The organism is Streptomyces sp. CB03234 (assembly GCF_001905885.1).
GTDB lineage: Bacteria > Actinomycetota > Actinomycetes > Streptomycetales > Streptomycetaceae > Streptomyces.
This window is the reverse complement of sequence record NZ_LIYH01000006.1, coordinates 223148-616033: the sequence shown is the minus strand read 5'-3', so window position 1 is coordinate 616033 and position 392886 is coordinate 223148. Positions and strand designations below refer to the sequence as shown.

Here is a 392886-nt window from a genome sequence, read left to right as displayed (position 1 = left end):
CACAGCGTCCTCGCTGTGTTTTCTTCAAAGGAACCTCGACCATCCGAAGATGGACGGGGCATCAACTAATCTGGCGTTGATTTTTGGCACGCTGTTGAGTTCTCAAGGAACGGACGCTTCCTTCGTACTCACCCGCAGAGACACTCTCTGGGGCTTTCCTCCGGGCGCTTCCCTTCGGTATTTCGTGTTTCCAACCTTACCAGATCCTTTTTCCGTTCCGTTTCCGGTTCGGATTCAGTTTCCGGTGGCCGTTGGAGGGCCTTTGCCTTTCGGCTGGTCCGACTTTATCAGAATCGTTTTCGCCGAGCTAATCGGCGTTTGTGATTCGGATGATGAATCGGATTGACTCCGTCGAAATCAATTCCGACCGGAGCGAGAGAGACTCTAACGTTCGCGCTCGGACCTGTCCAGTCCCAGGCAACCGTTCAAATCTACCTCCCCACACCAACCGTGTCAACGGCTTTGGTGGGCGAAGAGGAGACTAGCAGGTCAGCTGGGTCGTACGCACATCAGGCGGCGGTGGGCAGCTCGGCGCTGCGGTCGGGGGACTCGACGTCGCCGGTTTCGCCGGCTCTGGCCGCGCGGCCGCCGAGGACGTACACGTACGCAAGAAATGCCAGCTCAGCTGCGATGCCGATGCTGATGCGGGCCCAGGTCGGGAGGCCCGAGGGGGTCACGAAACCCTCGATCACTCCCGACACGAAGAGGACCAGGGCCAGGCCGAGAGCCATGCCGAGGGCAGCGCGGCCCTGCTTGGCCAGGGCTGTCCGGCGGGACAACGGGCCGGGGTCGATGAGGGTCCAGCCGAGGCGGAGACCGGTGCCGGCGGCGACGAAGACGGCGGTGAGTTCGAGGAGGCCGTGCGGGAGTACGAGTCCCAGGAAGGTGTCGAGACGGCCGGCCGAGGACATCAGGCCGAGACCGACGCCCAGGTTGAGCATGTTGAGGAAGAGGATCCACAGCACGGGAACGCAGAGGAACGCGCCGAGGACCAGGCACATGGCGGCTGCTTGCGCGTTGTTCGTCCAGACCTGGGCGGCGAAGGAGGCGGCCGGGTGGCTGGAGTAGTACGTCTCGTACTCGCCGCCGGGGCGGGTCATCTGCCGGAGTTCCTCGGGGGCCGCGATGGACGCCTGCACCTCGGGATGGGTCCCGATCCACCAGCCGATGAAGGCGGCCAGGAGCGTGGACAGGACGGCCGTCGGGATCCACCAGTGGCGTGAGCGATAGACGGCCGCGGGGAACCCGGCGGTCAGGAAGCGGACGGCGTCTCGCCATGAGGCGCGCCGGGTGCCTGTGACCGTGGCGCGTGCGCGGGCCACCAGCTGGGTGAGCCGGGCGGTGAGCATGGGGTCCGGGGCGCTGGACTGGATCAGGGAGAGGTGGGTGGCGGTGCGCTGGTAGAGAGCGACCAGTTCGTCGGCCTCGGCCCCGGTGAGGTGGCTGCCCCGGCGCAGTAGGTGGTCCAGACGGTCCCACTCGGCGCGGTGGGCGGTGACGTAGACGTCGAGGTCCATGATCGGCTGCTGCTCCAGGCACTGGTGCGTACGGTTCGTACTACTGCGGCGCGCTGGTGGTCAGCTTGGCAGACTGGCGTTCGGAGGGGTTGGGGAAGGTCGAAGAAGGGTGGGCGCTGTGAGCGGGGTTGTGACGGGGGACGCGGTCGTACTCGGCTTGCAGCCGGCGAGGCTCCCCAGCCGGGCGCTGGCCCTTGCCATTGACCTCGTCGTGGTCTGGGCCGCGTACCTCTTCATATCGGTCGCCCTGGCGATAGCCACCGCCTCGTTGGACGAAGCAGCCGTCATGGCGGTGTCCATCGCGACCTTTGTGCTCGTGCTGGTGGGCGGGCCCATAGCGGTGGAGACGCTCAGCCACGGGCGTTCGCTCGGGAAGCTGGCGTGCGGGTTGCGGGTGGTGCGGGACGACGGGGGGCCGATCCGGTTCCGGCACGCGCTGGTGCGTGGGGCGATGGCGGTCGTCGAGATCCTGATGACGTTCGGCGCCGTGGCGTGCATCGCGTCGCTGGTGTCGGCTCGGGGACGGCGGATCGGTGATGTCTTCGCAGGGACGCTTGTCGTACGGGAGCGGGTTCCGGCGGCTCGGTCGTTGGCTGTTCCGCCTCCGCCGCCCTGGCTCGTCGGGCGGTTCGCGCAGCTGGATCTGTCGGCGGTGCCGGACGACCTGTGGCTGGCGATACGCCAGTACCTGACGCGCATGCGGCAGCTCGACGCCACGGTGGGGCGCGCGCTGGCGGAGCGGCTGGCCGACGAGCTGGTGGCCAGGACGGGTACGCCCGCGCCGCCGGGGGTGCCCGCGGCGGAGTTTCTGGCCGCAGTGGTGAACGAGCGGCAGGCGCGGGACGCGCGGCGGGTGTTCGCCCCGGCGGGCGGTGCGGCTGCGGTGGGCGGTGCGGCTGCGGTGGGTGGTGCGCCCATGGGCGCGGGGGGCGGCCGGGCGTCGGTGGGTGCCGGTTCTCCGGTGGTGGAGGTTGGTGGGTCGGTCGGGGTTGGTGGGGTCGCCGGTGGTGGTGGGGCCGGCCGGACGGACGGTGAGGGCAGTCTGGCCACGCCGCCTGCCACTGGGTTCGCTCCGCCCGCGTAGGCGTCAGGGGTCAAGCTCAGGGCTCAGCGCTCAGCGCTCAGGGGAAGACCGACGGCGGCGTCTGGAGGTCCTCGAGCTCGATGCCGGGGGCGGCGAGAACCACGTCGCCGGCGATGTGGACCGTGTGCTGTTCGCCCGTGTCGAGGGCGTTGACCTGGTATTCGTCCACGGTCAGGGGGCCGTTGTCAGTGGTGTGCGCTTCACTTCTGATCAGGGCCCACGACTGGTCGACGGTGAGGGGTGCGAGTACCGGGTCCGTGAAGGCGACGAGGCGGACTCGGGTGGGGGGAGAACCGGGGGTGAGGCGGAGCAGGCGGGATGTCGCGACGAGGAACGCCGGGGACGTGCCGGTGAAGGCGTGGGCGCGCACATTGCCTTCCGTGGCGTGCGTTCCGGTGGGGTCGGTACGGACCCAGGTGACGCCGTCGAGGGCGGCGCCGCGGACCTGCCAGCTCGCGGCGTGCAGTTCGAGACGGATGGGGCGGCCGAGGTCGTCGAGGGTGAGGTCGACGGAGCCGGCGTGATCGCCGGAGGGGGTGGTGATCTGGGAGACGTAGCGCCAGCCGGAGGGGCCGGGTGCGCAGTTGAAGTGCTCTTCACCGAGGGGGGTGTGATCGTGCGGATCATGGAGCGAATAACGGCCGCGGGGCATGGGTCCTCGGGTCCTCGGGATCGGCGGTAGGGGGCGCCGGTACGGGGCAGGCCCCCGCCACGGGGGTGCGGGGGCCTGCCTGGTACCTGCTGCCGTTCACCGGCTGCTGCGGACGTGCGTCAGTGCACGGGCGCCGTCAGTAGCGGTAGTGGTCGGGCTTGTAGGGGCCTTCGACCTGGACGCCGATGTAGGCGGCCTGCTCGGGGCGGAGCGTCGTGAGCTTCACGCCGAGCGCGTCCAGGTGCAGGCGGGCGACCTTCTCGTCGAGGTGCTTGGGCAGCACGTAGACGTCGGTCGGGTACTCCTCGGGCTTGGTGAACAGCTCGATCTGGGCCAGCGTCTGGTCCGCGAAGCTGTTGGACATCACGAACGACGGGTGACCGGTGGCGTTGCCAAGGTTCAGCAGACGGCCCTCCGACAGCACGATGATCTTCTTGCCGTCGGGGAACGTCCAGGTGTGGACCTGCGGCTTGACCTCGTCCTTGACGATGCCCGGGATCTGGGCCAGGCCGGCCATGTCGATCTCGTTGTCGAAGTGGCCGATGTTCCCGACGATCGCCTGGTGCTTCATCCTGGCCATGTCCGAGGCCATGATGATGTCCTTGTTGCCGGTGGTGGTGATGAAGATGTCGGCGGTCTCGACGACGTCGTCGAGGGTGGTCACCTGGTAGCCGTCCATCGCCGCCTGCAGCGCGCAGATCGGGTCGATCTCGGTGATGATCACTCGGGCGCCCTGGCCCCGGAGGGACTCGGCGCAGCCCTTGCCGACGTCGCCGTAGCCGCAGACCACGGCGACCTTGCCGCCGATCAGGACATCGGTGGCGCGGTTGATGCCGTCGACCAGCGAGTGGCGGCAGCCGTACTTGTTGTCGAACTTCGACTTGGTGACGGCGTCGTTGACGTTGATGGCCGGGAACAGCAGGGTGCCGTCGCGGTGCATCTCGTAGAGGCGGTGGACACCCGTCGTGGTCTCCTCCGTCACACCGCGGATCTCCGAGGCGAGGCGGGTCCACTTCTGCGGGTTCTCGGCGAGGGTGCGGTTGAGGAGACGGAGGATGTAGCCGTACTCCTCGCTGTCCGCGGTGGACGGGTCCGGGGCCTCGCCGGCCTTCTCGAACTCGACGCCCTTGTGCACGAGGAGGGTGGCGTCACCACCGTCGTCCAGGATCATGTTCGGGCCGCCGGTGGGGGTGTCCGGCCAGGTCAGAGCCTGCTCGGTGCACCACCAGTACTCCTCCAGCGTCTCGCCCTTCCAAGCGAAGACCGGGACACCCTGGGGGTTGTCGGGGGTGCCGTTCGGGCCGACCGCGATGGCGGCGGCGGCGTGGTCCTGGGTGGAGAAGATGTTGCACGACGCCCAGCGGACCTGCGCGCCGAGGGCGACCAGCGTCTCGATCAGGACGGCCGTCTGCACCGTCATGTGCAGCGAGCCGGTGATGCGGGCGCCGGCGAGCGGCTGGGACTCGGCGTACTCCTTGCGGATCGCCATCAGGCCCGGCATCTCGTGCTCGGCGAGGGTGATCTCCTTGCGGCCGAACTCGGCCAGGGAGAGATCGGCGACCTTGAAGTCCTGTCGGTTGGCGACAGTCGTCATTTCGAGCTGCTCCTCGTGTTGGGTCGAGGGTGGGTACGGCTGGCTCTGCGAGGTAGCTGGACACAAGGATGCCCGGTACTCGCAGTGCAGTCGTCGGAGGCCCTCTCTCCCTCGGCCGGTCCGTCGTGGACCGCCCGACCGCCATCAGCAGCGACGTCTGACTCTGGTCACGAATCTACACCGATCGGTCCGGCGACCCACAGTCCGTCCGGCAGTCCGTCCGGCGCCAGACTCCGGCCGGATCGATCACGGGGGCACGTGCCCGGGGGCGGGCTGGGGCTCGCCGGGTGGCTCAGCGGGGCCGCCGGCCGCGTACGGGGTGGGGGCGGGGACATGAGGAAGGCCCCCAGCCCTTGCGGGGGTGGGGGCCTTCTCGCGTCAGCGGGCGGTGGCGCCGCCGGACTTCGCCTCGCGGTAGATGTCCGGCTCCAGGTAGATCACCCGGGCGATCGGTACGGCGGTACGGATGCGGTCCTCCGCGGCGTCGATCGCCGTCGCGATCTCGGTGGCCGTGTCCTCGTGCCGGACGGCGATCTTCGCGGCGACCAGCAGTTCCTCGGGGCCGAGGTGCAGCGTACGCATGTGGATGATGCCGGTGACGGTGTCGTTGTCGACGAGCGCCGCTTCGATCTTCTTGACCTCGTCGAGACCGGCGGCCTCGCCGAGCAGCAGCGACTTGGTCTCGGCGGCCAGGACGATCGCGATCACGATGAGCAGGACGCCGATGCACAGGGTGCCGATGCCGTCCCAGACGCCGTTGCCGGTGGCGATCGCCAGGCTGACGCCGACGAGCGCCAGGATCAGGCCGACCAGCGCGCCGAGGTCCTCCAGGAGGACGACCGGGAGCTCGGGCGCCTTGGCGCGGCGTACGAACTCCTTCCAGGAGAGGTTGCCACGGACCTCGTTGGACTCCTTGATGGCGGTCCGGAAGGAGAAGGTCTCGGCGATGATCGCGAAGACGAGGACGCCGACCGGCCAGTACCAGGCCTCGATCTCGTGCGGGTGCTTGATCTTCTCGTAGCCCTCGTAGATGGCGAACATGCCACCGACGGAGAAGAGGACGATCGAGACGAGGAAGGCGTAGATGTACCGCTCACGGCCGTAGCCGAAGGGGTGCTGGGGCGTGGCCTCGCGCTGGGCCTTCTTCCCGCCGACGAGCAGCAGGCCCTGGTTTCCGGAGTCGGCGAGCGAGTGCACGCTCTCGGCGAGCATCGAGGACGAACCACTGAAGAGGAACGCCACGAATTTGGCCACAGCGATCGCCAGATTCGCGGCAAGCGCCGCCACGATCGCCTTGGTTCCGCCTGACGCGCTCATGCGTGCGGGTGTCCCTTCCTAGATGCTGCTGGGGGGGTGGTTCGTACGGCGGCACATTGTTGCAGCAGCGGGTGCGGGCGGTGCGTCAGGCCACCACTGTGGCGCGGAAGACCGTGCCCTTACCGGACAGTTCGGCCTTTTCGCCTGCCGGGATGAAGACGGACTGGCCCGGGGTGAGGGTCAGGTCGTTCGTCTGCGGGGCGCCGGAGGTGGCGAGGACGATCTGGGGGGTGGGCGCGGTGATGTCGACGGAGGTGGCGCCTTCGGGCCGTACGTAGCGGGAGAGGCGGAACTCGTCGACCGGCGTTTCGTAGACCTCTTCGCCGGAGGGTGAGGCTTCGGGGCGCAGGACGCCCGGGTCGCCGGCTTCGAAGCGTACGACGCGGAGGAGTTCCGGGACGTCGACGTGCTTGGGGGTCAGGCCGCAGCGCAGGACGTTGTCGGAGTTCGCCATGATTTCGACGCCGAGGCCGCCGAGGTACGCGTGCGGGACGCCGGCTCCGAGGTACAGCGCTTCGCCGGGCTGGAGCCGGACGTGGTTGAGCAGCATGGCGGCGAGGACGCCCGGGTCGCCGGGGAAGTGGTGCGCGAGGACTGCGTAGGGGGCGTGGGCGCCGCCGAGGCGGTCGCAGGCGGCGGCGGTCTCGGTGACGGTGGCCGCCATCTCGGCGGGGTCGGCGGACAGGATGGCCGTGAGGACCTCGCGGAGGGCGGCGTCCTCGGGGTGGGCGTGCAGCAGGTCGACGTACGGCTTGAGGGAGTCGACGTCGAGCGCGGCGAGCAGCTCGGCGGTCCGGTCGGGGGCGCGGAAGCCGCAGAAGCCCTCGAAGGGGGTGAGGGCGCAGATGAGTTCGGGCTTGTGGTTGGGGTCCTTGTAGTTGCGGTGGGGCGCGTTGACGGGGATCCCGGCGCGTTCCTCGGCGGCGTACCCCTCCTGTGCCTGGGCGAGGTCCGGGTGGACCTGGAGGGAGAGGGGGGCGGCGGCGGCGAGGATCTTGAGCAGGAAGGGCAGGTGGGGGCCGAACTTCGCGACGGTGGCGGGGCCGAGTTCGCGTTCCGGGTCGGCCTCGATGAGGGCGGAGAGCGGTTGTTCGGCGGGTTCGGCGGGTTCGGCCGGTCCGGCGGGTCCGGCGCCGGTGGCGCGGGTGACGCGGGAGGGGGCGCCGGGGTGGGCGCCCATCCACATCTCGGCCTGGGGCTCGCCGGTGGGGGCGACGCCGAGCAGTTCCGGGATGGCCGTCGTGGAGCCCCAGGCGTACGGGCGGACGGTGTTGGAGAGGCGGTCCATGCGTCGTCTTTCCTTGCGTCTCTGCTTGCGTCTCTGCTTGCGTCTCTGCGGCGTCTCTGCTTGCGGCCGCCCGGGGGCGGTGGGCCGGGACGGGGCGAGGGGGACGGGGTGGACGGGCGGGGCGTCAGGGGGTGTTGAGGCGGGACGTCAGCGCCAGGTAGACGGCCGCGAAGTCCGTCACCGCGAGCAGCTCAGCGAACCCTTCCAGGTCGGTCGTACCGTTGCCGGTCGTACCCCTGACGGCCCCGGCGTTGTCGGGCCCAGCGCTGTCAGCTCCAGTGCTGTCGGGTCCCGTGCTGCCGGGTCCCGTGCTGCCGGGTCCCGTGCTGTCGGCTCCACCGCCGTCGTGCCCGACGTCCTCCGGTTCGAGTTCGCTGATGGTCGTGTCGTGGCTGAGGGCGAGTTCACGGGCGGCCGGCGCGGCGGTGAGGCCGCCCACCGGGCGGTCGCGGAGCAGTACGACCCGGGCGTGCAGGGCCTGGCGCTCCTCGACGCGGTCGCGGAAGAAGTCGTCGGGGTCGGCGCCGGCCGCGAAGTCGCCCGAGAGGAGGCCCCCGTGGGCGGCGAGCGCCTCCGGCAGTTCGGCCGCGAAGGCCGGGCGGCCGGCCAGCTCTGCCAGTACGGCGGCGAACCGGCGGCCGATCGGCGCGGCGGTCGCTCCCTCGGTCCAGATGATCGGGAGGGTGTCGGCGAGTTCGGCGGCGAGGGTCTTGGCGGGGTTGCTGTACGTGGCGACGGCCGGGCCGCAGCGTTCGGCGGTGCGGTCCAGGCGGTCGGCGACCTTCTGGAGGGTGTCGGCGGGAGCGTTGACGAGGCCCACCCGGTCGAGCAGGGCGAGGAGCGGCGTGAACAGCGCCCACAGGGCGGCCGGGCTCGCCGCCTGCTCCTCTTCCTCGGTCAGCTCGTGGGGGGCGGTCGCCATCGGCACGACCAGGCCGTGCGTACCGTCGACGGCCTCGGCGAGCGGGGAGCGGCGGGGGGCGACGGCGACGACGGTGACGCCGCGGCGGTAGGCCTGCTCGGCGAGGAGGGCGAGGCCGGGTTCGCTGCCGTCGGTGGTGGTGATCAGGAGCAGGTCGACGGAGCCGGCCCAGCCCGGGAGGGTCCAGCGGAGGGCCCCGGGAGCGGCTGCCACGCCGGTGGAGTGCAGCCGGGCGACGGGCGCGGAGGCACCGGCCAGGGCGGCCACCATGTCGGCGACGCCGGCGGCCGCGGTGCCGGGGCCGGCGGTGAGGATCGCGCGGGGGCGGCCTTCGGGGTTGAGCTCGGTGACGCCGGCCTCTGCCGCGTGGCGGGCGGCCGTGCGTACGCGAGCACCGGCTTCGGCGGCCCCGCGGAGGAGACCGCGGCGGTCGACTCGGGCCAGGGCGTCCGGGTCGTCGAGCAGCGTCTCGTCGAGCATGAGGTGGGGCCTCCGATCGCCGTGCAGGATGGTGTGCGGTTCGGCGCGGCGCCGGGGTGAGCGGCGCCCTTCGCGGGTGCGCCGTCAGGCGGGGCGGCGGGCCTCGTCCACGAGGAGGACCGGGATGCCGTCCCGTACGGGGTACGCCAGGCCGCAGTCCTCGCCGGTGCAGATGAGCTCGGGGTCCTCGGCCGCCGTGCGGTCGCTGAGCGGGGCGTGGCAGGCCGGGCAGGCGAGGATCTCCAGGAGGCCGGCTTCGAGCGGCATGAGGTGGTCCCTTCGGGCGGGTGGGTGGCGGGTGGTAGGCGGTCCGGCGGCCCTGGGTGGTACGCGTCGGGACACGTCAGCCTACCGCTGGGGCGCGGGGGATGCGGCGTTGGCGGGGGCGGGGTCTTGCCGCCCGTCCCTCCCCCGTACGCCTTGCCCGAGGCGTACGGGGAGCCCCGCTTCCGGGAACCGGGGCCCCGCCCCCGGGGCTCTCGGCCCTAGGGGGTGCGGATGAGGGTGAGGACCTCGTCGCGGAGGCGGGCCATCGTCGGTTCGTCGCGGGCTTCGACGTTCAGGCGCAGCAGCGGTTCCGTGTTGGAGGGGCGGAGGTTGAACCACCAGTCCGGGGACGTGACCGTGAGGCCGTCGAGCTCGTCGACGGTGATGCCGGGGCGGGAGGCGAACGCCTCGCGTACCGCCGCCGTGCGGCCGGCCTGGTCGGCGACCGTGGAGTTGATCTCGCCGGAGCCGGCGTAGCGGTCGTACGAGGAGACCAGCCGGGACAGCGGTCCGCTCTGGCCGCCCAGGGCCGCCAGGACGTGGAGGGCGGCCAGCATGCCGGTGTCCGCGTTCCAGAAGTCGCGGAAGTAGTAGTGGGCGGAGTGCTCGCCGCCGAAGATGGCGCCGGTACGGGCCATCTCCTCCTTGATGAAGGAGTGGCCGACGCGGGTGCGCACCGGCGTCCCGCCGTTCTCGCGGACGACCTCGGGGACGGACCACGACGTGATCAGGTTGTGGATGATCGTTCCCGTGCCGCCGTTCCTGGCCAGCTCGCGCGCCGCGACCAGGGCCGTGACCGCCGACGGGGAGACCGGGTCGCCCTTCTCGTCCACCACGAAGCAGCGGTCGGCGTCGCCGTCGAAGGCGAGGCCCAGGTCCGCGCCCTCCTCGCGTACCCGCTGCTGCAGGTCCACGAGGTTGGCCGGGTCCAGCGGGTTCGCCTCGTGGTTGGGGAAGGTGCCGTCCAGCTCGAAGTACATCGGGACCAGGTCCAGCGGCAGGCCCTCGAAGACGGTGGGGACCGTGTGGCCGCCCATGCCGTTGCCCGCGTCGACCACGACCTTCAGCGGCCGGACGGAGGTGAGGTCCACCAGGGTCTTCAGGTGGGCGGCGTAGTCGGTGAGGGTGTCCCGCTCGGTGAGCGTGCCGGGCGTGGCCGCCGCCTCGGGCGCGCCGGTCTCCAGCCACTTCTCCGCGAGCGCGCGGATCTCCGCGAGGCCCGTGTCCTGGCCGACGGGCGCCGCGCCCGCGCGGCACAGCTTGATGCCGTTGTACTGGGCGGGGTTGTGCGACGCGGTGAACATCGCGCCCGGCAGTCCGAAGCTCCCCGACGCGAAGTACAGCTGGTCGGTGGAGCACAGGCCGATCAGCGTGACATCCGCGCCCCGCCGTGCCGCGCCGCGCGCGAACGCGCCGGACAGGCCGGGCGACGAGGGGCGCATGTCGTGGCCCACGACGATCGCGTCGGCGCCGGTCACCTCGACGAACGCCGCGCCGAAGAGCTCCGCCAGCGGCTCGTCCCACTGATCCGGCACCACTCCGCGGACGTCGTACGCCTTCACGATCCCAGACAGATCAGCTGTCACTTCCCCGCACCCTCCTGCAAGCCCTGTGTGTCCACCCGAAGTGGAGCACACAAACTACCCGTAGGGGGCAGGCGGTCAGGAGTCGGGAGAGCGCAGCACCCGCAGGTGCCCGCGGCGGCCGACCTCCACCGGGTCCCCGGCGCGGCCGCCGGGCTTGCCGCCGGCCTGCGCCGCGCGTTCCTGGGGGCGGGCCGCTTCCCGTACGGCGTTGGCGAGCGCTTCGAGATCGTCACCGCTGGGGCGGGCGGGCGCGGAGCCGTCCGAGAGCCGGACGACCTCCCAGCCGCGTGGCGCGGTGAGGCGCTCGCTGTGCTCGGCGCACAGGTCGTAGCAGTGGGGTTCGGCGTAGGTGGCGAGCGGGCCGAGGACCGCAGTCGAGTCGGCATAGACGTACGTCAGTGTCGCGACGGCAGGGCGGCCGCACGCGGTGCGCGAACAGCGACGTACAGGGCTCACGACGTTGGACGGTACCGCACTCTTGAGCGGGCCGCGACGACTCTCCACCAGGTCACTCGCCCGTGTCGCGGTGTGACGTCCCGCACAGAGGCCCCCGGAATCGCTCGGCTGACCTGCGGGGAACGGCTGATCCGGGGGTGTGGAAGGTCGGCGTACCGAACGCCACCCTGAACGAATCCGGTCAATCCAGACGAGCTGACCGATCGGTCCGTCCTGCCGGATCGCGCCGAAGCATCGCCGGAATGCTCAAATAACGACACGCCGTGGGCGTGGCGCGCAGCCCGATCGTCATACGCCGGGGAGAGCTACGCTGCCTCAGTGATGGACAGTCCCGTACCGCCCCGCCCGGCCGAGCCCCGGCCGCGCCGCCGAGACCGGCACGGCCGCGGCATGCGCGGGCCCGTCGCCCCGCCCCAGGTACCGCTCTCCGCCACGCGCGCGGACACCTTCCGCGACCTGGTGGAGGACTCGGTGGAACGGCTGGAGCGGCGCTGGCCGCAGCTGGCCGACGTCGACTTCCTCGTACTGGAAGTACCGGTGTCGCCCGACGAGGCCGTGCCGCTCGGCATCTCGGTCCCGGCCGGGCGCGACCGGCCCGCGCGGGTCATCGTCTACCGGCGGCCGGTCGAGCTGCGCGCCAAGAACCGTGACGAGCGGGCCCTGCTCGTCCACGAGGTCGTGGTCGAGCAGGTCGCCGAGCTGCTCGGGCTCGCTCCCGAGTCGGTCGACCCGCGGTACGGACAGGACTAGTCGCGCCCCTTGGCGCCCGGGCCACCGGCCGCCGCACGGGCGGGGTGGGACGCCCCATGCCCGGCCCCCGGGGCGGGAAGGTGTCCCACACCGCCCATAGCTGACCGGCCCTGGTACCGGGGCGTCCAGGGGCCGGTACGGGTCACCCGGCCGGCACGGGCGGGGCCGGCCGCGCGCCTCCGGCCTGCGCGCCACCGGCCGGACGGATCCGTCGCCGCACCGCCCTGGGTCGCCCGGCCTCGGCCCCAGGCTCCGCCGGACCCGGCCGGTCGCCGCAGGCCGCCCGCGGGGTCAGTCTCCGAGGACCGACAGGTCCTGCCGGGCCGTGGGGACCTCGACCGTGCCCCGGTCGTCGGCGAGGGTCTGGACCGTGAACATCGGGATGCCGTCGTCCGGCTCGGCCAGCGTGCGCGCCGCGTGCACCGGCCCGCCCGAGACCGTCTCCACGGTCAGCGCGTACGAGCCCTTCAGCCCGGCCGGCACCGGCGGCGCGACCGCCAGCGTCGTACCGCCCTTGACCGTGTACGTCTTGGTGGCCGGCGTACCGCCCTCGGTGCCCGCCGACGCGGTGACCTTGACCTCGGCGGTCTCGCCGGGCGCCGTCAGCGACAGGGTGGTGCCCTTGGCCCGGTTGTCCGCCGCCGTCGCCCGCTCCCCCACCGGCCCGGTCGCCGGGATGAACGCCACCTCCTGGTCGCCGCCCTTGCCGCGCACGACGCGCAGCGCGGCGACCACCGGGGTGGCCCGCCCCTTCTGCGCCGGGGACAGCAGCAGCGACCCGGCCTCGCCGCGCGTGACGTCCTTGAGGTCGACGGCCGCCGTCATCCCCGACTTCACATGCAGCTCCCGCGCCTCGGCCGGGACGATCGTGCCGGCCGGGCCCGCCAGCTGCACCTTCAGCTGGGCGTCGTCCTCGCCCGGCGCGTACGCCACCAGCCGTACCGACGTGGCGTCCGCCGGGATGCCGGGCAGGACCAGCGTCCCGGCCGGGTCGGCCGACGCGGGCAGCCAGTCGCTGCCGAGCTTCTCGTCGGCGGAGCGCACCACCGCGCCCACCCGCCCGCTGCGGGTCGCGACGTGGACCGTGACGTCCTCGGCGGCCGGGTCGGCCGTCAGGGTGGACAGCAGGACGGGCACGCTCGACCGGGCCGGGACCGTGATGCCTTCCGTGAGCTGCGTCTTCAGGGCGCCGTTCGGCCCGTACAGCTCGATGTCGGCGACGGTGGCCGTGTCGTCGGGGTTGGTCAGGTGGACGTAGTCCGCGCGCTGCGCGGCGGTCGAGGCGCCGGGGAACCAGAAGTCCGTGTCGGGCGCCGTGCAGCTGACGCCGAGCATGCCGCGCCCGCCGCCCGCCGGGACCTTGGTGGTCTGCTGCGCGGTCCAGCCCGGGGCGAGCCGCCCGGAGGCCGAGCCGACCAGGGCGGGCGCGTCGCCGCCGTCGGCCTCGGCGGAGACCGGCTTGCCGGGCTGGGTGAGGGCGACGACGGGCTTGTCGGCGGCGGGGGCCTTCTTGGCCGTACTCGCCTTCTTCGGGTCGGCCGTCGTCTCGTCCGCGGTGGCGGCGGACGGCTTCAGCTCCGCCTGGCCGGCGCCCTCGCCCTCGCCCACCGGCGTGAACGACGTGTACACCGTCTCGGCGACCTCGGAGTTGCTCGGTGCCGGGCACAGCAGGGTGGAGCGCTCGACCGGGAGCCGCGCCGGGAGGGCGGTGTTCGTCACCGTCCCGGTGCCGCCCTCCGGGGCGGACAGGGCGGCGAAACCGGTGACCGCGGCGAGGGCGGTGACGGCGGCGGCGAGGGAGAGGGTCGTCCGGTTCACTGGTTGCTGCTCCCGTCGGGACGCTGCTCGTTGTCGTACTCGTAGCCGTAACCCTGCTGCTGCTCGTACTGGCCCGGCGGGTACTGCTGGTCGTACTGGCCCTGCTCGTACTGGCCCTGGTCGTACTGGCCCTGTTCATACGGCTGCTGGTACTGCTCGTACTGGCCGTACTGCGGGTACTGCTGCTGGTAGTACGGGTCGGCCTGGTACTGCTGCTGTGCCGGGTCGGCCGGGTAGGCGGCGTGCGCCTGGCCGTCCGCCCACTCCCCGTAGGAGGGCTGCTGCGGCACCCCGTCCACGGTCTGCGCCGCGTACGGATCGGTGTCCGGTACGGGCGGCACGGGCGGCGGCACGGGCCCGGCGGGCGGCTCGGCCCCGGAAGCCGTCTCCGGGCCGCCCTCCGCTGCCTCGGCGGCGGCCGCACGCAGCCGGCGCGCCCGGCGGCCGTCGCCCGCCAGGTCCTCGGCGGTCACGGCGGGCTGCTCCTCCTCCGGCAGGTCGTCGTCCACGTCCCGGCGCCGCCCCGGCAGGGCCAGCACCAGGAGGACCACGGCGAGGGAGACCTGCGTCCAGACCCAGGCGGTGTGGGTGACGGGGTTGTCGTACGTCAGGTCCAGGCGCCCGCCTTCGGCGGGCAGCTCGAAGCCCTGCGCCCAGCCGTCGACGACCGTCTTCTTCAGCGGCCGGCCGTCGATCGTCGCCTGCCAGCCGTCGTCCGCGCGGTCCGCGATGCGCAGGACGCGGCCGTCGCCGCCCGACGGGATCTCGGTGTGCGCCTCGACGGGCCCGGAGGCGACCGGCAGCCGCTCGCCCTTGCCGTCGCCGCCCGGGACGATGGTGGCCCGCGCGACCTGGCGGTCCACCCGCCACAGGGCGCTGCCGTCCAGCTGGCTGAGCCGGGTGAGCCCCGGCGTGGCGTCCAGGACGCGGCTCATCTGGCGCGGCGCCCCGTCCCGCACCAGGACGTACCGGATCGCGAAGCCGCTCAGCTGGTCCGTCTGGTCCGCGCCGGAGCCGGCGACCAGGTGCGCGACGACCTTGTCGAGGCGCGCGTCGCCGCCGCCCGCCGCGGCCAGCTCGGCGTCGCCGAGGCGGGCGCCCGAGCCGCGGAGCAGGGTGTACGGGACCTCCGCGGACGAGGCGCCGCCCAGGACCAGGGTGCGCGGCTGGTCCCGGGTGCCGCTCTCCTCCGCGACGAACGCGGGCACCTGGACCGGGTCGCGCCGCTCCAGAGGACCGGCAGCGCCGCCGATCATCCAGCCGGCCGCACAGATCACCGGGCCGGCCGCGGCGGCCAGCGCGATCAGCACGGCGACGGGCTGGCGCCAGCCGAAGCTCTGGGAGGCGACGCGCGTACGCCCGCCCTCCGCGCCGAGCATGCCGGCGGCCAGCAGCGCGATGCCGTACACGAGGGTGGCGGGCCCGGCCCAGCCGGAGCCGTCGCCGGAGCCGTTGACGAGCACCGCGAAGACCAGGGCGACGACAGCCGTGACCCACGCCGTACGGATGGCGAACTGCCGCTCCGCGCGGAGCAGGGCCGCGAGCGCCGCCAGGACCAGGCCGATCAGGACGAGCCCGCCGGCGGCCTTGGGCCCGCCCGGGGAGACGCCGAGCAGGTCGAGCGGGGTCGCCGCCCCCGTACCGAACGCCATACCGGCCTCCTTGAAGAAGGCGGCCGGGTCGGTCAGCAGGGACAGGGACCAGGGGGCGAGCAGCAGCAGCGGTGTGCCGACGGCGGCGACGAAGCGCAGCCCGTACGCGACGATGTCGTCGCGCCGCAGCACCAGGACCGCCGCCCCGAGGACGACCGCCAGCGGCCAGACGACGGGCGTGAAGGCCATGGTGAAGGTGAGCAGGAAGGCGTACGCCCAGGTGGCACGCCAGCTGCCGCGTCCGCCCCCGCGCAGTCCGTGCGCGGCGACGGCGGCCCGGGCGATCAGCGGCAGCAGGACCGCGAGGACGGCCGTGCCGAGCCGCCCGGTCGCCAGGGCGCCGGTGGCGGCGGGCAGGAAGGCGTACGCGACGGCTCCCCAGGCGCGCAGGAGCCGCGACTGGACCAGGGAGCGAGAGGCGAAGTACGCGGTGATGCCGGCCAGCGGCACCGAGCAGACGAGCAGCACGGTGAGGGCGAGGCCGGTGGAGCCGAGGAACACGGCGGAGAGGGCGGCGAGGACCGCGAGGTACGGCGGGGCGGTCTGCGTGCCGCCGGTGCCGAGCGGGTGCCACGCCTCCGCGTACCGGCCCCACAACTCCCCGACTCCGTCGGGGACGGGCAGCAGCGCGCCGCCCGCGAGGGAGCCGCCGCCGAACAGGCCGCGGCACGCCACCACCGACACGACGAGCAGCAGGGCGAAGAGGACCGGGCCCGGCTTGCGGGCGATCTTCTTGAGGCGGGCGAACTGCTCGATCTCCAGGTAGTCGGCGTCGTCCCCGCCGGGGCCGGACTCGACCGCGCCGTGCCGTGAGCCGCCCGAATCGGCGTCACTGCCACCGAAGTTGGACATGACCTGTTCGACGGTGGCGCGCACGGTGGCGCCGGGTGGCGGGAACAGCGCCCGCAGCTCGGACGCCTCGACGGCCCTCCGCTTCCTTCTGCGGCGGGCGGCGATGATCCTCTCGGGCCGCAGCAACGTGCCGAACAGGCCCATGACTTCGTCCACGGCCTGGCCGGGCGCCTTGCCGACGAGGTAGGCGAGGGTACGGAGGAGGGTGCCGACGACGAGGCGGAGCAGGACCCAGGGGAAGGCGAGGCCGCGCGCGTTGGCGAGCAGCGTGTAGACGGCGCCCGCCTTGTCGACACGGTGGGGGCTCGCGACGGAGCGGCCCACGCAGTCCACGGTGCGCCGCTCGCGCGCGGACGCCTCGGCGTGCCGGAGGACGGCGTCGGGGGCGACGAGGACGCGGTGGCCGGCGCAGTGGGCACGCCAGCACAGGTCGACGTCGTCACGCATCAGGGGCAGGCGGCGGTCGAAGCCGCCGAGCTCCTCGAAGACGTCGCGGCGGATGAGCATGCCGGCGCTGGAGACGGACAGGACGGAGCGGACCTGGTCGTGCTGGCCCTGGTCCTGCTCGCGCCGGTCCAGGCCGGTCCAGCGGCGGCCGCTGTTGGCGATGGAGACGCCCACCTCAAGGAGCTGCTTGCGGTCGTACCAGCCGCGCAGCTTGGGCCCGACGATCGCCGCGTACTCGTCGCCGTCCGCCACGCGCAGCAGCTCGGCGAGGGCGCCGGGCTCGGGGGCGGCGTCGTCGTGCAGCAGCCAGAGCCACTGGACGGGCTCGCCGTGCGGCAGCTCGGGCATGTCGTACGCCTCGTCGCGCCAGGTCCTGCTGACCGGGTCCCAGCCGCTGGGCCGCTTCAGGTACGGCAGCTCCTCGGGGCCGAGGACGGGCGCGGTACGGGCGGCCTCGTCGACGGCGGCGCCGAAGCCCGTACGCCGCGCGAGGTGCAGCACCCGGTCGTCGCCGATGGCCTCGGTGACCAGCCGCGCGGAGTCGTCGGCGCTGCCGGTGTCGGCGGCGATGACGTTCTGTACGGGACGTTCCTGACCGAGCAGCCCGGCGAGGACGTCCGGCAGCCACCGGGCACCGTCGTGGGACACGAGCACGGCGGTGACGACGTGCTTCGGGAACTCGGGCTGCTGGGTGGGGGAAGCGGGAGTGAACGCGGCTGTGGTGGCGGACATCGGGTTACGGGCCCTCCGGCCGGGGGTCGCCCGCGGGGGGGCGTTGGAGCGTCTTGGACGGAGGCCCACACTAATGGCTGGCACGATGCCGGTCCGCCGCCTGTGGACAGAGCCCGGGTGGACGGCCGTTCTTTACGTACGTGTGTGCACGGTTTGGCCGGTCCCCGCCGCTCGATGGCCGATCGGGCACCCGCCACGACGGCGGCCCGCCTGTCGCGGCGGCGCCGGAATCCCCCGGCGCCGGGCGCCCGGCGGATGCGCTGCGGTGCCCTGCGGGTTCAAGATGCCGCGGGCGGCGCTGCGGTGCCCGGCGGGGTTCGGCGGGTTCGGATGCCGCGGGCGGCTCCGCGGCCGGACGGGCCGGGTCCGCGCCGCGGGCGCACGGACGTGCGGCAGACGGCCAGCGGGCAAGGGCCGGAACGGCGGGCTCAACGGGGCACGCGGTGGGTTCCGCGGGTGCCGTCGGGCGGCACGCTCGCGCGGCAGGTGTCGGGCAGCGCGCGGCACGGCAGGCGGCACGCTCGCGCCGCAGGTGCCGGGCGGGCGCGGGCGCCGGGCGGGCGCGCTCGCGTGGTTGGGCACCAGGTGGGCAGAGGGCCGGGCGGCGGGCTCGCGTGGCAGGTGCCGAGGCCGGCCGGCACGCGCGGGGGCTGCGCCGGCAGTGGCCGCGCTCGTGCGGCGGACAGGGCGCCGAATGGGCCGGGCGGCCCGGAGCGGACCGCTCCGGGCGCAGGGCACGGCGGCCGGGCCTCGCTCCGACCCCGCCGGGCGGTGGCGTCAGACCGCCGCTTTTTTCAGGCGGCGGCGCTCGCGCTCCGACAGACCGCCCCAGATTCCGAATCTTTCGTCATTGGCGAGCGCGTACTCGAGGCATTCCGAGCGGACTTCGCAGGCGAGGCAGACCTTCTTGGCCTCGCGGGTGGATCCGCCCTTCTCGGGGAAGAAGGACTCCGGATCCGTCTGGGCGCACAACGCGCGCTCCTGCCAGCCGAGTTCCTCATCCGCGTCCTCGACCAGCAGTTCCTGGAACAACTCGGTCATGTGCGCCCCTCGTCGGTCTTTGCGTCCCCGTGATGTGGCCGTTTGTCGAATTTTTCGGCCGAACGACACGAGTGAAATTACAAGTGTGGTGCTCCGGGCCAGTCAAGCTGGGATCTGCTATTGGGCCCGGTATTCACTCTGCGGAACCAAGGCTATGCGGAAAGTGTTCAAATCAGCAAAAATGAGACACATGCCGCCACCTCGCCCGCATCCTCCCTTTCACCACGTCTTCAAGGGAGGACGTCCGCCGCTTCGATCTTGTTGCGGTCGAGCCGGTGAAGCGACCCGGATCACAGTCAGGTCACGAGAGGGCGACGACGTTTGCGCGGGCGGTTGCAGCGGCATGTGTCCTGACCCCTGACAGCACAAACCTTTCTCCGGACGGAGTAACCGGATGAGGTGAAACATTGCCGCCAAATCGGGCATTGGGTTGACAGGCGTACATCGAGCCAGTCACCTTGTTTGCATGCCAGCGACCACAGCGTTCCTCGCGACCCACGCCCGTGGGTCCCGCAGCGCTGCCCGGGCTCTCCAGCCGCTCTGTCGCTGTTGCTGTCGCTGTTCCAGCTGTTGATGCCGTAGCGCTCCAGCGTCTTCTCCCCAGCGTCTGTTTTCAGCCTTCCGGTTTCCGGACCTGTTTCTCTCGAGGAACCCCCGTATCCCATGAACAGCGACAGCGACCTCCAGATCGCCGGCGACATCCTCGCCGTACAGCACCTCCTCCAGCCCGCCAAGGAGCACCCGTCCACCGTGGCGGAGTTCGCCGGGCTGGCCCGGTCCATCGCCGCCGACCGCGCGCAGTGGGCGCACCTCGTCGAGTACGACGCCACCACCCGCTGGTACCACCGGCTGCGCACCGGCCCCGGCTACGAGGTGTGGCTGCTGTCCTGGGTGCCCGGACAGGGCACGGGTATGCATGATCACGGCGAGTCCTCCGGCGTACTGACCGTCCTCGAAGGCGAACTGACGGAACGTACGGAAAAGGGCGCACAGGTGCTCAACGCCGGCGCGCAGCGCGTCTTCGCGCCGGGTTACGCGCACGATGTCGTCAACGACTCGCTCGAACCGGCCGTCAGCCTGCACGTCTACTACCCGGGCCTGACCGACATGCCGATGCACACCAGCGCCTGCTCCGCCCCGGAGACCCGGGATGTCGTAGTCGCCTGACAGACTGCTCCGCATGCGCATTGTGGTTCTGGCCGGCGGCATCGGCGGTGCCCGTTTTCTGCGTGGCCTCAAGCAGGCCGCGCCCGACGCGGACATCACGGTCATCGGCAACACCGGTGATGACATCCATCTGTTCGGGCTGAAGGTCTGCCCCGACCTCGACACCGTGATGTACACCCTGGGCGGTGGCATCAACGAGGAGCAGGGCTGGGGGCGTGCCGACGAGACCTTCCAGGTCAAGAGCGAGCTGGCGGCGTACGGAGTGGGACCCGAGTGGTTCGGCCTCGGCGACCGCGACTTCGCCACCCACATCGTCCGTACGCAGATGCTGGGCGCCGGCTACCCGCTGAGCGCCGTCACCGAGGCGCTGTGCGCCCGGTGGAAGCCAGGCGTGCGGCTGCTGCCCATGTCCGACGACCGGGTGGAGACGCACGTCGCCGTCGAGATCGAGGGCGAGCGCAAGGCCGTGCACTTCCAGGAGTACTGGGTGAAGCTGCGCGCCTCCGTGGACGCCCAGGCCGTCGTGCCGGTCGGCGCCGAACAGGCCAAGCCGGCGCCGGGTGTGCTGGACGCGATCGGCTCCGCCGACGTCGTCCTCTTCCCGCCGTCGAACCCGGTGGTCTCCATCGGCACCATCCTCGCCGTGCCCGGCATCCGCGAGGCGATCGCCGACGCGGGCGTGCCGGTCGTGGGCCTCTCCCCCATCGTCGGCGACGCGCCGGTGCGCGGCATGGCCGACAAGGTGCTCGCCGCGGTGGGCGTCGAATCCACGGCCGCGGCGGTCGCGCAGCACTACGGCTCCGGGCTGCTGGACGGCTGGCTCGTCGACACGGTGGACGCGGACACGGTCGGCGAGGTCGAGGCGGCCGGCATCCGGTGCCGGGCGGTGCCGCTGATGATGACGGACGTGGACGCGACGGCGGAGATGGCGCGCGAGGCGCTGGCCCTCGCCGAGGAGGTACGCGCGTGACGACCCCCTCGTACCGCGTGTGGGCGCTGCCCGGGCTGCCGGAGGTACGGCCCGGGGACAACCTCGCCAAGCTGATCGCGGCCACCGAACCGGGGCTCGTGGACGGTGACGTGCTGATCGTCACGTCCAAGATCGTCAGCAAGGCGGAGGGGCGGATCGTCGCGGCGGACGACCGCGAGGCGGCGATCGACGCCGAGACGGTACGGGTGGTGGCGCGGCGCGGAACCCTTCGTATCGTCGAGAACCGGCAGGGGCTGGTCATGGCCGCGGCCGGGGTCGACGCGTCCAACACACCTGCCGGAACGGTGCTGTTGCTGCCCGAGGACCCGGACGCGTCCGCGCGGGCCATCCGCGTGGGGCTGCGGGAGACGCTCGGCGTGGACGTCGGCGTCGTCGTCACGGACACCTTCGGGCGGCCGTGGCGCAGCGGGGTCACCGACGTGGCGATCGGCGCGGCGGGGGTGAGGGTGCTGGACGACCTGCGCGGCGGTACGGACGCGTACGGCAACCCGCTCGTCGCCACCGTGGTCGCCGGCGCGGACGAGCTGGCCGCGGCCGGGGACCTCGTGAAGGGCAAGGCGGCGGGGCTGCCGGTCGCGGTGGTGCGGGGCCTCGCGCACCTGGTCGAGGACGGGGCTCAGGGCGCCCGTGCGCTGGTGCGGGACGCCGCGGACGACATGTTCCGGCTCGGTACGTCCGAGGCGGTGCGGGAGGCGGTGACGCAGCGGCGGACGGTACGGGAGTTCACGGACGACCCCGTGGACCCGGGCGCGGTGCGGCGCGCCGTGGCCGCGGCCCTGACGGCGCCGGCGCCGCACCACACGACTCCGTGGCGGTTCGTGCTGCTGGAGTCGGCGGAGTCGCGGACGCGGCTGCTGGACGCGATGCGGGACGCGTGGGTCGCGGACCTGCGGGCCGACGGCCTCGGCGAGGACACCATCGCGCGGCGGGTCCGCCGCGGGGACGTCCTGCGGCGCGCGCCCTACCTGGTGGTGCCGTGCCTGGTGATGGACGGCTCGCACCGGTACGGGGACGCGCGGCGTGACACGGCGGAGCGGGAGATGTTCGTGGTGGCCGCGGGGGCCGGCGTACAGAACTTCCTGGTCGCGCTGGCGGGCGAGCGGCTGGGGTCGGCGTGGGTTTCGTCGACGATGTTCTGCCGGGACGTGGTGCGGGACGTGCTGGGGCTGCCGGACGACTGGGACCCGATGGGCACGGTGGCGGTGGGCCGGGCGGCGGGCGCGCCGGGGGCGCGGGCGGCGCGGGAGGTGGAGGGCTTCGTCGAGGTCCGGTGACGCGCCGCGGAGTCCCTTCCCGAAACCGGGGGCTGTGGCCCCGGGCCGCCTGGCAGGGGGTGAGCGTTGGTTGTACGTGGGGGCTGACGCCCCCACGCCCCGGCCCCGCGGCAGCTTCGCGCCGCGGGGCCGGCTGAGCAGTGCGGGGCGGTGGCACGCCTCGGGCGCCTATGGGCCCGCCGCGAAGGGGGACGCCCAGTGAGTCGTGTCTGGGCGTATAACGACTGAGCTTGCGAAGGAGAGCCCAGGACACGATCCCCGGAGCGGCCCCAACGGCACGCTCCCGCGCGCGGGCGACCACGGGGGCTCACCCTCCGGGACGGTGACTCGACCGCCCGGGCGACCCGCCCCGAGCGCGGTGTGGTACCCACGCGGGGAGCCCTGCCGGGACGGCATCACGACTGACCGGGCGGCTCCGGGCGTCAGAGCGCGGCGATGTTGCCGGGGGTGAAGCGGGGGCCGTGGCGGGGTGGGATGTGGCCGCTGAGGAGGACGAGGCGGGCGGCGCGGTGGCGTTGGCCGGCGTAGGGGGCCAGCAGCTCCAGCATCTCCTCGTCGTCGGCGTCCCGGCGGCCGGCCAGGGCGTAGCCGACGATGCTCGGCAGGTGGTAGTCGCCGGTGGTGACCGCGTCGGGGGCGCCGTTGCTGCGCTGGACCGTTTCGGCGGACGTCCAGGGGCCGATGCCTGGGATCAGCTCCAGCCGGCGCCGGGCGTCCTCCGGGTCCATCGTGGCGGCCTCCTCCAGGCGGCGGGCCACCCGGACCGCGCGGAGGATCGTGGTGGAGCGCTTGGCGTCGACGCCCGCGCGGTGCCATTCCCAGGACGGGATCAGCGCCCACGTACGCGGCTCCGGCATGACGTACAGCCGGTCGTTCGGGCCCGGCGCGGGCTCGCCGTACTTGCGTACGAGCAGACGCCACGCCCGGTACGCCTCGTCCGTCGTGACCTTCTGCTCCAGGATCGAGGGGATCAGCGACTCCATGACCAGCCCGGTACGGGTCAGCCGCAACCCCGGGCGGCGCCGCTCGGTCACGGCCAGCAGCCGGTGGCGAGGGGTGAACGCGGACGGGTCGTCCTCCGCCCCGAGGAGCGCGGGGAGGCGGTCCAGCAGCCACCGCGCGCCCGCGCCCCACGCCTCCGCCTCGACGGTCCCGCCGCGCGCCGCGACCCGCAGCGTGCCGGGGCCCTCCGGGGTGCGGGTGGCCCGCCACACCGACCCGTCGGGCGCCGTCCGGAACGTCGGGTCGCCCGGGCCGCGCCGCAGCGGCCCCAGGGCGAGCCCCAGGTCCAGCGGCCAGGGGGGCGTCCAGCTTCTCGTACGAGGAGGCGCGGCCTGCGCGGGTATGGCGACCTGTCCGCCGCGCACGGTCGTGCGGGTCGGGCGCGGTGCGTAACGGCCTGCCACGTCGGTACGGTCCTCGGCTTCGGGGGCGGCCCCCGGTCGGGGTCCCTATGAGGGTATCCCCCGGCCGCAGGGCCGTACCGGCTCGTACCGTCTCCCGTCGGCTCTTACCGGCTCGTACCGGCTCCGTCCCCGGGCCTACTGGTCCGAGGAGAACCGCACCGCCCCGTCCGGCAGCCGCGCCCCGCACCACACCCGCACCCCGTCGCGCAGTTCGTTGTCCGCGCCCACGTGGGCGCCGTCGCCGATGACCGCGCCGTGCAGGACGGTCCGCGCGCCCACCCGGGCGCCCTCGCCGATCAGCGAGTCGCTGATCACCGCGCCGGCCTCGACGACCGCGCCGGCCAGGACCGTGCTGCCGTCGACGCGGGCGCCCTCCCCCACCGTCGCGCCGGCGCCGATGACCGTACCGCCCGTCAGCTTGGCGTCCGTGGCGACGGAGGCGCCGTCGAGAACGAGCCGGTCGCCGCGGCGGCCCGGGACGGCCGGCGACGGGGCGCGGCCCAGCACGAGGTCGGCGGAGCCGCGTACGAACGCCTGCGGGGTGCCGAGGTCCAGCCAGTACGTGGAGTCGACCATGCCCTGGAGGTGGGCGCCGGTCGCCAGCAGGTCGGGGAACGTCTCGCGTTCGACCGAGACCGGCCGCCCCGTCGGGATGGTGTCGATGACGGAGCGGCGGAAGACGTACGCGCCCGCGTTGATCTGGTCGGTGACGATCTCCTCGGGCGTCTGCGGCTTCTCCAGGAACGCCGTGACCCGCCCGGTGGCGTCCGTCGGGACGAGCCCGAACGCCCGCGGGTCCTCGACGCGGGTGAGGTGGAGCGAGACGTCCGCGCCGGACGTCTCGTGGGTGTCCACCAGGGCCCGGATGTCCAGGCCGGTCAGGATGTCCCCGTTGAAGATCAGGACGGGTTCCTCCGGGCCGGAGCGGAGGCGGGAGGCGACGTTGCGGATGGCCCCACCCGTGCCCAGGGGCTCCTTCTCGGTGACGTACTCGATGTGCAGGCCGAGCGACGACCCGTCGCCGAAGTACGGCTCGAACACCTCCGCGAGGTACGAGGTCGCCAGCACGATGTGCTCGACGCCCGCCGCCCGGGCGCGGGCCAGTTGGTGCGTGAGGAACGGGACGCCCGCCGCCGGGACCATCGGCTTGGGCGTGTTGACCGTCATCGGACGCAGCCGGGTGCCCTTGCCACCGACCAGGAGGATCGCTTCTGTCACCTGTCGTCTCTGCTTCCTGCTGGGTCCGGTCGATGGGCCACATCGGTCATATGACCGATACGACCGGACAGTGTATGCAGACCGTTGTGTGCAGACCGTTCGGTACAGCCGCCCCGGTCGTCGTCGTCACCGGCCCTGGTACTTGGCCGACGCGCTCCGGGCCGTGCCGAGCTTGCCGTAGAGCCGTGTGCCGGGGCAGTCGGTCAGGAAGCCGTCCCGGTGCCCGGAGATGACGTTGAGTTTGACCTTCGTGCCCTTCTTGTACAGGTTTCCGCCACCCGACGTCAGCGTGGCCTTCCCCCGCGGATCCTTTCCGTACAGTCCGAGCTTCCATGCCGTCAGCCGGGCGACACCGGTCACCGCCGCCGAGGGCGGGGTGGACTGACTGTACGTGCCGAGCACCGCGATGCCCATGCTGTTGGTGTTGAAGCCGCGGGTGTGCGCGCCCAGCACCGCCTTGGCCACGCCTCCTGCCCGGCCTTCGTAGATGTTTCCGCACTTGTCGACGGCGAAGTTGTAGCCGAAGTCACGCCAGCCGCTGCTCTTGACGTGGTAGCGGTAGATACTGCGCAGAACGGAGGGGGCCTGCTTGCAGGTGTAGTTGTTGCCGGTGGCGCTGTGGTGGACGAAGGCCGCCTGGACGGACTTGGTGTAGACGAAGTTGCGTTCGCGCAGCTTCTCGTCCGCGCCCCAGCCCTTGCGGGTGATGATGCGCGGGCGGGGACCGATGTACGGCTTGGAGGCCATGGCCTCGTCGCCGAACTGGTCGGCGAACGCCGCCTCCGTCTCGGCCTTGGACAGTTCGGGGATCTCGGTCGCGCCGAGCGGGACGAGTTCGGCGTTGACGGCGGAGGCGGCCGACTCCTCGGGCGTCAGCGCCGGGGCCGGGGCCTGACCGCTGGTGGTGGTGCCGGTGTCGGTGCCCTCGGGGACCTCGGGGCCCTGGGCGGTGTCCTCGCTGGCGGGTTCGGTGCTGGGCTCGTCGCCGGGGTCGACGAGCTCGATGCGCATACCGCGCGGCAGGGACGCGGGCGCGGCGCCCGAGCGCGGGGCCTCGGCCCGTACGCGTACCTCGACGCCGTCCGAGGCGCCGACCCACAGCGGGGCGGTGGAGCCGCGTACCGTGCCGGAGTCGCGTTCGGGTGTGCCGGGGTCGGCGGCGTGGGCCTGGTTGTGGGTCTCGACGGACTGCCAGCCGGACCAGGTGTGGGAGCCGGCGGCGCGGGTACGGACCTGGACCGAGCCGTGGAGCTCGGCGTCCGGGTCGTCCCAGACGACGCCGACCAGCGAGAACGGGCGGACGTCCCGCTGGGCCAGCCCCTTCAGCGCGGCGCCGCCCGCCCGCTCGGAGCGGAGGGTCACGAGCGGCAGCGACTGGGTGGAGCCGGGGACGGACACCTCTGCGGCAGGGGCGGCGGAGGTACGGGACGAGGCGCGGGAGGCGGCGACGGTGCCGGACGGGCCGTACGCACCGGGCGTGGTCGTGGACGCGCCGGACGGGCCGTACGCGCCCGGCGTGGTCGTGGACGCGCCGGACGGCGACGCCGTCGGCGGGGTCGACGCGCTCGCGGGGAGCGACAGCGGGAGGACGAGGGCCGCGGCGCACGCGACGCCGATCGAGGATGCAAGGTAGGCACGCATGAAGCCGATCCTGTGCAGGCCCGGCGCCGTTCGCCCGCCGGGGAGCCACCCGGAAACTGACGGGCCATCGGTCCGACCGGTGGACGCCGTCACCGGTACGGCCGACCCCGCCCGCCCCGCGCGCGTACCCTGGCGCGCGTGAATGCCAGCGACCGTACCCCCGCCGACCTGCTGCGATCCGCGCTCGCCGCCGATCCGGCCCGCCCCTTGGTCACCTACTACGACGACGCCACCGGTGAACGCGTCGAATTGTCGGTGGCCACCTTCTCCAATTGGGTGGCCAAGACGGCCAACCTCCTCCAGGACGGCCTGTCCGCCGAGCCCGGCGAGCGGGTCGCGCTGCTGCTGCCGGCGCACTGGCAGACCGCCGTCTGGCTGGTCGCGTGCTCCTCGGTGGGCGTCGTCGCCGATGTCGGCGGGGATCCCGCCGCCGCGGACCACGTGGTCGCCGGGGTGGACCGGCTCGACGAGGGCCTCGCCTGCCGGGGCGAGCGCCTCGCGCTGTCCCTGGCGCCGCTGGGGCGCCGCTTCCCCGTCCCGCCGGCCGGGTACGACGACTACGCGGTGGAGGTCCCGACGCAGGGTGACGTGTTCGCGCCGTACGTCCCGGTGGACCCGGACGCCCCGGCGCTCGCCGTGGGCGGTACGGAGCTGACCGGCGCCGAACTCGTGGACCGGGCACGCGCGGACGCGGGGCGGCTGGGCCTGGCGAGCGGGGCGCGGCTGCTGTCGGCGCTGCCGTACGACACCTGGGAGGGCCTGTCGGCGGGGCTGTACGCGCCACTCGCGGCCGGCGCGTCGGTCGTGCTGTGCCGGAACCTGGACCAGCTGTCGCCGGAGGACCTGCAGAAGCGGGTCGAGAGCGAGCGCGTCACCAGCACTCTGGTGTGAAGTGCACCCGTCCGGCGCACGGCGGGCCGAGTCCCCCGGGTTCCGGCGCCGTCCGCGATGGATGATCGGACTCACACCCCTCGTGTGAAGGACGGACGGACGACGTGACGGACAGCGCTGGTACGCCCCCGGAGCCGGACCCCCCGACAGGGGCGTCCGGTCCGGGCACCCCAGCCGGTTCCGGCAAGGGCCACCCGCCCAGAGGCGGCAAGAGCGGCAAGGGCGCCAAGAAGCGCCGGCAGCGTACGGCGCCGCCCTCCGGCGGCAGGGCGAAGAACGGGACGCGCCCGGCGAAGCAGCCCCCCGCCGCCGAGCCGACCGAGCCGCCCGCCGCCCCCCACCGCACCGGCTTCCGGCCGCGCGGGCTGCGGGTCGTCGCCTTCGTGGGCGCGGTCGCCGTGCTCGTGGCGGCCGGCGCCGGATGGTGGCTGTACAAGAAGCTCGACGCCAACATCACCACCGACAGCTCCGCCGCCGCCGAGCTGGAGCGGTACGAGAGGGAGCGCCCGAGCGCGCTGGTGCGCGGGGCGCGCAACATCCTGCTGATCGGCTCGGACACCCGCGCCGGGAGCGGCAACGCCGAGTACGGCCGCGACAAGGGCACCCAGCGCTCCGACACGACCATCCTGCTGCACCTGGCCGCCCACGGGCGCGGCGCGACGGCGGTGTCCGTGCCGCGCGACCTGATGGTGCACATCCCGAGCTGCCGCAAGCGGGACGGCAGCCGCACCACCGCGCAGTTCGCCCAGTTCAACTGGGCGTTCGAGCGCGGCGGTACGGCGTGCACGGTCCGTACGCTGGAGAAGCTGACGGGCATCCGCATCGACCACCACGTGGTGATCGACTTCCGGGGCTTCAAGGACATGGTGGACGCGGTGGGCGGCGTACGGGTCTGTGTGACCGAGCCCATCGACGACCCCGACGCGCGGGTGAACCTGAAGGCCGGCGCCCGGACCCTCGACGGGGAGCAGGCCCTCGGTTACGTACGGGCGCGCAAGTCGCTCGGCAACGGCAGTGACACCGAACGCATGGAACGCCAGCAGCAGTTCCTCGGCGCGCTCGTCAACAAGGTGCAGAGCAATGGGGTGCTGCTCAATCCGACGCGCCTCTACCCGGTGCTCGACGCGGCCACCAAGTCCGTCACGACCGACCCGGGTCTGGACTCGCTGAAGGACCTGTACGACCTGTCGCGCGCCATGCGCGGCGTACCAACCGAAAAGGTGCAGTTCTTGACCGTTCCGCGACGCCCCTACCGCAACAACCCGAACCGGGACGAACTCGTACAGCCCCGTGCGAACAGCCTTTTCAAGCGGCTGCGTGACGACGAACCCGTCGTGGTCGTGCCCGGGGACGGGCAGCAGGAGTCGGGCAGCGAGGAACCCTCGGAATCGAGCAGACACAAGAGGGATGCGAGCCCTTCCGCGACGCCGACTTTCGCGGGCACGAATGCCGCTGTCGGCACCTGCAGGTAATCGCGGCGAGTAAAGCGATACCCAAAGAGGGCGCCACACTGCAGGCGTATTGGGCGGATTGCCCCCTTGTAAGGGGCGTGGAATTTGTCACGGGCGTCGCCCCGCGCTGAACTGGGCGGATAGTGTGACGCGATCCGGTGCTCCCGGCCGTGAGGTCGCAGCACTCGAGATCGTGGAACCGAGCGCCTGACGGGGGAGGCGCCTCGCGTGGCACCGACGGAGGACTCAAGCAACCGTGGACGCGCACAGCCGTGGACGGGCGGACGACATCGACCCCGCCGACCAGTGGGTACTCAACCCGCAGACCGGTAACTACGAACTGCGACTGGATCATTCCGCTGGGCAGTCGGCCCCGTCGGCGCAGTCCTCCCGCACCACCCGCCGCCGCGACTCCACCGCTTCCAGAACCGCCTCCCCGGCGGGCTCGTCCGGGCGCAGAACCGCCGGCGTCCCCGGCCAGCGCAGGCGCCGCGCCCCCGGCGCACCGGACGCACCGGGCGGCGGCGGTACGCCCCCGGCGGCCGGCCGCCGCAAGCGCAAGCCGCAGAAGTCCCGTAAGAAGAAGGCCCTGATGTGGACGAGCGGGGTGACGGCCGGCATGGTCGTCGCCCTCGCCATCACGGCGTTCGCCTACTACGAGCACCTCAACTCCAACATCAGCACGGTCGACATCGCGGGCGCCGGCAGCGGCGGCTTCAAGAAGGACCAGGCGATCAACATCCTGGTCATCGGTACGGACAAGCGGACCGGCGACGGCAACGAGGGCTACGGCGACAAGAACAGCGCGGGGCACGCCGACACGACGATCCTCTTCCACGTCTCCAAGGACCGGACGAACGCCACCGCGATGTCCATTCCACGGGACCTGAAGACCGACATCCCGGACTGCGAGACGAAAACGCCCGAGGGTACGAAGGTGATCCCGGGCCAGCAGGACGTCCGGTTCAACACCAGCCTCGGCCAGGCCGGGCGCGACCCGGGCTGCACCATGCGTACGGTCAAGCAGCTCACCGGGTTGACCATCGACCACTTCATGATGGCCGACTTCAACGCGGTGAAGACGCTGACGACGGCGATCGGCGGCGTCGAGGTGTGCGTGGCCAAGGATGTCGACGACGAGGATTCGAAGCTGAAGCTCTCCAAGGGCAAGCACATCATCATGGGCGAGGACGCCCTCGCGTTCGTCCGCACGCGGCACGCGTTCGGCAACGAGAGCGACCTGGACCGGATCAAGACGCAGCAGCAGTTCCTGAGCTCGATGATCCGCAAGATGAAGTCGAGCGAGACGCTCACCAGCCCGTCCAAGATGGTCGACCTCGCGGAGGCGGCCACCAAGGCACTGACCGTCGACACGGGGATAGGAAGCATCAACAAGCTCCAGGACCTCGGCGCGGAGCTGGCCAAGGTGGACCCCAAGAACATCACCTTCACCACCCTTCCCGTCATCGACAACCCCGCCGAGGCGGTCAAGGCAACGGTCGTCGTCGACGAGGCGAAGGCGCAGCCGCTGTTCTCGATGCTCCAGAACGACATCTCGCTCACCGAGGTGAAGAAGAAGGAGAAGGACGCCAAGAACGCCCAGGCGGCGCTGCTCAAGGGCGCGCGCGCGGAGGCCTCCGAGGTACGCGTGGACGTGTACAACGGCAGCGGCAGGACGGGTGGCGCGCAGGCGACCATCACCTGGCTCCAGAACGACCAGGGCGTCTTCAGGTCCACGAACAAGAGCAACGCCCCGCAGGAGATCGCCAGGACGACGCTGGAGTTCGCGCCGAACCAGGCCGACCAGGCCCGCAAGCTCGCGGACCTGATGGGCCTGCCCGCCACGGCGCTGAAGCAGGGGACGGAGGACGCCGGGGAGATGGAGCCGATGAAGCTCACCCTCGGCGGGGACTTCAAGGGCGCGGGGGTGCCCATCACCGGTCCGGCGAAGGCGCCGGAGGGTGTGCAGAAAGTAGCGGCAGACAAGCAGGTATGCGCGGAATGACGCGTACCTGAATGACAGGGGGACCTGGGTGGGACACAGCAGCGTGCGTGGGGAGGGGACGCGGGAAGGCGTTCCGCACGCCCGTGAAATGGGCTGGGACGACGGTCTGTACGCGGACGCGCCGTCCGGCGACACGGAGGACCCGGCGAAACCGGCGGAAGCGGCGGAAGCGGTGGGGGGTTCCGACGGTGGCGTCAGCCGTCGTCGCGGTGGCGGCGGTGGCGGTGGCCGTCGCCGCGCCGGGAAGGGCGCCGGAAAGGGCTCCCGGAACGGCAAGAAGGGCAAGCGGCGGGTGCTCCGGTGGAGCGCCTCCGTGCTGTCGCTGCTGATACTGGGGACGGCCGGCGCCGGTTACCTCTACTACGAGCACCTCAACGACAAGATAAAGAAGGACGACCTCACGCTCGGCAAGAACAAGATGCCCGAGCACAAGGCCAACGCCGCGGGCCAGACGCCGCTGAACATCCTCCTGATCGGCTCGGACGCCCGGAACTCCAAGGCGAACCAGGACCTGGGCGGCGCCAGGGAGACCTTCGACGGCCCGCCGCTCGCCGACGTACAGATGCTGGTGCACCTGTCCGCCGACCGCAGCAACATCTCCGTGGTCAGCATGCCGCGCGACACCATGCTGAAGATCCCGGAGTGCAGGGACCCCGACACCGGCAAGGTGTACCGGGAAAGCCTGTTCGCCCAGACCAACGAGTCGCTGAACCGTGGCGGTCCCGGCTGCACCGTGGCCACCTGGGTCGAACTCACCGGTATCCCCATCGACCACTTCATGATGATCGACTTCGCCGGCGTGGTCTCGATGGCCGACGCGGTCGGCGGCGTACCCGTCTGCGTCGACAAGAACATCGAGTCCCGCACCACCACGGGAGAGGGCTCCGGCCTGAAGCTGCCCAAGGGCACCCACCCCATCAAGGGCGAGCAGGCGCTGCAGTGGCTGCGGACGCGTTACGGCTGGGTCGGCGGCACCGACCTGGAGCGTGCCAAGGCACAGCACATGTACATGAACTCGATGGTGCGCGAGCTGCGCAAGAACGCGAAGCTCACCGACCCCAACAAGCTGCGCAAGCTGGCCGAGGCGGCCACCGAGGCGCTCACCGTGGACAAGGGCCTCGACACCATCGGCAAGCTGTACGACCTGGGCGAGCAGCTCAAGAGCGTCCCGACCGCGCGCATCACGATGACGACGATGCCCAACTTCTACACCCCGCGGAGGTCCGGCAAGGTCGAGCCCACGCCCGGGGAGGCCGAGGAGCTGTTCCGGATGATCCGCGAGGACATCCCGCTCGACGGCAAGGCGTCCAGGCGCGCGGCCCCCACCGCGACCAAGGACAAGGCGGCCCCGCCCGCCGAGACCGAGGTGACCGTGCAGAACGGCACCTACACCGACCAGTTGGGCTCCGCCCAGGGACGGGCGACCACGGTCGCCGGCCTGCTGGCCCGGAAGGGCTACACCCAGGCCGAGGCCGGCACGCTCACCCCGCGCCAGGCCAAGACGGTCGTCCAGTTCCCGAGCGCGGACCTGGAGGGCGACGCCCAGGCGGTCGCCAAGGCCCTGGGGATCCCGGTCGGTTCGGTGAAGAAGTCGGACCAGGTCCAGGGCATCACGCTCGTCGTGGGCGCCGACTGGCGCGAGGGCGACACCTACCCGAAGCCCAAGGCCACCGGCAAGGCGCCCGGGTCCAACACGAGCAGGGCCGACCAGTCGGGCTGCATGGAAGTGGACCCGAACTTCACCTGGTGAGCGCTGCGGCTACGCCGCCGTCCGGACGACCGCCGGGCGGCGGCTGGCGATGACCTTGCGGGCCAGCGAGCGGGGGCTCGTGAGGAACCCGTACCCCCACGACATGTGCATCGTCGCCAGCGCCACCGGGATCCGCAGGCGCGCCTTCAGGGGCAGGCCCTTGCCGGCCGGGACGGAGCCGGCGGTGATCGCCGCCAGGTAGCCGGCCGGGATCACGAAGCCGAGCGGGGTGAGCGTCGCGCCCACCACGATGCCCGCCGCGATGGCGCAGACGGCGGCCGGCGGGGCGAGGTAGCGGAGGTTGATGGAACCCTGGTGGTAGCGGGCGACGACGTGGCGCCAGCGGCCGTAGTCCTTGTACTGCTTCGCCAGCGCGCGGACGCTCGGCCGGGGGCGGTACTGGACCCTCAGCTCCGGCGAGAACCAGATCAGGCCGCCCGCCTCACGGATGCGGAAGTTCAGCTCCCAGTCCTGGGCGCGGATGAACTCCTCGTTGTAACCGCCCTGCTGTTCGAGCGCCTCACGCCGGAACACGCCCAGATAGACGGTCTCGGCCGGGCCCGCCTCGCCACCGGTGTGGAACGCCGCGTTGCCGACACCGATCTTCGAGGTCATCGCGGCGGCGACGGCGTGCTCCCAGTCGTTCTCGCCCTCGGCGTGCATGATGCCGCCGACGTTCTGCGCGCCGGTCTCCTCCAGGAGGCGGACTGCGGTCGCGATGTAGTTCGGCGAGAGCATGCCGTGCCCGTCGACCCGTACCACGATCGGGTGACGCGACGCCTTGATCGCGGCGTTCAGGGCCGCGGGCGTACGCCCGGTGGGGTTCGGCACGGTGTGGACGCGGGCACGCTTGTTGGACGCAGTCTCCCGTACGAGCTCGGCGGCGATCTCGTCCGTACGGTCCGTGGACGGGCCGAGCGCGATCACCACCTCCATCTCGCCGTCGTACTCCTGCTCGAGGATGTGACGGACCGAGGCGCGCAGATGCCGCTCCTCATTGAGGACCGGCATGATCACGGAGACGGGCGGCAGGGGCGGAGGCGTGGCGTTCATCGCCTGTCACGTTACCGCGAACGGGGGACAGCGGTGCGCGCCGCCCGGGTGGCGCCGTCGGTAGCTGATCGTATGGGCCTACTGTGCCGACTATTCCCCCAGCCGCCCGCGGAGGTGTCCTTCGTGCCCACGCCGCCCCGCCGCCCCGTCCCTCCCCGGCCGCCTGCCCCCGGCCGGCCGAGACGGGCCCCGGCACCGGCACGGGCCCCGGCGCCGGGCGTGCGGCGGGTGAGACCGCGGTGGGGCATGCGGATGGCGACCACCCTGTCGGTGCTGGTCCTGGCGGCGGGCGGGATCGGACACGCGGTCGTGACCAGCCTGGACACGGAGATCGGCCGGGTCGACCCCTTCAAGGACATGAAGAACCGCCCCGCGCCCGGTCACGGCACGAACATCCTGGTCGTCGGCACCGACGGCCGCGACAAGATCACGCCACGGGAGAAGGAGAAGTACCGGCTCGGCGGCGCGCCCTGCCGCTGCACCGACACGATCATGCTCGTGCACATCTCCGCCGACCGTAAACGGGCCAGCATGGTGTCGCTGCCGCGCGACTCGTACGCCGTGATCCCGCCCCACACCGACGCCACCACCGGCAAGCACCACCACACGCACCCGGTGAAGCTGAACGCCGCGTACGCGGAGGGCGGGCCGAGCCTCACCGTGCGGACCGTCGAGCACATGACCGGGATCAAGATCGACCACTACCTGGAGCTGGACTTCACCAGCTTCATGCGGACCGTCGACGCCATCGGGGGCGTGGAGATCTGCACCGCCAAGCCGATGAAGGACGCGTACACCGGCCTCGACCTGCCGGCCGGCACGCACAAGCTGGACGGTGGGGGCGCCCTCCAGTACGTGCGCTCCCGCCATGTCGACGGGGCGTCCGACCTGGGCCGCATGCAGCGGCAGCAACGGTTCATGGCGGCGCTGATCGACCAGGCGACCAGCAACGGCACCATGCTGAACCCGGTGAAGTTCCAGCAGGTCATCACCTCGATGCTGAGCTCCGTACGGGCCGACCAGGGCTTCGGGGCGGAGCAGATGCTGGCCCTCTCGAAGGCCATGCGCGGCTTCACGGCCGCGTCGTCGGAGTTCACCTCCGTACCGGTCAGCGACACCAGCTTCCCCGTCAAGGGCATCGGCTCGACGGTGAAGTGGGACCCGGTGAAGGCGAAGAAGCTGTTCGCGGCGGTACGGGACGACAAGCCGCTCGCCCCGTACGCCCCGCGCAGCTCGGTCCGCAAGAAGCTCGTGGAGGTCTCGCCGCAGCAGATCCGGGTGCAGGTCTACAACGGCACGCGGGTGCACGGCCTGGGCGCCCGGATCGACGCGGCCCTGCGGGCGACCGGCTTCCGGACGAGCGCGACGGCCCTGAACTGGGCGCGGCGTGACGTGGCCCGCACCATCGTGTGGTTCGACCCCCGCTGGGACCGCTCGGCCCGCTCCCTCGCCACGGCGCTCCCCGGCTGCGAGCTGCGGCCGGTGGAGGGCCAGGGTGCGACGTTCAAGGTCACGGCCGGGGCGAATTTCGTCGGGGTCCTGCCGGTGCGGGCGGAGGACGCGTTCCAGGGCGAGTTCGGCGTGGTCACGGGCGACCAGGTGGTCTGCGCGTGACGCCTGCCGGCGGGTGGGCGGTTTCGGCGCGCGTCGCCCCGCGGGTGGGCGCCCCGAGCGCGGTTCGGCGCCCCGGGCGCGGGTGCACCGCCCGGCGGGGTCGGGCGGTGGGTGGGGGGCGTGGCCCCTCCGGGCTCGTCTCTCCCCCAGAGGGGGCACCCCCACGAGGCCGGAGGCCTTGGGTACGTCGGATGGGGACCCCTCCCGTCGCCTCCCCCAAGCTCTGCGGGGACGACCCTGCACGGCCCCACCCCGGCCGTCCGCCGACTGCGGACCATGGACGTGTGGGGCGGGACGTCAGTCCTGCATGCCCTCCGCGGCGCGCCTCTCGCGGAGTTCCTTGATCGCGCGGCGGCGGGCCAGGCGGTGGGTGCGGCGGATCTGCGCCTCCTGGTAGCGGCGCTTGTCGCGTTCGGTCTCCGGGATCACCGGCGGGACGGTGCGGGGCTTGCCGTCCGCGTCGACGGCGGCGAAGACCAGGTAGGCCGAGCCGACCTGGGTCGCGGGCGTGGACTCGTTCCAGCGTTCGGCCAGGACGCGGACGCCGACCTCCATGGAGGACCGGCCGGTCCAGTTGACCTGTGCCTTGACATGGACCAGGTCGCCGACGCGCACGGGCTCCAGGAACACCATCTCGTCCATGGACGCCGTCACGGCGGGCCCACCGGAGTGACGGCCGGCGACGGCTCCCGCCGCGTCGTCCACCAACTTCATGATCACACCGCCGTGCACCGTACCGAGGAGGTTGGTGTCACTGCCGGTCATGATGTGGCTGAGGGTGGTGCGGGACGCTGAGGTCGGCTTTCCCCGCAGCTCGGAGGCCTGATCTGTCATGCCCTCCACCCTATGCCCGAGTCCGTCCCGCCCCTCATTGCATCAGGTTCGCTACAGCCCCGGCCCGATTTCCCACCCGCCCTGTCGGGCCCCCGGGAGCGGCCTGCACACTGGTCCGCATGAACGACTGGCCCGATGGATGGACCGACGACCGCAACGCGCGTTACGGCCGTGGCAGCGCCGACGCCCAGCCCGAGGGCGCCCGGGTGATGCGCCATGTGCAGCGCCCCGCCGCGCCGCCGCAGCGCCCGCCGGTCCCGCAGCAGCAGTCGCGCGGGTACGACAGCGGCTACAACACCGGCCAGGTCTACGGCACCCCGCCGGGCGGCGGCGGACGCGGCGGCGGGAACCCGCACGCGCCCGCGCCCGACTGGCGCCGCCGCATCAAGATCGGGTCGATCGTCGTGCTGGTGGCCGTGCTCGGCACGACGATCGGTACGTACTTCTGGGCCGACGGCAAGATGCGCCGCGAGGTGGACCTCGCCAAGGTCATCGACCGCCCCAAGGAGGGCGACTGCACGACGTACCTGATCGTCGGCTCCGACAGCCGTGAGGGCATGACGGCCGAGGAGAAGAGGAAGCTGCACACCGGCTCCGCCGAGGGCAAGCGCACCGACTCGATGATGATCCTGGCGGCGTGCGGCAGCGGGAACACCATGGTCTCGCTGCCCCGCGACTCGGACGTGGAGATCCCGTCGTTCGTCGGCTCCGAGTCCGGCAAGTCCTTCCCGGCCCACGGCCGCCGGGTGAAGCTCAACGCCGCGTACGCGGAGGACGGGCCCGAGCTGCTGGTGCGGACCGTGGAGCACAACACCGGGCTGCGCATCGACCACTACGCCGAGATCGGCTTCGCCGGCTTCGCGAACATCGTCGACGCCCTCGGCGGTGTCGAGATGAACATCGAGAAGGGCTTCAAGGACAAGAAGTCGGGCGCCGACTTCCAGGCCGGCAAGCAGACCCTCAACGGCGAGCAGGCCCTGGCGTTCGTACGGACCCGGTACGCCTTCGCCGAGTCGGACCTGGCCCGTACGAAGAACCAGCAGAAGTTCCTGTCCGCGCTGGCGAGCCAGGCGGCGACGCCCGGCACGATCCTCAACCCGTTCGCGCTCTACCCGACGATGGGCGCGGGCCTGGACACGCTGATCGTCGACAAGGACATGTCGCTGTTCGACCTGGGCGAGATGTTCTTCGCGATGAAGGGCATCAGCGGCGGCGACGGTACGTCGATGAACATGCCGGTCAACGGCACCCGCGGCGGCAACCTCGTGTGGGACAAGGCCAAGGTGCAGCAGCTGGTGCGGCAGATCCAGAACGACGAGAAGGTCACCGTCACGGAGAAGTGACCGCGCCGGGCCCCGGCCCGGTTGCCGGGATCCGGCAAAGGCACGGCCGGGACCATGCCGGTCGGGGTCGGCGCGGACCGGCCGGCCGTCGTGGCTCACTGTGCGCCATGCGGAAGGCGACCAGGGAGAAGCGGCGGGAGCGCAGGCGCGCGGAGCGGCAGGCGCACGCCGAGCGGCTGGAGAGGCTGGCGCGGCGGGCGGCGACCATGTCACCCGTCGCGGGGCCCACCGTGTGGCGGGCCGGCTGGACGGGCTGGATCCTCGCGCTGCTGTCCTGCGCCCACATCGTCGGGTACGGCCTGCTCGGCTCGCCCGCCGAGCCGGGCTTCCTCGGCGGGCTGAAGTGGCTGGTCTTCCAGGCCGGAGCGCCTCTCATCTGGGCCTACTTCGCCTGCGCCCTCGCCAACTGGAGCGCCGTCGTCGACCAGCACGGTGTACACGTGCGGGTCGGCTGGGCGATCCGGTCGGTCCTCTGGGAGCGGATCAAGCGCGTCCACGCGGGAAGCCTGGGGCAACTGTCGATCGTCAGCTCCGGGAAGCACACGGACGAGTACGTCTCGACCCCACCGTCCGCGCTGCCGTGGGTCCATCGCCTGGCGTGGCTGCCGGACAGAGCGGCTGAGCGGGCCGATCTGGTGACCCTCCTGCTCCACCACCCGCGTCTGCGACCGCCGGAGGACACGGTACGGGTGCGGATGGCCCACCCCTGGATGACCTGGCTCGCGGGCGCCTGCTGGGCCTTCTCGGTGTTCGCTGCCTGGACGTGACGGGTGGACGGCTCCGCGCCCGGCGGTGGACGACGGACAAATATGTACATAGGAGCCAGGCAATACCCATGTGGAGGCGCCGACGGCGCCGGAGAAGGTGAGGTATTGATGAAGCACTCCGCGGGCCCGCCCCCGCCCGGTCGCCGCCGCCCGAGCGGGTGGCGCCGACTGAAACCCCGGAGTTCGCAGGCGTTCGTCCTCGGTGTCTGCATGGCCGTCGGCGGGCTCGCCGGCGGGGTGCGCGCTGCGGTGGACGGAGAGGGGGTGTGGAAGGCCCTCGGCATCTTCGGCGTGGGGGTTCTCGGGGTTGTTCTCGCCGTGTCGTGGATCGTGACGTACGCGCGGGAACGCTGAGGAGCCGGTGATCGCCGCCGGGACCTGAGCCGTCGGCGGCTCCGCACGGCCGGCGGTCGGCTCCCGGACGCGTATGTCACGAAGTCCGCCCAATCGCGACCGGCTGCCGCCCGGTCCCGGCGCCGCTGCCCCCACCCCCTCCGACTCCGAGCCGGGGCGCGCGCTGCTGATCGTCGCGGCGCGCGCCGACCGTTGGGGCGTCGTACACGGGCCCGTGCCCCGTATGACCGTCTGGGCCGAGGCCGACCTCGTACCGTGACTGGTGGCACCGGGTCGCGGATCCCCGCGACCCGGTGAACCGCGACGCGGTGGCGCACGATGCAAAAAGCTCTAAGAACGTTTGAAAGAAACGGGAAAACCACCCACCCGACCCCACTCGACCCCCACCCGCCCCTGTCACTCCCACGGGTGACATTCCCGAATTGGGCTGGATATGGGGCGGGTTGGCGGGCATATGCTCGCGGCGACAACCACAGACATGCGTCGGCCCCCGGCCGGGACTGCAATCCCGATCGAGGGCCTGACCATCAAGGAAGTTCGGAGCTTCCCGATGGATACTCAGCAGGTTAGCGCGCCCTCGCGTGCCTCGTCCCGTGTTCCCGGACGCGTCACCGCTTTCGGTGTGATCCACGTGAACTCGATCCACACCAGCCGCTTCACGATCGTCGGCAACCACCTCGCCCAGCACGGCCAGCTGTCCCTGACCGCGATCGGCCTCGCCGTGCACATCCAGTCGCTGCCCAACGGGGCGAAGATCGGCATCAAGGTGCTGGCCGACCGGTTCCCGGAGAGCGAGGCCCGCATCGCCGCCGCGCTGCGCGAGCTGGAGAAGCACAGCTACCTGGAGCGCACGCTGGTCCGCCTCCCCGGCGGCAAGCTCGTCACCAGGACGGTCTCGTACAACCACCCGGCCGCCGCCGCAGCCCCGGAACCGGCTGTTGTGCCGCCGCCTGCACCGGCTCCTGAACCGCCCGTTGCCCCGGCGCCGCCTCCCGCGCCGGAACCCGAACCCGTCCCCGTACCGCAGCAGGCACCCCCGCGCCCGCCGCTCCCCAAGCCGCAGGCCCCGGACCTGGAGCGCCACCGCATGGCCACCGATCTCCTCGCCGGCCTGCGCCGCGACGAGCCGAGGCTGCTCCTGAGCGAGAAGGACGTCCGCCGCCTGGCCCCTGCCGTGGCCGCCTGGCTGGAACGCGATGCCCATCCCGACGCCGTACGCCACGCCCTCACAGCCGACCTGCCCGACCGGCTGAAACACCCCGCCGGCTTCCTCGCCCACCGGCTCACCGCGCTCCTGCCACCACCCCTCCCCCCGGCACCGCTCCCCGGAAGCCCCCGCGCCCCGCTCCAGAACTGCGAAGACTGCGACCGTGCCTTCCGCGCCGCGGACCCCGGCCGCTGCCGCGACTGCCGGTCCGATCTCCTGGAGGCCGCCTAGCATGAACGGGACGACCCTTGCCCCCCGGGCAGAGACGACGAGGAGCGCACGCCATGAGCATCGCCCCGGACGACGCGCAGCAGGGCACCTCCCACCTGTACCGGGCCATGCGGGATTTCGTTCAGTCCATGGATGACACGCTTCCCGGCAAATTCGAGATCACCAAGGAAGGAATCGTTCACGACATGATGTCGCCGGGAGGACCACACGAGGTGACGGCTGCGCACATCAGCCGCCGTCTGGAGCGTGTCATGCCTGATGAACTACTGGCCCACACCGGCACGCCCGACGTCGAGGACGAGCCCGAGGGCATCATGCGCCATCCCGACGTGATGGTGATTCCGTGGGCCGACCTGGATGTCGAAGGCTCCATCAATCCGCGTTCGCTCATCGCCGCCATCGAAGTGGTCTCCCGCTCCAACCCGGACAACGACTGGGTCGGCAAGACACGCGACTACCCGCTGCTCGGCATCCCCATCTACGTGATCTTCGATCCCCGCACCGGTTCGGGCGCGGTGCTGTCCGACATCCACTCCACCCCGACCGGCCCCCGATACGCCACGCGCAAGGATTTCCTGTACGGCGAGGACGTCACCATCGGCGAGTGGACGATCCCGACCACCGGCCTCCCTCGGTACGGCGACGCCTGACCACCGCGTCCGGCGCGGCGGGACGTTGGCGTGGCCGCGGCACCCGCCGGCCTGAGCCCGCGCCAAGAGGCGCTACGCCGTCATAACCGATGGCGCGCGGTCCGTACGTCAGTCTGCGGCCTGGTCGCCGTCGGGTGCGGCGGACGGCTCGCGCTCGATGACGAACGACCCTTTGCCCACGACCGTCCGCACGTATCCGAGCTCGGCCAGCAGCACCAAGGTCTTGCGGGCGGTGCCCCGAGCGATCCCGAACTGCTGCATCAACCTGTCGACGCCGGGAACGGCGCGGCCGAGCGGGTACACACCATGCTCGATCCGGGAGATCAGAACAGCCGCGAGCTGCAGGTACAGCGGGTCGGCCGCTTCTGGATCCAGTTCGTCATCCGGGCCATAGCCCTTGGGGATCTCCACCATGGAACGACCGTACGTAGGCAGGGAAAGCGACGCTCATTCGTGTCATGCCATGGCAGGGCATGACCAGGTTCGGGTATGGTCGCCACGAAAGACCCCCGCGACGGGTGGAGCCGTCCGGGGGCGTGGCCACCAGCTTCGAAGGAGCTGACGACATGAGCATTATCCACGCGTTCGTACGCCTGGTGCTGGGCACGTTCGCGCCCGGTTCGGGTAGGCGCCGGGCGGGTTGCCGGCCTGCCCCGACGGTCCCGGCCAGGGTGGTACGGCTCCCCGCGCACCGTTCCCCGTACGGGCAGGCGCACGTTCTCGATGGCGAGGACTCGGTCCTCGTACGCCCGTACCTGTTGGACCTGGACACCCACCCGCACGGAGTGGGCGCTGCCTCGTGACTGACCCGAGCCCCGCCCGGCGGCTGCCTGTCCGCATGTGCGTGCACTGTGAACGGATCACGGACTCGCCCGTGGTCGTCTCCGAGGTCCACCAGAGCTCCGGGCCCGGGTTCAACGTCTACGCCTGCCCCGAGTGCGCGCCGCACTTTCCGCCCGTCCCCGATGTGCTCGATCTCCTCGGAGGTGCGTGATGGCCGCCCCGGCGAGTAGCCGCACGAGACGGCCCCCGGCGTTGCTCCTGCGCCGGGGGCCGCCTGGCGGAAACCTGCTACGGCAGGTTCCTTGCCATCACGATCCGCTGGACCTGGTTCGTGCCTTCGTAGATCTGCGTGCTTTACAGGTCATACGGCGCTGACCTGTACGAACACCCCTCCTACAGGGGCCCTCCCCAGCATTTCCCCATGATCGTTAGCAGTCTGCCCAGGTCGGCGCCGTATTGGCGGCAGCCTCCCCGACCGGTCGGAGGAGCGGCAGGCTCCGGGGAGGTTACGCGGTTTCCCGTTCCGTCAACCGTGATCGCTTGACCCGCGCGCCCTGGCCTCGGGAGCATCAACCCAGATGCGGGGTACTGGCAGCACGGGAGAGGGGAACCCCGACCATGAAGGTCACCAAGCTGGTCAGCACGTGCGACATCACGGAGTGCCCGACGATCTACGCGACGGATCGCGGCACGCTCTTGGTCCAGGGGGAGACTCCGACCGACCACGGGCTTCAGATTCCCGCTCACGAAACCCTGGTCGAGATCCCGATGGAACTGATCCAGAAGGCCATCCGTGACAACCTCATCTAGGACCCTCGGCGACCTCTTCGACACGTTCCAGCGTGAGGCGTTCCGGCTCGAAACCCTCGACGACTACAGCAAGTCGGGGAACGTCGATGCCTATCGCGCGTTCCTGGCCGGGGAGCCACAGCCGGACGACTACAACGCGGGATGGGTCGAACAACTCCGCTCACACACCGGAGAAGGGAAACGGGTCTACCGGGTTCACATTCTGCGCCGCCCTCTCACGGACTATCTCAGGTTCGAACTCGGGTGGGGGTACCAGAAGAACATGTCTGGAGGTGAGGAGTTCTTCATTCTGGACGTCACCGACAGGCCGAACCCCCTACAGAACGTACCTGACTTCTGGCTCTTCGACTCCGAGTCCGTGGCCGTAATGAACTACGACGGCGCTGGAAAGTACCTGGGCTCGGAAGTGCTGTCATCGGAACGAACGGCGGAATTCGCCGGGCACCGTGGCACGGCACTCACCCACGCGGAGCCCTTCACGGAATGGTGGGCCAAGTACGGGGCGTGAACAGAGCACAGTTGGGGGCCGCGCTGCGGGCACTGCGCCAGGCATCCGGAAAGGAGGCCAAAGCAGTGGCCCGCAGCGCCCTCATGTCTCCGTCCAAGCTCTCCAAGATCGAGAATGCGAAGCTGGCGCCCAGCGCGACGGACGTCGAGCGCATCCTGATCGCCATCGGCGTATCCGAGGAGATCAAGGCCGAGTACACCGATGCGGCTCGAACGGCCGGCACCGAGACGACCGAGTGGCGGCTGTTGAAACGGGTTGGAGTCCACAAGGGCCAGCAGGAGGTCAAGGCTCTTGAAGCCCAGATGTCAGTGCTGCGGATGTTCCAACCGGCTCTGGTTCCGGGTCTGCTCCAGACTCCCGAGTACATTCGGGCCGTTCTGCAACGCCACAGCCTGAGTGAAGACACCCTCAACCGCACCGTCAGCGGCCGGTTGGAACGCCAAGCAGTCCTCTACGACAGCACGAAGTCATTGCGGTTCGTCATCACGGAACCTGTTCTGCGGTGGCGGCTCGTCGAGCCGTCGATGATGGCTGCCCAGCTGGACCGAATTGTTTCGATGTCGCGTCTGTCTCACATCGACATCCGAGTAGTCCCGTTGAGCGTTCAGCAGCATGATGTCGCGAACCACTCGTTTGCGATCCGGGACAACCGCATGGTCACCGTCGAGACGGTCCATGCCGAGGTGCTCGTCACTGATCCCAGGGACGTAGAAATCTACGTAGAGAAATTCCACGGGTTCGAACGGGTGGCACTGTCCGGTGACGACATGCGGAGCCTGGTCGAAGGAATCCGCGACGACTTTTTGCGGGAACAGGAAACAGGCTAGAGCTGCCTCCGTGGCCCGCCGAAGATGGCGCCATGGAGAGCGAAGAGAGAACTTCCGATCCTGGAACCAATACGCCAGCAGGGACGTGCCTGTCGGAGCCACCGCGCGATCCGTCACCCAAACCCGGTTGCGCTGACTGCCTGTCCATATCGGTAGCCCGCGAGAACGCCCGCTCCACGTTCGACTACAGCGCCGTATCCGACGCCAACGTACGGATGGAAGCGCACGCGTCATGAGCAAGGGAACGGGCTCAAGGCTCTTTGCCGACCGCCCCCTGATGACCATGCGGGTCTCTCGCGACTCAGGGCAGACCTGGGGGCCGGAGCAAGCCGTGGCCACGACGGACGATCTTCCGCCCCTGCTCACGAGCGCTTGGCCGCCATGCGAGTGCTGGCGCTGCACGGAACGCGGCCAAGGTTCCGGACGCTGAAGTCTCTCCCTCTCCTCCCTTGAACTCCCGCCCGGAATGGGCGGCGGCGGTCAGCCATGGCCGCGATTAGTTGAGCAGGAAGGTGCAGTAATGCTGAACGGAACCGACCTGTACGGGCTCGACATCGACGGGGCCTCGTTCGTGAAGGCGTGCGGCGGCCCCTGTACCGAGGGGTGCGTGACCCTGGCCCGGATCGGCGACGACGCCTGGGCCCTCGGCGACAGCAAGCGGCCGGACGCGCAGCCGCTGCGGTTCACCACGGAGGAACTGGACGCAGCCGGGATCGACCCGGCGCGGTTCGGCCTCAACGTCTGATCCTCCCTCTCCGTCAGCCGGGCCGGGTCCATCCCCCGCCCCTGGGCCCGTGCCCGGCTGGCACTTCTCGAAACGGGAACGACTCATGCACCACCACGGCTATCTGTGGACCGGCCCGAAGGAGCGCTTCGACAACGAGGCCCTACGGCGGCCCCCTCATCCCGATCCGCCCCCGGCCGGAAGCAAGCTGGAACTGATCCAGAGGTATCGGGAGGTCGCGGCGGAGTTCCCGAACGTCGACCTACCGCCCCTCGAAACGGCGTACTGGCTCATCAAGCCCCGTTCCTTAGTTCGTGGCACGTGGGAAGAGGCGAAGGAGGCGGCAGTCTGGCTCGGGGAGCGGCTGGCCGAGCACGCGCCCCGGTTCGCTTCCGAGAGGGAGCGGGAAACGACTCATCTGGCACAACTGGCGAACGCGGCTGCCGCACACCTGCACTCGGGCGCTGATGTGTCGTACGGCTTCTACCTCGAACGTCCCTCGTATCTGTCCCTGGCAGTGGTGACGTGCGCCCCGAATCGTTCCCATTCTGAACTGGCCTGCCCAGTCGAGTAGTCGAATCAACAAAGAAGCCCCGGCCCTTGTGGCCGGGGCTTCCTTGGTTGGTTAGAGCAACGCGCGGAAGGGGTTGGCGTCTGGGATCGGTTCCGGATGTCTCACCGGCTCGGGCTCCAGGGCCTTGGGGGCCGGGCGGTAGGCGTCCAGGCGGACGACCTTGGTTCCGTTGGTTTCCATTACGGTCCGCTGGGCCGGCCCTGACTCCTCGCGCTGGGAACTGTCTCGGCGCAGCGTGAAAACGGTGGCTGGTCGGCCGGTCTTCCCTGACCGTTCCACCGTGACGACGATTTCGGGGAGTGCCTTGACCTCACTGGCAGTTGCTCCCACGTACGGGAGCACCTGAGACGACGTGGCGCGACCGCCGTGCAGTTCGATGCGGGCCCGGACCTTGTCTGCGAGGCTGAGCGGCTGTCGCTTCACCATGGGAGAGGTGGCCCCCTTGGTGATGCGGACGGCGTCCTGGACGGACCGGCGAACGAGCGTGAAGGCAGCCGACAGCATCTCTTCCGTGATGTGCTCGGAGCACTCCGAGGCAGCCAGGCAGGCCGCAACGCGAAGCGTCTGTTCCGCCGTGCGCTCGATGAACACGGCCTGTCCTTCGGGGCAGGGTCTCACCCAGGATGCGGGCGTAGCGGCGCACGATCCGCCACAGCGGCCGGGCATCCTCCGCAAGCGTGATCACACGCGGCCGGGCGGTCGCCCACCCGTAGGCGTCGGACAGCTCCGAACCATCCACCTTCGGCAGGCTCACGCGGTCGTCGTCCAGCATGGGGACCGACCCAAGCAGGAAGGGAGGGATGCGGTTGTACGAGCCTCCGGCCGCTTCCGACTCGCCCACGTACTTCGCCCAGTCAGACGGCGTGACGTGGCAGTGCAACACCATGGCGGGATCGCGTACTTCCTGCGCCTCCTCCTTGGTGGTGTTGCGCAGTGTCGCCCCGTCCCATGCGGTCCGCAGCTTGGTGGTGAACGACGCGTCCCGCTTCACTCGGCGGAGCACTTCCGACCATTCCTCTTCCACCACCAGGGCGCGCACGTCGCGCCCGTGCTCGGTCTCGGCGGTCGCTTCCTGCTGCTCCCACTAGTGGTTGATCGTGCTCGCGCCGGAGGTGATCCCGGAGGTGGTGTGGGTGGCGAGGAAGCGGCCCAGAGACTTGTCAAGGACGTGAAGCGCGGCCCGGAGCGCGGTTCCCTTCCCCCTGCCCGTTCCGGCCACCAGGGCGGACCACAGGAGCACGGGGCGGGCGTTGCCACGGGATGAAACGTGAACCGTTCCGCCGATAGCGGCCGACCACATCGACAGGGCAGCCACGTACACCCCCAATGCGTCCGCTTCCAGGAACGGGGCGATCTTGCGGACTGCGCGACCGATCGGACCAACAAGGGCGCAGGCAGCCGCGCCAAGGAGATCCGGGAGCACAAGAGCACCGCCCGGCGACTCACGACGCGGGAAGTCCTGGCGATGCTCGATGCCGCTCCTCCGCGATACCGCGCGATGCTGTGGCTCATGGCCGGGTGTGGTCTGCGGCTGGGTGAGGCCATGGCGGTATCCCGCGATCAGATCGACTTCAAGGCCGAGACGCTTCGCGTCGACTTCCAGATTGCGGAGGACGGAGACACCGAGTCGGGGAAGAACAGCGCCATCCAGCGTCGGCACATCAAGGCTCGTGACGAAGGGGAGCCAGGGCGAACCGTCCCCCTCCCACCGAACGTCGCCTTCGAGCTTCGGCGGCACATCAAGAACCACGGCGTATGGGGGCCGGAACGGCTCCTCTTCCCCAACGTGACGCGGACTGGCTACCTCTACGCGTCGTACTTCTACCCGAAGATCTGGATGGAGGCTCTGGGCAAGGGACAGGTGAAGTACTGCAAGGCTCACTCACTCCGGCACTACTACGGGTCGCGACTGCTGTACGCCGGAGTCCCCGAGAACGATGTGGCCGACTGGATGGGCCACAGCAGTACGGACGTACTGAGGGAGCACTACCACTACATCTTCGAAGGAGCTGAGCAACGTGGCAGGGCCGCCATCGCGACGATGCTGACGCCCGGCGCGGACGACCCAGCGGAGGCATCAGAGGTCGCCTGATGGGCGGACGACAACAGCCCCCGGCATCTCGCCGGGGGCTGCGTTGTTTGTACAGGTCAGCGGCCACTTTCGGCTCGGCGTCCGCCCAGGATTCCCCCAGCATGACGCCCTGGAACGGTCCTGATCGGGCCGCAGCGGACAGAATGCCAAAGCAGTCCTCTCGGACCCTCGAAACAGCCTTTGACCTGCAAAAACCCTGCTAGGGAAGGTTCCTTGCCATCACGATCCGCTGGACTTGGTTCGTGCCTTCATAAATCTGGGTGATCTTGGCGTCGCGCATCATGCGCTCGACCGGGTAGTCGCGGGTGTAGCCGTAGCCGCCGAGGAGCTGGACGGCGTCGGTGGTGACCTCCATGGCGATGTCGGAGGCGAAGCACTTGGCGGCGGCGCCGAGGTAGGTGAGGTCGGCGTCGCCGCGCTCCGAGGCCGCGGCGGCCTGGTAGGTGAGGGCGCGGGCGGCGGAGATCTTCATCGCCATGTCGGCGAGCATGAACTGCACGCCCTGGAAGTCGGCGATCGGCTTGCCGAACTGCTTGCGCTCCTGGACGTACCCCTTGGCGTAGTCCAGGGCTCCCTGGGCGATGCCGAGGGCCTGGGCCGCGATGGTGATGCGGGTGTGGTCCAGGGTCTTCATCGCGGTGGCGAAGCCGGTGCCCTCCTCGCCGATCATGCGGTCGGCGGGGATGCGTACGTTGTCGAGGTAGACCTCGCGGGTCGGGGAGCCCTTGATGCCGAGCTTCTTCTCCGGGGCGCCGAAGGAGACACCCGGGTCGCCCTTCTCGACGACGAAGGCGCTGATGCCCTTGGAGCGCTTGGCCGGGTCGGTGACGGCCATGACCGTGTAGAACTCGGAGACGCCCGCGTTGGTGATCCAGCGCTTCACGCCGTTGAGGACCCAGAAGTCGCCGTCGCGGACCGCCTTGGTCTTCATGCCGGCGGCGTCGGAGCCCGCGTCGGGCTCGGAGAGGCAGTACGAGAACATCGCGTCGCCCTTGGCGAGCGGGGTCATGTACTTCTTCTTGAGGTCCTCCGAGCCGGAGATGATCACCGGGAGCGAGCCCAGCTTGTTGACCGCCGGGATCAGGGAGGAGCTGGCGCAGACGCGGGCGACCTCCTCGATGACGATGACGGTCGCGAGGGCGTCGGCGCCCGCGCCGCCGTACGTCTCGGGGACGTGCACGGCGTGCAGGTCGGAGGAGACGAGCGCGTCCAGCGCCTCCTGCGGGAAGCGGGCCTCCTCGTCCACCGCGGCGGCGAACGGGAGGATCTTGGCCTCGGCGAGCGAGCGGACGGTGTCCCGGAGCATGTCGTGCTCTTCGGACGGGCGGTACAGATCGAAGTCAGGCGTTCCCGCCAAGGTCTCTCACTCCCCAGAGCTGCTGCTAACTACCGTTAAGTAACCCGAATTTTAGTGGGACGGGGCGAGCCAGGCATACGTGAGCTTGACGACAGCACCGGTCCCGGGAGAACGGTGCCCTCGCCGGGGCACGACTATGCTCGGGGCCGCACTCCCTCCCGTACGTCAATGGAGCACCGTATGGCCCTCAAGATCACCGTGATCGGCACCGGATACCTCGGCGCCACCCATGCGGCGGCCATGGCGGAGCTGGGATTCGAGGTGCTCGGGCTCGACGTCGTCCCCGAGAAGATCGAGATGCTCTCGGCGGGGCGCGTCCCGATGTACGAGCCGGGGCTAGAGGAGCTGCTGCACCGGCACGTCGCCGGGATCGAGGGCTCCACCGGGCGGCTGCGCTTCACGACGTCGTGGGAGGAGGTCGGCGACTTCGGCGACATCCACTTCGTCTGCGTGAACACACCGCAGAAGCACGGTGACTACGCGTGCGACATGAGTTACGTCGACGCCGCCTTCGGCTCGCTCGCCCCGCACCTGAAGCGTCCCGCGCTGGTCGTCGGCAAGTCGACCGTGCCGGTCGGCAGCGCGGAGCGGCTCGCGCGGCTGCTCGCCGACCGGGCGCCGGTGGGCGCGGACGCGGAGCTGGCGTGGAACCCGGAGTTCCTGCGGGAGGGCTTCGCCGTGCAGGACACGCTGCACCCGGACCGGATCGTGGTGGGCGTGGAGAGCGCGGCGGCGGAGAAGCTGCTGCGTGAGGTGTACGCCACCCCGATGGAGGAAGGGTCGCCGTTCGTGGTGACCGACTTCCCCACGGCGGAGCTGGTGAAGACCGCCGCGAATTCCTTCCTCGCGACGAAGATCTCCTTCATCAACGCGATGGCGGAGGTGTGCGAGGCCGCCGGGGGCGATGTGGTGAAGCTCGCCGAGGCCATCGGCTACGACGAGCGGATCGGCGCGAAGTTCCTCCGGGCCGGGATCGGCTTCGGCGGTGGGTGCCTCCCCAAGGACATCCGGGCCTTCATGGCGCGCGCCGGTGAACTGGGCGCCGACCAGGCGCTGACGTTCCTGCGCGAGATCGACTCCATCAACATGCGGCGCCGCGGCCAGATGGTCGGCATGGCGCGCGAGGCCCTGGGCGACGGCACGTTCCTCGGCAAGCGGGTGGCGGTGCTGGGTGCGGCGTTCAAGCCGGACTCGGACGACGTACGGGACTCCCCCGCGCTGAACGTCGCCGGTCAGATCCACCTCCAGGGCGGCCAGGTCACCGTGTACGACCCGAAGGGCATGGACAACGCCCGGCGGCTGTTCCCGACGCTGGCGTACGCCGACAGCGCCCTGGACGCGGTGCGGGGCGCGGACGTGGTGCTGCACCTGACGGAGTGGCGCGAGTTCCGCGAGCTGGACCCGGCGGAGCTGGGCGAGGTCGCGGCGAACCGGCTCATCCTGGACGGCCGCAACGCGCTGGACGCGGAGCGCTGGCGCGAGGCGGGCTGGACGTTCCGCGCGATGGGCCGCCCGCGGGCCTGAGGACGGGCCGCGGGTTTACGGGGCGGCGTGGGCGGCACTCGGGCGCCATGGGCTTTGCGACACTCACCCTCACCGCGATCGACTGTCCCGAACCGCGCCGGCTCGCCGAGTTCTACGCCGCGATCCTCGGTGGTGACGTGAAGGGCGATCCCGGCGACGAGGACTGGATCGACCTGTACCTCCCCGACGGGCAGCGGCTCGCCTTCCAGCGCGCGCCGGACCTTCGCCCGCCCGAATGGCCGCGGGCCGACCGGAACTCCCAGCAGCTCCACCTGGACCTCGACGTCGAGGACCTCGACGCCGCGCACGAGCAGGTCCTCACGCTCGGCGCCCGTCCGCTGGACGTCGACGACCACGGGGGCGAGCGGGGCTTCCGGGTGTACGCGGATCCGGCGGGGCACCCGTTCTGCCTGTGCCGCGCGTAGGCCCTACGCCGGTTGCGCGGCCTCCGCCGCCTCGCGCACGACACGGGCCGCGTTGCCCCACGTCAGGGCGGCGATGTCGGCCTCGGACCAGTCGCGGTGCAGCAGCTCGGCGATGAGGTTCGGGTAGCAGGACGCGTCTTCGAGGCCGATGGTGTGCGGGGCGTCGGTCGCCATGCCGTACGAACCCGACAGCCCGACGCACTCCGGCCCGGCGACCTCACGGACGCGCTCCACATGGTCGGCCACGTCCCACAGGGTGGCCGGCTGACCGGCGTGGCGGGCCACCTGGTCGGGCGCGAAGCTCACCATGCAGACGCCCGCGTTGGCGTGCAGGCGGCGCAGTACGTCGTCGGGGACGTTGGCGGAGTGCGGGGTGAGGGCGTGGGCCGCCGAGTGGGAGAGGATGACCGGCGCCTTGGAAACGTCGAGGACCCGGTCCATGGTGGGCTCGGAGGCGCCGGAGAGGTCGACGAGGACCCCGAGGCGGTTCATCTCGCGCACCGCCTCCTCGCCGAACGGCGTCAGGCCGGCGCGGTCGGCCGTCCAGTGCGTACCGGCGATGCTCACGCTGCGGACGCCGAGCGCGTGGTAGGCGCGGAGGGTGGCCAGCGAGTCGCCGAGGGCGGCGCCGGAGACGGGCCCGAGGAGGGACGCGATCCGGCCGCAGTCGCGGGCCTGGACCATGTCGGCGGCGGTGAGGGCGAGCCGCAGGGCCTCCGGGCAGGACGCGATGAGGGTGCGTACGGCGTCTATTCGGTCCAGTGTGTCCTGCACGGCGGCGGGGCCGGGCGGTACGTGCAGCGACCAGAACTGCGCGCCGACGCCGCCGGCGCGGATGCGCGGGATGTCGGTGTCGAGCAGGGCCGAGCCGTGCTGGAGGTCGTGCCAGTGGGTGCGGTCCAGCTCCTGGGCGAGGGTGTTGTGACCGTCGACCACCAGCTGCGCGGCGAGCAGCACGCGGGCCCGCTCGATGTCGACCTCGGCGGGCGTGGGCGCCTCGGCGGCGCCGTCGGGCGTGTCGTCGAGTTCACCGATCGCGGAGGGTGCTGCGTACGGGTGGTCCTGCAGGTCTGCCATGGGGGAGCTCCGCTCCGGGACGGGCGACGAGCCGCTGTTCGATACGCCCACGGTGGCACGGGGCGGGGCGGGGGTCGCGGCGACGTACTGCGTCCGGGTGACCCAGCCGGAGCGGCGCGGGGTGCCGTGCGGCGCGGGGAGCCGTGCGGCGCGGGGAGCCGTGCGGCGCGGGGAGCCGTGCGGCGCGGGGTGCCGTGCGGCGCGGGGTGCCGTGCGGCGCGGGGAGCCATGCGGCGCGGGGAGCCGTGCGGCGCGGGGCCGACGCGGTTGCTGCCGGTGGGCAAGGGTCGGGGCCCCTCCGGGCTCACCTCCTCGCCGTCGGCGGGGCGCCCGAGCGCCCTGGTGGCCGTATCTCGCCGCCGTCGGCTGCGGGGGCGACCCTGCACGGCCCCTCCTCGCCGTACACGGCACAGGGGGACCCACCGCCCGCAGACGGCGTACGACCGGGGTGTGGCCGTGCAGGGTCGCCCCCGCAGAGGTTGGCGGCGGCACATGAGCTCCCCATCGCGAAACCCAAGGCCGCCGGCCTCGAGGAGGTGAGCCCGGAGGGGCCGCACCCCACCGCCCACCGGGTCAGGCCGTCGCCCGGCCCCGGCAGGGCTCGGCCGCCGGGCTCGAGGAGGTGAGCCCGGAGGGGCCGCACCCCGCTCCCACCGGCGGCCCCGGCGGGTGGTCAGGTGTCCAGGGACGTGAGCGTGGCCGTGGAGGCGGGGCGGGCCGACAGGGAGCGGGAGACGGATTCCGCGTCGCGGAGGGCGCGCAGCGGGTTGTGCCAGGTGAGCTTCGCCAGGTCCGTACGGGACCACCTGCGGGCGAGGAGCTCGGCGATGAGGTTCGGGTACGCCGAGACGTCCGGCAGGTCCGACGGGGTGAACGCCGTGCCGTCGAAGTCGCCGCCGATGCCGATGTGGTCGATGCCCGCGACCTCCCGCATGTGGTCGAGGTGGTCCGCGACCGTGGCGACGGTGGCGACCGGGCGCGGGTGGGCCTCCTCGAAGGCCGCGTGGACGCGCATCGCCTCGGGGGTGGTGTCCAGGTGGTGGAAGCCGTGCGCCCGCATGTTCTCGTCGGCCCGCCGGGTCCAGTCGACGGCGGCGGGGAGGACGAACTTGGGGACGAACGTGGCCATGGCGACGCCCCCGTTGGCGGGGAGGAGCGCCAGCACGTCGTCGGGGATGTTGCGGGGGTGGTCGCACACGGCCCGGGAGGAGGAGTGCGAGAAGATCACCGGGGCCTCGGACACCGCCAGCGCGTCACGCATCGTCGTGTCGGCCACGTGCGAGAGGTCCACCAGCATGCCGAGGCGGTTCATCTCACGGACGACCTCCCGGCCGAACGGGGAGAGGCCCCCGACGCCCGGGGCGTCCGTCGCCGAGTCGGCCCAGGGGACGTTGTCGTTGTGGGTCAGGGTCATGTAGCGGACGCCGAGGGCGTACAGCGCCCGCAGGGTGGCCATCGAGTTGTTGATGGAGTGGCCGCCCTCGGCGCCCTTGAGCGACGCGATGCGCCCGGAGGCCCGCGCCGCCTCCATGTCGTCGGCGGTCAGCGCGGGCGCCAGGTCGGCCGGGTGGCGGGCGAGCAGCCGGTCGACGCAGTCGATCTGCTCCAGCGTCGCGCTGACCGCGTCGTCGCCCGCCATGCCGGTGCGCACGTACACCGACCAGAACTGGGCGCCGACGCCGCCCGCCCGCAGTCGCGGGATGTCGGTGTGGAGCCGGCCCGTCTGGTCCGCCCCGATGTCGAGGCGGTCCAGGTCGTAGCCGGCGTGCTCGCGCAGCGCCCACGGCAGGTCGTTGTGGCCGTCGACCACGGGGTACGAGGCGAGCAGCTCGCGCGCCTCGTCCTGGAAACGGCCGGCCGTCACTTGGCGAAACCGAAGGACGCCGAGCCCTCGACCTTCGCCCGCAGCCGCTTGCCCTTCTCGGTCGCCTGGTCGTTCAGCTCCTGCTGGAAGTCGGCCATGCGGGTCAGGAGGTCGGGGTCGGAGGTCGCCAGGATGCGCGCCGCCAGCAGGCCCGCGTTGCGCGCCCCGCCCACCGAGACGGTGGCCACGGGGACGCCCGCGGGCATCTGGACGATCGACAGGAGGGAGTCCATGCCGTCCAGGTACTTCAACGGCACGGGCACACCGATGACCGGCAGCGGGGTGACCGAGGCGAGCATGCCGGGCAGGTGCGCGGCGCCGCCGGCGCCCGCGATGACCGCCTTCAGGCCCCGGTCGGCGGCGCGCTCCCCGTACGCGATCATTTCGCGCGGCATCCGGTGCGCGGAGACGACGTCGACCTCGTACGGGATCTCGAACTCGTCGAGGGCCGACGCGGCGGCCTCCATGACGGGCCAGTCGGAGTCGGAGCCCATGACGATGCCCACGAGCGGAGTGTCCAGGGGGTTACTCAACGATCGTTCCTCGCAGGTAGCCGGCGGCGTGACGCGCGCGGTCCAGCACGTCGTCGAGGTCGTCGCCGTAGGTGTTGACGTGCCCCACCTTGCGGCCGGGCTTCACGTCCTTGCCGTACATATGGATCTTCAGCTGGGGGTCACGGGCCATGCAGTGCAGGTAGGCCTGGTACATGTCGGGGTAGTCGCCGCCCAGCACGTTGCACATGACGGTCCACGTGGCGCGCGGGCGCGGGTCGCCGAGCGGCAGGTCGAGCACGGCCCGTACATGGTTGGCGAACTGCGAGGTGACCGCGCCGTCCTGGGTCCAGTGGCCCGAGTTGTGGGGGCGCATGGCCAGCTCGTTGACGAGGATGCGGCCGTCGCGGGTCTCGAACAGCTCGACGGCGAGGTGGCCGACGACGTCCAGTTCCTTGGCGATGCGCAGCGCGAGCTCCTGGGCCTGGCCGGCCAGCTCGGCCGACAGGCCGGGCGCGGGGGCGATGACGGTGTCGCAGACGCCGTCGACCTGCCGTGATTCGACGACGGGGTACGCCACGGCCTGGCCGTGCGGGGAGCGGACGATGTTGGCCGCCAGCTCGCGTACGAAGTCGACCTTCTCCTCCGCGAGGACCGGCACGCCCGCCAGGAACGGGTCGCGGGCGTCGTCCTCGGAGCGGACGAACCACACGCCCTTGCCGTCGTACCCGCCGCGCACCGTCTTGAGGATGATCGGGAAGCCCCCGGTCTCGGCGGCGAAGGCCGCCGCGTCCGCCGGGTCCTTCACGATGCGGTGGCGCGGGCACGGTGCGCCGATCTCGTCGAGCCTGGCCCGCATCACGCCCTTGTCCTGGGCGTGCACCAATGCGTCGGGCCCCGGCCGGACGGGAATGCCGTCCGCCTCCAGGGCCCGCAGGTGCTCGGTCGGTACGTGCTCGTGATCGAACGTGATCACATCGCAGCCGCGTGCGAACTCACGCAGTGTGTCCAGGTCGCGATAGTCGCCGATGACGACCTCGCTCACCACCTGGGCCGCGGAGTCCTGGGGGGAGTCGCTGAGGAGCTTGAACTTGATGCCGAGGGGGATGCCCGCCTCGTGAGTCATCCGGGCGAGCTGTCCGCCGCCCACCATGCCTACTACCGGAAACGTCACCCTCTTAGGGTATCCGGCCCCCGCGGGGGGCCTTTATCCGTCCCCGCGCGCGGTCAGGGGCGGGTGGTTAGCATGGCTTGGTTGACCCACTCGACCGGACGGGGCTGAAAGATCACCATGAGTGAACGGGGCGCACTGCGCGTGCGGCTGGACCAGCTCGTCCGCGAGATCGCCAAATTCGGTCTCGTCGGCGGCCTCGGCCTGCTGGTGAACATGGCGGTCTTCAACCTGCTGCGGCACACCACGGAGCTCCCGGTCGTCCGGGCCAGCCTGCTGGCCACGGTCGTCGCCATCGCGTTCAACTACGTGGGGTTCCGTTACTTCACGTACCGGGACCGTGACAAGAGCCGGCGTACGAAGGAGCTGACGCTCTTCCTGCTGTTCAGCCTGGCGGGGCTGGTCATCGAGAACGGTGTGCTGTACGCCGCGACGTACGGCTTCGGCTGGGACAGCCCGCTGCAGAACAACTTCTTCAAGTTCTTCGGGATCGGTGTGGCGACCCTGTTCCGCTTCTGGTCGTACCGGACGTGGGTCTTCCGTACGCTGCCGGGCCACGAGCCCGTACCGGCTGCGGAATCGTTCCTTGAGCAGCGCCGGGCCGAGCCGGAGCGGACCGGCGAGCCGGTCGCCCCGCGCCGCTAGCGGACCGTACGGGGCTCTTCACCGCCCGGCTTGTCCTTGCGGCTGGGCACCTCGCGGCTGAGGAACAGCGCGAAGACGGCCGGCTGCTGCTGGAGCAGCTCCAGCCGGCCGCCGTCCGCCTCCGCGAGGTCGCGGGCGACGGCGAGCCCGATCCCGGTGGAGTTGCGGCCGCTGATGGTCCGCTCGAAGATCCGCGCCCCCAGGTCCGGCGGTACGCCCGGGCCCTCGTCGGTGACCTCGACGACGGCCTGGTTCCCGGTGACCCGGGTGCGCAGGGCGACCGTGCCGCCCCCGTGCATCAGCGAGTTCTCGATCAGCGCGGCCAGTACCTGGGCGACCGCACCGGGGGTGCCGACGGCCCGCATGCCGACCTTCCCGGACCGTACGATCGCCCGCCCCGCGCTGCGGTAGGCCGGGCGCCACTCCTCGATCTGCTGCTTGACGACCTCGTCGAGGTCGAAGGCGATCGCCGAGCCGGTGCGCGGGTCGCGCGAATTGGTCAGCAGCCGCTGGACGACGTCGGTGAGCCGCTCGACCTGGGTGAGGGCGATGTGCGCCTCCTCCTTGACGGTGGTCAGGTCGTCGGTCTCGGAGATCTCCTCCAGCCGCATGGACAGCGCGGTCAGCGGCGTACGCAGCTGGTGCGAGGCGTCGGCGGCCAGTCGCCGCTCGGCGGTGAGCATCCGGGCGATCCGCTCGGCGGAGGCGTCGAGGACGTCGGCCACCCGGTCGAGCTCCGGCACGCCGTACCGCTTGTGGCGGGGCCTGGGGTCGCCGGAGCCGAGCCGTTCGGCGGTCTCGGCGAGGTCGGTGAGCGGCGAGGCGAGGCGGTTGGCCTGGCGTACGGCGAGGAGGACGGCGGCGATCACGGCGAGCAGCGCCACGGCGCCGATGATCAGCAGGGTGCGGCCGACCTCGGTGGTGATGGTGGAGCGGGACTCCTCGACGGTGACCTTCTCGCCGCGCTTGCCGTCGGCGGTGCCGCGGATGACGCTGTCCTCGGGGCGGTCGCCGATCTCGATGGGGGCGCGGCCGGGGATCTCGATCAGGGCGTACCGCTTGGCGCCGCTCTGCTGGGCGAGGATGCCCGGGTTGACGGGCTCGCCGCCGACGAGCCGGCTCTCGACGATGCTGACCAGCCGGACCGCCTCGGAGTCCACGCTCTCCTGGGCGCTGCTGCTGATGGTGCGCGTCTCGACGATCACCAGGGAGACCCCGAAGACGGCGATGACGACGAGGACCACGGCGAGCGTGGAGTTGATCAGTCGGCGGCGCACGGTGCCTGCTTTCGGTGCCTAGCTCTTCTCGAAGCGGAATCCCACGCCGCGCACGGTGGCGATGTAGCGGGGGTTGGCGGCGTCGTCGCCGAGCTTCTTGCGCAGCCAGGAGATGTGCATGTCGAGGGTCTTGGTGGAGGACCACCAGGTGGTGTCCCACACCTCGCGCATCAGCTGGTCGCGGGTGACGACCCGGCCGGCGTCGCGGACGAGGACTCGCAGCAGGTCGAACTCCTTGGCGGTGAGCTGGAGCTCCTCGTCGCCCATCCAGGCGCGGTGCGACTCGACGTCGATGCGCACGCCGTGCGTCGCGGGGGCGGGGGCGGGTTCGCTGGCGCCGCGCCGCAGCAGGGCCCGGACGCGGGCGAGCAGCTCGGCGAGGCGGAACGGTTTGGTGACGTAGTCGTCGGCGCCCGCGTCCAGTCCGACAACGGTGTCAACCTCGTCGGCGCGGGCCGTCAGGACCAGGATGGGCACCGAGAGGCCCTCGGAGCGCAGCCGCCGGGCCACTTCTAGCCCGTCCATCCCGGGCAGCCCGAGGTCCAGGACGACCAGGTCGACGTGGCCCTGCAGTCCGGCGTCGAGCGCGCCCGGCCCGTCCTCCCGTACCTCGACCTCGTAACCCTCCCGCCGCAGGGCGCGGGCCAGCGGCTCCGAGATGGATGCGTCGTCCTCGGCGAGCAGTACACGGGTCATGGGGTGATGGTAGTCCGCGCCCGACACGCCCCGCCGGGGGATCGCACGATGATCAACATGACCTGCGAATATGGGGTCCATCTCGGCTGACACCTTCAAAGCAGCTTCACCGGTTCCGCAAACACCTGTGATCCATCTCTCAAGTCCTTCCATATGCTGCACTGTCGTGTCGTATGGTGGCGAGACGCCTGATGCACTATCCGGGACCTTTGGCCCGTTAACAGCGCCAAAGTTCTCTTTCTGCGCAAGGCCGGTTCTGCCAGCCTTGAGACAGTGAATGACCTGTGGGCCGGGCCCCGTGCCGTGATGACATGTCCGGGGCGTGGATCCCGGTGCGGTCCGATCCCTCGCCCCCGTGCGTGACACGGGGGCGAACCCCTGTTCGGGCGTGGGGTGCGATCGGAATCCGTGCCGGTGCCGGCCGCCCCCCACCGGGCGCGTGACCGCTCACAAAGCGCAGCGCGTCCCGAGCAAGCAAGGATCGACCCATGGCGTCCAGCCTGACGAAGGATTCGCCCCGCACCACCGGCGGCGACACAGCCTTCTTCGGCCACCCCCGCGGCCTGGCCACTCTCTTCCTGACGGAGATGTGGGAGCGCTTCAGCTACTACGGCATGCGCGCCCTCCTCGTGTACTACCTGGTCTCGGGCGGCGCCGACGCCGCGACCGGCAGCCAGGGCGGCGGCCTGGCGATGACCGCGGCCACGGCCACGGCCATCTACTCCGTCTACGTGTCGATGGTCTACCTGATGGCCATGCCGGGCGGCTGGTTCGGTGACCGCGTCTGGGGCGCCCGCAAGACGGTCGCCGTCGCCGGCGCCGTGATCATGCTCGGCCACCTGTGCCTGGCGCTGCCCGGCCAGGCGGTCTTCTTCCTCGGCCTGATCCTCGTCGCGGCCGGTTCCGGTCTGCTGAAGGCCAACATCTCCACGATGGTCGGCCACCTGTACGACGGCCCGGAGGACCCGCGCCGCGACGGTGGCTTCACGATCTTCTACATCGGCATCAACCTCGGCGCCTTCGTCGCCCCGCTCGTCATCGGCACGGTCGGCAAGGAAGTCAACTGGCACATCGGTTTCGCGCTCGCCGCGGTCGGCATGGGCCTGGGCCTGCTCCAGTTCCTGCTCGGTACGCGCCACCTGAGCCCGAAGAGCAGCGTCGTCCCGAACCCGCTGAGCCCCGAGGAGCGCCGCGCGATCCTGCTCAAGGTGACGGGCGCGGTCGTGGCCGTCGCCGTGTTCTACGGTGCCGTCGTCGCCCTGGGCGCGTACACGCTGAACTGGGCGCTGGTGCCGCTGACCCTCGCCGGTCTGGTCATCCCGGTCGCCGTCCTGGTGCGCATCAAGCGCGACAAGGAGCTGTCGGCGGGCGAGCAGTCGAAGATGAACGGCTACATCTGGTTCTTCGTGGCCGCCGCCGTGTTCTGGATGATCTACGACCAGGGCGGCTCGACGCTGTCCCTGTTCGCCGACGACAAGACCGCCGGCAGCGTCTTCGGGTTCGACTTCTCGGCCACCTGGTACCAGTCGCTGAACCCGCTGTTCGTCATGGCGCTGGCCCCGGTCTTCGCCTGGCTGTGGCTGTGGCTGGCGCGCAAGAACCAGGAGCCCAGCACCGTCGTGAAGTTCGCGATGGGCCTGGTCCTCGTCGGCGCGTCGTTCTTCGTCTTCATCGTCCCGATGGGGATGGCGGGTGACGGCACCAAGGTGTCGCCGATGTGGCTGGTCTCGATCTACATGATCCAGACCATCGGTGAGCTGTGCCTCTCCCCGGTCGGCCTGTCGGTGACCACCAAGATGGCGCCGCAGAAGTACGCCTCGCAGATGATGGGCGTCTGGTTCCTCGCGGTCACCGCGGGCGACTGCACCACGGGGCTGCTGTCCCTGGCGGGCGTCGACCTCAACGGGACCGGGATCATCGCCATGGAGGCCTCGCTGGCGGCCGTGGCCGGTCTGGCGGTGTACATGTACCGCAAGAAGGTCCAGACGATGATGGGCAACGTGCACTGACACGTACGCGCGTGGGAAGGGCCGCCGCACCGGGTTCGGTGCGGCGGCCCTTCGCCGTTTCGCCGCGCGTGTCAGCGCTTGAGCAGCCGCCACGGTGTGAACGTGAACACCGCGCCGCCCAGCAGGATCACCGTGCCGGCGACCAGGGCCAGGGCGCGCAGGGCGCCCGCGTCCTCGGCGCCCGTGTCGGCGAGGCCGCCACCGGAGGCGGACCCGCCGGTGGTGGACCCGCCGGTGGTTCCGGAGGCGCCGCCGCCTCCGGTGGAGCCGCCCGAGCCGGCCGTGCCGCCCGAGGCGCCGCCCGGCTGGGCGGAGGTGTCCAGCTCCAGGGAGACCGGCACGTTCGCGGGCGGGGTGCAGGTCGTCGTCGTACCGAGCGCCTTGACCGTGAGGACGCCGGGGCTGAGCGTCGCCTTGCCGGTGGCACCGGGCTTGTACGTGCCGGTGAGGTCGGGGATCTCGATCGGCTGGCCGGCCTTGATCGGCTCCTTGTTGGTGGGGCCCTCCACATGGACGAAGCCCTTGTCCGCGCCGCCGAGCCTGACCTCCATGGACGGCTTGACCGAGTCCTTCGGGATGTCGGCGGGGCTGTCCATCACGGACTTGGAGAACTTCACCGTGAGGTCGAAGTTCCCGCCGTTCCGCTTGGCGTTGATCTTCACCGGGGAGGTCGCGTTCTTGTCGCCGATGGGCGTCTTGCAGGCGTACGCGACAGAGACCTCCTTGCCCTCGAAGTCGGTCTGCCCGCCGCCGCCACCGCTCGTGCCGCCCGCGGTGGACCCGCCACTGCTCGTCGTACCGCCCGAGTCCGTACCGCCGGAGCCGGAGGTGCCGCCACTGCTCGTCGTACCGCCGGACGTCGTCGTACCGCCGGACGTCGTCGTGCCGCCACTGCTCGTCGTGCCGCCGGACGTCGTCGTGCCGCCCGTCGTACCCCCGCCGCCCTCCGTCACCTTGATCGTCGCGGCGGGCTGCACCGTCTCCTTCGGCGTGCACGTGGTGTCCGTGGACAGCGGCTTGGAGACGTTGATGGTGTACGCACCCGGCGTCAGCGTGATCTCACCCGCCGCCGTGAGCTTCAGCTTGCCCTTCATGTCGGGCAGCACCATGGGGCTGTTCTTGGGGATCGGCGGGTTCTGCCGCGGGCCCTCCATCGCCAGGTCGGCGGTCTGCGCGCCCGTGACCTTCAGCGTGCCGGTCGGCTTGACGGTGTCCTTCTCCAGGTCCAGGACGTCGGGGTTCTTGGACGCGGCCTCGACCGTCTTCCACACCACCTCCACCTCGTCGCCGACCTTCGCCTCCGCCGGCGCGGTGATCAGGACCTTGGTGGTGCCCTGTACCGGTGGCAGGCCCGAGATGGGCGGCGGGACGCACTCCGTCGCGTACGACACCTCGGCCGCCTGGGCGGGTCCCGCGGCCAGCAGGATCCCCGCGCCGCCGAGCATCAGCGCGACTCCGGCCGCGCTCATCCTCCGTTGCGTGCTCACGAATGTCCCTTCGTCGTGGGTCGGTTCTCTGACGGTGCGGAGTCCGGGGCGAACCAGGGCAGGCTCACCGTGCGGGTGGGGTGGGGACGGCTGTGTCGGCTCGGTCGGCTCGGTCGGCTTTGGGGTCGTACGCGGTCCACGACCGCCATCGCGGTGCGGAACAGCGCGGCCGGTACGACCACGGCCAGCAGCACCCAGAAGAGCGTCACGCCCCACGGCCGCCCCACCCGCCACGGCTGTTCGGCCAGGACCTTGCCGCCGTACTTCACCGAGACCTGGTAGTCGCCGTGCGCGCCCGCCGCCAGCTGGACCGGCAGCTCCACCAGCGCCTTGCGGCCCGGCTGGACGGTGCCGCGCCACTGCCGCTCCTCCCACTGCGGGGCGTACACGCCGTGCGCGGTGCCGACCTGGAAGACGGGGTCCTTGACCGGTGCCGTACCGAGGTTGCCGACGGTGAGGACGAGCCGGCGCCGGGCCGGGGCGCCGAACCAGACGAGGACGCCGCTGGACCCTTCGAGGCGGGTGGACGCCAGCACGGCGAGCCGACCGTCGCCGGACGGTTCCGGCAGGGGGGCGACCGGGTGGCCGGTGATAGTCAGCGGGGCGTCGGCGGTCGCCCGGTCGCCGGTGACCGTCGCCACGTGGACCACGCACGGGCAGGGCCGCGGCGGCGGCGCGACCGGGAGCTTCTTGCTGAACGCGCCGCTCGCGTCGGTGGTGACGGCGCGCCCGGCGGCGTTGGCGCACGAGTTGGTGCCGCTCGCCATGTTCTCGCCGCACACCAGGAGCATCAGCAGCGCCTTGGGGCGCCAGCCGGTCCCCTCCACCGTGATCTCGGCGCCCTTGGCCGCCTCGGGGCGGGAGAGCGTGACGGCGGGGCGGTTCTCGGCGGCGGCGCCGCCCGGCGCGGGGAGCCCGACGAGCACGCACGCCACCAGCACGGCCCCCGCCACCCACCGGTACGCCCTCACGCTTCCGCTCCCCTCGCCCCGCGCCGCCGGCGCCGTACCCACCACGTCACCGCGCCCGCCGCCGAAGCCAGGACCGGTACGGCCGCCGCCGCCCACCCCGTGCCGAACGTCCTCGTCGCCTCCGCCGCCGCCCGCGCGTCGCCCCCGGCCGTGGCGTCCAGCCGGACGGTGACGCGGTCCACGGCCGGGCGGTCCCGGTCCGGCCACGGTTCGGCGAGCTCCACCCGCCGGCCAGGGCCCAGCTCCAGTCGCAGCGGGCGCTCCGGACGGCGCAGCACCTCGCCGAACAGGCCCTCCGCCCGCACCGCGAGGCGCGGCGCCAGCACGGTGTTGCCCCGGTTGACCAGCGCGTAGTGGATGGCGCCGCCCGCGATCCGGACGTCCTCGACGGTGAGCGCCGCCAGTCGCGGGCCGCCCACCCGCAGCCGTACCGGCACGGTCACGTCGTCCCCCGCGTGCAGGGCGCCCGTGTGGTCGCCGGGCGGGGCGTCCGGGGGGACGGTGACGGAGAAGGGCACGTCGGCGCGGGTGCGGGGCGGCACGGTGACCGGGTTCACGGCGAAGGCGACCCACGGGGCGGTGGCGCGCAGCCGCAGCGTGAGCGGCCGCGTACCGGGGTTGGTCAGCGACAGCACGTCTTCGAGCACGGTGCCGGGCGGCCCCTCCAGGTAGATGTAGGGCCGGCCCTCCCCCACCGCCGGCGCCGGCATCAGGGCGCACCCGAGGGCGGTGAGTACGGCTGCCACGGCACGGGCGCGCACGGCATCACACCCGGCGGGTCCGGCGGGTCAGCCACAGCACCCCGGCGGCGCCCGTGAGCAGGACCGTGCCGCCGAGGGTGCCGAGCGCGACCGCCGAGTCGAGCGGCCCGGTCCTGGGCAGTTCGCCGTCACCCGACGGTGTGGACCCGGCCCCGGACGCCGTGACGTCCAGTTCCAGTGACGGCTTCGGGTTGTTCTTGGGCGTGCACGTCGTCGTCGTACCGAGGGCCTTGATGGTCAGTACGCCGGCGGTGAACGTGACCTTGCCGCTCTTGCCCGGGGTGTACGTCCCCGTCAAGTCACTGATCTTGATGGGGGTGTTGGCGGGGATCGCGGTCGCGTTCGCGGGTCCCGAGACCTTGACCGTCCCCTTGTCGGCGCCGCCCACCTCGATGACCGCGCTCGGGTTCATGGCGCCCTTGCCGAGCTCCACGGGGCTGGAGGAGACGCCCTTGCGGAACGACATGGTGAGGCGGTAGCCGCTGCCGCTCTTCACGCTCGTGATGTCGATCGGTGACACGGCGCCCTTGGGTCCGATCGGCGTCTGGCACGCGTAGTCGACGTCCACGACGGTGGCATGGGCGGCGGGTGCGGCCGTCAGCACCATCGCGCCCGCGACCGCCACGCCCGTGACCGCCGCCGTCAGCGCCGGAGTTGTCCGCTTCTGGTACGACACCTCGAGATCACCCCAATGTCTGACGGCTCATCAGATTGGCGCTCAAGGTACGCCCGTGGCCTTGGGGAGGGAAGACAAAGAGCACGGCGTATCGCCGTGCTCCACAACTGCCGCGAAAAACGCGCGGGCGCTAAGCGGGTGCCGCGAGTTCCGCCCAGACCGTCTTGCCGGGCATGCCCGTGGACCGGACGACCCCCCAGTCCAGGCAGAGGCGCTGGACGATGAACATGCCGTGTCCGCCCGGCCGCCCGGCCCGGTGCGGGGTGCGCGGCGCGGGCTGGCCGGCGCCCCGGTCCTCGACCTCCAGCCGCAGCACCTTCGCGTCGAGCGAGACGCGCAGTTCCTCGGGGCCCTCGGCGTGCAGGCACGCGTTGGTGACGAGTTCGGAGACGACCAGCAGGACGTCCTCGGCGGCGGCCCGCCGGTCGGCGGTGGCCGCCGGGAGCCAGCCCCAGTCGTAGAGCGCCTGCCGGGTGAAGTCCCGGGCGAGCGGAACGATCCCGCTGGCACTGCCCAGCGACAGCCGCCGCGTCCGGCGCCCCGCGGGCGTCGCCCCGGGACTCACCCCGGACGCCGCACCTGACATGTCGGACCTCATCTCCGGCGTGGTGGACACGGCGGAGGCAGCCGGGACCGAGGCACCGACACCGAGGCAGGAGCCGTCGGGCTGGGGGCCGAGATCGCTCGGCGGATGCTGCTGGGTGGTACCCATCAGCGCTTCACCTCACCGAATTCACCAAGTCGCCATTACGTCGTCACAGAGCGGCCACTGTGCCGTCACGGAGCGTATGGAGCTTCCCCGTACAGCTGCCGCGGGGTTCTTCTGCCCGGCCGATCCGGGACAACACCCGCTTTGTCGGTTCAGTCGGCGAGTGCTGCTTCCAGCGAGGCGTGGACGGTGAAAACCGCCTCCGCGCCAGTGATCTCGAACACCCTGGCCACCACGGGCTGCATCCCCGCGAGGTGCACCCCTCCGCCCGCGGCCTCCGCCTTCAGGCGGGCCCCGAGCAGCACGTTGAGCCCGGTGGAGTCGCAGAACGCAAGCTGCGAGCAGTCGATCACCAGGCGTGTGCGGCCCTGTTCCAGCGCGGCGTCCAGCGGCTCGCGCAGCAGCTCGGCGGTGTGGTGATCCAGCTCACCCGCCGGCGTGAGAACCTCGCTGCGGCCTTCCGTCCGGACCCCGACCTTGAGTCGGCCCTGATTCGCGCTGCCGACCGTCCCGCGGTCCATGCCGTCCCTCTTCGCCGATGCCGTTGAGTCGGTAGAACCCTACGCCCTCTGCCCGGCCGTCGGTAGTCGACGGTCGAGTACTTACCCACAAGCCGGGCATATGGGACAATTGACACTTGCAACGATCCGTGCGAAGCGGGTAGGGCTAGTAGGGACACAACCAACACGGCCGGCTTTGGAGGCGCCGCACACCGCAGCCACATTCTTTTGGGCATCGGCGGCCATATGCCGAGAACGATGGAGGAGACCATGTCACCCCGGCTCGACGAAACGCGTACCCCCCACGCGCCGTCGGCAACTCCGCCCCACCAGATCGACGCGTTCGAGCAGCCCGAGCAGCTCGTCACCGAAGAGCTCGGCCTGCCCGACATCCCCCCGTACGACGAAGTCGAACCACTCGACGCGAGGGCCCTGTCCAAGACGCTTTTCGCGCGCCTCGAAAGCCTTGAGGAAGGGACGCACGAGTACGCGTACGTCCGCAACACGCTGGTCGAACTCAACCTCGCCCTGGTCAAGTTCGCCGCCTCCCGGTTCCGCTCCCGCAGCGAGCCGATGGAGGACATCATCCAGGTCGGCACCATCGGTCTCATCAAGGCCATCGACCGCTTCGAACTCAGCCGAGGGGTCGAGTTCCCCACCTTCGCGATGCCAACCATCGTCGGAGAGATCAAGCGGTTCTTCCGCGACACCTCCTGGTCCGTGCGCGTCCCGCGCCGGCTCCAGGAACTCCGCCTCGACCTGGCCAAGGCCGGGGACGAGCTGGCCCAGCAGCTCGACCGCTCGCCCACCGTGGCCGAGCTCGCCGAGAAGCTCGGGATCACCAAGGAGGAAGTCGTCGAGGGCATGGCGGCGAGCAACGCGTACACCGCCAGCTCGCTCGACGCCCAGCCCGAGGAGGACGACTCCGAGGGCGCGCTGGCGGACCGCATCGGCTACGAGGACCACGGGCTCGAAGGCATCGAGTACATCGAGTCCCTCAAGCCGCTGATCGCCTCCCTCCCGGCGCGTGACCGGAAGATCCTCTCCCTCCGCTTCGTCGCCGGGCTCACGCAGTCGGAGATCGGCGAGGAGCTCAACATCTCGCAGATGCATGTCTCACGTCTGCTCTCCCGCACGCTGGGCAAACTTCGCAAGGGTCTCACCCTCGACGAATGACCGGCCGTGCGGCCGCCTCCAGCAGGCTCCCGAAGCGGGCCGTGCGGCCGCCTCCCGCAGGCTCCCGAAGGGCCCGTTCCGTCAAGGGACGGGCCCTTCGCCCGCCCCTACGCCTTCTTGACGGGGTCGTCCCGATGGGGCGACATTGGCCCGGGGCTCAGGGGGGAATCACATGGTCCACACGACTGTGGAAGAGGCTCTGGAAGGGCTGATGCGCGGGCGCCTCGGCAGGGAGTGCCTGTACGTGCCGTCCTGCCGGCTCGGGCTGTATGTGGCGCTGCGCCACTTCTGCCCGCCCGGCGGCCGGGTGCTCATGTCGCCCGTCAACGACGACGTCATCTTCTTCGTCGTCCTCGCCGCCGGTCTACGTCCCGTACAGGCGCCGCTCAAGCCCGGGGACGCGTCGATCGACGTCGACGCCGTCCCCGACGACGTCTGGCGCGGCCTGTCGGCGGTCCTGACCACCAACCTGTACGGAAACCCCGACCCGGCCCCCGAACTGGCGGCCAGGTGCGGCCGGCTGGGCATCCCGCTGCTGGAGGACGCGGCGCACGCGATCGGCAGCGAGGTCGGCGGCCGGCCCGTCGGCACGTACGGCGACGCGTCCGTCTTCAGCCTCTCCAAGCACACGGGCGCCAAGACCGGCGGCTTCCTCGCGGTACGGGACCCGGGCTTGCGTACCGAACTCCTCCGCGCCCGTGACGAGTTGCTGCGCCCGACGCGGCTCACCGCCGAACTCGCCTACGCCGCACGGCCGTACGCCGAGGCCGCCGTGCGGGGCCTGCGCCTGGTGAAGGCCGCGCGGGCCGGGATGCGGGTGCTCGGCATGGAGGAGCGCGAGGAGATCCGGATGCCGCTGCGCCCCGGCGAGCTGAAGGCGGCGATGGGCGACGCCCCCGGCCTCGTACCCTTCCACTCCTGGGTGCGGGTCGACATGCACGACTACCGGCTCACGCCCGGGCGGGCCCGGCTACGGCGTACGCGGCGGCTCCTCGGACGCCTGGACGCGACGCTGGCGGCCCACCGCGCCGGTACGGAGAGGCTGCTCGCCTCACCCTGGGCCGTACCGGAGGGCCCGGTCCAGCCGCTGTTCCGCGTCCCGCTGCTGGTCGCCGACCGGGACGCGGCCATCGCCGCCCTCGCCCGGGCCCGCGTGACCACCGGGTACCTGTACGACCCGCCGCTGGACGACTACGCGGGCGCCCCCTTCACCGACCCCTCCCCCGCGCCGGAGGCCGCCCGCTGGTTCGCCCGGCACGCGCTGCCCGCGAACCCGCTGCGGGCGGACACGATCCTCGACGTCCTGCGCGCCTCGGGCGCCCGGCCCGCGCCCGCTCACGGTGACTGACACGGCGGTCCGGCACAGCACCGCCGCACGGCCGGGCGGCGAACGGCCCAGCGGCGACTCGATGTTCCGCAACGCCTACGCCCTGATGCTCTCCACCGGAGTCTCCGCCGCGCTCGGCCTCGGCTTCTGGCTGGTCGCCGCCCGCTACTACACCGAGGAGGCCGTCGGGCAGGGCTCCGCCGCCATCGCCGCCATGCGGCTGCTCTCCTCGATCACCGCCACGACCATGATCGGCGCGGTGGTCCGGTACGTGCCGCGCGCGGGACGGGCGACGGGGCCGCTGGTGTGGCGCGCGTACGCCATCAGCTCCCTTGTGGTGTGCCTCGCCAGTGTGGCGTTCCTGCTCACGCTGGACCTGTGGGGGCCCTCGTACGCGCCGCTGCGCGGCCTGGGCGCCGGGGTGTTCTTCACGGTCGCGTGCGTGGCGTGGGCGCTGCTCACCCTCCAGGACGGGGTGCTGACCGGGCTGCGCAAGGCGGTGTGGGTGCCGGTGGGCAACGCCGTCTTCTCCACGGCCAAGCTGTTGCTGCTGGTCGCCTTCGCGACCGTCCTGCCCGTGCTGGGCATCTTCGTCTCGTGGGCCGTCGCCATCGCCCTGTCCGTCCTGCCACTGGGCTGGCTGGTCTTCCGCCGGCTCATCCCGCGCCAAGCCGCCGCCGACCGGCACCGGGAGCCGCCCACGCCACGGGAGATGGGACGGTTCCTCGCCGGGGACTCGGTGGGCGCGCTGTTCAGCCTGGCGATGATCAACCTGCTGCCGGTGATGGTCGCGGTCCGCTTCGACGCCGCACACAACGGCTACTTCTACACCGCGTACACGGTCGGCGGGACCATGGAGTTCATGGCCATCAACATGGCCTCCTCGCTCACCGCGCACGCCTCGCACAGCCCCGGTTCGCTCGCCGAGGGCGTGCGAGGCGCGCTGCGCCGGATGGCGCTGCTGCTGGTGCCGGTGGTGCTGGTGCTGGTGGTGTTCGCCCCGCAGATCCTCGCGCCGTTCGGGCCCGCGTACGCCGAGCACGGCACGCTCGTGCTGCGGCTGCTGGCGGCGGCGGCCCTGCCGCGCGTCGCGGTGGAGCTGTACATCGGGGTCCTCAGGGTGCAGGGCCGCACGGGAGTGCTGGCCGCCGTGCAGGGGGCGATGTGCGTGCTGGTGCTGGGCAGCGCGGCGGTGCTGATGAGCCCGGCGGGGATCGCGGGCGCGGGGCTCGCGATGCTGCTGTCCATGGTGGTGATGGCCCTGGTGTCGGCGCCGGGGCTTCGGGGGGCGCTGCTGGGGCGGGAACCCCGTCCGGTGAGGTGGCGCGGGCAGGCGCGTGGGCGGGGGCGTGGGCGGGCGGGTGCGCCGGAGTACGGGACGCGCTGGGCGCGCGAGGCGGCGGAGCGGGCGCATTCGCGGGAGGGGTACGCGGGCGGGTATGTGCGGCGCGGGCATCTGGGGAGCGGGCACGACACGGCGACGCCCGCGTTCGGGCTGCCGGTGTACGTACGGGAGGCCGAACCCGCCGGGGGCGGCGGCGGTGAGCGGTGGCTCGCCCGGTGGCTGTGGCTGCTGCTGGCGCTGGCGGCCGCGCTGTTCTGGGTGCCGTTCGCGGGGGCGCGCCAGGCCGGCCGGGACCACCTGACGGGCGCCGAGCTGCTGGAGGTGCTGCCGCCGGTCACGGTCACGGCGGGGATCCTGCTGGTCGTCGTGTACTGCGCGGCCGTCTCGCTGGAACGGCTGCGCCCCGCCTTGATCGGCGCGGCCCTGCTGGTGACGGTCGCCGCCCTGCACTCCGCCCCGCCACTGGTGGGCGTCCGGCCGGACGCGGTGGGCGGGCCGGGCGCCGCGGCGGTGGCGCGGCTCGCCGCCGAGGTGGCGGGGTGGACGGGGCTGCCGGGGCCGGGCGGCCCGGACGGGGCGGGCGGGGCGGACGCGGTGCTGGGCGTGCTGCCGCCGGTGCTCCAGGTGCTGTGCCTGGGCCTGGCGGCGGTGGCGCTGCGGGCGGGCGGGGCGGACAGGCGGGTCGTGGCGGGCGTCGTGTGGGTGCTGGCGGTGGCGGGGTGGGCGGCGCAGGACGCGTTCGCGGCGGCCGCGCTGCCCGTGTCCGCGGGATTCGGCGCGGCGGCCGTGGCGGCGCTCGTCGCCCGGCGCTACCGGGGCCGGTCTACCGGGGCGGGACCGGCTGCTTGAAGTAGTCGGACTGTCCGGCCAGGCGGTACCCCTCCAGTCCGGGACCGTCGTTGACGGTCAGGTCGCACCCCTCGCCCGGCACCGGACGGTTCCAGTGGACCATCGCCTTCACCTTGGGCAGGGTCGGTGCGACCTCCGGGATCTCCGCGTACCAGTCGCGCTGGCGCTGCGGCTGCCGGGGGTCGGGGGCGGTGGCGAACTCAGCCAGCATGAGGGGCTTGTCGCCGGAGATGTTGGCGCGCAGCCAGTCGTAGGAGGGGCGCTGGCTGCGGTCGAAGTCCAGCCAGTTCGGTGACTTGTGGCAGAGGTAGTAGTTGTACTGGTCCATCCCGATCCAGTCGACGTAACGGTCGCCCGGGTACAGCTGCTTCATCTGCTCGGCGTGCCCCAGATACCCGGAGACCGTCCACACCCACACCACGTTGTCCACGCCCAGCTCCTCGAACCGGTCGTGGATGTGGCGCCAGGCGGCCACGAACTCGGCAGGGGTGCCCGCGCCTTCCTTGATACGGAAGTCGGTCTCCTGGTCGAAGGAGAAGAAGACGCGTTTGCCGTACGCCTTGATGCGGCGGGCCTGCGGGTCGATGATCTCCTCGTCGTACGCGCCGGAGGCGATGTTCTTCCAGCCGAGCTGCCGTTCGGTCCAGTTGGCGTGGTGGGGCTCGGTCCAGACGGTGGACTCCCACGCCAGCATCAGCAGCCGGTCGCGGCCGAGTTCCTGTTCGTCGGCGGTGAGGAGCTGTCCGTCGAGCTCGGTGCCCGACATGTCGTGGTAGTTGTAGACGAGGTCGAGCTTGCGGCCGATCTTCCGCTCGAACGTCAGGACCGCGTCCTTGAGGGAGCCGTTCGCCGCGTACGGCACATAGGCGCCCCACCAGGCCCCGCACGGGGGCTCCAGTAACGCGGTCGGCGCGCAGGGGCCTTTCGGTACGTCGCCGGAGGCGGCGTCGCGCGGAAGCCCCTCGGTGTCGTCCGGTCCGGCGGCCGCCCATATCCCGATCCCGATGAGCAGCGCCCCGACGACGGCCAGCACCAGCGCCGTGTACATGCCCGCGCGCGAACCACTGGAGTGCCGCCCGGTCATCCGTCTCCCCTGGGTTGAGCACGTCCGGCGGCGCCGCGCGTGGCCGCCGGGAGCGGGACGCCCGGGAGGGCGGCGGCCACCGTGACGAAGGCCGCCAGCGACACCAGGAACGCGGTCGTGGAGAACCCCTCCACCAGGAACAGCGAGGTCGCGGTGAGTGTGGCCAGCGACAGGCTGACCGGCGCGGCCAGTGCCAGGGCCTCCAGCCGGGCCCCGGGCCTGAGCCCCGCCGGCTGCGGGTGGAGCAGCGCGAGCCCGGGCCCGAGGGTCACGAACACGAGGAGGGGGATCCAGCGCAGTGGCGAGCCGCCGGGCAGGGCGGTGGCGCCGAGGGCGAGCCATCCGGAGAGCGCCAGTCCGACTCTGAGCTGCGTACGGCTGAGCGGTGTGCGGCTGAGCAGCGTGCGGTTGGGCTGTGTGCGGTTGGGCTGTGTGCGGTTGGGCTGTGTGCGGTTGAGCTGCATGGCGGCCTCCCTGTCACCGCTGCCGGTATTCGAGGACGAGCCCGTGCTCGCTGTCCTCCACCACGCGGAAGAGCGGCGAGCCCCTGAGGTCGGCCGTCAGGCCGTCGAAGCTGCCCGGTGGCAGGTAGCCCTCCCCGATGACGGCCTCCTCCTGTGTCGGGGTGAGGATCACGTACGCCCGCCGCCCCTCGGGGATACCGCGCGCCAGGTAGCCCGCCGGGTCGCGGAGCATCTTCAGGTTCTCGGGCACTTCCTGTTCGGTGAAGAACCACCGCTCGTACTGGTCGTAGCGCGTGTACGCGCCCGGGAACGACCCCGTCGTCGCCAGGATCAGCGAGCCCGCCGGAGCCCGGTCGTACGCGCGCTTCACCAGCGCCACCTCGGCGGGCGGCGCGTAGTGCATGCCCTCCTTGCCGTAGTACGAGGGCAGGAACCCGGCCAGCAGCGCGGTCAGCGCGACCGGCAGGGCGACGGCCGTGACGCGCCGGGCGGCACGGGAGGCCCGCCCGGTGGCGCCGGCCGCCGGGACCAGCGCGGCGGCCGCGAAGAACGCCGTACCGGGCAGCCCGAACAGGTAGACGCGGAAGAGCATTTCGCCGCCGTAGTCGTTGACGGCGAACATCGGTACGGGCGCGGCGGCGGCCAGCAGCAGCGGCAGGGCGCTGCGGACCAGCCTGCGGCGCAGCACCACCGCCGTGCCGGCGAGGGCGGCGAGGACCAGCACCATGAGGATGTTGGCGGTGCCGACCAGCTCGGGCCCGGGTCCGGTGGGCTCACCGGCGTACCCGGCGCGGGAGTTGCTCAGCAGGTCGCCGGCCGAGTCGCGCAGCGTGCTCAGCGTCTCCAGGAACAGCACCCGGCCCATCGTCAGGTCCCAGACGATCATGATGACGCCGGTGACGACGAGCAGCCCGATGTTGCGGTAGCGGCGCGTGAGGCAGAGCGCGAACAGTGTGGCGCACAGCATCACGGGGGTCAGCTGGTGGGAGGCGTTGATGGTCGCGATCAGCGGGGCGATGATCAGCACGCACACCGCGCGCTGCCGGGTCCCGGTCGGCGGCGGGACGGTGGCCGCCGCCGGGTCGAGCCGCGCCCGGTCGCGCAGCGGCCCGGCCGAGCCCGGCCGCACGAAGTGCCGTACGACGACGGCGAAGACGGTCAGGTACAGCAGGTAGGAGAAGCCCTGCGGGGAGAGGTAGTCCTGGCCCACCCAGTTGGCCAGCTGGAAGATCCACACCCCGGTCCACACCAGGCGCCAGTCGTCGCTGAAGGTGCGGTAGACCAGCATCAGGACGGGCAGCGTCAGGACGCCGAGGGCGACGGGCGCCCAGTTGATGTACGAGGCGGCCACGTCCACGCCGAAGGCGCGTACCAGCGCGGCGTTGAGCGAGAAGAACCCCGGCCACTGGTCGTACGCCGACATTCCGCCCGACAGCTCGGTGTACGGGTGGACCGTGCCCTCCGCCAGCAGCCGGGTGATCACCTCGTCGTGCTTGGCCGCCCACGCGTACCGCACCGAGTCGTACAGCACGGCGGGCGGTGCCTTGAGCGCCACCAGCATGGCCACGCAGTACGTCGCCGGCCACCAGGGCGCCGTCCCCGCGCGCCGCAGCGTGACCAGGAACCCGGCCGTGAGCACGGCGAGCGCCGCGTAGTACGCGGCCGGGAACCGGTCCAGCAGCCCGTAGTCCCCGATGTCGCGGAAGCCGATGCGCGGCAGCGCGTACAGCCACAGGGCGGCGGCGAGCGGCAGCGGCAGCCAGGTGAGGACCGCCTGCCAGGGCCAGGAGCGGTGCCGTCCGGTGGGCGGTGGCGCGCCGGAGCGGACGTCCGTCGACTCGTCGCCGGCCGCCCCGTCGGCGACCGGCGCGGGCGCGCGTTGCTGCTGCTGCACTGTGCCACTCCCCCCACGAATGTGGCCGCTTCAGCGAAGTATAGGAATGTCCTTCGGGTTTGGGCGGCTCTTGGTGATTCCTGTGGACAACCGCTGTGGACAACCGCGTGCGGTGCCCCTCAGCCCGCGAACTCCGGCCCCCGCAGCCTCGCCCTCGCCCGCCGGTACAGCCGCCAGGCGACCGTCGCCGGCGACTCCGGGTACGGCGCGGTCCTCGCGCCCCGACCCGCCATCCAGGCCTCGATGTCGGCGACGGTGTGCGTACGGCGCACGATGAGCCGGGCGATGCGGTACGCCTCGTCCGTCTCGGAGCTGAGCGCGTGCCGTACGGCGACGGCGGACGCGTACCCGGCGGCGAGCGCGGCCCGGCGCACGGCACGGTTGTTGTAGCCGTGCGGGTAGGCCAGGTGCGCCACCTCGTGGCCCAGGACGTCCTCCAGGACCGCCTTGGCGTCGCGCAGTTCGCGCCGGACCTCGCGGGGCGGCAGCGTGTCGAGCTGGGGGTGGGTGACCGTGTGGGCGCCGACCTCCATGCCGTACTGCTCCAGCAGCGGCGCCTCGGCGAGCGCCATCATCGGCGCGGGCGGCAGCAGGCAGGCCCGGCCGGGGGTGATCGCCCCGGTGGTCAGGTACGCGGTGGCGGGCAGGTCGCGGGAGGCGAGCGCCTCGGCGGTGGGGCCCGGCAGGTCGGCGAAGCCGTCGTCGAAGGTGAGGACGACGGGGTGGGGCGGGAGGGTGTCGCGTCCTGTCAGGTGGGCGGCGAGCGCGGAGAGGTGGACGGGCGTGCGGCCGCTCGCCACGATGGCGTCGAGCTGGGCCTCGAAGTCGCGGGGCGTGACGGTGAATTCGGCGATCCAGTCGGGCGGGTCGTCCATCACGGCGTGGTAGAGCAGGACGGGTACGTGGGCTCTCATCTCGCCTCGCTTCTGGTGTGGCGCAGGCGGGCCCGCGCGTAGCCGACCGGCCCGTACAGCATTCCGCGCCGCTCCAGCCGCGACAGGCCGCGCGGCCAGGGGTGGTGGTGCGTTCCGTGCAGTCCTGGTGCCCCGGTGTCCCCGCCTTCCCGTGCGGCGGTCATCACGCGCGCGTGGGCCAGGCCGCGCGGGAGGCGGGCGAGGAGCGCGGGCAGCAGGGCGGGGCGGCGGACGGCGAGGGCGGTGAGGTACGCGGTGAGGCCGGCGCCGTAGCCGTACGCCTGGTCGCGCAGGTCCTGCCAGGTTTCGCGGTGGTGGTGGCGGACGAGGGCGTCGGGCGTGTAGTGCAGGCGGTGCCCGGCGGCGAGGACGCGCACGAACGCGTACAGGTCGTCGCCGCCCCTGGCGGGCGTTCCGGTGCCGGTGGCCGGGTCGAAGCCGCCCACGCCGTTGAGGGCGGTGGCGCGGAACGCCATGTTGGCGCCGGAGCCGAAGCTGCCGGCGGTGAAGGGGAACAGCGGCTGGTCCGCGGGCGGGCGGGCGGGGTCCCAGGTGCGGGGCGTGAAGCCTTTGGCGAAGCCGCCGTGGCTTTCGAGGAGGATCTGCGCGGGCGTGCGGAGCCGGGCGGGCAGGATCAGCCCGGTGACGCAGCCGATGCGCGGGTCCTCGGCGAACGGCGCGGTGAGGGCGGTGAGCCAGTGCGGGTCGGCGACCACGTCGTCGTCGGTGAAGGCGAGGACGGCGCCGTCGGCGGCGGCGACGCCCCGGTTGTGGGCGGTGGCGAGGCCGGGCACGTCCTCGCGTACGTACCGCACCCTCTGCGCGTACTTCCGCTCGACGAGGTCCTGGGTCTCGCGGGTGCGGGGCGCGTTGTCGACGACGACGATCTCGTAGTCGGGGTGGTCCTGGTCGAGCAGCGAGTCCAGGGCGCGGGCGAGCTGTCCGGCACGGTCGCGGGTGGCGACGACGACGGACGTACGGGGCAGGTCCCGGTAGGTCTCGGGCGGCGGCTCCCGGTGGCCGGCCAGCCGCTCCCGGGCGAGCGCGACGAGGGTGGCTGCCGGGTCGGCGCCGGGAGGGACGCGGCCGAGGACGGTACCTATGGGGCGGCCCCGGAGCCGTACCAGGGCGTGGACGTCGCCGGTCGTGTCGCCGTCGAGGCACCGGAAGGACAGGACCTGTCCGTCGAGCCCGTCCAGATCCAGGTCGGCGACAGCGATGGGCAGGCGGACGTGGGGAACCATGGGGACCATGAGAGACTCCTTCAGCGGCCGTGGCGCAGTCGGCCGACCCGGTTGAGCGTCTGCTGGGCGTATCCGGCGAGCCGGGGCCGGTTGCGTACGTACCGGTGGGCGCGGCGGCCGGGCTCGCGGCTCAGCCAGTACAGGCCCGCCCGCAGCCCGGGGCGTACGGAGGAGCCTTCGTACACGCGCAGTTCGCCGGTCTTCAGGGCGTCCTTGTACTCGGCGGCGCCCCGCCCCAGGTCGAGCATCCCGATGCCCGCCGCCGCGGCCGCCTCGGCCATGCGGAGGTGGAGGATCAGCCCCGGCGAGAACTTGGCGTAGGCGGGGTCGTACGCCGGGAACCAGCACGACAGGACGGTGCGGGAGCGGAGCCCGAAGTGCGCGGCGACGGGCCGGCCGGCGACGTACAGGACGGACAGGACGCCGGAGCAGCCGGGTGTGCGGGTGGTGTGCAGGCCGTGCACCAGCGTGCTGATCCACTCCCGGGCGAACCGGTCGCGGCGGCCGGTGCGGCGGTACTGGGCGGACTTCCACGCCATGAGCGTGCGCAGCGCGGCGGGGTCGCGCTCGTCGAACACGAAACGGGTGCCGCCGGCCTGCCTGGCGAGGCGGCGCTCCTTGGCGAGGGTGGTCTTGAGGAACTTGGGCGACTGGGCGCGGAGGACGGCTTCGTACGCCGCGTACCCCTCCGCCACGTCGATGACGGGCGAGGCGGACTCCTCGGCGGCGTCCGCGAGAAAGGCCCTCTGCCCGCCCTCCAGGTTGTCGAACTCCCAGGCGGCGAGCCCGCAGCCGCGCAGCAAGTCGCGGGCGCCGATGTCGAGTCCGGCCCGCAGCACCGCCCCCTGGCAGTCGGACACCCCGAGCCCGATGGCCCGGCCGTGCCCCAACGGCCCCTTTTCGTACGGGAAGAAGCCGACCGGTTCGCCGGCCTCCCGGAGGACGGCCACCCGGGCCGCCGGCCGTACCCGGGCCACGGCGAGGGTGAACTCCGGCTCCATGAACGGGTTGGCGGGCGCGCCGGATGTGGCGCGCAGTTCGCGCCAGGCCTCCGTCTCCCGCTGGTCGAGCTCCCCCGGCCTGACGACATGCGTGCGTACAGCGCTCAACTCCGACCCCCCGGTCTCCCCCTGAGTCTTGCCGGTACAGGACGTTACCGGTCGAAATCACTCCGGGACAGGGTCAGTCGCCCATGTAGTGGCGGGAGGGGACCATGTGATCACACGTGATCAAAGGGACAGAGCAGCGGTGACGGCGGCCTCGGCGTGCAGCCGGGTGGTGGGGAAGACCGGCACCGGGCTGTGCTCCTGCCGGATCAGCAGCTCGATCTCGGTGCAACCAAGGACGACTCCCTCCGCCCCGTCGGCCACGAGCTGGTCGATGACCCGCTGGTACGTGGCGCGGGAGTCGTCCTCGACGATGCCGAGGCACAGCTCCTCGTAGATGATCCGGTGCACCTCCGCCCGCCCCTCGGCCTCGGGAACGAGGATGGTGAGCCCGTGCCCGGCGAGCCGGTCGCGGTAGAAGTCCTGCTCCATGGTGAACGCGGTCCCCAGCAGCCCCACCGTCTTCAGGCCCGCCGCGCGTACGGCGTCGGCGGTCGCGTCCCCCAGGTGCAGCAACGGTACGGGCACGGCGTCCTGGACCTGCCCGGCCACCTTGTGCATGGTGTTCGTACAGATCAGCAGCAGGTCCGCCCCGGCGGCCGCCAGCCCCCGCCCGGCCTCGGCGAGCACCTCCCCGGCCTGCTCCCACTCGCCGGAGGCCTGGAGCCGCTCGATGTCGGCGAAGTCGACGGAGTGCAGGATGCACCGGGCGGAGTGCAGCCCGCCGAGGCGCTCACGTACCAGCTCGTTGAGGAGCCGGTAGTACTCCGCGCTGGATTCCCAGCTCATGCCGCCGATCAGTCCGATGGTCTTCATCCGGCCAGGTTGCCATGATCGTCTCACTCGAGGGCGATCAGATCGCCGTAGTCGGCGCTCCACAGGTCCTCGTCGCCGTCCGGGAGGAGCAGGACCCGCTCGGGGCGGAGCGCCTCGACGGCGCCGGTGTCGTGGGTGACCAGCACGATGGCGCCCGGGTAGGCGGAGACGGCCGCGAGGACCTCGTCCCGGGAGGCCGGGTCCAGGTTGTTCGTCGGCTCGTCCAGGAGAAGTACGTTGGCGCCCGAGTGGACCAGGCAGGCGAGGGCGAGCCGGGTCTTCTCGCCGCCGGACAGGACGCCGGCCGGCTTGTCGGCGTCGTCGCCGCCGAACAGGAACGCCCCGAGGACCTGGCGTACCTCCCCGTCCGCCAGGTGCGGGGCGGCGGCCGCCAGGTTGTCGCGGACCGTGCGGGCGGGGTCCAGGGTGTCGTGCTCCTGGTCGAAGTAGCCCAGGCGCAGCCCGTGTCCGCGCACGACCCGGCCCGCGTCGGGTTCCTCCCGGCCGGCGAGGATCTTCATGAGCGTGGACTTGCCCGCGCCGTTGGGGCCGATGACCACCAGGCGGCTGCCCCGGTCGACGGCCAGGTCCACCCCGGTGAGGACCTGATGGGTGCCGTACGCCTTGGTCAGGGACACCGCGCCGAGCGGCATCCGGCCGCAGGGCGCCGGCTGGGGCAGCCGGATACGGGCCACCCTGTCGGTGCGGCGGGCGGGTTCCAGGTCGGCCAGCATCCGGTCGGCCCGGCGCGCCATGTTCTTGGCGGCGGTGGCGGTGGCGACGTGCGCGCGCATCCGGTCGGCCTGGGTGCGCAGCGCGGCCGCCTTGCGCTCGGCGTTGGCCCGCTCGCGGGCACGGCGGCGTTCGCCGGCGGCGCGCTGGGCGAGGTAGGCCCGCCAGCCGGTGTTGTGCACGTCGAGGGCGGCGCGGTGCGGGTCGAGGTGGAAGACCCGGTTCACGGTGGCGGCGAGCAGGTCGGTGTCGTGGCTGATCAGGACGAGCCCGCCCGGGTGGCCGGCCAGGAAGCCGCGCAGCCAGCCGACGGAGTCGGCGTCGAGGTGGTTGGTCGGCTCGTCCAGCAGCAGCGTGTCGTGGCGGGAGAACAGGATCCGGGCCAGCTCCACCCGGCGCCGCTGCCCGCCGGACAGGTCACCGACCGGCTGGTCCAGTACCCGGCCGGGCAGCCCGAGCCCGGCGGCGACCTGGGCGGCCTCGGCCTCGGCGGCGTACCCGCCACGCGCCTGGAACTCGGCCTCGGCGCGGGTGTAGGCGGCCATGGCGCGGTCCAGTTCCTTCGGGGAGGCCCCCGCCATGGCGGCTCCGGACACCCCGGCCTCGGCGGCGCGCAGCTCCCGCACCGCCCGGTCGAGCCCGCGCGCGGACAGGATCCGGTCGGTGACGGTGGTGGCGGGGTCGGCGGCGCGCGGGTCCTGCGCGAGGTGGCCGACCGACCCCGTACGGATGACGTCTCCGGCGGCGGGGCGCGTTTGGCCCGCCAGGATCTTCATGAGGGTGGACTTGCCCGCGCCGTTGCGGCCGACCAGGCCGATACGGTCGCCGGGCGCGATGTGGAAGGAGATGCCGGCCAGCAGCAGCCGGGCGCCGACGCGCACGTCGGCACCACGAACGGTAAGCATGGGTTAACGCTCCGGATAAGCAGAAGGACACACGGGTGGCGTGGGGCGTGTGTCCTGAGCTAGGAGATCCGGGGCGTAGACATGCCGTCCACCGTACGAGACGCCTGCCGCAGGCCGCACCTCATTAAGCGGTCCGCACCTGCCGGGCGAGCTCGGCCAGGTGCCCGAGGGAGACGTCCGTGGAGGGGTCCGGCATGGCGACGACGACGTGGTCGATGCCCTGCTCCGCGAGCTCCCCGCACCGCTCGACGCTCTCCCCTATGGACTGCCCTTCGGGCACCCGCATATGGAGGGTCTTCTCGATCGCCTCATAGGGCCGCCCTTCCGCCTCGCAGTGCGCGCGCAGCACTCCGAGCTTGTGGGGGATGTCGGCGCCGTAGAAGAGGTTGCAGGCGTCGCCGTACCGGGCGACCAGCCGCAGCGTCTTCCTCTCGCCGCTGCCGCCGATGAGGATCGGCGGGTGGGGCCGGGAGAGGACCTGCGGGGAGTTGAGGGTGCGTTGCAGGTGGTAGTGCTTCCCTTCGTACGGGGCGTCCCCCTCGCCCCACATCCGCTTGGCGATCCGCAGCGTCTCCTCCAGCCGCTCGAACCGCTCGGCGACCGGCGGGAGCCGGAACCCGAGCCCCCGGTGCTCCTCCTCGTGGAACCCGGCCCCGATCCCGAGCACGGCCCGCCCGCCGGAGAGGACGTCCAGGGTGGTCACCTGCTTCACCAGCAGGCCCGGCTGTCGGTACGTCACGCCCGTGACGAGTGTCCCGAGGGTGACGCGGTGGGTGAGGGCGGCCGCGTACGACAGGGCGCTGTAGGCCTCCAGCATGGGGTCCTCGGCGACACCGAAGTTCGGTATCTGGAAGAAGTGGTCCATCACCCAGAAGCTGTCGAGCCCGGCCTCCTCCGCGCCGCGCGCGACGCCGGCGAAACGTGCCGCGATGGCGGCGTCGCCACCGGGCCACACGAACCGGGGACAGGTCAGACCGAGCTTCACAGCAGCCTCCAGGGCAAACAAAAACAGCCTGCCGGGTCGGCAGGCTGCTGGCGGGATTCAGCGGGAGCGTACGACGAGCGCACCCTCCGCGTCCAGGTCCACGCGTACGCCGAAGCCACGGCTGACGCGGTCCAGCGTGCCCCGCAGCCACTCGCGGTCCTCGCGCGAGGCGTGGTGCAGGCGCATGCGGCGGGCCCGCATCGGCACGATCCGTACGGCGGGCGGTGCGACGGATCCCGGCTCCACGGTCACCAGGTACAGCGGCCGGAGGTCGTCCCGGTAGTGCTCGTAGCCGGTGATCCCCTCGTAGTCGTCGATGAAGTCGCCGCAGCCGTAGAGGACGAGCCCGTTCCGGTACAGCTCCAGGGGGCGGGGGTGGTGCGAGGAGTGCCCGTGTACGACGTCGACGCCACCGTCGATCAGCGCGTGCGCGAACCGGACCTGGTCGCGCCCGACGGCGTATCCCCAGTTGGAGCCCCAGTGGACGCTGACGACCACCACGTCACCGGGCCGCTGGACCGCCCGTACACGGTGGATGACGTCGGCCGCGGCCTGGTACGTGGCCTCCGGCACGAAGGCGACGCCGGGCCGGGCGGCGGTGGCGGCCCAGCCGGGCGGGATGCCACTGGACTCCATCCCGAAGGCCACCACCACGACCCGGCGGGCGCCCAGGTCGACGACCGCGGGCCGCCACGCCTCCTCCAGGTTTCGCCCCGCCCCCACGTACCGCAGGCCCGCCCCTGCCAAGGCGTCGAGCGTCTCCTCCAGCCCCCGGCGCCCGAAGTCCAGCACGTGGTTGTTGGCCAGCACGCACACATCGGGCCGTGCGGCGACCAGGCACGGCAGGTTCTGCGGGTGCATCCGGTAGTGCACCTCCTTCCCGGCCGCGAACACCCCGTCGCCCGTGACGCTCGTCTCCAGGTTCACCACCCGCACGTCCACCCCGGCGCCGCCGGCCTCGTCGAGCACCCGCAGGGCGTCCCCCCACGGCCACGCGAACCCGACGGGCCGCGGAATCGGCCCGTTCGCCGCCTCGGCCAACTCCACATAGGCCCGGGCGTCCCTGATGTACGCCTCCCGCAGGGCCGGGTCCCCGGGGTGCGGCAGCACCTGATCGACCCCACGGCCGAGCATCACGTCGCCGCAGAGGAACAGCGTCACCGCGCGGGCGGTCATGGTTCCAGGTTAGGTCGAGACTGGCGTGATTGCTGATTGCACCTGTGACGACCAAGTTGATAGCCATGTCGTACACATGATCCATTCGACAGGTGCGTCATCAGCCTGTCTTAAGGACCGCGGGGGAACGAGAGTTGAGCAACGACGCACCGGTCGACCCGGCCGAGGTCCCGGAGTTCACCGGCGACCCAGTGGTACTCGACGCGAAGGTGAAGGCGCTGTCCGGCGCGGGGGTGAAGATATCCACCGCCGCCGGTGACGTCCACACCTCCTTCGGCGGCCTCCGCTCCTTCTACAAGGCGCCGGAGGCGGAGCAGCTGTTCGCCACTACGCGGCCGGTCCAGGACAAGGCACTTGAGATCGCATCGGACCTGTCCGTCATCGCGGGCGCACTGGTACGTACGCGAACGACATCCGCCCGCTGGTGGCAAGGCTGGAGCAACTGCGCAACGATGCCCAGAACTTCCGCGCCGAGATCGCCGACGACGACAAGTGGCGCGAGGACGGCGACCTGACGGACGAGAACCTCGACCGCCGTAACGAGATCGCCGAGGTCTGGACCCAGTTCCAGGAAGCGGAACGAGCCTGCTACGACAAGATTGTCGCCCTGGTCGGCGGCACACCGCTCAGGGTCGACGACGGATCCCACCAGCCGGGCATGTACGGCTACGACGCCGAGACCCTCAAGCAGGTCGAGAGCCTGCCGTGGGGCGACGCGGTCACGGAGTCGACCCCGGGGTGGCAGGTGTGGGAGCACGCCGGAGACTTCTTGGAGGGATTCTTCGTCGACGGTGTGTGGGGGACCATCACGAGCCTGGGCACCCTGGTGGGCGTCCACGGCTGGGACGAGGCCGGGCAGGCGTGGAAGGGCCTGGGGATGGTCGTCACGGGAGTGGCGATCAGCTCGGTCCCGGTGGTGGGTTCGTGGTACGCCTCGGCGCGGGACGACCAACTCCCCTCTTGGCTACGGGAATCCCGTACGGCGATGAAGGAGACCGGCAAGGCGTTCCTCGCCTGGGACCAGTGGGAGGAGAACCCGGCCCGGGCCGGCGGCACGGTCACCTGGAACGTGTTCAGCACCGTCTTCACGGCCGGTGCGGGGGGTGCGGTGTCGGGCACGGGAAAGGCCGGAATGGCCGCCAAGGCGATCTCCTTCGCGGGCAAGGCGGGCAGGGCCCTCGACCCGACGACGTACCTCCTCAAAGGCGCCACCGCGAGCATGTCCAAGATCGGCGACGTCCTGGCCGGCCTGCGCGGCATGAGCAACGTCGACATCAGCCTCCCGCCCGGCGCGGTCGAACTCCCCGCCGGCGCCACCGTCCTCCCCGACGGAACGTTACGCCTCCCCGATGGGGCGGACGTCCCCCCGGGTGTCATCGAGGTCCCCCGGGGCACGGTCCGCCTCCCGGACGGCACCCCGGTCCCCCCGGGCGCGATCGACTTCGGCGACGGCATGGTCCGCCTCCCGGAGGGCACCCCGCCACCGGCCGGCGCCGTGCCCGTCCCCGAGGGCACCCTCAAGGTCACCGACGGCACCATCGCCCTCCCCGAAGGCACCGCCAAACTCACCGACCCCCACGGCAACACCGTCTACCTCGACCCCAAGGGCAACTTGTACGACGCGGACGGCACCCTCCTCCAACGCGCCGCCGACGCCAAGAAGGAGCAGCCTCCCGCCTCCGCCGCAGGCGCGGACACGTCCCGCGCCGACACCCCGGCCAGGCAACCGGCCCTGGTCGGCGCGGCCTCGGACGGCAGCCTGCGGGTGGGGGACAGCCTGAGCGACCCGGGCCGCTTCGCCGACGACCTCCCCACCCGCGCACCGGAGGCCCCGTCCGGCCCCACGGCCCAGGCGGGCGACAACCGCCCTGGCGGCGGCGTGGCAGGCAACATCCCGTCGAACACGCTGAATCACACCCCGCCAGCGGGAAGCCGCCCCGGTGAAGGCACCAACCAATCCGATGGCAACCTGGGTGGGGGCACCTTGGGCCCCCGCGGTAACACGCCGGAACTTGACGGTCCTGACCGCCCTGGGAGTGCCGCATCCAGCGGTACGGGCCGCAACGGCGATGACGTGGTCCGACAGCGTATGCCGGACGATGAGGCCGGGGAAGGCATCGAGACGGAGGCTGTCAATAATGCTGCGGGCGACCGGCCGGACACCGGTGAAGGTGGCGTCACTGACAAACCAGACAGCGACAATCCGTACGATGGGCAGGAACCGGACTACACCAGGCCGAACCTACTGCCTGCCGATGGCCCACTCACACTCAGGGATGTGCGGAACACCCGTCCTCACGAGGAGCGATGGAAGCGCGGTGAGGAATTGCATCGTCAGATGTGGGGTGGCGACCCAGAACGCCCCTACCCGGTCCCCACGAACAATGACCCACGATATCCCGTGACGCGTACCGGCGGGCGCAAGGTGGACGTCCCGGTGGACCTGCCGGACGGACGTACGGTCGCCGTTGAGGTGAAGACGTACGGCCCTTACCGCACCATCACCTTGAACGACGGTTCCCAGAAGACGATCAAGAATGAGGTCCCGCTCAATAAAGCAATCAAGGAACAGATCCATAAGGACATAGCCTTGAGGCGAATTGTTCCCGGTTATGACCCGCGCTGGGCCTTCACCCACGCCGGACCGTCAGCCGAGCTCCGCGCCTACTTGAAGAAAGCGAACATAATTTTTCTCGAATACGGACCAGCACCCAAGAAAGACAAATGGGACAAGCCGAGGGTTAAGTAGCACCTCAACCCTCACGAAAGGTGAGCGAATGCAGAACAGGACGCCGGACGAAGCAGCCGCGGAAGTCGCGGAATGGGCAGAAGGGGCTCACCGCAACGCCCTAGGGCTCGCAACGATGCTCGGTGTCACGGCCGAGCAGTACACGCGCGATCCATTGGCCTTGCTACCTGGCCTGCAGAACTACGTCGACCGCCTACCACTTGGCGAATTCGAGCAGTCGGACTGGATCACGCTCCACACGGACCTGACGTCCTACCTTGGCGACCTTCTGGTGCATCGCCATGATGCCACGTGGATGAAGATGACCGACGAGAGCTCACCCGCTGGGTATCGCTTCGTCATCGCAGCCGAGGGACACGACGGGGGGATCCATCACGTGGAGCCGTATGACGTAGTAATGGAGGAATTCGAAAACCTTCCAGTCGAAATTGCGCGCATGATCGCGAACGCGGAAGTTTCATTGCATGTCATACAGCTCTGATGAGCTGCACGAGTGAGATGTCCGGCGTTTGAAGGCACCGGGGAAGTCGCCGAATGTCAGGCTGCGACTGATCAGCCTGGATGACTGGATCGCGGCCGCCGAACCGATCGGGACGGCCGTGGGCAACGCCTCCCTGTAGCGGCGCGCGCTGCGGACTGCACCACAGCGTGCGACAGCCTTTCAAGGTTACGTACTCACGCGGCGACCAGTCCGACTTCGCTCGGACTTTCGTCCGCCCGTCCATTCTCCTGTATTCGTCCCGGAGTTCACTCATGAACACCCCCTCCTCCTATCCCGCCCCACCGTCGACCGGTGGCGGCCCCACGGCATGCCGACGCAGCACCCCACGCCCCAGAGCTACGGGACGCCGCCGGCTCATGGCTGGCCCGCGCAGTCCTCGCTTCCGACGTACACCAACCCCGTCGCCAATCACGCATGTCGGATCTGCGGCGGCTACCCCACCGTCGATACTTCCGTCCGAGCGCACCAGGGCGTGCTCATCGTGATGCGCTTCCAGAAATTCGACGGCCCCTTCTGCCGCCAGTGCGGGATCGCCCTCGTACGACTGACGACGACCCAGACCCTGTGGCAGGGCTGGTGGAGCCCTTTCTCACTCGTACTCTTCACCCCGTTCACGCTGCTCTGGAACCTGATCGCCCACCGCCGTTTCAGCCGACTGGCACCGGCCGCTCCCATGCAGGGGCGCACGAGTCCGGACGAAGGACAGCCGGTGCACCGGCAGCCGTTGGCCTACGTCGCGCTGATTCCGATCATCTGGGCCGTGTGCTTCATAACGGCAATGGTCACGCGCTCTGCGTGATGATCTCTTAGGCGGCGGGCACGCCCGGTTGCCATCGGCTCTTGCGGGCGTGCACCGATAAAAGGCGCGAGGCGCGTTGAGCTCTTCGCGGGCTCCGGCACCGGAGAGCACGGCCGCTTCCCCTGTCATGCCGCAGCTATCACACCAGTATCGGAGCCGGGAGTTGTGGGCGACTTGGGACACCCCTATGCGACAGCTGGAGGCAGGAAGCGTCCCATGCCGCCCACAACCCGGAGGTCAATAAGCTGGACCGCACCCTCCAGCGGGCGCTGTCATCAGCAGGATGGCCACGCGGGTAGCGGTTCCGTCAGTCAGCGGGGGCCGCCCCACAGGCCTGCCAAGCGGGCGCGAGCGACGCGACGCGGGCGGCGGGCGCCCGGCAGCCCGCGTGGATGTGCGTGCGCTGCCATCGGGTCACCGCCACTCCGGTCCTCGTGTCGGAGGTGCAGTCCGGCTCGGGTCCCGGCTTCAACGTCTACGGCTGCCCGGACTGCGCCCCGTCCTTCCCGAAGCTGCCCACCGCACTCGACCTGCACGCGACCGGTTGGCACGACTGCGCGGACGACGATCTCTGAGCAGCGGCGGGGAAGGCAGTCGGCCAGGGCGTAGACCCCGGGACGCGGCGCCGGGGGCTACGGGCAGCGGGGGTCAGAGGACGCGGTCGCCGCGCTGCCAGACCGCGGAGGCCAGCGGGACGCCTGGGCGGTAGGCGAGGTGGACGTGGGAGGGGGCGTCGAGGAGGGTGAGGTCGGCGCGGGCACCGGGGGTGAGGCGGCCGATGTCGGTGCGGCGGAGGGCGGCGGCGCCGCCGGCCGTGGCGGACCAGAGGGCCTCGTTGGGGGTCATGCCCATGTCGCGTACCGCCAGGGCGATGCAGAACGGCATGGAGGAGGTGAAGGACGAGCCCGGGTTGCAGTCCGTGGAGAGGGCGACCGTTACGCCGGCGTCGAGGAGGCGGCGGGCGTCGGGCCATTCGGCGCGGGTGGAGAACTCGGCGCCGGGGAGGAGGGTGGCGACGGTACGGCCACTGGCGAGGGCGTCCACGTCGGCTTGGGTCAGGTGCGTGCAGTGGTCGGCGCTCGCCGCGTCGAGTTCGACCGCGAGCTGGACGCCGGGGCCGTACGACAGCTGGTTGGCGTGGATGCGCGGGTGCAGGCCGTGCGCCTTGCCTGCGGTGAGGATCGCGCGGGCCTGGTCGCCGTCGAAGGCGCCGTTCTCGCAGAACACGTCGATCCAGCGGGCGTACGGGGCGCAGGCCTTCAGCATCGGGCCGGTGACGAGGTCGACGTACCCGGCGGGGTCGTCGGCGTAGTCGGGCGACACGATGTGCGCGCCGAGGTAGGTGACCTCGTCGGTGTGGCGGGAGGCGATGCGCAGCGCGCGGGCCTCGTCCTCGACGGTGAGGCCGTAGCCGGACTTGGTCTCGAAGGTGGTCGTGCCCTGGCGCAGCGCCTCGCGCAGGTAGCGGGTGACGTTGGCCTCGAGTGCCTCGTCGGTGGCGGCGCGGGTGGCGGCGACCGTGGTGCGGATGCCGCCGGCGGCGTACGGCTGCCCGGACATGCGGGCGTTGAACTCGGCGGTGCGGTCGCCCGCGAAGGCCAGGTGGGAGTGGGAGTCGACGAACCCGGGGATGACGGCCCGGCCACCGGCGTCGACCCGATTGTCAGTGGCGGGTGCTTTGCTTGTTTCACCGATCCAGGCGATGCGGTCGCCGTCGATGACGACTGCCGCGCCCTGGATCAGACCGAGGGGGGATCCGTCACCGAGGGAGGGGTCGTTGGTGACCAGGCTGGCGATGTTGGTGATGACGGTGGCCGTCGCCGCGACGGTGCTGTTCGCCGTCGCGGGGGCGGCTGTCGCCGGGGGGTTGTTCGTCGTGTCGGGGCCGCTGTTCATGCTGTTCATGGTGAGGGGTGTCTCCTTCAGCGGTTCCAGCCGCTTCAGCGGTGCAGCGCGGCGATCGAGTCCTTCAGGGCTCGGGGTACGTCGGGGATCAGGCAGTGGGCTCCGTCCCGTACGACGTGTCGCCCGCCCACGACCGTATGGCGCACATCCGCTGCCGACGCGGCGAATACCGCTGTCTCAGCTGCCAGACGCGGCACCGGTCCCGCTGTCCTGACCGTGTCGAGGGCGATCGTCGTGAAGTCGGCGAGCGCCCCGGTTTCGAGGCGGCCGGCGTCCGGCCACCCGAGTGCGGCGTGCCCGTCGGCGGTGGCGGCGCGCAGGAGCGCGGCTGCCGTCCAGTGGCCGCGGGTGCGGGAGCGGAGGCGCTCGTCGAGTTCCATCGCCCGTGCCTCTTCCAGCAGGTCGATCACCGCGTGGCTGTCGCTGCCCAGCGACAGGGGCGAGCCGGCCCGCTGGAGGGCGACGGCCGGGCCGATGCCGTCCGCGAGGTCCCGTTCGGTGGTCGGGCACATGCACGTGCCGGTGCCGGTGCCGCCGAGCAGGGCGATGTCCTCGTCGGTGAGGTGGGTGTTGTGGACGCCGGTGGTGCGCGGTCCGAGTACGCCGTGGTCGGCGAGCAGCCGGGTCGGGGTGCAGCCGTGGGCGGCCAGGCAGGCGTCGTTCTCGGCCGTCTGCTCGGAGAGGTGGACGTGCAGGGGAGCCTGCCGGTCGGCGGCCCACTGGGCGACCGTGGACAGCTGGTCGGCGGGGACGGCACGTACGGAGTGGACGGCCGCGCCGATACGGACGCCGTCCCGGTCCTTGAGGAGGGAGGCACGCACCGCCCAGGCCTCGGCCGTGCCGTCGGAGAAGCGCAGCTGGTGCGGCTCGGGCGCGGCGCCGAACCCGGAGGACAGGTACGCCGTGTCGAGCAGCGTGATGCGGATGCCCGCCTCGCCGGCCGCCGCGATCAGCGCCTCGCCCATGGCGTTGGGGTCGGCGTACGGGGTGCCTCCGGGCGCGTGGTGGAGGTAGTGGAACTCGCCGACCGCCGTGATGCCGGCCAGCGCCATCTCCGCGTACACGGCGCGGGCGAGCGCGAAGTAGGTGTCGGGCGTCAGGCGGGAGGCGACCTGGTACATGACCTCGCGCCAGGTCCAGAAGGTGCCGGAGCCGACCTGGACGGTGCCGCGCAGGGCCCGGTGGAAGGCGTGGCTGTGGGCGTTGGCCAGCCCGGGGACGGTCAGGCCGCGCAAGGGCACGGCGCCCTGCGGCGGGGTGTCGACGCCGGGGCGTACGGCGGTGATGCGGCCGTCCGTCACGTCGAGGGCGACGCCCGGCTCGACGTGGGTGCCGAGCCAGGCGTGTTCGCACCAGTAGGTCAGCCGCACGCCAGGCCCTCCAGTACGTCGGCGAGTGCGTGGACGCCGGCCACGCAGTCGTCCTCGGCCGCGTACTCGGCCGGGGAGTGGGAGACGCCCGTGGGGTTACGGACGAACAGCATGGCGGTGGGAATGGAGGCCGACAGGATACCCGCGTCGTGGCCGGCGCCGGTGCCGAGGACCGGGACCTGGCCGCCGAGGATCTTGGCGATCTCGTCCCGCAGCGCGTGCTCGAACTCGACGACGGGGGTGAAGGATTCGCGTACGACGGTGAGGTCGATGCCCTGGCGGGTGGCCGCCTCGTGGGCGGCCGCCTCGATACCCGACACGACCGTGTCCAGCGTCGCCTGGTCGGCGGCGCGGGAGTCGAGCCAGCCGCGTACGAGGGAGGGGATGGCGTTGACGCCGTTCGGCTCGACCGCGATCTTGCCGAAGGTGGCGACGGCTCCGGCGAGTTCCGCCTCGCGGCGGGCGGCCAGGACCGTTTCGGCGTACGTCAGCATCGGGTCGCGCCGGTCGGCGAGCCGGGTGGTGCCGGCGTGGTTGGCCTCGCCGTGGAAGTCGTACCGCCAGCGGCCGTGCGGCCAGATGGCGGAGGCGATACCGACCGCGTCCCCGGTCAGGTCGAGGGCGCGGCCCTGCTCGACGTGCAGCTCGACGAACGCGCCGATACGGGCCAGACGCTCCGGGTCCGGGCCGATGGCCTCCGGGTCGTACCCGGCGGCCTCCATGGCCTGCGGGAGGGTGACGCCGTCGGCGTCGCGCAGCGCGTACGCCGCCTCCTTCGTCAGCTGCCCGGCCGTGAGTCGGGAGCCGACGCAGGCGAGACCGAAGCGGGCGCCCTCCTCGTCACCGAAGTTGGTGATGGCCAGCGGACGACGGAACTCCACTCCCCTGTGGCGGAGTTCGTCGAGCGCGGCGAAGGAGGAGACGACACCCAGCGGGCCGTCGAAGGCGCCGCCGTCCGGGACGGAGTCCAGGTGCGAGCCGGTGACGACGGCGTCCTCGCCGAGGGGGTCGCCGAGCCAGGCCCACTGGTTGCCGTTGCGGTCGGTCTCGTAGGTGAGCCCGCGCGCCTCGGCCTGCTCCTGGAACCAGGTACGGCAGTCGGCGTCGGCGCCGGTCCAGGCGTGGCGGCGGTAGCCTCCGCTGCCCTGGTGGCGGCCGATGGGCGCGAGGTCGGCCCACATGGTGTGGAACGAGGCGCCCCCGGCGGCCGTGGATACGGCTTCGTCGGCGACCGCACGCCGGTGGTCCGGGGGTGCGCCCACGAACTCGTCGTTCCCGGTCACGACTGGTCACCCTCGCGCATCGGGATGCGGACGCCGCGCTCGTCGGCGACGGACTCCGCGCGGTCGTAGCCCGCGTCGACGTGGCGGATGACGCCCATGCCCGGGTCGTTGGTGAGGACGCGGCGGATCTTCTCGCCCGCGAGCGGGGTGCCGTCGGCGACCGTGACCTGGCCGGCGTGGATGGAGCGGCCCATGCCGACGCCGCCGCCGTGGTGGATGGAGACCCAGGAGGCGCCGGAGGCGACGTTCACCATGGCGTTGAGGAGCGGCCAGTCGGCGATGGCGTCGGAGCCGTCCAGCATGGCCTCGGTCTCGCGGTACGGGGAGGCCACGGAGCCGCAGTCGAGGTGGTCGCGGCCGATGGCGAGGGGGGCGGACAGCTCGCCGGAGGCGACCATGTCGTTGAAGCGCTCACCGGCGCGGTCCCGCTCGCCGTAGCCGAGCCAGCAGATGCGGGCGGGCAGGCCCTGGAAGTGGACGCGTTCGCCGGCCATCTTGATCCAGCGGGCCAGCGACTCGTTCTCGGGGAAGAGGTCGAGGATGGCCTTGTCGGTCTTGTGGATGTCGGCGGCGTCGCCGGACAGGGCGGCCCAGCGGAAGGGGCCCTTGCCCTCGCAGAACAGGGGCCGGATGTAGGCGGGTACGAAGCCGGGGAAGGCGAACGCCCGGTCGTAGCCGGCGAGCCGCGCCTCGCCGCGGATGGAGTTGCCGTAGTCGAAAACCTCGGCGCCGGCGTCCATGAAGCCGACCATGGCCTCCACGTGCCGGGCCATCGACTCCCGGGCGCGCTGGGTGAAGTCGGCGGGCTTCTCGGCCGCGTAGGACGCCATGTCGTCGAAGTCGACGCCGAGCGGGAGGTAGGAGAGGGGGTCGTGGGCGGAGGTCTGGTCGGTGACGATGTCGATGGGGGCGTTCATCGCGAGCAGCTGCGGGACCAGGTCGGCGGCGTTGCCCAGCACGCCGATGGAGAGCGGGCGGCGGGCGTCGCGGGCCTCGACGGCGAGGGACAGCGCGTGGTCGAGGGAGTCGGCGCGGACGTCCAGGTACCGGTGCTCGATGCGGCGCTCGATGGCGCGCGGGTCGCAGTCGATGCAGATGGCGACGCCGTCGTTCATGGTGACGGCGAGCGGCTGGGCGCCGCCCATGCCGCCGAGGCCGGCGGTGAGGGTGATCGTCCCGGCCAGGGTGCCGTGGAACTTCTTGGCGGCGACGGCGGCGAACGTCTCGTACGTGCCCTGCAGGATCCCCTGCGTACCGATGTAGATCCACGACCCGGCCGTCATCTGGCCGTACATGGTCAGGCCCAGCTGTTCCAGCCGCCGGAACTCCTCCCAGTTCGCCCAGTCGCCGACCAGGTTGGAGTTGGCGATCAGGACGCGCGGCGCCCACTCGTGGGTCTGCATGACGCCGACGGGGCGGCCGGACTGGACGAGCATCGTCTCGTCCTGCTTGAGCGTCCGCAGCGTACGGACCATCGCGTCGAAGGAGCGCCAGTCGCGGGCGGCCTTGCCGGTGCCGCCGTAGACGACGAGCTTGTCGGGGTGCTCGGCAACCTCGGGGTCGAGGTTGTTCTGCAGCATCCGCAGGGCGGCCTCCTGCTGCCATCCCAGGGCGCTCAGTTCCGTACCGCGCGGGGCCCGTACGGGGCGGGGTCCTGACATGGGGATGCCTCCTCGGTCACACAGGGACGACTGCGACTGCGTCGCTTGCAGAATCGGATATTCACATCTTGGCGCGATGAATAGATGTAGTCAACGGCTGCGGCGCCGGACACCGGATGATTGGCTGGAGAACATGGCTTCAGACCGTCGTGATCAGGCCGTACGAGCCGCCGTCGACCAAGCCCTCCTCACCGGGACCGAACCCGTCGCCGCCCTCCTCGACGTCGCCGGCGTCCGCGCCTCCGCCGCCGCCCTCCGCGCCGCCTTCGCGGACGTCACCGACGCGCCCGTCCTGCACGCCTTCGCCGTCAAGGCGTCCCCGCTCGTCCCCGTCCTGCGCCTGCTGTACGAGGCGGGCCTCGGCGCCGAGGTCGCGAGCCCCGGAGAGCTGGCCCTGGCCCGCGCGGCCGGCGTACCGCCGGAGCGGACCGTCCTCGACTCCCCCGCCAAGACCCCCGCCGAGCTGCGCGAGGCACTCGCCCTCGGGATCGCCGTCAACGCCGACAACCACCAGGAACTGGACCGTATCGGCGCCCTGTTCCAGCAGGCCCCGACCGCCTCCCCGCTCGGGCTGCGCGTCAACCCGCAGATCGGCGGCGGCACCATCGAGGCTCTGTCCACCGCCACCGCCACCTCCAAGTTCGGCATCGCGCTGCGCGACGAGGGCGCCCGCGCCCACGTCGTACGGACCTACCTCGACCGCCCCTGGCTCACCCGGCTGCACACCCACTCCGGCTCCCAGGGCGTGCCGCTGTCCCTGCTCGTCACCGGCATCAGGGAGGTGTACGAGCTCGCCGAGGAGATCAACGCGGCCGCCGGGCACCGCCAGGTCGACACCATCGACATCGGCGGCGGGCTGCCGGTGAACTTCGCGTCCGACGAGGAGACCCCGACGTACGCGGAGTACGCCCGGCTGCTGGCCGCCGAGGTGCCGGGGCTGTTCGACGGACGCTACGGCCTGGTCACCGAGTTCGGCCGGTCGCTGCTGGCCAAGCACGGCACGGTCCTGGCCCGCGTCGAGTACACCAAGACGTCCGGTTCCCGGCCCATCGCCGTCACGCACGCGGGCGTCCAGGTCGCCACCCGTACGGTCTACGACCCCGTCTCCTGGCCGCTGCGGATCGCCGCGTACGACGCCAAGGGGCTGCCCAAGACGGGCGGCCCGGCCGTCGACCAGGACGTGGCCGGACCGGCCTGCTTCGCGGGCGACCTGCTGGCCGTGAAACGCCCGCTGCCGCTGCTCGAACCGGGCGACATCGTGGCCGCGCTCGACACCGGGGCGTACTACTTCGCGCACCACTACGCGTACAACTCCCTCGCCCGGCCGGGGGTGTACGGCTTCGTCACGGATGACGACGGGTCGGTCCGGTTCGCGACCGTACGACCGCCGCAGACCGTCGACGAGATCGTCGCGGAGGCAGGCGGCGGACGCCCGGACGTGCTGCTCATGGAGTGAAAGGGGCATCTCCCCCGGCGGCCAGGGCAGAACCACCCCATGACCACCACCGAACAGCCCGCGGGAGCTCGCGCGGAGCCGTCTCTCAAGCGGGTCATCGGACCAAAACTGCTGGTCCTCTTCGTCATCGGCGACATCCTGGGCACCGGCATCTACGCCACCACCGGCAAGGTGGCCGGGAAGGTGGGGGGCGCGCTCTGGCTGCCCTTCGTGATCGGCTTCGTCGTCGCGATCCTGACGGCGGCGTCGTACGTCGAACTCGTCGGCAAGTACCCGAAGGCGGCCGGGGCGGCCCTCTACACCCAGAAGGCGTTCAAGGTTCCCTTCCTGACCTTCATCGTCGCCTTCATGGTGATGTGCTCGGGCCTGTCGTCCGCGAGCGCGGCGGCCCGCGCCTTCAGCGGGGACTACCTCGCCGAGTTCACGGAGGGCGTGGTTCCGCCCACGCTGATCGCGATCCTCTTCATCCTCGCCCTCGCCGCGCTGAACCTGCGGGGCGTGTCGGAGTCCGTGAAGACGAACGTCGTCCTCACCCTCGTCGAGCTGACCGGCCTGGCGATCATCCTCGCCATCGGCGCGTGGGCGGTGCTGACGGACGGCGGTGAGCCGTCACGGCTGGGGGAGTTCCAGGCGACCGGCACCGGGTACGCGCTGCTCACCAGCGTGCTGGGGGCGACGGCGCTCGGCTTCTTCGCGTTCGTCGGCTTCGAGGACTCGGTCAACATGGCCGAGGAGACCCGGGACCCGGTACGCACCTTCCCCCGGGCGATCTTCACGGGCGTCGCCGTCACCGGCACCATCTACGTCCTGGTGGCGCTGGTCTCCTCGCTCCTGGTCGACCACCGCACCCTGGAGAAGTCCAGCGGGCCACTCCTTGAGGTCGTCAAGGCCGGCGGACTCGACTTCCCGCCCAAGGCCTTCGCCCTCATCGCGCTGTTCGCCGTCACCAACTCGGCCCTCATCAACATCATGATGGCCTCGCGCCTCTGCTACGGCATGGCCAACGAACGCATCCTGCCCCGCGCCATGGGCCGCGTCCTGCGCGTACGCCGCACCCCCGTCGTCGGCATCGTCTTCGTCTCGCTCCTGGCGGTCGGGCTGGTCTCGACCGGCGAGATCGAGGGCCTGGGCGACACGACGGCGTTCCTGCTGCTGTGCGTCTTCGCGGTGGTCAACATCGCGGTACTGGTACTGCGCCGCGACCGGGTCGAGCACAAGCACTTCCGTACGCCGACGGCGCTGCCGGTGCTCGGTGCGATCACCGCGCTGATCCTCGCCAGCCCGCTGGCCGACCGGGACGCGGACGTCTACATCCGGGCGGGGATCCTGCTGGCGATCGGCGTGGGGCTGTGGGCGGTCAACAAGGTGGTCATGCGGGCACGCGGAGAGTCGTAACCGGCGACCTTATCGCTCGCGGGGCACGTTCCATTGGAAAATGCCAGAACTCCCACCTGCCGAGCGAACGTTGCGTAGCGTCGTGGTCACAGCACCTTTGGACGTGGATGCGCAACGGGGAACTGGGAGGGGAGCCCGCGTGCCCGGAATCGACGAGTGCCTGCGCGAAGTGATGAGCCTGCCGGGCGCGCGGGGAGCGGCACTCGTCGACTGGACCAGTGGCCTGGCCCTCGGCACGGCCGGCCAGTCCCCGGTGGGCGACCACGAGACGACGGCGGCGGAGACGGCGGAACTGGCGCGGGCGGCCGCGGAGTACGAGTCGTTCGCCCCGGACGCGTCACCGGCGGCGGGTGCGGCGGCCTTACCCGCGGCGGGCCAGGCGCCCGGACCGGACGCGTTACCGGCGGCCTTGCCCGCGGCGGGCCAGGCCGCCTTACCCGCGGCCCTGCCCCCCGACCCGGGCGGGCGGCCCGCCGCGGCCCTGCTCCCGGCGTTGCCGACAGGCGGTACGGACCCGAAGGCGCCGCCCGTCGAGGACGTCATCGTCACCACCCGTACCGGCTACCACGTCCTGCGGTTCGTCGAGACGACGTTCGACAGCAGCGTGTTCCTCCACCTGTGGCTGGACCGCTCCACCGGCAACCTGGCGCTCGCCCGCCTCCGCCTGCGGGAGCTGGCCGAGCGGCTGGTGCTGGTATGAGGGCGCATGCCGCCGGAGCCGTCGTCGTCTCGCCGATGCTGCTGCGGCTCGCGCGCGAGCGGGCGACCGGGGCGCTGGTGCGCGACCACGGGACGCTGTACCTCGTCGACGGGCGGGTCGTGCACGCGGAGAGCCCCGTCGCGCCCGGGCCTGACGTCCTGCTGACGGCGGGCGGTCGTCGGCCGCGGCGCGGCCGGATCGCGGTCGGCGAGCTGGAGATCTGCCGGCTGGGCGCCCTGTTCGACGCCGCGTTCTTCGCGCTCGCGCCCGGCCGCGGTCCGGCGCGCTTCCAGTACGGCACCGTTCACGGGACGCACGCCGTGCGCGCCGTACGCCCCGTCTCCGCGGCCGACGTGGAGCGGGAGACGCTGCGCCGCCGTGAGCTGCTCGACAGCGTGTGGCCCTACCCCGCCGTCGACGCCGCGCCCGTCGTCCCGCGCCCCGCCGCCCCCGGCCAGACGGTCACCGCCCGCGGGCGCGCCCTGCTGGCCCACGCCGACGGCACCCGTACCCCGGCGCAGCTCGCCTGGGCGCTGGGAAGGCCCGCGTTCCACACCCTGCTGGACGTCCGGCGGCTGGCCGCGGCCGGGCTGGTGGCGACGCCGCCGGAGCCGTCCCCGTACGACCCCGCCCCGCACCGACCGTCCCCGTACGACCCCGCCCCGCACCGACCGTCCCCGCACCCGGTCGCGGGCTTCACGCCCGACCCGGACATCGCCCTGCTCCGCCGACTCCGTGACGCCCTGGAGGCCCATCTGTGACCACCCGTACGCCCCCTACGCGCTCATGAGGCGCGCCCTACGACAGCGCGCCGAGAGGAGACAGCTGATGACGGCGGCCGAAGCCGAGGTGCTCGGCGAGCTGAGGCGCCTGCGCGCCCGGGTCCCGCAGGTGACCGGGGCGCTCGCGGCCAGCGCCGACGGCCTGGTCCTGGCCCGGGACACGGCGGACGCCGACGCCGCGGAGGGCGTCGCCGCGCTCACCGCGGCAGCGCTCGGCGTGGCGCTGCGGCTCACCGAGGCCACCGGGCAGGGCGGCTTCCGCGAGCTGCTGGTCCGGGGCGAGCACGGCTACGTCGCGACGTACGCGGCCGGCGGCTCCGCCGTCCTGACGGTCCTGGCCGAGCCGCGCATCAACGTGGGCCGGCTCCACCTGGAGGCCCGGCGGGCCGGCCTCCGGATCGGCGAGCTGGTCGACGGCGCCCTGCGGCCACGTACGCCCGCACCCCATGAACCCGCCCCCCGACAAGCCATACCGCCCCTCCCGTCCCACAAACCGAAGGAAGCGTGACACTCATGGCCAACACCGAAACCGCCCTCAAGGAAGCCACCACCGTCATCGACGGCGCCTTGGGTGCCGCCCTCGTCGACTACACCAGCGGCATGGCCCTCGGCACGATCGGTGGCGGCAAGGACCTGGACCTGGCGGTGGCCGCCGCGGGCAACACCGACGTCGTACGCGCCAAGGTGCGCACCATGGAGATGCTGGGCATCAACGAGGAGATCGAGGACATCCTGATCACCCTGGGGTCCCAGTACCACCTCATCCGGCTCCTCAAGGGCCGGGGCACGAACGGCCTGTTCCTTTACCTGGCGCTGGACAAGGGACGGGCGAACCTGGCGATGGCCCGCCACCAGCTGCGGAAGATCGAGGCCGAGCTGGAGGTCTGACGGGAGGTCCGACCGGAGGTCCGACGGGCGCTCAGCGGCGCCGCGCCCCGCCCGGTGCGGCGTCGCCCGCCGCGATCCCCGTCGACCGGTACGCCTTGACGGGCTCACCGGCCGGCCCCTTGCCGAGCCAGTCGGTACGCACCCACCACAGGGTCTCCTCGGTACGTTCCCGGTGGCCGAGCCACAGCGCCTTCAGCCACAGCCCGGCGCCCGCCCCCGCCAGCCACAGCCCGCCCGCGCCGGGCAGCGCGAACGACGATCCGACGGCGGCGAGGAACGCGCCCAGCAGCCACCAGCGGTGGGCGCGCCGCCGGACCCGCAGCGTCACGGCCCGGTCCTGGAGGAAGTCCGCCCGCGCGGCCCTCGTGGCCCCGGCGGCCAGCCGCGTGTAGCGCCCGCGCCGCACCAGGGCCACGGCGGCGGCCGTCACCAGGAAGAGGGCAACCCCGGCGAGCAGCCCTGCGCTCCGCCCGGTGAGCCCGGGCAGCAGCGCACCGATCCCGGCGGCGAGCAGTCCCGCCCACCACATGGGCGCGGCCCCCGCCCGTACGGCCACGGCCACTCTCGCCAGCGCCTGCCCTCCACGTGCCACGTCCGCCTCCCCTGTTCCACGGTCACCTGGGTGCGGCGGGAGGGTAACGCCCTTTCCTTAAAGCCTTCTGAGAGGAGCCGCCTTGAAGGCCTCACTCCACTTGGAAGGCCTCACTCCACGAACAGCCCCCGCGCGGCGGCCGCGGCGTCGAACTCCTCCAGCCGTGCCTGCGCGTCCGGCAGCCCGTCGCACATCGCCTCCAGCAGCACCCGCCCCAGCAGCATCGGCGCGCACGCCGTGTCGAAGGCCAGGCCGGTGCCGACGGCCGCCGGGATCAGCAGGTCGCTGTGCTTGGCGACCGGCGCGAACGCGGAGTCGGCCACCGTCACGACGGTCAGCCCGGCGTCGCGCGCGTACGCGAGCGCGTCGACGACCTCCCGGGGGTGCCGGGGCAGTGCGAAGCACAGCAGCACGGTGGCGCCCGCCCGTACGGCCGCGTCGATGCGGTCGGTGAGCATCGTGCCGCCCTCGTCGAGCAGCCGTACGTCCGGGTGGACCTTCGCCGCGAAGTACGCGAAGCCGCGTGCCTGGGAGGAGGCGGCCCGCAGCCCCAGGACGGGCAGCGGCCGCGAGGAGGCGAGCAGGCGCCCGGCGCGCTCCACCGGCTCGGGGTCGGCGAGCAGCTCGGCGAGGTGCCGCAGGTTCTCGATCTCGCCCAGCACGGCCTGCTGGTACTCGTTGTACGTCGACTCCCCCGCCGCCCCGGCGGCCGGCTCGGCGGGCGCCACCTCGCGCAGGTGCTTGCGCAGCGCGGGGTAGCCGTCGAAGCCGAGCGCCACCGCGAAGCGGGTGACGGACGGCTGGCTGACCCCGGCGAGCTCGGCCAGCTCCACGCTGGACAGGAACGGTACGTCGCCGGCGCGCCGCACCATCGAGTGGGCGATCCGGCGCTGTGTGGGCGTCAGCCGGTGCCCCTCGAAGAGCGCCTGCAGCCGTGCGGCAGGGCTGTCGCTCATCCCGTTCCCGCGTGTCATGCCGTTCCCCCGTTCACCCAGGACCATCGCCGACTTATTCAGCCACTAAAAACTCTGCATGACCATATACAGCGCCGGCAAGGGCGGGATGCCGGCGGCCGGTGATCAGGACTTCTCGGCCGCCGCCCGCAGGATGTCGATCATCAGATGGGTGTCCTGGAGTGCTTCCGCCACGCCCGTCAGGGGCTGCAGCCCGGGAGAGGTCACGCACGCGTGGAAATGGCGGAGCTGGGCCCTGAACGCCTCCTCGTAGGAACCGGTGATGACCTCCTCGACGGCGGCTCCCCTGGAGTGGCCCCCGCCGGACGCGGCTTCGTCCCGCCGGACCGTGACGGTCGACGGTGTGTGCCGCAGGAACGGGTTGGAGATGTCGAGCGTGACCGTACGGTCGGCCCCCCACACGGTCAGGCTCTCCTCGAACCGGTGCAGCGAGGTGCTCGCCCCCTGGAAGGTGCACTGGAAGCCGTCGGCGTACTGCAGTGAGGCGGTCATCACCGTGCCGTCCGGGGAGGAGTGGGCCTTGATGGACGTGGGAGCGGCGGGGAACGCGGCCCGGTAGACGTTGATGTCGTGGCTCCACACCCCGAACATGTCCATATAGGCGTCCATGATGTTCTCCGGAGCGGCGCCGAACTCCTCCAGGACCCTGAGGCGCCGGGCGTCCGTCTCCTCCTGTACCGGGCTGCTGGAGCGCACGATCCGGGCCAGCTCGGGAATGATCCAGTTCCCGTACCGGGGCCCCACGACGATGTGGATCCTCGCCATGAGGGGGCGGGCTATCCGGGCGATCTCCTCCAGGCCGCGCCGCACGCCGCTGTCGTAGCGCTTCATATAGCCCACCATCAGCTTGGCACCGGTCCGCGCCGAGGCGGCGGCCATCTCCTCGATCTCCTTGACGGTGTAGCCGAGGGGCTTTTCGGTGAACACGTGCTTCCCGCGTTCCAGGGCGGCCAGCACAGGGCCCGCGTGGTCGAGGTTGAGGACGACGACCGCGTCGATGTCGGGGGCCTTGGCCAGCATCTCCTCCAAGGAGGTGCAGGTCTCCCGGACCTGGAAACGCTCGGCCACCAGCTCGGCCAGGTCGGCGGACCGGTCGCACACCGCCACGATCTCGAATCGGTCGCGCAGTTCGGCGAGGTACGGGAGGTGCATCAACTGGGCGATCATTCCGCAACCCAGGACACCCACCTTGACACGGGACACGCGGATCTCCTCCATGAATCGACTACTCGGCCGGCAGCGGTGACCGCCGCCGGATCACCTGGTCCAGGATGTCGACGACCCCGTCCAGCCCTGCCCGCCCCGACACGTACCAGGCCGCTTCCCGCACGTCGTCGGGGATGTCCGCGTCCCCCACGAAGGCACACGTCACGCCCGGCGCGTCCGGGACCCAGTCCGCCGGCGAATTCCCGACCATGAGCACGTGCCGGTGCTCCTCCCGCGCCAGCCGTGCCAGGGCCCTGCGTTTCCCCAGCCGCGTACGGGCATAGGGATGGATCCCCAGGTACGTACGGTCGGGGCCGAGCTCCACCGACATGTCGACGCGATGGCGGACCGCCCAGCCGGTCAGGTGCCGTTCGGCCGCGCCGATGAACTCCGGGGGCCCGAACACGCTCACCGACGCCCGCCGGTTGGCCCCGAAGGCCCACGCGTGGCGGGCCGGTGGAACGCCGCCGAACTCCGGCGCTGTCGCGTCCTCGGCCCGGACGAGCCGATGAGCGGAGGCCACCGCCGCCACTTCCGTACGAATCCGCTGCCGCGCCGGGAAGGGAGTCATGACGCGTACCGCTCCGCCGACCGCGACCACGTTCCCGTTCTCGGCGACCACGGGGAAGCCGGGCGGCGTACCGAGGCCGACGACCCGCCCGAATGCCCAGAGCTGTTCGAGGGGCGAGTCCGAGCACAGACCGACGCGGATCCCCGCCGAGCCCAGCAGACGCGCCAGGCGGGCGACAGGGGCGAAGGCGGCCGCGTCCGGAGGCGGCCCGGGCAGTGACGGCACCAGCGTGCCGTTGACGTCGAGGAGCACGGCATCCAACCGCTCCTGGCCGGGCCCCGTCACCTGACAGCCGCCGGCGCATCGAGGCCGGAGCGGTCCCCGGATTCCGCGACCACGTCGATCCAGCGGTCCATCCGGACCCCGAGCCCCTCCAGTAGGGAGCAGACGGGCCGCGACAGGGAAGCCATGCCCAGGGAGACCAGCAGCCGGCGAGTGGCGGGATGGAGATCGGCGACCCTGACAGTGCGCCCCAGGACCTGCCCCGCCCGAGCGAAGAAACGCCGGTTGGCCTCCAGCATGCTGAGGGCGAACTCCTTCTCGTACGCGGCGGCGAGGCCGACCCGCGCCGTGGTGCTGACGAAAGGGAGCCAGTACGGCGCGCGTCCCCACGTCCGGTCGGGCAGCCGGACGACCAGCCCCGACGCGCCGAGCAGGAAGTTCCTCGGATCCGTCAGCTCCATGACGCGTTCCGCCGCGGCGGCGCCGCCCACGGCCCGGTACTGGAGTACGGGGTCGACGGCGACGCCCAGGATGCCGGTCGGGGCGGTACCGGCCAGGCGGATGCCGGGTATCGCGCGCCGTACGCGCACGCCCGCTTCCTGAAGCAGACGGATCACGCCGGCCAGGGTCGCGCCGGTGGACACGTCGTCCTCGACGAGTGTGTAGCCGTGCTCGGGCGGATCCTTCAGGAGCGTGGTGATCTGCCTGCCGATCGGGTCGGCGTCCGGCCTCGGCACCAGTCCGAGCGCCTTCCGGCCGCCGAGCAGGAAGCCCCTCGACACGCGCAACGGGCGGGCGGCGCGCTCCACCAGCGGATCGAGACTGATCACCGGTCCGCCCCCGACCCAGCGGCGGACGGACCGCTCCAGCTGGTGCGCGTCGACGACATGGAAAGCGATCCCCCTGGGCCCGTACGCCGTGTCACGGAACGCGCCGCGGAGGTCGTCCTGGAAGGCCCGGTAGCTCTCGGTCAGGGCGGTGGACAACTCGCTGGGCGGCACGGCGCTCCGTCCGGACAGCCGACGGCACAACTGCTCGACGCAGTACGCGGTGTCGTCACGCATGATCAGGACGAAGGCGCCCGCGGCGGGCACGTCCACGTACGTGGGTGCGTCCAGCGTGGGGTCCGGCTGGACGACACGGAGATCGGAAACGACTGCCCTCATGTCGTGTACCGGTCGCGGCCCAGGAAGGCACGGCTGCGGTCGACTTCCCTCTCCCCGTCGACCACCACCTCCAGGGGCATGGGGTGGCAGTGGAACAGGGCCAGAGAGGAATGCAGGCCGTAGGCGCCGACATTCGGTACGACGACGAGGTCGCCCACGGTCACATCCGGAAGGGATCCGTTCACAGCCCAGACGTCCAGCGGGTGACAGAGGGGGCCGGTGACGATCGTTCCCCCCGTACCGTCCCCGTCATCGCTGCCAGTGCCGTGGAGCTGGAGGCCGGGTTCGACCCGTTCCTCCTTCCCGAGGCCGGACATGCCCCCAAGATGGTTGACTCCGGTGTCCAGGACGACAACGCGCCGCCCCCGTGACTCCTTCACGTCAAGGACCCGGGTCAGCAGGCGGCCGCAACCGGCCGTCAGATAGCGGCCCGACTCGAAGACGACCCGGCGCTCCCCCTCCGGCCGGCCCGGCAGCCGCTTCCGTAGCAGGCGATGGAGCTCCTCCCTGAGCGAGTCGAATCGCGGCAGGTCGCCGGCGACCGCGTAGGGCGCGCCGAAGCCGCCACCGAGATCCACCACGGGCAGGGTGCGGCCGAGCGCCTGCTCCACCTGCTCCACCACATCGAGGGCGTACCCGAACGTCGCGAGCAGCGCGGCCTCCTGGTGGAGGTTGCTGCCCATGTAGAGGTGGAGGCCCTGCAGTTCGGCGTACTCCCTGCTCCGGAACATCCAGGGCTTCTCCAGCACCCACGACAGGTCCGCACCGAACTGCGAGGGGCCTCCGGTCATCGCCAGGCCCGCGCCCACCGGCGGATCAGCCGGATTGACCCGCAGCAACGCGGAGAGCCGGGTGAGATGGGCACGGCCGGAACGGTCCAGCTGGTCCAGCGCGGACGGGGAGTCGACGGAGAACTGACGGACCCCGTGCGAAATCGCCCGGGATATGTCCTGGTCCCGCTTTCCGGGGCCGGTGTAGAGAATGCCGGCGGGGGGAAATCCCGCCTGAATGGCAGCCTCCAGTTCACCGGGAGAGCTCACCTCCGCCTGGCACCCCAGGGAAGCGATGTGCCGGAGCACGGTGGGGTGAGGATTCGCTTTCAGCGAGTAAAGCAGAGTGGCCGATTCCGGTAATGCGTCCAGCAGGTGCGCGTGCGCGCGCCGTATCGCGGACAGATCGTACACATAGGCGGGGGTTTCCACTGGTGTGCCATGAGCCGTTCCCCCGGTCACCGCTCCACCGACACCGACATCCACAGAGAGAAGCCCTTCATGAATCCACTTGGTCTTTTTCCGCGGGGGCGAGCTGGGCCCCGCCCAGGTCCAGCGCCCGCTCCAGGAGGCCCAGTTCGTCGCTCGCGTACTCCGCCAGTTCATCGAGGAAGGGAAGCGCGTCGCGGTCGCCGACGAACCCGAGATTGAGCCGCCCGGACGACGAACAGGCCGCGACGAACAGGCGCACCCCATGGCAGACACTGCCCAGGGGGTGGATCGACTCCAGCGCGGAACCCGCGAAGTACTGCTGCTTCGGTGAGCCCGGCACGTTCGACACGACGATGTTGTACGGGGGGCGTGTCCTGCCGCCCAGGCCCAGGACGTTCTGCGCGACGAACGGCCAGGTGAACAGTGCCCCGTAGAGTCCGGCCGCGTCCGGGGGCAGTTCGCCCAGCTCCTTCTTGGCGATCCCGCTGGATCGCGACACCGTCCGGAGCCGCTCCAGCGGGTCGGCGACGTCGGTGCCGAGGCTCATGACCGTCATGGCGAAGGCATTGGCGGTCTCCGTGTCGCCCGCCGCCCGCGTCGACACCGGGGTTCCGGCGGTCAGCGAGCGCTCCGGCAGGGTCCCGGCCTCGGCCAGGCACCGCCGCAGAGCGCCGCCGCACACGGACAGGAGGACGTCGTTGACGGTCACGCCGGCGGTGTGGGCCACCGTACGGAAACGCTGGAAGTCGTAGTGCCGCGTGGCCACCCGGCGTTGCTGTCCGACCGCCCCGTTCACCCGGGACCGGGGTATGGCGAACGGTACCGCGCGAGCCGGATCGTCCGAGGCGAGGGCGCCCTCCACCATCTTCCTGGCGGCACGGCCCGCCGCGGCTCCCGTGGCCATCGTCGCGCCGACACCCGCCAGCACCCGTGCCACCGGCGACGCGCCGCCCCCGCCCGGCTCGGCTCCACCCGGCTCGGCGGCGTCGGTGGTCGCCACGCTCCACAGGGCCCGCACCCCGCCGTCCAGCGGATCGGCGGTCAGCATGTACCGAAGGCGCCGTACGGCCCCGAGCCCGTCGATGAGCGCGTGGTGGACCTTGAAGTAGAGCGCGTACCGGTCGTCCGCCAGGCCCTCGATGAGGTGGCACTCCCACAGCGGCCGGGTGAGATCGAGCGGCCGGGAGTGGAGCTGTGAGACGAGGTCGTGCAATTCGCTCGCACCGCCGGGTGTGGGCAGCGCGGAGCGGCGTACGTGATGGGACCGGTCGACGTCCTGCTCGTCCAGGACGTCCCACGCGCCGGCGAACGCCCTTCGCCCCGGGTGGCGCAGCCGGAAGGTGAACGGCGCCGCGACGGGTGCGGCACGGAGGCGGGTGAGCAGCCGGTGGACGTGGTGCGGCGGGCCGGCGCCGCCGGGTGACGCGAAGGTGGCCAGAAAGGCGACGTGCTGGGGCGTGCTTGCGGATTCCAGGGCGAGAAAGACCCGGTCCGCGATTTCTATCCTGGTCACCGCACCTCTTCTCCGGCGAGTTCCTGGCGGATGCGCAACAGCTTGGTGCGCGCCGGGCGAACGGGCAAGCGGATCAAGGGTATCGGCGGGAATCCGTGGGATTCCATGAGATTCCGAGGGGGGAGCGCGGGGGGATGAAGAGGGGGGTTAGCCCCACCGACAGCGCGGCTTCGGCCCCGTACCGTATCGAGCATGGAAGCCCGTGACACGGAGCTCGAGAAGGAGCTCGACGCCACCCTCCAGGCGCGCCGCGAACTGGGGACGGAATACGAGTCGGCCCTCGTCGAGTCGTTCCTGGAAAAGGTGGAGCAGCGCCTGGACGCCACGGTCGAGCGCCGCGTCCGCCGCCAGGTCGCCGAGCAGCAGATGATCGTCGCCCGGGGCGCCCGCCCGGGCGGCGGCCTGGGCGGCGGCCTGGGCGGCGGCCCGCCGGTCGGGGAGAACTTCGGCGAGCGCTTCGGCTTCGCCATCGTCTCGCTGATCCTCGCGGTCCCGCTCTCGGCGATCGGCGTCGTGAACGCCGGCCTGGAGGGCCTGATCGTCACCTGGACGGGCATAGTCGGCGTCAACGCGGCGCACTCGCTGCGGGGCATATCCCGGCGGCGGCGCCGGGACGAGGACGCCTGAACGACGCTTGGCGCGGGGACCGCCGCACCCCCGTTGCCGGGGGGCGGGACGACGGCGGTCCCCGCGAGGGACACGGGCCCGGGTCAGGGCCGGTCTCCGCGTCCGCGGCGCGTCTGGAGGTCCGGGAGCCGCTCCGGAGGTCCGTGGCGCCGACACAGACAACGATGCCTGACGCGTGTTAAGTGGGTGCTGCCGCCACATGTCGTGCTCGTACCGATTTCGCGAAGCGGCGTTCCCTTGTGGCTACTTGCCGTCCTTCGCGAGGAAGGTGAGCAGGTCCTGACGGCTCACCACACCGGTCGGCTTGCCCTCGACCAGCACGATCGCCGCGTCGGCCGTGCCCAGTACGGACATCAGGTCGGCGACCGGCTCGCCGGAGCCGACCTGGGGCAGCGGCGGGCTCATGTGCTTGTCGAGCGGGTCGTCGAGGGAGGCGCGCTTGGTGAACAGGGCGTCCAGCAACTCCCGTTCGACGACCGAGCCGACGACCTCGGCGGCCATGACGTCGGGGTGACCGGCGCCGGGCTTGACGATGGGCATCTGGGAGACGCCGTACTCGCGCAGGACGTCGATGGCTTCGCCGACCGTCTCCTCGGGGTGCATGTGGACGAGCTTGGGGATGTCGCCCTCCTTGTGGCGGAGGACGTCGCCGACGCTGGCGGACGGGCCGGACTCCTCCAGGAAGCCGTAGTCGGCCATCCACTCGTCGTTGAAGATCTTGGAGAGGTAGCCCTTGCCGCTGTCGGGGAGGAGGACCACCACGACGTCGTCGGGGCCGAGCCCCTCGGCGACGCGCAGCGCCGCGACGACGGCCATGCCGCAGGAGCCGCCGACCAGGAGGCCCTCCTCCTTGGCGAGGCGGCGGGTCATCTGGAAGGAGTCCTTGTCGGACACGGCGACGATCTCGTCGGTGACGGTCCGGTCGTACGCGGTGGGCCAGAAGTCCTCACCGACACCCTCGACGAGGTAGGGCCGCCCGGAGCCGCCGGAGTAGACGGAGCCCTCGGGGTCGGCGCCGACGATGCGGACCTTGCCGCCGCTGACCTCCTTCAGGTAGCGGCCGGTGCCGGTGATGGTGCCGCCGGTGCCGACGCCGGCGACGAAGTGGGTGATCTTTCCGTCGGTCTGGTCCCACAGCTCGGGACCGGTGGTCTCGTAGTGCGAACGGGGGTTGTTCGGGTTGGAGTACTGGTCCGGCTTCCAGGCGCCCGGCGTCTCACGGACGAGGCGGTCGGAGACGTTGTAGTAGGAGTCGGGGTGCTCGGGGTCCACGGCCGTGGGGCAGACGACCACCTCGGCGCCGTACGCCCGCAGGACGTTGATCTTGTCGGTCGAGACCTTGTCGGGGCAGACGAAGATGCACTTGTAGCCCTTCTGCTGGGCCACGATGGCGAGGCCGACGCCCGTGTTGCCGGACGTGGGCTCGACGATGGTGCCGCCGGGCTTCAGAGCGCCGCTCTCCTCCGCCGCCTCGATCATACGCAGGGCGATACGGTCCTTGACCGAACCGCCGGGGTTGAAGTACTCGACCTTGGCCAGGACGGTGGCCTGCAGGCCCTCGGTCACACTGTTGAGCTTCACCAGCGGGGTGTTGCCGACGAGGCTGATCATCGAGTCGTGGTATTGCACCGTAGTCTCCGGGGTCTCCGTAATGGTCCAGCCAGCGTATGCGTAGTCGGAGGCGGTTACGGGGCAGTTAGCTCTTGTACGGCAACGAGGAGGTGGCTGCCCCTATGTCGAGGGCGAGGGTGGCACGGCGGATCGCCGCCGGCGCGGCGTACGGGGGCGGCGGCATCGGGCTGCTGGGGGTGGCGGCGGTCGGGGTGCTGCTGGCCGAGGTGCAGCTGGCGAAGCGCTCGGTGGGCGGTGGTGTGGCGCCGCTGCCACCGGCGGCCGACGGGCTGTACGGCCGGGGGTACGAAGGCGCTGCCGAGCCCCTGCGGCTCGCCCTCCTGGGTGATTCGACGGCTGCGGGGCAGGGAGTGCGCCGGGCGGGCCAGACGCCCGGCGCGCTGCTCGCCTCGGGGCTGGCGGCGGTCGCGGAACGCCCCGTGGAGCTGCGGAACGTCGCCCTTCCCGGGGCGCGCTCCGACGACCTGGAACGCCAGGTGACCCTGCTGCTGGCCCATCCGGGGCGGATCCCCGACGTGTGCGTGATCATGATCGGGGCGAATGACGTGACGCACCGGATGTCGCCCACGGAGTCGGTGCGCTACCTGGCGACGACCGTGCGCCGGCTGCGTACGGCGGGCGCGGAGGTCGTGGTCGGCACGTGCCCCGACCTGGGCACCATCGAGCCCGTGTACCAGCCGCTGCGGTGGCTGGCGCGGCGGGCCTCGCGCCAGCTGGCCGCCGCCCAGACGATCGTGGTCGTGGAGCAGGGCGGCCGCACGGTGTCGCTGGGCGACCTGCTGGGGCCGGAGTTCGCGGCGAACCCGCGCGAGATGTTCGGGGCGGACAACTACCACCCGTCGGCGGAGGGGTACGCGACGGCGGCGATGGCCGTGCTGCCGACCGTGTGCGCGGTGCTGGGCGTGTGGCCGGAGGCGGACCGGCTGGAGGCGGACCGCCGGGAGGGCATGCTGCCGGTCGCGAAGGCCGCGGCGGAGGCGGTCGAGGAAGCCGGTACGGAGGTCACGGGCGCCCGCGCGCCGTGGGCCCTGCTCAAGCACCGCCGCCGTCGCCGCCTCCCCTCGGTCCAGGACCCCGCCCCTCTCCGCGACGCCCACCCCTGACCCTCCCGCCGGGTGGGCGCGCCCTCCGGGCGGATGCCCCCGGGCCGGCCGCCGCCCCGGCGGGGCGCGCGGTTCGGGCGGGTGCCCATACGCGGGCGCACCGTGGGCCTGCACCGGGCCCACGCCCCGGTCCGGCCGCCGCCCCACGGCGGGGCGCGCGGTTCGGGGGTCGCCCGTGCGCGGGGCGTGCCGTGGCCTGGCCCAGGCCCACACCCGGGGCCGGCCGCCGCCCCGGCGGGGCGCGCCCGCGCGCGGGGTACGCCCCGCGGGGTTGCCGGTGCGCGGGGTGCGCCCTGCGGGGGTTGCCCAAGCGCGGGGCGTGCCGTTGGGGTCCGCTCCGTGGGGCGCGTCCCCCTTCGGGGCCGAGCCGAGGCACCCGGCACCTGCGCGGCGCGAAGCTGCCGCGCTGGGGGTGCGGGGGCGTCAGCCCCCGCGCACACCCCCGGATCCGGGGCGGAGCCCCGGTTCGGGAAGTGGGCCCTGAAGCCCCCCGCCAGGGGGTGAACGCGCTGGTTTCGGGCAGGTGCCGGGTGTGGGCGGGGCCGCAGGGGCTGAGCGAGCGCTTAGAAATGCGGTCCGCATCACACGCCCGCCCCGGTGACCTGGGCCATACGTACGGGTAACTTCCCTCTCAGTCCTGCCCCTCGCCCCTCTGGAGCCGTGATGCCCGAAGCCGTGATCGTCTCAGCCGCCCGCTCCCCCATCGGGCGGGCCTTCAAGGGCTCGTTGAAGGACCTGCGGCCGGACGACCTGACCGCCACGATCGTCCAGGCCGCGCTCGCCAAGGTGCCCGAGCTCGACCCGCGTGACATCGACGACCTGATGCTCGGCTGTGGCCTGCCCGGTGGCGAGCAGGGGCACAACCTGGGCCGGATCGTCGCCGTGCAGATGGGGATGGACCACCTGCCGGGCTGCACCATCACCCGGTACTGCTCCTCGTCGCTCCAGACGTCCCGCATGGCCCTGCACGCCATCAAGGCGGGCGAGGGCGACGTCTTCATCTCCGCCGGTGTCGAGATGGTGTCCCGGTCCGTGAAGGGCAACAGCGACAGCCTGCCCGACACGCACAACCCGGTCTTCGCCGAGGCGGAGGCCCGCACCGCCGCCCGCGCCCAGCAGGAGGGCGCCGACTGGCACGACCCGCGCGAGGACGGGCTGCTGCCCGACGCGTACATCGCTATGGGCCAGACCGCCGAGAACCTGGCGCGCCTGAAGGGCGTCACCCGCCAGGACATGGACGAGTTCGGCGTACGGTCGCAGAACCTCGCCGAGGAGGCCATCAAGAACGGCTTCTGGGAGCGGGAGATCACCCCGGTCACCACCCCCGACGGCACCGTGGTCTCCAAGGACGACGGGCCGCGCGCCGGCGTGACGCTGGAGGGCGTCCAGGGACTGAAGCCGGTCTTCCGCCCCGACGGGCTCGTGACCGCCGGCAACTGCTGCCCGCTCAACGACGGCGCCGCCGCGCTCGTCATCATGAGCGACACCAAGGCGCGGGAGCTGGGCCTGACCCCGCTCGCCCGGATCGTGTCCACGGGCGTCTCGGGCCTGTCGCCCGAGATCATGGGCTACGGGCCGGTCGAGGCCAGCAAGCAGGCCCTCAAGCGCGCGGGGCTGACCATCGGTGACATCGACCTGGTCGAGATCAACGAGGCGTTCGCCGCGCAGGTGATCCCGTCCTACCGCGACCTGGACATCCCGCTGGAGAAGCTGAACGTCAACGGCGGCGCCATCGCCGTCGGCCACCCCTTCGGCATGACGGGCGCCCGCATCACCGGCACGCTGATCAACAGCCTCCAGTTCCACGACAAGCAGTTCGGCCTGGAGACCATGTGCGTCGGAGGCGGCCAGGGCATGGCCATGGTCATCGAGCGGTTGAGCTGAGCTGTGGCGGAGGGTAGGGGTCGCCTGAGGAACGAAGCGGGCGGCACCTGCCCGCAGCGGTAGCGAAGCGGAACGCGACCACAAGAGGCGAGCGGCTCGGCCAACCCCTCCGCGTCCCAGCCGTGACCGAATCTCCCCCAGGATGTGACCTATCTCCCGGGGGAGATTCGTTTGTGCAGGTCAGCCCATCTTTCCGGTTAAACCACGAGGCAAAAGACCTGTCCATTTCGTGACGTAATGCACTGACAGGGGGCGCGGGAGCAGGACAAGCTGATGTAGGAAGTGCGGGGGATCGATTGAAACCGGGAGTAAGTCAGTGAGCGCCATGTCTCTCGCCCTGCTGCTGACCACGGCCGCCGCCACGGCCGTGGGCGCCGCTGCCCTGCACGCCGCCCACGGGCTGCGCAAGCAGGTCACCGCGCTGCGCACGGAGCTCGCCGCCGCGGATGCCGCCGGCCGTACCCCGACCGTCCCCCACGCCCGCGCCGCCGAGGACATACGCGCGGCCGTCGCCGAGGCGCTCGCCGAGGAGCGGGAGCGGGAGCTGGCCGAGGCGCGGGCGTTCTGGGCCGCCCAGGAGGCGCGGGACGCCCACGACGGCCCCGGCGGCCTGCTGGGCGGGCACGCGGCGGCCGGGGCGGGGGCCGAGGACGGGCAGTTCTTCGTGCCGCGCCAGGCGGACTTCGCGGGCCTGGAGGCCGACATGGCTCAGGAGTACGCCGAGTACGCCGACGCCCTGGACGATCTCGACGCCCTCGCCGAGCTGCCCGACTTTCCCGGCATCACCGACCACCCGTACCCCGAGGACTCCCCCGAGCTGGCCGCCGCCCGCCGCCGGCACCCCTCGCACCCCGACTTCGTGCCGGTCCAGACGCCCGTCGTCACCGACCACGAGCGCACCGTGGCCCGCCTGGAGGAGCTCGCCGAGACCCGTACGGCGCTCACCGACGTACGGCCCGGGCCCCTGGGCACGCTGGATGTGTACGTCTTCGCCGACGGCACGACCCTGTGCATGACACCCGGCCACCGGGAGACCGCCGAGCGCCTCGCGGACGCGCTGCGCAACGGTGAGACGCCCGTCCTGCTCGGCGGCTCGGGGGTGTCCGGCGCGTACGCGCTGACCTTCTCGTGCGGCAGCGACGGCGGCGCCGAGAACGTCTACATCCTCGCCGACCGCGTCATAGCGTCGCTGTAGCCCGCCGGACCGCAGACACGGCCTCGTCCAGCTCCCGCTGAAGCGGGGAGCCGGCCGGGGCCGTTCGCAGAATTTCCGCCAAATCGTTGCAGGCCACCACAAGCTGGTCCGCGACCGCGAACAGCCCGGCGTCCGGCATGGTCCGCGGCGGCACGTCCGGTGCCTCCAGCCGCTGGGCCCGCAGTGCCAACTCCCTGGCCAGAGCCAGCGCTTCGGCCGCCGCACCCCGCTGGAGCCGGCTCTGCGGCGCGGCCCGAAGCCGGTCGGCGAGGCGTTCGACGGCGGCGGTCAGTTCTGTCGTATCGAGCACGCCGCGACCCTACGCGCCGCGACGGGACTGTTGCCAACGGGCGAACGCTCAGGCACGGTGACGTGAAGGAGCACACGCGCAAAGCGTCCGGAGGCGCCGATGTCCCAAGTCTTCTCCGAAGAGACCCATCGAAATCTGCTCTCCCGCATTCCCCACTGCACAGGCCGGCAAGTGTCCGAATGGCTTCGCACCGTCGAGGAAGGCCCCTCCCTCGTCCGTTTCGAGGAGAAGGTGAGCTGGCTCCGGGGCGAGCACAACCTCAGTTACGGGCACGCCAAGGCGATCATCCACGAGTACGACCTGAGGCGGGCCGCCCGCAAGCTGCTCTGACAGTCGGACGACAACGCCGAAGGGCCCGTCCGGCGGTCGCCGGACGGGCCCTTCGTACGGTCACATCGATCAGTCGTCGCCCTGCAGGATCGACAGCAGCCGCAGGAACTCCAGGTAGATCCACACCAGCGTCAGGGTGAGGCCGAAGGCCGCCAGCCACGACTCCTCGCGCGGAGCCCCGTAGGTGACGCCGTCCTCGACCTGCTTGAAGTCCAGGGCCAGGAAGCACGCACCCAGGATGATGCCGATGACGCCGAACAGGATGCCGAGGCCGCCGCTGCGGAAGCCGAGACCGTCACCGCCGCCGAACACGGCGAACAGCAGGTTCACCGCCATCAGCAGGATGAAGCCCAGCGCGGCCGCCATCACGAAGCCGTAGAAGCGGCGGGTGACGCGGATCCAGCGCATCTTGTACGCGATGAGCACGCCGGCGAAGACGGCCATCGTGCCCAGCACCGCCTGCGGGACGACGCCCGGCGAGACGTACGTCGACACGGCGTTGGAGATCACGCCGAGGAAGACGCCCTCGAAGGCCGCGTACAGCAGGATCAGCGCAGGCGACGCCTTGCGCTTGAAGGACTGGATCATCGCGAAGACAAAGGCCACGAGGGCCGCGCCGATACCGATCCCATACGACTTGCCCAGGTTCGCCGGGTCGACCGGCAGCAGGAACCAGGCGAGCGTCGCGGTGACGAAGACCGTACCGAGCGTGATCGCGGTGCGCGACACCACGTCGTCGATGGTCATCGCGCCCGGGCGTGCCGGGGCCTGTGCGGGGGCGCCCAGCTGGGCGTCCTGCGGGGCGTACGGGTTGGTGGCGTACGGGTTCGTCGCGTACGGGTTCGCTCCAGCGGCGGGGCCCCCGGCCTGCGGCTGCTGCGCGTTGAAGCCCGCATAGCCGTTGTCGCGGCTGAACCCCCGTCGCGAGAAGACCGGGTTGCTGCTCCTCATCTCACTCCTCCATGGCCGCCGTGCGCGGCCTTGAGACAAGAGTAATGGGCAAGCAAAAGAAACACCCTAGTGCTCGGGGAGGATCTTTCACTCCCGTCACACCAACCCCGTGGCCGGTTCCTGACGGTCGTCCGGTTTTTTGTGGGACCGCTCCCGCCAGAAAGCTCGGGAGTGCCCGGAACCGGACTCGAACCGGTACGGCCCGAAGGCCAGCGAGGTTTAAGCTCGCCGTGTCTGCATTCCACCATCCGGGCGTTACCCCGCGGCCCCGCGTTGGCACATGAGCCTATCGGGGCGCGTCCCCCGAACAGCGGAACGATGGCCCGATGTTGTCTTATTTTATTGACGCTTGAGGGTGCGTCAGTGCAGGTGAACGGCGCCACACAGCAGCCTCCCGGGGCTTCCGGCCGCAAAGATCCATGCAAAGGAATGACGGAAAGTCGCCGCCCGGTGTCACCCGGTCGGTGAACCGGGCGGGTGTCCCCGGCTTCCGGAGCGGGGGCTTCCGGCCTCCCGGAGCGGGTCTCAGGGGCCCCGTCATACCTCAGGAGGAGGGGCGCGCCCCCCGGTCCGACTCCAGGCTGCCCCGGATACGGGCATGCGGACGGACGCCCGGCGGGGTGGTCGGCGATGACGATGGACAGGTCCTCGAAGAACAGTCCTCGACAGGAGCCCCCTCGTGACCACCACCCCCACCGCTTACCGCGCCACCGCGGTAGCCGCCCGCGCCACGGATCTGTCCAAGGTCTACGGACAGGGCGAGACCCAGGTGGTCGCCCTGGACCGGGTCACGGTGGACTTCCACCAGGGCGAGTTCACCGCGATCATGGGCCCCTCGGGCTCCGGCAAGTCGACGCTGATGCACTGCGTGGCCGGGCTCGACACCTTCAGCAGCGGTTCGGTACGCATCGGTGACACCGAGCTGGGTTCCCTCAAGGACAAGCAGCTCACGCAGCTGCGCCGGGACAAGATCGGCTTCATCTTCCAGGCGTTCAACCTGCTGCCGACGCTGACCGCCCAGGAGAACATCACGCTGCCCATGGACATCGCGGGCCGCAAGCCCGACAAGGAGTGGGTGCGCACGGTCATCGACATGGTGGGCCTGTCCGGCCGGCTCGGCCACCGGCCCGCGCAGCTCTCCGGCGGCCAGCAGCAGCGCGTCGCCGTGGCCCGCGCGCTGGCCTCCCGCCCCGAGATCATCTTCGGTGACGAGCCGACCGGGAACCTCGACTCCCGCTCCGGCGCCGAGGTGCTGGGCTTCCTGCGCAATTCGGTACGCGAACTGGGACAGACCGTCGTGATGGTCACCCACGACCCGGTGGCCGCCTCCTACGCGGACCGGGTGATCTTCCTCGCGGACGGCCGGATCGTCGACGAGATGCTGCGCCCGACGGCGGACGGCGTGCTCGACCGCATGAAGGAGTTCGACGCCAAGGGCCGCACGAGCTGACGCCCCGCGGGGCGCCCGCCCCATCCGGGCCCGCCCCGGACCACCCGGACCACCCGGACCTCCAGGACCACCCGGACCGGCCGCGCCAGATCAGGCGCCCCCGGGTCGTCGCAGGTCGTTCCCGGTCGCCCCGGGTTCCCGCCGTTCCCCTTCACCCCCAGGACTCACACCTCATGTTCCGTACCGCCTTGCGCAATGTGCTCGCGCACAAGGCCAGGCTGCTGATGACCGTGCTCGCCGTCATGCTCGGCGTGGCGTTCGTCTCCGGCACCCTGGTCTTCACCGACACCCTCTCCAACGCCTTCCGCAACCAGTCCGCCAAGAGCTACGACGACGTCGCGGTGGCCGTCACCTCGTACGCCGACGAGACCGACGCCAAGCAGGAGCCCGGCCTCTCCCAGCAGACCCTCGGCAAGGTCGCGAAGGTGGACGGGGTCGCCTCCGTCACCGGACGGGTGGACGGCTTCGCCGGGGTCGCCGACCCCGACGGCAAGCTGATAGGCGTCGGCTGGTCCAACAGGGGCGCCAACTTCGCCCCCGGCGAGGACGGCAAGGACGCCGCGTACGACTTCACCGACGGCTCCGGCCCGGTGAAGGACGACCAGATCGCGCTCGACAAGGACACCGCCGCCAAGGGCGCGTACAAGGTCGGCGACCGGGTGCGGGTCGCCACGAACGGGCCGGTCAAGGAGTACACCCTCACCGGTGTGTTCACCACCGAGGACGGCGCCGTCAGCGCCGGCGGCAGCCTGGTCCTCTTCGACACCTCCGTCGCCCAGAAGCTCTACCTGAAGCCGGGCTACTACAAGGAGCTGACCGTCACCGCCGCGCCCGGCGCCGACGACGCGAAGATCAGCGCCGCCGTGGAACCGCTGATCCCGGACAACGCACAGGCCCAGACGGGCGCCGCGCTCGCCGACGAGCAGGCGAGGGAGATCGAGGAGGGGCTGAGCAGCCTCAACCAGATCCTGCTCGGCTTCGCGGGCATCGCCCTGTTCGTCGGGGTCTTCCTGATCGCCAACACCTTCACCATGCTGGTCGCGCAGCGCACCAAGGAGCTGGCGCTGATGCGCGCCGTCGGTGCCTCCCGCAAGCAGATCACCCGGTCGGTGCTGGCCGAGGCCGGTGTGGTGGGCCTGGTCGCCTCCGCCGTCGGTCTGGTGCTCGGTGTCGGGCTGGCCGTGGGGCTGCGCTCCGGCATGGCCGCGTTCGGCATGAAGGTGCCCGGCGGTCCGCTCGTCATCGGTATGACGCCGGTGATCGCCGCGTTCGGTGTCGGCGTGCTGATCACCATGTTCGCCGCCTGGCTGCCCGGCCGCCGCGCCGCGAAGATCCCGCCGGTGGCCGCGATGAGCAGCGTCCACGCGGTGGCGACGACCAAGTCCCTCGTCGTACGCAACTCCATCGGCGGCGGGCTGACCGCCCTCGGCGCGGGCGCCGTCCTGGGCGGTGCCGCGATGGGCTCGGACGGCCGCTGGATCATCGCCCTCGGCGCGTTCCTGGCGCTGATCGGCGTGATCGTCCTCATCCCGCTGCTGTCCCGCCCGGTCATCGCCCTCGTACGCCCGCTGCTGGTGCGCGCCTTCGGGGTGTCCGGCAAGCTGGCCGGCCAGAACGCGGTCCGCAACCCGCGCCGCACCGGCGCCACCGCTTCCGCCCTGGCCATCGGCCTGACGCTGGTCACCGGCCTGTCCGTGCTGGGTGTCACCGTCGGCACGGCCATCGACAAGATGACCACGGACCAGATCAAGGCCGACTACATGGTCACCATGGCCAGTGGCGGCGACCTGGACCGGTCCGCGCTCACCGCGCTGGAGAAGGCGCCGGGCGTCACGGCGGTCTCACCCCAGCAGTCCACGTCCTTCGACGTCGGCGACAACTGGGTGTCCGCGTCGGCCATCACTCCGGGCGACATCGAGCGGGTCCTCAACGTCGAGGTGGTCGGCGGCTCGCTGGACTCGCTCGGCGAGGGACAGCTGGCGGTCGCCGAGAAGACGGCCAGCAAGCGCGGCTGGAAGGTCGGCGACACCCTGCCGGTCACCTTCAACGACGACAAGAAGGGCAGGCTGACGGTCGGCGCGATCTACAAGGACAGCGAGTTCCTGTCGCCGGTCCTGGTCGACACCAAGGTCGTCGCCCCGCACGAGACGAAGCCGTTCATTCCGCAGATCTTCGTGAAGATGGACGGCGGCCAGAGCGCGGCGAACGAGAAGGCCCTGATCAACGCCCTGGGTGAGAATCCGGCGATCAGCGTGATGGACCACAAGGACATCCGCGACCAGTTCGGCGGCTTCATCAACATGATGCTGAACGTCATGTACGGCCTGCTGGCCATGGCCCTGCTCATCGCGGTGCTCGGCGTCGTCAACACCCTGGCGATGTCCGTCTTCGAGCGGCAGCAGGAGATCGGCATGCTGCGGGCGATCGGTCTGGACCGCCGCCGGGTGAAGCGGATGGTGCGGCTGGAGGCCGTGGTCATCTCGGTCTTCGGCGCGGTGGTCGGCATCGGCCTCGGCTCGTTCCTGGGCTGGGCGATCGGCCAGACCATCAAGTCGAGCCTGCCGGGGTACGCGCTGGTCGTCCCATGGGACCGGATCGGGATCTTCCTGCTCCTGGCGGCCCTGGTGGGTGTCCTGGCCGCGATGTGGCCGGCGCGCAGCGCGGCGAGGCTGAACATGCTGAACGCCATCAAGGCCGAGTAGCGCCCCCGGAAGAGGCAGGGCCGGGTTCCCGTTCGCGGGAGCCCGGCCCTCGGTGTGTCAGCGGCCTCCGCGCTCGGTCCACTCGCGGGTCCGCAGCGGCAGCCCGGAGGCGCCGTCCTCGGGCGTGCGTACGGCGAGGATCTGGTTGACCCCGATGCGGTTGCGTTCGAAGGAGACGGCGGAGGCGGCCATGTACAGGCGCCAGACGCGCGCCCGGCCCGGTGAGGTGAGCCGCGCGGCCTCGGCCCAGTGGGCCTCCAGGTTGGCCACCCAGCTCCGCAGCGTGAGGCCGTAGTGCTCGCGGATGGCCTCGACGTCCCGGACCTCGAACCCGGCCTCCTCCAGGGCGGCGGTGGTACGGCCGACGGGCGCGAGCTCGCCGTCGGGGAAGACGTACCGGTCGATGAAGTCGTCGACGTGGTAGGCGGCTTCGTTCTTCTCGGGGCGGCGGGAGATCTGGTGGTTCAGGAGCCGGCCGCCGGGCTTGAGCAGGGCGTACAGGTCGTCGGCGTACTCCTGGTAGCGGACCTGGCCGACGTGCTCCGCCATCCCGATGGACGAGATGGCGTCGTACGGCCCGTCCTTGACGTCCCGGTAGTCCTGGACGCGGATCTCGACCAAATCCGTCAGGCCCTCGTCGGCGATCCGCTTGCGGGCGTAGGCGGCCTGCTCGGTGGAGAGGGTCACGCCGACGACCCGGGCGCCGTACTCACGGGCGGCGTGGATGGCCATCGAGCCCCAGCCGCAGCCCACGTCGAGCAGCCGGTCGCCCGCCTTGAGGGCGAGCTTGCGGCAGATGAGGTCCAGCTTGGCGGCCTGCGCCTCCTCCAGGGTGCCGTCCTCGGTCCAGTAGGCGCACGAGTAGACCATGGACGGGCCGAGGACCAGTTCGTAGAAGTCGTTGCCGACGTCGTAGTGGTGGCTGATGGCCGCCTTGTCCCGCCGCTTGGTGTGCAGTGGTCCGGTGCGGCGGCGGACCTCCTCGGCGGGCGGCGGGGGCGGCGGCCACGGCCCGGCGAGCCGGACCAGGGTGCGGGCGGCGGCGCGGAGCCCGGGGTCCCGTACGGCGTGCACGGTGTCCTTGGCGTCGGCGCCGCGCTCCCAGACGAGCCCCGCGAGCCGGTCGAGCGTCTCGTACAGATCACCGTCCACGTCGAGTTCCCCGGCGACCCAGGCCCGGGCGAGCCCCAGCTCCCCCGGCTTCCACAACAGCCGCCGCAGCGCACGGCGGTGGCGTACGACGAGGACGGGCGCACCCGGCGGCCCCGCTTCACTGCCGTCCCAGGCGCGGATGCGGACCGGGAACGGAACGCCCAGCAGGTCCTCGGCGAGCGTGGTGAGCCGCGACGCGGCGTCGGCCATGGTGCACACCTCCGTGATGAGGGGTCCCAGAAATGCTCAACACCACGAAAACACCCGGCGCGCGCGGATGCGTCCCGAAGCGAGGCAATGCGACGGCAAAAAGCCCCGTTCCTGGTGCGGCACACGCCTTGACGCCCCCTCAGCCCGCCGGAGCCGCCCCGGTATCCGGACTCCCGCGTCCGGGTACGCGAAAGGGGCCGCCCGCACCACGGATGGCAGGCGGCCCCTTTGCGAGGGCTTCGGTCCGCTGACCGGGTCAAGACCGGCTCAGGGCCGGGTCCTGACTGGCTCAGGACCGGCTCAGGACCGGCTCAGGACCGGTCAGGACCGGCTCAGAACCTGTTCAGGAGGCCTTGGCCTTCTCCGGCTTCGACGCCGCCGGCGCCGCCGGGGCCGGCTTGGCCGCCTCGTAGAACTCCTCGCGCGGCGACTCGATGGCGCCGAGCGAGACGACCTCGCGCTTGAGGAACATGGCGAGGGTCCAGTCCGCGAAGACGCGGATCTTGCGGTTCCAGGTCGGCATCGCCATGCCGTGGTAACCGCGGTGCATGTACCAGGCGAGACGGCCCTTGAGCTTGATCTTCACCTTGCCCATGACGATCATCGCGACACCCTTGTGCAGGCCGAGACCGGCGACCGCACCCTTGTTGGCGTGGCTGTACTCCTTCTGCGGGAAGCCCCGCATGCCGGAGATCACGTTGTCACCGAGGACCCGGGCCTGGCGCAGGGCGTGCTGGGCGTTCGGCGGGCACCAGGCGTTCTCGTTGCCGGCCTTGCGGCCGACGAGGTCCGGGACCTGGGCGTTGTCGCCGGCGGCCCAGATGTAGTCGGTGCCCTTGACCTGGAGCGTGGCGTCGCAGTCCACGTGGCCGCGCGGGCCCAGCGGCAGGCCGTAGCGGGCGAGCGCCGGGTTGGGCTTCACACCGGCGGTCCACACGATGGTGTTGGAATCGACCTCCAGCCCGTTCTTCAGCACCACGTGGCCGTCGACGCAGGAGTCCATGGACGTCGAGAGGTAGACCTCGACCCCGCGGCCCTCCAGGTGCTCCTTGCCGTACTTGCCGAGCTTCGGCCCGACCTCGGGAAGGATCTTGTCCGCGGCGTCCACCAGGATGAAGCGCATGTCCTCGCGCTTCACGTTCTTGTAGTACTTCGCGGCGTCGCGGGCCAGGTCCTCGACCTCGCCGATGGTCTCCGCGCCGGCGAAGCCGCCGCCCACGAAGACGAAGGTCAGCGCCTTGCGGCGGACCTCCTCGTCGGTCGTCGAGTCGGCCTTGTCGAGCTGCTCGAGGACGTGGTTGCGCAGGCCGATGGCCTCCTCGATGCCCTTCATGCCGATGCCCTGCTCGGCGAGGCCGGGGATCGGGAAGGTGCGGGAGACCGCGCCGAGCGCGATCACCAGGTAGTCGAAGGGCAGCTCGTACGACTCGCCGACGAGCGGCGCGATCGTGGCGACCTTGCGGTCCTGGTCGATGGTGGTGACCCGGCCGGTGAGTACCTCGGCCTTGGGCAGCACGCGTCGCAGCGGGACGACGACGTGCCGCGGCGAGATGCTGCCGGCGGCGGCTTCGGGCAGGAAGGGCTGGTAGGTCATGTACGACCGGGGGTCGACGACCGTGACGGTCGCCTCGCCGTAGCGCATCTTCTTGAGAATGCGCCGAGCTGCGTACAGGCCTACGTACCCACCGCCTACTACGAGGATCCTGGGACGCTCCGTGGTGCTCATGCCATCGAGTATCCACCCGCCGGAGGGGGGTCGCTCGTGCGCCCCTTCACAAGGTTCTGGGGTACCTCTGCTACACTGCGCGGCCCGCGTGACCGAGGTCATGGCGCGGTGAGGGAACCAGGGTGTAACGGAAGACGTTGTTCACCCCCGCTGAACTGGGCGAGCGAGCACCTTTTAACGGTGGACCACACCGCAGTTCACGCCTGCGAAACATAGGCCAACCACTGCCCACGAGCGTAGACAAGGGCCCCGAGGAGGGTGCCGGAGGCCCTTGAGCGGCTCCGTGACCCCCATCAGGGCCCTTTTCCTTGTGAAGAACTTCACGAACTTTTCCGACCGCCCGTCGGGCGGCGCTCTGTTCCGGCGTGGATCAGACGAGCGACAGGGCGATTCCATCCAGAATGTCGTGTTCGGAGACGACCACCTCACGGGCCCCGATCCGCTCCATGACGGCCAGCAGGACCAGCGCCCCGGAGACGATGACGTCCACCCGCCCCGGGTGCATGACCGGGATCGCGGACCGCTCGTCGTGCGTCGCGGCCAGCAGCCGCGCCGTGACCTCGGCGACCTGCTCGTAGCCGATACGGGAGCGGTGGATCGCCGCCGAGTCGTACTCGGCCAGCCCCAGCGCGATCGCCGCGACCGTCGTGACCGAACCGGCCAGCCCGACGAGCGTCTCCGCGTCCCGCAGCGGAACGGTCTCCTCCGCCAGGTCCAGCGCCGCCTCGACGTCCGCCCGGATCGCGGCCACCTCGGCCTCGGAGGGCGGGTCGCTGCGCACATGACGCTCGGTCAGGCGTACGCAGCCGATGTCGACGGACCGGGCGGCACGCGCGTGCGTGCTGCCGACGACGAACTCGGTGGAGCCGCCGCCGATGTCCACGACCAGGTACTCCCCGGCGCCGGTGTCCGTCAGCTCCTTGGTCGCCCCGGTGAAGGAGAACTCCGCCTCCTGGTCACCGGTGATGACCTCGGGCTCCACGCCCAGGATGTCCTTCACGCCCCGGACGAAGTCGTCCCGGTTCTCGGCGTCGCGCGAGGCGGACGTCGCCACGAAACGCAGCCTCTGCGCCCCGTACTCCTTGATGACGGCCGCGTACTCGCGGCACGCGGCGAACGTCCGCTCCAGCGCCTCGGGCGCGAGCCGCCCGGTCCTGTCGACGCCCTGGCCGAGCCGGACGATCGTCATCCGCCGGTCCAGGTCGGTCACTTCGCCGCTCGACGGGTCGACATCGGCGACGAGGAGGCGGATGGAGTTCGTACCGCAGTCGATGGCGGCGACCCGGGTCACCGGTCGTCCTCCTTCTGCGCGGTGACGCAGGGGCCCTTGGCCCACCACTCCGGCAGCATCGCGATGGCCTCGTCGCCCAGCGGGTTCACGCCCGGCCCGGCGGCCAGCGAATGGCCGACGAGCACGTGCAGGCACTTCACGCGGTCCGGCATCCCGCCGGCGCTCGGGAAGCCCTCCAGCACCTCGATGGCGTCACGGCGCGCGATGTAGTCCTCGTGCGCGGCGCGGTAGGCGGCGGCCAGCTCCGGGTCGCTCTGGAGCCGCTCGGTCATCTCCTTCATGACGCCGTTCGCCTCCAGCGTGCCGATCGCGGAGGCCGCGCGCGGGCAGGTGAGGTAGTACGTCGTCGGGAACGGCGTGCCGTCCGGGAGCCGGGGCGCGGTCTCCACCACGTCCGGGTTGCCGCACGGGCAGCGGTGCGCGATGGCGCGCAGGCCGCGCGGCGGGCGGCCGAGCTGTTCCTTGAACGCCGCGACGTCCGCCTCGGTGGGCTCGGTGCGTTCGGTCTGCGGAGGGGGCGTTTCCATGCCTGCCTTGGGTTCTACTTGCGGTCGGTGCGGTCGGTGCGGTCGGTGCGGTCGGCGGTGTCCACGCCGTCCCAGAGGTTGGAGTACCAGGGGCGGTCGGCCGCGCCCTGGTCGGTGCGGCGCTCGCGCACCGCGTCGGGGTCGATGACCGTGTAGCCGGTCTCCCCGGGGAGTACATAGTGCAGGTGCTCGCGGGCGAGGCGCTTGATGTACGCGTCGTCCTGGAGCCGCGCCTTCTCGTCGCGCAGCCGTTCGACGCGCTCGCTCGCCTCGGCCGCCAGCCGCTCCTGCTCGGCGATCTCGGCGCGCTGGGACACCCATTGGCGCATCGGGTAGGCCAGGGCCACCACCAGCGAGCAGACGACCAGCGCGAGGAAGGCCGCGCGGCCGGTGAGCCGGGAGCGGCGGGCCTGCCGGCGGGTCTGGGAGCGGTAGACGCGGGCGGCGGTCTGCTCGCCGAGCAGTCGCAGCCTGGTCGCGGTGGAGAACCGGTCCCGGGCCATGTGCTTACCCGCCTCCCCTTGCCCGTTACGTACGTACGTCCCCGGACACGGTACGGGACCGTGGCCGGGGACGTACGTAACCGGGCTATGCCGTGGATCAGCCCTTGAAGCGCGGGAAGGCGCTGCGGCCCGCGTACACCGCCGCGTCGTCGAGGATCTCCTCGATGCGCAGCAGCTGGTTGTACTTGGCGACGCGCTCGGAGCGGGCCGGGGCGCCGGTCTTGATCTGGCCGCAGTTGGTGGCGACGGCCAGGTCGGCGATGGTGACGTCCTCGGTCTCGCCGGAGCGGTGCGACATCATGCACTTGAAGCCGTTGCGCTGGGCCATCTCGACGGCGTCCAGGGTCTCGGTCAGCGAACCGATCTGGTTGACCTTGACCAGCAGGGCGTTGGCGGCGTTCTCCTCGATGCCGCGCGCCAGGCGCTCCGGGTTGGTGACGAACAGGTCGTCACCGACGAGCTGGACCTTGGAGCCCAGCTTCTCGGTGATGGTCTTCCAGCCGTCCCAGTCGTCCTCGAACAGCGGGTCCTCGATGGAGACCAGCGGGTACGCGTCGACGAGCTCGGCGTAGTAGTCCGTCATCTCGGCGGCCGAGCGGGACTTGCCCTCGAACTGGTAGGCGCCGTCCTTGTAGAACTCGGACGCGGCGACGTCGAGCGCCAGGGCGATGTCCTTGCCCGGGGCGTAGCCGGCCTGCTTGATGGCCTCGAGGATGAGGTCGAGGGCGGCGCGGTTGGAGTCGAGGTTCGGGGCGAAGCCGCCCTCGTCACCCAGGCCCGTGGAGAGGCCCTTCTCCTTCAGGACCTTCTTCAGGGTGTGGTAGACCTCGGCGCCCCAGCGCAGGGCCTCGGAGAAGGACTCCGCCCCGATCGGGGCGATCATGAACTCCTGGATGTCCACGTTGGAGTCGGCGTGCGAGCCGCCGTTCAGGATGTTCATCATCGGAACGGGCAGCAGGTGCGCGTTCGGGCCGCCCAGGTAGCGGAAGAGCGGCAGGTCGGACGCCTCGGAGGCGGCGTGCGCGACGGCGAGGGAGACGCCGAGGATGGCGTTGGCGCCGAGCGACGACTTGTCCGGGGTGGCGTCCAGGTCGAACATCGCCTGGTCGATCAGCCGCTGCTCGGTGGCGTCGTAGCCGACGAGCTCCGGGCCGATCTGCTCGATGACGGCGAGGACGGCCTTCTCGACACCCTTGCCGAGGTAGCGGTCCTTGTCACCGTCGCGGAGCTCGAGGGCCTCGAACGCTCCGGTGGACGCACCGGACGGGACGGCAGCACGGCCGGTGCTGCCGTCGTCGAGGCCGACCTCGACCTCGACCGTGGGGTTGCCTCGGGAGTCCAGGATTTCCCGGGCTACGACGACGTCGATGGACGGCACGAGCATCTCCTTCTGGGATGTGACGCAAAATGTGACGCATGCGGTGCAGGGTCTCTTTGGCCTTGCGGCAAGAGCCTAACCGGCCGGGGGGCCGGAGCCGGCCGACGCCCGCCTCCTGGGACGAAAAAGGGCTCACGAGTCGGCATTGCGGGCAAAACGCCACGAAACTTACTGGCCGGTAGCCGCAGTGTGCGGCGGGTCGCTCAGGGGTGCGGCGACGGGAAACCCCGGCCCGGCGCGTACAGGGGAAGGACACGCCGGGCCGGGGTGGTGCACGGGGCTCAGCTCAGGTGGAGCTGCTGGCCCGGGTAGATCAGGTCGGCGTCGTCGACGATGTCCTTGTTCAGCTCGAAGAGCTTCTCCCAGCCGCCCGCGACCTTCTTCTCGGCGGCGATGGTGCTGAGGGTGTCGCCGGCCTTCACCTTGTACTCGCCGTCGCCCTTCTCGACCTTCTTGCCGGTCGGGGTGGTGACGGTCTTCTTCGGCGCGGCCTCGGCCTTCGGCGCGGCTTCGGCCTTCGGCGCGGTGCGCTGCTCGCTGCGCGTGGTGGGCTGCTCGGCCTTGCGCTCCTGCGCCGGGGCACTCTGGGTCTCGCCGCCGTCGTACGAGGCGCTGGACAGGCCGACGCCGCAGCTCGGCCACGCGCCCTTGCCCTGGCCGGCGAGGACCTTCTCGGCTATCTGGATCTGCTGCGACTTGGAGGCCTGGTCGGCGGTCGGGGCGTACGCGGTGCCGCCGTACGCGGCCCAGGTGGAGGCCGAGAACTGCAGACCGCCGTAGTAGCCGTTGCCGGTGTTGATGGACCAGTTGCCGCCGGACTCGCACTGGGCGACCTTGTCCCACTCGGCGGCGGTGGCGGCCGAGGCGGACGTGGCGCCCATCAGCGGGGCGGCGACGGCGACACCGGTGATGCCGGCGAACGCGGCGAACCGGGCGGCCTTGGAGGGGCGACGGTGCTTGGCCTTGCTGGAGAACAGCATGGGACATCTCCTCACCGACGCCTGCGAGGTGAGCTGTCGGGTTCGGGCGTGAGCTGCCCGGCCGCGCGGCACTGCTGTGCGCGCGGCTTCACCCCAAGCCGGTTGTCGGTGCCATGTCTCCATGGCCGCCGGGCCGGCACTTACCTTGGGTCCCCCGCTCCTGCCTTCGGCGCATGACGCGACGACTGTTCCCGTCGACCGGCGGCAGGATTCGGCGTTCCGGTCGATGGGGCCCGCGGTGGCGAGCGGTCACGACGGTAGACACAGACCTCCCCGAAGTTCAAAGACGGACATCGGGGTCAATACGCCCGTACACACCTGCCCTTGACGGGCGTTTACGCAGGTGACGGGCGGATTGTGCGGTTCGGTCGGTGTTGGCGCGCCAGTTGGGGCGAAGAGATTCATGTCTCACTTACACAGAAGTGGACATTTACCCTGCGCTCAGGGCTGATCCGGCGTCAGCTCCAGGCTCTGGCCAGGGAGGATGAGGTCCGGGTCGGCACCGACGGTGCCCTTGTTGGCCTCGTAGAGGGCCGACCAGCCGCCGGGGAGCTTGTGCTCGTCCGCGATGGTCCAGAGGTTGTCGCCGGGACGGACGGTGTACGCGCCGGGCTCGACGCTCCCCGGATCGCGTGTCGCTCCGTCACCCCGGGAGGCATGCCCGTCGCTTTCGCGCCCGGTGGCCGAATTGCCGGTATCGGCGGGATCGGCGGATTCGGTGGGCTTGGTGGTGCTTTCGCCCTCCGGTGCGGCGGGGGCGGCCGGGGCCTTCGGGTCGGTCGCCGCGGGCTCCTCCGGGGCGGCCTCGCCGCGGTGCTTGCCGGTGCCGGTGCCGGGGGCGGGGCTCTGGGCCGGGTCCCCGGTCGGGGTCCCGGACGGGCTCCCGGACGGGTCGGGCGTCGCCGGAGCGGGCTCGGTGGGCAGGAGCGTCCCGGCCGGCTGGGACGCCTCGGGTGCGCTCGGGTCCTCGAGCGTCCCGGCGGGGTCCGTCGCCCCGGGCGTCGCCGGGGCGGTCTCGCCGGGCGCGGTGGGCACGATGCCCAGGTCGGCCTCGGGCGCCTTGGTGGCGCCGCCCAGGCCCGCGATGGGGGCGCAGGTCTCCCACATCTTGACGCCCGTCGCGGCGTAGATCTTCTCGGCGACGGCTATCTGCTCGGCGCGGCTGGCGAGGTCGGGGCGCGCGGCGTGGGCGAGACCTCCGTACGACTCCCACGTCTCCTGCGACATCTGCAGGCCGCCGTAGAAGCCATTGCCGAGGTCGGCGCTCCACATGCCGCCGGACTCGCATTCGGCCACCCGGTCCCATGTGGTGGCGTCCGCCGCCGACGCGGAACCCGCGCCGAGCAGCGGGAGCGCGATGGCGGATCCGGTCACCCCTGCCGCGACGACGATGGCGGGGGCTTGACGGGGTCGTCGGTGCCGGCCGTTCCCGGAGCGCATGCGTGCTGCCTTTCGCGTGACTGCTGAGGTGGGGGTGAACGTAGCGGCATTCGAACGCCAGTCACAAGTCGATGCAGCGGAGATTACGCGAAGATCACAGTTCTGACGGGGCGTCACTTCTCAATAGGGGTGAACTCGACCGGGAGTGTGCGCAGTCCCCGCATGATCAGCCCCCCACGCCACCGCAAATCGGCCGGATCCACCGCAAGCCGAAGGTCGGGCAGGCGGGTGAGCAGCGTCGCGAGCGCGGTCTGCCCCTCCAGCCGGGCGAGCGGTGCGCCGAGGCAGTAGTGGATGCCGTGCCCGTACCCCAGGTGCTGGTTGTCACGCCGCGCCAGGTCGAGCACGTCCGGCTCCGCGAACCGCTCGGGGTCCCGGTCGGCGGCGGCGAGCACGACGAGGACGGGGTCGCCGGCCGCGATCCGCTCGCCGCCGATGGTGAGCGGCTCGGTCGCGAACCGCCACGTCGCCAGCTCCACCGGCCCGTCGTAGCGCAGCAGTTCCTCGACCCCGGTCTCCAGCAGCCCGCGCTCACCGGCGGCGAGGGACGTCTGGAGGCGCTCGCGCTGGTCGGGGTTGCGCAGCAGCGCGTACACCCCGTTGCCGATCAGGTTCACGGTGGTTTCGAAACCGGCGAACAGGAGGATGAACGCCATCGCGGCGGCCTCGTTCTCGGTGAGGTGCTCGCCGTGGTCCGAGGCCCTGATGAGCCCCGAGATCAGGTCGTCGTCCCCTCCTTGCCGCAGGCCTTCCCGCTTGCGGTGGATCAGCTCGGCGAGGTACCCCCGCATCTTCTTCACCGACCGGGCGACCCCGCCGCGCGGCCCGCCGCCGTGCCGGATCATCATCCCGGCCCAGTCGCGGAAGTCGTCCTGGTCCTCGCGGGGCACGCCCAGCATGTCGCAAATGGCGTAAATGGGGAGCGGGAAGGCGAACTCGTGGATGAGGTCGGCGCTCCCCTTTGTGGCGAAGTTGTCGATGAGCCGGTCCGTGAGCTCCTGCACCCGCGGCGCGAACTCCGCCACACGGCGGGGCGTGAACGCCTTGGACACCAGACGGCGCAGCCGGGTGTGGTCCGGCGGGTCGATGTTGAGCAGATGCGTCATCAGCTCGGCCTTGCGCTCGCCCGGAATGCCGGTCTTGCCCTTGGCGTGCGCGGGCTCGTCGTGATGCGCCGGGTTCTTGCTCAGCCGCTGATCGGCCAGCGCCTGCCGCGCGTCCGCGTACCGGGTCACCAGCCACGCCTCGACCCCGCTGGGCAGCTTGGTCCGGTGCACGGGCGCGTGCTCCCGCAGCCAGGCGTAGGCGGGGTACGGGTCGGTGGCGAACTCCCACGTGAAGAGCTCGGGCGCGGTGCCCTCCGGGGCGGTCGGGGCGCCACCCTCCGGGGCGCCACCCTCCGGGGCGGTCGGGCGCCCCGGGGCGGCCGGGGCGGGCGGGTGGCCCTGCGGGGCCGGGGCGCCGGCCTGCGATGCGTCGCCCTCCGGGGCGGCCGGGGGGCCTGGCGGGCTCGGGCGGGTGGGAGCACCGCCCGGGGCGGGCCGGGAGCTCGGGGTGCCGGAGGTGGCCGGAGGGTCGTCGTGCGGGGCGTTCACTCCTCGACGGTATCCGGCGCCCCGGCGGCCTCCGCCGCGCGGATCGCGTCGCGGTAGGCCCGGCCCGCCGCACGCAGCGCCGCCTCCGGGTCCACGCCCGCCGCTTCCGCCCGTACCGCCAGGGCCAGCAGCTCGTAGCCGAGGCCGTCGCCGGACGGCGGCGGGACGTCCAGGCCCGCGTTGCGGACCCGGCTCGCGAGCTTGGCCGCCAGGGCGAGGCCCGGCTGGCCGAGCGGGACGCCGTCGGTCACCGACGCGCGCCGCTTCTCGATCGCCTTCGTCCGCAGCCAGTGCTCCTTGACCTCATCCGGCGTCTCGGCGCGCTCCTCGCCGAAGACGTGGGGGTGGCGGTGGATGAGCTTGTCGACGATCGTGCCGGCCACGTCGTCGATCGAGAACGGCTCCTCCTCGTGCTCCTGGGCGATCCGCGCGTGGAAGACCACCTGGAGGAGCACGTCCCCGAGTTCCTCGCGCAGCTCGTCGCGGTCGCCGTCCTCGATGGCCTCGACGAGTTCGTACGCCTCCTCGATGCCGTACTTCGCCAGGCCCTTGTGGGTCTGCTGCGACGACCAGGGGCATTCGCGGCGGATGCGGTCCATCACCTCGACGAGGTCCAGCAGCCGGGCGCCCGGCAGGTCGTACGAGCCGGGCAGCAGCTCCAGGTCGGGCATCGCGACCCGGCCGGAGCCCGCCATGCGGGCCAGCCCGTCCGTCAGGGCGCCCTCGCCCTCGCCGGCCGCCACGACCACCACGGTGGCGCCCCCGGCGCAGGCGCCGACCAGTTCCTCGGCGGTCGGCGCGGCGATCTCGACCGTGACGCCCGCCTCGCGCAGGTACGGCAGCTGAGGGTGCCCGGCGTCGGCGCACAGGACCCGGTCGGCGGCGTGCAGCGTCCGCCACGCGGGCCAGGACAGCAGCCCTGGCGCGACGCGGTGGCTGGCGGTGAGCAGGACGATACGGCCGGCGGCGTCGGTGGTGTCGGTGTCGGGGGTGTCGGCGTTCACCCCTCGAACCTACATCTGCTGCTGCTTGCCGATCTGCCGGATCCAGGGTGCGCTGTACTCGCCCAGCTGGATCTTGTCGTTGTCCCACGTGCCGTACCGCGGGTTCACGTCGATGTCGAGCTGCTTCGAGGCCTCGGAGAAGACCTGGGTGAGCTTCTGCTGCCCCTCCGGGGTGTTCCCGGCGCCCAGCTTCGCGGCGATCTTGTTCATGAGGACGTTGCGCCGTACGACGTCGTCGATCTCGTCGGGGGCGACGCCCTGCTGCTGGAGCAGCATCGCGGCGAGCTGCTCCTCGCCGCCGCTCTGGGCCGCGGCGGCCCGGCGGGTCTCCTGGACCTCCTTGCGGCTGGCGGTGATCCCGTGGTCCGCGGCGACCTTCTCCACCACCCGGTCGAAGATCATCCCGTTGAGCTTCTCGCGGTTCAGGTCACCGGTGGCCTCGATCAGCTGCTTCGCCTGCCCGGACGCCTCCTGGGCGCTGCGTACGTCCCTGACCTGGGCCTGGAGCGCGGACACCTCGATCCGGTCGCCGTCGACGACGGCCGCCGCGCCGGGGTGGGCGTCGCTTCCGCAGCCGGCCAGGAGCGGGGCCGCGGCGAGGAGCGCGGCGGAGACGGAAAGCGCGGTGCGACGGCGGCGGTGCGGGCTGCGCAGGCGGTGCAAAGGAGCCTCCCGGCGTGGGTCGTGCGTCAGTGTGAACGAGTGAACGACCTTGCGGTGATCGATGGTATGCAGTGGACGTGGCGTAGGCCACTACTTCGGAGCCACTGCTTGGGTCAACGACTCACGCGTCCGGGCGGTCTCGGGACCCAGCATGATCGTCCGGGAGACGACGAAGGTGATCGGGATGGCCGCCGCGGCGGCGACCAGCGGCGCGTACCGGCTGGAGAAGCCCGCCCCGTCCACCAGCAGCCACACGCCGCTCGTCGTGATCACGAAGTTCGCGGCATTGGTCAGCGGGAACAGCAGGAACTTCCGCCACGTCGGACGGGTCCGGTAGGTGAAGCGGCAGTTCAGGAAGAAGGACCCGGTCATGGACGTGAGGAACGCGACGACATGCGCGGCCACATAGGGCAGGCCCAGGGTCAGCAACAACAGGTAGCAGCCGTAGTACGTGGCGGTGTTCACCACGCCCACCAGCGCGAACCTGACGATCTGGCCCCGGACGGTCATCGGCGTACGAGCTCCCCACGGGGTGGTCGGTGCGGTAAGGGGGTGTTGGTCGCCTTCACCAGGAAGTGCGGGCGCCGTTTCACCTCGTAATAGATACGGCCCACATACTCCCCGACCAGTCCCAGCATCACCATCTGCACGCCGGCGAGTGCCGTGACCGTCACCAGCAGGGTGACATAACCGGGGGTGTCGACACCGTTCACCAGCGCGACACCGACGATCCAGGCGGCATACGCGGTGGCGAGGGACACCAGCAGCAGGCCGAGATAGAGCGCGGCCCGCAGCGGTTTGTCATTGAAGGAGATCAGACCGTCCAGGCCATAATTGAGCAGCTTGCCGAAGGTCCATTTCGAGCGGCCCTGCTCGCGCCGCGCGTTCTCGTACGCGAAGGTGGTGGTGCGGAATCCGACCCAGGCGAAGAGGCCCTTGGAGAAACGGTTGTACTCGGTGAGTTCCAGTACCGCGTCGACGGTCCGGCGCGACAGCAGCCGGAAGTCGCCGACGCCGTCGACGAGCTCGACGTCGACGAGCCGGTTGATCAGCCGGTAGTAGGCGCGGGCGGCGACGGTACGGGTCACCCGGTCGCCCGTGCGGGTGCGCCGGGCGATCACCTGGTCGAAGCCCTCGCCGTGCAGGCGCAGCATGCGGCGTATCAGCTCCGGCGGGTGCTGGAGGTCGGCGTCCATGATGACGACCGCGTCCCCGCCCGCGTGCTGCAGGCCGGCCAGCATCGCCGCCTCCTTGCCGAAATTGCGGCTGAAGGAGACATAGCGTGTACGGGAGTCCGAAGCCGCGATCCCTTCGAGGATGGGGAGGGTACGGTCATGACTTCCGTCGTCCACATAGACCAGCTCGAATTCCGCCGCGAATTCCGCCGCGAGGGTGACGAGTTCCGTGGTCACATGGTCGTGGAAGCGGCCGATGATCTCCTCTTCGTTGAAACACGGCACAACTATCGAGATCAGCACGGAAGAACGACAACCGATGTGCGTGTCGGTGGCGGTCGCTCCACATGGCGGTCAGGCGACCATTGAATGAACTGGTCCCGGGGGCTGGTGATTTCGGCCGGAGGCGCTGGCATATTCGGCCCCACCATGCAGAGAAACGTGCCCGCCGCCGGCACCCTCGCCGGGTTCCTCACCGCCCTCGCCGTCTGCGCCGGTGACGCCGTCGCCCGGACCTTCCCCTTCGGGCCGCGCACCCGCGGCGTCAACGACCTGGGCAACCAGTTCGTGCCCTTCCACGCCCACCTGTGGGACCTGCTGCACGGGCGGGCGGACGGCGGGCTGCTGCTCAACTGGTCCTCCGGCTACGGCACGAGCTTCCTGCCGGACCTCGGCACGTATCTGACGAGCCCGTTCGCGCTGCTCGTCGGTCTCTTCCCGCGCGACGACATCGACCTCGCCGTGTATGTGATCACGGTCCTGAAAATGGCCGTCGCGGCCACCGCCATGAGCGTGCTCCTGCTCGCCCAGCGCCCGGGGCCCTGGTGGGGCGCGGCGGTACTGGGCGCCTCGTACGCGCTGTGCGGCTGGGCCGTCATCGAGGCGTCGTACAACCCGATGTGGCTGGACGGGCTGATCGCCTTCCCGCTGCTGTGCCTGGTCGGCGAGTGGGTGCGGACAAGGCGGCATCCGGTGCTGGGGCCGGTGGTCGTCGCGGTGGCGTGGGTGGCCAACTTCTACACCGCCTACATGGCGACGATCGGCGCGGCGCTGGTCCTGCTGGCGAGCGGGGTGCGCGGGTGGCGGGTGCTCGGGCGGGCGGCCTGGACGGTGCTGCTGGGGATCGGGCTCGCCGCGCCGGTCCTGGTACCCGTCTTCCTCGGGTCACGGCACGCCTACCCGGGCTGGACGCGGGAGTTCGCGCCCGCCGGGTGGGGGGAGGTGGCCGCCCGGGTGCTGCCGGCGACGTACGGCTTCTTCACCCCGGCCGTCTTCCTGGGCACGAGCGCCCTGCTGCTGGCGGCGGTGCTGCCCTTCCACCGGGGGGTGCCGGCGCGTGAGCGGTGGATATGGACGGGGCTGGTGGTGGGGGTGGTGCTGTCGCTGCAGTGGGAGCCGACCCACCTGGTGTGGCATGTGTTCGCCACGCCCAACGGCAGCCCCTACCGGCAGACGTTCGTCCTGGCGGGGGTGGTCGTGCTCGCCGCGTGGACGGGTGTGTCGTACGGCTGGCCGGGGTGGCGGGCACTGGGCGGCGGGTCGCTGGTGCTGGGGGTGGTCGCGGCGGGCGCGGCCTTCGGGGACCTGGCGTCCGGGTGGGCGTACGCGCTGTTCGCGGCGGGGCTCGCGGCCGGTGTGGGCGGGGTGGCGCTGGTGCGCCTGAGGGCGCGGCGGTACGGGATCGCCGGCGCCGCCCTGCTGGCGGGCGTCCTGGTCGGGCAGGCCGCGGCGACCACGGCGTACGCCGACCGGGAGCGGCCCGCGCGGCTGGACGACTACCCGGCCTGGGGCGCGGCGCACGAGGCGCGCGCGGCGGTGGTGGCCGCGGCCGACGGATGGCCGCGCCACCGCACCGACCCCGGGCGCCCGCAGCTCACCGGCAACGACCCGCTGCTGGTGGGCGGCCAGGGCGCCGCGTACTACAGCAGCCACACCCCGGCGGTGCTCACGCGGACGCTGGCGGCGCTGGGCGGCGGGTGGACGTCGAACGGGCGGAACCTGCAGTCCCTGGACAACCCGGTGACGGACGCGCTGTTCGGGGTGGGCGCGCGGTGGCGGGACTCCTCACTGGTGCGGCGGGCCGACGTCCTGCCGCTCGTGACGGTCCGGCCGGCCGGCCGGGAACTGCGGTACGGGGCTTCGCCGTTCCACAACCAGGAGCTGCTGCTCGGGTCACGCGTCTACGACCTCCCCGCCGATGGCGCGTGCCCGGTCGGCAGCGAAGTCTTCGTGTGGGCGCCCGACTTCACCGGCACGGCCCGCCTCGGGGCGGGCCCGCCGGTGGAGCTGCGCGGCGGCCTGCCCAAGCGCCGCGCCCCGATGACGCCACTGGGTACGCAGCGGGCGGCGGGCGCGACGGTGACGCTGGACGGCAAGGGCGCCGTGCCGTCGTCCGGGAGCGTCGGCTGCCTGGACCGGGCCCGGCTCGCGGCTGCCGTGGCCCGGCTGACGGCGACCGGCGCGCTCACGGTCCACGTCACCGCCGACGGCGTCCGCGCCGAACTGCCCCCGGGCACCCGCGGCACGGCCGTCCTGGCCGCCCCCCGCATCGCCGGCTGGCGCTGCGGGGGCCGCCCGGCCGGTTCGTACGGCGGGCTGGTGGCGTTCGACGTCGGCGGCGACCGGACATCGGTCTCGTGCTCCTTCCGGCCGCCCGGGCTGCGCGCCGGTGCCGCCATCGGCGGCCTGGCGCTCGTCGTGCTGGTGGTGGTCCGCGGCGCGAGTCGCCTGCGCGCCACCAAGACTTCACCCGCGCACCACCGTGCCGTGACCGCTTCGGCGGGCCGGGCGGCGTAGCTTGCCCCGCATGCCCTCTCTTCTGAGCAACCGGCTGGCGAAGCGGGTCCTGCGCCCCGCGTTCGCCCTGGTCGAGCAGCGCATGGAGCGCGTGACGACCGCGTTCCAGGCAGACCTCGACGCCCTGCACCACGAAGTGGCCGACCTGCGCCGCCAGAGCTACGGCCTCGGGCTGCTGCTCGACCAGGCCGGGCGCGACGGACACCGGATGCCCACCGCGACCCAGGTCGACACCCTCGTACGCGAAGTGCGCGCCGTCACCGGCGACGGCGGCGAGCGGGCCCGGCACGACATCACCATCGCCTACCGCCACCTGGTCGCGGTGGAGGCGCTCGGGGCCGGCGGCCTGGCCGGCACGGTCTCGGACGTGTGCGGGCGCCTCGCGACCGTCCCGCTGCTCGCCCCGCCGAACGGCGACGTGCTGGAGATCGGCACCCTGCACGGGCTGTTCGCGGCCGCGCTGCAACGGATGCTGCGGCGCGACGGCGTCGAGGCGCGGCTGACGATCGTCGACCCGCTGGACACCTCGCCCACCCGGGAGGAGGTGGTGCGCGGCAATCTGGCACTGGGCGGCGGGAACGGTTCGGCCGACGCGGTACGGATTGCGCGGGGCGGGTTCGGTGACGCGGACGTACGGGAGCGGATCTCCGACCGCCGCTACGGCGTGATCGTGGTGAACGGCGACCACGACCTGGCGGCCGTACGGGACCTGGCGGCTCCCGGGGCGGTCGTCGTCCTCGGCTCGGACGCGGGGGCGCGCCCGGCGGGGCTCACCGGTCTCGGGCGGGTCGCGGACTCGGTGTACTGCCGGGCGGCCGCGGCCTCATAAGCCTTAAAGCCTTATAGGCCCCGCATCCGCTGCTGCCGCTCCAGCGCGCGGCGCAGCTCCGCCGGGAGCGGGTGGTACGGCCCGTACGCCCGCTCCGCGTCGTACAACAGGTTCTGCAGCTGCTGCTGGGCCGCCGCGTGGTCGCCCATCGCGAGCAGCAGGTGCCCGATGCGGTGCCGGATGTCGAAGGCGCGGGCGGGGTCGGTGCCGGCCGACTGGCTGCTCGCGCAGTACGGCAGGACCGCGCGGTACTCGGCGAGCGCGGCGGCCGTCTCGCCCAGCTGCTCCAGGCACAGCGCCGCGTCGTACCGGAACTGCAGCGTCTGCGGATCGGCCGGGCCCGCCTCGGCCTCGCGGTCCTCGGCGAGGCGCCGCAGCTCGGGCAGGGCCCGCCGGTACTGGCCGTCGTCCATCAGCGTCGTCGCGTACTGCTTGCGCAGGATCCGCACGACCGGGGAGTGCTCACCGTGCTCGGCGGCGGCGGCCGGGAGGATCCCGCCGAGGATGTCGACGGCCTGCGTGATGCTGCCCTCGCCGAGCAGCCGCTTCACCTCGTCGACGGCGGCCGCCACATCGGGACGGCTCGCGGCGGGCGGGACGGCCGGCTGCGGTACGGGCGCGGGCGTGGTGGCCCGGTCCGGCCAGGGGGCGTGCGGGCGGAGGAAGGGGCGCGTGGGGTCGAGCGGGCCGGCCGGGCCGCCCCGCGTGGGCAGCAGCGGGGCGAGGGACTCGTACACCTCCTGCGCGCAGGACGGGCGGGCCTGCGGGTCCTTGGCGAGCAGCCGCAGCACCAGGGCTTCGAGGGCCTCGGGTATCTCGGGACGCAGCTGGCGGACGGGCACCGGCGGCTCGTACAGGTGGCGGTGGAGGACGCCGAGGGCGGTGGAGCCGGAGAAGGGCACGTTCCCGCTCAGCAGTTCGTGGAGGAGCGCGCCGAGCGCGTACAGGTCGGTGTACGGGCCGACGGCACCGCCCATGGCCTGCTCGGGTGCCATGTAGGCGGGGCTGCCGATGGGGGAGCCGGTGTGGGTGAGGCGGGTGGTGTCGGTGTCGATGACGGACGCGACGCCCAGGTCGAGGACGGTGACCGTGCCGTCCGGCTTCACCATGACGTTGCGCGGCTTGAGGTCGCGGTGGACGATCGGCACGGCGTGCACGGCGGCGAGCACGGCGCACAGCTGGGCGGCGACGGACACCGCCCACTGCCAGGGGTACGGGTCGTGCTCGGCGAGGTGGTCGGCGAGGTCGGCGCCCTCCACGTACTGCATGACCAGGTACAGGTCGTCACCGTCGCTGCCCGCGTCGTGCACGGTGACCAGGCCGGGGTGGGAGACCTGGGCGGTGACGCGGCACTCGCGGACGAAGCGGCGGCGCATCTCGCCGGCGGCGGTGGCGGCGGCCATGTGGTCGGGGCGCAGCAGCTTGACGGCGACGCGGCGGTCGAGCCGCCCGTCGTAGGCGGTCCAGACCTGGCCCATGCCGCCCTGGCCTATGACGGTGGACAGCTCGTACCGGTCGGCGATGATCCGCCCGTTCACCGGCGCTCTTCCCAGGGGTCGCGGGGGTCGTTGCGGAGGAGGTCGCTGAGCTCGTCGAGCTCGGCGCGCACCTGGTCGATGCGCTGCGACGGGGGCTTGGCGGGGGGCGGTGTCGCCGGTTGCGGCTGGGGCGGGGACGGCTGGGCGGGCCGCTGGGGCATGGGTGTGTGCATGGGCTGGGTAAAGGCGGACGGGATCGGGGGCGTGACGGGCGGATAGCCGTAACCGACGGGCTGCGGCGGGGCGAGCCGTCCGAAGTGCCGTATCTCCACGATCAAGTAGTACACGGTGACCGTCAGTATGGTGCCGATCATCCAGCCCCCGAAGGTGAGCGCCGCCCCGTCGCTCATCTCCTGCTTCTCGTCCTCCGGCACGGTCTCCCCGAGGAAGACGAAGACGCCGATGGTGAGCAGCACGACCACGCCGAACAGCACCCAGTCGAGGATCCTCCGGGTGATGACGGCCAGCCGCAGCAGCGGCGCCCAGGCAAGGAAGCCGCAGCTCAGCACGGTGAGGGCCACGAAGAGCGTGCGCAGCGCGACCAGCGTGCTGTCGGCGGGGCGCCCTGGCTGTGGCGGTGCGTGGCCGTGGCCGTGCATTTACTGCTCCTGGGTGACGTGCGCCGACGTGGCGAGTCGGACAAGAAGACGAGCGTATACATCGACACCGACAACGGCGTCCGGGTTGTGCGTAACCGTTGTCGAACTGATCGCCGACGGCCGCCGCTCAGGCCTCGACCGTGCCGTCCGTCAGCCCGTCGTACATGCCCCGCACCAGCCGCTCGCCCAGCCGCCCCGTGACGCGCAGCGCCTCCTCGAACTCGGCCAGCGCCCGGAACCGTTCGCCGTACCGCCGCTGGTCGGCGAGCGGGAGGCGGGGCAGTTGGAGGCGCCGTACGTCGAGGCGGGTGGCGGTGGACGCGTAGCTGCTGGCCTGCCGGTTGTTGGCGGTGCCGCGCAGGAAGCCGGCCAGGAACCAGGGGTCGAGCGCGGCGGGCTCGGGGCGCAGCAGCTGGAGGTTGCGGCCGAGGGCGGCGCCCTCGGTGTCCTCGTCGACGACCCGGGCGATGGAGCCGCCGCCGAGGACGGGGACGACGACGTCACCGGCGCGTACGAGCACGGGCTCCTCGCCGGTGCCTTCGGCGAGGCTTCCGGAGGGGGCCTGGCCGGTCAGGACGTCATGCTCGGTGAGGACGGTGCCGGCCCCGCGGACGGTGACGGCCCCGCCGGCGGTGCCCGAGCCGCCCGTACGCAGTTCGAGGGCGCCGGTGCGGGCGAGTTCGCCGACGGTGACGCCGGGGAGGCGGGCGGGTTCGGCGTGCGCCGCGGGCCGCGCGGGGAGCGGGGTGAGTTCGGCGGTGCGGCGCAGGACGGCCGTGAGCCGGTCGCGCACCCCGGCCAGTTCCTCAGCGCCGCCGGCGGCGGCCGGGGGCGGGAGGTGGCGGGCGGGGGCGAGGTCCACGTCGTCGTCGAGCAGTTCGATGACCGGTACCGAGCGGTGGGCGCCGGGCTGTTCGGCGACGGTGCCGTGTCTGTCGAAGGGCAGCCACGCGTCCAGTACGGCGGTCTGGACGGCCGGCCAGTCCAGCTTGTCGCGGCCCGCGTCGGTGTGCTCGGCGGTGTCGACGAGCAGCAGTTCCGGTGAGGCGGGGGCGCCCGCGACGGGCTTGCGCAGCACCCACAGGTGGAGCGGGATGCCGTACGGGGGTGCCGCCCCGGCCGGGAGGGCGACGACCGCCCGCAGCGCGCCGCGGCGCAGCAGGTCGGCGCGGATGCGGCGGCCGGAGCGGCGGGAGGCGGCGGCGGGGGGCATCAGCAGGACGGCGGTGCCGCCGGGGCGCAGCCGGGCCAGGGCGTGCTGGACCCAGGCCAGTTCGGACTCGGTGCGGGCGGGGAAGCCGTACTCCCAGCGCGGGTCGTAGGCGAGTTCGTCGTGGCCCCAGTTGCGTTCGTTGAACGGCGGGTGGCAGAGCACCGCGTCGGCGGTGAGCTGCCCGAACGCGTCGGCGCGCAGCGAGTCGCCGATCCGGGCGCGGACCTCTGCGCCGGAGTGCAGGGCCAGCCGGAGGGCCGTGAGCGCGGCGAGGTCGCGGTCGGTCTCCTGGGCGTACAGGGCGGCGGGTTCGGCGACGGCGCGCAGCAGGGCGCCGGTGCCGGAGGCGGGGTCGAGCACCGTCCGGGCGGGGCCGGCGAGTCGGGCCATGAGCGCGGCGGGGCCGGGCGGGGTGAGGGTGTACTGGCGCGGGTTGGCGTCCAGGTGGCGGCCGAGGAGGAACTCGAAGGCCTGCCGGGCGCCGGCTTCGGCGGCGAGCTCGGCGACGGCGCGCAGCAGCGGGACGGAGGGCGCGAGTTCGGTCGGGGGCGGGGTGGGGACGGCCCGTTCGATCCCGAAGCGGAGCGTCAGGACCTCCTCCAGGGCCGTGGGCAGCAGCTCGGTCATCCGCTCGTCGGACACGGCGGCCAGCTCCAGCCAGCCGCTGGGCCTCTCCCGTACGACGAGGAGGGCGCAGCCTGCGTGCACGAGCGCGGCGACCGCCCCGGCCGGGTGCCCGGCGATCTGCTGCCAGACACGTTCACGCAGCGGTACCTCGGCGAGCTTGCCCTGGGCGCGCAGCCACCGTTCGACGTCGGCCAGGGCGAAGGAGGGGCTGGTCTCCGTGCCGCCGACGGGCTTGGGGAAGTCGGCGTGCCGACGGCGCCAGTTGCTGACGGCGGCCCGTCCCACCCCGGCGAGGCGGGCGATCCCGGCCGCGGTCACCTCTGCTGCGTTGTCCGGCACCTGGCTGACTCCTTCCATCTGCTGCTGTGGCGCCGATCCTACAGCCGTACACAAGAGGGGTCGCTTCACAGTGTGACGCGAACCAGACCCCGCAAACTGTGTTGACTCGGTTCACAGGCTCTGGTCTTATTGACCCGTCGCCACACGGGGCAACTGCACGGGCCCCGACACAGACCCATGTCACTGTCCGGGAGGGCACCCATGTCCGACTTCACGCAGCAGCCCCAGTACGGCACCCAGCAGCCCTATCCGGGTGGCCCCGGTCCGTACGGCGGCGCCCCGGCCCCGCTGCCGGCCCGTAACGGACTCGGCACCGCCGCGCTGGTCCTCGGCATCATCGGCGCGGTCTCGGGTCTGATCCCGTTCCTGTTCTGGCTGGCCGGCATCCTCGGCCTCATCGCCCTGATCCTGGGCCTGATCGGCCGCGGCCGCGTCAAGCGGGGCGAGGCCACGAACAAGGGGGTCACGACGACCGGCGCGGTGCTCGGCCTGGTCTCGCTGATCCTGTCGGTCGTCGGCGCCGTGCTCACCTACAAGGCCGTGGACAGCGTGGTGGACGAGTACAACAAGGAGGTGGCCGACACCGCGTCGAAGGACCCGGCCGCCGGCAAGGGTGGCGACCCGGCCGAGAAGGACGCCGGCGCGGCGGACGACGCCACCAAGGGCAAGCCCCTGGCCGCCGGTGACACCTCGGTCTACGACGACGACCTGCAGGTGACCGTGTCCGAGGCGAAGTCCGTCGAGCCCGGCGAGTTCGCGGTCGGCCACACCGAGGGCAACAAGGCCTACGAGCTGACGATCGTCGTCGAGAACGCCGGCAAGGAGAAGTTCTCCACCGACTCGCTCAGCGTCAGCGCCCGCGCCGGCAAGGAAGGCGTGACCGCCGAGGAGATCTTCGACGGTGACACGTACGGCAACGGCTTCACCGGCGAGATCCTGCCCGGCAAGAAGGCCACCGTGAAGTACGCCTTCGACGCCCCCGCCGACGCCAAGACGCTCACCGTCGAGGTCACCCCCGGCTTCGACTACAACGCCGTCCAGTGGGACCTGAAGCTCTAGCCGCCCCCTCCATCCCACCGCAGGCACCCTTCCCCCGCTCGACCTCACCCCGGAGAACACTCCCCCATGTCTTCCACCGCCCTCCGCGCCTTCACCCGCCCCGCCCTGGCCGCCCTCTGCGCCGCCGCCGCGCTCGGCCTGACCGCCTGCGGCCCCTTCGGTTCCTCCGGCGGAGTCGAGGAGTCCGGTCCGTTCGCGGGCCTCTCCGGCCCCCAGATCGCCAACAAGGCCATCAAGGCCACCAAGACGGCCGACTCGCTCACCCTGGACGCGAACCTCCAGATGTCCGACGGCCCGGTCAAGGCCTTCATGGCCCTGGACACCAAGGGACAGTGCGCGGGAACCATCTCCATGGGGCCCACCGGCACCGCGGAGCTCATCAGGACCGGGAAGGTCGCCTACATGCGCTTCGACGAGGCGTTCCTGCGGGAGCAGAACAAGGGCGGCTCGCCGGAGGAGACGGAGGCGGTCCTGAAGATGCTCAAGGGCCGCTGGGTGAAGACCGACGTCACGGACCCGGAGGCCAAGGACAGCCTCGAGATGTGCGAACTGGACACCATGCTGGCCGAGTTCGAGACGGGCATCAACTCGGCCCAGCGGGGCGAGGAGACCACCGTCAACGGCAAGAAGGCGCTGATACTCACCGAGAAGGACGGCGACGCGACGTACAAAATCTACGTCGCCACGGAGGGCGAGCCGTACCTGCTGAAGATCGAGCAGAAGGGCGGCGAGGAGCCCGGGACCATGTCCTTCCTCGACTACAACAAGCCGGTCCCGGCGAAGCAGCCGGCCGCCAAGGACATCCTCGACCTCAAGGAGCTCGGGGAGCAGTAGGGGGAGCCACGGGGGAAGCCGGACAGACCGTCGGAGGGGGCGGCCTGTCCGGCTCGGCCGTGTTTCACGACTCCCGCCCCACCTTGTCGATGGTGAGGATCGGCAGGACCGTCACGACACTGCCCGCCACCCCGATCCACAGCGTCGGCACCACGCCGATCGCCGAACCGAGCCCGCCCGCGAGCAGCGCCGCCAACGGCATGCCGCCCCAGACGACGAAGCGGATCGAGGCGTTCATCCGGCCGAGGAGGTGCTTGGGGCACAGGCTCTGCCGAAGGCTGACCTGGGTAACGTTGAAGAGCAGCGCCCCGACGGTGAGACCGAACTCGCCGGCCAGCAGGACCGCACCCGCGAGGACCCGGCTATGCGGGGCCACCAGGGCCGCCAGGGGGCTGGACACCGTGAAGAACGCGGCCATGAGCAGGCCGGAGGACATGACCGTACCGGCGCTGAACCGCTGCCGTGCCCTGGGCGCGAGCAGCGCTCCGAGGACGCCGCCGACCGCGCCGCAGGTCATGACGAGGCCGAGCATGGACGAGTCGAAGCCGAGGCTACGCATGACCAGGACCGGGACCAGGGTGGCCACCATGGTGGCGAAGAAGTTGGACACGCCCATGGCCGCCGCGAGCCGCCGGATGACCGGCTGGTCCCGTACGAAACGCAGCCCCTCCGCGATGTCCGCCGCGATGTCCGCGGCGAGCCGGCCCTTGGCCCGGGGGGCCGGCGCGGGCCGCTGCTCGCCGTCCTTGGTGAACGCCAGGCACAGGAAACCGGCGAAGTAGGCGAAGGCGTCCACCAGCATCACGACCGGCGCGCTGACGACCCGCATCAGCAGTCCGGCCAGTGCCGGCCCGCCGAGGGTGGACACCTGGGCGGTGGCTTCGAGGCGGGCGTTGGCGGCGCCGATGTCGTCCTCGGGCACCAGCACCGGTACGTAGGACTGGTAGGCGACGTCGAAGAAGACAGTCACCACGCCGACGACGAGCGCGACGGCGTACAGCACCTCCATCCGCAGTCCCCCGGTGAGCCACAGGACGGGGACGGCGAGAACGGCGAGGCCGCGGAGGAGGGCGGCGGCCATCATGGTCGGCCGCTTGAGCATCCGGTCCACCCACGCGCCCGCGGGGAGGCCGATGAGGAGGTAGCAGACGGTGGACGCGGCGCCGAGGATGCCGACCTGGCCGCTGTCCGCGTGGAGGAGCTCCACGGCGGTCACGGACAGCCCGAGCGTGCCGATGCGGGTGCCGAACTGGGAGAGGGTCTGCCCGAGCCAGAACCGCCGGAAGTTGGCGGAGGCCACGGAGTGGAGGGCCGCGGACTGGGCGGCCGCGGACCGTTGGTCGGTCGGGGACCGTTGGTCGGTCGCGGACCGTTGGTCGGTCGCGGACTGGTGGTCGGTCACGAGGCGCGTACCGTCCCGGCTGCGGGCGGCTCAACCACCGCACTGCCGCAGCATCGCGCCCTTGTCCGCCGCGGTGACCGGCAGTTCGTACTTGAGCGCCGCCTGGGCGAAGCGCACCGCGTACGAGCACCGGATCGTCCTGTCCGGCGGCAGCCAGGACGCCGGGCCGGAGTCGCCCTTCGAGGAGTTGGTGGGCCCGTCGACCGGCAGCAGGTTCAGCGGGTCGTTCGCCAGCTGTTCGCGCTTGCGCTCCGGCCAGCGGGAGGAGCCCATCTGCCAGCTGTACGACAGCGGTACGACATGGTCCACCTGCACCTCGGAGGCCTGCTGCTTGCGCCACTCGATGGCCTTGCCGGTGTACGGGTCGTCCAGGGTCATCGCCACGACCACACAGTCCGAACCGTCACGGAAGCGCAGCTTCTGCCCGTCCCGCCGCAGCAGGTCGTTGCGGGTGTCGCAGCCGTTGCGCGCCAGCGGTACGCCGTCGGCGGTGTCGAGCCAGGCGTAACCGAACTCGTCCCGGTCGTAACCCGTCTTCGGCCCGCGCCCCTTCACGGCGAGCCGTTCGATGAGCCGCCGCGCCTCGTCCCGGTCGGCGTCCGACGTGACGGGCGCGAGGCCCGGCTTCGTACCGTCCGGGTTGTCCAGCGGGACCGCCGCGCTGCCGGACGACGGTCCGGGACCCGACGAGCCGTCACCGGCCGCCTCGCACCCGGTGACGAGGGACGCGGCGAGGACGAGCGCCACGGCGGGCAGGACGGCAACAGCGGTACGGGTACGGGTACGAGGCGAACGCATGCCCGCATCGTAGGTGTTACCCCTTGCCCACCCCCAGGGTGTTCTCGCGGGGCAGGAGCCCGGCCCCGAGGACGGCGACCCAGACGCCGCCGAGCAGTTCGGAGAGCCGTGCCGTCCCCTGGTCCCCGAGCGCCGCCCATGGGGCCGCGGCCAGTTCGTCCGTACGCCGCTCCACCTCGGCGCGCAGCGCCCGCCCCGCCTCGGTCGCCGTACCGTCCTCCGCGACGAGCCCGCGGGCGGCGAGCCGTTCGCGGGCGGCCGCCCACTCGTCCTCGCTCCAGCCGCGGCTCGCGAAGGTCCGCGTGGATGCGGCGCCCACGGCGGCGAAGGAGACGAGCGCCTCGACCGGGTCGAGCCCGGCGGTGAGCAGCGCGGCCACGTGGCCGTCCCCGCGGTGCTCGCGCAGCACGGTCGCGGCGTGCCACAGCACCAGGTGCGGTGCCTTCGGCCACTCCAGCGCGGCGTTGGCGGCGGCGAGCGGCCGCCCGGCGGGTACGGCGGCCTCGGCGGCGCGCCGGGCGAGGCGGGCGGCCTGTTCCAGCTCGTCCGCCTGCTCCCCGAGCAGCCTGCGGTAGAACCGGTCCATCGCCCGCAGCCGCGCCTCCACGACGTCCCCCGGTGCGGCGACCTCCCACGCGGCCGCCATGTACCGCTCCACCATCGCGGGGCTGAAGCTGTAGAACGCGGCGGCGACCGGTCCGGCGCCCACGGGCCCGAGGGGCGCGGCGCGCCACGCGAAGTAGGAGGGCCAGCGTTCCTCGGTGACGTACCCGAGCGCGGCGGCCTCCTCGAAGGCCTCCGGCGCGTAGTAGAGCACGGCGTGCAGAGGCTCCAGCAGGTGCCACATCTGCCGTACGCGCGAGACGTCCATGACCGACTCCCCCATCTAGACACTGACTAAATGAAGCATCCGCGCCCCATTCGAACTTGTCAATGCCTAGATTGGGCGTACGGTTCACTCATGACCAGACAGCGCGCCTACCACCACGGCGACCTGCGGCGGGCCGTCCTCACCGCCGCCCTCGACGTCATCCGCACCGACGGCCCGGCCGCCCTCAGCCTCCGCGACCTGGCCCGCCGCGCGGGCGTCTCCCACGCGGCCCCCGCCCACCACTTCAAGGACCGCGCGGGCCTGCTGACCGCCATCGCGGCGGAGGGATTCGGCCTCCTGGCGGCGTCCCTCGGGGACGCGACGGACCTGCGCGACGCGGGCGTACGGTACGTGCGCTTCGCCATGGACCACCCCGCGCACTTCCAGGTCATGTTCCAGCCGGACCTCCACCGGCCCGAGGACCCCGCGCTCCAGGAGGCCAGGTCCCGCGCGGGCGACCGCCTCCGCGAGGCCGTGACCGGCGCGGTCGACGCGGACGACGCCCGCCTCGCGGGCATCGCGGCCTGGTCCCTGGCCCACGGCTTCGCCACCCTGCTTCTGACCCACAACCTCACCGACCCGGTGGGCGACAGGGCTCCGGAGGACGTCTTCCGGTCGCTTACCGGCCTACTGTTCAGATCCGGGGACTGATCATCCGGGGCGCGAGCGATGAGTTTCCGCCCCGGCGCCGGTCTGAACACCGGCTGCACCGACAACACCGACGGCAAAGGAACGCCCCCATGCGTAAGTTCAAGCTTCAGGTCCAGATGAGCGTCGACGGCTACATGGGCGGCCCGAACGGCGAGATGGACTGGCTGACGTGCCCGTGGACCGACGACATCAACGCGTACCTCGACGCACTGACCGAGCCGGTCGACTGCATCGTGCTGGGCCGCAAGCTCGCCGAGGGCTTCATCCCGGCCTGGGCGGCCGGCCCGGAGGGCGAGGACCAGGCGTCCATCGACAAGATGAACAACACGCCCAAGGTCGTCATCTCCCGCACCCTCACCGAGTCCCCCTGGGAGAACGCCGTCGTCGCGGGCGGCGACCTCGCCGAGACCGTGAACAAGCTGAAGGCCCAGCCGGGCGGCGACATCATCACCTATGGAGGCGCCACCCTCGTACACAACCTGCTCGCCGAAGGCCTGCTCGACGAGCTCCACCTCCTCGTCAACCCCACCGCCCTCGGCACCGGCCTGCCCGTGTTCCCCTACACCGGCTCCCACCAGCCCCTGCGTCTGGTCGCCACCCGCCAGTTCGCCTGCGGGATCACGGCCCTGCACCTGGAGCCTCAGCGCGCCTGAGTGGTACCGCCGCACTCGGCGATCCGCAGAACGTCGTCCAGGGCATGGGCCAACTGGGCGACGAGCGCGACCAACTCGGCGTAGGTCGACTCCGGGCCGTCAAGGGCGCCTTCCGTCGGCTCCAGCCGCGCCGCCTCCATCTCGTTCACGAGCCGGGAGACGGGCCCGTCGCCGTCACCGATGACGTAACACCGCCTCCCCTCGCCGCCGTACCCCGGCACCTCCCGCACACTCATACGGCCACCCCCACGTACTCCCACTCGTACGCCCGCAGATACGGCCGGACGAGGGCGGTCGCCTCACCGTCGAGGGGCTCGTACCAGTGCCGTACGGTCGGCGCGGGTCGCGCGGCGATGGCGGGCGGAGTGGGACGCGGCGGTGCGGGACGCGGCGGTGCGGGACGCGGCGGTGCGGCACTCGCGCCGCCCGTGCGGTGGCGGCCAGGCGGGCCGACGAGCCCGGCCCGGATTCGTTCGAAGACGTCGACGAGCAGCCGGTGCATAGGGGTGCACTCCTTCATGAGACGTCGGTCGTACAGCAAAGTTCGGCCCACATGGCGCGCCGGTCGGGGTCGACCCCGCTGGCGGTGCTGAGGGATCGGACGATGACCGAGCCGGGGCCATGGCACTGAAGCAGCGACAGCACCGAAGGACCGGCCGCGGTGATGCGGACGCGGCGGTCCACGGTGGACAGGGTCATCTCGACGGCGTTCGGTCGGCTTGCCAGGGTCGCCACGAAGAGTTCGTGAGCGATGAGCGGGGCGTCGGCATGAGGGATGCGCAGCGCCGTCCACCCTCGGACGGCTCGGGCCTGTTCCGGCAGACCGGCGAAACACTTGCACCACGTGTACCCCCGACCGGACATGCAGGACCTCCCGAGGGAGTTATCTGACGTCAGATAACTCCTTTCTGTAGTCAGAATGCCGGGGCCATTGGCGCAGGTCAAGCCGGGCGGGACATTATGTGTACGCAGATTAAGAAGCCCGTTCGGAACGGTGGTGTGGCGTGACTCAGCCCGAATACCAGCGGATCGCCGCTGACCTGCGGCGCCGTATCACCTCGGGGGAGTTCGGGCCTGGCGACAAGCTGCCCATCCTCCCGGTGCTGTGCGACGCGTACGGCGTCTCCGAGGCCACGATCCGCAATGCCCTCGGCTTGCTTCGCAATGAAGGGGTCGTGGAGAGCCGGGCCCGCGCGGGAACCCGCGTACGGCCACGGCCACCGGTCCATCGCATGGCGGCGGATCGTTACCGCGCCCAGAGCGGCGCAAAGGCCACGCCCTTCACTCGTGACCAGGGAATCGGCTGGTCGGAGTACCGGCTCGAGAAGCGCTTCGAGCAGGTGCGGGCAGACCCGGAACTGGCGGTGCTCTTCGAGTGCGAGCCCGGAGAACGGCTCCTCGCGCGCAACTTCGTCTTCTACGACAGCGACATGCCGACCCAGATGAGCACAAGCTACCTGCGGTGGAGCGACGTCGCCGGAACTCCGGTCGCCGACCCGATCCACGAGCCGTGGCCCGGCGGGACGCGTGCACAGTTGTCCTCGCTCGGCATCACGGTCAGCCGGATCACCGAGTCGTTCACCTGCGCGATGCCCACCGCCGAGGAGGCCACCACCTTGCGCATCGGCACCGGCGTCCCCGTACTGCGGTACACGCGCCGGCACATCGCCGACACCGGTCGCGTCGTCGAGGTGGCGCATCCCATCGTGCGGCGGGGCGACACGACCGTGGTGGACTTCGTCATCGACCTCGACGGCTCATAGGCGCTGCGACGAGCGGCGCACCGCGAGAGTCGCTCCGCCCCGGCCTCGCTTCACACGACCACGGGGTCCAGCTTCCAGTCGAGCGTCGCGGCGCAGGCGGCCACGTCGGCGGGGTCGGAGGTGACGACCGTGTCCGTGTGGTGAAGCACCGCCGTCAGGACGACCAGGGCGTCCACCGCGTCCGGCCGCTGCTTGTTCGGCAGGTCGGCGTGGCCCAGCATCCAGCCTGCGCGACGGTAGTCGTCCACCGTGTAGGCCACGTGCACCCGGCACTGCTTGAGGAACTCGGCGAGGGCGTACTGGCGGGCCCCGCCCCGCCAGACCTGCGCCAGGACCGGGCCGGGGACGACCGGCGTGATTCCGGCGGCCCGCCAGGTTCGGTGCAGGTAGCGGAACTTGGCGCTGCCACGCTCGACGGCGATCAGCGCGCCGCTGTCGTAGACGACGTGTGCCGTCATGCGGAGCGCTGCATCTTGGCGAAGAACCGCTCCAGGACGGCGTCCGCCTCCGCCTTGTCCTCCGCCGTCAGCGGCTCGGGCTCCGGCCAGATGGCGGCGTCGGCGGCGGCGTAGGCGGCGGCGGTCGCGGCGTCCGCGTCCCGGAACGCCGCGCTTATGGCCTCGTCCTGCTCGACCGAGGCCAGGACCCTGGACTCGATGTACGCCGACACGGTCACGCCCGCACGCTGGGCCGCCCGGCGGAGCCGCGCGGCGTCCGCCGGGTCGATGGTGAACGTCACCCGGGTCTTCGCCATGCTCCGAAGGTAACACGGCGTATGAACATCTACGACCCCAGGATCGTCGTCAGGAACTCGCCCGTCCACGACAGCAGTTCGCGGCCCACGACCGGCTTGCCGCCGATCTTGCCCGTGGTGGGGCGGGGGACGAGGATCTGGTGGGTGGGGGCCTTGATCACCGTACGGGGGTAGAGGCGCTTGAGGCGCAGCTCCTGCGACTCGCGCAGTTCCACCGGGGCGAAGCGGATGTTGGGGCCCTGGAGGACGATCTCGCCGACGCCGCACGCGCGGGCCAGCATGCGCAGGCCGGCGACCAGCAGGAGGTTCTCGACCGGTTCGGGGAGCTTGCCGTAGCGGTCGGCGAGTTCCTCGCGGACCGCCTTGATGTCCTCCTCCGAGTTGGCGGAGGCGATCGACCGGTACGCCTGGAGGCGCAGCCGCTCGCCCGGCGCGTAGTCGTGCGGGACGTGCGCGTCGACCGGGAGCTCGATCTTGACCTCCAGCGGCGGCTCCTCCTCCACGCCGCCCTCCAGGGAGGCGCGGTAGTCGGCGACCGCCTCGCCCACCATGCGTACGTACAGGTCGAAGCCGACGCCCGCGATGTGGCCGGACTGCTCGCCGCCCAGCAGGTTGCCCGCACCCCGGATCTCCAGGTCCTTCATGGCCACGTACATGCCGGCGCCCATCTCGGTGTGCTGGGCGATCGTCGCGAGGCGCTCGTGGGCGGTCTCGGTGAGCGGCTTCTCCGGCGGGTAGAGGAAGTACGCGTAACCGCGCTCGCGGCCACGGCCGACACGGCCGCGCAGCTGGTGCAGCTGCGAGAGGCCGAAGTTGTCGCCGCGCTCGACGATCAGGGTGTTGGCGTTGGAGATGTCGATGCCCGACTCGACGATCGTCGTGGAGACCAGGACGTCGAACTTCTTCTCCCAGAAGTCCACGACCACCTGCTCCAGTGCCTGTTCGGACATCTGCCCGTGGGCGATCGCGATCCGGGCCTCGGGAACGATCTCGCGGAGGCGGGCCGCGGCCCGGTCGATGGACTCCACCCGGTTGTGGATGTAGAAGACCTGTCCCTCGCGCAGCAGCTCACGGCGGATCGCCGCGCCGATCTGCTTCTCCTCGTACGGTCCGACGAAGGTCAGGACCGGGTGCCGCTCCTCGGGGGGCGTCGTGATCGTCGACATCTCGCGGATACCGGTGACGGCCATCTCCAGCGTCCGGGGGATGGGGGTGGCGGACATGGTGAGGACGTCGACGTTGGCGCGCAGCTTCTTCAGCTGCTCCTTGTGCTCGACACCGAACCGCTGCTCCTCGTCGACGATGACCAGGCCCAGGTCCTTGAACTTGGTCTCGGACGAGAACAGCCGGTGCGTGCCGATGACGATGTCGACGGAACCGTCCTTCAGGCCCTCCAGCGTCGCCTTCGCCTCCGTGTCGGACTGGAAGCGGGACAGGGCGCGGACGACCACGGGGAACTGCGAGTAGCGCTCGGAGAACGTACCGAAGTGCTGCTGGACCAGGAGCGTGGTGGGCACGAGGACCGCGACCTGCTTGCCGTCCTGCACCGCCTTGAACGCGGCGCGCACGGCGATCTCCGTCTTGCCGTAGCCCACGTCGCCGCACACCAGGCGGTCCATGGGGACGGTCTTCTCCATGTCCTCCTTCACCTCGGCGATGGTGGACAGCTGGTCGGGGGTCTCCGCGTACGGGAAGGCGTCCTCCAGCTCCCGCTGCCAGGGGGTGTCCGGGCCGAAGGCGTGGCCGGGCGCCGCCATGCGGGCGCTGTACAGCTTGATCAGGTCGGCGGCGATCTCCTTGACCGCCTTCTTCGCCCGCGCCTTGGTCTTGGTCCAGTCGGCGCCGCCGAGCCGGTGCAGGGTCGGGGCCTCGCCGCCCACGTACTTGGTGACCTGCTCCAGCTGGTCGGTGGGGATGTAGAGGCGGTCGCCGGGCTGGCCGCGCTTGGCGGGGGCGTACTCGACCAGGAGGTACTCGCGGGTGGCGCCCTGGACGGTGCGCTGCACCATCTCGATGTAGCGGCCCACACCGTGCTGCTCGTGGACGATGTAGTCGCCGGTCTCCAGGGTGAGCGGGTCGATCGTCTTGCGGCGCCGCGTCGGCATCCGCTGGCCGTCCTTGCCGGCCGCCTTCTGGCCCGACAGGTCGGTCTCGGTGAGGACGGCGAGCTTCAGGCCCGGGTCGATGAAGCCGTACTCGATCGAGCCGCACGCCACGTGCACGACCGACGGCGAGATGTCGGTGAGGTCGGCGTCGAGGCGGGCGGCGATGCCCTCACCGCCCAGCACCTCCACCGTGCGGGCCGCCGGGCCGTGCGCCTCGGTGACGTACACCGTGCGCCAGCCGTCCGCCAGCCAGCCCTTGGTGTCGGCGAGCGCGCGGGCGGTGTCGCCCCGGTACGACTCCGGGGCGTGCATGCCCAGCTTGAGCGTGTCGTCGTCCCCCGCCGCGTCAGCGGCATCTGTCCACGTGTCGTCGGCGGCGAACGGGGACACCGACCACCACATCATGCCGAGCTCGCGCGCCCGGTCCCGTACGTCCGCGATGCCCCACAGCGACGCCGCGCCGACGTCGATCGGCGCCTCGCCGCCACCGGCGGTCGCCGCCCATGAGGCGTGCAGGAACTCCTGCGAGGTGGCCACCAGGTCGGCGGCCCGGGTACGCACCCGCTCCGGGTCGCACACCACCGCCATGGAGCCCTTGGGCAGCACGTCCAGCAGCAGTTCCATGTCGTCGACCAGGACCGGGGCGAGGGACTCCATGCCCTCCACCGCGATGCCCTCGGCGATCTTGCCGAGCAGGTCGCCCAGCTCGGGGTGGGCCTCGGCCAGGGCCGCCGCCCGTGCCCTGACCGACTCCGTCAGCAGCAGCTCCCGGCACGGCGGCGCCCACAGGCCGTGCTCGGCGACCTCCAGGGACCGCTGGTCGGCCACCTTGAAGTACCGGATCTCCTCGACGTCGTCGCCCCAGAACTCGATCCGCAGCGGGTGCTCCTCCGTCGGCGGGAACACGTCCAGGATCCCGCCGCGCACCGCGAACTCGCCGCGTTTCTCCACCAGCTCCACGCGCGCGTACGCCGCGGCCGCGAGCCCCTCCACGACCTCGTTGAGGTCGGCGGTCTGCCCGGTGCGCAAGGACACCGGCTCCAGGTCGCCCAGGCCCTTGACCTGCGGCTGGAGCACGGAGCGTACGGGCGCGACGACCACCGAGACCGGGCCGGTCGCCGGGTCGTCCGCCGACGGGTGGGCCAGGCGCCGCAGCACGGCCAGGCGGCGGCCCACCGTGTCGGAACGGGGCGAGAGCCGCTCGTGCGGCAGCGTCTCCCAGGACGGGTACTCCACGACCGTGTCCGGGTCCAGCAGGGTGCGCAGAGCGGCCGCCAGGTCCTCCGCCTCCCGGCCGGTCGCCGTCACGGCGAGCACCGGGCGGCCGGCGTCCCGGGCCAGCGCGGCGAGCGCGAAGGGACGCGCGGCGGGCGGGCCGACCAGGTCGACATGGGCCCGGTGACCATCGGCGGCGGCCTTCACCGCTTCGGTGAGGGCGGGGTCCTTGACGACGGCGTCGAGCAGACCGTGCAAGCTCATGAAGGCTTCCATCCGGGGGGTGTGGGCAACGCGAACCGCCCGACACGTCTCACGGGCCGGGGGTTCCCAGCGTACGACGTCGCTCCGACAGCCGCGCCCGAAACCTCTCCCGTCCCACGAAGCACCCCACGAAACGTCCGAAAATTCGTGCGGCAGAGTGTCAACCGGAACCGTCCCCCCGGACGTATACGCCATGAGACCTGTCCGACCCCGCCCGGTCCCGCCGGCCCGTAAGCACGTGCCGGACGCCGGACGCCGGACGCCCGACGCCCGACGCCCGACGAGACGCCCGAAGGAGCCCCTCACCCATGCGTGGAGCCGTCCTCGCCCCGCCCACCGGCGGCACCGAACCGATACCGATACCCGGGGCGCGCCGTCCCCCCGCGCCCGGGAACCGGCCACGGACCTGGACGGACCGCGCCCCGTACCTCCTCGCGCTCGCACTGTTCGCCGCGTACACGACCCTCTCCGTCCTGCGGTACCGCCGCATGGAGACCCGCTCCTGGGACCTGGGCATCTTCGAGCAGGCCATCCGCGGCTACGCCCACCTCCAGGCCCCGGTCGCCGACCTCAAGGGCCCGGGCACCAACATCCTCGGTGACCACTTCAGCCCCATCACCGCCCTCCTCGCCCCCGCCTACCGGCTCTTCCCCACCCCCGTCACCCTCCTCGTCGCCCAGGCCGCGCTCTTCGCGCTCGCCGCGATCCCCGTCACCCGCGCCGCGACCCGCCTGCTGGGCCGCGCTTCCGGCCTGGCCATCGGCATCGCGTACGGACTGTCCTGGGGCATCCAGCAGGCGGCCGACTTCGACTTCCACGAGATCTGCTTCGCCGTCCCGCTGATCGCCTTCTCACTCGAAGCCCTCCTGGGTCGGCGATGGCGCGCCGCACTCCTGTGGGCGGTGCCCCTGGTCCTGGTCAAGGAGGACCTGGGCGTCACCCTCGCCGCGATCGCCCTGGTCGTGGCCTGGCGGGCCCGCCGGGACCCGTCCCGCGCCGCCCTGTACGCGATCGGCGTCGCCGTCCTCGGCGCGACCGCCACGCTCCTCACCCTCACCGCCGTCATCCCCTCCTTCAACACCACGGGCGGCTACGACTACTGGACCAAGGTCGACGGCGGCCCCTCCCCCTTCGCCGGTGCCGACACCAAGCTGCGCACCCTGGCCTGGCTGCTGCTGCCCACCACCGGCCTGCTCGCCGTCCGCTCCCCCCTCCTGCTGGCCGGGGCGCCCACCCTCGGCTGGCGCTTCCTGTCCGGCGACGACCACTACTGGTCGACCGACTGGCACTACAGCGCCGTCCTGATGCCCGTTCTGTTCCTCGCCCTCGCCGACGCCGCCGACATCTCCCGCCGCAGCCCACGCCCCTGGCTGCGTACGTACGCCGACCGGCTCCCCGCCTGCGCCGCGGCGGCCGCGCTGGCCCTGACCACCTCCCTGCCCCTCGCGTCGCTCACCGAGGCCGCCACGTACCGCAAGTCCCCGCGGGTCGTCGCGGCCGAGGACCTCCTCGCCCGCGTCCCCGACGGCGCGACGGTCGAGGCGAACGTCGGGCCGATCAGCCGCCTGGCCGGCCGCTGCCGCGTGCTGTGGGTGGGCGACACGCGGGGCGTGACGCCCGACTGGATCGCGCTCAACAACTCCTCCGGCTGGGTGCGCGACGCCCACACCTACGCCCGGCAGCTCCACCCCGACGCCCGCTACCGCGTGGCCGGTGAGGCCGGCGGCTACCTGCTGCTGCAGCGCCGCACCTGACCGGCCACCGGACGCCACAGGCGCCACCGGACGCCACGGACACCACCGGACGCCACAGGCGCCACCGACGCCACGGACGCCACGCGGCGGGGCGTCACTCGGTCGCGATGGCGTTCAGCACGTTCATCCGGCCCGCCCGGAACGCCGGGACCAGCGCCGCGAACAGGCCCACGAACGCCGACCCGGCGAACACCGTCAGGATCGTCGGCCACGGTATGTCCAGGACCCCGAGCCCCTCCAGGGCCAGCAGCTTCTGCGCCGCCGTGCCCCAGCCCATGCCGAGGACCAGCCCGAGCAGGGCGCCGAAGAGGGCGATCACCACGGACTCCAGGCGGATCATGCGCCGCAGCTGACGGCGCGACAGGCCGATGGCCCGCATCAGGCCTATCTCCCGGGTGCGTTCGACCACCGACAGGGCCAGCGTGTTGACCACACCCAGCACCGCCACGATGATCGCCAGCGCCAGCAGCCCGTACACGATGTTCAGCAGCTGTCCGATCTGGTCCTTCAGGTCCTGCTTGAAGTCCGTCTGGTTCTGCACCTTGTACTGCGGATAGCCGGCCAGCGACTCCTTCAGCGCGGCGTAGGCCTCGCTCTCCTTGCCCTCCTCCGCCTTCGCGAACATGATCATGCTGTGGGGCATCTTCTCGGCCGGCAGGTACCTCCCGGCCGTCGTGATGCTGGTGTACGTGGCGCCCTTGTCGACGTTCGTGTCGTCCGAGGTGATCGCCGCGACCTTCAGCCTCGCCGTCTCGCCGCCCTTGAACGCCACCGCGATCGTGTCGCCGACCTTCACCCCGTGCCGCTGGGCGTAGTCGCTGCCCACCGACATCGCGTCCTTGCCGTACGCGGCCGTCAGCTCACCAGCGACGGTCTCACGGCGCAAGTCGGTGGCGTACGTGGGATCGGCGGCGATGACGCCCTCGTCCTCCTTCTTGCCGTCCGGCGACGTCAGCTCGGCGTCCACCAGCTTGTACTCCGTCACATGCGCGATGCCCGGCGTCCTCTCCAGGGCCGCCTGCGCCTGCGGCACGATCGGCCGGCCGTCATTGCCCGCGCTCTGGACGATGAAATCCGCGCCCACCGACCTGTCCAGCTCCTCCGTCGCGGAGGCCACCATCGACGAGCCCACCACCGCCAGGCAGGCGACCAGCGCGAGGCCGATCATCAGGGCGGCGCCGGTCGCCCCCGTCCGGCGCGGATTGCGCAGCGCGTTGCGCTCCGCCATCCGCCCCACCGGCCCGAACACCCGCAGCAGTAGCGCGCCGAGGACCTTGACCACGCCGCCCACCAGCACCGGGCCGACCACCACGAACCCGATGAGGCTCAGCACGACACCCGCACCGAGGAACACCGACCCCTCGGCCGCCTGATCGGCCCGCGCCGCCACGTACAGCGCCGCACCGCCCGCGCCCGTCAGGACCAGCCCCACGATCCCGCGTACGAGACCGGCCTTGCCGTCCGCCGGGGTGCCCGCGTCCCGCAGGGCGGCCATCGGGGAGACCTTGCCGGCCCGGCGGGCCGGTACGTACGCCGCCAGGACGGTGACGACGACACCCAGGAGCAGGCCGATGGCCGGAGTGGTCCACCTGACCGTCAGGTCCCGCGTGGACAGCTCCATGCCCATGGACGACATCAGCTCCATCAGACCGACCGCGAGCCCCACCCCGGCGCCCACACCGAGCACCGAACCGACAACGCCGAGCAGCACCGCCTCGATGAGGACCGAGCGGTTGATCTGCCGGCGGCTCGACCCGATGGCACGCATCAGGCCTATCTCGCGGGTGCGCTGGGCGACCAGCATCGAGAAGGTGTTGACGATGAGGAAAATACCGACGAGGAAAGCGATCCCGGCGAAGCCGAGCATCGCGTACTTCATCACGTCCAGGAATCCGGCGACGTCCTCCCGGCCCGCGTCGGCCGCTTCCGCCTGCGTCTGGAACCTGTACGGCCCCTCGACGGCGGACGCGACGCTCCTCTTCAGCTGCTCATGACCGACTCCGGCGTCCGCCGCCACATACACATGGGTGAACCGGCCTTCCGCGCCCAGCAGTTCCCGCTGGGCCGTCGCGGTGTCGAAGTAGACGACGGCCGCACCCGGATTGGTGACCCGGAAGGCCGCGATACCGGAGATCTTCGCCGTGAAGTCGCCGGTGACGGCGATCGTCCGCAGCTCGTCGCCCAGCGCCAGCCCGTGCTTCTCGGCGGTGTCGGCGTCGACCATCACCTCGGTCGGACCGCGCGGCGCGTGCCCCGACGCGATCTCCATCGAACGCAGGTCGTTGCGCGTCCAGTTGCCGGCGAACGTGGGGGCGCCGTTGGTGGACCCCATGTTCCTGTTGTCCGCGTCGACGACCGTCACGCTCGTCGAGACGACCGCGCCCTCGGCCGACTTGACGCCCTCCGCCGCCTCGACCCGCTCGACCACGGACGCGGGCATCGACTCGGGCCTGCCGGTCCGCGGCACCTCGTCGTCGGTCGCCGCCGACTTCGGACTGACGGTGACATCCGCCGCCGACGCCGCGAACAGCTTGTCGAACGTCGTGTTCATGGTGTCCGTGAACACCAGCGTCCCGCTGACGAACGCCACCGACAGCAGCACCGCCACCGCCGACAGCGCCATACGGCCCTTGTGTGCGAAGAAGTTGCGCAGTGAGGTTCTGACGACGGTCACGATGTCCGCCCCCGCGCGTCGAAGTCCTTCATCCGGTCCAGGACCGCGTCCGCCGTCGGCCGGAACATCTCGTCGACGATGCGCCCGTCCGCCAGGTACAGCACCCGGTCCGCGTAGCTCGCCGCCACCGGATCGTGCGTGACCATCACGATGGTCTGGCCCAGCTCGTCCACGGACCTGCGCAGGAAGCCCAGCACCTCCGCGCCGGCCCGCGAGTCCAGGTTCCCGGTCGGCTCGTCACCGAAGATGATCTCGGGCCGGGCGGCCAGCGCACGGGCCACCGCGACACGCTGCTGCTGGCCACCCGACAGCTGCGAAGGCCGGTGCTTCAGCCGCTCGGCCAGCCCCACCGTCTCCACCACCCGGTTCAGCCAGGCCGCGTCCGGCTTGCGGCCGGCGATGTCCATCGGCAGCGTGATGTTCTCGATCGCGTTGAGCGTCGGCAGCAGGTTGAACGCCTGGAATATGAAGCCGACCCGGTCCCGGCGCAACCGCGTCAGCCTCTTGTCCTTCAGCTTGGTGATCTCCGTCTCGTCGAGGAAGATCTCGCCGCTCGTCACGGTGTCCAGGCCGGCCAGGCAGTGCATCAGCGTCGATTTGCCGGAGCCGGACGGGCCCATGATCGCGGTGAACTGCCCGCGCGCGATGTCCACATCGACGTGGTCCAGCGCGACGACGCGGGTCTCCCCCGCCCCGTACGCCTTCACGACCCGGCGCGCCCGCGCCGCGACGGCCGTACGCCCTCCAGTACCCCCGTGCCTGGGGATGGTCACAGCCGTTGTCACGGTAAGTCTCCTATGTCGGTCATGACGGAACAGAACATCGCAGGGCGCCGAAATCTGCGTACGCGTACAAGTCTTCCGGGCCCGGCGCCCCAGCGCCCTGGTGCCCATTGCAGTCTTTGCCCTGGGGTTTCCCCCACCCCCCGCCCTCGCCGGGGGCTGTAGGAACAAGCTAAGGAACGAGCCCGTGCCGTCTCGTCCTCCGGCGGGACGAACCCGCCCTGGCCGGACGTAGGGAGATGCCCCTAGGGGTTCTCCCGCCGCGGAGGGAGTGAGAGGCTGACCCGACGAAATACGTGCATAGGGAAGGGACCTTGGTGGTGTCCGAAGCCGAAGCGATACCCCAGGCCGCGGCACCGGCCACCGCACCCCGCCGACGCGGACCGGTCGTCGCGGCCCTCATGATGGGCATGGCCCTCGCCGCCCTCGACGGCACCATCGTCTCCACCGCCGTACCGCAGATCGTCGGCGACCTGGGCGGACTCTCCGTCTTCTCCTGGCTCTTCTCCGGCTACCTGCTCGCCGTGACCGTCACCCTCCCCGTGTACGGCAAGCTCTCCGACACCTTCGGCCGCAAACCCGTCCTCGTCGCCGGCATCGTCCTGTTCCTCATCGGCTCGCTGCTGTGCGCCGCCGCCTGGAGCATGGCCTCCCTCATCGCCTTCCGCATCGTGCAGGGCCTGGGCGGCGGGGCCCTCCAAGGCACCGTGCAGACCATCGCCGCCGACCTGTACCCCCTCAAGGAACGCCCCAGGATCCAGGCACGGCTCTCCACCGTCTGGGCCACCTCCTCCATAGCCGGACCGGCACTCGGCGGACTGCTCGCCGGATACGCGGACTGGCGCTGGATCTTCCTGGTCAACCTGCCCGTCGGCGCCGTCGCCCTCTGGCTGATCACCCGCCACCTCACCGAACCCGCCCGAACCCGCACCAAGGTCCGCGTCGACTGGCCGGGCGCGCTCGCGATCTTCACCACGGGTACGTTGCTGCTGACCGCCCTCGTCCAGGGCGGCGTGGCCTGGCCCTGGCTCTCCGCCCCGTCCCTCGCGCTCTTCGCGGGCGCGGGCGTCCTCATGGCCGTCACCGTCCTGATCGAACGCCGCGCCGCCGAACCGATCATCCCCGGCTGGGTCTGGCGCCGCCGCACCATCGCGGCGGTCAACCTCTCCCTCGGCGCCCTCGGCCTGCTGATGGTCGCGCCGACGGTCTTCCTCCCGACGTACGCCCAGTCCGTCCTGGGCCTCGGCCCCATCGCCGCAGGCTTCGTCCTGTCCGCGATGACCCTGTCCTGGCCCATCAGCGCGGCGTTCTCCAACCGCCTCTACAACCGCATCGGCTTCCGCCTCACGGCCGTCATCGGCATGACGCTCGCCATCCTCGTCCTGCTGGCCTTCCCACTCCTGCCCTACCCCGGCGAACCGTGGCAGCCGGCGCTCATCATGCTGCTCCTGGGCGCCGCCCTCGGCCTCTTCCAGCTCCCGCTCATCGTGGGCGTCCAGTCCACCGTGCCCTGGTCCGAACGCGGCACCACCACCGCGTCCGTCCTCTTCTGCCGCCAGGTCGGCCAGAGCCTGGGCGCGGCGCTCTTCGGCGCCATCGCCAACGCCGTCCTCGCCACCCGCCTCACCGAGGGCGACCTGAACGACCCCGCCGCGCTCACCCCCACCGCGGTCGACGCGGCGGTGGAGTACGTGTACGTCGGCGCCGCCGCGGCCGGAGCCCTGGCGCTCGTGGCCCTCCTGACCCTCGCCCCGCGCCGCTTCCCGGTCCTCACGGACGACGACCGCACCGCGTGACGGACGTCGCGGGCGACGTGGGCGACGTGGGACACCTGGACGCGCGGGCCCCGCACGGCAGCCGTCCCACACCGCCCACACCACCCAAGCCGCCCACTCCGACCTACTCCGGCCTACTCCGCCTGCTCCGTACGCTCCGCCTGCTCCGCCTGCTCCGTACGCTCCGTACGCTCCGCCTGCTCCGTACGCTCCGTACGCCCCGTCAGCGCCGCCAGGCTGCTGCGTACGTGGGCCATGTGCGCCCGCACCTCGTCGCGTGCCGTCTCGTGCTCCCGCAGGATCCGCTCCGTCTCCCGCTCCACCCGCTCGGCCCGCGCCCGCGCCTCCGCCAGCAGCGCCTCGGCCCGCGCGTCCGCCTCCTCCTGGCCGTGCCGCGCCTGCTCGGCCACCGCCGCCAGCACCCGCTCCGCCTCCGCGAGCCGCGCCTTCGCCGCCCCGATCAGCTCCTCGTGCCGCGCCGCCACCTCCGCTTCCCGCCCGGCCGCCTCGCGCTCGGCCGCCTCCCACCGCCCGGCGTGCCCGGCCTCCTGCGCGGCCAGCAGCCGCTCCGCGCGCTCCCGCGCCTCCCGCAGCGCGGCCAGCCCCTCGCCGCGCCGCGCCTCCGCCTCGGCGAGCGCCTCCGCCCGGGCCTGCCCGGCCGTGCGCCGCGCCTCCGCGAGGGTCTCCTCCGCCCGCGCCTCGGCCCGGCCCCGTACCGCCTGTGCCGCCTCACGCGCCGCGTCCCGCACCGACCGGGCCGCCGCCCCCGCCTCGTCCGCCAGGCGCCGCGCCTCCTCCAGCGCGTCCGCCCGCAGCGCGTCGGCCTCCTCCTCCGCGAGCGCCAGGATCTCCTGCGCGCGGCGCCCCAGCGCCTCGTACCGCTGCGGCGGCAACTCCGCCACGAACTCCCGCAGCCGCGCCGCCTCCGCGTTCAGCTCCCCGGCCCGTACGGCCAGTTCGCCCGCCCTGCGCCGCGCGGCGTCCCGCTCGGCCTCCAGACCGGCGACGGCCCGGTCCACCTGCTCGGTCCGGTAGCCGCGACCCCATACGACAGCGAACCCACTCATGACTGACGCCCCTTTCCCCGATCCAGGATGCAACACCCCGTACCGGCGGAAAGGGGCGCCCATGCGCCAAGCCGTGGCCTAAAGCAGCCCGTCCCACATCTGCTCCAGCAGCACCGACCACCAGCTCTCCGGCGACGACAGCGCCGCCGGGTCCAGCATCGCCAACTGCGCCTGGAAATCGACCGTCCAGCGGCCCGCTTGCTCCGGCGTCAACCCGAACCGCAGCCGCCACATCCGACCCAGCAGCCCCAGGCACCGGGTGAACTCCGGCAGCCCGCTGTTGACGAACTGCGGCGCCACCGGCCGCCCGTCCGGACCCGCCTCCACCGGTACGGCCACGATGTGCGCCGTACCGTACTGCACGCAGATCGCCCGCCCGAAGTCGGACCCGATCACCAGGTACGAGCCCGCGTCGGAGGCCGGCCGCACCTGCCGCTGCGCGGCCAGTTCGGCGAGCGTCGGCACCACCGGCTGGGCCGGCTGCGCCCAGAAGAACGGCCCGAAGTCGGCCGGCAGGCCCGCCCACACGAGCGTGCGCGCCACCAGCTCCGGCACGCCCTGCCGCGACACGGCCCGCTGGTCGAACCGGCAGATCCCCTGCGGCCCGAACGCCCCCACCAGCTCCTGCGCGATGCCCTCCGGCGGCACCGGCGGCGCGGGCTGCACCGGCGGCAGCGGCACCCGCAGCGGCGCCGGACGCGCCGGACCGTCGGCCACCTGGTGCAACTCCCCCTGGTGGGCGATCAGTTGCCGCATGCCCTGCTGGCGGCTCGCGTGGTCACGCCCGTACGGGGCGATCGACGTGATCCGCGCCTGCGGCCACGTCTCCCGGATCATCCGGGCGCAGTAGCCGCCGGGCAGCTCGCACGACTCCAGCTCGGTGTGCAGCTCCAGCACCTGCTGCGGGGGCACGTTCAGGGCGCGCAGCTCGTGCAGGATCTGCCACTCGGGGTGCGGCGTACCGGGCGCCGAGCGGCGGATCAGCTGGGCCTCGGAGCCGTCGGGCGCGCGGTAGCGCAGCACGGCCTGGTAGCCGGGGCCGACGGTCGGCATCCCGGTGGGCGGCGCCTGCGGATAGCCGTACGCGGGCGGTACCGGACCCGGCGGTACCGGACCCGGCGGAGCGGGAGCCGGAGGCGGCAGCGGACCGGGCGCGCCGCCCGGACCCGGCTGGGCCAGCATCGTCGCCGCATGGTGCACCCCGCCACCCGGAGGGCCCGGAGGCGCCGGAGGCGGCGGCGTACCGGGCGCACCCGGCGCACCGGGAGGCCCGGGCGGGGGCGGCGTACCCGGCCCACCCGGCCCACCCGGACCGGGCTGCGCCAGCATCGTCGCGGCGTGGTGCACCCCGCCACCCGGAGGCGGCGTCGCGCCAGGGGGCGGCGGAGGCGCCGGCGCACCCGGCCCACCCGGGCCCGGCTGCGCCAGCATCGTCGCGGCGTGGTGCACCCCGCCACCCGGAGGCGGCGTCGCACCGGGAGGGGCCGGCGGCCCGGGCGGCGGCGTACCGTCGGGCGGCAGCTGCGACACGAGCTGCGTCGGTACGTACCCCCCGGCCGGCGCCCCGGGCGCACCCGGGCCCGACGCGGGCGGCCGCGCCCCGGGGGTGCCCGGCGCACCAGGCGGCGGCGGAGTCGTCGGCCCGGCCCCGCGCGGAGCCCTGGCGCCGCGCGGCGGCAGGGTGGCCTTGCTGGTGGCGGCGTCCGCGATGTCACCCGCCGACGGGCCGGCCTGCGGGTCGATGGCGGGCGCGATGGCGGTACGCGGCAACTGGCTGCCGCCCGACATCAGCGCGGTCGGGGCGTCCGCGCCCACCGCGGGCGGCGGCGTGTCGTCGTCGTCCGCCCCCGAAAGCGGCGGCGCGAACACGGTCGCGGGCAGCGGTACGGAGGCGTCGTCACCGTTGCCGCCGGGCGCGTTCACGTCGCTCCACGGCGCGGAGGCGGGCACCCCGTCGGGCGCGGTGGGCTCGTAGTCCCCCGGCTCCCCGGGCGCGGCCGGCCAGGCGGCGCCCTCGACGTGAGACCCCTGAGACCCGTGCGACCCCTGAGACCCGAGAGACCCGAGAGCCCCCTCAGACCCGTGAGACCCCCGCCCGGACGTCCCCGTGTCGGCGGACGCCGCAGGCACGGCGTCGACGGGTTCCGGAGCCACCGGGGCCGACGGAGCCACCGGAGCCGACGGCACGGCATCGCGAGGGGGAGCAGGCACGGCATCCACCGGAGCCGGCGGCACCGCGTCCACCGGAGCACCCTCCGCGCCCGTGTCCGCACCGCCACTCCCGGCACGCCGATCCGGAATGCCCAACTTGTCCGCAGCGTCCTGGAGCCACTCCGGCGGGGTCAGCAGAAACGACGTCTGGTTCAGGTCGATCCGCTCCGGCGGCGCCGCGGCCGGAGCCGACACGGCGGCAGGGGCCCCGTACTCCTCCTCGTACCGGCGGATCACCTCACCCACCGGCAACCCCGGCCACAACGTCGCCTCGCCACTGTCCCGGGCGATCACCAGCCGCTGACGGCCACCGTCCGACGTCGGGCCGGTCTCCCGGTCCTCCGCCCACACCACGAACCCCAGCTCGAACTCCCGTACCCGCACCTCACGGTGCTGGTACGCGGGCACGTCACCGTTGACCCACTCTTCCGCCCGCTCCTGCGCCTGCGCGAAGGTCACCATCGAAAGCTCACTCCCCCACCGGAACGGCCCGCGCGAAGCCGCCGTCCACCATCAGGTTCGCCACCGTCTCCAGCTCCGGCGGATTGCCCGCCAGCCGCTGCAGAAACTCGTCGAAGTCCGCCCCGCACGGCAGCAGCAGCCGGTCCACCCGCTCCTGCACCGTCCAGCCGTCCTGGTCACGGGCGTCGTCGTACGCACAGAACCACACCGAACCGACGTCCGCCCCGCCCCGCACCTTCACCGCCAGCAGACCGCCCTGGACGAAACCCACGCCCAGATAATCCTTCGTCAGATGGTCACGCAGACACTTGTTGACGTACACCAGGTCATTGACCGCCGCCTCGTCACGCACCGTGAAGAACGGCTGGTCGACCAGCAGCCCCAGCTCCGCGTCCAGCGCCGCCCCGACCGGCGCGCAACCGCCCGCCGCCTTCAAGAACGACCGGTACGCCCCCGGAAGCCGGTAGCCCAGATCCTCCTCCACACCCAGCAACTGCGCCTCGGTCACCGACAACGCGCCCTTCGGCAACCCGAAATGCGCCGGCCGCGTCTCCTGCAACGGGCGCGTACCGCGCTTGCCGTGATCCACGACCGCCGTCGCCAGCCCGCCGTGGTGCCGCAGCAGCGCCTTCACCTCCACCGGCACCAGCTCCATACGCCGCGTACCGGCCACGTGGTGCCACGTCCAGCCGTGCGGCGTCGCGACCGCCGGAACGGTGTCCCACAGCTCGTGCCCCGTCGCGGCCAGCGCGGCGTTCGCGGACACGTAGTCCGTCAGCCGCAGCTCGTCCACGCCGAAACCCTCCGGCGGCTCGGCGATCTCCGCGGCCGCACGGGCGTACGGCGAGAAGTCCGGATGGCCGTTGCCGTCCACCCGGATCCCACCGGGATGCCGGGCGGCACGGACCGGGTCCGGGAAGTGCACGACCTGCCCGGCGTAGGCCGCGTTCGGTGGCGCGGCACGATGCTGCCCGAGCCGACCTGTCGTCATGGCGGATGCCCCCTGCTGCTGCTGGCTGGTCCGCACAGCCTATGCGGTGGCACCACAGGGGTGACCCGACCTCCGTTTCGGTGACCAACCGTCACACTCAGGTGACCCGCTGACGATCACACGACACACCCATCACACGTTTCAGCGCCCCCGCTTCCCCATCAGCTCACCCATTTGGCAGGCTGTTCCCGCAACTCGGGGGATTGCAGAGGGGACGACACGCACCATGCAGGCAGCACGACCAGGCACAACGCCCATCACGGGCGACCCACGCCTCAACTGGAGCAGCACCGGCCCCGACCTCACCCCCATCCTCCGCCACCGCCGCGACGGCATCCTGCCGACCGTCGGAGCAGCACTCTCCGTACGCGGCGAGACCCTCACGTGCACCGCCGGCCGCGGCGACCGGCCACCCGCCCTCCACCCCCTCGTACAGGATTTCCTCGACACCCTCACCAGCGGCCAACGCGAACGCTTCACCGGCCGCTGCCCCGAGGCCATCCTCCTCTCCCGCCACCTCACCGCCACCGAAGCAAGCCGCTCCAAACGCGCCCAGCGCAAACCCCTCAGCCAGGGCGAAGCCCGCCGCTCACTCAAACACGCGAAGATCACCGCACGCCGCATCCGCGAGGACGGCGACCCCCTCCACGGCAGCTACGCCGCCCCCTGCCGCTCCTGCGCCGCACTCCTCGCCCACTTCGGCGTACACCCCATCGACCCCACCACCGCCCAGAACGGCTGACCGCACCCACATGCCCGACCTGAACACCACCCGCTTCCCCGTCGCCGTCGACGCAGCCCTCAGGGAAGCAGGCTGGCAACCCGGCCGCTGGGACATCAAACAAGCCGAACAATGGGCCGACACCCTGCGCGCATACGTCTCCCCCACCGGCCACCGGCACCACGTCTTCCCCGCCGCCGTCGAGGCATGGGCCGAATTCGGCGGCCTCCACATCACCGCACCCGGCCCCGGCCGCCAGATCGCCCCCACACCCCTCCACCTCGACCCACTCGCCGGACTCCACCACGCCCGCAGCCTCACCGACCTCGGCCGCGCCCTGGACACCGAAATGGCCCCCCTCGGCGAGGAAGCCGACAACCGCGCCGTCCTCGCCATCGACGCCGCCGGACGCGTCTACAGCCTCGACCACGCCGGCGACTGGTACCTCGGCCCCGACATCGACCACGCCCTGGCCGTCCTCATCACCGGCGCCCAGCCCGCCCGCCTCACATCCCCCTGACAGGAGCCGGCAACACCGCCGACACCCTGAACCCACCCTCCTCCGTCGGGCCCGCCACAAACACCCCACCCAGCGACGTCACCCGCTCCCGCATCCCCACCAGGCCATTACCGCCGCTCGGCAGCCCCAGCCCCGCATCCGCCGCCTTACCGTCCACCGGACCGTTCTCCACCTGCATCGCCACCTCACCAGCCCGATGCGCCAGCCGCACCACCACCTCCGCGCCCGCCGCATGCTTGTGGACGTTCGTCAGCCCCTCCTGCACCACCCGGTACGCCGTCCGCTCCACCTGCGGCCCATACGCCCGCGCCTCCCCCATCACCTGCAACTCCACCACCATCCCCGCCTGCCGCGACTGCTCCACCAACTCCTCCACAGCGTCCAGACACGGCTCCCCCTCCGCCCCCACCGCCTCCACCGCCGAAGCAGCCGCAGCCGCCGCACGCCCCACCGCCGCCAACGGCACCGCCTCCCGCACAGGAGCGGCCTCCCCCGCCCGCAACACCCCCAGCATCTGCCGCAACTCCGTCAGCGCCTGCCGCCCCATGTCCCCCACCAGCGCCGCGTTCTTCGCCGCCTTCTGCGGATCCTTCAACGCCACCGCCTGCAGCGCCGCCGCATGCACCACCATCAGACTCACCCGGTGCGCCACCACGTCATGCATCTCCCGCGCGATCCGCGTCCGCTCCTCCGTACGCGCCATCTGCGCCCGCTGCTCCGCCCGGTCCGCCAGCAGCGACAGCTCCTGCTCCAAGCTGTCCGCCCGCTCCCGCAAGCTCTCCATCAACCGCCGCCGCGCCCCTATGTAGAGCCCGAACAGCACAGGCGGGGCGTTCAGCCCCAGCGAAAAGATCACGGCCATCAACGGCACGTACCACGGCCCCGGATCGAACTCGGCCGACCCGATGTCCTGCCGCAGCCGCACGAACGTCACGATCAACACCGCGACCAGCGACATCCCCGCCAGCACGGCGATGATCCGCCGGGGCACCTCCGAGGCGGCGAGCGTATACAGCCCGACGATGCCCATGAGGTAACCCATCTCGGCCGGCGTGATCGCGATCGAGACCAGCACGACGGCGATCGGCCACCGCCGCCGCACCACGAGCGCCGCCCCCACGACCAGACCGAACAGCACCCCGACCGGCACGGGCAGCGCGGCGTAATCCGCGAACCCGACCCCCTCGGCCGCACACTCCAGGGCCGACACGGCCCCCAACGTCACATCCAGCACCGCACTACGGCGCCGCCCCCACCACCACCAGCCACGGGCGGTCGCGCCCGCAGCGTCCTGGTGTGCCCCCGTTGTGGTCATGTCTCCCAGCCTACGGGCGCCTGCCACCCATTTTCCGGCGAGCCCGGCAGCACAGACCCGCCCGATCCGCCCCCGAAACACACGTTGATCCCTCGAACACGTGAATCGCCCGCACATTCGACCCGGACGCCCACTTTCCGGACGAACCTGTCACCGTGACAACCGCCATCGGCAAATACGCCGACTTCGAAAGCCTGCGCCGGCAGGCCATCACGCTGCGCCGCGAGGGGCTCAGCCGTCGCCAGATCCGCGACCGCCTGGGCGTCCACAACAACGACATCCGAACGGCAGGAGGCCAAGACGGCAGCCGCGAATGCGGTAGGCGACATGACGGACCGCGAGCTGCTGCTGGTCGGCACGGCCCTCTACTGGGCCGAGGGCACCAAGTCCAAGGCGCATCGCCCACAGGAGCGGGTCACCTTCATCAACAGCGACCCCGACATGATCAGAGTCTTCCTGTCCTGGCTGCGCCTTCTCGGTGTACGGCGAGAGCAGTTGCGTTATCACGTACACGTTCACGAATCCGCCGACGTCAGCAAGGCGGAGGCCTTCTGGGCGCACATCGTCGGCGAGGAGGTGTCCGCACTGAGCCGGACGACGCTCAAGAAGCACAACCCCAAGACCAACCGGAAAAACGTCGGCCCTGACTATCACGGCTGTCTCGTCATTCGCGTCGTCCAAAGCGTCGATCTCTACCGTCGCATCGAAGGCTGCTGGTACGGCATAGTAGGGGCTGCGTCCGCACCCGGATCGGGGAATCGGACATAAAGCCCATCCCGGGTCGTCTAAGGGCAAGACGTCAGATTTTGGTTCTGATCATGGGGGTTCGAGTCCTCCCCCGGGAGCTTCGAAAGTTCGGGTCCTGACCTAACCGTCAGGACCCGCCCTCGTTTCCATAGCCCCCCGCCCTCATTTCCGCTCCGAAACCCCCCGGTATCCTGCGGGTGTCCACCACCCGAAGCCGAAGGGCATTCCCGTGAGCGCCAACCGCCCGGCAGCCGTCGTCGTCCTCGCAGCGGGTGAGGGCACCCGCATGAAGTCGAAGACACCCAAGGTCCTGCATCAGATCTGCGGGCGCTCGCTCGTCGGACACGTCGTCTCCGCCGCACGCGAGCTGGACCCCGCGCACCTGTGTGTCGTGGTCGGGCACGCCCGTGAGCAGGTCACCGCGCACCTCGACGAGCACTACGCCGGCACCCGTACCGCCGTCCAGCACGAGCAGAACGGCACCGGTCATGCCGTGCGCATGGCTCTGGAGGAGCTGGGGGCGCAGGCGCTGGACGGGACTGTGGTCGTGGTGTGCGGGGACACTCCGCTGCTGTCCGGGGAGACGCTGACCGCTCTCGCGCGGACGCATGCCGCCGATGGCAACGCCGTGACGGTGCTGACCGCCGAGGTGCCGGACTCGACCGGGTACGGGCGGATCATCCGGGACCCGGAGAGCGACGCCGTGACGGCGATCGTGGAGCACAAGGACGCGACGGAGGCCCAGCGGGCGATCCGGGAGATCAACTCCGGGGTGTTCGCGTTCGACGGGAAGCTGCTCGCGGACGCGCTGGGGAAGGTGCGGACGGACAACAGTCAGGGTGAGGAGTACCTCACCGATGTCCTCGGGATCCTGCGTGAGGCGGGGCACCGGGTGGGGGCGTCGGTGGCGGGGGATCACCGGGAGATCCTGGGGATCAACAACCGGGTGCAGCTGGCGGAGGCGCGGGCGCTGCTGAATCGGCGGTTGCTGGAGCGGGCCATGATGGAGGGCGTGACGGTCGTGGACCCGGCGTCGGTGTTCGTGGACGTGACGGTGACGTTCGAGCGGGATGTGATCGTGCATCCGAACACGATTCTGCTGGGTTCGACGCATCTGGCGGAGGACGCCGAGGTGGGTCCGAACAGCCGGCTGAAGGACACGAAGGTCGGCCGGGGTGCCCGGGTGGACAACACGGTGTCGGACGGCGCGGAGGTCGGTGAGGCGGCGTCGGTGGGGCCGTACGCGTATTTGCGTCCGGGTACGCGGCTGGGGCTGAAGGCGAAGGCCGGTACGTATGTGGAGATGAAGAACGCGAAGGTCGGCGAGGGGTCGAAGGTTCCGCATCTGTCGTATGTCGGTGATGCGACGATCGGTGAGTACACCAACATCGGTGCGGCCAGCGTGTTCGTGAACTATGACGGTGAGAGCAAGCACCACACGACGATCGGTTCGCACTGCCGTACCGGCTCGGACAACATGTTTGTGGCTCCTGTCACGGTCGGGGACGGGGCGTACACCGCGGCGGGGTCGGTGATCACGAAGGATGTGCCGCCGGGTTCGCTCGCTGTCGCCCGTGGCCAGCAGCGGAATATCGAGGGTTGGGTCGCGCGGAAGCGGCCCGGCAGTGCCGCGGCGCAGGCGGCTGCGGCGGCCTCCGAGCAGGGCCCTGACGAGGACTGACCGGAAACGGGTGCGTCGAACTCGGCGTACCGTGATACGTGCACACAAATTCGGCTGGTTCGCGCGAAAGTGGTCGCGGCCAGAGGACACGTCTGAGGAGACAGTGCTGTGACCGGGATCAAGACGACCGGCGAGAAGAAGCTGATGCTCTTCTCCGGCCGCGCCCACCCCGAGCTGGCCGAGGAGGTTGCGCACCAGTTGGGTGTCGGCCTCGTGCCGACGAAGGCTTTCGACTTCGCCAATGGTGAGATCTACGTTCGTTTCCAGGAGTCGGCGCGTGGTGCGGACTGCTTCTTGATGCAGAGCCACACGGCTCCCATCAATAAGTGGATCATGGAGCAGTTGATCATGATCGATGCTCTGAAGCGGGCTTCGGCCCGGAGCATCACGGTGATCATTCCGTCGTACGGCTATGCCCGGCAGGACAAGAAGCACCGTGGCCGTGAGCCGATCTCGGCCCGTCTGGTCGCGGACATGCTGAAGTGCGCGGGTGCCGACCGCATCCTCACGGTCGACCTGCACACGGATCAGATCCAGGGCTTCTTCGACGGCCCGGTGGACCACCTGTCGGCGCTGCCGGTGCTGGCGGACTACGTGGGTGCGAAGGTCGACCGGAACAAGCTGACGATCGTCTCTCCGGACGCCGGCCGGGTGCGGGTGGCCGACCGCTGGTGCGACCGGCTGGACGCGCCGCTGGCGATCGTGCACAAGCGTCGCGACAAGGACGTGGCGAACCAGGTGACGGTCCACGAGGTGGTCGGTGAGGTCCGGGGCCGGGTGTGTGTCCTGGTGGACGACATGATCGACACGGGTGGCACGATCTGCGCGGCTGCGGAGGCGCTGTTCGCCAATGGCGCGGAGGATGTCATCGTCACCGCGACGCACGGCATCCTGTCGGGTCCGGCGGCGGACCGGCTGAAGAACTCGAAGGTCAGTGAGTTCGTGCTGACGAACACCCTGCCGACGCCGGGTGAGCTGGAGCTGGACAAGATCACGGTGCTGTCGATGGCGCCGACGATCGCCCGTGCGGTGCGTGAGGTCTTCGAGGACGGTTCGGTGACGAGCCTCTTCGAGGAGCAGGGCTAGTACGTGGTGTGAGAGCCGCCTCGGCCGTTCCGGTCGGGGCGGCTTTCGCGTTCCGTTAGACTGGTGTAGTTGCTCGGCGAGGGAGGCCGCACCGGTGGACGGTGTGGCGGTCCGTTATCGACGCGCTCTTCGTAGCAGGCCAAGTCCAGTCGTGGCCGGGTGACCCCACGACCGTTGATCCGTCTGACATTTACGAGGAGTGCATATGTCCGAGGTGAAGCTCACCGCTTCGACCCGTACCGAGTTCGGCAAGGGCGCTGCCCGCCGTATCCGCCGTGCGAACCAGGTCCCGGGTGTTCTCTACGGCCACGGCTCGGACCCGATCCACCTGACGCTGCCGGGTCACGAGCTGCTGCTGGCGCTGCGTACGCCGAACGTCCTGATCTCCCTGGACATCGACGGCAAGTCGACCGAGCTGGCCATCCCGAAGGACGTGCAGCGCGACCCGCTGAAGGGTTTCCTGGAGCACGTCGACCTGCAGCTCGTCCAGCGTGGCGAGAAGGTCAACGTGGAGATCCCGGTCCACACCGAGGGTGAGCTGGCCCCGGGTGGGAACCTGCTGGAGCACGTTCTGAACGCGCTGCCGGTCGAGGCCGAGGCCACGCACATCCCCGAGTCGGTCACGGTCTCCGTGGAGGGCCTGGAGGCCGGTGCTTCCGTGCTGGCGAAGGACATCCCGCTGCCGAAGGGCACCACGCTCACCGTCGAGGGCGACACTGTCGTTCTGCAGGTCCTGGCCGCGCAGGCCGAGGAGCCGGCGGGCGAGGCCGCTGAGGGCGAAGAGGCCGCCGAGGCCTGAGCCGTCCTGGGCTGTGCTTGACGGGGTGGCGGGCTGCGGCCCGCCACCCCGTTTCCCTGTTCGTACGCGAGGAGACGCAAGGACATGACGACCGACGCCAGCGCCCCCTGGCTCATCGTGGGTCTGGGCAACCCGGGGCCGGAGTACGCCGGGAACCGGCACAATGTCGGGTTCATGGTGGCCGATCTCCTCGCGGAGCGGATCGGTGGGAAGTTCAAACGGGCGGGCAAGGCGCAGGCGCAGGTCGTGGAGGGCCGTATCGGTCCTCCGGGGCCGGCGAACCGGCGGGTGATCCTGGCCAAGCCGATGTCGTACATGAACCTGTCGGGTGGTCCGGTGACCGCGTTGCGGGATTTCTACAAGGTGCCTACGGCGCAGATCGTTGCGGTCCATGACGAGCTGGACATCGATTACGGGATGTTGCGGCTGAAGCTGGGCGGCGGTGACAACGGTCACAACGGTCTGAAGTCGATGACGAAGGCGATGGGCTCGGACTACCACCGGGTGCGGTTCGGGATCGGGCGTCCGCCGGGCCGGATGCAGGTCGCCGATTTCGTGCTGAAGGACTTCTCGTCGGCGGAGCGCAAGGAGCTGGGCTATCTCGTGGACCGGGCGGCCGACGCGGTCGAGTGCCTGGTGATCGAGGGTCTGGAGCGGGCGCAGTCGACGTACAACTCCTGACCGTCGGGGTTCGGGATTGACCGGGCGCGGTCATGTGCTTGAGGATCGCGCCCCATGAGCAAGAAGCGGACTTCTGTCCTCCCGTATGCCCGTGGTGCCGCGATGGCGCTGGTCGCTCTGCTGCTGGTGGTGGCGGGGACGTGGGCGTCGTGGGGGACGGCGCAGCATGTGCTGCTGTCGAAGGGCCGTGAGCACGGCACTCTGACGGTCACGGGTTGTTCGGCGGATGTGTGTACGGGGCGGTATGACCCGGAGGGGCCGGCCGGGCCGCGTACGGACATGACGATCGACCGTTCGGTGGCGGTGGAGAAGGGCGGCCGGTATCCGGTGGTGGTCAGGCCCGACACGACGGAGCTGGTGCGGACGGGCTGGCCGGGTGGGCTGCACGCGTGGTTGCCGTTGGGTGGGGCGCTGTTGCTGGCGGCGTTGGTGATCGGTGGGGGGATGCGGTTGCCGCGGCTGGCGTGGGTGTCGGCGTCGGTGGGCGGGGCACTGTTGGTGGGGACGTTCTTCGCGTTGTGATGCGGGGTGGAGCCGCTCCGACGGAAGCGGAATGGGGCATTCACCCAATCGTTATGCGGGTGAGCGGGTCTGTGGCGCCGAGTGTCTTGACGGGGTTCAGTCAGTCACACGAAGCTTCAGCCGCCCCCCACGGCCCCTCCCCCTCTCACGTTGGACTGCCCATGCGCATTCTCACGCCCAGTAGCGTGCTGGTGACGGCCGCGGCCTGTTCCCTTCTGTTTCCCTTCACCGCCTGGGCCACCCCTCCCGGCGACAACGGCACCGTGAAGATTCACGATGCCGCGACCGGTGAGGAGCTCCGTAAGAACGAACCTCATGTGTGCGCCTTCTACCTCGATGCCTTCGGTTTCGACGGCGGCCAGGAGGTCGACTGGCACATCGAGGCCTGGGCGCCGACTGCCGGCGTCAAGGGCGAAACGGTCGAGTCCGGTTCGCTGACGCTGGACGGCTCCGGGCACGGTCGTACCGGCGACCTGACCCTGCCCGACGGTCATTACAAGCTGTTCTGGACCTTCGACGGCGAGAACGGCCGTGCCAAGCAGAAGGTCTTCTGGTCCGCGTGCGACGCCGAGCCCGGCGGCGCTGAGCACGGCGGCTCCGGAACCGGCGGCTCGGAGGCCGGTGCCGGGAAGCCGGACACCGAGGAGCCCGGTGAGCGGCCTTCCTCGGAGGCGTCGGCGGATGCCCCGGCCGCTCCCGCCGCGGCCGCCGGCGCGTCGTCCGCGCCCGCCGCCCCCGCCCCGAACGGCTCCGCCGGCGGCGACCTCGCCGAGACCGGCAGTTCCGCCCCTGTCGGCGTCCTCGCCGCCATCGCGGCCGCGCTCGTCGCGGGCGGCGCCTTCCTGGTGTCCCGTCTCGGCAGGGCCAAGAAGCAGCCCTGATCCCCCTGTGACGCGCGAGGGGGCGCCCGGTGTACTCCCGGCGCCCCCTCGTCCTGTCCGTGCGCGTCAGCCGGTGTTGCGGAGGCCCGCCGCCACGCCGTTCACGGTCAGCAGCAGCGCCCGCGCGAGCAGCGGGTCGGGTTCCTCGCCGCGCTCGACGGCGGCCCGCTGGCGGGCGAGCAGCGCGACCTGGAGGTAGGAGATCGGGTCCAGGTAGGCGTCGCGGATGGCGAAGGTCTGCTGGAGCACCGGGTTGGAGTCGAGCAGCTTCTCGCCGCCGGTGATGCGCAGGACCTCGCTGACGGTCAGGTCGTGCTCGGCCTCGATGTCGTCGAAGACGTGCCGGAGGTTTTCGGGGACGAGCGTCTCGACGTAGTGGCGGGCGATCCGCAGGTCCGTCTTGGCGAGGGTCATCTCGACGTTGGACAGGAAGTTGCGGAAGAAGTGCCACTGCTCGTACATCTCGTCGAGTACGGGGTCGAGGCCGGCCTCGCGCAGTGCCTTGAGGCCGGAGCCGACTCCGTACCAGCCGGGGACGATCTGCCGTGACTGGGTCCAGCCGAAGACCCACGGGATGGCCCGCAGCCCGTCGAGCGAGACGCCCGAGCCGGGGCGGCGGGAGGGCCGCGAGCCGAGGTGCAGGTCGGCGAGCTGGTCGACGGGTGTGGAGGCCAGGAAGTACGTCGGCAGGTCGGGGTCCTCGACGAGCTTGCGGTACGCGGTGTGGGCGGCGTCGGAGACGACGTCCATGGCCGCGTCCCAGCGGGCGAGGGCCTCGTCGGACTGGCGGGGCGCGGTGTGCAGGGCGGAGGCCTGCAGCGTGGCGGCGACCGTCAGTTCCAGGTTCTCGCGGGCGAGCGAGGGGATGAGGTACTTGTCGGAGATGACCTCACCCTGCTCGGTGACCTTGATCTCGCCCTCGAGGGTGCCCCAGGGCTGGGCGAGGATCGCGTCGTGGGAGGGGCCGCCGCCGCGGCCGACGGTGCCGCCGCGGCCGTGGAACAGCCTCAGCCGGACTCCGTAGCGGTGGGCGACGTCGCGCAGCCTGCGCTGGGCGCGGTGGATCTCCCACTGGCTGGTGGTGATGCCGCCGAACTTGGAGGAGTCGGAGTAGCCGAGCATGACCTCCTGGACGTCGCCGCGCAGCGAGACCAGCCTGCGGTACGACGGGTCGGCGAGCATGTCGTTGAGGATGACGTCGGCGGCCTTGAGCTCGTCGGTGGTCTCCAGCAGCGGCACGATGCCGATCTTGGCCCAGCCGGCGTGCAGGTCGATCAGTCCGGCCTCGCGGGCGAGGACGGCGGCGGCGAAGACGTCGTCGGCGCCCTGGCACATCGAGATGATGTAGGACTCGATGACCTCGGGGCCGAAGCGCTCGAAGGCTTCCTTGACGGTGTGGAAGACGCCGAGGGTCTTGGTGCCGACGGCGTCCAGCGGGGCGGGGGTGGGGGCCAGGGGGCGGCGGGAGCGCAGTTCCTTGGCGAGCAGCTTCTGCCGGTAGTCGCGCGGCATGTCCGCGTACCGCCAGGACTCCTCGCCGAGGCGGTCGAAGAGCTGGCCGAGGGCGTGGTGGTGGGCGTCGGCGTGCTCGCGGACGTCCATGGTGGCGAGCTGGAGGCCGAACGCGGTCAGGGTGCGGATGGTGCGGTCCATGCGGCCGTCGGCGAACAGGCCGCCGCGGTGCTCGCGCAGGGACGTCTGGATCAGGGTGAGGTCCTCGATCAGCTCGGCGGTGCCGAGGTAGTCGCGGCCTTCCTGGTGCGCGGTGCCCTTGGCGAGGCGTTCGCGGGTGTTGACCAGCTTCTGGCGGATGCAGGTGGCCTTGAGCCGGTAGGGCTCCTCGGCGTTGAGGCGCTTGTAGCGGGGGCTGATCTCGGGGAGCCGCTCCAGGTCCTGCTGGAGGGAGTCGAGGAGCTCCTGGGTGGCGCCGGCGTAGCGGATGGAGTTGGACAGCTGGCTGCGCAGGTGGTCGACGAGCTCGATGGCGTCGGTGATGCCGTGCTCGTGCTGGAGGATCAGCACGTCCCAGGTGACGGCGGGGGTGACGTTGGGGTTGCCGTCGCGGTCGCCGCCGATCCAGGTGCCGAAGGTCAGCGGGCGGGTGCCGGGGGGCAGCTCGACGCCGACGCGCTCCAGCTCGGCGGCGAGGTCCTCCAGGACGTCGCCGACGGCGCCGGCGTGCAGCTCGTCGAGGTAGTAGATCGCGTTGCGGGCCTCGTCGGTCGGCTCGGGGCGTACGACGCGCAGCTCGTCCGTCTGCCAGATCAGGTCGATGGACTCGGCCAGGCGCAGGTCGTGGCGGCGCCGGTCGGAGGCGATGACCGGGGTTTCGAGCAGCTCGGCGACGCGGCGGAGCTTGTTGAGGACCGAGCGGCGCGCGGCTTCGGTGGGGTGCGCGGTGAAGACGGGGCGGACGTTGAGGTGCTTGACCGTCTCGCGTACGTGCTCGGGGTCGCCGTCCTTGAGCATGTCGGCGGTGCGGGCGAGCAGGCCGCCCTCGGCGGCGCGCCTGGCGCGCAGCTCCTTGCCGCGGTGGACCTGCTCGGTGACGTTGGCGAGGTGGAAGTAGGTGGAGAAGGCGCGCACCAGCTTGGCGGCGGTCTCCAGGTCGGTGTCGCCGAGCAGCTCGGCGGCGGCCTCGCCGTTCTCGCGCGTGAGGTGGCGGACCTTCTCGACGAGCTCAAGAAGCTCGGGTCCTTCCTGCCGTACGAGGGTCTCGCCCAGCAGGTCGCCCAGTCGGCGGATGTCGGCGCGCAGCTCGGCGCTGGCGGAGGGGGTCTGGTCGGCACTGCTCACAGGTGCGGCTCCTTGCAGTGTTTGAGCACGTCTGGAGGGGTACTGGAGGCTGCGGACCGCGCTGTCCGACGACAACCAGGATAGGTGCCCCTTCTGGCGGGCCGTCCGCAGGCCTCTTGCCGCGTGCCGAACCGCTGCCATACTTACGTCGCCGTAGGTTACGGAACCGTAGCCACTGCTTCCGTTGTATCCCTCACCCCCAGGGGACTCCATGACCACTAGCTCCGACGTGCTCGAGACTTCGGACCCGCCCGCTTCCGCTTCCCCGGACCTGCCTCTCGCCACGCTCGGCGGGGACAGCAAGCGTTCGATCGAGCAGATCACGCTGCTGCTGTTCATCACGGTGCCCTTCCTGGCCCTGCTGGCGGCGGTGCCGCTGGCCTGGGGCTGGGGTGTGAGCTGGCTGGATCTGGGGCTGATGGTGGCGATGTACTACATCGGCTGCCACGGCATCACGATCGGCTTCCACCGCTACTTCACGCACGGTTCGTTCAAGGCGAAGCGGCCGCTGCGGATCGCGCTGGCGATCATGGGGTCGCTGGCGGTGGAAGGACCGCTGGTGCGCTGGGTGGCGGACCACCGCAAGCACCACAAGTTCTCGGACGCGGAGGGCGACCCGCATTCGCCGTGGCGGTTCGGTGAGACCGTACCGGCGCTGATGAAGGGCCTGTGGTGGGCGCACATCGGCTGGATGTTCGATGAGGAGCGTACGCCGCAGGCCAAGTACGCGCCGGATCTGATCAAGGACCCGGCGATCCGGGCGATTTCGCGGCAGTTCATCGGCTGGACGGTCCTGTCGCTGGCGATCCCGCCGCTGGTGGGCGGTCTGGTGACGATGTCGTGGTGGGGGGCGTTCACGGCGTTCTTCTGGGGCTCGCTGGTGCGGGTGGCGCTGCTGCACCATGTGACGTGGTCGATCAACTCGATCTGCCACGCGGTGGGCAAGCGCCCGTTCAAGTCGCGGGACCGTTCCGGGAACGTGTGGTGGCTGGCGGTGCTGTCGTGCGGTGAGTCGTGGCACAACCTGCACCACGCCGACCCGACGTGTGCACGTCACGGCGTGATGCGGGGGCAGATCGACTCCAGCGCCCGGCTGATCCGCTGGTTCGAGAAGCTGGGCTGGGCGTACGACGTGCGCTGGCCGACCGCCGAGCGGATCGAAGCCCGACGCCAGGACCGCGCCGCGAACGCGGCATGATGGACGGTGTGGCGATCGACGGCAGTGGCACCAGCAGCAGCGACAAACCCAGGCGCGGGCGCCGGGTCCGGATGACGGGCGCGGAGCGCCGGCAGCAACTGCTCGACATCGGCCGCACACTTTTCGCCGAACGGGGGTTCGAGGGCACATCGGTGGAGGAGATCGCCGCGAAGGCCGGGGTCTCCAAGCCGGTGGTGTACGAGCACTTCGGCGGCAAGGAGGGCCTGTACGCGGTCGTCGTGGACCGTGAGATGCGCCAGCTGCTCGACATGGTGACCGGCGCCCTGACGGCCGGGCATCCGCGCGAGCTGCTGGAGCAGGCCGCGTTCGCGCTACTCGACTACATCGAGACGTACACGGACGGTTTCCGGATCCTGGTGCGGGATTCGCCGGTCGCGCAGTCGACGGGCACGTTCGCGTCGCTGATCTCGGACATCGCCACGCAGGTGGAGGACATCCTGGGCCTGGAGTTCAAGGCCCGGGGCTTCGACCCGAAGCTGGCCCCGCTCTACGCCCAGGCGCTGGTGGGGATGGTGGCCCTGACGGGCCAGTGGTGGCTGGACGCCCGCAAGCCGAAGAAGGCGGAGGTCGCGGCGCACCTGGTGAACCTGGCCTGGCACGGGCTGGACGGCCTGGAGCCCAAGCCGCGCCTGATAGGGCACCGCAAGAGCTGACCGCGTCGGGGCGCGCTGCGCGGATGCGCGGCGCGCCCCGACGCGGGCGTATGGCAGGCGTCGCCGTTAAGTGGGGCGTCACCCCGTCGGCCCCTGGGCCCCGGTGGCGCCCGTACCCGGCGTGGCGCCCGCCCCCGTACCCGACGTGACGCCCGCTCCCGCGCCCCGCGTGGCGAGCTCGCCCCGCGTGGCGACCGCGAAGACGCGGCGGAACGGGAAGACCGTGCCGTGCGGGCCCGGCGGATAGGCCTTGCGCAGCAGGTCCCGGTATTGGGCGAGGAATTCCGCGACCGCCTCGTCGTCACCGTCCAGGGCGGTGAGGACCGGCCGCAGCGCGGTGCCCTTCACCCAGTCGAGGACGGGGTCCTCGCCCTGGAGGAGCTGGGAGTAGACCGTCTCCCAGACGTCCACGGTCAGGCCGAGGTCGGCCAGCCGGGTGAGGTAGTCGGCGGCCTCCAGGATGTGGACGAAGCGGCGGCCGTGACCGGTGAGGCGGGCCCGCCACTGCGGGGTCTCGCACAGTTCGCCCAGGAGCGCGTGGCTGGGCGAGGTGAAGTTGGCGGGCACCTGGAAGGCGAGGGTTCCGCCGGGGACGAGTCCCTCGGTCCAGGCGGGGAACAACTCGGGATGGTTGGGCACCCACTGGAGCGCCGCGTTGGAGATGATCAGGTCGTACGGCTCGTCCGGTGTCCAGTGCGCGGCGTCGGCCGGGCGGAAGTCGAGCCAGCCGCCGCCCTGGGTGGTGCCGGCGTAACTTTTCTTCGCCTGTTCCAGCATCTCGGGTGAGAGGTCGAAGCCGGTGATGCGCGCGTCGGGCCAGCGGTCGGTGAGCAGTGCGGTGACATTGCCGGGGCCGCAGCCGAGGTCGGCGATGCGGGGAGAGCGGCCCTCGGTGGTGGCGGGCAGCTCGGGTATCCGGGCGAGCAGGTCGAGGAACGGTCGGGTGCGGTGCGAGGAATGGCGCAAGTACTGCTGTGGATCCCAGATTGGTGCGGAATACATGTTCGAGCCCCCTTGCTGGAACGGAGTACCGAAGCGGAACAGAGTCCCGGCCCCGTCATGCCCAATGGTCCAGGTGAATATTTCTTGACGTCAAGAGACTTCATGTCGACAGATCCCCTACACTGATCGCCATGGAGGACGAGGTCGACCGACTGGTCGCTGCATGGCGCCGCGAGCGCCCCGACCTCGACGTGGAACCGCTCGAGGTGCTCAGCCGCGTCTCCAGGCTGGCCCGCCACCTCGACCGGGCGCGCAGGCTCGCCTTCTCCGAGCACAACCTGGAGCCCTGGGAGTTCGACGTCCTCACCTCGCTGCGCCGCGCGGGAGCCCCGTACCAGCTCTCCCCCGGTCAGCTGCTCACCCAGACCCTGGTCACCTCCGGCACCATGACCAACCGCATCGACCGGCTCGCCAAGAAGGGCCTGGTGGAGCGGCTGCCCGACCCCAGTGACCGCCGCGGCGTGCTGGTCCGCCTCACCCCCGAGGGCCGCGACCGCGCCGACCAGGCGCTCGCCGGCCTCCTCGCCCAGGAACGGGCCATCCTCGCGGAGCTCTCGCGCGCCCAGCGCGCCGAACTGGCCGCGCTGCTACGCCAGCTGACCGCCCCGTTCGACAACATCCCCGGCTGACCCGGGCCCGAGGTCGGCCGGCCCCACACCCGCCCGGCGGGCCAGCGCCACCGCCGCCAGCGTGGAGTGCACGCCCAGCTTCCCCAGCACGTTCTGCATATGCGTACGCACCGTGTGCGGGGACAGGAACAGCCGGTCGGCGACCGCCTTGCGGCCCAGGCCCGCCACCATGCAGCGCAGCACCTCCCGCTCGCGCGGGGTGAGCGACTCCACCAGCCGCTCGCTCTCGGTGCGGTGCTTGCGCGCGGCCGTCAGCTCCCGCAGCACCCCGGTGAGCAGCGCGGGCGGCAGATGCGTCTCGTCGCGCAGTACGCCGCGTATCACCGTCAGCAGCCGCTGCAGCGAGCAGTCCTTGGCGACCCAGCCCGAGGCGCCCGCCTGGAGGGCGAGCGCGGCCCGGCGCGGGTCGTCCTTCTCGGCCAGCACGACCGTACGCACCTCCGGCCGGCCCTCACGCACCCCGGTCACCAGGGAGATGCCGTCCACGACACCCTCCCCGTGGTCCGGTACGGCGCGGGCGACCGCCGGCGCGGCCGCGGCCCCCAGGTCGGCGTCGACCAGCAGCACATCGAACCTGCGGCCCTCGGCCGCCGCCCGGTCCAGGCAGCGCAGCGCGGCGGGGCCGCTGCCGGCCGCCGCGACGTCCACGTCCGGCTCGGCCGCCAGAGCGGCGGCGAGCGACTCGGCGAAGATGCGGTGGTCGTCCACCACCAGAACCCGGATACGGACCACTGACACCCCCATGTGTCGAGAAGCGGAGCAGCTGCGGGTACGGCGCCCGGAGCCCGAGGTGGCCAGTGGTCGCACGGCCGCCGCCGTGCAGTGACTGTTACCCCCGCCCCGGGCGTCGTACCCGGCTGTCTCGCCCCCTGATCAACACCGGCCCCCACCGGTGCTGTGCATCAGAGTACGGCGGGGCGGCCGGAGGGGTGGGCGACTTCCGCAAACTCACCTGTACTGGTGGGCAGACGGAAGCCGTCCGCTCAGCCGACGCGGCGCGCCCCCGCCGACGGCACCGCCGGGAACACCCGCGGCGCCGTGTACCCGGCCGCCGCGAACGCCTCCCCCACCGCCTTGGTCACCGTGTCCGCGTCCACCGCCTCGGCCAGCACGATCGCGGAGCCGCCGAACCCGCCGCCCGTCATCCGCGCGCCGAGCGCCCCGGCGGCGGTCGCGGCCGACACCACCAGGTCCAACTCCGGGCACGACACCCGCAGGTCGTCGCGGAGGGAGGCGTGCCCCTCGGTGAGGACCGGGCCGACCGCCCGCACGTCGCCCGCGTCCAGCAGGGCGATCGTCCGCTCGACGCGGTGGTTGTCGGACACCACGTGGCGGACGTAGGAGCGAACCGTTTCGTCACCCAACCGCCGCAGGTCACCGGGCAGTTGCACATACCCGACGTCGCGCAGCGTGCGCACGCCGAGCGCCCGCGCGCCCGCCTCGCACCCGGCGCGCCGCTCGGCGTACGCGCCGTCGCCGAGCGCGTGCTTCACCCGGGTGTCGACGACCAGCAGCGTCAGCCCCTGGGCGGCGAGGTCGAACGGCACATGGCGCATGGTCAGGTCGCGGGTGTCGAGGTACAGGGCGTGACCCTCGGCGCAGCACGCCGACGCCATCTGGTCCATCACCCCGCACGGGACGCCCACGAACGCGTTCTCGGCCCGCTGGGCGAGCACGGCCAGCTGCCGGGCGGTCAGCCCGAGCCCGTACAGGTCGTTGAGGGCGAGCGCGGTGACGACCTCCAGGGCGGCCGACGACGACAGCCCGGCGCCCGTGGGGACGGTGGACGCCAGGTGGATGTCGGCGCCCGTGACGGCGTGGCCCGCCTCGCGCAGCGCCCACACCACCCCGGCCGGGTAGGCGGCCCAGCCGGTGTCGGCGAGCGGCTCCAGGGTGTCGACGCCGAGCTGGACCACGCCCTGGTCGGTGTCGGCCGAGTGGACGCGCAGCTGCCCGTCATCCCGCCGGGCGACCGCGGCGACCGCGGTGTGCGGGAGCGCCAGCGGCATCACGAAGCCGTCGTTGAAGTCGGTGTACTCGCCGATCAGGTTGACCCGGCCGGGCGCGGCCCACACGCCTTCGGGGGCGTACCCGTACAGCTGCTGGAAATCCTCCGCGACGCTCATGCCCCCGCCTCCGCCTCTGACGCCTTCGCGAACTCCCACGCGTCCGCCACGATGCCCGCCAGGTCGGGCCGTGCCGGCTTCCAGCCCAGCCGCTCCCGCGCGGTGGCGGCGGAGGCGACCAGCACCGCCGGGTCGCCGGCGCGGCGGGCGGCGACGACCTCGGGCACCGGGTGGCCGGTGACCTTCCGTACGGTCTCGACCACCTCGCGGACCGAGAAGCCGCTGCCGTTGCCGAGGTTGCAGATCAGGTGCTCGCCGGGCACCACCGCGTCGAGCGCCAGCAGGTGCGCCTCGGCGAGGTCGGCGACGTGGATGTAGTCGCGTACGCAGGTGCCGTCGGGGGTCGGGTAGTCGTCGCCGTACACGGAGATCGACGCCCGCTCGCCGAGGGCGACCTGGAGGACGAGGGGGATGAGGTGGGACTCGGGGTCGTGGCGCTCGCCGTACTCCCCGTAGGCGCCGGCCACGTTGAAGTAGCGCAGCGAGGCGGCGGCCAGGCCGTGTGCGGCGGCCTCGCCGGTGATCATGTGGTCGACGGCGAGCTTGGAGGCGCCGTAGGGGCTGGTGGGGGCGGTGGGGTCGGTCTCGGTGAGGGGGGTGGAGACCGGCTCCCCGTACGTCGCGGCCGTGGAGGAGAACACCAGGCGGCGTACGCCCGCGTCGCGCATCGCGGCCAGCAGCGCCACCGTGCCGCCGACGTTGTTCACCCAGTACTTCTCGGGGTCGGTGACGGACTCGCCGACCTGGCTGAACGCGGCGAAGTGCAGGACGCCGTCGTAGGAGCCGTCGAGGTGGCGGGCGGCGTCCTGGATGCGGCCCTCGATGAAGTGCGCGCCCGCCGGGACGCCCTCGCGGAAGCCGGTCGACAGGTCGTCGAGGACGGTAACCTCGTGCCCGGCCTCGAGCAGATGGGCGGCGACCACACTGCCGACGTAGCCGGCCCCGCCGGTCACCAGATATTTCCTGCTGCTCACGTGGTCGCTACCTCTCGCAGTCGGCGGGCCGCGGCCTCCGGCGGCACGTCATTGATGAACACGCTCATGCCGGATTCCGAGCCCGCGAGGAACTTCAGCTTGCCGGAAGTGCGGCGGATGGTGAAAAGCTCGAGATGCAGGGCGAAGTCGTCGCGCCCTGGGTCGGCGAACGGCGCCTGGTGCCAGGCGGCGATGTACGGCGTCGGCGGCTCACCGTCCCCGAAGATCCGGTCGAAGCGCCTCAGGAGTTCCAGGTAGACCTGGGGGAACTCGGTGCGCGCGTCCTCGTCCAGCGCCCGGAGGTCGGGTACGCGCCGCTTGGGGTAGAGGTGCACTTCGTACGGCCAGTGCGCGGCGTACGGCACGAAGGCGATCCACTGGTCGCTCTCCAGGACCACCCGTTCGGCGTCGGCGCGCTCGCGCTCGACGAGGTCGTCGAAGAGGTTGCGGCCGGTGGCGGCGCGGTGGGCGGCGGCGGAGCGCTGCATCAGCGCCGTACGCGGGGTGGTGAAGGGGTAGGCGTAGATCTGGCCGTGCGGGTGGCCGAGGGTGACGCCGATCTCGGCGCCCCGGTTCTCGAAGCAGAACACCTGCTGTACGCCCGGCAGCTCGGCGAGTTCCGCGGTGCGGTCGGTCCAGGCCTCCAGGACGAGGGCGGCCTGCTCCTCGGTGAGGTCGGCGAACGAGGCGTCGTGGTCGGAGGTGAAGCAGACGACCTCGCAGCGGCCGGAGTCACCGGCGAGGGAGGGGAAGCGGTTCTCGAAGACGACCACGTCGTAGTCGCCGTCGGGGATCTCGCTGAGCCGGCCGTCGCGGGAGGGGCACAGGGGGCATTCGTCGGCGGGCGGGTGGTAGGTGCGGGCCTGGCGGTGCGAGGCGATGGCGACGGAGTCGCCCAGCAGCGGGTCGTGGCGGATCTCCGAGGTGGTGGAGATGGGGTCGAGGGGGCGCTGGTCGACGGCGTCGCGTACGACGTCGTCCCGGGAGTCGTAATAGACCAGCTCCCGGCCGTCGGCCAGCCGGGTCGACGTTTTCTTCACTCGCGGACTCCTCGGACGCCTCACACAGACCCAACAGAAACAAACATAACCAACCACAGCCCAACAGCACCCGTCAACGCCCCTCACACAGCGGATCAGCAAGCGCTTGCTCCTGACATTTCACCTCACCCGATCACAATCAAACAAAGAAAACGAACAGAAGTGTTCAGATCATGAACGTGGAGGCGTAGGTTCCGGCCTGATCAGTTCACGCGACGAAGCGAGTACTCATGCATTACCTGGCCGACGGGCTCCGGCTCCCCACCAACGGGCTCGATTACACGATTCTGGCGATCTACTTCGCCGTGGTCCTGGGCATCGGCTTCGCCGCACGGGCGAGCGTGAAGACCAGCCTCGACTTCTTCCTCTCGGGCCGCTCCCTGCCCGCCTGGGTCACCGGGCTGGCCTTCGTCGCCGCGAACCTCGGTGCGACGGAGATCCTCGGCATGGCCGCGACCGGCGCCCAGTACGGTGTGGCCGTCGTCCACTGGTACTGGATCGGCGCCATCCCCGCCATGGTCTTCCTCGGCCTGGTGATGATGCCGTTCTACTACGGCTCCAAGGTCCGTTCCGTACCGGAGTTCCTACTCCAGCGGTTCGACAGGCCGGCGCACCTGCTCAGCTCCGTGCTGTTCGCCTTCGCCGCCATCCTCATCGCGGGCGTCAACCTCTACGCCCTGTCGATCGTCGTCGAGGCGCTGCTCGGCTGGCCGCAGTGGGTCTCCATCGTCGTCGCCGGCTTCTTCGTCCTCGCGTACATCACCGTCGGCGGCCTGTCCTCGGCGATCTACAACGAGGTGCTGCAGTTCTTCGTCATCCTCGCCGCGCTCATCCCGCTGACCGTCCTCGGCCTGAAGCGGGTCGGCGGCTGGGACGGCCTGACCGGCTCGCTGGAGAAGAGCCACGGCTCCGACTTCCTGACCGCCTGGGGCGGCACCGGCATCGGCGACCCCAACCCGCTGGGCGCCAACTGGCTGACCATCGTCCTCGGCCTCGGCTTCGTGCTCTCCTTCGGCTACTGGACCACCAACTTCGCCGAGGTGCAGCGCGCCCTGTCCGCGAAGAACCTGTCGGCCGCCAAGCGCACCCCGCTGATCGCCGCCTTCCCCAAGATCTTCATCGTGTTCGTGGTGATGATCCCCGGCCTGGTCGCCGCCGTCCTCGTCCCCAAGATCGGCACGGCGGGCTCCGACCTCACCTACAACGACGCCATCCCGCTGCTGATGCAGGAGCTGCTGCCCAACGGCGTGCTGGGCATAGCCGTGACCGGTCTGCTGGCCGCCTTCATGGCCGGCATGGCGGCCAACGTGTCGTCGTTCAACACCGTCTTCACCGCCGACATCTGGGCCAAGTACGTGGTCAAGGGCCGGGACGACACCTACTACCTGCGCTTCGGCCGGCTCATCACCGCGATCGGCGTCCTCGCCTCCATCGGCACCGCCTTCCTCGCGGCCAGCTTCTCCAACATCATGGGGTACCTCCAGACCCTGTTCTCCTTCTTCAACGTGCCGATGTTCGTCGTCTTCATCATCGGCATGTTCTGGAAGCGCGCCTCGGTCAAGTCCGGCTTCTGGGGCCTGATCGCGGGCACGGTCGCCGCGATGGTGAACTACTTCGTGATCTACAAGCAGGGCGTCATCGCCATCCCCACCGACCAGGGCGCCAACTTCGTCTCCGCGATCGTCGGCTTCGTCGCCGGCGCGGTGGTGATGGTCGCCGTCACGCTCTTCACCGCCCCCAAGCCCGAGGCGGAGCTGGCGGGCCTGGTGTACGGGACGAGGTCGCCGGGCATGGAGGAGGCGCCGTCCGAGGGCGACGACGCCTGGTACCGCCGTCCCGCCCTGCTGGGCTGGGGAGCCGTCGTCCTGGCCGCCGCCTGCTACCTGCCGTACTCCTTCTGACCGCCCCGGAGGCACCGACCCATGTCCGAACTGCAGCGTGAAGTCTCCGAGCTGGAGAAGAAGTCCGCCACCGCCGCCCGCCTCTTCGACATCCGGCGCATCATCGGGGGCCTGTTCACGGTCTACGGGATCATCGTCACCGTCGCCGGGCTCACCGCGTCCGACGCGGACCTGGAGAAGGCCGTCGGCGTCAACATCAACCTCTGGACGGGCCTGGGCATGCTCGCCCTCGGACTGTTCTTCCTGATCTGGCTGCGGCTGCGCCCGATGGCCCCGCCGACGCCGCCCGGCGAGTAGGCACCGGGGGCCGGACCGTCTCAGACGGGGTCCGGCCCCTTCGGCGCCCCTGACGCCGCCCGCTCCAACAGCCCCGTACGGGCGGCGAGCGCGGCCGCCTCCAGCCGGGACCCGACCCCCAGCTTCATCAGCACCCGCTGCACATGCGTACGCGCGGTGCTCGGCGCGATGTTCATGCCCGCCGCGATCAGCCGGGTGTCCTCGCCCTCCGCGACCCGCACCAGCACCTCCACCTCGCGCGGCGTGAGCATCCGCAGCAGCCGCTGCCCCTCGTCGTCCGGCTGCGCGGCCGGGTTGAGCAGCTCGGTGAAGGCGCCCTGGAGCAGCTGCGGCGCCACCGCCGCCTCGCCCGCCCTGGCCTTCAGCATGGCGCGCTCCACGCCCTCGATGCGCTCGTCATGGCGTACGTAACCGGAGGCGCCGGACGCGAAGGCCGCCGCGATCCCGCGCGGGGACGGCACCGGCCCGAGCACCACCACGGCCACCTGCGGGCGCTCCCGTTTGATCGTCACGATCGGGTCGAAGGCCCCCGGCTCGGCCGGAGCGGCCGTCCCCAGCAGGCAGACCTCGGGCGCCCTGCTCACCACCAGCTCGGCCGCGCCCGCCGTGGGCGCGGTGGCCGCGAGCACCCGGTGCCCGCGCAGTTTGAGCGCCGAGGCGAGTGCCTCGGCGAGCAGTCGGTGGTCGTCGACCACCATGAGCCGCACGCCCATCGAGCAACCCCCCATCCCCCTGGGGCCGGCCCCCCGCCGCCCCCAGCACTGTTGACCCGGCAAGCTACACGCTTGTTCGACGTCGCGCGCCCCCTACTTGTCAGAAGCCCCCCAGAATGTCGAATTCTTCGTCAAACAGGGCTACATGCGGCTCACGAAGTGGACGGCCCGGCGCGTCGGGGAAGCCGATGCGCCGGGCCGTCCAGGGGGGTGGGGGTGCCACTCAGTGGGTGCTGAACGCCATCGCCAGGTACTCCTTGGTGTCGGTGGAGGTACTCGGCTCGTCGAACATGTAGTCCGCGATGAACAGCCTGCCGTCGGCGTACCGGATCTCCGCGGTGTCCAGGACGAAGGACTGCTCCGCGCGAACGACGGACTCGTCGGACGGGTTCTCCAGCAGGACGGTCTGCTTGAAGGTCCCGCCGTCGATGCTGACGACCTGTCCGCCCTTGTCGTAGGGCGCCTTCTTGTACGCGATGATGTTGCCGCCGTCCATCCGCAGCGGGAACATCGAGTACCGGTCACCCGCGTCGGCCTTGTCGGTGGTCGGCTTGCCGGTGGTGAGGTCGAAGGACACGATCTCGTTGGTGTCGCCGTAGTCGCCGCCTCCCTCGTGGTCCTCGGTGGCCACGTAGAGCCGGTTGTTGCCGACGACCGCCTTGGTGCACACCTCCACGCCGGACGATTCGCACTCCGCCGCGTACCGCTCGCCGTTCGCCGAGATCTTGACCTTGAGCTTGCCGGTCTTCTCGTCGAGGGAGAAGAAGTCCGAGATGCCCGAGCCGTCACCGGCGGTGTCACCGACGTCGGCGGCGACGACCAGCGGCTTGGTGGAGATCACGCCCGCACCGTCCACACCGGCGGGCATCTTGTACGACGAGATGGGGGCGCCGGTCTTCGGGTCGAGGTTCTGGATGAACGTGTCCGGGGTGTCGATGGGACCGCAGAGGCGCACCGCGACCAGGGCGTCGCCGCCGCCGTAGCCCCGGTCCTCGCACTCCTCGGCGTTGACCTCGGGCTTCCACAGGAGCTTGCCGGTGGCCAGGTCCCAGGCCGCGCCGCCGTCCGTGCCACCGGCCGCGACGGTCGTGCCGCCGATCGTCACCTCGTCGAACCCGGCCTTGCTGTCACCGGAGTCGGTGCCCGTGACGGACTTGCGCCACAGCAGTTTGCCGGTGGCCAGGTCGATGACGCCGACCTCCGTGCAGGGCTGGTAGTTCTTCGGCGGCACGCGCTTGGCGGGCTCGAAGACGATGGCGGTCTTGTTGTCCTTGACGTGCCGGGAGGCCGCGCAGACCTGGCCGGGCAGCGGGGTGGTCCACAGGGGGGTGCCCTTGTCGATGTCGTAGCCGACGACCGACTCGACGCCGCTCTTGACGTACGCCTTGTCGGTGATCCAGGAGCCGGTCACATCGGTGAGGTCCGTGACCTTGGGCAGCGGCAGCTGGAACGCCACCTTGGCCTGGGTGTTGGCGGGCACCTTCTCCTTGCCGCCGCCGTCCGGGGCCGTGTTGCCGCCGCCCCCGGTGGTCTCGGAAGACCCTCCCTTGGCGTTGTTCGAGGGGTCGTCCGTCTTGGAGCCGGCGTACCAGATACCGGCGCCGATGATCAGGACCACGGCGACGGCCGCGGCGATGATGATCTGCGTCTGCGCGGACAGCTTCTTGCGCCCGCCGCTCTGCGGCGGCACCGGCTGCTGCGTGGGGGCGGTGGGGTAGCCGTACCCACCGGGCTGCTGGTAGCCGGGAGGCTGCTGGTAGCCGTACCCGCCGGGCGCCTGGCCGGGCGCCTGTGGGTAGCCGTAGCCGGGGGGCTGGGCGGGGGGAGGCGTCTGGGGTGGCTGGGGGGTCTGGGGCGCCTGGGGGTATCCGTACGCCGGGTTCTGCGGCGGCGGGGCGGGCGCGCCGAAGCCTCCCGGCGGGGGGTCCTGCGGGGCGCCGAAGCCACCCGAGGGGGGCTGGTTGGGCGGCTGGTTCGGCGGCGGCGGTGGCTGCGTCATGGGGTACGTACCTCTGAAGGTCTGGAAAAGGACATCGGGTTGAGTGCGTCGGACGTCAGGACGCGGTCACGGGCCGAAGGCCGCCGTGACCACCACTTCCCGCGCGTCGCCCAGTTGCCGTGGAACTGGGCCTGCCGTCACTTGCCGAAGGCCATCATCGTCTTCGTCTGCTTCTCCTCGGCGTCGTTGCGCGCGCTGACGCGGCCGCTGGCGATGAAGAAACGGCCATCGGCGTACGCGTACCGCGGCGAGTAGAAGTCGCTCTCGATCTTGGCCGTGGACGCCGGGTGCTGGAGCAGCACCTTCGGGCTGCCGCCCGTCGGAGCGAGGGTCGCGACGGCACCGCCGCGGTCCCAGGAGCCCTCCATGTACAGCAGGACGTCGCCGCCCTCCATGCGCAGCGGCGTCATCGTCCGCTGCGGGCCCGCGGGAGCGCGCCACTTGGGCTTGCCGGTGTCCAGGTTGAACGCCACGACGTCATTGGTGCCGTTGGTGAGCTGGGTGGGCACCGTCGACATGTAGAAGGTGCTCGCGTCGGCGGCGACCCCGACGCAGCCCTGGAGGTTCTCCGCGAGGACGACGAAGGAGCCGCCGCACTTGGGCTGGAACTTGTCCTTGCCGCCGTCGAGGGTCGAGCGGAGCTTGCCCGCGTCGGTCAGCGCGATGATGCTCCACTTCTCGGTCTCGCGGTTCTCGGTGGAGACGACCAGCGGGCTGACCGAGAAGACCTTGGTGACCTCCCAGTTGGCCGGCAGCTTGTACGTCCACTTCGGCTTGCCGGTCGTCGGGTCGACCTCGCTGAGCTCGTGCTGGGACTTGTCGTAGTCACCCGTGCGGCAGCTGGCCGCGGCGATCAGCTTCGGCCCGCCCGCGAAGGCGAACGGCTGACAGTCGGAGTCGGGCTTGCCGAACAACTGGCTGCCGTCGGCCAGGGAGAAGCCGTACGAGTTGTTGGTGGCGGAAGCCGTCACGGTGTTGCCGCTGATGGCGAGCGTGATCTCGGACAGCGAGCTGAAGCCGGAGCCCTTGGGGACGGGCTTCTTCCAGCCCGCCTTGCCGGTCTTCAGGTCGATCTGCTGGAGGACCGTGCAGTCGGCCTTCTCGCCGGCCGTGTCATTGACGCCGATGACGATGGTGCCGGCGGCGGACGGCTCGACCGGGGCGGCGCACACCTCGGTGGTGAACGGCACCTCCCACTTCTTCTTGCCGTCGGTCACCGAGTAGCCCACGACGCTCTTGTACATCGCCTTGACGACGGTGTCGCCGACGACCCACGGGCCGTACACGTCCGCGCCGTTGCGCGGCAGGTCCACGTCGTTGGTGTTCAGCCACTCGACCTTGGCCTCGCCCTTCTTGCGCCCGGCGTTCAGGTCGTCGTTGGCCTCGCGGCCGCCACCGCTGCCGTCGCCCTCGTCGACGTCGCCGGAGCCGGTCGGGTTCGGCGCGGCGCTGGAGCCGCCCTTGGCGTCGGGCTTCTCGGGGTCGGTGTCGTCACCGCTGAGGGCGAGGTACGTGCCGCAGCCGATGACCAGCAGGGCGGCGACGGCCGCGCCGATGACGGCGGCCGGCTTGCCCTTGAAGGGGCCGCTCCTGCCGGCCGGCAGCGGCGTGGGCGCGCCGGGGTACTGCGGCTGACCGGGGTGGCCGCCGTAGGGGTTGGGCTGCTGGCCGTACGGTCCGGGCTGCGCGCCGTACGGGCCCGGCTGCGGCGGCTGTCCGGGAGCCTGCGGGTAGCCGTACCCCGGCTGGCCGGGAGGTGCCTGCGGGTACCCGTAACCGGGCGCGGCGGCGGGCGGCTGTCCCGGCTGGCCGACGGGCGGCTGGGGCGCGCCGTAGGCGGGGCCGGGCGGCGTCTGCGGCGGCACCGGGGGATGGCCGGCGGGCGGCTGCGGTGTGCCGTAACCGGGTGCGGCGGCCGGGGGCCGGCCCGGCTGGACGGGAGGCGTCTGCGGAGCCTGGGGAGGCTGCTGGTGCGGGTCCTGCGGAGACCCGAAGCCCCCCTGCGGCGGTTGCTGGCTGGGCGGCTGACTCATCAGCGCTTCCCCCTTCGTGCGGCCCGCTGCCCGACCGGCCTCCCCCGCGATTCCGGCGCGCACGTACCGCCGGAAAGGAGCGAATCGGACATGGATTCCGCAGTGTTACGTGAGTCGAGCGGGGCTTCTTTCTATCACTCGGCACCGACACGAAACGGGCCGGTCCGCCCCTGTACCCAAGGGAGGACCGGCCTGTGATGCCCTCGTTACCCGCTCTCCACGCCTTCGCCACGTACCCCTGAGGGTCAGGCGTCTTCGGCGAGTTCCAGCCAGCGCATCTCCAAGTCGTCGCGCTGTGCCGCCAGTTCCCGGAGCTCCGCGTCCAGTTTCGCCACCTTCTCGAAATCGGTGGCGTTGTCGGCGATGCGGGCGTGCAGCGTGGCCTCCTTCTCGGAGACCTTGTCGAGCTGGCGCTCGATCTTCTGCAGCTCCTTCTTCGCGGCTCGCGCGTCGCCCGCCGACCTCTCCTTGGCGGGCGCGGAAGCGGAAGCGGACGCGGCGGCCGGTGCGGGGGCGGCCGTCTCGATCATCTTCTGGCGCCGCTCCAGGTACTCGTCGATGCCGCGCGGCAGCATCCGCAGCGTGGCGTCGCCGAGCAGCGCGTACGTCTTGTCCGTCGTCCGCTCGATGAAGAACCGGTCGTGGGAGATGACGACCATCGAACCGGGCCAGCCGTCGAGGAGGTCCTCCAGCTGCGTGAGGGTCTCGATGTCGAGGTCGTTGGTCGGCTCGTCGAGGAAGAGGACGTTCGGCTCGTCCATCAGCAGCCGCAGCAGCTGGAGTCGGCGCCGCTCACCACCGGACAGGTCGCCGACCGGCGTCCACTGCTTCTCCTTGGTGAACCCGAACTGCTCGCACAGCTGCCCCGCCGTCATCTCCCGGCCCTTGCCGAGGTCGACGCGGTCGCGCACCTGCTGGACGGCCTCCAGGACGCGCAGCGTGGCCGGGAGTTCGGCGACGTCCTGCGACAGGTACGCGAGGCGCACCGTCTTGCCGACGACGATCCGTCCGCCGGCCGGCTGCGCCTCGCCCTGCGTGGTGGCGGCGTCCGCGAGGGCGCGCAGCAGCGACGTCTTGCCGGCGCCGTTGACGCCGACGAGGCCGATGCGGTCGCCGGGGCCGAGCTGCCAGGTCAGGTGCTTGAGCAGCACCTTGGGACCGGCGGTGACGGTCACGTCCTCCAGGTCGAAGACGGTCCTGCCGAGCCGGGCGTTGGCGAACTTCATCAGCTCGCTGGTGTCGCGCGGCGGCGGCACGTCGGCGATCAGCTCGTTGGCGGCCTCGATGCGGTAGCGCGGCTTGGAGGTACGGGCGGGGGCTCCGCGCCGCAGCCAGGCCAGCTCCTTGCGCATCAGGTTCTGCCGCTTGGTCTCCTCCGTGGCGGCGATGCGCTCACGCTCGGCACGGGCGAAGACGTAGTCGGAGTAGCCGCCCTCGTACTCGTGGACCGCCCCGCGCTGCACGTCCCACATCCGCGTACAGACCTGGTCGAGGAACCAGCGGTCGTGGGTGACGCAGACGAGCGCGGAGCGCCGCGCCTGGAGGTGGCGGGCGAGCCAGGCGATGCCCTCGACGTCGAGGTGGTTGGTCGGCTCGTCGAGGACGATCAGGTCCTGCTCGGCGATCAGCAGCTTGGCGAGCGCGATCCGGCGCCGCTCGCCACCGGACAGCGGCCCGATGACGGTGTCGAGGCCCTGCGGGAACCCCGGCAGGTCGAGCCCGCCGAACAGCCCGGTCAGTACGTCCCGGATCTTGGCGCTGCCGGCCCACTCGTGGTCGGCGAGGTCGCCGATGACCTCGTGCCGCACGGTGGCGGCCGGGTCGAGCGAGTCGTGCTGCGTGAGCACCCCGGTCCGCAGCCCGCCGCTGTGCGTGACCCGCCCGGAGTCGGCCTCCTCCAGCTTGGCGATCATCCGGATGAGGGTGGTCTTGCCGTCCCCGTTGCGGCCGACGACACCGATCCGGTCCCCCTCCGAGACGCCGAGGGAGACACCGTCGAGCAGGGCACGGGTGCCGTACACCTTGCTGACTGCCTCGACATTGACGAGGTTGACTGCCATTTCACTCCTGTGCAGGGGGACGGGCCGACCTACCAGGGTAGCCGCCACGGGCGGTGCGGTAGCGTGCGGCGGTCGATCATGGACGGGGGTCCGGTGTGACGGACACGGCATGGGCGCGCTTCCGGGGGCGCCGACGGGTGCGGCGCACCGCTTTGTGGACGGCGGCGGTCGTGACGGTGGCGGGCGGTTACTTCTGGCTCTCCGGCGGCTACGACGCCTGGCGCCACGACCGGGCGCTGGACACCGTGTGCGAGGGGGACCTGGCGGCGGAGCAGGTGCGGGCACTGTTCCCGGACGTCGAGCTGCGGTCGCACGGCGGTGACGACAAGGACGGGGACTGGTACTGCGAGGCGGCCACCGCCGACGTGGAACGGGACGGCAGGGGGCGCGTCAGCGTCGAGATCGACCGCGCGGACGGATCGGAGCCCCGGTCCGACGGCGATGGCGGCGCGGTGCCCCTCGGGCACGGCTGGACCGGCTTGTTCGACTTCGGCGGCGACCGCGACAGTACGGTCGTCCGCACTGGGGTCGCCTCCGTGCTGGTGGACTGCGGGAAGGGCTCCGGGGACGGGCTGCTGGCGACCGCCCGTGCCCGGCTGGCGCGCGGCGGCGACTTCCGGGACTCCGCGGCACGGGTGCGGCTCGCCGCCGTGCTGACGGAGACGGTGACGGCGTACGCCGAGCGGACCGGCTGCGACGCCCGTACCGGCTCGCCGGTGAAGGACGTCGCGGTGCCGGTGGACCGGCTCGCCGAGCCGGTCGCCCGGGCCTCCGGGACGTGCGCGGACCTGGTGGACCCGGCGACCGCCCGCGCCTGGGACGTACGGACGGTCGCGGAGCACCCGCGTACCCCCGCGCCCGTGGAGACGTGCAGGCTGGACGGCCCCGACGGGACGCCCCTGTACCACTTCACAGCGCTGTACGGCCCGTTCGCCCGCTACGAAAAGCCGCAGAGCCGCACCGACACGGACGGCACTCCCCGCCTGACGGCGGTCTGCCCCGGAGCGGGGGCCACCGCGCTGTACACGGCGTTCCCCTACTCCGCCGCCCCGCGGGAGGGCGCGACTCCGGACCCCGCCGGGCTGCGTGCCGCGCTGAAGCGGTTCGCGGACCGGTCGGCGGCCGCACACGGGTGTTCCGCACCGGTGCGGTAGCGTGCGGCGGTCGATCAAGCTCAGGGGTGGGGTTGTCATGGGGCGGTACGGAGTCGCGCGGGGCGTTGTCGTGGCGGTGGCCGTCGGGGCGGGGCTGGTGGGGTGTTCGTCGGAGCCGGTGCCTGCGAACGCGGCGGGGGCGGAGCCGAGCGCCACGGCCACGGCTACGGCTACGGCGGTCAAGGGGGTCGTGATCGGTGGCAAGGGAACGCCGTGCGTGCTGCCCGTGTCGTTCGAGACGGCGCCGAAGTGGACGGCGGAGGCGGTGACGACCGAGTTCGGGACGCTCGACCAGGGGCCCGTCGCGCTGGCCTGCGAGATCGACGCGAAGCCCGCCGGGAACATCGGCTTCCTCCGCGTCTGGACCGGCGACGCCAAGGCCGGCGGCACGCCGCGCGCGGTGCTGGAGGGGTTCGTCACGGCCGACGAGAACGCGGGCCAGGCGCGGTACAGCGAGGTCACGGCGGGGGCGCTGCCCGCCGCCGAGGTGACGTACACCGTCAAGGGTGAGTCCCAGGACGGTCCGAAGACGGAGCGGGCGCTCGCGGTGACCACGCCGCGCGGCGCGGTCGTGGTGCACCTGGGTGGCCTGGACTCGGAGGAGCACCGGGAGATGCTCCCGGCGTTCGAGCTGGCGAAGAAGACCATGGCCGTGACGGCCGGCTGAGTCCTGGCGGCCACCGGGCAACGTCAGCGGGCCGGCGTCTGCAGGGCCATGGCGATCCCGCGCCATCCGGTACACCAGCGGTGTACCGCCGGTGTACCGTGGCGTCATGGCCGACTCCACGATCAAAGTGCCCGACACCACCCGGGACCACCTGGCCGCGCTGGCCCGTGAACGCGGCACCACGATCGGGGCCCTGGTCGCGGAGCTCGCCGCGTCTCAGCTCACCGCGGCGCAGCTGCGTGAACGCGTGGAGGAAGGCCGCCGCATCATGCGCGAGCGGATGAACTGCACGCTCACCGACGAGGAGTTCGACGCGACGCCGCACGCACTGGAGCGGGTGTACGAGATCGCGGCGGAAAACGCCCGTCGGGCCGCCGAGGGCAACGCCGCGTGATCATCCTGGACACGTCCGCGGTGGTCGCTCTCGCGCGCGGGCACCGCACGCTCCAGCGTGTCGCCGACAATGCCAACGCCTCTCCGTTCCGGCACCTCCAGGTACCGGCCCTGTGCCTGCTGCAGGCGGAGGTCGACGACGAGTCGGCGGGAGACGCCGCGCTCGCGTTTCCCGGCATCGACGTCATCCCGCTCGACACCGTGGCCTCCGTGACCGTCGCGAGGATGGTGCGCGGCGGCCTGGGCGGACCCGACGTCTGCCACGCTCTCTACGCCGCCCTGCCCGCCCCGCACCGGCCGACCATGGACCTGATCCTCACCGGTCGCGAAGACCTCTACCCGCCCGGGACCGTGACCGTGGACATCGACGACGAACGTCTCGAGGACTGACGGCCCACGCCGTCACACCACGGTCGCTCCCGGCGCCGGCGACGACGCCACCCGGGCCGTGCGGCAGGTGCCCGAGGAGAGCAGGGCGTCGGCGACCGTACGGGCCGCGTCCTCGTCCTTGACCAGGAACGCGGTCGTCGGGCCGGACCCGGAGACCAGGCCCGCCAGGGCGCCCGCCTCCGTGCCGGCCGCCAGCGTGGCGGCGAGCGACGGGCGCAGGGAGAGGGCCGCGGGCTGGAGGTCGTTGGCGAGGGCGCCCGCCAGCAGCGCGGCGTCGCCGGTGCGCAGCGCGTCCAGCAGGGCGGGCGAGGCCGCCGGGGCCGGGACGTCCGTACCGGCGACGAGCCGGTCGAACTCCCCGTACACCGCGGGTGTCGACAGCCCGCCGTCCGCGACCGCGAACACCCAGTGGAACGTGCCGCCCACCTCCAGCGGCGTCAGCCGCTCCCCGCGCCCGGTGCCCAGCGCCGCCCCGCCGACGAGGCTGAACGGCACGTCGCTGCCCAGCTCGGCGCAGATGGCCAGCAGGTCCTCCCGCGAGGCGCCCGTGCCCCACAGGGCGTCGCACGCCAGCAGCGCGCCCGCGCCGTCCGCGCTGCCGCCCGCCATGCCGCCCGCGACCGGGATGTCCTTGGCGATGTGGAGGTGGACGTCCGGGGAGACGCCGTGCCGCTCGGCGAGGGCGAGCGCCGCCCGGGCCGCCAGGTTGGTGGCGTCCAGCGGCACCTGGTCCGCGTCCGGGCCCGAGCAGGTGATCCGCAGCTCGTCGGCGGGGGTCGCCGTCACCTCGTCGTACAGCGAGACGGCGAGGAAGACATTGGCCAGGTCGTGGAAACCGTCGGGCCGCGCGGCGCCCACCGCCAACTGGACGTTGACCTTCGCCGGGACTCGTACGGTGATGCTCTCGGTCACGCTGACTTGGCCTCCGCGATGCGTGCGAACTCTTCCACGGTGAGGGACTCGCCCCGCGCCTGCGGGGAGACCCCGGCGGCGACCAGCGCCGCCTCGGCGGCCGCCGGCGAACCGGCCCAGCCGGCCAGCGCGGCGCGCAGCGTCTTGCGGCGCTGGGCGAACGCGGCGTCGACGACCGCGAAGACGTCCTTCTTGGACGCCGTGGTCTTCACCGGCTCCGGGCGGCGCACCAGGGAGACGAGGCCCGAGTCGACGTTCGGGGCGGGCCAGAAGACGTTCCGGCCGATCGCGCCGGCCCGCTTGACCTCCGCGTACCAGTTGGCCTTGACCGACGGCACGCCGTACACCTTGTTGCCGGGCCGCGCCGCCAGCCGGTCGGCGACCTCGGCCTGGACCATGACGAGGGTCCGCTCGATGGTCGGGAAGCGGTCCAGCATGTGCAGCAGGACGGGCACGGCGACGTTGTACGGGAGGTTCGCCACGAGCGCGGTCGGCGGCGGTCCCGGCAGCTCCTGGACGTGCATCGCGTCGGAGTGGACGAGCGCGAAACGGTCCTTCTTCGCGGGCATGCGGGCGGCGATCGTCGCCGGCAGCGCGCCCGCCAGCACGTCGTCGATCTCGACGGCGATCACCCGGTCCGCCGCCTCCAGCAGCGCCAGGGTCAGCGATCCGAGCCCGGGTCCGACCTCCACGACGACGTCGTCGGGGCGGACCTCCGCGGTGCGGACGATGCGCCGGACGGTGTTGGCGTCGATGACGAAGTTCTGGCCGCGCTGCTTGGTGGGGCGTACGCCCAGCGCGGCGGCCAGTTCACGGATGTCGGCGGGGCCGAGGAGGGCGTCGGGATCAGTGGTGCTCACCGATACAGCCTACGGCCGCAGTGCGGCCACGGGGTCGGCCCCCGCTGCACGTAGAGCTTCTTCGCCCGGTATGTCTGTTCGGAGGCGGGGGCGTCCTGGGCGGCGCCGCTGCCACCGAGGGCACGCCAGGTGCCGGGGTCGAACTGGTACAGCCCGCCGTACGTCCCCGACGCGTCGACCGCGTCCGGGCGGCCGCCCGACTCGCACTGGGCGAGGGCGTCCCAGTTCAGGTGGTCGGCGCCCGCGACGGAGGTGGGCATCGGCTTGGTGCCGACCAGCACCAGCCGGTCGACCGGCTCCCGTACGACCTCCTCGGCGATCCTGCGGGGCTTCTGCCTGACGCCGTTGACCGTGCGGAGCGCGTAGGTGACGCGGCGCGCGCCCTGCCGCCCCTGACGTTCGACGACCTCGGTGCCGGTGTAGAGGGTGGGGTCCTCGACCTTTTGCACCCCGTACGGGATGGGCTCCTCGCGGACCTCCTGGCCGGCGGTGATCCGCATGACGGTGATCGTCTGGCCGTCGCGCGGGAAGCTGCCGGGCGGCACGGAGGTGGTGTCCTGGCCGCGGAGGGTGATGCCGGCCTGTTCGACGGCCTCGCGGACGGTGGCGGCGTTGGTGCGGATGGTGCGCTCGCGGCCGTCGGCCATGAAGGTCACGGTGCGTTCGGTGCGTACGTCGAGGGCGAGGCCGCGCCGCGAGATGGCCGCGGAGCGGGACACCGACAGGTAGGCGCCCTCCGCGCGGACGCCGAGGGCGCGCAGCGCCTCGTCGACGGTGCGGGCGGTGGTCCACACGCGGCGGCGCTGCCCGTCGAGGGTGAGCGTGACGGGGCGGCCGTAGCGGAGGACGACCTCGTCGCCGCTGGCGAGCGCCTCGTGCGGGGCCGGCGCCACGAGGTCGTGCTCGCCGACGTCCAGGCCCTCGTCGGCGAGGAGCTCGGAGACGTCGTCGGCGAAGGTGTGCATGGTGCGCGGTACGCCGTCGACGCTGAGCCGCACGGCCTTGTCGTTGGCGACGAACGCGGTGGTGCCGCCGGCGAGGAACGCCACGACGAGGGCCTGCGGGACGAGCCGCCGCAGCCCTTCGGGGCCGCCCGTCCCGGCCGCTTTGCGGCGGCGGGCGGCGCGGCGCGCCTCGGCGCGGCCCCCGGTGGCCACCGCCGGGAGGGTGGGCGCCTCGGGGTCGACGCGGGATGTGCGGGCCCCTTGGCGGGGCAGCGACCGGTACATGGCGACCGGCGCGGGGGCGGGCGCGGGTACCGGCTCGGGGAAGGGGGCCGTGGTGGTGGCCGCGGCCCCTGACGGCGCGGCCGCCCATGTCTCGTACGTCGCGGGGACTTCGGCGCATGCCTCCCGCCCGGCCGCGGGCGCGGGCGTCCCGGAGGCGCGGCGGCCGCCTCTGGTGGCGGCGCGGTGACTGCCCTGGGAGTTGCTCACGAGGCCCGGACCCTAGCGGAGGGGCGGTCACTCTCCAAAGCAACTCGACTACGCAGTGTCGCGCCGCTACCCTACGCGGCACTCCGCCCGTTATCGGTCAGTAATCAAATGCTCGCGCGGTGTTGACGGCGATCGCGGTCGACATGGCCTCCTCGTCGATCCCCCGCACCCCGGCCATCGCCCGGACCGTGATCGGAACGAGATACGGGGCGTTGGGCCGTCCGCGGTACGGCACGGGCGTCAGGAACGGCGCGTCCGTCTCGACGAGGACGAGGTCCAGTGGGGCGACGGCCAGCGCGTCGCGCAGCGGCTGGGCGTTCTTGAAGGTGACGTTCCCCGCGAAGGACATGAAGTACCCGGCTTCGGCGCAGATCCGGGCCATGTCGGCGTCGCCGGAGTAGCAGTGGAAGACGGTCCGCTCGGGGGCGCCCTCCTCGGCGAGGATGCGCAGGACGTCGTCGTGGGCGTCGCGGTCGTGGATGACGAGGGCCTTGCCGTGCCGCTTGGCGATCTCGATGTGGGCGCGGAAGGACCGTTCCTGGGCGGCCATGCCCTCCGGTCCCGTACGGAAGTGGTCCAGGCCGGTCTCGCCGACGGCCTTGACCTCGGGCAGCGCGGCGAGACGGTCGATCTCGGCGAGCGCGTCGTCGAGCGCCGCGTCGCCGCCGCCCTCGCGCGCCCCCTGCCGCGACCACCCGTCGGGGTCCCCGAGCACGATGCGCGGCGCCTCGTTGGGGTGCAGGGCGACCGCCGCCCACACGGGGTCGTACGCCGCGGCCGTCTCCGCGGCCCAGCGGGAGCCCTTGAGGTCGCAGCCCACCTGGACCACCGTGTCGACGCCGACGGCGGCGGCCTTGGCGAGGGCCTCCTCGACGGTGCCGGCCTGCATGTCCAGGTGGGTGTGGGAATCGGCGACCGGCACCCCGAGGGGCTCGGGCAGCGGCGGCGGGGCGTCCTTGGAACTCATGCCCCGATCGTACGGAAGCGGCCGGGACCTACTTGCGGTGGAAGGCGTGCAGCAGGTCGGACAGGTGCCAGTGGTGCGGCTCCCTGGCCGGCTCGGCCGGCGGTGCCTCTTCCGTCTCCTGCTTCCGCTCCTGGCCGAGGGTCGGACCGGCCGACCCCACGGACCCCTTCGTCGGCTCGGCCTGGTGCTGGGCGAGCAGTTCGAGCACCGAGGAGACCTGGCCGGCCCGCATGATCCGGACGCGGTGCCGTCCGCAGTTCACACAGGTGGGGTTGGAGAGCGGCGACGGTACCCGGCGGCCCCCCGCCTTGTACACGACGAACTCGTGCCCGCTGATGTCGGTGTGGTGCTCGATGTCGTACGCCTGCTCCCAGCCGTACCCGCAGTTCATGCAGGCGAAGGCATATGCCTCATGGCCGACCGGAGTACTTGTGGTCTCGCTCATGCCAGCTCCTTTCCACTGCAACCAGTGGACGCCTTCACGGGCGGGAGTGCGTAGGCACCTGTCGAATAATGGACCGGTTTTGGGGCGCCCCATGCCGAAAGGCCTGCCGCACGGTCTGGTCTTTGCTTTTCACGATAGTCCCTTACCCTCTGCCGGGCCCTGGCCAGACGCGTTCTTTGCCGCGACGACGGCGTCGAACACTTCACGCTTGGGCAGGCCCGCCTCGGCGGCGACCGCGGCGATGGCTTCTTTACGCCGCTCCCCCGCCTCCTCGCGCACCCGCACCCTGCGCACCAGCTCGTCGGCGTCCAGCTCCCCGGGCCCGGTCTCCGGCGCCCCCTCGACCACGATGGTGATCTCGCCGCGTACGCCCTCGGCGGCCCAGGCCGCCAGCTCGCCGACGCCGCCGCGCTTGACCTCCTCGTACGTCTTGGTCAGCTCGCGGCACACCGCGGCCCGCCGGTCGGCGCCGAACACCTCGGCCATCGCGGCGAGCGTGTCGTCGAGGCGGTGCGGGGCCTCGAAGTAGACGAGCGTGCGACGCTCGCCGGCGACCTCCCGGAGCCTGGTCAGCCGCTCGCCCGCCTTGCGCGGCAGGAAGCCCTCGAAGCAGAACCGGTCGACGGGCAGCCCGGACAGCGCGAGCGCGGTGAGGACGGCGGACGGCCCGGGGACGGCCGTCACGCGGATGTCCCGCTCGACGGCGGCGGCGACCAGCCGGTAGCCGGGGTCGGAGACGGACGGCATGCCCGCGTCGGTGACCAGCAGCACGCGCGCGCCGCCCGCGAGGGCCTCGACCAGCTCGGGCGTACGGGCCGACTCGTTGCCCTCGAAGTACGACACGACCCGGCCGGTCGTGTGCACGCCGAGCGCCTGGGTCAGCCGGCGCAGCCGCCGGGTGTCCTCCGCGGCGACGACGTCGGCCCTCTCCAGCTCGGCGGCGAGGCGGGGCGGGGCGTCCGCGACATCTCCGATCGGGGTCCCTGCGAGTACGAGCGTTCCGGTCACCGTTCCTGTCACAGGGGTCATCCTCGCAGCCCGGACGGGCGACTCGCACAGGCGCGTTCCCTACGATGGCGCGGTGACCAGTACTGCTCATAAGGCCCTGCACGGGCAGGACGCCGCGAAAGAGCCGCCCCCGTGGCGGCAGCGCCTGCGCCGTTTCGGCTATGTGCCGCGGCCGGTGACGGGCCTGCGCGAGCGGTTGGTGCCCCCGTACGCCCGTCCCTCGGACCGGGTGTGGACGGTGCTCGGCGCGCCGCCCGCGGTGGCCGGGCGGCTGTGGCGGCTGGCGGCGTGGGGCGGTCCGCTGCTGGTGGCGCTCGTCGCGGGGCTGCTGCGGTTCTGGAACCTCGGTCAGCCGCACGCGGTGATATTCGACGAGACGTACTACGCCAAGGACGCCTGGGCGCTGATCAACCAGGGCTACGAGGGGTCGTGGCCCAAGGACGTCGACGCGCGGATCCTGGCGAACCCCGACGCGGTGGCCGTCCCCACGGACCCCGGTTATGTGGTGCACCCTCCGGTCGGCAAGTGGGTCATCGGGCTCGGCGAGTGGATGTTCGGGTTCGATCCGTTCGGCTGGCGCTTCATGGTGGCGGTGCTGGGCACGCTGTCGGTGCTAATGCTGTGCCGGATCGGGCGGCGACTGTTCCGGTCGACGTTCCTGGGCTGCCTGGCGGGCGCGCTGCTCGCGGTGGACGGGCTGCACTTCGTAATGAGCCGGACGGCACTGCTGGACCAGGTGCTGATGTTCTTCGTCCTCGCGGCGTTCGGGTGCCTCCTCATCGACCGGGACCACTCACGCCGCCGGCTCGCGGCCGCGCTGCCGGTGGACGCGGACGGGGTGCTGCGACCGGACGCGGCGGTCGCGGAAACGCTGCGCCTGGGGTGGCGGCCGTGGCGGATCGCGGCCGGGCTGATGCTGGGCCTGGCGGCGGCCACGAAGTGGAACGGGCTGTACGTCCTGGCCGCGTTCGGGGTCCTCACGGTGCTGTGGGACGTGGGCGCACGACGCACCGCCGGCGCCTTCCGGCCGTACGAGAGCGTCCTGAAGCGGGACCTGGTGCCCGCGTTCGTCTCGACGGTGCCGGTGGCGGTCGTCACGTACATCGCGTCGTGGTCGGGCTGGATCTTCACGGACAAGGGGTACTTCCGGAACTGGGCCACCACGGAGGGCAAGGACAGCTCGTGGTCGTGGCTGTTCCCCGACTGGTGGCGCAGTCTGTGGCACTACGAGTCGGAGGTCTACAGCTTCCACATCAACCTGACGTCGGGTCACACCTACCAGTCGAACCCGTGGAGCTGGATCGTGCTGGGCCGGCCCGTCTCGTACTTCTACGAGGACCCGCGCGCCGGCCAGGACGGCTGCCCGGCGAACGCGACGGAGAAGTGCGCCCGCGAAGTCCTGGCCATCGGCACGCCCCTGCTCTGGTGGGCGGCGTGCTTCGCGCTCCTGTACGTCCTGTGGCGCTGGTTCTTCCGGCGCGACTGGCGGGCGGGCGCGATCGCGTGCGCGGTCGCGGCCGGGTGGGTGCCGTGGTTCTTCTACCAGGAGCGCACCATCTTCCTGTTCTACGCGGTGGTGTTCGTACCGTTCCTGTGTCTCGCGGTGGCGATGATGATCGGCGCGATGCTCGGCCCCCCGGGCACGGATGAGACGGCCGAACGCCGCCGGACGATCGGCGCGGTCGGCGCGGGCGTACTCGTGCTGCTCATCGTCTGGAACTTCATCTACTTCTGGCCCCTCTACACGGGCGAGTCGATCCCGATGGACGACTGGCGCGACCGGATGTGGCTGGACACCTGGGTGTAGGCAAATCTCGCCGCCGCGTTGTCAGTTGTGCTGTGTAGTCTGTTTTACAGCCGGGGGGAACGGGCCTTGAGCGGCGTGCGTGACCACGTGTGCACACGTGGCGCGCGTGCCGTTCGTGCGGTCCGTACGGGATCGCCGTTTCCCCCGTGACACACGCACCAACGGGGATACGGGGAAAAGACCATGAGACGGAGCACACGTGTGCTCGCGGCGCTCGGCGCCGCCGTCGGCTCGCTGATACTCGTCACGCAGCCGGCCTCGGCCAACTCCTTCGGGCCGACGTTCGCGGACAACAAGGCGCACAGCTTCTTCTTCGACGACGACCTGTCGTCGGGGCAGCGCAACGGCATGGACTGGGCGCGCAAGAACTCGCTGGCGCCCACGGACATGACGACAAGCCTGGACAGCCGGTACAACAACCAGGTCGACGTGTGGGCGTACGCCACGTGGAACCCCACGGGTGACCAGAAGAACTGGTACGCGTGGACCACGTGCGTCAAGAAGGTGAGCGGCAGCTCGTCCAAGTGCGACCAGTTCACCATCGTGTTCAACCACAGGATCCCGCACTCGAACTACAAGTCCCTGTCGTGCCATGAGATCGGCCACAGCGTCGGCCTGGGCCACGCCAGCGGCAAGAACAGCAGCTACTCCTCGGCGAATCGTTCCTGCATGCGGGGCAACCCCGATCACAACTACTACGCCAACCACGACAAGAACCACATCAACGGCCGTTACTGAGCAGGACCGGCAGAGCAGAGGAGAGTGAGCAACCGATGAAGCGCACACACATCACACGGGCGGCCGCCGGCGCCGCCACCCTCGCCGTCCTGCTGGCCACGGCGGCGTGCTCGTCCGGCACGCCGCAGGCCGACGGGGAGCACGGCACGTCCACCGCCACAAAGGCGTCCGGCGGCTTCTGGGGCGCGCACGCGGGCGCGGCGGCCTCCGAGGTCGACCCGCCGACGAGCGTCCCGGATCTCGCGAGCCGCTCGGACCTGGTGGTCCTCGGCACCATCACGGGCGCCGGGGAGGGCAAGGACTACACCGAGCCGGGCAAGCCGCCCAACCGCACCTCGAACGTCGAGATCAAGGTCGAGAAGTCCAGCAAGCCGGGGGTGACCGGCGCGGTCGTCGAGTTCACCCGCGACCCGGGCCACAACCTGAAGGACATCACCGCCGACCTCCCCAAGGGGAAGTACGTCTTCTACCTCACGTCCTGGTACGAGGGGCCTGACGGCCCGGTCTACAGTTGCGCGTCCACGGCCTCGTGCGTGGTCGCCGCCAAGGACGGCGCCCTCCAGACGCCCCGCGACCCGGAGGCGGCGCACGAGCTGACCGAGGGCACCAAGGCCGCGGCTCCGGCCCAGGCGGGGAAGACGGCCCAGGCGGGGAAGACGGCTCAGTCCGCGCCCTCCGGGCCGCAGCGGCTGACCAGCGCCGACGACGTCTTCGCGCTCAGTACCACGCGCTGAGCCGGTAGGCACACGGGCCCCGGACCTCGTGACCGATGTCCGGGGCCCTGACGTTCCGGTCGGGTAACAACTCACTGCTGTTGTCAGTGCTGTCCCGTAGGGTGGCTCCCATTACGTGCTTGAACGTGTTCAAGCGGGCTCCTGGGGAGGGGGACTGCACGATGCGCAGTGGAGCGAAGGTCGCCGTCATCGGCGGGGTGTTCACCGTCGTCGCGGGTGGCGTGGGGTACGGGGCGTACAACCTGTGGAACGGGATCACGGGCGGGACGACACCGACCACCACGTCGGCCGCGGCCCCGCGGAAGGCCGGTTCGGGGCCGGTGACCGCCGAGGAGGTCGAGCGGACCGCGAAGGACTTCCTCGCCGCGTGGGCCAAGGGGGACGAGGCGGCGGCCGGTGAGCTGACCAACAACGCCGGCACCGCCACGCCCGCCGTCGCCGGCTTCCGGGACGAGGCCCATGTCTCGAAGGCGGTCATCACCCCGGGCCAACCGGTGGGCCCGAAGGTGCCGTTCACGGTCGACGCGACCGTGACGTACGAGGGGCAGTCCAAGCGTCTGACGTACGCCTCACAGCTGACCGTCGTACGCGGCGTCACCAGCGGCAAGCCGCTGGTCGACTGGGAACCGTCGGTGATCCACCCGAAGCTGACCGGTGAGTCGGCGCTGCGTACGGGCGAGGCGCCCAACCCGCCCGTCAAGGCCGTCGACCGCGACGGGGTGGAGCTGACGCCGGAGAAGTACCCGTCCCTCAAGCCGATCCTGGACCAACTGCGCGAGAAGTACGGCTCCGAGGCGGGCGGGAAGCCCGGCATCGAGACGTGGATCGAGTCCCCGGGCGAGGACGGGGCGGACCAGACGCTGCTGACGCTCACCAAGGGCGAGCCGGGCAAGCTGCGGACGACACTGGACGCGGACGTCCAGGCGGCGGCCGAGCAGGCGGTGAAGCGGTACGGCGAGTCGTCGGTGGTGGCCATCAAGCCGAGCACCGGTGAGATACGCGCCGTCGCCAACAACCGCCAGGACGACTGGAACGCGGCCTTCCTGGGTGTGCAGGCACCCGGCTCGACGATGAAGATCGTGACGGCGGCCATGCTGCTGGAGAAGGGCCTGGTGAGCGCCGACCGCCCAGCCGAGTGCCCCAAGAACGTCATGTACCAGGGCCGGACCTTCCACAACCTGGACCATTTCGACCTCCCGGCGGGAAGCACCTTCAAGGAGAGCTTCAAGCGGTCCTGCAACACCGCCTTCATCAAGCTGATCGACGACGTCGGCGACGACACGGCGCTGGGCAAGGAGGCGCGGGACGTCTTCGGCATCGGCCTGAACTGGCAGACGGGCGTCGTGACCAAGGACGGTTCCGTTCCCGCGGAGAGCGGCGGTGTGGCGGCGGCCCAGTACATCGGACAGGGCACCATCCAGATGAACGTCCTCAACGTCGCCTCCATCACCGCGACCGCGAAGAACGGCAGCTTCAAGCAGCCGGTCATCGTGCCGCGTGACCTGGACGACCGGGAGATCGCCACCGCCGCCCGCCCGCTGGAGGCCTCCGCCGCCCAGCAGTTGCGCGAGATGATGCGGGCCACGGCGACCAGCGGCACGGCCGCCGAGGCCATGTCCGGGGTCGGCGGCGACAAGGGCGCGAAGACCGGCTCGGCCGAAGTCGGCGGCCAGGCCGACTCCAACAGCTGGTTCGCCGGCTTCGCCGACGACCTGGCCGCCGCGGCGGTCGTCCAGTCGGGCGGCCACGGCGGGGACGCGGCGGGCCCGCTCGTCGCCTCCGTACTCAAGGCCCGGTGACACCGGGCGGGCCCACAGCGGCGTGACCACAGCCGGTAACGCACTCGCATGGCCCGTACAGCTACCGCTAGCGTGCGGGCCATGAGCGCTTCACTCGCCCACCCCCGTTTCGCCGAGGCCCTCCGCGCGCTCGGCCTGCACGACATCGAGATCCGCCGCTTCCCCGACGCCACCCGCACCGCCGCCCAGGCCGCCGCCGCGATCGGCTGCCACCCGTCCGAGATCGTCAAGTCGCTGGTCTTCGCGGCGGACGGGGTGCCGGTCCTGGTCCTGATGGACGGCTCGTCGCGGGTGGACGTGGAGCTGGTGCGGCGCGAGCTGGACGCCGCCGCCGTGACCAGGGCGGACGCCGACGTCGTACGGGAGACGACCGGGTACGCGATCGGCGGCGTGCCGCCCTTCGGGCACGTGACCAGGACGCGGGTGCTGGCCGACCGGGGCCTGCTCGACCACGAGGTGGTGTGGGCCGCGGCCGGTACGCCGCACACGGTGTTCCCGCTCGACCCCGCGACGCTGATCGCCCACGCGGGCGGCACACTGGTCGACGTACGCGAGCGGACGGCGTGACGCCGCTGGTCGCCACCGCCGTGCTGATCGCCGCGGTGACGCACGCCGGCTGGAACGCGATCGCGCACCACATCAAGGACCAGTTGCTGTCCTTCACGCTCATATCCGGCGGCGGGGCGCTGATCGGAGCGGTGGCCGCCTGCTTCGTCCCACTGCCGGCCGCGGCCGCCTGGCCGTACCTGATCCTCTCCGCCGCCCTCCACGTCGGCTACATGGCCCTGCTGATGCGCTCGTTCACGCTCGGCGACTTCGGCCAGATGTACCCGATCGCCCGCGGAACGGCGCCGCTGGTCGTCACCGTCCTGGCGGCCCTCCTCGTCGACGAACTCCCCGACGGCCTCCAGCTCACCGGCGTGGCCGTCGCCTGCGCGGGCCTGATGGGCCTGGCGCTGTGGGGCATCCGGGGCACCGGCGGCCGCCCGCCCTGGCCGGCGATCCTCGCCGCCCTCGCCACCGGCCTCGCCATCGCCGGCTACACGGTCGTGGACGGCGTCGGCGTCCGCGCCTCGGGCACCCCGCTGGGCTACATCGCGTGGCTGATGCTCGTACAAGGCCTCGCGATCCCGGCGTACACCCTCCACCGCCGCCGCACCGCCCTGGCCGCCCAGCTCCGCCCCCACGCCGCCCGCGGACTCCTCGGCGCGGCACTCTCCGTCTCGGCCTACGCCCTGGTCCTCTGGGCCCAGACCCGCGCCCCCCTGGCCCCGGTCGCCGCGCTGCGCGAATCCTCCATCATCGTCGGCGCGGCCATCGGAGCCCTGCTCTTCAAGGAACGCTTCGGCGCCCCGAGAATCGCGGCGGCGGGCCTGATGGTCGTGGGCATCGGGCTGATGCTGCACATGGGCTGAGCCGGGCCCCCGGCCGCCACGCCCGACCGCTAAGGTCCGGGTACGACTAAGGTCCGGGTACGACGCGACGAAGGGGGCCTCCGTGGCCAAGGTCAACATCAGCCTGGACGCAGACCTGGTGGTGGAGGTGATGGTGCTGGCCGGGATCGGCTCGCCGCAGGACGCCATAGAGGTCGTCGTACGCGACTACATCGCTCGCGGCCACCGCTCGGAAGCCCGCACCGAACTCAAGGACCAGGCCCTCCGGGAAGTGGACGCACGCCCCCAGGAACCCCAGGGCTGACCGGAGCGCCACCACCACGCTGATCACCGTTCCGGGGCGGACGCCCTGTTCATGGTGGCCGTGCGGGCCACCGCCCCCGAGGCAGACGCCCCGCCCACGATGACCGTGTGGGCCGCCCTCTCTCCGAGTGTGGCGGGCTCCGGCGCCCCGTCAAGGGCGCTCCCTTCGGTCGCGTCGCTTCGCGATGGGCTTCGCCCACCCTTGACCGGCCGCCTCCGCCCGCCTTTTCCCACTCGGAGGGCGGCCCGGGGGAACGGGCCCGGGAGGGGCCCGCCTTTCCCCGTGCCGTTCGTGGCCGGGAGGCGGGTGCTGGAGGGGCGCGGCAGTGGAATGGGGCGGCGGCGCTTGGCTCAGCGGCGGGCGGCCGTCTGTTGGTTGCGGTGCAGGACCTCGCTTCGGTGGGTGGTGGGTGCGCGGCAGTGGTGTGGGGCTTCCGGGGTCGGCTCGGCGGCTGCGGGTGGGTGAGGGGTTGGGGTTCAGGCGGGTGGCTGGGGTGGGGTGGTGGCTGGGCCGGGGTGTTGCCCCGCCCCGCGGCCGGGGTGGAGGCGTGGATGTGGCCGGGTGGCTGGCTGCCGGGCCTGTCGGCTCGCCGGCCCGGTCGGGCCCCGCCGCCCGTGGCTGCGCCGGGGCACCTCACCGCCGCCCCGCTTGCCACACGGGAAGCCCCACCCGCCCCCTCGGTCACAGTGGTGCCGGGGTCGGGGAGTTGTGGGCGGTGTGAGACACCTTCCCGCCGTGGTGTGGGGTCTTTGGGTGTCCGATCCCGCCCACAACCCTGGTGCGGCGGTACGGGTGTGGCTGGAGGGGGCGAAGAGGTCAGTCGGTGGGGCGTGCGGGGCCACTGAGCGGGGGCCGGGCTGGGAAGGGCGGGGGCGTCGGGGTGGCTGCTGCGGGCGGGGGCTGACTGCGCCGCCCGGCCCCCGCGCCCGGGGCCGCGCACCGATCGGCGGGGCCGGGGGGCGGGGCCGGGGCTCGGCCGGGCATGCGGTCGGGCATCGTGCCGGTCCGGAGAGCTGCGCCGCTGCCCCCCTGCTGCCCCCGCCTGTCCTCACCCGCACCGCCCGCCTCACGGGAACGCCCCACCTGCCCCCTCCGCCACACCGGCACCTGGGCAGGCGAGTTGTGGGCGGTGTGGGACACCCAGGGGCCCGGCGACCACGGCAGGGAGGTGTCCCATCCCGCCCACAACTCCGGTGAGCCGACACGGCTGTGACTGGAGCGACGATCCCCCCGGCTCCCGGCCGAACAGGGCAACACCCAGGCCCAGCCCCGCACCCACCCCAGCCACCTGCCTGAACCCCAACCCCCCACCCGCCCGCAGTCGCCGAGCCGACCCCGGATGCCCCATTGCACTGGGGCGCACCCATCACCGGCAGGAGCGAGGTCCTGTACCGCAACCCACAGACGGCGGCCCGCCGCTTAGCCGAGCCGCGCCGCCCCATTCCTCTGCCGCGCCCCCTGCGGCATCCGCCTCCCGGCCACGAACGGCACCGGCAAAGGCGGGCCCCTCCTGGGCCCGTTCCCCCGGGCCGCCCTCCGAGTGGGAAAAGGCGGGCGGAGGCGGCCGGTCAAGGGTGGCCGTAGGCCATCGGCGAAGCCGACGCGAAGCGCCCTTGACGGGACGCCGGAGCCCGCCACACTCGGAGAGAGGGCGGCCCACACGCCCACCATGACCAGCACGCCCACCCCCGGGGCGGCGGCCCACACGCCCACACCGGGCGCTGCGGCGGCCCAGCCACGACCAGCACGCCCCGAAGCGGTCGGGGCAGTGGGTCGTGGGTTTCCGTACGAGCAGGGAGCCGAAGGTGGTGGCGTCGCTCAACGCGCGGAGATCCGGGCGGGTGCCGTATCGGCCACCCAATGGGCCCGGTTCGAATGCGGAGGGCTCCAAGGCCTTCGCCCCGGCGAAGAAGTCGCGGCGCTTTTCCTCGGCGAGTCCGGGGTCCCGGCGGCGCCGTCCTCGTCCTTGTCGTGCAACCACCCTCTTGCCCGCCCCGGGCTTCGGGGCCGGGGCCGGGGCCGGGGCCGTCATGAGCGTGCAAGTCCCCCACCCGTGCGGGAGGGACGATGCTGCGCGGTGCGGTGGGCCGGTCCTGTTCGGCGACCGTCCGTGCCGGTGACGCGGCACGCGTCCCCGCGGCACGCGTCCCCGCGGCACGCGTCCCCGCGGCGCGCGGCTCCGGGGCGTACGCGGTCATCGCCTTGACGAACCAGGCGGCCCCGGTCAGGGCCGGCACGCCGAGGCCGGCGGCCTCCCGGGGCTGCACCCCGGTGGGCCGCCGGGCCGGGGGCGCTACACCGTGCCGGACGCGGCGATCGTGACCTTGGCCTTCGGGGTGCCGGCGCGGGTGCCGAGGGCCTCGATCTTCTTGACCACGTCCATGCCCTCGACGACCTCGCCGAACACGACGTGCTTGCCGTCGAGCCAGTCGGTGACGATCGTGGTGATGAAGAACTGCGAGCCGTTGGTGTTCCGGCCGGCGTTCGCCATGCTCAGCAGGCCCGGCTTGGTGTGCTTGAGCTGGAAGTTCTCGTCGGCGAACTTCTCGCCGTAGATGCTCTTGCCGCCGGTGCCGTTGCCGGCGGTGAAGTCGCCGCCCTGGAGCATGAAGTCGGGGATGATGCGGTGGAAGCTGGAGCCCTCGTAGCCGAAGCCGTTCTGGCCGGTGGCCAGTTCGCGGAAGTTGCGGGCGGTCTTCGGGACGACGTCGTCGAAGAGGGCGAAGACGATGCGGCCCGCGGGCTCGCCGTCGATGGTGATGTCGAAGTAGACATTGCTGTTGTCGGTCATGGGATCACCCTAAGTGACGCTCAGGTGATCGCCGCACGCACCGCCCGTACCAGGGCCTGCGCCCTGGGGTCGGCCGTGACGCCCTTGCGCATGCCGTTGGTGACGTAGCCGAGTGCGATGCCCGACGCCGGGTCGGCGAAGCCGAGGGAGCCGCCGCGCCCGGGGTGGCCGAAGGAGCCGGGGGACAGCAGGGGCGTGGCGGGGCCGTGGAGCATGTAGCCGAGGCCGAAGCGGGTGGAGACCACCAGGACCCGGTCGGGGCCCGCGGACTCCTCCGTACGCGCCATGGCGAGGGTGGCCGGGGCGAAGAGGCGGTGGCCGTCCACGGGGCCGAGGGTCGCCGCGTAGAAGCGGGCCAGGGCGCGGGCGGTGGAGATGCCCGCCGATGCGGGGAGTTCGGCGGCGCGGTAGGCCGGGTCGTTCTCGTCCGGGGCCGGGGTGATGGCGCTGAACGCGCGGCGGGTGAGCGAGGCGGGGTCGGCGTAGGCGTCGGCGACCGAGCGCTTGGGGCGCAGCTTGAGCGCGCCGCCGTGTGCGGGCTCCCCGACCGGGCCGATGCGGCCGACCCGGTGGGCCTCGTCCGAGGGGAGGCCGATCCACAGGTCGAGGCCGAGCGGGCGGGCTATCTCCTCGGCGACCCAGCGGCCTATGGTGCGCCCGGTGACGCGCTGGACCAGCGCGGCCAGCAGCCAGCCGTACGTGTGCGCGTGGTAGCCGTGGTCGGTGCCCGGCTCCCAGGCGGGCGCCTGGGCGGCGATGGCGTCCGAGGCCACGGTGAGGTCGGCGGCCTCGGCGAGGGTCAGCGGGCGGTCCGGGGCCGGGACGCCCGCCTGGTGCGACAGCAGGTGGCGCACCAGCGCCCGTTCCTTGCCCGCCGCCTTGAACTCGGGCCAGTACGTGCCGACGGGCGCGTCCAGGTCCAGCTGCCCGCGCTGGTGCAGCAGCAGCGGTACGGCGGCGGCGACGCCCTTCGTCGCCGAGCGGACGACCTGGGCGGTGTCCACGGCCCACGGGGCGGTCCCGTCCACGTCGCGCGTGCCCGCCCACAGGTCGACGACCTTGCGGCCGTCCCGGTAGACGGCGACCGCGGCGCCCCGCTCGCCGCGCTGCTCGAAGTTGCGTACGAACGCGTCCCTGACCGGCTCGAAGCCGGTCTGCACCGTGCCCTGGACGTCCATCGTCCACCCCTTTCGCTCAGCGGCTCCCACCCATGGTGCAACGTGCTAGTGGGGCGCCGGCTTCCGGGTGGGCCTGGCGGTCGGGTCGAAGCCGAAGGGTAGCTCCAGGCGGTGCGTGCGCATCAGTTCCTCGTCGGCGAGCAGGCCGCTGGTGGGGCCGTCCGCCGCGATCACGCCCTCGCTGAGCACCACCGCGCGGGGGCACAGTTCGAGGGCGTACGGAAGGTCGTGGGTGACCATCAGGACGGTCACGTCCAACGACCGGAGGATGTCGGCGAGTTCGCGGCGCGAGGCCGGATCCAGGTTGGACGACGGCTCGTCGAGGACGAGGATCTCGGGCTCCATGGCGAGGACGGTCGCCACCGCGACCCGCCGCCGCTGCCCGAAGGACAGGTGGTGCGGGGGCCGGTCCGCGTACTGCTCCATGCCGACCCGGGAGAGGGCCTTCGCCACGACCGCCTCCAGTTCGGGGCCGCGCAGTCCGGCCGCCGCCGGGCCGAAGGCGACGTCCTCGCGGACGGTCGGCATGAACAGCTGGTCGTCGGGGTCCTGGAAGACGATGCCGACGCGGCGGCGGATCTCGGCCAGGTTGGCCTTCTGGACCGGCAGCCCGGCGACGGTCACCGTCCCGGCGCCGCCGGTGAGGATGCCGTTGAGGTGGAGGACGAGGGTGGTCTTGCCGGCGCCGTTGGGGCCGAGCAGCGCGACCCGTTCGCCGCGCTCGACGGTCAGGTCGACGCCGAACAGCGCCTGGTGGCCGTCGGGGTAGGCGTACGCGAGGCCGCGGACGTCGAGCGACGGCACGAAACTGAGACTCATAGCGTCCATCCCAGCAGACAGATGAGCAGGGCGGTGAGCGGGAGGGCGGCGGCCGAGGACCACTGGGCCCGGGTGGCCGTCACCTCGTCGATGACCGGCATGGAACCGGCGTACCCGCGGCTCACCATCGCCAGGTGGACGCGTTCGCCGCGCTCGTAGGAGCGGATGAACAGGGCGCCCGCCGACTTGGCGAGCACGCCCCAGTGCCGGACGCCCCTCGCCTCGAAGCCGCGTGAGCGCCGGGCGATGGACATGCGCCGCATCTCGTCGGTGATGACGTCGCCGTACCGGATCATGAAGGAGGCGATCTGTACGAGGAGGGGCGGCAGTTTCAGCCGTTGCAGGCCGAGCAGCAGGGCGCGCAGCTCGGTGGTGGCGGCGAGCAGCACGGAGGCGGCGACGCCCAGGGTGCCCTTGGCGAGGACGTTCCAGGCGTCCCACAGGCCCGGTACGGAGACGGAGACGCCGAGGAGCTGCGTCTGCTCGCCGGGCACGACGAACGGCATCAGGAACGCGAAGGCGACGAACGGCACCTCGATGACCAGGCGCCGCAGCACGAACCCCGGCGACACCCGGGCCGCCGCCGCGACGGCGCCGAGGAGCGCGGCGTACGCGGCGAAGGCCCAGACGGCCTCGCGGGGCGTGGAGACGACGACCACGACGAAGCAGAAGACGGCGGCGAGCTTGCAGTGCGGCGGCAGCCGGTGCACGGGCGAGTGCCCGTGCCGGTAGAGCTTGTGGGCGTGGCCGGCGCCCATGTCAGACGGTTTCCCCGACGCGGGCGTCGTCACGGGTGCCGTCCGTACGGCGGCGGCGGACCGCCCAGAAGACGCCCGTGCCGGCCAGGACGGTCGCGCCGACGCCGATGGTGCCCGCCAGCCCCCCGGACAGGCGGGCGTCTGTGAGGCCGCTGACGCCGTAGTCGGCGAGCGGCGAGTCGGCGGTGGCGTGTTCCTCGGCCTTCCGGTCGATGCCCTGGTCGGCGGCGACCTTCTCCAGGCCGTCGGGGCTGGCGGAGGCGTAGTAGGAGACGAATCCGGCCAGGACGAGCGCGGTGACCAGGCCGGTGGCCCACACCTTCTTGGTGGAGCGGGCGGCCACGGGGGCGGCCACGGGCGCCGGGGTGGCGTCCACCAGCTCGCCGCCCACCCGCAGCTTCAGCGGCGTGGTCAGGCCGCGTGCCCCGTACACCAGGTCCGGCCGTACGGCGATGACGGCGCCGACCGTGGCGGTCGTGATCACCGCCTCGCCGATGCCGATCAGGACGTGGACGCCGACCATGGCGGTGAGGACCTTGCCCACGGGTACGTCGGTGGTGCCGCCGACCGCGTAGATCGCCGTGAACGCGGCCGCCGCGGCCGGTACCGACACCAGGGAGGCGACGAACGAGGCGACGGTGATCGAGCGGCGGGTGCGGGGCAGGACCTTCACCAGGCCGCGGAAGAGCCCGTACGCCACGAGGACGGTGACCGCCCCCATGACGGTGATGTTGACGCCCAGCGCGGTGAGGCCGCCGTCCGCGAAGAGGACGCCCTGCATCAGCAGGACGACCGCGATGCACAACACGCCCGTATAGGGCCCGACGAGGATCGCGGCCAGGGCGCCGCCCAGCAGGTGCCCGCTGGTTCCGGCCGCCACGGGGAAGTTCAGCATCTGCACGGCGAAGATGAACGCCGCGACCAGTCCGGCGAGCGGCGCGGTCCGCTCGTCCAGCTCCCTGCGCGCGCCGCGCAGGCTGACCGCGACGGCGCCGGCGGCGACGAGGCCGGCGGCCGCGGAGACCGGCGCGTTGATGAATCCGTCGGGGACATGCATGCGGCGACCGCTTTCGGACAGGCGTATACGAACGGGTTCGATGATGGGTCCTTCTGCAAACGACTTGCAAGAGCGTCCACATCACAAAAGGGGGCGGGCGCACACCACGGAATGGTGGGACATTAGAGACAAATGAGGCGAATGTGAGGAGTCGGCCCATGGAGACCCCTGAGGAAGGTGTCGTAGTCCACACCAAGGCCCTGATCGTGACCGACGGTCCTCTCTCCCGCCCCGTCCCCGTGGCGATGCGTTACGAGCCGGCCCCTGGACCCGCCGCCGAGCCCGCCACCGTACGGCTGTGCTTCCCCGGCGGCACCGAGTGGAGCTTCCCGCGCACCCTCCTGGAGTCGGGCCTCCGCGCGCCCGCCCGGGGCGGCGACATCGGGATCTGGCCGTGCGGGCGCGTCCAGACGATCGTGGAGTACCACGCGCCGGAGGGCGTGGCCGTCGTGCAGTTCGACTCCTCGGCGCTGCTGCGCTTCCTGCGGCGTACGTACGCCGCCACCACGCCGACCGTCACCCGATGAGGCGATGACGGCCCGACGCGGCGGCGGCGTGTGACCGGGCGTGTGACCGCGGCGTCTGACCGCGGCGTCTGACCGGCGCGTGTGACCGGCGCGTGTGACCGGCGCGTCTCACCGGCGCGTCTGACCGGCGCGCGGCCTCAGACGCGTACGAGCTCCCGCTCGCCGTCCTCGGAGGCGTCGGCGGTGCGCAGGCCCTCGCCCTCCACGTCCACGTTCGGCAGGGCGCGGTCCAGCCACCCGGGCAGCCACCAGGCCTTGCGGCCGAGCAGCGCGAGCACCGCCGGCACGATCGCCATGCGCACCACGAACGCGTCGAAGAAGACGGCGACCGCGAGGCCGAAGCCGATCATCTTGACCATCTGCTCGCTGGAGCCGATGAAGCCCGCGAAGACCGCGATCATGATCACGGCGGCGGCCGCGACCACCCGCGCCCCGTGCCGGAAACCGGTGACGATCGCCTCGCCGGGCCGTTCCCCGTGGACGTACGCCTCACGCATCCGGGTGACGAGGAAGACCTCGTAGTCCATGGCCAGGCCGAAGACGACACCCACCATGAAGATCGGCATCATGCTCATGATCGGGCCGGTCTGCTCGACGCCGAACAGCGAGCCGAGCCAGCCCCACTGGAACACCGCCACGACCGCGCCGAGGGCGGCGACCACCGACAGCAGGAAGCCGAGCGCGGCCTTCAGCGGGACCAGCACCGAGCGGAAGACCACCATCAGGAGGACGAACGCGAGGCCGACGACGAGCGCCAGGTAGGGCAGCAGCGCGTCGTTCATCTTCTGCGAGAAGTCGATGTTCATCGCGGTGGCGCCGGTGACCAGCACGTCGTCACCGGTGGTGTCCCGGATGGAGTGGACCAGGTTCTCCGTCTCGACGGAGGAGGGCCGGGCCTTCGGTACGACGGTGATGATCGCCGTGTCGCCGGCCTTGTTGGGGGTGGCCGGGGTGACGGCCGCGACCCCGTCCAGGCCCTTGATGTGGGTGGCGGTACGGTCCGCCGCGGCCTTGTCGCCGTCGACGACGACCATCAGCGGGCCGTTGGAGCCCGGCCCGAAGCCGTCCGACAGCAGGTCGTAGGCGCGGCGCTGGGTGGTGGAGGTGGGCTGGGCGCCGTCGTCGGGCAGGCCCATCTCCAGCGACGCGGCCGGTACGGCGACGGCTCCGAGGCCGATCACGCCGACGAGCAGGACGGCGACGGGGCGGCGCAGCACGAAGCGGGCCCAGCGGGTGCCCATGTTGGGCTTGGCCTCGCCGGCCGGCTGGGGGTTGTTGCGGGCCTTGCGGCCGTGTACGCGCTTGCCGGCGTAGCCGAGGAGCGCGGGGATGAGGGTGAGGGCGATGAGGACGGCGATCAGGACCGTGCCGGCCGCCGCGAAGCCCATCTTCGTCAGCATCGGGATGTTGACGACGGCCAGGCCGACGAGGGCGATGACCACGGTGAGGCCGGCGAAGACGACGGCGGAGCCCGCCGTGCCGACGGCCCGTCCGGCCGCCTCCTCCCGTTCGCGCCCCTCGGCCAGCTCGGCACGGTAGCGGGAGACGATGAACAGCGCGTAGTCGATGCCGACCGCGAGGCCGATCATCATCGCGAGGGTGGAGGTGGTGGAGCCGAGGTCCAGGACGGAGGCGAGCGCGGTGATCGTGGACACGCCGATGCCGACGCCGATGATCGCGGTGAGCAGCGGCAGCCCGGCCGCGACGAGGGACCCGAAGGTGATGACGAGGACGATGCCCGCGACGATCACGCCGATGATCTCGCCCGCCCCGGTCTCGGGAACGGTCTGGAGCGCGTCGCCGCCGATCTCGACGGTGAGGCCGCTCTGCCGCGCCTCGGTGCCGGTCTCCTCCAGCGCCTCGCGTGTCGCGTCGGTCAGCTCCATGCCGCTGACCTTGTAGGACACCTGTACGTAGGCGGTGGTGCCGTCCCGGGAGACCGCCTGCACGGTGTACGGGTCGGTGACGTTCGCGACCTGGTCGGAGCCGGAGCGCAGCTCGTCCACGGCCTGGTGGACCTCGGCCTTGTGGGCGGGGTCGGTCATCTTCTGGCCGTCGGGGGCCTTGAAGACGACGCGGGCGGTGGCGCCGTCGGCGCCGGCGGCCGGGAAGCGCTCTTCGAGCAGGTCGAAGGCCTTCTGGGCCTCCGTACCCGGTATGGAGAAGGAGCTGGACGTCGCGGCGGGCGCGGAGGCGGCGCCGACGCCGGCGAGCGCGAGCAGCGCGATCCATATGAGGGCCACGAGATGGCGGCGCCGGAAGGCGGACCGGCCGAGTCGGTAGAGGAACGTTGCCACGGGGGCGTCTCCCGGTGATGGGTGGGACAACAGGACATGGGGAGTCGGCCCGACAGCGTGAGCGGTACGTGTCAGGTGGTGCTGGTGCGCTGGTGCGCTGGTGGAGCGGGGCGGAACGGGTGGAACGGGTGGAACTGCTGGAACGGGTGGAGCGTCAGACACCCAGGACGGGGAGGACCACGGCGTCGACGTACTCGGTGAGGAAGGCCTGGTCGACCACCCGGTCCTCGATGAGGGGGCGGGCGACGAAGGCGCCGATGAGCATGTGCGGGACGAGCCTGAGCGCCGGGTTGTCCGCGGCGACCTCGCCGCGCCGCACGGCGCGGCCCAGCACCTCGTCGAGCCCGGTCATCTCGGGTGCGACGAGCAGTTCGCGCAGGGCCTGGAGCAGGTCGGGGTTGTCGTGGACGGCATGGGCGAGGCCCCGCATCAGGGCGGAGTCCTTCTCCATCTGGCAGTCGTCGGACCGCGCGAGCATCTCGTGGAAGTCACCGCGCAGCGAGCCGGTGTCGATCTCGGCGATGTTCACCGGCTTGTTGTGCCGCAGGGCGTGGGCGACCAGCTCGGGCTTGCTCCCCCACTGGCGGTAGAGGGTGGCCTTGCTGGAGTGGGTGCGGGCGGTGACGGCGTCCATGGTGAGGGCGTCGTAGCCGACCTCACGGAGCAGGTCGAGGACGGCTTCGTAGAGCTCGGCCTCGCGCTCCGGGGTGAGCCTGCCGCGTGCCATGTCCGCGACCTCCGATCGAGACGAAACCGTTTCGTACACCTATGAGACTACGGCCGGCAGTGAGCGAAACGAAACCGTTTCGTACGTGTGCTGAATCACGTGATCGGGTTGCCGGGCCCCCACAGCGCGGAAAGCATGGCTGTGTGAGCAGCGACGGCGCATACCTCCGCTATCCCCACCTCCACGACGACCTGCTGTGCTTCGCGGCCGAGGACGACCTGTGGGTCGCGCCCCTGGTCGCGGACGGCGAACCACCCGGCCGGGCCTGGCGGGTGACGGTCGACAGGACGCGGGTCGGGCACCCGCGCTTCTCGCCGGACGGGCGGCACATCGCGTACACGAACTGGCGCAGCCTGGACCCGGAGATCCACCTGGCGCCGGTCGACGGCGGGCCCGCGCGCCGGCTGACCTACTGGGGGTCGCTGGACACGCGCGTGTGCGGGTGGACACCGGACGGCGAGATCCTGGCCGTCGCCTCGCACGGCCAGCCGTTCTCGCACTTCTCGTGGGCGTACAAGGTCCCGGTCGACGGCTCGCCCGGCGGGCGCCTGCCCTGGGGCCCGGTCTCCGACATCGCCGTCACGGACGTCGGGGGGAAGCACCTCACGCTCCTGCTCACCGGCAAGCCGCCGCACGAGCCGGCCGCCTGGAAGCGGTACCGGGGCGGGGCGACCGGGCGGCTGTGGCTGCACGGGGAGCGACTGCTGCCGGACCTGGAAGGCCACCTGGACTGCGCCATGTTCGTGGACGGCCGGATCGCGTTCCTCTCCGACCACGAGGGCGTCGGCAACCTCTACTCCTGCCTCCCGGACGGCACCGACCTGCGGCGGCACACCGACCACGACGCCTTCTACGCCCGGCACGCCTCCTCCGACGGGCGCCGCGTGGTCTACCAGTGCGCGGGCGACCTGTGGATCGTCGACGCGCTGACCCCCGACTCGGTGCCGCGCAAGCTGGCGGTACGCCTCGGGGGGCCGCGCACCGGACGGCGTACGTACCAGGTGCCCGCGGCGAACAACGTGGACGCCGTGTCGGTGGACGAGACGGGCCGGGCCAGCGCCGTCTCCGTACGCGGCAGCCTGTACTGGCTCACCCACCGCGACGGGCCCGCCCGCACGATCGCCGACACCCCGGGCGTACGGGTGCGGGCGCCGGAGATGCTCGGCAGCACCGGGCGGATCGCGTACGTCACCGACGCCGAGGGCGAGGAGGCCGTCGAGGTGGCCCACCTGCCGCGCGCGAGCGGCGAACGGGAGCCGAGGAGGTTCGCGGCCGGTGAGCTGGGCCACGTCACGGAGATGGTGGCCGACCCGGACGGCGGGCGGCTGGCGATCGCGTCGAACGACGGGCGGCTGCTGCTGCTCGACGTCGCGGAGGAGGAGTCCGGGGAACCGGCGGAAGCGGCGGAAGCGGCGGAACCGGACGGTGAGCCCGCCGGCGGGCTGACGGAGCTGACCCGCTCGATCAACGGCCCCGTCCGGGACATGGCCTTCTCCCCCGACGGCGCCTGGCTGACCTGGTCCCACCCGGGGATCGGCCGGTCGCTGCGCCAGATCAAGATCGCCCGGATCAAGGACCGGACGATCGTGGACGTCACCAACGGCCGCTTCGAGGACGAGAGCCCGGTGTTCACCCGGGACGGCCGCTACCTCGCCTTCCTGTCGTGGCGCGGCTTCGACCCGGTGTACGACGTGCACACCGGGGACCTGTCCTTCCCGCTCGGCTGCCGCCCCTACCTCGTACCGCTCGCCTCCACCACGCCGTCCCCGTTCGCGCTCTCGCCGGAGGGGCGGCCCGCGGCGGGCGGGCTGGACCTGACGGAGGAGGCCGCGGAGGGCGACGGGACGGTGGTCGTCGAGTTCGAGGGGCTGGAGAACCGGGTGACGCCCTTCCCGGTCGCCGCCTCCAAGTACTCGTCCCTGCACCCGGTGAGCGGCGGTGGCCTGGTGTGGCTGCGGTGGCCGATCTCGGGCGCGCTGGGCGAGACGTTCGTCAACCCGGCCGACACCTCCGGGCGGCCCACCCTCGAACACTTCAACCTCGCGAAGGCCCGCAAGACCGAACTGGTCGACCACCTCGACTGGTACGCCGTGAGCGGCGACGGGACGCGGCTGGTGGTGGTCGACGAGGGCGACCTGCGGGCCGTTCCCGCGACCGAGCCCGGCGACAGCGACTCCACGGTGTACGTCGACTCCCGCCGGATCCTGCACGAGGTGGACCCGGGCGCGGAGTGGCGCCAGGCGTACGACGAGGCGGGGCGGATCATCCGCGCCTACTTCTGGGACCCGGGCATGAGCGGCATCGACTGGGACGCCGTCCTCGACCAGTACCGTCCGCTGGTCGAACGGGTCGCCTCGCCCGACGAGTTCGCCGACCTGCTGCGGGAGGTGCTCGGTGAGCTGGGCACCTCGCACGCGTACGTCACGCCCGCGCGCCGCAACGAGGGCCCGCCGCACTACCAGCGGGCCCAGGGGCTGCTGGGCGCCAACTTCGTGCCGAGGGACGGCGGGTGGGCGGTGAAGCGGATCCTGCCCGGCGAGTCGTCCGACTCCAAGGCGCGTTCGCCCCTGGCCGGTACGGGGATCCGGGACGGCGCGGTCCTCACGCACGTGGACGGCCGCCCGGTGGACCCGGTGGCGGGGCCGTACCCGCTGCTGGCGGGGGCGGGCGGGACGACGGTCGAGCTGACGTTCCGGCCCGCCGAGGGCGAGGGCCGGGCGCGGCGCGTGGCCGTGGTCCCGCTGATCGACGAGCGGCCGCTGCGGTACCAGGACTGGGTCGCCAAGCGGCGGGAGGTGGTGCGGGAGCTGAGCGGCGGCACGTGCGGGTACCTCCACATCCCGGACATGGGCGGCTCGGGCTGGGCGCAGTTCAACCGGGACCTGCGGATGGAGGTCGCGCGGCCGGCCCTGATCGTGGACGTCCGGGGCAACGCGGGCGGGCACATCAGCGAGCTCGTGGTGGAGAAGCTCACCCGCAAGATCCTGGGCTGGGACCTCACGCGGGGCGCCCAGCCCGTCTCGTACGCCTCGAACGCCCCACGCGGCCCGGTCGTCGCCCTCGCCGACGAGGCCACCGCGTCGGACGGCGACATGATCACGGCCGCCTTCAAACTCCTGGGCCTCGGCCCCGTGGTCGGACAGCGCACGTGGGGCGGCGTCGTCGGCATGACGGGCCGCCACCGGCTGGGCGACGGCACGGTGATCACGGTGCCGATGAACGCGGCCTGGTTCGACGAGTACGGCTGGTCCATCGAGAACCACGGGGTGGCCCCGGACATCGAGATCCTCCGCACCCCGCTGGACTGGGCGGAGGGCCGCCACCGCCAGCTCTCCGACGCGGTCGAGGTCGCGCTCGAGCTCCTCGCCGAACACCCGGCGTCCCGCCCCCCGGACTACTCCCAGGCCCCGAACCTCGCCCGCCCCAAACTCCCCCCGAGGCCGGGCGCTTGACGTCCGCGTGACGCCCGGGCGCGTGGCGGGGCACGCGCCGCCGGCCGTCGGTACGGGGGGCGCCGCGCCCTCCGGTGGGCCCCGTCGCCCTCACACCGTGGGTGGGCGGCGGACCCGCCGAACCTCCCGCGCAGAGTGCAGCGGCCCGCCGGGGCCCTGGCAATGCGGGCCGCGGCCCCGCGGCGCGAAGCCACCGCCAGGGGGCCCACCGCGCCCTCGCGGCGCGAAGCTGCCGCGCCGGGAGAACGTGGGGGCGTCAGCCCCCACGCCAACAACCGTCCCCCGCCAGGGGGTCCGGGGGCGGAGCCACCGGTACGCACGAGGGCGCACCCGGCGTCCCGGGTGCGCCCTTGCGACGGCCGCGTCAGACGTCGTAGCGGTCCTGCGGCGTCCGCATGTCGTCCTGCAGGCCCTGCCGCCGCTCGTCACGCGGCTGACGGCCCTTCTGCTGGCCCTTCTTCGTACGCTCCTGCGCCTCGCGCTTCGCGTCCTGGGCCCGCCGCTTGGCCTCTTCCTTCATGTCCTGCGACTTGTCCTTGAACTGGTCTGCGATACCCATCGAGGTTTCTCCTGAAAGGGTGTGGGGACTCCAGGGGCCGTGATCGGCCCCCGGCCTCGACCAGCCTGGCACGCCCGGACATACCGCGCATTTCGATCAAGGCGTGACCGTTCAGTCACCCCGCGTACGCGCCAGCTCGTCCGCCGCGCCGCCCGCGCCGACCAGCCCCTTGCGCACGTTCGCGAGCCGTGGCTCGAAGCGCCGCATCTCGCGCTGCCCGACCGTGGCGATGAGCCCCGGCAGGTAGCCGCGTACCGACTGCATGCCCCGCAGCCACCACTGCGCGTACACGTGCGCCGAGCGCCGCTCGATCCCGGCGACGATCCGGTCCACGGCCGGGCCCAGCGGGTACGTGCGGTTCGACGGCCACGGCAGTCGCTGCCGCAGCTCCCGCATCACGTCGTCCTCGTCCGCGCCGCGCACCATGTCGGTGTCGGTCCACGACAGGTAGCCGACGCCGACCCGTACGCCCTTGTACCCGACCTCCGCGCGCAGGCTGTGCGCGAACGCCTCCACGCCCGACTTGGACGCGCAGTACGCGGTCATCATCGGCGCCGGCGTGATCGCGGCGAGCGAGGCGATCTGGAGGAAGTAGCCGCGGCTCTCCATCAGCACCGGCAGGAACGCCCGGCCCGTCACCGCGCCGCCGATCAGGTTGACCTCGATGACCCGCCGCCACGCGTCCGGGTCGGAGTCCACGAACGGACCGCCCGCCGCGACGCCCGCGTTGGCGACGACGATGTCCACCTTGCCGAAGCGTTCCTTCACCTCACCGGCCACCTGGGCCATGGCCTCGTGGTCGGTGACGTCGACGTGCCACCAGTCGCTCTCGGTGTGCAGCCGCCCGGACACCTCCTTCAGCAGCTCGGGTTCGAGGCCCAGCAGCGCGACCTTGGCGCCGCGCGCGGACAGCTTGCGCGCCAGCAGCTCGCCGACGCCCCGCGCCCCGCCCGTGACGACGGCGACCTGCCCGTCCAGGCTGACCTTGCTCATACGGCTTCCTCCTGCTCGGTACGGACGGTACGGACGTACGTCGTCACCAGGGCACGTATCCGCGCCGTCACGGCCTCCGGCGCCTCGATCGGCGTCATGTGCCCGACGCCCGCCAGCTCTTCCAGCCCCACGCAGTCGGGCAGGGCGGCGGCCAGCGCCCGCGCGTGGACGGGCGGCGTGAGCCGGTCGACCGTCCCGACGAGCACCGCCGCAGGTACGGCCAGCTCCCGTACGCCCGCCTCGACGTCCAGCCCGGCGAGCACGTGCGACCAGGCCACCCGCACGGCGCGCGGGCAGGCGTGCACGATCCGGGCGCACTCCGCAACCCGTTCGGCCGGCGAACCGGGGCCCATGGTGGCGTACTTGAGGATGGCCTTCGACACGGGCGTGACCGGCCCGAGGGGCGCCCGCGCGCCCAGGACGGCCCGGGTCAGCCGGGTCCGCAGCCGCCCGGCCCGCAGCGGCAGCACCAGCGACTCGGCGACCAGCCGCGAGGGGCCCGTGCTGCACAGCAGGACCGCCGCCGCGTGCTCGCGCAGCCCGGGCCGCCCGGCGGCCGCCATGAGCGTCATGCCGCCCATGGAGTGCCCGGCGAGCACCGCCTTCTCGCCCGGCTCCAGCGTGGCGGCCAGCACCGCCTCCAGGTCGTCGGCGAGGGCGTCCGTCGTGTATCCGGACGGCCCGACGGCGGGCGTACGCCCGTGGCCGCGCTGGTCGTAGACGATCACCCGGTGGTCGGCGGACAGGTCCCGTATCTGGGCGGCCCAGAACTCCGTCGAGCAGGTCCAGCCGTGGGCCAGGACCACCGCGGGGGCGCCCTCGGCCCCGTACACCTCGACGTGCAGCGGCGATCCGTCGGCGGAGATGACGTTCACGCCGCGGCCTCCTTCGAGAGCGAGCGGGCGCGGACGACCTCGTACTCCGACAGGTCCACCGAGCGTGTCGCGCGCCGGAACTCGGACGTCGTGCCCGGCCAGAGCGTGGTGTTGCGCCCGTTGGCGTCCAGGTACCAGCTGTCGCAGCCACCGGCCTTCCACACCGTGCGCTCCATCCGGGCCTGTACGCGCCGGTTCCACGCGGCGACCGCCGACGGGCGGGCGGCGAGCGCGGCCCGCTCGCCGAGCAGGTTCAGCTGCCGCAGGTAGTCGGCCATGTAGTTCAGCTGTGACTCGATCATGAGGATCATGGAGGAGTTGCCGAGGCCGGTGTTCGGCCCGATGATCGTCATCCAGTTGGGGAACCCGGCGGCGGTCGCGCCGCGCAGCGACTCCATGCCGTCCTTCCACGCCTCGGCGAGCGTGATGCCGTCCGCGCCCACGACGCGTTCGGCGATCGGCATGTCGGTGACGTGGAAGCCGGTGCCGAAGATGATCGCGTCGACCTCGGTCTCCGTCCCGTCGGCGGCGACGACGGCCCGGCCGCGCACCTCCGCCAGTCCGGAGGCGACGACGTCCACATTGGGCTGCGCGAGGGCCGGGTAGTACTCGCTGGAGAGCAGGATCCGCTTGCAGCCGATGCGGTACGAGGGGGTCAGCTTGGCCCGCAGCGCGGGGTCCTTGATGGCCCTGGCCATGTTGGCCTTGGCGATCGACTCGACGAGCCGCAGTTCGTTGGGCCGCTTGGTGAACGCGGAGACCTGCAACTCCCGGATGCCCCAGAGCAGTCCGCGCCGCGCGGTGCCGGTGAACGGGAGCTGCCGGTGCAGCCAGCGCTCGACGCCGCTGATGGCCCGGTCCATGCGGGGCATGACCCACGGCGGGGTGCGCTGGAACAGCGTCACCTTGCCGGCCTTCGGCTGGATCGCCGGCACGATCTGGATCGCCGAGGCGCCGGTGCCGATCATCGCGACGCGCTTGCCGGTCAGGTCGTAGTCGTGGTCCCAGCGGGCGGAGTGGAAGACCTTGCCGCCCGCCTCCTCGAAGGCGGCGAGCCCGGGGATGTCCGGGATCTTGGGGTCGGACAGCGGGCCGGTCGCGGAGACGACGACGTCGGCCGTGAGCGTGCCCTGCGAGGTCTCGATCTCCCAGCGCAGCTCGTCGTTGTCCCAGCGCATCATCAGCACCTCGTGGTCGAGGCGGAGGTGCGGGCGCAGCCGGAAGGTGTCGGTGACGTGCTCCAGGTAGGCGCGGATGTGCCGCTGCCCGGAGAAGGTGCGCGGCCAGTCGGGGTTGGGCGCGAACGAGAACGAGTAGAGGTGTGACGGTACGTCACAGGCACAGCCGGGGTAGCTGTTGTCGCGCCAGGTGCCGCCGACGGAGCCGGCCCGCTCCAGGACGACGAAGTCGGTGATCCCCTCGCGGCGCAGCCGGACGGCGGCTCCGAGGCCGCCGAATCCGGATCCGATCACCGCCACTCGTACATGCTCGTGCTGGCTCATGCCGCCTCCGCATCGGAAATCCGAGATCCGCCAAAACTCTGCCAGCAATCACTGGCACAGTAGTGGGGAGAGTAGAGCAGGTCCTTACCGAGCGGTAGGGGTCGGACGAAGGAAGTTACCGGCGGTACGACATAGGGTTGCGGACGTGACGAACCAGCGGGCGAACGGGCGTACGGACGGCCCGAGGAGCGGACGGCGGGCGAACCAGTCGGCGGGCGCGGGGACGGACGGCCCGGTGGACCCGCCGGCCGACGCGGGGGCGGACGGCCCGGTGGACCGGCCGGCCGACGCGGGGGCGGGCGCGGGGGCGCACGCGGGAGCGGGCTCCACCCGGGAGTACCGCATGGAGGAGCTGGCCGAGGTGGCCGGCATCACCGCCCGCACCCTGCGCTTCTACCGCGAGCGCGGCCTGATCCCGCCGCCCCGCCGCGAGGGGCGCATCGCCTGGTACGGGCCCCACCACCTGGCCCGGCTGCGGACGATCGCCGCCCTGCTGGAGCGCGGCCACACCCTCAACGGCATCGCCGACCTGGCCGCCGCCTTCGAGAGCGGTCGCGACGTCGGCGAGGTGCTCGGGCTGGGTGAGCCGACCGAGGAGGAACCGGTCCGGCTCACCCCGGAGGAGCTGGCCGACCACTTCGGTGACCAGGTCACGCCCGAGAACTTCGCCGCCGCCCTGGAGCTGGGCTACCTCGCCACCGACGGCCAGGACATCGTCCACGTCAGCCGCCGCCTCCTGGAGGTCTCGGCCGCGCTCGTGAGGGAAGGGGTCCCGCTCGCCGCGGTCCTCGCGGCCGCCGGCCGGGTCCGGGAACACGCGGACGCCCTGGCCGGCCTCTTCACCGAGCTGCTGCGCGACCACATGGCCGGCGACGCCGACGTCGTACGGCTGCGTCCGCTCGCCAAGAGCGTGGTGGAGGCGGAGGTCTCGATGGCCCTCGACCGCCGGCTGCGCGCCCTTCAGGAGGGAGGCCGGGAGGGAGACGGGGAGGGGAGCCCGGAGGCGAGCCCGGAGGGCAGCCACCACCGCGCCTTGTAGATCCCGCCGTTCGCCAGCCGGTACGTCCGGTACGTCCCATCCGGCCGGTGGACGGCCACCGTGCGCGTCCACCAGCTCTCCCCCAGGCCCTTCTCCGGCACCGTGGAGACCACCTGCCCGGTCACCGGGTCGCCCCCGACCGCCTTGACCCGCGCCCGGCTGATCCCCGCCGCGCCCGGGAAGTCCCGCAGGAACGTCCCGGTGCTCTTCACGTACTGGTACACGGCCGAGCCGCTGCTCACCCACAGCCGGTCCGGGTCCCCCGCCACCTGCCCCAGGTCGTGCCCGTGCGGCGTCGGCAGCCGCGCCTCGAACGCCTCGTCGAGCGTCGGCTCCGCCGCCGTGCCGCCCACCCTCAGCGCCACCAGCCGGTCCCCTCCCAGCGCCCACAGCACGCGCCGCCCGGCATCCCACTGGAGCCCGTGCGCGTCCTCCAGCGGATACGTGACGTACCCGCCGCCCCGCGACGCCGCGTAGAGCCGTACGACGTCACCCGTGCTGCCCGCGACGGCGACGTTGCCGTCCGGCAGCAGCTCGATGCTGTGCGGGTTGTGCCGGATGGTGCCCGGCGACAGCGTGCCGCCCCAGTGCCGCCGGCCCGACGGGTACTCCACCACCGCCGCGAAGCCGTACGAGGCCACGGTCAGGACGTACGTCCTGCCGCGCCACTCCCGCACCTTCGCCTCGCTCGGGTGCACCCAGCTGACGTCCGGCTCCAGGTCCGCGTACCGGGCGTCCCCGACCGGCGAGAACGCCCACTTCACGACGGCCGGATCGGCGCCCGGGTCCCAGGCGTACCGCCCGCCGTCGAGGAGCAGGACGCGCTTCGATGCCTGGTCGGTGAGAAGGACGTCGGGCGTCCCGGCGGGGATCTCGGAAGCGGGAACCGGGACGGCGGCCGACGTCGGTACGGTGGCGGCGATCAGCAGTCCGTACGCGACCGCCGCGATCAGGGCGGATGTGAGCGGCGTACGTACGGCGGTGATGCGCACACCGCCTTACCCTGCCAGAAGCATTCCCACCGACCGGGTCTCGCCACACCAGCCCTGACATACCCTCACTTCCGGATCACATCATCCCGCTTCGTGTCCGGCCGAGGTCTACAGGTCGTACGCCGCCGTCACCGGGGCGTGGTCGCTCCACCGCTCGCCGTGCGTCACCGCCCGCTCCACCCAGGCCTTGACCGCGCGGGCGGCGAGGCCGGGGGTGGCCACCTGGTAGTCGATCCGCCAGCCGGCGTCGTTGTCGAAGGCGCGGCCACGGTAGGACCACCAGGAGTACGGGCCCTCCTGGCCGGGGTACAGGGCGCGGACGACGTCGACGTACGACGCCTCGTCGAAGACGCGGGTGAGCCACTCCCGCTCCTCGGGGAGGAAGCCGGAGTTCTTCCGGTTGGCCTTCCAGTTCTTCAGGTCGGCCTCCTGGTGGGCGATGTTCCAGTCGCCGCAGACGACCACCTCGCGGCCGTCGGCGGCCGCCCGCTCCCTGAGCTCCTTCAGGTACGGCAGGAACTCGCCCATGAAGCGGATCTTCTCCTCCTGCCGCTCCGTGCCCACCTCCCCGGAGGGCAGGTAGAGGCTGGCGACGGTGACGCCGGGCAGGTCGGCCTCCACGTACCGGCCGCTGCCGTCGAACTCGCTGGACCCGAACCCGGTCCGTACGGTGTCGGGCTCACGCCGCGCGTAGAGGGCGACGCCCGCCCGGCCCTTCGCGGCGGCCGGGGCGTGGACGGTGTACCAGCCCTCGGGCGCGCGGACCGCCTCGGGGAGCTGGGACTCCTCGGCCCGTACCTCCTGGAGGCACACCACATCGGCCTCGGTGGCGGCCAGCCACTCCACGAACCCCTTTTTGGCGGCGGCGCGCAGACCGTTCACGTTCACGGACGTCACAATGAGCATCCCGGCACCCTACCGATATGCCTCGAAGATCACTCCGCATGAATGTACGATACTCCGCATGAATATTCGCCCCACGCCGTTCGACCACCCCGACGCCCGCAAGCTCAACGACATGGTCCAGCTCGAGTACATGGAGCGGTACGGCGACGGCGGCGACCTCACACCGCTGGACCCGACGATGTTCCGCCCGCCGCGCGGCCTGTTCCTCATGGCGTACGACGCGGCCGACCGCCCCGTCGCCACGGGCGGCTGGCGCACGCAGCAGGAGAACGACGAGGGGTACGCGGACGGCGACGCCGAGCTCAAGCGCATGTACGTGATCCCCGAGGCCCGCGGCCTGGGCCTCGCCCGCCGGATCCTCGCCGCCCTGGAGGACGACGCGCGGGCGGCCGGCCGCACCCGCATGGTGCTGGAGACCGGTGACATGCAGCCGGAGGCCATCGCGCTCTACACGTCGAGCGGGTACGAGCCGTGCGCCAAGTTCGGCTACTACCGCGCGTACGAGAGCAGCCGCTGTTTCGCGAAGCCGCTGGACCGGCCGCTGGACCGGTCACTGAACCGGTCACTGAACAACCGGCCGTTGAACACTCCGTGACGCGCTCCTGACAAACAGGCGCCGTCCGTGGCACCCTGCCTCACGCACGTCGATCCGCACCGCTCTTCGTTCCCCCACCCTGCCCGGCCGCGCCGACCGCGCCCCGGGCACGGCAGAAGGAGACATGCGTGAGAGGCCAACGCACCGCCATGGGCGTCCTGCTGACCGTCGGAGCCCTGCTCACCGGCGCCCTGTCGACCACCACCGCCACCGCGGCCGAGCCGGCACCCGCCACCGCACCCGCACCCGCACCCGACACCAGGACCGTCACCGCCGCCGAACAGCGCACGGCACGGGCCTTCTGGACCGCCGAGCGGATGCGCGGCGCCACCCCGCTGGACCTGACGCTCACCCCGCAGGCCGTGAAGAAGCTCAAGGCCCCGAAGCCGAGCGGCTCCGCGCCGACCACGATCGCGCCCACCGCCTTCCCGCACGCGGGCGGGGCCTGGAGTGGCGGCGGGGCGGTCGTCAAGACGTCCGGGCGGGTGTTCTTCACCTTCCAGGGCCGTACCGCTTCCTGCTCCGGCAACGCCGTGACCAGCCAGAACGCCTCCACGGTCATCACCGCCGGGCACTGCGTCAAGTACCAGGGCAGCTGGCACACCAACTGGGTCTTCGTCCCCGCGTACAACAACGGCCAGGCGCCCTACGGCCAGTGGACCGCCACCAAGACGCTGACCACCCCGCAGTGGGAGGCGAGCGAGGACATCAACCACGACATCGGCGCGGCCGTCGTCGCCCCCCTCAACGGCCAGAAACTCACCGCCGTCACCGGCGCCCAGGGCATCCAGTTCAACGGCGGCTACAACAAGCAGATGTACGCCTTCGGCTTCCCGGCCGCGTCCCCGTACGACGGCTCCAAGCTGATCTACTGCAGCGGGAACTCCTCCAAGGACTTCCTCTTCTCCCAGGACCACAGCCTGGGCTGCAACATGACGGGCGGCTCCAGCGGCGGCCCCTGGTTCACCGGCTTCAGCGAGGCGACCGGCACGGGTCTGCAGGTCTCGGTGAACAGCTTCGGCTACACGTTCCTGCCGAACCGGATGTTCGGCCCGTACTTCGGCAACGAGGCCAAGGCCCTGTACGACAAGGCCCAGGTCTCCTGACCACCGGCGCCCGGCGGGCCCCCGCGCCCGCCGGGTGCTACGGCCGCAGCGCCGTGTCCACCAGGGCGCGGATGTCGTACCGGAGCCCGCCGCCCGCGCCGCTCCCCACGAGCCGGTCGAAGACCAGGCCGTCCACGCAGGCGAGGAGCGTCACCGTGCGCCCGTCCGGGTCGGGGACGCCGTGCGCGGCGAGGAGGTCGCGTACGGCATCACGCGCGGCGTTCTCGCGCGGCACCAGGATCTCCCGCAGCTCGGGGTGGTGCGCGCTCTCGACGGCGCACGCGTACCGGGCGAGGGACCGGCGCCGCCCTTCACCGGTCAGCCGCGCCTCGCTGAAGCGGGTGAGCGCCTCGGTGAGCCCGGCCGCGTCCCGGGGCGCCGGCCCCTTCTCGCCCGCCTCGCGCAGCTCCGCCTGATCCAGTGCGACGAGCCGGGTGACGAGGGCGGTGAGCAGTGCCTGGCGGGTGCGGAGGTACGCCGATGTGGTGCCCGTCGGCAGGCCGGCGGCCGCGTCGACGGCGCGGTGGGTGAGCGCCCGCATCCCGCCGTCCGCGAGCACGGAGATGGCGGCGTCGGCGAGGACGGTACGACGGTCGGGGGTGGTCATCCCCCCTTTCTACACCCGTAGTAACCTCCTTCTACATCTGTAGAAGGGACGCGATCAGTCATGCAGCCTGGACAAGCGGTGGTGGTCGGCGGCGGTATCGGCGGACTGGCGGCCGCCCTCGGGCTCCTGCGCACCGGCTGGCGGGTCACCGTCGTCGAGCGGGCGCCCGCCGCACTGGCCGACGCGGGCGCCGGGATCTCGCTGGCCGCCAACGGCATCCACGCCCTCGACGCCCTCGGCGCGGGCCCCGCCGTACGCGCGGCCGCGCGCCGCCAGCTCACCGGCGGCACCCGTACGCCCGGTGGCCGCCTGCTGGCCCGGATGGACGGCCACGCCCTGGAGCGCGCTCTCGGCACACCGATCCTCGGCATCCCGCGCGCCACCCTGCACGAGCTGCTGCGCGCCCCGCTGCCACCCGGCGCCCTGGTCACCGGTGCGGAGGTGACGGCCGTCGAGGACGACCCCGGGGCGCCGCACGCGCGCGTGGCGACGGCCGACGGCAGGACGTACGACGCCGACCTCGTCGTCGCGGCGGACGGCATCAACAGCCGGCTGCGCGCCCAGGTGCTGCCCGGCGCCCCCGGCCCGGCGTACAGCGGCTCGACCGTGCTGCGGGCCATCACCGAGCGGCCGGTGGACGTGGGTGGCGCCGACTTCCAGCTGACCTGGGGGCGGGGCGCGGAGTTCGGGCACATCGTGTTCGCCGACGGGCGGGTGGAGTGGCACGCGGTCCTCAACGCCCCGGCGGGTGTGCGGCACCGGGACCCGCTCGCGGCCGTACGCCGCCGGTTCGCCGCCTGGCACGACCCGATACCGGCGCTGCTGGCCGCGACGGCGCCGGGCGCGGTGCTGCACCACGACGTCCACGAGCTGGTCACGCCGCTGCCGGCGTACGCGGTCGGGCGCGTCGCGCTGCTGGGCGACGCCGCGCACGCCATGACCCCGCACCTGGGGCAGGGTGCCTGCCAGGCGCTGGAGGACGCGGCGGGCCTGGCCGCGGCGCTGGTGGCGGCGCCCGGCCTCCCGGCGGCGCTGGCCCGGTACGACGCGGAGCGGCGCCCGCGCAGCCAGGCGGTGACCCTGGCGGCCCGCCGGGCGGGGCGGATGGGTCAGCAGCTGGCGAACCCGGTGGCCGTCGCCGTACGCAACGCGGCGATCCGGCTCACCCCGTCGCGGGCGACGATCCGGGCGATCCTGCGGCACGCGGCCTGGACACCGCCGGTGCTCAGCCCGCGTTGACCGCGACGCCCGGAAGCACCGTGGCGACCAGCGGGGTGACGCCGTCGAGGGGCTCCGGCGCCTGCTCCGGCGCCGGTTCGGGTGCCGGGTCCGGCTCCGGGTCGGGTCCCGGGTCCGGCTCCGGGTCGGGTCCCGGGTCCGGCTCCGGGTCGGGTGCCGGGTCCGGTTCGGGTGCCGGGTCGCTGACGCCGCGGACGCCGTGCCGGTTGCCGGGGGCCTTCCCGGCCGGTGCTCCGTGCCCGGGGACGGTGTCCGGCGGGCCGGGCGGCCGGTCCGGGGACGGGCGGCCCTTCCCCGAGCGCGCGGTCTCGACGTCCTCGGCCTTCCCCGTCTCCTCGACCGCCCGCCGGGGCGAGGCGGCGCCCGCCGCCCCGTCGGTCAGCCAGCGCTGGGACGCCGCCCCGTCACGGAGCTTGACGACGACGGAGGTCCCCGGCTGAGCGGTGGCGGGCATCAGGCCCAGGCCCGCGTGCCAGCGGGGCACGAGGTGCCCCTGGACGCTGAGGTCGTACCGGACGGTCGCGGCGGCCTGCGTGGCGCACAGCCGCAGCACGACCACACCGGACGGCTCCTGGGAGTTCGGGCACAGGACGGGCGCGGTGGTGCTGCGCAGCAGCCCGTCCGGCTCGTACCGCCACACCTGCGTCGGTGAGGCCGCGCACGGGGCGAGTGTCAGTTCGGCGCCGACCTGGGGCCGGCCGTCCCGGATGTCGAGGCACAGCCCGGACTCGGCGTTGCGCAGCCGGGTGTCCAGGGGCCCGGTGCCGTGCCCGGCGGACGCGGGCGGCTGCGGCGGGGCGGTCGTGGGCCGGGAGCCCGGCGCGGGGGCGGCGCTCGTGGCGCCGTCCTGCGGTGGGGCCGTCGGGACCGTACTCCCGGCGCTGGGCCCGCCGTCGCCCGGGTCCGCCCGGAGGCCGGCCACGGCCGCCACGCCCAGGACGCCGGTCAGGACGATCCCGAGCCCCACCAGGAGGGCTCCCCCGCCCGGTACGGCCCCGGCGAGGCGCCGCGCCGCCCCCGTGGGCACGGCCCGCGAGTGGCGCCCCGCCCTGCGGGCCTCGTCGGGCGTACGGGCACGGGAGCGGCCCGGCCGTGACTCGACGTATGCGCGGGCCCCCTCGCCCAGCACGCCCTCGGCCAGCAGCAGCGGCAGCCGCCCCTCGAATTGCCGCAACTGTTCCACCGCGTTCCGGCAGTGCCGGCACTTCGCCACATGCCGCTGAATGTCCGGGATCAGTGCCCCGCCGCGCCGCAGCGATATGTCGAGCAGCCGGTTGTAGTGGCGGCATTCCGCGTCCGGGGCGAGCTCCGAATGGGCGCGCAGACAACCGGCGCGGAACAGTTCGCGGGCCTCTTCGAGTTGTGCCGTCGCGGCACGCGGGTCGATGGCCAGCAAAGCGGCCGGAATGGATATCCCCTCGGCCTCGACCTCCCGGTGCCACAGCAGTACCTGCGCCGGTCCGGGCAATGCCGCGAAGGCGCGGGCCACGAGCTCCCGGCCGGGCGCGGGCCCGGCGGGTTGCGGCAGCCCGGCCAGGAGGGCCGCGATACGCGGGTCGCCGGCCCACTCGGCGACGGTACGGCGTGCCGCCACCAGCAGCCGTGGCCGTAGCGCCCCTTCCGTACCGTGGTCTGCGCCGCCGTGCCGCAGGTCGTCCAGCACGCGCGCGAAGGCGGCGGACACGGCCATCGAGGCGTAGGTGCGCGAGGCGGTGAGGAGCGCCGCGTAGTCGCTCACCGGTCCGCAGTGCCGCGCCATCAGCACGGTGGCGGGATAGGCGTCCTCCGCCACGCCCCCGCCGGGTGCGGCGCTCAGCATGCCGGCCAGTGCCGCGTCCGCTCCTCCGGACGTGGGCGCGTAGGGCGGCGGTGGCGGGACGGAATGTCCGGGACGGGGAGAGGGCATGGGGCTATTTCCATTCAGGGCATTGCGATGGGGGGTTGAAGGAGAACACCGCCTGATTGGTACATACCTTGTCGGTGCCGATTCCCTTTTGGGGGGTCACCGCCCAGAAATTCGAACTCGCGCTCAATTAAGCCCTGTTGGGCCCACGGGGCTGCACAGCTTTCCATAACCCGCCGCTATGGAACAAGAGTTCCGGCGCGCGACCCACGCATCACCTGGGGCGACCCGTGTGGGCGTGGGCCGCTCACGGGGGCCGCGCGGGGCACGGCCGGTCACCACGTCCCACCTCCCCACATCAATTTCGTACAAGACGCCCCGGCGGGACTTGGCACAGCATGATCGCTGCAAGCACGGGGGAACCGGCCCGGGGGGCCGGAGTGGAGGGGCAACATTCCATGAAACGTCAATCGGCGTCACCGAATTCGGCGGCCGTCCTGTCGGTACTGGCCGGATCCGCGCTGTTCGGAACAAGCGGTGTGGCACAGGCCCTGGGGCCTGAAGAAGCCCCCGCGGCGGCAGTAGGAGCCGCCCGGGTCCTGGTGGGCGGGGTCCTCCTGCTCCTGCTGGCCGTCCGCCGGCGCAGCCGGTTCACGACCGCCCGCGCCCTGCCGGGCACCACAGTGCTGCTCGGCGCTTCGGTCGCGGTCTACCAGAGCTGCTACTTCAGCGGAGCGGCCCGCCTCGGCGTCGCGATGGGATCGATCGTCACCGTGGCCACGGTGCCCGTCGCCACCGGAATCGTGGCCTATCTCCTGCGCGGCGAAAAGCCCACGAAACGCTGGTATCTGGCCACCCTTCTGGCCATTGTCGGTCTCATCGGATCGAGCGGTGTGGTGGGTGAGACCCGGGCTGATATTTTCGGCTTCCTGATGTGCCTGACAGCAGGTAGCAGTGTGGCGATATACACAGTGCTGAGCAGCAGGCTGCTCGACGCCGGAGCTCCCGTCACGGAGGTGACCACGATCGCCGTCGCCGTATCCGGCTTCCTGCTCCTGCCCGTGCTGCTGCTGTCCGGCCCTTCCTGGCTCGGCACGCCTTCCGGCGCACTCATGGCGCTCTACCTGGGACTGTTCACGAGCGCCATCGCCTTCTGGCTCAATGCGCGCGGGCTGCGGAAGGTCTCCCCGACCGCGGTGGCCACGCTCAACCTCGCCGAGCCTGTGGCAGCCGTCGTCCTCGCCTTCCTCGTACTGGGCGAGGAGCCGTCGGCAGTACAGGTCGCCGGGGCCTTGTCCATATGCGCGGGCCTCCTGGTCCTGGCCCTCCGCCCACAGGGCAAGGCAGCGCCGCCCGCGCCGGTGACGCTGACGGCCCGTCCGGACATAGCCACACCAGTGACGCGTGACGCGTCGACACCACGGTAGTGAGCCAACGCACCAACACACGAGGAAAGGCGGGACGTCATCGCCATGACCACTCCCACCAGGTTCGACTGGGACACCAAGATCGCGGTCGTTCTCCGCGACGATCTGCAGGACTGGCAGAAGCTCAACGTCACAGCCTTCACCACGAGCGGTATCGCGGCCACCGTCGACGGTGTCGTCGGGGAACCGTACGTCGACGGCGACGGAACGAAGTACCTGCCGATGTTCCGGCAGCCCGTGCTCGTCTTCAGTGCGGATGCCCAGCGTCTGAAGACCATCCACGAGCGGGCGCTGCGCCGGGACGTCATCGTGGCCATCTACCCGGAGGCGATCTTCGCCACCAACAACGACGACGACAACCGGGCCACCATCACCGATGTCCCCACGGACCAGCTGGTGCTGGCGGGTATCGCGGTACGCGGTGACAAGCGCGAGGTCGACAAGGTGGTCAGAGGCGCCGCCATGCACACCTGACGGAGGGCTGTTCCCCATGTCACCCACGTCGGCTCCGGCCGCCACTGTGCACGTCCTGCGGGTCTTCACCAATGCTCGGGGCCAGTACGGAAACCCACTCGGTGTCGTCCTCGACGGGGCGAGCGTGCCCGCGGCCGGCCGGCAGGCGCTCGCCGCGCGGCTCGGGTACAGCGAAACCGTGTACGTCGACGGTTTCGCCGACAAAGGGGGATCCAGGAAGGTGCAGATCTTCACCCCCACGTCCGAGATCCCGATGGCCGGTCACCCGTTGGTGGGAACGGCCTGGCTGCTCGCCCAACAGGACGGCACACCGCCGGAGTTCCTTGTGCAGCCCGTGCGGCTGGACAACCCGGTGCCCTGTGCCGTCTCAGGGGCTCGGGCCCGGATCGACGTCACGCCCAGCACCGCTCCGGACTGGGAACTGGAGCAGTTGGCCGACCCCGGGGCGGTCGAGTCGGCCGCCGTTCCCGGACGTGGGGAACACTGGCAGCGCACGTTGATCTGGGCGTGGGACGACGCTCACGACGAGCCCACGGTCCGGGCACGGACATTCGCCTGGGCATGGGGGGTCGAGGAGGACGAGGCCTGCGGCTCCGGTGTGGTGCGGCTGGCAGCGCTGCTGGGACACGGCGTACGAGCCCGGACGGGACGCGGATCGGTGGTGGAGGCCACGATGCGGCCCGGTGGACTGGTGCGCGTGGGCGGCCGGGTGGTGCTGGACGGGCGACGTGAGGAACCCGTGGGGGCGTAACGAGGCCCGGTACGTTACGGGAACCAACGCGACTGTCAAGGCCCCGAGTTAGCCTGGACACATGTTCCCAAGCCCTTTGGAGGGCGGCCCGCCGGGCCAGGACCGGGCCGTTCTCTGGCGTCCTCCCCTGGCGGGCGTCGAGGTACTGCACGCCCGCTTCCGCCGCCATGTCTACGCCCGTCACGCTCATGAGGCGCTGACGCTCGCCCTGGTCGACGCGGGTGCCGCGGCATTCACCTGCGGGGGCCGCGATTACCTGGCGCCGTCCGGGACGGCGTTCATGATCCGGCCCGGGGAACCGCACACGGGCAGCCCGGCCACTCCGGCCGGATACCGCTACCGCGTGCTGTACATCGAGCCCCGGACCCTGGGCGAACTCCTCGGCCCGCCCGGGAGCGCCGGCGCGACGTCGACCCGGCTGCCGGCCAGCGGGACGCTGCGCGACCCCCGCCTGATCCGGTCCCTGGCCCGGGCCCATGACGCGCTCGGCTCCCGCGCGTCGAGCCTGGCCCGCGACAGTGCCCTGCTGGAGGTCGGCCGGGCACTGGCCGAGCACGGCGCCGAGCACGGCGGTCCGGTCGCGGAGGTGCCCCGCGTGGCGCGCATCGCCCGCGACTACTTGCACGCCCACCCCGACGCGGACGTCTCCCTGAAGCAGCTGTCACAGATCTGCGGCGTAGGCGTCCACCACCTCATACGTTCCTTCTCCGCCGCGATGGGCATGCCCCCGCACGCCTACCAGACGCAACTGCGGGTCTGGCGGGCACGCGCGCTGCTCTTCGAGGGCCTGCAGGCCGCCGAGGTCGCGCTGCGCACCGGCTTCTACGACCAGGCGCACTTCACCCGGGTCTTCAAGCGCTACACCGGCGTGACGCCGGGCCAGTTCCTGCCCAGCGCGTCCGCCGCACCGGCCAGTCTCGCCACCGCCTCCCGCAGGACCTCCTCCCGCTTGCAGAAGGCGAACCGCGCCAGCCATCGAGGACTGTCCTGACCTTGGTAGAACGCCGACGCGGGTACGGCCACCACGCCGGCCCGCCCGGGCAGCTCCCGGCAGAACGTCACATCGTCCTCGTACCCCCAGGAGCGGATATCGGCCTGAAGGAAGTAGCCCCCTTCGGCTCGGAAGGTGCGCAGCCCGGCCCGTTCCAGCCCCTCGCGGAGCAGGTCCCTGCGCCGCTGCAGAGAACAGCTCAGGCCGCGGATCCAGGTGTCGCACTCCTCACCGGACGCGAGCACGCGGGCGACCGCGTCCTGCAGTGGGGTTCCGGACCCGAAGGTGAGGAACTGCTTCGCGGAGAGCAACGGGGTGATCAGTCCCGCCGGCCCGCAGGCCCAGCCGACCTTCCAGCCGGTGACGCTGAACGTCTTGCCCGCCGACGAGATCACCACCGTCCGCTCACGCATGCCCGGCAGTCCCGCGATGGTCTCGTACGCCCGCCCGTCATAGACGAGGTGCTCGTACACCTCATCCGTGACGACAACGAGGTCCTGCTCGCGGCAGACGTCGGCGATCTCGGCGAGTTCGGCGGGGGTGAAAACCTTCCCGGTGGGGTTGTGGGGGGTGTTGAGCAGCAACACCCTCGCCCGAGCGGACACGGCAGCGGCACGCAGCGCGTCTGCGTCCAGAGCGAAGCCGTCGCCGTCGATGCCCAGGGGTACGGGGACGAGTTCGGCCCCGGCCAGGCGCGCCACGGCCGCGTACGAGTCGTAGCAGGGGTCGAAGGTGAGGAGCCGGTCGCCGTTCCCGCAGAAGGCCAGCACGGCGGCCGCGATCGCCTCGGTGGCACCCGTGGTGATCACCACCTCGCCGTCCTCCGGCCGGTAGCGCGGCCCGAGGCCGTGGCGCGTGCGGTGATCCGCGACGGCGGCGCGCAGCTCGGGCAGCCCGGCGGCGGGCGGGTACTGGTTGCGGCCGGATCCGACAGCGTCGGCGGCGGCCTTCAGCAGCCCGTCCGGACCGTCGGTGTCGGGGAACCCCTGGCCGAGGTTGATGGCGCCGGTGCCCTGTGCGAGCTGAGTCATCTCGCTGAAGATCGACGGCCCGAAGCCGCGCATCCGTGGCGCGGGCTCCCAGGCGCGCACGTCCCCGCCCTCCGGCGCGCTCACCGCCCGGCTCCGGTCCCCTGCGGCGCCCCCAGGGACCGTACCTTCGCCCGTACGTCGACCGGCCGGCGGGCCGGGGCCGGCGGTGAGGACCTCGGCGTACCGACGTAGAGCCATCCGAGCAGCTGCTCCGTGGCCTCCACGCCGATGCACTCGCGGACCCGGGGCGAGTCGATGGCGCTGCCGGTGCGCCAGATGGCGCCCCATCCCCGGCTGTGCAGCAGCAGGTGCAGGGTGTGGGTCATGGACACCGTGGCGGCGAGTTGTTCCCACTCGGGCACCTTGGGGTGCTCGGGCCGGGGGCAGAAGACGATGGAGACCAGCAGAGGGGCCCGCAAGGGTTTGGCCGCGGCGCGCTCGGCCTGGGCCGGGTCGGCGGCCGCCCGGCCGAGTGCCTCGCCCAGGCGCTGACGCCCCTCACCTCTGATCATGACCAGGCGCCAGGGCCTGAGCAGTCCGTGGTCCGGTGCGGTCGATGCCGCTTGGACCAGTTCCAGCATCTCGTCGTCGTCCGGTGCGGGTCCGTCCAGCCGGGTGACGCTGCGCCGGGTCAGCACCGCTTCCATTACGTCCATGCAAGCCCTTCCTGCGATGTACGCGATGTACGGGACGACATGGGCCAGAGGGCTTGAGTGGGGCCCTGTCGTGGAATGTCCTCGATCCTGCGGGCCGTCGGCCCGGGAGCGTCCGCCACCAGCAGCTGACCGGCCACCTCGGCGAACCCGGCCCGGAAGTGGTTGACGGACTTCACCCCGATGATGCGGCAGCGCTCCGGCATGACGCCGTGCAGCCGGAGGATCTCCGCGTCGAGGACCTGACGTCGTTCGGAGGCAACGATCACGTCCGTCGTCCCGACGGTGATACGGACGCACCTGCCGAAGTCCGTTCGCTTGCCCCGCCGCATCGCGGTCTGGACGATCGCGCCGTCCGTGATGGCGCGTACCGTTCCCTCCGCCTCGATGGGCGGGCCGCTGGCCCAGCCGTGCCGCCCGCCCAGCCGGAGCGGGAGGGTGGCGCCGACCCCGGCCGCCATCGCGACGGCCACGGTTTCCGGGTCCCAGAGCGTGGCGAAGCAGGTGGGCTCGGGCACGTCCAGCAGGGCGCGCAGCAGGTGCGTGCTGTCGCCGGTGGCTCCGCAGCCGGGGTTGTCGGTACCGTCACCGATCACGACGGTGGCCGCGTCCGACGCGCGGGCCAGGCGTACGGCCTCCTCCGGGCCGATCAGTTCGCTGCGGAAACGCTCGCGGTGCTCCTCCAGCCAGCCGGCGACGTCCTCGCCGCACCGCCGGGCGAGCCCGTGATCCCCGTCGGTGACGGTCACCACGCTGGTCGCGGCCTGCTCGGTATCGGCGTACGGGAAGCCGTGGAACACGGTGCATGCCAGGACACCGGGCCGTTCCTCGGCCGACTTCACCCGTTCCATGAGTTCCCGTGCCGGGGAGCCCTCGGTCGTCGGGGACGGCGGCAGCAGCATCGGAAGCCTGCGCAGGTGTGTCACGGGGTGCGCCGCCCCGCGGGCGGCGGCGAAGGCGATCTCTGCGGCGAGCCGTGCGCGCTCGGCGCAGTCGGTGTGCGGGTACAGGTGGTATCCACTCACCACATCGGCCAGCTCGGTGAGTTCGGGCGGCACATTGGCGTGCAGGTCCATGGTGACGGCCAGCACCGCCTCGGGCAGAAGGGTGCGTACAGCGCGCAGCACCGCGACGTCCAGCGAGTGGTGCGGTGCGACCACCCCCGCTCCGTGGAGGTCGAGCAGGACGACGTCACACGGCCCGGCGGCGCGCAGCCGCGACAGCAGCCGGGCTTCAAGCTCGTGGTAGACGTCCGCGTCGACGGCGGGGCCGGGCTCCGCGCGGGCGTGGAACGCGGGGAGTACCTCGGCCGCCTCTGTCGCGCAGGCCGTCAGGTAGCCATCGGTGACGGTGTTGGTCCCGGTGAACTCCGCCAGGATCTCCTCGCCTTGGTGGAGTGAGAAGGCGGAGAGCGGGGCCGTCCCCAGGTACTCGACCATGAAGGTGCTCGACTCGTGCACCACCCCGCCGACCGCTACCCTCAGCCCCTCGGCGCCACCGTTCATGGCCTCGCTCCCGGCACGGACCGGCTCACCAGCCCGAGCGCGTTGTACCCACTGCGCCGACGGGCCTCCCGCAGCGGCGTCCCCGTGGCGATGTCGGCGCGTATGGCCTCCTCGACAGCGACGACCCGCAGCACTTTCTCGGCTGTACGCTCCGCAAGGCGTGCGGGCACCACCAGGCCGCCGGCGTCGTCGCCGACGACGATGTCGCCGGGATCGACCCTGACCCCGAAGACGGTCACCGGCTGCTGTACCGCTTCGAGCCGCACCCGATGCTTGCCCGACTTCATGTAGGCGGCGCGGCTCCACAGCGGGTAGCCCAGTGCGCGGATGGCGCCGACGTCCCGGCACGCGCCGTCGATGACGGTGCCTGCCACTCCCCGCCGGATCGCGGTCTCGGAGAGGATGTCGCCCCAGACCGTGCAGTGGGTGCGCCCTTCATTGGCGATCAGTACGACAGCCCCCTCGGGTACGTCGTCGACGAACTCCCCGGCCGGCGCGCTCTGCCCGTGCTCCACCGGCACGTAGCGCAGCGTGTAGGCGGGGCCCGCCACGGCGCGTGTTCCCGACATCCGCCGCAGCCCGCACAGGCCGGTGTCCCCGTACCCGAGCATGTCCAAGGCGTCGCTCACGGCGCTGGTGCCGTGCTCCTGGAAGATCTGCTGCGCATTTCCCATCAGCGGTCCACGCCCTTTGTCAGTTCCTTCTCTCGTTCGACCTTGAGGGTGCCGGTCGGCTCGGCACCGGTGCCCGGCCCGGGGAGGGGCCTCACCCAGCCGGGCTCGTGGAAGGCGAGGCGAGGCCATGCGCCGTCGTCGTCGTAGTACGTGTCGCTGGGGCCGACATCGCTGGCGAGGGTCATGTTGGGGAGGGTGGCGAGCGCCAGATTCGTCCACCGGCCGATCCCTTGGTCCCATTTGCCGCCGACGAACGTCGGGATGCCCTCGCCTGCGCAGAAGTCGTGGACGCGCACCGATTCGCCCAGTCCGCCGACCCGCCCCGTCTTGATGTTGACCATGCGGCAGGCACCGAGGCGGACGGCGTCCTGCGTCTCACGCAGCGAGTGCACCTGTTCGTCCAGGCAGACGGCCGTCTCCAGGCGGTGCTGGAGCTCGGCGGTGGTCGGCAGCAAGTGCCGGGGAAAGGGCTGTTCCAGGGCGAGCAGGCCGAGTTCGTCCAGCGTCGTCAGGTGTTCGACATGGGATTCGTCGTAGGCGGCGTTGGCGTCGGCGATGACGGGCAGTTCGGGGAAGGCGGCGCGTACTTCACGCACGGGGTCGGTGTCCCAGCCGGGCTGGATCTTCAGCCGCACCCGCTGGTATCCGGTGCGCACGGCGTTCGCCACGTTCTCCAGCAGTTCATCGATCGTGGGCTCGATCCCCGCGGTGGCGCCGACCGGCACCGGGCGCACCGACCCGCCGAGTTCCTCGCACAGCGGCCTGCCACGCAGCCGCGCCTGGAGGTCCCACAGAGCCGTCTCCAGCGCGCCCTTGGCCTCCTCGTGACCGTTGACCTCGCGCCACAGCCGCATGCAGCTGTGCGGATCGCAGTCGTCGGCGGCGAGGAGCATGGGGCCCAGGTACTCCTCGATGACGTACCACGCCGTCACGATCGTCTCGTAGTTGTAGAAGGGGGTCTCCATGGCGGTGCACTCGGCACGGCCGGTCCCCCCGTCGCCGTCCACTTCGACGATCAGCTTGGTCCAGGTGTGGTAGCGCTGCCACCGGTTCTCGAACGGCCGGGCCAGCCGGGCCGTCACCAGCCTCAGGGCGACCCTGTCGACGTTCATGCGGATTCCTCCCCGTCCCGTGCTGCGGACGTCACGTGCACAGCGAGCTTCTGGCCGCCCTGGAAGACATTGACCCGCTCCCGCAGGCTTGCCTTGGACCCGAAGAAGGCGGTCCTGCCCCGTAGGACGTAGGTGTCGAGACTGAACGGCATGGCCACGACGCGCGGTACCCCGCCGGTGCGCACGGTCGGGTAGGCGCTGGGGGCCACGTACTCCTGGACGATCGCGGGCTGCCGGCCCGCGCTGGCGACCGCCTCCGACCAGGCCGAGTGCGATACGGCACGGCCGACGGTCACGCCGTCCCCGCGGATGTCGTACGGTTCCTTGATCACGTAACGGTGCTGCTCGTCGAGGACCCGGCGCGTGTCCGCGCGCAGCCGTCGGGCCCAGGGCAGCAGTCCGGTCGTCAGGTCCCGGTCGTCCTCGTCGAAGTGGTGGGCGAACTCCTCCTCCTGCAGCAGCGCGAGAGTGAGCTTGTTCTCCGCCACATAGCGGGCGGCGAACGAGTTGACGTGCACGAGGTCCGTCTCGCGGAGCAGTCCCAGCCAGCGCTTGAGCAGTTCCGGGTCGTCCGACACCATGCGGTCCCAGGAGACCGTATTGATCTTGTTCCAGCAGACGTCGACCCGCCGGCGCCCGGCCCATGCGTGACCGCCGGACGCGGTGAGCTCGTGCGGGTCGACGACGAGTGCGTCGACATCGAGCGTGCGGAAGAGGGCTGCCATCTCCCGGCTCTCGCGGTTCTCCTTGCCTCGCGGCTGGAGCACGGCCACACACGGTGTGCCCGGCAGGCGTCCGGCGTCGGACAGCGCGGCGGTGAGGACATCGAGGAGGGCGGCGCCGTCGGGAGCGACGTCGTGCGCGTGAGGGGGCAGTTCGATACCGGCGCGCTCCAGAACCGCGGCCACGACGGAGTGGACGCGGGGCGTGAACAGCGTGCCGGCCGGTGCGTCGGCGTTGTTCTCCAGCACTCGCAGCCTCTCGCTGCCCTGCTGGAGATAGCCGTCCAGGCGGCATACGTGGATACGGGTGTCCCGGCCCGCCTCCGTCTCACCGTCGATCAGGGCATCGGCCGCCTGCCCCAGCCCGTACCAGCGGCGCACCTCCGGGTCCTGCCGGTAGATCCGTACGGCCTTCTCCAGCAGCCGTACGTACGCTTCGAGCCGGCGGGCCGTGCGCGCGGCGGATGCGCCGTTCACGACGAGCGGCAGCGGGGAGAGCGGATGGTCCTTGTTCTGGAACACGGGAGCCGCACCCCGCGCCTCGGCCACCAGCGGCGCCAGTCCCTGCCCTCCGCGGCCGACGCGTGTCAGCCGTGCCGCCATGTCCAGCGCCGTGCCCCAGTCGATCAGCCCCGCCGGGGGGCCGTCCTCTTCCCCGGCGTCCACCGCCTCATGCGCGACCGGCTCTCCCACCAGCCACCACCTCCCCTTCCTCTCCGGACTGCTCTCCGGACTGCTCTCCGGATTCCTCTCCGGACTCCTCTCCGGACGGGCGTCCGCCCCTCACCTCTTCGAAGTACGCGATGATCAGCTGCCGGGTGAGGGGCCTGAGTTCGTGGAACCGGCACTCCCGCCCGTCGAAGGAGGCAACCGGCGCGAACTCCAGCCCCGTGCCGCACAGAAACGCCTCGTCCGCCGCGTAGAGGTCCTCACGCGTGAGCCGGGTCTCCTCCGCGACCGCCCCCAGCGAGCACGCGGCCCGCAGCACCCAGGAGCGGGTGATGCTGGGGAGCACGTCTTCCGACAGCGCGGGGGTGAGGAGCTTCCCGCCCCGGACGATGAAGAGTGCCGCTGTGGGGGCCTCGGCGATCCGCCCGTGCTGGTTCGTCAGGACGCAGCCGTCGTAGCCGGCTTCCCGGGCCTGAAGCCAGGCCAGCCGGGGACCGGCGTAGTTGGCGATGTTCTTGGCCGCGGGCGGATGCACGGCCGCGGAGCCGCGCTGCCAGTCACTGACGCACAGCGCCATCGCCCGCTCCTCGGCGAGCCAGCGCTTGCGGCCCATGGGGACGGCTGTGACGCTCAGCTCGGGCCGGGCCGGCTCCGCCAGCGTCCCCGGGTTGAGTGGGGTGGCCGCCACCCGCACGTAGGCGTCCCGGGTGATGGCGTTGCGTTCGGTCAGCTCGTCGATCACGGCCGGCAGCTCGGCAAGCCCGGGATCCGGGAACCCCATGGCGTCCAGCGACGCGGCCATCCGCTTCAGATGCTCCGCGAGCAGGAACGGCCTGGCCAGGCCGCCGGCCGCCGGGGTGTAGAGCCTGACGCCTTCGAACACGGACAGCCCGTAGCGCATGGCGAGGCTGTCGATCGGCACCAGGGCTTCGGCCCTGGTCACCCAGCGGCCACCGAAGAACACCTGCGGGTAGGGCGGGGGGCCGCCCCGCCCCTCCACGGCCTGGGGGCGCGGCCCCTGCCGGCCGGGAGAGGCGGGGCGGGCGTGGGAGAGGTGGGACACGCCCTAGTCCTCGTAGACGAAGACCGGTTCGGACGGGTCGTAGCCCGCGCGCAGGACGGCGTCGAAGTGCCGATGACGCAGTTCGATCGCCTGCCGCAGACTGTCCTTGGCGTCCTGCTGACGCTTCGGAGTGTCGCAGTAGCGCAGCAGCAGCTGCCGCAGCGGCTCGGTGTGCTCGTCCTCCAACTCGCTGACGCCGTCCTGGTCGGCGTCGCCGGAGGCGTGGTGCACGAAGAACTCGTAGCCCCACGTCGGGAGCTTGTAGACGTCGCGCATCACCGCCATCATGCTGTGGCCTGCGTCGTTGGTGATGGGGGGCTGTCCCTCCATCAGCATCAGTACGGACGTGGCGCCGACGGTGAAGTGCACGTTGGTGTTGTTGCAGGCGTTCTTGTTGTGCTCGATCACCGCGACCGTCTCCGGGAACAGCTCGACCTCCGGGAGCGTGGCGGGATCCACACCGACGGACCGCCCGAAGTCCTCGAAGGTCTCGACGTGCCGCTTGGAGTTGGTCAGGCCGCCGGTCTCCTCCTCATAGGCGTTCTCGATGAAGGAGAGGCGCAGGTCGAGGTCGTCCACGCGGTGCGCGACACCCATCAGGTTCCGCGTCCACCAGCTCTTGATGGGCCACCGCTGGATCACGAAGGTCTGGAGCAGGCGCTTGGTCGCCTTGCCCCCGAGGATGGTCTGGTAGAGCGGACTGGTCATCTTCGACCGTTCCGCGATGATGCTTTCGATCTCTTCGATGAACGCGGTGCCGGACATTCGTCTCCTTCGGCTAGGTGTTTCCAGCGAACGTGGGACTGGCCCTCACGGGCGGGTCACCGACTGGCGGACGCACCATCGAGAATCGTCAGAACATTTCCCGGGCCCGCCCCATTGAGCTCGGCAAGCTCGTCCATATTCAGGTCGAGAATCCCGCCGACCATGGCCTCGCATCGGGCGAGAATCTGGTTTCCCTTCCAGGGCTTCAGCAGTTCGGCCGCGGTCTCGATCAGCGGAGTGACTTTGAATTCGCGACCGCTCCGGGACCGCAGATAAGCAGCGATGAGCTCCAGCGGGAGATTCCCCCCGCCCTTCCCCATCCCGGACAACGAAGCGTCGATGTACGTAAAACCCTGCTGCATGGCGGCCAGCGCATTCGCGAAGCCCATACTGATGCCGTCGTGCAGGTGGAACCCGAGCACCGCACCGACGTTCTCACGCACGGGGCCCCATAACCGGATGACGTCCTCGGGGAGAAGGCTTCCATTGGAGTCGGCGAGGTAGAAGATGTCGACGGAGAGTTTCTCCGCGGCCTGGGCGGCTTCCGCGACGGCCTGCTCGGTCAGCTCGCTGACCCGTATGAGGTTGACAGCGAACTCCATGCCGGCCCCCCGCACCGCCTCCGCGTACGGCGCGAGCCGGGCCACCTGGTCGGGCCGAGTGGGCATGCGCACCATCCGTACCCCGAAATCGGCGAGCCGGGCAACGCTCTGCGGCATGGCGTCCTTCGCGTGCGCCATCACCACCAGCCCCACCCCCGCCGCGGCCTCCCGGACCTTCTCGAGATACGCGGGCGGACATGAAGCCGACGGCGCTTCCGCACCGTCGAGCGCGTGCCGCTCCGGCCTCAGATATCCGACTTCGGAATAAGGGACCCCCGCAGCGGAACAGGCTGCGATTACCTGGGACGCCTGCGTAGTGGTCCAGGAATGTTTATTGATGTACCCGCCGTCGCGGATTGTGACATCGAGCAGCACTGTCCGATCTACCATTTGACCGCACTCCTGAGCCGATACGTCTTTCTCCTGATAGAGGTGCACCCTTGATTCAGGGCGAGTGACGACGAAAGTCAGGCGGGATGAGGTGAGGTGAGGTGTTCCCACGGAACACAAAGAGGAGAGCGTGCAACTCTCCACTCCTCGAACACCGAGACCTTAGAACGACCACTCGAAGACAGGCAAGGAAGCAAGAACAAGCCGATGGCCGAAAGTCTACGAACGGTCAGACAAGGATCATTAACAACACATGAAGACGAAGGGCATACTCCGGCGTCAAGAGACAGCGGCACCGACTCGTCCGCAGCGCCGCAAATCACTGCGGCAACGCCGTCCCCACCTGCGCTGACGGCAGCCGCCGGAGAAATAGCGGAGCCTGCACGTCCGCCCGGCGGGCGCCGAGGCTTCCGCACGTAAAGGGGTATCGGCCACCGGAGTCGGCAGACCTCGACCATGCTGGCCGAAAGATGCCCGCGCCGTCAGCGGCGCGGCGTGGTGCCGCATACCCCTGAGGCGGTCCCCGCGCTTTCACACAAGAGAGGCCCGAACGACGAGATCCCGCTCAGACGGTGACCGTCCGAACGGGATCTCGGTGAACCGTTCGCGGGGTGACCCGCGAAGTGTCCTCTGTGCGTGGACCTGAGGGGATTTGAACCCCTGACCCCCTCGATGCGAACGAGGTGCGCTACCAGTCTGCGCCACAGGCCCTTGCGACGTGTGAAACATTAGCATCCCGATCCGGGTGCTTGGAAATCCGTTCCGCGCGGGCCGCGGAGAGGTGTGTCACGTGCCACCGCCGCCGGGCCTGTCGCTCGTTGGCCTCGCTCATCGGCCTCGCTCATCGGCCTCACTCGTTGGCGGCGCGGGGGCGGTCCTCGTCCGCGTACTGGTCGAAGAGCGGTGTCCTGCCGTGGTCGTGGGAGCGGCGCGGCGGGTACGGGCTCGGGTGGGGGTTCTGGCGGGTCGCCGGGGGCGGGGTCGGTTCCGCCGGGGAGGAGCGGGCCGCGCTCCAGGTCTCCGGGTCGGTGACGTCGACGCCGCCCGTCGCGCGGGGGGCGACCGGGGCGGTGACGTAGGTGGGCAGCGGCACGGGGACCGGGTCCCAGCTGTCGCCGTGGGTGGGGCCGTGGGCGCGCTGCTGGTCCACCCACTCGGCGTGGTCGGTCTGCTCGACCAGCGCGCGGCGCCCGGCCTCCTGCGGGGTGAGCGCGGGGGCCGGTTCCGGGTCGGGCTGCGGGTGGCGGGCCTCGGGCGTGTTGTCCTGGTCGGGGGCGGGACGGCCGCGCGGGCGGCTCTCGCGCAGGCGCTGCGCGGCGGCCTCGGCGCGGCGCCGGTCCATGACGTACACGAAGCGGCGGCGCTCCTGGGCCCGCAGGTGGACGATGTACGCGCTCAGCAGCACGGCGGGGACTCCCGGGGCCCACAGGAACGCCAGGCCGCCGACCGCCGCGACGATCGCGCCGAGCGTGAAGGCCAGGAAGAGGACCACCGTGGTGCGCCGGCGCCTGGCCAGCACTTTGGAGCGCCGGGCGCGCTCGGCGGCCGCACCGGCCGGGCCTGCCGGGCGCGGCCGCCCCGCGGGGCGGGGTCTCGCGGGCATGGCCTGCGGGACCTCCAGGCGCGCCTCGGTACGAGCCGGGGGCGCGGCGAAGGCCCGGACGTCGACCGAGCTGAGGTGCTCGGTCTCGGCGTCCGGGTCGACGTCGGGCGACGCCGCCTGTTCGGCGGTGCGCTCGCGCAGCTCCTTGGCGTACCGGCGCTCCATGCCCGCCCGTCCGGACAGGAGCCGGATGGCGGTGCTGAAGCGTTCCGTCGGACGGGCTTCGTTCAGCTCGTCCTGCCTGCGGAGCCACATCGGCACCAGGTAGGCGGCCCAGGCCCCGACGATGACTGCGTAGATGAGGCCGCTGCTGCTCACGCCTCACACCGTAGAGGGGTTCGCATCCGGCCATCGGCCAATTGGGCCGGTGTGTCGCACGATCTGGCTGATATCACTGAATTTTTTTGTGATTGATCGGACCGGTTGTGAGGGGTCGGTGACCAAATTCGAACGTATTTTTTATTTCAGCGTGGGGTTCCCCGACTGATCCGGTGCCAGCGGCGCAGCAGCCCCTCCGGTACCTCCTCCGCGGTGAGCGCGAACACCAGGTGGTCGCGCCAGGCGCCGTCGATGTGGAGGTAGCGCGGACGCAGCCCTTCCTCGCGGAAACCCAGTTTCTCCACGACCCGGCGGCTCGGGGTGTTCTCCGGCCGGATGCAGACCTCGATCCGGTGCAGCCCGACCGTACGGAAGCAGTGGTCGACGGCGAGCGCCACGGACGTGGGCATGACGCCCCGGCCGGCGACCTCGCGGTCCACCCAGTAGCCGACATGGCCCGAGCACATCGAGCCCCAGGTGATGCCCGCGACGGTCAGCTGGCCCACCAGCCGCCCCTCGTACTCGACGACGAAGGGCAGCATCCGCCCCGCGTTCGCCTCCGTGCGCAGATGGCGGACCATCTGGCGGTACGTGGGGCGCTGGGCGAACGGGACGCCGGGCGCGGGCGGCGGGATGGTCGCCTCCCAGGGGCGCAGCCAGTCGCGGTTGCGCCGGTTGACCTCGCGCCAGGCCCGCTGGTCGCGCAGCTTTATCGGCCGCAGGACGACGCCGCCGTCCGCCAGCGTCACCGGCCAGGCCGGGTTCATGACGGTCTGGGGTGGTCGCCGCCGCGCAGCTGGTCGACCGCGTGGACCAGCAGCCGTTCCAGGACGGCGAGGCCGTCGCGGACGCCGCCGGTGGAGCCGGGCAGGTTGACGATCAGGGTGCGCCCGGCGACCCCGGCCAGGCCCCGGGAGAGCGCGGCGGTCGGGACCTTCTCGCGGCCGTACGCGCGGATGGCCTCCGGGATGCCGGGGACCTCGTGGTCGAGGACGCGGCGGGTGACGTCGGGGGTGCGGTCGGTGGGCGAGACGCCCGTGCCGCCGGTCGTGAGGATCACGTCGTACGCGGCCTCCACCCCGGCGCGCAGCGCGGCCTCGACGGGGTCGCCGTCGGGCACGACCTGGGGCCCGTCCACGGCGAAGCCCAGCCTGGTGAGTCCTTCGGCGAGGATGGGGCCGCCCTTGTCCTCGTACACCCCGGCGGAGGCCCGGTTGGACGCGGTGACGACGAGCGCGCGGTACGGGGGGCGGGAGGCTGCGGGAGCGGTGCCGGTGTCGGTGTCGGGCCTGGTGTCGGTGTCGGGCCTGGTGTCGGGCCCGACGGGGGGCGCGGGCGTTCCGGCGGGGGTCCGGCCCGGCTCGTGGGGGTGCGCGCCGTGGACGTGGCCGGCCCGGGGCGTCACGCCTGTGCCCCTTCCGCCTCGGCGCGCCGGTAGTGGCCCGACTTGCCGCCCGTCTTCTCCTCCACCCGTACGTCGGTGATGACGGCCGCCTTGTCGACGGCCTTGACCATGTCGACGACGGTCAGCGCGGCCACCGTCACGGCCGTGAGGGCCTCCATCTCGACGCCGGTACGGTCCGTGGTCTTCACCGTCGCCGCGATCTCGACCGCGTCGTCCGCGACCGACAGGTCCAGCTTCACGCCGGAGACGGCCAGCGGGTGGCAGAGCGGGATGAGGTCGGGGGTGCGCTTGGCGCCCATGATGCCCGCGATACGGGCCGTGGCGAGGGCGTCTCCCTTGGGCACGCCCTCGCCGCGCAGCAGCTCGATCACCCGGGGCGAGACGAGGACCCGTCCGGTGGCGCGGGCGGTGCGGGCGGTGACGTCCTTCCCGGAGACGTCGACCATACGGGCCGCCCCCGACTCGTCGATGTGCGTCAGGCTGCCTTGCGTACTCACTGCTGAACTCCGCCTCGCGTGTTCCGGCGCCGATTGCCCCGCACGGCCATTGTCCCGCCGACGGGGGCCGGGGGTGGTCCCCCGGGAAGGCACAGCGGCAGACACGGTACCGCCACGCCCGGACTATCAGCCGATGAGGACCACGTCCAGCGCACTGCCCGGCTCCACCGTGGTGGTGTCCTCGGGGACCACGAGCAGGGCGTCCGCGTGCGCGAGGGCGGCGATCAGGTGCGATCCGGCGCCGCCCACAGGCGTGACCGTGCCCGCCTCGGCGTCGTACGTGCCGCGCAGGAACTGGCGCTTGCCGGCGGGCGAGGACAGCGGCTTGTCGGCGGCGAGGGCGGCACGCACGCGTGGCCGCTGGATGTCCCTCACGTCCTTGAGGCCCATCAGGGCGCGGATCGCGGGCCGGACGAACAGCTCGAAGGAGACGTACGACGAGACCGGGTTCCCGGGCAGGGCCAGCAGCGGGGTGTGTTCGGGGCCGATGGATCCGAAGCCCTGCGGCTTGCCCGGCTGCATGGCGAGCTTGCGGAAGTCGATGCCGCTGCCCGGCTCGTCCTCGTCGCCCACCGAGGAGAGGGCCTCCTTCACGACGTCGTACGCGCCGACGCTGACCCCGCCGGTGGTGACCAGGAGGTCGGCGCGGATCAGCTGGTCCTCGATCGCGGCCCGCAGCGTCGTGGCGTCGTCGGTGACGGCGCCGACCCGGTAGGCGATGGCGCCGGCGTCGCGCGCGGCGGCGGCCAGGGCGAAGCTGTTGGAGTCGTAGATCTGGCCCTGGCCGAGCTCCTCGCCGGGCTGGACCAGTTCACTGCCGGTGGAGATCACGACCACCCGCGGGCGGGGACGCACCCGGACGGTGCCGCGTCCGATGGCGGCGAGCAGGCCGATCTGCGGCGGGCCGAGGACGGTGCCGGCCTCCAGGGCCAGGTCGCCGGCCTGGACGTCGCTGCCACGCGCGCGTACATGGGCGCGGGCCTCGGCCGGGCGGTACACGCGGACCTCGCCGGTGGCGCCCTCGGGGGCGGCGCTCGCTGCCCGCATGCCGGTGGCGGGCGCGCCGCCGGTGCCGCCGTCGGTCCACTCGACGGGGACGACCGCTTCGGCGCCGGGTGGCAGCGGGGCGCCCGTCATGATGCGGGCGGCCTGGCCGGGGCCGACGGTGGGCAGCCCGGCGCTGCCCGCCGCCACGTCGCCGATCACCGTGAGCACCGCCGGGAATTCCCCGGTGGCGCCGGTGACATCGGCGACCCGTACCGCGTACCCGTCCATGGAACTGTTGTCGAAGGGCGGCAGGGCGACGGGCACCATGACGTCCTCGACCAGGACGCAGCCCTGGGCGTCGGGCAGCGGCAGCTCGATCGGGTCGAGCGGGTGGACCGCCTGGAGGATGTCCTCCAGGTGCTCGTCCACCGACCAGGTCGTACTCACAGTCCTTGCATCTCCTCGGTGACGTAACCGCGCAGCCAGTTCCGGAAGTCCGGTCCCAGATCCTCACGTTCGCACGCGAGTCTGACAATGGCCCGCAGGTAGTCGCCGCGGTCGCCGGTGTCATAGCGGCGGCCCTTGAAGACGACGCCGTGCACCGGACCGCCCACCGACTCGTCGGCGACGAGCTTCTGGAGGGCGTCGGTGAGCTGGATCTCGCCGCCGCGGCCGGGCTCGGTCCGGCGCAGTATCCCGAAGACGCCGGGGTCCAGGACGTAGCGGCCGATGATGGCGTAGTTGCTGGGCGCCTCGGCCGGGTCGGGCTTCTCGACCAGGTTGGTCACCTTGACGACGTCGGCCTCGCCGGTCGGCTCGACGGCCGCGCAGCCGTAGAGGTGGATCTGGGACGGGTCGACCTCCATCAGCGCGATGACGCTGCCGCCCTGGCGCTCCTGGACCTCGACCATGCGGGACAGCAGGGGGTCGCGGGGGTCGATGAGGTCGTCGCCGAGGAGGACGGCGAAGGGCTCGTTGCCGACGTGCGGCGCGGCGCACAGGACGGCGTGGCCGAGCCCGCGCGGGTCGCCCTGGCGGACGTAGTGCATGGTGGCCAGGTCGCTGGACTCCTGGACCTTGGCGAGGCGCTCCTGGTCGCCCTTCTTGATGAGGGCCTCTTCGAGCTCGTAGTTGCGGTCGAAGTGGTCCTCGAGGGGCCGCTTGTTGCGGCCGGTGATCATCAGTACGTCGGAGAGGCCGGCGCTCACGGCCTCCTCGACCACGTACTGGATGGCGGGCTTGTCGACCACAGGCAGCATCTCTTTGGGAGTGGCTTTCGTGGCCGGCAGGAACCTGGTGCCGAGGCCGGCGGCGGGGATGACAGCCTTGCTGATCCTGGGGTGCGACTGAGTCATGCGGAGCACCATATCCGGTCGGTATGGGCGGAAGATTAGCTTCCGGTTAACTTCCTGCCCATATCGCCATGTACGAGAGGTTTGTGAAGCCACCGTGACCGGCGACATGCCCGAAAAGACCGCTCTGCGGCGCCAACTCCTCGCCGCCCGCACCCTCCTGACCAGTAATGACGTCCAGGAGGCGGCCGCGGTTCTCGCGGACGCGGCCCTGAACCTGCCCGAGCTGCGGCGAGCGTGGACGGTTGCCGCATACGTCTCGATAGGGAGCGAACCCGGCACGCGCGCCCTGCTCGACGTGCTGCGCGAGCGGGGCGTCCGCGTCCTGCTGCCGGTCCTGCTGGAGGACAACGACCTGGACTGGGCGGCCTACGAGGGCGCCGAGCGGCTCGTACGGGCCCGGCGCGGCCTCCTGGAGCCCGCCGGGCCCCGGCTGGGCGTGGACGCCGTCCTGGAGGCCGACACGGTCCTCCTGCCCGGCCTGGCGGTGGACGTGCGGGGCATGCGGCTGGGGCGGGGAGGCGGCTCGTACGACCGGGTCCTGGCCCGCATCGTACGGGCCGGGCACGATCCGGCCCTGGTGGTGCTCCTGTACGCGAACGAGGTGGTCGAGCGGGTCCCGGAGGAACCGCACGACCACCCCGTGCACGCGGTGGTGACCCCGGAGGTCACCCTCCGCTTCCGGGCCTGAGGGCCGTCGCGTCGCGCTCCCTGCGGCGTGAGCGCGGTCGCGCGCCCTACGGCGTGAGGACGAGCGTGTCGACCGTCCTGGCGTCGACCGCCTGCTTGCCGTAGGCCCAGTCGAGCAGCTCGCCCTTGGCCCACTTGTCGGTCTGGTCGGTGTAGTGGGCGTTGTAGGCGTGTCCGGAGGCGCCGGTCAGGTTGATCCAGCGGGACTTGTCCCAGTCACCGACGTTCACGACCATCCGCATGGACGGCACCCACACGACCCCGTACCCGCCGGCCGCGTTCCAGCCGGTGGCGTTGACCGCCGCCTCGCCACCGGACAGGTTCCACGGGCCCCGGTTGAGCAGGAACTGGATGAAACCCGGGCCCTCGGTACCGAGGGTCTGGTTCTTCAGGGTCAGCTGGTGCAGCCGGCCCCAGCTCCAGCTGTTGACGTCCTTGCCGAGCTTGGAGGTCAGCTCCCAGCGGGCGTCCACCATGGCGCGCTTCAGCAGCTCGTCACGGGTGTCGGTGCCCTGGTGCGTCCGGCTGAGGGGGGACTTCCACCACTCGTTCTTCTCGTCCTTCAGGAGCCGGCGGACCACCTCGTACCAGCGGTCGCCGCCGTCCGGCTGGGCCGTTTCGGCGTCGCGCTGCCCGCACTCCCGCACCAGCCTGTCCTGCTCGTCGACGGGTCCGGTGGAGTCGGCCGGGCGGACATTGAGGCACTCGCCCTTCACCCGCAGCTCCTTGGGCAGCTTGTTGCCGAAGGCGAGCCTGAGGACGTTGCGCCAGACGCCGTTGAAGTAGGCGGCCGCTCCGGAGTCCGCGTCCTGGGTGTAGTCCCAGCCCTCGAGGAGCTTCTGGGCCTCACGGACGTGCGGGTCCGAGATGTCGATCTTCAGCAGGTAGGGCGTCAGCAGCTTGGCGATCTCGCTGCTGTTGTCCATCTGCATGGTGCGCATGTCCTCGGTCGAGACCTTGGCCCCGTCCTTGGTCTTGGACTCGATGAGGTCGTTGATGCGCTGGCTGCGCGCACCGTAGCCCCAGTCCTCGGTGAGCAGATACGGATACTTGTCCGCATCGATCACGGCCTGGTTGGCCGTCACGATGTAGCCGCGTTCCGGGTTCTCCTCGTAGGGCAGCTCGTCGAAGGGGACGAACTTCTTCTTCCAGGTGTACTTGGAGTCCCAGCCGGGCGCCGGCATGGTGCCGTCGTGGCCCTTCTGACGGACCGGGATCTTGCCGGGGGCCTGGTAGCCGATGTTGCCCTCGGCACCCTTGGCGTCGGCGTAGATCAGGTTCTGGGAAGGCACCTCGAAGTCGCGGGCGGCCTCGCGGAACTGCTTGAAGTCGGTGGCGCGGTTCAGCTTGAAGACGGCGTCCATGGACCTGCCCGGGTCCAGGGCGGTCCAGCGCAGGGCCACCGCGTAGCCGTCACCCCGGTCCGGGGCGAGGGCGTCGACGGGGGCCTCCTCGCCGACCTTCTCCAGCTCGTTGCTGCGGTCGGAGACCAGGGGGCCGTTGTTCGTCGACCGGACGGTGATGGTCCTGCTCTTCTCACCGGCGATCTTGATGACCTCCTCGCGGGTCACGAAGGGCCGTTCCTTGCGGTCGTACTCGTAACCGCGGTCGGTGATCTTCTCCAGGTACAGGTCGCTGACGTCCGCGCCCAGGTTGGTGAAGCCCCAGGCGATGTCCTGGTTGTGGCCGATGACCACACCGGGCATGCCGGAGAAGGTGTAGCCGGCCACGTCGTAACGGCACTTGTCCGAGACGGACCGGCAGTGCAGGCCCATCTGGTACCAGAGTGAGGGGAGCTGGGGCGCCAGGTGCGGGTCGTTGGCCAGCAGCGGCTTGCCGGTGGTCGTGTACTTGCCGGAGACGACCCATGAGTTGGAGCCGATGCCGTTGCCGTTGGGGCCGAGCAGGGCGGGGATCTTCTCCAGGGACGCGGACAGCGCGGAGAGCTGCGACTGGAGGCCCTGGGTGGCGCCCTGGGCGGTGCTCCAACCGCCGGTGCCGGTGCCTGCGCCCTGGCCGGAGCCCTGGCCCGTGCCCGTACCCAGGTCCTGGCCGCTGCCCGAGCCCGTGTCCTGGGTGCCGCCCTTGGCGGAGGGGTCGAACTTCCCGGTGACCTCGTCGACGCCGCCCTTGTCGACGATCGGGCGGTGCAGGTCGTAGGGGTACGCGGGGTAGAGGTCCTTGATCTGCTTCTCGCTGAGCCTGCTGGTCATCAGCGAACGGTCGATCTCCTCCTGCATGTTGCCGCGCAGGTCCCAGGCCATCGCCTTGAGCCAGGCCACGGAGTCGACCGGCGTCCACGGCTCGATCGCGTAGTCGTTGCTGAAGGCGAGGGCGGCGTACTCGACCGAGACGTCGCGGCCCTCCTTGCCCTTCAGGTAGGCGTTGACGCCGTCCGCGTACGCCTGGAGGTTCTTCTTGGTGTCCGGCGACAGGAGCTTGTCGTACTCCTCCTGCGCCACCCGGTGCCAGCCGAGGGTGCGCAGGAACGCGTCCGTCTCGACCTGCTCCTTGCCGAACATCTCGGACAGCCGCCCGGCCGTCATGTGGCGGCGGACGTCCATCTCCCAGAACCGGTCCTGCGCCTGGACATAGCCCTGGGCGCGGAACAGGTCCTCGTCGGTGGAGGCGTAGATCTGCGGTACGCCGTAATCGTCCCGTTTGACGTCCACGGGCGCGGAGAGCCCGTCGAGCTTGAGGGTGCCGGTGGTTTGCGGGAAGGGGGCGCGCACGGCGCTGACGCTCCAGTAGGCGCCGTAGCCGACGCCCGCGACCAGCGCCAGCACCAGGGCGATCACGAGCAGACGGGCACGTCGCCCCTTCTTCTTGGTGGAAGCGGCGGTGGTGTTGGCGGGCATCGCTGTCCTTCGAGGCGCAGGCTGGTCCTGGAGTGCTGGAGCAACCATAGGCGCAGCGCCCACCCGGCCCGGACGCGGTGTCAGTAAGGGGCCCCTTCCGGGGACTCCGCGAGAGCATCGCCCACCCCGGACCGGCGTCAAGGAAGCGTTAATGATTAGGTAAGGTAACGAAGTACCGCGGCGGGAACGAATCCGGCGTGCATATGAGGAAAGGGTCGGCCACTGACTGTCCACCAGCTCAACGAACTCCTGTTCATCTGCTCGCTCGTGCTGCTCGTCGCCGTCGCGGCGGTGCGGATCTCCTCCCGCAGCGGGCTCCCCAGCCTGCTCCTGTACCTCGGGATCGGGGTCGCCATCGGGCAGGACGGGATCGGCGGTGTCCACTTCGACAATGCCGAATTGACCCAGGTGATCGGCTATGCCGCGCTTGTGGTGATCCTGGCCGAGGGTGGCCTGGGAACCAAGTGGAAGGAGATCAAACCCGCGTTGCCCACGGCGGCCGTCCTGTCGACCGCCGGCGTCGCGGTGAGCGTGGGCGTCACAGCCACGGCGGCGCACTACTGGGTGGGCCTGGACTGGCGGCAGGCGCTGATCATCGGCGCGGTCGTCTCCTCGACGGACGCCGCCGCCGTCTTCTCCGTCCTGCGCAAGGTGCCCCTCCCGTCGCGTGTGACGGGCACCCTGGAGGCCGAGTCCGGCTTCAACGACGCCCCTGTCGTGATCCTGGTGGTGGCCTTCTCGACGGCCGGTCCGGTCGACAGCTGGTACATGCTGCTCGGCACCATCGCCCTGGAGCTGGCCATCGGCGCGGCCATCGGACTGGCGGTGGGCTTCCTCGGCTCCTTCGGGCTGCGGCACGTGGCCCTGCCCGCCTCCGGCCTCTACCCGATCGCCGTGATGGCGATCGCGGTGGTGGCGTACGCGGCCGGCGCCATGGCGCACGGCAGCGGCTTCCTCGCGGTCTACCTGGCCTCGGTGGTCCTGGGCAACGCCAAGCTGCCGCACGCGCCCGCCAACCGCGGTTTCGCGGAGGGTCTGGGCTGGATCGCCCAGATCGGCATGTTCGTCCTGCTCGGGCTGCTGGTGACCCCGCACGAGCTGATCGACGACTTCTGGCCGGCGGTGCTGGTCGGGCTGGTGCTGACGGTGGTGGCGCGGCCGCTGTCCGTCTTCCTGAGCCTGCTGCCCTTCCGCATCCCCTGGCAGGAGCAGGCCCTGATGTCATGGGCCGGGCTGCGCGGCGCGGTGCCCATCATCCTCGCGACCATCCCCATGGTGTCGGGGATCGAGGACAGCGAGAAGATCTTCAACATCGTGTTCGTGCTGGTGGTCGTCTACACGCTGGTGCAGGGCCCGACCCTGCCCTGGCTGGCCAAGGCCCTGCGGCTGGGCGACTCGGCCGAGGCCGCCGACCTGGGCGTCGAATCCGCACCCCTGGAGCGGCTGCGGGGGCACCTGCTGTCGGTGGCCATCCCGGAGAAGTCCAGGATGCACGGCGTGGAGGTCGCCGAGCTGCGGCTGCCCCCCGGTGCGGCCGTCACGCTCGTCGTACGGGACGGCCAGAGCTTCGTACCGTCGCCGACGACCGTCCTGCGGCGCGGCGACGAGCTGCTGGTGGTGGCGACGGACCCGGTCAGGGACGCGACGGAGCGGCGGCTGCGGGCGGTGGGCCAGGGCGGCAAGCTGGCCGACTGGCTGGGGACGGGAGGGGACGGGAGGGGACGGTAGGGCTGAGGAGCCGTGCCGGAGGGACCACGAAGGGAAACGTCCGGCTAATCGGAGGTGACCCCTGCCTCGTATCGGCAATTTCACAGGCACCACACCATTCTTCCCTGTACCATGAAGGCACACTGATCGACCAACTCTGCCTGACGCAGAGCTGGCGCGACCGTATGGCGGCCGTGACGCTCCCCCGCAGTGGAGCCCGGCATCTACCGCAGTTCCGCGCAAGAGGACAGCTCTCGGCGGCTCCCGACACCCAGGGGAGCGCTACCAGGCGGCAGAAAGGCAACGGCCGTGCCCTCCGCTGTAAACACAGCCACGGTCACTTCTTCTGACGCTGTCAAGCGTCCTGGATACGGGCAGCTTCTGCGCACCCCCGGCGCCTGGACGTTCCTGCTGCCCGGATTCGCGGCGCGGCAGCCCTTCGCGATGCTGACCATCGGCATCGTGCTGCTGGTGCAGCACACCACCGGTTCGTACGGCAGCGCCGGCGCCGTCGCCGCGTTCACCGGGGTCTCCATGGCCCTGTTCGCGCCGCAGAGCGGCAAGCTCGCCGACCGCTTCGGACAGCGCGCCGTCCTGATCCCCGGCGTACTCGTCCACACCGTGTCGGTGTCGGCCCTGACGGCCCTGGCGCTGGCGGACGCCCCCCTGTGGATCCTGTTCGCCGCGGCGGTGCCGACCGGCGCCTCCGTGCCGCAGATCGGGCCCATGGTGCGGTCCCGCTGGGCCGCCAAGCTGGAGGGCTCACCGCTGATGTCGACGGCGGCGGCCTTCGAGTCCGTCACGGACGAGTTCACGTTCGTGGTGGGCCCCGTCCTCGCCACCGCGCTGTGCACCGGCGTCCACCCGGCCGCTGGTCTGATCGCCGAGGCGACGCTGACGCTGGCCGGCGGCCTGCTCTTCGCCGCCCAGCGCCGCACCCAGCCCGCCCACGGCCTGTCCGCCGCCCACGCGCGCGTGGAGCGGGTCTCCGCCCTGTCGGTGCCAGGCGTACGGGTCCTGGCAGTGGCCTTCCTGGGCATCGGCTCCGTCTTCGGTGGCATGCAGGTCTCGCTGACCGCGTTCACCGAGGAGATCGGGCAGCCGGGCATGAACGGCCTGCTGTACGGGCTCTTCGCCGCGGGCAACATGCTGGCCGGCATCGCGGTCGGCGCCATCGCCTGGAAGACCGGCCCCCGGCGCCGGCTGATGCTCGGGTACGCGGGTCTGACCGTCACCGCCTCGCTGCTGTGGTCCGCGCACTCCGTGGTGATGCTGGGCGCGCTCGGCCTGATCGTCGGCCTGTGCATCGCGCCGGCCCTGATCACCGGCTACACGCTCGTCGAGTCGCTGGTGCCGGCGTCCGCCCGAACCGAGGCCTTCACCTGGCTCACCGGCGCCGTGGGGCTGGGCCAGGCGGCCGCCGTGACGGTGGCCGGCCGACTCGCGGACGGGTACGGCGCGAGCGCCGGTTTCCTGGTCCCGCTGGCCGGTACGGCACTGGCCCTGGCCACCCTGGTGGCGCTCCGTTCGCGGCTCGCGCCCCGTGCGGCGACCCGGACCGTCGCACGTGGCGTCGGTCACCGCGTGCCGGTGACGGTGGACTGATCCCGCGGAATACGTCAGTATGGACTGTCGTTAGCACTCATTGAGTGAGAGTGCCAGGAGGAAGACAAGTGCCGACCTACCAGTACCAGTGCACCGAGTGCGGCGAGGGCCTCGAGGCGGTGCAGAAGTTCACCGATGACGCCCTGACCGAGTGCCCGGCCTGCAAGGGACGCCTGAAGAAGGTGTTCTCGGCCGTCGGCATTGTCTTCAAGGGCTCCGGCTTCTACCGCAACGACAGCCGCGGTGCGTCGTCGAGCAGCTCGCCGGCCTCGAAGCCGTCGGGCTCTGCCTCCGGCTCGCCGTCGAGCTCGTCCTCGGACTCCTCGTCGTCGAACTCCTCGTCCTCGGACTCGAAGCCCGCGACGTCGAGCGCGGCCAAAAGCTCCAGCTCCGCCGCCTGATCCGACTCCGGCTTTCCCGGGACCCTGCCGATTTCCACGGCGGGGTCCTCGGCGTATCCGGACCCCGTTAGGGTGAGCCGCATGGCGAACGCAGCGAAGGCGGGTAACGGCGCGGGAAGCGGCACGGACATGCGCGCGGACATCGGCGTCATCGGGGGTTCCGGGTTCTACTCGTTCCTGGAGGACGTCACCGAGGTCCCGGTGACCACCCCGTACGGCAGCCCGAGCGACTCGCTGTTCTTCGGTGAGCTGGCCGGGCGCCGGGTCGCCTTCCTGCCCCGGCACGGACGGGGCCACCACCTGCCGCCGCACCGCATCAACTACCGGGCCAACCTGTGGGCGCTCCGGTCGGTCGGCGTACGGCAGGTCCTCGGGCCGTGCGCGGTGGGCGGGCTGCGCCCCGAGTTCGGGCCGGGCACGCTGCTGGTGCCGGACCAGCTGGTGGACCGGACGAAGACCCGTACGCAGACGTTCTTCGACGGGGAGCCGCTGCCGGACGGAACCGTGCCGAACGTCGTGCACACCTCGTTCGCCGACCCATACTGCCCCGACGGCCGCAAGGTGGCCCTCGCGGCCGCGCACGGCCGTGGCTGGGAGGCGGTGGACGGCGGGACCATGGTCGTCATCGAGGGCCCGCGCTTCTCCACCCGCGCGGAGTCGAAGTGGCATGCCGCGATGGGCTGGTCGGTGGTCGGCATGACCGGGCACCCGGAGGCCTACCTCGCCCGTGAGCTGGGGCTCTGCTACACGTCGATGGCGCTGGTGACGGATCTGGACGCGGGCGCCGAGACCGGTGACGGCGTCTCGCACACCGAGGTGCTGCGGGTGTTCGGTGAGAACGTGGGCCGGCTGCGGGAGGTGCTCTTCGACGCGGTCGCCGGGCTGCCCGAGACGGAGAGCCGCTCCTGCCTGTGCACGCATGCGCATGACGGCTGGGACCTGGGGATCGAGCTGCCGTGACCCTGGCGGCTGGTCACACCGACGGGTGACGGAGTTTTCCCCACCGCCGGAGTTGTCCACAGGCCTGAGCGGGATCGGCGGGGACGCGGGATGGTGAGGGCGTCGGCGGAAAGCCGGCGGAGTCGATGCTCGCTCCCGATCCCTCACGGCAGGCGGTAGTTGCCATGACGTCGTACCCCTCGCCCTTTTCTGTCACTTCCGCTCTTCTTCCCGCCACGCGCGCCGCTTCGACGCGCGCCGCTTCGGCGCACGGTGCTTCCACGCACGGTGCTTCGACGCACGTTCCGGCGCACGGTGCGGCGGCGCCGGTGCCCGAGACGTGCGGGGTGCCGCAGTTCGCGCCGCTGCGGGTGCGCGGCGGGCGGCATCGACTGCGGCGGGCCGTGCGGCGAAGGCGGCGCGCGATGGCGGCGGGGCTCGCCATGACGGCCGCCGCGCTGGCCGCCTCCGCTCCGGGCTCTCGCGGGCCCGCCGAGACGCACAAGCCGCAGGCCGCCGCGGCACCGCACGGCGACCGGAAGCCGGAGATGGTGTCCGCTCCGGTACGGATCGCTGACGGCGAGACCGTCCGGCTGCTGAGGCCCGGGGACCGCGTCGACGTGATCGCGGCACCGGAGTCGTCGGCGGCGGACGGTGAGGGCGACGCCCGCCTGGTGGCCAGAGGCGCCCACGTGGAAAGGGTGCCGCAGGCGAGCGAGGCGTCGGCGGACGGTGGCGCGCTGGTCGTGTTGTCCGTCCCGCGCCCGACCGCCGCCGTGCTGGCCGGCGCGGCGACGACGTCCCGGCTGGCGGTGACGCTGTGCTGAACCACCCGGCCGCCCTCCCTCACCCCCTCTCCCTCCCTCTCCGCCTCCTCAGTCGCACTGACTGCCTGACCCGTCACCTGTCCGCGTGTACGGATTGGACGGTTATGCACTGTGCAGGGCGTAATGGCTCGGCCAACTGCACATGCGACGAAAGGCACCGTGGTGAGCCAGGAGAAGAATCAGAGCTTGCTGGAAGGCTTCAAAGCGTTCCTCCTGCGCGGGAACGTGATCGACCTGGCGGTGGCGGTGGTGATCGGCGCCGCGTTCACCAACATCGTGAACGCGATCGTCCGGGGAGTGATCAGCCCGGTCGTCGGCGCTTTCGGCACCAAGAACCTGGAGAGCTACCAGTCCTGCCTGAAGGCCCCGTGCCAGGTGAACGCCAACGGGGAGGTCGTCCAGGGCGTCGCGATCCTGTGGGGCTCGGTACTCAGCGCCACACTGAGCTTCCTGATCACCGCCGCCGTCGTCTACTTCCTGATGGTGCTGCCCATGGCCAAGTACCTGGCCCGCCGGGCGGCTCTGGAGAAGGAGAGGAAGGGCGTGGAGGAGACCCTGGAGGTCACCGAGCTGGAGGTACTCAAGGAGATCCGCGACACGCTTGTCGCCCAGCGCGGTTCAGCGGGCCGCGGCGCGCCCTAGCGCCGCCGGCTCAGAGGTGGTGCGGCGGCTTCTCGTCGAGGAAACGCGCGAGGTCGGCGGCGCTGTCGCCGGCCGGAGGCCGCTCGCCCCACCCACGGTCCGTATCGTCCGCGGACTGCTGGTCCAGCGGATCGTCGAAGATCAGCGCCGGTGTCCTCTTCTTGGGACTCGCCGGATGGGCCGGACTGTCCGGACCGTCCGCGCTGTGCGTGCTGTGCGTACTGTCCGCACTCTGCGTGTTCCTCGGATTCTGCGGGTTCTTCTCCTCCTTCGGCGCTGACTCGGTCTTCGAATCGCGCGGTCCGGGGGCGGGGGCGGTCCTCATACTCCCAGCGTACGCCGGATGTCAGCGGTCGTCCGGGTCGATCAGCCACAGCACGAGGACGACGAGGAACGACAGGACGAGGAAGGCCGCGCCCCACCACGCCGTCGCCGTGTCACCCCGCATCCACTCGTTGACCACCACCGTCAGACCCCAGAGCTGGCCGACGACGACGGTGAGGGCCAGTGCCAGACGGGCCGACAGTTTCGAGGACCGCTCCGGTTCCTGCTCGGCGCCGGCGCCGGGGCCGGGACCGGTGTGGCGGATCCGCGAGTCGCCATAGCCGCTGGTGGGGCGGATCTGCGGATACCGCTCCCGGACCGGCCGGTTGAGGCGCGCGCCGGGACGCTGAGGGCCGGGGGGCGGGGGTGCGGCGGTCATGTGCGCTGCGTCCCGTCCTGGTGGGAGTCCTGTCCGGAGTCGGAGTCGGAGTCGGAGTCGGAGTCGGAGTCGGAGTCGGGGTCGGGGCCGGCACCGGGGCAGCCGATCCGGGCGGCGAGGTCCGGGCGGTCGTCGCCGACCTGCCGGCACAGTCCGTCCTTGACGCTCTCCCCGGACCGGGTGGTGCCGACCGCCCAGACCGTGCCGTCGGTGTCCTCCACGAGCAGCACCTTGGGCAGCGCGCGGGGCGGGGGGCCGGCGGTGACCTCACCGGTGCGGGCGTCGAAGACGCCCTCGTGGCACGGGCAGTACAGCTCGCCCTCGCTGCCCCGGTCCGCCCGCCACAGCACCGCGCAGGCGAGGTGGGTGCAGACGGCGGAGTAGCCGACCAGGGTGCCGTCGCCGAGGCGGGCGGCGACCGCGCGGTCGTCGTCCGTCGGGTAGCGGAAGGCGAGGGACTCGCCGGGTTCCAGCCGGTCGGCGATCTTCTTGGCGTCGGGGGCGGTCTCGCTGTCGCCGTGCCGGTGCAGGACGCCGGAGGCGACGGCGATGCCGCCGACGGCCAGTCCGCCGGAGACGGTGGCGACGATCCGCAGGTAGTCGCGGCGGGTGGTCAGCGAGTCGGCGGCGATCCGGTCGCGCAGCGCCTCTTGGGAGGTGTCGGTGCCGGGCTCGGGCGGTGGGGGCTGCTGTGCGGTGACGCTCATCGGACGTCCACCCCGTTCACCTCGACGAGAGGCAGTCCGCCGGGGACCGGCCACTGGACCTTGTCGGCGGGTACGACCATGGCGACGCCGGTGGTGACGGTCGCCGTGCCGAAGGTGAACGAGTCGGCGACCTGGACTCCGGGGCGTTCGGCCCGGAGTTCCTCGACGGTGCCGTAGAACAGCGCTCCGGTGGGGCAGACGGTGGCGCACATGGGGGCGAGTCCGTAGGAGGTGCGGTCGTAGCAGAGGTTGCACTTCATCTGGAGCTTCGCCTGGAGGTCGATCTTCGGGACGCCGAAGGGGCAGGCGTTGACGCAGTTGGCGCAGCCGATGCAGCGGGTGGTGTCCGCCTGCTGCACCACACCGTCGGCGGTGACCAGGATGGCGTCGGCCGGGCACACCTCGGCGCACGGGGCGACGGGGTCCTCGCAGTGCATGCAGACCGTGGGAAGGGAGGCGACGGAGCGCCCCTCGTCGGGGTAGTCGAGATGGATCATCGACTTGCCGCGGTGGGAGTCGCACTCGCGGCAGGCGGAGACACAGGCCTGGCAGCCGATGCAGCGGCCCGGATCGATGAAGATCGTTCTGCCCATCATGGGGGTGTCAGCTCCTCTCCGCGGTGCCCCGGCCCTGCGGGGCCGTCGGTGGCAGGGGGTCGGTGCGGGAGACCTGGGTCTCCGGGTACGCCTGCCGGCCCGGGGCGGTGGGCGGGGCGGGGACCGGGCCGATGAGGTCGCCGGCCTCGATGCGGGCCGCGCACACCTTGTACTCGGGGATCTTGGAGCGGGGGTCGAGGGCGTCGATGGTGAAGACGTTCGCCGCGGTGGGCGCGGGCCAGTGGTACGGGATGAAGACGGTGTCGGGGCGGATCGCCTCGGTGACCAGGGCGGGGAACGTCTCGCTGCCGCGGCGGGTGACGACGCGGACGGGGTCGCCGTTGCGGAAGCCGTGCGAGGGGTGGACCTCGGCCCAGGGGCGGGGGGTCTGTTCGACGAGGCCGCCCAGGCGGCGGGTCTGGTTGCCGGAGAGGAAGTGGGCGACGGTGCGGCCGGTGGTGAGCGAGAGGGGGAATTCGTCGCTGTAGGGGTCGATGGGCGGGTGCCATTCGACGACCTGGAGGTGGATCTTGCCGTCGGGGTGGTAGGTCCTGCCGTCCTCGAAGAGGCGGGGGGTGCCCGGGTGGTCGGTGGAGGGGCACGGCCAGACGATGCCACCGGTCTCCTCCAGGCGTTCGTAGGTGATGCCGGAGTAGTCGTTGACCGTGCCGGCGGATGCGGTGCGCAGCTCCTCGAACACGTCACGGGAGCCGGTGAAGGGGAACTTGTCCCCGGCGCCCAGGCGGGCGGCGAGCTCGCACAGCACCCAGGTGTCGGTCCGTACGCCCGGGGGCGGGTCCTGGGCCTTGTTGTGCTTGACGACGCGGGCCTCGGCGTTGGCCATCACGCCCTCGTCCTCCGCCCACACGGTGACGGGGAGGACCACATGGGCGTTGGCCGCGGTCTCGGAGAGGAAGAAGTCGAGTTGGGCGTGGAAGTCGAGGGTGTCGTAGCCGTTCTTGACCGTGCCGTAATTGGGGAGGGAGACGAAGGGGTTGTTGCACACGCCGATGAGGCCGCGGATCTCGCGGCGCTGCATCTGCCAGACCATTTCCATCATCGAGGTGCCGGCGGGCGGCAGTTCCGGCTCGGGGATGCCCCAGATCTCGCAGATCTGACGGCGGTGCTCGGGGTCGGTGATCGAGCGGCCGCCGGGCAGGAGGTCCGACTTCTGGCCGTGCTCGCGGCCGCCCTGGCCGTTGCCCTGCCCGGTGAGGGTGCCGTATCCGGCGCCGGGCCTGCCGATGTTGCCGGTGGCGGCGCACAGGTTGATGACGGTCAGGCAGTTCTCGACGCCCTGGGAGTGGTGTTCGATGCCGCGGGCGTGCCAGGCCATGGCCTTGTCCGCGCCGGCGAACATCCGCGCCACCTGGACGACCTGTTCCTCCGGGATGCCGCAGACGGCGGCGGCGCGGGAGGGCGGGTAGTCCTTGACGGTCTGCTTGACGTCCTCCCAGCCGGTGGTGTGGGCGTCGAGGTAGGCCGCGTCGGTGAGGCCTTCGGCGACGACCACGTGCAGGACGGCGTTGAAGAACGCCGAGTCGGTGCCGGGTTTGAGGGCGACGTGGATGTCGGCGGTGCGGGCGATGGCCGTCTCGCGCGGGTCGACGACGATGAGGGTGGCGCCCCGGTCCCTGGCGCCCCACACGTACTGGGTCATCACGGGGAAGCACTCGCCGACGTTGGAACCGGCGATCAGGAGGCAGTCCGTGAGGAGGATGTCGGAGAACGGGTTGCCGGCCCGGTCGATGCCGAAGGCGAGCTTGTTGGCCCCGGCGGCGGACACCATGCACAGCCGGCCGTTGTAGTCGACGTGCCGGGTGCGCAGCGCCACGCGGGCGAACTTGCCGACCAGATACGTCTTCTCGGTGAACAGGCTGGCCCCGCCGAGGAGGCCGAAGGCGTCGTTGCCGTACGCCGACTGGATGCGGTGGATCTCGGACGCGGTGAAGTCCAGCGCCTCGTCCCAGGTGGCGGTGCGCAACGGTTCGTCGCGGGAGCGCCGCACGAGGGGGGTGGTGAGCCGGTCGGGGTGGTTGACCTGCTGGTAGGCGTTGATGCCCTTGGGGCACAGCCGCATGCGGTTGATGTCGTGGTTGCGGGGCTCGACGCCGAAGACCTTGCCGCGGCGGTCGACCCGCAGATACATCCCGCACTGCACGCCGCAGAAGCAGCAGTGGGTGGGGACGAGTGTCTCGCCGGTCTGGTCGGCGTGCCAGCGGTCGGCGGGCAGACCACCGGCGTCACGGAAGTTCCGGCTGCCGGGCGGGGCGAGGGAGGGGTCCAGCGGGACGCTCACTTGAAGCCCTCCTTGACGTGGGTGAGATAGGCACTGCCGCGCAGCACGCGTTTGCAGCGGGGGCAGTACTCGGCCCAGGTGTCGAAGTCGAGCTTCAGGTCGCGCATGGTGCCGCGGAGGTTCTCGACGTAGGGGGTGGTGTCGATCGGTTCGCCGCAGCGGCGGCAGGCGAAGCGCTGTTCGTCCTTGCGGGCCGTGTACTTGAACAACTGCATGCCGACGGCGGCGGGCCGCTGGACGATGTGGAAGAACTTCCCGAACGGGATGTAGATGAGGGTGAGGACCACGGAGACCATGTGGAGGACGGCGAGGAACTCGTAGCCGCCGCCGTGCAGGAAGAGCGACGAGAAGGTGAGGAGGAGCCCCGTCACGGAGATCACGATCAGCGCGATCAGGGGGACGAGGTCGTAGGCGAAGCGCTGCCCGGTGACGGCGCCGCGGTCCTTCATCCGGCGCCACAGGAAGTAGGAGGCGCCGGGGATGACGAGGACGGCGGCGATGTCCAGGCCGTGGAACATCAGCCAGCCGACGAGGTCCAGTGAGTCGAAGCCAAGGATTTTGATGCCCCACAGCCGCATCTCGTAGCCGGGGCCCGAGCCGGTGGCGGAGGTGAAGGTGAACCAGCCCCAGGTGAGGGGGAAGGTGATCAGCGCGGCCAGCACGCAGCCCCAGAAGATCAGCTGGTGCGCCGCCCACCGGGCGTGCGAGCGGGCGCCGAGGAACTTCTGGAAGCCGAGGTAGGTGGCGGCCATGCGGGGCACCGCCGTGGGGGCTTTGCGGAAGTTCGCCGGGGAGAGGAACGTGCGCCACCCCTGCTGGAAGAGGCGGCGGGCGCCGGGGGCGGAGATCCACATGGTGTAGCGGTGGGCGACGCCGAAGGCGAGGAACACGGTGGCGACGGCGTACGGGAGGAGGGCGGAGTCGAAGTCCCGGAGCATGCGGCTGCCGAGCACGATCGCCACGACGAGCACCGCGGCGACGCCCGCCCCGACGAACGCCGCCCGCCGGCCGGCCGCCGGCCCGGTGGGCTCGGGCGCCGGCCCGGGGGCGGTTGCGCTTGCCGACCCCGACGACCCGGCCGCCGGCCCGGGGGTGGGGGCGGGCGCGGATACGGAGGGGTCGGCCGGTGGCACGGGGGTGAGCCCGGACGCCGGCCCAGGGGTGGCGCGGTGGCCTGGGCGTGGTGGGGCGGTGGGGGCGGGTGCCGGGTCGGCAGACGGCGGGCCCGGCTCGGTTCGCGGCGATGCCCCTCCGCTGCGGCCGGCGCCACCCGCGTGGGGCTCCGGCCCGGGCGCGGTCGGTCGCGCGGGCTCGGTGGCCCCGTGGCGGTGGGTGGGAGCGGGCGGGGCGTTGGGGGCGGGGTCGCCCGTTGGGGCGGGCGGTGTGGCCGGGCCCGGCTCACCCGTCGGGGCGGGCGGCTCGGAGGGGCCCGGTTCACCGTCGGGCGGCGGCTCGGGGGCGGGCGCCGGCTCGCGCGGCGCGTCGGGGGCCGGGTCCGCCGGGGGCGGGGGGTCGGGGGGCTCGGTCACGCGGCCACCGTAGGGGGATGCGGGGCGGTTCGCCCGTTGTGGGGACTTCGGGGGTGACGGCTTCCCACGGATGGCGTCCGGAGCCAGGGCCTCTGCTGTCCTGGGAGGATGACCTCCCCTCCCCGTACGCCCCTGCGGCCCCTGGTCTCGCGCAGTCGCGACGAGGCGCACCGCGCCGCCACGCCCCTGGAGCTCTTCTTCGACCTGTGCTTCGTCGTGGCGGTCGCCCAGGCGGGTGTCCAGCTCGTGCACGCCGTCGCGGAGGGCCATGCCGGGGACGGCATCGCGCGGTACGGGACGGTGTTCTTCGCCATCTGGTGGGCCTGGATGAACTTCTCCTGGTTCGCCTCGGCGTACGACAACGACAACGCCCTGTACCGCGTCGTGACGCTCGTCCAGATCGCGGGGGTGCTGGTTCTGGCCGCCGGGGTGTCCCGGGCCTTCCAGGAGCACGACTTCTTCCTGGTGTGGCTCGGGTACCTGGTGATGCGGCTCGCGCTCGCCTCGCAGTGGGTGCGCGCCGCGCGGGCCGCGGCCGGTGCGGAACGGACCATGGCGCTGCGGTACGCGGCCGGGGTGACGGTGTGCCAGGTGGGCTGGACGGTGTTGTTGGTCGTGCCCGAGGCGGCCCGCCCGTGGGTGTTCCTGGTGATGGTGGTCGCCGAGATGGCCGTACCGCCGCTCGCGGAGAAGGACTTCGCCTCCAGCTGGCACGCGCACCACATCGCCGAGCGGTACGGGCTGTTCACCATCATCGTGCTGGGCGAGACCATCGCGGCGGCGACCGTCGCCGTGAAGACGGGGGTCGAGGAGAACGACGCGCTGGACGACCTGCTGCCGGTCGCCGCCGGCGGGCTGCTGCTGATCTTCGCCGCCTGGTGGATCTACTTCGTCGTCCCGGTCCACCGGCGGCTGCTGTCCAACCGGCAGGCGTTCCTGTGGGGGTACGGCCACTACCTGGTCTTCGCGTCGGCGGCGGCGATCGGCGCGGGCATCGAGGTCGCGGTCGAGCAGGCGGTCGGCGAGGCGCACGTGTCGGCGACGGCCGCGGCGGCCGCGGTGACCCTGCCGTCGGCGCTGTTCCTGCTGCTGGTGTGGGCGCTGCACTCCCGGTACTTCAAGGTCGGCATCGCGCAGCAGTCGGTGCTGCCGTGTGCCGCGCTCGGCATCCTGCTCTGTACGTTCGCGGGGCGCTGGGGCGTCCTCGCGGCCGGGCTCGTCGCGGCGGCGGCCGTCGCGGTCGGGGTCACGCTCACCGCCCGTATGGAGCGTGGTACGCAAGGGGGATGAATGACGCACTGACGGACGTGGCAGGGCTACGGGTCGGCCACGCGCGCGTACCGGGCGACAACGCGCTCAGCGGCACCACCGTGGTCCTGGCACCGGAGGGCGGGGCGGTCGCCGCCGTGGACGTACGCGGCGGCGGGCCCGGCACCCGGGAGACCGACGCGCTCGACCCGCGCAACCTGGTCCAGCGCATCGAGGCGGTGGTCCTGACGGGCGGCAGCGCGTACGGGCTGGAGGCAGCGGCCGGCGTGATGGCCTGGCTGGAGGAGCGCGGGCGGGGCGTACGGGTGGGGCCCGACCCGTCGCAGGTCGTGCCGGTCGTCCCGGCGGCGTGCGTGTTCGACCTGGGCCGGGGCGGCGACTGGACGGCCCGGCCGGACGCGTCGACCGGGCGCGCGGCGGTGGAGGCGGCGGACGCGGCGGGCCCGCGCGCCCCCGTGGAGTGCGGGGCCGTCGGCGCCGGGACGGGGGCGGTGATCGGCGGGATGAAGGGCGGGGTCGGTACGGCCAGTACGGTGCTGGCGTCCGGGATCACCGTCGGCGCCCTCGTCGTGGCCAACGCGGTGGGTTCGGCGGTCGATCCGCTGACGGGGGCGCTGTACGGGGCGTACGGCGACGGGCCGGTGGCGTACCCGGACCCGGAGGTGCACGCGGCGGCGGCGCGGCGGCTGGCCGAGGCCCTGGAGCGCAACGACTGGCCGCCGCTGAACACCACGCTCGCCGTGGTCGGTACGGACGCCGAACTGACCCGCGCGCAGGCGCAGAAGCTCGCGGGGACGGCGCACGACGGGATCGCGCGCGCCGTGCGGCCGGTGCACCTGCTCAACGACGGCGACACCGTGTTCACCCTCGCGACGGGCGAGCGCCCCCTGCCGGACACGCACGGCCCGCTCGCGCTGAACGAGGTGCTGGCCGCCGGTGCCACCGTCGTGACCAGGGCGATCGTACGGGCGGTGCTGGCGGCCGGGTCGGTGTCGGGACCGGGCGGCGACTTCCCCTCGTACCGCGATCTGTACCGGCTCGACTGAGCGGCGCCGACGGGGAGTTGGAGAGGGCGCGCGGGAACTCGCCTTGTGCGCCCCTCGTTTTGCGGAAGCCGGACGCGTTGTCAGACCCAGGTACTACCGTAAGCAAGCATCGAGTGACACGCGGCGACGGCCTGGAGACCCCTCTTGAACGTTCCGAACGACGAGACGACCGAGATGCACGTCGAGCGCCTCCTGGGGCGGGCGCTGAACTCCTTCGACCTGCCCGACGCACTGGTCGAGCGACTGGACTCCGCGCTGGCCCACGCCAGTTCGCTGCACTCGTCGCACCACAGCGCGACGCTCCACCGGGCGACGTACCGGCATACGTACCTGCTGGCGGACGGCTCGCCGCTGACGCTGTGGGAGCTGGTGCACAACACCGGGCGGGACGGCAGCGAGCAGCACGAGCTGTACGTGGACGAGTCCGACGTACGGCTCGCCGCCGCCCGCCTGCCGGTCGGCTCCCCAGGGCCGGAGGAGGACCTGTCCGTGGACCTGAGCGCGGACCTGGACGCGGACCTGGACGCGGACCTGGACGCGGATCTGGAGCTGCTGGGCGCACTGCTGACCCGGCCGCCGGTCCCGGCCCCGCTGGTGTACGTACCGGACGACTCGGCGGACCACGCGCGCCGGGTGCTGCGCCGAGCGGAGAACGAGGACCGGCCGGGTGAGGCGGTGGCGGCCCGGCTGCGGGGCGCGTTCGCGCACCACATCAGGCAGGTCTTCGGCCGGCAGTGCAGCGTGGCGGGGAAGGACGCGGGGTTCACGCTGTACGAGCACGCGTTCCTGCTGCTGGACGGCAGCGAGATGAGCGTCTGGGAGGTGGAGCACACGGCGACGCCGGACGGCCGGCACATGTGCGAGGTGTACGAGGACGAGCACACCGCGCGCGACGCGATGGAGCGCCGCGTGCGGGTGCGGGGGCGAGTGCGCTGACGGACGGGTCACCGGCGCGGGCGGCCGACCCGGCGACGCGGGCGGCCGACGGGCCGTCGGCGCGGCCGGCTAGCGGGGCGGTGACGCGGGCGGCTGACGGGGCGGTGGCGCGGGCGAGCGGCCCTGGAAGGGGCGGGGCCGGCGGTCGTCGGGGTGGGCCGCTGGGGCGGATGGCCGCCGGTGCCACGGCGCGGCGCGGGCTGACGGTGGCGGGCGCCCGGACTGGGGCTCGGCGGCGCCCATGGTGTACGCCACGCGACGTGCCGTACACCATGGGCGCCGCCGTCGGCGTCAGGCCGCGACGGTGACCTTCTCCTGGGTCTCCCCCGGCTCGTCCGCCGCCGGAACGGGGGCCGGGGCCCTGCGGGCGTGACCCTTGAGGAGGACGACCAGCGCGGTGCTCACCAGGGTGCCGGCGACGATCGCGACCAGGTAGAGGGCCGGGTTGCCGATCAGCGGGATCACGAAGACGCCACCGTGCGGGGCCCGCAGGGTGCACTCGAAGAGCATCGACAGAGCGCCGGTGACCGCGCCGCCCGCCATCGCCGACGGGATGACGCGCAACGGGTCGGCGGCGGCGAAGGGGATCGCGCCCTCGGTGATGAACGAGGCGCCGAGCACCCAGGCCGCCTTGCCGTTCTCCCGCTCGGCCTTGGTGAACAGCTTGCCGCGCACCACCGTGGCCAGGGCCATCGCCAGCGGCGGCACCATACCGGCGGCCATCACGGCGGCCATGACCTTCAGCGAACCCTCGTTGGGCGAGGCGAGCCCGCCGACGGCGAAGGCGTACGCGACCTTGTTGAGCGGACCGCCCAGGTCGAAGCACATCATCAGGCCGAGGATCACGCCCAGGACGACCGCGTTGGCGCCGGACAGGCCCGACAGCCAGTCGGTCAGCGCCTTCTGGAGCGACGCGATGGGCTTGCCGATCACCAGGAACATCAGGAAGCCGACGATCACCGACGAGATGAGGGGGATGACGACCACGGGCATGATGCCCCGCAGCGGGGCGGGCACCCTGATCCGCTGGATCGCCATCACCACCCCGCCCGCGATCAGGCCGGCCGCCAGGCCGCCGAGGAACCCGGCGTTGATGGTGAGCGCGACGGAGCCGCCGACGAAGCCGGGGACGAGACCGGGACGGTCGGCCATCCCGTACGCGATGTAACCGGCGAGGACCGGGATCAGGAAGCTGAACGCCAGGCCGCCGATCTGGAACAGCAGCGCGGCCCAGCTGTCGGCCTGACCCCAGGCGAAGTGCTCCGCGACGGAGGGGGCCTTGTCGATGGTGTAGCCGCCGATGGCGAAGCCGAGGGCGATGAGGAGTCCGCCGGCGGCGACGAACGGGACCATGTAACTGACGCCCGACATCAGCCACTTGCGGAGCTTGGTGCCGTAGCCCTCACCGGGCTCGCCCGCGCTCTCGACCGGGGTGCCGCCCTTGGCCGCCGCCGGGGTGGTGACCTCCCCGCGTTCGGCCTTGTCGCGCACTTCGGCGATCAGTTCGGCGGCCCGGTTGATCCCCGCCTTGACGCCGACGTCGACGGTGGGCTTCCCGGCGAACCGTTCCTTCTCCCGGACCGGCACGTCATGCGCGAAGATCACGCCGTCGGCGGCCGCGACGACGGCCGGGTCGAGCCGGGCGAACCCGGCGGACCCCTGTGTCTCGACGACCACCTCGACCCCGGCGTCCCGCCCGGCGCTCTCCAGCGACTCGGCCGCCATGTAGGTGTGGGCGATCCCGGTCGGGCACGACGTCACCGCCACGACCCGGAACGGCACGGACGGCCCGCCCCCGGGGGCTCCCTCCCGCCCCCCGGCGCCCCGCGGCACGGCGTTCCCGGCACCGTCGGCCGGCCCCGAGTCGGCCTCGGCGGCGGGCCGTTCCGGCCCGGCGCCCTGCCGTGCGGCGGGCTCCTCGGGCGTGGACGACACCGACTCCGCGCCGGCGGCGGGGCGTTCGACTTCGGCAGGCGCCCCGGCGGAGGCGGAGGCGGAGGCGGAGGCCGCCACGGGACCGGACGCGTCGGCGGCGGTGCCGGCCGCCCCGGGAGGCTCCTCGCCGGAGGCAGAGCCCTCCGTCAGGGTCGACGGCGCCGCCTCCGGGGCGTCGCCGCGGATCAGGGCGGCGGCCTCGGCCGGGGACGTCATGGTCCGGAGCGCGGAGGTGAAGGCGGGGTCCATCAGGCGGCGGGCCAGGCTGGACAGGATCGTCAGGTGGGCGTCGTCCGCGCCGGCCGGGGCGGCGATCAGGAAGATCAGGTCCGCCGGGCCGTCGGGGGCGCCGAAGTCGATGCCGGGGCCCGAGCGGCCGAAGGCGAGCGTCGGTTCCGTGACATGCGCGCTGCGGCAGTGCGGGATGCCGATGCCGCCGTCCAGGCCGGTCGGCATCTGCGCCTCCCGCGCCGCCACGTCGGCCAGGAAACCGTCCAGGTCGGTCACCCGGCCCAGCCGCACCATGCGCTCGGCGAGCGAACGGGCCGCCGCTTCCTTGGTGTTCACGGCCAGGTCGAGATCGACCAGGTCCGCGGTGATCATCTCGCTCATCGCGGGCTCCCTTACTCGCTCAAGCTTCGGTCGAGGGGTATGTCGGCGGTCACCGTGACCGCCGACAGGTCCAGGTCGGACGGCGTCGGCATCTCGCTGCCCGGCAGCCGCACGGCCGCCGCGCCGTGCGCCACCGCCGCCGCCAGGGCGTCCGGGCCCGCGCCGCCCGCGGCGAGGAAACCCGCCAGGGACGCGTCGCCCGCACCGACGTTGCTGCGTACGGCGTCGACGGCGGCGTACCCGTAGAAGGCTCCGGCGTCGGAGACGAGCAGTTGCCCGTCCGCGCCCAGGCTGGCCAGCACCGCGCCGGCGCCGGCGTCGCGCAGTTCCTCCGCTGCCTTGAGGGCGTCGCCCACCGTGGCGAGGGGGCGGCCGACCGCTTCGGCGAGTTCCTCGGCGTTGGGCTTGACCACGTCGGGGCGGGCGCGCAGCGCGGCCGGCAGCGACGGCCCGGAGGTGTCCAGGGCGATCCGCGAGCCGTACCCGTGCGCGCGGGTGACGAGGTCGGCGTACCACTCGGGGCCGAGGCCGCGCGGCAGGCTGCCGCAGCAGGCGACCCAGTCGGCGGCGGGCGAGTACGCGCCGACCGCCGACAGGATCGCCTCCGACTCGCCCGGGGTCAGCCAGGGCCCGGGCGCGTTGATCTTCGTGAGTGTGCCGTCCGGTTCGGCGACCGCGATGTTGGAGCGGGTGTGGCCCTTCAGGGGGACGGGCGCCACTTCGATGCCCTCCGCCGCCAGCAGTTCGGCGACCAGCGCGCCGGGCGCGCCGCCCAGCGGGACGACGGCGACGGTACGGTGCCCGGCCGCCGCCACGGCGCGGGAGACGTTGACGCCCTTGCCGCCCGGGTCCATGCGTTCGCCGGTGGCGCGCAGCACTTCGCCGCGCTCCAGGGCCGGGACTTCGTAGGTCCGGTCGAGGGACGGGTTGGGGGTGACGGTGAGGATCATGCGCGTACGACTTCCGTTCCGGCCGCCTCGATGGCGGCCGCGTGCTCGGGGCTGAGTCCGGTGTCCGTGATCAGCAGGTCCACGTCGGTGAGGTCGCCGAAGCGGGCGAAGTGCTCGGTGCCGTGCTTGGCCGAGTCGGCGAGCAGCACCACGCGCCGGGCGGCGCCGACCATGGCGCGCTTCACGGCGGCCTCGGCGAGGTCGGGGGTGGTGAGCCCGTACTCGGCGGAGAACCCGTTCGCGCCGAGGAGGAGGACGTCGGCGCGGATCTCGTCGTACGCCCGCAGCGCCCACGCGTCGACGGCGGCGCGCGTACGGTGCCGGACGCGGCCGCCGACCAGGTGGAGGGCGATGCCGGGGTGGTCGGCCAGCCGGAAGGCGGCGGGCAGGGCGTGGGTGACGACGGTGAGCGCGCACTCGGCCGGCAGTGCGGCGGCCACCCGGGCCACGGTGGAGCCGGCGTCGAGGATGACGCTGCCGTCCTCGGGCAGTTCGGCGAGGGCGGCGCGCGCGATGCGGTCCTTCTCGTCGGCGGCGGTCGACTCGCGTTCGGCGAGGTCGGGCTCGAAGTCGAGCCGGTCGGCCGGGATGGCGCCGCCGTGCACCCGGCGGACGAGTCCGGCGCGGTCCAGGGCCTTGAGGTCGCGCCGGATCGTCTCGGCCGTGACCTCGAACTGCTCGGCGAGGGACAGCACGTCGACCCGGCCTCCCTCGCGGGCGAGGCGCAGGATCAGCTGCTGGCGCTCCGGTGCGTACATGTGGTTTTACGTCCGATCGATGCCCGAACTTGTGGTTTCACTCGCAGACTACGTCCGCTTTTCTGGGAAGTAAACACATTCGGGCAAACGGAAGGCCCGGCTCCAGGGATCCGCATGATCCCCGGAGCCGGGCCGCCATGACTCCGACGTACGCAGCCTGTCGGCGCCGGCGCGAGGCGCCGTCAGTGCGTGAGCACCGGTTCCGGCGCCTCCTCCGCCACCTCCGGGGCGGCCGCGCCGCCCTCCAGGTGCTGCTTCGGCCGCCCCGGCAACGCGAACATCACGGCGAAGATCAGCGCGAGGACCGCCACGACCCACCACAGCGCGCCCTGGAAGGCGTCCGCGAACGCCGCCCCGACCTCCGTGGGCGCGGGCCGCCGCTCGTCGATGACCGAGAAGAACACCACCGACACCAGCCCGAGGCCGAGCGCCGTGCCCATCTGCCCGGTCGTGTTGATCAGCCCGGACGCCGAACCGGCGTGCTCACGCGGCACGTCCGACAGCACGGCGTCCGTCAGCGGCGCCACGATCAGACCCATGCCCACGCCCATCACGATCAGCGGCGCGGCCATCTGCCAGGGCGCGATGCCCGTCCCGTACCGCCCGGCCTCCCAGATGTACAGCAGCACCCCGGCGGCCATCGTCAGCGCGCCCGCCTGGAGCACCTTCCGCCCGAAGCGCGGCACCAGTTTCTGTACGGACATCCCGGCCGCGCCGGACACGGCGATGGAGAACGGCACACCGGTCAGGCCGGCCTTCAGCGGGGACCAGCCCAGCCCGATCTGCATGTACAGGGTCCACACCAGGAAGAAGATGCCCATCACGACACCGAAGGTCAGCTGCACCGCGATGCCGGCCGCGAAGCTCTTCACCCGGAACAGCGACAGTTCCACCAGCGGCGAGCCGTCCTTGCGCGTCTTGTACTTCTCGTACGCCACGAACACGCCGAACACCGCCAGGCTGCCCACCATGCACACATGGCCCCACAGCGGCCAGCCCAGCTCACGCCCGCGCGTCAGCGGGTAGATCAGCATCAGCAGCCCGAGGGTGACCAGCGCGACGCCGACCAGGTCCAGCCGCAGCGCCTTGTCGGCGCGCGACTCGGTGATGAACTTCCGGCCCAGGATCAGCCCGGCGATGCCCACCGGCAGGTTGATCAGGAAGATCGGCCGCCATTCCAGCCCGAACAGGTTCCACTGGGTCAGCAGCGCGCCCAGCAGCGGCCCGGAGACCGCCCCGAGCCCCACGATGGCGCCGAACATCCCGAAGACCTTGCCGCGCTCGTGCGCCGGGAAGGTGACATGGATGATCGCCAGCACCTGCGGCACCATCATCGCGGCCATCGCGCCCTGCAGCAGGCGGGAGGCGACCAGCATCTCGGGGCTCGCGGCGAGACCGCACAGGGCGGAGGCGACGGTGAAGCCGGCCATGCCGACGAGGAAGAGCCGCTTGCGGCCGTAGATGTCGCCGAGGCGTCCGCCCGTGATCAGCCCGGCGGCGAAGGCCAGCGCGTACCCGGCGGTGATCCACTGGATCGCGCCGAACGACGCCGACAGGTCCCGCTCGATGCTCGGGATCGCGATGTTGACGATGGTGACGTCGACGAGGTCCATGAACGCGGCCGTCATGACGATGGCGAGCGCCAGCCATCGCCGCCGGTCACCCGCCGTGGGGGTCGTGGTGGAAGTCATGCCGGAAAATTAATCGGTATATAGGACAGGTCATGTCCTAGTGGGCCCGCATGCTGGAATGCATGACGGACACTCCGGCACGACTCCTGAATCTGCTGTCGCTCCTCCAGACGCCGCGCGAATGGCCGGGCAGTGAGCTGGCCGAACGGCTCCGCGTCAGTCCCCGTACGGTCCGCCGCGACATCGACCGGCTGCGCGACCTGGGCTACCCGGTCGAGGCGACCCGGGGCGCGGTCGGCGGCTACCGGCTGGTCGCGGGCGCCGCGATGCCGCCGCTGCTGCTGGACGACGAGGAGGCGGTGGCGATCGCCGTCGGGCTGCGCGCCGGGGCGGGCCACGCCATCGAGGGCGTCGAGGAGGCGGCCGTACGGGCACTGGCCAAGCTGGAGCAGGTGCTGCCGTCGCGGCTGCGGCACCGGGTCGCCACCCTCCAGAACGCCACGATCCCGCTGACGCGCGGCGACGGCGCGACCGTCGCGCCCTCGACGCTGACGACGCTCGCGGCGACGGTCACCGCCCACGAGCGCCTCCGGTTCGGTTACCGCGCGGGCGACGGTACGGAGACGAAACGGCAGGTCGAGCCGTACCGCCTGGTGTCGACGGGGCACCGCTGGTACCTGGTGGCCTACGACCTCGCGCGCGAGGACTGGCGCACGTTCCGGGTCGACCGGGTCGCCGACCCCTTCCCGACGGGCGCCCGGTTCACACCGCGCGAGCTGCCGACGGGCGACGCGGCGCAGTTGCTGGGCCACTCGGTGACGCGTACGCAGGAGCACGACGTGGACGTCACGTTCGAGGCGCCGGCGGAATTCGTGACGGCCCGCCTTCCCGGGCACCTCGTCCCCACACCGACGGGCCCCGGCACGTGCCGGCTGCGCGCCCGGTCGGCGGACTCCGTGGAGTGGCTGGGACTGCGGCTGGCGCTGGCCGACTGCGAGTTCACCGTCCACGGCCCGGAGGCGCTGGTCTCCTACGTGACGGACCTGGGCGCCCGCCTGACGCGGTCGGTGGCCCTGCCCCCCACTCCGCCCCAGGCGTAGCGCAGCGCGTGAGTGGCTTTGTCGGCGAGAACGGACAGCACTTCGACAGGGGTCCAGGAGGTGTCTTGCTGTCGGCACTGGCTCGGAGTGTTGACGGGGGTTCTGACAGCACCGGGCCTTGCAACCCGGCCGAGCGCGGCGGTGGTCTCAGCGCCAGTCGTCGATCACATACGCGTCGGGGTGGCTGTACCCGGGTTCGTTGGGCCTGTGCATGGTCACGCCCTGCAACCAGGTGCGGAAACCGCGGTCGATCATGCGCCGGTAGGCGTCCGGGCGGCCCAGGTTCATGCCGGCGTCCAGTTGCCCCAGGCCGCGCTCGGCGGCCAGCCGCTCGCACGCGTCGAGCAGTCGCTCGAACCGGTCGGCGGCCTCCGGACCAGGACGTACGGCGCCGAATTTGACGAAGCACACGTCCGTGCCGGCCTCCGACCCGGCTCCGCAGTGGCAGACGGCCAGGCCATCGAGCTCAGAGGCAGCGCCATGGAGCAGGATGGTGTCACCGAGTCCCTGCGCATGTGCGGCCACGATCTCGCGTTCCAGGCTCAGGCCCTCGTACACGGCTCCGGCCAGTGCGCGACAGAGACTCAGCGCGTCAGGCCGCTCGGCAGCGGGCAGTTCGCCGTAGAGTACCCGGCCGGGGACTGCGGCACCGTCTGTGACCTGCTTCTTCATGATGGCTGTGAGGAAACGAGGCCAGAAACCGTACCGGCGGTAGAGCTCAAGATGCTTGGGACTGTGCGCGAAGGTGAACAGGCCGAGGTGGCGGTTCCCCCAGGCGTTGAAGCAGTCCATGACCGGCTCCATCAGACGCCTGCCGATGCCCTGGTCCCACAGATCCGGGCGTACGGTCAGCGGTCCGAAAAACCCGATGCTGCCCCAGTTGGTGGCAAAGTTCGATCCAACTACTTCGCCCCCGACCGTCGCCGCGAATGCCGCACGCGGATCGGCCGCCCAGCGCGTACGGACATAGTCGACGGTCCCGAAAGGATCAGGGGCGCCCAGGAAGGTCCCGAAAGCGACCCTGCAGATCTCATCGGCCCGATCCAGGTCCGCCTCCCCCAACGGGCGGACCATTACCGAGGCCGCGCCACTCTCGCGCTCCGCTGCTGGTGGGATCATCGCTCTTTCCTTCCTACGCCCCTTTCCACCGCACCACGGAGGTGCGCCGCCGCAGGCGAGGTGAGCGGTCCGGTACGCGCCCGCGCACCGCCAGCGATCACCATGCCCGCCTGGCTCGGCCTCTCCGACTTCCTCAAGGACTGTCCCGTAACCGTGAAGGGGCGGTGTGGCAGGACCGTCCCCTGGAGCCTGCCGCTTCAGGAACCTCAGGCGCCGACCGGCTGCCGCCGCTCGAAGTGGTAGTGCACATGCGAGAACGTCGGCCCCGACGACGGCTCGGGATAGCCCACCTCCCTGATGACCGGCTGGAGCCGGTTCGCGAAGAAGGCATCACACGCCTCGGTCGACTCCCACAGGTCAACGACCCGCAAACCTGTGTCCGTGATGATCGCCGTGTGGAACAGCAGCCCTTCAGGAGGCTGCTCCGCTCGCGCGCCCACACGCTGATCCACGGTGTCGTACTGATGCGCTGTCACTCCCGGAAACTCGATCTCCATCAGTACAGCCATGAGACCTCCCACAACGGCTGCGAGCCATGGCTGCCGGGCGGCAGCCCCGCCATTTCCAGGGTCTCCCCGCAGCTTCGGGCACGCAAAGCGTGCGAGAGTTCAGCCACCGCGCGGACCGCTCCTGCCACAGCAATTGCGGCACAGCCCTTCAGGGTGCATCCAGCACGCCGAGGCGCCCCGACGGGCCCGCGCAGTGCCCCGCACCCACCGGTGGTTGGGGTACCGGACAGCGCCCCCGGCACACGGGCGGAGCGAATGCCCTCCACCAAGCCGCCCTCGGTGGCCGCGGGGCCGTCGGCAGCCCCTCCTCCCCGCCGGGACGGGGCCCCCGGGGCGGCGCCCCCGGAGGGTTACGCCGCCGCGTCGAAGCCCGTGTCGCGGGCCATGCGCTTCAGCTCCAGCAGCGCGTGCTTCTCGATCTGGCGGATCCGCTCACGCGTCAGGCCGTGCTCCTTGCCGACCTCCGTCAGCGTGCGCTCGCGGCCGTCCTCGATGCCGTAGCGCATGCGGATGATCGACGCCGTACGGTTGTCGAGCTTGCCGATCAGGTCGTCCAGCTCCTCGCTGCGCAGCAGCGTCAGCACCGACTGCTCCGGCGACACGGCGGAGGTGTCCTCCAGGAGGTCACCGAACTGGGTCTCGCCGGCGTCGTCCACCGACATGTTCAGCGACACCGGGTCGCGCGCCCAGTCCAGGACGTCGATGACCCGCTCCGCGTTGGAGCCGAGCTCGGCGGCGACCTCCGCGGGCTCCGGGTCGCGGCCGTGCTCGCGGTTGAACTCGCGCTGCACGCGCCGGATGCGGCCCAGCTCCTCCACCAGGTGCACGGGGAGGCGGATCGTGCGCGACTGGTCGGCGATCGACCGGGTGATGGCCTGGCGGATCCACCACGTCGCGTACGTCGAGAACTTGAAGCCCTTGGTGTAGTCGAACTTCTCCACCGCCCGCACCAGGCCCGCGTTGCCCTCCTGGATGAGGTCGAGGAGCGGCAGGCCACTGCGCGGGTAGCGGCGGGCGACCGCCACCACGAGGCGCAGGTTCGACCGGATGAAGACGTCCTTGGCACGCTCGCCCTCGGCGACCAGGCGCTCCAGCTCCTCACGGGACGCGCCCGCGGCGTCGGAGTCCACCTCTCCGTCCAGGATCTGCTGGGCGTACACACCCGCCTCGATGGTCTGGGACAGCTCGACCTCCTTGGCGGCGTCGAGCAGGGGCGTGCGCGCGATCTCGTCGAGGTACATGCCGACCAGGTCGCGGTCGGCGATCTCCCCGCCCACGGCGCGAACGCTGCTTGCCCGGTCGGTGGTCCTGGTCTCACTGGTGGCGGACTGACGACGGGCGACGGCACGGGTTGCCATGCGAGCTCCCTTGCTGAGTAGGTCGCGACACCCTCCCGGGTGCCCTGCATCCGACGGAAACAACGACTGGAATCCGGACAGAATTCCCATGACACCCGCCGATTTCCGTGATCTTGCAGTACCCTGTCCCGCCACCAGGGGAGGGCGGATGCCGCACGACGACGCAGAGGTGCAGGTCAGGCCGGGCACGGAGGGCGACCTCACGGCCCTCACGGACATCTACAACCACTACGTCCGTGAGACGGCGATCACATTCGACACCGTCCCCCTCACCCCCGCCGAGCGGCGCCCCTGGCTGCACTCCCACCCGGAAGACGGCCCTCACCGCCTGCTGGTTGCCCGCGAGGCCGACGACCCCGGAACGGTTCTCGGTTACGCCACCTCCAGCCCCTTCCGGCCGAAGGCCGCGTACGCGCCCTCCGTCGAGGTGAGCGTCTATCTCTCCCCGGAGGCCGGCGGGCGCGGCATCGGAACCCTGCTCTATGGACACCTCTTCCAAGCCCTCGCCAAGGAGGACGTGCACCGGGCCTACGCCGGGATCGCGTTGCCGAACGAGGCGTCGGTACGCCTGCACACCCGCTTCGGCTTCCGGCACACCGGCACCTTCGGCGAGGTGGGCCGGAAGTTCGGCCGGTACTGGGACGTGGCCTGGTACCAGAAGGACTTCTAACCGAACTGCACCGACCGCTTCGCCAGCCCCATCCAGAACCCGTCGATCACGCTGCGCCCGCCGCCCAGGTCGCCCGCCGCGTCGGCGGCGCCCAGCGTGACGAACAGGGGCGCGAAGTGCTCGGTACGGGGGTGGGCGAGCGGGCCGGCCGGCGAGGCGTGCGCGAAGTCCAGCAGCGCGTCCACATCCGCCGCCTCCAGCGCCCGCCGCCCCCAGTCGTCGAACTCCGCCGACCAGCCCGGTACGCCCTCGTGGCGCAGCGCCGCCAGGTTGTGGGTGAAGAACCCGCTGCCGACGATCAGCACGCCCTCGTCCCGCAGCGGGGCCAGCTTGCGCCCGATGTCCATGAGCCGGGCCGGATCGAGCGTGGGCAGGGACATCTGGAGGACCGGGACGTCGGCGTCCGGGTACATCTCGACGAGCGGGACGTACGCCCCGTGGTCCAGCCCCCGGTCGGGCAGGTCCTGTACGGGCGTGCCCGGCCCGCGCAGCAGCTTGCGGACGGATTCGGCGAGCCGGGGCGCGCCGGGCGCGGCGTACCGCACCTGGTAGTAGTGCGCGGGGAAGCCCCAGAAGTCGTACACGAGGGGCACGGTCGCGGTGGCGCCGAGGGCCAGCGGGGCCTCCTCCCAGTGGGCGGAGACCATCAGGATGGCGGAGGGCCGCGGCAGGCCGGCGGACCAGGCGGCGAGCTGGCCCGGCCAGACGGGGTCGTCGGCGAGCGGCGGTGCGCCGTGGGAGAGGTAGAGGGCGGGCATCCGCCCCGCGAAACGGTCACCGGTGGCGGTCATGGCGGCGGCTCCTGACGTGTCTTCCATCCTACTTACTTGAATCTTCAAGCATGCTCGGACAGAAGCGTATCGACCACTTGTTCAACTTTCAAGAAGCCGTAGAGTGGAATACATGAATACGGCACCGAACGGCGGAAACGAGGAGCCGCGCTGGCTCAGCGACGACGAGCAACGTGTCTGGCGCGCGTACCTGCACGCCACCACGCTGCTGGAGGACCACCTCGACCGCCAGCTCCAGCGCGACGCCGGGATGCCGCACATCTACTACGGCCTGCTCGTCCAGCTCTCCCAGGCCCCGCGCCGCCGCATGCGGATGACCGAGCTGGCCAAGGACGCCAAGATCACCCGGTCCCGGCTCTCGCACGCCGTGGCGCGGCTGGAGAAGAACGGCTGGGTACGCCGGGAGGACTGCCCCTCCGACAAGCGCGGCCAGAACGCGTACCTGACGGACGAGGGGTACGCGGTCCTGAAGCGCAGCGCGCCCGGCCATGTCGCCGCCGTACGCCAGGCGATCTTCGACCGGCTCAGCCCGGAACAGGTCGGCCAGCTCGGCGAGATCATGCGGGTCATGGCCGAGGGCCTCCAGCCGTCGGGCCGGGACGCCGACCTGCCCTGGCTGCGGTAGCCCGGACTAGGTCGTCAGCAGGACGCCCGCGTACGACGCCGCCGCCACGATCACCCAGGCGGTGAGCCCCAGCGTCGCGACCCGCGCCCCGGTCCGGGACAGCGACGGCAGGTGCACCGCGCTGCCCAGGCCGAACAGGGCGGCGGCGAGCAGCAGTTCCTGAGCCGTCCCGGCGGCGTCCAGGGCGGGCGCGGGCAGCCACCCGGTCGTGCGCAGTGCCACCATGGCGAGGAACCCGGCGACGAACAACGGCACGAGGGGCGGCCGGTGGGCCGTGGAAGCGGCACGCCCCCGCTCCCCGGCGGCGGCACACCCCCGTCCCCGTCCCCGACCGGCCGCGGGGCGCCCGACAGCCGGCGCGGTACGCCCACGCTCCCCCGCGGCGGCGGTACGCCCCCGCCGCCGCCCGGCCAGCACCAGCGCCGCCACCAGCGGGGCCAGCAGCGCGACGCGCATCAGCTTGACCAGGACCGCCTCCCCCAGCGCGGCCGGCCCGGCGGTCTGGGCGGCGGCGACCACCTGGCCCACATCGTGCACGCCCGCGCCCACCCAGCGCCCGAACTGCGCGTCGCTCAGCCCCAACGGCCCGTGCAGCAGCGGAAGTACGGCGATGGCGAGCGTCCCGCACAGGGTCACCAGCGCGACCGACGTGGCCGCGTCGTCCTCGTCGCTGTCCCGCACCGCCCCCACCGCGCCGATCGCCGACGCGCCGCAGATGGCGTACCCCGTGGCGATGAGCACCGGCTGGTCGCCCGGCAGCCCCAGGCGGCGACCGAGCCACCACGTACCGGCGAGCGTGGCGGCCACCACGGCCAGCACCATGGCGACCGTACGCCAGCCGAGGCCCAGGACGTCCGAGAGGCTCAGCTTCAGCCCGAGCAGTACGACACCGACCCGCATCAGGCGCTTGGCCGCCAGCGTCAGGCCCGGCCGGCAACGGCCCCGGACACGGGCGCGCAGCCAGGGCGTGTGCGCGGCGGCGACGCCCAGCACGACGGCGGCGGTGAGCATGGGCACGGCCGGCACGGCGAGGTGCACCAGCCAGGCCGCCCCCACCCCGGCGGCGGCGAGCGCAAGCCCGGGAACCGGACCTCGCCCGATCCGGGCCCTGCCGCCGACCGCGACCGGACGGAGGCGAGAGCCGACGAGCGCCATCAACGGCCCGCGTCCATGGGCAGCCGGTAGATGCGCCGGATGCTGGTGCCCAGGCGCGTGATGTCGGCCCCGTAGACGTGGATCGACACCGCGGTGGCCTCGCCCCCGTTGCGTACGGAGTGGATGTCGCCGGGCGGGGCGAAGGCGGCGACCGCGCCGGGGCCGTTCACCACGTCCTGGGTGGCGAGCAGCCGGGCGGAGGTGCCGTCCGGGACGAGCTGGTAGCGGCGCTCGTGCTCCTCGCCCCGGTGGACGCCGGTCACGCACCACGAGACGTGGTCGTGGACGGGGGTGGACTGCCCGGGCAGCCAGACCAGGGCGACGACGGAGAAGCCGCCGTCGGGCTCGGCGTGCAGCACGTGCTGGCGGTAGCGGTCCGGATCGCCCTCGCACTGCGCCGCGCCGAGAAGGTCAGGCGCGCCGAGGTGCGGGGCGAGGCGTTCCGCCACGAGCCGGGCGGTCGGTTCGGGCGGCAGCCCGCGGTCCACGGTCTCGCGTATCGCGGCGACGAGGGTACGCAGGCGCTCGGTGACAAGGCCGGCGGCGGGGGCGGGTGCGGATGGCGTCGTCATGGCCGCAGCGTCCGGCCGGACGACCCATTACGTCCAAGGAGGGTTTTTTGCCGTCCCCCTGACGAACGCTTATGGATGGGTCGTGTTCAGCAGCCGACCTTCGACTCGGCCACCTCGACGATCTTGTCCAGCATGAGGCCCGTGGCGGGGATCCGCAGATGGTCGCGGAGGACGTACGCGTACACCTGGCGACGCGTGTGCGGCTCGACGATCCGGCCCGTGACCTTCTCGTGGCAGAGGAACGACAGGACCAGCGCGGGCACCATGGCGATGCCGACACCGGCCGCCACCAGGCTCTGCATCACCAGGTTGTCGTCCGTGGTGCACGCGATGTCGGGGGTGAACCCCGCCTCGGCGCAGGCGTGCAGGAAGTTGGCGTTGCAGCGCGCGCAGCCGGCGATCCAGCGCTCGTGCGCCAGGTCGGACAGGTGCACGGCCCGGCGGCGGGCCAGCGGGTGCCCGGTGGGCAGGAGCACCGTCAGCGGGTCCTCCAGCAGCCTGAACTCGTCGAGCTCGTCGGGGATGTCGACCGCGAGGCCCGGGTAACTGAAGGCCAGCGTGATGTCGCACTCGCCCCGGGTCACCATCCGCAGCGACTCGGGCGGCTCGCTCTCCACCAGTTCGACCCTGATGCCCGGGTGGTCGGCGGCCATCCTGGCCATGGCCTCGGGCAGGATCGTCGCCCCGGCGCTGGGGAAGGCGCACACGCGTACCCGGCCGGAGCGCAGCCGCGCTATGGCGTCGATCTGTTCCTGGGCGGCGGCCAGGGTGTCGAGGATCGTCCCGGTGTGCCGGGTGAGGGCCTCCCCCGCCTCGGTGAGCCTGAGGCCGCGCCCGACGCGGGTGAACAGCGGTGTGCCCACGTCCCGTTCGAGCGCCTTCATCTGCTGGCTGACGGCCGGCTGCGTGTACCCGAGGGAGCGGGCGGCCGCCGTATAGGAACCGGTCCTGACCACTTCATGGAAGGTCTTGATGTACCGGGAGTCGAACACGCTCGAAAGCATAAGCAGAAATTGGGGTACGCAAAGGGGCGTTCCCCGCCACGCCGGCGGCGGGGAAACGCCCCTCCTCGCCCCGTCGTCAGTGCGCGACGACCGGGACCCGTACCTCGTCCTCGACCCCGCCGGTGGCGACGGGCCGCGAACCGGCCCCCGGGCGGCCCGTGTTGATGAAGGTGAACGCGATCGCGGCGGCCACCACCAGGATGCCGACCGCCCACCAGATGGCGGCGGAGTAGCCCTCGACCATGCCCTGGAGCTGGAGCAGCTTCCGCGCCTGCGGGGAGGTCGCGGCGGCCGCGTGGTCGGTGAGGTACGCGGTGGTCGCCGACGCGGCGATGGTGTTGAGCAGCGCCGTACCGATCGCGCCGCCGACCTGCTGCGAGGTGTTCACCATCGCCGAGGCCACACCCGCGTCCCGCGCCTCGACGCCGTGCGTCGACAGGGACATGGCCGGCATGAACGCCGTACCCATGCCGAGGCCCAGCAGGAGCTGCGCGGGCAGGATGAGACCGGCGTACGAGGAGTCCACCTCCAGCCGCGTCAGCAGCAGCATGCCGGTGGCGGCGGCCAGGAAGCCGGGGCCCATCAGCAGCCGGGGCGCGACCCTGGTCATCAGCCGGGCGCCGATCTGCGTCGAGCCCGTGATCATGCCCGCGATCATCGGCAGGAAGGCGAAGCCGGTCATGACGGGCGAGTAGCCCTTCACGATCTGGAGGTAGTACGTGAGGAAGAGGAACAGCCCGAACATCGCGATGACGGCGAGCCCGAGGGAGAGGTAGACACCGCCCCGGTTGCGCTCGGTCATCACGCGCAGCGGCAGCAGCGGCGACTTCACCCGCGCCTCGACGGCGACGAACGCGGCGAGCAGCACGGCGGAGGCGACGAACAGGCCGACCGTGGTCACGTCGGACCAGCCGTCGGACTCGGCGCGCGTGAAGCCGTACACCAGCGCGACCAGGCCGAGCGTGGAGAGCACCACGCCCGGGACGTCCAGCGGGGAGCGGTTGCGGCCGCCGGCCGGCTCACGGATCACGAAGTAGGCGCCCGCGGCGGCGACGACGGCGAAGGGGATGTTGACGAAGAACGTCCAGCGCCAGTCGAGGTACTCGGTGAGGACGCCACCGAGGATCAGGCCCACGGCGCCACCGCCGCCCGCGATCGCGCCGTAGATCCCGAACGCCTTGGCGCGCTCCTTGCCGTCGGTGAACATCACCGCCAGCAGCGACAGCGCGGCGGGCGCGAGCAGCGCGCCGAAGGCGCCCTGGAGGGCCCGCGAGCCGAGCAGCATCGCCTCGCCGGTCGCCGCGCCGCCCAGCGCGGAGGCGGCGGCGAAGCCGAGCAGGCCGACGACGAAGGTGCGCTTGCGGCCCCAGAGGTCGGCGATACGGCCGCCGAAGAGGAGCAGACCGCCGAAGGCGAGGGCGTACGCGGTGATGACCCACTGCCGGTTGCCGTCCGAGATCCCCAGGTCCTGCTGGGCGGAGGGCAGCGCGATGTTCACGATCGTCGCGTCGAGCACGACCATCAGCTGGGCCAGGGCTATGAAGACCAGCGCTCTCCAGCGACTGGGGTCAGGGGCGAGGTCGGGTGTGAGGCCGGAGGGCGTTTTTGGCATGGGTGCAGCCACCTAGGAACTCGGAACGGCAAAAAACGGACGTAGGGGTGGGTGGGGGCCGGGGTTCGGGGGCCGGGGTTCGGAGAGGCCGCCCGCGCTATGTGCGGGAGGCGGGCGTATTCAGGAACCGTCGAGGACGGGCGTCAGGGGCGGGGCGTAGGTACAGGCGTCAGGGGCGGGCTTCTTACGGCCGGGCACCGGGACGGACATCAAAGACGGGGGCTCACGACCAGGCGCCGGGACGGACGCCGGGACGGACGCCCGGACGGACGCCGGGACGGGCGTCAGGGGCGGCGCGCCCTGGGAGGGTCACGGCTCGCGTCGCAGGTCCTCCAGGGTCGCGGGGGTGCCGGGCAGTTCGGAGCGCGCGGGGGTCTCCAGGCCGTCGAGGAACAGCTGGAGGTGGCGGTGTACGAACCGGTCGAAGTTGGGGCAGGCGGAGCCGGGCAGGGGGCGGGTGAGCTGGGAGAGCGCGATCATCAGGTCGCCGACGGCGACGTCGGTGCGCAGCCGCCCGGCGGTCTGCGCCCGGTCGAAGAGGGCCTGTACGGCCTCCTCCAGCCGGGTGCGTTCGGCGAGCAGCTCGGGGTGGTCCTTGTCGAAGGCGCCGGAGAGCATCGGGCACAGCGCGCCGATCCGCTCGTCGGCGGCGGCGTGGGTGAAGCGGCGCAGCGCCTGGAAGGCGTCGCTCTCTTCGGCCGCCGCCTCCACGGCCCGCTCGGTGGTGCGGGACATGACGGACAGGACGACCTCGTGGACGAGGGCGCCCCGGTCGGCGAAGTGCCGGTAGAGCGTGGCGTTGCCGACGCCGGCCCGGCGGGCGACGTCGTCGAACGGCACGTCGGGCCCGAACTCGACGAACATCTCGCGGGCCGCGTTCACGATCCGCTCGCGGTTGCGCAGGGCGTCCGCCCGGGGGCGGGACACGCGGCGCGTGGCGGTGCTGGTCACGGTTCACTCCCTACTGAGCCCACAACCGGGGACGGCTTCCCCGTTTACCGGTGACGCAGGCGTAAACGGGGATCTGGCCCCCGGTTATTTCATGTGCCCCATGTGACCTGCATCACTCCGCTCCTCGCGAGTAACCCACGATCGGCCGCACCCGGCGGGCGCCCGCCCACCGCCCGGCACAGGCTGAGCGGACGGAGAGCAGTCCGGACCCGGCCGGCTGCCGCGGACCGAAGGCGATCAGCACGCATGCAGCAGACCCGCCGGCGGATACGCAGACCGGTCGCCCTCGGCGCGGCCGCCACCCTCGCCCTAGCCGGCCTGGTCACGGCGAGCTCGACCCTCCCGGACCGGACCAGCGCCTCGGCCGGCCCCATCGCCGCCCGTTCCGCAACCGACGCCCCGGGGCTCGCCCCGTGCCGGATCACGACCGCCCTGGGGATCCAGCTGTCGGAGGGCATACCCACGGGCCCGGGCTACGCCCGCTCGACGGGCGAGGTCCGTGCCCTGACCCTGATGATCGACTTCCCCGACGCCCCCGGTGAGGGCCCGGCGATGGACCGGTTCGCCGAGTTCTTCCCGCAGACCACCGACTGGTTCCGCGTCAGCTCCTACGGGCGGCTGCGCTACCGCCCCGAGGCCCCGCTGCCGGGCTGGCTGCGGATGCCGATGCCGTTCGCGTCGTACGGGATCGAGCGCGGCTCACCGTACGAACCCGGCTACCGCCGACTCGTCCAGGACATCGTCACGGCCGCCGACCCCAAGGTCGACTTCGGCGAGTACGACCTGGTCAACGTCCTGGTCACCCCGAACGCGGGCCCCTCGGCGCTGGACACCGTCCTGTCCGTCACCTTCTCCGGCAACGGCGAGGCCCCGCACGCCGACGGCTCGCCGCTCGCCAACACGTCGTTCGTCTACAGCCGCCAGGACGACGGTTCGGGTACGTACCACGAGACGGGCTACCGGGTCCTGCCGCACGAGAACGGCCACGTCTTCGGCCTGCCCGACCTGTACACCGCCGAGGGCGGCGGCGCGGTCGGGCACTGGGACATCATGTCCGAGGACTGGGGGGCCAACAACGACCTGCTGGCCTGGCACAAGTGGAAGCTGGGCTGGCTCGACAACGACCAGGTGCGCTGCGCCTCCGCGTCCGGCAGCCGGGAGTACACACTGACGCCGCTGGCCACCAAGGGCGGGCCGAAGCTCGCCTTCGTCCCGCTGACGCCGGAGTCCGGGTACGCGGTGGAGGTCCGCACCCGCGACGGCAACGACGAGGCGGTGTGCGAGCCGGGCGTGCTGATCTACCACGTCCAGTCGGACGTGGACACCGGGCACGGCCCGGTCACCGTCGTCGACAGCGACCGCGACAGCGGCGGCTGCACGCGCCGCCCGAACGTGCACGCGGAGCTGTCGGACGCCCCGTACCGCCCCGGCGAGTCGTTCACCGACCGCGAGAGCGGCGTACGCGTCACGGTGCTGTCCGAGGACCCGAAGACGGGCGCGTACCGGGTCCGCGTCACCCGCGCCTGACAGGTCCCCGAGCCGCCCCGCCTATCCCCCCGCCCGGACCCGCGCCTGAACGGCCGGCCGCAGATCCCGCTTGAGCACCTTGCCGGTCGCGTTCCTCGGCAGCGGCCCGTCCTGTACGAGGACGTGGGCGGGCACCTTGAAGGCCGCGAGGCTCCGCGCCACATGCGCCCGCAACTCCTCGGCCCCCGCCACGGCCCCCTGCCGGAGGCGTACGACGGCGGCGACCTCCTCGCCCAGTACGGGGTGGGGGACGCCGAGCACGGCCGCGTCGAGCACGTCGGGGTGGTCGTACAGCGCCGCCTCGACCTCCACGCAGTAGACGTTCTCGCCGCCCCGGATCACCATGTCCTTCAGCCGGTCGACGACACTGACCCGCCCCTCGCGCACCGTGGCGAGGTCACCGGTGCGCAGCCAGCCGTCGGACGTGAACGCGGCGGCGGTCGCCTCCGGGTCCTCCCAGTAACCGCGCACCAGGGTCTGGCCGCGCAGCCACAGTTCGCCCACCTCGCCCTCGGGCAGCGCCCGCCCGTCCGGTGCGGCGATCCGCACCTCGGTGACCGGGGTGGGCCGCCCGACGCTCCCGGGGAAGCGTCGGTAGCCCGCCCCGAAGTTGGCCAGTACGCCACCACTGGTCTCGGTCAGCCCGTACCCGTTGCGCGGCTCGACGTCCTCGGGGCAGCGGGCGACCAGACCGGGCGGTGCGGCGGCGCCACCGGTGTTGAGGTGGGCGAGCGTCCCGAGCCCCCTCTCGCCCGCCGCCTCCAGCAACTGGAGGGCGGTGGCAGGCACCCCGGCGTAGTGCGTCACGCCGTGCTCATGGATCAGCTCCAGGGCCTTCACGGCGTCCCACTTGCGCATCAGCACGAGCGTGCCGCCCGTCGCCATCACCGAATAGAACGAGGTGAACGCGGCCACGTGGAAGAACGGGAACGTCGTCAGCGACACCGGCGCCGGACCCTGACCGGGCACCTCGCCGCGCTCGAGCGCGGCGACGGCGGCGTGGAAGCGCGGGTTCATCGCGGCCCCGGCCTGGGCGAGGTGCGTGGCGACCGCGCCCTTGGGCCGCCCGGTGGTGCCGGACGTGTAGATGATGGTGGCGTCGTCCTCGGGCCGGACGTCCACCTCCGGCGGGCCGAGCGCGGGGTCGGCGGCGGGGAGGTCCTCGTACCGCTCGAACCCCTCCTCACCCTCCCCGTGGAAGACCAGCCCTGGCACATCGTGACGCCGCGCCCAGGCGCGCACCCGCTCCACCCGCTCCCCGTCCACGAGCAGGATGCCGGGCCGGCAGTCGTCGAGGGCGTACGCGAACTCGTCCTCCGTCCACCAGGCGTTGAGCGGTACGGCGACGAGACCGGCCAACTGGGCGGCCCAGAACGCGATCTGCCACTCGGGATGGTTCCGCATCGCGACCACGGCCCGGTCGCCCGGCCGCAGCCCGTACACCTCGGTGAACCGGCGGGCGAGCGCGCAGGCGGCGGCGAAGAACTCCCCGTACGTATAGGTCCGGTCCTCCGCGACGAGGAACGGCTGCTCGCCGTACGCCCAGGTGACCTCGACGAACTCCCGCAGCGTGCGCGGCCCGCCCGCATACACGAGGCGCCCGTCCCCGTCCGCCACGACGGCGAAGGGCGCCCCGGGCGCGGTGAGTACCGACGGGTGATGCGTGGACGGATCGGTGTGCGGCACGATCGCCTCTCCTAAGCGCTTGCTCAGTCCCTCCGGGCGACGCTATGCGCCCCGACCGCACCCCGTCAAGATCCGTGTATCGGCCACTCATCACCCCGGCGCCGACCGCACGCCACCCCACAACCGGCGCGGCCGCCCACCACCGAACGCTACGCCGCCCCGCCTCCCCACCCCCCGCCCACCCCCACCCGCTACACTGACGCCGGTGCCTTCCACGGCACCACACGCCTCCGTAGCTCAGGGGATAGAGCACCGCTCTCCTAAAGCGGGTGTCGCAGGTTCGAATCCTGCCGGGGGCACGACGAAGCGCCAGGTAATTGGACATAACACCCCTCCGCGGAACTCACGGAGGGGTGTTTTTGCCCCAAATGGGAACCCGGTGGGAACGGCACGATGAGTAACATCAGGTAGCTTTACGTCGATCGCGCCGTGGGGTTCGCACGGTTTCGTCATGACCTGTATGACATTTACGCCCTGGCCAGACCGCTTCGGCGATGCTGGGCGTCGGCGGAAACACCTGGGCGCACGCACCGGAGAACCCTCTGGAGAAAGCGGTGCACACCGCTTCGATCGCCATGGTGCGCACCCGCCCCGAGTCCCGCACTTCAGGCCCGTACTCCATGGGTACGAGGTGCCCACCGATGCACATCACTCGCGTAGTAACATGTACTACATGGAGACCACGGCCCGCGAGTTCAACCAGAAATCCTCCCAGATCCTCGCCGCAGCAGCCCGCGGCGAGACCGTCACCGTCACCAAGAACGGGACCCCCGTCGCACGGGTCGTCCCGATAAACGACACAGAGGTGCCCCCGTACCCGACCGACGCCATGGGCGACCTCGACCTCCCCGACCTTGGCCTGCCCGACCTCACCGACGACGAGATCGAGGACACCCTCAAGGGGATGGGCGCGTGAGCCTGGTCGCCGTCGCCGACACCAACGGCCTGTACCGCCTGCTCGACCCGAAACTCACCGGCCACCAGGAGCACAAGAAGGCCCTGGCAGCAACCAGTCACCTCATCATCTCCCCCATGGTCCTGGCCGAACTGGACTACCTGATCTCAACCCGCGCCGGAGCCCGGAAGGCCCTGATCGCGGCGCGCTTCATCGAACGTAACGTCGCGACCCGACGCTTCGAAGTGCCCTCCGTCAGCACTCACCTGAGCGCGGCGATCGCGGTCGCCGAAGGCTACGTGGACGCCGACGGCGGCAAAGGCATCGGCCTCACCGACGCCATGAACGTCGCCCTCGCCGCCGCCTACCGCACCGACGCCCTGCTCACCACCGACCACCACTTCCGCATGGTCCGGCCCCTGACCGGCCACCCGGCCTTCAGACTCCTGCCCGACGACCTGTAGAGATGGTGGACGGGGACAGATTGGGGCGCGCGAGCCACCTTCCGGACCGTGGTGGCCACTTTTGCCGTGACCTGCCGAGACCACCGAATGTGCCAGTCGCAGTTAATCCCGCGCGCACTTGTCCACAGTGGTACGAGTGGCCAGCACCTAGCGAGGAGCGCCTCGACCGGCGCGGTACTGGAGCCTGGCCATGCACCGGCACAGGGGGCGTAAACGTGGTGTACATCGGGAGGCTGCCTCACCACCGCCATCTCCAGCACGGGCCCAAGAGTCCTGCAACCAAGATCCTTCCTGTCCAAGCAAGGCCACGGAGGTTGCCTCGTCCGGCGGGACCCGCCCCGGTGAAGCCGGCCGATCCGCGGCGCCGGACTACCTCGGCGTCCTACCTCGGCGTCCCGGATATGGCTGAGCCGAATCGGCCATGGCTGAGTCGCGCTCTTCCGGGCTCGTCCTGCGTTGTCGACTCTCGGTTCGGGGCAGTGCCGGGGGGAGGCCGAATTGGCTGTTCGACGTGGACGCATTCCGGCTGGTCGTCGTCGGCGGAGGGCGCGGGCGAAGCCGCTCGTGCTCGCCGGTGGTGGGTTGCTGATCGTGCGGTGACCTTCTGGTCGGCGGTATGGCCGTACGTCGTAGGGGGCGTGCTCCTCGGCGGCACAGGAGCGGTGGGTTGGTGGCTGTGGCGTACCGACCGGAGTGTGCGTGCTCGGGACTGCCGCTGGCGGCAGGACGAGGCGGTGAAGGCCGGTCGGCGAACCCTGGCTGAGGTGGATGCGATGACGGGCACCGAGTTCGAGGAGCTGGTTGCCGGCTTGTGCCGCCGGGACGGGTGCACCGAGGTTCGGCGGGTGGGCGGTTCGCACGACAACGGTGCCGATGTCGTCGGTCGTCTGCCGGATGGCCGGACGATGGTGGTCCAATGCAAGCGGTACGCGCCCAGCAGCACCATCGCCAGCCGCGAGCTACGTGACTTGCTGGGCGCCAAAGTGCACTTCCGGGCCGACGTGGCGGTGTTCGTGACGACCACCAGGTTCAGCCGTCCCTCCGAGAGGTTCGCGGTGGAGCACGGCATTCTCGCCGTGCATCGCGATCACCTCGGTCTGTGGAACAACGGAGCGTCCCTTCTGGCGCTGAGCCGTGTGAACGGGCACGGTCAAGGGGACTCCCGTCACCGGGCGCGCTGGAACCAGGCCTACGGGAAGTGACCTGCTCCGAAGGGCCGCCGCTGGGTCAGTCGGTGCTGGTTTCGTAGAGCCTCCACGCCGGGTAGCGCATGGCCTGACCACCTGCTTCGGGGCCGTCCAGGAGTTGGCAGCGATGCAGCATGAGACGCAGGTGGCGTGCCTCGTCGACGACGTCGTCCGGCCCAGGGTCGAGCAAGACCGCGCGTGGACCGGCAGCGTCCGCGTGCTCCGGCCTGCGGTCTCGGCGCAGCCGCCTGACCGCGCCGACAGGTCCTAGTCGATCCCCGCCTTCATCTCCGTGAACCCGGCGACAGCGGCCTGTGCCATGGCGACAAACCGCGGTATCAGGGGGTGCCCACCGTGCGCGGGATAGACCAGATTGAGGGGGACGGAGGGACCGTCCGGAATAGCGAGAAAGGATACGAAGGAGTGGATGTGCTGTCGCCCGACGAATTCGGGAACGACCCCCATACCCTTGTTGGCGGCCACAGCTTCAAGCCATTCGTCGAAATTGTTGCACACCACGGAGACACCGGGCCGGTGTTCCGTCGGCCAGTCAGCCAGGTCGGTCGTGCCACTCACTTCGTTCAGAACAAGTTGTTGATCGGCGATTTCCCCCCAACTAATCTCGTCCCGTCCGGCGAGTTCGGAACGCGTCGAGACGGCTGCGACCCTGCGCTCGTGCAACAGCGTGACGACTTCCATGCCCGGCGCCTTCAACCGGCCCCGCAAAATGGCGACGTCGGCATCGCCACGGTCCACTCCCGCAAGCTTCGCGTCATGCCGGTGCACCTGCACGGAGGCGCCGGTTTCCGCCTCGAAGTCCCCGATGACCTCCTGCGGCCACCCCGTGGGAAAGCCCCATGCGAAGCCGACGCGGAACGTGTCGTCGTCCGATTCGGGACGCAGTGCCGCCTCCAACTGCGGCAAGAGAACGTGAAGTCGGTCGTAAAGACTCTCACCAGCCGGCGTGAGGGTCACATGCCGGGTGGTCCGCTCCAGCAATCGCCGGCCGAGCAGTTCCTCCAGACGGCGGATGTTGCGACTGAGTGTCGGCTGGGACACGTTCATGCGCTTCGCGGCCCGGGTGAAGTGCTTCTCGTCCGCCAGGGCCAGGAATCCGCGCAGGTGATGCAGCTCGATGCTCATGGAGAGCAGCATATGAAGTGCCGCGAAAGCTCCCTCAGCGCCGCGGTACGCCCCTCGAAGCCGCGATGGCAAGGCACCTGCCCTCTCTCCGCAGGATTCTGAGGCGTACCCACCGTGCTGTTCATGACCGTGGCCGAGTCGAAGGCTGCCCTTGTTCCCCAGCTTCATCAAAGTTTATGAAAATTTAGTGTCGTGCAGCGCACATGAGGCCACCGGTTGCTGGTCCGACGCCGCCGCGCTGAACTGCGCGAGCACCGCGCCGGACCAGCCTCCTCTTCATCGCGGTGCCTCAGCCCCGGTACTCCTCGTCCGTCACATGTTCCTGCCAGACGGTTTGACCGTCCGTCACAGCGATGTGGGTCATGAACGTGCCCGGCGCCGCGCCGTGCCAGTGTTCCTCGCCCGGGTGGCAGATCACCGTGTCACCAGCCCTGATCTCCTGGCGCTCCCCGCCCCGGGACTGCACGAACCCGACGCCTTCCGTCACATGCAGCACCTGACCCGCGGGGTGACGGTGCCAAGCGCTGCGCGAGCCGGGCGTGAACAGTACGTTGCGGACCTCGGCGTTGGCGGTGGCGCCGATGCGTGGCCACAGCCAGACATCCCCGGAGAAGCGCTCGTCGGGACCCTTGGTCGCATCGCCGGGGTGACGGTTGACGTCCATGGCATGTACTCCTTCATAGGTGAGAGGACAGAGGGGTGTGCAGGCCGGTTCAGCGCGTGGCGGCGGCCCGGCCCGTCCCGGCCTTCGAGGCGAGCGCGATCAGAGCGGAGGCGGCGATCGACAGCGCCGCCAGGACGGCGTTGGTGGTGGTGAACGCGTCCTCCGGTACCCCGCCGCGTTCGGCCAGGTCCAGGTACACGGTGCCGAAGACGGCCACGCCCAGGGTTCCACCGACCTGCAGCGTCGTGTTGAACAGACCACTGACATCGGGGGCGAAGCGAGCCTCGACCGATTCGGTCAGGTGGGTCAGCGTGCCGCTGAACGCCGCGCCGTAGCCGATACCGCCGATGCCGAGCAGGACCGTCAGCCAGGCAGTGCTCTGCGCTCCGGCCGCCACCCCGGCGAAGGCAACCGCCATCAGCAGGCCTCCCGCCGGTGCGGCGAGCCGCCTGACGCGCCCCGGCAGTCGGCCGAGGACGGGGCCGACCAGGGCGAAAGTCGCCACCCAGGCGATGGGTATCACGCCGGAGTAGGCCGCGCTCCGTCCGAGCCCCTGCTGCAGGTAGAGGGCCAGGACGAACAGAAGCGCGAAGTAGCCGGCGCGGGTGGCGGCCTGGGACAGCAGCGCGAGGACCACATGCCGGCGGGCGAGCAGCGCGACGTTCATCAACGGGCTGCCCCCGCGGCGCGCGATACCCTGCTCGGCCCGGACAAAGAGGACGAACGCCGGTACGGAGCCGACCAGGCACAGCCACGTCCACAGCGGCCAGCCCGCGTCGCGTCCGAGCACCAGGGGTGTCACCAGCAGGAACAGGCTGAGCGACAGAAGTCCGACGCCGCGCATGTCGAGCTTCTTGTCCGGTTCGGCCTCGTCGCCGGGCAGGAAGACGAACGAGGTGATCAGCAGGACGATGCCGATCGGCACATTGATCAGGAAGATGGGCCGCCAACCGGTACCCAGGATGTCCGCCTGCACCAGGACGCCTCCCAGCGCCTGGCCGATGACGGAGCTGACCCCGAGGACGCCGGTGTACGCGCCCAGCGCCCTTCGTCGGGCGGCGCCGTCGAAGTGCACCTGGATGCTCGTCAGGACCTGGGAGACCATCAGGGCCGCTCCGATGCCCTGCACGACACGCGCCCCCACCAGAGTGGCACTGTCGGGCGCGAGCCCGCAGACGAGCGAGGACAGCGTGAAGACGGCGAGCCCCCACAGGTAGGCCCACCGCCGACCGCGGATCTCACCGAGCCGGGCACTGGTGATGAGCAGCATGGCGTACGCGAGGGTGTATCCCGAGACGATGAGTTCCAGTTCGGCGCCGGACGCGTGCAGGTGATCGCGGATCGAAGGAATCGCCACGTTGACGACCGCGATATCCACGTTGCCGAGGAACATCCCGCCCAGGAGCGAGGCCAGCATCAGGCCTTGCCCCGTTCCCCGCCGCTTTGACGGCCCTTGACGCGTCCCGACCTGCGTCGACGTGGGTGCAACTGACGTGTTCAAGGAATCCACCCTTGGAGTGTAACTACTAGTATGTACAGCCGCAATCCACTGTGCGGGGGCCGCCGGTTGCCGCACGGCCGCCGCACAGTTGAGGTGCTAGACCGCGTCCCGCTGCACCAGCTGGAACTGGATTCCGTCGGACGTCTCCGGGCGGGTCCAGGCATTGAGGTTCGGACCGACCGGGACGGGTTCGGTCGTGGTGAAGTCGACACCGAGGCCCTGGACCGCCTTGATGATCCGGGGCACGTCGTCGACCTCGACACCGATGTGCTCGATGCGGGCCTGGTTGCCCTCACCGAGCCGGCGCCGGCGGGACTCCTGGTTCGTGGGCTCGATGAGCTCGATCCGGCCGTCCCCGCACTGGTAGAACGCGATCTTCACATTCCGCTCGGGCACCTCCTGCGCCCGCTCCAGCCTCATACCGAGGCTTTCGAGGAACGCCCTCGCCTCATCGATGTCGTCAACCACCACGCCGATGTGGTCGATGCGCTTGAACATGTACGCCTCCTGATGTCGCCCAGTGGTTACGCGTGCTCTTCGGAGAAGTTGTTGTGGATTGCCGCCAGCTGAGGCAGGTTCGACATGTTGAGCAGCAGCAGGTCTCCATCGGCTTCGTGGTTCTCGAAGTGATGCGCGGACCAGGCCGGTATAAGGAGGATGTCGCCGCCGCTCAACTCGGTGGACTCCCCCGTTTCGTCGAATACCACGGTGCCGGCGCCGGACCGCACGAAATAGAGGTGCCACCACGAATGCGCGTGTGGGGTGGTGCGGCCGCCGGGGCGGACGACCTGGAAGGTCATGGACGTCCCGGGAACGATTTCGTGGCGGCCCTCCGGCGAGGCCAGGGTGAGCGTGCCGTATTCCGTGTGTTCGGCCGCTTCGAGTTCCTTGGCCAGGTTCTCCCACTGCCACACCACCGGGGACGGCTTGCCCCGCACATGGCGTTCGCGGAGTTCAAGGTACGGAAACTGACTTCCGGTCTGCACCGGCATGTTCGTCCTCCCGGATGAGATCGTCTCGCTGTTGGATGCACGCGAACATGTCACGCACGGAGGTGTCGGCGTCGGCGGCGAACTGGGAGTTCAGTCCATGCCGGGGCAGCGCATGGGTGTAGAACCGCGGTCCCTCGACGAGATAGCCCACCGCCCAGGCGCCGGTGAGCGGCTCACCGGCCACCGTGATGGGCCGGCCCTGCTCGTCGATGTCGATGCCGCCCGGCTGGAAAGGGCCGTTCGCGTAAGGGCGCACGAGGCCGCGGGCCAGGAGGTTACGGATCAGTGGTGACCTGTCGCGCTCCGGGTGGAAGGCGTCGAGTCGTGCGATGACGAGGGCGTCGGCATGGCGGAATTCCGTACCACCGGTGTACTCGGTCCGGATCGTGAACCGCGCCGCCTCCCGGTCGAGGACCACCTTGCTCCCGGGGCCACCGGCCAGGTCCACGATCCCCGCCCGCATCAGCGCCAGGAGCTGGTGGTTGCGGTGCCGGGGCGGGCCGAACGAGACCCGGTTCATGACCGGTACGTACGTCGAGTGGAACGTCCGGTGGGACTCCGGGGTGAGCCCCGAGAACTCGACGGCTTCCCGCAGGCTCGCCCGGGTGTCGCGGATGACATCGGTGGCGGCCTTCACGGGACTTGTCCGGTTGCCGCGCTCCGCCTGCGCCAAGTCACCGACGACGTGGTCGACGAAGAACTCCTTGAACGCCTCCTGGCTCGCGAAGCTCCGCCCGCGCAGCGGGTCGATGATGTCCTCGACGGCGCGCCGGTCGTCCGGGGTGAACTCGTACTCCTCGGGCGGGATGGAGCGCTGTTCCTGGGCGGCGCGATAGGCGTACCCCATCTCCTTCAGCAGGAGCGGCAGGACGTCCGCTCCGAAGTCGAGCCGGGGGTCGTCACCGCGCTGAACCGCCCGCTCCCGAAGCTGTCGTATCGCTTCCTTGGTGAAGAACCGCGGCCGGTGTTGTCCGGTGAGGCCCTTTTGATTCAGCCCGCGCGCGCTGAACGGCAGGCACTGGCGTGAGAACAGCTGGATCCTGGGCTCCCGCCCGGAGGGGCGGTACTCCATGTCCCACCCCGAGCCGTGGAACGCACCGCCACGACCGACCGTGAGTTCGGAGATGACGTCGTGTGCGGTCAGGCCGAAACCCTGCACCGCGACGGTCGAGCCGGGGGCGATCTCCTGCATCCGGTCCACCGGGTAGGGGTTCGGGCAGTAGACGAGCCAGGGGTTCCGGTCGGCGTTCCCCTGGGCGAACTCCTCGTAGGCCCGGTCCTCCGCGGTGGGGATGCGTTCGCAGTGACCGGTCGCCAGGAAGACGTACTCGCTGGAGACCACGTAGCCCTTCTCCAGATGGACGGCGAAGCGTCCGTCACCGAGCACCGCGATGTCCACCGCCCGGTCACGGTGGTGCACGACACGGACGTGTGGCGGCAAGGAGCCCACCGTCCTGTCGAAGACCCAGCTGAGGTAGCTGCCGAGCATCTGCCGGGGCAGATAGGCGTGTTCGCCCAGCGGATCACCGGCCGCACCGCCCGTCGGGAGGAACACACCGCCGAAGTCCCGGTAGCCGGTTGTCGCCGCCCACTCGGTGAACGAGGGCCCGGGGCCGTCGGTGAACATGGTCACCTGGCTGGCGACGGTGTTGGTCAGCAGATGGGCCGGCTGGCGTACGGGGTGGGAACCCTGGCCGCCGTCGCCCGGGTCGATGAGGTGTACGTCCAGCGTGCGGCCCGCGGGCAGTCGATGAGCGAGCTGCGATATCCGCTGCAGAATGCTCAGGCCGCGGGGACCGACACCCACCACGGACACCTGGACGGCCGTCATCGCGTGACCCCGCTCGCCGCCGCGGTGACGGCGATGCCGTCGAGAACGGGCTCGTGGAGACAGACCCAGTCGGGTGCTCCGGCGAGTCGGGGGAAACGCTGCGCCACCTGGGGATCGTGTCCGGGAATGATGTGGTCGTCGCCGTCCGCCAGGGCCTCGATCCGGTCGTAGCCCTCCAGCATCGGCGTGAGGTGGTCGAGGATGGGGAACGGGCTGCGCAGGCGGATGTTGGCCCACAGATGGGTGGCGTCACTCGCCAGCACGACCCAGCCCCGGGCGGTGGGGACCCGGACCACCTGGGTGCCCGGCGTGTGACCCGGTACCGGATGCACCGTGACGCCAGGGATGATGTCGGCCTGGCCCCGGTGGAGGACGAGCTGGTCCTCGAACAGTCCTTGCACGGCGCTCTGTACGTTGGCGGTTTCGAACGGCTTGCGCACGACGTGGTGCCGCATCGCGGGCCCGGTGCAGAACCGGAGCTCCTCCTCCTGCAGATGGATGCGCGCGTGGGGGAACCGGTCCAGGTTCCCGGCGTGGTCGTAGTGCATATGGGTGATCACCACGTCTGAGACGTCCTGCGCGCGCATGCCCAGGTCGGCCAGCGCTTCCACGGGGTCGCGGAAGAGGGTGCGTTTGCGGCGTCGTGCCATCTCTTCGGGGAACCCGGTGTCCACCAGCAGGAAATGCCGGTCGTTGCGGATCACCCACAGGTAGAAGTCCATGGGCATGCCGCTGCCCGGGGTGAACTGGCCCTCGTCGAGCAGGAAGTTGTCCCGTGCGGGCCGGTCGGCATGCGTGCCGAAGCGCAGTGCGAGGACTTCGTACGTGCTCTCGGGCATGCCGGTCACGCCCCCACCAGATCGAGCGACCGTCCCGGAACGGGGCCCTCGAATGCCGCCGGCTCGTCCTCGAAGAAGAACTTCTCCTCCCCGAAGGCCGGGACGAGCTGGTCGAACCAGGTGGCCGTGGGGTCGAACCTGGCGTAGAAGGGCCGGCGCACGATCCCGCCCCGGCGTGCCTGCAGGAACTGCAGGGCGAACACCTTCTCCCCGCGGATCGTCGGTACGCCGTCGACGAGGACCTTGCCCGGGAACGCGCTCATCGACGGGCCCCGCACGGTACGGGACAGGCCGGACACGGCGCCGTAGGCCGTACGGAAGATGTCGTACGCCTCGGCCAGCGGCAGCTCGAAGTAGGCGCGGGCCCCGGTGTCACGCTCGACGAACATGTAGTACGGGATGGCGCCCAGCTTCACGCCCTCGGTCCACAGCTCCCGCCACGCGTCCGGGTCGTCGTTGATGTGCCGCAGGACGGGGGACTGCATACGGACGACGGCACCGGTCGCCGTGATGCGCCGCAGCGCGTCCTGTGCGATGGCGGGACGCAGTTCGGCCGGGTGGTTGTAGTGGCCCATCAGCGCGAGGTGCTTACCGGCGCCCACCACGCGTTCGAACAGGCGCAGCAGGTCGTCGGCGTCCACGTCGCTGACGAAGCGCTGCGGCCAGTAGCCCACGGCCTTGGTGCCGATCCTGATGTTCTGGATGTGGTCCAGCTCGGCCGACAGCAGGGGTTCGAGGTACCGCTCCAGCGTGGCCGTCCGCATGATCAGGGGGTCACCGCCGGTGATGAGCACGTCGGTGACCTCGGGGTGCTGCTTGAGGTAGGCGACCAGCCCGGCGGCATCGCGTGCCGCGAAGTGCAGGTCGTCCTCTCCCACGAACTGGGGCCACCGGAAGCAGAACGTGCAGTAGGCGTGGCAGGTCTGGCCGGCGCTGGGGAAGAAGAGGACCGTCTCCGCGTACTTGTGCTGGATACCGGGGACGACCTCGCCGTCCAGTTCGGGCACGTTGTGCGTCAGCTGGCCGGCCGGGTGCGGGTTCATGCGCGACCGGACCACGTGGATCTGCTTGGCCAGCTGCTGCTTGTCGCCCGACCGCAGAAGGTCTCGCAGGACGGTGTAGTCGTCGGGATCCAGCATCGTCCGGTGCGGGAAGTTCAGCCGGAAGATCGGGTCGTCGGGTATGCGGTCCCAGTCGATGAGTTCATCGAGTACGTATTGGTTGGTCCTGAACGGAAGGACGTGCGACACCACGTCGACCGCCTCGCGGAGTTCCGGCGGAATGTTTTCCCATTGTGGTGCCCGCTGGATGGACGAGCGGTTGTAGGGCTTGTACTTGGCAGGGGTGGAGACAGCCATGCGAGTTCCCCGTCCGAACGGCGGAAAGGTGTATGGAAGGTGACGGCGGGATGGCGGCAATCGGATGCCGACCGGTGACGGTGCGGTCCGGCGGTGCGGACGCAAGCTCCCGCGCCTGAACAGCTCCTTGACGTCCGCACAGCCGGCACGACACCGGCGTCACGATGCGCCGGCTCGCCGTCCAGAAAGCTAGTCAGGGATGGCGATCGGTGAGAAATAGATGACTTCACCGACTCATTCGGAACCCGCATGAATGGCTTTCATCGACCGTACGCATAAATCATGTGTGCACTACATCAATGCGCTTCTGTGGCTCCTAGGATTGGCGCTGATTCAGAAAGTGGCGGACGGAACCGGGGGAGCTCTCGTTGGACGGTCGGCTGAGTGTCGGCATAGTCGGGGTGGGACCGCGCGGACTCATCGTGCTGGAACGGCTGTGCGCCAACGCGGCGTCACAGCCGACTGCCGGGCCGGTGACCGTGCACGCCATCGACCCGGCTCCTGCCGGGGCGGGCCGGGTGTGGCGGACCGATCAGTCGCCGCACCTGCTGATGAACACGGTCGCTGAGCAGATCACGGTGTTCACCGACGCCGGCGTTTCGTGCGCCGGCCCGGTGGTACCGGGTCCGGACCTGTACCAGTGGGTGACCCTGCTCACCGTCATGGGCGCAGTCGGTCAGTACCCGGCCGACGTCCTGCGGCAGGCGTCCGGCCTGGGGCCCAACTCCTATCCGACGCGCGCCCTGTACGGGCACTACCTGACGTGGGCCTTCCAGCGGATCGTGGAGACCGCGCCGGAGCACGTGACCGTACGCGTCCACCGGGACACCGCGCTCGAACTGACCGAACGCGGCGGGCAGCAGGTTCTCCGACTCGCCGGCGGCGACCGTCTCCTGCTCGACGCCGTGGTCCTCACCCAGGGCCACCTCCCGGCGGTGCACCCGCCGGCCTCGACACGGAAAGATGGAGCCCGCCACATCCCGCCGGGCAACCCGGCCGACGTGGACCTCGACCCGATCGCCCCTCGGGAGCCGGTCGCTCTGCGAGGACTGGGGCTGGCGTTCTTCGACTACCTGGCCCTCTTCACCGAGGCGCGCGGCGGAACGTTCCAGGAGCGACCTGACGGGCGCCTCGACTACCGGGCCTCGGGCCGGGAGCCGCGGCTGTACGCGGGCTCCCGGCGCGGCGTCCCGTACCAGGCGCGCGGCGACAACCAGAAGGGCATGGGCGAACGCCACCAACCGGTGCTGCTGACCCCCAGCACGATCGCCGCCCTGCGGGGACGCGCCGCGTCACACGGCGACGTCACCTTCAAACGGGACGTCTGGCCACTGATCGCCCGCGAGGTCGAGACCGCCTACTACCGGGCACTGCTGCGGCGACGTGGCACGCCGCCGGAGGACGTCGTGGCCTTCGTCCGCGCCTACTCGCGCACCCCGGCAGGCGGCCCCGCGGAGCAACGACTGCTGCGGCGCCACGGTGTCGGCGGGCCGGACCGCTGGGACTGGCAGGCCGTCGGGACTCCCTACGACGAGCAAGCTCTCCGTGGCCGGAGGGAGTTCAAGGACTGGCTCGTGACACACCTGGAGCGGGACGCGGCGACCGCCCGCGGAGGCAATGTCGACGACCCCGTGAAATCCGCCCTCGACGTGCTGCGCGACCTGCGCAACGAGATCCGCCGGATCGTCGATCACTCAGGCATCACCGGTCGCTCCTACCGCGACGAACTGACCGAGTGGTACTCACCCTTCAACGCCAGTGTCTCCATCGGCCCACCCAGGCGCCGCATCGCGGAGATGGCCGCGCTGATCCGCGCCGGCGTCCTGGAACCGGTGGGACCGGGCATGCGCGTGACCCCGCGGCCGGATTCCGGCGGCTTCCTCGTCACCTCCGCGCTGGTGCCGGCTCCCCCGGTCACCGTGACCACCCTCATCGAGGCCCGTATCCAGTCCTCGGACATCCGCACCACCGCCGACCCGTTGCTGCGCCGGCTCCTCGACACCGGCCAGGCGGCCGCCTATCGCATCCCCGACCCCGACGGCGGCCACCACCAGACCGGAGGCCTCGCCGTGACCGAGCGGCCAAGTCGCCTGCTGGACGCGGACGGCAGAGCCCATCCCCGGAGGTTCGCGCTCGGCATCCCCACGGAAGGTGTGCACTGGGCAACGGCCGCGGGCGTACGGCCGGGCGTCGACTCCGTGACGCTCGGCGACGCCGATGCCGTCGCCCGCGCGGTGCTCGCACTCGGTGCCGTCCGGCCGATCGGCAAGGTGGAGGCGCACGCCTCGTGAGCGCCCTCGTACCGCGCCACCGGAACCGGCAGGACCACACCGCGGGCAGTGCCGGCCTGCCGACCGCGGCGGGTGTCGCCGCGGTCACCGTCCTCACCTCACTGCCGGTGTTCCTGCCCGGGGCCGCGAACGGCCTGATCTGCGCCGAGTTCGGCTGGAGCCCGGTACGGACGGGAGCCATCCTGGCCGTGTACTGGCTGGCATCCCTGGCAGGCGCGTTCCTCAGCAAGCGGGCCGCCCTCCCCCGGGCGCTCGAACGCACCCTGGCCGTCGCACTGGCCGGTACGTGCCTGGGTCTGCTCGCGGCGGCGGCCGCGCCGGCCGTGGGCCTGTGGGTCAACTCGGTGGTCGGAGGCGCGGCCTACGGCTACACCCAGCCGCACACCAACGCCCTGCTCATGCGGCGGTGCGCGCCTCGGCTGCGCGCCTTCGCCTTCGGCCTCAAGCAGGCCGCCGTACCGGCCGCCACTCTGCTGGCCGGCGGGGCGATGCCGCTGCTGGCCGGACCGGTCGGCTGGCGCGCGGTGTTCGTCGCCGCCGCGGTGCCGTGCGGCCTGGGCGGCGTCCTGCTCGTGGGGAGAACGCCCACGGGCGGACCGTCCGCGGTCCCTGGCCAGGGCCACGGCGTGTCCCTGCGGCGGGACGCCCATCTCGTGGCTCTCAGCTGCGCCGGGTTCTTCGGTGCGATGGTGGGCAATGGCCTGGGCGGGTTCCTGGTGCTGGCGCTGACGACTCGGGGAGCCTCACTGTCGGTCGCCGGCGCGGTGGCGACCGCGGGTGCCGCGCTGAACATCGTGGTCCGCCTGGCCGCGGGCTGGCTCGTCGGTGGAATGCCCCAGGCCGCGTGGGCCGCCCTGACGGGTTTGTTCCTGGCCGGTGCGGCGGGTACCGCGCTGTTGACGCACCAGGATCTCACCGTCGTCACGGTGGGAACCCTTCTCGCTTACGGCGGCGGCTGGGGCTGGGCCGGCCTGCTGCACTACGTCATCGCACTGCCCTACAGCGGCCGGGAGCAACGGGCCACCGCGTACAGCCAGATGGGAGTCTCCCTGGGAGCCGCGGCCGGGCCCATGGCGTGCGGCCTGCTGTTCACCGCCGTGCGCCCCGCCGCCGCCTGGTGGGCGCTCACCGCGGCCGGCGGCGCCGCCGCCGCATGCGTCCTGTTCGCCCGGTCACGCATCCCGCCCCACCCGGACGGCGCGGCCGCCCATGGGCCGGTGCCGCCGAGGGCCACGGCCGGTCAGCCCTGACCAGAGCCGGCCGCGAGACCCGTCACCACCTGCCGCGCGCCGTCGACCGCCCGGCAGAACGCCGCGGGGTCCTGCTGGGCGCGGGCCAGGACGTAGCCGCCCTGCACTGCCGCCATGATCAGTGATGCCATCCGGTCCGGGTCGGTGCCGGGCCGGAACTCACCGGCCCGGACCCCCTCCGCGATCACGGCGGACAGCCGCTCGCCCAGCCAGGTGAAGAAGTCCGCCATGGTCGCGCGAAGGCCGTCGTCGGCGATCACCTCGTAGTCCTGTGCCAGTCGGCCCATGCGGCAGCCCGCCAGCGGATCGCGTTCCAGATCCAGGAAGGCGTTGATACGGGCGACGGCCGGACCGTCCCCGGACAGAGCCTCCTCCGTGCGGGCGCGCAGCTGATCGCTCATGTCCGACATGGCGGCGACTGCCAGCTCCGCCTTACCGGAGAAGTGGTGGTACATGCTCCCCTGTCCGGCGTTCGCGCGCTCCAGGATCATGGCCGGGCTGGTGCCCGTGTACCCCCGCTCCCACAGCAACTCGGCAGCGGCCCGGGTCAGCGCCTGCTTCTTGCTCATGCCCTCACTGTACCTACCACTTGTTACATCATCACGTCCGTCGCCGGTTCGGCCGCCCCGGCACGACAGTCCCGGCACGTCAGTCCCGGCACGTCAGGCGCAGTTGGGCCGCCGCGTGGTGGGCGCCCGTGAGGGGGGCGGCGCCCCAGTCGCGGCCGCGGTCGGTGAGGTGGACCGTGAAGGTGCGGGATCTGACGGGGTAGGTGCCGACCTGGACCAAGGTGCCGCGGTGCACGGGCTGGCGGACGCCGAAGGCGGCGTACGTGGAGGTGGGGTCGTCCGGGTCGGCGAGGACGCGGTAGACGGCCGGGTCGCCCGCGACATCGATGTCGCGGGGCCCCTTGGGGACGAACACCGCCAGGGCGCACCGTTCGTAGTCCGTGCCCACCGGCCACGTCCACGTCGCCGTGCCCGTACCGTCCCTGTCCGGGCTGCCCGACATCGGCAGGGCGGTGAACCGGCCGTCGCAGCCGCCGCCCCGGAAGCCGCCGGACGCCACCGTGTACCAGGCGGCGTCACCGTTCTCGAAACGGCCGCCCTCCACGTAACGGCCGTCCTCGCACCCCGGGCCCGCCCACGCCGTGTACGTGGGCGGGCGCGTCGGGGCGATGAGGGACGGCAGGCTCCGCTCCGGGGCCCGGCCGTCAGGCCCCGGGTCCGGCCGGGCGTCGCAGCCCAGCAGCGACACCGAAGCGATCAGGCAGCCCACAGCCACCGTGCGAATGCTCGCCATGGCCGACCACTATGCAGCGCGACCCCCGGTAACCGTGAGGGTCAGCGCAGTTCCTCCGGGCAGGGAGTGCCGCGCGGGAAGATCTTGTACGGGGCGGCCAGCCGGTACACCCCCGCCTTCGGCGCGAGCAGCTCCGTCCACTCGTCGCCCTCCCGGTCCGCCTCCGCCTTCAGCAGGCAGCCGTTGAGGTTGAGGAACGTCTTGGGGCCGTCCTCGCGCTCCAGCGACGCCTTCGTCTCCCGCGGCGGCTCCACCTTCCTGCCCTCCTCGTCGAGGAGCGCCAGCCAGGGCGAATACGGCACGCGGATCAGCACCCGCCCCGCCGTCCGCACCCGGATCGTCACCTCGCCGGCGCCCGCCCGGTCCACCGTCGCCGGCGGGTCGGCCAGCGGGGTCGGGTCCTCCACCGCGTACAGCCGCCAGTTGGCGTCGGACCACACCGGCCGCAGGTACGGCTGGCCGTCCTTGACCAGCTCCGCCTCCTGCTCCGCGCCGGTGTCCGGCTCGCCCTTGGGCAGCACCACGTAGTGGACGGCCCAGCGGTGCAGCCAGTCGCGGTAGGTGGCGGAGTTGAGCGTGTCGTCGTAGAAGACCGGGTTGCGCTCCATGTCCGCCTGACGGTTCCAGCCGCGGGCGAGGTTGATGTACGGGGCCAGCGCCGACGCCTCCCGGTGGCTGCGCGCCGGGACCACCTCCACCCGCGCCTTCTCCGCCCCCAGCTGCTGCAACTGGTTGATCAGCGGCGCCGCCTCACGCGCCCACGACGCGTCAGGGGCGGTACGGACGATGTCGTCGCCGCTCTTGAAGCCGATCCACCCGTTCAGGACGACGAACGCCAGGAGCAGGGCGTACCACCTGCGGGTACGGCGGGCCGTGTACGGCAGGGCCGCCAGCAGCACGACACCCGCGAACAGCATCGGCAGCCGCGAGACGTTCGACCCGATCTGCGAGTCCACCAGCCAGGTGAGGAGCGTGCCGAGCGCGTACACGGCCGCGCCGGTACGGACCGTGCGCCAGTCCTCCGGTACGAGGACGAAGACCAGGACCCCGAACGCGAACGGCAGCATCGTCGACCCGAACGACATCGGCTGCGTACCGGAGAAGGGGAACAGCCAGGAGGAGAGGGCGACGACCACGACCGGCGCGAGACCGAGCGCGTACGCGCCCGGGCGCCGCTTGTTGAGGAACAACGCCGCCGCCGCGACCCCCAGGAACAGCCCCGCCACCGGGCTAGCCGCCGTCGCCAGCCCCGCGAGCGGCGCCGCGACGGCCGCCTTGGCCCACCGCTTCGTACGCCACCGGTGGGGCCAGCAGAAGACGGCGGCCACCGCGCCCAGCGCGAACATCATGCCGAGGCCGAACGTGACGCGGCCGGACAGCGCGTTGCACAGGAACGCGAACACCCCGGCGAGCGAGCACGCCAGCGGATTGCGGACCGCCCGCACCCGCACCAGGATCAGCGCGGTCAGCGCCGCCGACGCCGTACCGGCGATCATCATCGTCGTCCGCACCCCGAGCAGCGACATCAGGTACGGCGACACGACGCTGTACGACACCGGGTGCATCCCGCCGTACCAGGCGAGGTTGTACGCGGAATCCGGGTGCCGGCCCACGAACTCGGCCCACGCGTCCTGCGCGGCGAGGTCGCCGCCACTGTTCGCGAAGACGAAGAACCAGACGATGTGGGTAAGCGCGGCGAGCGCCGTCGCGACCGTGACCGGGTGACGGAGGAACGGCACGGGGGCGGCGGGACCGGTGGGTGACGCCTTCCGTACGGCAGGAGCCCTGACGTCCGCCGGGACTACGGGCGCGTCAGGGGTCCGGGGCAGTGACCCTGCCACCCCGGGCGCGGTGGCGGCCCCGGGATCCGCCGGATGCGCCGGAGCCTCGGTCGGATCCGGTGGCCTTATTCGCGCCCGCGAAGTGGGGGCGCTTTCCGCGCGGGCCGGCTCAGCGCTGGTCGGCTCAGTGGTGGTCACTGCGGCTCTCTGCTCTCTGCGTCGTCCCCCACGTCCCTGCTACGTGCTGTCTGCGAAGACGCCGTCCCGGCGCCTTCCGTTGCCCGGACGTGTCCGGACGCTAACACGCGGGCGCCCCGGAAATCCGGGGCGCCCAGGGAGGTTTCAGCCGAGACGCGTCAGCTTGTCGCCGAGGCCCGGTTCGGCCATGGCGCTCTTCAGGGCCACCGGCACCCGGACCTGGCTGGCGCCCTCGCCCACCGTCAGGACGCCGACCTGCGTGCCGGCGGGGCCCGAGTGGGGCAGCGCGCGGCCGCCGTTGCCCAGCTCCAGCTTGACCGTCAGGCCGGACCAGCCCACGACCGTCACGTCCTTGGTCGCGACCACCGGGGTCGTGCCACCGAGACCGTCGTCGACATGACCGACGACATCGCCCTTCTTGACGACGGTCCGGCTCTCCAGCAGGCCCTGCGTGGCCTTCATGGCCTCCTTGCTGGCGGCGATCGCGCTGCCCAGGATCGGCGTCTTGTACTGGGCCAGGACTGCGCCGACGATCAGCTGGTCGGTGTCGCCGACCTTCTTGTGCGCGGCGAAGAGCAGGTTGCCGCCCGCCTTGGTGGTGCTGCCGGTCTTGATGCCCAGCGCGCCGTCGTACGGGACGAGGTCGTTGTAGTTGCGCCACTTCTTGCCCGACGGGTCCGTCCACCACGGCTTGGCGGTGATCTCCAGCAGGGCGGGGATCTCGACCAGCTTCTCGCCCAGCTTCACCTGGTCCTCGGCGGAGCTGACGGTGGTGTGGTTCAGGCCGGAGGGGTCGGTGTACGTGGTGTTCGTCATCCCGAGTTCCTTGGCGGTGTCGTTCATCTTCTTGACGAACGCCTTCTCGGAACCGGCGTCCCAGCGCGCCAGCAGCCGGGCGATGTTGTTGGCGGAGGGGATCATGATGGCGGCGAGCGCGTCGTACTGCGAGATCTTGTCGCCGGCCTTCACGGTGTTCAGCGTCGACTCGTTCTGCGCGTCGTAGCCGCCCTCCGTCTCGGCCAGGGCGTCGATCTCGATCATCTCGCCCTTGAAGCCCTCCTTCAGGGGGTGCTCCTTGAGGATCACGTACGCGGTCATGGCCTTCGCGACGGAGCCGATGGGTACGGGCTTCTGCTCGCCGAAGGAGTCGACGGTGCCGAGGCCGGTCGCCGACATGTACCCCTGGCCCTCGCTCGGCCACGGCAGGGACGGCTTGCCGCCCTCGAAGGTGTACGACGGCTTGGCCGTCATCGCCAGGGTGGGCGCGGGCAGCGGCCGCACGAACTGCACGATCGCAAAGATGATCGCCAGGAGGACGACGAGCGGCGTCCAGATCTTGACGCGCCGGACCACCGTGCGGACCGGGGTCTCCGGCGGGGGCGGCGTGTTCGTCAGCTCGGCGAGCATGTCGAGCGGCGGCCGGGGCGGCAGTGGCTGCTGCTTGGTCCGCTCGGCCTCGGTGAGCGAGGCGGGCGAGCCACCGGCCTTGGCCGGCGCGGGGGCCGGGGCCTGCGGTTCGGGCTTCTTCGCGGCGGGGCGCACGTCGTCCGCGCGCAGCGGGACGAACTTGCTCGTCCGCTCGGCGGGCGACTCGGGCGACCCGGGCGACTGGGGCGTGATGGCCTTGAGCGCGGTCGTCGGCTGGTCCACCGGCTTCCGTTGTACGGCCCTGAACACGGCGGTGGGCTGGTCGACAGGCCGCTGCTCGTCCTCACGGGACACCTCGTCGTCCACCACGGCGGACGGCTCGTCGGCCTCGCGGGCCGGGGCGTCGCCCGTCGCGGCGCCCGGCTCGTCGGCGTCGGCGGACACCTGGTCGGCCTCGCGGACCGGCGCGCCGGCCTTGGCGGACGGCTCGTCGGCCGGGCGAGCCGGGTCGCCGGCCTCACGGACCGGTGCGGCGGCCTCGGCGGACGGCTTGTCGGCCTCGCGGGGCGGGGCGTCGCCCGTCGCGGCGCCCGGCTCGTCGGCGTCGGCGGACACCTGGTCGACCTCACGGACCGGCGCGCCGGCCTTGGCGGACCGCTCGTCGGCCTCGCCCGACGTGGGCGCCTCGGGGGCAGCGGACTCGCCCGGTTCGTCGTCGTCGGGGCCAGCGGTGGCCGCCGGGCCGTCCGCGTTCGTGACCCACGCCGCCACGGCGTCCCGCAGGCGGGCGTCCCCGTCCTTCGCGTCCCCGCCTGCCCGGGCGGCGTCGTCCCGGTCGGTGGCCGCCCGGGCGGCGTCCTTCGCGTCCCCGTCCTCCCGGGCGGCGTCGGCCCGGTCGGGGCCCTTCCGGGCCGCGTCCCGGGGGAGCGCCTTGAACACCGCGGTCGGCTGGTCGACCCGGACCTCTGCGTCCCCTTCAGGAGACCCGGCGTCACCGAGCACGGCAAGCCTCGGATCGCGTTCGTTCGAAGCCGTCTCCCCCGGCGACTTCTGCTGCTCCGACTTGTCGGGGGACTCGCCCGCCACCGTGCCTCCTTCATTCACCGCGTTGTCCGAACCATGTATCAGTGTCCTGTGTGAGCGCTTGGCCCCCGTGCAAGACGAGAACGACATACCTACTGGTTCCCGTACGAAGCACCCAGGCGCTCTCGACAGACCAATGTGAGAGGGGTCACCCTGTCATTCATCCACGCGGGGAGGCATGGATGGGCAGGAGCCGCAGAACACTTCCGGAGGAGCTTCTGCTGCTCGCTCTGGACCCGGCCACGGGTACCACAGCGCAGCCGCAGTCGCTCGACCTCGGCCTGGCCGGAGCACAGCTAGTGGAGCTGGCTCTGGCAGGACGGATAGCCCCTGACGGGGATCGTATCGCCGTGGTGATGCCACGGCCGACCGGAGATCCGACACTGGACTCCGCGCTCGAGCTGCTGCGCAGGCGCGGCAGTCCGGTGCGCGCCGTCCACTGGATCGGCGGGCCCCGACTGGGGCTGCGCCAGACGTATCTCTCGCATCTGGAGCGGTGCGGCATGGTGCATGCCGTCGAGGGCCAGATGTGCGGGGTGCTGCCGACGACGCGCTACCAGGCGACGGAGACGGCGATCAGCCGGGAGATCAGGGCCCGGCTGGACAGTGCGATCCGCACCGGCGTACCGCCGGACCCGCGGACCGCGGCGCTCGCCGCGCTGGCCCACGCGGTCGGTCTCGGCAAGCACCTCTATCCCGGGAACGAGGGGCGCTCATCGCGTTCGCGGCTCCGGGACCTGATCAGGCACGACCCGATGGGTGGTCTCGTGGCGCACGCCGTGATGGACGTCCAGAACGGCGTGGGCGCACAGCCACGTCGTAGCCCCGGCTCGGGAGGCGGTGGCCGCGCGGCCACGGCCGTACCGATGCAGCCGCAGTCACGCAGCGGGTCGATGGCCCGCGCCGTGGCGCACTGAGCACACTGAGCGCACGCACCACCCCCACGACCCGGCTTTCCGGGAGCCGCATGAGCGCGCGGGGCAGCCCGAGGGCCGCCCCGCGCGCTCGCGCGTGTCCGTACGTGCGTACGCACAGGCGCTCGTGTGGCCATTTTCCAGCGCGCACAGCCCATTGGTGGCAGTCTGCTGAGCAGTAGATACGTAGAGCTACGCCAGCTACCGCAGCCAAGCAGCCGGAGGTGCAGTTTCCCGTGGCGTCCAACGTCAACCCCACCGTCAGGCGACGCAGATTGGGCCAGGAGCTGCGCCGGCTGCGTGAGCTCAAGGGCATGACGGCGGAGGAGGTGGCGGAGCGCCTGCTCGTCTCGCAGTCGAAGATCAGCCGCCTTGAGAACGGCCGTCGCTCGATCAGCCAGCGCGATGTCCGTGATTTGTGCGGGGTGTACGAGGTCGAGGACCACCGTATCGTCGATTCGCTGATGCAGATGGCGAAGGACTCGCGCCAGCAGGGCTGGTGGCACGCCTTCGGCGACATCCCGTACAGCGTCTACATCGGCCTGGAGACGGACGCCGCCTCGCTGCGGGTGTACGAGCCCCAGGTCGTGCCGGGCCTGCTGCAGACCCGGCAGTACGCGGAGGCGCTGATCACCGGCGCGCTGCCCGAGTCGTCACCGGCCGACATCGAGAAGCGGGTCAACGTCCGCGCGCGCCGTCAGGAGCGCATCAAGGACGCCGAGACGCCGCTGCGCCTGTGGGCGGTGATCGACGAGTCGGCACTGCGCCGCGTCGTCGGCGACAAGCAGTTGATGATCCAGCAGCTGGAGCACCTGGTCGAGCAGTCGCACCTGCCGCACGTCACCGTGCAGGTGCTGCCGTTCGACATGGGCGCGCACCCCGGCATCAGTGGCCATTACGCCATCCTGGAGTTCCCGGACGCCGCCGACTCCTCGGTCGTCTACATCGAGGGCGTCACCAGTGATCTGTACCTGGAGAAGGCGAACGACGTGCAGCGGTACAGCGTGATGTACGAGCACCTGCGTGCCCAGGCGCTGAACGTGGAGCAGACGCGGCAGTTCATCGGCGAGGTCATCAAGGACTACACGGACCTGGCGCAGTGACGTCCCTGTTGCGCCCGTACTCCCCATGCTTCCGAATGCCTCGATTACAGCCGGAATGACGGGAAGTGGCCCAGCCCGCCGGGGAAGAAGCCGGTACGGTACACCCCGCCGGCTTCCAGCGGAAGACCCGCCTGGAATATGCCATCCGGTCGAGTGAACGCCCGCCCCGCACGCAGATCTCGACGAGTAGCGTCGATCACGCCAGCCCGCAGGTCGGGCCGGTGCGAGTCACTGCTGTCACTGTCGAGAACCGGAGCGGAGAAGATGGCAATCATTCAGGGCGCCACGGAGACCTGGACCAAGTCCTCGTATTCCGGCGGGAACGGCGCGTGCGTCGAGGTCAAGTCCCCCGTCGTCGCGGCGATCGCGGTACGGGACTCGAAGGTCCCCGCCGGTCCGTCGATCACGTTCGTCCCCGAGTCGTGGAACGCGTTCGTGCGTGAAGTGAGCACGGGGGCTCTCTGAAGTCCGCCGGCGCGTCACCGATGAGCCCTCTCGACTGGTCCGCCGTCCCGGCCGAGGGGGCTCGGTCATGCGCTAGCGCAATTGATCGACGTACCGGTCCGTCCCCGGCACCGTCGGGATGAAGGGGGCGACCAGTTCCAGCCGGCCCCGGTCGCCCGGGGCAAGGTCGGTGAAGTGGTCCTGCCAGCAGGTGCGGGGGTCCTGTTCCAGGAACCACAGCAGGGTCAGGCGGGTGTCGACCGCCTCCACCTGCTTGACGTACGTCATACGGTCGCCCGGCAGCGGCGTGGGGCGGAAGACGGTGACCATCGCGGCCGGTGAGCCGGCGAGGCGGCGTGGCAGGTACCGGGAGCGGAGCCACTCCAGGAGGGCCGCCCGCCGCTCCGGGGTCTCGGTGTCGATGACCTGGAGCACGAGCCCCGCGTAGGGGTGGTCCAGGGCGTGGTGGTCGCGGGGGCCGGCCGCGCCGTCGCGGTAGACGGTGGCCGCGTGGTCGTGGAACGCGGTGAAGATGTGCGTACGGGCCTGGTGGACGCGGCCGTCGCGGTTCAGGCGCTTGTTGATGGCGACGGTCCACTTCATGTGGTCGTCGTAGCGCCCTTCGGTGATCCAGTACGTGGAGAGGTAGCACCCCGCGGTCACCGGCTGTGCGACGGCCGACGTGGCCGGGTGGCGCAGCAGTCGCAGGTCGCGGGTGGCGACCCAGCGGCGGCCCGCCTGGATCCAGGGCATGGCCATCGCGCCCGCGTAGTAGTGGTCGTCCTCGTACCAGCGGTTGTACGCGTACTCGTGGCCGGGGTGCGGCTCGACCATGGTGATCAGGGCGTGGCCGGGTCGCACCCCGTAGGGGCCGACGGCCGCGAGCCGCGCGTACTCCTCGCTTCGCGTGTCATTGTCGTCGTCGCTCATGCGGCCTACTCTGACGGTGCGTCAGATACTCGTCCAGAGCCGGGGAGGCACCGGATGCTGCTGCGCGACAAGACCGTGATCGTGTCCGGCGTCGGGCCCGGCCTGGGTCACCAGGTGGCCGCGGCCGTCGTGCGGGACGGGGGTCACGCGGTGCTCGGTGCTCGTACGGAGGCGAAACTCGCCGCGTGTGCCGAGCGGATCGACCCGGAGGGGCGGCGCACCGCGTACCTCGCCACGGACATCACCGACGAGGGCCGGTGCGAGGCGCTGGCCGCGCTCGCCGTCGCGCGGTTCGGCGGGATCGACGCGGTCGTCCATGTCGCGGCGTACGACAGCCACTTCGGCGGGCTTCAGGACGCCGACTTCGCCGCCTGGCAGCGGGTGCTGGACGTCAACCTGCTGGGGACGCTGCGGATGACCCGGGCCTGCCTGCCGGCGCTGAAGACGCGCGGGGGCTGTGTGGTCATCGTCGGTACGCAGTCGGCGGTGGCCGCCCCGTCGCAGGTGCGGCAGGCGGCGTACGCGGCGTCCAAGGGCGCGCTGACGTCGGCGATGTACTCGCTGGCGCGCGAGCTGGGCCCGTACCGGATCCGGGTCAACACGGTGCTGCCCGGCTGGATGTGGGGGCCGCCGGTCCAGGCGTACGTACGCCTGACGGCCGAGGCCGAGGGCGTGGCGGAGGACGAGGTGCTGAGCCGGCTGGCCGAGCGGATGGCACTGCCGGAGCTCGCCACGGACGCCGATGCGGCCGAGGCGGCGGTGTTCCTCGCCTCCGACCGGGCGCGGGCGATCACGGGCCAGTCTCTGCTGGTCAACGCGGGCGAACTGATGAGGTAGAGCGCCCTCCCTTTCGCCGACCGCACGGGACCCGCATCCCGTGCGGTCGCTGTGCCATGTGTCGTACGGACCTGACGAAGCGCACGATCATCGTGTGGCCGCCGCCACGGCCGCGACAACGACCCCGTGGGTCAAGAAAAGGTAAAACTGTTCTGCTTTCTGATCCACGTTCATATTTGTGACCACAGGATCTCTTGACCCGCTGCTCGAACTGGCGGTTCAATCCCCGAAGTCCCCGCTCCCGCACGGGGGCGCCGCTGACCGGACGTACTGACGACGCGCTTCGACGTTCACAAGGCGGACCCCTGGAGGGGGCACATGAACAGTCTCGACTGGGCCGTGCTCATCGGCTACTTCGGTGTGATGGTCGCGATCGGCCTCTGGTCGCACAAACGCGTGGACAACGTCAGCGACTTCTTCACCGCCGGCGGCAAGATGCCGTGGTGGCTGTCGGGCATCTCGCACCACATGTCCGGCTACAGCGCGGTGATGTTCACCGGATACGCGGGCATCGCCTACACGTACGGCGTCACCTCGTACGTCACCTGGTCCTTCCCCATCGCGATCGGGATCGCCATCGGCGCCCACCTCTTCGCGCCCCGGCTCAACCGGCTGCGCTCGCGGCTGCACGTCGCCTCGCCGCTCGAATACCTGAAGAACCGCTACAACCTGCCGACCCAGCAGGCCCTCGCCTGGTCCGGCGTCCTGCTGAAGATCGTCGACGTGGGCGCCAAATGGGCCGCCATCGCCACGCTGCTGTCCGTCTTCACCGGCATCTCGCTCAACCAGGGCATCCTCATCACCGGTGTCATCACCGGCATCTACTGCACCGTAGGCGGGCTGTGGGCCGACGCCCTCACCGAACTCGGCCAGTTCATCATCCAGTTCTTCGCCGGCATCGCCATGCTCGTCGCCGTCATGGCGAAGCTCGGCGGCTTCAGCGCCCTGTGGACCGTGTGGGACCGGCCCGAGCTCCAGGGGCACACCGCGCCGACCGCCGGACCGTACACGGTGACCTTCCTCCTCGCGTACCTCTTCATCAAGACATTCGAGTACAGCGGCGGCATGTGGAACCAGGCACAGCGCTACATGGCCACGCCCACCGCCCGCGAGGCGACCCGCTCCGGGCGGCTGTCGGCGGTCCTGTGGTTCGTCTGGCCGCTGGTCCTGTTCTTCCCCATGTGGTGCGCACCGCTGCTGGTCACGCCCGAGAAGCCCGACGCGTCCGACTCCTACGCCCTGATGACCGAACAGCTGCTGCCGCACGGGCTGCTCGGCCTGGTCATCGTCGGGTTCTTCTCCCACACCATGGCCATGTGCTCCTCCGACGCCAACGCCATCGCGGCCGTCTTCACCCGGGACATCGCGCCCGCCCTCTCCAAGGCGGCCCGCTCCTGGTCGCACCGGGCCGGGCTGCTGGCCGCCCGCTGGTCGACCGTGGCGTTCCTCGGCCTGTCGATGGCGATCGCGACGCAGGTCAACTCCCCGACGTTCGGCGACATCATCACCGTCGTCATCAAGTGGGTGGCCGGCCTGATGGGGCCGATCGCCATCCCGTTCATGCTCGGTCTGCTGCGTACGTTCCGCAGGTCCGGGCCGACTGCGGCACTGGTGTCGTGGGCGGCCGGCCTGTTCGTGTTCTGGCTGACGAACTACGGGCTCGACGGCATCGAGCTGCAGATCCAGATCGTCTCGCCGCTGGCCACGTCGCTGATCCTGTACGTACTCATCGGCTTCATCAAGCCGGAGGACACCCCGCAGCGGGACGCCGTGCTGGACAAGCTGCACTCCGACGACGGCAGCCCGGCCGCCGCCGCCGTCCCCGAGCGTCAGCCCCTGGGGTAGCGGGCCAGCCAGCCCGGCGCGGAGACCGCCGGGCCGTGCAGGGCCCGGCCCTGCGTCATCTCCATGGCGAAGTCGTCCGCCAGCTGAAGGATCGTGGGCCGCCCTTCCAGCTCGGCCAGCCAGGCCGGCGGGAGGGCGGTCTCGCCGTGCAGGGCGCCCAGCAGCGCCCCGGTGAGGGCGCCGGTGGTCTGCGACGGGCCGTCGTGGTTGACCGCGAGCCGCAACCCGTGCCGGACGTCCTCGCCGACGAGCGCGCAGTAGACCGCGATGGCCAGGGCGTCCTCAGCGTGCTCCCCGTCGGTGTCGCCCAGCGACGCGATCCGCGCGGGGCTCGGGATCCCCTGCCGTACGGCACCCAGGGCGTGCTTCAGCGCGTCACTGACCGGCTCGTGACCGGGGCGCGCCGCCAGCTGCGCCAGCGCCCGCTGCACGGAACCGTCCACGCTCTCGCCCCGGGCCAGGCCGTGCACGACGACGGCGAAGGCACCGGCCGACAGGTACGCGGTGGGGTGGCCGTGCGTCTGGACGGCGCACTCGACGGCGAGCTGGCACACCAGCTGCGGCTCCCAGCCCACCAGCAGCCCGTACGGCGCGGAGCGCACCAGGGCGCCGGCGTCGCGGGCGGCCGGGTTCTTCGGCTTGTCCAGGGTGCCGAGGATCTCGTCGCCCAGACCCGTGAGGGTGGCGTGCGCGGGGTCGCGGCGGGCGTACAACCACTCCTCGCACGCCAGCCAGCCGTTGTCCTTGCGGCGCTCGTCGGGACCCCAGTCGCGCTGGGTGGCGGCCCACCGCAGATGGGCACGGTGCACATCGGTCGGCGGATGCCACGCACCGGTGTCGCGGCGCACCTGGGCACGTATCAGACCGTCCACGGTGAACAGGGTCAGCTGGGTCGCGGACGTCACGGCACCGCGCCGCCCGTACGCGGGCGCCAGGTCGGTCAGCCCGTCGGCCCCGTGCGCCGCCCGGATCGCCTCGACGGACAACCCGGACACGCCCGCCCCCAGGGCGTCCCCGATGGCGGCACCCAGGAGGCAGCCCCGCACCCGGGCACGGAAGTCCTGCTGCTCGGCCCGGCCCCAGACAGCCGCGGCTGCTGCACTCACCTCGCGTCCCTCCCGTCGCCCGTGGACGTCACTGTCGGCGCGCAGCACTGTAATCGAAGGAATCGAGGGGCCCGGGGGGCGGAGTGTTATGGGCACGGACGCCCGTCAGGGGTGGGTTTGAGGGGTTCACCGGCCTGTGCCGAAGGCGTCCCGGGCGGCCTCCACCCGGCGCAGCCGAGGCTCCAGCTCGGCCGGGTCGGCGCCGGGGCACTGGAGGAGCTCGGCCAGGGTGTGGGCCGTGCGGGCCAACTCGTTCCAGGGCGGCGCGGCGGTGAGGAAGCCGGCGAGCAGGTCGTCGGCGTGCGACCACTCCCCGAGGGCGCAGACGGCGACGAGCGGATGGGTCAGGCCGGCGGCCCGCCAGTGGCCGGCCGCCGCGGACAGGCCCTCGATACGGCTCACGGCCATCGCGAGCAGCGGGGCACCCGCGCCGGGGTCCTCGGCGGACAGCAGCTCCGCCTCCCGGCGGGCGATGCCGAGACGGCCCGCCCTGCGGTGCGCCTGGCTGCCCAGAGCGCGGTCGGGCACGCCGGCGAGGGCGGCGAGCGCCTCGTCGGGGCGGCCGAGCAGGAGCTGGACGACCGCCCGGCCACGGAGTGCCCACGCGGTCTCGTGCCCCAGCTCCAGGCACCGGTCGAGGTCGGCGAGCGCCTCCGGCAGCCGGCCGGTGGCCTGGTGGAACACGGCCCGGCGCTCGTGGACGTACCCCTCCGAAGAATCCATGGCGACCGCCCGGTCCAGCTCCCGCCGCGCGTCGTGGTACTGGCGGCGGTCCTGAAGGACGGCACCCCGCTCGGCGACGATCCAGGCCTTGTCGGGGGCCAGCGCTTCGGCGCGGTCGAGGTCGGCGAGGGCGGCCTCGTGGCGGCCCAGCGCGCGGAGCGCTTGGCCCCGGCTGCCCACGGCCCAGTAGCTGTCCGGCGCGAGCGCGACGGCCCGGTCGAAGAACGTGATGGCCTGCCCGTGGAGGCCGGCCCTACGGTGCCCCTCCCCCGCCAACGTGAGCACGCGGGCGTCGTCCGGGGCCAGTTCGGCCGCCCGTACGCGATCCGCCAGCCCTCCCCGCACATCACCCGTGCGTTCCCGCACGGAGGACCGGACGACGAACGTCCACGCGTCACCGCCGCCCACCTCGATGGCACGGTTCAGATCCACGAGGGCCTCCTCCATGCGCCCATGACGCTCGTGGATCGAAGCACGCGTGGCAAGGGCGGCCGGGTCGTCCGGGGCGAGCTCCAGGGCGCGGTCCACGTCGGCGGCGGCTTCCTCGTACCGCCCCACCCGGTGCAGCGCGAACGCCCGCAGCCGCCAGTTGTCCGCCCGCTCCGGGCCCACCTCCACCGCGCGGTCGAGGTCGGCCACGGCCTCCTCGTGGCGGCCCGCCTCGTCGAGGGCGTCCGCCCGCACCCACAACGCCCAGGAATCGCCGGGCGCCGCCTCCACCGCCCGGTCGAGGGCGGCGAACCGGCCGGCCGTGTCGCCCAGCCGGGCGAGGATCTCCGCCCGCCGGACGAGCGCCCACGCGTAGTCGGGCTTCAGCTCCACCGCTCGCGCCAGGTCCGCCAGCGCCTCCTCGGTCCTGCCCAGGGCTTCGTGCGCCATCGCGCGGCTGCCAAAGGCCCAGGCGTACCCGGGGTCGAGGGCTATAGCCCGGTCGTACGCGGCGATGGCCTCCTCGTACCGCCCCGCGTACCGGTAGGTCTCCCCGCGCTCGCCGAGGGTCCAGGGGTCGTCCGGCTTCAGCGCCTCCGCCCGGTCGAGGTCCCTCAGCGCGCCCTCGGTGTCGCCCAGGCCACGGAGGACATGGGCGCGGCGGTGGAGGGCCCAGCGGTAGTCCGGCCTGATGTCCAGGGCCAGGTCGACGTCCGCCAGGGCCTCACGGGGCCGCTCCAGGGCTTCGTGGACGGCGGCCCGGGAGGCGAGTGCCGTCGCGTCGGAGGGGTCCAGGGCCAGGGCCCGGTCCAGCTCCCGCAGCGCCTCGGCCGGGCGGCCCGCGCCCCGGTGGGTCTCGCCCCGTTCGCGGATGATCCGCGGTGTGTCCGGGCGCAGTTCCTCCGCCCGGGCGAAATCGGCCAGGGCCTCGTCCCAGGCGCCGAGGAGACGGCGCGTCACGCCCCGGTCGAACCAGCCGCGCCAGTCGCCGGGCGCCAGGTCGATCATCCGGTCGCAGTCGGCGAGCGACTCGTCGTACCGGTCGGCCACCCGGTGGTGGTACGACCGGGCGTCGAGCGCCCGGATCCGGCCCTCGACGTCCAGCCCGCCGCGCGCCAGCAGCAGGCCCAGCACCCGGACGACGCCGCGCTCCTCGTCGCCGAGGACGCCCAGGCAGTCGTTCCCCCACCGCCGCGGGACCTCCGCGTCCGAGTCCTGGCCCGCCGCCGCCAGGGTGCGCGCCCAACGGCGGGCGGCGGCCGTGCCCTCCTTGCAGGCGTCCGGCCCGTCCGCCAGGGCGGTGGGCAGCGCGCCGCGCGGGTCGGCGCACAGCAGGTGGTAGAGCTCCTCCTCGCGCAGCTCGCGCCAGTGGGTGTCGCCCCACAGCCCGTCGGGGCCGAGCCCGGCGGCGGCCGAGGCCCGCCACCCGGCGAAGGTCTCCGCGAGCCGCCCGTGCGCCTCGCGCCAGCGGCGCGGGGAGTCGGTCCGCTGGAGGCGCAGCATGGGGTCGCGTACGACGTCGTGGTACTTGGCGTGGCCGTCGCCCTCGGAGACGAAGGGCAGGGCCCGCAGCCACCCGAAGAGATCGGCGGATTCCTCGGTCGCCGCGGTGAACACGTCCTCGTTCAGCCGGCGCGGCAACGCGCAGGCCAGGGCGGCGGCGCGGCGGGCCGGGTCGTCCTCCCACTTGAGGAAGCGGTCCACGGCGGTCGCGCCCGCGGTGTTGGGCTCGCCGGGCTTCTCGGCGAGGGTGGTGACGAGCACCGGCAGGCCCCTCGACAGGCGCAGCACGTCCTGGACGACCGACTCGTCCACGATGCCCTTCGCGGACAGCAGGCGGCGGGTCTCGGGCTCGGTGAAGGGCTCGAGCGGCAGCTCCTCGATCAGCTCCGCGACGTCCGCCCAGCAGCCGGGATCGAGGCGGCGCCGACCGGCCAGCGTGAGTACGGCGTTGCCGGGCAGCGCCCCGTAGCGGGCGCCCGTCATCAGGTCGCGCAGCCAGGTGTCGAGGAACGGTGCGGTGCGCTCGTAGGTGTCGAAGAAGAGCGCCAGCCACGGGACCTCGGCGGCCACCCGGTCCAGTTCCGCCACCAGGACGGGCGTGAGCACCTTGAGGGGGTCGAGGACGAGCTGGACGTCCTCGGGGTTGTGGAAGCGGGCGCTGAGAGCGGCCCTCAACTGGTCGGCGCGCCGGGCCAGCTGCGCCGGGTCGATGGCACCGGTGAACGCTCCGACGACCGGCACCATGCCCGCCCCGATCAGCCCAGCCTGGGCGGCGGCCATGCCGACCGGTGACGGTGAGGGGCCGGCCTGGTCGCCCACCACCGACAACTCCGCCTCGTGGCGGCGCTGCCGGTAGGTCGCCAGCTGACGGTCCAGCGCCTTGAGGGCATGGCCCTGCCGGGCGAAACGGGCACTGATCGCCGCCATCGCCTCGGGCACGCTGTTGACGTCCTCGTCGACGTACGCCGTGACGGCCCCGAGCCTGTCGGCCGTCTCCTGCAGCTCGCGCACCAGCGTCGTCTTGCCGACGCCCGCGTTGCCCACGATGTGGAAGACGAAACGGTGCCGCTCGTCGTCCGGAGCGGTGTCGAAGTTCGCCCGGAACAGCGCCCTTTCCCGTTCCCGTCCCACGAAACCCGCCCGGCGCCGGCGCTCGATGAGCTCTCCCATCGATGGCCGCGCCGCCCCCGCCCCGGTCCTCATGGGATCAGTCTGTCAGCACCGGCAGCAGTTCCGGGAGGTGTCCGTCGGATGCCGCCGCCGCCCGCTGCCGCTCCTCGGGGACCTCGCCGTACAGCGTCGTACGGGCGCGGGCCGGGCGGCCGGCGGCTTCGGCGATCGCGACGAGGTCCCGGACGGACTTGTACGAGCCGTAGGAGGAGCCCGCCATGCGGGAGATGGTCTCCTCCATGAGCGTGCCGCCGAGGTCGTTGGCGCCGGAGCGGAGCATGTCGGCGGCGCCGTCGGCGCCCAGCTTCACCCAGCTGGTCTGGATATTGGGGATGTGCGGGTGGAGCAGGACGCGGGCCATGGCGGTGACGGCGCGGTTGTCGCGGGTGGTGGGGCCGGGGCGGGCGATGCCGGCGAGGTAGACGGGGGCGTTGGTGTGGATGAAGGGCAACGTCACGAACTCGGTGAAGCCACCGGTCTCCTGCTGGATCCGCGCGAGGGTACGGAAGTGGCCGAGCCAGTGGCGGGGCTGGTCGACGTGCCCGTACATCATGGTCGACGAGGACCGGATGCCCAGCTCGTGGGCGGTTTTCACCACCTCGATCCAGGTGGCCGCCGGCAGCTTGCCCTTGGTCAGGACCCACCGCACCTCGTCGTCGAGGATCTCCGCGGCCGTCCCCGGGATGGAGTCCAGGCCGGCCTCCTTCGCGGCGGTCAGCCACTCGCGGATCGACAGGCCCGTGCGGGTCGCGCCGTTGACGACCTCCATCGGCGAGAAGGCGTGGACGTGCATGCCCGGTACCCGGTCCTTGACCGCCCGGGCGATGTCGAAGTACGCCGTGCCCGGCACGTCCGGGTGGATGCCGCCCTGCATGCACACCTCGACCGCGCCCACCTCCCACGCCTGCTGGGCCCGGTCGGCGACCTGGTCCAGGGACAGGGTGTACGCGTCGGCATCCGTGCGGCGCTGGGCGAAGGCGCAGAAGCGGCAGCCGGTGTAGCAGACGTTGGTGAAGTTGATGTTGCGGGTGACGATGTAGGTGACGTCGTCGCCCACGGCCGTCTTCCGGATGTCGTCCGCGACCCGGCACAGCGCGTCCAGCGCCGGCCCGTCCGCGTGCAGCAGCGCCAGCGCCTGCTCGTCCGTCAGCCGCGTCGGGTCGCCGGCGGCGACCGCGAGGGCCTCGCGTACGTCGGTGTCGATGCGCTGCGGCACCATGCCGGGTGCGGCGGCCTCCCGCAGCGCCTCCCAATCGCCGTACACCTCGTCGAAGTCGTCCCGCCGGTCGGCGGTGCGGCCCTCCGTGTCGATGGTGCGGTGCAGGTCGGTACGGCCCGACGCGGTGAACGCCTCGTCGGGCTCCTGCCACGGCAGGCCGCGCACCTCGGCGTCCGGGTTCGCGAGCCCCGTGGCCGGGTCGGCGAGGGCGCGGACGTGCGGCAGCAGGCGCGGGTCGAGCCACGGCTCGCCGCGCGTGACGAACTCGGGGTAGACGCAGAGACGTTCACGCAGCTCGAAACCGGCGGCCGCCGACTTCTCCGCCAGCGCGTCGATCTGCGGCCAGGGCCGCTCGGGGTTCACATGGTCGATGGTGAGCGGCGACACCCCGCCCCAGTCGTCGATCCCGGCGCCGATGAGCCGCCCGTACTCCCCGTCGACCAGGTTCGGCGGGGCCTGCAGACACGCCGACGGGCCCATGATGTGCCGGGCCACCGCGACCGTCGCCACCAGGTCGTCCAGTTCGGCGTCCGGCATGCCGCGCATCGCCGTGTCCGGCTTGGCGCGGAAGTTCTGGATGATCAGCTCCTGGATGCCGTGGTACGCCCGCGCCACCCGCCGCAGCGCGAACAGCGACTCCGCCCGCTCCTCGTACGTCTCCCCGATCCCGATGAGCAGCCCGCTGGTGAACGGCACCGACGACCGGCCCGCGTCCTCCAGGACCCGCAGCCGCACGGCCGGCTCCTTGTCGGGGGAGCCGTAGTGCGGGCCGCCCGGCTCGGACCACAGCCGGGTCGCCGTCGTCTCCAGCATCATGCCCATGGACGGCGCCACCGGCTTCAGCCGCTGGAAGTCGGTCCACGACAGGACACCCGGGTTGAGGTGCGGCAGCAGCCCGGTCTCCTCCAGGATCCGGATCGCCATGGCCCGTACGTACGCGAGGGTGTCGTCGTACCCGTGCGCGTCCAGCCACTCCCGCGCCTCGGGCCAGCGGTCCTCGGGCTTGTCGCCCAGCGTGATCAGCGCTTCCTTGCAGCCCAGTTCGGCGCCCCGGCGGGCGATGTCCAGCACCTCGTCCGGCGACATGAACATCCCGTGCCCGGCCCGCCGCAGCTTGCCGGGCACGGTCGCGAACGTGCAGTAGTGGCACGTGTCCCGGCACAGCCGGGTGAGCGGGACGAACACGCTCTTCGAGTACGTGATGACCCCGGCCCGCCCGGCCGCCGCCAGCCCGGCGTCCCGCACCCGCGCGGCCGACGCGGCCAGGTCGTCCAGGTCCGCGCCGCGCGCCTGAAGCAGGACGGCGGCCTCGGTGACGTCCAGCGCCACCCCGTCCCTGGCCCGCTTGAGGGCGCGTCGCATGGCGTTGGGGGTGGGGCGTCCGGACTGGTCATCGGTCATGGACCCGAGCATACGAGCGCGGGGCTCCTACACGTACTGGGCGTACTCGTCCAGCGTCCGCAGCACCTCGGCCTCGCCCGACGGCGGGAGTTGAACGACGGCCTCCGTTATGCCGAGGTCGGCGAAGTGGGCGAGCTTGCCCGCCGAGGGGCGCACGGCGTAGGGGACGACCTGGAGGGCCCCGGGGTCGCGGCCCGCCTTCTCCCAGGTCTCCCGCAGCACCGGGAGCGTCTCGGTCAGGCCCCGGCCGCCGATGGGGAGCCAGCCGTCGGCGTACTCGGCGATGTGGGCGAAGAGCTTGGGGCCGGCCGCGCCGCCGATCAGGGTGCGAGGAGCGCCGCCGACCGGTTTGGGCCAGGCCTGGGACGCGCGTACGGAGGCGGTCTCGCCTTCGTACGCGGTGGGTTCGGCCGCCCACAGGGCGCGCATCAGGGCCATCCGGTCGCGGGTGCGTTCCCGGCGGGCGCTCCACGTCACGCCGTGGTCCTCCGCCTCCTCCCTGTTCCAGCCGTAGCCGATGCCGAGGGTGAAGCGGCCGCCGGAGAGGTGGTCGAGGGTGGCGACCTGCTTGGCCAGGTCGATCGGGTCGTGCTGGGCGACGAGCGTGATGCCGGTGCCCAGGCCGAGCCGCTCGGTGACGGCGGCGGCCTGGCCGAGCGCGATGAACGGGTCGAGGGTGCGGCCGTACTCGGGCGGCAGGTCGCCGCCCGCCGGGTAGGGGCTGGTGCGTTCGACGGGGATGTGGGTGTGCTCGGGCAGGTAGAGGCCCGCGAAGCCACGCTGTTCCAGCTCGCGCGCGAGTCGTACCGGGGTGATGGTCTGGTCCGTGAGGAAAATCGTCGTCGCGATGCGCATGACCGCCCAACGTATGGCGTCCGGCGGTGAATTCCGAGACCGTCGCCTCGGGTTGGCGGGGAATTCACCGGCCGCGAGGAGGGTGGCACCCATGATGGGCAGACGAGGATTCGTGACGGGCGCGGCGGGGGCCTTCGCCGCCCCGGGACTGCGCTTCACCCCCGGGCAGACCGAGCAGGTGCTGCGCGGCACCCTGCCGCCCGGTTCGCCCGACTACGTGTACGTGCCGGTCGAGGTACCGCGCGGGGTGCGGGAGATCCGGGTGTCGTACGCGTACGAACGGCCCGCCGTCCCGCCCGGGACGCAGGGCAACGCCCTGGACATCGGCGTCTTCGACGAGCGCGGCACCGAGCTGGGCGGGCGCGGCTTCCGTGGCTGGTCGGGCGGCGCCCGCACCGAGTTCTTCCTCCGCGCCGACGACGCCACGCCCGGCTACCTCCCGGGGCCCGTGCGGGCGGGCACCTGGCACATCGCGCTCGGCCCGTACACGGTCGCCCCCGGCGGCCTGGCGTACACGGTGACGGTCCGCCTCACGTACGGCACGCCCGGCCGTACGCCCGCGCCCGTGTACCCGCCGGAGCGCGCCCGGGGGCGGGGCCGGGCCTGGTACCGGGGCGACTGCCACCTGCACTCGGTGTACTCCGACGGGCGCCGTACCCCCGCCGAGATCGCGGCCGCAGCGCGCGCCGCCGGGCTGGACTTCATCAACACCTCCGAGCACAACACGCACGCCGCCCACCGGGCGTGGGAGGGCCTGTGGGGCGACGACCTGCTGATCCTGACCGGCGAGGAGGTCACCACGCGCAACGGTCACGTCGTCGCCATCGGCACCGACCCCGGCACGTTCGTCGACTGGCGCTACCGGGCCCGCGACAACCGCTTCGGGCACTACGCCCGCGCGATCCGCCGGGCCGGCGGCCTGGTCGTCCCGGCCCACCCGCACGCCACGTGCATCGGCTGCAACTGGAAGTTCGGGTTCGCCGACGCGGACGTGGTGGAGGTGTGGAACGGCCCGTACACCCCGGACGACGAGGTGACGCTCGCCGACTGGGACAGCACCCTGGCCACAGCAGGGCGGTGGACCCCGGCGATGGGCAGCAGCGACGCGCACCGCGAGCCCCAGAAGGTGGGCGAGCCGCAGACGGTCGTCCTCGCCGACGACCTGACCCGCGAGGCGGTCCTGGCCGGGCTGCGCGCGGGGCGGTCGTACGTCGCCGAGTCGGCCGCCGTGTCGCTGTCCTTCACGGCCACGGGCGGGCGCGGCGACCGTGCGGGGATCGGTGACCGGCTCGCCGTACCGCCCGACGCCCCGGTGACGGTCCGCCTGGAGGTGGCGGGCGCCCCGGGCTGCACGGCCCGCTTCGTCACCGACCAGGGCGTCCTGCACACGGCGCCGCCGCTGCCCGCGTCGGGCACGGGCACGGCCGAGTGGACGACGACGGCCGCGTACGCCACGTACGTCCGCGCGGAGGTCCGCCACCCGGCCACGGCCCCGGGCCTCCCGGGCGCTCTGGCGGCGTTCACCAACCCGGTGTTCCTGGGGGACGGGCTCAGTCGTTGACGGCGGTGAGCAGGACCGCCGCGTCCGTCACCGCCGTCAGCCCGTGCCGCTCCGGCGGCAGCAGGTACAGGGAGCCCATGGTCAGCTCCGTGTCGCCGGACTGGGCCGTCACCTTCACCACGCCCCGCAGCACCTGGAGGGACGCGGCGGGTGGGGTGTTGTGCTCGTCGAGCGAGGTGCCGGCGGTGAGCGCGATGACGCTCTGCCGCAGCGGCGGGTCGCGCAGGATCAGGTTCGCGCTGCGGCCGTGTTCGTCGGCGTGGGCGGCTACGAGGTGTTCCTCGGCGATGGCGTTGAGGTCATACATACCGTCCACCTTGCCGCCATGCCGGAGGCTACGCATACGGAAGGGCGGGCACCGTGCCGTCCCACGGTGTCCGCCCTTCCGGCTCAGGTGTGTGCGTCAGTCCGCGACGACGAGGGCAGGGGTCTCCTGGGTGAGGACCTCGCCGCGGAAGAACGCCGGGCTGCGGCGCTGCATCACCAGCATGATCACCACGCCGAGCAGCAGCAGGCCCACGCCGATCACGAAGACCGAGCCGATGCCGAACACCGACGAACCGCTGCCGTAGGCCGGGTCCCAGATGTCGTACAGCGTCTGGCCGAAGACGGCGGTGAGCATCAGGCCGCCGAGGCCCGGGAAGATGCCCTTGACGGCCAGGTCGCGCACCGAGCGGCGCAGCTCACGGCGGAAGAACCAGACGCAGGCGAAGGCGGTGATCGCGTAGTAGAAGCAGATCATCAGGCCGAGCGCGTAGATGGTGTCGATGAGGACGTTCTCGCTCAGCAGCGACATCACGGCGTAGAAGGCGCCGGTGGCGACACCCGCGATGACGGTGGCACGGCCGGGGGTCTTGAAGCGCGGGTGGACCTTGGCGAACGAGGCCGGCATCGCCTGGTACGTGCTCATGGCCAAGGCCGTGCGCGCCACCGGGATGAAGGTGGTCTGCAGGCTCGCGGCCGCGGAGGCGACGACGGCGAGGAAGAGCAGGACGCCGAGGCCGGAGCCCATGATCGGTTCGGCGAGGACGGCGAACACGTTGTCCGCGGTGTCGGGGTTGCCAAGGCCCGTGCCCTTGTCGCCGATGCCCGCGTACATCTGCGAGGCGATGGCGATCATCAGGTACGAGGCGACGATCACGACCATGGCGAGCATGGCGGCGCGGCCGGGCGTACGGGCGCTGCCGGTGCTCTCCTCGTTGATGGACAGGCAGGCGTCCCAGCCCCAGTAGATGAAGATCGACAGGGACAGGCCGGCGGTGAAGGCGGCGAAGGACTCGACGCCGAAGGGGTTCATCCAGGACCAGGAGAAGTCGAGCGATCCGGCGACCTCGTCGGCCTTGGTGATCGCCATGAAGGCGAAGATCAGCAGGACGGTGAGCTGGAGGCCGACCAGAGCGTACTGGACCCACTTGGTGGCGGTGATGCCCCGGTAGCTGATGGCGGTGGCGACCGCGATGAAGAGGAGGGTGGTGGCGATGTGCGCGGCCTTGTTGCCGTCGAGGGCGGCGACCGATTCGCTGCCGGTGACCTCACCGAGGAGCAGATAGAAGTAGGAGGTCGCGACACCCGCGAGGTTGGAGAGCACCACGATGGTGGCGACGAGCAGGCCCCAGCCGCACATCCACCCGACACGCGGGCCGAAGGCCTTCACCGACCAGGTGAAGGACGTGCCGCAGTCCGGCACCGCGCGGTTCAGCTCGCGGTAGGCGAAGGCCACCAGAAGCATCGGCAGGAATCCGGCGAGGAAGATCGCCGGCATCTGCAGCCCGACCTCACTGACCGTAGGGCCGAGGGTGGCCGTGAGGCAGTAGACGGGGGCGACGGTGGACACACCGATGACGGCGCCACCCATGAGCCCGACCGAGTTGTCGCCGAGGCCCTTCTTGCGTACGCCCCCTTGGGCGCCGCTCATTACCGTGTCTCCGGCCTGGGGCCGCGCTTCTACCTGAGTCATGCAGAGGACGTTAGGTGCTGCGGTTTCCACATCCGGAAGAAGGAACTCCGCGATCTTTGCCTTGCATTCCAGGGCTCAGACCCCTCCCATAGCACAGAAAGAAAGATCACCCCCGACCGACACCGACCGATTGGTAGGTGAAAACCGCACCGTCCGCTATGCGGGAACCGCAGCTGTGTCCGAATTGCCCGTTTCTAAATTTTCCTGCGCTGTTTTCAGCCAGGCCACACGAGCGCCTGCAGCTCGCTGTACGCGTGCAGCGCGTACGAACCACAATCCCGCCCCACACCGCTCTTCTTGAAGCCGCCGAACGGCGCCTCCAGGTTGCGGCCGACCGTGTTCACCCCGACCCCGCCGGCCCGCAACCGGCCCGCCACACGGAAAGCACGGGCCACATCACCCGACCACACGTAGTCGATCAGGCCGTAGTCGCTGTCATTGGCCAGCGCGACGCCCTCCTCCTCGTCGTCGAACGGCACCACCACCACGACCGGCCCGAAGATCTCCTCCCGCACCACCCGCATGTCGCCCGCGCAGTCCACCAGGAGCGCCGGGGCGACGTAGAAGCCCTTCCCGTACCCCGGCGGCGACCCGTGCCTGATGACACGGGCCCCCTCCTCCCGCCCCAGCTCCACGTACCCCTCCACCCGGTCACGGTGCGCGGCCGAGATCACCGGCCCGACCACGGTCCCGGCATCGGCCGGATCCCCGACCCGCAGCCGGCCCAGGTAACCGGTCAGCAGCTCCACCAGCCGCCCGTACACCCCGCGCTGCGCCAGCACCCGCGTCGGAGCCGTACAGATCTGGCCGCTGTAGAACGAGAAGGTGGTACCGATGCCCCGCACGGCCGCGTCCAGGTCGGCGTCGTCGAACACGAGCGCCGCGCCCTTCCCGCCCAGCTCCATCAGTTGCCGCTTGACCTCCCGCCCGCACACCTCGCCGATGCGCCGCCCCACCGCCGTGGAGCCGGTGAAACTCACCATGTCCACATCCGGCGAGCCCACCACCGCCTCCCCCACTTCCGCCCCCGCCCCCGTGACGACGTTGACGACCCCCGGCGGCACCCCGGCCTCCTCCAGCGCCCGCGCCATCGCGTACACCGACAGCGGATCCTGCGGGGCGGGCTTGACCACCACGGTGTTGCCCATCGCCAGCGCCGGGGCGACCTTGCCCGCCGGATTGGCCCACGGGTTGTTGTACGAGGTGATGCACGCGACCACGCCCACGGGACGCCGCACCGCGACCGCCCCGAGCACACCGGCCGGCCCCATCGGGCCCGCCGCGCTGATCTGCGGCGGCAGGGGCTGCTCCACCGGCTCCAGGGCGCCCTTGGCGTACCGCCGGAACCGCGCCGACGCCACGGCGACCTGCAGGGCGCGCGCCGTACCGGTCGTCGCACCGCTCTCGGCCCGCGCCAGCCGCGCGTGCGCCTCCGCGTCACGCGCGATGACCTCCGCCGCCCGGTCCAGAAGGGCGGCCCGCTCCTCCGGCCGCGTCCGCGACCAGCTCCCGAACGCCTCCTTCGCCGCCGCGGCCGCCTCCTGCACCTGGCGAAGACTCGCCTCGGGGGCGAGGCCGACGGCCTCCTCCGTGGCGGGGTCGACCACCTCGTAATGCCCGCCCTCGGGCTCCACCCACTCACCGCCGATGAAGAGCCTCACCTCGTCGGCACCGTCCTCGTGTCCCGCCCCGAGCGCAGCACCCTGCCCGGCACCGCACCGGTGACCTCGTCGTCCCGCACCGTCTCGACGCCGTTGACCCGCACCGACACGATCCCGACCGCCCGCGAGTCCAGCCGCGGGCTGTCCCCGGGCAGGTCGTGCACCAGCGTCGCGGGCCCGGCGTCGATCCGCGCCGGATCGAACAGCACCAGATCCGCGTGGTACCCCTCCGCGACCCGCCCCCGCTCCCGCAGCCCGAAGAGCCGCGCCGGATCGTCACTGAGCATCCTCACCGCCCGCTCCAGCGCCACCAGCTTCCGCCCCCGCAGGCAGTCACCGAGGAACCTCGTCGTGTACGGAGCCCCGCACATCCGGTCCAGGTGGGCGCCCGCGTCGGAGCCGCCGAGCAGGACGTCCTCGTGCTCCCAGGTCTCCCGGCGCAGCGCCCACGACGCCGGATCGTTGTCGGGCGGCATGGGCCACAGAACCGTACGCAGCCGGTCACGCGCACAGATCTCCACCAGACACTCGAACGGATCCTGCCCCCTCTCCGCCGCGACCTCCCGCACCACCCTCCCCGTCAGCCCCGCGTTCTCCGGGCTGTACGTGTCGCCGATGACGTACCGCCCGAAGTCGGCGAGGCGCCGGAAGACGCCGGCCTCCTTGGAATCGGCGCGCCGCAGCATCTCCGCCCGCACCGCGGGGTCCCTGAGCCTGCCGATCCGCTCGTCCACGGGCAGCCCCAGGACCTCCCCCCACCCGGGAATCAGGTTGAGCGCGCAGAAGCTGCCCAACGACATGTTCATCGGCGTCAGGATGGGCATCGTCAGCGCCACGACCCGCCCACCCGCCTTGCGGGCCCGCTCGCTCGCCACCAGCTGCCTGGGCACCCGCTCGGGAACGGCCGCGTCGACGGTGAGGACGTTCCAGTTCAGGGGCCGCCCCGCGGCGACGCTCATCTCCACCAGCAGGTCGATCTCGTCATCCGCGAACTGGTCCAGGCACCCCGCCACGATCGCCTCGATCTGCGTCCCCTCGTGCTCACCGACGGCCCCGCACAACGCCAGCAGCTCCTCGGGCCCGGCGTGCCGGGACGCCACGGGCCGCCCGTCCCCGTCCGAGTGGGTGGACGACTGGGTGGTGGACAGCCCCCAGGCACCCGCGTCCATCGCCTCGCGCAGCAACCGCACCATCGCGTCCAGCTGCCCGGCCGTCGGCGAGCCGCCCACCGCCTCCGCCCCCATCACATACCGTCGCAGGGCGCAGTGCCCGACCATGAACCCGGCGTTCACGGCGATACGCCCCTCCAGGGCGTCCAGGTACTCGCCGAAGCCGCGCCAGCTCCAGTCGACGCCCTCCTCCAGGGCCTTGAGGGCCATCCCCTCCACCTTGGACATCATCCGGCGCGTGTAGTCGGCGTCCTCGGGCCGCAGCGGCGCCAGCGTGAACCCGCAGTTCCCTCCCACCACCGTGGTGACCCCATGGCTCATCGACGGCGTGGCGTACGGGTCCCAGAACAGCTGGGCGTCGTAGTGGGTGTGCGGGTCGACGAACCCGGGCGCGAGGACCAGCCCTTCGGCGTCCTCACTGGTCCTGGCGCTCTCGGTGAGCGTGCCGGGCTCGGCGACGGCGGCGATGCGCCCGTCCCGTATCCCCACGTCGGCCCTGCGCGCCGGGGCGCCGGTTCCGTCGACGAGGTCGGCGCCCTTGATCAGATGGTCCAGCATGACGTCCCCTTCTCGCTGCGTCGCGTGCGCCCCGGCCGGGGGGCGCCGCGGCCGGCCGCGGCCGCGCGCCCCCCGACCGGGACCTGCCACGGAACGGCCGGCCCGGGATGCCGCCGCCCCGCGTCTGTCGGGGCTCCGCCCCGAGCCCCGTTCCCGCCCCGCACCCGGCGTCCGGCCGGGACGGGGCCGTGCAGGGTCGCCCCCGCACCCCCGGCAGGCCACCGCCCCGCACCGCCGCCCACGCCCCGCACCGCCGCGCACCGCACCGCCCCGCCCCGCCCCGGGAGGAACCGGGAAGGGGCGCCTCGAACCGGACCGCACGGTCAGGCGGCGGCCTGGCGGAAGCGGGTCGTGCGGTGGACCGGGTCCGTGTCGATCGCGGGGATCACGTGCTCCCCGATCAGCCGGATCGTCGTCATCGTGTCCTCGTACGACACCCCGATCGGCAGCCCGAACGACAGCTGGTCCGCCCCTGCCCGCTCCCACCGCCGGCACTGCGCCAGCACTTCCTCCGGGTCGCCGCAGATCATCAGCTCCTCCGCGATGAGCAGCTCGATGATCTCCTCGGTGTACTCGGGCAGCAGCTCGGGCCACTCCGGCACCCCTTCCGGCCGGGGAAACGTGTCGTGGTACCGGAACAGCAGCGACTGCAGGTAGTTGAGCCCGCCGCCCACCGCGATCTCGACCGCCTTCGCGTGCGTCTCCGCGCAGATGGCGGTCGACGTCACCATCACGTTGTCGTTGACGTACGCCCCGACCGGCTCCGCCCCCTCCACCGCCGTCTTGTACGAGTCGACGACCCACTCCATGTCGGAGACCTTCTGCACGCTGAAGCCGAGCACGCCCAGCCCCTTCTTCCCCGCCATGGCGTACGAGGACGGCGACCCGGCCGCGTACCACATGGCCGGGTGCGCGGGCCCGTACGGCTTGGGCAGGACCTTCCTCGGCGGCAGCGACCAGTGCTTGCCCTGGAACCCCTCGTACTCGTCCTGGAGCCACATCTTGGGGAACTCGGCGATGGTCTCTTCCCAGATCTCCTTGGTGTGGTTCATGTCGGTGATGCCCGGCAGGAACCCGAGGATCTCGTGCGACCCGGCCCCGCGCCCGGACCCGAACTCGAAGCGGCCGCCCGAGAGGTGGTCGAGCATGGCGACCTTCTCGGCGACCTTGACCGGATGGTTGACCGGGGCCAGCGGGTTGAAGATCCCGGATCCCAGGTGGATCCGCTCCGTGGCGTGCGCGAGGTACCCCAGGTACACGTCGTTGGCCGACAGGTGCGAGTACTCCTCCAGGAAGTGGTGCTCCGAGGCCCAGGCGTATTTGAACCCGGACTTGTCCGCCTGGATGACGTACTCCGTCTCCTCCATCAGCGCCTTGTGCTCTGCTTCCGGGTCGGCCTGGGCCCGCTTGGCCGGCACGTATCCCTGTACAAAGAGCCCGAATTCCAAGGGGTCACCATCCCTCTGTATCTGACGCACCGTCAGCTCACGACAGTCGACTGTTCCACCACACCCCCGGCCCGTCAATAACTAACGATCCGTCAGAAGACATTGACCCCCGCCAGCCACCCCCCGTCGATGACGAACGGCTGCCCGGTGATGTACGCGGAGTCGCCGCAGCTCAGGAAGAGCGCGAGCGTCGCCACCTCCTCCGGCCGCCCGGCCCGCCCCAGCGGCACCAGCTTGCTGTACAGCTCGTCGAGCGCGCCGGGGTCGGCGCCTTCGGGCCGGGTCATCGGGGTGTCCACGGCGCCCGGGCACACGGCGTTGACCCGGATACCCTTCCCCGCCAGCTCCACCGCCGCGACCCGGGTCAGCCCGAGGACGGCGTGCTTGGTGGCGGCGTAGGCACCGACGTACGCCATCCCCGTCAGGGCCGTGTACGAGGCGGTGTTGACGATCGTGCCCCCGCCCGCGGCCTCGATCTCGGGCGCCACACTCCGTATCCCGAGGAAGCACCCGACCTGATTGACCCGGACGACGTCCATGAACTCCTCCAGCGGCGTGGAGACGAGCTCGTTGAAGCGCAGCACGCCCGCGTTGTTCACCAGCCCGTCGATCTTGCCGAACACCCCTTTCCCCGCCCCGACGGCGGCGGCCCAGTCGTCCTCGCTCCCCACGTCCAGATGGACGTAGAGCGCCCGCTCCTCCCCCAGCTCCTTCGCGAGCGCGTACCCCTGCGCGTCCAGCACGTCCGCCAGGACGACCCGGGCGCCCTCCGCCACGAAGAGGCGGGCCTCCTGCTCGCCCTGTCCGCGCGCCGCGCCCGTGATGAGCACGACGCGCCCGTCCAGCTTCCCCATTCCGGCCTCCCTGCCGTCCCGGCCTCAGCCCAGCAGGGGCGCCACCTCCGCGGCGAACGCCCCCATCTGGTCCGTCAGCTCCGTACGGCTCCGGGACCGGAACCGCACCTGTATCTGGTCCACGCCCATCGCCCCGTACGCGCGCAGCGACTCGGCGAGCGCGTCGGGCTTTCCGCTGAGGGTGCGCCGCCCGACGTCCCACGGGGCGTCGCCGACGTACAGCGCCTCGGTGATCGCGCCGATGACGACGGGCTCCTCGATCCCGGCCTCCTCGCGCAGCCGCCGCAGCGTCCCGATCTGCGCGGGCAGCCGGTCGCGGGGGTCACCCTGCGGCAGCCACCCGTCGCCCTTGAGCGCGGCGCGCCGCACCGCGGCGGGCGAGGACCCGCCGACCCACACCGGCACGCGCTCCTGCGCCGGGCGGGGCCGCTGCCCGAGCCCCTCGAAGGAGAACCGCTCCCCCGCGAACCTCGGGTACTCCTCCGGCCCCAGCGCCGCCTTCAGCGCGTCCACCGCCTCGTCCAGAACCGCTCCCCGCCGCGCGAAGTCCACCCCCAGGGCCTCGAACTCCTCCCGTACATGCCCGGCCCCGACGCCCAGCACCACCCGCCCGCCACTCAAATGGTCAAGAGTGGCGTACGCCTTGGCGGTGACGAGCGGGTGCCGCAGCCCCACGACCGCCACATGGCTCAGCAGCCGTACGTGCCGGGTGACGGCGGCGACGTACGCGAGGGTGGCGACGGTGTCGTACCAGACGGTGCTCATCGCCCCGGCGAGCCGCCGCGGTATGGCCACGTGGTCACAGCAGGCGAGGTACGCGAACCCGCACCGGTCGGCGACCCGGGCGACCTCGGCCAGGTCCTCCGGGCCGGCGCCCGCCTCCCAGGGCTCGGCGTAGAGGGTGCTCTGTGACTGGACCGGCAGTTGCATCCCGTACGAGACCATGACCCACCCCGATATCTGACGTTGCGTCAGCTCATCGTGGCGCCTGACGCCCCATCGAACAAGGGCTGCGGCTCACCCCAGCAACGCGTACACGGTCGAGGCCCGCGCCGCCGGCTCCGCCTCTCCCTCCGCCGTCATGGCGACCTCGGCGAACGCCATCCGCCTGCCCAGCTTGGTGATCCGCGCCTCCACCGGCACGTCGGAGCCGGTCACCGCCCGCATGAAGCTCGTTGACTGCTGAACCGTGGTCATGGGCACGAAAGCCCCGCGCGCCGAGGACACCGCGATCACGGTGGCCGTATCGGCCGCCGCCATCAGGGCCTGCCCCGACAGTCCGCCCCCTTCCCGCGCCAGCCGTTCGTCCCACGGCAACCGCAACACGGCATGCGCCTCACCCGCCTCCACGACGGACAGGCCGAGCTCCAGCACCCAGGGCGCGAAGTTGTCGGCGAGGATCTTTTCGGCTTGCGCGGCTGAAAGAGTCATGAGTCCGATGTTCCCGCCGCCCCCTGGGCGAACCCAGCGGCAACGCGGCCGTGCGAGTGCCCCGGCTCCAGGTTCTGGGGCGAGCCGTCCGGTCATGGTTGCCGTTCCGGGCCGCCCTCCCTCCCGAGAGTCGCGGGCTCCGGCACCCTGTCAAGGGCGCTTCGCGTCGGCTTCGCCGATGGGCTTCGCCCACCCTTGACAGGCCACCTCCGCCCGCGCGTTTTCTCTCGGAGGGCGGCCCCGGGGAGCGGGCATCCCGGGGGGCCCACCGCTGCGCCGGGGTTCGTTGCCGAGCCGACCCGGCCGGAGCAGGCGCGGCAGAGGAATGGGGGGCTCGCTCTCGACTCAGCGGCTGGCCGCCGTCTGTCGGCCGGGGTACAAGACCTCGCTCCGGTGAGTGATGGGTGCGCGGCAGTGGTGTGGGGCTTCTGGGCTGGGTTCGGCGACTGCCGGGTGGGTGAGGGGTTGGGGTTCAGGCAGGTGGCTGGGGTGGGTTCGGGGCTGGGGCGGGTGGAGCCGAGCGGCCGTGGTGCTCTCAGGCGCCGCAGGGGTCACACCGGCAACAGGGTCGGGGAGTTGTGGGCGGTGTGGGACACCTCCCTGGGGTGGGTGTCGGGTCTTTGGGTGTCTCATCCCGCCCACAACTCCGGTGCGGCGGTACGGGTGTGGCTGGAGGGGGCGAAGAGGTCAGTCGGTGGGGCGTGCGGGGCCACTGAGCGGGGGCCGGGCTGGGAAGGGCGGGGGCGTCGGGGTGGCTGCTGCGGGCGGGGGCTGACTGCGCCGCCCGGCCCCCGCGCCCGGGGCCGCGCACCGATCGGCGGGGCCGGGGGGCGGGGCCGGGGCTCGGCCGGGCATGCGGTCGGGCATCGTGCCGGTCCGGAGAGCTGCGCCGCTGCCCCCCTGCTGCCCCCGCCTGTCCTCACCCGCACCGCCCGCCTCACGGGAACGCCCCACCTGCCCCCTCCGCCACACCGGCATCTGGGCAGGCGAGTTGTGGGCGGTGTGGGACACCCAGGGGCCCGGCGACCACGGCAGGGAGGTGTCCCATCCCGCCCACAACTCCGGTGAGCCGACACGGCTGTGACTGGAGCGACGATCCCCCCGGCTCCCGGCCGGACAGGGCAACACCCGGGCCCAGCCCCGCACCCACCCCAGCCACCTGCCTGAACCCCAACCCCCCACCCGCCCGCAGTCGCCGAGCCGACCCCGGATGCCCCATTGCACTGGGGCGCACCCATCACCGGCAGGAGCGAGGTCCTGTACCGCAACCCACAGACGGCGGCCCGCCGCTTAGCCGAGCCGCGCCGCCCCATTCCTCTGCCGCGCCCCCTGCGGCATCCGCCTCCCGGCCACGAACGGCACGGGGAAAGGGGCGCCCCTCCTGGGCCCGTTCCCCCGGGCCGCCCTCCGAGTGGGAAAAGGCGGGCGGAGGCGGCCGGTCAAGGGTGGCCGTAGGCCATCGGCGAAGCCGACGCGAAGCGCCCTTGACGGGACGCCGGAGCCCGCCACACTCGGAGAGAGGGCGGCCCACACGCCCACCATGAACAGCACGCCCACCCCGACGAGCCAAGCTCAGCGGAGGCGACTGCACCGCCCTCACGGGCTGACCGATTCGCCACGCTTCACCGCGAGTTCGACCCACACCGCCTTACCCGGACCGCCTTACCCACACCGCCTTACCCACACCGCGCCGGCGCGGCGACCAGCGGGAGGCCCCGCCGCTGGACGCGTCGCCCTCCGGCAGGGCCGGCAGCGGGCATACGGCCGAGGCGGCGTGGACCTCGATGCCGAAGCCCGACGGGCACCGGCCGGAAACGACGTCAGGCTCAGCCCACCTCGTACCCCAGCGCCGTCGCGATGACCGCCGCCTGCTCCAGGTCGATCCTGGCGCCCGCCGCCTCGACCGTCCTCGGGTCCAGTGACGACAGGTCGCTGCCCCGGAGGTCCGCGCCCTTGAGCCTGGCGCCGTGGAGCAGCGCGCCGGACAGGTCGCAGCGTATGAGGCTCGCGCCCTCCAGGCGGGTGCCGGTCAGATCGGCCTCCCGGAGGCGGACCCCGTCGAAGCCGGCCTTGCGCAGATCGGCGCCCCTGAGGTCGGCGAAGGACCAGTCGCCTCCCGTGGCCTCCAGCAGCCCGAACGTCGACTGCTCGAAGCGGCTGCCGACGAGCTTGCACTGCTCGAAACGCGTGTCGAAGAAGCCGCACTTGCGGAAGGAACAGTTGGTGAACGCGGCACCTATGTGACGCGAGGCGTTGAACCGCACCCCCGAGAACGTGCACGCGTCGAAGACCGCCCCCTCGTTCGCGACCTCCGTCCAGTCGGTGTCGTAGAAGGTGCAGCCCGTGTACGTCGTCCCGGGGCCCAGCTCCCGGGCGTACCAGTCCTCGTCCCGGACCACGGCATCGCGTTCGTTCACCATGTGGTCCAGTGAACAGCCCGGCACTGACAACGGCGCGCCGGTCACGGCCGCCACAGGCCGTCCTCCGTCAGGCCCAGCAGCTCGATCGCGTTGCCGCGCACGATCCGCTCGACCACGTCCGGCGCCAGGTGGCCCATCTGGGCCTCGCCGACCTCGCGGGACTTCGGCCACGTGGAGTCGGAGTGCGGATAGTCCGTCTCGTACAGGACGTTCCCGACGCCGATCGCGTCCAGGTTCCGCAGCCCGAAGGCGTCGTCGAAGAAGCAGCCGTACACGTGCTCGGCGAACACTTCCGAGGGCGGGCGCAGCACCTTGTCGGCGACGCCGCCCCAGCCGCGGTTCTCCTCCCACACCACGTCGGCCCGCTCCAGGATGTAGGGGATCCAGCCGATCTGCCCCTCCGCGTACATGATCCGCACACCGGGGAAGCGCTCCAGCTTGCCGCTCATCAGCCAGTCGGTCATCGAGAAGCAGCAGTTGGCGAAGGTGATGGTGGAGCCGACGGCCGGTGGGGCGTCCGCCGAGGTCGAGGGCATCTTCGACGAGGAGCCGATGTGCATGGCGATGACCGTGCCGGTCTCGTCGCACGCCGCGAGGAAGGGGTCCCAGGCGTCGGTGTGGATGGACGGCAGCCCCAGGTGCGGGGGTATCTCGGAGAAGGCGACGGCCCGTACGCCCCGGGCGGCGTTGCGGCGCACCTCCGCCGCGGCGAGCTCGGGGTCCCACAGCGGGATGAGGGTGAGCGGGATGAGCCGGCCCTGGGCCTCGGGCCCGCACCACTCCTCCACCATCCAGTCGTTGTACGCCCGTACGCCGAGCAGGCCCAGCTCGCGGTCGGCGGCCTCGGTGAAGGTCTGGCCGCAGAAGCGCGGGAAGGTGGGGAAGCAGAGCGCGGACTGGACGTGGTTGACGTCCATGTCGGCGAGGCGGTCGGGGACGCTGTACGAGCCGGGTCGCATCTGTTCGTACGTGATCACTTCCAGCCGTATCTCGTCGCGGTCGTAGCCGACGGCGGTGTCCAGGCGGGTGAGGGGGCGGTGGAGGTCCTCGTACACCCACCAGTCGCCGATGGGCCCCTCGTCGCCCTTCTCGCCCATGACCGGGGCGAACTTCCCGCCCAGGAAGGTCATGTCCTTCAGCGGCGCACGGACGATGCGCGGCCCGGTGTCCCGGTACTTCGACGGGAGCCGGTCCCGCCAGACGTGCGGCGGCTCCACCGTGTGGTCGTCCACCGAGATGATCTTCGGGAAGGTCTCCATGCACAGCACGGTAGCGCCGAACTGACGGCCCGTCAGGTCCCTGCGTGGCAGATCGTGTCACGACCTTGTGCAGAGCGTCACCCACTGCTGACGCATACGCCATCGACAAGGCAGACTGTCGACGGCGAAACCAGCGGTACGGGCAGGGGGAGCTATGGACCGTGAAGACGGGCCGCGAGTGCCGGAGCAGCGCGCCCCGCACCAGGGCGGGGGCGCTGTGGGCGACCTGCGCTTCGGCGTACTCGGCCCGGTACGCGCGTGGCTCGACGGCGAAGCCCTGCCCTCCGGGTCGCCGCAGCAGCGGGCCCTGCTCGCCGCGCTGCTGCTGCGCGACGGGCGCACGGCGACGGCCCCCGAGCTGATCGACGCCATCTGGGGCGACGAACCGCCCTCACAGGCCCTCGCGGCGGTACGGACGTACGCCTCCCGGCTGCGCAAGGTCCTCCCGCCGGGCGTCCTGGTCAGCGAATCGGGCGGCTACGCGATCCGGGGCCGCGCCGACGCCCTGGACCTCAACGTCGCGCAGGAGCTGGCCGCCGAGGCCGAGAAGGCACGGGCGGGCGGCGACCGCAACCAGGCCCGGGTGCTGATCGACAAGTCGCTGGGCCTGTGGGACGGCGAGCCCCTCGCGTCCGTACCCGGCCCGTACGCCGAGACGCAGCGCGCCCGCCTGGAGGAGTGGCGGCTCCAGCTGCTGGAGACCCGGCTCGACCTGGACCTGGAGAGCGGGCACCACGCGGAGGCGGTGTCCGAGCTGACCGCCCTGACCGCCGCGCACCCGCTGCGCGAGCGGCTGCGGGAGCTGCTGATGCTGGCGCTGTACCGCAGCGGGCGGCAGGCGGAGGCGCTCGCCGTGTACGCCGACACGCGCCGCCTCCTCGCCGACGAGCTGGGCGTCGACCCGCGCCCCGAGCTGGCGCGGCTCCAGCAGCGCATCCTCCGGGCCGACGAGGAGCTGGCGCGGCCGGTGGAGGAGCCGGCCCCCGCGCCCGCCGTGTCCCGGCCCGCCCAGTTGCCGGCGACGGTGGCCGACTTCACGGGCCGCGCGGCCTTCGTGGCCGAACTGGGCGACCGGCTGGCCACCGCCGAGGGCTCGGTGATGGCCGTGTCGGCACTCGCGGGCATCGGCGGGGTCGGCAAGACGACACTCGCGGTGCACGTCGCGCACGCCGCGCGCCCGCGCTTCCCGGACGGGCAGCTGTACGTGGACCTCCAGGGCGCGGGCGCGCGGGCCGCGGAGCCCGAGACCGTCCTGGGCGCCTTCCTCCGGGCGCTGGGCACCCACGACTCGGCCATCCCCGACACCCTCGACGAGCGCGCCGCCCTCTACCGCTCGACGCTCGCGGGGCGGCGGGTGCTGGTCCTGCTGGACAACGCGCGGGACGCCGCCCAGGTACGGCCGCTGCTGCCGGGTACGGAGGGGTGCGCGGCCCTCGTCACCAGCCGCGTCCGGATGGTCGACCTCGCCGGCGCCCACCTCGTCGACCTCGACGTGATGTCACCGGAGGAGGCGCTCCAGCTCTTCACCAAGATCGTGGGCGCCGAGCGGGTCCAGGCGGAACGGGAAGCGGCCCTGGACGTCGTCGCGGCCTGCGGTTTCCTCCCTCTCGCGATCCGTATCGCCGCCTCCCGGCTGGCGGCGCGCCGCACCTGGACGGTCGCGGTCCTCGCGGCCAAGCTCGCCGACGAACGCCGCCGCCTGGACGAGCTCCAGGCCGGCGACCTCGCCGTCAAGGCCACCTTCGAACTCGGCTACGGCCAGCTGGAGCCCGCCCAGGCCCGCGCGTTCCGCCTGCTGGGCCTCGCCGACGGCCCCGACATCTCCCTCGCCGCCGCGGCGGCCGTGCTCGACCTGCCCCTCCACGACGCCGAAGACCTCCTGGAGTCCCTGGTCGACACCTCCCTCCTCGAATCCGCCGCCCCCGGCCGCTACCGCTACCACGACCTGGTCCGCCTCTACGCCCGCGCCTGCGCCGCCCGCGACGAACAGCCCCCCTCGGAACGCGACCTGGCCCTCTCCCGCCTCCTGGACTTCTACCTGTCGACGGCGGCCCGGGTGTACGCGATCGAACGCCCCGGCGACCGCCTGGTGGACCACCTGGAGGCCACCACGTACGAGGGCCTGACCTTCACCGACCGCCACGCCGCCCTCGACTGGCTGTACACGGAGGCGAACTGCCTCCTGGCGTGCGCGCGGCAGTCGACGAACGGCGACAGGCTCCGGCGGGCCGTGGACCTGCTGTGGGCGGCGAAGGACCTCGCCGAGTCGGGCGCGAACTCCAAGCAGTACGAATCGGCGGCGATGGTGGCGCGCGACGCCGCTCGCGCCGCCGGCGACACGCACGCCGAAGGCCGCGCCTGGACGACGCTCACCAGTGTGCATCTGGCGGCGGGACGTTACCGCGAGGCGGACGAGGACGCGCGCAACGCCAGAACGCTGGCAGGGCAAGCACGGGACATCGCCCCCCTCTCCTGGGCCGACAACGACCGCGGAATCATCGCCCTGGTCGAGGGCAGGCTCACCGAAGCCGAAGAGCACCTGCTCAACGCGCTGGAGAACTCCCGCCTGGACCACAACCTCCCGGGCGAGGCCAACGTCCTGTGCAACCTTTCCCGCGTCTCCCTGCTCATGGGCCGGCCGGCCGGCCGCGCCATAGAGCTGGCACAACAGGGCATCGACATCTACGACCGCATGGGGCTGGCGCTGCGCCTCGCCAACGGGCGCTACGCGCTGGGCATCGCCCTCACCCACGCGGGGCGCTCGTCCGACGCCCTGGAACAGTTCGCCCAGGCTCTGCACATCTTCGGCAAGAACCGCCAGAGGCTCTGGGAGGGGACGACGCACTTCCGCATCGCGGAGGCCCAACTCCAGTCCAGGCGGCCGGCCCGCGCGGCACAACACGCCGAGCAGGCTCTCGCCCTCGGCTGCATCGGTGGCGACCGCACACGGGGCAACGCTCTGACCGTGCTGGGGAAGGCACTGGACGTTCTGCGTCAGCCGGACCGGGCCCGAGCCTGCTGGCGGGAGGCGCTCACCCTCTACGAGCCGCTCGACGCCCCGGAAGCGGACGAGGTGCGACGCCTGTTGACGCCGATGGCGGCGGCCTGAGGCGGGTTGGTCTGCGCGTTCAGCATTCGTTTATGCCACCCCGGCACTCTCTTTCTCAACGGCCCGTCGCATCGGGGGGTAGGCGGGTCGCCAGGGGCTCATCGCTATGGTGAGCAGTCCGCAGACGCCTGTTCGGCGACCCTCGGGGGAGTTGCCGAACAGGCGTCACCGTCTACCGCCGCAGCGACGGCGACAGGGGAGTTGACGAGGATGAGCGACGCCGAGAAGCACGAAGAGATCACGACCATGGCGGACAACCACGCGCCCGTCCCGCCCAAGGACACCCTCACCACCATGGCGGACAACCACGCGCCGGCCCCGCCGAAGGACGGCATCACCACCCTGGCGGACAACCACGCACCCGCCCCGCCCAAGGACGGCATCACCACCCTGGCGGACAACCACGCACCCGCCCCGCCCAAGGACGGCATCACCACGCTCGCGGACAACCACGCGCCCCTCCCGCCCGCGAAGCTCTAGGACTCACATCCCGACGGGGTGCGGCCGCGGCGGCGCGGAGGGGGAGCCGCCGCGGCCGCGGCATGCGCGTCACGTACTGCCGAGGAGTTGGCATGATCCGTACCACTCGCCTGCTGGCCATGGCCTTCGTCGCCGCCGCCGTCGCCGGAGTCTCGACGACCGCGCACGCCGCGACGGGCCGCGACCGGGACAGGCCCACCGCGTCGCAGAGCGTGTACGTCACCGGCGGCCCCACCACGCTGAGCGACAACCACGCGCCCATCGGCCCGCGCGACTAGGCCGCCGCCAAGGGGTGCCGGACCGAGCCGGTCCGGCACCCCTCCGGCGTTCAGGCGGCGTACGCTCACCCCGCCGCCCGCGCCCGCAGCTCGCCCTTCACCACCTTCCCGCTCGCGTTCCGCGGCAGCTCCGCCACGAACTCGACCTGGCGCGGCACCTTGTAGTTGGCCATCTCGCGCCGCGCCCAGGCGATCAGGTCGTCGGCCGTCAGGGTGGAGCCAGGGCGGCGGACCGCGTAGGCCTTGGCGACCTCGCCGAGGCGGGCGTCCGGGACGCCGATGACGGCCACGTCCACCAGCTCGGGGTGGACGGCGAGGAGCTGCTCGATCTCGGCGGGGTAGGCGTTGAAGCCGCCCACGATGAACATGTCCTTGATCCGGTCGGTGATGCGGAGGTTGCCGGCCGCGTCCAGGGCGCCCACGTCGCCGGTGTGGAGCCAGCCGTCCTCGTCCAGGACGCGGGCGGTCTCCGCCGGGTCCTCGAAGTAGCCGGTCATCACGTTGTGGCCACGCACCAGGACCTCGCCCGTCTCGTCGACGCGCACCTCCGTGCCGGGAATCGGGCGGCCCGAGGTGGCGGCGATCGTCTCGACCGGGTCGCCGCGGCGGCACATCGTGACGATGCCGCTCGCCTCGGACAGGCCGTACGCCGTGAGGACGGTCGCCACCCCCAGCTCGCCACGGAGCCGCTCCACCAGCCGCAACGGCACCACCGCCGCGCCCGTCACCACCAGCCGCAGCGACGACAGGTCGTGCGACGACCGGGCCGGGTGGTCCAGCAGGGACTGCAGGAGCGTGGGCGGGCCCGGCAGGACCGAGACGCGTTCCGCCGCGATGTTCGCCAGGACCGTCTCGACGCCGAACACCGGCTGCGGCACCATCACCGCCCCCCTCATCAGGCACGCGATGATCCCGGCCTTGTAGCCGAAGGTGTGGAAGAAGGGGTTCACGATCAGGTACCGGTCGCCCTCCTCCAGCCCCGCCAGGTCCGCCCACGTCTCGTAGCACCGCAGCGTCTGCGCGTGGGTGATCACCGCGCCCTTGGGGCGGCCCGTCGTCCCGGACGTGAAGATGATGTCCGAGGGGCACCCCCCGTCGAGGGACTCCGCCCGCGCGCGGACCTCCGCCGGCGTCACCCCGTCCCCGCCCGCCAGGAAGTCCTTCCACGTACGGAAGTCCTCCGGCGCACTGTCCGCCAGCACCACCACCTGCTCCAGGTGCGGCAGCACGATCCCCGTCCGCCGCAGCGACGCCACGTACGACGCGCCCAGGAACGTACCGGTGATGAACAGCAGCTTCGTACGGCTGCGCTCCAGGACGTACGCCGCCTCCGCGCCCTTGAAGCGGGTGTTCAGCGGCACCAGCACACCGCCCGCCGTCACCGCGCCGAGGGCGGAGACGATCCAGTCGAGGGTGTTGGGCGCCCACACCGCCACCCGGTCGCCCGGCTCCACGCCCGCCGCCATGCACGCCGCCGCCGCCCGCTCCACGCGCTCGCCCAGCTCGGCGTACGTGACCCGGTTGCGGCCCTCCACGACCGCCTCGCGTGTCCCGTACCGCTCCGCCGCCGACCGCACCAGCCTCGGGATCGAGCCCCATTCCAGGTCCCCGCGTCGTCCGCGCATCTCCCACCCTCCCTCTAGCTGACTACCCGTCAGATTAGCGCTACGGTGGCGCCCATGACAGGTGCGCTCAAGGACACGACGGCCATCGTCGGGATCGGGCAAACACCCTTCGCCAAGCAACTCGCCGACACCGAGAAGACACTGGCGTGCCGCGCCATCGTCGACGCCCTCGCCGACGCCGGCATCGCCCCCTCCGAGGTCGACGCCTTCGCCTCGTACACCATGGAGGAGACCGACGAGGTCGAGGTCGCGAAGTCCATCGGCGCGGGCGACGTCACCTTCTTCTCCAAGGTGGGGTACGGGGGCGGCGGCTCATGCGCCACCGTCGCCCACCTCGCCGCCGCCATCGCCACCGGCCAGGCGACCGTCGGCGTCGCCTGGCGGTCACGCAAACGCGGCTCCGGGCCCCGGCCCTGGACGAACACGCACGCCCAACTGCCCACCCCCGCCCAATGGACCCGCCCCTACGGCCTCCTCCGCCCCGCCGACGAGATCGGCATGCTCGCCCGCCGCTACATGCACGAGTACGGCGCCACCCGCGACCACCTCTTCAACGTCGCCCTCGCCTGCCGCAACCGCGCCAACCAGAACCCCGCCGCGATCATGTACGAACGGCCCCTGACCCGCGAGATGTACATGACCTCCCGCTGGATCAGCGAACCGCTCTGCCTCTTCGACAACTGCCTGGAGACCGACGGCGCCCTCGCCTGCGTGATCGTCTCCGCCGAACGCGCCCGCGACTGCCGCCACCCACCCGTCTACGTCCACTCCGCCGCCCAGGGCCTGCCCGCCCAGCACCACGGCATGGTCAACTACTGGAACGACGACCCCCTCACCGGCCCCGCCTGGACCGCCGCCCGGCACCTGTGGAAACAGGCCGACTTCGGCCCCCAGGACGTCGACGTCGCCCAGATATACGACGCGTTCACGCCCCTCATCCCGCTCTCCCTGGAGGGGTACGGCTTCTGCGGGCGCGGCGAAGGGGCCGCCTTCACCGAGGACGGGGCCCTGGAGACCGGCGGACGGCTGCCCATCAACACCGGCGGCGGCGGGCTCAGCGAGGCGTACGTCCACGGCTTCAACCTCATCACCGAGGGCGTGAAGCAGCTGCGCGGCACCAGCACCGCCCAGGTTCCCGACGCCACGACATGCCTGGTCACCGCCGGCGAAGGCGTCCCCACCTCCGCCATCCTCCTCAGGAGTTGAAATGCTCGAACCCGTCATCGACGAGGACGGCGCCCCCTTCTGGGAGTACGCCGCCCGGGGCGAGCTGCGCGTCCAGGCGTGCGCCGACTGCGGCGAGCCGCGCTTCCCGCCCCGTCCCTGCTGCCCGCACTGCCAGTCCTTCGACAGCGAGTGGCGCCCGATGAGCGGACGCGGGCGCATCTGGTCGTACGTGATCCCCCATCCGCCCCTCCTGCCCGCGTACGCCGCCCTCGCCCCGCGCTACAACGTCGCCGTCATCGAGCTCGCCGACGCCCCGCGCATCCGGCTCGTCGGCAACGTCGTCGCCGCGCCCGGCGCCCCCATCGACTCGGTCGACCCGGCGCGGCTGCGCATCGGGGCGGCCGTGCGGGTGGCGTTCGACGGCGACGGCATGCCCCGCTGGGTGCTGGAGCGGTCATGACCGTCACCGTCGAGGCGGACCAGGGCGTCGCGATCGTCACCCTCGACCGACCCGCCAAGCACAACGCCATCGACCTCGACACGGCCTCCCGACTTGCCACCGTCTGGCGGCAGTTGCGGTACGACGACGGGGTCCGGGCCGTGGTCCTCACCGGCGCCGGCGGCCGGGCCTTCTGCACGGGCATCGACCGGACGGCGGCCGTACCCCAGCCCCCCTCCCCGTACAGCATCGACGACCCGCTCCTCACCATCGGCCCCAAGGCCAACGACCTGTGGTTGCCCGTGATCGCGGCCGTGGAGGGGATGGCCTGCGGCGGGGCGTTCTACCTGCTCGGCGAGTGCGAGTTCGTCGTCGCGGCGCACGACGCGACCTTCTTCGACCCCCATACGGCGTACGGCATGGTCAGCGCGTACGAGGCGGTCCTCATGGCGCAGCGCATGCCGTACGGGGAGGTGGCCCGGATGTCCCTGATGGGTACGGCCGAACGGGTGTCGGCGCGGCGGGCGTACGAGACCGGCCTGGTGTCCGAGCTGACGGAGCCGGGCGGCGCGGTGGCGGCGGCGCGCCGGGCGGCGGCCGTCATCGCCTCGTACCCCACCGAGGCCGTGCAGGGCACGGTACGGGCGGTGTGGGCGGCCCGGGAGGCGGCCAGGACGCACGCGCTCGCCCAGGCCCCGCACCTCATCGCGCTCGGCAACCTGCCGCCGGAGCGGCAGGCCGCGCTGTTCGAGGGGCGGGGCCGGGCGGCGTACCGCCTCCGGTGAGGCGGGCCGGGTCCGTCAGAGGGCGGTCTTCGTCGCGGTGCCGACGACGCACTCCTTGTACTCGCTGCCGTCACCCGTGCCGGTGTACGTGGTCGTGGCCTCGGCCTGCTGCGAGGCACCGGCCTTGACGGTCAGCCCGGTCACGTTGGCGGACGTGGTGGCGGCGGAGGCCCCGCGGAACTTCATGGTGATGTTGTACGTGTAGTCCGACGAGCCGCTGTTGGTGACGGTGAGCCGGGCGACGAGGTTCTTGCCCGCGTCGTCCATCCGGCACTCGTCGATCGCGATGTCACGCGCGGCCTTGTCGCTGCTGCCGGAACCACCGGGGACGGAGACGCCGCCCGAGCCGCCGCTGGAGCTGTCACCCGTGGTGCTGCCACTGGAGCTGCTGCTGTCAGAGCTGTGGCTGCTGCCGCTGTTACTGCTGCAACCGCCGCCGGAGCCACGTGCTCCCGTGAGCGCGACGATGGCGATGCCGAAGACGGCGACAGCGCGGACATGGCGGAGCTTCACGTTCAACCCCCGTTGAAAGTGTGAGTGGTGGAGCCCGATCTTGACGGGCTCACGTCACCCTAGCAGCGCTCGGGACCGCCCCCGTCCCGCCGTGTGGCGCCCCTCCAGGGGCAGGCGTAGCGTCGTGATCGAGAGCCCGACCCAGGGAGGCCGACGATGGTCCGAAACGTCATCGGCTCGATCCTCGCTCTCGTCGGAGCGGCGGCCGCCGTCTGGAGCCCCTTCCGTGCCTGGTACGACGGCCGTCACGGACGCGACTACCGCATCGCCGACCTGTTCAGCGGGATCAGCGAGAGCAAAGCGGATCTCTGGATTTCCATCTTGCTGCCGTTCGCCTTCGCAGCGCTGGTGACGCTGGTGGGGCTGCTGCTGCGGTCCCGGCTGCTGGTCGTCCTCGCGGGGCTGATCGTGCTGGGCTTCACCATCCTGTGGATGATCCGCCAGGGGCAGGCCGCCGGCAGCCTGAGCGTCGAGTCCGACGGCTCGGGCCTCGGCCCGGGCGTCGCCCTCGCGGCGGGCGGCGGAGTGCTCCTGCTGCTGGCCGCCGTGCTGATGAGCGGACGGAGACGGGCGTACGAGCCCTACGAACCGGACGAACCGCACAGGCACACCTGGGGACGCGGCCACGGACGCCGGCGCCGCGGGCGCGGTGAGCCCGACCGGCACGAGGAGGAGCCGTACGGGCAGCAGCCCCACACGGACGACACCCGGACCGCCGAGTACCCCCGGTACGACGACCGCCCGGGCGACGGCTACGGCCCCGGCGAGCCCGGCCCCCCACACCGCGGCTGACGCCCACGCACCCGGCGTCCGGCCGAAGGGGCCGTGCAGGGTCGCCCCCCCACACCCCGGTCGCCCCCGACCGCCCCGGCCCCCCACACCGCGGCTGACGCCCTCGCACCCGGCGTCCGGCCGGAGGGGCCGTGCAGGGTCGCCCCCGCAGAGGCCGGCGGCAACTGTTGGGCTCCCCACCTGGAGAGCCCAAGGCCGCCGGCCTCGAGGAGGTGAGCCCGGAGGGGCCCCGGACCCACCCACCTCGGGTGGCCGCCCGACCCACCGACCCGCACCCGGCGTCACCGGGAACAGGCACCGCCCCGGACCCACCCACCGCCGGTGGCCGCACCACGACTGACGCCCGCCGCGCCGCAGCCGCAGGCGCAGCCGCAGCCGCAGCCGCAGCCGCAGCCGCAGCCGCAGGCGCAGGCGCAGCTAACGCCCGCTGCCGCTGCCGCTGCGCCCCGTCGCCGTGCCCTTCACCGCGTCGAGCGCGTACACGCAGCGGTCCTTGCTGCACGCGTAGACGACGCCCGCCCGGGCGACCAGCGAGCCGGTGATCTCGCCGCCCGTGGTGAGCTTCCAGCGCAGCTGGCCGCCGCTCGCGTCCAGCGTGTACAGCACATGATCCGCCGAGCCGAAGTGGAGGCGGCCGTCCGCGACGACCGGGGCGCCGATGATCGGGCCGCCGGCCGGGAACCGCCACTTCGGGGTGCCGGTCACCGCGTCCAGGGTGTACACCGCGCTTCCGCTGCCCACGTGGATGTTGCCGTCGGCGACGAGGACCGGCTCGCTGGAGTGGCGGGACTCGGTGGCGATGCGCCAGCGGTCCTTGCCGGTCGTGGCGTCGAGGGCGTACACCGTGCCCAGGTAGTCCGCGAGGTACACCCCGCCACCCGTGACGGCCGGACCGGGCGCGAAGGCGGGCGGCGAGAGGAAGACCGCCGGGGCCTCGAAGTGCCAGCGGACGTGGCCGGACCTGATGTCGATGGAGATCACGCGGGTGCCGGCGGCGACGTACACATAGCCGTCCTCCGCCGGGGCGACCCGCACGGGCACGCCGCCGCAGGAGGCGGCGTCGCCGATCGGGTACGACCAGCGTTCCGTGCCGGTGCGCGCGTCGAGGGCCTGGAGCCGGGCGTTCCGCCAGACGTACACGGTGTCGTCGAACAGCGCGGGCCCGGCGTCCGGGGTCTCGAAGTCGGTCTGCGCTCCGCTGATCTCCCACAGTTTCTCGCCGTTGGAGGCCTCCCAGCCCTGGACGCCGCCGCCGCGCGTACCGGTGACGACGGTGCCACGGTCGACCTTGAGGGAGTACGCCCAGGCATCCGTCTGGAGCCGCCACCGCTCGCTGCCGTCGAGCGCGTCGAGCGCGTACAGCGTCGGGCCGTCGGAGGCGTGGATGCGGCCACCCGACACGGCCATCGTCCAGGCCACGTCCCGGGTCTTGAACTGGCGCCGGCCCGTGCCGACGTCCAGCGCGTGGACCTCGAAGGACGTGACGTACAGGAGGTCGCCCGAGACGACCGGGGTGCCCCACACGTCGTTGGACATCCGGAACCGCCACGGCCGCCAGTGCCCCGGGCCCGGGGGCTCCTGGGGGGCGGGCGGAACGGGCGCGGCGGGTCCCGGAACGGGGGGCGCCGCGGGGGGCGCGGGATGCGCGGGGTCGGCGCCGTTCGGGCCTACGGCGGGGCGGCGGATCCAGCCGGTGGCCGGCCCGGCGTCCACCGCGAGGGCGGCGCGGGTGTCGGCGACGCGCGGCCCGGGGCCGATCGGCACCGGCGCGCCGGGCAGCCGTACGGGGGCGGCGGGCGCCGCCTGTCCGGTACGGGGGTCACCGTTGCCGCCCCGCCAGGCGGCGTCCCAGTCCCGGCCGGGACCGCGCTCGGCGGCACCGCGCTCGGCGGGGCCAGGCTCGACGGGGCCGGGCACCGGCGCGGAGGGCGGGGCGGACGGCGGGGCGGACGGCGGCGCGGGAGGGGGCGGCGGAGTGCTGGGGCGGCCGCCCCGGCGCGCCTCGATCATCGCCGTCGCCCGGGCGGGCAGCCACGCCGACGCCGTACCGCTGTCGTCGCTCCCCGAGAACAGGTGCGGCGCCAGCTGCGCCTGAAGATCCGCGGGCGAGGGCCGCAGCCCCGCCTCCATCTGCATGCACGACTCGATCAGCGGCCGCAGCTCGTCCGGCAGCCCCTCCAGGTCCGGGCCCTCGCGCAGCAGCATGAAGACGGTCTCCACCGGGTTCGCCCCGTGGAAGGGCGCGTGCCCGGTCGCCGCGAACACGAGCGTGGAGCCGAGCGAGAAGACGTCGCTGGCGCCGGTCACGCTGCGCGAGTCCTTCGCCTGTTCGGGTGACATGTACGCGGGCGTGCCCACGGCGACGTTGGTCATCGTCAGCCGGGTGTTGGAGACGCCGGACGCGATGCCGAAGTCGATGACGCGCGGCCCGTCCTCCACGACGAGTACGTTCGACGGCTTGAGGTCACGGTGGACGAGACCCGCGCCGTGGATGGACTGGAGGGCCTCGGCGATACCGGCGGCGAGCCAGCGCACCGCCTGGGCGGGCAGCGGACCGCACTCCGTCACTATTTCCTCGAGCGAGGGCGCCGGGACGTACGCGGTCGCCAGCCACGGCACCGCCGCCCGCGGATCGGCGTCCACCACGGCCGCCGTGTAGAAGCCGGACACCGCCCGTGCGGCCTCCACCTCGCGCGTGAAGCGGACGCGGAACAGCTGGTCCTCGGCGAGCTCGGTCCGGACCGTCTTGATCGCCACGCGCCGCCCCGACGCCGATCGCGCGAGATAGACCAGGCCCATGCCTCCGGCACCGAGCCGGCCCAGCACCTCGAACGGGCCGATCCGTCTCGGGTCGTGCTGCGTGAGCTGCTCCACTTGCCTGCCACCTCCCCGTAGGGGCCATGAAAGTACGGCCCCGTCGCCCCCTGATTCTTCCTGTCCGGGGCGGTGGTTGCGAACCCGGGGGCGGATCGGGGTGTCTCACCCCGATCCGGACACCCTCACGGGTGCTCTCACGCCGCCTTGGGCTCCGCCAGGACGGCGAAGACGGCCCCCTGGTTGTCGGCGATCAGGGCGATCCTGCCGTACGGGGTGTCGAACGGCTCCTCGGTGACGCGGCCACCCAGCCGGGTGGCGAGGACGGCCGTGTCGTCGCAGTCCTCGACCGCGAAGTAGATGAGGAAGTGGGCGGGCATCTCGGCCGGGAATGCGTCGGTGATCACGCTTCGCCCGCCGATGGCCGTCTCGTCGCTCGCCTGCGTACCGGCGGGCGACCAGACGCGGAAGTCGATCGAGGCGTCGTCGAGGTCGCGTACCTGGAAGCCGAAGACGGTCTCGTAGAACGCGTCCACGGTGTCCTTGTCCCTCGTGTAGACCTCGGTCCAGCAGAAGGAGCCGGGTTCGCCCTGCTTCTCGAAGCCGGTGTGCTCGCCGGCCTCCCACAGGCCGAAGACGGCGCCGCCGGGGTCGGCGGCCTGGGCCATGGTGCCGAAGGAGCCGACCGGCATGGGGTCCATCACCATCTGGCCGCCCGTCTCCTGGATGCGGCGGGTGGTGGCGACGGCGTCGGGGGTGGAGAAGTAGACGCCCCAGACGGTGGGCATGCGGCCGTCCCGCTTGGGCGCGAGGCCGGCGACGCGTTTGCCGTCGCTGAAGGCGTTGGTGTAGTTGCCGTACGCCTCGCCGCCCTCGTCGAACGTCCAGCCGAAGAGCTCGCCGTAGAACCGTTTGCCGGCTTCGAGGTCGGGGAGCATCGCATCCGCCCAGCACGGCGTGCCCTCTGTGAATGCGGCCATGGACCTGATCCCTTTCCGTGTACGGGCGGGGCGTGTGGTGCCCGTCACAGTCACGCTAATGGCGCGAGGCGTCCGGCGCAGGAAAAATAATCGAACATGTGCGCAATTATCGGGTTATGGGACCGACCTGGGCCCCAGCCTGCTTGGGTTGTCCACCGAAGTTTTCCACAGGCTGTTAATAAGCCTATCGGGGAAGAGCACTCATCCCTCGGGGGTCCCGGAGGACCCGCCAGGATCCCAGGTGGCCGAAAGGTGCGGTACGGAACCGGCGGGGCCCGCCGGGAGGGGGCCGCGCCGGAGGGGGTGACCCCATTTGCAGTCGGCCGAATCGCGCGCCGATCACCCCTCGGTAAGCTGACGGCATGACAGGACAAGTACGCACCGTCGACGGCCGCGTGGCCGGTCGACGAGGACAGGCGACGCGGCAGAAGCTGCTCGACTGCCTCAGCGAGATGCTCAGCTCCTCGCCGTACCGGGACGTCAAAGTCATCGACGTGGCCCGGAAGGCGGGCACTTCCCCGGCGACGTTCTACCAGTACTTCCCGGACGTCGAGGGCGCGGTCCTCGAGATCGCGGAGGAAATGGCCAAAGAAGGCGCCGGGTTGACCGAACTCGTCGCCGGCCGCACCTGGGTCGGCAAGGCGGCCTGGCAGGCCTCGGAGGAACTGGTCGAGGGGTTCCTCGACTTCTGGCGCAAAAACGACGCCATCCTCCGCGTGGTCGACCTCGGGGCGGCGGAGGGCGACAAGCGGTTCTACAAGATCCGCATGAAGATCCTGAACTCCGTCACCAACTCCCTTACGGACGCGGTCAAGGAGCTCCAGTCCAAGAACAAGGTCGACAAGGACGTCAACCCGGCGGCGATGGCCGGCTCCCTGGTCGCGATGCTGGCGGCGGTCGCCTCGCACCAGAAGGGCTTCCAGACCTGGGGCGTCAAGCAGAACGAACTCAGGCCAAACCTGGCGCTGTTGGTCCACCTCGGCATCACGGGCAAGAAGCCGACGAAGTAACCCCTTCCCCATAACGTCCTGTCGCGCCGACGGTGGTCCACCCGACCGCCGTCGGCGTTCCCTTTCCGCCCCGTCACCCCCGCCCGGCCCCGCCTGCCCCGCCTGCCCCGTCACCCCCGCCCGGCCCCCGCCCGCCCCGGTCACCTCCGCCACGCCCGCCACCCCCGCCCGGCCCCGCCTGCCCCGTCACCCCCGCCCGGCCCCCGCCCGCCCCGCCTACCCCCGCCGCGTGAGGCGGAAGAGGCGGATCTCCCGGTCGATCCTCGCCTGGTACGCCGCGTACGGCGGCCAGAAGCGCAGCACCTTCGCCCACGCCGCCTCGCGGTCCTCGCCCTTCAGCAGCCGCGCGTGCACGGGGATCGTGCGCCCGCGCCAGACGACCTCCACGTCCGGGTGCTTCAGCAGGTTGCCCGTCCACGCGGGGTGGTCGGGCCGCCCGAAGTTGGAGCCGACCAGGACCCAGGTCGTCGCCGCCGGGTCCTCCGGCATGCAGGCCAGGGGCGTGCGGCGCTCCAGGCCGGAACGGGCGCCGCGCGAGACGAGGACCAGCGCCGGCAGCATCCGGGCGCTGAGCAGCACCTTCCCGCCGGTCAGCCGGTGGACCGCGCGGTCCAGCGCGGGGACGACGTACGGGGCGAGCTTCGCGAACGTACGGGTCGAGGACACCCGCTGCACCAGCCGCAGCGCCGGCGACGGGCCGGTCATCGGGCGAGCACCCCCGCCGCTTCGGCGGCGTGGCCGCGCAGCCGGTGGACCGGGCCGAACAGCAGCTCGTCGGCGGTGGCCCGCTTGAAGTACAGATGGGCCTCGTGCTCCCAGGTGAAGCCGATCCCGCCGTGCAGCTGGACGCCCTCGGCGGCGGCGGTGCGCAGCGCCTCCAGGCTCTGGGCGAGCGCCAGGCCCCCGGCGTCCGGGTCCCATGCCGCGTAGTACGCCGCCGAGCGCGCCGCCTGCACCCGTACGTACAGGTCGGCCAGCCGGTGCTTGACCGCCTGGAACGAGCCGATGGGCCGCCCGAACTGTTCCCGGACCCGTACGTACTCGACGGTCCGGTCCAGCACCTGGGCCGCCGCCCCGACCGCCTCGGCGGCGAGCACGGCGGCCGCCTCGCGCCCGGTCACGGCGAGCGCCCCCGGCACGTCTCCCCCACCATCGCCCAGCAACTCCGCCTCCACATCCCGCAGTTGCACGCGGGCGAGGGGCCGTGTCCCGTCCAGCGCCGCCAGCCGTACGCGTGCGAGGCCGGCCGCCTCCGCCCGTACGAGGAAGAGCAGCGTACGGGCGGCGGGGTAGCCGCCGGTGTGCGCGGCGACCAGCAGCAGGGCGGCGCTGTGCCCGTCCAGAACCTGCCCCACCTCCCCGTACAGCACCCATGAACCGTCGCCGCCCCGCCGCGCCTGCACGCCCCCGGCCCGCCCGCCCCCGGCCCACTCGCCGTCCCGGTTGTCGCCGGTCAGGGCCAGGGCGCGGGGCAGCGGCGCGGCGGCGAGCGTGGCGGTCAGGGCCCCGTCCGCGATGCGCGGCAGCAGCGCGGCCCGCTGCGCCCCGGTACCGAGGCGGGCGATCAGCGGGGCGGCGAGCACGGCGGTGGCGAGGAGCGGCGAGGGGGCGAGGGCCCGGCCGGTCTCCTCGCAGGCGAGGGCCAGCTCGGTGGTGCCGCAGCCGACGCCTCCGTACGCCTCGGGCAGCGCGAGCCCCGGCAGCCCGAGCCGCTGCGACAGCAGGGCCCACAGGGCGGGGTCGTATCCGGTATCGGTGTCGACGGCGGCGCGCACCTCCTCGCTGCCGCAGTGCTTGGTGAGCAGCTCGCGCAGGGTGCGGCGGATCTCGTCCTGTTCGGGGGTGAAGGCGGCGTCCATGGCGGGCCCCTCTCGTTTCTGACGGTGCGTCATATTAGGACCGGTCGCCGTGGATGCCCATGCCCTGCACCTGATGTACCGTCAGTTCCATGCGCGGATTCAAGCGTCGCCGTTCCGTCGCCATCGTGGGCGTGTCCCTCTCCGACTGCGGCAGGGTCGACACGGCCACCCCCTACACGCTGCACGCCCAGGCCGCCCGGCGCGCGCTCGCCGACTCGGGACTCGACCGGTCCGTCATCGACGGGCTCGCGTCGGCCGGGCTCGGCACGCTGGCCCCCATCGAGGTCGCCGAGTACCTGGGGCTGCGGCCCCGGTGGGTGGACTCCACCAGCGTGGGCGGCGCGACCTGGGAGGTCATGGCCGCCCACGCGGCCGACGCGATCGCCGCCGGCCACGCGAACGCCGTCCTCCTCGTCTACGGCTCCACCGCCCGCGCCGACATCCGCTCCGGCCGCCGCACCGCGAACCTGTCGTACGGGAGCCGTGGCCCGCTCCAGTTCGAGGCGCCGTACGGGCACACCCTCGTCGCCAAGTACGCGATGGCCGCGCGCCGCCACATGCACGAGTACGGCACGACGCTCGAACAGCTCGCGACGGTGGCCGTCCGGGCGCGCGCGAACGCCGCCCGCAACCCCGACGCGATGTTCCGCGACCCGATCACCGTCGACGACGTCCTGTCCGGCCCGCTCATCGCCGACCCGTTCACCAAGCTGCACTGCTGCATCCGCAGCGACGGCGGCTGCGCGGTGCTGCTGGCCGCCGAGGAGTACGTCCCCGACACGGCGAAGGCCCCGGTCTGGATCCTCGGCACCGGCGAGCACGTCTCCCACACCACCATGTCCGAGTGGGACGACTTCACCGTCTCCCCGGCGGCGGCGAGCGGCCGGCTCGCCTTCGAACGGGCCGGGCTGGGCCCTTCCGACATGGACTTCGCCCAGATCTACGACGCCTTCACGTACATGACCCTGGTGACCCTGGAGGACCTCGGCTTCTGCGCGAAGGGCGAGGGCGGCCCGTACGTCGAGCAGGGCACGCTGCCGGTCAACACCGACGGCGGCGGCCTGTCCGCCTGCCACCCCGGTATGCGCGGCCTGTTCCTCCTGGTGGAGGCGGTACGGCAACTGCGCGGCGAGGCGGCCGGCCGCCAGGTCCCGAACGCCCGCCTGGGCGTGGTGTCGGGCACGGGCGGCTGGTTCTGCTCGTCGGGGACGATGGTCCTGGGCCGGGACCGGTGACGCCTCGCGGCGCCTACTCGATACGGCGCACGGGCTGCCCGGTGATGCGGGCGATGGTGTCGAAGTCGCTGTCCTGGTGGAGCACGGTCAGCTTGTGGTGAGCGGCGGTGACGGACACCAGCAGATCGACGGGGCTGACGCACTGGTGCCAGCCCTTGTCCGCCAGTTCGCGCTGGAGTACGGCTGCCTCATCCCAGGCGGTGTCGCGCATCAAGCGGTACGGATACAGGGCCGACAGCAGTCCATCAGCTTCGAAGTACGCGACCCTGCCCCCGACGGCGCGCAAGAATTCCTGCCGGACCGGTTCGCAGATGCCGACCAGCCCGGCGGTGACCGACTGATCCCAGAAGGACCCGGCCTGCCGTCGGTAGAGCCGGACGAGTGCGCTCGTATCGATCAGGAACCGCTCGGTCACGCGGCGGGCCCGTCGGCATGGGAGCCGTGCGGGACGCTCACTTCCTCCGGCGACGGCCCCTCCTCGATGATCGACAGATCGATCTCCCCCTCCTCGACCATCTGCCGCATGCGCTCCAGAGCGGCTGCCCGCTTCCGCCGATCCACGATCTCGCGCAGCGCGGTGTTGACGGTGTCCCTCTTGGTGGTCGTGCCCAGGAATCGTGCGGCTTCTTCCAGAGCCTCGTCATCCAGGTCGATCACGGTGCGCGCCATGGCGATACCCCCAACTTGATATACGTCTACCAAAGTAGGTATCACCGCGAGTGGTGCCCCTCACGTCACTCACCCGGACTCCGCCCATTCGCGTGACGCCGCCCCCGGAAAGCGGATGATGACGGGATGACCAGCTTCCACCAGACCCTCCGCTCCCTGCGCGTGTGGGACACCCCGCTGCCCGCCTTCGACCCGGACACCGCACCCGTCGAACCCCTGTCCCTCTTCCACGCGTGGTTCATGGCGGCGGCGGACGCCGGACAGATCGAGCCGCACACCATGTCGCTGGCCACCGTCGACGCCGAGGGCCGGCCCGACGTACGCACGGTGATGCTGCACGACGCCGACGAGCGGGGCTGGCACTTCGCGTCACACGCCACCAGCACCAAGGGCCGCCACCTGGCCGCCGCCCCGCACGCCGCCCTCGGCTTCTACTGGCCGGTTCAGGGCCGCCAGGTGCGGGTACGGGGCCGGGTCGCCGTGGCGTCGCGGGCGGAGGCGTACGCCGACCTGCACGCCCGCTCGACGGGCGCCCTGGCCGCCGCCCTGGTGGGCCGGCAGAGCGAGACCCTGGACTCCCTCGGCTCGCTGGCGGCGGCGAGCGATGCGGCCTGGCAGCGCGCCCAGGCGGAACCGGACGCGGACGCGGAGACCTGGACCCTGTACGTGCTCGACCCGTACGAGGTCGAGTTCTTCCAGGGCGACGAGCGGAGGCGGCACGTACGGCTGCGCTACCGGCGTACGGGCGAGGACGGGGACAGGGACTGGGAGCGGGAGCTGCTGTGGCCGTGACCCGTGCGTAGGGTAGGTTGAACGCGTTCAACTGAACACGTTCAACAAGGGGGCGGGTCATGGACGCCGCAGGGGAAAGAACCGCGCGAGTGCACCGGTGGCAGCGCGCTCTCGCGGCGAGCGCGGTGCTGGCCACGGTGCCCGCGCTGCTCTGGACGATGCACAGCCATGTCTTCGCGCTGCACGTCCTGACCGCCCTGTCGGTCGCGGTCCCCCTGTTCCTGCCGCACCGCCCGGTGGCCTTCACCCGCGCCTGCCTCATCGTGGGCCTGGCGCTCCTGCCCTGGGGCGTACTGGGCCTCTTCCTGGCCATGTTCCTGTTCTGGCCGGCCGCGCTGCTCCTGCTGCTGGCCGCCTTCGCGGACCCCCGCAGGAGCCGCTGGGCCGCGAGGATCACGGCCGGGGCCGGCGCGCTGCTCATGGCGGGCGTCCTCGCCGGCACGGCGGCCTACTGCTGGCACTTCTACGTCCACCCCGCCCTGGCGGAACCCCACACCTTCCGGGCGGTGACCCATCCCGACGCCTACCTCGACAGCCTCGGAGTGCATGAAACGCGACTGCAGGAACTCGGGGCAACCGGCGTGACGGGAACCTGGACCGACGAGCTGCCCTACCTGGACGTCAGCTTCCCCGAGAGCCTCCCCGAAGACCGGCGCACGGCCCTGAAGGAGGCGATCGCGAAGATTCCCGGCGTCACCCGGGTCGAGCTGTGCCCCGTGCGCGAATGCGGCTGACGCTAGCGTCCGACGGCGAGGACCAGTACGAGAGACGCGGCGGCCAGCGCCAGAAAAACCCCGGCGAAAGCGATGTTGTGGAAGACGCGGGCGCGCACATGGGCCACGACGGCACCGATGAAGAACAGCACCAGCCCGGCCGCGGCAGCCGTACCGATGAACCCGACGCCCAGGAGCCCGAGCAGCAACCCGACCGCTCCCGCCCCTTTGAGCGCGCCGAGCACCGGAAGCCAGGACGGACGGACGCCCACCTCGGCGGCGTTGGCGACGACGAACCGCGCCTTCATGAGATTGGCGACGGCCTCGACGGCGTTCGCCGCGACCGTGACGACGGTGACCACTGCGTACGTGAGGAACATGCGTCCACCCTCGCCAGACCACCCACCGGGCGTCCAATACCGGCATCTATAACCTGCGGGCATGGATGTCGACACCCGGCTGCTGCGCTCCTTCATCGCCGTGGCGGAGGAGGGCAGCCTGACCCGCGCCGCGGAACGGCTCTTCGTGTCCCAGCCGGCGCTGACCAAACAGATCAGACAGCTGGAAACCCAGCTCGGGGTACGCCTGTTCACCCGCTCCAGGGCCGGCATGACCCTCACCGAACCGGGACAGGCCCTGGCGGACGGCGTGCCCGCCCTCCTGGCCGACTGGAGCCGGCTGCTGCGGGGCACCAGAAGCGCGGCCGACCGGGCGGCGCGCGTGCTGCGAGTCGGCTTCGTCGCCAGCGCCGCCAACGAGGCCACCCAGCACATCATCGCGGCGTTCACCCGCCGCCGGCCCGGCTGGCGGGTCGAGATGCGGCAGGCCGCATGGTCCGACCCGAGCGCCGGCCTCGCGTACGGAGACGTCGACGCCGCCCTGCTGCGGCTGCCCTTCCCCGGCCAGGACGCCCTGCGGGTGGAGGTCCTGTTCACCGAACCCCGCTGGGTCGCACTCCCCACCGCCCACCCCCTGGCCGGCCGCGACCGGATTCCGTTCCGCGACCTGTGGAACGAGCCGTTCGTGGCCGCCCCACCCGAAACGGGCGCATGGCGCGACTACTGGCTGGCCACCGACGAACGCGACGGCCACCCCGTCCGCATCGGCGCCGTCACCGACCGGCCCGACGACTGGCTCAGCGCGATCGCCAACGGCTACGGCATCGCCCTCGCCCCCGAATCCGCCGCCCGCTTCTACGCCCGCCCCGGCATCACCTACCGCCCCGTCACCGGCGTCAGCCCCAGCCGCGCCGCCATCGCGTGGGCGCCCACGGACGACTCCAACCCCGCCGTCCAGGACTTCATCCACTGCTGCCGCGCAACCCTGGGGGCTGATTCCGCGTCACACGTATGATCGTGAACCATCAAGGGGGACGACCGGGATGAGCATGACCGTCACGCTGGGCGAGGAAATCGCGCTGCTGTCACTGGACGACGAGTCGGGCGCCGCGAAGGAGCGGTCCTCGGCCGGCTGGGCCGTGGCGGGCGGCATCCTGCTGGAACTCGCCATGGCGGACCGGGTGACCGCGCGCGACGGCCGGCTGACCGTGACCGACACGACGCCCACCGGCACCGCACTGCTCGACGGTCGCCTGGCCCAGCTCGACGAGTGGACGCGCCGCCGCAAGAGCCCGCGCAAGGTGGCCGAATGGCTCACCAAGGACCAGTCGAAGGCGGTCACCGCGACCGTGCGGAGCCTCTGCGAGCGCGGCCTCGTGGCGGAGGAACACAACCGGGTGCTCGGCCTCTTCCCGGTACGCCGCTACCCGGAGGCGGACGGCTCGGTGGAGCGCGAGCTGCGCGCACGACTGACGTCGGTCGTCGTGCACGGTACGGACCCGGACGACCGCACCGGCGGGCTCGTCGCCCTGCTGCACGCCGCCAAACTGCACCGCCTGGCGTTCCCGGGACTGCCGCGCAAGCTGGTCGCTCCCCGCATGGCGCAGATCGCCGACGGCCAATGGGCGGGCGACGGCGTCCGCGAGGCCATCCGGAACATGCAGGCCGCGGTGGTGGCGGTCACGGCCGTGACGGCCACCACAACGGTGCTCTGACCTACGCGGTCGCTGTGCGTGCGCCCGCGCCCGCACCCGCGACAAACGCCGCCCAGGCGTCGGGTCCCACCGCGAAGGTGGGCCCGTCGGTGAGCTTGGAGTCGCGGACGTGGACGGCGTGGGGGCAGGCGGCGATTTCGACGCGCCGGTCGTAGGCGACTTCGACGCAGTCGCCGCCTGTGTTGCCGCTGTAACTGCTCTTGAACCAGACCAGGCCGGGGGTCATAGCTTCGCCGCCATCCTCTCGATCAGTCCCACGGACTCCCAGGGGGTGAGTGCCTGGGCCCGCAGCGCGCCGAAGAGGTCGATGAGCTGGTTCACCTCTTCGGGTTTCGAGATCAACGTATCCCCGCCTTGGCCTTCCGTGTACCCCAGATTCCGTCCTTCTCGGGTGCTCAGCAGCTTCAAGGGCCCCATCAGCCCCGCGTGGGCGGACCGCTGCGTCGGCATCACCTGCAGCGTCACATGGTTCCTGGTGCTGACCGACTCCAGGACATGGAGCAGTTGCTCCTTGAGCACCGGCTCCCCTCCGATCGGCCGCTGGAACACCGACTCCTCGACGACGTAACTGACGATCGCCTTTGGCCTGCGGTCCAGCACCCCCTGCCGCTCCAACCGCCCCTGCACGAGTCGCTCGATCTCATCGGCTTCACATACAGGCACCCGCGTCTCGTACACCGCTCGCGCATACACCGGGGTCTGGAGCAATCCAGGGATCAGCATGCTCTCGTACGCGCTGATGCTCGCCGCGTCCGCCTCCGTCCGCTTCCAGTTCAGGAACTTGGGCGAGTACTTCTCCTCCTCCATCATCTCCACGCACGACGCCAGGACGCCTTGCGCGTTCAGTGCCGCATCCGCGTCGACCAGGAACGCCGTCGTCGGGATGCGTTCCGCCCGCTCGTACGCACCCACCAGCGACTCCGACATCAAGAGCCGGTCGGCGAGGTCCTTCTGGGTCATGCCGGCCTGGATCCGGAACTTCTTGATCAGCTCGCCCACGTGCCTCCGCGCGGGCGAAGGGCCCCCACTGGATCCCACCACTGCCACCGTCCTTCCCACACCGCCCCGAAGTGGATCGTGTCCCCCTGGTCACGCTACGCAACGGACCCGATCCTCGTAGCCATGACGACCGACAAACTCCCCGAATGGGTCCCCGCCTCCGGCGTGCAACTGCGGCTGGCCGGAATCTACTTCGACGCCATCCGCGTGCGCGGCGTCCGGGGCGAAGCCGTACTGCACCACTTGGCGGCGGCCACCGACGGGCGTCCCGGGCCCGTCGTGCGCGAGGTTGCCGGTGGGCGGTGGACCTACTTCCTGATCCCGCCGGGCAGCAGCAAGGAACACACCTGGCCCCCGGGGGCGACCTGTTTCGGCCCCTGTGCCCGCGACCAGTACGTGGGCATCCCCGCCCCGAGCGGGAACACCTACCCCCTGTCCTGGCGCTGCGGCCCGCCCGTCGAGGGCGAGTTCGTCGATTCGGAGCTGCTGCACGAGGTGATCACCGCACAGCTGTGCCTGCCACCGGACGACTGAACGGGTCGCGTCACGGCCGGCTCCCGCACCATGAACACGTCCACCGGGTCCTCGGTCTCGACGGTGAACCCATGCCGTTCGTACAGTTGCCGGGCCGGACTGCCCTGCAGCACGTTCAGCCGGACAAGGGCGCCGTTGCGGTCGCACCGCCCCAGCAGCCCGCGCAGCACGCCCGAACCGATTCCCCTGCCCTGCAGATGAGGAGCCACGTAGAAGTGCTCCAGCCAGTGGGCGTCCTCAGCCCGCCGCAGCGCCACACAACCGGCGAACGCGCCGCCCACCTCGATCACCCAGGTGTGCGCCGGCTCGAATCCCTCCCGCAGCCGCTGCCGCACCCGCTGCTCGTCGTACCGCCCGAGCCGCACCAGGTCATCCCGCAGCACCACGGCACGCAACTCGGCCACCGACTCGACGTCCCCCACCGACGCCGGCCGAATGTCCCAGTCCACCATGATCACCACGCTACCCCGCCGGGCTCACCCTGGCGGGCGGGCCGTCTGGTCACGGTTGCCGTTCCGGGCCGCCCTCCCCTCCGAGAGTCGCGGGCTCCGGCACCCTGTCAAGGGCGCTTCGCGTCGGCTTCGCCGATGGGCTTCGCCCACCCTTGACAGGCCGCCTCCGCCCGCGCTTTTTCTCTCGGAGGGCGGCCCCGGGAGCAGGCATCCCGGGGGGCCAGCCGCAAGAGTCGGGCTCGTTGCCGAGGCGACCCGGCCGGAGCAGGCGCGGCAGAGGAATGGGGTGCTCGCTCTCGGCTCAGCGGCGGGCGGCCGTCTCCCTGTTGCGGCACAAGACCTCGCTCCGGCGGGTGGTGGGTGCGCCCCAGTGCAATGGGGCATCCGGGCTCGGCTCGGCGACTGCGGGCGGGTGAGGGGCCGGGGTTCAGGCAGGTGGCTGAGGTGGGATGGTGGCTGGGCCAGGGCGAAACCCACCCGGTCAGGGCACACGGCAGGCACCCGGCCGCCGGGACGATGTAGCTCTCGGCCCGGCCTGGCCTCCGGCACGGACCTGGGCCCACGGCCTCCCGGCTACTCGGGCGCGGCCGGGGCACGCCCCGCTGCTCCCCCACCCGGGGCAGTCCGGGAAGGGGCAACCACTCCGGCGAGCATCGGAGTTGCGGGCGGGATGGGACACCCAAAGCCCGGATGCTCATCACCGGGAGGTGTCCCACACCGCCCACAACCCCCAAGCCCCGGTGCAGGTGTGACAGTAGGGGCCGGTGAGGCGACGTGGTGAGGCAGGTGGGGCCAGAGGGACGGATCCGGAAACCGGTGCCCCGCAGGGTCCGCTTGCAGACGTGGCCTTCCCGGCCCGGCTGATGCTCTACGGGACTCGCTGGCGGCCCCGGGAGCCCAGGACACCCCATCCGCCCCACAGAACGACCCCTCCGACCTCTCCAGTCACAGCCGTGTCGCCTCGCCGGAGTTGTGGGCGGGATGGGACACCCACAGCCCCCGGCACCACGGCGGGGAGGTGTCCCACACCGCACACAACACCCCGGCCCCGGTACCGGTGGGGCCAAGGGGGCCTGTGGGGCATCTCCGTGAGACACCCGGGCGAGGTTGAACCCCCTCCCCAGCGCAAAGCCAGCCCGGCGTCCGGCACGGGCCCGGGGCGCGCGCAGCGGGGCTGTCTCGCCCACTCAGGGGGCGTCGGGTCAACCCAACGCCCCCTCCAGTCACTCCCGTACCGGCTCACTGGAGTTGTGGGCGGGATGGGACGTCCCCGACCTCGATACCCAGGGCAGGGAGGTGTCCTACTCCGCCCACAACTCGACGATCCCGGCGCCGGTGAGGTCAAGGAGGCTGGTGGGGCATCCCCGACAGGCAAGCGGAGCCGGTGAGACACCTGCAAGCCCCAGGAGACCGGCAGGTGCCAGGCGCCGACCCGACCGCGCCCCCCTCCACCCCACGGACCGCCCCAGCAGCCCGCCCCCTGCCGCACCCCGGCCGGGCGGCTCCACCCCGGCCCGACCCCCATCCCGCCCCAGCCACCTGCCTGAACCCCAACCCACCCCCACCCGCAGCCGCCAAACCCAGCCCGGAAGCCCCATGCCACTGCCGCGCACCCACCACCCACCGAAGCGAGGTCCCGTACTGCAACCAACAGACGGCCGCCCGCCGCCGAGCCGACAGCGAGCACCCCATTCCACTGCCGCGCCCCCTGCGGCACTCGCCTCCTGGCCACGAACGGCACGGGGAAAGGGGCGCCCCTCCCGGGCCCGTTCCCCCGGGCCGCCCTCCGAGTGGGAAAAGGCGGGCGGAGGCGGCCGGTCAAGGGTGGGCGAAGCCCATCGCGAAGCGACGCGACCGAAGGGAGCGCCCTTGAGGGGACGCCGGAGCCCGCCACACTCGGAGAGAGGGCGGCCCACACGGCGACCATGGGCAGCACGCCCACCCCCGGACGCGGGCGGCGGCGCCTGAGTTCCCTGAGGCGTAAGGCAGTTGACCCAGGCACGACTCAAGGTCCTACGGGTCGACGCGCTCGGCATCACCAGCTAGAGCGGGTCTCTTAAGGCCGGCCGGAAGACGGGAACCGCAACGCGGTCGTCGCCTTCCTCCCCCTCCGCCTCCGCCTCCGCCTCCCCCTCCCCCTCCGCCTCCTCTCGGAAGGCAACCGTGAGCGGCATGCCGATGCGCAGGTCCCGCTCCGGGCAGTCGACGATCAGGGTCATGAGGCGTGGGCCTTCCGCGAGGTCGACGACGGCTGCCGTGTAGGGGGTGCGCGCGGCGAAGGGCGGCAGGTCGTTGCGGTGGACGACGGACCAGGTGTAGAGCGTGGCGCGGCCGCTCGCCCGCTCCCAGGTGACGTCCTCGCCCCAGCAGTGGGGGCAGAACTCGCGCGGGTAGTGGTGGGCTCGTCCGCAGGTGCCGCACCGCCTGATGAGGAGGTGGCCCTCGGCGGCGGCGTCCCAGTACACACGGGTGAAGGCGTCGATATCCGGTACGGCCGGGTTCATGCGCCGAACCGGCCGGGCGCGCTGCCCAGGGACCAGGTCTGCCACGATTCGGCGCCGCTGAGCCAGACCGTCTGCATTCCGGGCCCTTCCTACTCGAAGCTGACGATACGTCAGTTCAGCGGATGCCGGCCCCGGGCGCAAGGGTCAGGAGGACGGGTTCAGGACGAGCTTCGCGGTGTTGTTCCGGACGTTCGGGTCGAAGGGCAGCGGCTGGTCGCCGTACGCGGCCCGTAGCGTCACCTTGCCGGTGGCGTCGGGTACGACGGTGTCGACGCGCAGCGTGAACGGCAGGGTGACCGTCTGGGACTCCGTCACCCAGTAGGGCAGTCGGCACTGGTAGAGCGGGGCGCCGGTCCTGGTCGGGAACGACGTGCCGTCCAGCGAGCGGGCGTAGCAGCTCTGCGGCACGGCGGTGGCTGTGGCGCCCTCGGGAACGGTGAAGTCGACGACGGCCACGGGCTCACCCGAGCTGAGGTTCGCGACCCAGGCGGGGCCCCGGTTGCGGAAGGTGAGGCCGGTCGCCACCGTCTCCCCCGCGCCGGCGGCCGCCTTCACCCCGCGTACGGCGAAGTCGGCGGTGTTGGTGGCCCGTATGCGGGCGGACGCGTAATTGTCGCTGGTCGAGAGGTCCGTGGCGCCCGAACCCGGCGTGACGGAGATGTCGAGGCGCTCGTACAGGGCGTGGTCGGCGATGGTGGCCTTCAGGGGCTGCGGCAAGGTGAAGGTGCCGCCCGGTTCGACGGTGTCGTCGAAGGCGCACTGCACCTTGGTCAGGGCGGTGTCCGTGGTGCCGCCGACCGGCGTGCTCGTGCAGCCGGGCGCGACCTCGCCGAGTGTGAGGCCGCGTGACACGTAGAAGGTGAGCTGGACGCCGTCGGCGGGCTCGTTGCCCCGGTTGGTGACGGAGAGCGGCACGGTGTGGACGGTGCCGGGGGCCACTGCGTCCAGTGGTTCGGGGTCCTGGAGGGACAGGTCGGGGCCGGAGCCGAGGGTGACGGTGGTGTCGTTCCCGGGCGCTACGAGCGGTTCGGCGCCCTGGGTCGTGGTGGCCTGCGCCTGGTAGGTGATCCGGCCACTGGCTCCGGCGGCGGCGCCCGGCACCGCGCGGACCGTCAGTTTCACCGGGTACGCGATGTCGGAGCTGCCGGTGACCTCGGGCACGGTGCAGACGGCCGTGGTGCCGCTCGGGGAGCAGCTCTCCGGCCAGGACACCTCGGCGACACCGGTGAGGCCCGAGATGTCGACGGTCAGCCGGCCGTCGGTGACGGTGAAGGCGCTGTTGTCGTGGTAGAGGCCGAGGGTCAGGGTGCGCGCCTGCGGCTCGGCTCCGGCGGCCGCGCCCACGGGCAGGTCGATCTTGTACGGCGCGTGGATCCACAGCTGGTCGGTTTCGGTGGCGTGGGCCGGCGTGGTGAGCCCGGCTGCGACCAGGCCGGCGGCGATGGCGGCGCCTGCGCCGAGTCTCACGGCGCGGCGGACTGCGAATGGGGTTCTCATACGTCTCCTCCGTTGTGGTTCTCGTTCAAGGGGTGGGCGCGCCCGGGTCAATTTCGAAGTCTGCCGGGAGGGAGCGAGGTTGTGATCTACGAACTCCTTACCGATCCCTTACCGCCCTGTTCCTGATGTCTCATCAGTTCGCTAATCTGACACTGCGTCAGTTCTGGGCCCGGCGACCCGACGACCCGACCCGGAGAGCACACGTACGAGCACGGCAAGCACGGCAAGCACACGACGAGCCACGACGAGCAGGAGCGGCGGAACGATGCTTGGATCGACCCACGGCACCTTCACCACCGATCTCCGCGCCCGCGTGGTGGCCTGCGGGCAGACCACCGGGGCCTCCGTCCACGGCACCGCCGCGACCGAGGGCGACCTGGACGTCAGCGGCCGCCCCCTGCACGCCTCGGTCCCCGACCTGGACCGGCTCTTCCGGCCCGAGTCCGTCGCCGTCGTCGGGGCGTCCGACACCGAGGGGCGCCCCAACACCGGGATCACCAGGCAGCTGCTCCGCTGGGCCGAGCGGGTCGGCGCCCGGCTGCACCCGGTGCACCCCAGCCGCCGGTCGGTCTTCGGGCTCGACTGCGTACCCTCCGTCGCCGACCTGCCCGAGCCCGTCGACGTCGCCGTACTCCTGGTCGCCGACCCGCTGCCGGTCGTCGAGGAACTGGGCGCCGCCAAGGCCAGGTTCGCCGTCGCCTTCGCGTCCGGCTTCGCCGAGACCGGCGAGGCGGGCGCCGCCGCCCAGGCCCGCCTCGCGGCCGCCGCCGAACGCTCAGGGCTACGGCTGCTGGGCCCGAACACCAACCTCAACGCCTTCGAGGAGTTCCGCGACGACCTCGACGGCCCGGCGATCGCGCTGATCACCCAGTCCGGCCACCAGGGCCGGCCCCTGTACGCCCTGCAAGAGCTGGGCGTACGCCTCTCCCACTGGGCGCCCACGGGCAACGAGGCCGACCTGGAGACCGCCGACTTCCTCTCCTACTTCGCCGAGCGTCCCGAGGTCGGAGCCATCGCCTGCTACCTGGAGGGCATCAAGGACGGACGCTCCTTCCTCCTCGCCGCCGACCGCGCGGCGCGGCGCGGCGTGCCCGTCGTCGCCGTGAAGGTCGGCCGCACCGGCGCCGGGGCGCGGACCGCCGCGTCGCACACCGGCAAGCTGACCGGCGCCGACCAGGTGGTGGACGCGGCCATGCGGCAGTTCGGTGTGATCAGGGTCGACGGACTCGACGAACTCCAGGACACCGCCACCCTGCTCGCGCGGGCCCGCCGGCCGGTGGCGGACGGCGTCGTGGTGTATTCGATCTCGGGCGGCACGGGCGCCCACTTCGCGGACCTGGCCACCGCCGCCGGGCTGCGGCTGCCGGTGTTGTCGCCGGCCCGGCAGGAGGAGCTGCACCAGTGGATACCCGACTACCTGAACGTCGCCAACCCCGTCGACAACGGTGGCCACCCGGTGGGCGACTGGCGCGGCCGGAAGATCATCGACGCTCTCCTCGCCGACCCGGACGTCGGTGTCCTGATCTGCCCGATCACCGGGCCCTTCCCGCCCATGAGCGACAAGCTGGCGCAGGACCTGGTGGACGCGGCGGAACACACCGACAAGCTGGTGTGCGTGGTGTGGGGGTCGCCCGTCGGTACCGAGGCCGCCTACCGCGAGACGCTCCTCGGCTCCTCGCGCGTGGCGACCTTCCGCACCTTCGGCAACTGCGTCACCGCCGTCCGCGCGTACCTGGACCACCACCGGTTCACCCGGGCGTACCGCTCGCCCCTCGACGAAGCGCCACGCACACCGTCCCCCTCGTACCGCAAGGCGCAGGCACTGACGCGCCCCGGCCACCGCCTGAGCGAGCACGCGGCCAAGCAGCTGCTGCGGGCGTACGGCATCCGCGTGCCGCGCGAGCAGCTGGTGACCAGCGCGGCGGCGGCCGTCCGGGCCGCGAGCCTGGTCGGGTACCCGGTCGTGATGAAGGCGTCCGCCCCGCAGCTCGCCCACAAGACGGAACTCGGCCTGGTCAGGCTCGGCCTGACCTCCGCGAGCCAGGTCCGCGACACGTACCGCGAACTCACCGACATCGCCCGCTACGAGGGCGCCGAGCTGGACGGCATCCTGGTCTGCCAGATGGTCGACCGGGGCGTCGAGATGGTGGTGGGCGTGACGCACGACGACCTGTTCGGCCCGACGGTGACCGTCGGCCTGGGCGGCGTCCTGGTGGAGGTGCTGCGGGACACCGCCGTACGCGTACCGCCCTTCGGCGAGGACCAGGCGCGGGCCATGCTCGGCGAACTGCGCGGGCGGGCCCTGCTGGACGGCGTGCGGGGTGCGCCACCGAGGGACGTGGAGGCGCTGGTGGAGGTCGTGCTGCGGGTGCAGCGGATGGCGCTGGAGCTGGGCGACCAGCTGTCGGAGCTGGACATCAACCCGCTGATGGTGCTGGAGCGCGGCCAGGGCGCGGTGGCGCTGGACGCGATGGCCGTGTGCCGGTGACCGGGCCGATGAGCGGGCCGATGAGCGGGCTGGTGACCTGGCCGGTGAAGCCGAAAGGGACAGCATGACTTCCTCCCCCGAAGAATCCCCCGACGGATCCCCCGAAAAGTCGCTTGAGTCATTGGTACTGCACGCCACTGACAACGGCGTCTCGTGGATCACCATCAACCGCCCCGACACGCTGAACGCCCTCACCCCCCACCAGCGGGAACGCCTCATCGCGCTGCTCGCCGACGCCTCCGCCGACACCGGCGTACGCGCCGTCGTCCTCACCGCCACCGGCAGGGGCTTCTGCGCCGGTGCCGACCTGCGTGCCGCACCGGCCGGGGGTGGGAGCCGTGTCGCGGGCGACGTCGCACGCACCATCCGCCACGGGGCGCAGCGTCTCGTGGCCGCCGTGCTGGACTGCGAGAAGCCGGTGATCGCGGCCGTCAACGGCACCGCCGCCGGGATCGGCGCGCATCTCGCGTTCGCCTGCGACCTGGTCCTGGCGGCCGAATCGGCCCGGTTCATCGAGGTGTTCGCCCGTCGTGGCCTGGTCCCGGACGGCGGCGGGGCGTATCTGCTGCCGCGCCTGGTCGGGCCACGGCGCGCGAAGGAGCTGATGTTCTTCGGCGACGCGCTCACGGCGCACGAGGCCCGTGACATGGGCCTGGTCAACCGGGTCGTCCCGGACGACGAGCTGGAGAAGACGGCGCGCGCCTGGGCGGTGCGCCTCGCCGCCGGTCCGACGCGGGCCATCGCCCTCACCAAGCAGCTGGTCAACGCCTCGCTCGACAGTGATCGCGCCACCGCGTTCGCCGCCGAGGCGGCCGCACAGGAGATCAACATGACGACGTACGACGCCAATGAGGGGGTGGCGAGCTTCCTGGAGCGCCGCACGCCCCGGTACAGGGGTGAGTGACGTGATGGGACACGCGGGAATGGCGGCCACGGCGGTCCGGTATCTGAGGTCCGTGGGCGCGCCGACGGCCGGTGAGGCACCGCCGGTGCTGCGGGCGGTGCGGGACGACGAGCGGCTGCCCGTCGATCCGGCCGAGTTCCGGCGCGTGCTGGGGCACTTCGCGACCGGGGTCACGGTCGTCGCGGCGTACGACACGGAGGGCCCGGCCGGGTTCGCCTGCCAGTCCTTCGCGTCCCTGTCGCTGGACCCGCCCCTGGTCGCCTTCATGGTGGCGCGTACGTCCACGACGTGGCCCCGGATCGCCCGCGCCGGGGCCTTCTGCGTGAACGTCCTGGGCGCGGACCAGGCCGGGCTGTGCCGGGCGTTCGCGGTGAGCGGGTCGACGGGGGCCGACAAGTTCGCGGGCGTCCCGTACGACGCGGCCCCGGGCACGGGCTCGCCGCGCCTGGCGGGCGTCCCGGCGTGGATCGACTGCGTGGTCCAGGCGGTGCACACGGGCGGCGACCACCTGATCGTGGTCGGCCGTGTGGAGGCACTGGGCGCCTCGGACGACGGGGACCCGCTGCTGTTCCACCGGGGCGGTTTCGGCCGCCTCATGCCGTGACCGGCTGCCACCTCCCCGTAGCACCGGGGCCGTCAAGTCCGCCGCGCACCGTGCGCCCGAGGCGTACCGGGCCACGTCGTACGAGCCGAAGACGGCGTCTGGTCCGGCACCGACCGGTCGACGCGCCGGCGCCTACAGGCAGTGCCCGGCGTCCCGCCCGCCGTCCACCGCCGCGCCTTCCGGGCCACCCGCACGCACGGCACCACCCGCAGGCACGGCGTCAACGGCGCGACCGGCGCGAACGGCGTCAACGGCGTCAACGGCGTCAACGGCGCGACCGCCGGTGCCGACCGCCGTCGTCCGGCCGCCAGGGGCGACGCGGGCCGCCGACATCCGCCGCTCCCCCGCCAGCCCCACCGCGCTGAGCACCAGGGCCAGCGCCACGCCCGCCAGGATGGCCGTCGAGGGCGCCACGACCCGCAGCAGCCCGCCGGCCAGGGCGCCGCTCGCCGCGTACCCGGCCCCCACGGCCGCGTAGTTCACCGAGTACGCGGCCGCCAGCGCGCCCGCCGGCATGACCTCCCGCAGCTGGAGGTTGCGGGCCAGGCCGATCCCGGCCTGGAGGGCGCCGGCCACCACCAGCACCGCGCCGATCGCCCACGTCCACGGCACCAGCGCGACGAGCACACCGCAGCCGCAGATGCCGGGCAGCATCACCAGGCACTGGCGCGCGGGCCGCCCCGGCCAGGTCCGTAGCCCGTACACGAACGCCCCCGCCGCCGACCCGAGCGAGAAGCCGGCCAGCAGCGGCCCCGCCCAGCCGATCCCGATCGCCCGCTGCTCCAGCAGCGCGGGCAGGATCAGTTCGGCGAGCGCCAGCATGGCCAGGCTCGCCGAGCCCAGCACGTACACCGGCCAGGCACCGGCCAGCACCCGCACCTTCGCGCGCGTGCCCCGGGCCTCCTCACCGTCCTCCTCCGCCGCCCACCCGGCGGGCAGCGCCCACAGTCCGGCGGCGGCGCCGCCCATGAGGACGGCGGCCAGCAGCATGGGCGCGTAAGGGGCCGCCCCCAGGGCGAGCCCCGTGGTCAGGGCGGGCGCGGCGGCCCATATGCCGGACATGAGGATCGATTCGAGGCTCATCGCCTGGGAGACCGCCCCGGCCGGGACCATGCCGGTCAGCAGGGCGCGCAGCCCGCCGGCCGCCGCCGACGGCCCGGCCCCGGCGAGGAACGCCAGTGCGCCGAGCACCACGGGACGGTCCCCGTGCGTGAGCCACAGTCCCGCGAACGAGGCACAGCCGACGGCGAGTCCGGCGGCCAGTTGCGGGCGGGCGCGCTCGGGGCGCAGCCGCGTGCCCAGGAGCGGCGCGCCGAGGATCTCGCCGAGCACGTACACGGCGGCGAGCAGGGCTCCCGTGGTGTAGCCGCCGGGCCGCTCGCGTACCAGGAACACCATCGCGAGTGGCGCCATGGCCACCGGCACGCGGGCGGCCACGGCGACGAGACACCAGGTCAGGACGGGCCGGTTGGCGACTTTCCGGTACGACATGCCCCGACCGTAACCGGGCTCCCTCCCCGCCGGTCTACCGAAATTCGAGCACGCCCCGCGCCACGCGCCCGTGGTGGGCGTCGTCGGCCGCCTTGGCGAAGTCCTCCACCGGGTACGTCTCCGTCACCAGCTCGTCGAGCAGGAGCCGCCCCTTCCCGTACAGATCGGCGTAGAGCGCGATGTCGTGCTGGGGGCGGGAACTGCCGTAGCGGCAGCCCAGGATCGACTTGTCGAGGAACATCGCGGCGGGCGGGAACGTCGCCTCGGCGGCCGGCGCGGTCATGCCGAGCAGGACGGCCTGGCCGTGCCGGTCGAGGAGGTCGATCGCCTGCCGTACGAGTCCGACGTGGCCCACGCACTCGAAGACGTGGTCGGCGCCGGTCGGCAGCACGTCCCGTACGCCGCTGGTGCCGGGGAGGAAGTGCGTGGCGCCGAACCGTCGTGCCGCCGCCTCCTTCGCGGGGTTGGCGTCCACCGCGACGATCACGGAGGCGTCCGCGAGCCGCGCGCCCTGGAGGACGTTGAGGCCGATGCCGCCCGCGCCGATGACGACGACCGTGTCGCCCTGGGCGACGCGGGCGCGGTTCAGTACGGCTCCGACGCCGGTCAGGACGCCGCAGCCAATGAGGGCGGCCGAGGCCATGGGGATGGACCGCGGGATCTTCACCGCCTGCACGGCGCGGACGACCGTGCGCTCGGCGAAGGCGGAGTTGCTCGCGAACTGGTACACCGGGGCCCCGTCGCCCCGCGAGAACGGCGTCCCCGGCCGTCCGATCGCCCGCCGGCACATCGTGGGCCGGCCCCGGTCGCAGTCGGCGCACGCCCCGCAGTTCGCCAGCGTCGAGAGCGCCACATGGTCACCGGGCACCACATGCGTCACGCCCGCGCCCACTGCCTCCACGATCCCCGCGCCTTCGTGCCCGAGCACCACGGGCACCGGAAACGGAATCGTCCCGTCGATCACCGACAGGTCGCTGTGGCACAGCCCGGCCGCCGCGATCCCCACCAGCACCTCGCCCGGCCCAGGGTCCCGTACGACGAGGTCGTCCACGACCCGCGCCCGCTCACCGTCGAAGAGCACACCCCTCATCGAAGCTCCTTGGGCAGGCCGAGCACCCGCTCGGCGATGATGTCGCGCTGGATCTCGTCGGAGCCGCCGTAGATGGTGTCGGCCCGGCTGAAGAGGAACATCCGCTGGAGGTCGTCGAGTGCGTACGCGCCCGGTGACCACGCCCCCGGCCCGGTCGCGCCCGCCGCGCCCCGCACCCGCATCGCCAGTTCGCCGAGCCGCTGGTGCCACCGCCCCCACAGCAGCTTGGCCACGCTCGGCGCGCCCGCGTCCCCCGAACCGCCCAGCGTCCGCAGCGCGTTCCACCGCATCACCCGCAGCTCGGCCCACTGCCGTACGAGGGCGTCCTCCAGTACGGCGTCGGCGACCGCCCCGCTCTCCACGGCCAGCCGCAGCACCCGCCCCAGCTCCGCCTCGAACCCGATCTGCTGGACGAGCGTCGACACGCCCCGCTCGACCGCGAGCAGCCCCATGGCGACCCGCCAGCCGTTCCCCTCCCCTCCGACGACGTGGGCGGCGTCCGCCTCCGCCCCGTCGAAGAAGACCTCGTTGAACTCGCTGGTCCCGGTGATCTGGCGGATGGGCCGTACCTCGATCCGGCCGGGCTGGTCCATGGGCACCAGCAGGAAGGACAGCCCATGGTGGCGTGTTGAACCCGCCTCCGTTCTGGCCAGGACGAAGCACCAGTCGGCGTCCCGCGCGAGGGAGGTCCAGATCTTCTGCCCGCTGACCCGGTACACCGTCCCGTCCCGTTCGGCCCGGGTCCGCAGCCCCGCGAGGTCCGATCCGGCGCCCGGCTCGCTGTAGCCCTGGCACCACAGTTCCTCGCCGCGCGCGATACCGGGGAGGAACCGGTTTTGCTGCTCCTCGTCCCCGTACGCGATCAGGGTCGGCGCGAGGAGCTTCTCGCCGATGTGCCCGACCCGGCCGGGCGCCCCCACGCGCGCGTACTCCTCGGCCCAGACGACCTGCTGGGTGAGCGTGGCCCGCCGGTTGCCGTAGCCGGCCGTCTCCCACCCGAGCCCGATCCAGCCGTCCGCGCCCAGCTCCCGCTCCCAGGCGCGGCCGCCCTCCCCCCAGGGGTGCGCCGCGAGCCACTCCCGCGCGACGCCCCGGAAGGCCTCGTCCTCCGCCCCGAACGCGAAGTCCATGCCGGGCCTACGCGTTCGGGTGGGAGTCGGTGGCCGCCGCCCTGGCCATCTCCTCCAGCCGCTCCAGCAGCGGCATGGGGTCGGTGCCGACCGTCCCGGGCAGGAACTCGGCGATCCGTTCGGGTGTCCAGGGCTCGGCCGCGTACGCCGCCCGCAGTTCGCGCGGCTGCGCCCACACCGCGATCTTGGGCCCGGCGACGGTGTACACCTGCCCCGTGATCTTCTCGGCGCGGGCCCGGTCGGAGAGCAGGTAGACGACGAGGGCGGCGACGTCCTCGGGGTCGCCGATCTCCTTGAGCTCCATGGGGACGTTGGCGGACATCCGGGTACGGGCGACGGGCGCGACGGCGTTGGCCGTGACGCCGTACTTGTGCAGGCCGAGCGCGGCGCTGCGGACGAGGGAGATGATGCCGCCCTTGGCGGCGGAGTAGTTGGCCTGGGAGACGGATCCTTGGTGGTTGCCGCTGGTGAAGCCGATGAGGGTGCCGGCGCCCTGCTTGCGCATCACGGCTGAGGCGGCGCGGAAGACGGTGAACGTGCCCTTCAGATGGGTCGCGAGGACCGGGTCCCATTCCTCCTCGGACATGTTGAAGAGCATCCGTTCGCGCAGGATGCCTGCGACGCACACGGCGCCGTCGATCCGGCCGTACTGGGCGAGCGCGGTGTCCACGACGCGCTGTCCGCCCGCCATGGTGGAGATGTCGTCGGCGACGGCGACGGCCTCGCCGCCCGCCGCGACGATCTCCTTGACGACGGCTGCCGCGATGTCCGAGGTGGGCTCGGCGCCGTCGATCGACACGCCGTAGTCGTTGACGACGACCCTGGCTCCTTCGGCGGCGCAGGCGAGGGCGACGGCGCGCCCTATGCCACGCCCGGCGCCGGTCACGGCGACGACCTTGCCTGCCAAGAAGTTCCCCATGCCGGCCCCTTCCCCGCACTTCCCATATCTGACGGCCCGTTAGATTCTACGGCGCGTCAGTTGTGCCAGCACAAGACCCGGGAGGGCCCCATGTCACTGCCGGCCGCGTTCCACGAGATCGCCAAGCGCGTCAACAACTGGGGGCGGTGGGGTGAGGACGACGAGCGGGGCACGCTGAACCTGATCACCGACGAGGTCGTACGGGAAGCCGCCGGGGCCGTACGCAGCGGGCTGCGCGTCCCGCTCGCGCTGGAGCTGCGCCAGGACGGCGTCCAGACGGGCCTCATCCCGGGCCGGGTCAACCCGCTGCACACCATGGTGCAGATCAACCAGGAGCTGTTCGGCCCGGGTACGGTCGCGACCAGCGACGACGTCGTGACGTTCGGGCTCCAGGCTGGCACCCATTGGGACGCGCTGACGCACGTCTCGCACTCGGGCCGGATCTACAACGGCCGGCCCGCCGCCTCCATCACCCCGCACGGCCGCAGCGAGTTCAGCGGTATCGACAAGGCGCGGCACATCGTCTCGCGCGGGGTGCTGCTGGACGTGGCCCGCGCCAAGGGCGTCGAGCGGCTGCCGGGCGACCACGCGGTGACGCCGGAGGACCTGGACGAGGCGGCGGAGTTCGGCGGGGTGCGCGTCCGGGCGGGCGACATCGTGCTCGTACGGACGGGTCAGGTGCAGGTGTACCGGGCGGGCGACAAGCATGCGTACGGCTATCCGTCGCCGGGCCTGTCGGTCCGTACGCCCGAGTGGTTCCACGCCCGCGATGTGGCGGCCGTCGCGAACGACACGCTCACCTTCGAGATCTTCCCGCCGGAGATCGAGGACCTGTGGCTGCCGGTGCACGCGCTGCACCTGGTGGAGATGGGCATGCTCCAGGGCCAGAACTGGAACCTGGAGGAACTGTCCACAGCCTGTGCACAGGAGCGGCGGTACGCGTTCCTGCTGGCCGCGATGCCCGAACCGTTCGCGGGCGCCACGGGAACCCCGGTGGCCCCGGTGGCGGTTCTGTGACGGTGACGTCCGGCGATCGCGTCGTCCACGTGATCGTGACGTCCGCGTGATCGCGTCGCCCGGCGATCGTGACGTCCGGATGATCGCGTCGTCCACGTGATCGTGACGCCCGCGTGATCGCATCGCCCGGCGATCGTGACACCCGGCTGATCCTTGGGTGGCGGCGCACCCGTGCGCGCCCCGAGCACGGCACGACGGCCGCCACCCGGCTCCGGCGAGCTCACCCCGAGGGCCCTGAACAGGAGCCGCCGCCGAGCCGCGACCCGCACTCGCCGAGGGCGTCAAGCCCTCGGCGTCCCCTCGCCACGAATCGCTGCTCCAAGGGTGATCAGACAGGCACGGGCCGTCAACACCTATTCAGGTATACATCCGTTATGCCCGATTTGTGACGGCGCACGACGGCGCGTATCCACCAGGCTCATGCACCACCCCCGTCACCACCGGCACGCCCCGGTCCACCTCGCACCAGATGCTCTTGCCGGCGCCTTCCCGCTGCCACCCCCACCGGTCGGCGAGCCCGTCGACCAGCTCCAGGCCCCGCCCGTTGGTGTCGTCACCGTCGGCGTGACGCGGGCGCGGGGGGCGGGCGCTGGCGTCGGCGACCTCCACCCGTACCGTCCCCGCCTCCGCCGCGCCCGCGCCGAACAGCATCCGCAGTACGGCCGGACAGCCGGTGTGGACCACGGCGTTGGTGACGAGTTCCGAAATGAGCAGCACCAGCGTCTCGGCCAGTGGCTCGTCATCCCCTATCCCCGAACCGGCGAGCCGTGACCGCGCCCATCTCCGGGCCCGGCCGACCTCTGCTGGATCGGGGCCGATCTCCAACTGCACCTGAAGCACCTGCACCGCTCACACCATCCGAACCGGCGGACACATCGCCTCGTGTCTCACAGCGACCACACCCGTAACAGTTGTCACTGAACGTGATTTACCTGTGGGACAGCATGGTTGACGTACAGTCACCGCAACAAGCGCTTCGGGCATATTCCAGCGCGAAGGAGTACGCGTGGTGCATACTGTGCGACGCACGCTGCGGGTAGTCGAACAGGGGGGCGCACCGCCCCACCGAGGGGCACGAGCGGCGGGCATTCCCGGGCGCGGAGCTGCCGCACGGGCACCACCGGAACGCACCGGCCTCTGAACCACTCGCATCCCACGGAGGCTACCGGAGGCAGGCACCGACTCCGGCCCGTTACGAGCACCCGGAAGACAACAACCCGGTATCAACGCTGCGTGACCGCCTCACCCTTATGGGAACGCCTCACTCTCGGTGGCTCATAGCGCCGCCGCGCACACCTCCTCCGCCTCGGCCGTCCCCATCCACCGCCGGGCCCGCACCCACGCCCTCTTGAGGTGCAGGTGTACGTCGGCCTCCCAGGTGAAGCCCATGCCCCCGTACACCTGGAGGCAGTCCCGGGCGCCGCGTACCGCCGCCTCGTCGGCCAGCAGCTTGGCGGCGGCGATGTCCACCGGATCGGCGGTGACGGCGGCCGCGTACACCGCGCCGCGCGCCACCTCCACGCGCTCCAGCATCCCCGCACACAGGTGGGCCACCGCCTGGAAGGCGCCGATGGGGCGGCCGAACTGCTCCCGCTCGCGCGCGTACCGCGCCGCCATCCCGGTCGTACGGCCCGCGCTGCCGAGCTGCTCGGCGGCGGTGAGCAGCACGGCCACCGGGTCCCCGTACGCGGCGCCCCGGGGCACCCGGTGCAGCGGCGTCAGGGGGTCGACCGAGCGGACCGGCCGCGCCCCGCTCACCTCCCCGCCCCGTACGACGTCGGCGGCGTCCAGCCACTCCACCAGCTGCCCGTCCACGGCGGTGACGACCACGTCCCCCTCCGCCGCCCCCTGGACGTGCCCGGCCGCGAGGTGGGTGGCGACCAGGGGGCCCGGCAGCAGCGCCCGCCCGGCCTCCTCGAAGGCGAGGACGGCCTCCGGCAGGCCGAGCCCGACGCCGCCGTCCTCCTCCGGCATCCGCAGCGCGAAGAACCCGGCGTCCCCCAGCGCCCGCCACAGCCCCCGGTCGAGTTCCCCGCCGTCCTCCACGGCCGCCCGCAGCGCGTCCGGCCCGAACCGACCCTCCAGCAGCTCCCGTACGCCCCGCCGCAGCGCCCGCTGGTCGTCGTCCAGTCGGAAAGGCACGTTCACCGTCCCTTCGGCAGGCCGAGGATCCGCTCGGCGACGATGGAGCGCTGGATCTGGGAGGTCCCGGCGGCGATGGTGTACGAGAGCGACGACAGCCGCTCGTGGACCCACTCCCGGTCCAGGTCGAGCGCGTCCGCGCCGCCCAGCACCTCGGCGGCCGCGTCGTACAGCTCCTGGCGGGCGTGCGAGTACCGCAGCTTGAACACCGACCCGCCCACCCCGGGGACCGAGCCGGTCGCCTCGGCCTCGCTCACGTTCCACTGGATCAGCCGCCACAGGGCGCGCAGCTCGGCGTTCAGCCGCCCCAGCCGGCGCCGGAGCACGGGGTCGTCCCAGCGGCCGTTCTTCCGCGCCTCGCGCGCCAGCCCGGTCAGGACCCGGCGGCAGGCCACCACCTCGCCGGCGAACGCCGTGCCGCGCTCGTACGACAGGGTGACCATGGTGACCCGCCAGCCGTCGTTCTCCTCGCCGACCCGGTTGGCGACGGGCACGGGGACCTCGTCCAGGAACAGTTCGGCGAACTCGGCCGTCCCGGTGAGGGTGCGCAGCGGTCGTACGGTGACGCCGGGGGCGTCCATGGGCATGGCCAGCCAGGTGATGCCCCGGTGCCTGGGGGCGTCCGGGTCGGTGCGGACCAGCAGTTCGCACCAGTCGGCGACCTCGGCGTGGGAGGTCCAGATCTTGGAGCCGCTGACCACGTAGTGGTCGCCGTCCCGCCACGCGCGCGTGCGCAGGGACGCCAGGTCGGAACCGGCGTCCGGTTCGCTGAAGCCCTGGCACCACACGTCCTGGCCCTTGAGGATCGGCGGAAGCCACCTTTCGCGCTGCCCGGCCGTGCCCTCGGCCGCGATGGTGGGGCCGGCGTGCAGCAGGCCGACGAAGTTGGCGCCCACATAGGGCGCGCCGGCCAGCTCGGTCTCCTCCAGGAAGATCAGCCGCAGGGTGGGGGCCGCCGCCCAGTGCAGGTCGCCGTACCCGGCGTCGTACAGCATCCGCTGCCAGGCCGTGTCATAGGCGCGGCGTCCCGGCCAGTCGGTGGGGTCGGGTTTCGGCGGCAGGCCGGGCAGCACGGCCGTGAGCCACTTCCGCAGCCGGGCCCGGAAGTCCTCTTCCTCCTCGGTGTGGGCCAGGTCCATCAGACGGGGCCCGGGCCGACGCCGGTGATGCGAGGCAGTTTCGTCATGACGCCTCCCCTTTCTGACGAGTCGTCAGCTCTTCTGCGCGCAGGCTAGCCCCGCACCCCTGGACCGGCAAGGCGTACCGCCCTACGCTCACCGCACGGAACTGACGGATCGTCAGCCAAGGAGGAGCGCACCGTGCCGGACACCGACACCGACACCGCACACGCCCTGGGCGCCTCGCGCACCCTGTGGGAGCTCGTCGAACGCCGCGCCCGCCTCACCCCCGACCGCCCCGCCCTCCTCCAGGACGACCGGAGCCTCACCTTCGGCGGCCTTCGCGACCGCGCCGAGCGGACGGCGGCCGGGCTGTGGGACATGGGCGTACGCCCCGGCACCGTCGTCGCCTGGCAACTGCCCACCCGTGTCGAGACCGTCGTCCTCACCGTCGCCCTGGCCCGCCTCGGCGCCGTCCAGTCCCCCGTCATCCCCTTCCACCGGGACCGGGAGGTGGGCTTCGCGCTGCGCGAGTCCAAGGCCGCCTTCTTCGCCGTACCGGGCGAGTGGCGCGGCTTCGACCACACCGCCATGGCACACCGCCTCGGCGCACGCGGCGTCTTCGAGGCGTACGACACCCTCCCCGACGCGGACCCCTCCAGCCTGCCCGCACCGCCCCCCACCACCGGGACGGACGTGCGGTGGATCTACTGGACGTCCGGCACGACGTCCGACCCCAAGGGCGTCCTGCACACCGACCGTTCACTGATCGCCGGCGGCTCCTGCCTCGCCCACGCGCTGCGCCTGACCGCCGACGACGTCGGCTCGATCGCCTTCCCCTTCGCGCACATAGGGGGCCTCGACTACCTCGTCATGCTCCTGCTGTACGGGTTCCCCGCCGCCCTCATCGAGAAGTTCGCCCTCCCCGACGCACTGGAGGCCTACCGCGCGCACGGCGTGACCACGGCCGGCGGCTCCACCGCCTTCTACGCGATGTTCCTCGCCGAGCAGCGCAAGCAACCGGGGAGCAGGCTCATCCCCACCCTCCGGCTGCTCGCGGGCGGCGGGGCGCCCAAGCCGCCGGAGCTGTACCACGCCGTCGTACGGGAGATGGGCTGCCGCCTCACCCACGGCTACGGCATGACCGAGGTCCCGATGATCACCATGGGATCGCCGGACGACACCGACGACCACCTCGCCACCACCGAGGGAAGGCCGCCGGAAGGGATGGAGATACGCGTCGTCGACGGCGAGGTGCGGCTGCGCGGCGAGGCGGTGTGCACGGGGTATCTGGACCCGGCGCAGACCGCCGAGGCGTTCGACGACGACGGCTTCCTCAGGACCGGGGACCTCGGGTACCTCACGGATTCCGGCCACCTCGTGCTCACCGGACGTGTCAAGGACATCATCATCCGTAAGGGCGAGAACATTTCGGCCAAGGAGATCGAGGACCTGCTGCACCGGCATCCCGCCGTACGGGACGCGGCGGTGATCGGGCTGCCGGACCCGGAGCGCGGGGAGCGGGTGTGCGCGGTCGTCGAGAGCGACGGAGAGCTGACCCTCGACACGCTCACCGCGTTCCTCCGCGACGAGGGCCTGTCCGTCCACAAGCTGCCGGAGCAACTGGAGGTCGTGGACGCCCTGCCCCGCAACGACACCCTGCGCAAGGTGCTCAAGTACCGCCTGCGCGAACGCTACTCGCGCCCCTAGGGCTCCTGGGTCATGAAGTACCGGGCGAAGGCCGTGACGGCCTCCTCCTCGTCGACCAGCCCGCTGCGGTCCAGGTCCAGCGACTCGGCCGCGAGCGCGGCCGTGTGCGACTCGACGCCCAGCGCCAGCAGGGCGCGCTCCACCTCCGCCGTCCCGGCCTTCCCGTCACCGTCCTGGTCGGCGACGGCGAGCAGCGCGCGCACGAAGGGCCGGGCGATCTCGGCGAACCGGTCGGGGTTGTCCCGCAGCCGCTTCACGGCGCCGCTGACGAACTCGCCCCGGCTCACCCGCTGGTCACCGTCCACGTCGGCGATCCCCGCCAGCCCCTGCCAGAAGGCCTCGGCGCCACCGGCCAGCGCCTGCCCCTTGTCCGAACGGAACGAGGTGCCGAACTCCTCCAGCAGCCGGGTGGCCGCGGTCGTGAAGTCCTCACGCGAGATGTAGCCGTTGCCGTCCTGGTCGAAGGCGGCGAAACGGGAGGCGATCCGGCGCTGGTACAAGTCCTCTGCGTCCATGCCGGGAGGGTACGACGCGAAGGGGCCGCCGTCACGCGGACAGCTGCTCGTCCTCCTCGCCGGTCGCGGAGGCGACGTCCGCGTACACCGCGAACAGCCGCCGTACGCCGAGGGCGGCCAGCACCCGGTTGACGTGCGAGCCGTCCACGGCCCCCTGGGCGGGCAGGATCAGCCGCAGCCGGCCCCGGCAGGAGTGCAGCAGCCGGCGGGACGCGATGAGCACGCCGACGCCGCTGGAGTCGCAGAACAGCACCTGCGACAGGTCCAGGACGACGTCCCGCCTGCCCTCGGCGACCGCCTTGTGCACACACCTGCGGACAACGGGTGAGGAGACCAGGTCCAGTTCGCCCTGGATGCTGAGCACGGTCCAGGCGCCGTGCTCCGCTTCGTCCACCGTGAGCGTCACGCGCCTACCCTTCGCCGATCCAACCGGGAACACCAGGACAACCAACCGGAAGCAGTGCTTCCTTTGCGCCGCTGCTGCCCCGTCCTCCCCCCATGAAACACGATCCACGCACAGTGACGGTTTCCTTACCCTCACGGAACCCCTTGGCGCGCACTTGCCACAAAGAGGGGCGCGTTGTCGGTGCGGCGCACTACATTCGAGAGGAGTCGGGTCGGGAGGGCTCCGTATGGCGAAGGACACACCACCGCGCTGGGACCGCAAGATGCAGCAGCGCCTGGCGCGCGGCGAGGCGGCCGCCCTCGGTGAGCTGTACGACCGGTTCGCCTCCCTCGTGCACAACACGGCGCACCGCGTCCTGGACGACGAGTCGGCCGCCGACCAGGTCACCCGCGAGGTGTTCGGGTACGTGTGGGAGAACCCGGACGCGTACGACCCCAGACGCGAGGGCTCCATGCGCTCCTGGATAGCGAAGCTGACCCGGCGCCAGGCCGTGCACCGGCTGCGCCAGGCGGAGGCCAGGGCGTACGCGGAGCGGGGCGGCGGTTCCACGGAGGAGCTGGAGCAGAAGGTGCGCCGCGCGGCGGTGTCCGCCCGCGCGGACTTCATCGTCCAGTCCATGCCGTCGTCCCTGCGCGCCGCGCTGGAACTGGCCTATTTCCAGCGCCGGGACTACCGCCAGACCGCCGCGGACCTCGGCGTGACCGAGGACGAGGCGCGGCGCCGGCTGCGGCTCGGGCTCCAGCTGCTGTCCACCGCGAACACCCGGCCACTGGACGGACGGGCGCTATGACCGGGCCGCTCGACGGCGATGGCCACGACGACGGCCACGAGGAGGTGGGCGGCGTGCCGCGCATACCGTCCCCGAGACGGGCCGCCGACAACTACGAGGCGCTGCCCGCCCCCGAGGCCCCACCGCCGCCCCTGCCGCACAAGGTCCTGCAGTCGCTGCTCGGCGCGTGGGCGCTGTCCGCCTGCTCGCCCGAGGAGACGACCGCCGTCGAGGAGCACCTCACCGAGTGCGCGCCCTGCGCGGAGGAGGCGCTGCGGCTGCGCGACGCGGTCGGGCTGCTCCACCACGAGCGGGACCTGGACCTCGACCCGCTGCTGCGCTCCCGGGTGCTGGAGAACTGCCTGGGCCGCCGCCCCGCGCGCATCCCCGTGCCCGACTGGGCCGGGCCCTACGACGCGGAGACGGCCCGGCTCGACGCGCTGCTGCGCGACATCGGCGACGCCGAGTGGCACGCGCCGGTGCGGCTCAAGTGGTTCGAGCGCGACCGTTCCGTCAGCCGCCGCACGACCGTCGCCGGGGTGATCGGCCACCTCCTGGCCGTCGACGGCCTCGTCGCGACGGCGATCGGCCTGGACGACTCACTGTCGGCCAAGACCCCGGCCGAGCGCACCGAGGCGTACTGGCAGGGCGCGCACCACCCGCCCACCAGAGCGATCCGCGAACCCTGGCGCGAGCAGGCGCACACCCTGATCCGCACGGTCTCCTTCGCGGGCCGCGGGGTGGCCGAACTGTCGGTGTCGTACGGCGAGTTCTCCCTGCCGCTGCGCGACGCGCTGCTCGACCGGGCCTTCGAGTGCTGGGTGCACGCGGACGACATCGCGGCCGCCGTGGACTACCCGTACGAGCCGCCCAGCGGCGCCCACCTGCACGGCATGATCGACCTGGCGGCCCGTTTACTGCCGGCCGCCCTCGCCGACCGCCGCCGCGCGGGGCTCGCCGCCCCGCCCCGCCACCTCGTGACGGCCGGCGCGCCCGGCCGCTCGCTCCACCTGGAGGTCGAGGGCTCCGGCGGCGGCGACTGGTACATCGCCCTGGACTCCCCGGCGGCGATCGGCTGCCCGGACCGGAAGGTCGCACAGGTGGCGCTGGACGGCGTGGAGTTCTGCCAGCTGGTGGCGGGCCACATCACCCCGGAGGAAGCCGCGGCGGGCCAGGACGGCGACCGGGAGGCCATCCGCGACGTCCTCTTCGCCGCGGCCTCCCTGAGCCGCCTCTAGCAAACCGGGGCCTCGGCCCCCGCCGGCGCGCGGGCGAGGCGCCCCGGGCCACGTTCCGGGGCCGCGCCCGCTGCCCCCGTGCGGCGGGCGGCTTCAGACCGCGGGTGGCGGGGGCGAGGCTTCTGGTCCCCCACCCTGCCCCTTCCCGAAACCGGGGGCTCCGCCCCCGGGTCCCCGGGCGGGGGGTACTGCCCCGGAGGGGGACGCGCAGTGAGGGGTGTTCTGGGCATAAAACGACTGAGCTTGCGAAGGAGAGCCCAGGACACCCCCTACGGAGCGGCCCCAACGGCAACCGTGCCCGGGCGGGCACCACCGGGAGGCCCGGGAGGCCCGGGAGGCCCCGGGGTGTCGGGCGGGTTCGTAGGGGCGGGAGCCCCTACGCGAAGACGACGGTGCGGCGGCCGTTCAGGAGGATGCGGTGTTCCGCGTGCCACTTGACCGCGCGGGCCAGCGCCTGGCACTCCACGTCGCGGCCGATGGCCACCAGCTGCTCCGGCGTGACGTCATGTCCCACCCGCTCGACCTCCTGCTCGATGATCGGGCCCTCGTCGAGGTCGGCCGTCACGTAGTGGGCCGTCGCGCCGATCAGCTTCACGCCACGCGCGTGCGCCTGGTGGTAGGGCTTGGCGCCCTTGAAGCTCGGGAGGAACGAGTGGTGGATGTTGATGATCCGGCCGCTCAGCTGCTTGCACAGGTCGTCCGACAACACCTGCATGTAGCGGGCCAGCACCACCAGCTCGACGTTCTCCGCGCGCACCAGCTCCAGCAGCTCGGCCTCCGCCTGCGCCTTGGTGTCCTTGGTGACCGGAATGTGGTGGAACGGGATGTCGTACGAGGCGACGAGCTCGGCGAAGTCGGTGTGGTTGGAGACGACCGCCACGATGTCGACCGGCAACGCGCCGATCCGCGTACGGAACAGCAGGTCGTTCAGGCAGTGGCCGAACTTCGACACCATCAGCACGACCCGCATGCGCTCGTCGGCGCGGTGGATCTGCCAGTCCATCGCGAAGGAGTCCCCGACCGCCGCGAAGCTCGCGCGCAGCTTGTCCACCGTCACCGGCGCCTCGGCCGAGAAGTGGACCCGCATGAAGAACAGGCCGGTGTCCCGGTCTCCGAACTGCTGACTGTCCTCGATGTTGCAGCCGGTGATGAAGAGGTAACTCGAAACGGCGTGCACAATGCCCTGCTTGTCCGGGCAGGAGAGCGTGAGGACGTACTGGTCGGTCATCCTGGCAGGATGCCACATCCGGGGCGGGCCACCGGACCGCGGTCCGTCACACGGAACGTCACAGCGTCACCACGTCACCACGTCACACGGAACTCGTCATGATCCTCAGCACGTCCAGCGACCGCGGCGGCGCGTCCGGGTCCTCGCCGTCGTTGACGGCCAGCCGTACGTGCGCGTCCCGGGCCGCCCGTACCGCCTCCGGCCAGCCGTGGTGCCCCATGTAGGCGGAGACGGGGGCGTCCGGCCCGACCTGGTGCATGATCCGCAGCACCCGCAGCACCGCGACGTCGACCAGCGCGGCCTCGCCGGAGTCCCGGAATATGGTCCCGACGTACTTCTCCGCGGACCAGTTGTCCAGCCAGGTGTCCTCGACGAGCCGGTACACGGCGTCGGTGACGTCCCCGTACCCCTCCAGGCCGGCCAGCCAGCACTCCTGGTGGAAGACGGGGTCGGAGAGCATGTGCAGCGCCGAGCGCACGTTGGCGCGCCAGCGCCACCACGGCATGTCGTTGAGCGGCATGCCGCCCATGGTGGAGGAGCGACGGCCGCGACGGGAAGAGTTCACGGAAGCTGACACGTTTCGATCGTACGTTCCCCCGAAAGAGCCGGTGACCGCCCCCCGCAATTCACCTCGGCGTCACCCAGCGTTGAACAGGCCTCACTCCCGCGTTACCCATGAGGCGGAATTGTGCATGACCATGACCGGTACTGGCAGGCGACGCTCCACCACCACCCTCTCCCTCATCAGGACTGCGGCGGCACTCGGCTCGGCGTGCCTGCTGGCCGGGTGCGGGGTCCTCCCTGGGGCCACGGGGGGCTCCAGGGACCCCATCACCGTGATGACCTGGGCTCCCGAGAACACCCGCGCGACCAATATGCCCGGCATGCCCGCCATGGGGCAGGCGTACGCCCGCTGGATCAACTCCCGGGGCGGTATCAACGGCCGCGAGCTGCGCGTGCTCACCTGCAACGAGGGCAACGAGCCCGCGGCCGCCGCCGCGTGCGCCCGGCGCGCGGTCCAGGAGGACGTGGTCGCCGTCGTCGGCTCGTACAGCCAGAACGGCCGCGCCTTCATGCCCCCGCTGGAGGCCGCGGACATCCCGTACATCGGCGGCTACGGCATCACCGACGACGAGTTCCGCAGCCCCGTCTCCTACCCCGTCAACGGCGGTCAGGCCGCGCTGCTGGCCGGCAACGGCATCCAGCTCGCGGACTCCTGCGACCGCGTCTCCCTCGTCCGGCCCGACTCCATCACCGGCGCCGACCTGCCGTACATCCTCAACTCCGGTCTGGCCCAGGGCCACCACCGCACCGCCGCCGACATCCCGGCCGCCGAGGACGCGGGCGAGTACACCGACGAGGCCCGGCAGTCCCGCAAGCGGGCCGGCGAGGAGGGCGGCTGCGTCACCGCCGCGCTCGGCGAGCACACCGCGAACTTCTTCGACTCCTTCCGCCGGCTCCCGCCCGACGGCCGGGACGTCAAGGTCTCCTCGGTCCTCGGGAGCGTCGACCAGCCGCTCGTCGACCGCACCGGCGGCGCGAACGGCCCCTTCGAGGGCGCCTACATCACCGGCTGGTACCCGGAGGCGGGAGACGAGCGCTGGAACGGGATGAAGCAGGTGATCCGGGAGCACGCCTTCGCCGACAACCGGATCGACCCGGCCGACGCGGGCGTCCAGACGACCTGGATCGCGTACACCGTGCTGACCCGGGTCGTCGAATCGCTCGGCGACGAGGAGATCACCGCGAGCCGGATCGGCCAGGCGCTCACCCGCGGGGTCCAGGTGGACACCGGAGGCCTGACGCCGCCGCTGCGCTGGCGCTACGAGGACATGCTCGGTACGCCGGGCACGCCGCGGATCGTGAACCACCAGGTCACGTTCCAGGTGGTACGCAAGGGACGGCTGGTGGCGCACAAGGACGGGTTCGTGGACGTCGGCCCGACGCTCCGCAAGGCCGCCGCCCTGTAGCACCTCCGCCGCGGGTCGGCCTCCGCGGCGGGTCTCCCTCCGCGGCCGGGCACCCTCCCCGCGGGTCACCCTCCCCGCGGGTCAGAGCTGCTGCGGCTGGCGCGAGGTCAGGCCGTACGTCCCTGCGATGCCGTTCCACAGCTCCGAGGCCTGCTTCTTGGCGGCCGTCGCCTCACCGCTGGCCGCGTTGCCCTGGGCGAACCGGTCCGTGCTGCGCGCCTTGCCGCCCTTGCAGCCCTTCTTGCCCTTGACCTCGCCGGCCCAGGCCGCGTAGTGGTCGTCCGCGGAGGCGGAGGCCTGCCAGGCCCGGGTCAGCGCGCTGCTCAGCTCGGCGTGGTCGGGGAGCTTGTCGACGGCCAGGCCCTGGAGCCGGGTCACCAGCTCACGGCGCTGCCCCGCGGCACCGCGCAGGTCCGTGGCGGCCTGGTCGAGGTTCTGGCACCTCTTGATGTTCTCGACGGAACGGATCACCGTGTCGCGGCTGTTGTTGCTGTCCGCGAGCAGCTTGTCGAGCGCCTCCGCCTGCGTCCTGGCCGGGTCGGGCGCCGCCTGGGAGCTGCCGGCGCCGGGGGTGGGCGAGCTGGCGGCGGCGACACCAGTGTTGTCGGACGTGCCCTTCTTGTCGTCCTCGCCGCCACTGAGCAGGGCGCCGGCGCCGAGCCCGAGGACGGCGCAGCCGACGACGACGGCCGCGATCAGCGGCAGCTTGGACTGCCGGCGCGGCGCGGGCTCGCGGTACGGCTCCTGGTACGGCGGTACGGGCTGGGGCGCCTGCGGGGCCTGGGCCTGGGCCTGGTAGGGCGGCCGGCTCTGCTGGTGCGGCGCCTGGGCCCCGTACGAGGGCATGTGCTGCGTCGCGGCCGCGTCGTCGCGGAACAGGCTGTCGAACTCGGCCGGGGGCTGCCGGTCGCCGGGCGCCCCGGGGCGTATCCCGTAGGGCGCGCCGGACGGCTGGGGCGGGACGGGCGCCATGTACTGCGTGGCGTCCGCGTCGGGGCTTCCGGACGGCCGGGTGCCGAGGAACTGCGTCGACTCGGCCGGGCTCTCGGCGGGCATGGGCATCGGCATGGGCATCGGCCCGGCACCAGGAGCGGCGCCCGGTCCTGCGCCCGGTCCGGCGACCGGCGGGAGGTACTGCGTGGCGTCCGCGTCGGCAGCGCCATGCGGCATCTCGGGCGGCAGCGGCTGCGCGACGGTCCCGTACTCCTGCTGCTGGTGCTGCTGCTGGTGGTACGCCCCCGGCTGCTGGTCGTACGGGCCCGGCTGCGGCTGCTGCTGCTGCCCGCCCGGCGGTCCCCAGGGGCCGCCCCACGGCTGGCCCCCGGTCGGCCCGGCGCCCGCCGTGCCCCAGGTCTCACTGCCCTCGGCGGGCAGCACGACACCCTCGTGGGCGGGCCGTGCCGCCGGAAGGTGCGGCTCCTGACCCTGTCCGCTCTGCGTCACCGGGACTCCTACGTGTGAACGGGTAAACCTGTAAACCTACGGAAGCGTCGGCTCACGCTACCGGGTGACACAGAGCCCGCGCACACGTGTGTGGCAGCAGTAACAAGAACCTCCCCCAGGACGCTGTTAAGCCGACGCCCCGAAAGGCTTCCCGGCGGCCGGGGTCCCAGCGGCCGGGAACCCTACGCCGCCTGCAACTCCAGCCGCGCACCGAACTCGCGGACCGCCGGCTCGTCCGCGTACGGCTCCAGGCGCTGTTGCAGGTCTTCCAGGTACTCCGCACCCCTCGACGACCGCAGCGTGCCGAGCAGTTCGGCCGCGCGCGTGCCCGTGTGGCAGGCGGCCTCCACCTCGCGCTGCTGGACCTGTGCCGTGGCCAGCAGGACCAGGCCGATCGCCCGCCGCCGCGCCCGCGTCTCCGGGTGCCCGTCCAGCGACTCGCCGGCCGCCCGCGCCGCCTCCTCCGGCCGGCCCAGGTCCCGGTAGCAGTGGGCCAGTTCGTCGGCGAGGTACGCCCGGTCGAAATGGGCGATCCACTCCGGGTCGTCGCCCGACTCCGGGTCGGCCCGGTCCATCGCGGCCACCGCCCGGGCCGCCACCTCCTGGCACACGCGTACGTCACCGAGCAGGGCGTGCCCCCGCGCCTCGGCCGCCAGGAACATCGCCTCCGCCCGCGGCGGGACGTGCCCCCGCGCCCCTTCCTGCGCCGCCCGCGCCAACTGGGCGATCTCACGCGGGTTTCCGAGCTGGGCTGCCAGGTGGCTCATGGACGCGGCCAGTACGTACCCGCCGTACCCGCGGTCCCCGGCCGCCTGCGCGAGCCGCAGCGCCTGGATGTAGTACCGCTGCGCGAGGCCGGGTTGCCCCGTGTCCACCGCCATGTACCCGGCGAGCTCCGTCAGGCGGGCGACGGCGGCGAACAGCCGGCGGCCGACGGTGTCCCGGTACGAGCCGGACAGCAGCCCCGACACCACGCTGTTCAGGTAGTGCACCACCACGGGCCGCACATGGCCGCTGCCGAACCGGTGGTCCAGGTCGACCAGCGCGGCCGTCATCGCCCGTACCGCCTCGACGTCCGCCGCCCCCACCCGCGCCCCGGCCTGCCGGGCCACCTGCGGGTCGGCGCCCGTGATCAGCCAGTCCCGGCTCGGCTCGACCAGCGCGGAGGCGGCCACCGTCGAACCGGTCAGGAAGTCCCGCCGGCCCACGTCGCTGCGCCACAGCTCGCAGACCTGCTCGATGGCGCCGAGCACGGTCGGCGAGAACTGCAGACCCACGCCGGACGCCAGGTTCTTGCCGTTGGCCATGCCGATCTCGTCGATCGTGACCGTACGCCCCAGCTTGCGGCCGAGCGCCTCGGCGATGATCCCGGGGGCCCGGCCGCGCGGCTGCTGGCCGCGCAGCCAGCGCGCCACCGACGTCTTGTCGTACCGCAGATCGAGCCCGCGTTCCTGCCCGACCATGTTGACGCGGCGGGCGAGCCCGGCGTTGGAGCACCCTGCTTCCTGGATGAGAGCCTGCAGCCGTTCGTTCGGCTGACGGGCGACGAGCGGCCTCGCTGCCATGACTACCCCCTGTTGCCGCGGTGATCAGTCTCGCTGATCACTGCCCGGCTGATATACGGAGAATGCAGAAGTTGACCTGCGAATACTGACGAAACCGATGAAGCACCAAGAAGGGCACGGACAGTTACGGAAGAGATCGGAAGACAGCGGAACACACGGAAGCGCCGGTCGTTGCCCAGGAGCTGATGAAGGCCGATACGTCGTGCAATGGCGGGAGACCGCCGCATTGCCACCACCCCCGACTGTGGCTACCCGCCCACCGCTCCCGGTTCCCATGCGCGCCCCCGTCCGTGCATCCGTGCGCCCCGGATGCCGAATCGATGCTCCTCGGCCTCCCCTCCCGCGCCCCGTAACCCCCTGTGAAGCCGGTAGTTGAGCTGTCCGTGGAAGAGACCATCGGAGTCACGGAAGCCGCACAGATCCCCAAGCAGCGAGGCGAGCAGCTGCTGGACTGCGCCGTGCGGTATGCGGAAGAGCGGCACTGGGACGTGTTCCCCGGCACCTGGCTGGAGGCGGTCGACGGCATGGAGCGGTGCTCGTGCGGCGAGGCCGCGTGTCCGGCGGCGGGGGCGCATCCGGCCCGGCCGGACTGGGCGACCCAGGCGACGGGCAGCGCGGTGGGGGCGCGCCGGCTGTGGGGGAAGCAGCCGAGGGCGTCGATCCTGCTGCCGACGGGCCGCACCTTCGACGCGCTGGACGTCCCGGAGTCGGCGGGGTTCCTGGCACTGGCGCGGATGGAGCGGATGGACCTGACGCTCGGCCCGGTCACCTGCACCCCGGACCGCCGGATGATGTTCTTCGTCCTGCCGGGTGCCGCGGCCAAGGTGCCGGACCTGGTGCGCAAGCTGGGCTGGTCGCCGAGCGGGATCGACCTGGTGGCGCGGGGCGAGGGCCAGTACGTGGCGGCGCCGCCGACCCGGGTGGGCGGGCACGGGGCGGTGCAGTGGGCGCGCCGTCCCACGCCGGCGAACCGGTGGCTGCCGGACGCCGAGGAGCTGATCAGCCCGCTGGCGTACGCGTGCGCGCGGGAGGCCGCCGATGCCCGGTCCCGGCAGTCCTGACCGCTCCTGACTGCCGGTTTCCGGCCTCTCCCTCCGTACCGGCGCGTACGTAGGCTGGGTCCCGTATCCACGGGGAACGGGGACTACGGGAGGCAGTGACCATGCCGGACCAGGTGGCGGAGGGTGTCGCGCCCGCTGTGCGGGTCGAGGGGTTGTGGAAGCGGTTCGGTGAGCAGATCGCCGTGGCCGGGATCGATCTGACGCTGCCGGCGGGCCGGTTCATCGGGTTGGTGGGCCCGAACGGGGCGGGCAAGACGACGACGCTGTCGATGGTGACGGGGTTGTTGCGGCCCGACCAGGGGCGGGTCGAGGTGGCGGGGCACGATGTGTGGCGCGACCCGGCGGCGGTGAAGGCCCGGATCGGGGTCCTGCCGGAGGGGCTGCGCCTGTTCGAGCGGCTGTCGGGGCGGGAGCTCCTCGCCTACACCGGGCGGCTGCGGGGGCTGCCCGGGGACGAGGTGGACAAGCGGGCCGCGCAGTTGCTGGACGTACTGGACCTGGCGGGGGCGCAGAACAAGCTGGTCGTGGACTACTCGACCGGTATGCGCAAGAAGATCGGCCTGGCGGCGGCGCTGCTGCACAACCCGGACGTGCTGTTCCTGGACGAGCCGTTCGAGGGCGTGGACCCGGTGTCGGCGCAGACGATCCGCGGGGTGCTGGAGCGGTACACGGCCTCGGGTGCGACGGTGGTGTTCTCCAGTCATGTGATGGAGCTGGTGGAGTCGCTGTGCGACTGGGTCGCGGTGATGGCGGAGGGCCGGATCCGGGCGCAGGGCACGCTGGCGGAGGTGCGGGGCGGGGCGCCGTCGTTGCAGGCGGCGTTCCTGGAACTGGTGGGCGCGCGGGGGCGGGACGCGGGCGAGTCGCTGGACTGGCTGGGCGGTGCGCGGTGACGCTCACGGGGGTGTTCGTACGGCTCAAGTTGTCGCTGTTGCGCAATGGGCTGCGGCAGTCGGCGGGGCGTACGGCGGCGTATGTGACGTCGGCGGTGCTGGCGCTGTTGTTCGCGGCGGGGCAGTTGCTGGGGCTGGTGCTGCTGCGGGGCAGTGAGCACGCGGGCACGGTCGTGGTGTTGCTGGCGGGGCTGCTGGCGCTGGGGTGGGCGGTGATGCCGCTGTTCTTCCCGAGTGGCGACGAGACGCTGGATCCGACGCGGTTGGTGATGCTGCCGCTGTCGCCCGGGCCGCTGGTGCGGGCGTTGCTGGTGTCGTCGCTGGTGGGTATCGGGCCGCTGTTCACGCTGTGCCTGGCGGTGGGGTCGGCGGTGGCGCTGGCGCGCGGGGCGTTCGCGGTGGCGGTGGCGGTGGTGGCGGTGCCGCTGGTGTTGCTGGTGTGCGTGGCGCTGGCGCGGGCGGTGGCGGCGGGGAACGTACGGCTGCTGACGTCGCGCAAGGGGCGGGACCTGGCGGTGCTGAGCGGCCTGGTGATCGCGGTGGGCATCCAGTTCGTCAACTTCGGTGCGCAGCGGCTGAGTCGGGCGGGTGGGTTGTCGGCGCTCGATCCGGCGGCGGAGGTGGTGCGGTGGATTCCGCCCGCGTCGGCGCTCGCCGCGGTCGACTCGGCGGGCGAGGGCGCGTACGGGGAGGCGGTGGCCGGGCTGGTGCTGTCGGCGGCGGCCCTGGGTGCGCTGCTGTACGTGTGGCGGCGCGGCCTGGTGAAGCTGATGACGGCTCCGGACGGTTCGACGCTGGCGGCGGCGTCGCGTCCGTCGCGCCGTGAGTCGGCGGCGTCCTCCGGGCTCTTCGACCGCCTCGAGGGGCGTGCGGGCACGGTGATGCTGCGGAGTCTGCGCTATGTGGCGCGTGACCCGAAGACCAAGGCGGCGTGGGTCACATCGCTGGCGATCGGTCTGATCGTGCCGCTGTTCAACGCCCTCCAGGGAACAGGGTCGGTGTACTTCGCGTGCTTCGCGGCGGGCATGCTCGGCATCCTGATGTACAACCAGTTCGGTCAGGACACCTCCGCCTTCTGGATGGTGGCGATGACGATCTCGTCGGCGCGGGACGCCTACGAGGAGCTCCGGGCGCGGGCGCTGGCACTGGCGCTGATCACCCTGCCGTACGTGGCGCTGGTGACCGCTCTGACGGCGGCGGTGCTGGGCGACTGGCGGACGCTGCCGGAGGCGATGGGGCTGTCGTTCGGGGTGCTGGGCGCGATGCTGGGGACGGGCGCGGTGGCGTCGGCCCGCTTCCCGTACTCGATCCCGCAGGACAGCGGCTTCAAGAACGTGGCACCGGGGCAGGCGGGGCTGGCGTGGATCTCCATCCTGGGCGGCATGGTCACGGCGGCGCTGCTGTGCGCCCCGCTGATCGCCCTCACGGTCTGGCTGAACGTGACGGGTACGGGCATGTCGGGCGGCCTGCTCCTCCTCGCCCTCGGCGCCGGCTGGGGCACGCTGCTGACGTGGACGGGTCTGCGCCTCGCCGCGCCCCGCACGGCGGCCCGCCTCCCGGAGATCCTGGCGGCGGTCAGCAAGGGCTGAGGCGAGGTGTCAGGAGGTCAGGACGCCGTCGAGGAACGGGGCGATGACGGTGCGCCAGCCGTCGGGCTGGTCGTAGTGGACGAGGTGGCCGGCGTCGGGCACTTCCGCGTACTGGCCGTGGGGGAGGACGCGGACCATCTCCTGGGCCTCCGCGCGGCCCAGTTCGCCGTCGAGGCCGCGGACGACGAGAGTCGGGCAGCGGACCTGGGCGAGGGAGTCCCAGTGGGCGTCGTAGACCCAGGTCTCGCGGGAGGTGAGCATCTGGCGGCGGGAGAACAGGGGTCGCCAGCCGTCGGGGCCCTCGGTCATGACCTCGGCGAAGAACTCGCCGCGCGCCGGGTTGGGGCGCTCCACCCAGGGGTCGTCCTCGCCGAACCACTTGCGTACGTCGGCGAGCGTGGCGAACGGCAGCGGCCAGGAGCGGAACCAGTCCTCCCACTCGCGCTGGGACGCGACGCCCAGGGCGGAGGCCCGCATGTCGCAGATGACCAGGGCCCGGACGAGGTCGGGGCGCTCGGCGGCGAGCTGCCAGGCGGTCAGGGCGCCCATGGAGTGGCCGATGAGGGTGACGGGGGCGAGCCCGAGCTGTTCGACCGCGGCGGCGGCGTCGGCGACGTACGCCTCGCGGGTGAAGGGGCCGTCGGCGGGCTTGTCGCTGCGGCCGTGCCCGCGCTGGTCGAGCGCGACGGCCCGGTGCCGCTCGGCGAGCCA

351 protein-coding genes, 4 tRNA genes, 2 pseudogenes and 1 riboswitch (1 of these 358 running past the window's edge) are annotated in these 392886 nt (G+C 72.0%); of the genes and pseudogenes, 146 read left to right on the top strand and 211 right to left on the bottom strand.

The genetic code is table 11. The features are described from left to right. Positions 1–346: hypothetical protein (locus AMK26_RS37430; RefSeq protein ID WP_206745198.1), on the top strand; the 346-nt coding region annotated here is incomplete at its 5' end. A 163-nt stretch (positions 347–509) separates the two neighbouring features. On the opposite strand, the gene AMK26_RS28540 is transcribed toward AMK26_RS37430, so the two are convergent. After that, positions 510–1517 (bottom strand): stage II sporulation protein M, encoded by a 1008-nt coding sequence (locus tag AMK26_RS28540; RefSeq protein WP_073757786.1) that lies wholly within the window; start codon positions 1515–1517, stop codon positions 510–512. Between the two features lie 118 nt (positions 1518–1635). Here AMK26_RS28540 and AMK26_RS28535 point away from each other — a divergent pair, with 118 nt between their 5' ends. After that, on the top strand, positions 1636–2601 hold the full coding sequence (locus AMK26_RS28535) for an RDD family protein (protein ID WP_198944181.1): 966 nt from the start codon (positions 1636–1638) through the stop codon (positions 2599–2601). Positions 2602–2638: 37 nt separating this feature from the next. Here AMK26_RS28535 and AMK26_RS28530 read toward each other — a convergent pair whose 3' ends face one another. From AMK26_RS28530 to AMK26_RS28490, 8 genes are all read right to left on the bottom strand, one after another. After that, the gene (locus AMK26_RS28530) at positions 2639–3253 is read right to left on the bottom strand and encodes a hypothetical protein (RefSeq protein ID WP_073757785.1); all 615 of its coding nucleotides are present in this window, start codon (positions 3251–3253) and stop codon (positions 2639–2641) included. Between the two features lie 136 nt (positions 3254–3389). After that, on the bottom strand, positions 3390–4847 hold the full coding sequence (gene ahcY / locus AMK26_RS28525) for an adenosylhomocysteinase (protein ID WP_073757784.1): 1458 nt from the start codon (positions 4845–4847) through the stop codon (positions 3390–3392). A gap of 378 nt (positions 4848–5225) precedes the next feature. Continuing rightward, positions 5226–6164: a cation diffusion facilitator family transporter gene (locus AMK26_RS28515; protein ID WP_073757782.1), complete on the bottom strand. Its 939-nt coding sequence runs from the start codon at positions 6162–6164 to the stop codon at positions 5226–5228. Between the two features lie 85 nt (positions 6165–6249). Further along, entirely contained in the window at positions 6250–7452 is a 1203-nt protein-coding gene (manA, locus tag AMK26_RS28510) for a mannose-6-phosphate isomerase, class I (RefSeq protein WP_073757781.1), read from the bottom strand. Positions 7453–7576: 124 nt separating this feature from the next. Then, positions 7577–8854 (bottom strand): SIS domain-containing protein, encoded by a 1278-nt coding sequence (locus AMK26_RS28505; RefSeq protein ID WP_079277853.1) that lies wholly within the window; start codon positions 8852–8854, stop codon positions 7577–7579. An 84-nt stretch (positions 8855–8938) separates the two neighbouring features. Then, the gene (locus AMK26_RS28500; protein ID WP_073757780.1) at positions 8939–9121 is read right to left on the bottom strand and encodes a Trm112 family protein; all 183 of its coding nucleotides are present in this window, start codon (positions 9119–9121) and stop codon (positions 8939–8941) included. A 218-nt stretch (positions 9122–9339) separates the two neighbouring features. Next, positions 9340–10707: a phosphomannomutase/phosphoglucomutase gene (locus AMK26_RS28495; protein WP_073757779.1), complete on the bottom strand. Its 1368-nt coding sequence runs from the start codon at positions 10705–10707 to the stop codon at positions 9340–9342. Positions 10708–10782: 75 nt separating this feature from the next. Beyond that, positions 10783–11211, bottom strand: a complete 429-nt coding sequence (locus AMK26_RS28490) for a DUF3499 domain-containing protein (RefSeq protein WP_073757778.1) — start codon at positions 11209–11211, stop codon at positions 10783–10785. 273 nt (positions 11212–11484) lie between these two features. On the opposite strand from AMK26_RS28490, the gene AMK26_RS28485 reads away from it, so the two are divergent. Continuing rightward, entirely contained in the window at positions 11485–11913 is a 429-nt protein-coding gene (locus AMK26_RS28485) for a metallopeptidase family protein (protein ID WP_073757777.1), read from the top strand. Between the two features lie 291 nt (positions 11914–12204). Here the strand turns inward: AMK26_RS28485 and AMK26_RS28480 are convergent, their stop codons facing one another. From AMK26_RS28480 to AMK26_RS28470, 3 genes are all read right to left on the bottom strand, one after another. After that, entirely contained in the window at positions 12205–13731 is a 1527-nt protein-coding gene (locus AMK26_RS28480) for a DUF5719 family protein (protein WP_073757776.1), read from the bottom strand. Continuing rightward, positions 13728–17414, bottom strand: a complete 3687-nt coding sequence (locus AMK26_RS28475; RefSeq protein WP_073757775.1) for a glycosyltransferase family 2 protein — start codon at positions 17412–17414, stop codon at positions 13728–13730. Before AMK26_RS28475 ends, AMK26_RS28480 begins: the two co-directional genes overlap by 4 nt. Positions 17415–18191: 777 nt before the next feature. Then, complete coding sequence (locus AMK26_RS28470; RefSeq protein WP_023588371.1) at positions 18192–18455, bottom strand: WhiB family transcriptional regulator; 264 nt, start codon at positions 18453–18455, stop codon at positions 18192–18194. Positions 18456–19118: 663 nt separating this feature from the next. Between AMK26_RS28470 and AMK26_RS28465 the strand changes: the two genes are divergently transcribed. Genes AMK26_RS28465 through AMK26_RS28455 form a run of 3 tightly spaced genes read left to right on the top strand, consistent with a single transcriptional unit; the run spans position 19119 to position 21887 of the window. Further along, positions 19119–19622 (top strand): cysteine dioxygenase, encoded by a 504-nt coding sequence (locus tag AMK26_RS28465; RefSeq protein ID WP_073757774.1) that lies wholly within the window; start codon positions 19119–19121, stop codon positions 19620–19622. 13 nt (positions 19623–19635) lie between these two features. Further along, positions 19636–20592, top strand: a complete 957-nt coding sequence (cofD, locus tag AMK26_RS28460) for a 2-phospho-L-lactate transferase (RefSeq protein WP_073757758.1) — start codon at positions 19636–19638, stop codon at positions 20590–20592. Continuing rightward, the gene (locus AMK26_RS28455; RefSeq protein ID WP_073757756.1) at positions 20589–21887 is read left to right on the top strand and encodes a coenzyme F420-0:L-glutamate ligase; all 1299 of its coding nucleotides are present in this window, start codon (positions 20589–20591) and stop codon (positions 21885–21887) included. Before cofD ends, AMK26_RS28455 begins: the two co-directional genes overlap by 4 nt. A 422-nt stretch (positions 21888–22309) precedes the next feature. Here AMK26_RS28455 and AMK26_RS28450 read toward each other — a convergent pair whose 3' ends face one another. The 3 genes from AMK26_RS28450 to AMK26_RS28440 all read right to left on the bottom strand — a co-directional run bounded on the left by AMK26_RS28450 (position 22310) and on the right by AMK26_RS28440 (position 26152). Continuing rightward, positions 22310–23293, bottom strand: coding sequence for a DNA-3-methyladenine glycosylase family protein (locus AMK26_RS28450; protein WP_073757754.1), 984 nt, complete (start codon positions 23291–23293; stop codon positions 22310–22312). Between the two features lie 135 nt (positions 23294–23428). Beyond that, positions 23429–24511, bottom strand: a complete 1083-nt coding sequence (locus AMK26_RS28445; protein ID WP_073757752.1) for a nucleotidyltransferase family protein — start codon at positions 24509–24511, stop codon at positions 23429–23431. Between the two features lie 126 nt (positions 24512–24637). Next, entirely contained in the window at positions 24638–26152 is a 1515-nt protein-coding gene (locus AMK26_RS28440; protein ID WP_073757750.1) for a peptidoglycan recognition protein family protein, read from the bottom strand. Between the two features lie 138 nt (positions 26153–26290). Here AMK26_RS28440 and AMK26_RS28435 point away from each other — a divergent pair, with 138 nt between their 5' ends. From AMK26_RS28435 to AMK26_RS28420, 4 genes are all read left to right on the top strand, one after another. Then, positions 26291–27043: a TIGR03089 family protein gene (locus AMK26_RS28435; RefSeq protein WP_073757748.1), complete on the top strand. Its 753-nt coding sequence runs from the start codon at positions 26291–26293 to the stop codon at positions 27041–27043. 104 nt (positions 27044–27147) lie between these two features. Continuing rightward, positions 27148–28515: an LCP family protein gene (locus tag AMK26_RS28430; protein ID WP_073757746.1), complete on the top strand. Its 1368-nt coding sequence runs from the start codon at positions 27148–27150 to the stop codon at positions 28513–28515. A 235-nt stretch (positions 28516–28750) separates the two neighbouring features. Next, the gene (locus tag AMK26_RS28425) at positions 28751–30499 is read left to right on the top strand and encodes an LCP family protein (protein WP_073757744.1); all 1749 of its coding nucleotides are present in this window, start codon (positions 28751–28753) and stop codon (positions 30497–30499) included. 88 nt (positions 30500–30587) lie between these two features. After that, a complete protein-coding gene (locus tag AMK26_RS28420) occupies positions 30588–32249 on the top strand; it encodes an LCP family protein (RefSeq protein WP_079277852.1) in 1662 nt (553 codons plus the stop codon). 9 nt (positions 32250–32258) lie between these two features. On the opposite strand, the gene AMK26_RS28415 is transcribed toward AMK26_RS28420, so the two are convergent. Then, the gene (locus AMK26_RS28415; RefSeq protein ID WP_073757742.1) at positions 32259–33302 is read right to left on the bottom strand and encodes a glycosyltransferase family 2 protein; all 1044 of its coding nucleotides are present in this window, start codon (positions 33300–33302) and stop codon (positions 32259–32261) included. A gap of 72 nt (positions 33303–33374) precedes the next feature. On the opposite strand from AMK26_RS28415, the gene AMK26_RS28410 reads away from it, so the two are divergent. Next, positions 33375–34916, top strand: a complete 1542-nt coding sequence (locus tag AMK26_RS28410; protein ID WP_079277851.1) for an LCP family protein — start codon at positions 33375–33377, stop codon at positions 34914–34916. 297 nt (positions 34917–35213) lie between these two features. Here AMK26_RS28410 and AMK26_RS28405 read toward each other — a convergent pair whose 3' ends face one another. Beyond that, positions 35214–35750: an acyl-CoA thioesterase gene (locus AMK26_RS28405; protein ID WP_073757738.1), complete on the bottom strand. Its 537-nt coding sequence runs from the start codon at positions 35748–35750 to the stop codon at positions 35214–35216. Positions 35751–35869: 119 nt separating this feature from the next. On the opposite strand from AMK26_RS28405, the gene AMK26_RS28400 reads away from it, so the two are divergent. The 6 genes from AMK26_RS28400 to AMK26_RS28375 all read left to right on the top strand — a co-directional run bounded on the left by AMK26_RS28400 (position 35870) and on the right by AMK26_RS28375 (position 40302). Continuing rightward, positions 35870–37093 carry an LCP family protein gene (locus AMK26_RS28400; RefSeq protein ID WP_107421057.1) on the top strand — a complete coding sequence of 408 codons (1224 nt, stop codon included), beginning with the start codon at positions 35870–35872 and terminating at the stop codon, positions 37091–37093. A 107-nt stretch (positions 37094–37200) separates the two neighbouring features. After that, a complete protein-coding gene (locus AMK26_RS28395) occupies positions 37201–37860 on the top strand; it encodes a hypothetical protein (RefSeq protein WP_073757736.1) in 660 nt (219 codons plus the stop codon). 108 nt (positions 37861–37968) lie between these two features. Further along, on the top strand, positions 37969–38214 hold the full coding sequence (locus tag AMK26_RS36450) for a hypothetical protein (protein WP_073757734.1): 246 nt from the start codon (positions 37969–37971) through the stop codon (positions 38212–38214). Between the two features lie 73 nt (positions 38215–38287). Then, complete coding sequence (locus AMK26_RS36815) at positions 38288–38473, top strand: hypothetical protein (protein ID WP_073757732.1); 186 nt, start codon at positions 38288–38290, stop codon at positions 38471–38473. Positions 38474–38764: 291 nt separating this feature from the next. After that, positions 38765–39652 carry a DNA-binding protein gene (locus AMK26_RS28380; RefSeq protein ID WP_073757730.1) on the top strand — a complete coding sequence of 296 codons (888 nt, stop codon included), beginning with the start codon at positions 38765–38767 and terminating at the stop codon, positions 39650–39652. A gap of 53 nt (positions 39653–39705) precedes the next feature. Beyond that, entirely contained in the window at positions 39706–40302 is a 597-nt protein-coding gene (locus tag AMK26_RS28375; protein ID WP_073757728.1) for a Uma2 family endonuclease, read from the top strand. A 108-nt stretch (positions 40303–40410) separates the two neighbouring features. Here AMK26_RS28375 and AMK26_RS28370 read toward each other — a convergent pair whose 3' ends face one another. Next, positions 40411–40716: a GntR family transcriptional regulator gene (locus AMK26_RS28370; RefSeq protein ID WP_079277850.1), complete on the bottom strand. Its 306-nt coding sequence runs from the start codon at positions 40714–40716 to the stop codon at positions 40411–40413. Positions 40717–40868: 152 nt separating this feature from the next. On the opposite strand from AMK26_RS28370, the gene AMK26_RS28365 reads away from it, so the two are divergent. The 7 genes from AMK26_RS28365 to AMK26_RS28325 all read left to right on the top strand — a co-directional run bounded on the left by AMK26_RS28365 (position 40869) and on the right by AMK26_RS28325 (position 44528). Then, positions 40869–41105, top strand: coding sequence for a hypothetical protein (locus AMK26_RS28365; RefSeq protein ID WP_073757726.1), 237 nt, complete (start codon positions 40869–40871; stop codon positions 41103–41105). Continuing rightward, positions 41102–41296 (top strand): hypothetical protein, encoded by a 195-nt coding sequence (locus AMK26_RS28360; protein ID WP_073757724.1) that lies wholly within the window; start codon positions 41102–41104, stop codon positions 41294–41296. Before AMK26_RS28365 ends, AMK26_RS28360 begins: the two co-directional genes overlap by 4 nt. Before the next feature lie 407 nt (positions 41297–41703). Then, positions 41704–41895 (top strand): hypothetical protein, encoded by a 192-nt coding sequence (locus tag AMK26_RS28355; RefSeq protein WP_073757722.1) that lies wholly within the window; start codon positions 41704–41706, stop codon positions 41893–41895. Then, complete coding sequence (locus AMK26_RS28350; RefSeq protein ID WP_073757720.1) at positions 41879–42403, top strand: DUF6879 family protein; 525 nt, start codon at positions 41879–41881, stop codon at positions 42401–42403. Before AMK26_RS28355 ends, AMK26_RS28350 begins: the two co-directional genes overlap by 17 nt. Beyond that, on the top strand, positions 42400–43230 hold the full coding sequence (locus tag AMK26_RS28345) for a helix-turn-helix domain-containing protein (protein ID WP_073757718.1): 831 nt from the start codon (positions 42400–42402) through the stop codon (positions 43228–43230). Before AMK26_RS28350 ends, AMK26_RS28345 begins: the two co-directional genes overlap by 4 nt. Positions 43231–43750: 520 nt before the next feature. Further along, a complete protein-coding gene (locus AMK26_RS28330) occupies positions 43751–43975 on the top strand; it encodes a DUF397 domain-containing protein (RefSeq protein WP_073757712.1) in 225 nt (74 codons plus the stop codon). A gap of 85 nt (positions 43976–44060) precedes the next feature. Continuing rightward, positions 44061–44528, top strand: a complete 468-nt coding sequence (locus tag AMK26_RS28325; protein ID WP_073757709.1) for a hypothetical protein — start codon at positions 44061–44063, stop codon at positions 44526–44528. Positions 44529–44579: 51 nt separating this feature from the next. On the opposite strand, the gene AMK26_RS38090 is transcribed toward AMK26_RS28325, so the two are convergent. After that, positions 44580–45119, bottom strand: a complete 540-nt coding sequence (locus AMK26_RS38090) for a hypothetical protein (RefSeq protein WP_241838102.1) — start codon at positions 45117–45119, stop codon at positions 44580–44582. Positions 45120–45795: 676 nt separating this feature from the next. On the opposite strand from AMK26_RS38090, the gene AMK26_RS28315 reads away from it, so the two are divergent. Next, positions 45796–46620 carry a tyrosine-type recombinase/integrase gene (locus tag AMK26_RS28315; protein ID WP_241838101.1) on the top strand — a complete coding sequence of 275 codons (825 nt, stop codon included), beginning with the start codon at positions 45796–45798 and terminating at the stop codon, positions 46618–46620. Positions 46621–46819: 199 nt separating this feature from the next. Here the strand turns inward: AMK26_RS28315 and AMK26_RS28310 are convergent, their stop codons facing one another. Further along, entirely contained in the window at positions 46820–47977 is a 1158-nt protein-coding gene (locus AMK26_RS28310) for an acyl-CoA dehydrogenase (RefSeq protein WP_073757705.1), read from the bottom strand. A gap of 180 nt (positions 47978–48157) precedes the next feature. Between AMK26_RS28310 and AMK26_RS28305 the strand changes: the two genes are divergently transcribed. Continuing rightward, positions 48158–49501 (top strand): UDP-glucose dehydrogenase family protein, encoded by a 1344-nt coding sequence (locus AMK26_RS28305; protein WP_073757703.1) that lies wholly within the window; start codon positions 48158–48160, stop codon positions 49499–49501. 47 nt (positions 49502–49548) lie between these two features. After that, positions 49549–49926: a VOC family protein gene (locus AMK26_RS28300; protein ID WP_073757701.1), complete on the top strand. Its 378-nt coding sequence runs from the start codon at positions 49549–49551 to the stop codon at positions 49924–49926. Between the two features lie 3 nt (positions 49927–49929). Here AMK26_RS28300 and AMK26_RS28295 read toward each other — a convergent pair whose 3' ends face one another. The 4 genes from AMK26_RS28295 to AMK26_RS28280 all read right to left on the bottom strand — a co-directional run bounded on the left by AMK26_RS28295 (position 49930) and on the right by AMK26_RS28280 (position 54532). Then, positions 49930–51003 (bottom strand): dipeptidase, encoded by a 1074-nt coding sequence (locus AMK26_RS28295; protein ID WP_073757699.1) that lies wholly within the window; start codon positions 51001–51003, stop codon positions 49930–49932. 673 nt (positions 51004–51676) lie between these two features. Beyond that, complete coding sequence (locus AMK26_RS28290; RefSeq protein WP_073757697.1) at positions 51677–52867, bottom strand: dipeptidase; 1191 nt, start codon at positions 52865–52867, stop codon at positions 51677–51679. Then, a complete protein-coding gene (gene purE / locus AMK26_RS28285) occupies positions 52864–53361 on the bottom strand; it encodes a 5-(carboxyamino)imidazole ribonucleotide mutase (RefSeq protein ID WP_073757885.1) in 498 nt (165 codons plus the stop codon). Before purE ends, AMK26_RS28290 begins: the two co-directional genes overlap by 4 nt. A 31-nt stretch (positions 53362–53392) precedes the next feature. After that, on the bottom strand, positions 53393–54532 hold the full coding sequence (locus AMK26_RS28280) for a 5-(carboxyamino)imidazole ribonucleotide synthase (protein ID WP_073757695.1): 1140 nt from the start codon (positions 54530–54532) through the stop codon (positions 53393–53395). Positions 54533–54649: 117 nt separating this feature from the next. Here AMK26_RS28280 and AMK26_RS28275 point away from each other — a divergent pair, with 117 nt between their 5' ends. Further along, positions 54650–55174, top strand: coding sequence for a GtrA family protein (locus AMK26_RS28275; RefSeq protein ID WP_073757693.1), 525 nt, complete (start codon positions 54650–54652; stop codon positions 55172–55174). On the opposite strand, the gene AMK26_RS28270 is transcribed toward AMK26_RS28275, so the two are convergent. Both AMK26_RS28270 and AMK26_RS28265 read right to left on the bottom strand, forming a co-directional pair. After that, the gene (locus AMK26_RS28270) at positions 55171–56451 is read right to left on the bottom strand and encodes an ATP-binding protein (protein ID WP_073757691.1); all 1281 of its coding nucleotides are present in this window, start codon (positions 56449–56451) and stop codon (positions 55171–55173) included. The two genes, AMK26_RS28275 and AMK26_RS28270, sit on opposite strands and share 4 nt — an antisense overlap. Before the next feature lie 18 nt (positions 56452–56469). Then, positions 56470–57147: a response regulator transcription factor gene (locus AMK26_RS28265; protein WP_107421056.1), complete on the bottom strand. Its 678-nt coding sequence runs from the start codon at positions 57145–57147 to the stop codon at positions 56470–56472. Positions 57148–57635: 488 nt separating this feature from the next. Between AMK26_RS28265 and AMK26_RS28260 the strand changes: the two genes are divergently transcribed. Next, positions 57636–59156: a peptide MFS transporter gene (locus AMK26_RS28260; protein WP_073757687.1), complete on the top strand. Its 1521-nt coding sequence runs from the start codon at positions 57636–57638 to the stop codon at positions 59154–59156. Between the two features lie 71 nt (positions 59157–59227). Here AMK26_RS28260 and AMK26_RS28255 read toward each other — a convergent pair whose 3' ends face one another. The 6 genes from AMK26_RS28255 to AMK26_RS28230 form a co-directional block, all read right to left on the bottom strand. Next, positions 59228–60625: a hypothetical protein gene (locus AMK26_RS28255; protein ID WP_073757685.1), complete on the bottom strand. Its 1398-nt coding sequence runs from the start codon at positions 60623–60625 to the stop codon at positions 59228–59230. A gap of 14 nt (positions 60626–60639) precedes the next feature. Then, positions 60640–61614, bottom strand: coding sequence for a neocarzinostatin apoprotein domain-containing protein (locus tag AMK26_RS28250; RefSeq protein WP_073757883.1), 975 nt, complete (start codon positions 61612–61614; stop codon positions 60640–60642). Continuing rightward, on the bottom strand, positions 61611–62375 hold the full coding sequence (locus AMK26_RS36445) for a hypothetical protein (protein ID WP_073757683.1): 765 nt from the start codon (positions 62373–62375) through the stop codon (positions 61611–61613). The genes AMK26_RS28250 and AMK26_RS36445 overlap by 4 nt, the downstream gene beginning before the upstream one ends. 4 nt (positions 62376–62379) lie before the next feature. After that, positions 62380–63051: a peptidase gene (locus tag AMK26_RS28240; RefSeq protein ID WP_073757681.1), complete on the bottom strand. Its 672-nt coding sequence runs from the start codon at positions 63049–63051 to the stop codon at positions 62380–62382. A gap of 130 nt (positions 63052–63181) precedes the next feature. Continuing rightward, positions 63182–63763, bottom strand: a complete 582-nt coding sequence (locus AMK26_RS28235) for an ATP-binding protein (protein WP_073757679.1) — start codon at positions 63761–63763, stop codon at positions 63182–63184. Positions 63764–63912: 149 nt separating this feature from the next. Continuing rightward, the gene (locus tag AMK26_RS28230; protein WP_073757677.1) at positions 63913–64281 is read right to left on the bottom strand and encodes an STAS domain-containing protein; all 369 of its coding nucleotides are present in this window, start codon (positions 64279–64281) and stop codon (positions 63913–63915) included. A gap of 249 nt (positions 64282–64530) precedes the next feature. On the opposite strand from AMK26_RS28230, the gene AMK26_RS28225 reads away from it, so the two are divergent. The 3 genes from AMK26_RS28225 (at position 64531) to AMK26_RS28215 (ending at position 68957) form a co-directional block, all read left to right on the top strand. After that, a complete protein-coding gene (locus tag AMK26_RS28225; protein WP_073757881.1) occupies positions 64531–65436 on the top strand; it encodes an RNA polymerase sigma factor SigF in 906 nt (301 codons plus the stop codon). A gap of 211 nt (positions 65437–65647) precedes the next feature. Then, on the top strand, positions 65648–66784 hold the full coding sequence (locus AMK26_RS28220) for a DegT/DnrJ/EryC1/StrS family aminotransferase (RefSeq protein ID WP_073757675.1): 1137 nt from the start codon (positions 65648–65650) through the stop codon (positions 66782–66784). A 61-nt stretch (positions 66785–66845) separates the two neighbouring features. After that, positions 66846–68957 carry a lipopolysaccharide biosynthesis protein gene (locus tag AMK26_RS28215; protein ID WP_073757673.1) on the top strand — a complete coding sequence of 704 codons (2112 nt, stop codon included), beginning with the start codon at positions 66846–66848 and terminating at the stop codon, positions 68955–68957. On the opposite strand, the gene AMK26_RS28210 is transcribed toward AMK26_RS28215, so the two are convergent. The 10 genes from AMK26_RS28210 to AMK26_RS28165 form a co-directional block, all read right to left on the bottom strand. After that, positions 68932–70041, bottom strand: a complete 1110-nt coding sequence (locus tag AMK26_RS28210) for a glycoside hydrolase family 26 protein (RefSeq protein ID WP_198944179.1) — start codon at positions 70039–70041, stop codon at positions 68932–68934. The genes AMK26_RS28215 and AMK26_RS28210 overlap by 26 nt on opposite strands. Beyond that, positions 70038–70505: a hypothetical protein gene (locus tag AMK26_RS28205; protein WP_241838100.1), complete on the bottom strand. Its 468-nt coding sequence runs from the start codon at positions 70503–70505 to the stop codon at positions 70038–70040. The genes AMK26_RS28210 and AMK26_RS28205 overlap by 4 nt, the downstream gene beginning before the upstream one ends. A gap of 13 nt (positions 70506–70518) precedes the next feature. Beyond that, positions 70519–72399 carry a hypothetical protein gene (locus AMK26_RS28200; protein ID WP_241838099.1) on the bottom strand — a complete coding sequence of 627 codons (1881 nt, stop codon included), beginning with the start codon at positions 72397–72399 and terminating at the stop codon, positions 70519–70521. 119 nt (positions 72400–72518) lie between these two features. Beyond that, positions 72519–73313, bottom strand: coding sequence for a polysaccharide deacetylase family protein (locus AMK26_RS28195; protein ID WP_073757671.1), 795 nt, complete (start codon positions 73311–73313; stop codon positions 72519–72521). Further along, positions 73310–74566 carry a glycosyltransferase gene (locus AMK26_RS28190; protein ID WP_073757669.1) on the bottom strand — a complete coding sequence of 419 codons (1257 nt, stop codon included), beginning with the start codon at positions 74564–74566 and terminating at the stop codon, positions 73310–73312. The genes AMK26_RS28195 and AMK26_RS28190 overlap by 4 nt, the downstream gene beginning before the upstream one ends. Positions 74567–74577: 11 nt before the next feature. Next, positions 74578–75666: a GNAT family N-acetyltransferase gene (locus AMK26_RS28185; RefSeq protein WP_073757667.1), complete on the bottom strand. Its 1089-nt coding sequence runs from the start codon at positions 75664–75666 to the stop codon at positions 74578–74580. 120 nt (positions 75667–75786) lie between these two features. Then, on the bottom strand, positions 75787–76479 hold the full coding sequence (locus AMK26_RS28180; RefSeq protein ID WP_073757665.1) for an aspartate/glutamate racemase family protein: 693 nt from the start codon (positions 76477–76479) through the stop codon (positions 75787–75789). 23 nt (positions 76480–76502) lie between these two features. Further along, positions 76503–78116, bottom strand: coding sequence for an ABC-F family ATP-binding cassette domain-containing protein (locus AMK26_RS28175; RefSeq protein ID WP_073757663.1), 1614 nt, complete (start codon positions 78114–78116; stop codon positions 76503–76505). Positions 78117–78240: 124 nt separating this feature from the next. Then, positions 78241–79101 (bottom strand): LLM class F420-dependent oxidoreductase, encoded by an 861-nt coding sequence (locus AMK26_RS28170; protein ID WP_073757661.1) that lies wholly within the window; start codon positions 79099–79101, stop codon positions 78241–78243. Between the two features lie 57 nt (positions 79102–79158). Continuing rightward, the gene (locus tag AMK26_RS28165; protein ID WP_073757660.1) at positions 79159–80277 is read right to left on the bottom strand and encodes a CapA family protein; all 1119 of its coding nucleotides are present in this window, start codon (positions 80275–80277) and stop codon (positions 79159–79161) included. A 134-nt stretch (positions 80278–80411) separates the two neighbouring features. Between AMK26_RS28165 and AMK26_RS36810 the strand changes: the two genes are divergently transcribed. From AMK26_RS36810 to AMK26_RS28145, 5 genes are all read left to right on the top strand, one after another. Beyond that, entirely contained in the window at positions 80412–80792 is a 381-nt protein-coding gene (locus AMK26_RS36810) for a hypothetical protein (protein WP_143608649.1), read from the top strand. After that, positions 80702–83026 (top strand): hypothetical protein, encoded by a 2325-nt coding sequence (locus AMK26_RS28160; protein WP_073757658.1) that lies wholly within the window; start codon positions 80702–80704, stop codon positions 83024–83026. The genes AMK26_RS36810 and AMK26_RS28160 overlap by 91 nt, the downstream gene beginning before the upstream one ends. A gap of 28 nt (positions 83027–83054) precedes the next feature. Beyond that, on the top strand, positions 83055–83507 hold the full coding sequence (locus tag AMK26_RS28155) for a hypothetical protein (RefSeq protein WP_073757657.1): 453 nt from the start codon (positions 83055–83057) through the stop codon (positions 83505–83507). A 328-nt stretch (positions 83508–83835) separates the two neighbouring features. Next, a complete protein-coding gene (locus tag AMK26_RS28150; RefSeq protein ID WP_198944178.1) occupies positions 83836–84327 on the top strand; it encodes a hypothetical protein in 492 nt (163 codons plus the stop codon). Positions 84328–84725: 398 nt separating this feature from the next. Continuing rightward, positions 84726–84902: a hypothetical protein gene (locus tag AMK26_RS28145; protein WP_443333194.1), complete on the top strand. Its 177-nt coding sequence runs from the start codon at positions 84726–84728 to the stop codon at positions 84900–84902. Between the two features lie 73 nt (positions 84903–84975). Here AMK26_RS28145 and hutI read toward each other — a convergent pair whose 3' ends face one another. The 4 genes from hutI to hutU all read right to left on the bottom strand — a co-directional run bounded on the left by hutI (position 84976) and on the right by hutU (position 90546). Then, a complete protein-coding gene (gene hutI, locus AMK26_RS28140) occupies positions 84976–86223 on the bottom strand; it encodes an imidazolonepropionase (RefSeq protein ID WP_079277862.1) in 1248 nt (415 codons plus the stop codon). Between the two features lie 44 nt (positions 86224–86267). Further along, on the bottom strand, positions 86268–87602 hold the full coding sequence (locus tag AMK26_RS28135; protein WP_073757651.1) for a formimidoylglutamate deiminase: 1335 nt from the start codon (positions 87600–87602) through the stop codon (positions 86268–86270). Continuing rightward, on the bottom strand, positions 87593–88783 hold the full coding sequence (locus AMK26_RS28130; protein WP_073757873.1) for an allantoate amidohydrolase: 1191 nt from the start codon (positions 88781–88783) through the stop codon (positions 87593–87595). Before AMK26_RS28130 ends, AMK26_RS28135 begins: the two co-directional genes overlap by 10 nt. A 98-nt stretch (positions 88784–88881) precedes the next feature. Beyond that, a complete protein-coding gene (gene hutU / locus AMK26_RS28125) occupies positions 88882–90546 on the bottom strand; it encodes a urocanate hydratase (RefSeq protein WP_073757649.1) in 1665 nt (554 codons plus the stop codon). Positions 90547–90679: 133 nt separating this feature from the next. Between hutU and AMK26_RS28120 the strand changes: the two genes are divergently transcribed. The 6 genes from AMK26_RS28120 to AMK26_RS28095 all read left to right on the top strand — a co-directional run bounded on the left by AMK26_RS28120 (position 90680) and on the right by AMK26_RS28095 (position 95767). Next, the gene (locus AMK26_RS28120) at positions 90680–92002 is read left to right on the top strand and encodes a diaminopimelate decarboxylase (RefSeq protein ID WP_073757647.1); all 1323 of its coding nucleotides are present in this window, start codon (positions 90680–90682) and stop codon (positions 92000–92002) included. Positions 92003–92041: 39 nt separating this feature from the next. Beyond that, on the top strand, positions 92042–93397 hold the full coding sequence (locus AMK26_RS28115; RefSeq protein WP_073757645.1) for an APC family permease: 1356 nt from the start codon (positions 92042–92044) through the stop codon (positions 93395–93397). A 139-nt stretch (positions 93398–93536) separates the two neighbouring features. Further along, positions 93537–94097, top strand: a complete 561-nt coding sequence (locus tag AMK26_RS28110; RefSeq protein ID WP_073757643.1) for a roadblock/LC7 domain-containing protein — start codon at positions 93537–93539, stop codon at positions 94095–94097. Then, complete coding sequence (locus AMK26_RS28105; RefSeq protein WP_073757641.1) at positions 94094–94858, top strand: hypothetical protein; 765 nt, start codon at positions 94094–94096, stop codon at positions 94856–94858. Before AMK26_RS28110 ends, AMK26_RS28105 begins: the two co-directional genes overlap by 4 nt. Before the next feature lie 25 nt (positions 94859–94883). Then, a complete protein-coding gene (locus AMK26_RS28100) occupies positions 94884–95387 on the top strand; it encodes a roadblock/LC7 domain-containing protein (RefSeq protein ID WP_073757871.1) in 504 nt (167 codons plus the stop codon). A 5-nt stretch (positions 95388–95392) separates the two neighbouring features. Continuing rightward, positions 95393–95767 carry a hypothetical protein gene (locus AMK26_RS28095; protein WP_073757639.1) on the top strand — a complete coding sequence of 125 codons (375 nt, stop codon included), beginning with the start codon at positions 95393–95395 and terminating at the stop codon, positions 95765–95767. Positions 95768–95798: 31 nt separating this feature from the next. On the opposite strand, the gene AMK26_RS28090 is transcribed toward AMK26_RS28095, so the two are convergent. From AMK26_RS28090 to AMK26_RS28060, 7 genes are all read right to left on the bottom strand, one after another. Then, entirely contained in the window at positions 95799–96359 is a 561-nt protein-coding gene (locus AMK26_RS28090; RefSeq protein ID WP_073757637.1) for a hypothetical protein, read from the bottom strand. A 110-nt stretch (positions 96360–96469) separates the two neighbouring features. Further along, positions 96470–97315 carry a MurR/RpiR family transcriptional regulator gene (locus AMK26_RS28085; RefSeq protein WP_073757869.1) on the bottom strand — a complete coding sequence of 282 codons (846 nt, stop codon included), beginning with the start codon at positions 97313–97315 and terminating at the stop codon, positions 96470–96472. Between the two features lie 123 nt (positions 97316–97438). Continuing rightward, the gene (locus AMK26_RS28080) at positions 97439–98536 is read right to left on the bottom strand and encodes a Gfo/Idh/MocA family protein (RefSeq protein WP_158071153.1); all 1098 of its coding nucleotides are present in this window, start codon (positions 98534–98536) and stop codon (positions 97439–97441) included. Positions 98537–98558: 22 nt separating this feature from the next. Beyond that, positions 98559–99362, bottom strand: coding sequence for a hypothetical protein (locus tag AMK26_RS28075; protein ID WP_073757633.1), 804 nt, complete (start codon positions 99360–99362; stop codon positions 98559–98561). Positions 99363–99391: 29 nt separating this feature from the next. Then, positions 99392–100498 (bottom strand): hypothetical protein, encoded by a 1107-nt coding sequence (locus tag AMK26_RS28070; protein ID WP_073757631.1) that lies wholly within the window; start codon positions 100496–100498, stop codon positions 99392–99394. After that, the gene (locus tag AMK26_RS28065) at positions 100495–101682 is read right to left on the bottom strand and encodes a type III PLP-dependent enzyme (protein WP_198944177.1); all 1188 of its coding nucleotides are present in this window, start codon (positions 101680–101682) and stop codon (positions 100495–100497) included. Before AMK26_RS28065 ends, AMK26_RS28070 begins: the two co-directional genes overlap by 4 nt. Positions 101683–101767: 85 nt before the next feature. Next, a complete protein-coding gene (locus AMK26_RS28060) occupies positions 101768–103213 on the bottom strand; it encodes a wax ester/triacylglycerol synthase family O-acyltransferase (protein WP_073757627.1) in 1446 nt (481 codons plus the stop codon). Between the two features lie 192 nt (positions 103214–103405). Between AMK26_RS28060 and AMK26_RS28055 the strand changes: the two genes are divergently transcribed. Beyond that, on the top strand, positions 103406–103840 hold the full coding sequence (locus AMK26_RS28055; RefSeq protein WP_073757625.1) for a hypothetical protein: 435 nt from the start codon (positions 103406–103408) through the stop codon (positions 103838–103840). Positions 103841–104083: 243 nt separating this feature from the next. Here the strand turns inward: AMK26_RS28055 and AMK26_RS28050 are convergent, their stop codons facing one another. After that, a complete protein-coding gene (locus AMK26_RS28050) occupies positions 104084–105469 on the bottom strand; it encodes a cystathionine beta-synthase (RefSeq protein WP_073757623.1) in 1386 nt (461 codons plus the stop codon). 104 nt (positions 105470–105573) lie between these two features. Here AMK26_RS28050 and AMK26_RS28045 point away from each other — a divergent pair, with 104 nt between their 5' ends. From AMK26_RS28045 to AMK26_RS28035, 3 genes are all read left to right on the top strand, one after another. Next, positions 105574–106575 carry an SGNH/GDSL hydrolase family protein gene (locus AMK26_RS28045; protein WP_241838098.1) on the top strand — a complete coding sequence of 334 codons (1002 nt, stop codon included), beginning with the start codon at positions 105574–105576 and terminating at the stop codon, positions 106573–106575. A 663-nt stretch (positions 106576–107238) separates the two neighbouring features. Then, positions 107239–108459 (top strand): acetyl-CoA C-acetyltransferase, encoded by a 1221-nt coding sequence (locus tag AMK26_RS28040; protein WP_073757619.1) that lies wholly within the window; start codon positions 107239–107241, stop codon positions 108457–108459. A gap of 325 nt (positions 108460–108784) precedes the next feature. After that, positions 108785–109654, top strand: coding sequence for a hypothetical protein (locus tag AMK26_RS28035; protein WP_198944188.1), 870 nt, complete (start codon positions 108785–108787; stop codon positions 109652–109654). Here the strand turns inward: AMK26_RS28035 and AMK26_RS28030 are convergent. Beyond that, positions 109638–109964: a hypothetical protein gene (locus tag AMK26_RS28030; protein ID WP_073757615.1), complete on the bottom strand. Its 327-nt coding sequence runs from the start codon at positions 109962–109964 to the stop codon at positions 109638–109640. The two genes, AMK26_RS28035 and AMK26_RS28030, sit on opposite strands and share 17 nt — an antisense overlap. Positions 109965–110063: 99 nt before the next feature. On the opposite strand from AMK26_RS28030, the gene AMK26_RS28025 reads away from it, so the two are divergent. Next, on the top strand, positions 110064–110294 hold the full coding sequence (locus tag AMK26_RS28025; RefSeq protein ID WP_073757614.1) for a DUF4287 domain-containing protein: 231 nt from the start codon (positions 110064–110066) through the stop codon (positions 110292–110294). A gap of 69 nt (positions 110295–110363) precedes the next feature. Here AMK26_RS28025 and AMK26_RS28020 read toward each other — a convergent pair whose 3' ends face one another. Both AMK26_RS28020 and AMK26_RS28015 read right to left on the bottom strand, forming a co-directional pair. Beyond that, positions 110364–111245, bottom strand: a complete 882-nt coding sequence (locus AMK26_RS28020; RefSeq protein WP_073757612.1) for a Bax inhibitor-1/YccA family protein — start codon at positions 111243–111245, stop codon at positions 110364–110366. A 172-nt stretch (positions 111246–111417) separates the two neighbouring features. Then, a tRNA-Leu gene (locus AMK26_RS28015) sits at positions 111418–111499 on the bottom strand. 425 nt (positions 111500–111924) lie between these two features. Here AMK26_RS28015 and AMK26_RS28010 point away from each other — a divergent pair. After that, the gene (locus AMK26_RS28010) at positions 111925–112695 is read left to right on the top strand and encodes an ABC transporter ATP-binding protein (protein WP_073757610.1); all 771 of its coding nucleotides are present in this window, start codon (positions 111925–111927) and stop codon (positions 112693–112695) included. A gap of 173 nt (positions 112696–112868) precedes the next feature. Continuing rightward, on the top strand, positions 112869–115397 hold the full coding sequence (locus AMK26_RS28005; protein WP_073757608.1) for an ABC transporter permease: 2529 nt from the start codon (positions 112869–112871) through the stop codon (positions 115395–115397). Positions 115398–115454: 57 nt separating this feature from the next. On the opposite strand, the gene AMK26_RS28000 is transcribed toward AMK26_RS28005, so the two are convergent. From AMK26_RS28000 to AMK26_RS27940, 13 genes are all read right to left on the bottom strand, one after another. Continuing rightward, positions 115455–116759, bottom strand: a complete 1305-nt coding sequence (locus AMK26_RS28000) for an SAM-dependent methyltransferase (RefSeq protein WP_073757606.1) — start codon at positions 116757–116759, stop codon at positions 115455–115457. Between the two features lie 343 nt (positions 116760–117102). Further along, positions 117103–118485 (bottom strand): NAD(P)/FAD-dependent oxidoreductase, encoded by a 1383-nt coding sequence (locus tag AMK26_RS27995; RefSeq protein ID WP_073757604.1) that lies wholly within the window; start codon positions 118483–118485, stop codon positions 117103–117105. A gap of 370 nt (positions 118486–118855) precedes the next feature. Then, positions 118856–119776: a Ppx/GppA phosphatase family protein gene (locus AMK26_RS27990; RefSeq protein WP_073757602.1), complete on the bottom strand. Its 921-nt coding sequence runs from the start codon at positions 119774–119776 to the stop codon at positions 118856–118858. Next, positions 119773–120303, bottom strand: coding sequence for a DUF501 domain-containing protein (locus tag AMK26_RS27985; RefSeq protein WP_073757600.1), 531 nt, complete (start codon positions 120301–120303; stop codon positions 119773–119775). Before AMK26_RS27985 ends, AMK26_RS27990 begins: the two co-directional genes overlap by 4 nt. 14 nt (positions 120304–120317) lie before the next feature. Next, a complete protein-coding gene (locus AMK26_RS27980; protein ID WP_073757598.1) occupies positions 120318–120806 on the bottom strand; it encodes an FtsB family cell division protein in 489 nt (162 codons plus the stop codon). A gap of 97 nt (positions 120807–120903) precedes the next feature. Next, positions 120904–122184, bottom strand: coding sequence for a phosphopyruvate hydratase (eno, locus tag AMK26_RS27975; protein ID WP_107421063.1), 1281 nt, complete (start codon positions 122182–122184; stop codon positions 120904–120906). 281 nt (positions 122185–122465) lie between these two features. Continuing rightward, the gene (locus AMK26_RS27970; RefSeq protein WP_073757594.1) at positions 122466–123164 is read right to left on the bottom strand and encodes a LysM peptidoglycan-binding domain-containing protein; all 699 of its coding nucleotides are present in this window, start codon (positions 123162–123164) and stop codon (positions 122466–122468) included. 3 nt (positions 123165–123167) lie between these two features. Beyond that, positions 123168–123346: riboswitch (cyclic di-AMP (ydaO/yuaA leader) on the bottom strand. 259 nt (positions 123347–123605) lie between these two features. After that, positions 123606–124604 (bottom strand): LysM peptidoglycan-binding domain-containing protein, encoded by a 999-nt coding sequence (locus AMK26_RS38435; RefSeq protein ID WP_073757592.1) that lies wholly within the window; start codon positions 124602–124604, stop codon positions 123606–123608. Between the two features lie 113 nt (positions 124605–124717). After that, positions 124718–126199, bottom strand: a complete 1482-nt coding sequence (locus tag AMK26_RS27960; protein ID WP_241838097.1) for a cytochrome P450 family protein — start codon at positions 126197–126199, stop codon at positions 124718–124720. Continuing rightward, a complete protein-coding gene (locus tag AMK26_RS27955; protein ID WP_073757590.1) occupies positions 126196–127203 on the bottom strand; it encodes a nucleoside triphosphate pyrophosphohydrolase in 1008 nt (335 codons plus the stop codon). Before AMK26_RS27955 ends, AMK26_RS27960 begins: the two co-directional genes overlap by 4 nt. 9 nt (positions 127204–127212) lie before the next feature. Next, positions 127213–127866 (bottom strand): SurA N-terminal domain-containing protein, encoded by a 654-nt coding sequence (locus AMK26_RS27950; RefSeq protein WP_241838096.1) that lies wholly within the window; start codon positions 127864–127866, stop codon positions 127213–127215. A 90-nt stretch (positions 127867–127956) separates the two neighbouring features. After that, on the bottom strand, positions 127957–128376 hold the full coding sequence (locus AMK26_RS27945; RefSeq protein ID WP_073757588.1) for a GtrA family protein: 420 nt from the start codon (positions 128374–128376) through the stop codon (positions 127957–127959). After that, positions 128373–129344, bottom strand: a complete 972-nt coding sequence (locus AMK26_RS27940; protein ID WP_073757586.1) for a glycosyltransferase family 2 protein — start codon at positions 129342–129344, stop codon at positions 128373–128375. The genes AMK26_RS27945 and AMK26_RS27940 overlap by 4 nt, the downstream gene beginning before the upstream one ends. 126 nt (positions 129345–129470) lie before the next feature. On the opposite strand from AMK26_RS27940, the gene AMK26_RS27935 reads away from it, so the two are divergent. Next, positions 129471–131837: a YfhO family protein gene (locus AMK26_RS27935; RefSeq protein ID WP_073757584.1), complete on the top strand. Its 2367-nt coding sequence runs from the start codon at positions 129471–129473 to the stop codon at positions 131835–131837. A gap of 10 nt (positions 131838–131847) precedes the next feature. Next, entirely contained in the window at positions 131848–132666 is an 819-nt protein-coding gene (locus tag AMK26_RS27930; protein ID WP_073757865.1) for a class I SAM-dependent methyltransferase, read from the top strand. A gap of 11 nt (positions 132667–132677) precedes the next feature. Here the strand turns inward: AMK26_RS27930 and AMK26_RS27925 are convergent, their stop codons facing one another. The 3 genes from AMK26_RS27925 to AMK26_RS27915 form a co-directional block, all read right to left on the bottom strand. Next, positions 132678–134204, bottom strand: a complete 1527-nt coding sequence (locus tag AMK26_RS27925; RefSeq protein ID WP_073757582.1) for a serine/threonine-protein kinase — start codon at positions 134202–134204, stop codon at positions 132678–132680. After that, on the bottom strand, positions 134201–134803 hold the full coding sequence (locus AMK26_RS27920; protein WP_073757580.1) for a hypothetical protein: 603 nt from the start codon (positions 134801–134803) through the stop codon (positions 134201–134203). Before AMK26_RS27920 ends, AMK26_RS27925 begins: the two co-directional genes overlap by 4 nt. Positions 134804–134930: 127 nt before the next feature. Continuing rightward, positions 134931–136982, bottom strand: a complete 2052-nt coding sequence (locus AMK26_RS27915; protein ID WP_443333193.1) for an N-6 DNA methylase — start codon at positions 136980–136982, stop codon at positions 134931–134933. A gap of 201 nt (positions 136983–137183) precedes the next feature. Between AMK26_RS27915 and AMK26_RS27910 the strand changes: the two genes are divergently transcribed. Then, entirely contained in the window at positions 137184–138041 is an 858-nt protein-coding gene (locus AMK26_RS27910) for a DUF4352 domain-containing protein (RefSeq protein ID WP_073757576.1), read from the top strand. A gap of 66 nt (positions 138042–138107) precedes the next feature. Further along, on the top strand, positions 138108–138875 hold the full coding sequence (locus AMK26_RS27905; RefSeq protein ID WP_073757575.1) for a hypothetical protein: 768 nt from the start codon (positions 138108–138110) through the stop codon (positions 138873–138875). Positions 138876–138939: 64 nt separating this feature from the next. On the opposite strand, the gene AMK26_RS27900 is transcribed toward AMK26_RS27905, so the two are convergent. The 3 genes from AMK26_RS27900 to AMK26_RS27890 are packed head-to-tail and all read right to left on the bottom strand — an operon-like array spanning position 138940 to position 141946. Then, positions 138940–140277, bottom strand: coding sequence for an MFS transporter (locus AMK26_RS27900; protein WP_198944175.1), 1338 nt, complete (start codon positions 140275–140277; stop codon positions 138940–138942). Positions 140278–140307: 30 nt separating this feature from the next. Then, positions 140308–141075: an HNH endonuclease family protein gene (locus AMK26_RS27895; RefSeq protein WP_073757573.1), complete on the bottom strand. Its 768-nt coding sequence runs from the start codon at positions 141073–141075 to the stop codon at positions 140308–140310. 16 nt (positions 141076–141091) lie between these two features. After that, positions 141092–141946, bottom strand: a complete 855-nt coding sequence (locus tag AMK26_RS27890) for an SCO6745 family protein (protein ID WP_241838095.1) — start codon at positions 141944–141946, stop codon at positions 141092–141094. Positions 141947–142036: 90 nt separating this feature from the next. On the opposite strand from AMK26_RS27890, the gene AMK26_RS27885 reads away from it, so the two are divergent. Together AMK26_RS27885 and AMK26_RS27880 are read left to right on the top strand one after the other, a co-directional pair. After that, positions 142037–142597: a TetR/AcrR family transcriptional regulator gene (locus tag AMK26_RS27885; RefSeq protein WP_073757569.1), complete on the top strand. Its 561-nt coding sequence runs from the start codon at positions 142037–142039 to the stop codon at positions 142595–142597. A gap of 89 nt (positions 142598–142686) precedes the next feature. Then, a complete protein-coding gene (locus tag AMK26_RS27880) occupies positions 142687–143250 on the top strand; it encodes a dihydrofolate reductase family protein (RefSeq protein ID WP_073757567.1) in 564 nt (187 codons plus the stop codon). Here AMK26_RS27880 and AMK26_RS27875 read toward each other — a convergent pair. Genes AMK26_RS27875 through AMK26_RS38075 form a run of 3 tightly spaced genes read right to left on the bottom strand, consistent with a single transcriptional unit; the run spans position 143238 to position 143985 of the window. Beyond that, entirely contained in the window at positions 143238–143486 is a 249-nt protein-coding gene (locus AMK26_RS27875; protein WP_073757565.1) for a hypothetical protein, read from the bottom strand. The genes AMK26_RS27880 and AMK26_RS27875 overlap by 13 nt on opposite strands. Then, positions 143483–143752 (bottom strand): hypothetical protein, encoded by a 270-nt coding sequence (locus AMK26_RS27870; protein ID WP_073757563.1) that lies wholly within the window; start codon positions 143750–143752, stop codon positions 143483–143485. Before AMK26_RS27870 ends, AMK26_RS27875 begins: the two co-directional genes overlap by 4 nt. Positions 143753–143766: 14 nt before the next feature. Continuing rightward, positions 143767–143985 carry a hypothetical protein gene (locus AMK26_RS38075; RefSeq protein WP_241838094.1) on the bottom strand — a complete coding sequence of 73 codons (219 nt, stop codon included), beginning with the start codon at positions 143983–143985 and terminating at the stop codon, positions 143767–143769. 269 nt (positions 143986–144254) lie between these two features. On the opposite strand from AMK26_RS38075, the gene AMK26_RS27860 reads away from it, so the two are divergent. Then, entirely contained in the window at positions 144255–145013 is a 759-nt protein-coding gene (locus AMK26_RS27860) for a GntR family transcriptional regulator (RefSeq protein ID WP_073757559.1), read from the top strand. Positions 145014–145063: 50 nt separating this feature from the next. On the opposite strand, the gene AMK26_RS27855 is transcribed toward AMK26_RS27860, so the two are convergent. The 3 genes from AMK26_RS27855 to mfd are packed head-to-tail and all read right to left on the bottom strand — an operon-like array spanning position 145064 to position 149351. Then, positions 145064–145471, bottom strand: coding sequence for a hypothetical protein (locus AMK26_RS27855; protein ID WP_073757557.1), 408 nt, complete (start codon positions 145469–145471; stop codon positions 145064–145066). Continuing rightward, entirely contained in the window at positions 145468–145767 is a 300-nt protein-coding gene (locus tag AMK26_RS27850; RefSeq protein WP_073757555.1) for a hypothetical protein, read from the bottom strand. The genes AMK26_RS27855 and AMK26_RS27850 overlap by 4 nt, the downstream gene beginning before the upstream one ends. A gap of 29 nt (positions 145768–145796) precedes the next feature. After that, complete coding sequence (gene mfd, locus AMK26_RS27845; protein ID WP_073757553.1) at positions 145797–149351, bottom strand: transcription-repair coupling factor; 3555 nt, start codon at positions 149349–149351, stop codon at positions 145797–145799. A gap of 308 nt (positions 149352–149659) precedes the next feature. Here mfd and AMK26_RS27840 point away from each other — a divergent pair, with 308 nt between their 5' ends. Beyond that, positions 149660–151105, top strand: a complete 1446-nt coding sequence (locus AMK26_RS27840; protein ID WP_073757551.1) for a DUF2079 domain-containing protein — start codon at positions 149660–149662, stop codon at positions 151103–151105. Between the two features lie 94 nt (positions 151106–151199). On the opposite strand, the gene AMK26_RS27835 is transcribed toward AMK26_RS27840, so the two are convergent. Then, on the bottom strand, positions 151200–153779 hold the full coding sequence (locus AMK26_RS27835; RefSeq protein WP_073757549.1) for an ABC transporter permease: 2580 nt from the start codon (positions 153777–153779) through the stop codon (positions 151200–151202). Continuing rightward, positions 153776–154564, bottom strand: a complete 789-nt coding sequence (locus tag AMK26_RS27830; protein WP_073757547.1) for an ABC transporter ATP-binding protein — start codon at positions 154562–154564, stop codon at positions 153776–153778. The genes AMK26_RS27835 and AMK26_RS27830 overlap by 4 nt, the downstream gene beginning before the upstream one ends. A 317-nt stretch (positions 154565–154881) precedes the next feature. Between AMK26_RS27830 and AMK26_RS27825 the strand changes: the two genes are divergently transcribed. Continuing rightward, the gene (locus AMK26_RS27825; protein ID WP_241838093.1) at positions 154882–156357 is read left to right on the top strand and encodes an MFS transporter; all 1476 of its coding nucleotides are present in this window, start codon (positions 154882–154884) and stop codon (positions 156355–156357) included. A 113-nt stretch (positions 156358–156470) separates the two neighbouring features. Here the strand turns inward: AMK26_RS27825 and AMK26_RS27820 are convergent, their stop codons facing one another. From AMK26_RS27820 to AMK26_RS27810, 3 genes are all read right to left on the bottom strand, one after another. Next, positions 156471–157403: a cellulose-binding protein gene (locus tag AMK26_RS27820; RefSeq protein ID WP_073757543.1), complete on the bottom strand. Its 933-nt coding sequence runs from the start codon at positions 157401–157403 to the stop codon at positions 156471–156473. A 78-nt stretch (positions 157404–157481) separates the two neighbouring features. Continuing rightward, positions 157482–160076 carry an SUKH-4 family immunity protein gene (locus AMK26_RS27815; RefSeq protein ID WP_073757541.1) on the bottom strand — a complete coding sequence of 865 codons (2595 nt, stop codon included), beginning with the start codon at positions 160074–160076 and terminating at the stop codon, positions 157482–157484. A gap of 7 nt (positions 160077–160083) precedes the next feature. After that, positions 160084–161067, bottom strand: a complete 984-nt coding sequence (locus AMK26_RS27810) for an SMI1/KNR4 family protein (RefSeq protein ID WP_073757539.1) — start codon at positions 161065–161067, stop codon at positions 160084–160086. Positions 161068–161293: 226 nt separating this feature from the next. Here AMK26_RS27810 and AMK26_RS27805 point away from each other — a divergent pair, with 226 nt between their 5' ends. Beyond that, positions 161294–161809, top strand: coding sequence for a YwqJ-related putative deaminase (locus AMK26_RS27805; protein ID WP_073757537.1), 516 nt, complete (start codon positions 161294–161296; stop codon positions 161807–161809). Between the two features lie 10 nt (positions 161810–161819). Further along, a complete protein-coding gene (locus AMK26_RS27800) occupies positions 161820–162308 on the top strand; it encodes an SUKH-3 domain-containing protein (RefSeq protein ID WP_073757535.1) in 489 nt (162 codons plus the stop codon). Here the strand turns inward: AMK26_RS27800 and AMK26_RS27795 are convergent. Further along, a complete protein-coding gene (locus AMK26_RS27795) occupies positions 162295–163623 on the bottom strand; it encodes a sensor histidine kinase (protein ID WP_073757533.1) in 1329 nt (442 codons plus the stop codon). The two genes, AMK26_RS27800 and AMK26_RS27795, sit on opposite strands and share 14 nt — an antisense overlap. A gap of 155 nt (positions 163624–163778) precedes the next feature. Here AMK26_RS27795 and AMK26_RS27790 point away from each other — a divergent pair. The 8 genes and pseudogenes from AMK26_RS27790 to AMK26_RS27755 all read left to right on the top strand — a co-directional run bounded on the left by AMK26_RS27790 (position 163779) and on the right by AMK26_RS27755 (position 170020). Next, a pseudogene (locus tag AMK26_RS27790) lies at positions 163779–164391 on the top strand (hypothetical protein). Between the two features lie 6 nt (positions 164392–164397). Beyond that, positions 164398–164468: transfer RNA gene (locus AMK26_RS27785), tRNA-Gln, on the top strand. Between the two features lie 131 nt (positions 164469–164599). Beyond that, positions 164600–166051, top strand: a complete 1452-nt coding sequence (gene glmU / locus AMK26_RS27780; protein ID WP_073757531.1) for a bifunctional UDP-N-acetylglucosamine diphosphorylase/glucosamine-1-phosphate N-acetyltransferase GlmU — start codon at positions 164600–164602, stop codon at positions 166049–166051. Between the two features lie 108 nt (positions 166052–166159). Then, positions 166160–167137 carry a ribose-phosphate diphosphokinase gene (locus tag AMK26_RS27775; RefSeq protein ID WP_073757529.1) on the top strand — a complete coding sequence of 326 codons (978 nt, stop codon included), beginning with the start codon at positions 166160–166162 and terminating at the stop codon, positions 167135–167137. 205 nt (positions 167138–167342) lie between these two features. Continuing rightward, positions 167343–167936 (top strand): 50S ribosomal protein L25/general stress protein Ctc, encoded by a 594-nt coding sequence (locus AMK26_RS27770; RefSeq protein WP_073757527.1) that lies wholly within the window; start codon positions 167343–167345, stop codon positions 167934–167936. Between the two features lie 84 nt (positions 167937–168020). Continuing rightward, a complete protein-coding gene (gene pth / locus AMK26_RS27765; RefSeq protein WP_073757525.1) occupies positions 168021–168617 on the top strand; it encodes an aminoacyl-tRNA hydrolase in 597 nt (198 codons plus the stop codon). Positions 168618–168671: 54 nt separating this feature from the next. Continuing rightward, positions 168672–169139, top strand: a complete 468-nt coding sequence (locus AMK26_RS27760) for a hypothetical protein (RefSeq protein ID WP_073757523.1) — start codon at positions 168672–168674, stop codon at positions 169137–169139. Positions 169140–169300: 161 nt separating this feature from the next. Continuing rightward, positions 169301–170020: a hypothetical protein gene (locus AMK26_RS27755; protein WP_073757521.1), complete on the top strand. Its 720-nt coding sequence runs from the start codon at positions 169301–169303 to the stop codon at positions 170018–170020. Positions 170021–170086: 66 nt separating this feature from the next. Here AMK26_RS27755 and ppc read toward each other — a convergent pair whose 3' ends face one another. Further along, complete coding sequence (gene ppc, locus AMK26_RS27750) at positions 170087–172816, bottom strand: phosphoenolpyruvate carboxylase (protein ID WP_073757519.1); 2730 nt, start codon at positions 172814–172816, stop codon at positions 170087–170089. A 211-nt stretch (positions 172817–173027) separates the two neighbouring features. Here ppc and AMK26_RS27745 point away from each other — a divergent pair, with 211 nt between their 5' ends. Both AMK26_RS27745 and AMK26_RS27740 read left to right on the top strand, forming a co-directional pair. After that, positions 173028–174014 carry an acyl-CoA desaturase gene (locus AMK26_RS27745; RefSeq protein ID WP_073757518.1) on the top strand — a complete coding sequence of 329 codons (987 nt, stop codon included), beginning with the start codon at positions 173028–173030 and terminating at the stop codon, positions 174012–174014. Continuing rightward, positions 174014–174688 carry a TetR/AcrR family transcriptional regulator gene (locus AMK26_RS27740; protein WP_073757516.1) on the top strand — a complete coding sequence of 225 codons (675 nt, stop codon included), beginning with the start codon at positions 174014–174016 and terminating at the stop codon, positions 174686–174688. Before AMK26_RS27745 ends, AMK26_RS27740 begins: the two co-directional genes overlap by 1 nt. A 78-nt stretch (positions 174689–174766) precedes the next feature. Here the strand turns inward: AMK26_RS27740 and AMK26_RS27735 are convergent, their stop codons facing one another. Continuing rightward, positions 174767–175690, bottom strand: coding sequence for a trans-aconitate 2-methyltransferase (locus AMK26_RS27735; protein ID WP_079277846.1), 924 nt, complete (start codon positions 175688–175690; stop codon positions 174767–174769). Between the two features lie 131 nt (positions 175691–175821). Between AMK26_RS27735 and tamR the strand changes: the two genes are divergently transcribed. After that, on the top strand, positions 175822–176319 hold the full coding sequence (tamR, locus tag AMK26_RS27730) for a MarR family transcriptional regulator TamR (RefSeq protein WP_073757514.1): 498 nt from the start codon (positions 175822–175824) through the stop codon (positions 176317–176319). Here tamR and AMK26_RS27725 read toward each other — a convergent pair. The 4 genes from AMK26_RS27725 to galT all read right to left on the bottom strand — a co-directional run bounded on the left by AMK26_RS27725 (position 176278) and on the right by galT (position 180459). Beyond that, positions 176278–177063, bottom strand: a complete 786-nt coding sequence (locus AMK26_RS27725) for a LuxR C-terminal-related transcriptional regulator (protein WP_198944173.1) — start codon at positions 177061–177063, stop codon at positions 176278–176280. The genes tamR and AMK26_RS27725 overlap by 42 nt on opposite strands. Before the next feature lie 239 nt (positions 177064–177302). Next, entirely contained in the window at positions 177303–178445 is a 1143-nt protein-coding gene (gene galK / locus AMK26_RS27720; RefSeq protein WP_073757511.1) for a galactokinase, read from the bottom strand. Then, positions 178442–179419, bottom strand: coding sequence for a UDP-glucose 4-epimerase GalE (gene galE / locus AMK26_RS27715; RefSeq protein ID WP_073757509.1), 978 nt, complete (start codon positions 179417–179419; stop codon positions 178442–178444). The genes galK and galE overlap by 4 nt, the downstream gene beginning before the upstream one ends. Beyond that, positions 179416–180459, bottom strand: a complete 1044-nt coding sequence (galT, locus tag AMK26_RS27710) for a galactose-1-phosphate uridylyltransferase (RefSeq protein ID WP_073757507.1) — start codon at positions 180457–180459, stop codon at positions 179416–179418. Before galT ends, galE begins: the two co-directional genes overlap by 4 nt. Before the next feature lie 230 nt (positions 180460–180689). Between galT and AMK26_RS27705 the strand changes: the two genes are divergently transcribed. Further along, complete coding sequence (locus AMK26_RS27705; RefSeq protein ID WP_073757505.1) at positions 180690–182360, top strand: sodium:solute symporter family protein; 1671 nt, start codon at positions 180690–180692, stop codon at positions 182358–182360. Between the two features lie 21 nt (positions 182361–182381). Further along, complete coding sequence (locus tag AMK26_RS27700) at positions 182382–182657, top strand: hypothetical protein (protein ID WP_073757503.1); 276 nt, start codon at positions 182382–182384, stop codon at positions 182655–182657. A gap of 20 nt (positions 182658–182677) precedes the next feature. Here the strand turns inward: AMK26_RS27700 and AMK26_RS27695 are convergent, their stop codons facing one another. The 4 genes from AMK26_RS27695 to AMK26_RS27680 form a co-directional block, all read right to left on the bottom strand. After that, a complete protein-coding gene (locus AMK26_RS27695) occupies positions 182678–183370 on the bottom strand; it encodes a helix-turn-helix transcriptional regulator (RefSeq protein WP_073757501.1) in 693 nt (230 codons plus the stop codon). A gap of 223 nt (positions 183371–183593) precedes the next feature. Continuing rightward, on the bottom strand, positions 183594–185369 hold the full coding sequence (locus AMK26_RS27690; RefSeq protein WP_073757499.1) for an outer membrane protein assembly factor BamB family protein: 1776 nt from the start codon (positions 185367–185369) through the stop codon (positions 183594–183596). A gap of 137 nt (positions 185370–185506) precedes the next feature. After that, the gene (locus tag AMK26_RS27685; protein ID WP_073757497.1) at positions 185507–187402 is read right to left on the bottom strand and encodes an outer membrane protein assembly factor BamB family protein; all 1896 of its coding nucleotides are present in this window, start codon (positions 187400–187402) and stop codon (positions 185507–185509) included. Between the two features lie 245 nt (positions 187403–187647). Next, positions 187648–189462 carry an ABC-F family ATP-binding cassette domain-containing protein gene (locus AMK26_RS27680; RefSeq protein ID WP_073757495.1) on the bottom strand — a complete coding sequence of 605 codons (1815 nt, stop codon included), beginning with the start codon at positions 189460–189462 and terminating at the stop codon, positions 187648–187650. A gap of 95 nt (positions 189463–189557) precedes the next feature. On the opposite strand from AMK26_RS27680, the gene AMK26_RS27675 reads away from it, so the two are divergent. The 4 genes from AMK26_RS27675 (at position 189558) to AMK26_RS27660 (ending at position 192066) form a co-directional block, all read left to right on the top strand. Next, complete coding sequence (locus AMK26_RS27675; RefSeq protein WP_241838092.1) at positions 189558–190616, top strand: hypothetical protein; 1059 nt, start codon at positions 189558–189560, stop codon at positions 190614–190616. Between the two features lie 37 nt (positions 190617–190653). Further along, positions 190654–191283 carry a lipoprotein gene (locus AMK26_RS27670; RefSeq protein WP_073757491.1) on the top strand — a complete coding sequence of 210 codons (630 nt, stop codon included), beginning with the start codon at positions 190654–190656 and terminating at the stop codon, positions 191281–191283. A 106-nt stretch (positions 191284–191389) separates the two neighbouring features. Further along, positions 191390–191677 carry a hypothetical protein gene (locus AMK26_RS27665; protein WP_073757861.1) on the top strand — a complete coding sequence of 96 codons (288 nt, stop codon included), beginning with the start codon at positions 191390–191392 and terminating at the stop codon, positions 191675–191677. Beyond that, the gene (locus tag AMK26_RS27660) at positions 191674–192066 is read left to right on the top strand and encodes a hypothetical protein (protein ID WP_073757489.1); all 393 of its coding nucleotides are present in this window, start codon (positions 191674–191676) and stop codon (positions 192064–192066) included. The genes AMK26_RS27665 and AMK26_RS27660 overlap by 4 nt, the downstream gene beginning before the upstream one ends. Positions 192067–192078: 12 nt before the next feature. Here AMK26_RS27660 and AMK26_RS27655 read toward each other — a convergent pair whose 3' ends face one another. The 6 genes from AMK26_RS27655 to rsmI form a co-directional block, all read right to left on the bottom strand. Beyond that, complete coding sequence (locus AMK26_RS27655; RefSeq protein ID WP_073757488.1) at positions 192079–192978, bottom strand: 4-(cytidine 5'-diphospho)-2-C-methyl-D-erythritol kinase; 900 nt, start codon at positions 192976–192978, stop codon at positions 192079–192081. After that, positions 192975–193838 carry a 16S rRNA (adenine(1518)-N(6)/adenine(1519)-N(6))-dimethyltransferase RsmA gene (gene rsmA / locus AMK26_RS27650; RefSeq protein ID WP_073757486.1) on the bottom strand — a complete coding sequence of 288 codons (864 nt, stop codon included), beginning with the start codon at positions 193836–193838 and terminating at the stop codon, positions 192975–192977. The genes AMK26_RS27655 and rsmA overlap by 4 nt, the downstream gene beginning before the upstream one ends. Further along, positions 193835–195274 carry a ubiquitin-like domain-containing protein gene (locus AMK26_RS27645; RefSeq protein ID WP_443333192.1) on the bottom strand — a complete coding sequence of 480 codons (1440 nt, stop codon included), beginning with the start codon at positions 195272–195274 and terminating at the stop codon, positions 193835–193837. Before AMK26_RS27645 ends, rsmA begins: the two co-directional genes overlap by 4 nt. A gap of 97 nt (positions 195275–195371) precedes the next feature. Beyond that, the gene (locus AMK26_RS27640; RefSeq protein WP_073757485.1) at positions 195372–196241 is read right to left on the bottom strand and encodes a TatD family hydrolase; all 870 of its coding nucleotides are present in this window, start codon (positions 196239–196241) and stop codon (positions 195372–195374) included. Positions 196242–196269: 28 nt separating this feature from the next. Then, the gene (locus tag AMK26_RS27635; RefSeq protein WP_073757483.1) at positions 196270–196686 is read right to left on the bottom strand and encodes a hypothetical protein; all 417 of its coding nucleotides are present in this window, start codon (positions 196684–196686) and stop codon (positions 196270–196272) included. Positions 196687–196815: 129 nt separating this feature from the next. Further along, entirely contained in the window at positions 196816–197715 is a 900-nt protein-coding gene (gene rsmI, locus AMK26_RS27630; protein WP_198944172.1) for a 16S rRNA (cytidine(1402)-2'-O)-methyltransferase, read from the bottom strand. A gap of 52 nt (positions 197716–197767) precedes the next feature. Here rsmI and AMK26_RS27625 point away from each other — a divergent pair, with 52 nt between their 5' ends. The 7 genes from AMK26_RS27625 to AMK26_RS27595 all read left to right on the top strand — a co-directional run bounded on the left by AMK26_RS27625 (position 197768) and on the right by AMK26_RS27595 (position 204470). Beyond that, positions 197768–199501 carry a dolichyl-phosphate-mannose--protein mannosyltransferase gene (locus tag AMK26_RS27625; protein ID WP_073757479.1) on the top strand — a complete coding sequence of 578 codons (1734 nt, stop codon included), beginning with the start codon at positions 197768–197770 and terminating at the stop codon, positions 199499–199501. A 183-nt stretch (positions 199502–199684) separates the two neighbouring features. Further along, positions 199685–200239, top strand: a complete 555-nt coding sequence (locus AMK26_RS27620) for a hypothetical protein (protein ID WP_241838091.1) — start codon at positions 199685–199687, stop codon at positions 200237–200239. 35 nt (positions 200240–200274) lie between these two features. Continuing rightward, complete coding sequence (locus AMK26_RS37100; RefSeq protein WP_073757477.1) at positions 200275–200973, top strand: hypothetical protein; 699 nt, start codon at positions 200275–200277, stop codon at positions 200971–200973. Between the two features lie 161 nt (positions 200974–201134). After that, positions 201135–202772 carry a penicillin-binding transpeptidase domain-containing protein gene (locus AMK26_RS27610; protein ID WP_073757475.1) on the top strand — a complete coding sequence of 546 codons (1638 nt, stop codon included), beginning with the start codon at positions 201135–201137 and terminating at the stop codon, positions 202770–202772. A 48-nt stretch (positions 202773–202820) separates the two neighbouring features. Beyond that, entirely contained in the window at positions 202821–203339 is a 519-nt protein-coding gene (locus tag AMK26_RS27605) for a YbaK/EbsC family protein (RefSeq protein ID WP_073757473.1), read from the top strand. Beyond that, positions 203336–204187 (top strand): EamA family transporter, encoded by an 852-nt coding sequence (locus AMK26_RS27600; RefSeq protein ID WP_073757471.1) that lies wholly within the window; start codon positions 203336–203338, stop codon positions 204185–204187. Before AMK26_RS27605 ends, AMK26_RS27600 begins: the two co-directional genes overlap by 4 nt. Before the next feature lie 82 nt (positions 204188–204269). Further along, positions 204270–204470 (top strand): type II toxin-antitoxin system VapB family antitoxin, encoded by a 201-nt coding sequence (locus AMK26_RS27595; RefSeq protein ID WP_073757470.1) that lies wholly within the window; start codon positions 204270–204272, stop codon positions 204468–204470. Positions 204471–206763: 2293 nt separating this feature from the next. Here AMK26_RS27595 and AMK26_RS27590 read toward each other — a convergent pair. From AMK26_RS27590 to AMK26_RS27570, 5 genes are read right to left on the bottom strand one after another with little or no spacing between them, the layout of a single operon-like run. After that, positions 206764–207261 (bottom strand): peptidylprolyl isomerase, encoded by a 498-nt coding sequence (locus AMK26_RS27590; RefSeq protein ID WP_073757469.1) that lies wholly within the window; start codon positions 207259–207261, stop codon positions 206764–206766. Between the two features lie 20 nt (positions 207262–207281). Continuing rightward, on the bottom strand, positions 207282–208439 hold the full coding sequence (locus AMK26_RS27585) for a serine hydrolase domain-containing protein (protein WP_073757468.1): 1158 nt from the start codon (positions 208437–208439) through the stop codon (positions 207282–207284). 45 nt (positions 208440–208484) lie between these two features. Next, a complete protein-coding gene (locus AMK26_RS27580) occupies positions 208485–209258 on the bottom strand; it encodes an energy-coupling factor ABC transporter ATP-binding protein (protein WP_073757467.1) in 774 nt (257 codons plus the stop codon). Next, positions 209255–210016 (bottom strand): cobalt ECF transporter T component CbiQ, encoded by a 762-nt coding sequence (gene cbiQ / locus AMK26_RS27575; protein ID WP_073757466.1) that lies wholly within the window; start codon positions 210014–210016, stop codon positions 209255–209257. The genes AMK26_RS27580 and cbiQ overlap by 4 nt, the downstream gene beginning before the upstream one ends. A gap of 1 nt (position 210017) precedes the next feature. Continuing rightward, positions 210018–211073 carry an energy-coupling factor ABC transporter permease gene (locus AMK26_RS27570; RefSeq protein ID WP_073757465.1) on the bottom strand — a complete coding sequence of 352 codons (1056 nt, stop codon included), beginning with the start codon at positions 211071–211073 and terminating at the stop codon, positions 210018–210020. A gap of 158 nt (positions 211074–211231) precedes the next feature. Between AMK26_RS27570 and AMK26_RS27565 the strand changes: the two genes are divergently transcribed. Next, complete coding sequence (locus AMK26_RS27565; RefSeq protein ID WP_073757464.1) at positions 211232–211600, top strand: SsgA family sporulation/cell division regulator; 369 nt, start codon at positions 211232–211234, stop codon at positions 211598–211600. A gap of 137 nt (positions 211601–211737) precedes the next feature. On the opposite strand, the gene AMK26_RS27560 is transcribed toward AMK26_RS27565, so the two are convergent. Together AMK26_RS27560 and AMK26_RS27555 are read right to left on the bottom strand one after the other, a co-directional pair. After that, positions 211738–213897, bottom strand: coding sequence for an MMPL family transporter (locus tag AMK26_RS27560; RefSeq protein ID WP_073757463.1), 2160 nt, complete (start codon positions 213895–213897; stop codon positions 211738–211740). A gap of 154 nt (positions 213898–214051) precedes the next feature. Beyond that, entirely contained in the window at positions 214052–214624 is a 573-nt protein-coding gene (locus AMK26_RS27555; RefSeq protein WP_073757462.1) for a TetR/AcrR family transcriptional regulator, read from the bottom strand. Between the two features lie 143 nt (positions 214625–214767). On the opposite strand from AMK26_RS27555, the gene AMK26_RS27550 reads away from it, so the two are divergent. After that, complete coding sequence (locus AMK26_RS27550) at positions 214768–218076, top strand: S41 family peptidase (RefSeq protein WP_073757461.1); 3309 nt, start codon at positions 214768–214770, stop codon at positions 218074–218076. Positions 218077–218440: 364 nt separating this feature from the next. Here AMK26_RS27550 and AMK26_RS27545 read toward each other — a convergent pair whose 3' ends face one another. From AMK26_RS27545 to AMK26_RS27530, 4 genes are all read right to left on the bottom strand, one after another. Then, positions 218441–218635, bottom strand: a complete 195-nt coding sequence (locus AMK26_RS27545; protein WP_073757460.1) for a hypothetical protein — start codon at positions 218633–218635, stop codon at positions 218441–218443. 111 nt (positions 218636–218746) lie between these two features. Beyond that, positions 218747–219628, bottom strand: coding sequence for an SDR family oxidoreductase (locus AMK26_RS27540; RefSeq protein WP_073757459.1), 882 nt, complete (start codon positions 219626–219628; stop codon positions 218747–218749). Further along, a complete protein-coding gene (locus tag AMK26_RS27535) occupies positions 219625–220503 on the bottom strand; it encodes an alpha/beta fold hydrolase (protein ID WP_241838089.1) in 879 nt (292 codons plus the stop codon). Before AMK26_RS27535 ends, AMK26_RS27540 begins: the two co-directional genes overlap by 4 nt. Continuing rightward, entirely contained in the window at positions 220500–222005 is a 1506-nt protein-coding gene (locus AMK26_RS27530; protein WP_073757458.1) for a flavin-containing monooxygenase, read from the bottom strand. Before AMK26_RS27530 ends, AMK26_RS27535 begins: the two co-directional genes overlap by 4 nt. Positions 222006–222348: 343 nt before the next feature. On the opposite strand from AMK26_RS27530, the gene AMK26_RS27525 reads away from it, so the two are divergent. Continuing rightward, a complete protein-coding gene (locus AMK26_RS27525; RefSeq protein ID WP_073757853.1) occupies positions 222349–223044 on the top strand; it encodes a MerR family transcriptional regulator in 696 nt (231 codons plus the stop codon). On the opposite strand, the gene AMK26_RS27520 is transcribed toward AMK26_RS27525, so the two are convergent. Then, on the bottom strand, positions 222966–224036 hold the full coding sequence (locus AMK26_RS27520; RefSeq protein WP_241838088.1) for a DUF6528 family protein: 1071 nt from the start codon (positions 224034–224036) through the stop codon (positions 222966–222968). The two genes, AMK26_RS27525 and AMK26_RS27520, sit on opposite strands and share 79 nt — an antisense overlap. Before the next feature lie 108 nt (positions 224037–224144). Continuing rightward, positions 224145–224942 carry an exodeoxyribonuclease III gene (locus AMK26_RS27515; RefSeq protein WP_073757457.1) on the bottom strand — a complete coding sequence of 266 codons (798 nt, stop codon included), beginning with the start codon at positions 224940–224942 and terminating at the stop codon, positions 224145–224147. A gap of 58 nt (positions 224943–225000) precedes the next feature. Between AMK26_RS27515 and AMK26_RS27510 the strand changes: the two genes are divergently transcribed. Beyond that, on the top strand, positions 225001–225537 hold the full coding sequence (locus AMK26_RS27510) for a GNAT family N-acetyltransferase (RefSeq protein WP_073757456.1): 537 nt from the start codon (positions 225001–225003) through the stop codon (positions 225535–225537). 128 nt (positions 225538–225665) lie between these two features. Then, positions 225666–226643 (top strand): trypsin-like serine peptidase, encoded by a 978-nt coding sequence (locus AMK26_RS27505; RefSeq protein WP_073757455.1) that lies wholly within the window; start codon positions 225666–225668, stop codon positions 226641–226643. Between the two features lie 37 nt (positions 226644–226680). Here AMK26_RS27505 and AMK26_RS27500 read toward each other — a convergent pair whose 3' ends face one another. After that, the gene (locus AMK26_RS27500) at positions 226681–227250 is read right to left on the bottom strand and encodes a TetR/AcrR family transcriptional regulator (RefSeq protein ID WP_073757454.1); all 570 of its coding nucleotides are present in this window, start codon (positions 227248–227250) and stop codon (positions 226681–226683) included. Positions 227251–227310: 60 nt separating this feature from the next. Here AMK26_RS27500 and AMK26_RS27495 point away from each other — a divergent pair, with 60 nt between their 5' ends. Beyond that, positions 227311–228489 carry an FAD-dependent monooxygenase gene (locus AMK26_RS27495; protein ID WP_073757453.1) on the top strand — a complete coding sequence of 393 codons (1179 nt, stop codon included), beginning with the start codon at positions 227311–227313 and terminating at the stop codon, positions 228487–228489. Here the strand turns inward: AMK26_RS27495 and AMK26_RS27490 are convergent. Continuing rightward, positions 228476–230395, bottom strand: a complete 1920-nt coding sequence (locus AMK26_RS27490) for an RICIN domain-containing protein (RefSeq protein WP_143608647.1) — start codon at positions 230393–230395, stop codon at positions 228476–228478. The genes AMK26_RS27495 and AMK26_RS27490 overlap by 14 nt on opposite strands. A 395-nt stretch (positions 230396–230790) precedes the next feature. Between AMK26_RS27490 and AMK26_RS27485 the strand changes: the two genes are divergently transcribed. From AMK26_RS27485 to AMK26_RS27470, 4 genes and pseudogenes are all read left to right on the top strand, one after another. Then, positions 230791–231759: a DMT family transporter gene (locus tag AMK26_RS27485; protein WP_073757451.1), complete on the top strand. Its 969-nt coding sequence runs from the start codon at positions 230791–230793 to the stop codon at positions 231757–231759. Positions 231760–231804: 45 nt separating this feature from the next. Next, positions 231805–232233, top strand: coding sequence for a DUF2000 domain-containing protein (locus tag AMK26_RS27480; protein WP_073757450.1), 429 nt, complete (start codon positions 231805–231807; stop codon positions 232231–232233). Positions 232234–232249: 16 nt separating this feature from the next. Then, on the top strand, positions 232250–232984 hold the full coding sequence (locus tag AMK26_RS27475) for a PhzF family phenazine biosynthesis protein (RefSeq protein ID WP_073757449.1): 735 nt from the start codon (positions 232250–232252) through the stop codon (positions 232982–232984). A 61-nt stretch (positions 232985–233045) separates the two neighbouring features. Continuing rightward, positions 233046–233831 (top strand): annotated as a pseudogene (locus AMK26_RS27470) (AraC family ligand binding domain-containing protein); the annotation flags it as partial. 11 nt (positions 233832–233842) lie between these two features. Here the strand turns inward: AMK26_RS27470 and AMK26_RS38070 are convergent. The 16 genes from AMK26_RS38070 to galU form a co-directional block, all read right to left on the bottom strand. After that, positions 233843–235090, bottom strand: coding sequence for an aminotransferase class I/II-fold pyridoxal phosphate-dependent enzyme (locus AMK26_RS38070; RefSeq protein ID WP_338015601.1), 1248 nt, complete (start codon positions 235088–235090; stop codon positions 233843–233845). Next, entirely contained in the window at positions 235087–235662 is a 576-nt protein-coding gene (locus AMK26_RS27460) for a nitroreductase family protein (protein ID WP_073757447.1), read from the bottom strand. Before AMK26_RS27460 ends, AMK26_RS38070 begins: the two co-directional genes overlap by 4 nt. Next, positions 235653–237164 carry a M81 family metallopeptidase gene (locus tag AMK26_RS27455; protein ID WP_079277842.1) on the bottom strand — a complete coding sequence of 504 codons (1512 nt, stop codon included), beginning with the start codon at positions 237162–237164 and terminating at the stop codon, positions 235653–235655. The genes AMK26_RS27460 and AMK26_RS27455 overlap by 10 nt, the downstream gene beginning before the upstream one ends. Continuing rightward, the gene (locus tag AMK26_RS27450) at positions 237161–237838 is read right to left on the bottom strand and encodes an RraA family protein (protein WP_073757446.1); all 678 of its coding nucleotides are present in this window, start codon (positions 237836–237838) and stop codon (positions 237161–237163) included. The genes AMK26_RS27455 and AMK26_RS27450 overlap by 4 nt, the downstream gene beginning before the upstream one ends. Further along, positions 237838–238950: an o-succinylbenzoate synthase gene (menC, locus tag AMK26_RS27445; protein ID WP_079277840.1), complete on the bottom strand. Its 1113-nt coding sequence runs from the start codon at positions 238948–238950 to the stop codon at positions 237838–237840. Before menC ends, AMK26_RS27450 begins: the two co-directional genes overlap by 1 nt. Beyond that, the gene (locus tag AMK26_RS27440) at positions 238947–240365 is read right to left on the bottom strand and encodes a circularly permuted type 2 ATP-grasp protein (RefSeq protein WP_073757445.1); all 1419 of its coding nucleotides are present in this window, start codon (positions 240363–240365) and stop codon (positions 238947–238949) included. Before AMK26_RS27440 ends, menC begins: the two co-directional genes overlap by 4 nt. Further along, positions 240343–241404, bottom strand: coding sequence for an aminotransferase class IV (locus AMK26_RS27435; protein ID WP_073757444.1), 1062 nt, complete (start codon positions 241402–241404; stop codon positions 240343–240345). The genes AMK26_RS27440 and AMK26_RS27435 overlap by 23 nt, the downstream gene beginning before the upstream one ends. A 3-nt stretch (positions 241405–241407) precedes the next feature. Continuing rightward, a complete protein-coding gene (locus AMK26_RS27430; RefSeq protein WP_073757443.1) occupies positions 241408–242169 on the bottom strand; it encodes a TenA family transcriptional regulator in 762 nt (253 codons plus the stop codon). 56 nt (positions 242170–242225) lie between these two features. Next, positions 242226–243146, bottom strand: a complete 921-nt coding sequence (locus tag AMK26_RS27425) for a hypothetical protein (RefSeq protein WP_158071152.1) — start codon at positions 243144–243146, stop codon at positions 242226–242228. 652 nt (positions 243147–243798) lie between these two features. Then, positions 243799–243872 (bottom strand) — tRNA-Ala (locus AMK26_RS27420). Between the two features lie 139 nt (positions 243873–244011). After that, the gene (sepX, locus tag AMK26_RS27415; RefSeq protein WP_073757441.1) at positions 244012–245082 is read right to left on the bottom strand and encodes a divisome protein SepX/GlpR; all 1071 of its coding nucleotides are present in this window, start codon (positions 245080–245082) and stop codon (positions 244012–244014) included. A 146-nt stretch (positions 245083–245228) separates the two neighbouring features. Beyond that, the gene (locus AMK26_RS27410) at positions 245229–245831 is read right to left on the bottom strand and encodes a GNAT family N-acetyltransferase (protein ID WP_073757440.1); all 603 of its coding nucleotides are present in this window, start codon (positions 245829–245831) and stop codon (positions 245229–245231) included. Between the two features lie 14 nt (positions 245832–245845). Continuing rightward, positions 245846–246487, bottom strand: coding sequence for a MogA/MoaB family molybdenum cofactor biosynthesis protein (locus tag AMK26_RS27405; protein ID WP_073757439.1), 642 nt, complete (start codon positions 246485–246487; stop codon positions 245846–245848). Beyond that, on the bottom strand, positions 246484–246984 hold the full coding sequence (gene moaC / locus AMK26_RS27400) for a cyclic pyranopterin monophosphate synthase MoaC (protein ID WP_073757438.1): 501 nt from the start codon (positions 246982–246984) through the stop codon (positions 246484–246486). Before moaC ends, AMK26_RS27405 begins: the two co-directional genes overlap by 4 nt. Before the next feature lie 126 nt (positions 246985–247110). After that, positions 247111–248418 carry a molybdotransferase-like divisome protein Glp gene (gene glp / locus AMK26_RS27395; RefSeq protein ID WP_079277839.1) on the bottom strand — a complete coding sequence of 436 codons (1308 nt, stop codon included), beginning with the start codon at positions 248416–248418 and terminating at the stop codon, positions 247111–247113. Continuing rightward, complete coding sequence (gene galU, locus AMK26_RS27390; RefSeq protein ID WP_073757843.1) at positions 248415–249326, bottom strand: UTP--glucose-1-phosphate uridylyltransferase GalU; 912 nt, start codon at positions 249324–249326, stop codon at positions 248415–248417. Before galU ends, glp begins: the two co-directional genes overlap by 4 nt. Before the next feature lie 106 nt (positions 249327–249432). On the opposite strand from galU, the gene AMK26_RS27385 reads away from it, so the two are divergent. Beyond that, positions 249433–250014 (top strand): 5-formyltetrahydrofolate cyclo-ligase, encoded by a 582-nt coding sequence (locus AMK26_RS27385; protein ID WP_073757842.1) that lies wholly within the window; start codon positions 249433–249435, stop codon positions 250012–250014. A 46-nt stretch (positions 250015–250060) separates the two neighbouring features. Here the strand turns inward: AMK26_RS27385 and AMK26_RS27380 are convergent, their stop codons facing one another. Beyond that, a complete protein-coding gene (locus tag AMK26_RS27380) occupies positions 250061–252871 on the bottom strand; it encodes a penicillin acylase family protein (RefSeq protein WP_073757436.1) in 2811 nt (936 codons plus the stop codon). A 267-nt stretch (positions 252872–253138) separates the two neighbouring features. Here AMK26_RS27380 and AMK26_RS27375 point away from each other — a divergent pair, with 267 nt between their 5' ends. The 6 genes from AMK26_RS27375 (at position 253139) to AMK26_RS27345 (ending at position 258992) form a co-directional block, all read left to right on the top strand. After that, entirely contained in the window at positions 253139–254599 is a 1461-nt protein-coding gene (locus AMK26_RS27375) for a potassium/proton antiporter (RefSeq protein ID WP_241838087.1), read from the top strand. A gap of 288 nt (positions 254600–254887) precedes the next feature. Continuing rightward, a complete protein-coding gene (locus AMK26_RS27365; RefSeq protein ID WP_073757434.1) occupies positions 254888–256183 on the top strand; it encodes an MFS transporter in 1296 nt (431 codons plus the stop codon). A gap of 68 nt (positions 256184–256251) precedes the next feature. Then, entirely contained in the window at positions 256252–256584 is a 333-nt protein-coding gene (locus tag AMK26_RS27360; protein ID WP_073757433.1) for an FmdB family zinc ribbon protein, read from the top strand. A gap of 81 nt (positions 256585–256665) precedes the next feature. After that, on the top strand, positions 256666–257544 hold the full coding sequence (locus AMK26_RS27355) for an S-methyl-5'-thioadenosine phosphorylase (RefSeq protein WP_079277838.1): 879 nt from the start codon (positions 256666–256668) through the stop codon (positions 257542–257544). Positions 257545–257852: 308 nt separating this feature from the next. After that, on the top strand, positions 257853–258350 hold the full coding sequence (locus AMK26_RS27350) for a hypothetical protein (protein ID WP_338015600.1): 498 nt from the start codon (positions 257853–257855) through the stop codon (positions 258348–258350). A gap of 123 nt (positions 258351–258473) precedes the next feature. Continuing rightward, a complete protein-coding gene (locus AMK26_RS27345) occupies positions 258474–258992 on the top strand; it encodes a large conductance mechanosensitive channel protein MscL (RefSeq protein WP_198944171.1) in 519 nt (172 codons plus the stop codon). A gap of 10 nt (positions 258993–259002) precedes the next feature. Here AMK26_RS27345 and AMK26_RS27340 read toward each other — a convergent pair whose 3' ends face one another. From AMK26_RS27340 to AMK26_RS27315, 6 genes are read right to left on the bottom strand one after another with little or no spacing between them, the layout of a single operon-like run. Continuing rightward, on the bottom strand, positions 259003–259317 hold the full coding sequence (locus tag AMK26_RS27340) for a hypothetical protein (RefSeq protein ID WP_073757431.1): 315 nt from the start codon (positions 259315–259317) through the stop codon (positions 259003–259005). A 21-nt stretch (positions 259318–259338) separates the two neighbouring features. Next, positions 259339–259695: a hypothetical protein gene (locus AMK26_RS27335; RefSeq protein WP_073757430.1), complete on the bottom strand. Its 357-nt coding sequence runs from the start codon at positions 259693–259695 to the stop codon at positions 259339–259341. After that, positions 259692–260402, bottom strand: coding sequence for a Rieske (2Fe-2S) protein (locus AMK26_RS27330; RefSeq protein WP_079277837.1), 711 nt, complete (start codon positions 260400–260402; stop codon positions 259692–259694). The genes AMK26_RS27335 and AMK26_RS27330 overlap by 4 nt, the downstream gene beginning before the upstream one ends. Then, positions 260399–260998, bottom strand: a complete 600-nt coding sequence (locus tag AMK26_RS27325; protein ID WP_073757429.1) for a 4Fe-4S dicluster domain-containing protein — start codon at positions 260996–260998, stop codon at positions 260399–260401. Before AMK26_RS27325 ends, AMK26_RS27330 begins: the two co-directional genes overlap by 4 nt. Positions 260999–261005: 7 nt before the next feature. After that, on the bottom strand, positions 261006–263297 hold the full coding sequence (locus AMK26_RS27320) for a molybdopterin oxidoreductase family protein (RefSeq protein ID WP_073757428.1): 2292 nt from the start codon (positions 263295–263297) through the stop codon (positions 261006–261008). Beyond that, entirely contained in the window at positions 263294–264268 is a 975-nt protein-coding gene (locus AMK26_RS27315; protein ID WP_443333196.1) for an MFS transporter, read from the bottom strand. Before AMK26_RS27315 ends, AMK26_RS27320 begins: the two co-directional genes overlap by 4 nt. Before the next feature lie 666 nt (positions 264269–264934). Here AMK26_RS27315 and AMK26_RS27310 point away from each other — a divergent pair. The 3 genes from AMK26_RS27310 to AMK26_RS27300 all read left to right on the top strand — a co-directional run bounded on the left by AMK26_RS27310 (position 264935) and on the right by AMK26_RS27300 (position 268077). Next, on the top strand, positions 264935–266116 hold the full coding sequence (locus tag AMK26_RS27310) for a low temperature requirement protein A (RefSeq protein ID WP_073757426.1): 1182 nt from the start codon (positions 264935–264937) through the stop codon (positions 266114–266116). Then, a complete protein-coding gene (locus tag AMK26_RS27305; protein WP_073757425.1) occupies positions 266113–267141 on the top strand; it encodes a P1 family peptidase in 1029 nt (342 codons plus the stop codon). Before AMK26_RS27310 ends, AMK26_RS27305 begins: the two co-directional genes overlap by 4 nt. Before the next feature lie 174 nt (positions 267142–267315). Continuing rightward, positions 267316–268077, top strand: a complete 762-nt coding sequence (locus tag AMK26_RS27300) for a DUF6227 family protein (protein WP_443333195.1) — start codon at positions 267316–267318, stop codon at positions 268075–268077. 291 nt (positions 268078–268368) lie between these two features. Here AMK26_RS27300 and AMK26_RS27295 read toward each other — a convergent pair whose 3' ends face one another. The 4 genes from AMK26_RS27295 to AMK26_RS27280 form a co-directional block, all read right to left on the bottom strand. After that, positions 268369–270624: a fructose-specific PTS transporter subunit EIIC gene (locus tag AMK26_RS27295; protein ID WP_073757423.1), complete on the bottom strand. Its 2256-nt coding sequence runs from the start codon at positions 270622–270624 to the stop codon at positions 268369–268371. Positions 270625–270635: 11 nt separating this feature from the next. Further along, positions 270636–271574: a 1-phosphofructokinase gene (gene pfkB, locus AMK26_RS27290; protein ID WP_073757422.1), complete on the bottom strand. Its 939-nt coding sequence runs from the start codon at positions 271572–271574 to the stop codon at positions 270636–270638. Continuing rightward, a complete protein-coding gene (locus AMK26_RS27285) occupies positions 271571–272332 on the bottom strand; it encodes a DeoR/GlpR family DNA-binding transcription regulator (protein ID WP_073757421.1) in 762 nt (253 codons plus the stop codon). The genes pfkB and AMK26_RS27285 overlap by 4 nt, the downstream gene beginning before the upstream one ends. Positions 272333–272514: 182 nt before the next feature. Then, complete coding sequence (locus AMK26_RS27280; RefSeq protein WP_073757420.1) at positions 272515–274023, bottom strand: MFS transporter; 1509 nt, start codon at positions 274021–274023, stop codon at positions 272515–272517. A 62-nt stretch (positions 274024–274085) separates the two neighbouring features. Between AMK26_RS27280 and AMK26_RS27275 the strand changes: the two genes are divergently transcribed. After that, complete coding sequence (locus AMK26_RS27275; RefSeq protein WP_073757419.1) at positions 274086–275063, top strand: helix-turn-helix transcriptional regulator; 978 nt, start codon at positions 274086–274088, stop codon at positions 275061–275063. Between the two features lie 147 nt (positions 275064–275210). On the opposite strand, the gene AMK26_RS27270 is transcribed toward AMK26_RS27275, so the two are convergent. The 3 genes from AMK26_RS27270 to AMK26_RS27260 all read right to left on the bottom strand — a co-directional run bounded on the left by AMK26_RS27270 (position 275211) and on the right by AMK26_RS27260 (position 278049). Next, on the bottom strand, positions 275211–276182 hold the full coding sequence (locus AMK26_RS27270; RefSeq protein WP_073757418.1) for a GNAT family N-acetyltransferase: 972 nt from the start codon (positions 276180–276182) through the stop codon (positions 275211–275213). Positions 276183–276388: 206 nt separating this feature from the next. After that, entirely contained in the window at positions 276389–276691 is a 303-nt protein-coding gene (locus AMK26_RS27265; RefSeq protein ID WP_073757417.1) for a hypothetical protein, read from the bottom strand. Between the two features lie 350 nt (positions 276692–277041). Then, complete coding sequence (locus tag AMK26_RS27260) at positions 277042–278049, bottom strand: sigma-70 family RNA polymerase sigma factor (RefSeq protein ID WP_073757416.1); 1008 nt, start codon at positions 278047–278049, stop codon at positions 277042–277044. Positions 278050–278197: 148 nt separating this feature from the next. Here AMK26_RS27260 and AMK26_RS27255 point away from each other — a divergent pair, with 148 nt between their 5' ends. Further along, positions 278198–278719 (top strand): GNAT family N-acetyltransferase, encoded by a 522-nt coding sequence (locus tag AMK26_RS27255; RefSeq protein ID WP_073757415.1) that lies wholly within the window; start codon positions 278198–278200, stop codon positions 278717–278719. On the opposite strand, the gene AMK26_RS27250 is transcribed toward AMK26_RS27255, so the two are convergent. Then, a complete protein-coding gene (locus AMK26_RS27250) occupies positions 278716–279510 on the bottom strand; it encodes a dioxygenase family protein (RefSeq protein WP_073757414.1) in 795 nt (264 codons plus the stop codon). The genes AMK26_RS27255 and AMK26_RS27250 overlap by 4 nt on opposite strands. Before the next feature lie 112 nt (positions 279511–279622). Here AMK26_RS27250 and AMK26_RS27245 point away from each other — a divergent pair, with 112 nt between their 5' ends. Next, complete coding sequence (locus AMK26_RS27245; RefSeq protein ID WP_073757413.1) at positions 279623–280135, top strand: MarR family winged helix-turn-helix transcriptional regulator; 513 nt, start codon at positions 279623–279625, stop codon at positions 280133–280135. Positions 280136–280141: 6 nt separating this feature from the next. Here AMK26_RS27245 and AMK26_RS27240 read toward each other — a convergent pair whose 3' ends face one another. The 5 genes from AMK26_RS27240 to AMK26_RS27220 all read right to left on the bottom strand — a co-directional run bounded on the left by AMK26_RS27240 (position 280142) and on the right by AMK26_RS27220 (position 285429). After that, entirely contained in the window at positions 280142–281290 is a 1149-nt protein-coding gene (locus AMK26_RS27240; protein WP_073757412.1) for a YeiH family protein, read from the bottom strand. Beyond that, positions 281290–281862, bottom strand: coding sequence for a cysteine dioxygenase family protein (locus AMK26_RS27235; protein ID WP_073757411.1), 573 nt, complete (start codon positions 281860–281862; stop codon positions 281290–281292). Before AMK26_RS27235 ends, AMK26_RS27240 begins: the two co-directional genes overlap by 1 nt. An 86-nt stretch (positions 281863–281948) precedes the next feature. Continuing rightward, positions 281949–282854, bottom strand: a complete 906-nt coding sequence (locus tag AMK26_RS27230) for a LysR family transcriptional regulator (protein ID WP_073757837.1) — start codon at positions 282852–282854, stop codon at positions 281949–281951. A gap of 88 nt (positions 282855–282942) precedes the next feature. Beyond that, positions 282943–284478: an MFS transporter gene (locus tag AMK26_RS27225; protein ID WP_073757410.1), complete on the bottom strand. Its 1536-nt coding sequence runs from the start codon at positions 284476–284478 to the stop codon at positions 282943–282945. Between the two features lie 309 nt (positions 284479–284787). Then, complete coding sequence (locus AMK26_RS27220; RefSeq protein ID WP_073757409.1) at positions 284788–285429, bottom strand: TetR/AcrR family transcriptional regulator; 642 nt, start codon at positions 285427–285429, stop codon at positions 284788–284790. A 246-nt stretch (positions 285430–285675) separates the two neighbouring features. Between AMK26_RS27220 and AMK26_RS27215 the strand changes: the two genes are divergently transcribed. After that, the gene (locus AMK26_RS27215; protein WP_073757408.1) at positions 285676–286956 is read left to right on the top strand and encodes a M6 family metalloprotease domain-containing protein; all 1281 of its coding nucleotides are present in this window, start codon (positions 285676–285678) and stop codon (positions 286954–286956) included. A gap of 21 nt (positions 286957–286977) precedes the next feature. On the opposite strand, the gene AMK26_RS27210 is transcribed toward AMK26_RS27215, so the two are convergent. Further along, entirely contained in the window at positions 286978–288642 is a 1665-nt protein-coding gene (locus AMK26_RS27210) for a class I adenylate-forming enzyme family protein (RefSeq protein ID WP_241838085.1), read from the bottom strand. Positions 288643–288868: 226 nt separating this feature from the next. Between AMK26_RS27210 and AMK26_RS27205 the strand changes: the two genes are divergently transcribed. The 4 genes from AMK26_RS27205 to AMK26_RS27190 all read left to right on the top strand — a co-directional run bounded on the left by AMK26_RS27205 (position 288869) and on the right by AMK26_RS27190 (position 291203). Further along, positions 288869–288941: transfer RNA gene (locus tag AMK26_RS27205), tRNA-Arg, on the top strand. A 374-nt stretch (positions 288942–289315) separates the two neighbouring features. Further along, positions 289316–289558 (top strand): type II toxin-antitoxin system Phd/YefM family antitoxin, encoded by a 243-nt coding sequence (locus AMK26_RS27200; protein ID WP_073757835.1) that lies wholly within the window; start codon positions 289316–289318, stop codon positions 289556–289558. Next, positions 289555–290001 carry a PIN domain-containing protein gene (locus AMK26_RS27195; RefSeq protein WP_073757406.1) on the top strand — a complete coding sequence of 149 codons (447 nt, stop codon included), beginning with the start codon at positions 289555–289557 and terminating at the stop codon, positions 289999–290001. Before AMK26_RS27200 ends, AMK26_RS27195 begins: the two co-directional genes overlap by 4 nt. A 596-nt stretch (positions 290002–290597) precedes the next feature. Continuing rightward, positions 290598–291203, top strand: a complete 606-nt coding sequence (locus AMK26_RS27190; protein WP_073757405.1) for a restriction endonuclease — start codon at positions 290598–290600, stop codon at positions 291201–291203. 252 nt (positions 291204–291455) lie between these two features. Here AMK26_RS27190 and AMK26_RS27185 read toward each other — a convergent pair whose 3' ends face one another. From AMK26_RS27185 to AMK26_RS27150, 8 genes are all read right to left on the bottom strand, one after another. Next, the gene (locus tag AMK26_RS27185) at positions 291456–292331 is read right to left on the bottom strand and encodes a LysR family transcriptional regulator (protein ID WP_158071151.1); all 876 of its coding nucleotides are present in this window, start codon (positions 292329–292331) and stop codon (positions 291456–291458) included. A gap of 289 nt (positions 292332–292620) precedes the next feature. Continuing rightward, positions 292621–292995 carry a (R)-mandelonitrile lyase gene (locus AMK26_RS27180; RefSeq protein WP_073757403.1) on the bottom strand — a complete coding sequence of 125 codons (375 nt, stop codon included), beginning with the start codon at positions 292993–292995 and terminating at the stop codon, positions 292621–292623. 49 nt (positions 292996–293044) lie between these two features. Then, on the bottom strand, positions 293045–294412 hold the full coding sequence (locus tag AMK26_RS27175) for an MFS transporter (protein ID WP_073757402.1): 1368 nt from the start codon (positions 294410–294412) through the stop codon (positions 293045–293047). 180 nt (positions 294413–294592) lie between these two features. After that, positions 294593–294994 (bottom strand): VOC family protein, encoded by a 402-nt coding sequence (locus AMK26_RS27170; RefSeq protein ID WP_073757401.1) that lies wholly within the window; start codon positions 294992–294994, stop codon positions 294593–294595. 26 nt (positions 294995–295020) lie between these two features. After that, positions 295021–295488: a cupin domain-containing protein gene (locus AMK26_RS27165; RefSeq protein ID WP_079277834.1), complete on the bottom strand. Its 468-nt coding sequence runs from the start codon at positions 295486–295488 to the stop codon at positions 295021–295023. Continuing rightward, positions 295451–297319, bottom strand: coding sequence for an FAD/NAD(P)-binding protein (locus tag AMK26_RS27160; protein WP_073757399.1), 1869 nt, complete (start codon positions 297317–297319; stop codon positions 295451–295453). Before AMK26_RS27160 ends, AMK26_RS27165 begins: the two co-directional genes overlap by 38 nt. Further along, on the bottom strand, positions 297316–298158 hold the full coding sequence (locus AMK26_RS27155; RefSeq protein WP_073757833.1) for an N-acyl homoserine lactonase family protein: 843 nt from the start codon (positions 298156–298158) through the stop codon (positions 297316–297318). The genes AMK26_RS27160 and AMK26_RS27155 overlap by 4 nt, the downstream gene beginning before the upstream one ends. A gap of 5 nt (positions 298159–298163) precedes the next feature. Beyond that, positions 298164–299516, bottom strand: a complete 1353-nt coding sequence (locus AMK26_RS27150; RefSeq protein ID WP_073757398.1) for a KamA family radical SAM protein — start codon at positions 299514–299516, stop codon at positions 298164–298166. Positions 299517–299884: 368 nt separating this feature from the next. On the opposite strand from AMK26_RS27150, the gene AMK26_RS27145 reads away from it, so the two are divergent. Next, positions 299885–301807 (top strand): FAD/NAD(P)-binding protein, encoded by a 1923-nt coding sequence (locus AMK26_RS27145; protein WP_073757397.1) that lies wholly within the window; start codon positions 299885–299887, stop codon positions 301805–301807. Then, positions 301804–303057: an MFS transporter gene (locus AMK26_RS36800; RefSeq protein WP_073757396.1), complete on the top strand. Its 1254-nt coding sequence runs from the start codon at positions 301804–301806 to the stop codon at positions 303055–303057. The genes AMK26_RS27145 and AMK26_RS36800 overlap by 4 nt, the downstream gene beginning before the upstream one ends. On the opposite strand, the gene AMK26_RS27135 is transcribed toward AMK26_RS36800, so the two are convergent. From AMK26_RS27135 to AMK26_RS27120, 4 genes are all read right to left on the bottom strand, one after another. Further along, a complete protein-coding gene (locus AMK26_RS27135; protein ID WP_073757395.1) occupies positions 303048–303626 on the bottom strand; it encodes a TetR/AcrR family transcriptional regulator in 579 nt (192 codons plus the stop codon). The two genes, AMK26_RS36800 and AMK26_RS27135, sit on opposite strands and share 10 nt — an antisense overlap. A gap of 79 nt (positions 303627–303705) precedes the next feature. Further along, positions 303706–304359, bottom strand: coding sequence for an adhesin (locus tag AMK26_RS27130; RefSeq protein ID WP_143608640.1), 654 nt, complete (start codon positions 304357–304359; stop codon positions 303706–303708). Positions 304360–304400: 41 nt separating this feature from the next. Continuing rightward, positions 304401–306098, bottom strand: a complete 1698-nt coding sequence (locus AMK26_RS27125) for an MFS transporter (RefSeq protein ID WP_073757393.1) — start codon at positions 306096–306098, stop codon at positions 304401–304403. Between the two features lie 384 nt (positions 306099–306482). Continuing rightward, positions 306483–308792, bottom strand: coding sequence for a D-alanyl-D-alanine carboxypeptidase (locus AMK26_RS27120; RefSeq protein WP_073757392.1), 2310 nt, complete (start codon positions 308790–308792; stop codon positions 306483–306485). A gap of 179 nt (positions 308793–308971) precedes the next feature. On the opposite strand from AMK26_RS27120, the gene AMK26_RS27115 reads away from it, so the two are divergent. The 3 genes from AMK26_RS27115 (at position 308972) to AMK26_RS27105 (ending at position 311271) form a co-directional block, all read left to right on the top strand. Beyond that, positions 308972–309706 carry a GOLPH3/VPS74 family protein gene (locus AMK26_RS27115; RefSeq protein WP_073757391.1) on the top strand — a complete coding sequence of 245 codons (735 nt, stop codon included), beginning with the start codon at positions 308972–308974 and terminating at the stop codon, positions 309704–309706. Between the two features lie 233 nt (positions 309707–309939). After that, positions 309940–310806: a helix-turn-helix domain-containing protein gene (locus AMK26_RS27110; RefSeq protein ID WP_073757390.1), complete on the top strand. Its 867-nt coding sequence runs from the start codon at positions 309940–309942 to the stop codon at positions 310804–310806. A gap of 264 nt (positions 310807–311070) precedes the next feature. Beyond that, positions 311071–311271: a DUF397 domain-containing protein gene (locus tag AMK26_RS27105; protein WP_073757389.1), complete on the top strand. Its 201-nt coding sequence runs from the start codon at positions 311071–311073 to the stop codon at positions 311269–311271. Between the two features lie 72 nt (positions 311272–311343). Here AMK26_RS27105 and AMK26_RS27100 read toward each other — a convergent pair whose 3' ends face one another. Continuing rightward, positions 311344–312180, bottom strand: a complete 837-nt coding sequence (locus tag AMK26_RS27100; RefSeq protein ID WP_073757388.1) for a hypothetical protein — start codon at positions 312178–312180, stop codon at positions 311344–311346. 54 nt (positions 312181–312234) lie between these two features. On the opposite strand from AMK26_RS27100, the gene AMK26_RS27095 reads away from it, so the two are divergent. Further along, positions 312235–313017 carry an SDR family oxidoreductase gene (locus AMK26_RS27095; protein WP_073757387.1) on the top strand — a complete coding sequence of 261 codons (783 nt, stop codon included), beginning with the start codon at positions 312235–312237 and terminating at the stop codon, positions 313015–313017. 318 nt (positions 313018–313335) lie between these two features. Then, the gene (locus tag AMK26_RS27090) at positions 313336–314862 is read left to right on the top strand and encodes a sodium:solute symporter family protein (RefSeq protein ID WP_073757386.1); all 1527 of its coding nucleotides are present in this window, start codon (positions 313336–313338) and stop codon (positions 314860–314862) included. On the opposite strand, the gene AMK26_RS27085 is transcribed toward AMK26_RS27090, so the two are convergent. The 4 genes from AMK26_RS27085 to AMK26_RS27065 form a co-directional block, all read right to left on the bottom strand. Then, positions 314847–315968 carry an ADP-ribosylglycohydrolase family protein gene (locus AMK26_RS27085; RefSeq protein WP_073757385.1) on the bottom strand — a complete coding sequence of 374 codons (1122 nt, stop codon included), beginning with the start codon at positions 315966–315968 and terminating at the stop codon, positions 314847–314849. The genes AMK26_RS27090 and AMK26_RS27085 overlap by 16 nt on opposite strands. 126 nt (positions 315969–316094) lie before the next feature. Next, a complete protein-coding gene (locus AMK26_RS27075; RefSeq protein WP_241838084.1) occupies positions 316095–319826 on the bottom strand; it encodes an ATP-binding protein in 3732 nt (1243 codons plus the stop codon). A 4-nt stretch (positions 319827–319830) separates the two neighbouring features. Then, positions 319831–322413, bottom strand: coding sequence for a bifunctional FO biosynthesis protein CofGH (locus AMK26_RS27070; protein ID WP_198944169.1), 2583 nt, complete (start codon positions 322411–322413; stop codon positions 319831–319833). A 27-nt stretch (positions 322414–322440) separates the two neighbouring features. Continuing rightward, on the bottom strand, positions 322441–323268 hold the full coding sequence (locus tag AMK26_RS27065; RefSeq protein ID WP_073757382.1) for an LLM class F420-dependent oxidoreductase: 828 nt from the start codon (positions 323266–323268) through the stop codon (positions 322441–322443). Positions 323269–323359: 91 nt separating this feature from the next. Here AMK26_RS27065 and AMK26_RS27060 point away from each other — a divergent pair, with 91 nt between their 5' ends. Then, complete coding sequence (locus AMK26_RS27060) at positions 323360–324829, top strand: CehA/McbA family metallohydrolase (RefSeq protein ID WP_073757381.1); 1470 nt, start codon at positions 323360–323362, stop codon at positions 324827–324829. Here the strand turns inward: AMK26_RS27060 and AMK26_RS27055 are convergent. The 10 genes from AMK26_RS27055 to AMK26_RS27010 form a co-directional block, all read right to left on the bottom strand. Beyond that, positions 324819–325136: a cupin gene (locus AMK26_RS27055; RefSeq protein WP_073757380.1), complete on the bottom strand. Its 318-nt coding sequence runs from the start codon at positions 325134–325136 to the stop codon at positions 324819–324821. The two genes, AMK26_RS27060 and AMK26_RS27055, sit on opposite strands and share 11 nt — an antisense overlap. A 96-nt stretch (positions 325137–325232) precedes the next feature. Further along, on the bottom strand, positions 325233–326786 hold the full coding sequence (locus AMK26_RS27050; protein WP_073757379.1) for an APC family permease: 1554 nt from the start codon (positions 326784–326786) through the stop codon (positions 325233–325235). 215 nt (positions 326787–327001) lie between these two features. Beyond that, positions 327002–328447, bottom strand: coding sequence for an aldehyde dehydrogenase family protein (locus AMK26_RS27045; protein WP_073757378.1), 1446 nt, complete (start codon positions 328445–328447; stop codon positions 327002–327004). After that, positions 328444–330174 carry an N-acyl-D-amino-acid deacylase family protein gene (locus AMK26_RS27040; protein ID WP_073757377.1) on the bottom strand — a complete coding sequence of 577 codons (1731 nt, stop codon included), beginning with the start codon at positions 330172–330174 and terminating at the stop codon, positions 328444–328446. The genes AMK26_RS27045 and AMK26_RS27040 overlap by 4 nt, the downstream gene beginning before the upstream one ends. Positions 330175–330497: 323 nt before the next feature. Further along, the gene (locus AMK26_RS27035) at positions 330498–331622 is read right to left on the bottom strand and encodes an LLM class flavin-dependent oxidoreductase (RefSeq protein WP_073757376.1); all 1125 of its coding nucleotides are present in this window, start codon (positions 331620–331622) and stop codon (positions 330498–330500) included. A gap of 92 nt (positions 331623–331714) precedes the next feature. Beyond that, positions 331715–332476, bottom strand: a complete 762-nt coding sequence (locus AMK26_RS27030; RefSeq protein ID WP_073757375.1) for an SDR family NAD(P)-dependent oxidoreductase — start codon at positions 332474–332476, stop codon at positions 331715–331717. 24 nt (positions 332477–332500) lie between these two features. Then, the gene (locus tag AMK26_RS27025; protein ID WP_073757374.1) at positions 332501–333421 is read right to left on the bottom strand and encodes an LLM class F420-dependent oxidoreductase; all 921 of its coding nucleotides are present in this window, start codon (positions 333419–333421) and stop codon (positions 332501–332503) included. A gap of 72 nt (positions 333422–333493) precedes the next feature. Next, on the bottom strand, positions 333494–333907 hold the full coding sequence (locus AMK26_RS27020; protein WP_073757373.1) for a PaaI family thioesterase: 414 nt from the start codon (positions 333905–333907) through the stop codon (positions 333494–333496). Positions 333908–335733: 1826 nt separating this feature from the next. Further along, positions 335734–336327: a pentapeptide repeat-containing protein gene (locus tag AMK26_RS27015; protein ID WP_073757831.1), complete on the bottom strand. Its 594-nt coding sequence runs from the start codon at positions 336325–336327 to the stop codon at positions 335734–335736. A 41-nt stretch (positions 336328–336368) separates the two neighbouring features. After that, the gene (locus AMK26_RS27010; protein ID WP_073757372.1) at positions 336369–337586 is read right to left on the bottom strand and encodes an amidohydrolase family protein; all 1218 of its coding nucleotides are present in this window, start codon (positions 337584–337586) and stop codon (positions 336369–336371) included. A 154-nt stretch (positions 337587–337740) separates the two neighbouring features. Here AMK26_RS27010 and AMK26_RS27005 point away from each other — a divergent pair, with 154 nt between their 5' ends. The 3 genes from AMK26_RS27005 (at position 337741) to AMK26_RS26995 (ending at position 341453) form a co-directional block, all read left to right on the top strand. Continuing rightward, on the top strand, positions 337741–340695 hold the full coding sequence (locus tag AMK26_RS27005; RefSeq protein ID WP_073757371.1) for an AfsR/SARP family transcriptional regulator: 2955 nt from the start codon (positions 337741–337743) through the stop codon (positions 340693–340695). Between the two features lie 210 nt (positions 340696–340905). Next, positions 340906–341175, top strand: a complete 270-nt coding sequence (locus AMK26_RS27000; protein ID WP_073757370.1) for a hypothetical protein — start codon at positions 340906–340908, stop codon at positions 341173–341175. Positions 341176–341267: 92 nt separating this feature from the next. After that, the gene (locus AMK26_RS26995) at positions 341268–341453 is read left to right on the top strand and encodes a hypothetical protein (RefSeq protein ID WP_073757369.1); all 186 of its coding nucleotides are present in this window, start codon (positions 341268–341270) and stop codon (positions 341451–341453) included. Positions 341454–341518: 65 nt separating this feature from the next. On the opposite strand, the gene AMK26_RS26990 is transcribed toward AMK26_RS26995, so the two are convergent. Continuing rightward, on the bottom strand, positions 341519–343078 hold the full coding sequence (locus AMK26_RS26990) for a FadD3 family acyl-CoA ligase (protein ID WP_073757368.1): 1560 nt from the start codon (positions 343076–343078) through the stop codon (positions 341519–341521). A gap of 54 nt (positions 343079–343132) precedes the next feature. Between AMK26_RS26990 and AMK26_RS26985 the strand changes: the two genes are divergently transcribed. Genes AMK26_RS26985 through AMK26_RS26975 form a run of 3 tightly spaced genes read left to right on the top strand, consistent with a single transcriptional unit; the run spans position 343133 to position 345469 of the window. Next, positions 343133–344284, top strand: a complete 1152-nt coding sequence (locus AMK26_RS26985; RefSeq protein ID WP_073757367.1) for a lipid-transfer protein — start codon at positions 343133–343135, stop codon at positions 344282–344284. 1 nt (position 344285) lies between these two features. Continuing rightward, a complete protein-coding gene (locus tag AMK26_RS26980) occupies positions 344286–344705 on the top strand; it encodes a Zn-ribbon domain-containing OB-fold protein (protein WP_073757366.1) in 420 nt (139 codons plus the stop codon). Next, a complete protein-coding gene (locus tag AMK26_RS26975; RefSeq protein ID WP_073757365.1) occupies positions 344702–345469 on the top strand; it encodes an enoyl-CoA hydratase/isomerase family protein in 768 nt (255 codons plus the stop codon). The genes AMK26_RS26980 and AMK26_RS26975 overlap by 4 nt, the downstream gene beginning before the upstream one ends. Positions 345470–345484: 15 nt before the next feature. Here the strand turns inward: AMK26_RS26975 and AMK26_RS26970 are convergent, their stop codons facing one another. Continuing rightward, positions 345485–345982 (bottom strand): hypothetical protein, encoded by a 498-nt coding sequence (locus AMK26_RS26970; protein ID WP_073757364.1) that lies wholly within the window; start codon positions 345980–345982, stop codon positions 345485–345487. Positions 345983–346138: 156 nt separating this feature from the next. Here AMK26_RS26970 and AMK26_RS26965 point away from each other — a divergent pair, with 156 nt between their 5' ends. Beyond that, positions 346139–346774, top strand: a complete 636-nt coding sequence (locus AMK26_RS26965; RefSeq protein ID WP_073757363.1) for a hypothetical protein — start codon at positions 346139–346141, stop codon at positions 346772–346774. A 417-nt stretch (positions 346775–347191) separates the two neighbouring features. On the opposite strand, the gene AMK26_RS26960 is transcribed toward AMK26_RS26965, so the two are convergent. Then, positions 347192–349648 carry an outer membrane protein assembly factor BamB family protein gene (locus AMK26_RS26960; RefSeq protein ID WP_073757362.1) on the bottom strand — a complete coding sequence of 819 codons (2457 nt, stop codon included), beginning with the start codon at positions 349646–349648 and terminating at the stop codon, positions 347192–347194. Positions 349649–349785: 137 nt separating this feature from the next. Next, entirely contained in the window at positions 349786–350568 is a 783-nt protein-coding gene (locus AMK26_RS26955; protein ID WP_073757361.1) for a VOC family protein, read from the bottom strand. Positions 350569–350930: 362 nt separating this feature from the next. On the opposite strand from AMK26_RS26955, the gene AMK26_RS26950 reads away from it, so the two are divergent. Beyond that, on the top strand, positions 350931–351578 hold the full coding sequence (locus AMK26_RS26950) for a TetR family transcriptional regulator (RefSeq protein WP_073757360.1): 648 nt from the start codon (positions 350931–350933) through the stop codon (positions 351576–351578). Between the two features lie 216 nt (positions 351579–351794). Here AMK26_RS26950 and AMK26_RS26945 read toward each other — a convergent pair whose 3' ends face one another. Both AMK26_RS26945 and AMK26_RS26940 read right to left on the bottom strand, forming a co-directional pair. Next, positions 351795–352283 (bottom strand): nitroreductase family deazaflavin-dependent oxidoreductase, encoded by a 489-nt coding sequence (locus tag AMK26_RS26945; RefSeq protein WP_073757359.1) that lies wholly within the window; start codon positions 352281–352283, stop codon positions 351795–351797. Beyond that, a complete protein-coding gene (locus AMK26_RS26940) occupies positions 352280–353437 on the bottom strand; it encodes an acyl-CoA dehydrogenase family protein (protein WP_073757358.1) in 1158 nt (385 codons plus the stop codon). The genes AMK26_RS26945 and AMK26_RS26940 overlap by 4 nt, the downstream gene beginning before the upstream one ends. An 89-nt stretch (positions 353438–353526) precedes the next feature. Here AMK26_RS26940 and AMK26_RS26935 point away from each other — a divergent pair, with 89 nt between their 5' ends. Next, on the top strand, positions 353527–354672 hold the full coding sequence (locus AMK26_RS26935; RefSeq protein ID WP_073757357.1) for a thiolase C-terminal domain-containing protein: 1146 nt from the start codon (positions 353527–353529) through the stop codon (positions 354670–354672). A gap of 13 nt (positions 354673–354685) precedes the next feature. Here the strand turns inward: AMK26_RS26935 and AMK26_RS26930 are convergent, their stop codons facing one another. Together AMK26_RS26930 and AMK26_RS26925 are read right to left on the bottom strand one after the other, a co-directional pair. After that, positions 354686–355087, bottom strand: a complete 402-nt coding sequence (locus tag AMK26_RS26930) for a PIN domain nuclease (RefSeq protein WP_073757356.1) — start codon at positions 355085–355087, stop codon at positions 354686–354688. Next, the gene (locus AMK26_RS26925; RefSeq protein ID WP_073757355.1) at positions 355084–355341 is read right to left on the bottom strand and encodes a type II toxin-antitoxin system VapB family antitoxin; all 258 of its coding nucleotides are present in this window, start codon (positions 355339–355341) and stop codon (positions 355084–355086) included. Before AMK26_RS26925 ends, AMK26_RS26930 begins: the two co-directional genes overlap by 4 nt. A 126-nt stretch (positions 355342–355467) precedes the next feature. Between AMK26_RS26925 and AMK26_RS26920 the strand changes: the two genes are divergently transcribed. After that, complete coding sequence (locus AMK26_RS26920; protein ID WP_073757354.1) at positions 355468–356133, top strand: pyridoxine/pyridoxamine 5'-phosphate oxidase; 666 nt, start codon at positions 355468–355470, stop codon at positions 356131–356133. A 59-nt stretch (positions 356134–356192) separates the two neighbouring features. Next, the gene (locus tag AMK26_RS26915) at positions 356193–356867 is read left to right on the top strand and encodes a hypothetical protein (protein WP_143608636.1); all 675 of its coding nucleotides are present in this window, start codon (positions 356193–356195) and stop codon (positions 356865–356867) included. A gap of 2 nt (positions 356868–356869) precedes the next feature. Here the strand turns inward: AMK26_RS26915 and AMK26_RS26910 are convergent, their stop codons facing one another. Then, positions 356870–357226, bottom strand: coding sequence for a DoxX family protein (locus tag AMK26_RS26910; protein ID WP_073757352.1), 357 nt, complete (start codon positions 357224–357226; stop codon positions 356870–356872). A gap of 61 nt (positions 357227–357287) precedes the next feature. On the opposite strand from AMK26_RS26910, the gene AMK26_RS26905 reads away from it, so the two are divergent. After that, positions 357288–358199, top strand: coding sequence for a LysR family transcriptional regulator (locus AMK26_RS26905; protein ID WP_073757351.1), 912 nt, complete (start codon positions 357288–357290; stop codon positions 358197–358199). Between the two features lie 34 nt (positions 358200–358233). Then, on the top strand, positions 358234–358899 hold the full coding sequence (locus AMK26_RS26900) for a GOLPH3/VPS74 family protein (RefSeq protein ID WP_073757350.1): 666 nt from the start codon (positions 358234–358236) through the stop codon (positions 358897–358899). A 1-nt stretch (position 358900) separates the two neighbouring features. Here the strand turns inward: AMK26_RS26900 and AMK26_RS26895 are convergent, their stop codons facing one another. Both AMK26_RS26895 and AMK26_RS26890 read right to left on the bottom strand, forming a co-directional pair. Continuing rightward, the gene (locus AMK26_RS26895) at positions 358901–359125 is read right to left on the bottom strand and encodes a DUF397 domain-containing protein (RefSeq protein WP_073757349.1); all 225 of its coding nucleotides are present in this window, start codon (positions 359123–359125) and stop codon (positions 358901–358903) included. Further along, the gene (locus AMK26_RS26890) at positions 359122–359898 is read right to left on the bottom strand and encodes a helix-turn-helix domain-containing protein (RefSeq protein WP_073757348.1); all 777 of its coding nucleotides are present in this window, start codon (positions 359896–359898) and stop codon (positions 359122–359124) included. The genes AMK26_RS26895 and AMK26_RS26890 overlap by 4 nt, the downstream gene beginning before the upstream one ends. A 123-nt stretch (positions 359899–360021) precedes the next feature. On the opposite strand from AMK26_RS26890, the gene AMK26_RS26885 reads away from it, so the two are divergent. Continuing rightward, the gene (locus tag AMK26_RS26885) at positions 360022–360432 is read left to right on the top strand and encodes a hypothetical protein (RefSeq protein WP_073757347.1); all 411 of its coding nucleotides are present in this window, start codon (positions 360022–360024) and stop codon (positions 360430–360432) included. Here AMK26_RS26885 and AMK26_RS26880 read toward each other — a convergent pair. From AMK26_RS26880 to AMK26_RS26870, 3 genes are all read right to left on the bottom strand, one after another. Further along, positions 360324–360884: a GNAT family N-acetyltransferase gene (locus tag AMK26_RS26880; RefSeq protein WP_079277858.1), complete on the bottom strand. Its 561-nt coding sequence runs from the start codon at positions 360882–360884 to the stop codon at positions 360324–360326. The two genes, AMK26_RS26885 and AMK26_RS26880, sit on opposite strands and share 109 nt — an antisense overlap. 2042 nt (positions 360885–362926) lie before the next feature. Next, on the bottom strand, positions 362927–363388 hold the full coding sequence (locus AMK26_RS26875) for a Zn-ribbon domain-containing OB-fold protein (protein WP_073757346.1): 462 nt from the start codon (positions 363386–363388) through the stop codon (positions 362927–362929). Positions 363389–363532: 144 nt separating this feature from the next. Then, entirely contained in the window at positions 363533–364885 is a 1353-nt protein-coding gene (locus AMK26_RS26870; RefSeq protein ID WP_073757345.1) for a hypothetical protein, read from the bottom strand. Positions 364886–365150: 265 nt separating this feature from the next. On the opposite strand from AMK26_RS26870, the gene AMK26_RS26865 reads away from it, so the two are divergent. The 3 genes from AMK26_RS26865 to AMK26_RS26855 all read left to right on the top strand — a co-directional run bounded on the left by AMK26_RS26865 (position 365151) and on the right by AMK26_RS26855 (position 368881). Continuing rightward, entirely contained in the window at positions 365151–367373 is a 2223-nt protein-coding gene (locus tag AMK26_RS26865; RefSeq protein ID WP_073757344.1) for an acetate--CoA ligase family protein, read from the top strand. Between the two features lie 64 nt (positions 367374–367437). Then, entirely contained in the window at positions 367438–368277 is an 840-nt protein-coding gene (locus AMK26_RS26860) for an enoyl-CoA hydratase/isomerase family protein (RefSeq protein WP_073757343.1), read from the top strand. A gap of 19 nt (positions 368278–368296) precedes the next feature. Beyond that, positions 368297–368881 carry a flavin reductase family protein gene (locus tag AMK26_RS26855; protein WP_073757829.1) on the top strand — a complete coding sequence of 195 codons (585 nt, stop codon included), beginning with the start codon at positions 368297–368299 and terminating at the stop codon, positions 368879–368881. A gap of 132 nt (positions 368882–369013) precedes the next feature. On the opposite strand, the gene AMK26_RS26850 is transcribed toward AMK26_RS26855, so the two are convergent. The 4 genes from AMK26_RS26850 to AMK26_RS26835 are packed head-to-tail and all read right to left on the bottom strand — an operon-like array spanning position 369014 to position 373511. Then, positions 369014–370372, bottom strand: coding sequence for an MFS transporter (locus AMK26_RS26850; RefSeq protein WP_073757342.1), 1359 nt, complete (start codon positions 370370–370372; stop codon positions 369014–369016). 34 nt (positions 370373–370406) lie between these two features. Beyond that, positions 370407–371462: a Zn-dependent alcohol dehydrogenase gene (locus tag AMK26_RS26845; RefSeq protein WP_073757341.1), complete on the bottom strand. Its 1056-nt coding sequence runs from the start codon at positions 371460–371462 to the stop codon at positions 370407–370409. Next, positions 371459–372592 (bottom strand): acyl-CoA dehydrogenase family protein, encoded by a 1134-nt coding sequence (locus tag AMK26_RS26840; protein WP_073757340.1) that lies wholly within the window; start codon positions 372590–372592, stop codon positions 371459–371461. Before AMK26_RS26840 ends, AMK26_RS26845 begins: the two co-directional genes overlap by 4 nt. A 7-nt stretch (positions 372593–372599) precedes the next feature. Continuing rightward, entirely contained in the window at positions 372600–373511 is a 912-nt protein-coding gene (locus AMK26_RS26835) for an SDR family oxidoreductase (protein ID WP_073757339.1), read from the bottom strand. Positions 373512–373601: 90 nt separating this feature from the next. Between AMK26_RS26835 and AMK26_RS26830 the strand changes: the two genes are divergently transcribed. Then, positions 373602–374528, top strand: coding sequence for a cyclase family protein (locus AMK26_RS26830; protein ID WP_073757338.1), 927 nt, complete (start codon positions 373602–373604; stop codon positions 374526–374528). A gap of 372 nt (positions 374529–374900) precedes the next feature. On the opposite strand, the gene AMK26_RS26825 is transcribed toward AMK26_RS26830, so the two are convergent. From AMK26_RS26825 to AMK26_RS26815, 3 genes are all read right to left on the bottom strand, one after another. Further along, the gene (locus AMK26_RS26825) at positions 374901–375374 is read right to left on the bottom strand and encodes an ATP-binding protein (RefSeq protein WP_073757337.1); all 474 of its coding nucleotides are present in this window, start codon (positions 375372–375374) and stop codon (positions 374901–374903) included. A gap of 429 nt (positions 375375–375803) precedes the next feature. Then, positions 375804–376670 (bottom strand): acyl-CoA dehydrogenase family protein, encoded by an 867-nt coding sequence (locus AMK26_RS26820; RefSeq protein ID WP_073757827.1) that lies wholly within the window; start codon positions 376668–376670, stop codon positions 375804–375806. A gap of 2 nt (positions 376671–376672) precedes the next feature. After that, entirely contained in the window at positions 376673–377809 is a 1137-nt protein-coding gene (locus AMK26_RS26815; protein ID WP_073757336.1) for an acyl-CoA dehydrogenase family protein, read from the bottom strand. Between the two features lie 180 nt (positions 377810–377989). On the opposite strand from AMK26_RS26815, the gene AMK26_RS26810 reads away from it, so the two are divergent. Next, the gene (locus AMK26_RS26810) at positions 377990–379498 is read left to right on the top strand and encodes a class I adenylate-forming enzyme family protein (RefSeq protein WP_073757335.1); all 1509 of its coding nucleotides are present in this window, start codon (positions 377990–377992) and stop codon (positions 379496–379498) included. On the opposite strand, the gene AMK26_RS26805 is transcribed toward AMK26_RS26810, so the two are convergent. Then, positions 379495–380013 carry an EF-hand domain-containing protein gene (locus AMK26_RS26805; protein ID WP_073757334.1) on the bottom strand — a complete coding sequence of 173 codons (519 nt, stop codon included), beginning with the start codon at positions 380011–380013 and terminating at the stop codon, positions 379495–379497. The two genes, AMK26_RS26810 and AMK26_RS26805, sit on opposite strands and share 4 nt — an antisense overlap. 31 nt (positions 380014–380044) lie before the next feature. Beyond that, positions 380045–380419 (bottom strand): STAS domain-containing protein, encoded by a 375-nt coding sequence (locus AMK26_RS26800; RefSeq protein WP_073757333.1) that lies wholly within the window; start codon positions 380417–380419, stop codon positions 380045–380047. 226 nt (positions 380420–380645) lie between these two features. Here AMK26_RS26800 and AMK26_RS26795 point away from each other — a divergent pair, with 226 nt between their 5' ends. Then, complete coding sequence (locus AMK26_RS26795; protein WP_073757332.1) at positions 380646–381209, top strand: sigma-70 family RNA polymerase sigma factor; 564 nt, start codon at positions 380646–380648, stop codon at positions 381207–381209. Then, positions 381206–382426, top strand: a complete 1221-nt coding sequence (locus tag AMK26_RS26790) for a zf-HC2 domain-containing protein (RefSeq protein WP_073757331.1) — start codon at positions 381206–381208, stop codon at positions 382424–382426. Before AMK26_RS26795 ends, AMK26_RS26790 begins: the two co-directional genes overlap by 4 nt. Before the next feature lie 376 nt (positions 382427–382802). Here the strand turns inward: AMK26_RS26790 and purU are convergent, their stop codons facing one another. Further along, positions 382803–383654 carry a formyltetrahydrofolate deformylase gene (gene purU / locus AMK26_RS26785; protein ID WP_073757330.1) on the bottom strand — a complete coding sequence of 284 codons (852 nt, stop codon included), beginning with the start codon at positions 383652–383654 and terminating at the stop codon, positions 382803–382805. An 82-nt stretch (positions 383655–383736) separates the two neighbouring features. Continuing rightward, positions 383737–384183, bottom strand: coding sequence for an SCO4402 family protein (locus tag AMK26_RS26780; RefSeq protein ID WP_073757329.1), 447 nt, complete (start codon positions 384181–384183; stop codon positions 383737–383739). A gap of 169 nt (positions 384184–384352) precedes the next feature. Here AMK26_RS26780 and AMK26_RS26775 point away from each other — a divergent pair, with 169 nt between their 5' ends. Beyond that, the gene (locus tag AMK26_RS26775; RefSeq protein ID WP_073757825.1) at positions 384353–385624 is read left to right on the top strand and encodes an ABC transporter substrate-binding protein; all 1272 of its coding nucleotides are present in this window, start codon (positions 384353–384355) and stop codon (positions 385622–385624) included. A gap of 81 nt (positions 385625–385705) precedes the next feature. Here the strand turns inward: AMK26_RS26775 and AMK26_RS26770 are convergent, their stop codons facing one another. Both AMK26_RS26770 and AMK26_RS26765 read right to left on the bottom strand, forming a co-directional pair. Beyond that, a complete protein-coding gene (locus tag AMK26_RS26770) occupies positions 385706–387067 on the bottom strand; it encodes a hypothetical protein (RefSeq protein ID WP_198944168.1) in 1362 nt (453 codons plus the stop codon). 182 nt (positions 387068–387249) lie between these two features. Continuing rightward, complete coding sequence (locus AMK26_RS26765) at positions 387250–388632, bottom strand: transcriptional regulator (protein ID WP_073757327.1); 1383 nt, start codon at positions 388630–388632, stop codon at positions 387250–387252. Between the two features lie 383 nt (positions 388633–389015). On the opposite strand from AMK26_RS26765, the gene AMK26_RS26760 reads away from it, so the two are divergent. The 3 genes from AMK26_RS26760 to AMK26_RS26750 all read left to right on the top strand — a co-directional run bounded on the left by AMK26_RS26760 (position 389016) and on the right by AMK26_RS26750 (position 392175). Beyond that, the gene (locus tag AMK26_RS26760) at positions 389016–389693 is read left to right on the top strand and encodes a bifunctional DNA primase/polymerase (protein WP_073757326.1); all 678 of its coding nucleotides are present in this window, start codon (positions 389016–389018) and stop codon (positions 389691–389693) included. A gap of 101 nt (positions 389694–389794) precedes the next feature. Next, entirely contained in the window at positions 389795–390586 is a 792-nt protein-coding gene (locus AMK26_RS26755; protein ID WP_073757325.1) for an ABC transporter ATP-binding protein, read from the top strand. Next, positions 390565–392175, top strand: a complete 1611-nt coding sequence (locus tag AMK26_RS26750) for a transporter (RefSeq protein ID WP_073757823.1) — start codon at positions 390565–390567, stop codon at positions 392173–392175. The genes AMK26_RS26755 and AMK26_RS26750 overlap by 22 nt, the downstream gene beginning before the upstream one ends. Before the next feature lie 9 nt (positions 392176–392184). On the opposite strand, the gene AMK26_RS26745 is transcribed toward AMK26_RS26750, so the two are convergent. After that, positions 392185–392886, bottom strand: partial view of an alpha/beta fold hydrolase gene (locus tag AMK26_RS26745; RefSeq protein WP_073757324.1) — the 3' portion only. 168 nt of this gene lie beyond the right edge of the window; 702 of the gene's 870 nt are visible here — the last part of the coding sequence; its start codon lies beyond the right edge, outside the window; its stop codon occupies positions 392185–392187.

Excerpts from the sequence above, each read along its gene's own strand:
- AMK26_RS27725 (WP_198944173.1), bottom strand. The coding sequence starts at position 177,063 with ATGGGGGTGTCAGTGGTCCGTATCCGGGTTCTGGTGGTGGACGACCAC.
- AMK26_RS38435 (WP_073757592.1), bottom strand. The coding sequence starts at position 124,604 with ATGCGCTCCGGGAACGGCCGGCACCGACGACCCCGTCAAGCCCCCGCC.
- pth (WP_073757525.1), top strand. The coding sequence starts at position 168,021 with ATGACGACCGACGCCAGCGCCCCCTGGCTCATCGTGGGTCTGGGCAAC.
- AMK26_RS28120 (WP_073757647.1), top strand. The coding sequence starts at position 90,680 with ATGGCTTCAGACCGTCGTGATCAGGCCGTACGAGCCGCCGTCGACCAA.
- AMK26_RS27015 (WP_073757831.1), bottom strand. The coding sequence starts at position 336,327 with ATGGTGAACGAACGCGATGCCGTGGTCCGGGACGAGGACTGGTACGCC.
- AMK26_RS27430 (WP_073757443.1), bottom strand. The coding sequence starts at position 242,169 with ATGTCCGGCACCGCGTTCATCGAAGAGATCGAAAGCATCATCGCGGAA.
- AMK26_RS28540 (WP_073757786.1), bottom strand. The coding sequence starts at position 1,517 with ATGGACCTCGACGTCTACGTCACCGCCCACCGCGCCGAGTGGGACCGT.
- AMK26_RS28205 (WP_241838100.1), bottom strand. The coding sequence starts at position 70,505 with ATGCAGCTCAACCGCACACAGCCCAACCGCACACAGCCCAACCGCACA.
- AMK26_RS28440 (WP_073757750.1), bottom strand. The coding sequence starts at position 26,152 with ATGCGTGCCTACCTTGCATCCTCGATCGGCGTCGCGTGCGCCGCGGCC.
- AMK26_RS27105 (WP_073757389.1), top strand. The coding sequence starts at position 311,071 with ATGGCAATCATTCAGGGCGCCACGGAGACCTGGACCAAGTCCTCGTAT.
- AMK26_RS28020 (WP_073757612.1), bottom strand. The coding sequence starts at position 111,245 with ATGAGGAGCAGCAACCCGGTCTTCTCGCGACGGGGGTTCAGCCGCGAC.
- AMK26_RS27540 (WP_073757459.1), bottom strand. The coding sequence starts at position 219,628 with ATGAGCAAGGTCAGCCTGGACGGGCAGGTCGCCGTCGTCACGGGCGGG.
- AMK26_RS26985 (WP_073757367.1), top strand. The coding sequence starts at position 343,133 with ATGACAGGTGCGCTCAAGGACACGACGGCCATCGTCGGGATCGGGCAA.
- AMK26_RS28365 (WP_073757726.1), top strand. The coding sequence starts at position 40,869 with ATGAGCATTATCCACGCGTTCGTACGCCTGGTGCTGGGCACGTTCGCG.
- AMK26_RS27920 (WP_073757580.1), bottom strand. The coding sequence starts at position 134,803 with ATGCACGGCCACGGCCACGCACCGCCACAGCCAGGGCGCCCCGCCGAC.
- AMK26_RS27250 (WP_073757414.1), bottom strand. The coding sequence starts at position 279,510 with ATGACCGCCACCGGTGACCGTTTCGCGGGGCGGATGCCCGCCCTCTAC.
- purE (WP_073757885.1), bottom strand. The coding sequence starts at position 53,361 with ATGGGCTCCGACTCCGACTGGCCCGTCATGGAGGCCGCCGCGTCGGCC.
- AMK26_RS28005 (WP_073757608.1), top strand. The coding sequence starts at position 112,869 with ATGTTCCGTACCGCCTTGCGCAATGTGCTCGCGCACAAGGCCAGGCTG.
- AMK26_RS27840 (WP_073757551.1), top strand. The coding sequence starts at position 149,660 with ATGCGTGGAGCCGTCCTCGCCCCGCCCACCGGCGGCACCGAACCGATA.
- AMK26_RS28265 (WP_107421056.1), bottom strand. The coding sequence starts at position 57,147 with ATGACCCGTGTACTGCTCGCCGAGGACGACGCATCCATCTCGGAGCCG.
- AMK26_RS26870 (WP_073757345.1), bottom strand. The coding sequence starts at position 364,885 with ATGAGAACCCCATTCGCAGTCCGCCGCGCCGTGAGACTCGGCGCAGGC.
- AMK26_RS27610 (WP_073757475.1), top strand. The coding sequence starts at position 201,135 with ATGCGCAGTGGAGCGAAGGTCGCCGTCATCGGCGGGGTGTTCACCGTC.
- AMK26_RS28150 (WP_198944178.1), top strand. The coding sequence starts at position 83,836 with ATGCCGACGCAGCACCCCACGCCCCAGAGCTACGGGACGCCGCCGGCT.
- AMK26_RS27930 (WP_073757865.1), top strand. The coding sequence starts at position 131,848 with ATGCCCTCTCTTCTGAGCAACCGGCTGGCGAAGCGGGTCCTGCGCCCC.
- AMK26_RS26815 (WP_073757336.1), bottom strand. The coding sequence starts at position 377,809 with ATGGACCTGGCCCACACCGAGGAGGAAGAGGACTTCCGGGCCCGGCTG.
- AMK26_RS36450 (WP_073757734.1), top strand. The coding sequence starts at position 37,969 with ATGAAGCACTCCGCGGGCCCGCCCCCGCCCGGTCGCCGCCGCCCGAGC.
- AMK26_RS27240 (WP_073757412.1), bottom strand. The coding sequence starts at position 281,290 with ATGGCGCTCGTCGGCTCTCGCCTCCGTCCGGTCGCGGTCGGCGGCAGG.
- AMK26_RS27340 (WP_073757431.1), bottom strand. The coding sequence starts at position 259,317 with ATGAGGACCGCCCCCGCCCCCGGACCGCGCGATTCGAAGACCGAGTCA.
- AMK26_RS27570 (WP_073757465.1), bottom strand. The coding sequence starts at position 211,073 with ATGCATGTCCCCGACGGATTCATCAACGCGCCGGTCTCCGCGGCCGCC.
- AMK26_RS26940 (WP_073757358.1), bottom strand. The coding sequence starts at position 353,437 with ATGGACGCCGCCTTCACCCCCGAACAGGACGAGATCCGCCGCACCCTG.
- AMK26_RS27755 (WP_073757521.1), top strand. The coding sequence starts at position 169,301 with ATGCGCATTCTCACGCCCAGTAGCGTGCTGGTGACGGCCGCGGCCTGT.
- AMK26_RS27165 (WP_079277834.1), bottom strand. The coding sequence starts at position 295,488 with ATGCCGGTGCAGACCGGAAGTCAGTTTCCGTACCTTGAACTCCGCGAA.
- AMK26_RS27060 (WP_073757381.1), top strand. The coding sequence starts at position 323,360 with ATGATGGGCAGACGAGGATTCGTGACGGGCGCGGCGGGGGCCTTCGCC.
- AMK26_RS27275 (WP_073757419.1), top strand. The coding sequence starts at position 274,086 with ATGACGGACACTCCGGCACGACTCCTGAATCTGCTGTCGCTCCTCCAG.
- AMK26_RS27280 (WP_073757420.1), bottom strand. The coding sequence starts at position 274,023 with ATGACTTCCACCACGACCCCCACGGCGGGTGACCGGCGGCGATGGCTG.
- AMK26_RS27305 (WP_073757425.1), top strand. The coding sequence starts at position 266,113 with ATGAATGACGCACTGACGGACGTGGCAGGGCTACGGGTCGGCCACGCG.
- AMK26_RS27800 (WP_073757535.1), top strand. The coding sequence starts at position 161,820 with ATGCCCGACCTGAACACCACCCGCTTCCCCGTCGCCGTCGACGCAGCC.
- AMK26_RS28040 (WP_073757619.1), top strand. The coding sequence starts at position 107,239 with ATGCCCGAAGCCGTGATCGTCTCAGCCGCCCGCTCCCCCATCGGGCGG.
- AMK26_RS27970 (WP_073757594.1), bottom strand. The coding sequence starts at position 123,164 with ATGCTGTTCTCCAGCAAGGCCAAGCACCGTCGCCCCTCCAAGGCCGCC.
- AMK26_RS26955 (WP_073757361.1), bottom strand. The coding sequence starts at position 350,568 with ATGGCCGCATTCACAGAGGGCACGCCGTGCTGGGCGGATGCGATGCTC.
- AMK26_RS28055 (WP_073757625.1), top strand. The coding sequence starts at position 103,406 with ATGGAAGCCCGTGACACGGAGCTCGAGAAGGAGCTCGACGCCACCCTC.
- AMK26_RS28395 (WP_073757736.1), top strand. The coding sequence starts at position 37,201 with ATGCGGAAGGCGACCAGGGAGAAGCGGCGGGAGCGCAGGCGCGCGGAG.
- AMK26_RS27285 (WP_073757421.1), bottom strand. The coding sequence starts at position 272,332 with ATGTACGCACCGGAGCGCCAGCAGCTGATCCTGCGCCTCGCCCGCGAG.
- AMK26_RS26920 (WP_073757354.1), top strand. The coding sequence starts at position 355,468 with ATGACCAGCTTCCACCAGACCCTCCGCTCCCTGCGCGTGTGGGACACC.
- AMK26_RS28255 (WP_073757685.1), bottom strand. The coding sequence starts at position 60,625 with ATGAGCGCGGCCGGAGTCGCGCTGATGCTCGGCGGCGCGGGGATCCTG.
- AMK26_RS27895 (WP_073757573.1), bottom strand. The coding sequence starts at position 141,075 with ATGCGTTCGCCTCGTACCCGTACCCGTACCGCTGTTGCCGTCCTGCCC.
- AMK26_RS27200 (WP_073757835.1), top strand. The coding sequence starts at position 289,316 with ATGGAGACCACGGCCCGCGAGTTCAACCAGAAATCCTCCCAGATCCTC.
- AMK26_RS27040 (WP_073757377.1), bottom strand. The coding sequence starts at position 330,174 with ATGCTGGACCATCTGATCAAGGGCGCCGACCTCGTCGACGGAACCGGC.
- AMK26_RS27555 (WP_073757462.1), bottom strand. The coding sequence starts at position 214,624 with ATGGCACGCGGCAGGCTCACCCCGGAGCGCGAGGCCGAGCTCTACGAA.
- AMK26_RS27255 (WP_073757415.1), top strand. The coding sequence starts at position 278,198 with ATGCCGCACGACGACGCAGAGGTGCAGGTCAGGCCGGGCACGGAGGGC.
- AMK26_RS28530 (WP_073757785.1), bottom strand. The coding sequence starts at position 3,253 with ATGCCCCGCGGCCGTTATTCGCTCCATGATCCGCACGATCACACCCCC.
- AMK26_RS27070 (WP_198944169.1), bottom strand. The coding sequence starts at position 322,413 with ATGACCGATGACCAGTCCGGACGCCCCACCCCCAACGCCATGCGACGC.
- AMK26_RS27590 (WP_073757469.1), bottom strand. The coding sequence starts at position 207,261 with ATGACCGACAACAGCAATGTCTACTTCGACATCACCATCGACGGCGAG.
- AMK26_RS26980 (WP_073757366.1), top strand. The coding sequence starts at position 344,286 with ATGCTCGAACCCGTCATCGACGAGGACGGCGCCCCCTTCTGGGAGTAC.
- AMK26_RS27215 (WP_073757408.1), top strand. The coding sequence starts at position 285,676 with ATGCAGCAGACCCGCCGGCGGATACGCAGACCGGTCGCCCTCGGCGCG.
- AMK26_RS27620 (WP_241838091.1), top strand. The coding sequence starts at position 199,685 with ATGAGACGGAGCACACGTGTGCTCGCGGCGCTCGGCGCCGCCGTCGGC.
- AMK26_RS28155 (WP_073757657.1), top strand. The coding sequence starts at position 83,055 with ATGCAGAACAGGACGCCGGACGAAGCAGCCGCGGAAGTCGCGGAATGG.
- AMK26_RS28370 (WP_079277850.1), bottom strand. The coding sequence starts at position 40,716 with ATGGTGGAGATCCCCAAGGGCTATGGCCCGGATGACGAACTGGATCCA.
- AMK26_RS27810 (WP_073757539.1), bottom strand. The coding sequence starts at position 161,067 with ATGACGACAGGTCGGCTCGGGCAGCATCGTGCCGCGCCACCGAACGCG.
- AMK26_RS28025 (WP_073757614.1), top strand. The coding sequence starts at position 110,064 with ATGTCCCAAGTCTTCTCCGAAGAGACCCATCGAAATCTGCTCTCCCGC.
- AMK26_RS27155 (WP_073757833.1), bottom strand. The coding sequence starts at position 298,158 with ATGCCCGAGAGCACGTACGAAGTCCTCGCACTGCGCTTCGGCACGCAT.
- AMK26_RS28380 (WP_073757730.1), top strand. The coding sequence starts at position 38,765 with ATGGATACTCAGCAGGTTAGCGCGCCCTCGCGTGCCTCGTCCCGTGTT.
- AMK26_RS26790 (WP_073757331.1), top strand. The coding sequence starts at position 381,206 with ATGACCGGGCCGCTCGACGGCGATGGCCACGACGACGGCCACGAGGAG.
- AMK26_RS27815 (WP_073757541.1), bottom strand. The coding sequence starts at position 160,076 with ATGGTGACCTTCGCGCAGGCGCAGGAGCGGGCGGAAGAGTGGGTCAAC.
- AMK26_RS28515 (WP_073757782.1), bottom strand. The coding sequence starts at position 6,164 with ATGAGCGCGTCAGGCGGAACCAAGGCGATCGTGGCGGCGCTTGCCGCG.
- AMK26_RS27740 (WP_073757516.1), top strand. The coding sequence starts at position 174,014 with ATGGACGGTGTGGCGATCGACGGCAGTGGCACCAGCAGCAGCGACAAA.
- AMK26_RS27055 (WP_073757380.1), bottom strand. The coding sequence starts at position 325,136 with ATGTATGACCTCAACGCCATCGCCGAGGAACACCTCGTAGCCGCCCAC.
- AMK26_RS27945 (WP_073757588.1), bottom strand. The coding sequence starts at position 128,376 with ATGACCGTCCGGGGCCAGATCGTCAGGTTCGCGCTGGTGGGCGTGGTG.
- AMK26_RS27580 (WP_073757467.1), bottom strand. The coding sequence starts at position 209,258 with ATGAGTCTCAGTTTCGTGCCGTCGCTCGACGTCCGCGGCCTCGCGTAC.
- AMK26_RS27685 (WP_073757497.1), bottom strand. The coding sequence starts at position 187,402 with ATGAGTCAGCCGCCCAGCCAGCAACCGCCGCAGGGGGGCTTCGGGTCT.
- cbiQ (WP_073757466.1), bottom strand. The coding sequence starts at position 210,016 with ATGGGCGCCGGCCACGCCCACAAGCTCTACCGGCACGGGCACTCGCCC.
- AMK26_RS28305 (WP_073757703.1), top strand. The coding sequence starts at position 48,158 with ATGGCCCTCAAGATCACCGTGATCGGCACCGGATACCTCGGCGCCACC.
- AMK26_RS28175 (WP_073757663.1), bottom strand. The coding sequence starts at position 78,116 with ATGCTTACCGTTCGTGGTGCCGACGTGCGCGTCGGCGCCCGGCTGCTG.
- AMK26_RS28325 (WP_073757709.1), top strand. The coding sequence starts at position 44,061 with ATGCACCACCACGGCTATCTGTGGACCGGCCCGAAGGAGCGCTTCGAC.
- AMK26_RS27300 (WP_443333195.1), top strand. The coding sequence starts at position 267,316 with ATGCACGTCGAGCGCCTCCTGGGGCGGGCGCTGAACTCCTTCGACCTG.
- AMK26_RS28465 (WP_073757774.1), top strand. The coding sequence starts at position 19,119 with ATGAACAGCGACAGCGACCTCCAGATCGCCGGCGACATCCTCGCCGTA.
- AMK26_RS28210 (WP_198944179.1), bottom strand. The coding sequence starts at position 70,041 with ATGACCGGGCGGCACTCCAGTGGTTCGCGCGCGGGCATGTACACGGCG.
- AMK26_RS26945 (WP_073757359.1), bottom strand. The coding sequence starts at position 352,283 with ATGACCGGCCCGTCGCCGGCGCTGCGGCTGGTGCAGCGGGTGTCCTCG.
- AMK26_RS27875 (WP_073757565.1), bottom strand. The coding sequence starts at position 143,486 with ATGAGTGTGCGGGAGGTGCCGGGGTACGGCGGCGAGGGGAGGCGGTGT.
- AMK26_RS26965 (WP_073757363.1), top strand. The coding sequence starts at position 346,139 with ATGGTCCGAAACGTCATCGGCTCGATCCTCGCTCTCGTCGGAGCGGCG.
- AMK26_RS27640 (WP_073757485.1), bottom strand. The coding sequence starts at position 196,241 with ATGAGTTCCAAGGACGCCCCGCCGCCGCTGCCCGAGCCCCTCGGGGTG.
- AMK26_RS28220 (WP_073757675.1), top strand. The coding sequence starts at position 65,648 with ATGCGCGGGCGCCTCGGCAGGGAGTGCCTGTACGTGCCGTCCTGCCGG.
- AMK26_RS28000 (WP_073757606.1), bottom strand. The coding sequence starts at position 116,759 with ATGGCCGACGCCGCGTCGCGGCTCACCACGCTCGCCGAGGACCTGCTG.
- AMK26_RS28330 (WP_073757712.1), top strand. The coding sequence starts at position 43,751 with ATGCTGAACGGAACCGACCTGTACGGGCTCGACATCGACGGGGCCTCG.
- AMK26_RS27020 (WP_073757373.1), bottom strand. The coding sequence starts at position 333,907 with ATGACTCTTTCAGCCGCGCAAGCCGAAAAGATCCTCGCCGACAACTTC.
- AMK26_RS27345 (WP_198944171.1), top strand. The coding sequence starts at position 258,474 with ATGGCTCGGCCAACTGCACATGCGACGAAAGGCACCGTGGTGAGCCAG.
- AMK26_RS27585 (WP_073757468.1), bottom strand. The coding sequence starts at position 208,439 with ATGGACGTCCAGGGCACGGTGCAGACCGGCTTCGAGCCGGTCAGGGAC.
- AMK26_RS28475 (WP_073757775.1), bottom strand. The coding sequence starts at position 17,414 with ATGTCCGCCACCACAGCCGCGTTCACTCCCGCTTCCCCCACCCAGCAG.
- AMK26_RS27670 (WP_073757491.1), top strand. The coding sequence starts at position 190,654 with ATGGGGCGGTACGGAGTCGCGCGGGGCGTTGTCGTGGCGGTGGCCGTC.
- AMK26_RS27065 (WP_073757382.1), bottom strand. The coding sequence starts at position 323,268 with ATGCGCATCGCGACGACGATTTTCCTCACGGACCAGACCATCACCCCG.
- AMK26_RS26895 (WP_073757349.1), bottom strand. The coding sequence starts at position 359,125 with ATGACCCCCGGCCTGGTCTGGTTCAAGAGCAGTTACAGCGGCAACACA.
- AMK26_RS26935 (WP_073757357.1), top strand. The coding sequence starts at position 353,527 with ATGCGCGGATTCAAGCGTCGCCGTTCCGTCGCCATCGTGGGCGTGTCC.
- AMK26_RS26910 (WP_073757352.1), bottom strand. The coding sequence starts at position 357,226 with ATGTTCCTCACGTACGCAGTGGTCACCGTCGTCACGGTCGCGGCGAAC.
- AMK26_RS28375 (WP_073757728.1), top strand. The coding sequence starts at position 39,706 with ATGAGCATCGCCCCGGACGACGCGCAGCAGGGCACCTCCCACCTGTAC.
- AMK26_RS27935 (WP_073757584.1), top strand. The coding sequence starts at position 129,471 with ATGCAGAGAAACGTGCCCGCCGCCGGCACCCTCGCCGGGTTCCTCACC.
- AMK26_RS26950 (WP_073757360.1), top strand. The coding sequence starts at position 350,931 with ATGACAGGACAAGTACGCACCGTCGACGGCCGCGTGGCCGGTCGACGA.
- AMK26_RS26795 (WP_073757332.1), top strand. The coding sequence starts at position 380,646 with ATGGCGAAGGACACACCACCGCGCTGGGACCGCAAGATGCAGCAGCGC.
- AMK26_RS27170 (WP_073757401.1), bottom strand. The coding sequence starts at position 294,994 with ATGTTCAAGCGCATCGACCACATCGGCGTGGTGGTTGACGACATCGAT.
- AMK26_RS26900 (WP_073757350.1), top strand. The coding sequence starts at position 358,234 with ATGACCGTCACGCTGGGCGAGGAAATCGCGCTGCTGTCACTGGACGAC.
- AMK26_RS27485 (WP_073757451.1), top strand. The coding sequence starts at position 230,791 with ATGAAACGTCAATCGGCGTCACCGAATTCGGCGGCCGTCCTGTCGGTA.
- AMK26_RS28190 (WP_073757669.1), bottom strand. The coding sequence starts at position 74,566 with ATGGTCCCCATGGTTCCCCACGTCCGCCTGCCCATCGCTGTCGCCGAC.
- AMK26_RS28355 (WP_073757722.1), top strand. The coding sequence starts at position 41,704 with ATGAAGGTCACCAAGCTGGTCAGCACGTGCGACATCACGGAGTGCCCG.
- AMK26_RS27450 (WP_073757446.1), bottom strand. The coding sequence starts at position 237,838 with ATGGGAAATGCGCAGCAGATCTTCCAGGAGCACGGCACCAGCGCCGTG.
- AMK26_RS27335 (WP_073757430.1), bottom strand. The coding sequence starts at position 259,695 with ATGACCGCCGCACCCCCGCCCCCCGGCCCTCAGCGTCCCGGCGCGCGC.
- AMK26_RS27665 (WP_073757861.1), top strand. The coding sequence starts at position 191,390 with ATGGCCGACTCCACGATCAAAGTGCCCGACACCACCCGGGACCACCTG.
- AMK26_RS28180 (WP_073757665.1), bottom strand. The coding sequence starts at position 76,479 with ATGAAGACCATCGGACTGATCGGCGGCATGAGCTGGGAATCCAGCGCG.
- AMK26_RS26780 (WP_073757329.1), bottom strand. The coding sequence starts at position 384,183 with ATGGGCGGCATGCCGCTCAACGACATGCCGTGGTGGCGCTGGCGCGCC.
- AMK26_RS27265 (WP_073757417.1), bottom strand. The coding sequence starts at position 276,691 with ATGGCTGTACTGATGGAGATCGAGTTTCCGGGAGTGACAGCGCATCAG.
- menC (WP_079277840.1), bottom strand. The coding sequence starts at position 238,950 with ATGAACGTCGACAGGGTCGCCCTGAGGCTGGTGACGGCCCGGCTGGCC.
- AMK26_RS26925 (WP_073757355.1), bottom strand. The coding sequence starts at position 355,341 with ATGGCGCGCACCGTGATCGACCTGGATGACGAGGCTCTGGAAGAAGCC.
- AMK26_RS26990 (WP_073757368.1), bottom strand. The coding sequence starts at position 343,078 with ATGCGCGGACGACGCGGGGACCTGGAATGGGGCTCGATCCCGAGGCTG.
- AMK26_RS27515 (WP_073757457.1), bottom strand. The coding sequence starts at position 224,942 with ATGCTCATTGTGACGTCCGTGAACGTGAACGGTCTGCGCGCCGCCGCC.
- hutI (WP_079277862.1), bottom strand. The coding sequence starts at position 86,223 with ATGAACAGCGGCCCCGACACGACGAACAACCCCCCGGCGACAGCCGCC.
- AMK26_RS26880 (WP_079277858.1), bottom strand. The coding sequence starts at position 360,884 with ATGGTGGACTGGGACATTCGGCCGGCGTCGGTGGGGGACGTCGAGTCG.
- AMK26_RS27480 (WP_073757450.1), top strand. The coding sequence starts at position 231,805 with ATGACCACTCCCACCAGGTTCGACTGGGACACCAAGATCGCGGTCGTT.
- AMK26_RS28100 (WP_073757871.1), top strand. The coding sequence starts at position 94,884 with ATGAGGCGCGCCCTACGACAGCGCGCCGAGAGGAGACAGCTGATGACG.
- AMK26_RS28225 (WP_073757881.1), top strand. The coding sequence starts at position 64,531 with ATGTCACCCCGGCTCGACGAAACGCGTACCCCCCACGCGCCGTCGGCA.
- AMK26_RS27090 (WP_073757386.1), top strand. The coding sequence starts at position 313,336 with ATGAACAGTCTCGACTGGGCCGTGCTCATCGGCTACTTCGGTGTGATG.
- AMK26_RS37100 (WP_073757477.1), top strand. The coding sequence starts at position 200,275 with ATGAAGCGCACACACATCACACGGGCGGCCGCCGGCGCCGCCACCCTC.
- tamR (WP_073757514.1), top strand. The coding sequence starts at position 175,822 with ATGGAGGACGAGGTCGACCGACTGGTCGCTGCATGGCGCCGCGAGCGC.
- AMK26_RS27850 (WP_073757555.1), bottom strand. The coding sequence starts at position 145,767 with ATGGCGAAGACCCGGGTGACGTTCACCATCGACCCGGCGGACGCCGCG.
- AMK26_RS27185 (WP_158071151.1), bottom strand. The coding sequence starts at position 292,331 with ATGAGCATCGAGCTGCATCACCTGCGCGGATTCCTGGCCCTGGCGGAC.
- galK (WP_073757511.1), bottom strand. The coding sequence starts at position 178,445 with ATGAGCGTCGCGGAGGATTTCCAGCAGCTGTACGGGTACGCCCCCGAA.
- AMK26_RS28300 (WP_073757701.1), top strand. The coding sequence starts at position 49,549 with ATGGGCTTTGCGACACTCACCCTCACCGCGATCGACTGTCCCGAACCG.
- AMK26_RS28070 (WP_073757631.1), bottom strand. The coding sequence starts at position 100,498 with ATGAGGGCAGTCGTTTCCGATCTCCGTGTCGTCCAGCCGGACCCCACG.
- AMK26_RS27310 (WP_073757426.1), top strand. The coding sequence starts at position 264,935 with ATGACCTCCCCTCCCCGTACGCCCCTGCGGCCCCTGGTCTCGCGCAGT.
- AMK26_RS27490 (WP_143608647.1), bottom strand. The coding sequence starts at position 230,395 with ATGCCCTCTCCCCGTCCCGGACATTCCGTCCCGCCACCGCCGCCCTAC.
- AMK26_RS26915 (WP_143608636.1), top strand. The coding sequence starts at position 356,193 with ATGGACGCCGCAGGGGAAAGAACCGCGCGAGTGCACCGGTGGCAGCGC.
- AMK26_RS28400 (WP_107421057.1), top strand. The coding sequence starts at position 35,870 with ATGAACGACTGGCCCGATGGATGGACCGACGACCGCAACGCGCGTTAC.
- AMK26_RS27680 (WP_073757495.1), bottom strand. The coding sequence starts at position 189,462 with ATGGCAGTCAACCTCGTCAATGTCGAGGCAGTCAGCAAGGTGTACGGC.
- mfd (WP_073757553.1), bottom strand. The coding sequence starts at position 149,351 with ATGAGCTTGCACGGTCTGCTCGACGCCGTCGTCAAGGACCCCGCCCTC.
- AMK26_RS27295 (WP_073757423.1), bottom strand. The coding sequence starts at position 270,624 with ATGAGCGAGATGATCACCGCGGACCTGGTCGATCTCGACCTGGCCGTG.
- AMK26_RS27635 (WP_073757483.1), bottom strand. The coding sequence starts at position 196,686 with ATGAGCGAGACCACAAGTACTCCGGTCGGCCATGAGGCATATGCCTTC.
- AMK26_RS28275 (WP_073757693.1), top strand. The coding sequence starts at position 54,650 with ATGAGTGAACGGGGCGCACTGCGCGTGCGGCTGGACCAGCTCGTCCGC.
- AMK26_RS27530 (WP_073757458.1), bottom strand. The coding sequence starts at position 222,005 with ATGAGCCAGCACGAGCATGTACGAGTGGCGGTGATCGGATCCGGATTC.
- AMK26_RS26975 (WP_073757365.1), top strand. The coding sequence starts at position 344,702 with ATGACCGTCACCGTCGAGGCGGACCAGGGCGTCGCGATCGTCACCCTC.
- AMK26_RS27565 (WP_073757464.1), top strand. The coding sequence starts at position 211,232 with ATGGAGACCCCTGAGGAAGGTGTCGTAGTCCACACCAAGGCCCTGATC.
- AMK26_RS28085 (WP_073757869.1), bottom strand. The coding sequence starts at position 97,315 with ATGAGCGACAGCCCTGCCGCACGGCTGCAGGCGCTCTTCGAGGGGCAC.
- AMK26_RS27100 (WP_073757388.1), bottom strand. The coding sequence starts at position 312,180 with ATGAGCGACGACGACAATGACACGCGAAGCGAGGAGTACGCGCGGCTC.
- AMK26_RS27160 (WP_073757399.1), bottom strand. The coding sequence starts at position 297,319 with ATGACGGCCGTCCAGGTGTCCGTGGTGGGTGTCGGTCCCCGCGGCCTG.
- AMK26_RS27795 (WP_073757533.1), bottom strand. The coding sequence starts at position 163,623 with ATGACCACAACGGGGGCACACCAGGACGCTGCGGGCGCGACCGCCCGT.
- AMK26_RS28115 (WP_073757645.1), top strand. The coding sequence starts at position 92,042 with ATGACCACCACCGAACAGCCCGCGGGAGCTCGCGCGGAGCCGTCTCTC.
- AMK26_RS26995 (WP_073757369.1), top strand. The coding sequence starts at position 341,268 with ATGATCCGTACCACTCGCCTGCTGGCCATGGCCTTCGTCGCCGCCGCC.
- AMK26_RS27605 (WP_073757473.1), top strand. The coding sequence starts at position 202,821 with ATGGCCCGTACAGCTACCGCTAGCGTGCGGGCCATGAGCGCTTCACTC.
- AMK26_RS27325 (WP_073757429.1), bottom strand. The coding sequence starts at position 260,998 with ATGATGGGCAGAACGATCTTCATCGATCCGGGCCGCTGCATCGGCTGC.
- AMK26_RS27995 (WP_073757604.1), bottom strand. The coding sequence starts at position 118,485 with ATGAGCACCACGGAGCGTCCCAGGATCCTCGTAGTAGGCGGTGGGTAC.
- AMK26_RS28410 (WP_079277851.1), top strand. The coding sequence starts at position 33,375 with ATGGGCCTACTGTGCCGACTATTCCCCCAGCCGCCCGCGGAGGTGTCC.
- AMK26_RS27735 (WP_079277846.1), bottom strand. The coding sequence starts at position 175,690 with ATGTATTCCGCACCAATCTGGGATCCACAGCAGTACTTGCGCCATTCC.
- AMK26_RS26835 (WP_073757339.1), bottom strand. The coding sequence starts at position 373,511 with ATGGGGAACTTCTTGGCAGGCAAGGTCGTCGCCGTGACCGGCGCCGGG.
- AMK26_RS28035 (WP_198944188.1), top strand. The coding sequence starts at position 108,785 with ATGTCTCTCGCCCTGCTGCTGACCACGGCCGCCGCCACGGCCGTGGGC.
- AMK26_RS27770 (WP_073757527.1), top strand. The coding sequence starts at position 167,343 with ATGTCCGAGGTGAAGCTCACCGCTTCGACCCGTACCGAGTTCGGCAAG.
- AMK26_RS27115 (WP_073757391.1), top strand. The coding sequence starts at position 308,972 with ATGGGCAGGAGCCGCAGAACACTTCCGGAGGAGCTTCTGCTGCTCGCT.
- AMK26_RS26885 (WP_073757347.1), top strand. The coding sequence starts at position 360,022 with ATGACGACCGACAAACTCCCCGAATGGGTCCCCGCCTCCGGCGTGCAA.
- AMK26_RS26845 (WP_073757341.1), bottom strand. The coding sequence starts at position 371,462 with ATGAGGGGTGTGCTCTTCGACGGTGAGCGGGCGCGGGTCGTGGACGAC.
- AMK26_RS27025 (WP_073757374.1), bottom strand. The coding sequence starts at position 333,421 with ATGGTCTCGTACGGGATGCAACTGCCGGTCCAGTCACAGAGCACCCTC.
- AMK26_RS26840 (WP_073757340.1), bottom strand. The coding sequence starts at position 372,592 with ATGGACTTCGCGTTCGGGGCGGAGGACGAGGCCTTCCGGGGCGTCGCG.
- AMK26_RS28505 (WP_079277853.1), bottom strand. The coding sequence starts at position 8,854 with ATGCTCGACGAGACGCTGCTCGACGACCCGGACGCCCTGGCCCGAGTC.
- AMK26_RS27175 (WP_073757402.1), bottom strand. The coding sequence starts at position 294,412 with ATGCTGGCCTCGCTCCTGGGCGGGATGTTCCTCGGCAACGTGGATATC.
- ahcY (WP_073757784.1), bottom strand. The coding sequence starts at position 4,847 with ATGACGACTGTCGCCAACCGACAGGACTTCAAGGTCGCCGATCTCTCC.
- AMK26_RS26865 (WP_073757344.1), top strand. The coding sequence starts at position 365,151 with ATGCTTGGATCGACCCACGGCACCTTCACCACCGATCTCCGCGCCCGC.
- AMK26_RS27545 (WP_073757460.1), bottom strand. The coding sequence starts at position 218,635 with ATGGGTATCGCAGACCAGTTCAAGGACAAGTCGCAGGACATGAAGGAA.
- AMK26_RS28470 (WP_023588371.1), bottom strand. The coding sequence starts at position 18,455 with ATGACCGAGTTGTTCCAGGAACTGCTGGTCGAGGACGCGGATGAGGAA.
- AMK26_RS27260 (WP_073757416.1), bottom strand. The coding sequence starts at position 278,049 with ATGGCAACCCGTGCCGTCGCCCGTCGTCAGTCCGCCACCAGTGAGACC.
- AMK26_RS26765 (WP_073757327.1), bottom strand. The coding sequence starts at position 388,632 with ATGGCAGCGAGGCCGCTCGTCGCCCGTCAGCCGAACGAACGGCTGCAG.
- AMK26_RS28420 (WP_079277852.1), top strand. The coding sequence starts at position 30,588 with ATGGGCTGGGACGACGGTCTGTACGCGGACGCGCCGTCCGGCGACACG.
- AMK26_RS27225 (WP_073757410.1), bottom strand. The coding sequence starts at position 284,478 with ATGCCAAAAACGCCCTCCGGCCTCACACCCGACCTCGCCCCTGACCCC.
- AMK26_RS28215 (WP_073757673.1), top strand. The coding sequence starts at position 66,846 with ATGTTCCGCAACGCCTACGCCCTGATGCTCTCCACCGGAGTCTCCGCC.
- AMK26_RS27885 (WP_073757569.1), top strand. The coding sequence starts at position 142,037 with ATGACCAGACAGCGCGCCTACCACCACGGCGACCTGCGGCGGGCCGTC.
- AMK26_RS27010 (WP_073757372.1), bottom strand. The coding sequence starts at position 337,586 with ATGGAGACCTTCCCGAAGATCATCTCGGTGGACGACCACACGGTGGAG.
- AMK26_RS27475 (WP_073757449.1), top strand. The coding sequence starts at position 232,250 with ATGTCACCCACGTCGGCTCCGGCCGCCACTGTGCACGTCCTGCGGGTC.
- AMK26_RS36815 (WP_073757732.1), top strand. The coding sequence starts at position 38,288 with ATGTCACGAAGTCCGCCCAATCGCGACCGGCTGCCGCCCGGTCCCGGC.
- AMK26_RS28260 (WP_073757687.1), top strand. The coding sequence starts at position 57,636 with ATGGCGTCCAGCCTGACGAAGGATTCGCCCCGCACCACCGGCGGCGAC.
- AMK26_RS27330 (WP_079277837.1), bottom strand. The coding sequence starts at position 260,402 with ATGAGCGTCACCGCACAGCAGCCCCCACCGCCCGAGCCCGGCACCGAC.
- AMK26_RS27805 (WP_073757537.1), top strand. The coding sequence starts at position 161,294 with ATGCAGGCAGCACGACCAGGCACAACGCCCATCACGGGCGACCCACGC.
- AMK26_RS28295 (WP_073757699.1), bottom strand. The coding sequence starts at position 51,003 with ATGGCAGACCTGCAGGACCACCCGTACGCAGCACCCTCCGCGATCGGT.
- AMK26_RS27460 (WP_073757447.1), bottom strand. The coding sequence starts at position 235,662 with ATGGACGTAATGGAAGCGGTGCTGACCCGGCGCAGCGTCACCCGGCTG.
- AMK26_RS27455 (WP_079277842.1), bottom strand. The coding sequence starts at position 237,164 with ATGAACGGTGGCGCCGAGGGGCTGAGGGTAGCGGTCGGCGGGGTGGTG.
- AMK26_RS26805 (WP_073757334.1), bottom strand. The coding sequence starts at position 380,013 with ATGGACGCAGAGGACTTGTACCAGCGCCGGATCGCCTCCCGTTTCGCC.
- AMK26_RS27760 (WP_073757523.1), top strand. The coding sequence starts at position 168,672 with ATGAGCAAGAAGCGGACTTCTGTCCTCCCGTATGCCCGTGGTGCCGCG.
- AMK26_RS28500 (WP_073757780.1), bottom strand. The coding sequence starts at position 9,121 with ATGCCGCTCGAAGCCGGCCTCCTGGAGATCCTCGCCTGCCCGGCCTGC.
- AMK26_RS27005 (WP_073757371.1), top strand. The coding sequence starts at position 337,741 with ATGGACCGTGAAGACGGGCCGCGAGTGCCGGAGCAGCGCGCCCCGCAC.
- AMK26_RS27880 (WP_073757567.1), top strand. The coding sequence starts at position 142,687 with ATGCGTAAGTTCAAGCTTCAGGTCCAGATGAGCGTCGACGGCTACATG.
- AMK26_RS27130 (WP_143608640.1), bottom strand. The coding sequence starts at position 304,359 with ATGGCGAGCATTCGCACGGTGGCTGTGGGCTGCCTGATCGCTTCGGTG.
- AMK26_RS27905 (WP_073757575.1), top strand. The coding sequence starts at position 138,108 with ATGTCTTCCACCGCCCTCCGCGCCTTCACCCGCCCCGCCCTGGCCGCC.
- rsmI (WP_198944172.1), bottom strand. The coding sequence starts at position 197,715 with ATGACCCCTGTGACAGGAACGGTGACCGGAACGCTCGTACTCGCAGGG.
- AMK26_RS27000 (WP_073757370.1), top strand. The coding sequence starts at position 340,906 with ATGAGCGACGCCGAGAAGCACGAAGAGATCACGACCATGGCGGACAAC.
- AMK26_RS26855 (WP_073757829.1), top strand. The coding sequence starts at position 368,297 with ATGGCGGCCACGGCGGTCCGGTATCTGAGGTCCGTGGGCGCGCCGACG.
- AMK26_RS27235 (WP_073757411.1), bottom strand. The coding sequence starts at position 281,862 with ATGACGACGCCATCCGCACCCGCCCCCGCCGCCGGCCTTGTCACCGAG.
- AMK26_RS27700 (WP_073757503.1), top strand. The coding sequence starts at position 182,382 with ATGTCCGAACTGCAGCGTGAAGTCTCCGAGCTGGAGAAGAAGTCCGCC.
- AMK26_RS26875 (WP_073757346.1), bottom strand. The coding sequence starts at position 363,388 with ATGAACCCGGCCGTACCGGATATCGACGCCTTCACCCGTGTGTACTGG.
- AMK26_RS27980 (WP_073757598.1), bottom strand. The coding sequence starts at position 120,806 with ATGGCCCGGGACCGGTTCTCCACCGCGACCAGGCTGCGACTGCTCGGC.
- AMK26_RS27180 (WP_073757403.1), bottom strand. The coding sequence starts at position 292,995 with ATGGACGTCAACCGTCACCCCGGCGATGCGACCAAGGGTCCCGACGAG.
- hutU (WP_073757649.1), bottom strand. The coding sequence starts at position 90,546 with ATGTCAGGACCCCGCCCCGTACGGGCCCCGCGCGGTACGGAACTGAGC.
- AMK26_RS27690 (WP_073757499.1), bottom strand. The coding sequence starts at position 185,369 with ATGACGCAGCCACCGCCGCCGCCGAACCAGCCGCCCAACCAGCCCCCC.
- AMK26_RS26850 (WP_073757342.1), bottom strand. The coding sequence starts at position 370,372 with ATGTCGTACCGGAAAGTCGCCAACCGGCCCGTCCTGACCTGGTGTCTC.
- AMK26_RS27985 (WP_073757600.1), bottom strand. The coding sequence starts at position 120,303 with ATGGAAACGCCCCCTCCGCAGACCGAACGCACCGAGCCCACCGAGGCG.
- AMK26_RS28195 (WP_073757671.1), bottom strand. The coding sequence starts at position 73,313 with ATGAGAGCCCACGTACCCGTCCTGCTCTACCACGCCGTGATGGACGAC.
- AMK26_RS28105 (WP_073757641.1), top strand. The coding sequence starts at position 94,094 with ATGAGGGCGCATGCCGCCGGAGCCGTCGTCGTCTCGCCGATGCTGCTG.
- manA (WP_073757781.1), bottom strand. The coding sequence starts at position 7,452 with ATGGACCGCCTCTCCAACACCGTCCGCCCGTACGCCTGGGGCTCCACG.
- galU (WP_073757843.1), bottom strand. The coding sequence starts at position 249,326 with ATGACTCAGTCGCACCCCAGGATCAGCAAGGCTGTCATCCCCGCCGCC.
- AMK26_RS26755 (WP_073757325.1), top strand. The coding sequence starts at position 389,795 with ATGCCGGACCAGGTGGCGGAGGGTGTCGCGCCCGCTGTGCGGGTCGAG.
- AMK26_RS27510 (WP_073757456.1), top strand. The coding sequence starts at position 225,001 with ATGAATATTCGCCCCACGCCGTTCGACCACCCCGACGCCCGCAAGCTC.
- AMK26_RS27855 (WP_073757557.1), bottom strand. The coding sequence starts at position 145,471 with ATGACGGCACACGTCGTCTACGACAGCGGCGCGCTGATCGCCGTCGAG.
- AMK26_RS28165 (WP_073757660.1), bottom strand. The coding sequence starts at position 80,277 with ATGACCGCCCGCGCGGTGACGCTGTTCCTCTGCGGCGACGTGATGCTC.
- AMK26_RS26905 (WP_073757351.1), top strand. The coding sequence starts at position 357,288 with ATGGATGTCGACACCCGGCTGCTGCGCTCCTTCATCGCCGTGGCGGAG.
- AMK26_RS27050 (WP_073757379.1), bottom strand. The coding sequence starts at position 326,786 with ATGACTCAGGTAGAAGCGCGGCCCCAGGCCGGAGACACGGTAATGAGC.
- cofD (WP_073757758.1), top strand. The coding sequence starts at position 19,636 with ATGCGCATTGTGGTTCTGGCCGGCGGCATCGGCGGTGCCCGTTTTCTG.
- AMK26_RS27695 (WP_073757501.1), bottom strand. The coding sequence starts at position 183,370 with ATGGGCGTGCGGCTCATGGTGGTCGACGACCACCGACTGCTCGCCGAG.
- AMK26_RS28130 (WP_073757873.1), bottom strand. The coding sequence starts at position 88,783 with ATGTGGGCCGACCTCGCGCCCATCGGCCGCCACCAGGGCAGCGGAGGC.
- AMK26_RS28405 (WP_073757738.1), bottom strand. The coding sequence starts at position 35,750 with ATGACAGATCAGGCCTCCGAGCTGCGGGGAAAGCCGACCTCAGCGTCC.
- AMK26_RS27820 (WP_073757543.1), bottom strand. The coding sequence starts at position 157,403 with ATGAGTGGGTTCGCTGTCGTATGGGGTCGCGGCTACCGGACCGAGCAG.
- AMK26_RS27150 (WP_073757398.1), bottom strand. The coding sequence starts at position 299,516 with ATGGCTGTCTCCACCCCTGCCAAGTACAAGCCCTACAACCGCTCGTCC.
- AMK26_RS28415 (WP_073757742.1), bottom strand. The coding sequence starts at position 33,302 with ATGAACGCCACGCCTCCGCCCCTGCCGCCCGTCTCCGTGATCATGCCG.
- AMK26_RS28235 (WP_073757679.1), bottom strand. The coding sequence starts at position 63,763 with ATGGGTACCACCCAGCAGCATCCGCCGAGCGATCTCGGCCCCCAGCCC.
- AMK26_RS26860 (WP_073757343.1), top strand. The coding sequence starts at position 367,438 with ATGACTTCCTCCCCCGAAGAATCCCCCGACGGATCCCCCGAAAAGTCG.
- AMK26_RS28045 (WP_241838098.1), top strand. The coding sequence starts at position 105,574 with ATGTCGAGGGCGAGGGTGGCACGGCGGATCGCCGCCGGCGCGGCGTAC.
- AMK26_RS27355 (WP_079277838.1), top strand. The coding sequence starts at position 256,666 with ATGGCGAACGCAGCGAAGGCGGGTAACGGCGCGGGAAGCGGCACGGAC.
- AMK26_RS28095 (WP_073757639.1), top strand. The coding sequence starts at position 95,393 with ATGGCCAACACCGAAACCGCCCTCAAGGAAGCCACCACCGTCATCGAC.
- AMK26_RS27385 (WP_073757842.1), top strand. The coding sequence starts at position 249,433 with ATGCCCGAAAAGACCGCTCTGCGGCGCCAACTCCTCGCCGCCCGCACC.
- AMK26_RS27030 (WP_073757375.1), bottom strand. The coding sequence starts at position 332,476 with ATGGGGAAGCTGGACGGGCGCGTCGTGCTCATCACGGGCGCGGCGCGC.
- AMK26_RS27380 (WP_073757436.1), bottom strand. The coding sequence starts at position 252,871 with ATGCCCGCCAACACCACCGCCGCTTCCACCAAGAAGAAGGGGCGACGT.
- AMK26_RS27745 (WP_073757518.1), top strand. The coding sequence starts at position 173,028 with ATGACCACTAGCTCCGACGTGCTCGAGACTTCGGACCCGCCCGCTTCC.
- AMK26_RS27890 (WP_241838095.1), bottom strand. The coding sequence starts at position 141,946 with ATGGACGTCTCGCGCGTACGGCAGATGTGGCACCTGCTGGAGCCTCTG.
- AMK26_RS28230 (WP_073757677.1), bottom strand. The coding sequence starts at position 64,281 with ATGGACCGCGGGACGGTCGGCAGCGCGAATCAGGGCCGACTCAAGGTC.
- AMK26_RS26830 (WP_073757338.1), top strand. The coding sequence starts at position 373,602 with ATGTCACTGCCGGCCGCGTTCCACGAGATCGCCAAGCGCGTCAACAAC.
- pfkB (WP_073757422.1), bottom strand. The coding sequence starts at position 271,574 with ATGATCCTCACCGTCACCCCCAACCCGTCCCTCGACCGGACCTACGAA.
- purU (WP_073757330.1), bottom strand. The coding sequence starts at position 383,654 with ATGACCGACCAGTACGTCCTCACGCTCTCCTGCCCGGACAAGCAGGGC.
- AMK26_RS27095 (WP_073757387.1), top strand. The coding sequence starts at position 312,235 with ATGCTGCTGCGCGACAAGACCGTGATCGTGTCCGGCGTCGGGCCCGGC.
- AMK26_RS27500 (WP_073757454.1), bottom strand. The coding sequence starts at position 227,250 with ATGACCACCCCCGACCGTCGTACCGTCCTCGCCGACGCCGCCATCTCC.
- AMK26_RS27870 (WP_073757563.1), bottom strand. The coding sequence starts at position 143,752 with ATGCACCGGCTGCTCGTCGACGTCTTCGAACGAATCCGGGCCGGGCTC.
- AMK26_RS27245 (WP_073757413.1), top strand. The coding sequence starts at position 279,623 with ATGAATACGGCACCGAACGGCGGAAACGAGGAGCCGCGCTGGCTCAGC.
- AMK26_RS27270 (WP_073757418.1), bottom strand. The coding sequence starts at position 276,182 with ATGATCCCACCAGCAGCGGAGCGCGAGAGTGGCGCGGCCTCGGTAATG.
- AMK26_RS27135 (WP_073757395.1), bottom strand. The coding sequence starts at position 303,626 with ATGAGCAAGAAGCAGGCGCTGACCCGGGCCGCTGCCGAGTTGCTGTGG.
- AMK26_RS27705 (WP_073757505.1), top strand. The coding sequence starts at position 180,690 with ATGCATTACCTGGCCGACGGGCTCCGGCTCCCCACCAACGGGCTCGAT.
- AMK26_RS26775 (WP_073757825.1), top strand. The coding sequence starts at position 384,353 with ATGACCGGTACTGGCAGGCGACGCTCCACCACCACCCTCTCCCTCATC.
- AMK26_RS27495 (WP_073757453.1), top strand. The coding sequence starts at position 227,311 with ATGCAGCCTGGACAAGCGGTGGTGGTCGGCGGCGGTATCGGCGGACTG.
- AMK26_RS27525 (WP_073757853.1), top strand. The coding sequence starts at position 222,349 with ATGGAGGAGCTGGCCGAGGTGGCCGGCATCACCGCCCGCACCCTGCGC.
- AMK26_RS27910 (WP_073757576.1), top strand. The coding sequence starts at position 137,184 with ATGTCCGACTTCACGCAGCAGCCCCAGTACGGCACCCAGCAGCCCTAT.
- AMK26_RS27075 (WP_241838084.1), bottom strand. The coding sequence starts at position 319,826 with ATGAGGACCGGGGCGGGGGCGGCGCGGCCATCGATGGGAGAGCTCATC.
- AMK26_RS28485 (WP_073757777.1), top strand. The coding sequence starts at position 11,485 with ATGGACAGTCCCGTACCGCCCCGCCCGGCCGAGCCCCGGCCGCGCCGC.